This is a genomic window from Lacinutrix gracilariae, from assembly GCF_042684485.1.
GTDB lineage: Bacteria > Bacteroidota > Bacteroidia > Flavobacteriales > Flavobacteriaceae > Oceanihabitans > Oceanihabitans gracilariae.
In genome coordinates, this window is sequence record NZ_JBHULM010000001.1 from 1 (window position 1) to 416,904 (window position 416,904).

At 31.4% G+C, this 416,904-nt stretch carries 362 protein-coding genes, 2 tRNA genes and 1 other RNA gene; 224 read left to right on the plus strand and 141 right to left on the minus strand.

The genetic code is table 11. The features are described 5' to 3' along the window. The 8 genes from ACFSSB_RS00005 to ACFSSB_RS00040 form a co-directional block, all read left to right on the plus strand. Positions 1 to 1,165, plus strand: a 1,165-nt coding sequence (locus ACFSSB_RS00005) for a T9SS type A sorting domain-containing protein (protein ID WP_379899650.1), incomplete at its 5' end; no start/stop codon positions are given. Between the two features lie 893 nt (positions 1,166 to 2,058). Further along, positions 2,059 to 2,331, plus strand: a complete 273-nt coding sequence (locus ACFSSB_RS16005) for a T9SS type A sorting domain-containing protein (protein WP_449274554.1) — start codon at positions 2,059 to 2,061, stop codon at positions 2,329 to 2,331. Positions 2,332 to 2,636: 305 nt separating this feature from the next. Beyond that, entirely contained in the window at positions 2,637 to 4,949 is a 2,313-nt protein-coding gene (locus ACFSSB_RS00015) for a T9SS type A sorting domain-containing protein (protein WP_379899654.1), read from the plus strand. A gap of 72 nt (positions 4,950 to 5,021) precedes the next feature. After that, complete coding sequence (locus tag ACFSSB_RS00020; protein ID WP_379899656.1) at positions 5,022 to 6,026, plus strand: glycosyltransferase; 1,005 nt, start codon at positions 5,022 to 5,024, stop codon at positions 6,024 to 6,026. After that, on the plus strand, positions 6,026 to 6,991 hold the full coding sequence (locus tag ACFSSB_RS00025; protein WP_379899658.1) for a CdaR family protein: 966 nt from the start codon (positions 6,026 to 6,028) through the stop codon (positions 6,989 to 6,991). Before ACFSSB_RS00020 ends, ACFSSB_RS00025 begins: the two co-directional genes overlap by 1 nt. Before the next feature lie 68 nt (positions 6,992 to 7,059). Then, on the plus strand, positions 7,060 to 7,653 hold the full coding sequence (gene coaE / locus ACFSSB_RS00030) for a dephospho-CoA kinase (protein ID WP_379899660.1): 594 nt from the start codon (positions 7,060 to 7,062) through the stop codon (positions 7,651 to 7,653). 70 nt (positions 7,654 to 7,723) lie between these two features. After that, entirely contained in the window at positions 7,724 to 9,301 is a 1,578-nt protein-coding gene (locus ACFSSB_RS00035) for a sensor histidine kinase (RefSeq protein WP_379899662.1), read from the plus strand. Positions 9,302 to 9,305: 4 nt separating this feature from the next. Then, positions 9,306 to 10,016: a response regulator transcription factor gene (locus tag ACFSSB_RS00040; RefSeq protein WP_379899664.1), complete on the plus strand. Its 711-nt coding sequence runs from the start codon at positions 9,306 to 9,308 to the stop codon at positions 10,014 to 10,016. Positions 10,017 to 10,140: 124 nt separating this feature from the next. Here the strand turns inward: ACFSSB_RS00040 and ACFSSB_RS00045 are convergent, their stop codons facing one another. The 11 genes from ACFSSB_RS00045 to ACFSSB_RS00095 form a co-directional block, all read right to left on the minus strand. Beyond that, a complete protein-coding gene (locus ACFSSB_RS00045) occupies positions 10,141 to 10,608 on the minus strand; it encodes a DinB family protein (RefSeq protein WP_379899666.1) in 468 nt (155 codons plus the stop codon). Between the two features lie 167 nt (positions 10,609 to 10,775). Next, entirely contained in the window at positions 10,776 to 11,285 is a 510-nt protein-coding gene (locus ACFSSB_RS00050; protein ID WP_379899668.1) for a YybH family protein, read from the minus strand. Next, a complete protein-coding gene (gene miaA, locus ACFSSB_RS00055; protein ID WP_379900335.1) occupies positions 11,266 to 12,192 on the minus strand; it encodes a tRNA (adenosine(37)-N6)-dimethylallyltransferase MiaA in 927 nt (308 codons plus the stop codon). The genes ACFSSB_RS00050 and miaA overlap by 20 nt, the downstream gene beginning before the upstream one ends. Before the next feature lie 31 nt (positions 12,193 to 12,223). Further along, positions 12,224 to 13,099, minus strand: a complete 876-nt coding sequence (locus ACFSSB_RS00060; RefSeq protein WP_379899670.1) for an ion transporter — start codon at positions 13,097 to 13,099, stop codon at positions 12,224 to 12,226. Positions 13,100 to 13,126: 27 nt separating this feature from the next. After that, positions 13,127 to 15,088 carry a DUF3857 domain-containing protein gene (locus ACFSSB_RS00065; protein ID WP_379899672.1) on the minus strand — a complete coding sequence of 654 codons (1,962 nt, stop codon included), beginning with the start codon at positions 15,086 to 15,088 and terminating at the stop codon, positions 13,127 to 13,129. Further along, on the minus strand, positions 15,089 to 16,453 hold the full coding sequence (locus ACFSSB_RS00070; RefSeq protein WP_379899674.1) for an exonuclease domain-containing protein: 1,365 nt from the start codon (positions 16,451 to 16,453) through the stop codon (positions 15,089 to 15,091). Between the two features lie 174 nt (positions 16,454 to 16,627). Then, entirely contained in the window at positions 16,628 to 17,290 is a 663-nt protein-coding gene (locus ACFSSB_RS00075) for a YggS family pyridoxal phosphate-dependent enzyme (RefSeq protein WP_379899676.1), read from the minus strand. An 84-nt stretch (positions 17,291 to 17,374) separates the two neighbouring features. Further along, positions 17,375 to 18,613: a DUF1015 domain-containing protein gene (locus tag ACFSSB_RS00080; RefSeq protein WP_379899678.1), complete on the minus strand. Its 1,239-nt coding sequence runs from the start codon at positions 18,611 to 18,613 to the stop codon at positions 17,375 to 17,377. A 44-nt stretch (positions 18,614 to 18,657) separates the two neighbouring features. After that, positions 18,658 to 19,026, minus strand: a complete 369-nt coding sequence (locus ACFSSB_RS00085) for a four helix bundle protein (RefSeq protein ID WP_379899681.1) — start codon at positions 19,024 to 19,026, stop codon at positions 18,658 to 18,660. Positions 19,027 to 19,097: 71 nt separating this feature from the next. After that, complete coding sequence (locus ACFSSB_RS00090; RefSeq protein WP_379899684.1) at positions 19,098 to 19,988, minus strand: 3-hydroxybutyryl-CoA dehydrogenase; 891 nt, start codon at positions 19,986 to 19,988, stop codon at positions 19,098 to 19,100. 179 nt (positions 19,989 to 20,167) lie between these two features. Continuing rightward, complete coding sequence (locus ACFSSB_RS00095) at positions 20,168 to 21,127, minus strand: Gfo/Idh/MocA family protein (RefSeq protein WP_379899686.1); 960 nt, start codon at positions 21,125 to 21,127, stop codon at positions 20,168 to 20,170. Between the two features lie 209 nt (positions 21,128 to 21,336). Between ACFSSB_RS00095 and ACFSSB_RS00100 the strand changes: the two genes are divergently transcribed. Together ACFSSB_RS00100 and ACFSSB_RS00105 are read left to right on the plus strand one after the other, a co-directional pair. Then, on the plus strand, positions 21,337 to 21,609 hold the full coding sequence (locus ACFSSB_RS00100) for a hypothetical protein (protein ID WP_379899688.1): 273 nt from the start codon (positions 21,337 to 21,339) through the stop codon (positions 21,607 to 21,609). A gap of 119 nt (positions 21,610 to 21,728) precedes the next feature. Continuing rightward, complete coding sequence (locus ACFSSB_RS00105) at positions 21,729 to 22,370, plus strand: protein-L-isoaspartate(D-aspartate) O-methyltransferase (protein WP_379899690.1); 642 nt, start codon at positions 21,729 to 21,731, stop codon at positions 22,368 to 22,370. Between the two features lie 96 nt (positions 22,371 to 22,466). On the opposite strand, the gene smpB is transcribed toward ACFSSB_RS00105, so the two are convergent. Next, positions 22,467 to 22,922 carry an SsrA-binding protein SmpB gene (gene smpB / locus ACFSSB_RS00110; protein WP_379899693.1) on the minus strand — a complete coding sequence of 152 codons (456 nt, stop codon included), beginning with the start codon at positions 22,920 to 22,922 and terminating at the stop codon, positions 22,467 to 22,469. A gap of 85 nt (positions 22,923 to 23,007) precedes the next feature. Here smpB and ACFSSB_RS00115 point away from each other — a divergent pair, with 85 nt between their 5' ends. Continuing rightward, positions 23,008 to 23,745 (plus strand): DUF6503 family protein, encoded by a 738-nt coding sequence (locus tag ACFSSB_RS00115; RefSeq protein ID WP_379899695.1) that lies wholly within the window; start codon positions 23,008 to 23,010, stop codon positions 23,743 to 23,745. Between the two features lie 28 nt (positions 23,746 to 23,773). Here the strand turns inward: ACFSSB_RS00115 and deoD are convergent, their stop codons facing one another. Then, positions 23,774 to 24,472, minus strand: coding sequence for a purine-nucleoside phosphorylase (gene deoD / locus ACFSSB_RS00120; protein WP_379899697.1), 699 nt, complete (start codon positions 24,470 to 24,472; stop codon positions 23,774 to 23,776). A 45-nt stretch (positions 24,473 to 24,517) separates the two neighbouring features. Beyond that, positions 24,518 to 25,186 (minus strand): deoxyribose-phosphate aldolase, encoded by a 669-nt coding sequence (deoC, locus tag ACFSSB_RS00125; RefSeq protein ID WP_379899699.1) that lies wholly within the window; start codon positions 25,184 to 25,186, stop codon positions 24,518 to 24,520. Between the two features lie 175 nt (positions 25,187 to 25,361). Between deoC and ACFSSB_RS00130 the strand changes: the two genes are divergently transcribed. Continuing rightward, positions 25,362 to 26,018 carry an OmpW/AlkL family protein gene (locus ACFSSB_RS00130; RefSeq protein ID WP_379899701.1) on the plus strand — a complete coding sequence of 219 codons (657 nt, stop codon included), beginning with the start codon at positions 25,362 to 25,364 and terminating at the stop codon, positions 26,016 to 26,018. A gap of 173 nt (positions 26,019 to 26,191) precedes the next feature. Then, positions 26,192 to 26,368 carry a hypothetical protein gene (locus ACFSSB_RS00135; protein WP_379899703.1) on the plus strand — a complete coding sequence of 59 codons (177 nt, stop codon included), beginning with the start codon at positions 26,192 to 26,194 and terminating at the stop codon, positions 26,366 to 26,368. Between the two features lie 182 nt (positions 26,369 to 26,550). On the opposite strand, the gene clpB is transcribed toward ACFSSB_RS00135, so the two are convergent. Further along, a complete protein-coding gene (gene clpB, locus ACFSSB_RS00140; protein WP_379899705.1) occupies positions 26,551 to 29,160 on the minus strand; it encodes an ATP-dependent chaperone ClpB in 2,610 nt (869 codons plus the stop codon). Between the two features lie 206 nt (positions 29,161 to 29,366). Between clpB and ytxJ the strand changes: the two genes are divergently transcribed. After that, a complete protein-coding gene (gene ytxJ / locus ACFSSB_RS00145) occupies positions 29,367 to 29,759 on the plus strand; it encodes a bacillithiol system redox-active protein YtxJ (RefSeq protein WP_379900337.1) in 393 nt (130 codons plus the stop codon). On the opposite strand, the gene ACFSSB_RS00150 is transcribed toward ytxJ, so the two are convergent. The 7 genes from ACFSSB_RS00150 to ACFSSB_RS00180 form a co-directional block, all read right to left on the minus strand. Then, entirely contained in the window at positions 29,756 to 31,510 is a 1,755-nt protein-coding gene (locus tag ACFSSB_RS00150; RefSeq protein ID WP_379899707.1) for a sodium:solute symporter, read from the minus strand. The two genes, ytxJ and ACFSSB_RS00150, sit on opposite strands and share 4 nt — an antisense overlap. A gap of 157 nt (positions 31,511 to 31,667) precedes the next feature. After that, positions 31,668 to 34,196: a PIG-L family deacetylase gene (locus tag ACFSSB_RS00155; protein WP_379899709.1), complete on the minus strand. Its 2,529-nt coding sequence runs from the start codon at positions 34,194 to 34,196 to the stop codon at positions 31,668 to 31,670. 88 nt (positions 34,197 to 34,284) lie between these two features. Further along, positions 34,285 to 34,830: a mechanosensitive ion channel domain-containing protein gene (locus tag ACFSSB_RS00160; RefSeq protein ID WP_379899711.1), complete on the minus strand. Its 546-nt coding sequence runs from the start codon at positions 34,828 to 34,830 to the stop codon at positions 34,285 to 34,287. Between the two features lie 59 nt (positions 34,831 to 34,889). Beyond that, positions 34,890 to 35,477, minus strand: a complete 588-nt coding sequence (locus tag ACFSSB_RS00165) for a Maf-like protein (protein WP_379899713.1) — start codon at positions 35,475 to 35,477, stop codon at positions 34,890 to 34,892. Then, entirely contained in the window at positions 35,477 to 36,391 is a 915-nt protein-coding gene (locus ACFSSB_RS00170) for a geranylgeranylglycerol-phosphate geranylgeranyltransferase (protein WP_379899716.1), read from the minus strand. The genes ACFSSB_RS00165 and ACFSSB_RS00170 overlap by 1 nt, the downstream gene beginning before the upstream one ends. A 121-nt stretch (positions 36,392 to 36,512) precedes the next feature. Further along, positions 36,513 to 37,043 carry a KdsC family phosphatase gene (locus ACFSSB_RS00175; protein WP_379899718.1) on the minus strand — a complete coding sequence of 177 codons (531 nt, stop codon included), beginning with the start codon at positions 37,041 to 37,043 and terminating at the stop codon, positions 36,513 to 36,515. A gap of 7 nt (positions 37,044 to 37,050) precedes the next feature. Continuing rightward, a complete protein-coding gene (locus ACFSSB_RS00180) occupies positions 37,051 to 37,842 on the minus strand; it encodes a Rossmann-like and DUF2520 domain-containing protein (protein WP_379899720.1) in 792 nt (263 codons plus the stop codon). 83 nt (positions 37,843 to 37,925) lie between these two features. Here ACFSSB_RS00180 and ACFSSB_RS00185 point away from each other — a divergent pair, with 83 nt between their 5' ends. The 3 genes from ACFSSB_RS00185 to mscL all read left to right on the plus strand — a co-directional run bounded on the left by ACFSSB_RS00185 (position 37,926) and on the right by mscL (position 42,386). Next, positions 37,926 to 38,330 (plus strand): group III truncated hemoglobin, encoded by a 405-nt coding sequence (locus ACFSSB_RS00185; RefSeq protein WP_379899722.1) that lies wholly within the window; start codon positions 37,926 to 37,928, stop codon positions 38,328 to 38,330. Between the two features lie 235 nt (positions 38,331 to 38,565). After that, positions 38,566 to 41,739 carry a cytochrome c biogenesis protein gene (ccsA, locus tag ACFSSB_RS00190; RefSeq protein WP_379899724.1) on the plus strand — a complete coding sequence of 1,058 codons (3,174 nt, stop codon included), beginning with the start codon at positions 38,566 to 38,568 and terminating at the stop codon, positions 41,737 to 41,739. 200 nt (positions 41,740 to 41,939) lie between these two features. Next, positions 41,940 to 42,386, plus strand: coding sequence for a large conductance mechanosensitive channel protein MscL (gene mscL / locus ACFSSB_RS00195; protein ID WP_379899726.1), 447 nt, complete (start codon positions 41,940 to 41,942; stop codon positions 42,384 to 42,386). Here mscL and ACFSSB_RS00200 read toward each other — a convergent pair. The 3 genes from ACFSSB_RS00200 to ACFSSB_RS00210 form a co-directional block, all read right to left on the minus strand. After that, on the minus strand, positions 42,383 to 42,763 hold the full coding sequence (locus tag ACFSSB_RS00200; RefSeq protein WP_379899728.1) for a hypothetical protein: 381 nt from the start codon (positions 42,761 to 42,763) through the stop codon (positions 42,383 to 42,385). The genes mscL and ACFSSB_RS00200 overlap by 4 nt on opposite strands. A 268-nt stretch (positions 42,764 to 43,031) precedes the next feature. Next, positions 43,032 to 43,766, minus strand: coding sequence for a response regulator transcription factor (locus tag ACFSSB_RS00205; protein WP_379899730.1), 735 nt, complete (start codon positions 43,764 to 43,766; stop codon positions 43,032 to 43,034). Between the two features lie 49 nt (positions 43,767 to 43,815). Next, positions 43,816 to 44,397, minus strand: coding sequence for a pseudouridine synthase (locus ACFSSB_RS00210; protein ID WP_379899732.1), 582 nt, complete (start codon positions 44,395 to 44,397; stop codon positions 43,816 to 43,818). A 457-nt stretch (positions 44,398 to 44,854) separates the two neighbouring features. On the opposite strand from ACFSSB_RS00210, the gene ACFSSB_RS00215 reads away from it, so the two are divergent. From ACFSSB_RS00215 to rlmF, 3 genes are all read left to right on the plus strand, one after another. After that, complete coding sequence (locus tag ACFSSB_RS00215; protein WP_379899734.1) at positions 44,855 to 45,010, plus strand: hypothetical protein; 156 nt, start codon at positions 44,855 to 44,857, stop codon at positions 45,008 to 45,010. Positions 45,011 to 45,109: 99 nt separating this feature from the next. After that, the gene (locus tag ACFSSB_RS00220; RefSeq protein ID WP_379899736.1) at positions 45,110 to 46,267 is read left to right on the plus strand and encodes a trans-sulfuration enzyme family protein; all 1,158 of its coding nucleotides are present in this window, start codon (positions 45,110 to 45,112) and stop codon (positions 46,265 to 46,267) included. Next, positions 46,260 to 47,150 carry a 23S rRNA (adenine(1618)-N(6))-methyltransferase RlmF gene (gene rlmF, locus ACFSSB_RS00225; RefSeq protein ID WP_379899738.1) on the plus strand — a complete coding sequence of 297 codons (891 nt, stop codon included), beginning with the start codon at positions 46,260 to 46,262 and terminating at the stop codon, positions 47,148 to 47,150. The genes ACFSSB_RS00220 and rlmF overlap by 8 nt, the downstream gene beginning before the upstream one ends. A 25-nt stretch (positions 47,151 to 47,175) precedes the next feature. Here rlmF and ACFSSB_RS00230 read toward each other — a convergent pair whose 3' ends face one another. The 3 genes from ACFSSB_RS00230 to ACFSSB_RS00240 are packed head-to-tail and all read right to left on the minus strand — an operon-like array spanning position 47,176 to position 51,417. After that, positions 47,176 to 47,871 carry a DUF2490 domain-containing protein gene (locus tag ACFSSB_RS00230; RefSeq protein ID WP_379899740.1) on the minus strand — a complete coding sequence of 232 codons (696 nt, stop codon included), beginning with the start codon at positions 47,869 to 47,871 and terminating at the stop codon, positions 47,176 to 47,178. 58 nt (positions 47,872 to 47,929) lie between these two features. Next, the gene (gene pckA / locus ACFSSB_RS00235) at positions 47,930 to 49,540 is read right to left on the minus strand and encodes a phosphoenolpyruvate carboxykinase (ATP) (RefSeq protein WP_379899742.1); all 1,611 of its coding nucleotides are present in this window, start codon (positions 49,538 to 49,540) and stop codon (positions 47,930 to 47,932) included. Between the two features lie 38 nt (positions 49,541 to 49,578). Further along, positions 49,579 to 51,417: an SLC13 family permease gene (locus tag ACFSSB_RS00240; RefSeq protein WP_379899744.1), complete on the minus strand. Its 1,839-nt coding sequence runs from the start codon at positions 51,415 to 51,417 to the stop codon at positions 49,579 to 49,581. A 230-nt stretch (positions 51,418 to 51,647) separates the two neighbouring features. Between ACFSSB_RS00240 and bshB1 the strand changes: the two genes are divergently transcribed. The 3 genes from bshB1 to ACFSSB_RS00255 all read left to right on the plus strand — a co-directional run bounded on the left by bshB1 (position 51,648) and on the right by ACFSSB_RS00255 (position 53,152). Then, positions 51,648 to 52,364 (plus strand): bacillithiol biosynthesis deacetylase BshB1, encoded by a 717-nt coding sequence (gene bshB1, locus ACFSSB_RS00245; RefSeq protein ID WP_379899746.1) that lies wholly within the window; start codon positions 51,648 to 51,650, stop codon positions 52,362 to 52,364. Between the two features lie 148 nt (positions 52,365 to 52,512). Next, positions 52,513 to 52,588, plus strand: a tRNA-His gene (locus tag ACFSSB_RS00250). Between the two features lie 84 nt (positions 52,589 to 52,672). Further along, a complete protein-coding gene (locus ACFSSB_RS00255; protein ID WP_379899748.1) occupies positions 52,673 to 53,152 on the plus strand; it encodes a hypothetical protein in 480 nt (159 codons plus the stop codon). Positions 53,153 to 53,305: 153 nt separating this feature from the next. Here the strand turns inward: ACFSSB_RS00255 and ACFSSB_RS00260 are convergent, their stop codons facing one another. From ACFSSB_RS00260 to msrB (ACFSSB_RS00300), 9 genes are all read right to left on the minus strand, one after another. After that, positions 53,306 to 54,856: a M28 family peptidase gene (locus ACFSSB_RS00260; protein WP_379899750.1), complete on the minus strand. Its 1,551-nt coding sequence runs from the start codon at positions 54,854 to 54,856 to the stop codon at positions 53,306 to 53,308. A 128-nt stretch (positions 54,857 to 54,984) separates the two neighbouring features. Further along, positions 54,985 to 56,043 carry a M28 family metallopeptidase gene (locus tag ACFSSB_RS00265; protein WP_379899752.1) on the minus strand — a complete coding sequence of 353 codons (1,059 nt, stop codon included), beginning with the start codon at positions 56,041 to 56,043 and terminating at the stop codon, positions 54,985 to 54,987. Positions 56,044 to 56,064: 21 nt separating this feature from the next. Continuing rightward, the gene (locus ACFSSB_RS00270) at positions 56,065 to 56,394 is read right to left on the minus strand and encodes an FUSC family protein (RefSeq protein WP_379899754.1); all 330 of its coding nucleotides are present in this window, start codon (positions 56,392 to 56,394) and stop codon (positions 56,065 to 56,067) included. A gap of 7 nt (positions 56,395 to 56,401) precedes the next feature. Beyond that, on the minus strand, positions 56,402 to 57,187 hold the full coding sequence (locus ACFSSB_RS00275; RefSeq protein WP_379899756.1) for a DUF3108 domain-containing protein: 786 nt from the start codon (positions 57,185 to 57,187) through the stop codon (positions 56,402 to 56,404). Between the two features lie 170 nt (positions 57,188 to 57,357). After that, positions 57,358 to 57,837, minus strand: a complete 480-nt coding sequence (locus ACFSSB_RS00280; protein ID WP_379899758.1) for a peptide-methionine (S)-S-oxide reductase — start codon at positions 57,835 to 57,837, stop codon at positions 57,358 to 57,360. Between the two features lie 17 nt (positions 57,838 to 57,854). After that, entirely contained in the window at positions 57,855 to 58,796 is a 942-nt protein-coding gene (locus ACFSSB_RS00285) for an aldo/keto reductase (protein ID WP_379899760.1), read from the minus strand. 75 nt (positions 58,797 to 58,871) lie between these two features. Then, positions 58,872 to 60,434: a protein adenylyltransferase SelO gene (locus ACFSSB_RS00290; protein WP_379899762.1), complete on the minus strand. Its 1,563-nt coding sequence runs from the start codon at positions 60,432 to 60,434 to the stop codon at positions 58,872 to 58,874. Between the two features lie 40 nt (positions 60,435 to 60,474). Continuing rightward, a complete protein-coding gene (msrA, locus tag ACFSSB_RS00295; RefSeq protein ID WP_379899764.1) occupies positions 60,475 to 61,011 on the minus strand; it encodes a peptide-methionine (S)-S-oxide reductase MsrA in 537 nt (178 codons plus the stop codon). Then, positions 61,004 to 61,462, minus strand: coding sequence for a peptide-methionine (R)-S-oxide reductase MsrB (gene msrB, locus ACFSSB_RS00300; RefSeq protein ID WP_379899766.1), 459 nt, complete (start codon positions 61,460 to 61,462; stop codon positions 61,004 to 61,006). Before msrB (ACFSSB_RS00300) ends, msrA begins: the two co-directional genes overlap by 8 nt. A gap of 227 nt (positions 61,463 to 61,689) precedes the next feature. Here msrB (ACFSSB_RS00300) and ACFSSB_RS00305 point away from each other — a divergent pair, with 227 nt between their 5' ends. The 13 genes from ACFSSB_RS00305 (at position 61,690) to ACFSSB_RS00365 (ending at position 85,149) form a co-directional block, all read left to right on the plus strand. Beyond that, positions 61,690 to 64,098: a type I restriction-modification system subunit M gene (locus ACFSSB_RS00305; RefSeq protein WP_379899768.1), complete on the plus strand. Its 2,409-nt coding sequence runs from the start codon at positions 61,690 to 61,692 to the stop codon at positions 64,096 to 64,098. Continuing rightward, entirely contained in the window at positions 64,098 to 65,420 is a 1,323-nt protein-coding gene (locus tag ACFSSB_RS00310; protein WP_379899770.1) for a restriction endonuclease subunit S, read from the plus strand. The genes ACFSSB_RS00305 and ACFSSB_RS00310 overlap by 1 nt, the downstream gene beginning before the upstream one ends. A 10-nt stretch (positions 65,421 to 65,430) precedes the next feature. Continuing rightward, positions 65,431 to 66,708, plus strand: a complete 1,278-nt coding sequence (locus ACFSSB_RS00315; RefSeq protein WP_379899772.1) for an ABC-three component system protein — start codon at positions 65,431 to 65,433, stop codon at positions 66,706 to 66,708. Further along, positions 66,705 to 67,385 (plus strand): ABC-three component system middle component 1, encoded by a 681-nt coding sequence (locus ACFSSB_RS00320; protein ID WP_379899774.1) that lies wholly within the window; start codon positions 66,705 to 66,707, stop codon positions 67,383 to 67,385. Before ACFSSB_RS00315 ends, ACFSSB_RS00320 begins: the two co-directional genes overlap by 4 nt. After that, complete coding sequence (locus ACFSSB_RS00325) at positions 67,375 to 69,711, plus strand: AAA family ATPase (RefSeq protein WP_379899776.1); 2,337 nt, start codon at positions 67,375 to 67,377, stop codon at positions 69,709 to 69,711. The genes ACFSSB_RS00320 and ACFSSB_RS00325 overlap by 11 nt, the downstream gene beginning before the upstream one ends. After that, a complete protein-coding gene (locus ACFSSB_RS00330) occupies positions 69,704 to 72,763 on the plus strand; it encodes a type I restriction endonuclease subunit R (RefSeq protein ID WP_379899778.1) in 3,060 nt (1,019 codons plus the stop codon). Before ACFSSB_RS00325 ends, ACFSSB_RS00330 begins: the two co-directional genes overlap by 8 nt. Before the next feature lie 24 nt (positions 72,764 to 72,787). Then, positions 72,788 to 76,435 carry an AAA domain-containing protein gene (locus ACFSSB_RS00335; RefSeq protein WP_379899781.1) on the plus strand — a complete coding sequence of 1,216 codons (3,648 nt, stop codon included), beginning with the start codon at positions 72,788 to 72,790 and terminating at the stop codon, positions 76,433 to 76,435. Further along, the gene (locus tag ACFSSB_RS00340; protein ID WP_379899783.1) at positions 76,428 to 78,653 is read left to right on the plus strand and encodes a PIN domain-containing protein; all 2,226 of its coding nucleotides are present in this window, start codon (positions 76,428 to 76,430) and stop codon (positions 78,651 to 78,653) included. The genes ACFSSB_RS00335 and ACFSSB_RS00340 overlap by 8 nt, the downstream gene beginning before the upstream one ends. Before the next feature lies 1 nt (position 78,654). Beyond that, positions 78,655 to 79,293 (plus strand): hypothetical protein, encoded by a 639-nt coding sequence (locus ACFSSB_RS00345; protein WP_379899785.1) that lies wholly within the window; start codon positions 78,655 to 78,657, stop codon positions 79,291 to 79,293. Between the two features lie 4 nt (positions 79,294 to 79,297). Further along, on the plus strand, positions 79,298 to 80,899 hold the full coding sequence (locus tag ACFSSB_RS00350; protein WP_379899787.1) for an AAA family ATPase: 1,602 nt from the start codon (positions 79,298 to 79,300) through the stop codon (positions 80,897 to 80,899). A 387-nt stretch (positions 80,900 to 81,286) separates the two neighbouring features. Further along, positions 81,287 to 82,780, plus strand: coding sequence for an alkaline phosphatase PhoX (locus ACFSSB_RS00355; protein ID WP_379899789.1), 1,494 nt, complete (start codon positions 81,287 to 81,289; stop codon positions 82,778 to 82,780). A gap of 99 nt (positions 82,781 to 82,879) precedes the next feature. Beyond that, positions 82,880 to 84,601 (plus strand): cytochrome-c peroxidase, encoded by a 1,722-nt coding sequence (locus ACFSSB_RS00360; protein ID WP_379899791.1) that lies wholly within the window; start codon positions 82,880 to 82,882, stop codon positions 84,599 to 84,601. A gap of 188 nt (positions 84,602 to 84,789) precedes the next feature. Further along, complete coding sequence (locus ACFSSB_RS00365) at positions 84,790 to 85,149, plus strand: hypothetical protein (protein ID WP_379899793.1); 360 nt, start codon at positions 84,790 to 84,792, stop codon at positions 85,147 to 85,149. Between the two features lie 480 nt (positions 85,150 to 85,629). On the opposite strand, the gene ACFSSB_RS00370 is transcribed toward ACFSSB_RS00365, so the two are convergent. Next, positions 85,630 to 85,714: transfer RNA gene (locus tag ACFSSB_RS00370), tRNA-Ser, on the minus strand. A gap of 143 nt (positions 85,715 to 85,857) precedes the next feature. Further along, entirely contained in the window at positions 85,858 to 87,366 is a 1,509-nt protein-coding gene (locus ACFSSB_RS00375) for a succinate CoA transferase (RefSeq protein WP_379899795.1), read from the minus strand. Positions 87,367 to 87,545: 179 nt separating this feature from the next. Between ACFSSB_RS00375 and ACFSSB_RS00380 the strand changes: the two genes are divergently transcribed. The 19 genes from ACFSSB_RS00380 to ACFSSB_RS00470 all read left to right on the plus strand — a co-directional run bounded on the left by ACFSSB_RS00380 (position 87,546) and on the right by ACFSSB_RS00470 (position 110,997). Continuing rightward, complete coding sequence (locus ACFSSB_RS00380) at positions 87,546 to 88,352, plus strand: helix-turn-helix domain-containing protein (protein WP_379899797.1); 807 nt, start codon at positions 87,546 to 87,548, stop codon at positions 88,350 to 88,352. Positions 88,353 to 88,400: 48 nt separating this feature from the next. After that, positions 88,401 to 89,033, plus strand: a complete 633-nt coding sequence (locus ACFSSB_RS00385) for an NAD(P)H-dependent oxidoreductase (RefSeq protein WP_379899799.1) — start codon at positions 88,401 to 88,403, stop codon at positions 89,031 to 89,033. Positions 89,034 to 89,104: 71 nt separating this feature from the next. Continuing rightward, positions 89,105 to 89,566, plus strand: a complete 462-nt coding sequence (locus ACFSSB_RS00390; RefSeq protein ID WP_379899801.1) for a thioredoxin family protein — start codon at positions 89,105 to 89,107, stop codon at positions 89,564 to 89,566. Positions 89,567 to 89,664: 98 nt separating this feature from the next. Beyond that, complete coding sequence (locus ACFSSB_RS00395) at positions 89,665 to 90,858, plus strand: DegT/DnrJ/EryC1/StrS family aminotransferase (protein ID WP_379899803.1); 1,194 nt, start codon at positions 89,665 to 89,667, stop codon at positions 90,856 to 90,858. A 10-nt stretch (positions 90,859 to 90,868) separates the two neighbouring features. Continuing rightward, a complete protein-coding gene (locus ACFSSB_RS00400) occupies positions 90,869 to 94,621 on the plus strand; it encodes a transglutaminase domain-containing protein (RefSeq protein WP_379899805.1) in 3,753 nt (1,250 codons plus the stop codon). A gap of 164 nt (positions 94,622 to 94,785) precedes the next feature. Continuing rightward, a complete protein-coding gene (locus ACFSSB_RS00405) occupies positions 94,786 to 94,938 on the plus strand; it encodes a hypothetical protein (RefSeq protein WP_379899807.1) in 153 nt (50 codons plus the stop codon). Between the two features lie 38 nt (positions 94,939 to 94,976). After that, positions 94,977 to 98,867, plus strand: coding sequence for a two-component regulator propeller domain-containing protein (locus ACFSSB_RS00410; protein ID WP_379899809.1), 3,891 nt, complete (start codon positions 94,977 to 94,979; stop codon positions 98,865 to 98,867). Positions 98,868 to 99,247: 380 nt separating this feature from the next. Then, positions 99,248 to 100,678, plus strand: a complete 1,431-nt coding sequence (locus ACFSSB_RS00415; protein ID WP_379899811.1) for a hypothetical protein — start codon at positions 99,248 to 99,250, stop codon at positions 100,676 to 100,678. A 31-nt stretch (positions 100,679 to 100,709) separates the two neighbouring features. Further along, positions 100,710 to 101,588 (plus strand): hypothetical protein, encoded by an 879-nt coding sequence (locus tag ACFSSB_RS00420; protein ID WP_379899813.1) that lies wholly within the window; start codon positions 100,710 to 100,712, stop codon positions 101,586 to 101,588. Between the two features lie 4 nt (positions 101,589 to 101,592). Continuing rightward, positions 101,593 to 103,053, plus strand: coding sequence for a hypothetical protein (locus ACFSSB_RS00425; protein ID WP_379899815.1), 1,461 nt, complete (start codon positions 101,593 to 101,595; stop codon positions 103,051 to 103,053). 339 nt (positions 103,054 to 103,392) lie between these two features. Further along, positions 103,393 to 103,743, plus strand: coding sequence for a hypothetical protein (locus ACFSSB_RS00430; protein WP_379899817.1), 351 nt, complete (start codon positions 103,393 to 103,395; stop codon positions 103,741 to 103,743). Between the two features lie 205 nt (positions 103,744 to 103,948). Further along, the gene (locus ACFSSB_RS00435; RefSeq protein WP_379899819.1) at positions 103,949 to 105,400 is read left to right on the plus strand and encodes a tail fiber domain-containing protein; all 1,452 of its coding nucleotides are present in this window, start codon (positions 103,949 to 103,951) and stop codon (positions 105,398 to 105,400) included. A 4-nt stretch (positions 105,401 to 105,404) separates the two neighbouring features. After that, positions 105,405 to 106,373 (plus strand): hemagglutinin protein, encoded by a 969-nt coding sequence (locus ACFSSB_RS00440; protein WP_379899821.1) that lies wholly within the window; start codon positions 105,405 to 105,407, stop codon positions 106,371 to 106,373. A gap of 45 nt (positions 106,374 to 106,418) precedes the next feature. Next, positions 106,419 to 107,219 (plus strand): T9SS type A sorting domain-containing protein, encoded by an 801-nt coding sequence (locus ACFSSB_RS00445; RefSeq protein WP_379899823.1) that lies wholly within the window; start codon positions 106,419 to 106,421, stop codon positions 107,217 to 107,219. Between the two features lie 390 nt (positions 107,220 to 107,609). Then, positions 107,610 to 107,834, plus strand: a complete 225-nt coding sequence (locus ACFSSB_RS00450; protein WP_379899825.1) for a helix-turn-helix domain-containing protein — start codon at positions 107,610 to 107,612, stop codon at positions 107,832 to 107,834. Positions 107,835 to 108,104: 270 nt separating this feature from the next. Further along, a complete protein-coding gene (locus ACFSSB_RS00455) occupies positions 108,105 to 108,422 on the plus strand; it encodes a hypothetical protein (RefSeq protein WP_379899827.1) in 318 nt (105 codons plus the stop codon). 42 nt (positions 108,423 to 108,464) lie between these two features. Next, positions 108,465 to 108,617: a hypothetical protein gene (locus ACFSSB_RS00460; RefSeq protein WP_379899829.1), complete on the plus strand. Its 153-nt coding sequence runs from the start codon at positions 108,465 to 108,467 to the stop codon at positions 108,615 to 108,617. 56 nt (positions 108,618 to 108,673) lie between these two features. Then, positions 108,674 to 109,924 (plus strand): hypothetical protein, encoded by a 1,251-nt coding sequence (locus ACFSSB_RS00465; protein ID WP_379899831.1) that lies wholly within the window; start codon positions 108,674 to 108,676, stop codon positions 109,922 to 109,924. 113 nt (positions 109,925 to 110,037) lie between these two features. Further along, entirely contained in the window at positions 110,038 to 110,997 is a 960-nt protein-coding gene (locus tag ACFSSB_RS00470; protein WP_379899833.1) for a hypothetical protein, read from the plus strand. A 1-nt stretch (position 110,998) separates the two neighbouring features. Here the strand turns inward: ACFSSB_RS00470 and ribB are convergent, their stop codons facing one another. The 6 genes from ribB to tpx form a co-directional block, all read right to left on the minus strand. After that, complete coding sequence (gene ribB, locus ACFSSB_RS00475) at positions 110,999 to 112,156, minus strand: 3,4-dihydroxy-2-butanone-4-phosphate synthase (RefSeq protein ID WP_379899835.1); 1,158 nt, start codon at positions 112,154 to 112,156, stop codon at positions 110,999 to 111,001. A gap of 15 nt (positions 112,157 to 112,171) precedes the next feature. Further along, positions 112,172 to 114,016 (minus strand): LptF/LptG family permease, encoded by a 1,845-nt coding sequence (locus tag ACFSSB_RS00480; RefSeq protein ID WP_379899838.1) that lies wholly within the window; start codon positions 114,014 to 114,016, stop codon positions 112,172 to 112,174. A gap of 96 nt (positions 114,017 to 114,112) precedes the next feature. Beyond that, a complete protein-coding gene (locus tag ACFSSB_RS00485; RefSeq protein WP_379899840.1) occupies positions 114,113 to 114,748 on the minus strand; it encodes a LolA family protein in 636 nt (211 codons plus the stop codon). 65 nt (positions 114,749 to 114,813) lie between these two features. Further along, positions 114,814 to 117,240: a DNA translocase FtsK gene (locus tag ACFSSB_RS00490; protein WP_379900339.1), complete on the minus strand. Its 2,427-nt coding sequence runs from the start codon at positions 117,238 to 117,240 to the stop codon at positions 114,814 to 114,816. A 167-nt stretch (positions 117,241 to 117,407) separates the two neighbouring features. Beyond that, positions 117,408 to 117,776: a diacylglycerol kinase gene (locus ACFSSB_RS00495; protein WP_379899842.1), complete on the minus strand. Its 369-nt coding sequence runs from the start codon at positions 117,774 to 117,776 to the stop codon at positions 117,408 to 117,410. Next, positions 117,776 to 118,273 carry a thiol peroxidase gene (gene tpx / locus ACFSSB_RS00500; protein WP_379899844.1) on the minus strand — a complete coding sequence of 166 codons (498 nt, stop codon included), beginning with the start codon at positions 118,271 to 118,273 and terminating at the stop codon, positions 117,776 to 117,778. Before tpx ends, ACFSSB_RS00495 begins: the two co-directional genes overlap by 1 nt. A 402-nt stretch (positions 118,274 to 118,675) precedes the next feature. Between tpx and katG the strand changes: the two genes are divergently transcribed. The 4 genes from katG (at position 118,676) to ACFSSB_RS00520 (ending at position 123,690) form a co-directional block, all read left to right on the plus strand. Beyond that, positions 118,676 to 120,850: a catalase/peroxidase HPI gene (gene katG / locus ACFSSB_RS00505; RefSeq protein ID WP_379899846.1), complete on the plus strand. Its 2,175-nt coding sequence runs from the start codon at positions 118,676 to 118,678 to the stop codon at positions 120,848 to 120,850. An 82-nt stretch (positions 120,851 to 120,932) separates the two neighbouring features. Continuing rightward, positions 120,933 to 121,403: an ankyrin repeat domain-containing protein gene (locus ACFSSB_RS00510; protein ID WP_379899848.1), complete on the plus strand. Its 471-nt coding sequence runs from the start codon at positions 120,933 to 120,935 to the stop codon at positions 121,401 to 121,403. A gap of 345 nt (positions 121,404 to 121,748) precedes the next feature. Next, a complete protein-coding gene (locus ACFSSB_RS00515; RefSeq protein WP_379899850.1) occupies positions 121,749 to 122,891 on the plus strand; it encodes an MFS transporter in 1,143 nt (380 codons plus the stop codon). Between the two features lie 43 nt (positions 122,892 to 122,934). Next, entirely contained in the window at positions 122,935 to 123,690 is a 756-nt protein-coding gene (locus tag ACFSSB_RS00520; RefSeq protein WP_379899852.1) for a helix-turn-helix domain-containing protein, read from the plus strand. Positions 123,691 to 123,888: 198 nt separating this feature from the next. On the opposite strand, the gene ACFSSB_RS00525 is transcribed toward ACFSSB_RS00520, so the two are convergent. The 7 genes from ACFSSB_RS00525 to ACFSSB_RS00555 all read right to left on the minus strand — a co-directional run bounded on the left by ACFSSB_RS00525 (position 123,889) and on the right by ACFSSB_RS00555 (position 130,127). Then, positions 123,889 to 124,464: a DJ-1/PfpI family protein gene (locus tag ACFSSB_RS00525; protein ID WP_379899854.1), complete on the minus strand. Its 576-nt coding sequence runs from the start codon at positions 124,462 to 124,464 to the stop codon at positions 123,889 to 123,891. Positions 124,465 to 124,655: 191 nt separating this feature from the next. Continuing rightward, a complete protein-coding gene (locus tag ACFSSB_RS00530) occupies positions 124,656 to 125,753 on the minus strand; it encodes a polysaccharide lyase family 7 protein (RefSeq protein WP_379899856.1) in 1,098 nt (365 codons plus the stop codon). 177 nt (positions 125,754 to 125,930) lie between these two features. Then, on the minus strand, positions 125,931 to 126,188 hold the full coding sequence (locus ACFSSB_RS00535; RefSeq protein WP_379899858.1) for a DUF6952 family protein: 258 nt from the start codon (positions 126,186 to 126,188) through the stop codon (positions 125,931 to 125,933). A gap of 48 nt (positions 126,189 to 126,236) precedes the next feature. Continuing rightward, the gene (locus ACFSSB_RS00540; RefSeq protein WP_379899860.1) at positions 126,237 to 126,545 is read right to left on the minus strand and encodes a thioredoxin family protein; all 309 of its coding nucleotides are present in this window, start codon (positions 126,543 to 126,545) and stop codon (positions 126,237 to 126,239) included. Between the two features lie 14 nt (positions 126,546 to 126,559). Next, positions 126,560 to 127,198, minus strand: coding sequence for a peroxiredoxin (locus tag ACFSSB_RS00545; protein WP_215968116.1), 639 nt, complete (start codon positions 127,196 to 127,198; stop codon positions 126,560 to 126,562). A 147-nt stretch (positions 127,199 to 127,345) separates the two neighbouring features. Next, positions 127,346 to 128,812, minus strand: coding sequence for a Na+/H+ antiporter NhaC (gene nhaC / locus ACFSSB_RS00550; protein ID WP_379899863.1), 1,467 nt, complete (start codon positions 128,810 to 128,812; stop codon positions 127,346 to 127,348). A gap of 115 nt (positions 128,813 to 128,927) precedes the next feature. Then, positions 128,928 to 130,127 (minus strand): aminotransferase class I/II-fold pyridoxal phosphate-dependent enzyme, encoded by a 1,200-nt coding sequence (locus ACFSSB_RS00555; protein WP_379899865.1) that lies wholly within the window; start codon positions 130,125 to 130,127, stop codon positions 128,928 to 128,930. Positions 130,128 to 130,292: 165 nt separating this feature from the next. On the opposite strand from ACFSSB_RS00555, the gene ACFSSB_RS00560 reads away from it, so the two are divergent. From ACFSSB_RS00560 to lpdA (ACFSSB_RS00580), 5 genes are all read left to right on the plus strand, one after another. After that, complete coding sequence (locus ACFSSB_RS00560) at positions 130,293 to 130,751, plus strand: Lrp/AsnC family transcriptional regulator (RefSeq protein ID WP_379899867.1); 459 nt, start codon at positions 130,293 to 130,295, stop codon at positions 130,749 to 130,751. Between the two features lie 113 nt (positions 130,752 to 130,864). Next, the gene (locus tag ACFSSB_RS00565; RefSeq protein WP_379899869.1) at positions 130,865 to 132,460 is read left to right on the plus strand and encodes a S41 family peptidase; all 1,596 of its coding nucleotides are present in this window, start codon (positions 130,865 to 130,867) and stop codon (positions 132,458 to 132,460) included. A gap of 66 nt (positions 132,461 to 132,526) precedes the next feature. Further along, positions 132,527 to 133,153, plus strand: coding sequence for a CPBP family intramembrane glutamic endopeptidase (locus ACFSSB_RS00570; RefSeq protein ID WP_379899871.1), 627 nt, complete (start codon positions 132,527 to 132,529; stop codon positions 133,151 to 133,153). Positions 133,154 to 133,203: 50 nt separating this feature from the next. Then, the gene (locus ACFSSB_RS00575) at positions 133,204 to 133,974 is read left to right on the plus strand and encodes a LuxR C-terminal-related transcriptional regulator (RefSeq protein WP_379899873.1); all 771 of its coding nucleotides are present in this window, start codon (positions 133,204 to 133,206) and stop codon (positions 133,972 to 133,974) included. A gap of 287 nt (positions 133,975 to 134,261) precedes the next feature. Further along, entirely contained in the window at positions 134,262 to 135,662 is a 1,401-nt protein-coding gene (lpdA, locus tag ACFSSB_RS00580) for a dihydrolipoyl dehydrogenase (protein WP_379899875.1), read from the plus strand. An 88-nt stretch (positions 135,663 to 135,750) separates the two neighbouring features. Here the strand turns inward: lpdA (ACFSSB_RS00580) and ACFSSB_RS00585 are convergent, their stop codons facing one another. Together ACFSSB_RS00585 and ACFSSB_RS00590 are read right to left on the minus strand one after the other, a co-directional pair. Beyond that, positions 135,751 to 136,467: a LytR/AlgR family response regulator transcription factor gene (locus ACFSSB_RS00585; protein WP_379899877.1), complete on the minus strand. Its 717-nt coding sequence runs from the start codon at positions 136,465 to 136,467 to the stop codon at positions 135,751 to 135,753. Further along, positions 136,468 to 137,190 (minus strand): sensor histidine kinase, encoded by a 723-nt coding sequence (locus ACFSSB_RS00590; protein ID WP_379899878.1) that lies wholly within the window; start codon positions 137,188 to 137,190, stop codon positions 136,468 to 136,470. It lies immediately after the preceding gene. Positions 137,191 to 137,800: 610 nt separating this feature from the next. On the opposite strand from ACFSSB_RS00590, the gene ACFSSB_RS00595 reads away from it, so the two are divergent. Together ACFSSB_RS00595 and ACFSSB_RS00600 are read left to right on the plus strand one after the other, a co-directional pair. Continuing rightward, positions 137,801 to 138,181: a MotA/TolQ/ExbB proton channel family protein gene (locus ACFSSB_RS00595; RefSeq protein ID WP_379899880.1), complete on the plus strand. Its 381-nt coding sequence runs from the start codon at positions 137,801 to 137,803 to the stop codon at positions 138,179 to 138,181. An 85-nt stretch (positions 138,182 to 138,266) separates the two neighbouring features. After that, positions 138,267 to 139,475 (plus strand): alpha/beta hydrolase-fold protein, encoded by a 1,209-nt coding sequence (locus tag ACFSSB_RS00600; RefSeq protein ID WP_379899882.1) that lies wholly within the window; start codon positions 138,267 to 138,269, stop codon positions 139,473 to 139,475. Here the strand turns inward: ACFSSB_RS00600 and ACFSSB_RS00605 are convergent. The 3 genes from ACFSSB_RS00605 to ACFSSB_RS00615 all read right to left on the minus strand — a co-directional run bounded on the left by ACFSSB_RS00605 (position 139,470) and on the right by ACFSSB_RS00615 (position 142,464). After that, positions 139,470 to 140,060, minus strand: a complete 591-nt coding sequence (locus tag ACFSSB_RS00605) for a hypothetical protein (protein WP_379899884.1) — start codon at positions 140,058 to 140,060, stop codon at positions 139,470 to 139,472. The two genes, ACFSSB_RS00600 and ACFSSB_RS00605, sit on opposite strands and share 6 nt — an antisense overlap. Before the next feature lie 114 nt (positions 140,061 to 140,174). Then, positions 140,175 to 141,533, minus strand: a complete 1,359-nt coding sequence (locus ACFSSB_RS00610; RefSeq protein WP_379899886.1) for a DEAD/DEAH box helicase — start codon at positions 141,531 to 141,533, stop codon at positions 140,175 to 140,177. Between the two features lie 40 nt (positions 141,534 to 141,573). After that, positions 141,574 to 142,464: an aldose 1-epimerase family protein gene (locus ACFSSB_RS00615; RefSeq protein WP_379899888.1), complete on the minus strand. Its 891-nt coding sequence runs from the start codon at positions 142,462 to 142,464 to the stop codon at positions 141,574 to 141,576. A gap of 80 nt (positions 142,465 to 142,544) precedes the next feature. Between ACFSSB_RS00615 and pabB the strand changes: the two genes are divergently transcribed. The 9 genes from pabB to ACFSSB_RS00660 all read left to right on the plus strand — a co-directional run bounded on the left by pabB (position 142,545) and on the right by ACFSSB_RS00660 (position 153,758). Then, a complete protein-coding gene (pabB, locus tag ACFSSB_RS00620; RefSeq protein WP_379899891.1) occupies positions 142,545 to 143,849 on the plus strand; it encodes an aminodeoxychorismate synthase component I in 1,305 nt (434 codons plus the stop codon). Positions 143,850 to 144,083: 234 nt separating this feature from the next. Continuing rightward, positions 144,084 to 145,403, plus strand: a complete 1,320-nt coding sequence (gene tilS, locus ACFSSB_RS00625) for a tRNA lysidine(34) synthetase TilS (RefSeq protein WP_379899893.1) — start codon at positions 144,084 to 144,086, stop codon at positions 145,401 to 145,403. Continuing rightward, the gene (locus ACFSSB_RS00630) at positions 145,403 to 147,370 is read left to right on the plus strand and encodes a protein-disulfide reductase DsbD family protein (protein ID WP_379899895.1); all 1,968 of its coding nucleotides are present in this window, start codon (positions 145,403 to 145,405) and stop codon (positions 147,368 to 147,370) included. The genes tilS and ACFSSB_RS00630 overlap by 1 nt, the downstream gene beginning before the upstream one ends. Positions 147,371 to 147,472: 102 nt before the next feature. Further along, positions 147,473 to 149,092 carry an adenine deaminase gene (ade, locus tag ACFSSB_RS00635; RefSeq protein ID WP_379899897.1) on the plus strand — a complete coding sequence of 540 codons (1,620 nt, stop codon included), beginning with the start codon at positions 147,473 to 147,475 and terminating at the stop codon, positions 149,090 to 149,092. Then, on the plus strand, positions 149,092 to 150,048 hold the full coding sequence (locus ACFSSB_RS00640) for a YheT family hydrolase (RefSeq protein WP_379899899.1): 957 nt from the start codon (positions 149,092 to 149,094) through the stop codon (positions 150,046 to 150,048). The genes ade and ACFSSB_RS00640 overlap by 1 nt, the downstream gene beginning before the upstream one ends. Positions 150,049 to 150,087: 39 nt before the next feature. Continuing rightward, positions 150,088 to 151,626: a YifB family Mg chelatase-like AAA ATPase gene (locus ACFSSB_RS00645; protein ID WP_379899901.1), complete on the plus strand. Its 1,539-nt coding sequence runs from the start codon at positions 150,088 to 150,090 to the stop codon at positions 151,624 to 151,626. Between the two features lie 115 nt (positions 151,627 to 151,741). Further along, complete coding sequence (locus tag ACFSSB_RS00650; RefSeq protein ID WP_379899903.1) at positions 151,742 to 152,224, plus strand: hypothetical protein; 483 nt, start codon at positions 151,742 to 151,744, stop codon at positions 152,222 to 152,224. Positions 152,225 to 152,239: 15 nt separating this feature from the next. After that, on the plus strand, positions 152,240 to 152,944 hold the full coding sequence (locus tag ACFSSB_RS00655; protein WP_379899905.1) for a hypothetical protein: 705 nt from the start codon (positions 152,240 to 152,242) through the stop codon (positions 152,942 to 152,944). After that, positions 152,937 to 153,758 (plus strand): sensor histidine kinase, encoded by an 822-nt coding sequence (locus ACFSSB_RS00660; protein WP_379899907.1) that lies wholly within the window; start codon positions 152,937 to 152,939, stop codon positions 153,756 to 153,758. The genes ACFSSB_RS00655 and ACFSSB_RS00660 overlap by 8 nt, the downstream gene beginning before the upstream one ends. A 3-nt stretch (positions 153,759 to 153,761) precedes the next feature. On the opposite strand, the gene ACFSSB_RS00665 is transcribed toward ACFSSB_RS00660, so the two are convergent. From ACFSSB_RS00665 to ACFSSB_RS00685, 5 genes are all read right to left on the minus strand, one after another. Further along, positions 153,762 to 154,466 (minus strand): RluA family pseudouridine synthase, encoded by a 705-nt coding sequence (locus ACFSSB_RS00665; RefSeq protein ID WP_379899909.1) that lies wholly within the window; start codon positions 154,464 to 154,466, stop codon positions 153,762 to 153,764. Between the two features lie 21 nt (positions 154,467 to 154,487). Next, positions 154,488 to 154,838 (minus strand): four helix bundle protein, encoded by a 351-nt coding sequence (locus ACFSSB_RS00670; RefSeq protein WP_379899911.1) that lies wholly within the window; start codon positions 154,836 to 154,838, stop codon positions 154,488 to 154,490. Positions 154,839 to 154,933: 95 nt separating this feature from the next. Next, positions 154,934 to 155,752 carry a 3-methyl-2-oxobutanoate hydroxymethyltransferase gene (gene panB, locus ACFSSB_RS00675; protein WP_379899913.1) on the minus strand — a complete coding sequence of 273 codons (819 nt, stop codon included), beginning with the start codon at positions 155,750 to 155,752 and terminating at the stop codon, positions 154,934 to 154,936. Positions 155,753 to 155,967: 215 nt separating this feature from the next. Then, the gene (locus tag ACFSSB_RS00680; protein WP_379899915.1) at positions 155,968 to 157,389 is read right to left on the minus strand and encodes an L-serine ammonia-lyase; all 1,422 of its coding nucleotides are present in this window, start codon (positions 157,387 to 157,389) and stop codon (positions 155,968 to 155,970) included. 53 nt (positions 157,390 to 157,442) lie between these two features. Continuing rightward, on the minus strand, positions 157,443 to 157,943 hold the full coding sequence (locus ACFSSB_RS00685; RefSeq protein WP_379899917.1) for a hypothetical protein: 501 nt from the start codon (positions 157,941 to 157,943) through the stop codon (positions 157,443 to 157,445). A gap of 203 nt (positions 157,944 to 158,146) precedes the next feature. On the opposite strand from ACFSSB_RS00685, the gene dnaK reads away from it, so the two are divergent. The 5 genes from dnaK to ACFSSB_RS00710 all read left to right on the plus strand — a co-directional run bounded on the left by dnaK (position 158,147) and on the right by ACFSSB_RS00710 (position 167,299). Continuing rightward, positions 158,147 to 160,051: a molecular chaperone DnaK gene (gene dnaK, locus ACFSSB_RS00690; RefSeq protein WP_379899919.1), complete on the plus strand. Its 1,905-nt coding sequence runs from the start codon at positions 158,147 to 158,149 to the stop codon at positions 160,049 to 160,051. A gap of 500 nt (positions 160,052 to 160,551) precedes the next feature. Then, positions 160,552 to 161,499 (plus strand): NAD(P)H-dependent flavin oxidoreductase, encoded by a 948-nt coding sequence (locus tag ACFSSB_RS00695; RefSeq protein ID WP_379899921.1) that lies wholly within the window; start codon positions 160,552 to 160,554, stop codon positions 161,497 to 161,499. A 182-nt stretch (positions 161,500 to 161,681) separates the two neighbouring features. Next, positions 161,682 to 163,439: a serine hydrolase gene (locus ACFSSB_RS00700; protein ID WP_379899923.1), complete on the plus strand. Its 1,758-nt coding sequence runs from the start codon at positions 161,682 to 161,684 to the stop codon at positions 163,437 to 163,439. A gap of 240 nt (positions 163,440 to 163,679) precedes the next feature. Continuing rightward, positions 163,680 to 166,079 carry a TonB-dependent siderophore receptor gene (locus ACFSSB_RS00705; protein WP_379899925.1) on the plus strand — a complete coding sequence of 800 codons (2,400 nt, stop codon included), beginning with the start codon at positions 163,680 to 163,682 and terminating at the stop codon, positions 166,077 to 166,079. A gap of 98 nt (positions 166,080 to 166,177) precedes the next feature. Then, complete coding sequence (locus ACFSSB_RS00710; protein WP_379899927.1) at positions 166,178 to 167,299, plus strand: PepSY-associated TM helix domain-containing protein; 1,122 nt, start codon at positions 166,178 to 166,180, stop codon at positions 167,297 to 167,299. A 17-nt stretch (positions 167,300 to 167,316) separates the two neighbouring features. Here ACFSSB_RS00710 and ACFSSB_RS00715 read toward each other — a convergent pair whose 3' ends face one another. Both ACFSSB_RS00715 and ACFSSB_RS00720 read right to left on the minus strand, forming a co-directional pair. Continuing rightward, positions 167,317 to 167,889 carry a GNAT family N-acetyltransferase gene (locus ACFSSB_RS00715; protein WP_379899929.1) on the minus strand — a complete coding sequence of 191 codons (573 nt, stop codon included), beginning with the start codon at positions 167,887 to 167,889 and terminating at the stop codon, positions 167,317 to 167,319. After that, a complete protein-coding gene (locus ACFSSB_RS00720) occupies positions 167,890 to 168,525 on the minus strand; it encodes an alpha/beta hydrolase (protein WP_379899931.1) in 636 nt (211 codons plus the stop codon). A gap of 41 nt (positions 168,526 to 168,566) precedes the next feature. Between ACFSSB_RS00720 and ACFSSB_RS00725 the strand changes: the two genes are divergently transcribed. The 5 genes from ACFSSB_RS00725 (at position 168,567) to ACFSSB_RS00745 (ending at position 173,459) form a co-directional block, all read left to right on the plus strand. Beyond that, positions 168,567 to 168,992, plus strand: coding sequence for a PaaI family thioesterase (locus tag ACFSSB_RS00725; RefSeq protein ID WP_379899933.1), 426 nt, complete (start codon positions 168,567 to 168,569; stop codon positions 168,990 to 168,992). Continuing rightward, positions 168,992 to 170,110, plus strand: a complete 1,119-nt coding sequence (locus ACFSSB_RS00730) for a chorismate-binding protein (RefSeq protein WP_379899935.1) — start codon at positions 168,992 to 168,994, stop codon at positions 170,108 to 170,110. The genes ACFSSB_RS00725 and ACFSSB_RS00730 overlap by 1 nt, the downstream gene beginning before the upstream one ends. A 177-nt stretch (positions 170,111 to 170,287) precedes the next feature. Next, positions 170,288 to 172,048, plus strand: a complete 1,761-nt coding sequence (gene menD / locus ACFSSB_RS00735) for a 2-succinyl-5-enolpyruvyl-6-hydroxy-3-cyclohexene-1-carboxylate synthase (RefSeq protein WP_379899937.1) — start codon at positions 170,288 to 170,290, stop codon at positions 172,046 to 172,048. A gap of 125 nt (positions 172,049 to 172,173) precedes the next feature. After that, positions 172,174 to 172,515 (plus strand): DUF2853 family protein, encoded by a 342-nt coding sequence (locus tag ACFSSB_RS00740; RefSeq protein WP_379899939.1) that lies wholly within the window; start codon positions 172,174 to 172,176, stop codon positions 172,513 to 172,515. Between the two features lie 113 nt (positions 172,516 to 172,628). Beyond that, positions 172,629 to 173,459, plus strand: a complete 831-nt coding sequence (locus ACFSSB_RS00745) for a CvfB family protein (protein ID WP_379899941.1) — start codon at positions 172,629 to 172,631, stop codon at positions 173,457 to 173,459. 78 nt (positions 173,460 to 173,537) lie between these two features. Here ACFSSB_RS00745 and ACFSSB_RS00750 read toward each other — a convergent pair whose 3' ends face one another. After that, positions 173,538 to 174,011 carry a hypothetical protein gene (locus ACFSSB_RS00750; RefSeq protein WP_379899943.1) on the minus strand — a complete coding sequence of 158 codons (474 nt, stop codon included), beginning with the start codon at positions 174,009 to 174,011 and terminating at the stop codon, positions 173,538 to 173,540. A gap of 267 nt (positions 174,012 to 174,278) precedes the next feature. On the opposite strand from ACFSSB_RS00750, the gene ACFSSB_RS00755 reads away from it, so the two are divergent. The 3 genes from ACFSSB_RS00755 (at position 174,279) to ACFSSB_RS00765 (ending at position 176,910) form a co-directional block, all read left to right on the plus strand. Next, positions 174,279 to 175,118, plus strand: coding sequence for a 1,4-dihydroxy-2-naphthoyl-CoA synthase (locus tag ACFSSB_RS00755; RefSeq protein WP_379899944.1), 840 nt, complete (start codon positions 174,279 to 174,281; stop codon positions 175,116 to 175,118). Positions 175,119 to 175,121: 3 nt separating this feature from the next. Then, positions 175,122 to 176,024, plus strand: a complete 903-nt coding sequence (locus ACFSSB_RS00760) for a 1,4-dihydroxy-2-naphthoate polyprenyltransferase (RefSeq protein WP_379899945.1) — start codon at positions 175,122 to 175,124, stop codon at positions 176,022 to 176,024. Positions 176,025 to 176,232: 208 nt separating this feature from the next. Beyond that, positions 176,233 to 176,910 carry a metal-dependent hydrolase gene (locus ACFSSB_RS00765; protein WP_379899947.1) on the plus strand — a complete coding sequence of 226 codons (678 nt, stop codon included), beginning with the start codon at positions 176,233 to 176,235 and terminating at the stop codon, positions 176,908 to 176,910. Positions 176,911 to 176,993: 83 nt separating this feature from the next. Here the strand turns inward: ACFSSB_RS00765 and ACFSSB_RS00770 are convergent, their stop codons facing one another. The 11 genes from ACFSSB_RS00770 to ACFSSB_RS00820 form a co-directional block, all read right to left on the minus strand. Continuing rightward, a complete protein-coding gene (locus ACFSSB_RS00770) occupies positions 176,994 to 177,470 on the minus strand; it encodes a hypothetical protein (protein ID WP_379899949.1) in 477 nt (158 codons plus the stop codon). Between the two features lie 96 nt (positions 177,471 to 177,566). Next, positions 177,567 to 177,830, minus strand: coding sequence for a DUF202 domain-containing protein (locus ACFSSB_RS00775; protein ID WP_379899951.1), 264 nt, complete (start codon positions 177,828 to 177,830; stop codon positions 177,567 to 177,569). Position 177,831: 1 nt separating this feature from the next. Continuing rightward, the gene (locus ACFSSB_RS00780) at positions 177,832 to 179,433 is read right to left on the minus strand and encodes a class I SAM-dependent methyltransferase (protein WP_379899953.1); all 1,602 of its coding nucleotides are present in this window, start codon (positions 179,431 to 179,433) and stop codon (positions 177,832 to 177,834) included. Between the two features lie 89 nt (positions 179,434 to 179,522). Further along, positions 179,523 to 181,934, minus strand: coding sequence for an alpha-ketoacid dehydrogenase subunit alpha/beta (locus tag ACFSSB_RS00785; protein WP_379900341.1), 2,412 nt, complete (start codon positions 181,932 to 181,934; stop codon positions 179,523 to 179,525). Between the two features lie 304 nt (positions 181,935 to 182,238). Further along, positions 182,239 to 185,034 carry a metalloprotease gene (locus ACFSSB_RS00790; protein ID WP_379899955.1) on the minus strand — a complete coding sequence of 932 codons (2,796 nt, stop codon included), beginning with the start codon at positions 185,032 to 185,034 and terminating at the stop codon, positions 182,239 to 182,241. Between the two features lie 35 nt (positions 185,035 to 185,069). After that, the gene (locus ACFSSB_RS00795; RefSeq protein ID WP_379899957.1) at positions 185,070 to 186,290 is read right to left on the minus strand and encodes a T9SS type A sorting domain-containing protein; all 1,221 of its coding nucleotides are present in this window, start codon (positions 186,288 to 186,290) and stop codon (positions 185,070 to 185,072) included. Between the two features lie 126 nt (positions 186,291 to 186,416). After that, positions 186,417 to 187,106 (minus strand): LOG family protein, encoded by a 690-nt coding sequence (locus tag ACFSSB_RS00800; protein ID WP_379899959.1) that lies wholly within the window; start codon positions 187,104 to 187,106, stop codon positions 186,417 to 186,419. 94 nt (positions 187,107 to 187,200) lie between these two features. Further along, the gene (uvrA, locus tag ACFSSB_RS00805; protein ID WP_379899961.1) at positions 187,201 to 190,032 is read right to left on the minus strand and encodes an excinuclease ABC subunit UvrA; all 2,832 of its coding nucleotides are present in this window, start codon (positions 190,030 to 190,032) and stop codon (positions 187,201 to 187,203) included. A gap of 212 nt (positions 190,033 to 190,244) precedes the next feature. After that, positions 190,245 to 190,985, minus strand: coding sequence for a hypothetical protein (locus ACFSSB_RS00810; protein WP_379899963.1), 741 nt, complete (start codon positions 190,983 to 190,985; stop codon positions 190,245 to 190,247). Positions 190,986 to 191,024: 39 nt separating this feature from the next. After that, positions 191,025 to 192,713 carry a gamma-glutamyltransferase gene (gene ggt, locus ACFSSB_RS00815; protein ID WP_379899965.1) on the minus strand — a complete coding sequence of 563 codons (1,689 nt, stop codon included), beginning with the start codon at positions 192,711 to 192,713 and terminating at the stop codon, positions 191,025 to 191,027. A gap of 47 nt (positions 192,714 to 192,760) precedes the next feature. Continuing rightward, a complete protein-coding gene (locus tag ACFSSB_RS00820) occupies positions 192,761 to 193,363 on the minus strand; it encodes an acyl carrier protein phosphodiesterase (RefSeq protein ID WP_379899967.1) in 603 nt (200 codons plus the stop codon). A gap of 75 nt (positions 193,364 to 193,438) precedes the next feature. On the opposite strand from ACFSSB_RS00820, the gene glmM reads away from it, so the two are divergent. Beyond that, complete coding sequence (glmM, locus tag ACFSSB_RS00825) at positions 193,439 to 194,824, plus strand: phosphoglucosamine mutase (protein WP_379899969.1); 1,386 nt, start codon at positions 193,439 to 193,441, stop codon at positions 194,822 to 194,824. 85 nt (positions 194,825 to 194,909) lie between these two features. Here the strand turns inward: glmM and ACFSSB_RS00830 are convergent, their stop codons facing one another. Then, positions 194,910 to 195,800 carry a lysophospholipid acyltransferase family protein gene (locus ACFSSB_RS00830; protein ID WP_379899971.1) on the minus strand — a complete coding sequence of 297 codons (891 nt, stop codon included), beginning with the start codon at positions 195,798 to 195,800 and terminating at the stop codon, positions 194,910 to 194,912. Between the two features lie 62 nt (positions 195,801 to 195,862). Between ACFSSB_RS00830 and ACFSSB_RS00835 the strand changes: the two genes are divergently transcribed. Then, positions 195,863 to 196,513 carry a rhomboid family intramembrane serine protease gene (locus ACFSSB_RS00835; RefSeq protein WP_379899973.1) on the plus strand — a complete coding sequence of 217 codons (651 nt, stop codon included), beginning with the start codon at positions 195,863 to 195,865 and terminating at the stop codon, positions 196,511 to 196,513. 93 nt (positions 196,514 to 196,606) lie between these two features. On the opposite strand, the gene ACFSSB_RS00840 is transcribed toward ACFSSB_RS00835, so the two are convergent. Then, positions 196,607 to 197,731, minus strand: a complete 1,125-nt coding sequence (locus tag ACFSSB_RS00840) for a redoxin domain-containing protein (protein WP_379899975.1) — start codon at positions 197,729 to 197,731, stop codon at positions 196,607 to 196,609. Between the two features lie 97 nt (positions 197,732 to 197,828). Between ACFSSB_RS00840 and mnmE the strand changes: the two genes are divergently transcribed. From mnmE to ACFSSB_RS00975, 27 genes are all read left to right on the plus strand, one after another. Continuing rightward, entirely contained in the window at positions 197,829 to 199,217 is a 1,389-nt protein-coding gene (gene mnmE, locus ACFSSB_RS00845) for a tRNA uridine-5-carboxymethylaminomethyl(34) synthesis GTPase MnmE (protein ID WP_379899977.1), read from the plus strand. 127 nt (positions 199,218 to 199,344) lie between these two features. Continuing rightward, positions 199,345 to 199,800 (plus strand): helix-turn-helix domain-containing protein, encoded by a 456-nt coding sequence (locus ACFSSB_RS00850; RefSeq protein WP_289044135.1) that lies wholly within the window; start codon positions 199,345 to 199,347, stop codon positions 199,798 to 199,800. A gap of 7 nt (positions 199,801 to 199,807) precedes the next feature. Beyond that, a complete protein-coding gene (locus ACFSSB_RS00855) occupies positions 199,808 to 200,902 on the plus strand; it encodes a site-specific integrase (RefSeq protein ID WP_013622768.1) in 1,095 nt (364 codons plus the stop codon). Beyond that, positions 200,902 to 201,849 (plus strand): DUF6617 family protein, encoded by a 948-nt coding sequence (locus tag ACFSSB_RS00860; RefSeq protein ID WP_013622769.1) that lies wholly within the window; start codon positions 200,902 to 200,904, stop codon positions 201,847 to 201,849. Before ACFSSB_RS00855 ends, ACFSSB_RS00860 begins: the two co-directional genes overlap by 1 nt. Before the next feature lie 156 nt (positions 201,850 to 202,005). Continuing rightward, complete coding sequence (locus tag ACFSSB_RS00865) at positions 202,006 to 202,308, plus strand: helix-turn-helix domain-containing protein (protein ID WP_013622770.1); 303 nt, start codon at positions 202,006 to 202,008, stop codon at positions 202,306 to 202,308. Beyond that, positions 202,305 to 202,601 carry a helix-turn-helix domain-containing protein gene (locus ACFSSB_RS00870; RefSeq protein WP_289044129.1) on the plus strand — a complete coding sequence of 99 codons (297 nt, stop codon included), beginning with the start codon at positions 202,305 to 202,307 and terminating at the stop codon, positions 202,599 to 202,601. The genes ACFSSB_RS00865 and ACFSSB_RS00870 overlap by 4 nt, the downstream gene beginning before the upstream one ends. Next, complete coding sequence (locus ACFSSB_RS00875) at positions 202,588 to 203,496, plus strand: BT4734/BF3469 family protein (protein ID WP_289044127.1); 909 nt, start codon at positions 202,588 to 202,590, stop codon at positions 203,494 to 203,496. Before ACFSSB_RS00870 ends, ACFSSB_RS00875 begins: the two co-directional genes overlap by 14 nt. Further along, positions 203,493 to 205,244, plus strand: a complete 1,752-nt coding sequence (locus ACFSSB_RS00880) for a DUF3987 domain-containing protein (RefSeq protein ID WP_289044125.1) — start codon at positions 203,493 to 203,495, stop codon at positions 205,242 to 205,244. Before ACFSSB_RS00875 ends, ACFSSB_RS00880 begins: the two co-directional genes overlap by 4 nt. A 155-nt stretch (positions 205,245 to 205,399) precedes the next feature. Next, complete coding sequence (locus tag ACFSSB_RS00885; RefSeq protein WP_038507003.1) at positions 205,400 to 205,696, plus strand: helix-turn-helix domain-containing protein; 297 nt, start codon at positions 205,400 to 205,402, stop codon at positions 205,694 to 205,696. 15 nt (positions 205,697 to 205,711) lie between these two features. Further along, the gene (locus ACFSSB_RS00890) at positions 205,712 to 206,965 is read left to right on the plus strand and encodes an ApeA N-terminal domain 1-containing protein (RefSeq protein WP_379899982.1); all 1,254 of its coding nucleotides are present in this window, start codon (positions 205,712 to 205,714) and stop codon (positions 206,963 to 206,965) included. Positions 206,966 to 206,986: 21 nt separating this feature from the next. Beyond that, positions 206,987 to 209,098, plus strand: coding sequence for a Piwi domain-containing protein (locus ACFSSB_RS00895; RefSeq protein ID WP_289044119.1), 2,112 nt, complete (start codon positions 206,987 to 206,989; stop codon positions 209,096 to 209,098). A 63-nt stretch (positions 209,099 to 209,161) separates the two neighbouring features. Continuing rightward, complete coding sequence (locus tag ACFSSB_RS00900; protein WP_289044117.1) at positions 209,162 to 209,557, plus strand: hypothetical protein; 396 nt, start codon at positions 209,162 to 209,164, stop codon at positions 209,555 to 209,557. A 123-nt stretch (positions 209,558 to 209,680) separates the two neighbouring features. After that, a complete protein-coding gene (locus tag ACFSSB_RS00905) occupies positions 209,681 to 214,015 on the plus strand; it encodes a CusA/CzcA family heavy metal efflux RND transporter (protein ID WP_379899985.1) in 4,335 nt (1,444 codons plus the stop codon). Between the two features lie 4 nt (positions 214,016 to 214,019). Beyond that, complete coding sequence (locus ACFSSB_RS00910; protein ID WP_379899987.1) at positions 214,020 to 215,225, plus strand: efflux RND transporter periplasmic adaptor subunit; 1,206 nt, start codon at positions 214,020 to 214,022, stop codon at positions 215,223 to 215,225. Positions 215,226 to 215,227: 2 nt separating this feature from the next. After that, complete coding sequence (locus ACFSSB_RS00915; RefSeq protein ID WP_054851361.1) at positions 215,228 to 215,641, plus strand: Fur family transcriptional regulator; 414 nt, start codon at positions 215,228 to 215,230, stop codon at positions 215,639 to 215,641. A gap of 56 nt (positions 215,642 to 215,697) precedes the next feature. Continuing rightward, complete coding sequence (locus ACFSSB_RS00920) at positions 215,698 to 216,060, plus strand: DUF3703 domain-containing protein (protein ID WP_013622781.1); 363 nt, start codon at positions 215,698 to 215,700, stop codon at positions 216,058 to 216,060. Continuing rightward, positions 216,057 to 218,006: a heavy metal translocating P-type ATPase gene (locus ACFSSB_RS00925; RefSeq protein WP_092447194.1), complete on the plus strand. Its 1,950-nt coding sequence runs from the start codon at positions 216,057 to 216,059 to the stop codon at positions 218,004 to 218,006. The genes ACFSSB_RS00920 and ACFSSB_RS00925 overlap by 4 nt, the downstream gene beginning before the upstream one ends. A 72-nt stretch (positions 218,007 to 218,078) precedes the next feature. Then, positions 218,079 to 218,492 (plus strand): HYC_CC_PP family protein, encoded by a 414-nt coding sequence (locus ACFSSB_RS00930; protein ID WP_226696413.1) that lies wholly within the window; start codon positions 218,079 to 218,081, stop codon positions 218,490 to 218,492. Between the two features lie 109 nt (positions 218,493 to 218,601). Beyond that, on the plus strand, positions 218,602 to 222,309 hold the full coding sequence (locus tag ACFSSB_RS00935; RefSeq protein ID WP_289044109.1) for an efflux RND transporter permease subunit: 3,708 nt from the start codon (positions 218,602 to 218,604) through the stop codon (positions 222,307 to 222,309). After that, entirely contained in the window at positions 222,306 to 223,541 is a 1,236-nt protein-coding gene (locus ACFSSB_RS00940) for a TolC family protein (protein WP_226696415.1), read from the plus strand. Before ACFSSB_RS00935 ends, ACFSSB_RS00940 begins: the two co-directional genes overlap by 4 nt. 2 nt (positions 223,542 to 223,543) lie before the next feature. Further along, positions 223,544 to 224,275, plus strand: coding sequence for a heavy-metal-associated domain-containing protein (locus ACFSSB_RS00945; protein WP_226696416.1), 732 nt, complete (start codon positions 223,544 to 223,546; stop codon positions 224,273 to 224,275). Positions 224,276 to 224,287: 12 nt separating this feature from the next. Continuing rightward, positions 224,288 to 224,770: a DUF305 domain-containing protein gene (locus tag ACFSSB_RS00950; protein WP_226696417.1), complete on the plus strand. Its 483-nt coding sequence runs from the start codon at positions 224,288 to 224,290 to the stop codon at positions 224,768 to 224,770. Next, positions 224,760 to 226,538: an efflux RND transporter periplasmic adaptor subunit gene (locus ACFSSB_RS00955; protein ID WP_289044106.1), complete on the plus strand. Its 1,779-nt coding sequence runs from the start codon at positions 224,760 to 224,762 to the stop codon at positions 226,536 to 226,538. The genes ACFSSB_RS00950 and ACFSSB_RS00955 overlap by 11 nt, the downstream gene beginning before the upstream one ends. A 32-nt stretch (positions 226,539 to 226,570) precedes the next feature. After that, entirely contained in the window at positions 226,571 to 227,065 is a 495-nt protein-coding gene (locus tag ACFSSB_RS00960; protein ID WP_215924619.1) for a heavy-metal-associated domain-containing protein, read from the plus strand. A gap of 823 nt (positions 227,066 to 227,888) precedes the next feature. Further along, a complete protein-coding gene (locus ACFSSB_RS00965) occupies positions 227,889 to 228,056 on the plus strand; it encodes a hypothetical protein (RefSeq protein ID WP_226696419.1) in 168 nt (55 codons plus the stop codon). A 175-nt stretch (positions 228,057 to 228,231) separates the two neighbouring features. Further along, positions 228,232 to 228,744 carry a DUF6943 family protein gene (locus ACFSSB_RS00970; protein WP_226696420.1) on the plus strand — a complete coding sequence of 171 codons (513 nt, stop codon included), beginning with the start codon at positions 228,232 to 228,234 and terminating at the stop codon, positions 228,742 to 228,744. A 125-nt stretch (positions 228,745 to 228,869) separates the two neighbouring features. Continuing rightward, positions 228,870 to 229,511 (plus strand): DUF6266 family protein, encoded by a 642-nt coding sequence (locus ACFSSB_RS00975; protein WP_226696421.1) that lies wholly within the window; start codon positions 228,870 to 228,872, stop codon positions 229,509 to 229,511. Between the two features lie 306 nt (positions 229,512 to 229,817). On the opposite strand, the gene ACFSSB_RS00980 is transcribed toward ACFSSB_RS00975, so the two are convergent. Next, the gene (locus tag ACFSSB_RS00980) at positions 229,818 to 230,198 is read right to left on the minus strand and encodes a Fur family transcriptional regulator (protein WP_379899995.1); all 381 of its coding nucleotides are present in this window, start codon (positions 230,196 to 230,198) and stop codon (positions 229,818 to 229,820) included. A 78-nt stretch (positions 230,199 to 230,276) separates the two neighbouring features. Here ACFSSB_RS00980 and ACFSSB_RS00985 point away from each other — a divergent pair, with 78 nt between their 5' ends. Genes ACFSSB_RS00985 through ACFSSB_RS01015 form a run of 7 tightly spaced genes read left to right on the plus strand, consistent with a single transcriptional unit; the run spans position 230,277 to position 236,329 of the window. Beyond that, on the plus strand, positions 230,277 to 230,681 hold the full coding sequence (locus ACFSSB_RS00985; protein WP_379899997.1) for a MerC domain-containing protein: 405 nt from the start codon (positions 230,277 to 230,279) through the stop codon (positions 230,679 to 230,681). Further along, a complete protein-coding gene (folE, locus tag ACFSSB_RS00990; protein ID WP_379900000.1) occupies positions 230,671 to 231,336 on the plus strand; it encodes a GTP cyclohydrolase I FolE in 666 nt (221 codons plus the stop codon). Before ACFSSB_RS00985 ends, folE begins: the two co-directional genes overlap by 11 nt. A gap of 52 nt (positions 231,337 to 231,388) precedes the next feature. Then, entirely contained in the window at positions 231,389 to 232,588 is a 1,200-nt protein-coding gene (locus ACFSSB_RS00995; protein ID WP_379900002.1) for a GTP-binding protein, read from the plus strand. Between the two features lie 19 nt (positions 232,589 to 232,607). Continuing rightward, positions 232,608 to 233,237: an ABC transporter ATP-binding protein gene (locus tag ACFSSB_RS01000; RefSeq protein ID WP_379900004.1), complete on the plus strand. Its 630-nt coding sequence runs from the start codon at positions 232,608 to 232,610 to the stop codon at positions 233,235 to 233,237. Continuing rightward, positions 233,234 to 234,469, plus strand: a complete 1,236-nt coding sequence (locus ACFSSB_RS01005) for an ABC transporter permease (RefSeq protein WP_379900006.1) — start codon at positions 233,234 to 233,236, stop codon at positions 234,467 to 234,469. Before ACFSSB_RS01000 ends, ACFSSB_RS01005 begins: the two co-directional genes overlap by 4 nt. Continuing rightward, positions 234,459 to 234,896 carry a hypothetical protein gene (locus ACFSSB_RS01010; protein ID WP_379900008.1) on the plus strand — a complete coding sequence of 146 codons (438 nt, stop codon included), beginning with the start codon at positions 234,459 to 234,461 and terminating at the stop codon, positions 234,894 to 234,896. The genes ACFSSB_RS01005 and ACFSSB_RS01010 overlap by 11 nt, the downstream gene beginning before the upstream one ends. Positions 234,897 to 234,913: 17 nt before the next feature. Beyond that, a complete protein-coding gene (locus ACFSSB_RS01015; RefSeq protein WP_379900010.1) occupies positions 234,914 to 236,329 on the plus strand; it encodes an alkaline phosphatase in 1,416 nt (471 codons plus the stop codon). A gap of 72 nt (positions 236,330 to 236,401) precedes the next feature. On the opposite strand, the gene ACFSSB_RS01020 is transcribed toward ACFSSB_RS01015, so the two are convergent. The 3 genes from ACFSSB_RS01020 to ACFSSB_RS01030 form a co-directional block, all read right to left on the minus strand. Next, positions 236,402 to 237,208 (minus strand): hypothetical protein, encoded by an 807-nt coding sequence (locus ACFSSB_RS01020; protein WP_379900012.1) that lies wholly within the window; start codon positions 237,206 to 237,208, stop codon positions 236,402 to 236,404. Positions 237,209 to 237,473: 265 nt separating this feature from the next. Beyond that, entirely contained in the window at positions 237,474 to 246,107 is an 8,634-nt protein-coding gene (locus tag ACFSSB_RS01025; RefSeq protein ID WP_379900014.1) for an HYR-like domain-containing protein, read from the minus strand. Between the two features lie 352 nt (positions 246,108 to 246,459). After that, entirely contained in the window at positions 246,460 to 247,116 is a 657-nt protein-coding gene (locus ACFSSB_RS01030; RefSeq protein ID WP_379900016.1) for an HAD family hydrolase, read from the minus strand. Between the two features lie 107 nt (positions 247,117 to 247,223). Here ACFSSB_RS01030 and ACFSSB_RS01035 point away from each other — a divergent pair, with 107 nt between their 5' ends. The 8 genes from ACFSSB_RS01035 to ACFSSB_RS01070 all read left to right on the plus strand — a co-directional run bounded on the left by ACFSSB_RS01035 (position 247,224) and on the right by ACFSSB_RS01070 (position 253,066). After that, positions 247,224 to 247,856, plus strand: a complete 633-nt coding sequence (locus ACFSSB_RS01035) for a Crp/Fnr family transcriptional regulator (protein WP_379900018.1) — start codon at positions 247,224 to 247,226, stop codon at positions 247,854 to 247,856. A gap of 65 nt (positions 247,857 to 247,921) precedes the next feature. Further along, positions 247,922 to 248,716, plus strand: coding sequence for a sulfite exporter TauE/SafE family protein (locus ACFSSB_RS01040; RefSeq protein WP_379900020.1), 795 nt, complete (start codon positions 247,922 to 247,924; stop codon positions 248,714 to 248,716). 122 nt (positions 248,717 to 248,838) lie between these two features. Then, positions 248,839 to 250,254 (plus strand): MBL fold metallo-hydrolase, encoded by a 1,416-nt coding sequence (locus ACFSSB_RS01045; RefSeq protein WP_379900022.1) that lies wholly within the window; start codon positions 248,839 to 248,841, stop codon positions 250,252 to 250,254. A 242-nt stretch (positions 250,255 to 250,496) separates the two neighbouring features. Next, entirely contained in the window at positions 250,497 to 250,766 is a 270-nt protein-coding gene (locus ACFSSB_RS01050; protein WP_379900024.1) for a heavy-metal-associated domain-containing protein, read from the plus strand. Between the two features lie 11 nt (positions 250,767 to 250,777). Beyond that, entirely contained in the window at positions 250,778 to 251,794 is a 1,017-nt protein-coding gene (locus tag ACFSSB_RS01055; RefSeq protein ID WP_379900027.1) for a c-type heme family protein, read from the plus strand. A gap of 10 nt (positions 251,795 to 251,804) precedes the next feature. After that, complete coding sequence (trxA, locus tag ACFSSB_RS01060; RefSeq protein ID WP_379900029.1) at positions 251,805 to 252,101, plus strand: thioredoxin; 297 nt, start codon at positions 251,805 to 251,807, stop codon at positions 252,099 to 252,101. Next, a complete protein-coding gene (locus ACFSSB_RS01065) occupies positions 252,101 to 252,700 on the plus strand; it encodes a methyltransferase domain-containing protein (RefSeq protein ID WP_379900031.1) in 600 nt (199 codons plus the stop codon). The genes trxA and ACFSSB_RS01065 overlap by 1 nt, the downstream gene beginning before the upstream one ends. A 213-nt stretch (positions 252,701 to 252,913) precedes the next feature. Continuing rightward, positions 252,914 to 253,066, plus strand: coding sequence for a hypothetical protein (locus ACFSSB_RS01070; RefSeq protein ID WP_379900033.1), 153 nt, complete (start codon positions 252,914 to 252,916; stop codon positions 253,064 to 253,066). Positions 253,067 to 253,190: 124 nt separating this feature from the next. Here ACFSSB_RS01070 and ACFSSB_RS01075 read toward each other — a convergent pair whose 3' ends face one another. Further along, positions 253,191 to 255,293 (minus strand): TonB-dependent receptor, encoded by a 2,103-nt coding sequence (locus ACFSSB_RS01075; RefSeq protein ID WP_379900035.1) that lies wholly within the window; start codon positions 255,291 to 255,293, stop codon positions 253,191 to 253,193. Positions 255,294 to 255,358: 65 nt separating this feature from the next. Further along, positions 255,359 to 255,736: a hypothetical protein gene (locus ACFSSB_RS01080; protein ID WP_379900037.1), complete on the minus strand. Its 378-nt coding sequence runs from the start codon at positions 255,734 to 255,736 to the stop codon at positions 255,359 to 255,361. Between the two features lie 197 nt (positions 255,737 to 255,933). On the opposite strand from ACFSSB_RS01080, the gene ACFSSB_RS01085 reads away from it, so the two are divergent. The 14 genes from ACFSSB_RS01085 (at position 255,934) to ACFSSB_RS01150 (ending at position 269,565) form a co-directional block, all read left to right on the plus strand. Continuing rightward, positions 255,934 to 256,656 carry a peroxiredoxin gene (locus ACFSSB_RS01085; RefSeq protein WP_379900039.1) on the plus strand — a complete coding sequence of 241 codons (723 nt, stop codon included), beginning with the start codon at positions 255,934 to 255,936 and terminating at the stop codon, positions 256,654 to 256,656. A 104-nt stretch (positions 256,657 to 256,760) separates the two neighbouring features. Beyond that, entirely contained in the window at positions 256,761 to 258,092 is a 1,332-nt protein-coding gene (locus ACFSSB_RS01090; protein WP_379900041.1) for a cytochrome ubiquinol oxidase subunit I, read from the plus strand. Between the two features lie 2 nt (positions 258,093 to 258,094). Further along, a complete protein-coding gene (gene cydB, locus ACFSSB_RS01095; RefSeq protein WP_379900043.1) occupies positions 258,095 to 259,171 on the plus strand; it encodes a cytochrome d ubiquinol oxidase subunit II in 1,077 nt (358 codons plus the stop codon). A 15-nt stretch (positions 259,172 to 259,186) separates the two neighbouring features. Continuing rightward, the gene (locus ACFSSB_RS01100; RefSeq protein ID WP_379900045.1) at positions 259,187 to 259,489 is read left to right on the plus strand and encodes a hypothetical protein; all 303 of its coding nucleotides are present in this window, start codon (positions 259,187 to 259,189) and stop codon (positions 259,487 to 259,489) included. Positions 259,490 to 259,577: 88 nt separating this feature from the next. Continuing rightward, on the plus strand, positions 259,578 to 260,192 hold the full coding sequence (locus ACFSSB_RS01105; RefSeq protein WP_379900047.1) for a TetR/AcrR family transcriptional regulator: 615 nt from the start codon (positions 259,578 to 259,580) through the stop codon (positions 260,190 to 260,192). A 1-nt stretch (position 260,193) separates the two neighbouring features. Next, positions 260,194 to 261,444, plus strand: a complete 1,251-nt coding sequence (locus ACFSSB_RS01110; protein ID WP_379900049.1) for a TolC family protein — start codon at positions 260,194 to 260,196, stop codon at positions 261,442 to 261,444. Between the two features lie 5 nt (positions 261,445 to 261,449). Next, complete coding sequence (locus tag ACFSSB_RS01115; RefSeq protein WP_379900051.1) at positions 261,450 to 262,343, plus strand: HlyD family secretion protein; 894 nt, start codon at positions 261,450 to 261,452, stop codon at positions 262,341 to 262,343. Further along, a complete protein-coding gene (locus tag ACFSSB_RS01120; protein ID WP_379900053.1) occupies positions 262,343 to 263,245 on the plus strand; it encodes an ABC transporter ATP-binding protein in 903 nt (300 codons plus the stop codon). The genes ACFSSB_RS01115 and ACFSSB_RS01120 overlap by 1 nt, the downstream gene beginning before the upstream one ends. After that, entirely contained in the window at positions 263,245 to 263,973 is a 729-nt protein-coding gene (locus tag ACFSSB_RS01125; RefSeq protein ID WP_379900055.1) for an ABC transporter ATP-binding protein, read from the plus strand. The genes ACFSSB_RS01120 and ACFSSB_RS01125 overlap by 1 nt, the downstream gene beginning before the upstream one ends. Next, positions 263,970 to 265,076, plus strand: a complete 1,107-nt coding sequence (locus tag ACFSSB_RS01130) for an ABC transporter permease (protein WP_379900057.1) — start codon at positions 263,970 to 263,972, stop codon at positions 265,074 to 265,076. The genes ACFSSB_RS01125 and ACFSSB_RS01130 overlap by 4 nt, the downstream gene beginning before the upstream one ends. Further along, positions 265,076 to 266,197 carry an ABC transporter permease gene (locus ACFSSB_RS01135; protein WP_379900059.1) on the plus strand — a complete coding sequence of 374 codons (1,122 nt, stop codon included), beginning with the start codon at positions 265,076 to 265,078 and terminating at the stop codon, positions 266,195 to 266,197. The genes ACFSSB_RS01130 and ACFSSB_RS01135 overlap by 1 nt, the downstream gene beginning before the upstream one ends. Before the next feature lie 70 nt (positions 266,198 to 266,267). Further along, on the plus strand, positions 266,268 to 267,875 hold the full coding sequence (locus ACFSSB_RS01140; protein ID WP_379900061.1) for a T9SS type A sorting domain-containing protein: 1,608 nt from the start codon (positions 266,268 to 266,270) through the stop codon (positions 267,873 to 267,875). Positions 267,876 to 267,947: 72 nt separating this feature from the next. After that, complete coding sequence (locus tag ACFSSB_RS01145; protein ID WP_379900063.1) at positions 267,948 to 269,405, plus strand: NAD(P)/FAD-dependent oxidoreductase; 1,458 nt, start codon at positions 267,948 to 267,950, stop codon at positions 269,403 to 269,405. A gap of 22 nt (positions 269,406 to 269,427) precedes the next feature. Further along, positions 269,428 to 269,565, plus strand: coding sequence for a hypothetical protein (locus ACFSSB_RS01150; RefSeq protein WP_379900065.1), 138 nt, complete (start codon positions 269,428 to 269,430; stop codon positions 269,563 to 269,565). Positions 269,566 to 269,673: 108 nt separating this feature from the next. Here the strand turns inward: ACFSSB_RS01150 and pncA are convergent, their stop codons facing one another. The 3 genes from pncA to ACFSSB_RS01165 all read right to left on the minus strand — a co-directional run bounded on the left by pncA (position 269,674) and on the right by ACFSSB_RS01165 (position 273,214). Next, entirely contained in the window at positions 269,674 to 270,282 is a 609-nt protein-coding gene (gene pncA, locus ACFSSB_RS01155; protein WP_379900067.1) for a bifunctional nicotinamidase/pyrazinamidase, read from the minus strand. Positions 270,283 to 270,320: 38 nt separating this feature from the next. Next, positions 270,321 to 271,718, minus strand: a complete 1,398-nt coding sequence (locus ACFSSB_RS01160) for a nicotinate phosphoribosyltransferase (protein WP_379900069.1) — start codon at positions 271,716 to 271,718, stop codon at positions 270,321 to 270,323. 497 nt (positions 271,719 to 272,215) lie between these two features. Next, positions 272,216 to 273,214, minus strand: coding sequence for a metal-dependent hydrolase (locus ACFSSB_RS01165; protein ID WP_379900071.1), 999 nt, complete (start codon positions 273,212 to 273,214; stop codon positions 272,216 to 272,218). A gap of 132 nt (positions 273,215 to 273,346) precedes the next feature. Here ACFSSB_RS01165 and ACFSSB_RS01170 point away from each other — a divergent pair, with 132 nt between their 5' ends. The 12 genes from ACFSSB_RS01170 to ACFSSB_RS01225 all read left to right on the plus strand — a co-directional run bounded on the left by ACFSSB_RS01170 (position 273,347) and on the right by ACFSSB_RS01225 (position 288,453). Further along, positions 273,347 to 274,654, plus strand: coding sequence for a TolC family protein (locus tag ACFSSB_RS01170; protein WP_379900073.1), 1,308 nt, complete (start codon positions 273,347 to 273,349; stop codon positions 274,652 to 274,654). Between the two features lie 112 nt (positions 274,655 to 274,766). Further along, the gene (locus ACFSSB_RS01175) at positions 274,767 to 275,843 is read left to right on the plus strand and encodes an efflux RND transporter periplasmic adaptor subunit (protein WP_379900075.1); all 1,077 of its coding nucleotides are present in this window, start codon (positions 274,767 to 274,769) and stop codon (positions 275,841 to 275,843) included. Positions 275,844 to 276,070: 227 nt separating this feature from the next. Beyond that, entirely contained in the window at positions 276,071 to 279,265 is a 3,195-nt protein-coding gene (locus ACFSSB_RS01180) for an efflux RND transporter permease subunit (RefSeq protein WP_379900077.1), read from the plus strand. An 87-nt stretch (positions 279,266 to 279,352) separates the two neighbouring features. After that, positions 279,353 to 279,658, plus strand: coding sequence for a hypothetical protein (locus ACFSSB_RS01185; RefSeq protein ID WP_379900079.1), 306 nt, complete (start codon positions 279,353 to 279,355; stop codon positions 279,656 to 279,658). Between the two features lie 17 nt (positions 279,659 to 279,675). Next, positions 279,676 to 279,885: a YgaP family membrane protein gene (locus tag ACFSSB_RS01190; protein WP_379900081.1), complete on the plus strand. Its 210-nt coding sequence runs from the start codon at positions 279,676 to 279,678 to the stop codon at positions 279,883 to 279,885. Between the two features lie 97 nt (positions 279,886 to 279,982). Beyond that, positions 279,983 to 280,537: a YeeE/YedE family protein gene (locus ACFSSB_RS01195; RefSeq protein WP_379900083.1), complete on the plus strand. Its 555-nt coding sequence runs from the start codon at positions 279,983 to 279,985 to the stop codon at positions 280,535 to 280,537. Positions 280,538 to 280,544: 7 nt separating this feature from the next. Next, a complete protein-coding gene (locus ACFSSB_RS01200) occupies positions 280,545 to 280,958 on the plus strand; it encodes a YeeE/YedE family protein (protein WP_379900085.1) in 414 nt (137 codons plus the stop codon). Between the two features lie 72 nt (positions 280,959 to 281,030). Next, on the plus strand, positions 281,031 to 281,369 hold the full coding sequence (locus ACFSSB_RS01205) for a DUF4870 domain-containing protein (protein ID WP_379900087.1): 339 nt from the start codon (positions 281,031 to 281,033) through the stop codon (positions 281,367 to 281,369). 163 nt (positions 281,370 to 281,532) lie between these two features. Next, the gene (locus ACFSSB_RS01210) at positions 281,533 to 284,403 is read left to right on the plus strand and encodes a sensor histidine kinase (protein ID WP_379900089.1); all 2,871 of its coding nucleotides are present in this window, start codon (positions 281,533 to 281,535) and stop codon (positions 284,401 to 284,403) included. A 4-nt stretch (positions 284,404 to 284,407) separates the two neighbouring features. Further along, complete coding sequence (locus ACFSSB_RS01215; protein WP_379900091.1) at positions 284,408 to 285,160, plus strand: LytR/AlgR family response regulator transcription factor; 753 nt, start codon at positions 284,408 to 284,410, stop codon at positions 285,158 to 285,160. A gap of 137 nt (positions 285,161 to 285,297) precedes the next feature. Next, a complete protein-coding gene (locus tag ACFSSB_RS01220) occupies positions 285,298 to 287,835 on the plus strand; it encodes a T9SS type A sorting domain-containing protein (protein WP_379900093.1) in 2,538 nt (845 codons plus the stop codon). Positions 287,836 to 287,910: 75 nt separating this feature from the next. After that, positions 287,911 to 288,453, plus strand: coding sequence for a hypothetical protein (locus ACFSSB_RS01225; RefSeq protein ID WP_379900095.1), 543 nt, complete (start codon positions 287,911 to 287,913; stop codon positions 288,451 to 288,453). Between the two features lie 70 nt (positions 288,454 to 288,523). Here ACFSSB_RS01225 and ACFSSB_RS01230 read toward each other — a convergent pair whose 3' ends face one another. The 5 genes from ACFSSB_RS01230 to ACFSSB_RS01250 all read right to left on the minus strand — a co-directional run bounded on the left by ACFSSB_RS01230 (position 288,524) and on the right by ACFSSB_RS01250 (position 294,227). After that, the gene (locus tag ACFSSB_RS01230; protein ID WP_379900097.1) at positions 288,524 to 288,886 is read right to left on the minus strand and encodes a hypothetical protein; all 363 of its coding nucleotides are present in this window, start codon (positions 288,884 to 288,886) and stop codon (positions 288,524 to 288,526) included. Positions 288,887 to 289,351: 465 nt separating this feature from the next. Next, positions 289,352 to 290,470 (minus strand): DNA polymerase III subunit beta, encoded by a 1,119-nt coding sequence (dnaN, locus tag ACFSSB_RS01235; protein WP_379900099.1) that lies wholly within the window; start codon positions 290,468 to 290,470, stop codon positions 289,352 to 289,354. A 126-nt stretch (positions 290,471 to 290,596) separates the two neighbouring features. Beyond that, the gene (gene gldG / locus ACFSSB_RS01240; RefSeq protein WP_379900101.1) at positions 290,597 to 292,987 is read right to left on the minus strand and encodes a gliding motility-associated ABC transporter substrate-binding protein GldG; all 2,391 of its coding nucleotides are present in this window, start codon (positions 292,985 to 292,987) and stop codon (positions 290,597 to 290,599) included. A 68-nt stretch (positions 292,988 to 293,055) separates the two neighbouring features. Next, a complete protein-coding gene (locus tag ACFSSB_RS01245; protein ID WP_379900103.1) occupies positions 293,056 to 293,352 on the minus strand; it encodes a putative quinol monooxygenase in 297 nt (98 codons plus the stop codon). Positions 293,353 to 293,390: 38 nt separating this feature from the next. After that, positions 293,391 to 294,227 (minus strand): SAM hydrolase/SAM-dependent halogenase family protein, encoded by an 837-nt coding sequence (locus tag ACFSSB_RS01250; RefSeq protein ID WP_379900106.1) that lies wholly within the window; start codon positions 294,225 to 294,227, stop codon positions 293,391 to 293,393. 123 nt (positions 294,228 to 294,350) lie between these two features. Here ACFSSB_RS01250 and ACFSSB_RS01255 point away from each other — a divergent pair, with 123 nt between their 5' ends. Both ACFSSB_RS01255 and ACFSSB_RS01260 read left to right on the plus strand, forming a co-directional pair. Next, positions 294,351 to 295,307 carry a PhoH family protein gene (locus tag ACFSSB_RS01255; protein ID WP_379900108.1) on the plus strand — a complete coding sequence of 319 codons (957 nt, stop codon included), beginning with the start codon at positions 294,351 to 294,353 and terminating at the stop codon, positions 295,305 to 295,307. Positions 295,308 to 295,519: 212 nt separating this feature from the next. Continuing rightward, the gene (locus ACFSSB_RS01260; protein WP_379900109.1) at positions 295,520 to 296,470 is read left to right on the plus strand and encodes a phosphoribosylaminoimidazolesuccinocarboxamide synthase; all 951 of its coding nucleotides are present in this window, start codon (positions 295,520 to 295,522) and stop codon (positions 296,468 to 296,470) included. Positions 296,471 to 296,639: 169 nt separating this feature from the next. On the opposite strand, the gene ACFSSB_RS01265 is transcribed toward ACFSSB_RS01260, so the two are convergent. Further along, positions 296,640 to 297,746, minus strand: a complete 1,107-nt coding sequence (locus tag ACFSSB_RS01265; protein WP_379900111.1) for a heparan-alpha-glucosaminide N-acetyltransferase domain-containing protein — start codon at positions 297,744 to 297,746, stop codon at positions 296,640 to 296,642. A gap of 87 nt (positions 297,747 to 297,833) precedes the next feature. Here ACFSSB_RS01265 and ACFSSB_RS01270 point away from each other — a divergent pair, with 87 nt between their 5' ends. Then, entirely contained in the window at positions 297,834 to 299,198 is a 1,365-nt protein-coding gene (locus ACFSSB_RS01270) for an alanine/glycine:cation symporter family protein (protein WP_379900113.1), read from the plus strand. Here the strand turns inward: ACFSSB_RS01270 and ACFSSB_RS01275 are convergent. Beyond that, positions 299,195 to 300,115, minus strand: a complete 921-nt coding sequence (locus tag ACFSSB_RS01275; RefSeq protein WP_379900115.1) for an AraC family transcriptional regulator — start codon at positions 300,113 to 300,115, stop codon at positions 299,195 to 299,197. The genes ACFSSB_RS01270 and ACFSSB_RS01275 overlap by 4 nt on opposite strands. A gap of 172 nt (positions 300,116 to 300,287) precedes the next feature. Between ACFSSB_RS01275 and ACFSSB_RS01280 the strand changes: the two genes are divergently transcribed. The 13 genes from ACFSSB_RS01280 to ACFSSB_RS01340 all read left to right on the plus strand — a co-directional run bounded on the left by ACFSSB_RS01280 (position 300,288) and on the right by ACFSSB_RS01340 (position 315,530). Next, positions 300,288 to 301,787: an aldehyde dehydrogenase family protein gene (locus ACFSSB_RS01280; RefSeq protein ID WP_379900117.1), complete on the plus strand. Its 1,500-nt coding sequence runs from the start codon at positions 300,288 to 300,290 to the stop codon at positions 301,785 to 301,787. 67 nt (positions 301,788 to 301,854) lie between these two features. Further along, positions 301,855 to 302,208, plus strand: a complete 354-nt coding sequence (locus tag ACFSSB_RS01285; protein ID WP_379900119.1) for a DUF779 domain-containing protein — start codon at positions 301,855 to 301,857, stop codon at positions 302,206 to 302,208. A gap of 164 nt (positions 302,209 to 302,372) precedes the next feature. Next, positions 302,373 to 302,792, plus strand: a complete 420-nt coding sequence (locus tag ACFSSB_RS01290) for a transposase-like zinc-binding domain-containing protein (protein WP_379900121.1) — start codon at positions 302,373 to 302,375, stop codon at positions 302,790 to 302,792. A 107-nt stretch (positions 302,793 to 302,899) separates the two neighbouring features. Beyond that, positions 302,900 to 304,147, plus strand: coding sequence for a hypothetical protein (locus ACFSSB_RS01295; protein WP_379900123.1), 1,248 nt, complete (start codon positions 302,900 to 302,902; stop codon positions 304,145 to 304,147). An 11-nt stretch (positions 304,148 to 304,158) separates the two neighbouring features. Further along, positions 304,159 to 304,419 carry a DUF4212 domain-containing protein gene (locus tag ACFSSB_RS01300; protein WP_215967993.1) on the plus strand — a complete coding sequence of 87 codons (261 nt, stop codon included), beginning with the start codon at positions 304,159 to 304,161 and terminating at the stop codon, positions 304,417 to 304,419. A gap of 113 nt (positions 304,420 to 304,532) precedes the next feature. After that, positions 304,533 to 306,299 carry a sodium:solute symporter family protein gene (locus tag ACFSSB_RS01305; protein WP_379900125.1) on the plus strand — a complete coding sequence of 589 codons (1,767 nt, stop codon included), beginning with the start codon at positions 304,533 to 304,535 and terminating at the stop codon, positions 306,297 to 306,299. A gap of 399 nt (positions 306,300 to 306,698) precedes the next feature. Next, positions 306,699 to 309,389 carry a sodium:solute symporter family transporter gene (locus ACFSSB_RS01310; protein WP_379900127.1) on the plus strand — a complete coding sequence of 897 codons (2,691 nt, stop codon included), beginning with the start codon at positions 306,699 to 306,701 and terminating at the stop codon, positions 309,387 to 309,389. Positions 309,390 to 309,405: 16 nt separating this feature from the next. Next, positions 309,406 to 309,771, plus strand: a complete 366-nt coding sequence (locus tag ACFSSB_RS01315) for a response regulator transcription factor (RefSeq protein WP_215967989.1) — start codon at positions 309,406 to 309,408, stop codon at positions 309,769 to 309,771. Positions 309,772 to 309,843: 72 nt separating this feature from the next. Continuing rightward, on the plus strand, positions 309,844 to 310,062 hold the full coding sequence (locus ACFSSB_RS01320; RefSeq protein ID WP_379900130.1) for a hypothetical protein: 219 nt from the start codon (positions 309,844 to 309,846) through the stop codon (positions 310,060 to 310,062). Between the two features lie 2 nt (positions 310,063 to 310,064). After that, entirely contained in the window at positions 310,065 to 311,963 is a 1,899-nt protein-coding gene (locus ACFSSB_RS01325) for an acetate--CoA ligase (RefSeq protein WP_379900132.1), read from the plus strand. A 110-nt stretch (positions 311,964 to 312,073) separates the two neighbouring features. Then, on the plus strand, positions 312,074 to 313,981 hold the full coding sequence (gene acs, locus ACFSSB_RS01330; protein WP_379900135.1) for an acetate--CoA ligase: 1,908 nt from the start codon (positions 312,074 to 312,076) through the stop codon (positions 313,979 to 313,981). Between the two features lie 188 nt (positions 313,982 to 314,169). Further along, positions 314,170 to 314,739 (plus strand): Crp/Fnr family transcriptional regulator, encoded by a 570-nt coding sequence (locus tag ACFSSB_RS01335; RefSeq protein WP_379900137.1) that lies wholly within the window; start codon positions 314,170 to 314,172, stop codon positions 314,737 to 314,739. 56 nt (positions 314,740 to 314,795) lie between these two features. After that, the gene (locus tag ACFSSB_RS01340) at positions 314,796 to 315,530 is read left to right on the plus strand and encodes an acyl-CoA desaturase (RefSeq protein ID WP_379900139.1); all 735 of its coding nucleotides are present in this window, start codon (positions 314,796 to 314,798) and stop codon (positions 315,528 to 315,530) included. A 93-nt stretch (positions 315,531 to 315,623) separates the two neighbouring features. Here ACFSSB_RS01340 and ACFSSB_RS01345 read toward each other — a convergent pair whose 3' ends face one another. Beyond that, the gene (locus ACFSSB_RS01345) at positions 315,624 to 316,259 is read right to left on the minus strand and encodes a 3'-5' exonuclease (protein WP_379900141.1); all 636 of its coding nucleotides are present in this window, start codon (positions 316,257 to 316,259) and stop codon (positions 315,624 to 315,626) included. Position 316,260: 1 nt separating this feature from the next. Further along, positions 316,261 to 318,168 (minus strand): DUF294 nucleotidyltransferase-like domain-containing protein, encoded by a 1,908-nt coding sequence (locus ACFSSB_RS01350; RefSeq protein ID WP_379900143.1) that lies wholly within the window; start codon positions 318,166 to 318,168, stop codon positions 316,261 to 316,263. A gap of 118 nt (positions 318,169 to 318,286) precedes the next feature. Between ACFSSB_RS01350 and ACFSSB_RS01355 the strand changes: the two genes are divergently transcribed. Further along, positions 318,287 to 319,345 (plus strand): proline iminopeptidase-family hydrolase, encoded by a 1,059-nt coding sequence (locus ACFSSB_RS01355; protein ID WP_379900145.1) that lies wholly within the window; start codon positions 318,287 to 318,289, stop codon positions 319,343 to 319,345. Between the two features lie 69 nt (positions 319,346 to 319,414). Here the strand turns inward: ACFSSB_RS01355 and ACFSSB_RS01360 are convergent, their stop codons facing one another. Beyond that, the gene (locus tag ACFSSB_RS01360; RefSeq protein WP_379900147.1) at positions 319,415 to 320,629 is read right to left on the minus strand and encodes a multidrug effflux MFS transporter; all 1,215 of its coding nucleotides are present in this window, start codon (positions 320,627 to 320,629) and stop codon (positions 319,415 to 319,417) included. A 62-nt stretch (positions 320,630 to 320,691) separates the two neighbouring features. Between ACFSSB_RS01360 and ACFSSB_RS01365 the strand changes: the two genes are divergently transcribed. The 10 genes from ACFSSB_RS01365 (at position 320,692) to ACFSSB_RS01410 (ending at position 332,569) form a co-directional block, all read left to right on the plus strand. Continuing rightward, positions 320,692 to 321,138 carry a DinB family protein gene (locus tag ACFSSB_RS01365; protein ID WP_379900149.1) on the plus strand — a complete coding sequence of 149 codons (447 nt, stop codon included), beginning with the start codon at positions 320,692 to 320,694 and terminating at the stop codon, positions 321,136 to 321,138. Positions 321,139 to 321,225: 87 nt separating this feature from the next. Then, positions 321,226 to 322,749 (plus strand): helix-turn-helix transcriptional regulator, encoded by a 1,524-nt coding sequence (locus ACFSSB_RS01370; protein ID WP_379900151.1) that lies wholly within the window; start codon positions 321,226 to 321,228, stop codon positions 322,747 to 322,749. Positions 322,750 to 322,891: 142 nt separating this feature from the next. Continuing rightward, positions 322,892 to 325,456 (plus strand): T9SS type A sorting domain-containing protein, encoded by a 2,565-nt coding sequence (locus tag ACFSSB_RS01375; protein ID WP_379900153.1) that lies wholly within the window; start codon positions 322,892 to 322,894, stop codon positions 325,454 to 325,456. A 165-nt stretch (positions 325,457 to 325,621) separates the two neighbouring features. Beyond that, entirely contained in the window at positions 325,622 to 326,722 is a 1,101-nt protein-coding gene (locus ACFSSB_RS01380; RefSeq protein ID WP_379900156.1) for a sensor histidine kinase, read from the plus strand. 3 nt (positions 326,723 to 326,725) lie between these two features. Beyond that, complete coding sequence (locus ACFSSB_RS01385) at positions 326,726 to 328,054, plus strand: sigma-54-dependent transcriptional regulator (protein WP_379900158.1); 1,329 nt, start codon at positions 326,726 to 326,728, stop codon at positions 328,052 to 328,054. A gap of 198 nt (positions 328,055 to 328,252) precedes the next feature. Continuing rightward, on the plus strand, positions 328,253 to 328,429 hold the full coding sequence (locus ACFSSB_RS01390; protein WP_379900160.1) for a hypothetical protein: 177 nt from the start codon (positions 328,253 to 328,255) through the stop codon (positions 328,427 to 328,429). Positions 328,430 to 328,449: 20 nt separating this feature from the next. Continuing rightward, a complete protein-coding gene (locus ACFSSB_RS01395) occupies positions 328,450 to 329,745 on the plus strand; it encodes a Glu/Leu/Phe/Val family dehydrogenase (RefSeq protein WP_379900162.1) in 1,296 nt (431 codons plus the stop codon). Between the two features lie 19 nt (positions 329,746 to 329,764). Further along, positions 329,765 to 330,163 carry a GreA/GreB family elongation factor gene (locus tag ACFSSB_RS01400; RefSeq protein ID WP_379900164.1) on the plus strand — a complete coding sequence of 133 codons (399 nt, stop codon included), beginning with the start codon at positions 329,765 to 329,767 and terminating at the stop codon, positions 330,161 to 330,163. 77 nt (positions 330,164 to 330,240) lie between these two features. After that, complete coding sequence (locus tag ACFSSB_RS01405; RefSeq protein ID WP_379900166.1) at positions 330,241 to 330,618, plus strand: hypothetical protein; 378 nt, start codon at positions 330,241 to 330,243, stop codon at positions 330,616 to 330,618. A gap of 181 nt (positions 330,619 to 330,799) precedes the next feature. After that, complete coding sequence (locus ACFSSB_RS01410) at positions 330,800 to 332,569, plus strand: ABC transporter ATP-binding protein (RefSeq protein ID WP_379900168.1); 1,770 nt, start codon at positions 330,800 to 330,802, stop codon at positions 332,567 to 332,569. 21 nt (positions 332,570 to 332,590) lie between these two features. Here the strand turns inward: ACFSSB_RS01410 and ACFSSB_RS01415 are convergent, their stop codons facing one another. The 6 genes from ACFSSB_RS01415 to ACFSSB_RS01440 all read right to left on the minus strand — a co-directional run bounded on the left by ACFSSB_RS01415 (position 332,591) and on the right by ACFSSB_RS01440 (position 339,383). Beyond that, complete coding sequence (locus ACFSSB_RS01415) at positions 332,591 to 333,577, minus strand: phosphotransferase (protein ID WP_379900170.1); 987 nt, start codon at positions 333,575 to 333,577, stop codon at positions 332,591 to 332,593. Between the two features lie 25 nt (positions 333,578 to 333,602). Further along, on the minus strand, positions 333,603 to 335,144 hold the full coding sequence (locus tag ACFSSB_RS01420; protein WP_379900172.1) for an acyl-CoA carboxylase subunit beta: 1,542 nt from the start codon (positions 335,142 to 335,144) through the stop codon (positions 333,603 to 333,605). An 83-nt stretch (positions 335,145 to 335,227) separates the two neighbouring features. Then, positions 335,228 to 336,670: an acetyl-CoA carboxylase biotin carboxylase subunit gene (locus ACFSSB_RS01425; RefSeq protein WP_379900174.1), complete on the minus strand. Its 1,443-nt coding sequence runs from the start codon at positions 336,668 to 336,670 to the stop codon at positions 335,228 to 335,230. A 90-nt stretch (positions 336,671 to 336,760) separates the two neighbouring features. Continuing rightward, positions 336,761 to 337,246, minus strand: a complete 486-nt coding sequence (locus tag ACFSSB_RS01430) for an acetyl-CoA carboxylase biotin carboxyl carrier protein subunit (RefSeq protein WP_379900176.1) — start codon at positions 337,244 to 337,246, stop codon at positions 336,761 to 336,763. A gap of 174 nt (positions 337,247 to 337,420) precedes the next feature. Continuing rightward, a complete protein-coding gene (locus tag ACFSSB_RS01435) occupies positions 337,421 to 338,113 on the minus strand; it encodes a PrsW family intramembrane metalloprotease (protein ID WP_379900178.1) in 693 nt (230 codons plus the stop codon). A 13-nt stretch (positions 338,114 to 338,126) separates the two neighbouring features. Beyond that, positions 338,127 to 339,383, minus strand: a complete 1,257-nt coding sequence (locus ACFSSB_RS01440; protein WP_379900180.1) for a flippase — start codon at positions 339,381 to 339,383, stop codon at positions 338,127 to 338,129. An 89-nt stretch (positions 339,384 to 339,472) separates the two neighbouring features. Here ACFSSB_RS01440 and ACFSSB_RS01445 point away from each other — a divergent pair, with 89 nt between their 5' ends. The 8 genes from ACFSSB_RS01445 (at position 339,473) to ACFSSB_RS01480 (ending at position 345,494) form a co-directional block, all read left to right on the plus strand. Continuing rightward, entirely contained in the window at positions 339,473 to 340,450 is a 978-nt protein-coding gene (locus ACFSSB_RS01445; RefSeq protein ID WP_379900182.1) for a helix-turn-helix transcriptional regulator, read from the plus strand. 197 nt (positions 340,451 to 340,647) lie between these two features. Continuing rightward, positions 340,648 to 340,806, plus strand: a complete 159-nt coding sequence (locus ACFSSB_RS01450) for a hypothetical protein (protein WP_379900184.1) — start codon at positions 340,648 to 340,650, stop codon at positions 340,804 to 340,806. A 15-nt stretch (positions 340,807 to 340,821) separates the two neighbouring features. Then, on the plus strand, positions 340,822 to 341,031 hold the full coding sequence (locus ACFSSB_RS01455) for a DUF6140 family protein (protein WP_379900186.1): 210 nt from the start codon (positions 340,822 to 340,824) through the stop codon (positions 341,029 to 341,031). A 145-nt stretch (positions 341,032 to 341,176) separates the two neighbouring features. Beyond that, positions 341,177 to 341,677, plus strand: a complete 501-nt coding sequence (locus ACFSSB_RS01460; RefSeq protein WP_379900188.1) for a hypothetical protein — start codon at positions 341,177 to 341,179, stop codon at positions 341,675 to 341,677. A 410-nt stretch (positions 341,678 to 342,087) separates the two neighbouring features. Then, positions 342,088 to 343,824 carry a hypothetical protein gene (locus tag ACFSSB_RS01465; RefSeq protein WP_379900190.1) on the plus strand — a complete coding sequence of 579 codons (1,737 nt, stop codon included), beginning with the start codon at positions 342,088 to 342,090 and terminating at the stop codon, positions 343,822 to 343,824. Position 343,825: 1 nt separating this feature from the next. After that, positions 343,826 to 344,350, plus strand: a complete 525-nt coding sequence (locus ACFSSB_RS01470) for a hypothetical protein (RefSeq protein WP_379900192.1) — start codon at positions 343,826 to 343,828, stop codon at positions 344,348 to 344,350. Positions 344,351 to 344,354: 4 nt separating this feature from the next. Then, positions 344,355 to 344,855 carry a hypothetical protein gene (locus tag ACFSSB_RS01475; protein WP_379900194.1) on the plus strand — a complete coding sequence of 167 codons (501 nt, stop codon included), beginning with the start codon at positions 344,355 to 344,357 and terminating at the stop codon, positions 344,853 to 344,855. A 207-nt stretch (positions 344,856 to 345,062) separates the two neighbouring features. Continuing rightward, positions 345,063 to 345,494 (plus strand): hypothetical protein, encoded by a 432-nt coding sequence (locus tag ACFSSB_RS01480; protein ID WP_379900196.1) that lies wholly within the window; start codon positions 345,063 to 345,065, stop codon positions 345,492 to 345,494. Positions 345,495 to 345,903: 409 nt separating this feature from the next. Here the strand turns inward: ACFSSB_RS01480 and ACFSSB_RS01485 are convergent, their stop codons facing one another. The 3 genes from ACFSSB_RS01485 to ACFSSB_RS01495 all read right to left on the minus strand — a co-directional run bounded on the left by ACFSSB_RS01485 (position 345,904) and on the right by ACFSSB_RS01495 (position 348,818). Then, complete coding sequence (locus ACFSSB_RS01485; RefSeq protein ID WP_379900198.1) at positions 345,904 to 346,455, minus strand: NUDIX hydrolase; 552 nt, start codon at positions 346,453 to 346,455, stop codon at positions 345,904 to 345,906. A 10-nt stretch (positions 346,456 to 346,465) separates the two neighbouring features. Beyond that, positions 346,466 to 347,608, minus strand: a complete 1,143-nt coding sequence (locus ACFSSB_RS01490; RefSeq protein ID WP_379900200.1) for an aminotransferase class V-fold PLP-dependent enzyme — start codon at positions 347,606 to 347,608, stop codon at positions 346,466 to 346,468. A gap of 121 nt (positions 347,609 to 347,729) precedes the next feature. Next, positions 347,730 to 348,818: a M42 family metallopeptidase gene (locus ACFSSB_RS01495; RefSeq protein WP_379900202.1), complete on the minus strand. Its 1,089-nt coding sequence runs from the start codon at positions 348,816 to 348,818 to the stop codon at positions 347,730 to 347,732. Positions 348,819 to 349,048: 230 nt separating this feature from the next. Between ACFSSB_RS01495 and ACFSSB_RS01500 the strand changes: the two genes are divergently transcribed. Together ACFSSB_RS01500 and trhA are read left to right on the plus strand one after the other, a co-directional pair. Further along, on the plus strand, positions 349,049 to 349,729 hold the full coding sequence (locus ACFSSB_RS01500) for a DUF4294 domain-containing protein (protein ID WP_379900204.1): 681 nt from the start codon (positions 349,049 to 349,051) through the stop codon (positions 349,727 to 349,729). Next, entirely contained in the window at positions 349,730 to 350,356 is a 627-nt protein-coding gene (gene trhA / locus ACFSSB_RS01505; RefSeq protein ID WP_379900206.1) for a PAQR family membrane homeostasis protein TrhA, read from the plus strand. Between the two features lie 64 nt (positions 350,357 to 350,420). Here the strand turns inward: trhA and ACFSSB_RS01510 are convergent, their stop codons facing one another. From ACFSSB_RS01510 to ACFSSB_RS01550, 9 genes are all read right to left on the minus strand, one after another. Then, complete coding sequence (locus tag ACFSSB_RS01510; protein ID WP_379900208.1) at positions 350,421 to 350,867, minus strand: KTSC domain-containing protein; 447 nt, start codon at positions 350,865 to 350,867, stop codon at positions 350,421 to 350,423. A gap of 152 nt (positions 350,868 to 351,019) precedes the next feature. Continuing rightward, positions 351,020 to 352,336 carry an APC family permease gene (locus ACFSSB_RS01515; RefSeq protein WP_379900210.1) on the minus strand — a complete coding sequence of 439 codons (1,317 nt, stop codon included), beginning with the start codon at positions 352,334 to 352,336 and terminating at the stop codon, positions 351,020 to 351,022. A 255-nt stretch (positions 352,337 to 352,591) separates the two neighbouring features. Continuing rightward, positions 352,592 to 353,638, minus strand: a complete 1,047-nt coding sequence (arsB, locus tag ACFSSB_RS01520; RefSeq protein WP_379900212.1) for an ACR3 family arsenite efflux transporter — start codon at positions 353,636 to 353,638, stop codon at positions 352,592 to 352,594. A 2-nt stretch (positions 353,639 to 353,640) separates the two neighbouring features. Next, the gene (locus ACFSSB_RS01525) at positions 353,641 to 354,273 is read right to left on the minus strand and encodes an arsenate-mycothiol transferase ArsC (RefSeq protein ID WP_379900214.1); all 633 of its coding nucleotides are present in this window, start codon (positions 354,271 to 354,273) and stop codon (positions 353,641 to 353,643) included. A gap of 23 nt (positions 354,274 to 354,296) precedes the next feature. After that, positions 354,297 to 354,773, minus strand: a complete 477-nt coding sequence (locus ACFSSB_RS01530; protein WP_379900216.1) for a DUF6428 family protein — start codon at positions 354,771 to 354,773, stop codon at positions 354,297 to 354,299. Positions 354,774 to 354,899: 126 nt separating this feature from the next. After that, positions 354,900 to 355,229: an ArsR/SmtB family transcription factor gene (locus ACFSSB_RS01535; RefSeq protein WP_379900218.1), complete on the minus strand. Its 330-nt coding sequence runs from the start codon at positions 355,227 to 355,229 to the stop codon at positions 354,900 to 354,902. 98 nt (positions 355,230 to 355,327) lie between these two features. Further along, positions 355,328 to 355,756, minus strand: a complete 429-nt coding sequence (locus tag ACFSSB_RS01540) for a DUF4268 domain-containing protein (RefSeq protein ID WP_379900220.1) — start codon at positions 355,754 to 355,756, stop codon at positions 355,328 to 355,330. A gap of 63 nt (positions 355,757 to 355,819) precedes the next feature. Further along, positions 355,820 to 356,491, minus strand: coding sequence for a ZIP family metal transporter (locus ACFSSB_RS01545; RefSeq protein WP_379900222.1), 672 nt, complete (start codon positions 356,489 to 356,491; stop codon positions 355,820 to 355,822). 80 nt (positions 356,492 to 356,571) lie between these two features. After that, entirely contained in the window at positions 356,572 to 357,303 is a 732-nt protein-coding gene (locus tag ACFSSB_RS01550; protein ID WP_379900224.1) for a class I SAM-dependent methyltransferase, read from the minus strand. 58 nt (positions 357,304 to 357,361) lie between these two features. On the opposite strand from ACFSSB_RS01550, the gene ACFSSB_RS01555 reads away from it, so the two are divergent. After that, positions 357,362 to 358,528 (plus strand): THUMP domain-containing class I SAM-dependent RNA methyltransferase, encoded by a 1,167-nt coding sequence (locus ACFSSB_RS01555; RefSeq protein WP_379900226.1) that lies wholly within the window; start codon positions 357,362 to 357,364, stop codon positions 358,526 to 358,528. Positions 358,529 to 358,625: 97 nt separating this feature from the next. Here ACFSSB_RS01555 and ACFSSB_RS01560 read toward each other — a convergent pair whose 3' ends face one another. From ACFSSB_RS01560 to rlmD, 4 genes are all read right to left on the minus strand, one after another. After that, positions 358,626 to 359,165: a DUF4136 domain-containing protein gene (locus ACFSSB_RS01560; RefSeq protein ID WP_379900228.1), complete on the minus strand. Its 540-nt coding sequence runs from the start codon at positions 359,163 to 359,165 to the stop codon at positions 358,626 to 358,628. Between the two features lie 112 nt (positions 359,166 to 359,277). Beyond that, positions 359,278 to 360,000 carry a DUF6048 family protein gene (locus tag ACFSSB_RS01565; protein ID WP_379900230.1) on the minus strand — a complete coding sequence of 241 codons (723 nt, stop codon included), beginning with the start codon at positions 359,998 to 360,000 and terminating at the stop codon, positions 359,278 to 359,280. Next, entirely contained in the window at positions 359,972 to 360,490 is a 519-nt protein-coding gene (locus ACFSSB_RS01570; RefSeq protein ID WP_379900232.1) for a DUF6452 family protein, read from the minus strand. The genes ACFSSB_RS01565 and ACFSSB_RS01570 overlap by 29 nt, the downstream gene beginning before the upstream one ends. Before the next feature lie 38 nt (positions 360,491 to 360,528). Next, positions 360,529 to 361,941 (minus strand): 23S rRNA (uracil(1939)-C(5))-methyltransferase RlmD, encoded by a 1,413-nt coding sequence (gene rlmD, locus ACFSSB_RS01575; RefSeq protein ID WP_379900234.1) that lies wholly within the window; start codon positions 361,939 to 361,941, stop codon positions 360,529 to 360,531. 248 nt (positions 361,942 to 362,189) lie between these two features. Here rlmD and rocD point away from each other — a divergent pair, with 248 nt between their 5' ends. Continuing rightward, positions 362,190 to 363,434 (plus strand): ornithine--oxo-acid transaminase, encoded by a 1,245-nt coding sequence (gene rocD / locus ACFSSB_RS01580; RefSeq protein ID WP_379900236.1) that lies wholly within the window; start codon positions 362,190 to 362,192, stop codon positions 363,432 to 363,434. 79 nt (positions 363,435 to 363,513) lie between these two features. Here rocD and ACFSSB_RS01585 read toward each other — a convergent pair whose 3' ends face one another. The 3 genes from ACFSSB_RS01585 to ACFSSB_RS01595 all read right to left on the minus strand — a co-directional run bounded on the left by ACFSSB_RS01585 (position 363,514) and on the right by ACFSSB_RS01595 (position 366,083). Further along, the gene (locus tag ACFSSB_RS01585) at positions 363,514 to 363,852 is read right to left on the minus strand and encodes a CCC motif membrane protein (RefSeq protein WP_379900238.1); all 339 of its coding nucleotides are present in this window, start codon (positions 363,850 to 363,852) and stop codon (positions 363,514 to 363,516) included. 7 nt (positions 363,853 to 363,859) lie between these two features. Next, positions 363,860 to 364,141 (minus strand): DUF2752 domain-containing protein, encoded by a 282-nt coding sequence (locus ACFSSB_RS01590; protein WP_379900240.1) that lies wholly within the window; start codon positions 364,139 to 364,141, stop codon positions 363,860 to 363,862. Between the two features lie 100 nt (positions 364,142 to 364,241). Next, positions 364,242 to 366,083: a T9SS type A sorting domain-containing protein gene (locus ACFSSB_RS01595; RefSeq protein WP_379900242.1), complete on the minus strand. Its 1,842-nt coding sequence runs from the start codon at positions 366,081 to 366,083 to the stop codon at positions 364,242 to 364,244. 255 nt (positions 366,084 to 366,338) lie between these two features. Here ACFSSB_RS01595 and ACFSSB_RS01600 point away from each other — a divergent pair, with 255 nt between their 5' ends. Next, the gene (locus ACFSSB_RS01600; protein WP_379900244.1) at positions 366,339 to 366,527 is read left to right on the plus strand and encodes a hypothetical protein; all 189 of its coding nucleotides are present in this window, start codon (positions 366,339 to 366,341) and stop codon (positions 366,525 to 366,527) included. Further along, positions 366,517 to 367,071 carry a Smr/MutS family protein gene (locus ACFSSB_RS01605; RefSeq protein ID WP_379900246.1) on the plus strand — a complete coding sequence of 185 codons (555 nt, stop codon included), beginning with the start codon at positions 366,517 to 366,519 and terminating at the stop codon, positions 367,069 to 367,071. The genes ACFSSB_RS01600 and ACFSSB_RS01605 overlap by 11 nt, the downstream gene beginning before the upstream one ends. Here ACFSSB_RS01605 and ACFSSB_RS01610 read toward each other — a convergent pair. After that, the gene (locus ACFSSB_RS01610) at positions 367,068 to 368,015 is read right to left on the minus strand and encodes a hypothetical protein (protein ID WP_379900248.1); all 948 of its coding nucleotides are present in this window, start codon (positions 368,013 to 368,015) and stop codon (positions 367,068 to 367,070) included. The two genes, ACFSSB_RS01605 and ACFSSB_RS01610, sit on opposite strands and share 4 nt — an antisense overlap. Before the next feature lie 111 nt (positions 368,016 to 368,126). On the opposite strand from ACFSSB_RS01610, the gene ACFSSB_RS01615 reads away from it, so the two are divergent. Then, on the plus strand, positions 368,127 to 369,269 hold the full coding sequence (locus ACFSSB_RS01615) for a cysteine desulfurase family protein (protein WP_379900250.1): 1,143 nt from the start codon (positions 368,127 to 368,129) through the stop codon (positions 369,267 to 369,269). An 83-nt stretch (positions 369,270 to 369,352) separates the two neighbouring features. On the opposite strand, the gene ACFSSB_RS01620 is transcribed toward ACFSSB_RS01615, so the two are convergent. The 4 genes from ACFSSB_RS01620 to ACFSSB_RS01635 all read right to left on the minus strand — a co-directional run bounded on the left by ACFSSB_RS01620 (position 369,353) and on the right by ACFSSB_RS01635 (position 374,616). Further along, a complete protein-coding gene (locus ACFSSB_RS01620) occupies positions 369,353 to 369,859 on the minus strand; it encodes a hypothetical protein (protein ID WP_379900252.1) in 507 nt (168 codons plus the stop codon). Positions 369,860 to 369,973: 114 nt separating this feature from the next. Then, positions 369,974 to 370,348 (minus strand): hypothetical protein, encoded by a 375-nt coding sequence (locus ACFSSB_RS01625; protein WP_379900254.1) that lies wholly within the window; start codon positions 370,346 to 370,348, stop codon positions 369,974 to 369,976. 106 nt (positions 370,349 to 370,454) lie between these two features. Further along, positions 370,455 to 372,863: a TonB-dependent receptor gene (locus tag ACFSSB_RS01630; RefSeq protein ID WP_379900256.1), complete on the minus strand. Its 2,409-nt coding sequence runs from the start codon at positions 372,861 to 372,863 to the stop codon at positions 370,455 to 370,457. A gap of 64 nt (positions 372,864 to 372,927) precedes the next feature. After that, positions 372,928 to 374,616 carry a M23 family metallopeptidase gene (locus ACFSSB_RS01635; protein WP_379900258.1) on the minus strand — a complete coding sequence of 563 codons (1,689 nt, stop codon included), beginning with the start codon at positions 374,614 to 374,616 and terminating at the stop codon, positions 372,928 to 372,930. A gap of 178 nt (positions 374,617 to 374,794) precedes the next feature. Between ACFSSB_RS01635 and ACFSSB_RS01640 the strand changes: the two genes are divergently transcribed. The 4 genes from ACFSSB_RS01640 to rny all read left to right on the plus strand — a co-directional run bounded on the left by ACFSSB_RS01640 (position 374,795) and on the right by rny (position 377,189). Further along, positions 374,795 to 375,085: a hypothetical protein gene (locus tag ACFSSB_RS01640; protein WP_379900260.1), complete on the plus strand. Its 291-nt coding sequence runs from the start codon at positions 374,795 to 374,797 to the stop codon at positions 375,083 to 375,085. A gap of 14 nt (positions 375,086 to 375,099) precedes the next feature. Further along, positions 375,100 to 375,393: a cell division protein ZapA gene (locus ACFSSB_RS01645; protein WP_379900262.1), complete on the plus strand. Its 294-nt coding sequence runs from the start codon at positions 375,100 to 375,102 to the stop codon at positions 375,391 to 375,393. Between the two features lie 57 nt (positions 375,394 to 375,450). After that, a non-coding RNA gene (ssrS, locus tag ACFSSB_RS01650) (6S RNA) lies at positions 375,451 to 375,557 on the plus strand. Between the two features lie 57 nt (positions 375,558 to 375,614). Next, positions 375,615 to 377,189, plus strand: a complete 1,575-nt coding sequence (gene rny, locus ACFSSB_RS01655) for a ribonuclease Y (RefSeq protein ID WP_379900265.1) — start codon at positions 375,615 to 375,617, stop codon at positions 377,187 to 377,189. A gap of 53 nt (positions 377,190 to 377,242) precedes the next feature. On the opposite strand, the gene ACFSSB_RS01660 is transcribed toward rny, so the two are convergent. The 3 genes from ACFSSB_RS01660 to xerD all read right to left on the minus strand — a co-directional run bounded on the left by ACFSSB_RS01660 (position 377,243) and on the right by xerD (position 380,725). Continuing rightward, entirely contained in the window at positions 377,243 to 378,391 is a 1,149-nt protein-coding gene (locus ACFSSB_RS01660) for a sensor histidine kinase (RefSeq protein WP_379900267.1), read from the minus strand. Positions 378,392 to 378,578: 187 nt separating this feature from the next. Continuing rightward, on the minus strand, positions 378,579 to 379,676 hold the full coding sequence (locus ACFSSB_RS01665) for a sensor histidine kinase (RefSeq protein ID WP_379900269.1): 1,098 nt from the start codon (positions 379,674 to 379,676) through the stop codon (positions 378,579 to 378,581). Positions 379,677 to 379,828: 152 nt separating this feature from the next. Further along, positions 379,829 to 380,725, minus strand: coding sequence for a site-specific tyrosine recombinase XerD (gene xerD / locus ACFSSB_RS01670; protein WP_379900271.1), 897 nt, complete (start codon positions 380,723 to 380,725; stop codon positions 379,829 to 379,831). Between the two features lie 170 nt (positions 380,726 to 380,895). On the opposite strand from xerD, the gene ACFSSB_RS01675 reads away from it, so the two are divergent. After that, the gene (locus ACFSSB_RS01675; RefSeq protein WP_379900273.1) at positions 380,896 to 381,492 is read left to right on the plus strand and encodes an outer membrane beta-barrel protein; all 597 of its coding nucleotides are present in this window, start codon (positions 380,896 to 380,898) and stop codon (positions 381,490 to 381,492) included. 75 nt (positions 381,493 to 381,567) lie between these two features. Beyond that, positions 381,568 to 381,984 (plus strand): type II 3-dehydroquinate dehydratase, encoded by a 417-nt coding sequence (gene aroQ / locus ACFSSB_RS01680; RefSeq protein ID WP_379900275.1) that lies wholly within the window; start codon positions 381,568 to 381,570, stop codon positions 381,982 to 381,984. Between the two features lie 130 nt (positions 381,985 to 382,114). On the opposite strand, the gene lpdA (ACFSSB_RS01685) is transcribed toward aroQ, so the two are convergent. From lpdA (ACFSSB_RS01685) to msrB (ACFSSB_RS01695), 3 genes are all read right to left on the minus strand, one after another. Next, positions 382,115 to 383,491: a dihydrolipoyl dehydrogenase gene (gene lpdA, locus ACFSSB_RS01685; protein WP_379900277.1), complete on the minus strand. Its 1,377-nt coding sequence runs from the start codon at positions 383,489 to 383,491 to the stop codon at positions 382,115 to 382,117. 192 nt (positions 383,492 to 383,683) lie between these two features. Continuing rightward, entirely contained in the window at positions 383,684 to 384,238 is a 555-nt protein-coding gene (locus ACFSSB_RS01690) for a DUF1572 family protein (RefSeq protein WP_379900279.1), read from the minus strand. A gap of 68 nt (positions 384,239 to 384,306) precedes the next feature. Continuing rightward, the gene (msrB, locus tag ACFSSB_RS01695; RefSeq protein ID WP_379900281.1) at positions 384,307 to 384,789 is read right to left on the minus strand and encodes a peptide-methionine (R)-S-oxide reductase MsrB; all 483 of its coding nucleotides are present in this window, start codon (positions 384,787 to 384,789) and stop codon (positions 384,307 to 384,309) included. A gap of 149 nt (positions 384,790 to 384,938) precedes the next feature. Between msrB (ACFSSB_RS01695) and ACFSSB_RS01700 the strand changes: the two genes are divergently transcribed. From ACFSSB_RS01700 to ACFSSB_RS01730, 7 genes are all read left to right on the plus strand, one after another. After that, positions 384,939 to 386,345, plus strand: a complete 1,407-nt coding sequence (locus ACFSSB_RS01700; protein ID WP_379900283.1) for a glycogen synthase — start codon at positions 384,939 to 384,941, stop codon at positions 386,343 to 386,345. Between the two features lie 6 nt (positions 386,346 to 386,351). Next, positions 386,352 to 387,617 carry a glucose-1-phosphate adenylyltransferase gene (locus ACFSSB_RS01705; protein WP_379900285.1) on the plus strand — a complete coding sequence of 422 codons (1,266 nt, stop codon included), beginning with the start codon at positions 386,352 to 386,354 and terminating at the stop codon, positions 387,615 to 387,617. A 24-nt stretch (positions 387,618 to 387,641) separates the two neighbouring features. Then, positions 387,642 to 389,549, plus strand: a complete 1,908-nt coding sequence (gene glgB, locus ACFSSB_RS01710) for a 1,4-alpha-glucan branching protein GlgB (protein ID WP_379900287.1) — start codon at positions 387,642 to 387,644, stop codon at positions 389,547 to 389,549. 152 nt (positions 389,550 to 389,701) lie between these two features. Further along, a complete protein-coding gene (locus ACFSSB_RS01715; RefSeq protein ID WP_379900289.1) occupies positions 389,702 to 392,113 on the plus strand; it encodes a glycoside hydrolase family 31 protein in 2,412 nt (803 codons plus the stop codon). Positions 392,114 to 392,222: 109 nt separating this feature from the next. Further along, a complete protein-coding gene (locus ACFSSB_RS01720; RefSeq protein ID WP_379900291.1) occupies positions 392,223 to 393,059 on the plus strand; it encodes a M48 family metallopeptidase in 837 nt (278 codons plus the stop codon). Between the two features lie 158 nt (positions 393,060 to 393,217). Then, positions 393,218 to 394,516: an MFS transporter gene (locus ACFSSB_RS01725; protein ID WP_379900293.1), complete on the plus strand. Its 1,299-nt coding sequence runs from the start codon at positions 393,218 to 393,220 to the stop codon at positions 394,514 to 394,516. Between the two features lie 51 nt (positions 394,517 to 394,567). After that, positions 394,568 to 395,425 (plus strand): hypothetical protein, encoded by an 858-nt coding sequence (locus tag ACFSSB_RS01730; protein ID WP_379900295.1) that lies wholly within the window; start codon positions 394,568 to 394,570, stop codon positions 395,423 to 395,425. Between the two features lie 413 nt (positions 395,426 to 395,838). Here the strand turns inward: ACFSSB_RS01730 and ACFSSB_RS01735 are convergent, their stop codons facing one another. From ACFSSB_RS01735 to ACFSSB_RS01750, 4 genes are read right to left on the minus strand one after another with little or no spacing between them, the layout of a single operon-like run. Continuing rightward, positions 395,839 to 396,585, minus strand: a complete 747-nt coding sequence (locus tag ACFSSB_RS01735; RefSeq protein ID WP_379900297.1) for a head GIN domain-containing protein — start codon at positions 396,583 to 396,585, stop codon at positions 395,839 to 395,841. A 23-nt stretch (positions 396,586 to 396,608) separates the two neighbouring features. Next, positions 396,609 to 397,706, minus strand: a complete 1,098-nt coding sequence (locus ACFSSB_RS01740) for a hypothetical protein (protein WP_379900299.1) — start codon at positions 397,704 to 397,706, stop codon at positions 396,609 to 396,611. Continuing rightward, complete coding sequence (locus ACFSSB_RS01745; protein ID WP_379900301.1) at positions 397,684 to 398,244, minus strand: hypothetical protein; 561 nt, start codon at positions 398,242 to 398,244, stop codon at positions 397,684 to 397,686. The genes ACFSSB_RS01740 and ACFSSB_RS01745 overlap by 23 nt, the downstream gene beginning before the upstream one ends. 48 nt (positions 398,245 to 398,292) lie before the next feature. Beyond that, complete coding sequence (locus ACFSSB_RS01750; RefSeq protein ID WP_379900303.1) at positions 398,293 to 398,850, minus strand: RNA polymerase sigma factor; 558 nt, start codon at positions 398,848 to 398,850, stop codon at positions 398,293 to 398,295. 246 nt (positions 398,851 to 399,096) lie between these two features. Between ACFSSB_RS01750 and lon the strand changes: the two genes are divergently transcribed. From lon to ACFSSB_RS01795, 9 genes are all read left to right on the plus strand, one after another. Then, entirely contained in the window at positions 399,097 to 401,550 is a 2,454-nt protein-coding gene (gene lon / locus ACFSSB_RS01755; RefSeq protein ID WP_379900305.1) for an endopeptidase La, read from the plus strand. Positions 401,551 to 401,553: 3 nt separating this feature from the next. Beyond that, positions 401,554 to 402,282: a LysM peptidoglycan-binding domain-containing protein gene (locus ACFSSB_RS01760; RefSeq protein WP_379900307.1), complete on the plus strand. Its 729-nt coding sequence runs from the start codon at positions 401,554 to 401,556 to the stop codon at positions 402,280 to 402,282. Between the two features lie 54 nt (positions 402,283 to 402,336). Continuing rightward, positions 402,337 to 403,356, plus strand: a complete 1,020-nt coding sequence (porQ, locus tag ACFSSB_RS01765; RefSeq protein WP_379900309.1) for a type IX secretion system protein PorQ — start codon at positions 402,337 to 402,339, stop codon at positions 403,354 to 403,356. A 30-nt stretch (positions 403,357 to 403,386) separates the two neighbouring features. After that, positions 403,387 to 404,082, plus strand: coding sequence for a (d)CMP kinase (cmk, locus tag ACFSSB_RS01770; RefSeq protein WP_379900311.1), 696 nt, complete (start codon positions 403,387 to 403,389; stop codon positions 404,080 to 404,082). 264 nt (positions 404,083 to 404,346) lie between these two features. Next, the gene (gene rpsA / locus ACFSSB_RS01775; protein WP_379900313.1) at positions 404,347 to 406,182 is read left to right on the plus strand and encodes a 30S ribosomal protein S1; all 1,836 of its coding nucleotides are present in this window, start codon (positions 404,347 to 404,349) and stop codon (positions 406,180 to 406,182) included. A 188-nt stretch (positions 406,183 to 406,370) separates the two neighbouring features. After that, the gene (pyrR, locus tag ACFSSB_RS01780) at positions 406,371 to 406,910 is read left to right on the plus strand and encodes a bifunctional pyr operon transcriptional regulator/uracil phosphoribosyltransferase PyrR (RefSeq protein ID WP_379900315.1); all 540 of its coding nucleotides are present in this window, start codon (positions 406,371 to 406,373) and stop codon (positions 406,908 to 406,910) included. Positions 406,911 to 406,970: 60 nt separating this feature from the next. Continuing rightward, the gene (locus ACFSSB_RS01785; RefSeq protein ID WP_379900317.1) at positions 406,971 to 407,900 is read left to right on the plus strand and encodes an aspartate carbamoyltransferase catalytic subunit; all 930 of its coding nucleotides are present in this window, start codon (positions 406,971 to 406,973) and stop codon (positions 407,898 to 407,900) included. 3 nt (positions 407,901 to 407,903) lie between these two features. Next, a complete protein-coding gene (locus ACFSSB_RS01790) occupies positions 407,904 to 408,236 on the plus strand; it encodes a ribonuclease Z (protein WP_379900319.1) in 333 nt (110 codons plus the stop codon). 69 nt (positions 408,237 to 408,305) lie between these two features. After that, positions 408,306 to 409,211 carry a ribonuclease Z gene (locus ACFSSB_RS01795; protein WP_379900321.1) on the plus strand — a complete coding sequence of 302 codons (906 nt, stop codon included), beginning with the start codon at positions 408,306 to 408,308 and terminating at the stop codon, positions 409,209 to 409,211. Here the strand turns inward: ACFSSB_RS01795 and ACFSSB_RS01800 are convergent. Beyond that, positions 409,197 to 409,631, minus strand: coding sequence for a hypothetical protein (locus ACFSSB_RS01800; RefSeq protein WP_379900323.1), 435 nt, complete (start codon positions 409,629 to 409,631; stop codon positions 409,197 to 409,199). The two genes, ACFSSB_RS01795 and ACFSSB_RS01800, sit on opposite strands and share 15 nt — an antisense overlap. Before the next feature lie 205 nt (positions 409,632 to 409,836). On the opposite strand from ACFSSB_RS01800, the gene pdxH reads away from it, so the two are divergent. Beyond that, positions 409,837 to 410,484 carry a pyridoxamine 5'-phosphate oxidase gene (gene pdxH, locus ACFSSB_RS01805; protein WP_379900325.1) on the plus strand — a complete coding sequence of 216 codons (648 nt, stop codon included), beginning with the start codon at positions 409,837 to 409,839 and terminating at the stop codon, positions 410,482 to 410,484. A 166-nt stretch (positions 410,485 to 410,650) separates the two neighbouring features. Beyond that, the gene (locus ACFSSB_RS01810) at positions 410,651 to 411,145 is read left to right on the plus strand and encodes a CAP domain-containing protein (RefSeq protein WP_379900327.1); all 495 of its coding nucleotides are present in this window, start codon (positions 410,651 to 410,653) and stop codon (positions 411,143 to 411,145) included. A 364-nt stretch (positions 411,146 to 411,509) separates the two neighbouring features. Here ACFSSB_RS01810 and ACFSSB_RS01815 read toward each other — a convergent pair whose 3' ends face one another. From ACFSSB_RS01815 to ACFSSB_RS01825, 3 genes are all read right to left on the minus strand, one after another. Next, positions 411,510 to 413,438 (minus strand): OmpA family protein, encoded by a 1,929-nt coding sequence (locus tag ACFSSB_RS01815; RefSeq protein ID WP_379900329.1) that lies wholly within the window; start codon positions 413,436 to 413,438, stop codon positions 411,510 to 411,512. 12 nt (positions 413,439 to 413,450) lie between these two features. Then, complete coding sequence (locus ACFSSB_RS01820) at positions 413,451 to 414,383, minus strand: PorP/SprF family type IX secretion system membrane protein (protein WP_379900331.1); 933 nt, start codon at positions 414,381 to 414,383, stop codon at positions 413,451 to 413,453. Between the two features lie 14 nt (positions 414,384 to 414,397). Continuing rightward, a partial coding sequence (locus tag ACFSSB_RS01825) for a gliding motility-associated C-terminal domain-containing protein (protein WP_379900333.1) occupies positions 414,398 to 416,904 on the minus strand: 2,507 nt, incomplete at its 5' end.

Below are 416,904 nucleotides of genomic sequence, written 5' to 3' on the forward strand. Positions count from 1 at the left end.
TGTACCTGCGTCAGGAGGATTTATTTATGATGATATTGTGACTCCTGGATATAGTTCTATTGTTGAGGTATACACAGGTTCTTGTGGTGCTTTAACGCCTTTAGATCCTGTAGTTTGTAATAGCTCTGGATCAGAAAAAACATTTGATGGATTAACTCCTGGAACAACAGTGTATTTAAGATATTGGGATTACAGTAGTAATGATGAAGGTGTATTAGAATTTTGTATTAAGCCAACGCCTTCATGTCCAGTTCCTTCCGGGCTAACAGTATCAAATATTGCAGAAACTACAGCAGATTTAACATGGACGGAAGAAGGAGGTGCTACTACTTGGAATATAGAATGGGGAACTGCTCCATTAACTCAAGGAGCAGGTACCATGGTAATGGGTACTACTACCAATCCTCATGCTTTAACCGGTTTAACAGCTGATACAGAATATGAATATTATGTGCAAGCAGATTGTGGTGGAGAAACAAGTGCTTGGGCTGGTCCTTTTAGTTTTACAACATCACCTCCTCCTCCAGCTTGTGGTGGTAATTTCTATGATAACGGTGGAGTGAGTTCAGATTATGCTAGTAGCACAAATGAAACTACAACAATTTGTCCAGACGTACCAGGTGATGCTGTAAATGTAACCTTTACATTCTTTAGTACAGAAAATAATGGTAGTACGGATTGTTGGGATGGTCTAACCATTTATGATGGTCCAGATAATACATATCCAATCATTAGTCCTACTACAGGAGATATTTGGTGTTGGGATAGAGATGATGCAACTCCTTCAGGTACTGGTGATTTACAAGGAATGACCATTACATCTACAGATGGGTCAGGGTGTTTAACTTTTGTATTTACTTCAGATAGCTCACTTACTAGAGAAGGATGGGAAGCAACTGTAGCATGTACTCCATTAAGTTTAGAAGATTATGGGTTAACAGGATTTACTTATTTTCCTAATCCTGTAAATAATGTATTGTCTTTAAGAGGTGCTAAAGAGATTAATAACATAGCTATTTATAATATGTTAGGGCAAGAAGTTCTACGTACTGCTCCTAATGCGGTAAATACAGATGTTGATATGTCTAACTTACAAGCAGGTGCTTACTTTGTTAAAGTGACTATTGGTAACGCAACAAAAACAGTAAAAGTAATTAAGAACTAATTTTTTAGCTCTTTTTAAATATTTTAAAAGCCACCTTTTTAGGTGGCTTTTTTTATGCTTAATATTTTGTAATTATATAATTATTTTACTACGATGTAATGTAAAATTGATTTTATTCTCTCTAGTAGGTTGAATATCATTTATTTAGGTTTTTTTTCTTACAAAAAACATGTTTTTATAGTAAAAAAAGCAGTTTATCGGTGTTTTATGTGTTTTGTCTATTATGTATTCTTTTTGCTTTTTACTTTAATTATTATTAATAGTTTTAGACATTACATTAATAATATTTTAATAAAAATTAATTTTACATGAAAAAAACTACTTTATTATTTTTTGCAATGTTTGCCTTTTTTTTGCAAGCTAATGCACAATCCATAATTAATATTACTACCTCAGGAGGTAGTTATACAAGTGAAAAATGGGTGTCTATAACCGATGGTGTAGATGNCTGTGGTGGTGGAGATACAAGTGCTTGGGCTGGTCCTTTTAGTTTTACTACAACTACGGCACCACCAGAGTGTGGAGGTAACTTCTACGATACTGGTGGATCAGCTTCAAGCTATTCTAATAATGAAAATTATACAATAACTATTTGTCCTGATGCTTCTGGTGATGCAGTAAGTGTCGCTTTTACAAGTTTTCTAGTAGAAGGTCGTGCTGAGGATACCTGTTGGGATAGTTTATTTATTTATGATGGTGCAGATGAAACAGCTACACCAATTACTCCAGCAAGTTTAGGTTTAGGTGCTGGAACTGAAGGTTTTTGTTGGCAAGGAGTTAATGATGGTACAGCAGATTTAACAGGAGAAGTAATAACATCTTCTGATGCTTCAGGTTGTTTAACCTTTACTTTTACTTCTGATGGTACAACTCAATTGGCTGGATGGGAAGCTATGATTGGTTGTGAGCCATTATCTGTGCAAGATATAGCTTTCAATGATTTGTTTAGTTATTTTCCAAATCCGGTAAATAATAACTTAACGTTAACTGCTCAAAAAGATATTGAAAATATAGCTGTGTATAATATGTTAGGGCAAGAAGTATTACGTACTGCTCCTAATGCGGTAAATACAGAGGTTAATATGTCTGCTTTACAAGCAGGTGCTTACTTTGTTAAAGTAACTATTGGTAACGCAACAGAAACAGTAAAAGTAATTAAGAAATAATAACTCTTATTCATAATAGTAAAAAGCCACCTTTTAGGTGGCTTTTTTTTTACACCTAATATTTTGTAATTATTTAAACCTTTTACTAAAAATGTAATCTTAAACTGACTTTAGTAAAGCTAACGAGTTGTTTGTCATTGCTTTATGTTTTTCTTTTGATAAAACGTGGTATTATGCTAAATATAACGCTTTATCGGTATTTTACATTTTTTTATCTATAATATGTAATTTTAACATTTTACTTTAATTATTATTATTAGTTTTAGCGTTTATATTAATAATTCCCTAATAAAAATTGATTAAACATGAAAAAAACTACCCTATTTTTAATTTTCAGCATTTTAGCTTCAGCTTTGAGTTCTTATGCGCAAACACTGAACCAAGGTGCTTCTTGGCCTAATTCAGATTGGACACTTACAGGAACCTATAATGTTAGTGCATTATTATCAGACCCTACAGTAGGAGATGCAACATTTAGTTTTGATGATGATGCTGCAGGCTCATCGTCTAATGATGATCTTCAGCTTACATCACCAATTATTGATTTAACTGCTGCACGTGATGCAGGAGAAACATGGATTACTGTTAGTGGAGATATTGTTTATAGAGCATTAACCGGAGAAGTTTTGGCAATCGAGGTGTATGATGCAGATGCAATGACTTGGTCTGTATTAGAAACGTTTACTGGAAACTCTACAAACACAGATTTTCAAACTTGTGCAAATGTAGAAGCGTATACAAGTGCTGTTTTTGATATTTCAGGATATACAGCAACACAATTATCAGGCTTTCAATATCGCTTTTCGTATGACGATGATGATGCTTGGAAATGGGGATGGTGTATAGGTTCTCCTACAATTGCATCTCAAACTCCGCCAGCGTGTTTAGACCCTAGTATGTTAACAGCTGGTAATATAACAGATACAACAGCAGATTTAAGTTGGACAGAAAATGGAACTGCTACTGCATGGGATATTGAAATAGTGGATAGTGGTGCAACAGCTACAGGAAATCCAACTGCAAATGGAGTTACAAACCCGTATACAGCAATGTCACTAACAGCTGTAACGGCATATGATTTTTATGTAAGAGCAGATTGTGGTGTTGATGGTACTTCAGAATGGGTTGGTCCTTTTACTTTTACTACAGAATGTGATGCAATTACTGCAGAGTATATTGAAGATTTTGAAACTTTTACAACGCAAACTTCTGCTTTCGTAGAGGAAAACTGCTGGTCTGCAACGGGTGGATCATACTACTGGGAATCTGCTCCAGGGACAGATGTAGGTTCAGGTTCAACGGGTCCAGACCCATCGATTACTACAGGAAATTATTTCTATGTAGAAGCAACGAGTGGAAGTGCTGGAGATGTTACAGACTTAGTATCTCCTTTAGTAGATTTAGCAGCTCTTGCAACGCCAACATTAATGTTTAATTACCATATGTATGGTAGTGCTATAGGAACATTAGATGTACTTGTAAATGGTACTACTAATGTATGGTCTTTAAGTGGAGAGCAACAAGCAGATGCAGTAACTCCATGGGATTTAGCTGTAATTGATTTGTCTTCGTATGCAGGGCAAACTGTTAGTATTACATTTAGAGCTACTAGAGCAGATTCTTATGCAGGAGATATAGCTATTGATAATGTAGCATTTACAGAATTACCAACATGCCCATTTCCAACAGGTTTAACAGCTACAAATGTTGCAGAAACAACAGCAGACCTTAGTTGGGTTGAAAATGGAACTGCTACAATGTGGAATATTGAATGGGGAGTAGCTCCATTAACGCAAGGTACAGGTACATTGATTACAGGTGCTACTAGTAATCCTTTATCTCTAACAGCATTAACACCTTCTACAACTTATGAGTACTATGTGCAAGCTGATTGTGGTGGAGATGCTAGTGATTGGACAGGACCTTATTCTTTTACAACTATGACACCTGCTCCTGCAAATGATGATGCTTCAGGAGCTATCGCTCTTTCTGTTGGAGATACACTTTGCGAAACACAAGTTACTGCTTCTACAGCAGGAGCTACAACTTCTATTGAAGCAGATGCTGATTGTGGTTCTACTCCTGGTACAGATGTATGGTTTAGTGTAACAGTTCCTGTAACGGGAGAGGTAAATATTGAAATATCTTCTGTAGACGGTTCTGTTTTTGGCGATTCTGTTATGGCTGTTTATTCAGGTACAGTAGGTGCCTTAGTGGAAATTGACTGTAATGATGATGGTGGTGATGGACTTTACTCAATGATTGAGTTAGTAGGTTTAACTGAAGGAGATGTTATATATGTAAGAGTTTGGGAATATGGTTATGATGAAGATGAATTTAGCATTTGTGCATGGTCACCAACATCTCTTAGTGTAGCTGATAATACTTTTGAGTCATTCAATTACTATCCAAATCCAGTGAATGATAACTTAACTTTAAAAGCACAAAAAGATATAGAAAACATAGCTGTTTACAATATGTTAGGGCAAGAAGTATTACGTACTGCGCCTAATGCAGTAAATACAGAGGTTAATATGTCTGCTTTACAAGCTGGTGCTTACTTTGTTAAAGTAACTATTGGTGACGCAACAGAAACAGTAAAAGTAATTAAGAAATAATCACTCTTTTAATAATTGTAAAAAGCCACCTTTTAGGTGGCTTTTTTTATGTGTAACACCTACATTTGTGTTATGCAATTAGAATTTTCATTCATCATACCAGTATATAACAGACCTCAAGAAATAGAAGAGTTACTACATAGCTTTACAGGGCTAAATACAACGCTAAAGTATCAAATTGTTATTGTTGAAGATGGCTCTACAATAAGCGCAAAAGAGGTTGTAAGTGCGTATAAAGACCAACTTAATATTGCATATTACTATAAACCAAATTCAGGACCTGGTGACTCTAGAAACTTTGGTATGCAACAAGCAACCGGAAACTACTTTATTATTCTAGATAGCGATTGCATTTTACCTGCTAATTATTTAGAGGAAGTTGTTAATAGTTTAGAAAAGGAATATGTAGATTGTTTTGGTGGTCCTGATGCTGCAGATAAATCTTTTACAAACCTTCAAAAAGCTATAAATTTTGCCATGACTTCTTTTATAACTACAGGAGGTATTAGAGGAAATAAAAATAGCGTAAATACCTTTCAGCCAAGAAGCTTTAATATGGGTATTTCTAAAGAAGCATTTTTAAAAACAAAAGGTTTTGGTAGTATACATCCTGGTGAAGATCCAGATTTATCTATTCGATTATGGAACCTAGGCTATAAAACAAAGCTTATACCTAAAGCATTTGTATATCATAAAAGAAGAATTTCTTGGTCAAAATTTTACAAACAAGTTTTTAAATTTGGTATGGTAAGACCTATACTTAATTCTTGGCATCCACAAACAAAAAAAATAACCTATTGGTTTCCTAGTCTTTTTAGTTTAGGACTTATTTTAGCTATACTTTTAACTTTGTTTAATTTTAAAATACTATTATATGTATATGCTTTGTACTTTGTTTTAGCATTTGTTTTAGCTATATTAAAAACAAAAAATATAGGTATAGCAATACAGGCTATGTTTGCAATTTGTATTCAGTTTTTTGGGTATGGTTATGGTTTTTTAAAAGCAACAATAGTAGTAGGGTTTTTAAATAAAAATCCAGAAGTACAATTTCCAGAATTATTTTTTAAAAATTAATGATAAATAAAATTAAATCTGAAATCTTATCATTTGTAAAAACAAAAAAAATAAATATATTTTTATTGTTTTTAGCGCTAGCATTTATCATTTTATTACTTACTAAACTATCTAAAAGTTATACCAATACCTTTGTTTTTACTATTAATAAAATACATGTGCCTGAAGAAGAGGTAATATTAAATGATACTAGTCAAGTATTAGAAATTACCTTAAAAACCTTTGGTTTTAATTTATTACAGTACCATTTTGCAAAGCCAGAAATAAATATAGATTTTGCTAAAAATATTGATAAAACAGATTCTGCTTATGTGTGGAATAAAAATAAAGCCTTTGCTAATTTGCATAGCCAGTTTAGTAAAAACATAGAATTAGTAAATATTGTACCAGATAGTTTGTGGTTTGCTTATGATGTAAATGCGGTTAAAAAAGTTCCTGTAAAGCTGCTCTCTAAAATTAGTTATAGTCCAGGATATAATGTAACAGGAGCTATTAAGGTAGAGCCAGATTCGGTTAAAATTATAGGAGCTAAAGCTATTTTAGATACTATTGATGAAATAGAAACCGATACTGTTGTTTTAAACAACGTAAAGCAAAACATATCTAAAACCGCAAATTTAAAAATTCAAAAATTTCAAAAAGATTTAAAGTTCTCTGTTAAAAAAGTTGGTTTTAAAGTCCAAGTAGAAAAATATACAGAAGGGACCTTACCTATTACTGTGCATATTATAAATGTACCAATAGGTGTGCATTTAAAATACTTTCCTAAAAAAGTAAACGTTTCTTATTATACCAGTTTGGCTAACTTTAATAGCATTAAACCAAAAGATTTTAAAGTGGTTTGTGATTATAGTAAACTAGTTAAAGGGCAAACAAGATTAGTTCCTGAGCTTGAAAAAATGCCAGAAACAGCAAAATACTTCAAAATTAAACAAGAGTTTGTAGAGTTTATTATCACAGAATAAACCATAATAAGACTAGAAAAAAAGAGATACGTTTCTTATATTATACCAACGTATTTAAATAATAGCATATGAAAATAGTAGGTCTTACAGGAGGAATAGGAAGTGGAAAAACTACAGTAGCAAAAGAGTTTAGTAAACTTGGTGTACCTATTTATATAGCAGATGACGAAGCTAAAAAACTCATGAATAGCTCTAAAACTATTCAAAGAGAATTGGTAGCACTTTTTGGTGAAGAAGCGTATAAAGACCAAGAATTAAACAGGCCATATTTAGCAAAACTTATTTTTAATAACGAAGCGCTTTTGCAAAAAATGAATGCTATTGTGCATCCTAAAGTAGCAGATCATTTTAAAAACTGGTTAAAAAAACAAGACGCACCATATATTATTAAAGAAGTAGCCATCTTGTTTGAAAACGGAAGTTACAAGCAATGCGATTATGTTATAACAGTAACCGCAGCAATAGAAACCAGAAAAGAACGTTTATTAAAAAGAGATGTTACTACAGTTGCTAAAATTGAAGCAATTATGAATAACCAATGGCCAGACCAAAAAAAAATAGAACGCTCGCAATTTGTTATTTATAATGATATTCTAGAAGACACCATAGTTCAGGTGCAGAAAACGCATAATAGTATACTTGAGGATATAGCAAGTCTATAATTTTAACATTTTTGTTAATGTAAGGTTAAAAGCTATAATAGCTAAATGTTAAAATGTTAATTTTGACCAGATGAGCAAAAAACTATTCGTCTTACTAATTATTTTAATGAGTTTATCGCTTATAGGAATTATTTCTGTACAAGCATATTACATAAAAAACTCTGTAGATAATAAAAAAGAGCAGTTTAACTTTAATGTAAAAAAAGCATTAACTTATACTACTGCAGCAATAGAAAATAAAGAGCTAGATAAGTATTATACCATGTATCAACAGCTTGCAGAACAGCAAAAGCAAGCAGATACGGTTGCCATAAAAAACTTATTTATAGTACAGCAAAATCAAAACACTAATGAGACAATAGTGTATAAAAGTGGCATTTTTGAAGAAAATTACACCTTGTCTTCAGCGTTCTTTGATATAGGTTTAGATAGAGACAGCATAAATATTCAGAAAATATTAAGCAATTCTGAAACAAAGATATACACTAATTCAACAGGTTCTAAAGAGTTAAATATGAATCCTGTTTTAAGTATTTCTAACTCCGGAAGACTTACAGAAGCAGAAAAAATTAATTTCGAAAAATCGTTTAGAATCATGGCAAGTAGATTGCCTATTCATCAAAGAGTTTTAAGCAAAGAAATTAATAGATTATTAAAAAAACAGCTAAATGAAGATAATATTAATATCGATTTTCAATTTGCAATTTATGATAATGATCTAGCAACAAAAGTGCAAAGTGAATCTTTTGAGTTACAAAATGCATCCACCTTTAGTGTTCCTATTTTTGAAAACGAATTAAACGCGAATAATTATAGGTTACTCGTCAATTTTCCAGAACACAATAAATTTATTTGGTCGTCTATAATTACCATGATGCTATTATCTGTGGTATTTACTTCCATTATAATTTTAGCATATGCAAGTGCTTTATTACAGCTTTTTAAGCAACGTAAAATCTCTGAAATTAAAACAGATTTTATTAACAATATGACGCATGAGTTTAAAACTCCTATTGCTACTATTAACCTGGCTTTAGACGCTATTAAAAACCCTAAAATTATAGAAGATAAAACCAAGGTGTTGCGTTATCTTAATATGATAAAAGAAGAGAACAAACGCATGCATGCACAGGTGGAAAATGTGCTTAGAATATCTAAACTTGAAAAAAATGAATTAAATATTAGTAAGGAAAATGTAGACTTGCACGACCTAATAGAAGATGCGATGACACATGTAGAGTTAATTATTGAAGATAAGAAGGGATACTTAAAAACAAATTTAAGTGCAGAGAAAACTTCGGTCTTAGCAAATGATACTCATTTTACTAATGTTATAGTAAATATTCTGGATAATGCCATTAAGTATTCTCCAGGAGCACCAGAAATAGAAGTATCTACAGAAAATGTAGGAGAAAATATTTTATTAAAAATAAAAGACCACGGAAGTGGTATGAGCAAAGTAGCTCAAAAACGTGTTTTTGAAAAATTTTATAGAGAACACACAGGAAATATACATAACGTAAAAGGCCATGGTTTAGGACTTGCTTATGTAAAAAGAATGGTAGAAGACCATCAAGGTTATATATCTGTAGAAAGTGAAAAAGAAAAAGGAAGTACTTTTACAATAAGACTTCCACTAATATCATAAAGCTATGAATGAACAACAAAAAAGGATATTATTAGTAGAAGACGACCCAAATTTTGGAACCGTTTTAAAAGATTATTTAATGATGAATGATTACGAAGTTACACATGCCAAAAATGGTATGGAAGGCTTTGAAAAATTTAAAAAAGACGATTTTGATTTATGTATCTTAGACGTAATGATGCCTTATAAAGATGGCTTTACATTAGCAAAAGAAATACGCGAAAAAAATGCAGAAGTGCCTATTATTTTCTTAACTGCAAAAGCAATGAAAGAAGATGTGCTTAAAGGGTATAAAGTAGGTGCAGATGATTATTTAAATAAACCATTTGATAGCGAAGTGCTATTAATGAAAATTAAAGCTATTATACAACGTAAAGCATCTGATTCTGTTGCAGATAGTAAGCAATTTGAATTTAAAATTGGCGGATTTGATTTAAACTCTAAACTGCGTTTTTTAACGTATAAAGATGGAAATCAGGTAAAATTATCGCCTAAAGAAAATGAACTTCTACGTTTATTGGCATTACATGAAAATGATTTAATGCCTAGAGAATTAGCATTAACAAAAATATGGAGAGATGATAATTATTTCACCTCTAGAAGTATGGATGTGTATATTGCTAAACTACGTAAATATTTAAAGCTAGATGATAAAGTAGAAATACTTAATATTCATGGCGAAGGCTTTAGATTAGTTGTTAATACAGAAGCTTAATAGTAATAGTTAGTGTTGATAAAATTCCAGTTGTATTTGGTGTAACCAATGCATCTGGAATTTTTATGTTTAAAAACAATTCCTTTTTAGTATATATCTATTGTTGGGTGTTTTTTTTTATTCTCTAATCCCATATCTCTGGACGATCAATCTTCATTGCTCTTAAATAGGAAAGGAAATGTCCAGCGTGCACAGATTCATGATACCCAATTCGTAATAAATATTTTCTGAGATTTTTTTTCTCTCCATTTCCTGGGTGAATGATTTCTGTTTCGTTTAATTCTCTATCCGAAAATTGACGAACGCTTTCTAAAAAAGTATTCCTATAAGGTTTAGCAAATTCAAGTTCGTCAGAAACACTAATAAATGGCCTGTTTTGCCATGGTGTTTGATAATTGGTCATATTCCCTTTATTGATTATTATATTCCACCCATAATCGGCTTCCAAAACATGTCTAATCATTTCTATGGCAGACATTGCTTTTTCGTCAGGTTTCCAATTGTAATATTCCTCAGGGAGTCCATTCCAGAGTTTTATACTTCTTCTCCTAATCTCTGTAAAGTTTAAAATTATGAGTTCAGATTGTGTCATTTTGTTTGTTTTCTTGAATGTTGTTTTACATTACAGCCAATTGATTATTATAAATCTTCTGTAGTTTTTTTTTATAAAGTCAATTTCTTTTTTTGTTTTAAGACGTGTTTATGCCTATAGATTTACTCTAATTAACCAATGCTAGCGTTAGTAGAACTTGCTCTTTTTTATGGTTTGTCTGTAGATTTTTCTATAGAACTTGCATGATCTTTAATTACATACCATGTATTATCTATTTTTTGAAGAGCATAACTTACATACATTCTATTAAAGTAAGGTTTGCCATCACGATCTGGCTCTTTGTAAGTTATTTCGGTTATTGCAATTCCAAATTCTTTTCCAATTTTAGTATCTAATATTTTGGTATCAAAAGTCCAAGGAGTTTCTATAGCAAACCAGTTTTTATGATATTTTATAAATTCGTCAACTGTATTGGTAATTTCGGTTTTGGGTAGAATGAGTTGCATGTTTCCGTTAGGAGACAATGTGCTTTTTAATGTGGTTAAATCTTTATTGCTAACAGCATCTAAGTGTGTTTGCATGGTTTCAATAAAAAGCAGCTCGTTTTGTGCTTCGTAATTAATAAGAGGGTTTTTTGTGTCTTTTTTAGTACAAGAAAAAAAGATAAAAGAAATAAAAACTAAAAGTAGGTATGTATTACTCTTTATTAATTTCATGGTTTATTTTTTTTAGTATTGTTTCTAAATCTGTTAAATAATCAAACCACAAGGTGTTTTCATTTCTTTTAAACCAAGTAAGCTGTCGTTTAGCAAATCTTCTAGAATTCTTTTTTATTTCGCTAATAGCAAAATCTAAAGTCCATTCTTTACTAAAATAATTAAATATTTCTTTATAACCAACTGTATTTAAAGCGTTTAAATTTTTATAAGGAAGTAGCTTTTGTACTTCGTCTAGTAAACCTTCTTGCATCATGATGTCTACACGCTTATTTATTCTGTTATAAATAATTTCACGCTCTGCAGTTAAGCCTATAGTAATGGTTGTAAACGGTCTGTTGTTTTTGTTTTTATTTAAAAACGAAGAATATGGCTTTTGGGTACCAATACAAATCTCTAATGCGCGAATAACACGTTGCGGATTTTTTAAAGCAATAGTATTATAGGTTTCTTCGTCTAATACTTTTAGTATGTTTTGAAGTACCTCTAGACCTTCGTTTTCTAGTTGAGCATTTAGTTTTTCTCTAATGCTTTTATCTACATCAGGAAAGTGATCTAATCCCTTTGTAACCGCATCTACATACAAGCCAGAGCCACCAACCATAATAACAACGTCATGTGTTTTAAATAGCGTATTTAGTTTTTTTAGAGCATCTTTTTCAAAAGCACCAACATTATACGTTTCTTCAATAGATTTATGATGAATAAAATGATGTGGTGCTGCCGCCAATTCTGATGGAGTAGGAGCAGCAGTACCAATTTGCATTTCTTTAAAGAACTGCCTAGAATCTGCTGAAATTATTTCGGTATTAAAATAATTGGCAAGTTTAATGCTTAACGATGTTTTTCCTATGGCTGTAGGACCAACAATAGAAAGTAAATACTTGGTGTTGTTTGTAGTGGTAATAGCTTTTGGTTTTAGGAATCTATTATTCTATTTATAATTTGTAACCACATTGATCACAATATTTGGCTTTGTCTTTATGTTTTGTGTTTAAACAATTAGAGCAAGTTTGTGAATTAACATCTATTTCATCAGGATGTTTTGGTAAAGGTGAAATAGCATGCGCATCCTCATTTTCTGTTTCTTTTTCCTTTTTAGAATATTCTGCGGTAACAATTCCTGTTGGTACAGCTATAATACCATAACCCATAATCATAATCAACGAAGCTATAATTTGACCTAGTGGTGTTTGTGGTGTTATGTCTCCAAATCCTACTGTAGTAAGCGTTACTATACACCAATAAACACTTTTTGGTATATTGTCAAAACCGTGTTCTTTACCTTCTATTAGGTACATAACTGTCCCTAAAATAATCGTGATAATAAGTACGGCAAGCATAAAGACAGATATTTTGGCTCTACTTGCTCTTAGTGCAGAAACTAAATGGTTAGATGCAGATAAAAAACGTACCAGTTTTAAAACTCTAAAAATACGTAACAGCCTAATAGCTCTAAAAGCAACTAAGGCATGTGTACCTACAAAAATTAAGGATAAGTATTTAGGTATGGTAGAAAGTAAGTCTATAATACCATAAAAACTAGTTACATATTTAAGTGGTTGTTTAACAGAAATAATACGTAAAATATATTCTATTGAGAATAAGATGGTGATTACCCATTCTGAAACATTAAAGAAGGTATGGTATTTACTGTCTAAAGATTCTATACTCTCTAGCATAACCAATAATATACTAGCTATAATGGCTATTAGTAAAACAATGTCAAAAAACTTACCTGCAGGAGTATCTGCTTCATAAATAACTTCATGAACTTTAAGTTTCCAGTTAGATTTTGGTTTTGCTTCAGGCATGTATCAAAAATAGTGAAAAGAGTTTAATTACTTTCTTTTTAACACTATAGTAGTGTTTTTTTGCAAATTAACAACATGATTCATTAATTCTTTCATATACGGATAATATTCTTTTACATATATTTCTTTGTTAAAGCTTAGTTTAAAAAATACAACAATTTCATTGTTTTTAACCGAAGTGGTGCATAGCAGTTTTCCTGCGTTATCGGGTAAATTTAGGTTAATGCTTTTTGGTGTTTCTATAATTTCAAACGCATCATCTATATGTATTTTGTAGTAATACATAAAACCACTTTTGTAGCCAAAATCTATTGGATAAGATCGTTCTTGAAGTTTAAATGGGTTTTCTTCAAAAAATGTAAACAGAAAAGGATTTACATATAAAAAGTCGCCAATTTTTTCTGTGGTATAGTTTATATTAAAATGTTCTTTAAAGTCTAAACTATTTATTTCTTGGGTTTCGGCAGCATAATCAGAAATGGTAATGTTTTCATTATTTTCTGTTAAGTAATTTTCATGTTGCGAAGCATTAGAAAAATAGGATTCTTTTTCGGGTAATGCATGATATCCTGCAGTAGTAAAGTCCACCTTTCCGTTTATATTTTCATCTTTATCTAAAACAAGATCGACCTTGTATCTGGTGTTAGATACTACAGAACTGTTAATATCTATCCATTCACTACCATTTTTAAAATCTAAAAGTCTTCCGTATTGGTTTAAGCATTTAAAAGGAAGTTGCCCAAAGTGTAAGTATTTGTTTGTAGCATCTAATAAATAAGTTTTGTTGTCTATAGTTGCTTGTACTACTAGGTAATTAAAATCAGAAATTACAGGGTAAATAGTTGTAGGTAAACCATTATTTCTTGTAGAAAGCAGAATAGGTTTTACAGCAATACCAGATGCATTAAGTAGGTTGTGTAATAGTATATTTATTTCAGAGACACTACCAGATTTTTTGTCTATCAAGTCTTTTACAGAAACATCTTTAAAAATTTGATAGTTGCCATTCCAAGTGTAATTTTCTTGTATGTTTTTATAAATAAGTTCTGCTTTTTTTAAGGCATCTTTTTCATTTAAAGTAGATTGCGATAAAAGAGCTTCTTTTTTTATGTTTTTATTTAATTGTTTACCAATGCTGTTGTTTGCTTTAATCTCTTTATCTGTGGTTTCCCAAGTTTTTGTAATATTATCAATGACACCATCAAAACCTTGAAAGACCTTTAATTCATATTCTATTCTAGATAAGTAATTATCTCTAGTAGTCATATAGTCTTCCTCAATAAAAGCAGGAATATCTTTCATGACATAAATAGATTCTGTACAATCTGCAGAGCCACCAAGACCAACCTCTAAGCACGATTTTTTTACTTCTGCCTCATTTTTAAATAATTGGTTTTTACCAACCAGTTTAATGTTATAGTTGTAGTTACCAGGAATGCTCGTGTTGTATTCGCTATATAATTTAGGAATATCTCCTTGAAACTCCCAACTTTTGTATTTGTAAACAAAAGGTAAGGTTACTCTGTAGCTATACGTAATAACAGAACCTTCTTGAATATTGGGCAATGTAAACTTTACAAGCGTGTAGTTTTCGTTATACTTTTCTGTATAAATCTCGCTTTCTTTAAGTTTGGTTCTAGTAATTCTACCATCTATTAAATTATGCGTGGTAGCATTTATATTACTAATTTTTTCTTTTTTGTTTTTAGAGTTATAGAGATAGACTAAAATGGTTGCTTGGTCAAAACCTTTTCTGTTTAGTATTTTTAGTTTTTGTTTAAACTCATGGGTTAATTTAAAAGACTGGTTATTAACATAGCTCTTACCATATTCATACAAAACTAGAGCATTAGCAGTAGAGTCTTTTTCATAAACATTAGTTTCTAGGTCGCTTCTAGAAATAGAAATATTGTTAGAATTAAATTGTTGTGCTTGTGAGGTAAGTATTGATGTAAATAGAAATAAAAGCAGTAGGTAGTTTTTTATCATTTAATCTAGATTTATGACCTTTAGTTTTTTATTGCGTCTTAAATAGGTTTTTATAATGTGTTGCGTGTCTTTGTTATTTTGCATTGGCGTAATTATAGATTGCAACACTTCAATGTTATTTATTTGATAGTTTAAATTATAAAAACCAATACCTTTAAAAACTCCATTTTGAATGAGTATTGCAGCACGCTCATCTACCTCACGCCCTCTGTCAATAATAACCATGTTTTCATTAATAAAGGAGTTTTTGTCTATAAGTTGTTGTACGCGTTGGTTGTAGCTTTCTGCAGGTTCTTCTAGTACACAAGCACCTTCGCAAGATTTTACCGTATAATTAAAACAACTTGTTTTTGTATCGTATAAACCTGTAAGTTTTTGGCATAGATTGTATTCTTCTACGCGATTAAACATAAAGCTTCTAGCGCTTTGTCTATTGCTAAAAGTGGTTATAGGTTTCTTTTTACCATCCACTTTTTCAATTTTTAAATGGATATAGCCATTTTTGTCTGTAAAACTATACAAGCCATGCGTGAAAACGGTTTTTCTTAAGGCTCTGTTGTAAATAGGTTTGTTTTGTTTAATAGCTTCGCTTTCTTTTAATAAAGCAACAAGTTCACTACCACAAGCTTCATAGGTTACTGCAGTAACTTGTAGTTGCATTTTTTTAGACTTATGCGTGGTACTTGTAAAATGCTGATTAATGCGTTTTCTTATGTTTTTACTTTTACCAATATAAATAATTTCACCATCTGCTTTGTGCATATAATATACTCCAGTAATGGCTGGCAAGCTCTCAATAATATTTAATAGTTTAGACTCTACTTGGTTTTTAGGCTCTTGTTTTATAGATTCTTGAATAATGTTTTTTTTCAAGTCTTTATCTAATAACATTTTAAAGAGCTTTACAGTAGCAAAAGCATCTCCTGCAGCTCTATGTCTGTCTGCAACAGGAATACCTAAGGCTCTAGTAAGTTTACCTAAACTGTAGGAAGGTTGATCTGGAATTAAATCTTTAGAAAGCTCTACAGTACACAAAGTTTTACGTTTAAACTCAAAGCCTAGTCTTCTAAATTCTGTTCGTAAAATACGATAATCAAATTTTGCATTGTGCGCAACAAGAATGGTGTCTTCAGTAATTTCTACTATGCGTTTTGCTACTTCATAAAACTTAGGAGCATTGCGTAGCATGTTACTGTTTATTCCAGTTAGGTTAACTACAAATGGTTGTATTTCTCGTTCTGGATTAATTAGGCTTATAAATTGGTCTACTACTTCATGACCATCATATTTATAAATAGCAATTTCTGTGATGCCTTCTTCATTATATTTACCTCCAGTGGTTTCTATGTCTACTATTGTGTACAATACAGTTAAAAATTTATAGTTAAAACTAAACGTGAATTTGTTTTCGCTTTTCTAGTTTTAATTGTCTAAACTAACATTTTTATTGGTTCTTTATTAGAAAAAGTTAAAGTTTTATAGGTGTTCCTTTTTATATACGTGGTGTGGTACATAAATGAAATTCAATAATTTGTTTCTTTAACCTCTAACACCAAAGATACTACTTCCAACGCGAACCATAGTGCTACCACATTGTATTGCTAATTTAAAATCACCACTCATTCCCATACTAATTACTTGTAGGTTGCTATTTGTAGTTTGCTGTGATTTTAAGTCTTCAAAAGTATTTTTTAAAAAGCTAAATTCTCTTTTAATTTGTTCTTGATCTTCTGTAAAAGTAGCCATTCCCATAACACCAACCACATTCACATTTTTTAATTCTGAAAAGGCTTCTGATTGTAAAATCTCGGAAGCTTCATTGGCAGACATTCCAAATTTAGTGTCTTCTGAAGCAATTTTAATTTGTAACAAACAATCAATTATTCGATCGTGTTTTGCAGCTTGTTTGTTTATTTCTTTTAGCGTTTTAAAATTTTCTACACCATGAATTAAAGTCACAAAACTTGCTATATATTTTACTTTATTGCGTTGTACATGACCTATCATATGCCATTGAATGTCTTTTGGCATTTCTTCATACTTATCTACCATATCCTGAATCTTGTTTTCGCCAAATATGCGTTGTCCAGCTTTGTAGGCTTGCATGATATCGCTAACAGGTTTGGTTTTAGAAACAGCAACAAGGGTTACGTTTTCTGGTAGTTGTTCTTGTATGTCTTGCAGGTTTTTTGTTATGCTCATTGGTTTGTTTCTTTTTTATAGACAGCTAGATGTTTCTTAAAATGGCAAGTACTACCTTATTTACTTTTAGCTATAGCCTTTAGTTTAAAATTCATAAATGGTTACTCCGCTTCGTAGTTTTGGTTCAATGTATGTGCTTTTTGGAGGCATTTTTAATCCGTCGTCAGCAATTTTTTTCATTTCATTAATGTTAACAGGAACCATTCCGAAACCTACAGCATATTCACCACTATCTATCATGCTTTTTAAATTTATAATATCTTTTTTTCCGTTAAGATATTTAATTCGGTTGTCGTTTCTTAAATCGTTAATTCCTAAAATAGGTTGTAAAATAGTAGTGTACAATAACTGCGCATCAAGAGCATCTAGTGCATTTTTAAATGTATAACGGGTTTTTCGTAAATATAAGGAATAAAACTCGCCATCTAAATACATGCTAAAATGATGTTTTTTGCTTGGTTTATATGGTATTTCTCCTCTGTTTTCTATTCTAAAAACAGTGTCTAATTTAATTAAAAAAGCTTCTTTGCTTAAACCGTTTAAATCTTTTATTAAGCGATTAAATTCATGAATTCGCAATTCGGATTCTGGAATTAAAAAACTCATAAAAAAGTTATAAGGCTCTGTGCCATTGTGTTTAGGGTTGTTCTTTTTTAAATCTTTACACAACAAATAGGAAGAAGAAGAACGATGATGCCCATCTGCTATATAAATGGTTTTCATTTTATTAAATTCTTCGGCAATGGTTTTAATGGTTGCTTCGTCTTGTATTTTCCAAAGGTAATGCGTGTCTCTATACGTGGTAGTAAATTCAAATTCTGCACGTTCCTTTTCAGTGTTTTTTAAAATAGAAGCAATAATGGTATTGTCAGGATAGGTTAGTAGTACAGGCTCTGCGTTAAAACCAACTGTTTTTAAATAATCTTTAAAAACAGTTTCTCTATTTTCTAGAGTGTCTTCGTGTTTTTTTATGATGTCTTTTTCATAATCTTCTGCACTAGCAGCAGCTACAATACCATGAAAAACTTGCTTTTCTCTATCTACAATTTTATAAATGTAGTAACTAGGTTTTTTGTCTTGAACAAAAATATGGTCTTCTTTAAATTCTAAATACCTGTTTTTTACTAGCGTATAGCGTTCTTCGCCAGTAATTTCATGCGCGTATTTATAACCAGGATTTACAATATGCAAAAAGGAAAAAGGGTTGTAGTCTAGTCGTGCTTCACGTTCAGCTTGTGTGTAAGTTTGGTAGGAGCGTGAGGCTACTAAACTTACTTTGTCTCTTGTTGGACGTACTGCTTTAAACGGAATTATTTTTGGCATAAAATGTAGTCATCAGTATTCAGTGGTCAGTAAACAATAGTTTGTTACTTCGAACCAAATTTATTTGGATTTTGAATCATATAGTTAATTAATTTACCGACTTCAATACTTTTTGCTGTTAAATCATCAAAAGTTTCTTGGTCAATATATGCACAAGCAAATGAAAACTCTAGCCATGTTTGTGTTTCAGAATTCTCTGCATCACTATCTGAAAGTTTGCTAATAAAATGTTTTGGGTAACGCCTTTTTCTATAGGCTTCCGCTAGATTTGCACATACACTTCTTGAAGATCTTCTAACTTGATCTGTTAACGAATATGTTTCCTCTTTTGGAAAAGATTTTGAAAGGTTATAAATATTCATTGCTAACGCAAATCCTTTTTTATAAGCCAATAAATCTTGAAACCTTAACATCTTTTAATTTTCAATAAACCTTTATTCTTTAAAACTTACTGACCACTGACCACTGACCACTGACCACTATTTTACTTAACAAACTGCTTCGAAACTTTCTCAGCTTTTTTGCTTTCAGAGTAATCATAAAAACCTTCACCAGATTTTACACCTAGTTTTCCTGCTCTTACCATGTTTACTAATAAAGGACAAGGAGCGTATTTTGGGTTTTTAAATCCGTCATACATTACATTTAATATAGAAAGACAAATATCTAATCCAATAAAATCGGCTAATTGTAATGGACCCATAGGATGCGCCATACCTAATTTCATAACGGTATCAATTTCTTGAACACCAGCAACACCATTGTATAAAGTTTCAATAGCCTCGTTTAGCATAGGCATTAAAATACGGTTAGCAACAAATCCTGGGTAGTCATTTACTTCGGTTGGTGTTTTTCCTAATTCTTTAGAAAGCGCCATGATGGTATTGGTAACTGCATCACTTGTATTGTAACCTCTAATAATTTCTACCAATTTCATGATTGGTACAGGATTCATAAAATGCATACCAATTACCTTTTCTGGTCTGTTGGTTACTGCTGCTATTTGTGTAATAGAAATAGAAGAGGTATTAGATGCTAAAATAGTATCTGCAGCACAAGCTTTATCTAATTGCTTAAAAATATTAAGTTTTAATTCTACATTTTCTGTAGCAGCTTCTACAACCAGTTCTACATTTTTAACACCTTCTTCTATGTTAGTAAATGTAGTAATGTTTCCTAAGGTATTTGCTTTGTCAGCTTCGGTAATTTTTTCTTTAGCAACCATTCTGTCTAAGTTTTTAGAAATGGTGGCTATTCCTCTTTCTAAAGAAGCTTCGCTAATATCTATTAGTTGTACATTAAATCCAGATTGAGCAAAGGTATGTGCAATACCATTTCCCATGGTTCCTGCTCCAATTACTGCTATGTTTTTCATAAAAAATATATTTTTCTTTTCCGCGAAAGCGAAAACCTGTTGTTTTTTTATTTCCATAAAAATGGAAAACTATTTATCTTTAATTATACACTCTTCTTTTTTTTGATTTCTTTTACTAACGAAATCAAAATTGGTTTTCTTCTATAGTAGAAGCGAAGAGCAAACGTTGTGATTATTGTTTAAAACTGATCAATAATCATATTGGCAACACGTAAGGCTTCTGTACCATCGTGAAGTGTAACTATTGGTTTGGTGTTGGTATTAATGGCTTTTGCAAAAGACTCTAACTCGTCAAGAATAGCGTTGTTTCCTGCTATTTCAGGATTGTCAAAATAGATTTGTTTTTTAACGCCTTCTGCGTTTTGTAAAATCATATCAAAGTCTCCAGGGTTTTCAGGAGCGTCTTTCATTTTAACAACCTCACATTTCTTTTCTAAGAAATCAACAGACACATAGGCATCACGTTGAAAGAAACGTGATTTTCGCATGTTTTTTAAAGAAATTCTACTTGCTGTTAAGTTAGCAACACAACCGTTTACAAATTCTATTCGTGCATTGGCTATATCTGGCGTATCACTAATTACAGATACACCACTTGCGCTAACATGCTTTACTTTAGATTGTACAACGCTTAAAATAATGTCTATATCGTGAATCATTAAATCTAAAACCACAGGAACATCTGTACCACGAGGATTAAATTCTGCAAGTCTATGTGTTTCTATAAACATTGGCTTGTCTAACATATCTTTAACTGCTATAAAAGCAGGATTAAAGCGTTCTACATGACCAACTTGCCCTTTAACACCATGTTCTGCAACTAAGGTTCTTATGGTTTCGGCTTCTTCAACAGTATTGGTTATTGGTTTTTCAATAAAAATATGTTTGCCTTTTGCTATGGCTTGTCTAGCACAGTCGTAGTGCGAAAGCGTAGGCGTTACAATGTCTACAACATCTACAGCTTCTATAAGTTTTTCAATAGAGTTAAAATAAGTGTAGCCAAATTCTTCAGCTACTTTTTTTGCGTTTTCTTCGTTAGCATCATAGAAACCAACGAGGTTATATTTTTCAGATTGATTAAGTAATCTTAAATGAATTTTCCCTAGATGACCAGCACCAAGAACACCTGCTTTTAGCATACTTTTACGTTTTTAACAAAAATAAGATTTTTAATTTTTTTATTGTTATTTATTAGGGAACTTTTTAAAGGAATTCCTTTTAAGATTCTCTTAACGCGTTTTTAACGCAAGTTTGTGAATTGTACGAAATCTATTGTTAATGAGCGCTTCGTAAATATAATGTACTACTTATAAGAGCACATTTTGTTTCACTTTAATTCTATAATATCATGAAAAAATTAATCCTAACATTAAGCGCAGTATTTTTTATTGCCACTACTATTTCAGCAAGTAACGGAAATCAAGAAATACAAAAAAAATATTTACAAGAAAAGTTGCATTCTTATAAGAATAGCTATAAAAAAGATATGTATTTATGGGAAGTAGAAAGTAACTACGGAAAAGCTTCAGGTTACGCTACATCTCTTGAAAAAGCCAAAGAAATGATTGCCTTGGTTGGTAAAAAAGATGTTACTACATTTAAAATAATTGTATCTAATTAATCCTTCATTTAATAAAATACGAAGCATCAAGTGGTTATAATTTGATGCTTTTTTTTTGCCGTTTTTTTACTTGTCTTAAAAATGTTTGTTTAATTTTAGCATTCTAAACTAACTCATTTTTGAAAGATACTTTTAAACACCAAGGATTAAGACAAAAACTAGTAGATGTTCTAGTTATCAAGGGAATACAAGATAAACAAGTTCTAGCAGCAATTAGAAAAATACCAAGACATTTGTTCATGGATTCAAGCTTTTTAGATCATGCGTATCAAGATAAAGCATTTCCTATTGCAGCAGATCAAACTATTTCGCAACCTTATACTGTTGCTTTTCAATCTGAATTATTACAAGTAAAACCTTCTGATAAAGTTTTAGAAATAGGAACAGGAAGTGGTTACCAAACAGCTGTTTTATGTGAGTTAGGAGCAAAAGTATATAGTATTGAAAGACAACAAGAGCTCTTTAAAAAAACAAGTAAGTTTTTGCCTAAATTAGGATATAGACCTAAAAAACTCATTTTTGGTGATGGTTATAAGGGTTTAAAAGAAGAAGCGCCTTTTGCTAGTATTATTGTAACTGCTGGAGCTCCTTTTGTGCCAAAGCCTTTATTAAGTCAGTTGGCTATTGGAGGACGCTTAGTGATTCCTGTTGGTAATGATGTGCAAACAATGACGCTGTTTATAAGAAAAGGAGAAAAGGAATTTGAAAAATACGAATTTGGCGAGTTTCGTTTTGTGCCTTTATTAGAAGATAAAAATTAGTAGGTAGTCTGTTGGTAAAAACAGAAGAACATATAAACTTAATAAAACAGAAGTATACTTAGTATTCTTCTGTTTTAAAATCTACCTGTTTATAAATTAAAAATTCTTTTTAATCCTGTCTAAGTTACGCTTGTTATCTCTGTCTTTTATAGTTTCTCTTTTGTCATAAAGTTTTTTTCCTTTAGCAAGAGCAATAACCAGTTTAGCTAATCCTTTTTCATTTATAAATAATCGCAACGGAACAATTGTTAATCCTTTTGTGTTAACGTCTTTAGCTAGTTTTTTTAATTCGCGTTTGTTTAATAATAACTTGCGTTCTGCCTTTGGTCTGTGGTTGTAATAATTACCATAGACATATTCTTGAATGGTCATGTTTATTACAAACAATTCGTTTTGCTCATTAAACTCACAAAAACTTTCAGCAATAGAAGCTTTACTATCTCTAATAGATTTTATTTCGGTTCCAGTTAAAACAATGCCAGCAGTATACTTATCTAGTATCTCATACTCGAATTTGGCCTTTTTGTTTCTTATGTTTACAGTGTTTTGCATGTTTGCCAAAATTACACAATTAAATTAAGTACTAAAATGTTATTAATTGATTAATTTTCCGACAACCTAAATAAAAAATTATTTCATGCAAAAGTTACTCCTTCTAATTGTAATTAGTTTTCTGTTTATAGCTTGTAATACAGAAAAAACCGAAACAGCAGATGCTATTATAAATAAGGCTATTACTGTGGCTGGCGGAAAAAAATATACAGATGCAGAAATACATTTTAATTTTAGAGGTATCAAGTATACTTCTGTTAGAAAAAACGAAATATACCAATATGAACGTGAGTTTCAAGATTCGGTTACTGTAATTCGTGATGTTTTAAATAATAAAGGATTTAAAAGATATGTAGATCATGCCGAAGTTTCTGTAGCAGATAGTATGGCAGTAAAGTATGCGGCTTCTGTAAATTCGGTACATTATTTTGCTTTATTGCCTTACGGATTAAATGATAAAGCAGTTGTAAAAACAAAACTTGAAGAGGTAGCTATTCACGGAAAAAATTACCATAAAATTAAAGTAACCTTTCAAGAAGATGGAGGAGGAGAAGATTTTGATGATGTGTTTGTGTACTGGGTAAATAAAGAAAGCTATACAGTAGATTATTTAGCTTATTCTTATCAAGAAGCATCTGGTATAGGTATGCGTTTTCGCGAAGCCTATATTGTGCAAACGGTTAACGGATTGCGTTTTGTAGATTATAATAATTATAAACCAACAGACAAAAACCTTAGCCTTTTAGAAATGGATAAGGCTTTTGAAAATGGTAAATTACAACTACTTTCTAAAATAGAATTAAAAGATATACAGGTAAAATAAATATAGTTGCGTTTGGTAAAACAAGCAATTAGGCAATTTCTATAGCAATTTCTATCATGTCTTTAAAAGTAGTTTCTCTTTCTTTACTTGTTGTTTTTTCTCCTGTTACTAATGAGTCTGAAATAGTAAGAATGGTAAGCGCATTTACATTGTGTTTTGCAGCAACAGTATATAAGCCTGCGGTTTCCATTTCTACACAAAGCACACCAAATTTGCTCCACTTTTTATACGATTCAAAATCATCTGCATAAAACTCATCACTAGTAAAAATATTTCCAGCTTTAATAGGAATATTTTTTTCTTTTGCAGCTTCAATAGCTTTATTAAAAAGTTCAAAATTTGCAGTAGGAGCATAATCAGCACCACCAAAACGCTGCTCATTTAATCCAGAGTTAGAAGAGGCAGCCATTGCTAATACTACATCTCTAATTTTTATATGTTCTTGGTAAGAACCTGCGCTACCTACACGTATAAGGTTTTTTACATCAAACTGTGTAATTAATTCATGTGCATAAATAGAAATACTTGGTACTCCCATTCCTGTTCCCATTACAGAAATGCGTTTTCCTTGATAGGTTCCTGTATAACCAAGCATGCCTCTAACTTCATTAAAGCAAACAGGGTTTTCAAAAAAAGTTTCGGCAATCCATTTTGCGCGTAAAGGATCTCCTGGTAATAATATAGTTTCTGCAATATCGCCTTTGTTGGCTCCAATATGTATGCTCATTTGTTTTGGTATATATACTTAATATTAAATGTCTAGTTCTTGTTGTTAATAGTTGTCTTCTTCAGTATGGATTCCTGTAACAATAGCAATACCGTTTGAGGTTCCAATTCTATCTACACCAAGATTAATGTATGCTAAAGCTGTTTTTGTATCTCTAATTCCTCCAGAAGCTTTTATTTTAGTTTTGCCATTGGCAATAACCGATTGCATGAGTTTTACATCTTCCATAGTTGCTCCTCCTGTACCAAAGCCTGTAGACGTTTTAATAAAATCTGCTCCAGCTTGTATCGCTAAGGCACTTGCTTTTTTTATTTCTTCAGCATCTAAATAACAGGTTTCTAAAATTACTTTTAAAGTATGGTTGGGCATTTCCTTTTTTACCAAAGCAATATCTTCAGTAACCAATTCAAATGCATTGCTTTTTAAATAACCAATATTTAAAACCATATCAATTTCATCTGCACCATCTTGTAATGCTTGTTTGGTTTCTGCAACTTTAGCCTTAGTACTCATGGCTCCTAAAGGAAAACCAATAACACTACATACTTTAACCTCTGAGTTTTTTAGTTGCTCTTTTACTAAAGCAACATGGCAAGAGTTTACACAAACCGAAAAGAAATCATGTGTTATGGCTTCTTTACAGGTTTTAATGATATCAACATTTGTTGCTGTAGCTTTTAAAAGCGTGTGATCTATGTATTTGTTTAATTTCATTTTAAATCAAAAATTATCAATAAAATTACTTCATTTTTTTTAAACGAAGATGGGTTTTTAGGTATTATTCTAAAATAATATAAGCCTAAAAAATAAAATTTCAACCTATGATTTTTATCATCTTTTATGGCTTTTTTCACTGTTAATTTTGTTTAAAATTTAAACCCAATTAATTATGAAAAAATTATTTATATTAGCTTTATTAGCAACTTTTGCTTTTAATGCTGCCAACGCACAAGAAAGTACTACTGTAGAAGATGCAAGTTTTACTAAGTTTCAATTAAGAGTAAGAGCTTTAGCTGTAGTACCTAATGAGTCTGCAACAATAGACGCTATTGGTGGAAATGTAACTATTGCTAATGACTATGTGCCAGAATTAGATTTAACCTATTTTTTTACTAAAAACATAGCGGCAGAATTAATTTTAGCAACTACACAACACGATGTAAAAGCAGTAGCTACTGCTGCTGGAGATATTCCGTTAGGAGATGTAAGATTATTGCCTCCAACCTTAACTTTACAATATCATTTTAATAGTGAAATGGTACATCCATATGTTGGAGCAGGTGTTAATTATACATTGTTTTATGATGCAAATTCAGGTCCTGTAGCAGATGAGGTAGAATATGATAATGCTTTTGGTTTTGCTTTTCAATTAGGATTTGATTTTGATATTACAGACAAATGGTTTATTAACATAGATGCAAAATATCTATTGTTAAACACAGATGTTACTGTTGATGCTACTACTGCATTAGGAGCTACTGTTGGTGCTGATGTTGATATTGATCCTTTTATTGCAGGTATTGGTATTGGTTACAAACTGTTTTAGTTTTTAATACATTTAAATGCAAAGGTCGCTTTTAGCGACCTTTTTTTTTGGTCTAAACGTTTTGATGTTGATTTAGTGTATTGGGAGTCAATTGGTTATTTGAAAGATGATATTGCGCTTTTTAACGATTGACCTTTTGTTTTTTTTTGTTGCTTATTCCTTTTTGCTCTACCTTGAAATTGCTAATCAATTTAAATTATGAAAAAACTAAAAAATATGATATATCTATTACTCAATTTGGTGATGGTTCTGTTACATTAACCAAAGACAATATGCAATCTGCTGTTTATTTTTATACACTTTATGTGGATGGGAAAAAAATAGCTTCTAAACGTTTAATGGTAGATTAATCGTTTTCTATAAATAGATACAACAAAAAAACAGCGTGCATCTTAAATTTTAAGACTTACGCTGTTTTTTAACTAACTAACCAACTTAATATAAAAACGTATAAACTTTTGAGTTATTTTACGTTAACAATACTTTATGATTTATGCTATATAGAGGTGTTTCTATATAAGCATGTTTTATTTTATACTTCTTCGCTAACCAAACTATTTTGGTTTCTAAAAACTAGTTTACCATCAAAAGCATCTAACAGAATAATACTATCTGTAGTTACAGTTCCTGCAAGTATTTCTTTACTTAAAGCATTTAATACTTCTTTTTGTATAACACGTTTTACAGGTCTTGCACCATATTCAGGGTTGTAACCTTTGTCTGCTAAATACTGTACTGCTTCTGAAGTAGCATCAAAAGTAATACCTTGTTGAGCAACCATTTTAGTAATAGATTTTAACTGTAAACCAACAATGTCTACAATGTTTTCTTTGCTTAAAGGTGTAAACATAATAGTATCATCTATTCGGTTTAAAAACTCAGGTCTTACGTTTTGTTTTAATAAAGCTAAAACATCTACTTTAGCAGCTTCAATTGCAGAATCTATATCTTTAGTAGCTTCAAAACGTTGTTGTATAATATCGCTTCCCATGTTTGAGGTCATGATAATTATAGCGTTTTTAAAATCTGCTACACGACCTTTGTTATCTGTTAATCTACCTTCATCTAATACTTGTAATAAAATATTAAAGGTATCTGGATGCGCTTTTTCAATTTCGTCTAAAAGTACTACAGAGTAAGGTTTTCTACGTACTGCTTCTGTAAGTTGTCCTCCTTCATCATAACCAACATATCCTGGAGGTGCACCAACTAGTCTACTAACTGCATGACGTTCTTGGTATTCACTCATGTCTATTCTAGTCATGGCGTTTTCATCATCAAAAAGATATTCTGCTAAGGCTTTAGCTAACTCTGTTTTACCAACACCAGTAGTACCAAGAAATAAAAAGGTTCCTATTGGTTTTTGTGGGTTTTGTAAACCAGCTCTACTACGTCTAACGGCATCACTAACTGCAACAATAGCTTCTTCTTGACCAACCACACGTTTATGTAATTCGTCTTCTAGTTTTAAAAGTTTTTCTCTGTCACTTTGCAGCATTTTTGAAACAGGAATTCCTGTCCATTTTGCAACCACATCGGCAATATCTTCATATGTAACTTCTTCTTTTATTAAAGAACTTTCGCTTTGGTTTTCTTGCAATTCTTTTTGCAATTTTTCTAAGCGTTCTTGAGCATCTTTAATTTTTCCGTAGCGTATTTCTGCTACTTTACCATAGTCTCCTTCACGCTCTGCACGTTCTGCTTCTAGCTTAAATTCTTCAATATCAGATTTTGCAGTCTGTATATTGTCTACAACTTCTTTTTCGCTTTTCCATTTGGCAAAAATTTCATTGCGTTCTTCTTTTAGGTTTGCTAAATCAGCACGTAGTGCTTTTAGTTTTACTTCGTCTTTTTCACGTTTTATCGCTTCAATTTCAATTTCTAACTGCATGATTTTTCTATCTAAAACATCAAGTTCTTCAGGTTTAGAATTGATTTCCATGCGTAGTTTTGATGCAGCCTCATCCATTAAATCAATGGCTTTGTCTGGTAAAAAACGATTGGTAATATATCTTTCAGAAAGTTCTACAGCACCAATAATTGCTTCGTCTTTAATACGTACTTTATGGTGTGTTTCATACTTTTCTTTAATTCCTCTTAAAATAGAAATAGCACTTTCTGTATCAGGCTCATTCACCATTACCTTTTGAAAACGACGCTCTAAAGCTTTGTCTTTTTCAAAGTATTTTTGGTACTCATCTAAAGTGGTTGCACCAATGGCACGTAACTCACCACGAGCTAATGCAGGTTTTAAAATATTGGCAGCATCCATGGCTCCTTGACCACCACCAGCTCCTACAAGCGTGTGTATCTCATCAATAAATAGAACAATGTCTCCATCACTTTCTGTGACTTCTTTAATAACTGCTTTTAGTCTTTCTTCAAACTCTCCTTTAAATTTAGCTCCAGCAATTAACGCTCCCATATCTAGGGCAAAAATTTGCTTGTCTACTAAATTTTCAGGAACATCTCCATCTACAATTCTGTGTGCTAAACCTTCTGCAATGGCTGTTTTACCAGTTCCTGGCTCTCCAACTAAAATTGGGTTGTTTTTTGTTCTACGAGATAAAATTTGAAGGATTCTACGTATTTCTTCATCACGACCAATTACAGGATCTAATTTTCCGTCTTTGGCTAATTGATTTAAATTTTTAGCGTATTTATTTAAAGAGTTATATGTTTCTTCTTGACTTTGTGAAGTTACTCGATCTCCTTTTCTTAGTTCTTCAATAGCTGCTTGCAATCCTTTTTCGGTTACACTTTGATCTTTTAAAATTTGAGCAATTTTGCTTTTCGATTTAAAAATAGCAAGTATTAAATGTTCTAAAGAAACATAATCGTCATTCATTTTTTTTGCAATGATAGATGCTTCGTTTAGCATTTTTCCTGCTTCACGAGACGCCATAATATCACCACCAGAAACTTTAGGGAAACTTTCTAATTCTTTATCTAGTATTTGTTGTAAAATAGTAACGTTTACATTTAATTTTTTTAAAAGAAATGGTAAAACATTTTCATCTACATCAAAAATTGCTTTAAAAATATGTTCGTTTTCAATTTGTTGGTGTCCATAGCTTTGCGCGATTTGTTGCGCCTTTTGTATGGCTTCTTGTGATTTAATTGTATAATTGTTAAAATTCATAGGTTGTTGTGTTTTATAGTTTCTATAAATTCCGATATTTATCAAGAATTATATAGTATTATTTTTGTTTTCTGAATAGCTTAAGACAACAATCTTACCAATACTAATTAGAAGACAAAATGTCTGAAATAGCTTATGAACGAGTGACTTTTAGTCAGTTTGTAAGTTTATCGTATTACATCGACTTAATTAAAAAGATACAAAAAATGAGTTTATTAAACAAGATATTTGGAGGTTCAAAAGAGCCTAAAGAAGAAAAAGTGTTGCCTTGGATACCTTTAACCGAAACTAGCCAATTAGCAACTATAGCACAAAAATCGAATACCAAAACACAGGTGATTTTTAAGCACTCTACACGTTGCGGGATTAGTAGAATGGTAATGAATCAATTTGTTGCTATGTATGATTTAACTGAAGCAGACTTAGATTTATATTACCTTGATTTGTTAAATTACAGATCGGTTTCTGATGAGGTAGGAGTTGAGTTTATGGTCATGCATGAGTCTCCACAATTACTAGTTATAAAAAATGGTAATGTAATTACTCATGCTTCACATGGTGGAATTAATGATATTAATTTACAAGATTTTGTAAGTTAGAGCATTACCACATAACCAAAACTACATAAAGCAAGAGCTATTACGGTTAATGCTAGTATGCTTTTGTTTCTTAAATCTTTAAAAGAAATAAGCAAAGCAATAGTCATAACTAATAAGCAACCTACAAAATTTAGCCATAAAAACGGAAGGTTTATAAGTTCATATTGATTTAATAAAAATAAACCTATTACTAGCATTTGTGTAATTAAAGCAGCTACAAATACAGCATTTGCTTTAACGCTTTTAAAGAAAAAGGCAAGGAGAAAAATTCCTAAAACATTACCATAAAAAATAGAGCCAATAATATTTACTAGCTGAATTAAATTTTCAGCTAGATTGGCTATACAGGCAACAGCAATGGCTATAATTCCCCAAGCAAGGGTAAACCATCTAGAGGTTTTTACCATTTCTTCGTCTGTTTTTTCACTAGTATTACGCTTGTATAAATCTATAGTTGTGGTGCTTGCTAAGGCATTAAGCTCACTAGATGTACTAGACATAGCTGCACTTAAAATTACAGCCAATAATAAACCAATTAATCCTCTTGGTAAGTTGTTTAATATAAAGTGAATGAATACGTAATCTTTATCATTACTTTCTACTTTTATTTGCGCTGCTTCTCCTGCTTTTTCAATTAGTAGCTTTGCATCGTTTCTAATGGCATCATTAGCTTGATTGGCTAAATGAATTTCGTTTTTTAGCTCTTCAGTTTCAGAAGTAGTATAATTATTAATGATGCTTTGCTTGGTATCAAATATTTTTTCTTGTTCCTGTTGAAGCGTTTGGTATTCTGAAGCGTATTCCGAATTTAAAACCAAGGCTGTTGCTGTAGGATTAAAATTTACAGGAGCTGGATTAAACTGATAAAACACAAAAACCATTACACCTACTAGTAAAATAAAAAATTGCATAGGTACTTTTAATAAACCATTAAAAAGGAGTCCTAATTGCATTTCTTTTAAAGATTTACCAGAAAGGTAACGTTGTACTTGACTTTGATCTGTACCAAAATAAGAAAGCATTAAAAAAGTTCCGCCAATAATACCAGACCAAAAGGTGTATCTGTTATTTAGGTTAAAAGAAAAGTCTAGCACTTCCATTTTTCCGCTAGCACCAGCAATATGTAATGCTTTAGAAAATGTAATGTCTGCAGGAAGTTTGTTTATTATTAAAATAAAAGCAATAATCATTCCTGTAAAAATCACTACCATTTGGTGTTTTTGTGTCACGTTTACAGCACGTGTACCACCAGAAACGGTGTAAATAATAACCAATACACCAATAATGATGTTTAGTAATAACAAGTTCCAACCTAGTACAGCCGAAAGTATAATGGCAGGAGCAAATATGGTAATACCAGCAGCTAAGCCACGTTGTATTAAAAATAAAATTGCAGTTAGCGTTCTTGTTTTTAAATCGAATCTGGTTTCTAAAAACTCATAGGCTGTATACACTTTTAGTTTGTGATATAGCGGAATAAAAACCATGCAAATTACTACCATGGCTATGGGTAAACCAAAATAGAATTGCACAAAACCCATTCCGTCATTAAATGCTTGTCCAGGAGTAGAAAGAAAAGTAATAGCACTTGCTTGTGTTGCCATTACAGATAAACCAATAGTCCACCATTTAGAGGAATTTCCACCTTTTAAATAATCTTGTACATTTTTACTTCCGCGTGTTTGCCATGTACCATAAACAACAATAAGTAATAAGGTGCTAATAAGCACAATCCAATCTAATGTTTGCATATTTTAAAGCGCTTTGGTTATAAAGTAAAAAGCAAGGATATAGACTGCGTTGGCAACAAGTACTAGTGTGTACATGTTATTCCATTTATATTTTGGTTGCTTCATTGGTTGTTGGTTTTAATGTGTTGGTAAACAGTATGTGTAAACTTGTGCTTGTTTACTGTTTTACAGTGTTTTCTGTGTTTATATTGTCTTTACCAATACTTAGCATATTAGCAAATAATCTATATGCTCCAGAAACTCCTGCAGGAAACTCTCTAAAGAAACTTAATCCTGTGTATATATAATATCCTTTACCATGTTTTGCAACTAGTAAACTTCCTTTTTTAGCAGACTCTCCTTTGTCGTGCATAGATAGAATAGGAGTGAAGGCTTTAGACCATTTGTTTGGAAAATATAAACCGCGTTCTTGCGTCCATCCTTCAAAATCTTTTTGGGTTATTTTATTCGGAAAATTAAGCAACTCATGATCTGGTTTTAGTAAAGTTACTTTAGCATTTTCATTGGTTACTCTATCTCTAGAAAGTTCTAACGAGTAAGGCGCAAGTTGCTCTGTTTTTAATCTTCGGTTGGTGTTGTATTGTACAATCATGTTTCCGCCATTAGCTACAAAATCAAATAAAATTTGCTGTTTAAACTTTAATGCTTCCACTGTGTTATAGGCACGAATACCAACCACTACAGCATCAAATTGGCTTAAGGTATCTGCATTAATAGCTTCTGGTTTTAAGGTAACTACATGGTAACCTATTTGTTGTAAGCTTTCAGGAACCACATCTCCTGCACCTTCAATATAAGCAATATTTTGTCCTCTTTTTTGGATGTCTAAACGAACCACTTTGCTTTCGCTAGGAAGTAAAACCGTTTGAAACGGAATGTGGTTATAGTCAATTTCAATAAGTTCTTTGGTGAATGTTTTATCGCTAATATGAAGCTTAGGAGTTATAAATCCTTCATTTTGATTTTTAGGAGGAATAATAGTAAATACTAAGGTTTGTTCTTGTCCTTTATTAGCTATAGAAATTTTTTGCTTTTTAGGAAAAATACTCCATCCTTCAGGATGCTCTATTTCAAGAAATCCTTCTAGCTTATCTTTTCCTGCTTTTACAACCACAGGAATTTCCTTTGGAGCATCATTTTCAAAAATGATTACTTTTTCAGCAATTTTAACCGAAGCTTCAGGAATAATTTCAAAAGGTTTGTAAACTTCTCCTTTTACAGGATCATTGGTTTTGTAAACAATAGGTTTGGTGTAGCTTATAGAAACGTTTTGAATGTTTAAATTAAAAGTTACATTAAAATATCGAGGTGTTTCGGGTTTACCAATTAAACTTTTATCGTCTACTTGATACATACCAAGCGTTCCTTTTTTTGTTAACCAATAAGGTGTTGTTGGTTCTTGATTAGCTTGTATTGGTAAGTTATCTTCTAGTTCTTGTTTTTCATTAGGTTTTAAATGCATTGCTACAGCAGTAGGTGTTGTGTCATGAAGAATAGAGTAGCTGTTTAAGGTAATATTGGCGTTGCTTCTGTTAATTGCTTCTATGTTAATTTTTACCTCTTCGTTATCTGTTGCATGATTGGTTTCTGCTACAGCTTCTAAATATAAACCTGAGCAATTATAGATAAGGTTTTTAATTTCTTCAGACTTAATTGTTCTCCAATGTGCATCTTCTAGTTTTTCAATTAACGTGTAGGCTTTTAATAATTCAGGAATAGAAGCAGCAGGATTGGTAAAATCAAAATCTTTTTCTACTTGGTATAAAATGTTTCCTATTTCTTTTCCGCCAGCAATACGATTCCAAGAGGTGTCAATTCCCTCAAAAATATTCGATTTATCTGAAGGCATTTCACCTTTAATCAATTCTATATATTCCATTTGGCTACCACGAGTTCCTGTGTTACCAAAACCTTGTGATTTGTGTTGGCTTCTACTTAGCGAAGCAATTTCGGTATTACTCAATCCTATTGAAGGATAGTAGGTACCAATATCAAAATGTAAAAGTTTGCTTTTATCTGCTTTTTCAAATTTTTCTTGGCTACCATAAAACCACCAGGAAGTATTAAAAAATACGCGTTTTGCTTGCCATAAACTAGTGTTTTGTAGTTGGTCTGGATAAGCATTTTTATTGTTGGTAAGATCAAAAGCTTCTAAACTTAACATAGCAGAACTAGTGTGGTGGCCATGTGTGGTACCTGGACTTCTGTGGTCAAAACGATTGATGATTACATCTGGTTTAAATTGTCTTATAGCTAAAACTACATCGCTTAATACTTCTTCTTTGTTCCATATTGCTAATGTTTCATCTGGATGTTTAGAATAACCAAAATCATTAGCTCTAGTAAAGCGTTGTTCACCACCATCAATATTTCTTGCAGTAAGAAGTTCTTGCGTTCTTATTACACCAAGAAGTTCTCTAATTTCTGGGCCAATTAGGTTTTGTCCTCCATCACCACGTGTAAGCGAAAGGTATGCTGTACGTGCTTTTACTTGATTAGACAGGTAAGAGATGAGTCTGGTGTTTTCATCATCTGGATGCGCAGCAACATATAATACAGAGCCTAGAAAATTAAGTTTTTTTAAAGACTCAAAAATCTGAGAGGCATTTGGTTTTTTGGGTTGTTGGGCTTGTAGGCTAGTAAAGGAAAAAAGTAGAATAAAAAAAAAGGGTAGTAGCTTTCGCATAGTTTCAGATTGTTTAATATCCAAATATAAAAAAGAAAGCAGCCTTGAGGTTTGTTTTAATTTTTATTTAACGAAACTTTAAGGGGTTTTATAGCAAGTCTGCGCCATGTTCAAAATCTTCAATAGCGTCTTTTTTTACAAGTGTAACTGCTTTTTGTAAAATAAGGTTGTTTGGGTAGGTTACTAAATCGCCATTGTTTTTCCTAAGGTGTAATTGAAAAGCTCTAATGTCTTCAATAATGGCTTCTATAGGAAAATCTTTATCGTGAATTTGTATTTTATCACCTACTTTATAAGGAAAAGAAAAAAACATAATTACACCAGAAGTAATATTACTTAGTATAGACCAAATAGCAAATAACGCTATACCTATAACGGCAAAAACAGAAGAAAAAACCAATGCAAGGTCTTTAAATTGCGCTCCAAAAATAAAGGCTAAAATTAAACTTAAAATTAAAAATAAGCTAACCGATGAATATCTGATGATTAATTGAATTCTAGCTTCGTTTATTCCAGATTTTCTTCCAATTTTTCTAATAGATACCTTTTGGAGCATCCAGATAACAAAAAAGATAGCTATCACTATTAAGGAGTTAATAAGTGCTTCTTGGTGTATATGTAGTAGATTTTTCATATGCTTTGCTAAATAACAAAGATAAAAGAGAAAAAGTTATTAATTACAAAAACAAGGAGTTAGTTCACTATTTCTAATAGCGTATCATATACTAAATGCACAGGCAAACCTACAACATTGTAGTATGAGCCTTCAATTTTAGTTATAGCTATAAGGCCAATCCATTCTTGAATACCATAAGCACCAGCTTTATCATAAGGTTTAAAGGTGTCTATATAATAGTGTATTTCTTTTTCTGTTAGAGCTTTAAAAGTTACTTTGGTGACAGCGCTCACTGTTTTTTCTGAAGTTTTAGTAGTAAAACAAACCGAAGTTATAACTTCATGTGTTGCGTTGCTTAAGCTTTGTAGTGTTTTAAACGCTTCGTCTTTATCTCTAGGTTTTCCTAGTGCTTTTTCATTGTGCCAAACAATAGTATCACTAGTTACTAAAATATCTTTGTCTTTTAAATTGTCTTTAAAAGGAAGTGATTTAAGCTGTGCTAAATAATCTGTAATTTCAAAATGACGTAAACGTTCAGGATATTCTTCAACTACAGGTTTTAGTTGAATTTGAAAATCTAAGTCTAAATCTTTAAAAAACTGTTGTCTTCTTGGTGATGCAGAAGCTAAAATAAGATTGTAATTTTTTAGTTTTTCTTTCAGCATTATTTTAAAATTAAAGGATAAAGAGACATAGAAAGCATACCAAAAAGCATGACTAGTTTTAATATTAAACTAATATGCGTGTAGTCTTTTTTTGTTTCTGCAATAAATATTTTTATGCTTGTATAAATAAGAGGAGCTAGTATACATAGTAAAAAGTACCCTACAACAAGCTCTTGTTTGTATAAATACGTAGTAGTATAAAATACAACGGCTAGTATTGGCAGTATAGAAATGATGAAAATAATATTTTTTGTTCTGCTTCTACCAATGGCAATAGGTAAGGTGTTTATTTGTGCTTTGTAATCACCTTCTATGTCTTCCATGTCTTTTATCATTTCGCGTACAAGATTTATTATAAAAGCAAAAAGAGCATAGTCTACTACAATTTTAAAAAAGGTTAATTGGGTTTCTTTGTTTGCGGTGTTTATGGCAGGAAGAAGATCAAATATACCAACAATAATCAAGCTTAAAGCGACTAAACAAGAAATGACAATATTACCAATAAAAGGCAGTTGCTTTAAATACGAAGCGTAAATATATAGCAATGCAGAAATGATAACAAAAAGAGTAAAAAACGGACTTTTGCCAACAGCGTGCGATAAATAAAAACCTAGCGCAACACCAATAATATTAAATATAAAAAAAAGCCTGTATGCCTTTTTTTCTGAAATAGATACGCCAACAATTACACGATTAGGTTTGTTTACAGTATCTGTTTCTGTATCATAAATATCATTTATAATATTTCCTGCTGCTGCCAAACATAGCGTAGCTAGAATTAAAATAGAAATGCCATAACCGTTTAATGTTAACGAAATGCCAAAAGGTTCAAACAGTGCGTATTTAATTAAAACTTGAACTAGTGCAATTAGTAAAAGGTTTTTCCAACGGATTAGTTTTAGAATGCTTTGCATTATTTTAAGTAAAAATTAAAAAGAGTAATTAAAAATGAATAATTAAAAATGGCAATCTAGATACAAATATTTCATAGGTATATAAACTGCCAACCGAACACTGCTCACTGCTTACTGAATACTAATCATATTTAGCATCAAAGCTACCATTCCATTTTCCTTGTACTTTAAGTACTTGTTCTATAACATCACGTGCAGCACCTTTACCACCATTTTTATGCGATACATATTTAGAAATTCCTTTGATTTCTGGTACAGCATCTTGCGGACAACAAGGCATACCAACCAATTTCATAACCGGAAAATCAGGTATGTCGTCTCCCATATATAAAGCATTTTCAAGTTGTAAGCCTTCTTGTTCAAGATAGGTATGAAGTTGGTCTATTTTGTTATGTGCACCAAGGTAAATGTCTGTAATGCCTAAACCTTCTAGACGTTTGCGTACACCTTCATTGCTTCCTCCAGAAATAATACAAACATGATATCCTTTGTCTATAGCTGTTTTTAAAGCGTAACCATCTTTAATGCTCATGGTTCTTAACATTTCGCCAGAAGTAGTAACAGTTACTGTTCCGTCTGTAAGTACTCCATCTACATCAAAAATAAATGTAGTGATTTGGTTTAAGTATTCTTTATAGCTTTTTTCTTCCATTATATTATTATTTGTTGGGCTTCGCTTTTGGGTTAACAAAAGGACTATGTGTTTTTTGTATAGATTGGGTTAGTAGTTCATAAACATCTTTATGGTGCGCATTGGTTAAGGCGTTTAGATGTTTTTTTATGGTTTTCTTATCGTTTCTTTTAGCAGGACCAGTTTGTGCAAGAAAAGGAGAAAGATCATCTAGTTTTCTAGCAGTTTCTTGAATTAAAGGTTTTAAAATATCAAATTCTGCACCTTCAGATTCTGTAATTTCATGAGCAATTCTGTATATCTGATTGGTAAAATTATTTACAAAAACAGCAGCTAAATGTAGTGCAGCACGTTGGTCGCTATTTACTTTATGCGGTTGGCTACCTATAGCTTCTGCTAATTCTTTTAAAATAGAAAAGTCTTCTTTTACTTTATGCGCTTCAATACATAAAGGTACCTTAGAAAAATCTACAGAAGCACCTTTGCTAAAAGTTTGTAAAGGATAAAATACACCGCGTTTGTGTTTTTTATCAATAGCATATAAGCTTACACTTCCAGAAGTGTGCACAACAAGTCGGTTGGTAAACGGAAGTTTTTCAGATAAGTCTGCAATGGCATCATCACTAACCGCCAAAATATAAATATCGGCTTCTACTAAATCTTCTAAATTATCGGTAATTGCAACCTTGTTTTTGTATTCTGCAATGGTTTTTAAGTTTCTATTATACCATTGTTTAACAGTAACTGCTTCGGTATTTGTAAACGCTTTAAATAGGTGTGTGGCTACATTTCCTGCACCAAGTAATACTACATTAATCATTTTGCTAAAATAATAAGAATAATCAATTACTAATTAAGAATTTTTAATTCCTTTATTCAAAATAAAGACTTAATTTCGAATACATGAATAAATCAGATATAAATACCAGAGAAGATATTTTTTTGTTAGTTAGTGCTTTTTATAAAAAAGTGCGTGCAGAAAAAACGCTAGGTCCTTTTTTTAACGAAACGATTACAGATTGGGATGCACATTTAGAGCACTTAACGACCTTTTGGGAAACGAGTTTATTTATGACCAGAAAACTAGAAAAAAAATATAAAGGAAATCCGCTAGAAGCACATATTAAAGTAGATAAAAAATTTAACCATAGCATAGACAATTTGCACTTTGGTATATGGTTGAATTTATGGTATCAAACCTTAGATGAATTATTTTCGGGTGAAGTTACTGAGAATGCCAAACGAAGAGCCAGAAAAATGGGCACCTTTATGTATATGAATATTTTTGAAGCTCGCCAAAAAAGCTAAATACCTAGTGAACAGTTTGTTTTGTGTAGTCTTATTGGCTTTTTTATTTTTTCTTATAAATTACATTTATGGTTTATAGATTTTTGGTTGCACTTATGCTATCCTGTTTTTAATAATCTATTCTCTTAGTTAAGGCATCTTTCTCTATAAAATCATGAAACTCTTTTTGCATTTTAACAGTTATTAACAAACAAAAATCCTTAAATTTGCACGAGCTAAAAATAAGCTTGTTATTATGCTAAAGAAACTCTCCAATATTCTGTTTTCAACCAGACTAACCGCATTACTTTTTGTTTTATTTGCAACAGCAATGGCTGTTGGTACTTTTATGGATGCAGGAATGGATACATCTCCTACACCATACAGTAGAAATTTAATTTATAACACTTGGTGGTTTGAAGGAATCATGTTGTTTTTTGTAATCAATTTTGCAGGAAATATATTTAGATACCGATTATATAAAAAAGAAAAATGGGCTACGCTAATACTGCATCTAGCTTTCCTTTTTATATTTATTGGTGCTTTTATTACGCGTTATGTAAGTTATGAAGGAATGATGCCTATTCGTGAAGGTGCTACCGAAAGTCAGTTCTTATCACAAAAAACATATATAACGACTTATATTGATGGAGATTATGAAATTAATGGCGTACCACAACGATTACCTGTAGAACGTCAAGTAGATTTTTCACCACGTTTAGAAAATAATTTTGAAGTACATACCAATTATAATAACCAACCAGTTAGTATAGAGTTAGAGAAATTTATTGGTGGAGCAGAAGAGGATATTATTCCTAGCGAAAATGGAGAAGAATACCTGAAAATAGTAGAAGCAGGAAGTGATGGGCCGCATAACCACTTTTTAAAATCTGGCGAAGTACAAAGTATTCATAATGTACTAATAGCATTAAATAAACCAACCGAAGGAGCTATAAATATTACCCAAGAAGGAGATAAGTTAAACATTTATTCTCCTTTTGAAGGGGAATATCTTACCATGGCTACCATGGCATCAGGAAAGTTAGTGAAAGACAGTTTACAACCATTAATTTTACGTTCGCGTTATGTTATTGGTAACATGCAAATGGTTTTTCCTAAGCCAGTGGTGAAAGGAGAATTTGATATTGTGAAAAAGTCGGAAATGTTTAAAGGAGACGAAGATGGTCTTGTTTTAAAAGTTACCGCTAATAGCGAAACTAAAAAAGTAGGATTGCTTGGTGGACCATACAAAAACAATGCATTTAAGCAAGTAAATATTGGAGGCTTAGATTTTGCTTTTCGTTATGGAGCTAAAGTTTTAGAACTTCCTTTTCAAATTAAACTTAACGATTTTATTGCAGAGCGTTATCCTGGTACAGAAAGAAGTTATTCTTCTTACGCAAGTGAAGTAACCGTTTTTGATGAAGAAAATGGCGATTTTGATTATAGAATTTACATGAACAATATATTAAACCATGGAGGTTATAAGTTTTTTCAATCTAATTTTGATCCAGATGAAAAAGGAACCATTCTTTCTGTAAATCATGATTTCTGGGGAACGTGGATTACTTATTTTGGGTATTTTATGCTTTTCTTTGGTATGATTGCAATTATGTTAGCAAAAGGAACAAGATTTTCAGATTTACGAAGACATTTAGAAAAAATTAAAGCTAAGAAATCTAAAACGCTTTCTTTAATTTTAGTGTGTTTAACCATGCAAACTTTTGCACAAGAAGAACAACACCAACAACCAACACCAGCACAAATAGATTCTATTTTAATTGCTAATGCTACACCTAAAGCGCATGCAGATAAATTTGGTAGATTGGTAATTCAAGATTTAAGCGGACGTATGATGCCAATGAATACGTATGCATCAGAACTTGTTAGAAAAATACACCATAAAGAAACTTACGCAGGATTAACTCCTAATCAAATACTACTTTCTATTAGTGAAAGTCCGTTGCTTTGGTATAACGTACCTATTATATACCTAAAGCCAATGCAAACAGATTCGCTTAAAACCATATTGGGTATTCCTAAAGACAAAAAGTATGCAACTATAGTAGATTTCTTTGATGAAAACCTAAGCTATAAGCTTAACCCTTATTTAGAAGATGCATACAAAACGAAATCTCCAAATGGTTACCAAAAAGAACTAAAATTGGCAGACCAACGTGCTACGTTATTGTCTAATGCTATTGAAGGTTTAACGTTAAAAATATTTCCTATACCAGAAGATGAAAATAATAAATGGATTTCTCCTTTTGAGTATAGAAAAGAAGGATATAAAGAAAAGATTACAGATTCTCTTTACGGAAACTTTATTAATTCAGGATTTTCAGCGTATTTGTTTACATTAAATAAAGCAAAACAAACAGGAGATTTTTCTGAAGCCGAAAAACTATTAGAATCTTTTAATAAAACACAGCATAAATATGGAGGTGATATTATGCTTAGTGAAAACAAAATAAGTGCTGAAATAAACTACAATAAATACAATATCTTTAAAACATTACATAGATATTATTTATTAGCAGGTTTTATAATGTTTGTGTTTTTAATTACACAAATATTAAGAAGTAATAGTAAAGGTATAGACCTTGCTGTAAAAATTGGTAAATGGCTAATTATAGCTTTATTTATTGCACATACTATTGGTTTAATAACTCGTTGGTATATTTCTGGCCATGCTCCTTGGAGTGATACTTATGAAACCATGTTATATGTAGCTTGGTCTGCCATGTTGTTTGGTTTATATTTTGGTAGAAAAAGTGATTTAACTATTGCATCTACAGCCTTTGTAGCATCTATTATTTTATTCTTTGCTCATCAAAACTGGTTAGATCCTGCAATTGCTAATCTACAACCAGTGTTAAATAGTTATTGGTTAATGATTCATGTATCTATAATTGTTGCTAGTTACGGACCATTTGTTCTAGGAATGATTCTAGGAGCAGTTTCTCTTATATTAATGATTGCTACTACAGATAAGAACAAAGATAAAATGTTGCTTAACATAAAAGAGCTAACCATTATTAATGAAATGGCTTTAACTGTTGGTTTAATTATGCTAACCATAGGAAACTTTCTTGGTGGTATGTGGGCTAATGAAAGTTGGGGAAGATATTGGGGTTGGGATCCTAAAGAAACTTGGGCATTAATTAGTATTATGGTATATGCTTTTGTAATTCACATGCGTTTGGTTCCAGGACTTCGTGGTAGATTTGGTTTTAACTTAATGTCTATCATTGCTTTTGCAAGTATTATGATGACCTATTTTGGAGTAAACTTTTATTTAGCAGGATTGCACTCTTATGCAAGTGGAGATCAAGTAATGAGTGTTAAAATTATTGGTATTTCTTGTGCAATTGTTGCCATACTAGGTTTCTTTTCCTACAGAAAATACGCTAAGTTTTATAAAAAGTAAACCATTTAGTAAGCGTTTTTTTAAGGCTACTAGTTGCTATTTGTAACTAGTGGTGGTGCAGTATATCGCTTTATTTCTATTATACTTACTTCTTGTTAGTACTTGAATTTTATTTATTTAGCTGAGGTTTACATTATTTCAATAAAATATATTGGTTATTAATGCAAACAAATATATTTGTAATATAAATATAAGCTAATATGAAATTTTTAAAGGAGTTTAAAGAGTTTGCCGTAAAAGGAAATATGATGGATATGGCAATAGGTATTATTATTGGTGCCTCTTTTAATAAGGTGATTGATGTACTTGTAAAAAAAATAATGATGCCTCCTTTGTCTTTAATGACCGACGGATTAAATTTTCAAGATAAAAAAGTAGTATTACGTGACGCTGTTGCAAATAGTGAAGGCGTAATAACAACTAAAGCAGTAGAATTAGAATATGGCGCTTTTTTTGAAGCTTCTCTTGATTTTTTAATTGTAGGGTTAACCGTGTTTTTGGTGGTAAAAGCAATGAATCGTTTGCGTAAAAAATCGCATGACGAAAAAGACGTAACTGTTGCTACTCCAAAAGATATTGAGCTTTTAGTAAAGCTTACCGATTTAATGGAGGAGCAAAATACATTATTAAAAAGTACTAAAAATTAAGAGAGTTTAATAGGCTCTTTATCTAAATTAAGATCATCAAGCATATCTTGTGTAAACTTGTAGTGGCCACGACGCGTAATCACTTTAAATCGATGATCTTTCATTCTAGTTAAAACATCTAAAAAACGCCATTTAGATTTTAAAAGTGTAGGTTGTTCACTTTTTAAACCAATTTCAAAATAGTGTTTTCTACCTGCTTTTTCTGCAACAATGTCTGGAGTGATTGATGCTTCTTCGCCTTTTCCTTTTTTTAAGTAAGATTTTGGAGTTTCATATCCTTCAATATCTGCCTTAATATTAGCAAAGCCCTTGTTTTCTAAATAAGAAATACTTTCTTTAATAAATTCTAAATTGTTTTGTTTATCTGCTGTTGTCATAACAAGTAATATATTAAAAATAAATCAGTTAAGCAAATTTTAAAAAATAAAACAATTAGGGGAGAACTAGAAAGCCATATACTAAACAAAAAAAACTGCCAAAAGTATATACTAATGACAGTTTATTATTTTACTTGATTAATAGCTATATATAACATTTTCCCTAATATAACATAATTAAACTCTAAAAATAGAAGTCTGACTATTAGCAAGTAACACAAATATAAATGTAAATATTTTAATACAAAATACCCTAAAGTGAGTATATTTAAATGACGTTAAATGCTTTTGCATACATAAACCAGTCGTAAAAAGAATGTAGGTTTAGCTTTTTTATAATGTGTTTTCGGTGTGTAGCTACAGTTTTGCTCGAAATAAAAAGTATGCTTGCGGTTTCTTTGTTGGATTTGCCTAGTACAATTTGTTTAAACACATCTAACTCTCTTTGTGTTAGGCTTTCAAATTTTTCTTTATTAATTTTAGCAAATAATAACTCATCTTTTAAATTTTTAATAGCTCCTTTAGTAAGTGGTAAATCGTTAAAAGCAATATCTAGAGATATAAACGGATTTTCGCTATTGGTAGATGTTGTTTTAGTATTCATTTTATGTTCTAAGTCAGAAAGCAAGTATTTTTCTGCTTCTTCTTCAAATAGAAAATATTTAGGCTGCAACTGGTTTGGGTTGTTCTCCATAGATTCTGTTACAGAAAGATGCGTTAAAGCGTCTTTAGATACTGTAAAGGCTATATTTACAAGTCCTAGAGGTATTTGTTTTCTAGAAATATTAATATCTATCCATCCATAAAGCTCTTCAGGTACTTTATAGTTAAAGTGCTCGTGGTTCCATAGTAAACATTTAGGTTTAACAATTTCAAATATTTTTTGAAACGCTAACATTTCCTGTTTAAAAATAGTAGCATTAAGTTGCTGGCCTGTCCATTTCTGGGCAAGAATAGGCTCACGGTTTTGTATGGTTAAATATTTGGATGTGTACAGATTCATAATAGCTTATAACCGTAAAAGTATTAAAATTCTTACCTTTATTTCGCTTTTAATTAAAAAAACTATTTACTTTTTCTATGCTTCCGGTTTCTTGTGTTAATAAAACGTTTGCTATGCGTACGCGAACCAATCTTAAAGTAGGAAAACCAACAGCTGCAGTCATTTTTCTAACTTGTCTAAACTTTCCTTCGGTTAGCGTAATTGAAACCCAAGAGGTTGGTCCGTGACGTGCATCTCTAACTTTACGGTTTGCAAAAGGAAAAGCACTTACGTTTTCTATACTTTTTGCTGCACAAGGTTTTGTAACATACTTTGATCCGTTTACACTAATTTCTACTCCATTTTGTAGTTGTTCAATGGCATCTGCAGTTATTATTCCGTCTACTTGTGCATAATATTCTTTTTCTACTTTAGCACTACGTATGGTTTCGCTAACCTTTCCGTCTGTGGTTAAAAATAGTAAGCCTTCTGAGTTTTCATCTAACCTACCAATAGCCATTGTGCCTTCCGGAAAATCAAATAGCTCTCCTAATAAGCGTTTGTTTCTTCGTTTATTTTGGTTGTTTATTAACTGGCTTAAATAACCATAAGGTTTGTGTAATATAAAATGTTGATGTTTTATTTGCTGCATGTTCGCAAATTAAAAATAATTAGAAAGCAAACTAGTTACTCTCTAATTATTTTGGCTATTAATACTATGCTATTATATGGTTATACTATGCATCTATTTAAGTAGTATGTCTACGTGTTTTAATTCGTTCTATAAAAATGTATGTTTTGTATTTCATTTTAAAAAAAAACTGCCATCTATAGCGTATGTATTTACAAAATAATAAAAGGGATATTTAATAAAATGCATTTTAGAGATTTATTATTGCAGACCAAATATAAAAAAATAATTGAACAAAAAAAAGTTAAATAACTGTAAGTTAGTTAGTTGTGATTTTTTTGTTTTGCTTGCAGCATGCAACACTTTTTTTAGATTACTTTTGTATGGTGACAAAAACTTTTATGTAATATGGTTTTAATTGAAATGTATATTGTAACCATTACCTTGAAGTAAGCATTTAACATTATTTACATTACTTATGCCAAAGCCTAAAGGACAAAAGAATACTAAAAACAAAGCAAAGCACTCGAAGCTAATTGCAAGAAAAGTGAACAAGCAAAAAGCTGAAAAAGCATTGCGTAAAGAACGTTTAAAAGAAATTATACAGCGTGCTAAAAATTCAGGAACAGAGTAAAGTAGCACTACAGTAATTTTTTTCTGTGATGTATGCTATATCCTTAGTGGTATACTATTATTTTTATATAACTTTATAACATAAAAAAGTAAGGTTATTATGAAAAATAAAAAACTAGGTATAAACACTATTTGTACGCATGTTGGCGAAACACCAGACTTACAGTTTAAAGGAGCTGTTTCTCCAATGTATATGTCTTCTTCTTATGAATTTATGGATGTAGATGTTAAACGTTATCCAAGATATTTTAATACACCAAATCAAGAATATTTAGCAAAAAAAATAGCTGCTTTAGAGCACGCTGAAGCTGCTATGATTTTTGGATCTGGTATGGCTGCAATTAGTACTGTTTTATTCGCTTTTTTAAAAGCTGGAGATCATGTCGTGGTGCAAAATGATATTTATGGCGGAACACGTAATCTTATTGAAAAACATTTTGAAGATTATAATATAGCATTTACGTTTACTAAAGATTTAGAAATTTCTTCATTCAAAGCGTGTATACAACCAAATACCAAACTTATATATATTGAAACACCTTCTAATCCCTTATTAAAATTAGTAGATATTGAAGCTGTTGCTACACTTGCAAAATCAGAAAATATAGTGTCTGTTATAGATAATACTTTTGCAAGTCCTATTGTACAAAATCCCGTAGATTTTGGTATCGATATTGTATTACATAGTGCTACTAAATATTTTGGTGGTCATAGTGATATTTGTGCAGGAGCCGTTGCTACAACACAAGAGTATATAGATACTATCTGGAAAACAGGAATTGCTTTTGGAGGTAGTTTAAGTGATTATACTGTTTGGTTGCTAGAACGAAGTATGAAAACTTTAGCAATTAGAGTAAAAGCACAACAACGTAATGCAAAAAAATTAGCCAAGTTTTTAAATACACATTCAGCAGTAGAAAAAGTATATTATCCTGGTTTAAAAAGTCATGAAAACCATGAACTAGCAAAAAAACAAATGAAAGGCTATGGTGCTATGCTGTCTTTTGAATTAAAAGAAAATATAGATGCCGCTTTATTTTTAAAAGCATTACAACTTATAAAACCTTCTATGAGTTTAGCAGGAATTGAAAGTACCATGTTATTGCCTTCTAAAACATCACATTCTTTATTAACTGCTGAAGCGAGAGAAGAGCAAGGAATAAAAGATGGTTTGATTCGTTTTTCGGTTGGTATAGAATCTAAAACAGATTTGATAGAAGATATTGAGCAAGCTTTAAAACAGGTTCTTCATGCATAAAAACAACAAGCATGTAAAAGGTTATGATTTTGAAATTTTACTAAAAGAATTACCAGAATTAGCTCCTTTTGTTTTTACAAATGCATATCAAACACAGACCATTGATTTTGCAAATCCGCAAGCGGTAAAAATGCTAAATAAGGCATTACTAAAAACATATTATGCTATCGATTATTGGGAGTTTGATGATGCGCATTTGTGTCCTCCAATTCCTGGTCGCGTAGATTATATACATCATATAGCAGAGCTGTTAAAACCTGATACCTTTAAAAATAAAATTCAAGTTTTAGACATTGGTACAGGAGCAACTTGTATTTATCCTTTACTTGGTGTTTCACAATATCATTGGCATTTTGTAGCAACAGATGTAGAAGAAAAAGCGTTGCAAAATGCACAGAAAATTATTAATAACAATGCTTTGCATGATGCTATTTCTTTACGATTGCAAAAAGATAAATCTAAAATTTTAGAAGGTATTATACAGCCTTCAGATGCATTTGCAGTAAGTATTTGTAATCCTCCGTTTTATAAAAATCAACAAGATGCGCTTGCGGCAACACAACGTAAGTTAAAAGGTTTAGGCAAGGAAACAGAAGAAGCAGTTAGAAATTTTAGCGGCACAGCAAGTGAACTTTGGTTTCCGGGTGGCGAAAAGGCTTTTTTACACAGTTATTTGTATGAGAGTTCTTTGTATAAAAAGAATTGCTTTTGGTTTACAAGTTTAGTGTCTAATAAAGACCTTGTAAAATCTATGCAAAAATCACTTAAAAAACTTGGAGCAACTCATGTAAAGGTAATTGCTATGCAACAAGGTAATAAGATTAGTAGAGTAGTGGCTTGGACTTTTTTAACAGCTGCAGAACAAAAAGATTGGAAGGCTTAATTTGTTTTAGAAATAAAAACAAGAATTAGCCTTTAGGTTTTGCTGTATTTGTTTTTCTAAAATCTGTTTGCATGCTAATACCTATCTGGATTCTATTTAAATTCTTTTTATTAATATGTTGTTTAAAATAATCTACATTTAATTGTACGTTTTTAAATGGTTGGTAACCAATACCAATAAAAAAACGATTTTCATGAAAAACTTGATCTTGAAAATGGATAAAAGGTTCGTCTTTTATATTTAAAGAAATCCATTTATTAAGCGTGTACTTTAAGCTAAATCTATAGCGTAACCTATTTTGCATAGTATTGCTGTGAGCAAATTGCAGAAAGCGTTGCTCTAATCTAAACCTATGCTGTGCACTAAAGGCGCCAAGTTTATGTTTGTAATTATATTGCTCATAAATCCTGTTTTCTTTTGTATTGAACAAATTATCATCACCAAAAACGCTATCAATATCTAAAAAAGCATAAGCTATACTTAAGGTCTGTTTTGGTTTAAAATGATAATTAAAGTTAAGACTAGCAAAAGTGACATTGTAATTTGATGTTAATTCATAATTATGTAATTCTGCATAAGGTGTGATGCTAAATTTTTCTGTAAATCTATGGTTAATTCCTAGTGTATACCAAGCACCTAAGTAGTCTTCGGCAGTTTTTTGAGCAAAGAGATTTGTTTGAAATAATAAAGCTATAAGTACTAGGAATGTTGTTGTTTTCATAGATAAAATCAATAATAAAAAAAGCCCATTTAAGGGCTTTTTTTAATCTTAAAAAGTATTAAACATGATCTGTTAATTTATGGTGTTCATCAATTAATGGTCCTCCTTCAATTATTTGTTCAGAGGCTTCACTAGCAAATTTTTCAAAGTTTAAATGAAATGAATGTGCTAATTGAATAGATTTACTAATGTAAGCTCCTTTGTTTTCCCAAGTGTTTATAGGATCTAATAATTCTTCAGGAACATTAGGGCAGGTTTTAGGCATAAATAAACCAAATATTGGGTGTTGCTCATAAGCTACGTCATTTAATGCTCCGTCTAAAATAGAGGTAATCATTGCTCTGGTATATTTTAGTTTAATTCTTGAGCCAATGCCATAAGGACCTCCACTCCAGCCAGTGTTTATCAGCCAAACATTAACGCCAGCATCTTGCATTTTCTTGCTAAGCATTTCGGCATATACTGTTGGGTGTAAAGGCATAAAAGGTTCTCCAAAGCAAGCAGAAAAAGAAGGTACAGGTTCTGTAATACCTGCTTCTGTTCCTGCAACTTTTGCAGTGTAACCAGAGATAAAATGGTAAGCTGCTTGTCCTGGAGTTAATTTAGAAACAGGAGGTAATACGCCAAAAGCATCTGCTGTTAAGAAAAATATATTTGTTGGGTTTTTAGCGTAAGATGGTTCTTTAATATTATTAATATGATAAATAGGGTAACTTACACGTGTGTTTTGCGTAATACTACTATCCATATAATCTACTTCTCCATTTTCTTTAAAAACCACATTTTCAAGAATAGCTCCTGGTTTTATAGCATTAAAAATGTCTGGTTCTTTTTCTTCAGAAAGATCTATAACTTTTGCATAGCAACCGCCTTCAAAATTAAAGATGTTGTTGTCTGCTGTCCAACCATGTTCATCATCACCAATAAGTTTACGTTTAGGGTCTGCAGATAATGTGGTTTTTCCGGTTCCTGATAAGCCAAAGAAAATAGCAGTATCTCCTTTTTCGCCAACATTAGCAGAGCAGTGCATTGGTAAAACTTCTTTTTCAACAGGTAGAATAAAGTTTAATGAGGAGAAAATCCCTTTTTTAATTTCTCCAGTATAGGCAGAGCCTCCTATTAAAGCTATTTTTTTAGAAAAGTTAAGTACAGAAAAATTTCCTTGTCTTAAACCTACAGCCTTAGGGTCTTTGGCCTCGTATCCAGGAGCGCAAAGTACTAACCAGTCTTCTTTAAAATTTTCTAATTCAGAAGCTTCACTACGTAAAAACATGTTAAATGTAAACATGTTTGACCAAGGGTATTCTGTTACAGTTCTTACATTGGTTTTATAATCTGGATCAGCACATACATAGGCATCTCTTACATAAATTTCTTTTCCACTCAGGTATTTAGTGATTTCTGCTTGAAGGACATCAAAATTTTCAGGAGTTATTGCTTTGTTTGTTTTTCCCCACCAAACAAGGTCTTTGGTGTATGCATCCTTAACAATAAAACGGTCTTGCGGCGAACGTCCTGTGTATTTTCCTGTATTTACAGCTAAAGTGCCATTAAGGGTTTCTTTTCCCATTCCTTTTTCAATTGTAATTGCTTGCAATTTTTCAGGAGAAAGATTCCAATGTGCATTTGCATCTTGTATTCCGTACTTTGTAAGATCTCTGGTTTTCATAAGTGCTTGTTTCTAATAAGATTAATAGTGTTAAAATTTTAAAAGGGCCAAAATAATGGCACTAATATTAAAGAGGTTATTAAAAAGAGTAGTAGCAATGGAGCTCCTACCTTTAGGTAGTCTATAAATTTGTAGCCTCCAGCAGTCATTACCATGGCATTTGTTGTAGTGCCAACTGGTGTTAAAAATGCTGTAGATGCACTAATAGCAACAACAATCATAAAAGGAGCAGCAGAAAGATGTAGCGTGTTAGCTGCAATTATTACTATTGGTGCCATAAGTACTGCAGTAGCTGAGTTATTAATTACCTGACTAAAGGATGTGGTTAATAAAAAGATACCAGCTAATAATACTATAGGATGTAAGTTGCCTAAAGTAGTAACCAGAGCGTTTGCTATTAGGCTTGCTGCTCCTGTTTTTTGTAGCGCAATTCCCATAGGTATCATTGCTGCAATCATGACAACGCTAATCCAACTAATGCCTTTATATGCTTTTTCCATAGGTACACATCCTGTAATTAAGATAATACCTGCAGAAATTAAGGCAGCTATAGCTCCTGGAACTATTTTAAAGACCAATAAAATAATCATTAATACTAAGGAAAGCAAAGCAATATAAGACTTACTAGTAATATTGGTTACTGTTTTAGCCATACCTTCTGGGCTTCCGCAAATAACAAGATGTTCATGGTGTTTTTTTAAATTGTCAATCGCGCTCCATTCGCCTCGAATTAAAAAAGCATCTCCTGCTTTAATAGTAATTTCTCTTTTGGTTAAAGGTTTTGAGTTACGTGCAGCTGCCATTAATTGTACATTATATCTATTAAAAAATGGAATAGATTTTATTTGTTTTCCTACTAGAGAAGATTGTGGTGTTACCAATATTTCGGTCATACCAACCTCTCTGTTTATTAAATTGTTTCGTAGTTCATTAGCCAAAGGCTCTAATGGTAAAAGCCCTAAACGTAACTTAATCATTAATACATTAATAGCTTGTGTTTCTCCTTTAACTGTAATAATATCGTGATATAAAAATTCGGTATCCTCTGTAGGGAGTTCAATAAAAGGCGTCTTTCCTTTTAAACGATTAGGATGTCTTCTTTTTATACGAAGTATAGAAACACCATGATTTTTTTCAAAATCCCAATCTCCTAATTTTGTGTTTAATAGTGGAGATACAGAGCGTACTCGTAACCTGTAATACTCGCCATCTACTTGATAGGCTTCAATCCAAGCATGTAAGGTTTTACTAATATCTACAGGCTTGTTATTTGTTTTGTTTTCGGGTAAAAGTTTATGTCCAATAAATTTAAAGTATAACAGTGTTAATAATAATAAAGGCAAACCTATAAGGCCAAACTCAAAAAACGAAAAACCTTCAAGTCCGCTTTCTAACATGGTATTATTAACTATAATATTTGGAGGTGTTCCTGTTAAGGTTAATAAACCACCAGTATTAGAGCCAAAGGCCACAGGCATTAATAATTTAGAAGGTAATGTGTTAATAGTCCATGCAGAGGCTATAGTTACAGGCATTAATGTGGCTACAGTACCAGTGTTACTTACAAATCCTGAAAGTATTCCAGAACCAAAGGTGGTTAATAATAAAAGCTTTGTTTTGCTCTTGCCAGCCATTTTTATAAACTTTTCGCCAGCCAATGCAGTCCAACCTGTTTGTGATAATCCTTCACCTATAATAAATAAGGCAGCAATCATAATAACAGTTGGATTGCTAAAACCACTTAGGGTTTCTGATAGGTTTAAAATGCCAAAAACGAATAAACTTAACATAGACATTAAAGCAATAATATCTGGTGTAAATTTTCCCCATATAAATAAAAGGATGGTTATAATAAGGATGGTTAGCATTATAGTCATAAAACTAAAAGGTTGATTGTGTTATTGTTATAGCATAAAGATAGTAGCCTTAGGATTGAAATTTTATGACTAATATCATACTTTTTACGTTTTGTATATTTAAAAATTTCATGTACTTGTTTTTAGTAATATCGTTATTTTTATGTCTCTAAATGATGGATAGTTAAAAAGAAAGGGATTATCTATTATCTTTTTAATATTTTTGGAGTTCAGAAAACGAATAAAAGTATATGAAACTAGATATATTAGCTTTTGGTGCACATCCAGATGATGTAGAATTAGGTTGTGGCGGAACAATTGCAAAAGAGATTAAAAACGGAAAAACAGTTGGAATTATAGATTTAACACGAGGAGAATTAGGAACTCGTGGTACTGCAGCTACTAGAAAACAAGAAGCCACTAATGCAGCTAAAATTTTAGGCGTGAGCGTACGTGAAAACCTTGGTTTTGCGGATGGTTTTTTTATAAACAACAAGCAACACCAACTGGAGATTATTAAAATGATACGTAAGTACCAACCAGAAATTGTGCTTTGTAATGCTATTGATGACAGACATATAGATCATGGTAAAGGGAGTAAATTGGTTAGTGATGCTTGTTTTTTAAGCGGATTGATTAAAATTGAAACCGAAGTAGAAGGGAAGCTACAAAAACAATGGAGACCAAAACAGGTGTACCATTATATACAATGGAAAAATATAGAACCTGATTTTGTAGTAGACATTTCAGGATATATAGATACTAAAATGGAATCTGTTTTAGCTTATAGCACACAGTTTTTTGACGCCAAAAGTAAGGAGCCTGAAACACCTATTTCTAGTAAAAACTTTACCGATAGTGTAGATTATAGAGCTAGAGACCTAGGAAGGTTAATAGGAGTAAAACACGCAGAAGGTTATACAACAGAGCGTTACGCGGCAGTTTCTAGTTTATTTGATTTAAAGTGAAAAATTTTGCAAAAAAATCTTTGCAGTAACTACTAAAAGATTTACATTTGCACTCGCATTCACAAAGAATGTATTACAGAGCTTTTAAAGTTTATATTTAGAAACTCTTTTTTAAGAAACTTTTTAAGTGGATTAAAATTAGTAATATGGTGGTTGTAGCTCAGCTGGTTAGAGCATCGGTTTGTGGTACCGAGGGTCGCGGGTTCGAATCCCGTCTCCCACCCAAAAGCAAAAGCTCCTCTTTTTTAAGAGGAGCTTTTTTTGTTTCAATAGATTCCTTTAGTATTAACTTTTAAAATGTATAAGTAATGAATAAAATAACAGTATGCCTGCTTTTAACCCTTTTTATGGTTTCCTTTTGTAATGCACAAGAATTAACGTTTAAAAAACATTCATTTACTGGATATACGTTTTATGAAGATGGAAATAAAATACCACTTAATGCCTTGATTGAAAAAGTAGCACCTAATCCTGAAGTTTTACATTTGGTAAAAATGTCTAAAACAAAAGGCGTTTTTGCTACAGTTATTAGTTTTTCTGGTGGTGCTTTAATAGGATGGCCAATAGGAGAGGCTATTAGTGGAGGAGATCCTAATTGGGTGCTTGCAGGAATAGGAGCTGGTTTGGCTATTGTTGCAATTCCTATTGGAAGCAGTGCTAAAAAGAATGCAGAAAAAGCGGTAGACTTGTATAATGCAACTTTAAATGCCACCTCTTTTTATGAATTTAAACCGGAATATAAAATGATTGCCAATGGTAGCGGAATTGGTTTGGCAATGCGTTTTTAGATATAAAATACCTAATAATAGGAAATAAAAAAAGAGTTATAAAATAGCATTTTATAACTCTTTTTTTATGCGTTAGCGATAGTAACGGCATCCTTTTTACTTTTTTGTAAAAAGATATAGTGGATAGCGCGACCCTTGGGTAACGCCCAAATACTAATTTGCTTTATCTACTATTATTCTATTTTCACGATTGGCAAGTTCCCAAGCAGTGTAAAAAATTAAACGGGTTCTGTTTTCTAATAAATCATATTGTATTTTGTCTGGTGTGTCACTTGGCTTGTGGTAATCTGCATGTGTACCATTAAAATAAAAGATTACAGGAATGTTGTTTTTTGCAAAGTTGTAGTGGTCACTTCTGTAATAAAAACGATTTGGGTCGTTGTCTGCGTTAAAAGTATAGTCTAAATCTATATTACAGTATTTGTTGTTCATTTCTTCTGAAATGTTGTGTAATTCGGTACTTAATTTATCGCTACCAATTAAATATAGGTAGTTTCTGTTGGTTTTTTCACGTTTAGGATCTGTACGTCCAATCATATCTATATTAAGATCTGCAACGGTATTTGCTAACGGAAAAATAGGGTCTACGTCTGTATAGTATCTAGAACCTAATAGGCCTTTTTCTTCTCCTGTAACGTGTAAAAATACGATAGAGCGTTTTGGTCCTTGACCGTTTTTTACTGCTTCTTGAAAAGCTTCTGCTATTTCTAACATGGCTACAGTACCAGAACCATCATCATCTGCACCATTATATATTTCGCCATTTTTAATTCCTTCGTGATCTAAATGCGCAGATACTACAATGTACTCTTCTGGTTTTTCACTTCCTTTAATTATAGCGACTACGTTTTCTGATGCAAATTCGGTAACATCGTTTTTATAATCTATAGCAATTGAGCTTGCTAGTGTTTGTGTGTTGTCTTGGTTTTCAATACCACTATGTAGTGCTTTTGCAAGTGTAGTGTTGATTATAAAATAATAGAAATCATCTGCTTTTTCTTGTAAATTCATTCTTCCGCTAGAACTACCATAACGGCGTACTACAGAGTTGAAATTTTCAGGATTATAAAACAAAACGGCTTTGGCTCCTTTATCTTTTGCTAGATCTCTTTTGGCAACATATTCTTGTCTAAAATGCGACCATTTTGAAGCTGTTTCTGTTCCAGTCAAGGTGTATGTGCCATCTGCATTTTTAGGTTCGCCTGCTTTTATTAAAACTATTTTTCCGGTTACGTCTAAGTCTTTGTAATTAGAATAGTTTTCATCTTCTATACCATAACTAGCATATACAATATCTGAGGCTTTAAAAGTGCCATCAGGACTAGTAGTTACAGATACAAAATCTTCTAATGCAGTAAATGGTGTACCATTAACATGAAGCTGAATGCTAGGTATTTTTAAGGTTTGTAAAGGTACTTCTTGAAAGTAATCATTATTTGGTAATGCTGAAGGAACTCCTAAGCTTACATAGTGGTTTTTTAAATATTCTACCGCTTTCTTTTGTCCTGGTGCTCCAGTGTTTCTTCCTTCAAACTCATCAGAAGCATAGGTGTAAAGCGCTTCTTTTAGTTCTGCTGAAGTAATGCTGTTGGCATAGGTAGTAACTGTTGCGCTTTTAGTGTCTTTTGTTGCTGTTTGGTTTTGTGATGTACCACAAGAAAAAAGCATTGTAGATACACTAAAAAGTAAAAACAATTTTTTCATAAGATTTCGTTTTTATTAAAATAAGTTGGTTTTGTTTGTTTGCTAAAATATGTAATCTACTATATTACAAAAAAGCGGAATAATAGATATTATAAAGAAAGGCTTTATATAAATTTTAACAACTAAAATTAGTCTTTGTCATTTAGTATAAGCCTGTTTTCTTGATTGGCAAGTTGCCAAGCAGTACCAAAAATAAGCTTGGTTCTTTTCTCTAAAAGCGCATAATTTATTTTCTCAGGAGTGTCTGTAGGTTTGTGGTAGTCTTTATGCGTTCCGTTAAAATAAAAGATTACTGGAATATTATGTTTCGCAAAGTTATAGTGGTCGCTTCGGTAGTAATACCTATTGCTGTCCTCTTCTTCGTTATACTTATAGTCTAGAAGTAAATTAGTGCTGTTTTGGTTTACTTTTTCGTTAATGTAATGCAATTCTTTACTTAATCGGTCTGCACCAATAATATAGAGGTAGTTAGGGTTTTTTGTATGATAATTATCTACACGGCCTATCATATCTATATTAAGATTTGCAATGGTGTTTTCTAGTTTAAATACCGGATTTTTTGTGTAATACAAAGAGCCTTGAAGTCCTATTTCTTCTGCGGTAAGGTGTAAGAATAAAATGCTTCTTTTAGGAGAAACTCCTTGGTCTTGGGCTGCTTTAAATGCTTTAGCTATTTCTAATATAGCCACAGTACCAGAACCGTTATCATCTGCACCAAAATAAATATCTTTGTCTTTAACACCTAAGTGATCTAAATGCCCAGAAATAATAAGTACTTCTTCTGGTTTTTCACTTCCTTTAATATACGCTAACACGTTTTCTGAAGCTTGTATGCCTTCTGGTAAAAAAGTTTCAGGAATGCTTTGAAAATAGCTGCTGTCTGCCATAGGCGATGCGGTACCATTAGACTTGTAAAAATCGGCTAAAAAATGAACTGCTTTTTTTTGACCTTCTTCTCCTGTTGCTCGACCTGCGTAATCTGGAGAAGCAAACTGATAAAGGTTTTCTTTTAAAGAACCAGCAGTAATACTTGCGCTATATTTTTTTACCAAACTAGTGTCTACAAGATGTATTTGTTCTTGTTGTTTGCTAGTTGTGTTTTTGTTTTTTTTACAAGCGCCTAATAAAATAAAGGCAAATAGTAGCAAATAGATTTTCATTAAAGCACCATTTTTTAAGCGTTTCATATATTAAAAAAAAGTCTTTTTTTATTCTGATAAATCTAAGCCTTCTAACTCTTCAATAGCATTATCTTCTGCTTCTTGTACACGTAATTCTAGTGCTTTAGTATCTCCAACTTCGGTTTTATTAAAAATAGATTTATAGGTGGTTAAGCCTAAAGAAATAATAGATAATAAAAAGATTAACTGTACTGCTTTTTTAGATTCGTTTTCTTTTTTAGATAAGTAAAAAGCAATAAAACCAAATACTAAGGCTGCAATAGCAGGAATAATGGCTACGTTAAAAAGTGGTAAAGCAGATAAAATTACTGCAATTACAGCAGCTATAATACCAAGGGTTATAAATAGTTTTCTCATAATTATATTAGTTTTTTAAGCCTGTAGCAGATTTTATTTTAAGTTCTCCGTTACCAACAGCAACTCTAAATTTTGCATAAACAGGTATTTTGTTTGCATCTGCGGTTAACCAAAGAATGTTGTCATTGTTTCCTTTTAAAATATCACTACCATTAATACTAATAGCTAGTTTGTAGCATTCTTTGCTACCAATATTTGTGCTTATGGTTTCTTTTCCTAAAAGGGTAAAAGAGACTTTTCTTTCTTTATTATCAAATAATACCGTAAAAGAATCAGAAGCTCCTACTGGTGCTTTATGTATGTCTAAATTTCTAATATGGTAAATGGTAGTCACTAAATCTTTTGTTCCGTAATTAATATTGACGACATCATTTCTATCCCAAAAACCAGATTCAAAATTTTTACTTTTTTGTCTTCTTAAACTTTTTACAGTATTGGTTTTATGGTTAAACGTGTATTTTACAAATTTATAATGTCCTCCTTCATCAATATCTCTTTGGTATAAATAAGGAGTTAGCGTTTTAGGGTTTACATAGCTTTCATAAATATCGCGTATTTTAAAAAAATTATCCCATTTGCTGTAAGTGGTGGCAGTACATTTAAGACGTAGTAAGGTAGACTTAGAGGTTTTTACCTCACTAGTTTCCATGCGTACCTCTGCAAGGTCTGTTAGTAAACCAGACATGTTGTAAGATGCAGTGAAACTTAGTTTTTCACCAGCTTGAAAAGCGTTGTTTTGCGCAAGTGATGTTGCACTTATGGTAAGCAAAAGGAGTGCGAATATTCTTTTCATAAATTATAAATTTTTTCAAATATACAAGATTGTATCATTAATTATGCCGAAGCTAATACCTTAACAGCTTTTTGGTTGTTTTATTTTAAAAGAAAGGATATAATTTCCTATTGAATTTCTTTTTTCTGCATTATGAAATACAAGAATAAGATATAGGCCAAGACTGTTTATTACTTTATATGCTTGGCATATTGTTTAGAAAGTAATTCTAGTTTAGGATGAATATACTGTTTACAGAATGGTTTTTCTGGATTTTTTAAATAGTAATTTTGAATGGCTTCACGCGAAGCTTGAAACGCTTTAAAAGGCAATACCTGCGTAATAAGCTTGTTGTTGAAGTCTAGTTGAAAACTTGTAATTAAAGCAAGTGCTTCTTCTTTTTGAGCTTTAGAAAACGTGTAAATTGCCGAACGGTATTTTTCACGCATAGAATGATTGCTAGTACTTTTATGAGTTAGCAAATGTATTTCGGTGAGTATTTTTAAGGAGATTTCTTCCGGATTAAAATGCAGAAGAACCGCTTCAGAAAAACTCGTGTTTTCACCTGTAGAAGCCACAAAACCTTGTGCTACTTTTTCTACACCTTTTAACGATTGAAACACAGCTTCGGTACACCAATGACATCCTCCTCCAAATGCTATTTTAATCATAAATAGTTAATAAGTGTTTAGTTCCAAGTCAATTCTTTTCTTTCTTGCCAATAATAGTTTGGGTCTGTTTTAAAGCTTTTAAGTAGATTTATTTCTTCTTCAGATAAGGTGATTTTTGTCGCTTGAAGGTTTTGTTTTAATTGTGCTACTGTAGATGCACCACTTAAAACCAAACTGTTTTTAATGTTTTGCTGACAAAATTTTAAGGCTATTGCGTCTACGCCAACCTGGTATTTTGCAGCTAAAGTTTCTAAAGGATCGTATAGTGCAGTGTAGTGAGAATAGTTGCTGTTTCTAAAAATTCTACCATTGGCTACAGCTTCTTTAATAATAATTTTCTTGTTTTGTTTTTCTAGTGTATTCGCTATGCTTTCTAAGCTTTGATCTAAAATATTATAGGTAATCTGAAAACCATCAAACAGAGGTTCTCCTTCTACCGAAACATCTATCGCTTTTTTAAGTACTTCTAATTGGTTGCTTCCTGTGGTGGTAATTCCTATATGTAATCCGTGTTCCTTTTTTAAAAACGCCAATTGCTGTAAAACCTCGGCATTATTTAAAACACCTGTTTCTAATGTAGCGGAATGTATTTGATATATTTTTAAATGCGGAAGAAATGCCTTAGATACTTGCCATTGTTCTTTTAGCTTTGCAATACTGTGTTCTTTTACTTCATGCACTTTTGCCTTGGCATCAAAATTAGCTACGTAAGTATAACCCCATTTTGTGGCTATTTGTAGGCTTGGATCTTGTTTGGTTTGTAACCATTCTAGTAATAAATCTTCTGCTAATCCGTAACCAGGAGCAGTATCAAAATACCGAACACCTAATTGGTAGGCTTCTTCTAATACCTTAAAACTTTCTTGTTTAAAAGATGCTAAATCAGAGTGTGAATTTTTATCCTTTCGTATGTTGATGTATTGTGGTCTTCCTAATGCTGCAGTACCAAGTCCTAACATTGTATGTGTTTTTAGTGTTATAAATGCCTTTAGTATAAACTGTAGGCTATTGGTGTGTTTGTTGTATTAAAAGTATTATGAACTACAGGATAACATAGAGCAACCCGCTTTATGTCTTGCCCATTCCGGACGTTTAGCAAACCATTTTTGATTTTCTGGTTGCTCGTCATACGGTTTTTTTAGTAGTTGAAATAATGTGTCTATTAATTTGTAATCTCCTTTGTTGGCATCGTCTATTGCTAATTGTGCCATATAATTACGAAGTACGTATTTAGGGTTTACCAGATTCATTTTTTGCTTTCGCTCTTCGGCTGAAATACCTTCTTGTTGTAAACGAGCAGCATAGTCTGTAAACCAAGAGTTCCACTTTTCTTTTATGTCTTCGGAAACTTCCGTAGGAACATAAAAAGCATCTTCTATAATTTGTAATCCTTCCGAAGGGGTTTCCGTAGAAAAATTACTTAAATTTCTAAAAAAGATGGTCATATCGGTTTCTGTTAGCTGTAAAATTTCTTCTAGAGAAAAAATGAGAGCTACATCTTTTTCATCTTCTAAAAGCAAACCTAGTTTGCTTCGCATCATGGCTATATATTGGTCTGCAGCCTTTTCGTTATACGTGTTTAGTATGTTTTCTAATCCTTTTGCTTCTTCTATTAAAGGGTATAATGCATTGGCAAGTTGCAATAAATTCCATAAACCAATTTCTAATTGCGCACCAAAACGATAGCGTTTAAACTGTTTATCTGTGGTATTTGGCGTCCAGTTAGCATCATAGCCTTCTAACCAGCCATAAGGACCATAATCTATGGTGAGCCCAAGAATAGACATGTTGTCTGTGTTCATTACGCCATGTACAAAACCAACTCGTTGCCAATGAATAAGCATCTCTAAGGTGTTGTTTAAAACGGCTTCAAAAAACTGTAAATACGTTTCTTTAGAGGGTTTTCCTAAATGCGAAAAATGATGTTTTATAGTATAGTTTACTAGTGTTTTTAAGGTTTTTGTGTCCTGTCTTGCTGCAAATATTTGATAGTTACCAAAGCGTAAAAAACTAGGAGCAACACGAGAAACAATAGCGCCTTTTTCATACGCAGCATTGCCATCATACATCATATCGCGTAATACTTGATCTCCAGATAATGCTAAAGATAATGCTCTGGTGGTAGGTACGCCTAAATGATACATGGCTTCGCTACATAAATACTCACGAACAGAAGAGCGTAGCACAGCCAAACCATCTGCAGTACGAGAATATGGCGTTTCGCCAGCACCTTTTAATTGTATGGTCCAGTGTTTGTTTTGGTGTGCTACTTCGGCTAAATTAATAGCACGACCATCGCCCAATTGTCCTGCCCAATTACCAAATTGATGTCCTCCATAGCACATAGCGTATGGTTTGGTATTTGGTAAAATGGCATTACCAGTAAATACCTGTAAAAACGTATCACTTTTAGCATCTTCTTTAGTGAGGCCAATAGCATCTAGCATTTCTGGCGATACATGCAATAATTCTGGTTTTGCGGTTTGTTTTGGTGTAGCGTAAGAAAAACAAGCTTTTTCTACCTGTCTTCTTGTATTTACAAGAATAGGATCTGCTGGTAATTCTACACGAAATCGGTCTTTTATATCAAGTTTCATTTTTTTTCTTAGATTAAGCCTACTAGTAAAACAATCATGCTTATTTTAATTTATTAGCATGTAGTTTTCTTAATGTAGCTAATTTAGGATCAATTACAAAACTACAATAACCTTGTTCTGGATTGTTTTTGTAAAAGTCTTGATGTGTGGCATCTGCTTCGTAAAAAATAGGTAGCGCGCTTATTTGGGTAACAATAGGATTGTTGTAATAAACAGCAATTTCTTTAACAACGGTTTCTGCAATTTCCTTTTGTGATTGGTTGTGGTAAAAAATGACCGAACGATATTGCGTGCCTCTATCTGCGCCTTGACGATTTAAAGTAGTAGGATCATGTGTGGTCATAAAAATAGCCAGAATGTCTTGGTAAGAAATCACATTGGCATCAAAGGTAATTTGTACCACTTCGGCATGGCCTGTTAAGCCAGAGCATATTTCTCTATAGGTTGGGTGCCCAGGAACCGTTCCGCCAGCATAGCCAGAAATTACTTTTTCTACGCCTTTTACTTCTTGAAATACAGCTTCGGTACACCAAAAGCAGCCACCACCAACAGTTGCTAATTGTAAATCTTTATTCATTACTAGTCTCGGTATTCAATTGCATCGATGCAGAGTTTATACAATAACGCAAGCCACTAGGTTCTGGACCATCAGGAAAAATATGTCCTAAATGCGCATCACAGGTATTACACATAACTTCTACGCGAACCATACCAAAAGAAGTGTCTTTTTTATACTGTATGGCATTTTCGTGTATAGGTTGTGTAAAGCTTGGCCAACCAGATCCAGAACTAAATTTTATACTAGAGTCAAACAATGGCGTATTACAGCAAACACAATTGTATTGTCCTTCGTCATAAATACTACAAAGCGCGCCACTATGTGGAGCTTCGGTTCCTTTTTGTCTGGTGACTCTAAATTGTTCAGGCGTAAGTAGTGCTTGCCACTCTTTTTCTGTTTTTTCTACGCGTTTATCTGGAGTAGGGTTTCCGTTAACCGTATAATCTATAATATGTTTCCAAGTAAGCATAAATAATACCTTTCTTTTTAATGTTTAAATGCTTTTAAAGATACATATTTAGACGTGTTTTAAACAAAAACTTACGGTATTTTAATATCCTTTTTTAAGGAGGGAGTCTTTAATTTTTTTTGTAGGAATATATGTGTAATTTTTAAAAAGGTTATATATTTAGCTTCTCCCTAATAATTACTAGCATAGCATTTTTTATAACAAATAAAACAGACATGTATTTATAGATGAATAAATCCGCACACAATAAATTAGTTTCCTTCATTTGGTCTATTGCAGACGACTGCCTTAGAGATGTTTACGTACGTGGTAAATACCGAGACGTTATTTTACCAATGATTGTTTTACGTCGTTTAGACGCCCTTTTAGAACCAACAAAAGACGCCGTTTTAGAAGAATTAGCCTTTCAACGTGACGAAGCTGGTTTTACCGAATGGGACGAAACAGGATTACGTGAAGCTTCGGGTTACGTTTTTTACAACGTAAGTACCTGGACGCTTCAAAAACTAAAAGATACCGCTACCAATAGCCAACAAATATTACAAGCCAATTTTGAAGATTACCTAAACGGTTTTAGTCCGAATGTAAAGGAAATCATCGAAAAATTCAAACTACGCAGTCAAGTGCGTCATATGGCAAACAAAGATGTATTGTTAGATGTTTTGGAGAAATTCACATCGTCTTACATCAACTTAACCCCTTTTGAAAAAGAAGATCCAGAAGGCAGAAAATTACCTGCGCTTTCTAATTTAGGAATGGGTTATGTATTTGAAGAACTTATTAGAAAATTTAACGAAGAAAACAACGAAGAAGCAGGAGAACACTTTACACCACGTGAAGTGATTGATTTAATGACGCACATTATTTTCGATCCTATAAAAGACAACTTACCACCAGTAATGACTATTTACGATCCTGCTTGTGGTTCTGGTGGAATGCTTACCGAGTCTCAAAACTTCATTAAAGATGAAGAAGGTGAAATTCGCGCAACAGGAGATGTCTATTTGTATGGAAAGGAAATCAACGACGAAACCTACGCTATTTGTAAGAGTGATATGATGATTAAAGGAAATAACCCTGAAAACATCAGAGTGGGTTCTACCTTATCTACAGATGAGTTTGCTGGCAAGTCTTTCGATTTTATGCTTTCCAATCCACCATACGGAAAATCTTGGTCTAGTGAGCAAAAATATATTAAGGATGGTAAAGATGTTATAGATCCACGTTTTAAAATCAGCTTAAAAAACTATTGGGATGTGGCAGAAGAGGTAGATGCTATTCCGCGTTCAAGCGATGGGCAATTGCTGTTTTTAATGGAAATGGTCGATAAAATGAAAGCCTTATCGCAAAGCCCAACAGGTACACGTATTGCTTCGGTACATAATGGTAGTAGCCTTTTTACAGGAGATGCAGGAGGTGGCGAAAGCAATATACGTAGGCACATTATAGAAAACGATTGGTTAGAAGCCATTGTGCAATTACCAAACAACCTGTTTTACAATACAGGCATTACCACCTATATCTGGATTTTAAGCAACAACAAAGCTGCTAATCGTAAAGGTAAAGTGCAATTGATAGATGCTGGACAACTGTACCGCAAACTGCGTAAAAACTTAGGAAACAAAAACTGCGAGTTTACACCAGAACACATTACAGAAATTGTAAACACCTACACCAACATGAGCGTTGCAGAACGCGAAGGCGAGCAAGGCATTGCTGCACAGGTGTTTGATAATGCAGATTTTGGCTATTACAAAGCAACCATAGAACGACCAAAACGCCTAAAAGCACAATTTACCAACGAGCGTATAGAAGCCTTGCGTTACGACAGAGTGTTACAAGAACCTATGCAATATGCATTTGAAACTTTTGGAGAAAGTATTTATACCAACATTAAACAGCACGAAGCCGAATTATTAGCATGGTGCGAAAAAAACGAGCTCAATCTATCGTCTGCCAATAAAACCAAATTATGTAAACCAGCGACTTGGACTAAGCACTTGCGTTTAGTAACCAACGCCAAAGCCTTACAAAATGTATTTGGAGATAAACTGTACACCAATTTTAACAATTTTAAAGCCGAAGTAGATGCCGAAGTCAAAGCCCAAAAGCTAGACCTTTCTGCAAGCGATAAAAAAGCCATTTTAAATGCCGTAAGTTGGTATGATGCCGAAGCTGATAAAGTCATTAAAAAAGTAGAAAAACTCTCTAGTGATAAATTGGCAAAACTACTAGCACATTTAGACTGCGAAGAAAAAGACTTAGCAGACTTTGGATATTATGGTTGCCATTCAGAACAAGATTGTCATTCAGAGCAAAGCGAAGAATCTCTAAAAACTCTAAAGTCTCTCAAAAAAGACGAATATATCATTTACGAAACCGAAAGCGACCTACGAGACACCGAAAATGTACCACTAAAAGATAACATACACAGTTACTTTAAACGCGAAGTACAACCACACGTACCCGAAGCGTGGATAAACCTAGACGCTACCAAAATTGGTTACGAAATTAGCTTTAACAAATACTTTTACAAGCATACACCGCTACGTAACATAGAGGCTGTGACTAAAGATATTCTAGAACTAGAACAACAAAGCGAAGGGTTAATTGCAGACATTTTAAACTTGGTGTAATGGTAGAAGTGGAAAATAAAATACAACGTTACGACAGTTATAAAGATTCTGGCGTAGAATGGTTAGGGGAGATTCCTGAGCATTGGGAATTAAGAAGAATAAAATACCTTTTTAATGAAATAAATGAGAGGAGTGATGATGGAGATGAAGATTTACTTTCTGTTTCCCAATACACTGGAGTAACTAATAAAAGTGACAAAGTTGAAGCTGGTGGAATGTTAACAAATGCATTGACTTTAGAAGGGTATAAAAAAGTAAAAAAAGGAGATTTAGTAAGTAATATTATGCTTGCTTGGAATGGAAGTTTAGGGTTTTCGCCTTTTGATGGAATTACAAGTCCTGCATATTCTATTTATAGAATTTATGGAGAAAACCATAATAGATATTTTCATTATTTATTAAGAACAGAACTTTATAAAGCAGAATTTAAACGAAACTCTTCTGGAGTTATTGAAAGTAGGTTAAGATTATATACGGATGATTTTTTTAATATACTATCTATACTTCCACCACTTCTAGAACAAACCAAAATAGCCCAATTTTTAGACGATAAAACCACCAAAATAGACGAAGCCATTGCTATTAAAGAGCAACAAATAAACTTACTAAAAGAACGCAAACAAATTTTAATACACAAAGCAGTCACACGTGGTTTAGATGATAGTATACCATTGAAAGATTCTGGTGTGGAGTGGATTGGTGAGATTCCTGAGCATTGGGAGGTGAGTAAAAACGGATATATTTCTAGAATCATAAGAGGTGCTTCACCAAGACCTGCTGGACATCCAATGTATTTTGACGGGAAAGATGTTCCTTGGTTAGCTGTTGGAGATATTACTAAAGATGATAATATATATTTAAATGAAGCTGTAAATTTTTTAACTAATGCTGGTAAAAAGCAAAGCAGATATATTTTAAAAGGAACTTTCGTTTTATCCAATAGCGGAGCAACTTTAGGTGTTCCTAAAATATTGAAAATTTCTGGCTGTATCAATGATGGTGTATTAGCATTTTTGGATTTAAGGGAAGATTTGATTGATAAAATCTTTCTCTACTATTATTTTGCCTCACAGACCAAAAGGTTAAGGGAAGAGATGAATCAAGGTGCAACACAACCAAATTTAAATACAGATTTAGTAAAACAATTACCTATTGCTCTGCCTCCACTTTCAGAACAAAAAGAAATTTCGGCCTATATAGAAACTGCTTCAAAAAAAATAGAAACTGCTATTGGCTTAAAACAGCAAGAAATAGCCAAGTTAAAAGAGTATAAGAGTAGTTTAATAAATGGGGTTGTAACTGGTAAGGTTAGGGTTTGTTAAAAATAGAAGAATGAAACAATTAATAGACCCAAATGACATACATACAGCAGCAGCTACTTGGAGTGGTTTTATATATCAAGGAAAAGTAGCATTGTATCACGTATTAAAATTATTAAACACAGATGCTAACGCTCTAGATTATTCTTTACAATTAGATTCGTTAGAAGATTTTGCAATAGTTGATGCAGACATAAACCCAATAACTTTACATCAAGTTAAAGCTATGAAGAGTAATTTATACTCAGCGTATAAAGATGCTTTTGATAAATTAGAACAGAGGTTAATAACTTTTCCATGTAATGGAGCGTATTTTCATGTTTCTACTCAAAACGAAAAAACCGATGCACAAATTAAAGCTATTCATCCCACAATAAATATTTATAATTATGGCGGTAGTTCTTTCTGTCAGTTAAAAGATATAAATAGTCTTTGTGAAGAACAGATAGCCTTATATTTAAATAATAATCAATTAGCACATTATAATAATGTAGAGAATATATCTGCTTTACGTAATGGCTTAGAGTCTCTTATCTGTTCTCAAATAATTGAAATACATGCAAATAATCACACATGTAACGGGTTAACAATATCTGAGGGTGCTTATTATTTTATAATTCCTCTTGAAAATTTTAAAGACAAATTAGTAAGTGACCCTACAACAATTTTAAATAAAGATTATTTTCTTTTTCTTACAAAAAACATCATAAATCATTATTATTTAGAGTTTTGTCATGATATTGAAGAGGAAGGAGAAGTGACTGAAGCAGAGAAAACAAAATTAGCTAATTATTTAATCCAGATTAATGGTTTAGATGATAAATCACTTGTAAAATTTATTCAATCTATATTACCTCATAGAGAGGTTAAATTAAATTCAATATTAGATTTTAAAAACAATAACATTGATAGCGAAGAGTTTAGGGATGCTTTTTTACAAGCATTACATCAACTCGTAGAGTCTAAAGGTAAAATTGGTAATAATCTAACATGGATAGGGAATGATAGATTAACTTATACAGCTACAGCTATAAATAGCTCAAATGCTAGAATAAAAAGTGTTTGTAGAAAAATTTACGATAACATTAATGAGGTTGATATAGAAGTACCATATGAAAGTGATAAACTGATAACCTCGTCAATAGAAGTTGAGTCAATTGAAAAGGTGCTTAATCACCAAACTCAAGTTGAAGATGTAGATGAAGAAAATATAAATAATGTTAATAATGTAACGAAATGGTCTAATGTTTCATTGACAACTTTAGAAAACGCTAAAAAACAAATTAAATGAGAGATTTAATCAAAATATTATTTAATCTACATAATTTTCAATTAATCGAATTAGAGTTTGGAGACTTATATATTTCGAATGATGACAGGAAATATTATTGGTTGGTTGTAGAGCAAAGTGATTTATCTAAAGTTATAGAATTACAAGATGAATGGTTTGAAAAATGTAAAGAGCACATAGTTACCAAGGAGTTTGATAAAAACACGTCATTATTAGTTTTAGCGAATAACGATAAAAATGAAATTCAAAAAAAAGAAATTTTATCAATAGAAGAAGACCCTTTTCAGTTTAAAAAATATGTGTTATTGTTCACATCACATATTTTAAAGCAACTTTTAGAACAAACAGAAAATGGTAATCCAGAAAAGATATTAGAGTTAATTGTAAATGAAAGTGTTTTTAATGAATATAAGAACAACTATTTAGAACCTACTTGGAGACATTTATTGTATAACCTTGCACATAAATTACCTTTTATTAAAATCAATGTAGAAGTTAATCAAACGTTAGAAAATCTATTTGAAGAAGCAGAAAAAACTTTAGTAGAAAAAGGATTGTTAGAATATAGTGCGTTTATTGAAAAACAACATGAAAAGGATATGTTCTCTAACTTAGATAGTCTTGATATAGATGAATTAATTGAACTATTAGATAACAAGACAGAAAATGGGAATTAAAATAAAAAAACTCTATATAAAAAACTTCAAAGTTTACAAGGAAGAAACTTTTAATTTTGAAGACAAAAGCCTAATTGTTTTTGATGGTCCCAATGGATTTGGTAAAACGACTATTTATGATGCTATTGAATTGTTATTTACAAATCAAATAAAACGCTATAAGAGATTAGACCATTTAATAGATGGTAGAGAAAAAAGAAATGAAAACCCACTATATAATGCAGAAGGTGCAGATGGTACAATTATTTTAAAATTACAATTTAGTTTTGATGATGTAGATTATTTTATTGCTGTAAAAAATGCTCAAGCATTAGAGCCCGTAATAAATTTTAACCATTTTATATTGTATCGCTTAAATAATTTTGAAGATGTTATCGATGATTCAAAAGAAGTTAACGATAACTTTCTTGAAGAAATGCTGGGTTTAAATTATAAGCAAGATTTCGAATTTATTAATTATGTAGAACAAGAGGATACTTTTCATTATTTAAAATCTAAAGAACAAGAAAAGAAGCAAAATATAGGCTATCTGTTTAATACGCATGATTTTAATGTGAAAATAGATAAATATTCAAACTTAAATCAAGCTATTGAAAAACAATTGAAAGGAGAGTATGGTTTACAATCACAAATCCAGTCACTTGATGAGTCTATTAGTAAAATCAAAGAATCTTTAAAAAAAGCAGATTCTATTTCATTCAAAAAAATGTTTGTAGATAAGGATTTTGAATGGGATAAAGAGAAAATTGATTTTAACAGAATTAGCTATAATCAATTATTTAATGATGACGATAATACTTTTCAACAACTAAAAAGCCTAATAATAAATAAAAGAGATTTTATAAATTATCTTCATAATAATAGAATTGATAGTCTTTTAGATAATGAGGATATTTTACAAAAATTCTACTATTATCAAAATTTTAGGAAAGAAGAAGAAAATATAGAAGAGGAGGCTGATTTTCTAAATGATGTTATTGATTTTAAAAAGTTATTCGAAGAATTTGAAATCGATGAGATAATTGAAAATGATTTCAATATGCCTGATATTATTCTTGATAAATATAGGGATAATGAGGTGATAGTTAAATATCAGCATATGTTGGATGAATTAACTATGGATATAAAGAATTCTAATTCAGCTGAAAAAATATATTCAAGAATCTTATCATCTAGAGATGCTTTAAAATTACACTTGGTTGATTATCATAAAAAGCTAAATAATAATAATGGTATTTGTCCATTATGTGGCAATGATTATAATTCTAGTGAAGAACTAATTAGAAATATAGAAGCACAAAGAACAGAAATTGAATTATTAAATAAAAATCTAGATCAAAAGCTTGTTGATGCTACTAAAACCTTTTTGACTTTTGTCAAAAACAGTTTGTTTGCCGAATTTGATAAGTTTACCAAAGATTTTGTTTATAATCCAGAATATTTTAAATCAGACTTTTTTGAAATTGAAGCGAATAGAAAACTTGATAGAATTGAAGATAAATTAGAAAGCCTTGGCATTGATTATTCTGAAAGTATTTCAATTGAAATAAAAGAAAATATTTTTGGTTTTGAGACTTTTGAAAGTATAATTGAGAATCAAAAACTAAAATATAATCAAGAAAACATTGATTATTATTTTAGCGATATTTTCGGGGATTTCTTTTCTTCAAATCAAAAACTTCTTCAAGAAATAAGTTTAGATGACTTGAAAAGTAAAAGAAAATACATTGAATGGCAATATTCAATTTATCAGAATAAATTACTTGGAGAGAAAAAAGAAGAGTTAATTATTCTAAATAAAAAAAACAAAAAATTATCTGATTATCAAGTTCAAATAAAAGCAATTATAGATGTTTTAAATGAATCTCTTAGTAAATATAGTAGTCAGTTAATAAAGGATATAGAATTGCTATTCCATATATATTCTGGTAGAATTGTTCAAGATTTTCAAGGAGGTTTGGGATTGTTTATAATTGATAGAAGAGATAAAATAAAATTTGTGTCTTCACCTTCTAAAACTTATGATGCTATTTTTTCAATGAGTACAGGTCAGTTATCAGCACTTGTTTTATCATTTACACTCGCTTTAAATAAAAAGTATTCAAAAAGTAAATTACTGCTAATTGATGATCCGGTTCAAACAATGGATGATATTAATACCGCTGGATTTGTTGAGCTATTAAGAAATGATTTTTCAGATAGACAGATAATCCTATCAACCCATGAACAAATGTTATCTAATTATGTAAGATATAAATTTAAGAAATTCAATATTGATTCATTGAGTCGAGACTTAAGTAAAATAAATAATAATTCAGATGCATAGCCAAACCAACGAACAAGCTTTAGAAGCAGCCATAGAAAGAACTTTAACAGGAACTTGCATAGAAGACCTTAAAAAGGATGGTATGTCTGTAGATGCTGTAAACGAAAATGTAGAAGTATATAGAACAGGAAAAGGTTATTACATTGGGCAACCTTCTAACTTTAATGCGCAATTTGCTATAGATGAGCAGTTCTTTTGGGACTTTTTAGAAAGTACCCAAAAAGAAGAACTAGAAAAGCTACAAAAGCAAAGCGACTGGAAATTAAAAATTCTAAATCGTTACGAGCGTTTGGTTAAAAAATATGGGATTCTGTATCTGCTTAAAAAAGGCTTACAAGTAGACGATGCGCATTTTACCTTGTTTTATCAATTACCATTGGCAAGTAGTAGCCAAAAAGTAAAAGATAACTTTGCTAAAAATCGTTTTAGCGAAACCAGACAATTGCGTTATAGCATAGACAACCCAAGAGAAGAAATAGACATAGTATTGTTTATTAACGGTTTGCCTATTGTAACCATGGAACTTAAAAATGCATGGACAGGTCAAAATGCCAGAGTGCATGGGCAACACCAATATAAAACCCAACGCGATACCAAACAACCTTTATTACAGTTTGCACGTTGTGTGGTACACTTTGCTGTAGACACAGACGAAGCGTATATGACCACCAAGCTAAATGGTAAAAGCACGTTTTTCTTACCCTTTAACAAAGGAAATAAACATGGTAAAGGGAATCCTGAACTACAAAAAGGAGAAATAGGCCACAGAACAAACTATTTATGGAACGAGGTTTTTACTAGAGAAAGTTTAGCAAATATTATTCAGCATTTTGTGCGTTTGGATGGTAAAAAGAAAGATCCTTTACAAGCTAAGACTTTATTTTTTCCAAGATACCACCAAATGGATGTGGTACGTAAAATAATAGAAGATGCAAGTAAAAAAGGTGTTGGACAAACTTATTTAATTCAGCATTCTGCAGGTTCAGGTAAATCTAATTCTATTACTTGGGCAGCCTATCAACTCATAGAAACCTATCCAGAAAATAGTAATGTACCAGGAATAAAAGATGTAGAAAGACCTTTATTTGATTCTGTGATTGTAGTTACCGACAGACGTTTGTTAGACAAGCAAATACGTGATAATATTGCAGATTTTTCGGAAGTTAAAAATATTATTGCACCAGCTCATTCATCTAAGGAATTAAGAGAGAACCTAGAACAAGGGAAGAAAATTATTATTACAACCATTCAGAAGTTTCCATTTATGGTTAAAGATATCTCAGATTTAAGTGATAAGCGATTTGCGGTGATTATTGATGAAGCACACTCTAGCCAAAGTGGTTCTGCACATGATAACATGAATAGAGCCATGGGACAGCAGTTTAATCAGGAGGAAGAGGTTGATGCTCAAGATAAAATAGTACAAGCGATGCAATCACGTAAAATGCGTGGTAACGCTAGTTATATGGCGTTTACAGCCACACCAAAAACCATTACATTAGAAAAATTTGGAGTACAACAAGCCGATGGTAGTTTTAAACCGTTTCATTTATACTCTATGAAACAGGCTATTGAAGAAGGCTTCATTTTAGATGTGTTAGCAAATTACACCACCTTAAAAAGCTATTACGAAATAGAAAAATCTATTGAAGAGAATCCGTTATTTGATTCTTCAAAAGCACAAAAAAAATTACGTGCTTATGTAGAACAGCATCAACAGACTATTAATACCAAAGCAGAAATAATACTAGATCATTTTATTCCTAAAATTGTCAATCAGAAAAAACTTAAGGGAAAGGCGAAAGCCATGGTGGTTACCCAAAGTATTGAATCTGCTATTCGCTATTATAAAGCCTTACAAACTATTTTAAAGGACAAAGGACGTCCATTTAAAATAGCCATTGCCTTTTCTGGAACTAAAGAAGTCGATGGTATAGAATACACAGAAGCCGAAATAAATGGCTTTGCAGAAAAAGACACACGCATTAAGTTTGATGAAGACGAGTACAGAATACTAGTAGTCGCAAATAAGTACTTAACTGGTTTTGATCAACCAAAACTCTGTGCCATGTATGTAGATAAAAAATTGCAAGGCGTTTTAGCAGTGCAAGCATTATCACGATTAAACAGGGCAGCAACCAAACTAGGAAAGAAAACAGAAGATGTTTTTGTGTTAGACTTTTTTAATTCGTCTACAGACATTAAAGCATCATTTGATCCTTTTTATACAGCCACATCTTTAAGTGAAGCTACAGATGTTAATGTATTACATGAATTAAAAGAAGTATTGGATGATGTTGGTGTTTATGAATGGAATGAAGTAGAAGATTTTAACATTAAGTTTTTTAATAAAGAGGACGCACAAGTATTAAGTCCGATTATAGAACATGCAGCAGAGCGTTTTATCCATGAACTAGAATTAGAAGATGATGATAAAGCAGACTTTAAGATTAAAGCAAAGCAATTTGTAAAAATATATGGACAAATGGCATCGATTATGCCCTTTGAAATGCTGCAATGGGAAAAACTATATTGGTTTTTAAAATTCTTAATTCCTAAATTACCTATAAAAAATCCAGAAATAGATGCTTTGGATGAACTTTTAAGTTCGGTCGATTTGTCTACCTATGGTTTAGAACGTGTGCGTTTAAATGAGACTATAGGCTTAGACGATTCGGATAGTGAACTTGACCCTCAAAATCCAAATCCTAGAGGTGCCCATGGTACAGATGAAGATAAAGACCCTTTAGATTTAATTATTCAGAGTTTTAACGAAAAGTGGTTTCAGAACTGGGAAGTTACACCAGAAGACCAACGTGTAAAGTTTATTAGTTTAACGAAATCGATACAAGCGCATCCAGACTTTCTACAAAAAGTAGTAGAAAATAGTGATGAGCAAAATAAGAATTTAGCCTTTCAGAAAATTCTTGATGAGGTCATGTCTAAGCAACGCAAACAGGAGCTAGATTTATATAGATTGTATGCTAAAGATGATGCCTTTAAAATCGCGTTTTTTGATACTATGAAGCGTATGGCTAGTGTAGGGAAATAATTATAAATAATTAAAAAGAGAATAATGGCATACCACAATGAAGATATTTTCGATGACGAACCTATAGAACTAATAATAAGATTCGAAAATAAAGCAGTAAGTACTCTTGATAAACAAAATAATGGCAGCTTTGAAGAATTAAAAAGATGGATTGAAAACAAATCAATAAAATGCTTCTTTCAAAAGAAAAATGAAGACGAGCATAAAGTAACTTTTCAAATTGAAAAGAAGCAAATAGAATTAGTTTTAACATGGCAAGAGCAAACTTTCGATTATAAAACAATTATAAATCGAAACTCAAAAAATGTAATAGTAGACATTCAACAACTCAATTCAGATGAATATACTGTAGTCGAAGATTGTGTTATAAAACTAATAGACTTCAAAACACCATATCGCTCGCCTAGAGAGTTAGAAGATTTATATAATAAAATATGCAATCTTGAAATTTCTCCAAAATCAGAAATTGAAAATCAGCAAGAAATTTGGGATAAATGGATTGAAGCACAACAGCTTATTCTTAATAAAAATTCTCAACCTATAGAAATTGTAAACTATGATCAGCCTATACAGTTTAATGAGTCACGTTATCAATTTCGAGTTAAATTAAAACAGGAAGAAAACCCAGAATTTAAGAATATTGAAAAGGTTATTTCAGAAGAACCTTTCAATTTAAACGAACGAATAAATCCTGATGGAAGTCTGTTTTTGAGGTTTAAAGATATTAACGATGTATTAGATAGAGTTATACAAAAAGATTTTACAACCATACTCGAAAGGAATAAACAAATTGGTTGTGTTATAAAAATCTCGCCTTTTTCAATATCAAATAAAATTAGTGAAACGTTTAACAATCGTTTTATAGTTTCAAATAATAGCGACACCATAAATGTTTACATAAATAATTTATCTCAAAAAAGAGAAGTTATTGATAAAATGTTTTTAGAAGAATTCTACTTAAATAATTACGGAGCAGAATTTGAAATTAATTGGCCCAAGAACATTAAACTAGACAACCAAATTAAACTAACTAACAATCAGTTAGGAAAATTAAACCAAAACACATTCTATTACTCAAGCAAAGATTTAACTACTTTAAAAATTAGATATGATGAATTGTGTAAAATTTTCAATAAAAAAAATGTGAAGTCTAAAGTATATCTAAACTTTAGAACATCAACTTTAAAAAAATTACAAACGTTTAATTCTTCTAAGTTTTCAGGTGAATTTTGGACTAAGATAAAACGAGAATGCTATTCCTTAGATTTCGATACTAATATTAGCGAATCTCAAAAAACTATTGCATTCGATTTTACAAACTTTAAGGAACTAAATGAACGATTTTATAAAGTAAAAAACCTTGGGAACTTCCATATTGTAAAATCACCTTTGGATGACAATTTTAAATTCAAAGTAAAAATTGACATAATAGCCAAAAAGTCTAAAAAAGAAGAGTTCTTAGATAAAACAAAACAAATTTCAGGGTCTGAGTTTACTATAGACAAAGGAGAAAAATTTGATTATAAAGAAAGGTTTGTTGCTATTGGTAACCTAAACGGAAAATATTCTGATTATAATAATTATATATTTAATCTGCCTTATCATGGGCCTAATGATAAAGCTCAGACAAAAAGGTTTTTAAAATTTATAGAAGAAGAACCTAAAATAAAATTTGTAACACCAAATTTAAGAGGAGACAAAGCTAAAATATCTTGGCTAAATGAAGCAATGAATAAAATTACTAATCCAAAAGGTGGATTAGACTTAAAACCAGTAAACGAAAAAATCAAGGATTTTATTTTTGATAGTTCAAAGGCTGAAGAAATTTATAAAAACCTCTCTAAAGATGGGGAAGAATGGAATGAATTAAAAAGACACGAATTACTAATTTTAAACGATTCTCAAAGGAAAGCGGTTCTATCTGCTTTAAACTGTACAGATTTAGCATTTCTTCAAGGTCCACCAGGAACTGGTAAAACAACAGTAATTGCAGAAATGATTTGGCAAATGGTAAGAGTTAATCAGGAGCAAAAAATTCTTTTGACTTCTGAAACAAACCTTGCTGTAGATAACGCATTAGAAAAATTACTAAACAAAAATCATACACTAGTAAAACCGATACGTTTTGGTAAAGTTGGTAAATTTGAAGAAGAAGGAAAAAAATATGCAAGGGAACGCATAGAGAAATGGGTTGATGAAAAATTTGAAACGGATGATAATTATGAAAATGAAGTTTTAGAGGAAGATGATGTTGAAATAGTTGAAGAAGATTTTTACCATAATGCTGTACAATTATGGATGCGAAGAATTGCGGACAATTCTCAACAGTCTAATCCAAAATATAGTGATATTATGAAAGATTGGGCTTTTGAAATGGCGCAACCAGACAAAGAAATGAAAACGGTATTTAAAGATAAATACTTTAAATATGCGAATGTTATTGGTAGCACAAGTAGTTCCGCAGGAAGTCCAAATTTTGGAGCAGATTATCAACGAATTTTCAATGATTATGAAGGAGATTTTGATTCAGGTGAGTTATACAAAAGTGCTAAGTATTTAAGTAAAAAGCATAGTGATTTTAACGGTTGGTATAAAGGAATAAATTTATTAGAGGTAATTAAACCTATTGAATTTGATACGGTAATAACAGATGAAGCAAGTAAAGCGACACCACCAGAATTATTATTACCAATGTGTTTTGGACGTAAAAATATTATCATTGGTGACCATAGACAATTACCACCAATGCTTCACGATAAGACTTTCAAAGAAACATTAGAATCACTTGAAACAAATGAAGCTAAAGAATTAGCATCAGAAATTAATAAGGACTTTGTAGAAACTTCTCAATTTGAAAGATTAATAATGCATCCTAAAGTTTCACCAACCATTAAATCTACATTTAATGAACAATATAGAATGCATCCAAAAATCAACAATGTAATTAAACAATTTTACTTGGATGAAGGTGGTTTGGAACCTGGAAAACCTTTAAAGGAAAATGCAAATGACCCAAATCTAAATAATCCATTTTCTAGACATCACGGATTTTTACTTAATAAATTTATTAATCCAGATATTCATACTATTTGGGTTAATGTAGATGAACCAGAAGAATTAAGCGGAACATCGAGAATAAATAATTATGAAATTGAAGCTGTTGAACTAGTCATAAAACTTCTTAAAAAATCAAATGGTTTTGAAGAATATATGAAACATTGGCAAAACAGTAACGACCAAAATAAAGCTCACGAAGAACAAGAAATTGGTGTAATTAGTTTTTACGGACATCAAGTATCAAAACTGAAAGAAGTCGCCTTAAAAGCAAGAAATAAATATGATATACCAGTTCGTTTAAATACAGTCGATAAGTTTCAAGGTATGGAAAGAAATATCATTATTGTTTCAACAGTAAGGAGTGATAAAAAGATAGAAAACGGAATAATAAAAACGAATAAAGATGTTGGTTTTGCTAAATCACCTAAACGATTAAATGTAGCACTATCAAGAGCCAAACGATTATTAATAGTCGTTGGAAATAAAAATATGTTTTACAGATTTAAAGATAAAAATGGAAACCAAATTTATAAAAATGTAATTGACACTATAAACGATGAAGGAATTGTTGTTGATTTCAAAACCTTAAAAAAAGAATTTGGTGATGATGAATAATTTAGACTACAACATATTTAAAGCTATAGAACAAGATAAAAAACTAACAGAAATATATCTTGGGTATCAACCTTTTGAATGGTTTTTTACAAAAGCAAAGTATGCTGCAACTTGTACAGAAGCAGTTGAATTCACATTATTTGATAAAACTATTTGTGGCCTACTAAATATTGAAAGAGCTTTGAGTATAGAGAAAATTGGCGAAATTTTAGGTTTCAATGTAATAGATAATCCAACTCAAAATAAATATAAAGATTTCGCTGAATATGAAATATTAAAGGAAGCACTTCAAAGCCTAGAGGAATTTGAAATGATAACGACAGGAGATAGTTTTTATTCTTATTGCCAATTAACTGATATTGGAAAAGAATATTTTCAAAAAGGTAAAAAATTCAGAGTACATACAAATAAAAGATTTGAGTTATATTTTGATAATACAAATAATGACCATTCAAAAGCAAAAGATAATTTTGAGTTTTTGAAAAGTGTTAATGCCGAAGAGAATTCAATTAATTCTAGCATTAATTATGAAGATGAACAACTATTAAAATCATTTTCAGAAAATCAAATCCCTGAAATCTATAATGTTGAAAAAATGAATTCTTTTAAGGATTCTGTTCTATTAGAAAAAGAACATAAATCAGCTACTTTATATGCAGTCTTTTTAGTGGATACAATTTCAGGAAAATACAAAACTTTTGTTTATGATGAATATTCAAAAACAATCAATGACTATTTTTCTATATATTTAAGAAAAAATAAAGAAAAGGCAGACAATTTATTTTTTCAAGTTTTACAAAAATATACTTTTTATCAAAATCCAACTTCTGATGATTTTTTATACAGAGAAGAATTAATTAAATCTCAAAAAGAAATTGAAAGGATAATAGCTGAGGATAAAAATATTTCAGAAGAAATCGCTAATAACATCAATCAACTAAAATTTATCGAGCCTTTTATGTTTATTGATAGATTAGATACAATTATCAAAAATTCAGAAAATGAAGTTTGGTTGATGTTTAATAAGGTCTCAGGTTTATTAATTGAAACATTAACTAAAACTATTAACAATATAAAAGATAAATACCTTTTCATCTATCTTCCTATTAATGATGATTTAGAAACTGAATTAGAAGCGTTTAGAAGTGAAGTTTCGGAAACTTTAAATGCATATTTAATAATTGGCAATATAGATGAGTTTAATGTAATTACTGAAAATTCAAACAAAACATTTATATACAAAAAAGAAACTTTTCCTTTAGAAATAAATAGTAAATCAATTAGTTGTCATCTTGTTAATAAACATTCAGGGTTTGACCTAACAAATGATAATAAAGATTTTAAATTAGATTTTGCAGATGAATATGTACAGGGTTTAATAGGGGAAATAAATTCTGTTATTTCAGAAAAAGTTAGTAATAATAATTTATCAGATTGTACTATTCAAGAAATTGAAGCGATTGATTATAAAATGAAACCTTTTTATAATGTTTCTAAATACAAGTCAATTTTAAATGAAATTAAAGTGACTAAAAGTTCATTATTAATTGCTGTTGAAAAAGCTAGGAAAGAAAAAGTACAATCTTTTATTGATTCAATGTTGGAAGAGCTTAAAAGTTTAGACTTGTCTGATGAAAGGAAATTTAAAACTTTAAAATCAAAAATAAATAAAGAGAAAGAAAAATTTGAAGAACAAGAAACAAGTTTATTTTTAGAAGTTGAAAAGAAGTTTTTACTTAAAGAGAAAGAGTTTGAACTGATAAAAAAGAGAAAATCAATAATTATTGATACAAATATTCTAATTGAAGAACCTAAAATTATAGATGTAATAGGTCCACTTCAAAATATTGTCTTTTCTAAAAAAGTTATTGACGAACTTGATAATAAAAAGAGAGATTATAAAATTAAAGATAAAGCTCAACAAGCAATTAAGGAAATACTTAAACATCAAAAGGATAAATATATATATTTCGAAGAGAGTAATACCTCAAACCTATCTAATGATTATGACGAAGATTCACCAGACAATAAAATCTTGTCTGTTGCGCTTAAGTACAAGAGAAAAAATCCGATAATTTTAACAAAGGATAAAGGATTAATGCTAAAGGCAGAAATTGAAGGAATACCGGCAAAAAACATTGAAGAATTGTCGAGGTTATTGTCCTTGAGTAAAAAAAGTTTATCAAAAAGAAAGTTAAACCATATAAAAAAACGATAATATGTCTTGTTTTGAAACATCCACTTTCCTGAAAAATCCTCAAGTATTTAAAACAGAGGTTTTTATTGAGGCAGTTAAGAAATTTAACTGGGAATATGAAATTAAAAGTGATAACGAAGTTATTGTTACTAAAATACCTAATACAAAGCTTCACGGAGAATATGCTATAAAAATTAAAAACGGTACAGTAACTTATAACAGTTATTACTTAAAAAACGGAAAAGAATTAGTTAAAGAATTACAGAGTGAGTTTTTTACATTGAATGTCGAATACGCAAAAAAGACGATTCTTACTGAATTTGAAAGTGTTGGGTTCTCTCTAAAAAAGGACTATGACTTTGAACCAAATGAAGAAGTGAAAGAGAAGTTTTTTATGGTTGGTTATTCTAAACTAGAAAATGAGGATGAAAAACGAACTGAAATAGAATTTTCAATTCTAAAAGATGGTACTATTATTTCTGATTCAAACTACATTCCATATGATGTTCACGAATTAGCAGATAAAGCAATGGAAGGAATAGAAAAGTCATTTGGAAATACTAGAAGAGAAGGAATAGAAATAAAAAGAAAAGAAATACCTGTAAGATATAAAAACAAGTCTTACTGTAGTGCTTCAAATAAAATCATAGCAAAAAATTAAAACAATGGAAAAATCATTTGACGATTTAAAATATATGCTTGACGCAAATTATCCTCTAATTTATCTTGCATCACCAGAATATGGACGCATAATTCAAAAAGTTAGAAGTACAGCATTTAGAAAAGGATATACATTTAGCACTTGGGATATTGTTGATGGATTACAAATTCATAATAAAGATGAAAACTCAAATAAATTAGATAAAGTTGAGAAACATCCAAATAATGGCGAAACTAAAAATCCTGATTCTTTTCTTGAATTTTTATTAAAAGGTAATAATGAGAACCAAGAATCAAAAGAGATTTTTATTATTGAAGATGCACATAAACAATTTCGAGATGAAAAATTTGTGGTTCAATTAAGAAAGCTTACACAATATTTTAAAGTCTTAAACAAACACTTATTGTTATTATCGCCATTTTTTAAATTGCCTATTGAACTAGAAAAGTATGTGACAGTTCTAAATATGCCTTTACCAGATAAAAATGATTTAGAAAAAAGGTTGAATGTAATAACAAAAGGTGAAGTTGTAAATGATGATTTAAAAAATCTAATTCTTGACGCAGGTGCTGGATTAACAGATGTTGAAGCTGATTTGGCTTTTCGTTTAGCAAAAGAAAAAGTTGGCTTAAATAGTAAAGATGCCATTAGAATTATTGCAAGTGAAAAAGAACAGATAATCAAGAAAAGTGGTATTCTAGATTATTATCATACAACAGAAAATTTAGATTCAAGCGTTGGTGGTTTAGATAGTTTAAAAGTTTGGCTGAAACAAAGAAGTAAAGCATTTGAAAGAAAAGCGAAAGTATTTGGTTTAAAAGAACCAAAAGGAATGTTGCTTTTAGGTGTTCCTGGAACTGGTAAAAGTTTAACAGCAAAGGCAATTGCAACAGAATGGAATCAACCATTATTAAAATTGGACATAGGTAAAGTATTTCAATCAGAAGTTGGTAGTAGTGAAAACAATATAAGAAATGCAATAATGACAGCAGAAGCAATTGCACCTTGTGTTTTGTGGATAGATGAAATTGAAAAAGGTCTAAGTGCTGGAGGTGGAGAAAAAGATGGAGGCACAAATTCAAGAGTATTTTCAACCATTTTAACTTGGATGCAAGAAAAAACGAAACCAGTTTTTGTTGTTGCAACTGCGAATAATATAAGTAATCTTCCACCTGAACTTTTAAGAAAAGGTCGTTTTGATGAAATCTTTTTTATAGACTTACCAACAAAAAAAGAAAGGAAAAATATATTTGAAATTCATCTAAAGAAAAATAATCAATCAAATATAACCGACTACAATCCAATAATTGATGAATCTAAATATTTCAATGGAGCTGAAATTGAAGAAACTGTAAAAGAAGCAATGTTTAAGGCATATATTGAAAACAATGAAGAACCAGCAATTAAATTATCACACCTAATTGAATCTGCAAAAGCAATTGTTCCTCTTGCTATTACAATGAAAAATAAAATTGACGGATTAAGAGATTGGGCATCAACAAGAGCTAGACCAGCAAGTTCTGATACAGATAAAGAGGATTTAAAGAAAGAAGAAACTAAAGAACAAACATTGACAAAAAGAGAAAAGGAAGAAGATATTTTTTAAAATGCAGTTTTCTCATTTTATTTAAATAGTTTACAATTAAAATAGGATAAAAAACAAAGGCATATTAGAATTAGTGTGTAATATAGTAAGAGAGGTCCGTTGAAATTTTATACTTTAACTATAGAATTTTAACTAACCATATCTAGTCTATCTCTAGATTCCATTATAGTTTCCTAACCATAAGAATTAAACCCAAGCAATGTGCTCAACCCTTAATTTTCACATAACATTAGGGTTTAAAATTCTAGGTGGTGGTAATACTACAGTAATATAGTTAACGGTAAGTTAGCGCTAACTTAATAAAACGGTTTTTATTAATTAACATGTTTGTAGCAGACTGAAAGTAGTTTTGTGGTCAGATTATAACCACTAAAAAATACTTAAACTATGAACAAAATTATTAAACTATTTTTATTAGCATTTGTTATCTCAGCATCAGCTGCGCTTGTTGTGAGCTGTGATGTTGAAGACGGAAAAGACGGCATTGATGGTGTAGACGGAGCAGACGGAAATTCTATTTCCGATTACTTATCGGCATCAAATACACCTGCTTTCCTTAAAGTTACCGATCAGTTTATTAACCTAAGAATTTCAACTCTTTTAAGTTCAGAAGATATCATTCCTAATACGCCTAACTTTATTTATGGGTCTATGGCAGATGGCGCTGGATTAATTAATAATGGCGATAACACATTTACTTTAATTAATAATATTGAAGCCGATTATTCTATTGCTAGAATTTTATTAAACGAAAACTTAAGACCTTATAGCGGTGAGTATATCTTAAACGCTACAGCAACGGCTGAAACAGCAATGTGTTCAGGAACTTTAGTAACTCCAGAAGAACATGGATTCGGACCATTATACCTTTCTGGTGGTGAATGGGGTGGAGCCTCTAAAGGGGTGTTTGTAACCGATCCTTATAAAAGTGCTGACGATGCGAGTACAGGAGAAACCTTAGCTGCTATGGGACAATGGTCTACAGAAAATGCAGTTCCTATCGGAAAAGACGCTTATCCAGATAAAACAGTGGTGTTTATTGGTGATGATCATGCTGACAACTCGGTGCCTTCTGGTCAATTAGGAATGTATGTTGGTAATCGTGGTGATCTGTATGGAGGTCAGTTATACGGATTAAAAGTGACAACTCCAGGTGTTGATTTTGAAATGGATATGCAAGAAGGAATGTCTTACAGTGCAGAATTTGTGCAGTTAGATGAAACCGAAATAAACGCTTTAGATGCAGAAGCAAAAACCAAAGGTGTTATGGGATTCTCTAGATTAGAAGATATCGATTGGAGAAGAGGTTCTGCAGCCAACCAAAGAGAAATCTATTTCTGTGTAACAGGTCGTATCTCTGCAAGTTTAGCAGGAAAAGGGTCTGCTTTAGGTCGTGTGTATAAAGTAACCTTAAATGAAACTGATCCAACAGGTCCAGCAACCATTACTTGTGTTTTAGATGGAGATATTGTTGGTGGTGTAGCAGAAGGATTCCATTCTCCAGATAATATTTTAGTGACTGAAAACTATGCCTACATTCAAGAAGATCCTAACGGATATTTAGATACTTCAGTTAATGGTTACGCTAAGCTTTACCAGTACAACTTAAATACAGGAGAATTAAAAACAGTTTTAGAAGCAGACCAAGCTAGAGCAGAAAGCTTAGGTTATGGTTCAACATCAAGAACTTGGGAGATTACAGGGATGATTGATGTTACCGACGTGGTAAACAATGGAGAGAATACCTTCTTAGTGATGACACAAAACCATGGCTGGGAACCTGCTGACGGAACATCTTTTACAGATCCATTAGCAAACCCTAACTTGTCTAATACTAAAGAAGGTTCCATACTTTACCTTATTAAAGGTTTAGATAGATAATAAGATAACAGCATGAATAAGAACATATTTGTGAAAGCAAAGGCATATACATTTAGTATATGTCTTTTGCTTTTCATTACGGTATCGTGTAAAAAGCAGATGGAACCTGTAAATAAGGATACAACTAATGAAAAAATAGCTTCGTTTTATCTTTCAGAATTAGAACAGTGTATTGCATTTTTAGATTCCATTTCAACGTTTCAAAAAGCCGAAGAGCGCATCGCTTTTTATAAAAAAGCACGCAAACACTTTAAAACCATGGAGCCTATAATGGCTGCTATAGATAAAAACAATTTTAAATCCTTGAACGCTCCAAACATCTTACAAGTTCAGGAAGAAGACTTAACAGATGTGAAAATTAGAAACCCATTTGGTTTTCAGGTCATTGAAGAGTTGTTACATGAGGATGAAGGAGGTGCTGAGGTATTGCAGAATGCTATAACAGTTACTTCAAATCGTTTAAAGTTGTTGCAAAGTAATACACACGTTCAGTTGAAAGATTATCATCTTATTTGGTTGATTAGAGATCAAATCCTTAGAACGGCAGCAACAGGTATTACAGGGTTCGATTCTCCTGTTTTAGGACAAGCATTAACCGAAAGTCGATATACCACACAAACCCTTATAACCTTACTAGAGCTATGTAAGGATAAGTTTCGTACAGTACAAATTTATGAAGATTTAAGAGCGTCCTTTAAAAACGGAATTGCGGCTCTAAATGCCGATTTTGATACTTTTGATCGTTATAGTTTTATTAAAAATTACACCGATCCGCAATTAAAATTATTGGTAAAAACTCAGGAAGATTGGAAGGTGAATTTTCCTTTTGAAATGGCTGTTTCTAATACAGCGACCTCTTTTTTTGGAGCCAATACACTTAATGTTCTCTATTTTTCAGACTATAAGAGTGATACACTTCATCTAAAACAGAAAGAAGCTTTTGGGAAAGCGCTATTTAATGACAAATCATTATCCAGGAATAAGGATATGGCTTGCGCTAGTTGCCATTTAGAAGCAAAGGCATTTACAGATGGTAGAAAGACTTTTGATGCAAGACAAGTTAGAAATTCACCAACACTAACTTATAGTGCCTATCAGCAGTCCTTTTTTATGGACGGACGCGCAGGAAGTTTAGAAGGGCAGGTTGTAGGTGTCGCTGAAAATCATAATGAATTTAATTTACCAATGGATTCTATCGTTGGACGTGTTTTAAAGAATCCTGCATACAAAACAGCGATAGACAGTTTATATGGCAGCAAACGTATGGATTTTAATATCAGACATGCCATTGCAAGTTATGTGCGTAGTTTAAATGCTTTCAACTCCAAATTGGATAGAAATATCCAAGGTGTCGAGACGTCTTTAACTGCTGAAGAAAAGCAAGGTTTTAATTTATTTATGGGTAAGGCAGCTTGTGCTACTTGTCACTTTCCGCCTTTATTTAATGGTACGGTTCCACCACATTATAATGATACCGAAGTAGAGTTGCTTGGAGTACCTGAGAAAAAGGATACTATAAACGCAATGATTAGTGATGATTTAGGACGTTATAATGTTTTCAAAACCTTTCAAAGAAAACACTTTTTTAAAACCCCTACAGTTAGAAATAGTGAGGTTACCGGACCTTACATGCATAATGGCGTGTATGACACCTTAGAGGAGGTGGTCGATTTTTATAATCGTGGCGGAGGAAAAGGAATTGGCATTCATGAAGAATTTCAAACCTTACCCTTTGATGCATTAGATTTAAGTAAAGCAGAACAAGAAAGTATAGTCGCTTTTATGAAAACCCTAACCGATGCTGATTTTGTAGAAAAATAAGTCAGCAATTAGCAATTTTATTAGGAAGGCGGCATCGCTTCATATCACGTTATACAAGTGGTGTGAAGCGATTTGTTTTTAGTACTATCGTTGTTTTTTTTGGGGTTGGTAAGATTACACAGATTAATTACTTTTGGCTAGAGATACTTAGTAAGACTAACTTATAAAGGATATAGACTAAAAAACATATGACCATAAACGAATTACCAGGTACTTACAATGTTATTGGAAGCAATCAAGATGAAAACGGCATCGCTTACAAAGGTGTATTAGAATTAACCTTAAATGAGCAACGAAGAATACGAGCAAAATGGCTTATTAATAATAGTCAAGAACAGTTAGGTACTGGTTTTTTTAAAGATAATATTTTGGTGATTAATTTTAATTATCAAGGCGACGACGATAAAACATATAAAGGAGTAGTAGTGTATAAATGCATAACAAAAGATGTTTTAGAAGGCTTTTGGTCAGAAAAACATGGTAATCCATTATTTCTAGGAGAAGAACGTTGTTTTAGAGTAGGAACGCAACGAGAATTGGTGCATTAAAATTTGAAATATTTTAATATATAAGCTCAAGCCGCCATCGCACTTGCCAATCCGACAAGGTCAAAACCAACTATTTTCAGAAATAGTGAGCACTAATCCATGTTAAAAAGAAAATCAAGGATTGAAAAAACACACTCCATTAACACTTCAAAACTTAATGTAGTAGCGAATGGTACTTTGGTAAATGCGTAGCATTCACGAATTCCTATTTAAACAATAAGAAACCATGAGTAACTCCTAATATATCATTTTGACTCTTTGGTAGTTTGTGCTAAGCGCAATCAAAGGGTTTTGTGTCAAGAACTGCGTAGCACATCATTTGTTTTTAAAACACCAAACAAAGCAATCATATGGATGGATATTCTATATATACTTCCGGTTTTTATCCTATAAATTTTCAGGTATGTAAATAGTAAAGAAAGGATTCCGCTTTATATAAAAAAAAGAAACCCTTACAATCTAAAGATTATAAGGGTTTTGCGGAGAAAGAGGGATTCGAACCCCCGGAGGTGTGACCCTCAACAGTTTTCAAGACTGCCGCATTCGACCACTCTGCCATTTCTCCTTGAGTGCCTCATCGGGTATTCCCCAAATGCGAGTGCAAATATATAAACAATTCTTTAAAAAAAAATGATTTTTGAAAAAAAATATCAGATTATTTTTATTTTATTTTTAAAGCCTTGATTAGCACGTTTTTATTTTTTCAATTTAAACAGTCGTATTTGCAAATGTTTCCATTTTCATTGTTCCGTGTGCCTTAAATTCCTCATGCCAGCTAAAAGCATTTTTAAGAATATGTGGTGTATGTCCTCCTAATTGGTATGCTTCTTCAAAATACTGAAGTAGTTGTTCTCTATAGTCAGGGTGTACACAGTTTTTAATAATCACTCTAGCTCTTTCTACAGGAGCTAATCCTCTAATGTCTGCTAAACCTTGTTCAGTAACTAAAACATCTACATCATGCTCTGTATGGTCTGTATGTGATACCATAGGTACAATATGCGAAATACGACCTTCTTTAGACATAGACGGACAAGCAAAAATGCTTAAATATCCGTTTCTTGCAAAATCACCAGAACCTCCAATACCATTCATCATCTTTGTTCCTGTGATATGCGTAGAGTTCACATTACCATAAATATCAAACTCAATAGCAGTATTAATACCAATAACTCCTAAACGACTAATAACTTCTGCTGCATTACTAATGTTTTGTGGTCTTAATAGTAATTTGCTCTTGTATTTTTCAAAATCATTAAAAATCTTATCCGAGCAGGATTGGGTAACTGTTATAGAAGATGCCGAAGCAAATAATAGTTTTCCGGAGTCAATAAGATCAAAAGTACTGTCTTGCAATACTTCAGAGTACATGGTTAGGTTTTTAAATCTACTATTGGTAAAACCAGATAAAATAGCATTTGCTGTTTTTCCTATTCCTGCTTGTAAAGGTAAAAGAGACTCCGTTAGTCTTCCTTCATCCACTTCCTTTTCTAAAAAGCTAAGAATGTGTTTTGAAATCGCTTCCGTTTTTTCATCTGGAGCAGAAATAACAGCTGGACTATCTGGTATTTCGGTATAAACAATAGCTGCTACTTTTTCCGGATTCACTTTTATAAAAGAATCTCCTATTCTAGTGTCAGAGTTTAATATTGGAATAATTTCTCTATGTGGTTGTTTTTTTAATAGCTTAATATCATGAATTCCTGCAAGACTCTCAGGGAAACTTGTATTTACTTCTATGATTACTTTATCGGCTTTTTCTACAAAAATAGGAGAGTTTCCAACAGAAGTAGTAGGTACAATATAACCATCTTCTGTAATAGATACCGCTTCAATAATAGCAACATCAATTTTAAAGCTATCAATTTTTTGTAGCATATCTGCCGTTTGTCCTAAATGTTGATCTACATATAATACCTCATGATTATTAATGCTTTTTCTTAAGGTAGCATCTGCTTGAAATGGCATTCTTTTTTGTAATGCTCCATTTTTTGCCAAGTTAGCATCTGTATCATACCCTAAAGAAGCTCCACTTAATACGGTTACTTTTAATTCTTCATGCAGCGCTCTTTCTGCTACTTTAGGCAATACAGCTTTACTGTCTCCTGCTTTTGTGAAACCACTTACACCTAAAATATGATGATTTTTAATAAGTAAAGAGGCTTTTTCTGCAGACTGTACTTTATCTTTATAAGGAGCGTATTTAATTCTGTGCATATGAATATCTATTTAGTAATATTAGGGTTAAAAATTTTTCTATTTCATTAAAATTTGCAGTCTAATTGTGTTATTAATAAAATAGATTGGCAATTTATGCAAGATATTTAATGTCTATTTATTAAAATAAGACAATATTTTATTAATTTAGTGCATTGAATATTATCCTTATAAATATAATGAATAGTAAGTATTATTTAACCGAAGTAGATAAGAATCCGCAAAGTATTTTTTGCTACCATAATTTAAGAGGAGAAACATTTGTTGAGCCTCATAGTCATGACAAAGGACAATTTCTATATACCGAAGGTGGTGTAGTACACGTTAAAACAGATACTAGAATGTATTATTTACCTGCAAGACATTATATGTGGATTCCTCCAGGAGTAAGGCATGCTATTTACCCAAGTTCTCCAAAAGTGATAATGAAAAATTTATATTTTCCTATGATTGTAAATGCTTCTGGGTTCTATAAAAAAGAAGGTATTTATCCTATTAATAACTTATTAATAGAAATGTTGTTATACACTAAAAACTGGAATGGAGATATAACAAAATCTCAAAGAAATAAATATGCTATTGTCTATGCTTTTAAAGCGCTTTTAGAGCAAACCGTTTCAAAATCTTTACATTTAGAATTGCCACATCCTACAGATGGTAGATTAATACAAATAATAAAATACCTCACAGATAATATTCATAAAGAACATTTACTACCTAAACTAGCATCTAATTTTAGTATGACAGATAAATCCTTATATCGTTTGTTTAAAAAAGATTTAGGCATGTCATTTATTAAGTATTATACCCAATTACGAATTTTTAAATCTCTAGAGTATTTAATGAATTCAGATTACAATATTTCTGAAATAGCAAGTATGGTTGGCTATAGTAGCTTACCAACATTTAGCAATACCTTTGCTAAGGTTCTAGGAAAAAGACCTTCGGAGTACAGAAAAACGAATGAGATTTACTTAGAAGCTTAAAAGAGAGTCCTCTCAAAAATGTATCTTTGCAGATATAAATAAAGGAAGTTGAAAATAATAGAAAAATTGAATTGGCGTTATGCTACCAAATTGTTTGATAGCACAACTATTCTTACCGAAGATAAAATACAAACATTAACAGAGGCATTTAATTTAACAGCCACTTCTTATGGGTTACAACCCATTAAATTAATGGTTATTCAAAATAAAGAATTGCAACAAGAGTTAACCCTTCATGCTATGAATCAAAAGCAAGTAGGGCAAGCATCACACCTCTTGGTATTTTGTATTCAAACTGAAATTAATAAACATTTTGTAAAAGAATATTTTGATCGCGTATATGCTATTAGAAAAACCCCAAAAGATATTCTTAAACCATTTGAGAATTTTTTAATTGAAGATTTTGAAAATAAATCGCAAAAAGACATTGAAGTTTGGGCTACCAATCAAGCATATTTAGCACTAGGAAACTTAATGACTGTTTGTGCTGTGGAAGGTATTGATGCTTGCCCTATGGAAGGATTTGATGCTGCAAAATATGATGAGGTTTTACATTTAAAAGAAAAAGGCTTAAAATCGGTGTTAATTATGCCTATTGGTTATAGAGCAAAAGACGACATGTTTGCCGATTTAAAAAAAGTAAGAAAAGAGATGGCAGAATCTGTAATTATGCACAAGTAATAAACTGGCAAGATTGTTGTTCTATTAAAAAAATAAATACATTTGTATAATTCACAATAGCATACAAAATAATGAAAAACCTAATTTTTATATTCGCTTTTGCTATAGCAAGTAGCGTTTTTTCTCAAGAAGAAGAGGTTTCTAACCTTAATTGGTTAACAGATATAGAGGAAGCAAAATCTATTTCATCAAAAGAAAAAAAACCTATTTTAATGTATTTTACAGGTAGTGATTGGTGCTCACCTTGTAAAATGTTAAAAGAAGATTTTTTTAATACGCTAAAGTTTGAAGAAAAAGCCAAAAGTATGGTGCTTTTAATGGTAGATATTCCAAGACGAATAGATGTCATTTCGGTAGAACAAAAAGAAAAAAATAAAACATTAGTAAAAAAGTATAATAAAAAAGGAGGCTACCCTAATTTAGTAGCGCTTAACGAAAAAGGAAAAGTCATAGCAGAACTTTCTGGATATACCTTTTTACGTGAAACCGATAGACATTATGCTTTTATAGATTCTATATTAGAGAATTATTAATAAAATAAATAGTATGTAAAAGCGTCAAAACTATTGGTTTTGACGCTTTTTTTATTCGTAAGATTAATTGTAAATTTGAAAACTAACCCTATTGAAATATGCCTGGATTTGAACTCTTTGGAGATAAAGAACGTAAAGAAGTAAATGATGTACTAGAAAGCGGAGTACTTATGCGCTATGGTTTTGATGCCATGCGAAATGGACATTGGAAAGCCAAAGAGCTAGAGCAAGCCTTACAAGATAAACTTCAAGTACAACACGCGCAATTAGTTTCTAGTGGTACAGCTGCTGTTTCTATTGCATTAGCTGCAGCAGGAATTGGAGCAGGAGATGAGGTAATTATGCCTACTTTTACATTTGTTGCAAGTTTTGAAGCTATTATGATGCTTGGTGCTGTTCCGGTTTTGGTAGATATAGATGATACACTTACCCTAAACCCAGAGGCTGTAAAAAAAGCTATTACTCCAAATACAAAAGCAATCATGCCTGTTCATATGTGTGGTAGTATGGCTAATTTAGATGCTTTAAAAGATATTTGTAATGCTAACGATTTAATTTTAATTGAAGATTCGTCACAAGCAACAGGTGCTACCTATAAAGGAAAACCTCTTGGTAGTATTGGTGATTTTGGTTGCCTATCTTTAGATTTTGTAAAAATAATTACTGCAGGTGAAGGTGGTGCAGTGCTTACTAATAATCCTAAATACGCCATGCATGCAGATCATTATAGTGATCATGGACATGACCATAAAGGAAACGATAGAGGAGCAGAAACGCACCCTTTTTTAGGATATAACTTTAGAATTTCTGAGCTACATGCTGCTGTTGGTTTAGCACAAATCAATAGATTAGATGAGTTTGTTGCTATTCAAAAGAAAAACTATACCATACTTCGTGATGCTTTAGCGCAAATACCAGAAATTACTTTTAGAACTGTTCCAGATGGTGGTGTAGAAAGCTATTCGTTTTTAAGTTTCTTTTTACCAGATCTAGAAACTACCAGAAAAGCTTCAGCAGCATTAAAAGAAAATGGTATTGATGCTTGTTTTCATTACTATGACAACCAATGGCATTATATAAGAAAATGGCAACATCTTAAAGATTTAAAAACACTGTATCCTGTTTCTCAAGAAGTAAAAAATGGACTAAAATATTTAGAAACAGCAGACTATTCAAAATCAGATGCATTAATTGCTAAAAATATTTCTTGTTTAATAAAACTTTCGTGGACAGAAGAAGAAGTGAAAATGCGAGCAGAAAAAATGGTTGCAGCTATTAAATCTATACTATAAAACCCCAAATATGAAAAAAGTACTTTTTACAATTACCTTATTATTTTTATGCGTTTTTTCTACCTTTTCTCAAAATAAACAAGACAAGTTTTGGGACTTATTACTTAGTAATAAGCGTGCAGAAGCTGCCAGCCAATTAAAAAAAATAAATGTAAAATCTAGCATAGAAACGCTAGCTTTAAATGAGCTCTTACGTGTAGAACAAGGAAAACTTACTGCAAATAAGGCTTTTTTAAGTGCTTTTTTAAAACAACCAGAATTTGAAAATTATTTATACGCATTCTGGAATGAGCCTTTTGTTTTTGATGCGTACCTAGAAACAGGTTTTAGCCCAAAAAACATAAGTAATATAGAGCAGGTATATGCAAGCAATTTAAAAAACAGAAGTATTAAAGATGCTATGCATTATCTTAATGCTGTAGTAAAAAGACACCAAGGAGATTGGGATGCTTATTTTGAACTAAATAATAAAATTAATGCCATTACTAATTGGCAATATTGTGGTGTTTTTGAAAATTTAAATGATAGTGGTTTAGATAAAATTTACGACCCAGAAAAAATAGCACAAAGTGAAACTCCTTTTGATGCTGGAAGTAACGGATTTGTAAATTGGTATACCGCAAATACAGAAAAAGAACCTTATCAGTTTTTTACAAACCACGCAGAGTTTGGTGCAGGAGTACATTATGCACAAACCTTTATACATGCAGCACAAGAAAAACGTGTGTTATTGCGTATTGGTAATGGTTCGGCTTTTAAAGTATGGTTAAATGATGTTCTTGTTTATGAAAACGCAGAAGACCAAACTACAGAGTTAGATGCTTATCAAGTTCATATAACTGTTCCTGCTGGAGAAAATAGATTGCTAATTAAAAATGCTGAAAATTCTGCAGTTAGCTACTTTATGGTTTCGGTTATGGAAAACGATAAAGCTGTGGAAGGGTTTACCTATTCTTCAGAATATAAAGCATATAATAAAAGTACTTTAGCACAAATTAATCCGGAAGTACTAACCAATTCTTTTGAAGATTTTTTCATAAAAAAGAAAGAAGAAAATCCTAATAATTTCTTTTATGACTATTGTTTAATCAGTACTTATTTAAGAAATGAAAAGTATAAAGAAGCTAAAGAGGTACTAATGCCTTGGGCTGAAAAATATCCTAAAAGTTCTTTAATTCGTAAAATTCTTATTGAAATTTATGGTGTAGAAGAAGATTATACCTCTATTAATGAGATTACCGAAAACATGGAAAGGGATGATGAAGACTACTATTTACCATTGGTATTAAAAATTATTGATACAGATGCTTTAAGTAGAATGACAATGAGTGAGTTTGAAACCTTCTTAAATAAATTTAAAAACTCTGTAGATTTAAACCTTTTTAATCTTACTGCAGATTTCTACCTAAATGCTAGAAAAGAAAACAAAAAAGGACTGAAAAAGAATTTAGACGATTTAATTGATGAAGCTAAAGGAAATACAAGACTACTTTTGCGTTACGCTCCTTTGTATGCTGCTCTTTATGATGATGATGATACAACCATAAAAATATTAGAAGACATAAATAAAAACTATTCTATTACGCAAGCATCAAAATCACTTTCTTATTATTACGATAAAAAAGGAAGAAAAGAAGATGCTATTAACGTGTTGTATCAAGATTATGACAATTTAAAAAACGACAACTACTACTTACAAACAATTATAGAAAAGCTACAAAGCTATGATAAGTACAAAGAGTCTATTGCGTATATAGCAGAAGGCTTAAATAATTTCCCGCATTCTTTTACAATGCTAGAGTATAAAGGGGATGCATTGCTGCAATTAAATAAAAAGAAAGAAGCTATTGCTGCCTATGAAGCGTCGTTAAAATACAATAGTGCACATACTAGCTTACGTAAAAAAATCAGCGATTTAAAAGAAGAAAAAAATAGAATTGATGATTTAATTCCAGAAAAAGTATACCAATTTATTGCAGATAATAAAGGAGTAATACCTTCAAACAATTATGGTTATAATGTATTGCTAGATGATGGTAATATTGAGTTGTATGAAGAAGGTGGAGGTAAATATAGATTTGTTCTAGTGTATGAAATTACTTCAGATAGTGGTGTAGAGCGTTTTAAAGAATATAATTTAGGCCTTTCTGGTGATTATAATATTAGTAAATCTGAAATTGTTAAAGATAATGGTAGTGTAGTTCCTGCAGATAGAAGTGGCTCTAGTTTGGTTTTTAACGGTTTAACTGTAGGAGATGTTATTCATTTAGACTATCAAAATACATTTTCTAACGTAGGAAGGTTTTATAAAGACTATGTAGACTATTTTCAAATGGATAGTTTTCATCCTATAAAACAATCTAGCGTACAAATACTAGTGCCAAAATCCTTAAACTTTAATCAACAAGTAATTAATGGAACTTTAGATTTTAGTACCAAAGAAGTAGAGGACTATACGTTATATACATGGAATTTAAACGATAGTGCAGGTTTATCACAAGACGAAAATTATATGCCAGCTACTGTAGATGTAGCAAGAGGTATTCATATTAGTACTATTGGTAGCTGGAATGATATTGCGGTGTGGTATTCAGACCTTGTACGTTCTAGAATAGAAATTAACGCTACAGTGCAAAAAGTTTTTGATACGCTTTTTCCTAATGGTTATAAAACACTAAGCGAAACAGAAAGAGCAGAAACTATTTATAAGTATATAACAGGCAATTTTACCTATAGTTATGTGAGTTTTAGACAAAGTGGTTATGTGCCACAAAAACCTTCAAAAACTATTAATACAGCTTTAGGAGATTGTAAAGATTTTTCTACGCTGTTTGTTACATTAGCAAGAATGGCAGATTTAGATGCTAATTTGGTGCTTATTTTAACTTCAGATTATGGTGAGCAATCTTTAGTATTACCTAGTCAAGATTTTAACCATTGTATTGCAAAAGTAAAACTAGATGGTAAAGATCAATTTCTAGAATTAACAGATAAATACATGCCTTTTAAGGCGTTACCACGTTCTTTATATCTAGCAACAGGATTAGAGATACCTTATGAAACTACTAATACTACTAAAAAATATGAATTGTTTCAGTTAAAAGATGTACAAAGAACTCCTGCTGTTTTTTCTAATAAAGTAGATGTAAAAGTGACTCCAGAAAACTTAAAATTAGTTGTAGATACAGAGTTTACAGGTCATGTAGCATCGTATTACGAAAGCCTTTTTGCTGAACCAAACCAAGAAGTGCTTAAAAATTCTATTTATGATGATTATAATGCAAGAATAGAAGAGGACTTTGTACTAAACAACCTTACAAGTGTAAAAAGAGTAGCAGATGCTAAAGCTGTAAATTACATTGCAGATATTACTATTACTAATAAAATTAAAAAAATAGGATCTATTCAAATTATACAATTGCCAATAGTAGCAAATCCTTATACTAGCGGAATTATTAGTCATGAAACTAGAAACTATCCTATTAATTATGCAGATTATGAAAATGTAGACGAGTACAAAACAGCGTATACCATTACTATTGATGAAGAAAAGTCCTTTATTGAAATTCCACAAAACCATAAGCTTTCTTTTAAAGAGCATGTTTATGAAATAACGTATACCTTAGAAAAAAATAATGTGTTACATGTAAATATTCATGCTATTCCTTCATTAAAACCTATACATCCAGAAGATTATGAGGCTTTTAAAACGTTTGTAAAAACTATTTTAGATGCAGAAAACGAATTGATAGGCTTTAAATAAAGCTAAGTTTAAGTAGTATAAAAAGGAAGCTAAACAGCTTCCTTTTTTTGTTTTTTAGGTATGTTTTTTTGCTTTAATACGTAGCATTTATGGTGTGAAAATAGTGCGTCTTCCTTTTATATTTAAAAACGCTGTATCCTATTCCTGAAGAAGTAAAAAAAGGATTGAAATACTTAGAAGCTGCCGATTATTCAGTGTCCGACGATTTTATTGCTAGAAATATATCTTGTTTAATAAAATTATCTTGGACAGAAGAAGAAGTGAAACTTCGTGCCGAAAAAATGGTTGCAGCTATTACTTCCGTTATTAATAAATAATAAAATATTTTACTATATTAAGTGTTTAATGCGTGAGTATGAGATGCTTAAGGTTAATTTTGTTTTTTCTTTACCCTATTGTTGCTTTTTCACAAAGCAATAAGCAGGTTGCTTTTAGGGAATTAACCGTTTCCCAAGGACTCTCTCAAAATAGCGTTGTAAGTATCGCTCAAGATAGTTTGGGTTTTATGTGGTTTGCAACACAAGATGGCTTGAATAAATATGATGGTAGAGAGTTTACGCATTATGATATTCAGTTTGAAGATGTTACACGAGCTACTTTTAGTAAGTTAGGGAAAATTTACACGGATAAATATGGAACACTTTGGGTAATAAGTAATTCTGGAATTCTTCAAAAATATGAGAGTACAACTGATAGTTTTAAAATGTTTAATAGGTTTAAAAATTCCAGTGTTGTTTTTCAAAATAAAAATTTAGATTATTATATAGGCACCTACGGTAGTGGGATATTTAAAATTAGTAACCAAACAAAAGATACTACTCAAATACTCCATACAAAAGATAAATCGGTAGAGACTTACGATATTATTCAATATAAAAACCATCAATTGGCAGCAACTTCTAAAGGCGTTTTAAAAATGGAAGGGGATGCATACCATTTTGAACAAATTTCTGGTTTTGAAGACTCTAATTTTAGTGCTTTGGTTTCATCAATAAATGGTACCCTTTATTTAGGCAGTTTTAGCGATGGTTTATTTATTAAGAACCAGACAGACCCTACTTTTAAACAGTTTAAAGGCTTTTTAGGCGATGATTTACCAGCCAACCTAATGATACAGGATTTGTTAGTTGATAAATATCAAAAATTATGGGTAGCTACCTACGGACAAGGACTTTATATTATTGACTTTAATCAAAAAAACATTCAGCACTTTTTAGCTAATAAATACGATCCATATGCGCTACATTATAATGATGTTTTGTGTTTGTTTCAAGATTTTACAGGAACTATATGGCTTGGGACAGATGGTGCAGGATTGAGCTATTTTGATGAATACTTGGTGAAGTTTTATGTGCTTACTAATAATCAAATCCCTAAAAATGTTCATGTAGATGTAATTCGTGCTATTGCTGTTAATAATGAGGATATCTGGCTAGGAACTTCAGGGAAAGGGCTTACTAAGGTTAATACCAAAAAACAAGAATTTTTTACACTAACAGCTGATAATTCAAACTTAAAAGGAAACAGGATTATGAGTTTGTTGTATTATAATACCGATTTATGGATTGGTCATCAAACACACGGACTTCAAAAATTAACCAGAACAGGAAACATAATTTCTTTTTCAGAAACTGCATCGTTTACCATCTGGAAAATATATAAAGCTTCCAAAAACAGATTGTGGTTGTGTACTAGAAATAATGGCCTTATTTTATTTGATACAGAACAAGGAATTGTAAAACAGTTCAATCAGAAAAATTCAAATTTAACATCAAATAACATTCGTACCATTGAAAAAGGAGATTTAGATACCTTTTGGATTGGTACAGAAGACGCAGGCGTATTTAAATTGGATACTAAAACAGAGGAGATAGAAGATATTAAACTTGTTTTAAACCCTATTAAGTCATTGTATTTTAATACGAATAATCTTTGGATAGGAACTAATGGAAATGGTTTAATTAAGTATCAGATTTCTTCAAAAAAAGTCACTGTATATAACAAAGAACAAGGCCTACCTAATAATGTTATTTACGGAATATTACCAGATAACCAAGGGAATTTATGGTTGAGTTCTAATAAAGGAATTTCAAAATTCCATATGGAAAATCAAGAGGTTTCTTTAGAAAATTATAGTAATTACGACGGCTTACAAGCTTTTGAATTTAATACAGGTGCCTATTTTAAAGATGCTAATGGTACCTTATATTTTGGAGGTTTAGAAGGTTTGAACTGGTTTAATCCAAACCAATTAGAATTTAATCCTACAGAACCTAAAACAGTCATTACAAATTTTGAGGTTTTTAATAAAAAAAGAAAATTAAACAAGCATTTAGAATTAAAATACAACGAAAATACCATAACCTTTACCTTTTCCTCTTTACATTTTTCACAACCCGAAAGAAACCAATATAAATACCGATTAATTAATAATGATGAACAATGGATTTCTGCAGGAAACAATAATGTAGCACATTATACTAATTTACCTCCAAACCATTACCAGTTTCAGGTTATTTCAAGTAATTACGATGGTGTATGGAACAACACACCAGCCACGTATTCCTTTACTATTTTAGAGCCATGGTATGCTAATAATTTAGCTAAATTAATCTACGTATTGTTAGGGGTAATTCTTGTTTTAAGTCTTTATAATTACCTAAAATGGCGTTGGCATATTAAAAATCAACTGCATTTAGAGCATGAAAAAATACAGCGTTTAAAAAAATTAGATGAATTAAAAACCAAGCTATACACCAATATTTCTCATGAATTTAGAACACCACTAACACTAATTTTGGGTCCTATTGAGAACCAATTAGCAAAACCAGAACTTACTAAAAGAGATAAAAACGAGTTGTCTCTTGTTAAACAAAATGCCAATAGACTTTTAAAGCTTGTAGATCAGATGTTAGATTTGTCTATGTTAGACTCTGGACAGATAAAGCTAAAAGTATCTCAAGATAATTTAGGGGTTTTATTGCAACAAATTGTTAGTGCTTTTCAATATAAAGCTGAAAATAAGGAAATAAAAATAAACGCTAGAATAGAAAATTTAGAAGCAGTTTGGTTTGATAAAGATGTCATAGAAAAAGTGGTTACAAATATCTTGTCTAATGCAGTAAAATACGCACCAAATAAAAGTGATATTAAGTTTGATGCTATTAGGCAAGACAATATGCTTATTGTTTCTATAATTAACGAAACGGAGCAAGTAAGTAAAACCGATTTAAGTAAATTATTTCAACGTTTTTATCAAAATGATAAATTATCAGAAGGTGTAGGTGTTGGTTTAGCATTAGTTCGAGATCTGGTAGCTCTATCTAAAGGAACCATCATAGCTAACAATATTGAGGATGATAAAATTCAATTTACAATATCACTTCCAATTAGCAAATCTGCATTTAATGATGAAGATTTAATTTCAGAAGTCGTTGAAGTGAAACAATTGGAAAACGCTGAAGAAAAAGAAGTTACAATTACGCATAAACCAATTCTGCTAATTGTTGAAGACGATGCAGATATTCGATCTTTTATCGTTTCAACTTTTAAAGATGAATATCAAATTATAGAAGCTGAAAATGGAAAAATAGGAGAGGAAAAAGCACTATCTAAACTTCCCGATTTAATTATTAGCGATATTATGATGCCAGTACAAGATGGAATTGCTTTATGTTATAATATTAAAACCAACCAACTTACTAGCCATATTCCAATAATTTTGTTAACAGCAAAAGTTGGGGAAGAAAATGAGATTGAAGGAATTAAAACAGGAGCAGATGCTTACGTTACGAAACCTTTTTCTAGCGAAAAACTTAAAATTAGAGTTGAAAAACTGATTGAAAACAGACAGAAAATTAAAAAGCATTTTAGTAAAACGTTTCAAATTAATCCAGAATTAGCAATTACTTCTACAGAAAGTGATTTTCTAAATAGACTGCAATCGGTTTTAAATAAACACATCACCAATCCAGAGTTTAATAGTGAGGCTTTTAGTAAGCATATGCAAATTAGTAGAACACAACTTCACCGAAAATTAAAAGCAATTACTGAAATGTCTACAAGCGAGTTTATACATTCTCAGCGATTAAAATTGGCAACGCAACTTTTAAAAAAGAGTGATGCCACAATAGCAGAAATTGCATACCAAGTTGGTTATAATTCACCATCATACTTCAATAAATGTTTTAAAGAGGTTTATGGTTGTACTCCAAATGAATTCCTTTCAAACTCCGAAATAAAATAGGGGTTTTATTCTATTTGAAACATATTTTATATGCTTTGAAACATATCTTGTATTCAAACAGAATTCCTATGTCTAGCTTTACTTGTCTGTAAATTAATTCCATATGAATAGCAATGGAATAGCACAAAAATAGATGCGGAAGACAAAATTTATTCTACATCAACCCTCTTAAAAATGGACCATAAGGATTAGAAATCTTACTCAAAAATAAAGTCGTAAAGTAGGTTACGATTATACAAGCTATGTAGTGTATAGATTTCTAATTTTTATTAAAAAGAGGCCAAGTATATACTATTGTGTAGCAACTATATCATTTTAAGAAGCAGACTACTTGATTTTCCTAAGCTGCTGATTGTTAGTTTAATAAATAATATTTGATTATGAAAAAAGTTATATTCTTATTCGCTTTCTGTATCGCGCTATCCACTTATGCCCAACAAGGAATTAATTATAAAGCCATTATAAAAGATGATTTAGGTAATGTAATTGCTAATCAAAGTGTCACAGTTCAATTTACCATTTTAGAAGGAGCAACAAATGTGTATCAAGAAACACATGCACCAACTACAGATGCAAATGGTGTCATAATTGTTAATATTGGAGAAGGCACAACAACTGATGTATTCACAGCTATAGCCTGGGGAACTGATGAGCACTGGCTTAACGTGCAAATTGACTCCGGAGCTGGTTTGGTAGATTTAGGAACCACGCAATTTATGGCTGTGCCTTATGCATTAAGTAGTAGAGACAATCCTTGGTTAAAAAATGAAGAAGGTATACATGTTATAAATAACGATGTCGGAATAGGAGTTGCCAACCCAGAGGCTCAATTAGATGTTCGTGGAGGAGATTGGAATTTAGATGCTGGTAATCCTGGAGATTTGAGAATTGGAAATGCTACTTCTAATTTCCGCATTGGAGTTGCAACTGGTGGAGGAGGAGCCGGAATTACTAGAATGTATAGTCAGGATGCTTTACTTATAGGGACGAATGACCGACCAAGTCTTACCATTGCTCAAAATGAAAATGTAGGAATTGGAACTACTACACCCAATACAAAATTGCAAATTTCTGGTGGGAGTGATGCGAGCAATAGTAATGGTTCGGGATATATGGTTTTAGGTAATGAACCTGGATTGAACTTGGTGTTTGACAATAATGAAATAATTGCACGAAATAATACAGATTCGTCAGCTTTATATATACAACAAACAGGTGGCTCTACGAATTTTGGAGGTGATGTTTCAGTTTCTGGTGTTGCCACGACTCCATCAATGGATATTGCTAATATTGAATCTGCTAGTAGCAAAGTGTTGGTTACGAAAGAATATACAGAGGCAAAATATTCTAAAAGAACTAAAGAAATTGTCATTCCAAGTATGGCTTTTCAACCTAGTGGCAATTATCACCCTGTTCCCAGACCATTAGCCGGAGGACCGGATCTTCCCGCTACTGATCGTTATCATATAATACATAATGGTTTGCTATTTACTCTTCATGATGATGCTATGTATATGGCACCATTGACGCTACCCGTCGGTTCTACTGTTAATCAAATAAGCGCTTTTTTATATGATAATGAATTTACAAATCTTCAATTTTCATTAACTGCTACAAGACTAACAACCAACATATATGTTCCAATTTTCACATTAACTACGGATAATTCGAACTCAAATCAAGAATTGACTCATTCCACACCTTTAACAATTTTATCTGATTACATGTACTTTTTTACAATCACCACAGCTGAGGCTGCAGATTGGGGCGAACAAGGTATTAAAGGAATTAAAGTAATTTATACAGAATAGATAATGTATGCTCAATTTAAAATCTAATATTATGAAATCAACAGCAACATTAATTATAGGCCTTTTTATTACATTATCGTGCTTTGCCCAACAAGGCATTAACTACAAAGCACTCATTAAGGATGGAGGTGGTAATGTAGTAGCCAACGACTTGGTAGCAGTACAATTTCAAATTCTAAAAGGGGCAGGTATGACCGAGGTCTATCAGGAAACCCACACAATAAGTACAGATTCCAATGGTATTGTCATTGTTAATATTGGAGAAGGATCAGTAGATAGCGGAGTATATGAAGATATAGATTGGGGAAGCGACAACCATTATTTAAATGTTCAAATTAATACAGGTTCAGACCTCGTAGATTTAGGAACGACTCCGTTTATGTCTGTTCCGTATTCAAAACATGCTACAAACGCTAATATGGCGACTCGTATTACTATAATACCAGAACCTTATATCCTGGGAAGGAGCAGTATAACCAGCAGCGCACGTTTTCAGTTTAATGGTAAGTTTGGTTGGCAAGCAGCACAAGAAATGTGTGAGGCTTCTTATCCTAATGATCCTAATGTGAGAGCTTTTACTTTAGAACAAATAACACAAGCCATCGTGTTGGGAAATTGGGATGTCAATAATGTAAATAGTATTGATGGTGTAGATTTTTGGGCAATAACTCCAATAACTTACAATACGTTAAGTTCTACGATGGTTCTTCCTCATCAAAATAATGCATTTGGTTTAAATCATAACATAGGAGCTACCCATAGAGGAACAACAGGTGAAATCATTATTGAAGCCAATTATATACCAGAAGAAACCATTGGAGACAATCCATCAAATACATACTTAAGAGTAAATAACAACGTGTCACCGGGAAACCAATATCCTTGCATGTGTGGTACCTATAAAAACTAAAATTATGAAAAGATATATTATAACATTTTCGATTTTATTTATAGCATTAGTTGGTTATGGTCAAAGTGCCATGAATTACAAAGCTGTAATTAAAGACAATTTAGGAAACGTAATTGCGAATCAACAAGTCACTGTGCAGTTTGCCATCTTACAAGGTGTGTCACAAATCACTGTGTACCAAGAAACCCATGCACCAACTACAGATGCAAATGGTGTCATAATTGTTAATATTGGTGAAGGCACTTCTTCTGATGTATTTACAGATATAAATTGGGGCGTAGACGACCATTTTTTAAATGTCCAAATCGATACAGGCTCTGGCATTGTAGATTTAGGAACCACTCAATTTATGGCAGTGCCTTATGCTTTAAGTGCAGCAAATGCAGCTAATAAAATAGACGATTTATTAGACGGAAAGTCTGATGACTCTTCTTTGTTTTTAGGTTTAGAAGCTGGTATAAATGATAATGCCACGTCAAATAGAAATATTGGTTTAGGCTATCAAGCACTAGCATCAAATATTGCTGGTGAAGGAAATGTTGCTCTTGGATATCGAGCAGGATTTAATGAAACGGGTAGTGATAAATTATATATCGACAACACAGATACAAATAATCCTTTAATATATGGTGATTTTAATACGGATAAACTCACTCTTAATGGCGATGTTAATATCACAGGTAATTTAAGCCTTAATCATATTGGTTCTCAGATTGGATCTGCATCTTTTACTTTGACGCAAGCTAATGAAGGGTATGGAGGTATGTATGTGAATTCTTTGGGTGTCAATAATGCCTCTCCATTTTATGGTTATGCCGTAGGAAATACATCTAAAGCTTGGCATTATTATCATGATTTTTTGAGTTCTTGGATATTAAATGTAGATGGAGATAAAATCAAAGTGAATAGTGAAAATACTTTAATTTACAATAAACTTTTAATTAATACAGAAAACCAAATAAATCCGAATACAGATTTAACTTTAAAAAGTAATAGCTTCAATGGTTTTGGAGGGATGTATGTTGATATGGATGGAAGTGGTTATTCTTCCCCTTTTTATGGGTATGCCATAAATGGAGCGCCTAAAGCTTACAGCTTTTATAAAGAAGCTGATTCTACATGGAATCTTAATGTGGGTGATGTGTATACTGACGCTTTGGTTGTTGAAAATGATAACTTAAAAGTCAATGGATCAATTACTCTTGCTACTGAAAATGCTGTTACTAAGCCGGTAGGAACCATTTATTATTATCAGGATCATTTTTATGGAAATACATCTACCGGAATAAAACGACTAGACAATACCACAACTTCTAAGTCGGCTTATAGAGAAAGTGAAGAAGTAAGCCATATGATACAAATGTTAAAGGATGAAAATGAGTTGTTGAAGAAAGAATTAAGTACGATTAAATCACATCTTGCAGAGCTAGAAAAGAACGTATTATCGAAGAATGACAAACAATAGAAATAATTTAGATAATTAAAAATTAACAATTTTTAAAATGCGAGTTATAACCGTTGGTTTGGTATAAATAACATTACTCAAATACAACTAACTATTTTTAATAAGCATGAATTAATAACGGTATAACTATACCTATAATATTAAAAATTTAGCAAAGTATAATCTAATCGGTTGCTCATATAAAAGTCGTTATGTTTTATATAATCTATGTAATGTATAGAATTTTAATTAAAAAGAGACCAACTATATACTATTCTATACCAACTATACAATTTTAAAAGATAGACTAAAAGGTTTTTATATGTTATTAATTATCAGTTTAATAAGTGGAAATCAATTATGATAAAAGTATTACACTTTATAGTTTTCTGTATCACTTTATCAACTTATGCCCAAAACGGCATTAATTACAAAGCAGTTATTAAAGATGATCTAGGTAATGTTGTAGCTAATGATTTGATAGTCGTTCAATTTCAAATTTTACAAGGAGTTGGTATGACTAATGTGTATCAAGAAACCCATACGCCAACGACCGATGTTAACGGTCTCATTATTGTAAATATAGGCGAAGGCACTACAAGTGATGTATTTACAGATATAGATTGGCGAACAGACAACCACTTTATAAATGTGCAAATAAACGCAGGCGCAGGAATTAGAATTAAAGGAAGTGGAGTCACAACAATTTAACCTAAGATTAAATCAAATTGAAGCTATTCTGAATGCAAATAACCAATAATTGCATCATTGTAACAAGTGTTATATCATTTGTTACAATAGTTATATAAGCTTAGAAACACTAAAGATATATTTGATATCGAAGAGTTGTTAAATTATTTTTTTTAATGATGTTAACATTTTGATAATAAAACTATTAAAGGATAAACACAATATTATGAAATCAAAACTAACATTTTTATTATTCATGTGTATAACCTGTTTTGGGTTTGCCCAAAACGGCATTAATTACAAAGCAGTTATTAAAGACGACCTAGGTAACATTGTTGCTAACGATTTAATTGTTATTGAATTTTCAATATTACAAGGAGTAGCTCAAACAAACGTATATACGGAAACCCATACACCTACTACCAATGATAACGGTATTATTATTGTCAACATTGGAGAAGGGACACCAATTTCAGGAATATTTTCAGACATTGACTGGAGCAGTAATAACCACTTTTTAAACGTTCAGGTAAATACTGGTCCTGGTTTAGTAGATATGGGTACCAGCGCTTTTAAATCAGTTCCCTATGCTATGTCTGCAAGCACTATTGAATTACCCTATTATGGTGATACAGCTTATTCTGGTGCTGCCTTTCAAGTACATAATAATTTTACAAACGGCACGTATGGCATTGTCGGTTCTACTGGTACGGATGGAGCTACCATTCCGGCAAATAGGGCTGGTGTACTTGGTTACTCTACAAATGCACACGGTGTTTATGGTGTTTCTGTGAATGGTTTCTTTGCAGGCGTACAAGGAATTTCTGAATCTGCAACAGGAGTTGGTATTCAGGGCTATGCTATTGGAGGAGGTGTTGGTGGTCATTTTTATACATCTTCTTCAGGTAAAGCAGCATTAACTACTGGCGTTGGAAACGTTGGATTTGGTATAAGCACACCAGTAAATCCAGTATCAATACTTCAAACAACAGGAAGTGCAAATACGGTTCGTATTGAAAGTCAAGATCATCCTACAGGTAAAGATTTATTAGAACTTATAGTGCCATCAGGTTCTACATCAAATTCTCAATTTATTGAAATGCAGAATGGTACTGCCATTGTTGCTGCAGTAAATAGTGATGGTTCAGCAAAATTCACCAAATTAGGTGTTGATGGTTATCCTACTGGAAAATTACATATTTTTCAACAAAGCCAAACTGTTGGTACAGGTTTACGGTTTGATGATGGAAGTGTGAATGCTGACTGGGATATTACCCATGGTTATTCTTTGCGTTTTCATTATGGAGGTACATTAAAAGGGTTTATCAATGTAAGTACAGGTGCATATGTAGTATCTTCTGATGTACGTTTAAAAAATGAGATTCAAGAAATACCTTCAATGCTTAGAAAAGTTGATTTGTTACGACCTACAACCTATGTGTATAAAAGTGATGAAAGTAGAAAGCAAGCATTGGGTTTTATTGCTCAAGAAGTTCAAGAAATATTTCCTGAAGTGGTACATTATTCTGAAGCAGATGATTTATATGGAATTGACTATGGAGGTTTCAGCGTGATTGCAATTAAAGCGATACAAGAACAACAAACCATAATAGAATATCAACAAAAACAAATTGATGAATTAAAGATATTGGTACAATCATTACTTGAAAAACAATAACATTATGAAACTAAAACTCACATTTTTAATAAGCTTGTTACTAACATTCGTAAGTTATGGGCAAACTATCGAAAAATTTAGTATCGATAGTGGAGGAGCTAGTGCAACAGCTGGTGGTATAGAAATACTTTATACTATTGGCGAAGTGAATGTTCAAGAATTAAGCACAGGAGCAGTTTCTGTTTCTGAAGGCTTTATTAATGGCCCAATGAAAATCAAGATAGACCCAAAATTCTTCTTGCAAGGACCATCATTAAATCCAGCTTCAGCAGGATTGATGAATGATGACTTAAGAATGAACAGTTTCTTACCAACCACAAGTCCTTATGCCGATGCAGCTACGTGCAATGCAGCTGTATTTTCTGTTACAGGAAATGATGCCATTGTAGATTGGGTTTGGATTGAATTACGAGCAGCCAACGATAACACAAAACGTATTAATGGTAAATCGGCTTTATTGCAACGCGATGGCGATGTGGTTGGCTTAGATGGTGTTTCAGATGTGATAATGACAGCTGGACCAACCAATTATTACGTGGTTGTAAAACACAGGAATCATATAGGAGCCATGAGTGCGTCAACTATTGCTTTAAAAGAAGATACAGCAACAGTTGTAGATTTTACAAATTCAGGTTTTTCAACTTATGGTTCCAATGCTCAAGTTGTTTTAGGTTCTGGAGATACAGCTCTTTGGGCTGGAGATACAAATCATACAGGACAAGTACGATTCTCAGGAGCTCTTAATGGTTCTAATATTATAAAAGATGCTGTACTTGCAGATCCTTCCAACGTTTTAAACTTTATTACTTATAGCGCTTCAGGTTATTTAGATATTGATGTAAACATGAATGGCATTGGTAAATTTTCAGGCGAGAACAATGATAGTAATATCCTTAAAGATAATGTTCTGGCACATCCAGCTAACGTCCTAAATTTTGCAACCTATACAATTAATACCACAGTACCGGAATAGCATTTTTTAATAATTAAATAATCACGAACAGAAAATATATCTATTATGAAAACAAATTATTTTATTTTAACATTTTTTTTATTCAGCATTCTTACTTTCTCTCAGCAGAATTATGAGTTTGGACTGATACATGTTTCTAATAACAACTTTAAAGTAGTTGCCATACCAAATTTTGATTCTTCAGGAAATACTGATGTTTCTGATGTTGGTTTTACACTAATGCTTCCTGCTGGAACTTCCGATGTTTCAGATATAACAGGGTTGTTAAGCGGTAGAGCCTGGAGCATTAATAGGTTAACGGCAGAAACCCTTATTACTCTTGGTGGAGATGGTACCGAAGATGGTAATCTCTTAAATTGCCCTCCAGGACAAACCATCCTGGCTCATACTAGTGGAGAACAAATAGACCTGGTTAGTTTTTCAATAAGTAATATGCCAACTACTGGCGAAATGCGTCTTTTATATAATACTGAAATTATTGCCATAAATACTGCGGGTGCCTTAGATAGTTTTTACAATTCAAACATAGATGGTACAACAACACAAAATTATTTTAGTGGATTTGTATCGGGATTAGAGAGTTTTAATTTTGAAACTTTAAGCACAGAAACTGTCCAATTAGAAGATAACTCGATACAGGTTTATCCTAATCCAGCGTCAGATTATTTAAATATCGCTACAAAACATACTATTAAACAAGTGGAGGTATTTGATGTTTTAGGTAAAAAAGTAAAGCAAAATATAAGTAGCAATAAGATAAATGTTAGTCAGTTACCAGTAGGTATCTACATTGTAAAAGTGTTTACAGATAAAGGGCAAATAACCAAAAAGATTGTGATTGAATAAATCTATAAAGAAGCTATTAATTAAAGTTTAAGGAGGATGCGCTGTTAAAGGTTCGTTCTCCTTTTTTTTCAATTATTTTAGGGTAAAATGAACATAACTAAGTTGGTTGTTTATGTTAGCTTACATAAACTTTAGTAACTGTACTAAAACAATGAATTATTATAAGTTATGTATGCATATTAAGATTGGTTTTATTCTTTTTCTGTGAAAAGTGTGTTTTCCAAAGTAAAGAAATAGAAGCGATATCTATCAATTCTAAGCAGGTTACTTTTAGATGTTTAAATAAAACAGCCTTTAACAAAAAAGGGTTTCTAGTATTGCACAAGATAGTACAGATTATTTATGGACTGTTACTAGAAGTGGATGGAATAAATAGGATGCACATTAGTCTTGCACAACTACATAAGAAAAAGAAAGGCTATTACTAATAGAACTACTAGTGCGTTTATACGTTCGCAACGATTAAAACTGGCCAAAGAGTTACTTCAAAAATCAGATGCTACTATTTCAGAAATTGCCTATCTAGTAGGCTTTAATACATCTTCCTATTTTATTAAGTATTTTAAAGAAATTTACCATTGCACACCTAATGAGTTTCAGTCTAAAACCTTATAGCTAGCCTTTTGTTTAGTACGTGAAACATATCTTATATCCTTTGAAACATATCTAGTATTTAAAGGAAAAACTTCTATATACTTTTATCACTCTTAAAAGAATGATTAATGGAAGGTCAAGCAAACAACAATGTTAAAGCACGTAAAATTTACTTGAGTATTGATCATCTTAAAAAAGGAACATACCAATTAAATATTCTGTTAAAAAACAAGGTAATTAAATCTATAAAAATCCATAAATAAGATGAAATGCTTAGCTATAAATAATAAAATGAACATCATTTTCTACTTCGTGATAATGTGTGTTTTTTGTTGTTGTAAACAACAAGAAGATAATGAAATAGCACAGAATAGGAGTTCTTTAAACGAGCCTGCTGTTACTGTTTTTATGGAAGGAAAGGTGTATACCATAGAACAAAATAACTTAGAGCCTCCTATAAAGTCGGTCTTTAAAAAAGACTCTATTTTTCTTCTGTTTTGGGAAGACAAAAATCCTATGCAACTTAATGTTAACCTTACAGATTTAGATTTATTAAGTAGTGAAAAAGCTACTTATAAAATTCCAGAATCTAATACTCCTAAAATATAAGCAGACCTTAATTTTTTTATAGCTAATAGAAATGTAAAAAGAATGAATAAACGAATTCTTTTTAAAAAAGGAATTATTGAAATAAAGAAAATAACCAATAGCAAACTGCAAATGACTTTTGAAGGAGAAGGATGCGGTATGATGGAGCGAGGGAATCTTTTTCCTATTTCAGGAAAAATTAACGTGAATTATTAATCCATAATATAAACTACTTACATAGAAGTAGTCAAATTATTAAAATCTAAAAAATTATGAAAACTAAATTAAAATCAACTGTTTTTTTTAAAGTCATTTTTATACTTCTTATAGTAATGTCTTGTACCTCTAATGATGACGAGGTGAATAATGAACCACAAGAAAATAATTTAAGTGCCATACAAGGGGAATGGTATAGGGTAGAAAGTAATAATCCTGTTAATGATGGTATGAAAATTAATGTAATCGATGATGCAGGACAGGTTGTAGAACCTTTACAATCTGGCTTTGCTGTAGGAGCCATAAAATGGAAAGATATTTTAGCTCAAAACAATGGCGTTTATGATTATTTAGAGTTAGGAAGTGATGCTAATTATTATGCCGCAGAAATGGAATTAAATATAGATGATACCTTAAGAATTTCTATAGCCTCATCAGGAGCAGGAAATATTCAAAAATGGGTACGTCAATATACTAGTGCAGAACCACACGATTGTGTGCCTTACGATCCGGCAGTTTTTGATGGCAATTTTCAATCCGATTGGAGTATGGTAAATGAAGTAGATGCATTTTCTATAATGTCTGTTCCTAGTTCTGATTATGGAGGAGGTATTGTAAATATTAGTGTACAAACAGATAGTCCTGTATCTCCTTGTTTAAACCTTTTTGCAGGAAGTGCTTTGGCTACAGGTATTGCAACAGGGTCTAATCAAACATCGTCTAGAACCTATCGTTTTATAGGGCATCCTGGAACATTATTTTCTGGAGAAACTACAGATTGTGATAATGCACCAAGTGATGAATATCCTTGGGACTATACCATTAGTTGGACGTATTCAGGAATTATGGATTGTTATGAGCCAAATGATACTTTTGAACAAGCTAAAGCAATTCCAAAAAATCAAAATATTTCTGCCTATGGTGTTGCTGGCTTTGTCGAAGGAAATACAGGGATTTATGAAGATCAAACCTATGATTGGTATAAAGTAACCATTACAGAACCAACAAAAATCAGAGCGACCTTAAATAGCTGTCCTAATGATATTCATATGCATTTTAGATTTTTTAAAAATACCAATGGCAACATTAGTAGTATTCCTGTAAATACTGTTCAAATTTCAGGAGAAGCACATGCGCCAGGAAGTACTTATTATATTGAAACAAATAATGTTTTAGAACCTGGAACTTACCTTTTAGAAGCACATCGTTTACGAGGAGCAGGAGTTCCTGATATTGTTGCAGATGGTGAAGGAAATCCAGAACATTGGACCACACCATATAGTTTTTCGGTTACACAAGAACAGTAATACTTAGAAAACCACAAACTTTTTGTTGTGCTCTGAAAATAAAATAATCTTTAAGAGGAATGTGTATACATAAACAACATTCCTCTTTTTTTAACTAATTAAAATTTATAGAAATGAAAACGAATTCTTTTATAGTATTTAGCGTATGTATGCTATTTCTTTTTAATTGTAAAAAGGAAAAGCAGGTAGAAAATAAAGGAGAACTTTTAGCACAAGTAGAAGAGACGAACAAAGCGTCAGAAAATGTTATAGATATTGTTACTAGAAGTATGGAGTTTCAAAGCGTAGATACTATTTCGTCTGGATGGAATACCTTTAGGTATCAAAATTTATCGAATGAAACGCATTTTTTTCTTCTTGATAAATATCCAGAAGGAATAACGGTTCAAAATACTTTAGCAGATGTAGCTCCTGTTTTTTCTGAAGGCATGGATTTAATTAACAAAGGAAAACCCGAAGCTGGTTTTGCAGCATTTAATAAACTTCCTGCTTGGTATTTTGATATTGTTTTTTCTGGAGGTTCTGGTTTAGTGGCACCACATCATACTGCTGTTTCTACGCTTTATTTAAAACCTGGTTATTACATTATGGAATGTTATGTGAAAATGCCAAACGGCATGTTTCATACCTTAATGGGAATGGCAAAACCTATTATTGTTACAAAAGAAGATAGTGGTGTAGTGCCACCAGAAGCTACTGTAAACATTACACTTTCAGGAGAAACAGGTATTACTTATGACACAGAGATAAAAAAAGGAAAACACATTTTTTCGGTTTTTGTAAAAGACCAAAAAGCCCATGAAAACTTTATCTGGCATGATGTTAATCTGGTGAAACTAGATCCAGATGCTAATGAAGACCATGTAGAAGCTTGGATGGATTGGTCAGATCCTAAAGGTTTAATTACACCAGTACCAAAAGGTGTTACGTTTTTAGGAGGAGTAAACGATATGGCTGCAGGTAGTACAGGTTATTTTCATGTAGACTACTTGCAGCCAGGTAAATATGCGTTTATTTCAGAAGTGCCAAATACTAAAAGTAAAGGGCTTTTTAAAGTGTTTATGGTAAAATAGCTTAGTACTTTACATACTCTACAATTTCTAAACCATAACCAATCATACCAACACGTTTACTTTGTTGTGAGTTAGATATTAATTTTAGTTTATGTATGTTTAAGTCATGTAGTATTTGTGCGCCAATACCAAAATCTTTACTATCCATTTCAATACGAGGAGCTTTTACTATTTGTCCTTCAGTTTGTGTTTCTTTTAAAATGTTTAAACGTTTTAAAAGATTCATAGACTGTGATTGCTGATTGATAAAGATAACAGCTCCTTTACCTGCATCATTAATCACCTTAAACATGTCGTCTAGTTTTTTATCTGCATTATTGGTTAAAGTACCAAGAATATCATTGTTTACAAGCGTAGCGTTTACACGTGTTAAAACGGTTTCGTTTGCAGACCAACTTCCTTTGGTTAGTGCAATATGAATTTGATCGTTTGTAGTTTGATGGTATGCTCTTAAACGGAAGTTTCCAAAGCGCGTTTCAATATTAAAGTCTTCTTTTTTCTCTATTAAAGAATCGTGCTCCATACGATAAGCAACTAAATCTTCAATAGAAATAATTTTTAAGTCGAATTTTTTAGCAACTTTTACCAATTGAGGTAAACGTGCCATGGTTCCGTCTTCATTTAAAATTTCTACTAAAATTCCAGCAGGTTTTAAACCAGCTAAACGTGCTAAATCTACAGAAGCTTCGGTGTGTCCTGTTCTACGTAATACGCCTCCATTTTTTGCACGTAAAGGAAATATATGTCCAGGACGACCTAAATCATGTGGTTTAGTGTCTTCCTTAACTAAAGATGCAATGGTTTTAGCTCTATCGTGAACCGAAATTCCTGTGGTACAACCATGTCCTATTAAATCTACAGATACTGTAAATGGTGTATGGTGCAAAACAGTGTTGTTTTGTACCATTAAATTTAAATCTAACTCTTCACATCTATCTTCGGTAAGTGGTGCGCAAATTAATCCACGACCATGTGTAGCCATGAAATTAATCATCTCTGGAGTTACTTTTTCTGCTGCTGCAATAAAATCGCCTTCGTTTTCTCTATCTTCATCATCTACAACAATAATAACTTTACCGTTTTTAATATCGGCTATGGCTGCTTCAATAGTATCTAGAGTATACTCTTTTTTATTGCTTTCTTCTGTTGGTGTTATCATGATGCAAAGGTATTCTTATTTTAATGTATTAGGAAAGTCTTCCTTAATTTTATTTTGTTTTAAAAAATGTGTTAGCGGATAAATAACATAACCTAATACAAGTAATATTGGGTTTTTTGAATTTGTTTTTTCATCTACTAATGCATAAAGTGCACCTAAGTTTAAAACGGATTTTATATAGTAAATAAGCAACATTACCAATGAAATAATACTTAATTCTATTGCTGCTGATGCAAAATTAGGAAGTTTATTGTTATTAAATACAAAGAATAAAATAGTTAAAATTAATCCTGTTATATAAAAAATTAATGCGGTTTTTGAATGAAAACTATAGTCTTTGTATATAGATTTTGCTTGCTCTATATTTTCAATTTGTACTACAGTTTCATCAATGGTTTCTTCTGATTCTGTGTTTGTTATTACAGTATCCGATTTCGTTTTAATTTTAAGTAGTTTTTTTAGAGGCTCAATAATATGATCAAATTCAAATAAACCTCTATCTGCTGTAGCTCTTCGGGTTAAAAAGATACCTAAAGGAAGCATGATTATAGTAGAAATCCAAGGTGCAATAACAGGGTTTACACTTCCGTTACTAGCACTGTTTTTAGCAAAAATACCTATAAAGTGATAGGTTAAAAACAATAAAATAGCAATTACCATTGGTAAGCCAATACCTCCTTTTCTAATTAAAGCGCCAAGAGGAGCACCAACAAAAAATAAAATAATACAAGCAAAACCTAAAGCAAACTTTTCATGTAGAGCTACTATATGTTTGTTGTAGTTGGTTTGTTTATTTTTTAAAAGTTTTTCTTTTGTAGTTATTACTTGTCTTGTGCTATTAGTAGTGTTTATAGCTAAATCTATTAATTGAATTTTCTTTTTAGTATTAAATAAATCTAAAATATCACCAGTAAAAGTAGTGTCTGTTTTTACTCTTAAACCATTGTCTAATACTTCAATTTGTGATCTGTTGTATAAATTTTCAGAAAAAACATCATATTCTTTTTTGCTTTCTACAGCAAGGGAGTCTATAGTGTAATTTAAGTCGCTAATATTAAGCATGCTGTATTTGTCTGAAATGTTTTTTGCGTCTAGATCTTGACTGTTTTCTTCAGATAAATCTAAGTTAAAGGTGTATGTTTTAAAAGAACTTTTAACTAATGGGTGTTTTTCTCTTGCTTTATATTCTTTAGGAGGTGTATCGTCATAAAAATACCCATCATGTAATATAAGTTTTAATACACTAGAGTTTTTATCACCTACAAGTTCCCCAGTTTTAGAAACAATGGTTCTATAGTTTTTATTTCCTCTAGAGCTGTTGCTTTTTTCATGAATAACAACACCTTTTAGGTCTTTACCATTTAAACCACTTTTTTCTTCAACTTTAATATTAATATTACCAACATCATTAAATTGACCTTCAGCAATAGCCATTGCAGGTTTTAATTTTTTTATGTTGTTACGTAAATTGTATGAATTGTATTCTCCCCAAGGTATTACACTATTACTAAAAAAGAAGGTGGTAATACCAAGTATACCAATAAAAATACCTAGTCCAGCCATGGCACGTTGTAATGAAATACCTGTAGATTTCATGGCAGCAAACTCATAGTTTTCGGCAAAATTACCAAATACCATAATAGAAGCTAATAAGATGGTTAGTGGTAAAACTAACGGAATTAACTTTGGGGAATAGTATAGTAAGAACTTTAAAACTACAACTAGGTCTAAGTCTTTACCAGCTAATTCTTTTATAAATAGCCAAATGGTTTGTAAAACAAAAATCAGCATGAGTATTAAAAACACGCTGATAAAGGTTTTTAGGTACGTTTTTAAAATGTATCTATCTAGAATTTTCACACTTTAATATTTGTAGCTTATTGTTTTGTTAAAAGGTAATCGTGTTATTTAAACTAGCGGAATACATAACGCAATGCCAAGATAACTTGTTTTTTATTAATCTAATTTTTCTATGTAGTAGTCTTTAAACTTACTTTTGTCAAAGGTAAATAAGCTTTTTGATAAAGTCTCATTAGTTTGAAAAGAATTAACAGTTAAAGTAGTTTTTGTTCCGTTTTTTCCTGTTTCAATTAAATTATAAATGTGTTTTGTTTGGGCATCTATTCCTAAAAGCACCGATTTAATTTCAGAATTAGAGTCTATAGGAATTAACTGTACGTATTGTATTTTTCTTCCTTGTACATTTTGAACAATATCCATTTTATACGTAAAACCTTCTTCGTAAAAAGAAAGCATTTTACTTGGTGTGATACTACCTTCGTCTTCCATACTTTCTGAAGAGATTGTTACTTGTTCGTCTTCTGGACTGATGCTATATAAGGTTTTACCATCATAAATTCTGGTAATACCAAGAATGTTAAGTTTAAATTTTTCACCTTGCATCACCACATCACCACGAGTTTCTTGCTTAATATTTTCTGCAGTATTGTGTAGCATGTACTTAAAATCTATAGAAATATTGTCATAGCTTTTTACTTTTTGAGAAACTTCATCTAATAATTTTTTAGCGTCTTCTTGTGCAAAGCTTGAAATGCTTAATAAAATGGTAAATATGAAAATTAACTTCTTCATGAATAATTTTTTTTGTTTCCTTGTCCTGAAATTTAAGGAGTAGAAATGTTGTTTGTTTTTTTGGGTTAAATACTTTCGTTTGCTAATAATTGGTCAAGAGCTACTAAATCGGGAACAAGAACTTGTCTTGCTTTACTACCTTCAAAGCCACCAACAATTCCTGCAGCCTCTAATTGATCAATTAGTCTTCCTGCACGATTGTAACCTAGTTTTAGCTTACGTTGTAGTAAAGATGCAGATCCTTGTTGTGCGGTAACAATTATTTCTGCAGCTTCTCTAAATAGTTTATCTCTATCACTAATATCTATATCAAGACTTGTGCCACTTTCTTCACCAACATACTCTGGAAGTAAATGTGCTTCAGGATATGCTTTTTGAGCACCAATAAAATCTACTATTTTTTCAACTTCTGGTGTATCTACAAAAGCACACTGTATACGTACTAGATCATTTCCTTGCGTGTATAACATATCTCCACGACCAATAAGTTGGTCTGCTCCAGAACCATCTAAAATAGTTCTAGAATCTATTTTACTTGTTACTCTAAAAGCAATACGAGCAGGGAAATTGGCCTTAATAATACCTGTAATTACATTTACAGAAGGTCTTTGTGTTGCAATAATTAAATGTATACCAATGGCACGCGCTAATTGTGCTAAACGTGCAACTGGTGTTTCTACTTCTTTACCAGCAGTCATAATTAAATCTGCAAACTCATCTACCACTAAAACAATGTATGGTAAAAAGGCATGACCATCATTAGGGTTTAGTTTTCTAGCTTTAAATTTGTTGTTGTATTCTACAATGTTACGACATAATGCATTTTTAAGCATTTCATAACGATTATCCATTTCTATACAAAGCGAATTAAGCGTATTAATTACTTTGGTGTTGTCTGTAATAATTGCTTCTGCTTCGTCTGGTAGTTTTGCTAAATAATGACGCTCTATTTTATTAAATAGAGTAAGCTCTACTTTTTTAGGATCTACCAATACAAACTTTACTTCTGCAGGATGTTTTTTGTAGAGTAGTGAAGTTAGTACAGCATTTAAACCAACAGATTTACCTTGTCCTGTTGCACCAGCCATAAGCATATGAGGCATTTTAGCTAAATCTACCACAAAGGTTTCGTTGCTAATGGTTTTACCAAAAGCAATAGGTAATTGCATTTCAGATTTTTGAAACTTTTGCGATGCAATTACAGAACGCATAGAAACAATGGTTGAACTTTTATTAGGTACCTCAATACCAATAGTTCCTTTTCCAGGAATTGGTGCAATAATACGAATACCTAATGCCGAAAGCGATAAGGCAATATCATCTTCTAAATTTTTAATTTTAGAAATACGCACTCCTGCTTCTGGTACAATTTCATATAGTGTAACTGTAGGACCAATAGTAGCTTTTATGCTTGCAATACCAATTTTATAATTGTTTAAGGTTTCAACAATTCTGTTTTTGTTTTCTTCTAGCTCTTCTTGGTTTATAGAAATACCTTCGTTATTGTATTTTTTTAATAAATCTAAAGGTGGGAATTGGTAATTACCTAACTCTAAAGTAGGATCAAACAAACCAAAATCTTCTACTAGTTTGTTAGAAAGATTATCTGTTTCAGAGATTTCTTCTGCTACTTTTTCAACTTCAATAGCAAGGGCTTCTTCTTCCACAACTTCTTCCTCTTCTTTAGCGACTTCTATTTTAAAGTCATCGGTTGTATTTGTGGTTTTTGTTTTCGGTTTTATTTCTGGTTTTAGTTCTTGCTTAACAACAACAGGTTCTTCTTTTGGAGTGTTAACTTGATGTGCTGCTTTAATCTCTTCTGCTTCTGCAGTTAAGTCGTTATCTATTGGAGTAAATTCTTCTTTTATATCGTCAATTTCTTCGTTAATTCCTTTTTTAGCCTTTTTAAAGATATTTTTAAAGGTTTCTACAGTCATTTCAAAACGAATTGCTAAATAGGTTATTAGTCCAAAAAGGAGTAATAATATAGTTCCTACTTTACCAATATAATCTTGTAGAAAAGAATTTATTTCAAAGCCAATGACACCACCTAATAAGTCGTTTTTATCAGCAAAAAAACCAAAGAATATAGATAGCCATATAATAATTAATGTTCCCCAAAACCAATGTTTACGTAGTTTTTCTTTTTTTAAGCTAAGTAAAACATAAACACCAGAAAGAAAGATTAAACCAGAAAATATAAAAGACGAAATACCAAAACCACGTTGTATAAAAAAGTCACTTAACCAAGCACCAGTTTTGCTTAACCAGTTCTGAGGTTTTACGTTTCTTGAAGCAAATTCGGTTAATGTGCTTTGGTCTGCTTTTCCTGTAAAAAAGAAAGATAATAAGGATATAAAAAGTAATAACCCAAGTATAATAAATAGGCTTCCTACAACTAGCTTTTGTTGGCTAGTTAGCTTAAAATTAAAACTTGGCGCTTTAATTGATTTTGTTTTTTTTGATGTTGTTTTCGTTTTCTTTTTGGCCATATTTATTTTCCACATTAGTGAAAATCTTTAATTTCTAATTGTATTAGAATCTAGGTTTAGGTATTTTTTATAAATTTTTTAAAAGCAAAAATACAAATTACAAATGGTAACGAAACTTTATTCTAAAAAATTGTAAACAATGTTTTTACTAATATAAAGGTTGTTTATTAAAACATCTTTGGAAAATATATAATACAACCAATTATAGAGGCTGCAATGGCAAAAATAAAGACAGCTCCAGCTGCAAGGTCTTTAATAAGGCCAATTTTGGTATGGTGTTCTGGGTGTATAAAATCTGCTATTTCTTCAATGGCAGTATTTATACCTTCTATAGCCATGATAATAGAGATACATAAAATTTGAACAATCCATTCCATAGCAGAAAGCTGGTAGTAAAACCCAAGTATGGTCATGATAATGCCAATACAAAATTGAATTTTAATACTGCTTTCTGTTGTGATTAATAAATAGGCTCCTTTAAAAGCATACTTTATACTTTTGAGCCTATTTATTAAAAAGGAATCTTTTTTATGCATTATAAAGCTTTAAGTGCAGCTTCGTAATTTGGCTCTTCGGTGGTTTCTTGTACTTGCTCTGTATAGGTAACCGTTCCTTCTTCATCTATTACAACAACACTACGTGAATGTAAAGCCTCTAAAGGTCCAGTGGTAAAGTTTAAACCGTATGCTTTTCCAAAGCTTCCATCTTTATAATCAGAAAGGTTTATTACATTTTCTAAACCTTCTGCACCACAAAAACGTGCTTGTGCAAATGGTAAATCGTGCGAAATACATAACACTTTAGTGTTTTCTAAGCTACTTGCTTTTTCGTTAAAGGTTCTTACAGATTGTGCGCAAGTTCCAGTGTCTATACTAGGAAAAATGTTTAAAACCACTTTGCTTCCTGCAAAGTCAGATAGTGATTTAGTACCTAAATCTGTTGTTGTTAAGCTAAAGTCAGGTGCTTTGCTTCCTACTTTTGGTAATTCTCCTGAAGTATTTATTGGGTTTCCTTTTAAGGTTACTGTTGCCATAGTTATATGTTTTAATTAATGTATAAAATTAAGAATAATTAGATGTTAAAACTACTTGTTTGCTTTTTTTTTGCATTTTTAGTTTTCCATGCTTAGCACTGTTATATGCTTATTTGTACTTGTTATTTGTTTTTTGGTTAGTTAGTCTCTCTAATATATAAGTGAATTTTCTTTTTAGCTAAGATGTTTATTTTTAGCTTGGTAATGTATGTTTCTTTCAGGTTAATTCTTTCTGGATATGCCTTTTAATTTTGTTTTAATAAATCTCTTTGTTTAACTTTAAGTATGGATGATAGTTAAATCTTATGGTAAAATAAAAACAATCAATTTTATTTATACATGTAAGATTTGCTTTAGAATTACTTTTATCAAAAATTAAACGAACTTAAAAACGATATAAAAATGGATCATAACAATAATGGAGATATTAGTCAATGCCCTTTTATGCAAGGAGCAATTACTACCACAGAAAAAACAGTAACAGATTGGTGGCCAAATACACTAAACTTAGATATTTTACACCAACACGATACAAAAACAAATCCGTTAGGAGCAGATTTTGATTATCATGAAGAATTAAAAAAACTAGATGTGGATGCTCTTAAAAAAGATCTTCATGAGTTTATGACAGATTCTCAAGATTGGTGGCCTGCAGATTGGGGACACTATGGAGGATTAATGATTAGAATGGCTTGGCATGCAGCAGGTTCTTATAGATTACCAGATGGACGTGGAGGAGGAGGAACAGGGAACCAACGTTTTGCTCCTTTAAACTCTTGGCCTGATAATGTAAGTTTAGATAAAGCAAGACGTTTGCTTTGGCCAATCAAGAAAAAATATGGAAACAAAGTAAGTTGGGCAGACCTTATTATTCTTGCAGGAACAATTGCTTATGAAAGTATGGGATTAAAAACCTATGGTTTTGCATTTGGTCGACAAGATATATGGCATCCAGAAAAAGATGTGTATTGGGGAGCAGAAAAAGAATGGTTAGCACCAAGTGATGAGCGTTATGCTAATGTTGAAAATCCTGCTACCATGGAAAATCCTTTAGCAGCTGTACAAATGGGATTAATATATGTAAATCCAGAAGGTGTTAATGGTAAGCCAGATCCTTTAAAAACGGCTCTACAAGTAAGAGAGACGTTTAAGAGAATGGCTATGAATGACGAGGAAACGGTTGCTTTAACTGCTGGAGGACATACAGTTGGTAAAGCACACGGAAATGGTGATGCTAGTATTTTAGGTCCTGAACCTGAAAGTGCAGGAGTAGAAGAACAAGGTTTAGGATGGTCTAATCCTACAAAATCTGGTATAGGTAGAGATACTGTAACTAGTGGATTAGAAGGAGCTTGGACAACACACCCAACAAAATGGGATAATGGCTTTTTTGAAATGCTTTTTAATCACGAGTGGGAATTACGTAAAAGTCCTGCAGGAGCCTTGCAATGGGAACCTGTAAGTATTAAAGAAGAAGATATGCCTGTAGATGTTGAAGATTTAACTACACGTTATAATCCTATGATGACAGATGCAGATATGGCTATGAAAATGGATCCTATTTATAAAGAGATTTCATTAAAATTTAAAAATGATTTTGATGCTTTTTCTGATGCTTTTGCACGTGCTTGGTTTAAACTAACACATCGTGATATGGGACCAAAAGACCGTTGGTTTGGCCCAGATGTACCGCAAGAAGATTTAATTTGGCAAGATCCAGTAGCTAAAGGAAATACAGATTATAATGTAGATGCTGTAAAAAATAAAATTGCAAGTACTAATTTATCTATTGCAGAACTGGTTTCTACTGCTTGGGATAGTGCTAGAACTTATAGAGGATCTGATTTTAGAGGTGGTACAAACGGAGCACGTATTCGTTTAGAACCTCAAAAAAACTGGCAAGCTAATGAGCCAGAACAATTACAAAAAGTATTGTCTGTGTTAGAACCTATTGCGGCAGAATTTGGTATTAGCGTTGCAGATACTATTGTATTAGCAGGTAATGTTGGTGTAGAAAAAGCCATTAAAAATGCAGGGTTAAGTGTAAGCGTACCTTTTGCTCCAGGTAGAGGAGATGCTACACAAGAAATGACAGATGTAGAGTCTTTTGAGTCTTTAGAGCCTCTTGCAGATGGTTATAGAAACTTCCAGAAAAAAGAATATGTAGTTAGTCCGGAAGAAATGTTACTAGACAAAACACAGCTACTTGGTTTAACAGCAGCAGAAATGACTGTTTTAGTAGGAGGAATGCGTGTTATGGGAACCAATTATGGAGGAACAAAACATGGTGTGTTTACAGAAAATGAAGGAGCATTAACTAATGATTTCTTTGTAAATCTTACCGATATGATTTACGAATGGAAATCTCTAGAAAACGGTATTTATGAAATTAAAAACCGTAAAACAGGAGAAGTTAAATTTACAGCAACTCGTATAGATTTAGTATTTGGTTCTAACTCTATTTTACGCTCTTATGCAGAAGTATATGCACAAGATGACAACAAAGAAAAATTTGTAAAAGACTTTGTTGCTGTTTGGACAAAAATGATGAACGCTAATCGTTTTGATATAAAATAGAAAAAAGGAAAGTAATTAAAAAGGAATGGATTTATAAAGTTCATTCCTTTTTTATGAAAAAAAAATTATAAAAGAAAAAGAAATGGAAAATATAGATGCTGTTTTTGAAAGTATACGCAACCAAAATCATGCTGTTTTAAAAGCCTTATTATCAGAAAACCCAAGATTAGCCGAAGCAAAAGACCAACGTGGTTTTACACCATTAATTTTGGCAACTTATTTTGATAACGAAGCTGCTACCAAAATATTAATAGAAAACCAAGCACCAATAAACGATAAAGATGCTTCTGGAAACACTGCTTTAATTGGTGTAAGTTTTAAAGGAAACGTGGCTTTTGCAAAATATTTAATTGAAAACGGAGCAGATTTAAATGCGGTGAATAATAATGGTACTACAGCGTTGGCATTTGCTACGCAATACAATAAAGTTGCTATTGTAGAATTGTTATTAGCGCATCAAGCAGATGCTACTATTAAAGATAATGAAGGAAAAATGGCTTTAGACTATGCAGAAAATAAAGGCTTTACAGAAATTGTAGCGCTTTTAAAATAAAAAAACGCGCATAATAAAAACGGAGTTTAGGGTTAACTTGTAAAAGCTTTCTTTAAACTCCGTTTTATTTGATACAAGTACTACTTATTTAAAAGGAGTGTAATTTGTTTTAAACAAGATTAATTCAAGTTTATGGACATGTGTTTTATTCTGGTTTATAAACTTCCAATTCTTACTTATATAACTATTAGTTTTTAATTTTTTACAATATTGAATTGATAAAGAAAGTTTGTGATGTATGCCAACAGCTGTATAGCGTGGCTTATTTGATGACATTTCCATTTTTGTATAGTAAATTAGAAAAGTGGTAAACCTTTTCTAATTGAATAGTTAGAATTTTGCTGCATGGATAAAATATCAAACTTCGGAATTTTCACCTTGCTATTTGTTAGTAGCTTAACCATAATGGTAGGTGCTGTTATTGCTCCTTCTTTATCAGGAATTGTAGAACACAAAAACTTAGGTTTTTCGGCTAGTTGGCTTATTACATTACCATCTTTAGGTGTGGTTCTTTTTGCGCCTTTGGTTGGTAAACTTTTAAATAAATTAGGAATCCTTAAGCTGTTAAGTTTAGGACTTGTACCATATGCTTTTTTAGGTTTTTTTGGTGCATTTATTACCAATGATTATCTGTTAATTATAGATAGAATATTGTTAGGTGCTGCAACAGTAGCAGTACAAGTATCTGTAACGGCATATATAGCAGATTTTTTTAGCGGAGAGTCAAGAATGAAAATGATAGCTTGGCAAGGAATGTCTATAGAGTTTGGAGGTGTTTTATTTTTAGCTATAGGAGGTGTTTTAGGCGAAATGGATTGGCAATTTCCTTTTTACATTTACCTTATTGCTTTGCTGTGTTTGTTTTTAGTGGCTACCATACTACCAAAACCTAAGGGTAGAATAGAAAATAAGGATAATACAGAAACAAAAGAAAGTAAAAGTAAATTTAAAGTTAAACTCATTTTTGTGTCATCACTTTTAGCAATGATGTTATTTTTTGTAGGCTTTGTTACTTTGCCTTTATATCTACCAGAATCATTTCATTTTAGTAAATCTGAAACCGGTTATTTAATGGCTTTTATTTCGTTAATAGCTATAATAACTGCAAGTCAAATGCCTAAAATGGTAAAAACATTTGGAGCAGGTAAAACAGTTGTTTTTGGGTTTTTATTTTTTATGTTAGGTTATTTGGTGTTGGCAGCATCCATAAGCGTACCTTTTTTAGTGCTAGCAACAATTTTTATAGGTATAGGTTTTGGGTTTACTATTCCTGTCTTAAATCATATGATTCTTGAAGCAAGCACGTTGCATAACCAAGGGAAAAACTTAGGGTTGTTTTCTATGGGTGTTTTTGGTGGTCAGTTTCTTTCTACATTTATTGAGTATTTTACCGATAATTATACTGCAATTTATGGCATTGCAGTAGTTTTAGCTTTTATTATTGCTTGTGTAATTTATTTTATGTTTGAAAAATTATCGAAAAACTAAATTTGATAAATTCTTCCTATTTTTGAAAGATATTTATAAGTAGATGAGCATAACAAGTTGGAAGAATAAAATTCAAATTATAGAAACATTTGACAGTGATTTAGAGTCGCTTTCGGGAAATTCTATGGGAATTTATTTTGAAAGTAATTCTGAAAACAATTTAACCATTTATTTTAAGCCTTTAAATGAAGTTTTTAAAAACGAAGTATTTAAGGAAAAAGCAGGTCTTTTACTTCTTTTTGAGCGTGATCTTATTGATGAAGATGATATTGAATATGTATTAGATGTAATGTCACTTTTTAATAAATTTCCTCAATTTGTATTAACACAACAAACCGAAAAGGAGCAAATACTTAAAATTAATGATTTGCTTAAAAAGGAATATTATAGTGATGCTGTATCTTATATAATGCTTAAAAGTTTGCTTAAGGTGTTGTTGCTACATTTAATAAGGTTTCAAAATAATAGCTTTTTAAAACAAGATTTAAGTCAAAAAAGAGTGTTTATGTTTCTAGAGTTAATGGAAATTCATTTTTTAGAAAAAACAAACACTAGTTTTTATGCAGACAAAATAGGTATTAGTAGTAAACGATTAAATCAAATTTTAAAAGAAAAACTAAACCTAACGGCAAAACAAATTATTCAGCAAAGACAAATTACCGAAGCAAAACGAAGACTCGTTAGAAGTGAAATTACCATCAAAGAATTGGCTTTTATATTAGGTTTTGATTCTATGAGTAGTTTTTCTAGGTTTTTTAAAAAGCATATAGGAGTAAGTCCTTCTGTTTTTAGACAATAAAGATGTTTGTGTTTTTTTACGTTTAATTTTTTGTCTGCTTCGCTAAGCAGTACAAGAAGTATGACACATAACAATACAATATAATTATAAGTGCATGTAAAGCATAAAAAAACCACTAAGCTGTAGCAAAGTGGTTTTACCAATTTTATTTTTTCTTTATAACATATAAAACAGGTTAATAAAGAAGGAGTTAGAGTGTTATATTGAAATAGTTGCTCCCATAATTTTTAAAAATTCTCTTATAAAACTTGGGTGTGCAGGCCAAGCAGGAGAGGTAACAAGGTTACCATCTACAAACACGCCATCTGCAGGAATGTCTTGAAAATGGCCACCTGCTAAGGTAACTTCTGGTCCTACAGCAGGATATGCAGTAAGTTTTTTTCCTTTTACAACATCTGCAGCTGTTAGTATTTGAATTCCGTGACAAATAGCTGCCACAGGCTTATCTGCTTCAAAAAAATGCTGAACTATTTCAATTACTTTTTTATTTAATCTTAAATATTCAGGAGCGCGTCCTCCAGCAATAACTAAACCGTCATAATCTGTTACTTCTACAGAATCAAAACTGTAATTTAATACAAAATTATGTCCTGGTTTTTCGGTGTACGTTTGGTCTCCTTCAAAATCATGGATTGCAGTTTTAATGCTGTCTCCTTTCTTTTTGTCTGGACAAACGGTATGCACTTCATAGCCTACCATTTCAAGCATTTGAAAAGGAACCATAGTTTCATAATCTTCTGTAAAATCTCCTGTTAAGAATAGTACTTTTTTCATTGTTTTTTGTGTTTAATGATTGTGTTGTTTGTATTGTTACCTATTAATGTTGCTATTTTTAATATGTGGTTAAACGAATATAGTGGAAAAATCTTATAATTTCAAGGGCATTTGCCAACAAAAAACCACTATGTTAATGTATAGTGGTTTTAGGTAAATATTTATTGTAATTGGTTTAATTACAGTTTTTTTTAATCGTTTTTAGAGAAGTATTCTTCATTAGATACAGCAGCATCACTTACGCTTATGCTTGCGGTTTTAAACCAAACTTCGGCATAGTTACCATCTGCATATTGTTTTTGTATATCTCCATTATGTGTTTCTGCTCCAGAACACCAATTTTTGTTTACTTCTGGTGATTTTCCGTTGGTTTGGTTGTAAGCACCAAGCTTAAAGAAACAGCCTTCACCTGTGTATGCTTCTTTGCGTTCTACACCATCTTGACCAATTGGTACAAATAATTTTTTTGTTTGCTCAGGTATGTCTGCTTTTGTAGCATATTCAGAAGCTATAAGGTTTTTGGTAAAGGTTTTTGTTTCATGACCTTCACTAGTAAAGGTTAAGTGCATCATACCATCTTTAACTACTACTTCATAGCTAAATTCTTCGCCTAAAGCAATACCATCTTTAGGTTCTTCTGGATAGGTGTTTTCTTCTGTGCCAACTACAGAAAAGTCGTTTCCCCAAACTGCAGAAGAATAGTCCCATCTTTTAGAATTATCATCTCCTGCTGTATTTATTTCATAATGCCAGAATACAGATCCTTTGGTGTGTCCTGGAAACTTTTTGTAAAATATTTTAAGTGGTTCGTTCTCAAAGGCATCTGCACTATGAATTTGTCCTACAACCACAGCGTGTGTTGCAGCTACACGAGCATCACCTGTAGCAGAAACATTCATAACCTTAAGTGTTGCTGTTAATTTATCATTAGCTGTTTTTGGGTACCATTTTTTTATTTGCGCTAATTCGGTTCTAGTATTGTTAGAGGTTCCGTGTGTGTCTCCTCCGTTAGGAGCTTTAAAAACTACCCAATTGGTGTTGTTTTCATTTACAGTATAAAAGAAATCTTTGTTTTCAAAATTATTAGCAATTCCTGCGTTGGAGCCATCTCCAAGAATTAATTTCCAATCATCAAAAAACGGAATCACATCACTTGCGTACACTTTTTTTTCTGTAGTTACTTCTTTGGCTGTTTCTGCTGGTTTGGTTTCTTTCTTACAACTATTTAATGTTGTAAAAATACTTAGTAGCACACATGTTGCTAGTGCTGTAATAGGTTGTTTAGTCATTATTAGTTAGTTTTTGTTTGTAATAAGTTTTTGCATTAGAGTGGATTATTGTAGAAATACAATGATAATGCTTTAACTAAGTTAGAAAAATAATTGGTTAACCAATTGTTTTTAACAAAAAAAACCACTTTGCAAGTGCAAAGTGGTTTTAAATACTAATTTTTCTTTTTCAATTTTCTATTTATCAATAGAACCTAAAACACGTTTCATAAAGTTATTTGCTGCATCTTTTTTAGAGGCACCATCTTTAATCATTTTATTTACTTCAATAGCGCCATACATATTAGAGATTAGCTCTCCAATAACGTCTAGTTCTTCATCTTTTAATGAAGGAACTTCGGTTAAGGCTTCTAAAGTTTCAATGGTTTCAACAATATAGTCTTCATCATTGTCTTCAATAAATTGTGTTAGGTGTTTTATTACAGGTAATTTCATAAATAGTTTTATTTTTTATTTCTGCCAAGACAGAAATGTGTTTTAATATTATGCTACTTCGTCAACTAATTCTTTTAAAACATCAAATTTGTTTGTCTGTGTTTGATTTACAAATTTTCCGTCTTTAAAAGTGGCAAACGTTGGTAAATTATCTACTGTAGCTAATTTTCTTGATTCCGGAAATTTTTCCGCGTCAGCGATAACAAACGTAATATCTTCTAACTCTCCAGCTAATTTTTTAACCTTTGGTTTCATTATACGACAGTTACCACACCAAGTTGCAGAATATTGTACAACAACGGTTTTGTTAGCAGTAATAATTTCATTTAAGTTATCTTGACTTAATTCTTGTACCATAATATTTGTGTTTTTTAGTGAGTTGCTAAGTAAGCTGCAGTTGCTTTAGCATCAGCAGACATTGCGTCTTTTCCTTCTTCCCAGTTTGCTGGACAAACTTCTCCTTTTTCTTGTACGTGAGTTAAAGCATCGATAATACGTAAAAACTCATTTACGTTTCTACCAATAGGCATGTTGTTTACACCTTCGTGTTGTACAATGCCATCCTCATCAATTACGTAAGTAGCTCTATAGGTTACATTGTCACCTTCAACAGTTACAACTCCTGTTTCTTCGTTATATTTTTCATTAGTGATATCTAAAATACCTAAAGTAGAAGCAAGGTTACGGTTAGAGTCTGCTAAAATTGGGTAAGTAACACCTTCAATTCCTCCATTGTCTTTTGGTGTGTTTAACCATGCAAAGTGTACTTCTGGAGTATCACAAGAAGCACCAATAACAATTGTGTTTCTTTTTTCAAATTCTGCTTTAGCAGCTTCAAAAGCATGTAATTCTGTTGGGCAAACAAAAGTAAAATCTTTTGGGTACCAGAATAATAATACTTTTTTCTTGTTGTTTTTTGCTTCTTCAAGAACGTTCACTTTAAAAGTGTCTCCCATTTCGTTCATTGCGTCTACATTTAAATCTGGAAATTGTTTTCCTACTATAGCCATTTCTATAAAAATTTTTTAATTAATACATTGTTTTTTCAGTAGACAAAGATACAGTTGAAGCATAAAAAAACAAGCCTAATAAAATTTTAAAATCTTATTAGGCTATAAATTTTTATTATAGTAAAATGTAAATGTGATAATTTACAGTTATTTAGTTTTAAGTTGTCTTATTTTAAGGTTAAGCGCAGCAAAAAATAAAGTTGTAAAAGGACTAAGCCAGTTAAATATTGCGTAGACAAAATACTCACCAACTCCAACACCTAGAACACTAGATTGGTATGCTCCACAGGTATTCCAAGGAATAAGTACAGAGGTTACAGTACCAGAATCTTCTAAGGTTCTACTTAAGTTTTCTGGAGCCAAACCTTTGTCTTCATACGCTTTTTTAAACATTTTTCCAGGAATAACAATAGCTAAATATTGATCGGAAGCTATGGCATTTAATCCTAAACAGCTAATTACTGTACTAGCAAATAAGCCAAATACAGAGTTTGCAAGTTTTAAAAGTTCTTTAGTTATTCTTGATAAGGCACCAATAGCATCCATAATACCTCCAAATATCATGGCACAGCAAATTAATAAGATGGTCCAAACCATACCTTGCATTCCGCCAGCACTAAATAAATCGTTTAATTTTTCATTATCTGTAGTAATTTGTGTGTCTGTAAAAATAGCATTTATAACTGCAGACATATTAGAATCGGATAATGCATTAAGCACATCTGCTTGAAAAATAAAAGCAAAAACAGCTGCTAGTAGTACACCTGAAGTTAAAGCTACTAAAGGTTTTGTTTTTAATAGTATTAAAGCAACAACGGTTACAGGTACAATAAATAAAAGAGGTGTAATGTTAAAAGTAGCCTTTATACTCGTTAATAATCCAGTGATATCTGCATTTCCTGTTGTTTCTGTATTAGCACTCATAATAGAAAAAGCAATCAAGGTTATTATAAGTGTAGGTACTGTGGTCATGGTCATATATTTAATGTGCGTAAACAAATCTGTTCCAGCCATAGCAGGAGCAAGGTTTGTGGTATCACTAAGCGGAGACATTTTATCACCAAAATATGCTCCAGAAATTACAGCACCTGCAATCATTCCTGGGTTTATACCTAAGGCAGAACCAATACCAATTAATGCTATACCAACGGTTGCAGAGGTGGTCCAACTACTACCAGTTGCAATAGAAATAATAGCACAAATAATTACCGAAGCTGGTAAGAATATAGCAGGACTTAATACTTGTAAACCATAATACACCATGGCAGGAATGACACCACTAATAAGCCAAGTTCCTGCTAATGCACCAACAAGAAAAAGAATCATGATAGGAACAAAGACACTTTTAAGGTTTTCTGCAATTTCTTTTACCATTACTAAAGGCGAAACTTTGTTATATAATCCATCAATAAAAGCAGCAAAGCCACCAATTAATAAAATAATTTGATTGGAGTATTCTCCAAACATTTCTCCTTCTGCAAAAAAGATATTGTAAGCTAATAAACTCATTAATATTACAACAGGTATAAGAGCTTCCCATATATTAAGCTCTTTGTTTTCCATTATTTTTTGGTCTTGAATATTAATTTCGGAAAGATTATCGTCTTTGTGCATGTATATTATTAGTTTAAGAAGTGTAATGTTACGATTTTACGATAAAGTATGCAAATGCAAAAAAAGGCTTGAATTTCTTCAAACCTTTATTTTATCTTAAAGTATAATTTTAGAATTAAATAATATGTAAGGCTAACATGCAAGCTTTCATGTTATTAAATGTACGTTCTATGTCTGCATCTAATCCTATAGAAAAACGAATTAGCCCATCACTTAATCCCATTTCTTTTTGCTCTTCTTCCGGAATTTCTGAAGAAGTAGAGCTTCCAGGAGCAGAGAATAGCGTTTTATAAAAACCTAAGCTTACCGCTAAATAACCAAGATTTTTTTCTTGCATCATTTCCATTAAGGCATTGGCTTTATCTAGTGAGCCAACATCAATGGTAAGCATTCCGCCAAAACCATATTTATCATTCATCATAGATTTAAATAAAGCATGCGAAGGATGTGAGGACAAACCTGGATATACTGTTTTTAACCCTAAACCTTCAAATTTTTCGGCTAAATAGCTTGCATTAAAACTATGTTGTTGCATTCTTATATGAAGTGTTCTTAGGTTTTTTAAAACAGAAGCAGCACGTAGGCTATCCATAGTACTTCCTAAAAGCATACATGCACCATCATTTACATTGCGTAAATTATCAATAAATTCTTGTGTACCACAAACAACGCCACCAACAGTATCACTAGAACCGTTGATGAATTTTGTTAAGCTGTGTATTACAACATCTGCACCTAATGCAGCTGGTGAAATGGATAATGGAGAAAATGTATTATCAACAACCAATTTAAGGTTGTGTTTTTTAGCTAATTTGGCTAATCCTGCAATATCTGCAACTTCTAATAAAGGGTTACTTACAGACTCACAGTAAATTATTTTTGTGTTTGGTGTTATAGCAGCTTCCACCACATCTAGTTTGGTAATATCAACAAAAGTAGTTGCAATATTAAAACGAGGTGTAAAGTTTTTTAAAAAAGCGTAGGTTCCTCCATAAATAGTTCTGCTAGAAACAATATGATCTCCAGAACCACATAATTGCATAATAACAGGTGTAATAGCTCCCATTCCAGATGCAGTAACGTTGGCTGTTTCTGTACCTTCCATAGCAGCAAGTGCTTCTCCTAAATAAAGATTTGAAGGTGTAGAGTGGCGTGAGTATAAATAACATCCATCTGCATTACCTTCAAAAGTATCAAACATTGTTTTTGCTGATAAAAAAGTATAGGTTGAGGAGTCTGAAATAGATGGGTTTACACCTCCAAATTCTCCAAAATATTGTAAGTCTTGTATGTTGTTTGCTGGTTTAAAAGCCATAATAAAGAATTGATTTAGTTAATATAGTTGTAAAATTCTATTTATTTAGATTAATAATCAATAGATGTTGTGTTATTTAGATTTTAAATCTATTAATTATTATATTAGTAGTTTAATATTAATTTTAAATAGAATTATTTCTGTTTTTACTGAAAATTTTTCGAAATGACTTTTGATGCAATAGACCAAAAACTAATTCAGCTTTTACAACAAGATAGTAAACAAACCAATAAAGAGTTGTCTAATAAGCTTAATCTTTCTGTTACAGCAGTTTATGAAAGAATTAAAAAGCTAGAAAATCAAGGTGTAATAAATAAGTACGTGGCTTTGGTGAATAAAGAAAAAGTAAATAAGTCTTTTGTTGCTTTTTGCCATGTTAAGCTTGTACAGCATACACAAGAATATGTAATAAAATTTGAAAAGGAAGTTACTAGTTTACAAGAAGTTTTAGAGTGCTACCACATTAGTGGTGACTATGATTATCTTTTAAAAGTATTGGTGAAAGATATGGAAGCTTTTAGAGAATTTATGGTTAATAGATTAACAAAAATTAATCATATTGGTAGTACGCATAGTATGTTTGTAATTAATCAAGTAAAGCACACAACAGCAATAAATGTGTAAATTTAAAAGTATAAAAATTTAAAGTGTTTTTTATTAAAAAACCTGAAAGTAAAGGAGTTCAATTTAAAATTACACTATATTTAAAACCAAATGAAAACCTTACCTTATTTTTAATGAAAAATTGTTTCTTTCTTTTAATAATAGCAATACTTATTACTTCTTGCTCTAGTGCAGAAAAATTTAATCAACAAATACAATCTTTACACAGTGTAGAGTCTTTGCATAAAGACGTAGATAAAGCATATACACAGCTTAAAAAATTACATCCTAATCTTAATTTATACATTAGTGAAGAACGTTTAGATTATAAATTTGATAGTCTAAAAAAAAGTATAGATAAGCCACTTACAAGTTATCAGTTTTACGCTAAAATTTATCCGGTTATTGGCGCTATTAAACAAGGCCATATTAGTGTATTTGCTCCAAAAAAACATTTTACAAGAAAGGAATATAAAGCATATACTAAAAAAGAATTTACGTTTAATAATTTAGATTTTGATTATTTACAAGATACCTTACTAGTAATTAATACAAGGTCTAAAGACTCTTTTCTTATAGGAAGTGAAGTTGTTAAAATAGAAGAGGATTCTATTACAGATATTATAAATAAATACAAAAACTTAATAACTTCAGATGGATATAATACTACATTATATGATAGAGTTTTAGGAAAGAGATTTGCTTCTTATTACAATAGCGATAAATATTTTATAGATAGCTTACACGTTACTTTTAAAAAGGAAGACTCTATATTTAATAGAGCGTTTAAGTATGTAAATAAGGATAAAAAAAAGAATGACACTATAGTAAGTGATACGTTAAAAAAGGAGGCGAAAGTTAAGCTAACAAAAGCAGAACGTAAGGAAAACAAACAAAAAGCAAAAGTAAAACGAAAGCATAATCAACTATATGGTTATAATAAGTCTAGGAAGGAATATACTAGAAATATAGAATTTATAGGAAAAGACAGTACTGTTGCCTACATGAAAATAAGAGGCTTTATGGGCGGAAAATATAAAACCTTTTATGAAGAAGTTTTTAAGAAAATAGATTCTTCAAAAACCGAAAATTTAATCCTTGATTTAAGAAATAATGGAGGAGGAAGTCTTGCCGAAATAACAGAGTTGTATTCGTACTTAGCAGAAAAACCATTTCAATTTCTAGAGCCAGCAGAAGTAAACACTAGAATTCCTTATTTAAAGGCATTTATGTCTAATACAACATCTACAGGATTTAAAATTTTTCTTGGTGTATTTTCGCCAATAATTGCTACGCATAACTTGATTAAAACCAAAAAAGAGAATGGCAAGTTGTACTATAACTTTAAACAAATAAAAGAAACAACACCTAAAAGTAATAGTTTTAAAGGAGACGTTTATGTGCTAATTAATGGACATTCTTTTTCTGCATCTTCTATATTGTCTAACCAATTACAAGCAAATAAAAGAGCTGTTTTTGTTGGTGAAGAAACAGGAGGAGCATATAACTCTACAGTAGCTGGAATTTTTAAAATATATGAATTGCCTGAAACCAAATTAAAAATAAGAATTGGTTTAATGCAGATAGAAACACCTTTTAAGCAAGAGCCAGCTGGTTATGGTGTAAAACCAGATTACAAAGTTTTGCCAACTATTCAAGACAGAAAACAAAATAAGGATCCAGAATTAGACTTTATTTTACAAGCTATAGCAAACAAAAACATGCCATAGGTTTTTTTTGCTTTAAGCTAATATTTCTAATTGTTATCTGTAGCAGTAATTTTTGTATATTTAATTATGCTAGCCAACATTTATAGATATATAGAATTCTTAATCCTTTTTATAATCCTTCCTGTAAGTTTTGTATTTAATTATTCTTTTATAATAAAGCTAACATTAGGCTTGCTTGGTTTTGTTTATGTCGTTTATTTTTTACTTAAAGTAGAAAAGAATAAGTTTAAAATAAGCGAAAACCTGAACTGGATGCGTTTTTGGAAAATGACCCTTTTAAAAATGCTACTTATAGCATTGTTAACCATACTTTTTGTGTGGTTTACAAGCAAAGAAAGTCTTTTTAGTGTGGTGCTACAAAAACCTCTTTTGTGGTTGGCAATTTTGTTTGCTTACAGCATTTTTTCTGTGTATCCGCAAGAATTGGTATATCGAACTTTTTATTTTCAACGTTATAAAAATTTATTCTACAATACTAATGGGCTAATACTAATAAACGCTATTGTTTTTGCTATGGCTCATCTGTTTTTTAAAAACGGCTTGGTAATTATATTAACTTTTCTTGGTGGTTTGTTATTTGCATTTACTTATAACAAGTCAAGATCAACTATTTTAGTAACCATTGAGCATGCTATTTATGGCTGTTGGTTGTTTACTGTAGGAATGGGAGAAATGTTAGGTTTTCCTACTTAAAAATAAATTCATAAATTGCTGCAAATACGTTTGTTGCAATAAATTGTTTTATGAAATATTCCAAAATAAAAAAACTTTATAAATCTATTTTTGAGTCTTATGATTGTCCTTCCTTAGAGACGCATATTCAAAAAATTATAGATTTAGATTTTTACCTTCCGTATAGCTCAACCTTCTTTTGTATTACAAATACACAAGATCTTACTTTTGAGTATATCAGTAAGAATTTTAATTCTTGTATAGGTATTGATGCTAATGAATTAAAGGCAAAAGGAATGCGTTATTTTTGGAGTAGAATTCATCCAGATGATATTGATGTGTGGCTAAGTGCTTTAAATAGTTTAATGGAGTTTACCATTGGTGGAATAAATGCAGAAGAAAGACAAAAAGCAAATTACACCTGGAACTATAGGTTTAAAAATGCCAACGGAGATTATGTAAATATTATTCAAAATACAACACCTATAGCTTTTAATTCAGAAATGAAACCTATTATAGGCTTAGCACATTACACTGTTTTAGATCCTAATATTAAAATGCAGATAACAGCTTCGGCAAAATTGCTAAATAATAAAAACGAATATGAAACCATTTATTTTAATAACCATTCGCAAAAATTATTAGAAGGAGGTTTAAGTAATAGAGAGCGTGACGTTGTACGCTTATTGGTGTTAAATAATACAAGTAAAGAAATTTCAGAAAAACTAAGTATTAGTTCCCATACTGTAGATACACATAGAAGAAACATTCTTAAAAAATTAAATATTTCTTCTACAGGAGAATTGTTAGGAATGTTAAAAACCAATAAAAATTTAATTTAAAAGTTTTTTAAAAATTACTCAAATTGAGTATTGTGTGTATTTAAAAAAAGTTAGTTATTTGTATAGCTATTAATCAGTTATATACTAGCCTATTCCGTTTCAAAAAGCTACTAGTTTTGAAATATTACGAATAGGCTTTTTTTTCTTCTAATTTAAATTATTCTTACAAATTTCATGAATTGTAATTCGCAATTCATAAATCAATGTTGTACTTTTGTTTTACAATTTTAACGCTTTGTCACACTTAGGTTGGTAAAGCATCTTTTTTAATTTAGAAAAATAAAAATATGAAGTCATACGATGTAGCAATAATAGGTTCAGGACCTGGAGGATACGTAGCAGCAATACGTTGCGCACAATTAGGCATGAAAACTGCTATTATTGAAAAATATTCTACACTAGGAGGAACTTGTTTAAATGTTGGTTGTATACCTAGTAAAGCACTTTTAGATTCTTCGCATCACTACGAAGATGCTGTTAAACATTTTGAAGAACATGGTATTGATATTCCTGGTGATATTAAAGTAAATTTAGAGCAGATGATAGCTAGAAAGCAATCTGTTGTAGACCAAACCACTGGTGGAATTGATTTTTTAATGAAAAAAAATAACATTGATGTGTATCAAGGTTTAGGAAGCTTTAAAGATGCTACTCATATTTTAATTTCAGGAGAAGAAACTACAGAAATTGAAGCAAAAAACACCATTATTGCTACAGGATCTAAACCATCTACATTACCATTTATCAAATTAGATAAAGAACGTGTAATTACTTCTACTGAAGCTTTAAAACTTAAAGAAATCCCTAAGCATTTAATTGTTATTGGTGGTGGAGTTATTGGTTTAGAGCTTGGTCAAGTATATAAAAGACTTGGTGCAGAAGTTTCTGTTGTAGAATTTATGGATAGAATTTTACCAACAATGGATTCTGGAGTTTCTAAAGAATTAAATAAAGTTTTAAAGAAACAGAAATTTAAAATCAATACCTCTCACAAAGTAAAATCTGTAGAGCGTGTTGGTGATGAAGTGATTGTAAAAGCAGACAATAAAAAAGGAGAAGAAGTAACCTTTACAGGAGATTATGTATTAGTTTCTGTTGGTCGTCATGCATATACAGAAGGTTTAAATTTAGAAGCTGCAGGAGTAAAATTAACAGAAAGAGGTAAAGTAGAAGTAAACGAGCATTTACAAACTAGCGCATCTAATATTTACGCTATTGGTGATGTTATTAAAGGAGCAATGCTTGCACATAAATCTGAAGAAGAAGGTGTTTTTGTTGCCGAAACTTTAGCAGGTCAAAAACCACATATAGATTATAACTTAATTCCTGGTGTTGTTTATACATGGCCAGAAGTTGCTTCTGTTGGTAAAACAGAAGAGCAGTTAAAAGAAGCAGGAGTTGCTTATAAAACAGGACAATTTCCTATGCGTGCTTTAGGTAGAAGTAGAGCAAGTATGGATTTAGACGGATTTGTAAAAATTCTTGCAGATAAAACTACTGATGAAATTTTAGGAGTACACATGGTTGGTGCTCGTGCAGCAGATATGATTGCAGAAGCAGTTGTTGCTATGGAGTATAGAGCATCTGCAGAAGATGTATCACGTATGTCTCATGCACACCCAACATTTACAGAAGCTATTAAAGAAGCAGCTCTTGCTGCAACAGATAATAGAGCTTTACATATCTAACACAAGTTCTTGCGAAAGCAGGAATCTCATTATAGAAAACGACCAACTTGATTACAAAAAGTAATTTAAGTTGGTCGTTTTTATTTTTCTAGTATTTTTCCAATAACGCTAAAACCTCCTTTTTATAGCTTCTGCTTATTGGTAAGGCTTTTTCTTTTATAGTAACATGCTCATTGGTAAAGGAGGTGATGCTTTGCAAAGAAATTATAAACGATCTGTGTATTCTTAAAAACTTGTTGGAAGGTAACTTTGCTTCAATAGCACTAATGGTTTCACGAGTAACTATAGTTTCATTTGCTAAATGAATTTTTATATAATCGCTATAACTTTCAATATATAAAATTGCCTCAAAATCTACTTTTAGCATACGTCTTTCAGAGCGTACAAACATGAAATCTACTGTTTCTATTTCTTTTGGAGACTCTGCTTTTGCCTTACTATAAACTTCAAAATACGTGTTTACTGCTTTTAATAATCGTTCAAACGGAATTGGCTTTAAGAGGTAGTCTACAGCCTGCAACTCAAATCCTTCAACCGCATAATCTCTATAGGCCGTGGTGAAAATAATTTTAATGTCTTTGTTTATCGATTTTGCAAAAGAGATTCCAGAAATCTCAGGCATATTAATATCCAGAAAAACCAAATCGATGGTATGATTACTAATGGTATTAAAAGCTTCCATCGCATTACTGCAACTTGCGATAACGTTTATATTGTCGATTTTAGAAAGATGCGTAGCAATAATTTCTCGAGCGATAGCTTCGTCATCTACAATCAGGCAGTTTATGTAATTTTGATCTTGCAATTAGTCGGTATTTAGTTTTAAAGCTACTTTAAAATGGTTTTCTGAAACATCAATTTTTAAGTCGTACTTATTCTTATAGAGTAAATCTAACCTTTTTTTTATGTTCTGCAAACCGATGCCTTTATTCGCTTTATCGAGAGTAGCGCTTGTATTTTTAATGGAAAATAGAATGTTCTCTGGAGTGGTAGCTAAATCAATTTCAATTTTTAGAATGCCATTTTTTATACTTCCATGTTTAAAACTGTTTTCTATAAACGGAAGCAAAAGCATGGGTGCTATTTTTGTAGTTTCGTTAATGCCTTCGCTATTAAAAGTAATATCTAAGGTGTTATTAAAACGCATTTTTTCTAAAGCGATATAATCTTTTATATGATTAATTTCATCTGCTAAAAGCACAAAAGGTTTATCTACTTGATACAGTAAGTAATCTAATAAATTGGAAAGTTTTAATATCATTTCTGGCGTTTCATCTGCTTTTTTTAAAGCAAAACCATACATGGTATTTAAGGTGTTAAATAAAAAATGTGGATGAATCTGCATTTTTAAATAGTGCAATTCTTGTTCTTTTAATTTTAGCTGACTGTCAAGAAATTTAGTTTCTAAAGCTTTTGTTTTTTCGGCATTTTTCAAATTCAATTTTAATAATTTAAAAGCGCTAACCAAAACAACTACTATGTAAACTGCTGTGGTAATTAAAATGATATTCCTAGTTAAAGGATTCATATCTGCATATTTAAAATTGGATATATATATCAGACTAAAAAAAACGGAAACCATAATTAAATATCCCGAAATAATTATCGTGTATACGCTGTATAGAATGAACCTAAAGTACCGTTTGGTGACTAGGTAATCTGGGATTAGTTTATAGATAGAAACATAGGTTGTTGCTATTGTTATTGGCAATAGAAATAACGAAAACGTTAAGGTCTCTTCATAGTTTTTGCTACCAACACCAAAAAAATAAGTAAAAAACAAGAGCACAACACCCCAGAAAATAAGATGAAGTATTATTTGTCCTATTTTATTTAAAATGGCTTTTTTGGTAAACATCTATTGATTTAATTTCTCCGTTGTCTTTTTGGTTTACATTTTGTCAATTCGAGTGAATTTTATGTTTTTTTAAACAAGAAATTTGTATCGAGAATCAGTAATTTACAATAATACTATATTTTTTGTACGATTATATTTTTTGTAGACGAATAACAGATTTAGTACTTGTTTTAACATGGAGGTTAATTCCGATGTTAAATTGGTAATCCATCGCATTTTAATTATCAAACGAAGAAACTAAATTATGTTTGTTCTATATTTAATTCTAAAACCAATACTTATGAAATTTTTAGCCTTGCAATTTGCCGATCGTTTTCAAGAAGGAGGATCCTTTATGATGTCTTTAATTCTAATCTGTTTACTACTTTCTATTTTCTTTTTAATTAAAGGTTTTCTTAATTTAAAAAAGAAAAGTGTTGTTTCCAAAAAAATGATAAAACTAGCAACAGACAGTAGTCTTCTAGGTTTAGTAATTGGTTTTTTTGCTTCTGTAATAGGTTTAATTTCAGCTTTCGATTCTGTAGAAGCTATGGGAGATCCTGATCCTTCGGTTTTTGCTGGCGGACTAAAAGTCTCTTTGCTAACAGCAGTTTTTGGCTTGTTTACTTTTATTATTGCGAGAATAGGAATTCTTGTTTTAAGAGCATTGCAAAAAGAATAATCTTATAAATGTAAATTATTGTTATCGTCTAACATTCATCCAAACATCCATCAAAATGCGAATAGCTTTATATATTATTCTCTTTGTGCTGAGCCAATTAACAGCACATGCGCAAGAAAGCCGATTTATATTTCAAGAAAGTACCTTAGATAGTATTTACTCTAAAACACTGAAGGAAACGCGATCTATTTATGTGCAATTACCAGAAAGTTACGGGGTGAATCCAAATCAAAAATATCCCGTAGCTTATATTATAGATGGCGAAGTATTTTTGCCAACAGTACGCAATGTTCTAGAATATTATAGTGGTGGTTTTATGCCAGAAATGGTATTGGTAGGTATTTCAAATGCCGAGAATAGAACACGAGATTTAACACCTTCAAAAATTAGTACCAAATATGGAATGCCTTTTAATGAAGAAAATGGTGAAGCAGATAAATTCTTAACATTTATTAGCAAAGAACTTATTCCGTATGTAGAAAGCAAGTATCCTGTGACTAATTATAGAACAATAATCGGGCATTCGTATGGCGGTTTATTTGCCATCTATTCGCTATTGCATACACCAGCATTATTTGCGAATTATGTGTGTGTGGATCCCAGTTTAGATTGGGATAATGAAATAATTTTGAAACGCGCCAAAGACGTTTTTGCATCGAATTATTTGAAAAATAAAGCCTTGTATATGTCTTTAAGCGGACAATTACACATGCAAAATTTGGAAATCACATTCGATAATGTAATGCAAGACACCAGCGACTTTACCGCTTTTCCTCGAGCTAATATTTCATTTTCTAATTGGATTAAGAAAAATAAAGAAAACGGATTGGATTATACCTGGCAATTTTATCCTAAGGATTTACATGGAACCATACCTTTGCCTTCTATAATGGATGGTTTATTAGCTGTTTTTGAATGGTTTCAGATGGAAAATACAGATCAAATAAACGATTTTGATACTTCTAAAGAAGAGTTATTCCGCATTATAAAATATAGGGAAAATAAGCTGAAAGAGCATTTTGGTTATTTGGAAGCGCCATATCCCGAAGACCTTTTAAACATGTCTGGTTATATGAATATGGAAATGAATCAACCCGAAAAAGCAAAGATGTACTTCGAATTAGCAATTGCGTACTATCCGGAAAGTGCGAATGCCTGTGATTCCTTTTCCGAATATTATGAATCCCAAAAAGACTATGATAATGCAATAAAATTAGCGAGCAAAGCTTTTGAAATCAGCGGAAGTGATTTTCATAAAAAACGAATAGAAACACTTAGGGCAAAAAAGCTATAACTCTATTAGTAAATCTTTAATACGTAAGCGTTTGTTGTAATTAGGTTCATTAACATCTCTAACAAAACAGTAAGCACTAATGGTTTCAGAATCTACTTTTTCGGCAAGTTCTTCAACAGTAAAAGGTCCAAATTCTTCTGCTTTTTCTATATAATAAAACTCGTGTACAGCAATTAAGTGGTTTACTTTTTCTTTGTATTTATTATGTAAAAATTGTTGCACATCTTCAAAGGTGTTTAAAGCGCTAGAATAACTGTCTTCGTTTATAAATACAGCACAATCATCTGTTTTTAGTCTGTTAAGTACTAAAATGTCGTCATCTTTAAAATATGCTTTTACAGAGGTTTTTCCGTCTTCCGTTTCAATTAAAAAAGTATTTTTAGCTTCAATAGACCACGATGTTTCGGTAGTGATTTCGTTTTGCGAAATATGAAGCTTGTTTTCGTCTTTAAAAACATAAACAGCTTTTTTGTTATTGATACCATTTACTAAAACCCAATTTTGATTTAAAAAAAGGTCTTGATAATGCGTATCGTGATGAAACGGTTTTAAATTAGGAAGTAAGTTAAAAATAGCAGTAGACATCGTCAGTTTGTTTTGAGTACTTCAATAAATCTAACGAAAAAAATAATTGTTTATTCTGTAATTGGTTTTTTTTCGATGAGTTACATAATTTTTAAGTACACTGAACACAGAACACTACTTCTTCTTATTGCGTTTGTTATAATTTTTATCGCCTCGTGTTTTTGGCTTTTTATATTTAGCAGCAATTTTAAATTTGTAGGAACCTCCTAAGTTTTCTTTAGAGTTTTTTGCCGATTTTTCATGAAAAGCAGGACCAGGAGCATCTTCGTCTTTTAATCGTTTGTTCGGATTGTTACGCTCTTTTATTTGTGGTCTTTCTTCTTCTATTAACTCATCAGAGATTTGTACTTCGTCAGGAATAGGAAGTAACGGAATTTCCATTTGCATTAAGCTTTCAATATTTTGTAAAGCTTCTTGTTCTTTTTCTGTAGAAAATATAATGGATTGTCCTTCGCGTTCTGCACGTCCTGTTCTACCAATTCTGTGCATATAGTTTTCTGCAAAGTCAGGTGTGTCAAAATTAATAACATGGCTTACGTTATCAATATCTAATCCACGAGCCATAACATCTGTAGCTACTAAAATTCTATTTACACCTTCTCTAAATTGCTCAATACTACGCAATCTGTAGTTTTGTGTTTTGTTAGAGTGTATCACACAAAGCTCTTCATGAAACTCTTGATCTAAAGCTTCAAATAGTCTATCTGCCATTTTTTTATAAGCTACAAAAATTAAAACTTTATTATAGGCTTCTGTATCTTGTAGTAAATGCTTTAATAAATTAAGCTTGGTATAAAAATTAGGAACTGTATATTTTGTTTGCGCAATATTATCTAAAGGAGTACCAGAAACAGCAATAGATACGCGTTCAGGATTCGTAAAGAAATCATTAATCAATTCACTAACATCTTGAGTCATAGTTGCAGAAAACATGATGTTCTGTCTTTTTTCTGGCAGGATGTCAAATATATTAATTAATTGATGTCTAAAACCAAGGTCTAGCATTACATCTACTTCATCAATTACTAGTTTTTGAATAGATTTTAACTGTAAAACTCTAGTTAAAGCCAAGTCATACATTCTACCAGGAGTAGCAACTAAAATATCAATTCCTTGAGCAATAGCTTGCTTTTGTGTGTTAATATTAGTTCCTCCATAAACACCTAAAACACGATTGTTTATATATTTTGAAAGTTTTTCAATTTCATCAACCACTTGTACTACAAGCTCTCTTGTTGGTACTAAAATTAAAACTCTAGGATTTTCTTGTTTAGAAAATTTAAGGTTTTTTAAAATAGGTAGCATGTAAGCAAAAGTCTTACCTGTTCCTGTTTGTGCAATACCAACCATATCTTTTCCGCTAGCAACCACGTTAAAGGCTTCTGCTTGTATAGGTGTTGGTGTAGTAAACCCTAAATCGTTTAAAGCGTTATATAAAGGTGTATTTAAGTTTAAATCTTGAAAAGTACTCATGGTTTTGTTATATGCTGCAAAGCTACTACTTATATATTAATTACACTAAATGCGCTTTATGTATTTCAATACAATAACTAGCTTTAAAATTACTGTTTGGCGCTAATTTTATAATTCCTTCTTTGCTTGTAATCTCTTGGTTTGTAGTTTCTAGATCTGCATATCCTATCCAAGGTTCTATACAAACATAGTTGGCATGAGGTTTTGCCCAAATACCTAAATGCGGAAAATGAGTGTGTGTAACCGTTATTACTGCTCCTTTGGTTTTGCTGGTTAGCGTAACTTTTCTTGATTTTAAATCTTTAAAGATAAGTGCGTCATTATCAAACAAATTATAGTGTAAGTCTATTTTGTTTGGTGTGTTAAATACAGGTTTTGTTTGGTCTGTTAGTAAACCATTTGTAGTATTTAATAAATAGGTTTCAGATGTTTCTGGCTGTTCAAAAACTAAAGAATAGTCGGTGTATTTTTCATCTGTATACACAGGACATTTAAAAGCAGGATGACCACCAAGGTTAAAATACATTGGTTTTTCATCTAGATTTATAATTTCATGATTAACAATTAAAAGGTTGTTTTCTAGCGTATAACTTATTTGATAGCTGCATTTAAAAGGATATATTTTTAATAACTCTTGGTTGTAAGTAAGCTTAAAAGTTATACTGTTTTCGGTTTTATTTACTACTGCAATATCTGTATTATGTCTAATAAACCCATGTTTAGGCATGTGGTAGGTTTTATTTTCAAAAATATAGGTATTGTCTTTTAAAGCGCCAATTACAGGAAAAAGGTTAGGAGCAAAGCTTCCCCAAATAGATGGATCTGCATGCCACATAAATTGTGTATTGTTTTTTACCGAAGAAATTCCGCAAAGTTCTGCACCATTTTTTTGCACTGTAACTTTTACTAATTCATTGAATATCTGATACATCTAAAATAAGGATTTAATCTAACAGGTAAAAGATATTATTTTTTAACTATTCTCATTAACTTTACGCGTAATTTTTTTCATTGAGAACAACAGCTACACATACACCTAAGTCTATTCAAGCTTTTAAAAACCAACTATTGGTTTGGAGCCAGCAGTTTCATGAAGTAGTTTGGTTAGACTCTAACAAGCACCAATCTAAATACACGAGGTATGATGCTGTTTTGGCAGTAGACGCCTTTACAAGTATACAAACCGATTATACCAACGGTTTTGCAAAATTAAAAGAATACCAAAGCATTACTAACGATTGGATTTTTGGCTATATTACCTATGATCTTAAAAATGATGTAGAGCAATTAAACTCTAATAATTTGGATGGTTTAGCGTTTCCTGATTTGTGTTTTTTTCAACCTAAAAAACTCTTTTTAATAAAAGGAAATACTGTAAAAATTAAATACCTAAAAGCGGTTGATGATGAGCTAGAAACCGACTTAATAGATATCGAGAAGATAGAAAATCACCAGTTAAAAATTAGTGATAAAGTTTCAGAAAACCCAATAAAAATAAAACTTCGTATTCATAAAGACGAATACTTTAGTAAGCTAGATAAAATGCTAGCACACATTCATAGAGGTGATATTTACGAAGCTAATTTTTGTCAAGAGTTTTATGCCGAAGAAACAACGATTAATCCGTTAGAAACCTACAGCAAGCTCAACAAAATTTCGCAAGCACCTTTTGCTAGTTTTTTAAAACTAAATGATAAATATGTATTGTCTGCTTCGCCAGAACGCTATATACAAAAGAAAGGGAATAAAATTGTTTCGCAACCCATAAAAGGTACCGCAAAGCGAAGTACAAATCATCACGAAGATCAAGCTTTAAAATACCAACTAAAACACGATGATAAAGAGCGAAGCGAAAATATCATGATTGTAGATTTAGTTAGAAACGACTTGTCTAAAACAGCAAATAAAGGAAGCGTAAAAGTTAAAGAATTATGCAAAATATATTCTTTTGATCAGGTGCATCAAATGATATCAACAGTCGTTTCAAAAGTTAAAAAATCGATACATCCTGTAGATATTATAGAAACAACTTTCCCTATGGGAAGCATGACAGGAGCACCAAAAGTTTCAGCTATGCAAATTATTGAAGATTTAGAAGAAACTAAACGAGGCGTGTATTCTGGAGCAGTAGGTTATTTTTCACCCAAAGGTAATTTCGATTTTAATGTGGTTATTCGTAGTATATTATATAATGCAACCAATAAATATGTTTCGTATTCTGTTGGAGGCGCAATAACAGCAAAGAGCAAACCTTTAAATGAGTATGAAGAATGTTTGGTAAAAGCTAAAGCAATGCGTGAAGTGTTAGAGAGTTAAAATACACTAGTTATAAGGCATAATTAAAAATATAAAAGTATACAGTTAAATGCTTAAATTTGATACATGAAAAGTTATAGAGATTTTATTGTTTGGAAAAAGTTAGCAAGCATGTTTAAGCTTAGTTATCGGTTTTTAATACAATTTCTTGAAGAAGAAATTGTAGGATTAACTTCTGCAACCAAAAATCTCTACAAATTAAATAGATGTTTAATGCATTAAATAAATAATATTTTGTTCCATAAGTTCCAAAAACACATTAACCAAAACCTACCTTTTTTAAGCAAAGGAAAGCTTCTTGTTACCATTTCTGGAGGAATAGATTCTGTAATCTTGGCACATTTGTGTAAACAAGCAAAGTTTGATTTTGCATTGGCGCATTGTAATTTTAATTTACGCGGAAAAGAAAGCGATGCAGATCAAGATTTTGTAGAACAACTAGCAAAAGACTTACAAGTAGAAGTTTTTATTAAAAGTTTTGATACCAATGCTGTAGCCGAAAAACTAAAAATTTCTACGCAAATGGCAGCAAGAGATTTAAGGTATAGTTGGTTTGATGTATTATGCACGCAAAAGCAATTCGATTATATTTTAACAGCACATCATGCAGATGATAATCTAGAAACGTTTTTAATAAATCTTTCGCGTGGAACAGGTTTAGACGGACTTACAGGAATTCCAGAAGTAAACGACAACATTGTAAGACCTTTGTTGAAATTTTCAAGAGAAGAAATTGTAAGTTTTGCCAAAGCCAATAACTTTAAATGGCGTGAAGATAGTAGTAATGCATCTACCAAATATTTAAGAAATAAATTACGTCATGACGTCATTCCTGTGTTAAAGGAAATGAATACCGAATTACTTCATAATTTTGAAACTACACAAAGCAATTTAAAATACTCTAAAAGTATTATTAAAGATGCTGTAAAAAGAATATATAAAGAAGTCGTTTCTATAGAAGATGCTGTAATTAAATTAAATATTAAAAAGCTACAAGAGCTACCTAATACTAATGCCTATGTTTTTGAATTGCTGAAAGATTTTAATTTTACAGCATGGAAAGATGTATATAATTTATTAGATGCACAATCCGGAAAACAAGTGTTTTCAGCTACACACAGACTAGTAAAAGACAGAGATTATTTGTTGGTAACAGGAGTTAGTAATGCTATTAATAGTACTAGCGAAGTATCTATTTCTATAGCTGAAGATGTAAAAAGTATAGAAATACCTTTTGGAGTATTATCTTTTAAAACCACACAACAAATAGAAGAGTCTAACAAGTCTACATTATACATAGATAAAGATTTGTTAAAGTTTCCGTTAACCATAAGAAAATGGGAAAAAGGAGACTATTTTTACCCTTTAGGCATGCAAGGAAAAAAGAAACTGAGTAAGTTTTTTAAAGATGAAAAATACTCCTTACTAGATAAAGAAAAAGCCTTAGTTTTGTGTTCAGGTGAAGATGTAGTTTGGCTTATCAATAAACGTGGTGACAATCGTTATAAAGTCACAGAAAAAACAAAAAACATATTAAAAATCACATTACAATAATGAAGCAGTTTTTATTAGTAGTTATTACTCTTTTTTCCATCAGTACTTCTTTTTCGCAATTGCAACCCGTAAAATGGTCTACAGAAGTTGAAAAACTTTCAGAAACAGAATACAACCTTATTTTTAAAGCAGAAATAGAAGAACATTGGCATTTATACTCACAACATCTTCCTGAAGGAGGTGCTTTGCCAACCGAGTTTTTATTCGATTCTATAGCACAAACAAAAGACTATAAGCGTGTTGGTAAAGCTTTAGAAAGCCAAAGTATTACTAAGTTTGATAAGGTTTTTCAAATGGATTTAACCTATTTTGATGGTACTGCATCATTTACGCAAAAGGTAGAACTTATAAATCCAGAAGTCACCACTATTGCTACAGAAGTATATTTTCAAGCGTGTGATGACGAAAAATGTATTTTTGAAAGCGAAGTGCTAAACTTTAATTTAAGCAATTCAGGTGCTGCAAATACAGCAGCTTCTGCAACTGTAGATGCTAAAAGTAAAGAGCTGTCTGATAAACTACAACTAAACATAACTGGTTGGGATAAATATGAAAAAGAAGAGGTTAAAGAAAAAACAAACCTTGGTATTTTTATTCTTGGTTTTCTTGGTGGTTTAATCGCTTTATTAACACCATGTGTATTCCCTATGATTCCGTTAACGGTTTCCTTTTTTACAAAAAGTGCTAGCAATTCACAAAAAGGATTGGCAAATGCTATGCTTTACGGATTGTTTATTCTTATCATTTACGTGCTTTTAAGTTTACCTTTCCACTTTTTAGATTCCTTAAATCCAGAGATATTAAATACCATTTCAACTAACGTTTGGTTAAATATTATCTTTTTTATCATACTTGCATTTTTTGCATTCTCTTTCTTTGGTTACTACGAAATTACCTTACCTGCTTCTTGGGGAAATAAAATGGATTCTGCCTCTAATGTTGGTGGTATTATCGGTATTTTCTTTATGGCATTAACACTTGCTATTGTATCCTTTTCATGTACAGGTCCTATTTTAGGATCTTTACTAGCAGGATCACTAACTAGTGATGGAGGAGCCATGCAATTAACTATGGGAATGTCTGGTTTTGGTTTAGCATTAGCTTTACCTTTTACCTTATTTGCTATGTTTCCAAAATGGTTAAATGCATTACCAAAATCTGGAGGATGGTTAAATACAGTGAAAGTAGTTCTAGGTTTCTTAGAATTAGGAATGGCGTTTAAATTCTTATCTAACGCAGATTTAGTAAAACATTGGGGACTTTTAAAACGAGAAGTGTTTATTGGTATTTGGATTGTTTTAGGTATTGGTTTGTTACTATATCTTTTAGGAAAAATTAAATTTCCGCATGACAGTCCGCTTAAAAAATTAAGCTTTGGTAGAATTTCATTTGCCGTTTTAGTTGGTGCCTTTGTAGTGTATTTAATTCCTGGTTTAACCAATACAGAACACGCTAACTTAAAGATGTTAAGTGGTTTTCCGCCACCTTTACCTTATAGTTTATATGAAAAAGAATCCGACTGTCCTTTAGGTCTTAATTGCTATAAAGATTTAGATGAAGGTGTTGCTGCAGCAAAAGCACAAAACAAACCAATCATGCTAGATTTTACTGGTTGGGCTTGTGTAAACTGTAGAAAAATGGAAGAACAAGTTTGGAGTAAAGACAAGATTTATAATGTATTAAATGATGAATATGTTATTATTTCTTTATACGTTGATGATAGAAAAGAATTAGAAAAAGAGCAACAATTTCAATTCTTAAAACACAACGGAAGTATTAAAAATATTAAGACTATTGGCGATAAATGGGCAACTTTGCAAACGCTAAACTTCCAGAATAACTCGCAACCATTTTATGTGTTATTAAATCACGATATGGAGTTACTAAACCATACCACAGCATACACACCAAATGCAGATGAATATTATGATTGGTTGGTAAAGGGAGTAGAGAATTTTAAGAAGTAATAAATAAACTTAAAGTAATATCTAATAATAAAAGCTTCCGTTTCATTGGAAGCTTTTTTTTGTTTAATATTACATACAATAAATAAGAGGAAAGGAATAAATATGAAATTGCAAGCAAACATAGTAGACATATCAAACAAGAGAATTTATAAAGGAGAAGTTACTATTACAGATGGTAAAATAGAATCTATTATTGAAAAAGAACATGATGTTGACCAGTATATTCTTCCTGGTTTTGTAGATGCGCATATACATATTGAAAGTTCTATGTTAGTACCTAGTGAGTTTGCAAAACTAGCAGTACAGCATGGAACAGTAGCTACTGTTTCCGATCCGCATGAAATAGCAAATGTATTAGGTGTTCCTGGTGTAGAATTCATGATTGAAAACGGAAAAAAAGTACCGTTAAAATTTAATTTTGGCGCTCCTAGTTGTGTTCCTGCAACTAGTTTTGAATCTGCTGGAGCAATTATAGATTCGGAAGGTATAAAAACACTAATGGAAAATCCTGATATTAAATATCTAGCCGAAATGATGAATTATCCTGGCGTTTTATTTGATGATGAAGAAGTGCTGAAAAAGATAGCACACGCAAAAGAAAATAATAAACCTGTAGATGGTCATGCTCCAGGTGTTAGAGGAAAAGATATAACCAAGTATATTGCAGCAGGAATTTCTACAGATCATGAGTGTTTTACCTATGACGAAGGTTTAGAAAAACTGCAAAAAGGAATGAAAATTTTAATTCGTGAAGGTAGTGCAGCCAAAAACTTTGAAGCCTTAATCGGTTTAATGCCAGAGCATTTTGAAAACATGATGTTTTGTAGTGATGATAAGCATCCAGACGATTTAATTATTTCGCATATTAATGCATTATGTGCTAGAGCAATTGCTAAAGGTGTGGATGTATTTAAGGTATTGCAAGCTGCATGTATCAATCCTGTAAAACATTATAATCTAGAGGTTGGCTTACTGCAAGTTGGTGATGCAGCAGATTGCATTGTAGTAGAAGATTTAACCAATTTTAAAACGCTTCAAACCTATATAAATGGCGAATTGGTGTATGATTTTGGTAAGGTGAATATTAAAGATGTCGCTTTTAAAAATTTAAACAATTTCCATACCGAAAAGAAAAAAGTCTCCGATTTTAAATTTGATTCTTCCGCAGAAAAAATTAGAGTTATTGAAGCTTTAGAAGGACAATTAGTAACTAATGAGCTTATTGAAGAAGCAACTATAGAAAACGGAAATCTAGTATCTAATACCACAAGAGATATCTTGAAAATGACTGTGGTAAATCGTTATAATAACGATGCTCCTGCTATTGCATTTATTAAAAATTTCGGACTAAAAGAAGGAGCTATTGCAAGTTCTGTTGGTCATGATTCCCACAATATAATTGCTGTTGGAGTTTCAGACGAAGCTATCTGTAAAGCGGTAAATCTAATCATAGAAAATAAAGGAGGTATTTGTGCTATTAACAATTCCGAAGAAAAAATAGTTGCACTTCCAGTAGCAGGAATCATGAGCGATCAAGATGGAGAAACTATTGGTAAAGACTACGCAGCGCTTGATAAAATGGCGAAACAATTAGGAAGCACTTTGCATGCACCATACATGACTTTATCTTTTATGGCTTTGCTAGTAATACCAGATTTAAAACTTAGTGATAAAGGGTTGTTTAGTGGAAAAGAGTTTAAATTTACAAGTTTAGAAGTGTAATGCCAATACTAAATACTACATACAAGCCATCCATTTTTTTTAGAAATGGAAATATTGCAACCATATATTCAGGACTAATACGTAAAGTAACACTAGAACAGAAACGAGAGCGTATTACGCTTTCTGATGGCGATTTTTTAGACTTAGATTGGAGTTTTGCAAAACAAAAATCGAATAAGCTAATTATTCTTTTACATGGTCTTGAAGGCAATGCACAACGACCTTATGTTACTGGTCCTGCAAAACTATTTAATGAAAATGGTGTAGATGCAGTATGTGTGAATTTTAGAGGCTGTAGCGGAGAACCAAATATTAAATATAGAAGTTACCATTCTGGAGCAACGGAAGATTTAGAAGAAGTAATTACTCATATTTTAGATAATAAAAACTATACCGAAATATATATAAATGGTTTTAGTCTTGGCGGAAATATGACCTTAAAATATGTTGGTGAAAATCAAGAACTACCAGAACAAATAAAAGGTGTAATAGCAGTTTCTGTTCCTTGTTTTTTAGAAGGTTCTGCAAACGAATTACACAAACTAAAGAACAAACCTTATGCTATAAGATTTAAAAAGCATTTGGTAGAAAAGTTAAAACCAAAATTACTTCAGTTTCCCGAAAATATTTCTGAAAAAGAAATACGTTCTATTAAACTATTAAAAGATTTTGATGCTATTTACACCTCAAAAGCACATGGTTTTAAAGATGCAAAAGAGTATTATACCAAATCCAGCAGTCTTCAGTTTTTACCTAATATAAATGTGCCAACGCTAATTATTAATGCGTTAAATGATTCTTTCTTATCCCCAGAATGCTATCCTATTAAAGAAGCAAAAAATAACAAAAATATACATTTAGAGATGCCTAATTATGGTGGTCATGTAGGGTTTGTTTCAAAAGGAAAATACTACTATAATGAGTTACGTGCTTTAGAATTTATCAAGCAACTATAAGTTTATTATTTTTTATATATTTAAGCAAATCAATAGTTTATGCTTAAAAAAGTTTTTGGTAGCGCAGTCTTTGGTGTTGAGGCAACCACAATTACAGTAGAGGTAAATGTCGATTCCGGAATAGGGTATCATTTAGTTGGTCTTCCAGATAATGCTATTAAAGAAAGTAATTTTAGAATTGCTGCAGCCTTACAAAATAATGGTTATAAAATTCCTGGAAAAAAGATAATTATCAACATGTCTCCTGCAGATTTGCGTAAGGAGGGAAGCGCATACGATTTAACATTAGCCATAGGTATTCTTGTTGCTACCAAACAAATTCAAGCTAAAAATTTAGAAGATTTTTTAATTATGGGAGAACTTTCTTTAGACGGAAGTTTACAACCTATAAAAGGCGCTTTACCAATAGCTATTAAAGCAAAAGAAGAAGGTTATAAAGGTTTTATTCTACCTTTAGTAAATGCGAAAGAAGCTGCTATAGTTGACGATTTAGAAGTTTATGGAGTAGAAAATATAAAACAAGTAATTGATTTTTTTGATAAAGACGAAGCTTTAGAGCAAACCATTATAGATACTAAAAAAGAATTTGAAAAAAATCTAGAATTTCCAGAGTTTGATTTTAGTGATGTTAAAGGACAAGAATCTATAAAACGCTGTATGGAAATTGCAGCAGCAGGAGGACATAATATTATATTAATTGGGCCTCCAGGAGCAGGAAAAACCATGTTGGCTAAACGTTTACCTAGTATTTTACCTCCTATGACTATTCATGAAGCATTAGAAACTACAAAAATTCATAGTGTGGTTGGTAGAGTAAAGGCAAATACAGGTATTATGGCGCAGCGTCCTTTTCGTTCGCCTCATCACACCATATCAAACGTCGCACTTGTTGGAGGAGGTAGTTATCCGCAACCTGGTGAAATTTCCTTATCGCATAATGGTGTTTTGTTTTTAGATGAACTACCAGAATTTAAACGAGAAGTTCTAGAAGTAATGCGTCAACCTTTAGAAGACAGAGAGGTAACTATTTCTAGAGCAAAATTTACAGTAACTTATCCATCATCTTTTATGTTGGTGGCAAGTATGAATCCTAGTCCAAGTGGTTATTTTAATGATCCTGATGCACCTATAACTTCTAGTCCTGCAGAAATGCAGCGTTATTTAAGTAAGGTTTCTGGACCTTTATTAGATAGAATAGATATTCATATAGAAGTAACTCCTGTTCCTTTTGAAAAACTTTCAGAAGAACGTAAAGGCGAAAGTTCTGTTGAAATTAGAAAACGTGTTACCAAGGCAAGAGAATTACAAACAGAACGCTTTCAAGACTCAGAAACTGTACATTATAATGCGCAAATGAATACCAAACAAATTAGAAAATATTGCGTTTTAGACAATGCTTCTAAGGCGTTATTAAAAACAGCCATGGAGCGATTAAATCTTTCCGCAAGAGCGTATGATCGCATTTTAAAAGTATCAAGAACTATAGCAGATTTAGAGAACGAACCAGCAATAAAAGGTTCGCATATAAGTGAAGCAATACAATACCGAAGTTTAGATAGAGAAGGTTGGTTAGGTTAATTTTAGTAGTGAAAGAAAATTATAGTTGTGCTTTGTTGTAGGAAAAGTTTTAAAAGTGACTTTGCTATATTAATTTTCTTACCTTTATGCAGCTATTAATAAATAACTTTATTTTATGAAAAAATTATTTTTACTATTACTTGGTGTTGTTATCGGATTTTTGATTTGCTATTTTTATAGTGCTGATAATATTAAATTAGGAACACCAATGACTACACCAAAAGGAATTATTACACCAGAACAAGCGAAGGCATTAGATAATGCTTACGATTCAAGACATGATTTAATTAGTGACTCTATTGTTGGAAGGCCAGACAACCGATCTGCTTGGTGGTCTATAGAAGACATGGAAGGTTTTATTAGTTCTGCTAAAAAACAAAGTAAAGAGTTAGGGTATGACATGAACGGAATACGTGTATATTTGGGTGCTCATGAAAGTAATGGTTATACAACCGTATTTATGGTTCCAACTGGTAGTCTTTCGCTATCTGAAGGAAAAGTACTTTCTGCACCTCCAGGTAACGGAGATATTCCTGGAGCAAATGGCTTGAATGATGGAATCTTTGGTGACCCACCAGCTGCTACTTATCCACAATAAATTTTATATAATGTTTTGAGTGAATTTTTATTAAAATATGCTTCACTTTGTCTTTTAGGTTTAGAAATTTTAGCAGCTGTAATTGGTTTATTACTTTATTCTAAGTACAAACATACAGCTGCTAAATATTTCATTTACTTTTTAGTCTATGTCGTTTTTATTGTAATTATTGGTAGATATACTTGGCTTGTAAAAGAAGGTGGGGCTTTTAGTTTTCTTTTAGGAACCTTATTAGAAAGAAACTACTGGTTTGGTACCATTACTTGGAAAATTGGTGCTGTATCTTTTTTTGGTTGGTATTATTTGAAAATTTTGAAGAATAATACACAAAAAAAAATATTAAGAATTTCATTGATTTTATTTATTGTCGCTTCCGTATTAATTATTTTATTAACCTTACCTAATTTTTTTGTAACCTCTATTCCTTCCATTTCTATTCTTGGCGCATTAATTATATTACAATGTTCTTTTTATTATTTTATGGAAATATTACAAAGTGAAAAGATCTTGACTTTTTATAAGTCCTTAAATTTCTATATAAGCTGTGTTATTTTACTTTTTTGGTTAGTTAAAACACCTTTAGTATTCTATGAACAGTATTATAGAATAATAGATATGGATTATGTATACCTTCGAGGTATTATTAATTTATTTGTTATTTCATTTATGTATATAACGTATGCCGTAGGATTAATTGTTTCAAAACCAGAATATGACTAATAGCTTATTAATTGCCTTACAAGAGAAAGGTCCCGTTTCTACTGCGGCCGAAAGATATTTACTAGTCTATATGATTGGTGTGCTTCTTATAGTTTGTACTTTAATTATTATATTTTTTATTGTTTTTCAGAAAAGGAAAAATAAATTATTGCTAGATAAAATTAAATTACAAAAAGCATTTGATGAAGAAATATCTAGAACCCAAGCAGAAATACAAGAGCAAACCTTAAAAAGTATTGGTTGGGAGTTACACGATAATGTTGGGCAGCTTTTATCTGTAGCAAGTATGCAGTTAAGTATTTTAGGTACGCAAGTTTCTCCGGAAATTAAAGGTAGTATAAAAGAAACCACAAATATAGTTAGAGATAGTTTAAAGGAAGTGCGTTCGCTATCTAAATCATTAAATAATGAAGTTATTTTAAATAATGGTTTTGAAAAATCGATTTCTAACGAATTAGATCGATTAAAACGAATGAAATTTAATAGTGCAGAATTGATTGTAAAAGGAAAAACAATTCCAATAACAAACAAGAAACATGAAATAATTATTTTTAGAATTCTTCAAGAATTTTTATCTAATGCTGTAAAATACTCGGAAGCCCAGAACTTAAAGGTCCTTTTAGATTACAACGACAAAAATTTACAAATTCAGGCTAGTGATGATGGTAAAGGGTTTGATGTAGAAACTGTAGCAAAGGGAGCCGGACTTTTAAATATGAAGAGTAGAGCAGCCTTAATTCATGCACAGTTTAACTTATTTTCAAAAATAGGAGAAGGGGTTAATCTAACCATCGATTATCCATTAAACCAATAGTTTTTATACGCAAGCATCCCAAATGGCATCTTTAGGTAATGGAGCTGTTATGTTTAAATCTTCGTTAGAAACAGGATGTGTAAAAGTAATTTGTCTTGCATGTAAATGTATACTTGCATCTTTATTACTTCTATCAAACCCATATTTTAAATCTCCTTTTATAGAGCAACCAATACTCGATAATTGCGAACGTATTTGGTGGTGTCTTCCGGTTTCTAAATTAATTTCTAATAAATAATAGTTGTCTAGTTTTTTAAGTGTTTTATAATGAAGTATCGCTTTTTTACTTCCATCTACTTCTTTAATATATGCAGTAGATTTATTGTTTTTAGGATTCTTTTTCAACCAATTAATTAAGGTGTCTTGTGTTTTAGGAGGTTGGTTTTTAACAATAGCCCAATAGGTTTTACTAATATCTTTAGAAACAAAAAGTTTATTTAGCCTTGGCAAAGCTTTGCTTGTTTTTGAAAAAATAACTAATCCTGTAGTTGGTCTATCTAATCGATGTACAGTTCCTAAATATACATTACCAGGTTTGTTGTATTTGTCTTTAATGTATTCTTTAACAACATCACTTAATGGTTTGTCACCAGTTTTGTCACCTTGTACAATATCTCCTGCACGTTTATTTACAACAATAATATGATTGTCTTCGTAAATTACTTGAAGGTTGTTTTTATTAGAAAGAGTTTTGGAATTTTTGTTCACTCGATTGTTCGATTTTTGGATTTATTGGAGAGTAGATTTAAATTTAGAGGTCATTTTAATAATAGAATCTAAATTTTTTAAAAGCGAATCTAGCTCTTTTTGATTTATAAATTTTAAATCATAGGCAATTAATAACTGTGTTTCAATCTCATAAGCAGATCCTAAAGTCATTTGTAAAAATCTTATAAAGTCTTTATTAGAATGTCTCGAAGAACCTTCAGCAATATTTGAAGGAATTGAAACAGCTGCTCTTCGTAATTGATTAGTTAGTCCAAATTTTTCAGTTTCAGGAAACTTAGAGGTTATAGAATAAATTTCAGAACAAAACAATCTGCTTTTTTTCCATACTTCTAAATCCTTAAATCGATGCATTTGGTTCGTTTTATCTGAATTAAGTTCTTTTATTGTTAAGTTCTAACAATCTAACAATCTAACAATCTAACAATCTAACAATCTAATAATCGAAATTAATACTGCTCTTCATCATTAGGAAAATCACCACTTTTTACATCTTCTCCATATTGTGTAAATGCAGTAGTCATTTCTTCATATAAGTTCATATATCTACGTAAAAAACGCGGATTAAATTCATGCGTCATTCCTAGCATATCATGTGTTACCAGTACTTGGCCATCTACGCCATTTCCTGCTCCAATACCAATTACAGGAATAGAAACACTCTCTGCAACTTCTTGTGCTAATTTTGCAGGTATTTTCTCCAGTACTATAGCAAAACATCCTGCTTTTTCAAGCATTAAAGCGTCGTCTTTTAATTGTTTCGCTTCTTGTTCTTCTTTAGCTCTAACAGTATATGTTCCAAATTTATAGATAGATTGTGGCGTTAGTCCTAAATGTCCCATAACAGGAATTCCTGCATGTAATATTCTTTTTATAGAATCTTTAACTTCTTTACCACCTTCCATTTTTACAGCATGACCACCAGATTCTTTCATAATTCTTATGGCAGAACGTAAGGCCTCTTTTGGATCACTTTGGTAACTACCAAAAGGTAAATCTACCACAACTAAAGCTCTATCTATGGCTCTAATTACAGAAGATGCATGATATATCATTTGGTCTAAAGTAATTGGTAGTGTGGTTTCATGTCCAGCCATTACATTACTTGCAGAGTCACCAACAAGTATTACATCAATTCCTGCGCCATCTACAATTTTAGCCATGGTATAATCATAGGCTGTAAGCATTGATATTTTTTCTCCATTAGATTTCATTTCTACTAGAGATTTTACGGTTACTCTTTTGTATTCTTTTTTTGCTACAGACATCTGTTTTTTTATATAATTTGATAGAATGTAAATGTACTAAAATATGTGTATACTGTTAAACTTTTCTTGAAAAGAGGTCTTAAAATAGTAATCTTTAATTTTTTTAGTATAAAAACAAGGAATATGGCAAGAGTTATATACTTAACAAAAGGAGTCACAATATGTTAGTTTGCTGAGAAAAAAGTGTTTTAATAGCGTCGTCATGCCTGCTAGTTTTAACAATCTGTCAGGTTTACACCAATAGCTAAACCACCTTCACTAGTTTCTTTGTATTTCGTGTTCATGTCTTTTGCAGTTTCCCACATGGTATTTACTACTTTATCTAAAGGTACTTTTGCATTTTCAGGGTTAGTATCTAAAGCTAATTCGGCAGCATTAATAGCCTTAATGGCTCCCATGGCATTACGTTCTATACAAGGTATTTGTACTAATCCACCAATAGGATCACAAGTAAGTCCAAGATGATGTTCCATAGCAATTTCTGCTGCTATTAAAACCTGCTCTGGAGTACCACCAAGTAGTTCGGTTAAGGCACCAGCAGCCATTGCAGAACTTACACCAATTTCAGCTTGGCATCCTCCCATGGCAGCACTAATGGTGGCACCTTTTTTAAAGATGCTTCCTATTTCACCAGCTACTAATAAGAATTTTTTAATGTCTTCAAAGTTTCCGTCATGGTTTTCAATTACTAAATAGTACATTAAAACGGCTGGGATAACACCAGCACTTCCGTTAGTAGGTGCAGTAACTACACGACCTAAAGAGGCATTTACTTCGTTTACAGCTAAAGCAAAACAGCTAACCCATTTTAAGATTTGTCTAAATTTAACTTCGGTATTTCTTATGGCATAAATCCATTCAACAGGATTGGTATAAGGTGTTTCACCTTTTAATGTTTGGTGCATGTCATAAGCACGACGTCTTACGTTTAAGCCTCCAGGAAGGTTACCTTCGGTATGACAGCCAATATACATACACTCTAACATGGTGTCCCAAATACGTTGTAATTCTATATCTATTTCTGGTTCTTCTCGAATAGATTTTTCGTTTTCATAAACTACTTCAGATATAGGTAAGTTTAAATCTTTACAAAATTGTAAAAGTTCTGTACCTTTTTCAATAGGATACGGAAAAGAACATTTTATTTCAAAGTTACGTTTAGAGTTTTTACGTTCTTCTTTAACCACAAAACCACCACCAATAGAGTAGAAGGTAGATTTTTTCTTTTTACCGTTTATTGTTGCAGTAAATCGCATTCCGTTAGAATGAAATGGTAAGAACTTTCTATTAAAAACAATATCTGTTTCGGGATTGAAATTAACAATTTTTTCATTGTTAAAAGTTAATGTATTTGTGCTTTTAATGTTTGAAATAATGATAGGTATTGTGTCTGTAGCAACATATTCTGGATCGCAACCACACAAACCAAGCATTACGGCATAGTCGGTTGCATGCCCTTTTCCTGTAAGCGATAAAGAACCATATAAGTCTACATGAATAGCTTCTACTTTATCAAACGTATTGTTTAATTTTAGTTCTTTAATCCATCGTTCTGCAGCACGCCAAGGACCTAAAGTGTGGGAACTAGAAGGACCAACACCTATTTTTAACATATCAAAAATCGAAATACACTCCATTTACAAAAACCTTTTAAAGTTGGCGTAAATATACATTTTGTAATGAAAGAATATTATTTTTTTTCAAAAGCTTCAATTCTATTAGCTTCCATTACATCTTCTATACTCGAAGTGTCCACAGCATCAACATTTTCTGCAGGAACTACAACTACACGAAATACTTGATTTTGTGTCCATGCAGATCCTATAGTACTTAAGTCTACAGTTCCGTCTAAAAAGAATCTAACATCGTTTTGTGTAAAATCGTAATTGTAAGTTAATTCACTTTCATAAGTAGTACCTTCATCAAAAGTAACTTGTTGTGGCATTAATCGCCATACATCTTGTCCGTTAGCAGTTTCCCATAGAATATACACTAATGTCACATCAGAAGGATAGACATAAAACCCATAATCTTCAAAGTATTCATAATTATTGGCAGCGTTAAAATCAATTTCTATTTCAAAAGCACTGGCAACAAAAAGTCCACCATCTTGGCCGTCAATCCCGTCTTCTCCTTGACAAGAGCTTAATAATAAGGTGAATACAAATACAGCAGATAAGATTTTTTTCATAATTTTTTTGTTTAAAGTTACAAATCACTTTTAATATTCATTGTTAAAAAGGAATAAAATATAAGATTTAACAATTTTATGACATCGTGTCAGTCATTTTGTATTGGCATAATCATTGACTTATAGATACCGAACAAAAAAAATAAATATCAACACTGAGGTTTTCGTGCAAACGGAAATGAAATAAATAAATTAGAAATATTATGAGTAAGATTATTGGAATCGATTTAGGTACAACCAACTCTTGCGTTTCTGTAATGGAAGGTAATGAAGCAGTTGTAATCCCAAACGCAGAAGGTAAGCGTACAACACCTTCTGTTATCGCTTTTGTAGAAGGAGGCGAAATTAAAGTTGGAGATCCAGCAAAACGTCAAGCAGTTACAAACCCAATAAACACCGTTTATTCTATTAAACGTTTTATGGGTAATAAATATTCTGAATCTAAAAAAGAAGCAGAAAGAGTACCATATAAAGTGGTAAAAGGAGATAATGATACTCCTAGAGTAGATATTGATGGTCGTTTATATACACCTCAAGAATTATCTGCAATGATTCTTCAAAAAATGAAGAAAACTGCTGAAGATTATTTAGGACAAGATGTAAGTGAAGCAGTAATTACAGTTCCTGCATATTTTAATGATGCACAACGTCAAGCTACTAAAGAAGCTGGTGAAATTGCTGGTTTAAAAGTACGTAGAATTATCAATGAGCCAACAGCAGCAGCTTTAGCTTATGGTATGGATAAAAAAGGAACAGACCAAAAAATAGTAGTATTTGATTTTGGTGGAGGAACACATGATGTATCTATCCTAGAATTAGGAGATGGTGTATTTGAAGTACTTTCTACAGATGGAGATACACACTTAGGTGGTGATGATGTAGATCAAAAAATTATCGATTGGTTAGCAGATGAGTTTAATGCTGAAGAAAGTATTGACTTACGTAAAGACCCAATGGCTTTACAACGTATTAAAGAAGCTGCAGAAAAAGCAAAGATTGAATTATCATCTTCTGCACAAACCGAAATTAATTTACCTTACGTTACAGCTACAGCTAGCGGACCAAAACACTTAGTACGTACTTTAACTAAAGCTAAATTTGAGCAATTAATTGACGATTTAGTAAAACGTACTATTGAGCCATGTCAATCTGCATTAAAATCTGCAGGTTTATCAAAATCAGATATCGACGAAGTTATTCTTGTTGGTGGTTCAACACGTATTCCAGCAGTACAACAAGCTGTTGAAAAATTCTTTGGTAAAGCACCAAGTAAAGGAGTAAACCCAGATGAGGTTGTTTCTTTAGGAGCAGGAATTCAAGGTGGAGTATTAACAGGAGATGTTAAAGATGTATTACTTTTAGATGTAACACCTTTATCTCTTGGTATTGAAACAATGGGTAATGTAATGACAAAACTTATTGAGGCAAATACAACTATTCCTACTAAGAAAAGTCAAGTATTCTCTACAGCAGCAGATAACCAACCTTCAGTAGAAATTCATGTTTTACAAGGGGAACGTTCTATGGCTGCAGATAATAAAACAATTGGACGTTTTCACTTAGATGGTATTCCACCAGCACAACGTGGTGTTCCTCAAATTGAAGTAACTTTTGATATTGATGCAAACGGAATTATTAAAGTTTCTGCAACAGATAAAGCTACAAACAAAACACAAGATATCAGAATTGAAGCTTCTTCAGGATTAACAGAAGAAGAAATTCAAAAAATGAAAGCAGACGCAGAAGCAAATGCAGAAGCAGATGCAAAAGCAGCAGAAAGCGCTCAAAAATTAAATGAAGCGGATTCTATGATTTTCCAAACGGAAAAACAATTAAAAGAATTTGGTGATAAATTATCTGATGATAAAAAACAACCTATTGAAGCAGCTTTAGAAGAACTTAAAAAAGCATACGAAACTAAAGATTTAGAAGTAATTACTCCTGCTTTAGATAAAATTAACGAAGCTTGGAAAGTAGCTAGCGAAGAAATGTACAAAGCACAAGCAGAAGCACAAGGTGGTGAAGCACCAGGTCCTGATGCAAACGCTGGAACAGATGCTAACGAAGGAAGTGACGTTGAAGACGTAGACTTTGAAGAAGTGAAGTAAGCAGAGAGCCGAGTTTCTTTTTTAGAAACTGGTGCGAATCGCTTATGCTCACGCAGGTGAGTATCTCAGAGAGCCGAGTTTCTTTTTTAGAAACTGGTGCGAATCGCTTATCCCAAATCTATTTTGGGATCTTAAAAGTTGAAACTTAAATACATAAAAAACGCAATCATTAACTTGGTTGCGTTTTTTTTATAATTATATGTGCTATTTATTTTGCAATGAATTAATAGCAGTGAGAATGTATTAAAAGCTAAAAAGTAATTAATAGCATCCTGCCAAGCTGGTTTGTCACAAAAAATGAAGCTTTGTATAGAAGTATTATGCCTCTTTATTATAAAGGAAATAACTAGGAATGTAATCTTTGTGGCATCTAAGTAATTTAACTACTATAAATAAAAAACTATGCACGCATAGTAAATTTTCTTATATTTGTAAAACACTATTAATAAGTAGTCAATTTTAGTTTAATTAAAAAATTCGCATTTTGATGTGATATTACTATGGAAACCAAACTTACACAACTTTTAAATATAAAATATCCAATTATTCAAGCTCCAATGTTTTTAGTTTCTAATACTGCAATGGTAATAGAAGCAATGAAAGGAGGAATTGCAGGCTGTATTCCTGCGCTTAATTATAGAACCTTAGATGAGTTAAGAGTAGCTATTAAAGAATTAAAAGCTGCAAAAGTAGAAGGAGGATCTTTTGGGTTTAATTTAATTGTAAACAAATCGAATATAAAATACAAAGAGCAATTAAGAGTGCTTTGTGAAGAAGGATGTGACTTTATTATTACCTCACTTGGTAGTCCAGAAGAAACCATAAACAAAGCACATGCAGTTGGTATTAAAGTTTTTTGTGATGTAACCGATTTACGTTTTGCCAAAAAAGTGGAAAGCTTAGGAGCAGATGCAGCAATTGCTGTAAATAATGAAGCAGGAGGACATAGAGGAAACCTTTCTCCAGAAGAGTTAACAAGCCAATTAAGTAAAGCCTTAAGTATTCCTGTAATTTCTGCAGGAGGAGTTGGTTGTAAAGCAGATATTGATAAAATGCTAAGTTATGGAGCAGAAGGAGTTTCGGTTGGTAGTCCGTTTATTGCTTCTGTTGAAGCTGGAGTTACACAAGAATATAAACAAGCTTGTGTAGATTATGGAGCAGAAGATATTATTATGACCCAACGTATTTCTGGTACACCTTGTACTGTAATAAATACACCTTATGTTCAAAAAATAGGAACAAAAGAAACGTGGTTAGAATCTGTTTTAAATAAGCATAAAAAACTGAAAAAATGGGTGAAAATGATTCGTTTTTCAATTGGTATGAATGCCACAACTAAAGCAGCAACACAAGCTACTTATAAAACCGTTTGGGTTGCAGGACCAAGTATTGAGCATACTAAAGAAATTTTACCAATTAAAGAGATTGTTGCAAAGCTAACTACTTAATAAATAGAGTAGTTTAATTATTATATTAAAAAGGTTTTCTTTAAAAAGGAAACCTTTTTTTTTGTTTAAACATATTGTTTTTTAGTGGTTTATATTTTTGATTGTAAAAAAAAGTGTTCGTTTTATTGTAACTTATAATGCTATTGATCGTCTTATTTTCAATCAATCAAAATCAAAAACTTATGAAACAGCAAATCAAATTTCATTTCAGTAAAACCAATGCAATTCTCTTATTCGCATTATTATTTTTTTTTAACCTTAGTTTTAGTCAAGTAAAAGAAGCACAAATCACCAAATTAATTAATACCTATACAGCATACAATTATTTTAATGGTTCTGTTTTAATTGCCGAAAACGGTAAAGTTCTTTATAAAAAAGGCTTTGGTTATGCCAATATGGAATGGAATATTCCTAATGCAGCAAATACCAAGCACAGGTTAGGTTCTATTACCAAACAATTTACAGGAATGCTAATTCTTCAATTAGCAGAAGCAGGTAAAATAGACTTGCAGGCTCCAATAAGTACTTACCTACCAGAATATCCAAAAGAAACAGGAGATATTATTACAACACATCATTTATTAACGCATACTTCCGGAATACCTAATTACACTTCTTTTCCAAACTTTTTTAAAGATAAAAGCAGAAATCCATACACACCAACAGAGTTTATTAAAGAATTTTCTACAATGGAATTAGAGTTTACTCCTGGAGAAAAATTTAGCTATAGTAATTCTGGCTATTTTCTGTTAGGTGTTTTAATCGAAAAAATTTCAGGAAAAAGCTACGAGCAAATGTTGCATGAAAAAATATTCACTCCTTTAAATATGAAAGATTCTGGGTATGACCATCATGAAACTATTTTAAAAAACAGAGCTACTGGCTATGAGCAACAAGCAGGAGATTTTAAAAATGCTGCGTATCTAGATCTGTCTATTCCTTATGCAGCAGGATCTTTATATGCTACAGTAGAAGATTTATACCTTTGGGATCAAGCCTTATATACCAATACATTAGTTTCTAAAGAATTTATGGATCTATATTTTGGTAAGCATATTACAACAGGAAATAGTCATTATGGTTATGGCTGGTCTATAGGAAACTCCAGTATTGGGGATTCTAATACTAAAATAGAAACCATGAGTCATGGTGGCGGAATTAATGGTTTTAACACCTTAATAAGTAGAGCTCCAAAAGATAAGTCTCTAATTGTATTATTAAACAATACAGGAGGAGCACCTCTTAACGAAATGACCAAAGCTATTCGTGGTATTTTGTATAACAAAGCTTATAGTTTTCCTAAGCAATCTGTAGCAACTGCTTTGTATAAAGAAATAGAAGCTAACGGAATAGAATCAGGAATAACCTATTTTAATACCATTAAAACGTCTAGCGATTATACATTAAGAGAAAGAGAAATGAATGCTATTGGTTATAAATTATTGCAAACAGAAAAAGTAGATGAAGCTGTAAGCGTTTTTAAACTTATTGTAGATGCTTTCCCTACATCTTCTAATGCATATGATAGTTATGCCGAAGCATTAATGATTCAAGGAAACAACGAACAAGCAATTGTAAACTATCAAAAATCTGTAGAAATAAACCCAAATAACCAAAACGGAATTACTAATTTAAAAAAGCTAGGTGCAGATGTTTCTAATTTGGTTAAAGAAGTTGTAGTAGCAGATGAAATTTTACAAAGCTATGTTGGTAAATACCAATTAATGCCAGATTTTATAATTGAAGTTTTTAAAGAAGGAAACCAACTTAAAACACAAGCAACAGGACAACCGGTTTTTCTCATTTTTCCAAAATCAGATAACGTATTTTATTTAAAAGTTGTAGAAGCGCAATTAACCTTTAATACCAATGCAGTAGGAGAGGTAGAAAGTGTAACCCTTTTACAAGGAGGAAGAGAAATAACAGGAAATAAAATATAAAACAATTAGGCTTATTTATACTAAAAACCCTTGATGCTATTCAAGGGTTTTTGTTTTTGATGCAGTAATATTTAGCTATTGCTATTAAATATCTACTTGTAATTTTACCTAAAAGCCTCTGTAATAAAAATGTAATCCATCTTTTTAAAAATTTTATTTAGAATTGTTATAAATAGTTTGGTCGTTTTGTAATACATATATATTTTTGCGCTTATTTAAAAATAGTCTAAATAAGAATTAATGAAAAGTATTATACCATTTTTAGCTTTTTTCTTGCTAACAAGCGTAGCGTTTTCACAAAACGCAAGCATATCTGGAACAGTTACAGATAATAACCAAACACCTTTATTAGGAGTTAATGTGTTACTAAAAAACACTTCTAAAGGATCACAAACCGATGAAAACGGAAAGTTTGAAATTAATAAACTTCAAAATGGAGATTATGTAATTTCTATATCTTACTTAGGGTTTAAAACCAAAGAAGTACAAGCAACAATAACTAACAACCAAACTTTAGAACTAGGAAATATTACCCTTTTTGAAGGGAATGAAATTTTAGGAGAAGTTGTTTTAGAAGGTAATCGTAGAAATAAATTCTCAAGAAAGAGAACAGCTTATGTTTCTAAAATGCCTTTAAAAAACATTGAAAACTCTCAGGTATATAATACTATTACTAATCAATTAATGATTTCACAATCGGTGAATACCTTTGAAGATGCATTAAAAAATGCTTCAGGTATTAGTAAATTATGGTCTTCTACAGGAAGAAGTGGTGATGGAGCAGGATATTATTCTAGTAGAGGTTTTTCGGTACAACCACAATTAGTTAATGGTGTTGCTGGTATTACTAACGGATTTATAAATCCTTCAAACGTAGAAAGAGTAGAAGTTATTAAAGGTCCTTCTGGTACTTTATTTGGTAGTACAGTTACATCTTATGGTGGATTAATAAATATTATTACTAAAAAGCCATACAATACAACAGGTGGTGAAATTTTAGTTTCTGGCGGAACTAATGATTTTGCAAAATTAAATGTAGATGTAAATGTTGCTGCTAATGATAAGTTTTCATTACGATTAAATGGAGGTTTTCAACAAGAAGATAGTTTTCAAGATGCTGGTTTTAAAAAATCGGTATTTATAGCTCCATCTATTTCCTATAAATTAAACAATAACCTAACGTTTAATTTCTCTTATGAAGCTTCTGCTAATGAGCAAACCAATGAAACATTTCTATTCTTAAATAGATATGGACCATTAGCTTTTGACTCTATTGAAGATTTAAACTATGATACCAACTTATCTTTTACAAATGATGATGTAACTATAGATAATGTAACGCAAAACTATCGTGGTGAAGTGGCTTGGAAAATTTCAGATAACTGGTCTTCTCAAACACTTATTGCTGGTGGTTTAGCTAAGTCTTTAGGTTTTTATACGTATTTATGGAATGCTGCAGATTATTCAGATCCTAATGCTCCTGTAGGAACAGAAAATTTTAGCCTATATGCACAAGATACAAATGCTAGAACCAAAACGGTTAACCTACAACAAAATTTTACAGGTACCTTTAAAATTGCAGGATTAGAAAATAAATTATTAGTTGGTTTTGATTACTTAGACTCTAAAATTATAGACAATAGCTCTAATTGGGGATATTTACATACTATAAACTTAAATGGAGATTTAATTTATGGTGAGCCAGAAATTAATGCAGACAATTTAAATGCTGCGCTTTCTGGTTTAGGTTTTGTTGATAGTGATGTGCGTCAAAATGTACTTGGTGCTTATGTTTCTGATGTTATTAAAATATTACCTTCTTTATCTGTAATGGGAAGTGTGCGTTATGATAGATTTGACTACCAAGGTGATAGAAATACCAACACAGATGATGATACAGAATATACTGAGTCTACTTTTTCTCCAAAATTTGGTGTTGTTTACCAACCCATTTTAGATAAGGTTTCTGTATTTGCTAATTACCAAAATGGTTTCTCTTATGTTAATCCGCAATACATCACAGACTTTACAACAGGAGATGTGTCTTTACAGTCTTATGATGTAGAACAAGCAAACCAATTTGAATTTGGTGTAAAAACAAATTTATTAGACAGTAAACTAGAAACTACATTAAGTTTTTATAATATAAATGTAGATAACAAGTACTACTGGGCAACACAAACACAAGATGTAGAAGTTAATAGTAAAGGTGTAGAATTAGAAGTAAATGCAAACCTAATTGAAGGTTTAAATATTCATACTGGTTTTAGTTATAATGATTCTGAAATTACAAATTCTCCTTCTGCAACCTTTTTAGAAGGTAACAGATATGGTGAATCAGGACCAGAATTTACTTATAACTTTTGGGCAGATTATAAGTTCTTAGGAAACTTTGGTGTAGGAGCTGGTTTTAATGGTCAATCAGAGTATGATACTATGGTAGATTACAAAGCAGTAACAGGAAGTTTTTATATTCCTTCTTATACTATTTTTAATGCATCTGCTTATTATGATACAGATAGATTTAGAATAGGAGTTAAAGCAAATAATCTAACAGATGAAACGTATTATTCTGGTTGGAGTACAGTAACACCACAACAAACAAGAACGTTTTTAGGTACTTTTAGTTATAAGTTTTAAAAAGCACGTTATCTATAAATATAGTATATAATTATCCTGTCTGGAATGTAAAATTAGTTATGGTTTTATGTTCTAGACAGTATTTATTTTAAAAAATAATGAGGAAAAAAATTCTAGTATTGCATAAAATTCTTGGTCTAACCACAGGAATTGTTGTTTTTGTTGTAGCAATAACAGGTTGTTGTTGGGCTTTTAGAGATGAAATTGAAAGTCTGTATGATGATTATAAAACAGTAACACCACAAGAAACTGCTATTCTTACACCAACGGAAGCCAGAGAAATAGCTCAAACCGTTTTTCCTGATAATTCTATTCATGGTACATTATTTAAAAACTCTAATGATGCTGCAGTAGAAGTTATTTTTTATGATGCAGAACCAGAATTTTACCAAAGTGTATTTTTAAATCCGTATTCAGGAGAGATAATTCAAGTAGACAATCATATGTCTGGTTTCTTTGCCTTTATTTTAAAAGGACACATGCGTATGTGGTTGCCAAAAAGTATTGGTGAACAGGTAGTACGTATTTCTATTTTAATTTTTCTTTTTATTATTATTTCTGGTATTGTTTTATGGTGGCCTAAAAAGAGAAAAAATTTAAAACAACGCGTTACTTTTGATTGGAAATCTACCACACGATGGAAACGTAAAAACTTCGATTTACATACTGTTATAGGCTTTTATATTTGTTGGTTAGCTTTAATAATAGCTTTTACAGGATCTGTTATTTCTTACGATTGGTTAAAATATGTAGTATATGTATCTACAGGAGGAGACAAAGTGCCTGCTTTTATTATTCCTGAAAATGTAAGCGAAACTCCAAAAGATGCTTATGCTGTATTACCAATGGATAATTTAATCACGAAGTTAAAAAAAGAAGCTCCTCATGCAGAAAGTTACGAGTTACATTATCCTGAAAGTGATAGCACGAGTGTTTATGTAGAGATTTCTAACACCAAAGGACTTTATTATGATTCTGATTATCGTTTTTTTGATCAGAATACTTTAGAAGAAATAGAAACACCTGCAATTTTTGGTAAATACAAAGATGCCAAATTTGCAGATAAAGTTTTACGAATGAATTATGACATTCATATTGGTGCTATTGGTGGTATTGTTGGTAAAATAATTGCTTTTTTAGTGAGTTTAATTGTAGCAACATTACCTATAACAGGTGTGCTATTATGGTATGGTAGAAATTATAAAAAGAAAAAGGCTTAATCTAAATAGTACATTATTTAAAAACCATTAAAAATAGTTTTCTTTATTTCTGGCCATTCTTCTTTTAAAATACCATAATAACAAGTGTTTCGTTTAAAGCCATCACGCATACGTGTGTCTTTACGTAAAAGACCTTCAAAAGTACCTCCAATTTTTTCTATGGCTTTTCTAGATCTTAAATTACGTTCGTCTACTTTAAATGCTACTTTGTCAAATTGTAATGTTTCAAAAGCATATTGTAGCATTAAGAATTTTACTTGTGTATTTAATCCAGAACCTTGAAAATCTTTGCTAATCCATGTCCAACCAATGTATAGTACTTTATTTTTATGGTTTATTAATCCAAATCGTGTGCAGCCTGCATATGCTTGTTTTTTCTTATTGTAAATAAGAAACGGAATTGCTGTTTTGTGGTAGTAAGCATCAACAGCAAGTTGTACATATTCTTTTAATTTTTCAGGAGGCGAAATAGCGCTAGGCGAGTAGTATATTAAATCCTTTTCTTCTGCAATTGCAGCTAAATGTTTGTAGTTACTCAGGTCTAAGAGCGAAAGTTTTACATATTCGTTTTCAAGATGAGGTATTTGCATTTATACTAATTTATTTATTAATACTACGTTTACTACATGCTTCCCTTTAAAAGGAATAATATGTAAGTGCTCTTTAAATAATTCTTTAGCTCTATTGGTTTCGTAAGCAATGCGTTCGTCGTTTAAATATTCGTCTTCTGTACCATAAATCATAGTTACTTTTGCCTTTAAAAAGCTAAAGTCTTCTGGTTTTAATTCTTTAGGTATACTTCCAGAATGCAATATTAATTGTGCGCAAGAAAGCTTTCGTCTTGCAACAAATCGCGTAGCCACACTAACCCCTTGTGAGTATCCTAAAACAATAAGGTTTATGTTTTCAGGTAAGGCTTCGGCAGCTAAAACAGCGTCAAAATTACGCATTACATTTTCGGTTTCTGTTGCTGTATTTTCTTTGGTTAGCCAACTTGCTCCAACATGCTTAAATTTTGGTGTACTATAATATTTGCTCTGTGCTTGTGGAGCAATAATATAGTTTTCGTCTTTGTTTAATCCTTCAAAATACCTTAAAAAATACCTGCTTAAATAACCCATTCCGTGACATACAAACCAAACATTTTTGGTTTTGTCGCTTAATGTGTTTAAAGTAGCATAACTGTTGGTAGTTGTGTATGAAATTTCTTTTTCTTCTAAATTCATTTTGTACTTTTACAATCCGACAATAAAAATACATTATTTATATGCAATTAACTAAAGAAAGCGTTTTAGCACAAGCAAATAAGGCTAGTAAAAATACCTTAATGGAAACGTTAAATATTGAAATGGTAGATTATGGCGAAGATTTTTTAGTTGCCAGAATGCCTGTAGATTCTAGAGTATATCAGCCAGACGGAGTTTTGCATGGTGGTGCAACTGCAGCTTTAGCAGAAAGTGTTGGTAGTTTTGCATCGCATATTTTTATAGATACCGAAAATAAATTTGTTCGTGGTTTAGAAATTACTGCAAACCATTTAAAAAGTGTTACCGAAGGTTTTGTGTATGCAAAAGCTACTTTTTTACACAAAGGTAGAACCACACAATTACTAGATATTAGAATTACTGATGATCATGATAATTTAATTTCTATTTGTAAATTATCTACTATTTCATTGCCTAAAAAGAAGTAATGCATTCTACCCATTTTTTTGAAAAAATACAACAGCACTTTAATAGGGCATTGCCATTTGTGGTGTACAGAAAACCAAATAGGCTAGAGGTACATGCTATGCTTCAAAAGGATGAAAAACTACATGTTATAGAGGATTACTCAGAAAGCGGATTTGTTTTTTCGCCTTTTGATGCCAAAGAACAAGCGGTTTATCTTCCTGTAGCTAATTCAGAAATGATTAGCAGTGATTTTATTTTTACAGATGAAGAAGAAAAATCTGCTGCTGAAAATAGTGCTACACCAAAAGAAAAAGAAGCGCATATCCAATTGGTTCAAAAAGGAATAGATGCCATACATAATAAAGCGTTACAAAAAGTAGTGCTATCTAGATGTGAAGCACAAGCGCTTTCGGAAGAAAATCCTTTAAAAATTTTTAAACATTTATTACAAAAATATGCCACAGCATTTGTGTACTGTTGGTATCATCCACAAGTAGGTTTGTGGTTAGGTGCCACACCAGAAACCTTGTTAAAAGTACAAGCCAATAGGTTTAGTACTATGGCTTTGGCAGGAACGCAAATATACACAGGAACCAAAGATGTGGTTTGGCAAGACAAAGAAAAAGAAGAGCAACAAATAGTAACAGACTTTGTGGTAAATAGCCTGCAATTTACTGCAAATAGCATAAATGTGTCTAAAGTAGAAACCGTTAGAGCAGGAAGTTTATTGCATCTTAAAACGGCAATTTCTGGAACTTTAAAGAAAGAAGATGCTACTTTTAAAGAGGTGCTTTCTAGCTTGCATCCAACTCCTGCTGTTTGCGGATTTCCTAAAGAAAACGCGAAACAGTTTATAATAAACAATGAAAACTATAAAAGAGGTTTTTATGCAGGTTTTTTGGGCGAGTTAAATATAAAAGAAACAAAATCTAGAAATACAAACAGACGTAATGTAGAAAACAACGCTTATGCATCTGTAAAAACGGTTTCAAATTTGTTTGTAAACTTACGCTGTATGCAACTTAAAAATAAACAAGCTTTAATTTATGTTGGTGGCGGAATTACAAAAGATTCTATTGCTGAAAACGAATGGCAAGAAACCGTTAATAAAACACAAACCATTAAGGCTGTTTTGTAAATGCGCACAAAAAGTGGAGTAATTGCTAATTAGGTATTTCCGAAATATTTTCTTTTTAATAAAAGCTTAGCTTATATATAAATTGCCAAATACGTTCGTGTATTACTAGCAAAAACTTACCTTTGTATATACTTTTTTTTAATTTTAAAAAGACTCCCATTTTCATGGGAAGCGAGCATGAAATACCCAAAAATTCCGTTAGCACAAACCGTAATACAGCTATGTAAAGCAAAGCATATTAAACATATTGTAATTTCTCCTGGTAGTAGGAGTGCGCCTTTAACTATAGGCTTTACACATGATGCTTATTTTACTTGTTACAGTGTTGTAGATGAGCGTTGTGCTGCTTTTTTTGCTTTAGGTATTGCCCAACAAATACAAAAACCAGTTGCAGTAGTTTGTTCTTCTGGTAGTGCTTTATTAAACTATTATCCTGCCATTGCAGAAGCTTTTTATAGCAATATACCATTAGTAGTTTTATCTGCAGATAGACCTAAGCATTTAATAGGTATTGGTGACGGACAAACCATTAACCAAGAAAATGTCTTTGAAAATCATATCTTATATTCTGCAAACTTAAAGCAGGATATTAATGCAGATAGTAGCGTGCTAGCACATGAAGATTCTCCAATTTTTAAGAATCTAGAAACTAAAATAGAAAAGCTTTTAGGACTACAACAAAATATTCAATCGCAAAACGAAGCAGCAATTAATTCTGCTTTAAATGTTGCCATGCATAAAAATGGTCCTGTTCATATCAATATTCCGTTTAATGAGCCTTTATATGAAACCGTTACAGAATTATCTGTAAATGTTAAAGTAGAAGATGTAAAGGTAAAACCTAATAAATTAGAAGATTATCAACTTTCTAATTTGGTTTCTAATTGGTATGATGCTAAAAAAAAGCTAATTCTTGTTGGTGTGAATACTCCAAATAGTATAGAGCAAAAATGGTTAGATGAATTGGCAAAAGACGAAAGTGTTATTGTTTTTACAGAAACGACTTCTAATTTGCATCATCCGCAATTTTTTAGCAGTATAGATAAAATAATAGCACCTTTAACTACAGAAGAATTTAAGGCCTTACAGCCTGATATTTTATTGACTTTTGGAGGATTAATAGTGTCTAAAAAAATTAAAGCTTTTTTACGTTCGTATAAACCAAAACAACATTGGCATATTGGTACAGAAAAAGCTAATGATACTTTTTTATGTTTAAAAGAGCATATTAAAATTTCTCCAAATCAGTTTTTTACACAGTTTTTACAAGAAGTAAAACATTTTACAAAAAGCGATTATCAAGCATATTGGACCAACATTAAAAAAACTAGAAAAAAGAAACATACAGCATATTTAGAAAGCTTAGCGTTTTCAGACTTAAAAGCGTTTCAAGCTATTTTAAAATCTATTCCAGAACATGCTATTTTACAATTAAGTAATAGCTCTACTATACGATATGCGCAGCTGTTTAATATTAATAAAACACTATCTGTTTTTTGTAATAGAGGTACTAGTGGTATTGATGGTAGTACAAGTACAGCTGTTGGTTGTGCTGTTGCTAACACAGCGCAAACGGTATTTATTACAGGAGATTTAAGCTTCTTTTATGATAGTAATGCGCTTTGGAATAATTACATACCTAACCATTTTAGAATTATTGTAATTAACAATCAAGGAGGAGGTATTTTTAGAATTCTTCCTGGAGATAAAAACACTGAAAATTTTGATACTTATTTTGAAACAAAACACCAATTATCTGTAAAACACTTGAGTGCTATGTATGGTTTTGAGTATTTAAAAGCATCTAATAACGAAACGCTAAACGAAGCATTACAGTCCTTTTATTTAGCGTCTAATACTCCTAAAATATTAGAAGTGTTTACACCAAGAACTAGCAATGATACTACTTTGTTAGATTATTTTAAAGCATTAAAGTAGTTGGTCGGAAATTGTTAACTTTTTATCGTTAAAAAAAAGTATTTAGTTACTATTTTATAGGTGTACTGTACTTAAATTCTTATCTTTAAGTAACTTTAAAAACATTAACTAAAAAAATAATAAAAATGAGTAAAAGAGACGATTTAATTGTAAAATATGCAGCAGATTTAAAAGATAAAATTGGTGTTACACCAGATATGGATTTATTAACTAAAGTTACTATTGGTTGTGGTCCATCTATTTATAACGCAGATGCAGCAACAGTTTCAGGATCTGACGCCTCAGAATTAGCAACAGTTAAAAATAATTTTTTAATTAAAAAATTAGGTTTAGAAGATAGCGAAGAATTAGATAAAGCTATAGATACTGTAATAGAAAAATACGGTAAATCTAATAGAAATAAATACAGAGCAGTGGTATACTATTTATTAACACAGCACTTTAAAAAAGAGTCTGTTTACAAATAGAATATTTACTAAATATTTAGAAGCGCTACCAAAAAGTAGCGCTTTTTTACTTTCTACTAATTTCATAATTAAAAAAAAGCACTTTTAATTTTTAATATTCTTACTTTTGCAGCATGATACAAATAGGAAAATACAACACACTTACTATAATACGTGAAACAGAACCAGGATTATTCTTGAGTGATGATGATGATAATGAAGTTTTATTACCAAATAGATATGTGCCAGAAGCATTTAAAATTTGGGATAAGTTAGAAGTGTTTGTTTATTTAGATAATCAAGAACGTTTAGTAGCAGTTACTGACAAACCATATATACAACGTGGTGAATTTGCTTTATTACGCTGTAATGAAGTAACTAATCATGGTGCTTTTTTAGATTGGGGAATGGTAAAAGAACTATTTTGTCCTTTTAAAGAGCAAGCCTTTAAAATGAAAAAAGGAAGTTGGTACTTGGTGTATTGTTATCTGGATGAAGAAAGTAATAGACTAGTTGCATCTAGTAAAACAAATCAGTTTTTAGACAATAGTAAATTAACAGTTTCTGAGTTTGATGAGGTGGACTTAATTGCTTCGCATCCTAGTGATATTGGATGGAATGTAATAATAAATAAAGAACATGCTGGTTTAATTTATACAGATAATATTTTTCAAGATATAAGTGTAGGTGATAAATTAAAAGGTATCGTTAAAAAAATACGACCAGGAAATAAAATAGATATTATTTTAGGGCAAGTAGGTTATAGAAATATAGAACCAAATGCAGATAAAATAATGAACCACTTGCAAGATAATAGTGGGTTTTTAAATCTAACCGATAAATCAAAACCTGAAGATATTAAAGAAGTGCTGCAAATGAGTAAAAAAAGCTTTAAAAAAGCTGTAGGTACGCTATACAAGCAAAAACTTATAGCAATAAAAGAAGACGGGATTTACTTGTTGTAAAACCTGTTTTAGATTAAAAAGTAAGTAGGTAGATTTGGGAAGCTAAGTAAGCTAAAATTAGATAGAATGAATGTTTTTTTAGGATGTTCTATCTATGATTAGGGGCTTAATACACTTGCTATTAATTGTATTAGGTAATTTTTCTTTATCTATATTTAATATGCTGTTTATAGCACTATCTAAGTTTTTAAAACATTCGGTTTTACACTTAATAAATGATTTTTCTAGTTTAGCATTTAAATATGCTAATTCATTATAATACACAAAAGAAACACTTTTTAACTGATTGGCATTTTTGTTTTTATAAAAATGAAGCCAATAGGTTGGTGAAACAGAATAATTATTAACTCTATTAGATATTGCATGTAAATCGGCATGTGGTCCGTAATAATTGTAAACTAATTCTCCTAATTCTTTAGAGCAGTTTATATCAAAAACAACACCTTCATTTATTTCTGTTACAAAAAACCTATCACAACAATATACTTTGCCAAAACTTGTTGTATAAGCGTTTTTTATTAATAGACTGTATTTGGTATTAGATAATTTCATTAATTAAGTTGAATTACTTCACAAAATTAGATGCTGTGATTATTATTTTTAATTAGGAATAAGCACTTAAACTAAATACACGATGAAACGTACAATATAATCGATGAAATACATGATAAATGTAAGAAAATACGCTTTTTAATAATTTCGAATGATTTTTAATGTGTTGTATTTCAGCTTTTTAATAGTAAAATTTATGTTTTAGCCACTTTTTAAGTTGTAGTAGTGTTAAAAAAAAATAGTATTTTTACTCTCCAAAAAAAAAATATGAGTCAATTAAACTGGGTAACAGCCAAAGAATACGAAGACATTACCTATAAAAAATGTAATGGAGTTGCAAGAATTGCTTTTAACAGGCCAAATGTAAGAAATGCATTTAGACCAAAAACAACAAAAGAATTATATGATGCATTTTACGATGCAGGAGAAGATACTAGTATAGGTGTTGTTTTATTATCTGCCGAAGGTCCATCAACAAAAGATGGTATCTGGAGTTTTTGTTCTGGTGGAGATCAAAAAGCAAGAGGTCACCAAGGTTATGTTGGTGATGATGGTTACCACAGATTAAATATTCTAGAAGTGCAACGTTTAATTCGCTTTATGCCAAAAGCAGTAATTGCAGTTGTTCCTGGTTGGGCAGTTGGAGGAGGACATAGTTTACATGTGGTTTGTGATTTAACTTTAGCAAGTAAAGAGCATGCTATTTTTAAACAAACAGATGCAGATGTTACTAGTTTTGATGGTGGCTATGGTTCTGCCTATTTAGCCAAAATGGTTGGACAGAAAAAAGCACGTGAAATCTTTTTCTTAGGAAGAAATTATTCTGCACAAGAAGCTTATGAGATGGGAATGGTAAATGCTGTTATTCCTCATGAAGAGTTAGAAGAAACTGCATACAATTGGGCTCAAGAAATATTAGAAAAATCACCTACCTCTATTAAAATGTTAAAATTTGCAATGAATTTAACAGACGATGGTATGGTTGGTCAACAAGTATTTGCTGGTGAGGCTACTCGTTTAGCATATATGACAGATGAAGCCAAAGAAGGTCGTGATGCTTTTTTAGAAAAGCGTAAGCCTAACTTTCCTAAAAAGTGGATACCATAATTTATGAGTACTTTTTCATATTGGGTAGAAGCTGCAAGGTTACGAACTTTACCGCTTTCTTTATCCGGAATTATAGTTGCTTCGGCATTAGCAGCTTATAATGACGTTTTTAATTGGTCTATTTTTATATTGGCTATTTGTACTACCATAAGTTTTCAAATATTATCAAATTTTGCTAATGATTATGGTGATGGTGTAAAAGGAACAGATAACGAAGATAGAATAGGTCCTGAACGTGCGTTACAAAGCGGAAAAATTACTGAGAAAGCAATGCTAAAGGGGATTAAAATTAATATTGTTATATCTATTATTTTATCTTTTGGGTTAATTGTTGCTGCTTTTGGTTCTAGTCACTTACTATATACATTGGTTTTTTTTATTTTAGGTTTAGCTTCTATTTATGCAGCAATGAAATATACTATGGGAAGCAATGCGTATGGCTATAGAGGTTTAGGAGACGTTTTTGTTTTTCTGTTTTTTGGCTTACTAAGTGTAATAGGAGGTTATTTTCTATATAGTAAACAAATAGATAGTATTACTTTCTTACCAGCTTGCACCTTAGGCTTTTTAAGCACTGCAGTATTAAATCTTAATAATATGAGAGATATTGCATCAGATAAAAAAGCAAATAAAAATACTTTGGTGGTTAAATTAGGAAGTGTAAAAGCTAAAAAATACCATTACTTTTTAATTCTTTCTGCAATGGTATTGTCATTGCTTTTTGTGGTTTTATACTACAACTCGATTTTTAATTTAATATTTCTTATAGCTTTTGTTCCTTTATTTATTCACTTAAAAAAAGTACAAAACAATACAGAGCCTGTTCACTTAGATCCAGAACTTAAAAAAGTAGCACTTAGTACCTTTTTATTAGCAATACTTTTTGCTATAGGATACATCTTGTAATCTGTTTCTTGTTAAATATGCTAAAAAAAGAAATTTTGCATGTAAATATTTGTAAATCAAATAATTGCACTTATATTTATACTGTTGATACTTCATGGTAAAGTGAAAATACTAAGTATTAATTTCAATTTTGGGGATTGAAAAACTCAGACAAATTCTACAATAGGTCTGAGTTTTTTTTGTAATTTTCTTTTTTAAAAAATAAATTATGAAAATCACATTTTACGGTCACGCTAGTTTAGGTATTGAAATAGATGATACACAGATTCTTGTAGATCCATTTATAACAGGAAACCCAAAAGCTGCGCATATTGATATAAATACACTAAAGGCAGATTATATATTATTAACACATGCACATCAAGATCATATTCTAGATGTAGAAGCTATTGCAAAACGTACTGGAGCTATTATAGTTTCTAATTTTGAAATTGTTACGCATTTTCAAAATTTAGGTTTAGAAGGCCACCCAATGAATCATGGTGGTACTTGGGATTTTGATTTTGGAAGTCTTAAATACGTAAACGCTATTCATACTTCTTCTTTTCCTGATGGAAAATATGGAGGACAACCAGGAGGTTTTGTTTTAGAAGGCGAGCATAAAAACATTTATATAGCTGGAGATACTGCTTTAACAATGGATATGAAATTAATACCAATGCATACCAAGTTAGATTTAGCTATTTTACCCATTGGAGACAATTTTACAATGGGAATTAAGGATGCTATTCTTGCTAGTGGTTTTGTAGATTGTGATAAAGTTTTAGGTTATCATTTTGATACTTTTGGCTATATAGAAATAGACCATGAAGTTGCAAAAAAACAGTTTTTTAATAAAGGAAAAGACCTTATGTTATTAGAAATTGGTGAAAGTATTTCGCTTTAAAATGAAGGTTTAACGTATTGAATTTTTAAACAAAGTTACTAGAGGAAAATATTTTTAGAATACGAATAAGATAGTAATACTGTTTATTCTTCTAACTCCTTTAAAGCCATTGTATAATCATACTGTAAGTCTTCATGCAAGCCAGTGATGATTTTTTTTATAGCAGCTATTTGTCTGTCGTAAATATTAGTAAGCGTAACGTTTCTTTTTATAGATGGTTTAAAATCTTTAAGTTTTTGGCAGAAGTAGAGTAGTAATTCTACTTCTGTTTCTTTTTTTAAAGAGTATCTGCTATACTTTTTAATAAGCCTTAATATTTTACGAACACTTTTTTTAATGTAAAAATAACTGTCTGTATTAATGGTTTCAAATTGTAAATCTATTTCTTGTTTTACATTTTCAATATAACCAGCTTCGTCATGTGCTTCAAAAAGTAAATAGGTAAGTAGTTCTTTATTTTCCTTTTTAAAGCGAGATAAACGCAAACAAAGGTGCATTAACTCTTCGGTAGAGTTGTGCTTTAGTTCGTCTTTAAGTTGTTTTACTGTAGCTGTTTTCATTGAAAATTTATTTCATTTCCGCGAAAGCGAAAACCTTTTTAAAAGAGGAGCTTTTATTCTAATTATACTATTCTTGTTTTGTAAAAAGCACAAAGATTAAAGTTTGTAGTGTTTTCTTATGGTTTGTTTTACTCGAAATAATCGAATAATACCAATAAGTAGTATTACAGGAGAAGTAGCAACTAATAGAATTCCAAAAGTTTCTAATTCTGTAAAAAGTTCTAATTTTAAAATGGCAAGTCCTGTTCCTAAAAAGACAACAAAAGTTCTAAAATAGGCTAAAAAAGTACGTTCATTTGCTAATTTGGTTCTTTCTATTGCTAACCAATCTCTTGTTGTTAAGCTGTTTTCTTCTATCATTTTAATGGTAACCTTTTAATAAATTGATACTTACTGTTGCTAAGTTGTTATTTGGAAATTTCGAGAAATAATTTTTATCAGGTAATAAACCAACTTCTGTTGCTATTTTATTAAATACATCTATTTCTAAAATATATTGATCACTATAACCATGTGTAGCATCATAAGCTGTAGCAGCAGTTTTACCAATATTAGTTGCTGTAAATTTAGGATTAATTGTGTGTAATTCTATAATTAACAAGCCAAATTTTTCAACATAGGGTTTCCATTTTAGTAGGTGTTCACGTAAAGAGTCTTCCACCAAATTATTGCTAAGTCTTTTGCCTTTACTAGAAAAAGCACCAGTAGAAGAACTTATTTTATTGGTAATGGTTTTTGGTGTTTGCCAAATTCTATTATGGTCTAAAAAAGTACGTACGTTTAGTAAATCTTTAAGTTCAATATTATAATCTTCTTTAAGGTCTTTTGCTAATAAATCTGGTCTGCCAATGTCTCCCCAAATAACTTTTGCCCAAATATCGGCTTTAATTAAATTGGCTCTGGTTACTTTTAATGCTGCTTGATTAAAATCTGCACCAACTAATAATAAAGGGTGTTCTTCTAGCATTTTACCACGTAAGGTTTGGTGTTCTATAACATCAAAAATATGATTAATAAAAGCACCATTACCACAGCCCATATCTAAAATACCTTTTGGCTGCTCATCAATAGGTTTATTAAAGAGCTTTATAATTACTTGGTCTATAACTTTAAAGTAGGTTGAATGTGCACCACCACTTCCCCAAACATTCATTTCTCTTTGTACATGTTTTTCGGTTTCGTCTGGAGACTCTGTTTGTAATACTAATGGGTTTCCAAAAAGTAATTCGTCTAGTTGTAAGAAGGTTGGTAAATAAGAAACGGTTACACCATAGGCACTTGCTCTTTTAGCAAAAAACAATCCTTGATCTGTAAATTGATAGGTGTTTTTCTTTTTAGTAAACCAGCCTAAATACGAAAAGAAATCTAGTATTTTTTTAAAGCTTTCTGGGTCTTTATGGTATTCTTCTGCTGTAAAAGAGGCTTCCATAAAGTATTTATGAAATAAGCCATTTACACCAAGCATAACAATTATAGGCGCAACAATACAGCCTTCGATATGTTTTAGTACTTGTTGTTCTACTTGGGTTTCTGCTTTTAAATGAAAGTTTTTTTCATAATTTTTAAAAATACGTTCTAAAGCTATAAAGGCATCAGCACTAACATGTTTTTCTGGAAAGTTAACCGAATAGGAGAGAAGCTTAATAGCATCTTCATATAAAGGAGCGAGTTTAAATGCTTCTTCGCTATTTTGGTTGGTTTGATAAGAGACTATGTTGGTGGTGTTATTTATATCTTGAACCAACCAACCTTGTGCTGCTAAAACGCGTAAAGCTATGTTTAAATAGCCTTCATTTGCTTTAAATGTATTAGCAAGATCTGTTGTATTGGCTTTTTTGTTTTGTAGTAAAAAATCTAAAACCCCTTTTTTATGTAATGCAAAAGTTGTTGTTGCTGTTGCTATACCATCTAAATGTCTAAAAATAGTTCCTCTAAGTTGTTCTTTATCTTTTTTGGTAAGCATTGGTTATAGGTTTGATTTACTATAAATATAAAAAAAACCTTTCAAGTATTTCTTGAAAGGCTTTTTAAAAAGTATATAAATCTTACTAGTTATCTTAATTTTGGATAATCATTAGGATTAACCTCATGCATTACTTGATAGACCGTTTCAAAAATATCTTCGTGAGAAGGTTTTGAAAAATAATCACCATCTGTACCATAAGCAGGACGATGACTTTTTGCTGTTAATGTTAGTGGTTTACTATCTAAAAACTGGTAAGTATTTTGTGTATTTAGTATTTCGTTTAAAATATAAGCAGAAGCTCCACCAGGAACATCTTCATCTATAACTATTAAACGATTTGTTTTTTCAACGCTTTTTACAATATCGTGGTTTAAATCAAAAGGAAGTAAAGATTGCACATCTATAACTTCTGCATCAATACCAACTTCTATTAATTCTTTGGCAACTTGTGCAACAATATTTAAAGTAGAACCATAAGAAACTAAAGTAATATCACTTCCTTCTTTTACTGTTTCTACCACACCTAAAGGTGTTTTAAATGCACCAATATTGTTAGGCATTTTTTCTTTTAGTCTGTAACCATTTAAGCATTCAACAACTAAAGCAGGTTCGTCACTTTCTAGTAAGGTATTATAAAAACCAGCCGCTTTGGTCATGTTTCTTGGTACTAAAACATGAATACCACGAACAAGGTTTATAATTCCACCCATTTGCGAACCAGAATGCCAAATACCTTCTAGTCTATGACCACGTGTTCTAATAATTAATGGTGCTTTTTGTCTACCATGTGTTCTATAGTGTACAGTAGCTAAATCATCACTAATTATCTGTAAGGCATATAGTAAATAATCTAGGTATTGAATTTCTGCAATTGGTCTTAAACCACGCATAGATAACCCAATTCCTTGACCTAAAATAGTAGCTTCTCTAATTCCTGTATCAGAAACACGGAATTTTCCGTATTTTTCTTGCATGCCTTCAAGACCTTGATTTACATCTCCAATATGTCCTGCATCTTCTCCAAAAATAATAACTTCTGGGTGTTTGCTAAAAAGCGCATCAAAATTATCTCTAATTACTAGTCTAGCATCTACCATTTTAGCATCTGCGTCATAGGTAGGTTTTACTTCTGTTACTTGTAAAGCAGATTGGTTAGAATGGCTATGTAAATGCGAGCTGTATTTAGGTTGTATGGTATTAATATAATTATTAATCCAATTAGTAAGTTGTGTTTTTTCTGATGAATTTTCACTAATAACGTAGCGTAAAGCTTTTCTTGCTGTAGAAAGGTTATCTTTTCTAATAGGCTCTATAATATCGGCTAAATCATTTTTAAGTTTAGTTATAAAAACGTTGTTAGCACTTGTATTAGCAAGGTTTTCTAAAAGAGAAATAAGTTCACTGCGTTCTTGAGCAATAGGATTGCTGTATGCAGACCATGCAGCTTTTTTACCTTCACGAACACGTTTTTTTATGCTTTTTTCAATTTCTCTAAGTTCTTCTTTGGTTGCAAAATTATTTGCAATAATCCATTCGCGCATTTTAAGGTTACAGTCGTTTTCTGCTTCCCAGTTTAGGCGTTCTGCATCTTTATATCTTTCATGAGAACCAGAAGTAGAGTGCCCTTGTGGTTGTGTTAATTCATTAACGTGAATTAAAACAGGAACATGGTTTTTTCTAGCAATTTCACCTGCTTTTTGGTAGGTTTCTATTAAGTTAGGATAATCCCAACCTTTCACTCTTAAAATTTCGTAACCGTTGGTTCCTTTAACACGTTGAAATCCTTTTAGTATTTCAGAGATGTTTTCTTTTGTAGTTTGGTGTTTTGCGTGTACAGAAATTCCGTATTCATCATCCCAAACACTTATTACCATAGGTACTTGTAAAACACCTGCAGCGTTTATGGTTTCAAAAAATAGGCCTTCACTAGTACTTGCGTTTCCTATGGTTCCCCAAGCTACTTCATTACCATTAACAGAAAAGTTGTTGGCATCTATACCTTCAACATTTTTATAAATTTTTGACGCTTGTGCTAAACCAAGTAATCGTGGCATTTGTGCTGCAGTAGGCGAGATGTCTGCACTAGAATTTTTTTGTTTGGTTAAGTTGTTCCAATTTCCGTTTTCATCTAAACTATGCGTAGCAAAATGTCCTCCCATTTGTCTACCAGCAGACATTGGGTCGTTATTAATATCTGTATGTGCATACAATCCAGCAAAAAATTGCTCGATGGTAAGTTCACCAATAGCCATCATAAAGGTTTGATCTCGATAATAACCAGATCTAAAATCTCCATTTTTAAAGGCTTTTGCCCAAGCTAGTTGTGGTATTTCTTTACCATCACCAAAAATTCCAAATTTTGCTTTTCCTGTAAGAACTTCTCGACGACCTAATAAACTGCATTCTCTGGAGGTTACAGCAATAGTATAATCTTTTAAAACTTCAGCTTTAAAATCGTTAAAAGAAATGTCTTCAATTGTTTCTGGATTTGTTGTCATTTTTGATGCTTTCATAAGTTGCAAATTTACATAAAATAAAGCATTTTTGCAATATACTAATGTCTTAAAATATTACGAAATTACTAATATATGCATGGTATTTTTGTTAAATGTAAAATATAAGTGAATTATAAGGGAAATTTATGAATATATTTTAATGGAATTTCTGTCTAAATTTAAAATTATTTAACTATAAAAAATATGCTTTTTATATAAATTTTAAAATAGTAACAAGTGTAAAACGTTAAATAGTAAGCTTATATTTAAGTGGTAGTGCTTTGGTTTTTAGCAGCAAGAGTAATAATTAATACCAACGTCTTCTAAACAGTCCAAGTAAGGATTGTATATCTGCAGTAAACTTAAAACGAATTTTTTGGCTATACTGTGGTTGTGCAATTTCCCATCCTAGATTAGAGTAAACCGGAAAATAAATTTCAAAATAATCTTCTACTAAGTTTATTCTTAATCCCGAATCATAAACTAGTTTAGCCTTTTCATTTTTGTTTTTTAATGTACCTAAATCTCCATAAGCATGAATGTACTGCCAGATCGATGTACTTATGTTTGTAGTTGCCATCCACTGATTGGCATAGGGAGTTTCTAATTTTGATTTAAAACCACCTTCGGCAATAATTAATTCTTGACTAAATATTCCTGTACTTTCCGATCGTCCTAAGTAGCCATAATCAAATAAATAATCTGTAGGTCTGTCTAGAGCAAAACTAAAATAATTGTTGCTTGCTTGGTTTTTGTTTTTTAAGAATGCTCCTGCAAAAAACCTAACGTTAAGCTGTCTGTTGTTTTGGTATAATTTTCGGTATTCGTAATTAAAAGATATTTTACTGAAAGTTTGTGATGCTTGAAAATCTGCAAACCAACTAGAAAATTCTATTAAACCTGGATTTTTGTTTATATACCTTAAGTTGAAAATATTATAATTAGGTTCGGCTTCGTCTAATAAAATATTATTAACGTCTTTATCTCTTCTAATACTTACATATCTTAGGTTTAAATAGCCTCTTTTATTAGCTCGTAAATTTTCGGTATCTCTAAAATGAAAAGTTATAGATGGCTTTATGGAGGTTACAAATAGGTCAGGAGCATAACTATCATAACTACCTGTTAATACATATTGTATTTTAAATAAATTTCTGTTGCTGTCATTATATTGATGATAAACAAGGTTAGCAGAACCCGTTAAAGCATTAGATTTTAAACCATATTGAGGCGCAATTTTGTAGGTGAAATCTTTTTTAAGTACCGTTTTATTGTATGCTTTTGTACCAACTACAATACCATCATAGATGTTGTTAAACTCTAAAATAGGCATAATTAATACTTGATTATACCTAGTGTCTTCAACATCTTTTAATAGTCTTATTTGTAATGGCTTGTTTAATAAAGAGGCTGTTAGTGACTTTGTGTTGTTTCTGTTATTTCGTTCTGGTGTTATCTTATCTTGGTTAAGAACAATTTTTGTAGCCTTGTTTTTTGGTAGTTTTATAGTATCATAAAGCGCATTATTGTTAATCCAGTACTTGCCTGTAATACTATCATTATTTAAGGTGAATAAAGAAGTAGGCATGCTTGTTCTGGTTTTGTTTTTAATAACCACTTTAACAGAATCTCTGCTAGGTTCTACCTTTTCTATTTTATAGTCTATTTTTTTTGAGGTTTTTAAATACTCATTAAAAAACCAATGAATGTCCTTAGAGGCTTTTGTTGTTATAAATTTTTCAAAATCTTTGGTAGTGGTAGGTTTTAGTTTTTGAAGGTTTAAAAACTCCTGTATAGATTGATTTAGTTGTATGCTTTCATCATAACTATTTAAATACTCTAAACCTATTGCAGCCTTGTTTGGGTTTGCTATGTTTTTGTTGAATTTTAATAAGGAATCTTTTTGTTTGGTAAGCGGTTGGTCTTGATTACCTCTTGCCATATTCATATATAAAAGATTATACTGATCATTAAAACTAAGTTGTGCAGCATGAAAGGATTTAATTCCCCAGATATTAGAAAGGCTTCCAAAGATTTTCATATCTGGATAATTTTCTCTCACGTATTTTTTTAAGAAATATATCTGAAACCCATCTATTAACCATTGGTCTTTTCTTGGGTTTATTAAAAGCGTGTTTTCTAAATAATTATATAAAGCTGTTTTTAATAATTTTAGTTCGTATTGAAAGCTATCAGGAAATGGACGAAAAAAGTCAGGTAATAAGTTTAAGCCATAAATAGGTTTTTTCTTATAATCTGTGTTGGATACTAATAAGCGTTCATGTGGATATTCGCCAAGATTTTCAGTAATAAATCCTGCAACCTTGTCTGTAATTAATACTCTTTCTGTTTGTGTTAAATTTACGTCACCAATACTAGATACAACACTAAAATAATCGGTTTGTACAGTATTAAAACGCGGTTCTTGAAATAGAAATAATTTGGTGTTAACTCTATCTTTTCCTTGTAAGGTAGTTGTTATGGTGTTGTTGTGCTTTGTGTTTTGTACCTCATCAAGTTCTGTGGTTAAAATGTAACTTTCTGGATAGGTAATTTCAAAGTTTTGATCTGTTTTTGGTATGTAGGCATCTTCAATACCTTTGTTACTAAAGTAATGCCAAGTACCATCATAAACAGCAGGAGTTATATACCAATATTTTAAATTTATATTATTAGCGCTGTCTATACCATAGCGTGTAAATTTAGCGTTGGGTATTTGTACAAGATAATTTAGGTGTAGTGTGTAAGTTTCGTTAGGAGCTAAAGCCTTGTTTAGTCTTACTTTTATAATATCTAATTGGTTTTTTAGTCGTTCATGACTTACCTCTTTATTGTTCTGTTTTAAAGAAGTAATAACCGTAAAACCTCTGTCTTCGTTTTTAGCAAAGTGAAAATCATTTTTATATTCTTCGGCAAAACGTTTGGCTAGAGGAGTGTTTTTTGTTGAATAACTATTGCTCCAATCTGTTAAATAAATATACTGTAAAGTATTGTTAGATGTATTTTGGTATTGAATAGTTTGTTCTATTTCAATTTTTTTACTTGTAACATCAAAAGTTGCCTTTAGGTCAATGGAATTTTGACTAAAGCTTAAAAAATTCACTAAGGTGAATAGAAAAAAAAGTAGGTAGCGATTTATCAATTTACTTTCACAAACTTTAAAGGTTCTTTATTAAAATTAGGGGTTACTATGTAATATACACCATTATTTAAATTAGAAACGTCTATATAATGCGTTTTTGTATTATTTAAACGAATTGTTTTTACTAATTGTCCTAAAGTATTAAAAATATTTAGTTTTTTGTTACTGATTTCTTGGTTGTTAGTTTGTAAATTTAAGGTATTAGAAATAATATTTGTGCCAATTATTTCATAATAATTTGATGTTGTGTATTCAGGAATACTTAAAAATTGCTGATTGGTCTGTATTTGTAAGGTAACAGGAAGGTGGTCACTAAAATTATATAAAGACTCTCTTATTTCTAACGAATAATCTGTGGTGTTAGGGTTGCTGTCTTCTGCACAACTAGCAGAATTAATTTCTTGATTATAGCAGTTAACATTCGCGTTATTACCAAATACTTGATAGGAGTTTTCAACAAAAAATAAATCGGTATTTTCTCCTGAAGCATTACTCATGCTTTCGGATGTTAATATAAAATCAAACCTATCATCAAAACCACCAGTTGCACCTCCTAAACCTGTTGCAGTTCTAGTAGACTGTGTAAACACATCTAGATAGTTGGTGTTGTTATGCCAAGAGCCTATTTTATTTGCAGGATCTATAAATGTAATGTGGTTTTCGGTTTGTATTAATTCTTGAAAAGCAGGCTCAGAACTTCTATATAAATTTAAATCGCCAGAAAGTAAGATATGACTGTCTTGTGGTAGTGTGTTTAAATAATTTTCTAAATCGTTTACCATTTGTAAACGTAGTGCTTGGTTGTCAACACCATCTGAAGCTTTTAAATGGCCAACTATTACTTCAAGGTATAAAGGGTTTATATCTTGATCTGTAGTATTAAGTTTTAACTTATAGTGATTAAAGTCTCTATAAATGGTTGTAATTATAGTTTGGCTTTGTAGGCTAAACTTGGTACTATCAAAATAAAGCAGGTTTTGTAAATCGTTTTGATTTCCTAGCGCATCATCAGAAGTATTTAACTCAAAATTTGCCATGGCATAGTTTGGGTTTATTTCTTGCTGCATCTTATTAAGGATGCTATTGGCACCAGTTTCATTATTTAATTCACAAACCATAAAAATATCTGGTTGGTAATTGTTTAAAATAACGCCTAAATAATCTAATCTGTTATCAGGAATGGTTTGTAAAGGGAAATTTAATAAATTATAAAACATAGCATTAAAAGTATCTTGTGATAAGACACTTTTAATGCTAAGTAAACTTATTAAAACTAGAAGAAGTTTTTTATTGTTATTTACTTTTCTCTTAAGTGTATTTTTAAATTTTAAAATAACCACTAATTAAAAGTTAGGGCTAAAGCCATATTCTTTATAGAAAGCATCTAAGATATCTATAACTTCATCTTCTGTATCTACAAGGTGAATTAAATCTAAATCTTTAGCACTGATATTTCCAAACTTATCTAATAGAGTTGCTTTAACCCAGTCAAATAAACCTTCCCAGAATTCTCTACCAACTAAAATAATTGGAAATTTTTCAATTTTATTTGTTTGAATTAAGGTAATAGCTTCAAATAACTCATCTAATGTACCAAAACCTCCAGGCATTACTACAAAACCTTGCGAGTATTTTACAAACATTACTTTACGTACAAAGAAGTAATCAAAATCTAAACTTTTGTCATGATCTATGTAAGGGTTGTCATGTTGCTCAAAAGGTAATTCAATATTTAAACCAACCGAAGTACCACCTCCAAGATGTGCTCCTTTATTACCAGCTTCCATAATTCCTGGTCCTCCACCAGTAATTACACCATAACCATGATCTACAATTTTATGCGCTACTTTCTCTGTTAGTTTATAGTATTTATCTTCCGGTTTAGTTCTTGCAGATCCAAAAATGGATACACAAGGACCAATTTTACTTAATTTTTCATAACCATTAACAAACTCTCCCATTATTTTAAAAATGGCCCAAGAATCGTTTGTTTTCTTTTCATTCCATCCTTTTGGATGTTGTTCTTTTCTCATGTATTTTAATATTTATTTTTAGTATTTTGTTTTTTAAGCAACTTGCTAATTTAGTTCTTTTTTTAGCACAGTAGCAAAACTAGATACTATTTTTTTAATTCAATTCTTTCTTTAAAAACTTGGCTGTATAGCTAGTTTTATGTTTTGCAACTTTTTCTGGAGTTCCTTCTACTAAAATTTCACCACCATTTTTTCCGCCTTCATAACCAATATCAATAATATGATCTACGGCTTTAATAACATCTAGGTTGTGTTCAATAATTAAAACAGTATTTCCTTTATTGGCTAGTTTGTTTAATACAATCATTAGTACTCTAATATCTTCAAAATGTAATCCTGTAGTAGGCTCATCAAGTATATAAAAAGTATTACCTGTATCGCGTTTGCTTAATTCTGTGGCAAGTTTAATACGTTGCGCTTCACCTCCAGAAAGTGTAGTACTTTGTTGGCCTAAAGTGATATAGCCTAAACCAACATCTTTTATGGTTTTTAATTTTTTATGAATTTTAGGAATGTGTTCAAAAAATTCAACGGCTTCATTAATAGTCATGTTTAATACATCACTAATGCTTTTTCCTTTATAACGAATCTCTAAAGTTTCGCGATTAAAACGTTTACCTTGACAGGTTTCACACTCTACATAAACGTCTGGTAAAAAATTCATTTCAATAACGCGTAAACCACCACCTTGACAGGTTTCGCATCTTCCTCCTTTTACATTAAAACTAAATCTTCCTGGTTTGTAACCACGAATCATAGCTTCTGGTATTTTGGCAAATAAACTACGTATTTCACTAAAAGTACCTGTGTATGTAGCAGGATTACTACGAGGTGTTCTACCAATAGGAGATTGGTTTATATCAATTACTTTATCTATATGCTCTAAACCTTTTATGCTTTTGTAAGGCATTGGTTTTTTAACGCCATTAAAGTAATAAGCATTAAGAATAGGATAGAGGGTTTCATTAATTAAAGTAGATTTTCCGCTACCAGAAACTCCTGTAACACCAATCATTTTTCCTAAAGGAAATTTAACCGAAACATTTTTTAAGTTGTTTCCTGTACAGCCTTTAAGTTCTAAGAATTTTCCGTTTCCTTCTCTACGTTTTTCAGGCACTTCAATTTGCTTAGTGCCGTTTAGGTATTCTGCAGTGAGTGTATGGTGTTTTAAAACTTCTTGAGGAGTACCTTGGCTAATAATTTCGCCTCCATGTTTTCCTGCATGCGGACCAATATCTATAACATGATCTGCTCTTAAAATCATGTCTTTATCGTGTTCTACAACAATTACCGAGTTACCAACATCACGTAATGCTACTAATGAATTTATTAGTTTTTCGTTATCACGTTGGTGTAAACCAATACTAGGTTCATCTAAAATATAAAGCACTCCAACTAATTGTGAGCCTATTTGAGTAGCTAAACGAATACGCTGTGCTTCTCCACCAGAAAGGGTTTTAGAGCTTCGGTTTAGCGAAAGATAATTTAAACCAACATCTAATAAAAACTGCAATCTAGCTCTAATTTCTTTAATAATTTCTTCGGCAATTTTTAGCTGTGTTTTAGATAGACTTTTGTGTAAATCTTTAAACCATGCTGCTAAATCAACAATATCCTTATTGGCTAATTCTGCTATGTTTTGGTTGTTTATTTTAAAGTAAAGCGATTCTTGACGTAAACGTGCACCATGACAAGTATTACAATCTACTTTATCCATATACTCTTTTGCCCAACGTTTTAACGATGTAGAATCTGCGTTAGCATATTGGCTTTCTATAAAATTAGCAACACCTTCAAAATCTATTTTGTAGTCTCTTTTTATACCAAGCGTTTTACTGTTTACAGTAAATTTTTCGTTTCCACCATACAAAATCATTTGTTTGGCTTCTTCCGGAATATCTTTATACGCATCACTTAATTTAAAGTTGTAGCGTTGTGCAATTAATTGTAATTGTTTAAAAATCCATGAATTTTTTTCTGGTCCATGAGGAGCAAGAGCACCATTTTTAATAGAAATAGAATCGTCTGGAATAATTTTATTTTCATTTACTTGATACAAGGTACCAATACCATTACATTTAGGGCAAGCACCTTTTGGAGAGTTAAACGAAAAGTTATTAGGTTCTGGATTAGGATAAGAAATTCCTGAACTAGGACACATTAAACTTCTACTAAAAAATCTAGTTTCGTTGGTGTCTTGATCTAAAACCATAAGTACATCATTACCATGATACATGGCAGTGTTTATGGTTTCGGTTAAGCGTTTATCATTATCTACAGAAGCATCAATCTTCAATCTATCAATTACAATTTCAATATCATGATTCTTGTATCTGTCAAGCTTCATTCCCTTTACAAGGTCTTTTATTTCGCCATCAGCTCTTACTTTTACAAAGCCTTGTTTTGCAATTTGCTCAAACAACTCTCTGTAATGCCCTTTACGAGAACGCACCACTGGAGCCAATATATTAATGCGTTTTCCAGAAAAACTTTCTGTAATCAACGCTTTTATTTGCTCATCGTTATAGCTTACCATTTTTTCGCCAGTATTATAACTGTACGCATCACTAGCTCTAGCAAAAAGTAAACGTAAAAAATCATAAATCTCTGTAATGGTACCAACGGTTGATCGTGGTGACTTACTAGTTGTTTTTTGCTCTATAGCAATAACAGGAGAGAGACCATCAATTTTATCTACATCAGGACGCTCTAAGCCACCAAGAAATTGTCTTGCATAGGCAGAAAAAGTTTCAATGTATCTACGTTGCCCTTCGGCATAAATGGTATCAAAAGCTAGTGAGGATTTTCCGCTACCAGACAAGCCAGTAATAACCACTAGTTTTTCTCTAGGAATAGAGATGTCTATGTTCTTTAAATTATGAACACGAGCACCTTGAACTTCAATATTTTCTTCGAATTTGGACATAAATTTGCAAAGGTGCAAAGATACAGTTTTTACTTGTCTTTAAGAAAGGTAATTAGTTAGGATTTTATTAAAATAAAGATGCTACAAATCTGTTTTACACAATTGTTATTAAGTGGTTTTTAAAATATATAGGAAACAAAAATTTCGCTTTCGCGGAAACCTATAAACAAGATTTTTTATCTGATTACAGCGCGCAATCCACAAAATAATGCTTACTGCAAATGCAAAGTCTTTAAGTCTTCTATTTCTAAACCTAGCACTAAAAGTTTATGAAAGGTAGGAAGCATAGCACCTGTTTCTGTAGTTGTCCAATCGTTCCAAGAAGCTTCTAATCCGTCAATTGGTAAAATGGAAGTCCATAATTTAAAACTTGTAGGTTTTCCAGAATCGTTTAGCAACCATAAATATGAATCTCCAGGAGTTGAGCCACCAGAAGTATAGGTTATTAGTAAAGCATCTTTATTTTCTTCTGTTTTAACCAGTCTTCGTTCTGTTCCTGGATCTAAAACTTTGTAAGGAGCTACTAACCAAAAGCTATCATTGTTAAAGTAATCGGTTGCTTTTTTTATTAATTCTTTCGCTGGTGTGCCTTGCACTTTTTGATCTCCTTCAAAAGTTTCACTTTTAGAAGTATTGTTTAAATCTAAATGTACTTTGTAGTTTTTCCAATAGACTTCACAAGTGTTTTCTTTTTTATTCCATTTGTAATGGTGTCTTTTTTTAAAGGTAAATTCTATATAATCTGTGGCTTTATATTTTTCATGGTCTAGTGCATCTAGCATTTTGTATGCCAAAGCATCTGCTTGTTCGCCTGGTGTTCCTGTTGGTAATTCTTCGTTGTATTTAAAATATAAAAATCCAAAAAACAGAAAGCTTGGTAAGGTGAAGAAAATGATTACTCCTGCTATTATTTTAAATATTTTTTTTATGCTTGTTTTTTTTTGTTTTTTCATTTAAGGGTTTGTTTTTTCAACTATAAATTAGTGGTTTGTTTAAAATCCTGAAGCAGCATCATCGCCACGTTTGTCTGCTCCACCTTCTAATTTGCCATTATCTAAAACTAAAATAGCATCTACTTTACCAATAACAGGTGCATCTTTTTCATTAATAGTATAGCCTTTAGATTCTAAATTTTGAATGGTTGTTTTATTAAAAGAATTTGGTTCCATCATAATAACATCTGGTAGCCATTGGTGGTGAAAACGTGGTGCATCAACAGCTTCTTGCATATTCATTTTGTATTCATGTACATTTAAAATGGTTTGCATTACCGAAGTAATAATAGTAGAGCCTCCAGGTGTACCAACAACCATATATAGTTTACCATTTTTTTCTACAATAGTTGGTGTCATAGAACTTAGCATGCGTTTTTCTGGCAGAATACTATTTGCTTCTGCACCAACTAAACCATATACATTTGGTATTCCTGGTTTGCTAGAAAAATCATCCATTTCATTATTTAAAAAGAAACCAAGTTCACTACAATACAATTTAGAACCATAACCAGAATTTAGTGTAGTGGTTACAGAAACAGCGTTACCAAAAGGGTCTACAATAGAGTAGTGTGTTGTTTCATTACTTTCCATAATTTCTACTTTACCATGAGATACGTCTGCAGATTTAGTCGCTTTTTCAAAGGAGAAGTCTTGCATTCTTTCTTGTAAATAGGTGGTGCTAATTAATTGTTTTTGCGGTACATTAACAAAATCTGGATCGCCTAAATAAAAACTTCTGTCTGCGTATGCACGACGTTCTGCTTCGGTTATAATTTGAATGGCTTTATCAGAATTATGTCCTAGTTTATCTAAATCATAAGGTTCAATCATTTTCATAATTTGAGCTAAACAAATACCACCACTAGAAGGAGGAGACATAGAGATAATGTTTAAATCATCATAAGAAAAAGTAACAGGTTTACGCCATTTAGGTTGGTAGTTAGCAAGGTCTTCTTCGGTTAAAATTCCTCCATTATCTTGAATGTGTTTTGCTAGTATTTTTGCAGTTTCCCCTTTGTAGAATTCTTCAGGACCATTTTTCATGATTCGGGTTAAAGTATTTGCTAGGTTTGGGTATTTTATACTATCTTTTTCTTTCCATTCTTTAGTAAATAAAAAATCAGATTTGTTGGTTTTTTTAAAATCCTCTTGTTTTTCTGCAATACGTAATTCTTGATTTTTGGTCACTACAACTCCTTGTTTTGCAAGTGCTATTACAGGTTTCATGATGGTTGTAATTGGTAGTTTACCAAAACGTTTATGTGCCGCAAAAGTACCAGCAACAGTTCCTGGTACACCAACAGCCATAGCACCACGAGTGCTTAGATTAGGGATTACATTACCTAGCGAATCTAAATACATATCTTTTGTAGCAGCTAAAGGAGCTTTTTCTCTATAATCTAAAGAACCAATTTCTCCGTTTTCTAAACGATAGACCATAAAACCACCACCACCAAGATTTCCTGCGTAAGGATATGCAACAGCTAAAGCCAGATCTGTAGCTAGCATAGCATCAAAAGCATTACCGCCTTGTTTCATTATGTCTGAGCCAATTTTTGAAGCTTCTTCACGAGCAGAAACCACCATTGCTTTTTCGGTTATTAAACTTGTTGTAATCTTTTTTTCTTGTTTTTTACAAGCGCATAAAACAATACTTATGAGTAAGCATAAAATGTATTTTTTCATAATAGTTTCGTTTTGTTTAAAATTGCAAGAAGGCAAGCAATGTAAAATTAAAGGTTTTGTTTGTTTTGTAATTCTATTAATTTGTTTTTTGAAAAAGTAGTAAGCTCTTCAAAAAAACGAGTAAATTCATCTTCAAATTCATTATAAAATTCTTGTAATTCATTTACAGCTAAATTCATTTTAGAACGGTTTTCTGTTCTTCGGTTCATTCCGACTAAAACCTTAGAAATACCTTCAATAGTTGCATAGCTTAGCAACCAATTATCTGCTATCATATAAGGCATTAGTTTTTGAATTCTTGTTGGTAAGATTTCAAAATGGTCTTGCAAAGAATTGTAAAAATTATTGGCGTAATCCTCTAAGGGAACATTAGAATACTGACTCCAGTTTTTAGCAAGAAAATGATCGTATAATATATCTACTATAACGCCAGAATAATGGCTGTAATTTTTATGCAAACGCTTGGTGCTTTCTCTAACGGTTTTATGTGCATCTGTAAAGGTATCTATTTCTCTATGTAATAGAATGCCTATTTGTATGTCTTTAGGAAACTCTTGATATCTTTTACCTCTAATACCATCAGCAATAAAGTTACCAATAGTGATTAATTCATTGTTTCCAGAAAGATAAATGTGTGCTAAAAAATTCATTCTGTGAATTTACAAATTCATAACATAAGATTCCCGTTTTGAAATATTATATTTGTTGCAAACATTAAAAAAATTATGACTTTAATAAAATCAATTTCTGGAATTAGAGGAACTATAGGAGGACAAGTAGGTGATAATTTAACACCTTTAGATGCAGTAAAATTTGCAGCAGCATATGGTACTTGGTTAAAAGAACAACGCCAAAAAGAAACGTATAAGGTTGTTGTTGGTAGAGACGCAAGGATCTCAGGGGAAATGATTCAGAATTTGGTAATGAATACTTTAGTAGGTCTTGGTATTAATGTGGTAGATTTAGGTTTATCTACAACACCAACGGTTGAAATTGCTGTACCAATGGAACATGCAGATGGTGGTATTATTTTAACAGCAAGTCATAACCCAAAACAATGGAATGCCTTAAAGCTTTTAAATGCTAAAGGCGAATTTTTAAATGGAGTAGAAGGAGAGAAAATTTTAAATATTGCAGAAGCAGATACTATGCAATTTGCCGAAGTTGATGACTTAGGAGAAATAACAAAAAACCAAGCATATATAGATTTACATATTGATGAAGTTTTAAATTTAGACTTGGTAGATGTTAAAGCGATTAAAGATGCCAATTTAAAAGTAGTGGTTGATGGAGTGAACTCAACAGGAGGAATTGCTATTCCTGAGCTATTAGAGCGCTTAGGTGTACAAGCTGTAAAATTGTACTGTGAGCCAAACGGACAATTTCCGCACAATCCAGAACCTTTAAAAGAGCATTTAACAGACCTGTCTGAAATGGTAGTTAAAGAGAATGCAGATTTTGGTATTGTAGTAGATCCAGACGTAGATAGATTGGCGTTTATGGATGAAAATGGCGAAATGTTTGGCGAAGAATATACTTTGGTTGCTTGTGCAGATTACGTTTTAAGTAAAACACCAGGAAGTACAGTAAGTAATATGAGTTCTTCTAGAGCGTTGCGTGATGTTACCGAAAAACATGGAGGAACCTATGAAGCTAGTGCTGTTGGTGAAGTAAATGTGGTGGAGCTTATGAAAAAAAATAATGCAGTAATTGGAGGAGAAGGTAATGGCGGAATTATTTATCCAGAATCTCATTATGGTAGAGACTCTTTAGTTGGTGTTGCTTTATTTTTAAGTCTTTTAGCAGAAAGAGAAATGTCAGTAAGTGCATTGAGAAAAACGTATACTAGTTACTTTATGAGTAAAAAGAAAATACAATTAACGCCACAAATTGATGTGGATGCTATTTTAAAAACGATGGAATCGCGTTACGCCAATGAAAACATAACTACTGTTGATGGTGTAAAAATTGATTTTGCTGAAAATTGGGTGCATTTACGTAAAAGTAATACCGAACCAATTATTAGAATTTATACCGAAGCAAAATCGCAAGAAATAGCAGATGCTTTAGCAGACCGTTTTATTGATGAAATTGAAGCTGTTTCTAAATAGTTAGATTTTACATTATAAAAAAAACAGCGTACAATGCATTAAGGTAATTGTACGCTGTTTTTGTTTAAGGGATATAAGACAAGGTCTATTGAAATTTAGCTGGAACTTTGTCTTTATGTTTCCAGCGTTTGTGTGTCCATAAATAATATTCAGGAGCTTCTAGTATTTGCTCTTCTACTAATTTTAAAAACATATCTGTAATTTCATAGTCTTTATAGTCGTTGGCATTTATAGCTAGGGTTTTAAAAGAAGTTTCATAATAACCACGTTTTATTTTTTTTACTCCAAAGAAAACTACAGACATATCTAAACGTTTGGCAAGCATTTCTGCTCCTGTATGTACGGGAACCTTAATGCCCATAAAGTCATTCCAATGAAAAGCTTTCTTTGCCTTTGGTGATTGGTCAGATACAAATCCGCTAATAGAGAGTTCTCCTGTTTTTTTAGATTCTAATAAAGTAGGAATAGTTTCTTTAGTAGTAATTAAGTAGCTATTATACCTAGCTCTAATACGTTTAACCAAAGCATCAAAATATTTGTTGGTTAAGCGTTTGTATACACCATATCCTTTTCTTTTAACGTAGGTTTGTAATATAAAAATCCATTCAAAATTTGCATAGTGCGCACACATTAATGCAATGTTTTTATCAGTTTTTTCTAACTCCTGAATAAGCTCTACATTAGTAAAAGTGAAATGCTTTTTCATTTCTTTTTCAGAAATAGTTAATGATTTTATAGATTCTAAAATCATATCACATAAATGGTGGAAGAACTTTTTAGAAATGGTGATGCGCTCTTTTTCGGTTTTATCAGGAAAAACAAGCCTTAAATTATACATAACTGTTTTCTTTCTGTAACCAATTACATAATAGACCAAAACATATAATATATCTGAAATAAAGTACAATACTTTAAACGGAAGAATAGAAATAATCCATAAAAATGGATAAATTAAAATGTAAGCAAGAAATTGCATGAAATAATTTTAGATTTGCAAGAGCAAATATATGTTATATTTGATTTAAAAGTTTCAAATTTATGGGCAATTTAAGTATTGTAACAATAGTAATTATTGTTGCAAATGTGTTAATCTCTTACAAAGGGTTTAATGATTATAATTTTTTTGATACATATAAGTTTCATGTTGGAGGTATAAAACGTGGCGAAAAGTTTAGAATGTTTAGTTCTGGTTTTTTACATGTAGATACACAGCACTTATTGTTTAACATGTTAACCTTATACTTTTTTGCCGATATTGTTATACAAGACTTAGGTACTTTAAGTTTTTTATTTGTTTATATAGGTAGCTTGTTACTTGGTAGTTTACTGTCTTTATATTTTCATAAAGACGAATACCATTACAGTGCTGTTGGAGCAAGTGGAGCAGTAACAGGTATTTTATATTCTGCTATTTTATTACGTCCTGAAATGAGTTTGTATATGTTTTTTGTACCTATACCAATTCCTGCTTATGTGTTTGGTATTGGGTATCTTTTATACTCAATTTACGGAATGAAAAATAAAGTAGGTAATATAGGTCATGATGCCCATTTTGGAGGTGCCATTGGTGGTTATTTAATTACCTTGTTTTTGGCTACTTGGCTTTTTAAAACAAACTTGCTAATGATAGGTTTGTTAGCAATACCTATTGTATTGTTGTTTGTTTTAAAGCGAATGAATAAGATTTAAAAAAGAGGAAATAAAATTATAAAAAAAAAAGCTGAAAATTAATTCAGCTTTTTTTTTGTGTAATTGGGTCTAGAAACAAAGTTTCTGTAGGTATTAGTTTAGTAATGCTGCTATTTTTTCTTCTAAAGCAGGACCTCTTAAGTTTTTTGCAATTATTTTACCTTCTGCATCAATAATAAAAGTTGCAGGAATAGCATTGATATTAAACTCTTTTGCAATAGGATCATTAAAGTATTTTAAGTTAGAAACATGATGCCAGTTTAAATTATCTTTTTCAATAGCATCTATCCAAGCTTGTTTAGCATTTTTTTGTTGTGGTGTACCATCTAAAGAAACGCCAATAATTTCTAAACCTTTTTCGTGGTATTTTTCATATACTTTTACCACATTAGGGTTTTCTTTTCTACATGGTCCACACCAAGCAGCCCAAAAATCTATAATAGTAACTTTACCTTTAATATCATTTAAAGAAATTGTTTTTCCTTCAGGATTTGGTGCAGAAAAATCTGGTACAATACTACCTACAGCAGTTTTTTCATTTTCTGTAATAAATTTAGAAACCGCCTTTCCTGCTCTTGTGTTTTTTGTTGTTTCGTCAAAGTTAGAATATAATTCTTTAGCTTTTACAAACTCTATTTTGTTAGATAATAAAGCACGTTCTAAAATTAATGCAGATAAAGTAGCATCTTTATTTTGAGCCATGAATGCACTATCATTTTCTTCGTTTTCTTTTAAAATACCTTCATACGTCTTACGTAGCTCACTTAATTTTGCGGTGTCTTGATTTCGTTTAGCAATCTTGTATTCTTCAGATAGCTTTTGGTTTTTACTACGTAATGTTCTAACAAAATCTTGGTACTCATTAAAGTAATCGTTTTGTTTTCCTCCATTAATATTAGAAGAGTAAATACTATCTGTATAAATCGTTAAATCTATATTTTCATTTTCAATAATAAAAGGAAGGCTGCTTTTTACATCTTCAATAGTTAAATAGGTCATGTCTGAGCTTTCCACTTTTCCGTTTAAGGTAAATGTGTTATCCACAACTCGTGCGCTATCTATAACAACTTTATGTCTACCTTGAGATCTTAATAACTGTACTAAACTGTTGTTCTTAGGATTGTCTAATTTTCCGTTAATAACGTATCCATCTGATTTTTCTTTAGAACAAGAAATTAAAAAAAGTGAAATACATAATAAGGATATAATTCGTTGCATAAATTTATTTTTTACCACAAATATAGTAGATATTACTAATTTATTTTCAAAATGTAAATATGTTAGTTTTATTTTAACAATTGCTTACTTTTGTAACATGATATTAAATGATACAATTGTTGCATTAGCAACTCCTTCAGGAGCAGGAGCTATTGCAGTTATAAGACTTTCTGGACCTGAGGCAATTACTATTTGCTCTGCATTTTTTAAATCTATTCATAACAAAGATTTAAGTAAACAGAAAACGCATACTATTCATTTAGGTCATATTATAGAAAATAACAAAACTTTAGATGAGGTTTTGGTTTCTGTTTTTAAAAACCCAAATTCGTATACAGGTGAAAATGTGGTAGAAATATCTTGTCATGGATCTGTATTTATTCAGCAAGAAATTATTCAATTGTTTTTGCGTAATGGTTGCAGAATGGCCAATGCAGGAGAATTTACCTTACGTGCTTTTTTAAACGGAAAATTAGATTTAAGTCAAGCGGAAGCGGTTGCAGATTTAATAGCTAGTGATAATGAAGCGTCACACCAAATTGCTATGCAACAGATGCGTGGAGGTTTTTCTTCGGAAATTGCAAAACTACGTGAAGAACTTTTAAACTTTGCTTCTTTAATAGAATTAGAACTCGATTTTGCTGAAGAAGATGTAGAATTTGCAGACCGAACGCAATTTAAAGATTTAGTAAATAGAATTGTTTTTGTGTTAAAACGATTGATAGATAGTTTTGCTGTTGGAAATGTGATAAAAAACGGAATTCCGGTTGCTATTGTAGGAGAACCTAATGTTGGTAAATCTACATTACTTAATGCACTTTTAAACGAAGAACGTGCTATTGTTAGCGAAATAGCTGGTACTACTAGAGATACTATTGAAGACGAAATTGTTATTGGTGGAATTGGTTTTAGGTTTATTGATACCGCAGGAATAAGAGAAACTAAAGATGTTGTTGAAAGTATTGGTATTAAGAAAACGTTTGAAAAAATTGAACAAGCACAAGTAGTTGTATATTTATTTGATGCAGAACAATTTAAAACCGATAGCGAAAAGTTTATTGTTGAAATTGAAAAAATTAAGAATAAATATCCTTTAAAGCCATTGGTAGTAATCGCTAATAAAGTAGATAAATTATCGAATACAGAAGTAGAATCTTTAAAAGGCACTATAGATAACCTTCATTTATTATCTGCTAAAACAGGAGTAGGAGTTGAAGAATTAAAAGAAAAACTTTTAGGATTTGTAAATACAGGAGCTTTACGTAATAACGAAACTATTGTAACTAATTCTAGACATTATGATGCACTACAAAAAGCTTTTGAAGAGGTAACCAAAGTAAAGTATGGTTTAGAGTCTGGTTTGTCTGGAGATTTATTAGCCATTGATATAAGACAAGCTTTATATCATTTTGGTGAGATTACTGGTGAGATTACAAGTGATGATTTACTAGGTAATATTTTTGCTAATTTCTGTATTGGAAAGTAACTTACTTTCTTTTATTTGTTAATACCTTGTTATTGTTGGCTTTATAGTATTTTATCTTCTTTTATTTGTTGTTTATTTGCTCTTTTTTGATTAAATTTGTTGTATATCTGTTGCCTAAAATATAGAATTGTTGCCCATTTCTGTTGGCGAAGATATTGGCGAAATGATGCACCATAACGCACCACGTTGCACCATTACGCTACATAAAGCACCATTTATGAGCAGTAATTTATTCATTCCTAAAACTTGTAAGCATTGCGGTAATGCATTTACAGCACGTACAACAGTTACTAAATACTGTGGTGATACTTGTGCAAAAAGAGCCTATAAGGCACGCAAACGTAAAGAAAAAATTCAAGCTACTCTTACTGAAGATATGCAACAGCAAAAACAAGTTGTTGAGGTTCATAATCCTAATGCAGTAAATAACAAGGATTTTTTAAGTGTTACAGAAGCCTCACAGCTTATTGGTGTGAGTAGATGGACCATTCAAAGAATGATTCAACAAGGACGTTTAAAAGCAGTTCCTTTTGGTAGAAAGCGTATTGTGGCCAGATGGCAAATAGAAAACCTTTTTAATTAATTCCATTATGAAAGTAACATTAAGACAACGCAAGAAGAACGACAAAATAAGTCTGTATTTAGATTACTATCATAAAGGCAAACGTAAAACAGAATACTTACGCTTATACCTTACACCTAATCCTAAAACCAAAACTGAAAGAGAGGTTAATAAGAAAACCAAACAATTGGCTGAAACTATATGTGCACAGCGACAAATAGAAATTCAAAATGGTATTTATGGCTTTCAAGATATTGAAAAGCTAAAAGGTAGTTTTATTACTTATATCACAGCTTTAGCAGAAAAGAAAAATACAAGCTCTGGCAATTATGGTAATTGGAATAGTATGCTAAAACATTTAAAAAAGTTTTGTCCAACAGATGTTAGTTTTCAAGATATAGACAAATCGTTTGTTGAGCGTTTCAAAGAGTATTTAGATAAAGAAGCAATAGGTAGAGCAGGTAAGCAATTGTCTCAAAATTCAAAATATTCGTATTATGGTAAATTTTCAGCGGCATTAAAACAGGCGGTCAAGGATGGAATTTTAAAAGTAAATCCTGCAAATGGTGTAGAGTATTTTAAACAAGGAGAACCTCAACGAGAATTTTTAACGCTTGATGAATTACAAAAAGCAGTTAATACAGAATGTGAACTGCCTATCTTAAAGAATGCTTTTATTTTTTCAGCTTTAACCGGATTACGTTGGTCAGATATTGAAAAACTGATATGGTCAGAAATCCAGCACTCAAAAGAAATGGGATATTATATCCGATTTAGACAAAAGAAAACTAAAGGTGTCGAAACCTTACCAATATCAGACCAAGCAAGAAATCTATTAGGAGAAAAAGGTAATCCAGACGATAAAGTATTTGATGGCTTACATTATAGTGCCTGGTCTAATTTAAAATTACAACAATGGATGATGAAGGCAGGTATTACTAAAACTATTACGTTTCATTGTGCGCGTCATACCTACGCTACCTTACAATTAACTTTGGGTACAGACATATATACTGTATCAAAATTATTAGGTCATAAAGAGTTACGAACTACACAGATATATGCCAAAGTAATTGACGATAAAAAGAAAGAAGCTGCTAACCGTATTCAACTGGATTTATAATGAAAGGAAGTATATTTTCAAGTTTGGTTTCTATAACCAATGGCTTACATAGAGATAATAGACAGGAAAAGGATTTTAAATACTTATTGTCTGATTTTAAATTGAACCAAAAAGCTAATAACGCAGTTTTTAAAGTAAACTTTAAAAAGCCTTTAAATGCGAAAAAAGAATACTATCAAAAGCTAATAATTAATGAAACAGAAAATACAGTAGCATCATTTGTAAAGGAATTTCCGAAAAATGCAACTACACCAGAAAATAAATACAGCTATACCATTCTACTTAATAAATTTGATAAGTACTTAAATGACATTGCAACTTATATCAATAAAAGAGGTATAACAACAGATTTAAATAATGATGACAATTATATCATAAACTACTTAAAAGTATCTGTAATAAGGTTGTATGCTGAACTACAAGAGCAATACGGACAATTTTCGGAAAATACAAAATTCTCAATTTCTGAAATTGCAGAAAAATACTTTAATGATGAAACTTTTGATGTTAGCTTAATAGAAAAGAACACCACTAAAAAAGTTGCTACCAAAAAAACATCAAAAACGAAAGCAACACCCAAGACTTCTTTTGGATATAAAAGTAATGACACTTCAACTTTGCTAACTGTACTTAAACAAGTAAATCTAAAAATCGATTTGTTAGATAACCGCACAACTGTTGAACATTTGCACCAATTGTTATTAGCAAAAGATTTTGCAAATACAGAATCGCAAATTTATCTTCAATGCGAAACTACACAGTTTAGTTACCTTGTAACAAAACTTAAACCATTTTTTAATGGTTTCAATCCTACCTCAATAGAACGTTCTGGAAAATTTATTACTAAAACAGGTACGCTATTAAAGGCGAATAATCTTCACAAAAACAAAATTCACAATCCAAAAGAAAAGGAAGAAATAGATAAAATCATCCAACAACTGCAATAAAAAACAGTAAGAATAGTAAGAAACCTTACTGTTGTCTTACCCTTGTTTTACACTCTTACTAAAATCGGGAAGCCAATTTTCAACCTTTGTCCTGTTCTTGAAAACCAAGAATGACATTTGGCCAGATGTCCTCATTTATTTAAAACAAAATAAACGATGGACACAAATATCATCGAAAAGTTAGACCGCATTGAAAAACTCTTATTAGAGCAACAAACAATGCAAAAGCAAGTATTAAACTTTAATGAAACTTGCAAGTATTTAGAATTATCCCAATCGCACTTGTATAAACTCACAAGTACGGGAACCATTCCACATTATAAACCGAATGGTAAAAAGATTTATTTTCAAAGAGAAGAGTTAGACCATTGGTTACTGCGTAACCGTATGAACTCAAGAGACGAAATCGAACAGCAAGCTGCCGATTACCTTATTAAGAAAGGAGCGGTGAAGTTATGACTGAAATAATCGATTTACTCTTAACGCTCTCTCAAGAAATAAAGGACATTAAAGCACGTATCGAATTGTTACGACAATCGAGAGCAGAAGTATTAAAAGATACGTGGATAGACAATCAAGATGTATTGCAGACCTTACATATAAGTAAGCGAACGCTACAAACTTTAAGAACCAATGGCACTTTGCCTTACAGCAAAGTAAAAGGTAAATTTTACTATAAAGTTGCTGACATAGAGCAATTGCTTCAAGACAACTACTACAACCATAATTTCAAGCAAGATGAAAATAAGTAGAGAAGCAATTTTAGACAAAACACATTATGGTTTAAAAATCTATGCCTATGTGTTGAGACAGTATTATCCTAATCAAACAGTCCTTTCTGTAAAAGGAAGGGACTGTGGGATAACTCGAAACCCTTTTAATGGTGGTAAAGAAACCTTACGGATTCATATTGATGGTATTATAGCAACACATCGAGATACAGAATTAGAAGCCTTTAAAGGTGATGTATTCGATTTTGCACAATATCATTTTAGAATAACCGATGAAGAAGATTTGTACCAGAAGATAAATCAAGAGTTACATCTTAATTTAGATGTCAAGGAAAAAGACAAATTGGAATGGTTGAATGAACCAGACGACACCTGGTATGCCAACTGTAGCTTTTTTAAAGCACCTGTTCGCAATGTGTTTCCTTCGGAAACCTTGCGATTGCATCAAGTATTTGCATTAATCACAAGTAATAAATACAAAAAAATTACTGAAGAATTAAGAGCAATTACCAATGTAAAAGAAGCACGTAAATTTAAAGCGAATCGATTTGATTACGTAACACTTTCAGGAACATTTGAAAAACGAAGCGATAATAATTTGCTAAAGCATTCTAATTTATTAACCATTGATTTTGACCATTTAGAGAATCTACAAGAGTTAAGAACGCAACTCTTAAATGATGAATATTTTGAAACCGAAATGCTATTCATATCACCATCTGGCGATGGTTTAAAATGGATTATTAGAATAGATGTTTCAGAAGTAACACATTCAGAATATTTCACAGCAGTTGCAAATTATATTAAACACAATTATAACATTGAGGTTGACCAGTCAGGTAAAGACGTTTCCAGAGCGTGTTTTTTACCATACGACCCAACAGCCTTTCTACATAAAAGACATCAAGCATTATGACTAAAATATTTAACCCAAAAGATTGGTTAGAAGTTCCTAAAGAGCCAACAAAACCAAAAAGCAACACCGCAACAACTAATGTTGTTGCAGTTGCTGATAACGACATTGAATCCTACATTTCAGCAATCGAGCAATCAGGTACAGACATAACAGGAAGTTATGCCACTTGGCGAGATTTAGGCTTTGCTTTAGCCGAAGAATATGGAGAAATAGGTAGAGATTATTTCCACCGAATAAGTAAAAATTATGCAGGTTACGATGCTAAAGAGTGTGATGCACAATTCGATAAATGCTCAAACGCAAAAGGACACGGAATTACAATTGCTACCTTTTATCACTATGCACATCAGTCAGGTATCAAACCGACTAAACAACAGTATAACAACGAAGTTGCAACAAACGTTGCAACTGTTGTCGATACAGCCAACCAATCAATGCCTACAATACCAGAAACGGTATATGAGAATTTGCCACAGTTTTTACAACAAGTTGTAAATCCTGCTAATGGACAAGAAGAAAAGGACATTTTATTGTTAGGTGCATTAACAGCATTTAGTGCGTGTTTTCCTAAACTCTTTGGTATCTATGACCAACGTAGAGTATTCAGCAACTTATATTTATTTGTAACCGCACCTGCATCTGCAGGTAAAGGAAGACTTAACCAAATTAAAAATTTGGTAGAGCCTGTTCATAAATTAAAACGAGAACAAGCCAAAGTATTAAAGCAGCAATTTCAAGCAGAAACTGCTACTTATAATATGAATAAAGGCAAAGATGAAAACTTGGAAAAACCGAGTAAACCGCCAGAGCGAATGCTGTTCATTCCTGCTAACAATAGTGTAACAGGCGTATATCAATTAATTTCTGATAATAAAGGCAGAGGTTTAATTTTTGAAACCGAAGGCGATACATTAGCACAAGCCTTTAAAAGTGATTATGGCAATTATTCCGATGGATTTCGTAAAGCATTTCATCACGAAACCATAAGCTATTATCGTAGAACAGATAGAGAATATGTAGATATTGAGAAACCGTGCTTGTCAACAGTATTATCAGGCACACCTAAACAAGTGGCAACCTTAATACCCAATGCAGAAAATGGGCTATTTAGTCGCTTTATGTTTTACTATATGAATATAAAACCAACTTGGAAAAATGTATTTCAAAATAGTAATAAGTTAGGTTTAGATGATTACTATAACCAATTAGGTAGTGAGTTTTTAGAATTGTACAAAACGCTAAAAAACAACCCAGAGATTGAAATACGATTAACCACAACCCAACAACAGCAATTCAATACGTTCTTTGAATCCTTACAGACCAAATACATCAACCTACAACCCGAAGAGTACATCGCAACAATAAGGCGATTAGGCTTAATTGCGTTTAGGATAATGATGCTATTCACAGCATTCCGAATTATGGAGGATGGTGATGTAAACGCAACTAAAGAATGTGAGGATATAGATTTTGAAAATGCACTAACCATAATTTCAATTTTAGTAAAACACAGTAGTAAAGTATTTAATGATTTACCAATAGAGCAAAAAGCAACAAAACGCTTAAATAGAAAAGAACGCTTTTTAGAAAGTTTGCCAAAGCAATTTAGCAGACAAGAGTATTTAGATTTAGCCACAAAACAAAGCATCCCACACAAAACCGCAGAAGGCTATATTACCAAATTTGTTGATGCAGGTTTAATATACAGAGAAGCACACAACAACTATTCAAATCCTGCAAAGACATAGTTAAGGATTTTAAGGATTTAAGGATATGATTAAATTGACTTCCTCAAATCCTTAATATCCTCATTACCTGTTAATAACTGTTTATATCTTTTTACTTTCCTTTGGTTTCCTTTTGTTAAATTAGACAAAATTTGACAAGTCTAAATAATTCTATTATGGAGTTTGGAGAGTACATACGTTCATTGCGTGAAAAACGCAATTTGCTATTAAGGGAAATGGCTGCAAACCTAAATATGGATGTTGCCTATTTAAGTAAAATAGAACGAGGAAATCGGATGGCAAGACGCGAACAAGTAGTTGCTTTTGCCAAAACATTAAAAGAAGACGAAAACGAATTAATTAAGCTATGGATGTCCGAACAAATTGTACTAATGCTCAAAAATGAAAAGGAGCGTACGGAAATCCTCAAAATAGCTGAAGAAAAAATTAGTAAGATTGTAAAAAAGGGTTAGGATTTAAAGTAATTTATGTTTAAAGAGAATAAATATTATGGCGAGGTATGGTTTAAATCTGCAGAGGATAATAAGTGCTTTTGTGTATTAGAGTTAATTAATGATGAAGTACACATAACGACCAATTTGTCAGAAAGATTACCTGCCTATCAAATAGAGTTAATTTATGGGGTTTTTACAGGTTTAGGCTATTTAACTTTTGTAAACTGCAAGATTAAAAACAGTAGCAATGGAATAGTAGAGACTAAAACTTATAAGCCTAAATATACGTTTGCTTGTGCATATCATTTAATTGAACCTATAGGTTTGAAAATTAATGAATTTCAAATTGACAATTTAGCAATAGTGAGTTGGGTTAGAAAAATGCATTGGTATAATTCTTTAGAAGACAAACTTGAAAAAGAGGATGACGTAGTCCACAATACGAATATTACTGAAGACTTATCTATTAAAATCACAAAATCAACATCCAATACTTCTAACCACAACTTTTTTAGAATGGACAATGTTGGATATGTCGATTTTAAATCAGAAAAAAAATTGAGTATTCTTGAGAGTATAGATTTATATAATTCATTTCAAAAATTATTTCATTTTTTATACGGTAAGTCTGTACAATTTAAAGCTTTTAATTTTAAATGTTTAAGCTGTGGTAATTGGGCTTCGTTATATTACAAGGATGATTTCAACAAAGAAAACATATCTGGTTTTATAGCGCTTGACTATGATACTATTAAAGATGATTTGTCCAATATAATTAAGCATTGGTATAACAATGAAGGCATAGGTTATTGTGCTGATATTATTATCGAAAATTTACTCTCGGTTAAAACGAGCCATAGTAGGCGATTTACAAATTCCTATACAGCTTTCGAAGCTTATAGTTTGAAATTTGGTAATAAGATTAAGAACTCATCTTTTGCCAAAGATTTATTAGAACAAAAGCAATTATTAGTCGATATAACTAATATTCCAGAAGATGATATTAAAACATATGTATCAAAGATTGTTCGTCATCGAGATTATTTAATACATCGCACTAAAACAAAAAACAATATTTTTTCACAGTTTGAACTATTGTATATATCCTTTTTATTAGATTATTTGGTTGGTTTAGGCTTGGTGAAACAAATGGAAGTTTCTGATAAAATTATTGAAAAAATAATAGAGCGTGCTAAATCTACATACCAAGATATGCAGTCTGTAAATAGACTACTAAACAAAGATTTATTAGTTGATAACAATAATAAAGTTCAACCTTCTATGTAAAATTACAATATAATTTCATTTATGCAAGAACACCTCAAAACCAACATACTAAACTTTAAATGGCCTAATAGTGCGCCTACTATTTATTTAACTTTAGAGGATATTGAAGGTAGTCATCCTATCCATAAATCTAAATTTTCAAGGCAGATAAAAGAGGTGTTTCCAGATGCAGACTTATCTAACAAAGACCAAATATTTACAACATTTACAACAGAAATACCAGATGCACCAAGCATTAAGCTAAATTTAGTAGATGGTAGAGAATTAAGAATTTATAAGCAATTCCTTAAACATAAATTAAGAAGCTATTTTAAATCGAAAGACTATATAGTAGTAAAAAACTTCGTTGGTGATGTACAAGTGTGGATGCCTTCAAAAAAAGGGAATACATCAGACTATAACCTCTACTATAAATTTTCATTTAAGATACAGTTTGCAAAACTCACAGACTTACCAGAGTTAATTGTATCATACGATGGTACTTCAAAAGTCCTTACAACATCGGTTAAGGATATAGAGGATTCAGAGTTAATAAAACGTTGTGTATATGGTCAAAAAACGTTCAATTACCAAATGGACCTCGATACAGAGGAAAAACAAGAATTTTACAATGCTATTCAGTTTGACCAAGCATACCCAATTTTTAATTTGTCATTAGCACGAGCATTAGATATACCTATTGAGGAACCTATAAGACCAATTAATAAATATCAAAAGTACGTAGCACTTATTAATAATTTTGCAACCAACTATCTGTTTAAAGAAGATTTTAAAGTCATATTTCCATTTAAAACTGATACGTTTATAGATGTGCCACTCAATCGTATCAACCATATCGACCCACAAGTAGGTTTATTGGAATTTGGTAAAGACCAATACGGTAACAAGAAAACCCATTTAGTGCCTAAAAAGGCAATGAATATCCTAAACCCTTACAGACGTCCAAACAATCAAAATATCAAGATATTTTTCATTTGCCATACTTCTCATAAAGATTCGGTATTGTCTTTCTATCAAAATTTAAAGGAAGGTGTAAATACAGAAAAGAATTATTATAAAGGATTAGAAGCCTATGTGAACATTAAAGCATCATCATCCAAAGAACACTTCATTGAATTTACCAACGAAAACGACCCAATACCAGAAATAGTTGAAAAGTTAGAGAGTTTAACCTTCGACCACGATAATGTGCTTTACGCAGCTTTTTATTTAAGTCCTTTCGATAAGTTCACACAAAATCCCGAAGACCGCGAAATCTATATTCAAATCAAAGAACTGTTTTTAAATGAAGGCATTGTTACACAAGTGGTAGATTATGAAAAAATGGTGGTCAATATCGAGAATCAATACAACTTCCAATTTTCATTACAAAATATGGCATTGGCTATTCACGCTAAATTAGGTGGTGCACCTTGGAAACTTGCAGTAACCGATAAAAAAGAATTAGTAATTGGTGTTGGTGCATTTACCAATCAAGGCGAAAACAGGCGGTATATAGCAAGTGCCTTTAGTTTTCAAAACAATGGCTTATTTAGAAAGTTCGAATATTTTGACCAAAGCGAAACAGACCTATTGGCAGGAAGTATATGTAAAGCCATTAGAGATTTTACATCGGTTGCAGAAGCAGATAAAGTAGTCATTCACTTCTATAAGGAAATGAGTTACGAGGAACTAAAACCAATTATTAGAGGGATGCATACATTAGGGTTAAAAATTCCGCTTTACATTCTAAATATCAATAAAACAGAAGCAGAAGATATTATTGCTTACGACCTTAATTGGAACAAAAAGTTAATGCCTGTAAGTGGCACATACATACGTATTAGCGAAAATCAATTCCTACTGTTTAATAATGCGCGTTACCCTAATTCACAGAGATATGCAGATACAGATGGTTATCCGTTTCCAATAAAAATTAAGGTAAGCAGTCCAGATGAAGATGCTTTTGAAGATGCAGACGTAGTGTTAGAACTATTAACACAAGTATATCAGTTTAGCAGATTGTATTGGAAATCACTTCGACAACAAAATGTACCAATCACAATTAAATATCCTGAAATGGTAGCACAAATAGCACCGCGTTTTAATAATGGCGTTCCAGACGATGCTAAAGATGCTCTATGGTTTTTGTAATTTACCAATCAATTTATTTGCAACACCATTGCATTCAATAATTTGTATATTTGTATAAATTATATGAAAATATTTGTTTCCATATCAATGTCTATTTTATTCTTTTTTCAAGGGATAAGCATAGATATGGACTTTTGTGGTCCAATTAAAGAAATTTCAAATGTAATTACCCATTATCAAGACCATAAAGTTTATGGAGACTCTTTCTTTGAATATGTAGTTGAAGATTACATTGAGAGCGATGCTAAAAATGAAGAGCATCATCATAACCCAGATAAGGAGAATACACCAGTCCATTCCCATAATCAATGTTGTCACCCTTTGGTATTAATTATTGCGAACAATAATTTGGCTTTAACCAATCGATTTAAGTTTGAAGAGAAAAAACAATATAATTTACATAAAGTAAACTTCACTTCCAGATATTTGGAATCACTTTTCCAGCCACCTAAAGTATAATTCAGTTTTTTAATGGATAGCTATATCCAATTTTGAGCCTAAAGGGTTCATTTCATTTTGTGTAATTCTATTTTCTTATATCAGAATTGTATCGAATAGTTTAACTGAATTAATACATTTTCTATGATTAATAAAATCATTGATTTTTCAATCAATAACAAATTCATTATTGGTTTGCTTACGCTTACCATAATCGGAACAGGTATTTGGAGTATGACCAAAGTGCCAATAGATGCTGTTCCAGATATTACCAATAACCAAGTACAGGTTATAACACAATCCCCCAATTTAGGTACTGAAGATATTGAGCAAATTGTTACTTATCCAATTGAAGTGGCAATGAGCAATCTTCCTGATGTTCAGGAAATAAGGTCAATTTCTCGTTTTGGCTTATCTGTGGTTACTATTGTATTTGATGATGATATGGGAACATATCTACCTCGCCAATTAGTAGCCGAAAAACTAAACAAAGTCAAAGAGCAAATACCTGCTGGATTTGGCGAACCTACAATGGGTCCTATTTCAACAGGTTTAGGAGAGATTTACCAATACACACTAAAAGTTGCACCAGAGTTTAAAGACAAATACAACATTGCAGATTTACGCTCAATGCAAGACTGGATTGTACAGCGTCAAATGGCAATGGTTCCTGGTGTGGTAGAAGTAAACGCTATTGGTGGAAAAATAAAACAATACGAAGTAGCGGTTGACCCAAACGATTTAAATGCTATTGGCCTTACCATTACAGATGTGTTTAATGCACTTGAAGCCAATAATCAAAATACAGGAGGTGCATATATTGAAAAGAACCATCAAGCCAATTTTATTCGTGGTGAAGGCTTGGTGAGAAGTTTAGAGGACATTAAAAAAATCACTGTCAAGAATATTAATAATATACCTGTCACTATTGGCGATATTGCTACGGTACAATTTGGCTCTGCAATTCGTTACGGTGCATTAACCCAAGATGGTGAAGGAGAAGTTGTAGGTGGATTGGTAATGATGCTAAAAGGAGCTAATTCCAATGATGTTATTGCCAATGTAAAAGAGCGAATGACTCAAATTGAAAAGTCGTTACCAGAAGGCGTAATTATTGAACCATTATTAGACCGAAGTAAATTAATTGGCGAAACAACTTCTACAGTAACAACTAACCTTATTGAAGGTGCATTAATCGTCATTTTTGTGTTGGTCTTTTTATTAGGTAATTGGCGAGGAGGTTTAATAGTTGCCTCTACTATTCCATTATCCTTATTATTTGCTTTTATTTTAATGAATGTTTTTGATGTTTGGGTAAACCTAATGAGTTTAGGAGCAATTGATTTCGGAATCATTGTAGATGGTGCTGTAATTATTGTTGAAAGCACTGTTTTTCTTATAGCATCACAAGTTTTGAAAAAGAAACAACTTACATCTAAAGAAAGAGATAAAGTTGCTTCTAATGCTTCAAAAAAGATGATGAATGCTGCCTTCTTCGGTCAGTTGATTATCCTTATCGTTTTTCTACCCATTTTAGCCTTACAAGGTATTGAAGGAAAGATGTTTAAACCAATGGCTTTGACCTTTATTTTTGCTATGATTGGTGCAATGGTACTTTGTTTAACCTATGTGCCAATGATGTCAGCTTTAATATTAAGAGCACCTAAAAACGATAAAAAATCTTATGGAGATAGATTTGTGCATTGGGTTGAAGATAAATACCAACTTTTATTGGTTAGAGCCTTGCGAAAAGGGAAATGGGTAATTGGTATTGCAGTTGTGTTGTTCGGAATAACCGTTTTTATGTTTTCAAGAATGGGTGGCGAGTTCATTCCGCAACTCGATGAAGGTGATATTGCATTTCACGCTATTTTAAAACCAGGTAGTTCACTTACAGAAACTATTGAAACTACTACCAAAATAGAACAAATAGTAAAAGCAAAATTTCCAGAAGTTGATAAAATTGTGAGTCGTATTGGTGTTGCCGAAATTCCAACCGACCCGATGCCTATGGATATTGCCGATGTTTTTGTAATTCTGAAACCTAAAAGTGAATGGACTACTATAGAATCAAAAGATGAATTGATTGAAGCAATGAAAGAAGCAGTTGAAATGGTTCCTGGTGTTAATTATGAGTTTACACAACCTATTGAAATGCGTTTTAACGAGTTATTAGAAGGTGTTCGTGAAGATATTGCTATAAAACTTTATGGTGAAGACATTGATATTCTATCTCAAAAAGCCGAAGAAATATCTAAAATTATCGCAGGTACTGAAGGTATTGGTGATATGAAAGCGGAAGCCACAATAGGTTTGCCACAAATGACAATCAATTACAACAGGAATAAATTGGCGCAATATGGTCTTCAAATAAATACGCTTAATCAAACCGTACAATCTGCATTTGCAGGTGGTACAGCAGGTGTAATTTTTGAAGGTGAAAAACGCTTCGATTTAGTAGTACGATTAAGCGATCAAAACCGTAAGGATATTTCAGATGTTCAAAACCTGTATATCAATTTACCTTCGGGTGCTCAAATTCCTTTACGTGAAATTGCAGATGTAAGCTATAAAGCAGGACCAATGCAAATCAGTAGAGATAACACCAATAGAAGAACCTATGTAGGTGTTAATGTTAGAGGACGTGATGTAAAATCGTTAGTAACTGAAATTAAATCAAAATTAGATGCACAATTAGAATTACCATCAGGTTATTTTATTCGTTATGGTGGTGCATTTGAAAATTTAGAACGTGCTAGCAACCGATTACAAACCGTTGTGCCTATTGCATTGTTACTCATATTTATACTAATATATTTTGCATTAAAATCTTTACCACAGACCTTAATGATTTACATAGCTATTCCAATGGCAACTATTGGTGGTGTTGTGGCGTTGTGGTTACGTGATATGCCATTTAGTATTTCGGCAGGTGTTGGTTTTATTGTGCTGTTTGGTGTTGCAGTTTTAAATGGTTTGGTAATGATAAGCGGACTCAACGAATTAAAAGAAGAAGGTGTAACCAATCTAAAGGATAGAATAGTTGAAGGTACTAAACGAAGAATCAGACCTATTATGCTAACTGCTTTTACAGATGTATTAGGCTTTCTACCAATGGCTATTTCATCATCAGCTGGTGCAGAAGTACAACGTCCATTGGCAACGGTTGTTATTGGTGGATTATTAACTTCAACTTTGCTTACCTTATTTGTTTTACCAATTTTATATCATTGGGTAGAAAACAAATCTTTTACGTTTAAGCCAAATAAAAAGTTAGTAACAGCAACAGCAGTTGTATTATTACTATTTGGCTTTTCACCACAAAGTAATGCACAAGAGTTGAATGATACAATTCCCGAAATTTCATTACAGGAAGCTGTTAAACTCGCAAAAAGTAATTATCCATTATTGAAGCAAAAGCAGTTGGAAATTACAAAACAAGAACAATTAAAATCGACTGCCTATGATTTCGGAACGACTCAAATTTTTACAGGTGGAGAAGAAATTGATAATGGAAATGGCATCTATACAACCATTGGTATTGGTCAATCAAATATCGATGTATTTGGCATTGGTTCTAAAAAGAAGCTACAAGAACAACGCATTCAATTGGAACAAAAAGCCTTTCAACTTTCCGAGTTGGAATTAGAATTGGAAGTTAAAAAAGCTTGGTCTAATTGCTATCAAATGAAACAAAACTATGATTTGTATAAGGAATTGGATTCCATTTATTCCAAATTCGAGCAAGCAGTAGCTTTAAATTATGAAGTCGAAGCTATTTCTAAATTAGAATATTCGGCAGCAAAAAATCAAGCGTTTCAAATTCAGAATAAAAAAGCGCAAGCCTATAGTAATTATCTTATTGCCTTACAGCAATTCAATTTGTGGTTGGTATCAGAAGAAATTTTTACAGTTTCAGATGAATTTGAGGTAGCGATAGATAGTGATATGGAAACATTCAGTATTGAAAGTCATCCATTGTACAGTATGTCGCAGAACATTGTAGATGAAGCGGAAGCTAAATATAAAGCTGCAAAAGCAGATAATTTGCCAAAGTTCAATCTTCAAGGTGGTTTACAAAAAGTAAATGGCAATTCAGGATTTTACACCTATCAAGCAGGAATTTCAGTTCCGTTTTTATCAGGTTCTAGCAAAGCACAAGTTAGAAGTGCCAGAATTGATAAAGAAATAGCGGAAACCAATGTAGCGTTCAAAAAACAGGAAGTACAATCAAGGTTTGTTCAGGCTAAAGAAAATTATATGAAATGGAAAACATCTTGGGAGTTTTACAAAGACCAAGTTTTACCATTAACAAAAGAGCAAAAAACAGGTGCATTACTGGCATATAGAGAAGGCGAAATTGATTATACTGCATTTACGCAGTTGATAAAAGAAGCAATTCAATCGGAACTGGAAGCACAGACTGCATTAGTAAACTATTTAGAAAGCACATTTCAATTACAATATTTTAATAAATAAGACAATGAAAAACAAAATATATAAAATCCTTACCGTAATGGTGTTAGCCATATTTGTTTCAGCTTGCGGAAATAAAGAAAATCATAACGAGAATGATGGTCATTCCCACGATGAGGAAGAAAAAACAGAAGTTAACGAAGAGCATCACAATGAAGACGAAGTAATGCTTTCACAACAGCAATTCGATGCATTGAAAATGAAAATAGATACGTTAGCATTACGTAATATGAGCGGCTATGTAGAAGCAAACGGAACGTTAGAAGTACCACCACAAAACGAAGCAGCTATTACTACTGTTGTTGGTGCAAATGTCGTTTCAATTGAAGTGATTGAAGGTGATAAGGTTAATAAAGGTCAAGTTGTGGCTTATCTATCGCACCCAAATATCATACAAGCGCAAACGGATTATTTAAACGCTTATAGCAATAGCGAGCTTGCAAAGAAAAATTATGAACGTCAACAAAAATTATACGATGCTGGTGTTGGTTCTGGTGCTAATTTCCAGAAAGCAGAAGCAGAATATCAAGCATCAAAAGCAATGGTTAATGGTTTAGAAGCGCAATTAAGAATACTCAACGTTAACACTACATCAGTTCGCAATGGAACAATTGCACAGCGCATAGCATTGCGAAGTCCAATAGAAGGCTTTGTGCAAAAAGTTGAAGTAAAAACAGGTCAATATGTAGAGCCACAAACCGAATTATTTGAAATTGTAAATACGCATCACGTTCACGCCGATTTAATGGTTTTTGAAAAAGATGTTTATAAAGTACAGAAAGGTCAGAAAGTTAACTTTACGGTACAATCCATACCAGATGCAGAGCTTATCGCAGAAATCTATTCCGTAAGCAAAACCTTTGAGGACAACCCAAAAGCAGTCCACGTTCACGCAGAAATAGAAAACAAAAAAGGTAACTTAATTCCTGGTATGTATATTCAAGGTAAAATTCAAGTAGATAATACCCAAACAAAAGCTTTACCAGAAAGTGCAATTATAAAAGAAGGCGAAAGATATTATGTGTTTTCAGTAGAAAAAGAAAATGACGATTGGAGCTTTAAACCTATCGAAGTTGTGTTAGGCACTAAAGATGGTGATTGGGTATCGGTTCAATTTACTGAAAAAATAGAAAGTAATACAAAATTTGCTTATAACAATGCTTATTATCTTAACGCAGAAATGAAAAAAGGAGAAGCAGAACACGCACATTAATTATGGAAACAATAGAACAAGTATTAGAGTCAAAAAATATTCGTGTTACAGCAATGCGTTTGCTTATATATAAGTTTCTTACAGAAAAAGAGGTCGCTGTTACTTTAAGTGATATTGAAAATGCTTTCTCAAAAGCAGACAGAACCACTTTATACAGAACTATTAAAACCTTTGAAGAAAAGGCTATTGTGCATCAAATAGACGATGGTACAGGGATTACAAAATATGCATTATGTGAAAAGGGATGTAATTGTGAAATTGAAACCGATTTGCACTTACATTTCCATTGTAATAATTGCAATGAAACCATTTGCTTAACAGAACATAAAATACCTCAAATAAAAGTGCCAGATGGTTTTGTGTCAGAGAATGTAAATTTGGTGGTAAAAGGTATTTGCGATAAGTGTAGTGTCTAATTATTGCACTTCCATTGCACTTACTATTAAAGTACATTTATCCAAAATTAGAGGATATGAAGTTTAATACTAAAATACCTAAACATCTAAAACAGGCGTATAACCAAGAATTAAAACAATACAGTTTCTGTTTAGAAAATAAGCAGTTTGGTAATGCTTGGTATCATTTAGAACGTAGTCATATAATAGGACAATCTTATCCTATAGAACATACCTATTCACATTGGCTTATGCTAAAGTTTGGATTTAGACAAAAAGATACGAAAGAAGTAATAGGTCAAATAATTAGGTTGCTTGTGGGTGGCTGGAAATCATTTATAAATCACGTTCCACTTGGTAATACTGGTGGAGCAAACGTGCCACCATTAAAACGAATGCCTATTCCCAATGACATTGAAAAATTATTAGATATTAAATGAAAAAAAAGAAAGTCAATTTAAGAGATTTAAAACCAAATTCAGAAGTGCAACACACGCATAATGATGGTCATAATCACGGTAATGGAAGTGCATTCAAAACCTACGTGCCTGCAATAATAAGTTTTACAATGCTTATCATTGGTATAGGTTTAGATTATTTTGATGTTTCATTCTTTAAGGATTGGATTCGTATTGCTTGGTATGGTATTGCATATCTTCCTGTAGGGTTTCCTGTTGTAAAAGAGGGTTGGATTAGTATTAAAAAAGGTGATGTTTTTACAGAGTTCTTTTTAATGTCTATAGCAACCATTGGTGCATTTGTTATTGGTGAATATCCCGAAGGTGTTGCAGTAATGCTATTTTATGCAGTAGGCGAATTATTTCAAAGTGCTGCTGTAAATCGTGCAAAAGGAAATATAAAAGCATTATTAGATGTTAGACCTAAAGAAGCCAATGTATTTCGTGAGGGAGATTATAAAAGTGTTTCGCCTGAAGTTGTCAATATTGGAGAGAAAATTCAAATTCGTGTAGGTGAAAAAATTCCATTGGATGGCATTTTATTATCCGAAAAAGCATCTTTAAATACAGCTGCGTTAACAGGAGAAAGCAAACCAGATTCCATTCAAAAAGAAGCAAAGGTTTACGCAGGTAGTATTAATTTGGAAAGCGTTATTGAAGTTGAGGTAACCAATAAGTTTGAAGACAGTTCTATTGCGAGAATATTAGACTTGGTTCAAAATGCAACAGCACGTAAATCTAAAACAGAATTATTCATCAGACAGTTTGCTCGTATCTACACACCAATTGTAGTGTTTTTAGCTATTGGTGTTACTTTTATACCTTACTTTTTTGTAGATGATTATGTGTTTAGAGATTGGTTATACAGAGCATTAATTTTCTTGGTAATATCTTGTCCTTGTGCGTTAGTGATTTCAATTCCATTAGGATATTTCGGTGGATTGGGAGCAGCTTCAAAAAATGGAATCTTATTTAAAGGTGCTTCATTTTTAGATGCAATGACCAAGATAAATACTTTGGTAATGGACAAAACAGGAACCGTTACCAAAGGTGTTTTTAAAATCAAAGAAGTAAAAGCAATTGGTTGGAATGAAACCGAATTTATGCAATACTTAATGGCGATGGAAGAACAATCCACGCATCCAATTGCTAAAGCCATTTTAGAGTACAAAGCTGAAGGTGAAGATTTTGAAGCACAAGACGTTTCTGAAGTTGCAGGTAAAGGTTTAAAAGGCATTGTAAATGGTAAAACAGTTTTAGTAGGTAATAAAGCCTTAATGACTGCGAATAATATTAATGTTCCAACGGAAACGGAATCTATTGTAGAATCGATAGTGTTGGTAGCAATCGATAATCAATTTGCAGGTTTTGTAGTAATAGCAGATGAATTAAAGGAAGATGCAAAAAAAACAATTACTAATTTACATAAAGTAGGCATTAAAAATATTATGATGCTTTCCGGTGATAAAGATTCCATTACGCAACAAGTCGCTAAAGAGTTGAACATCGAAAATGCTAAAGGTGGTTTGCTACCAGAAGATAAATTAAACGAAGTTGAAATTTTAAAGAAAAATCCTGTAAACAAAGTAGCTTTTATAGGTGATGGTATTAATGACGCACCAGTTTTAGCAGCAAGTAACGTTGGTATTGCAATGGGTGGTTTAGGGAGCGATGTAGCTATTGAAACAGCAGATGTTATCATTCAAACAGACCAACCTTCAAAAGTAGTAAGAGCCATTAAAATAAGTCGTTCTACACGTAAAATTGTTTGGCAGAATATCATTTTAGCATTTGGTGTTAAAGTTATTGTCTTAATTTTAGGAGCAGGTGGTTTAGCTACAATGTGGGAAGCAGTTTTTGCAGATGTAGGAGTAGCATTATTAGCAATTTTAAATGCAGTTAGATTACAACGAATGAGTTGGGATTAAGCAGATTAGTCAATTAAACTTCTGTTAAACAAAATCAATAGTTGTAAAATTTTTATACATTTGCAATTAGATATGAAGCAAATTTTCCATAAAATAATGTCTTTAGTAATGGCTTTTGTAGTGTTATTCTCTACAATGTCATTTACTGTGAATATGCATTATTGCGGAGATACTTTAGTAGAAACTGCTATTTTTCATAAGGCCAAAGGGTGCGGAATGGAAATGGAAAAGCCTTCAACCGAAGGATGTTCTATTACCAAGAAAAATTGTTGTGATGATGAACAATTAGCAATTGAAGGTCAAGACGAATTACAATTGCAAGTTGACAAAATCACGTTTGAGCAACAAGTATTCGTCGCTTCATTTGTTTACACTTATATTAACCTTTTTGAAGGTTTAGATAACAATGTATCTTCTTTTGAAGAATACAAACCACCACTCGTCATAAAACAAATCTTCAAGATTGACGAGACTTATTTAATTTGATTTTTAAACAATAGACTCTTTTATCCTATGACAGCAATGTTGTAAGGATAATTTGCTGTATTCGGTGTTGTCGTAACACCAATGTCTAACTGTTTAATAATCAAAGCCAATGCTCAATAAAAGCATCAAATTTTTAATAGAAAACAAACTCGTAGCAGTTCTGCTACTCGTCCTTTTTGTAGGATGGGGAACGGTTAATGCACCTTTTAATTGGGATACAGGTTTCTTACCAAGCAATCCTGTTGCTGTAGATGCCATACCAGATATAGGCGAAAACCAACAAATCGTTTTTACTAAATGGGATGGTCGCTCACCACAAGATATAGAAGACCAAATCACCTATCCACTCACAACATCTTTACTCGGTATTCCAGGTGTAAAAACCATTCGTAGTTCCTCTATGTTCGGTTTTTCAAGTATCTATATCATTTTTGAAGAAGACATAGAATTTTACTGGAGTAGAAGTCGTATTCTCGAAAAACTTAATTCCTTACCAAGTGGTTTATTGCCCGAAGGTGTTAATCCTGCTTTGGGTCCAGATGCAACAGGATTAGGACAAATATTTTGGTACACTTTAGAAGGTCGTGACAAAAACGGAAATGTAACTGGTGGTTGGGATTTGCAAGAGTTACGCAGTATTCAGGATTACTATGTAAAGTATGCGTTGTCCTCTGCAAGTGGTGTTTCAGAGGTTGCTTCTATTGGTGGCTATGTTCAGGAGTATCAAGTAGACGTAAATCCAGAACTAATGCGTCAGTATAATATTGGATTGCATCACGTTGTAAAAGCGGTTAAGGAAAGTAATAAGGATATTGGTGCACAGACTTTGGAAATTAACCAAGCCGAATATTTAGTTCGTGGTTTGGGTTATGTGAAATCCATTTCAGACATCGAAAATGCAGTAGTCACTTCAGAAGATTATACTTCAATTAGGATAAAGGATATTGGTAAAGTTTCATTAGGTCCTGCAACAAGACGTGGTTTATTAGATAAAGAAGGTGCAGAGGTTGTTGGTGCTGTTGTGGTGGCTCGTTATGGCGCAAATCCAATGGAAGTCATTAATAATGTAAAAGAGAAAATTAACGAGTTAAGCGCAGGTTTACCTTCGAAAGTATTAGCGGATGGTAGAACCTCACAAGTAACCATAGTGCCTTTTTATGACAGAACAGAATTGATACAAGAAACATTAGGCACACTTAACGAAGCCTTAACTCTTGAAATATTGATTACCATTTTAGTAATAATTATTATGGTGTTTAATCTACGAGCTTCCGTATTAATTTCTGGACTATTACCTGTTGCAGTTTTAATGGTATTTATTGCAATGAAACTCTTTGGTGTAGATGCCAACATTGTCGCTTTATCAGGTATTGCTATTGCTATCGGTACAATGGTCGATGTTGGTGTCATACTATCAGAAAATATTATTCGGCATTTAGATGAAGATGATGGAACTCAATCCATTAATACGGTAGTTTATAACGCAACAGCTGAAGTGTCTGGCGCAATCGTAACCGCAGTTATGACAACTATTATCAGTTTCATTCCTGTATTTACTATGATTGGTGCGGAAGGAAAACTATTCAGACCATTAGCCTTCACAAAAACTTTTGCACTAACAGCTTCTATAATCGTAGCATTATTTTTAATTCCACCGTTTGCTGCATTTTTATTCAGAAAGAAAAACATTAAAAGCACTTTTAAATATGTTTTAAATGGTGTTTTAATAGCATTTGGAATCGTAGCCATAGTCTATGGATATTGGATAGGGTTAATTTTAATTGCGTTTGGGATTACAGCACTTCTCAATCTTCAAAGTAAGATAAAAGACAAGCAAGCTAACCTTATTAATATTATCATTTCTGTATCAGCTATTGTGTTCTTGTTAGCCGAATATTGGAGACCGTTAGGCGTTGATAAAAGCATTTTTTGGAATCTCATTTTTGTGAGTGTTATTTGCTTTGGTTTATTAGGTGTTTTCTCATTATTTATCAAATATTACACACGTATTTTAAGGTGGTGTTTAGATAATAAGTTGCTCTTTTTGTCTGTCCCAACAGCTATTGTCATTGCAGGTTTTTTCATTATGAAAAATACAGGCAAAGAGTTTATGCCCTCATTAAATGAAGGCTCATTTCTACTAATGCCAACCTCGATGCCTCATTCTGGCGTAGAAGAAAACAAGCGTGTTTTACAGCAATTGGATATGGCTGTCGCCAGTATTCCAGAGATTGAAACCGTAGTTGGTAAGGCAGGAAGAACAGAATCAGCTTTAGACCCAGCACCACTATCAATGTACGAGAATATGATTCAGTATAAACCAGAATATATGCTGAATGAAAACGGAGTACGCCAACGCTACAAAATAAATGATGATGGCTTCTTTGAATTGAAGGATGGTCGTTTGGTTTCTAATCCTAATAATTCCGAAAACATCATTTTTAGCACTATAAAAAGGTCTCAATTAATTGAAGATGATGATGGCGAGTACTATCGTAATTGGCGACCAAAAATTGAATCACCAGACGATATTTGGAATGAAATCGTAAGAGTTACAAAGTTACCAGGTGTTACATCTGCACCAAAACTACAACCTATTGAAACCCGATTGGTAATGCTTCAAACAGGAATGCGAGCACCAATGGGAATTAAAGTTAAAGGTCAAGACTTAAAGCAAATAGAAGCGTTTGGAGTGCAATTAGAAAACATCATCAAGGAAGCTGAAGGTGTTAAAAAAGAAGCTGTTTTTGCAGACCGTATTGTTGGTAAACCCTATTTGTTAATTGATATTGATAGAGAGAAAATTGCACGTTATGGCATTTCGATACAAGATGTTCAAGATGTATTAAAAGTAGCAGTTGGCGGTATGGTATTAACGCAAACGGTAGAAGGTCGTGAGCGATATGGTGTACGAGTACGATACCCAAGAGAATTACGAGCAAACCCAACCGACTTACAACAGATTTATGTGCCAGTTGAAAAAGGTAGTCCTATGCCATTAAGCGAATTGGCAACTATAAGATACGAACAAGGTCCACAAGTCATTAAAAGTGAAGACACCTTTTTAGTTGGCTATGTCTTATTTGATAAAATGGATGGTTTTGCTGAAGTAAGCGTTGTTGAAAATGCACAAGTACTAATCCAAGAAAAGATAGATTCTGGTGAGCTAATTGTACCAAAAGGAATCAACTATGCATTCACAGGAACTTACGAAAATCAATTAAGAGCAGAAAAAACTTTGTCGGTTGTTGTGCCTTTAGCATTGGCCATCATTTTCTTAATTCTGTATTTCCAATTCCGTTCTGTAGGGACATCACTAATGGTATTCACAGGTATCGCAGTAGCGTTTGCAGGTGGTTTTATAATGATTTGGCTCTATGGTCAAGGTTGGTTTTTAAACTTCAATTTCTTTGGTGAAAACCTACGCGATTTATTCCAAATGCACCCAATCAATTTAAGTGTTGCAGTTTGGGTTGGGTTTATTGCACTCTTCGGTATAGCAACCGATGATGGTGTAGTAATGGCAACCTATTTAACCCAAACTTTCGATAGAAACACACCAGATAATAAAAAGGAAATTAGAGCATCAGTTGTTGAAGCAGGAGAAAAACGAATCAGACCGTGTTTAATGACTACAGCTACTACAATTTTGGCATTATTACCAGTATTAACCTCTACAGGTCGAGGAAGCGATATAATGATACCTATGGCAATACCAAGTTTTGGTGGAATGCTTATAGCCTTAATAACCTTATTTGTTGTTCCAGTATTATATAGCTGGAAAGCCGAATTTCAACTTAAAAGAACTGTAAAATGAAACACATAAAATCACACATAAAAACAGTCTTTATTCTTTGTTCGTTATTCTTTGTTCTCAAAGGAAATGCACAACAATTAGAAGTACTCATAGATGAAGCCTTAACAAACAATCCAGAAATTCAAAAGTTTGAGTTACAATACAAAAGAGCTTCCGAAAAAGTAAACGAAGTCAATACCATTCCTAATACCGAATTTGGTGTTGGTTACTTTGTAAGTGAACCGGAAACCAGAACAGGTGCACAACGCTTTAAAGTATCTGCTAAACAAATGTTACCGTGGTTCGGAACCATTACATCGAGAGAAAACTATGTAAGTTCATTGGCAGATGCTAAATACGAGGACATTGTTATCGCAAAGCGAAAACTAATGGCTTCGGTATCGCAATCTTACTACAATCTATATGCTAACAAAGCAAAGCAAGAGGTCTTAACTGAAAACATTAAACTATTAGAAACTTATGAGACGTTGGCATTAACTTCTGTTGAGGTTGGTAAAGCATCCGCAGTAGATGTGTTGCGATTGCAAATGCGCCAAAACGAAATGCAACAATTAAAAGATGTATTGCAACAACAATTTTTAGCAGAACAAACTAACTTCAATAATCTATTGAATAGAGATAACGATGTTACCGTGAATGTGGTAGATAGTTTAATGATACCTTCAGAAGACTTTGATATTACTTCTGAAAATTTAGCATTACATCCTGAATTACTAAAATATGATAAGCTCTATCAATCCATAGAGCAATCAGAATTATTAAATCAAAAAGAAAGCAGTCCAATGATTGGTTTTGGATTAGATTATATCAATGTTGCTGAAAGACCTAATATGGATTTTAGTGATAACGGAAAGGATATTGTAATGCCAATGGTTTCGGTATCTATCCCAATTTTCAATAAGAAATATAAATCCCAAACCAAGCAAAATGAGTTGCAACAACAAGAAATTACTGCCCAAAAACAGGAACGTTTAAATGCTTTGGAAACGCTTTTAGACAAAGCGAATAACGAACGCATTTCTGCAAGAATAAGTTATGCTACCCAAACCAAAAACCTACAGCAAGCCAAAGATGCAGAAGACATTTTAATCAAAAGCTATGAAACAGGAACGATTGATTTTAATGATGTTTTGGATATTCAAGAGTTGCAACTAAAGTTTCAAATCAATCAAATAGAGTCAATTAGAACTTATTATGTTCAATCAACGATTATTAATTATTTAACACAGTAATAATGAAACATACATATAAAATATCAGGAATGACCTGTAACAACTGTAAGGCTTCCGTCGAGAAATATTTAAGTGAAATAGACCACGTATCAGAGGTGTCTGTTAATCTTGAAAAAGGTGAGGCAGAAGTGAAAATGAATAAACATATTTCAACTGATATACTACAAAAAGCATTACCAGAAAAGTATACTTTATCTGAAAAGAATGAGAAGAATGTGTTTGCATCTTCAAGTATGTCGGCAATGCCAATGGAAGAAGAAAAAAGCAAGTTACAACAATTAAAACCACTCTTGCTTATCATCTTTTATATCGCAACAGCAAGTATATTATTACATTATAAAGATTGGAGATGGAACGCGTTTATGCTTGACTTTATGGGGTTGTTTTACATCGTATTTAGCTTCTTTAAAATGCTCGATTTAAAAGGTTTTCCAGAATCCTTTCGTATGTACGACCCTTTAGCTAAACGTGTTCCTTTTTATGGGAAAGTTTATCCATTTATTGAAACAGCTTTAGGTTTAATGTTCTTAATGCGATTTGAAGTGAACATTGCTTTAATAGTAACACTTGTGGTTTTAGGGCTAACTACAATAGGAGTCACAAAAACCCTTTTAGATAAAAAAGCTATCAGATGTGCCTGTTTAGGTACAGCCCTGAAGTTACCAATGACAGAAGCTACTTTTATCGAGAATGCCATAATGATAGTTATGGCAAGTTTAATGTTAATTTTTTAAAATCAATTAATTATGAAAAATCCAAAAGAACACTCAAACAAAGGAAATTACAAAACCTTCTTTATAATGTTGGCTTGCTCATTTGTAGCAATGTACATAACGATGTATTTAAACACCTATTCCATAGACCACGTATGGTTTAGTTTAACACGATTCTATATGACGTGTTTAGGAATTTCAACAATGGCAGTAATAATGTGGTTTTTTATGCGAAAAATGTATAATGATAAAAAGAAGAATATCGCAATACTTGCAGGTAGTTTTATACTGTTTGTAGGTGCATTAGGGTTGGTAAGAACACAAGCACCAATTATTGATGATGTCCTTTGGATGAAAGCAATGATACCACATCATTCTATCGCTATTTTAACAAGTGAAAGAGCAGATATTCAAGACCCAGAAGTTAAGAAATTAGCAGAAGACATTATAAAAGCACAACGTAAAGAAATAGAAGAAATGAAAGCAATGATAAAACGATTAGAGAATGAAAAATAATAAAATAGTCATATATATTGGCATACTCGTAGTAGGTGTGTTATTGGGTTGGTTGCTTTTTGGTGGTTCATCAAAAAAAGATACAGAACATAATCACGATGCGGTTGCAGAAACTAATCAACTATGGACGTGTTCTATGCATCCACAAATTATGCAACCAGAATCAGGCGATTGTCCTATTTGTGGTATGGATTTAATTCCTGCTGATGGTGGAAGTGATGGTTTATTAGCAGACCAATTCAAATTGACTGAAAACGCAATGGCTTTAGCTAATATTCAAACATCTATTGTTGGTAAAGGCAATGTTGAAGGCAATACTATCAAATTATCTGGTAAAATTGCTGAAAACGAAGAAGCCAATGCAGTACAGGTAAGTTATTTCGCTGGAAGAATTGAACGTTTGAATGTGAGTTTTACAGGCGAAGAAGTTCGTAAAAGTCAATTATTGGCAACCATTTATTCGCCAGAACTCTATGCCGCGCAACAAGAATTAATTACTGCAGCATCTTTAAAAGAATCACAACCTGCTTTATACAAAGCAGTCCGTAATAAACTGAAATTATGGAAGCTCTCTGACAATCAAATCAATCAGATTGAAGAAACAGGAAAAGTAAAAGAAAACTTTCCTGTGTATGCAACCGTTTCAGGAACTGTCACAGAAAAATTGGTAGAGCAAGGCGATTACATTAAACAAGGACAACCCTTACTTAAAATTGCTAATCTAAACACGGTTTGGGGAAATTTTGATGTGTATGAAAATCAGATTGACCGCTTTAAAAAAGGACAGGAAGTGATGATAACAACCAATGCTTATCCTAATAAAGAGTTTAAAGGTAAAGTAGATTTTATAGACCCAGTTTTAAACAACAAAACAAGAACTGTAACCTTGCGTGTGGTACTAAATAATAAGGATGATGTTTTTAAACCAGGAATGTTTGTAACCGCAAATATTGAAGGCAATACAGCTAAAAATGACGAAGTATTAACAATTCCTGCATCTGCTGTTATGTGGACAGGTGAACGTTCTGTAGTGTACCTCAAAACAAATCCAGACCAACCTATTTTTGAAATGGTTGAAATTAAATTAGGCAATCAAATTGGTAATGAATATGAAGTTGTAGAAGGTATATTTGCTGGAAATGAAATAGTGACTAACGGAACATTTACGGTTGATGCAGCTGCACAATTACAAGGCAAAAAGTCTATGATGAATAAAGAAGGTGGTAAAGTAATGACGGGACACGAAGGTCATTTAGGTATGGATAACAATGCTTCTAACAAAGAAAGTGACCACACTAATATGAATGAGCGTTTGAAAGTGTCAGCGAAATTTCAAGAGCAGTTAAAAGCTGTTTTCAATGCGTATATCAATTTAAAAGATGCTTTAGTAAAAGAAGATTCAAAAAGTACTTCAGCAAACGCAACAACTTTATTAAATAAATTGAACAAAGTAGATATGAAATTGTTGTCAGATAATAAGGCGCATAACCATTGGATGTCATTAGAAGGCGAAATAAAATCTTCTGCAACCTCAATTTCTGAAACATCCGATATAAAATCACAAAGAGACCATTTTAAACATTTATCATCACATCTAATCAATGCTGTTCAACTATTTGGTATCAATGAAAAGGTCTATGTAGAATTTTGTCCAATGTCAGATAACAACAATGGTGCATATTGGTTGAGTAAAGAAGAAAAAGTAATCAATCCATACTTTGGCGAAGCAATGCTAACCTGTGGTGAAGTAAAACAAGTAATAGAATAAAAAATCAAGTAATAACAATTAAATTTGAAACAATGAATTTTTCAAAGAAAAATCACGAACACAAAAACAAAAATGTAATCGACGTGAGTAAAAAAGTAATTTTAAGTGTAGCTGTAATAGCAGCATTAGGTTTTACAAGTTGTAAAAACGAAACCAAAAAAGAAACAGAAACCACAACTACTGAAATGTCAAAAGATATGGCAATCACAGACCTGTCTTTTGGTGTAAGAGGAAATTGCGGAATGTGTAAAAACACTATCGAAGAAGCAGCTAACGGTGTTGAAGGCGTAGCAAGTGCTAATTGGGATGTCGATAAAAAGAAGATTGACGTGTCTTTTGATGATACAAAAACCGATGCAATGGCAATCCATAAAGCAATCGCAGCTTCAGGATATGATACCGAAAAAATTGCAGGTGATGAAGAAGCATATGATGGTTTACCAGGTTGCTGTAAATACGACCACGAAATGATGATGAATCAATCTGGTGAAGAAAAAAGTGATGACCATTCAAATCACGACCATTAAGCAATAATGAAAGAGTCTTTTTCGGAAGGCTCTTTTTTTATTCCCCACAACCCAAAACCCAGTTTTTTCGTACCTCAAAATCCTCTGTCTTTTGTGTTGTTCCGCACGCCAATACATAATTGGTTTTATGTCATAATACTTGTAGCCAGCGCTATAATAGCACATTTCTTTTTTTATTTAAAAGTATCCATTTTAATAAATTGGTACAATAAAAAAGCAAAGAGCTATTGCCAACGTTCAAAACAACTATTCCGCCACAAAACCAATCCCAAGCTATGTTACATAATAGAAGTTATAGGAGCAAAAATCCTTTCAGAGGTTGCCTACGGCGTGTTATTATATTTTCGTCGCTATAACTGCTATTATGTAAAATATCCGCTATTCCAACGCTCACATTGGAATATAAAACCACATTTGGCACTATATTGAATCAGTAGTAATTTAAAGTAGGTTAGTATATAAGTTATCTCATTCATCTGCACAAAACCATCGTTAAGTCCAAGTATTCCTTACCTCAAGTCTTTGTTTGTTTCATTTCGTTAACAAATATTAAAGACCACTTTTCCCAACCACCCAAGTCAGCGGTTATAAAAAAATAGGTTTATAATATGTAGTATTACGCCATAGCACATTACTTTTTATCGTGCCTCAAAAAAGCAATAAGCTATTGTCTAAAAGTCCTGTATAAGTAGCTTGTTTAAATGCTGTTTTATCAAACAACTATTTAAAACGCTACCCATACAAACGCTTCATCCAACACTCAATAACAAAATGCAACCTATTTTTTTAAGTGTTAATTCCCCAGAAAAGTTATATTTAATGTATGAAAAAACTGATTGAATCATTATTTGATTTATTCTTTCCTCACGATATAGATGAAAACGGTAATAAAATCGAAAATCCTGAAGGAGACGATTCTTATTCTACAAAATTTTTCACAATAGTTATATTGATAATAATAGTAATATTTGCATTTATAGGATTAAAATAAAAAAAGGTAGCAAATATATGTGGCTACCTCTGCCAACCGCACAAGGCTATAAAGGTCAAGCCCTACGGGTTTTGAATAAAACTTTTTTCAAGACCCTTTTTCTTTTGATTTAGACATTCAACTCAAAAAACTTTTATCCAAAAACCTTGACAGCCTTACCCACGCCACAACAACTATGGCTATCTTTTTTCTTTTCAAAAAAAATAATGGCGCGAAGCGTAGCGAAGCAATTTTAAATTGGATAGCTATGTCAACTTTTAAACTGAAAACACATCGAGCAGGAAAAACTTACTCAAACCCTCATTTTTTTATACTAAACAAAGGGCTAAACAGCGGAAAACCACTCTTAAAATCCTGTGCTAACTGTTTCGTTGTCACTACTACAACAGAAGAGGTAAAACACACACTTTTTCACTTATCTATGATGTTACAAATAGGCGGTTTTTACGCTTACTATTTAAAAGGAAGTGTTATTCCGTTTATTTCAATAGATGATTGCAGAAATACTCTAAAAAATAGTTTTACATCATTAATAAATAATGAATTTCAATTGCAAAAGCATATTAATATTGTGTCAGTAATTAGTAAAAAAGAAGCCGAACTTCAAAAAGTCATTTCAAAAATGGCAGATTTGAAAGTATCATACATTCAAAGTTTATTTTCTAAAATGCAAAAAGAAGCAATCTAAAGCAACAAAATCCATATCTAACGAATAGCATAAAATTTGCTATATATTCAATCGGAAGGTACAACTTCGTGTTAAGTCCGTACCAAGTCCGAAGAAAAACAAGTTTCATTTAAATTATTTATGTTATGGGTAAAATTTCCCAAGGTATTTTAGGAGGGCTTTCAGGTAAGGTTGGAAACGTTATCGGTGGAAGCTGGAAAGGAATTGATTACATTAGAATTAAACCCTCAAGTGTAGCCAATCCAAGAACTGTTGGTCAAGTAAACCAAAGAACGAAGTTTACTGCCACTTTAGAATTTTTACAGGCTGTAAAGCCTTTTATTAAGTTAGGGTATAAAGGATTAGCTGTTAAGAAAACAGAATTTAATGCTGCAATGTCGTATGTGTTGAATAATGCGATTACAGGTACAGAACCAAACTTTGTTGTTGACTATCCAAACGCTTTAGTAAGTCGCGGAGGTTTATCTGGTGCGTTAAACCCGACGACTGATTTAGCAACTGCTGGAGAAGTAACTTTTGGGTGGGATGATAACTCTGCTGAAGGTAACGCAAATGCTACTGACAAGGCAATGTTATTGGTTTACAATCCATCAAAAAAGGAATCTATTTCTTTACTTAATGGAGCAGACAGAACAGTAGGTTCTCAAATTGTTTCAATCCCTACAACTTATGCAGGTGATACGGTAGAGCTATTTATGGCGTTTATTACTGCTGATGGTAGTCAAGTATCAAACAGTATTTATTTAGGCTCTGGTACAGCTAATTAATGCTTGGTGTTTTTATTTGGAAACCGCTCTAATCGAGCGGTTTTTTTTATGCTATATTTGTTGCTTTATTTATTGATGTTTACTCTTTATTTACTCTTTTTATGTGTTTTTTGTATCCTATTTGTTGCCCAAACGGCTTAACGCTAATAGATATAAGGATAGTTAAATATTGTATTGGTAAATAAACTTAAACCTGTTCAAAATTCTTTGTTTACGTCATTTTCATTCGGGAAACCCTTGTATATAATGCGTATTATTTTTAGCTAACGTTTTGTTCTTTATTTAAAGCGAAAGCATTCCATTTTTTTATTCAAAGCATTCTTCGCAAAGCCCTTGTACTAGTATTTGCGAAATTTCAACCTTTCGGTTAGGTATGTTAGGAATAGGCATATTAATAGATAAACAATCTACTTTTCCACACTTTAAACATTGAAAATGCGGATGTACATCTTTATGATGTGAAGCAGAACATCCATCACATTTTGCATACCACTTAAGACCATCTTTTCCTAAAAAGGAATGTAAAACACCATCTTCTTCCAATCTATCTAATACACGATAAATAGTTGTTTTATTAAACTTAGAGTCTAGTTGCTCTATTAATTGTTTAGCAGAAATAGCTTTATGTCCTTGATTAAACTCTTTAAGTAAGGCTGCTACTGCTTTTGTTTTTCTTATCACTCCCATACTACAAATATAACTCAGCCTAGTTGCAATAACAAGTTTTTTATCTATATTTGCAACTCAGTTGCATTAATGTGTATTATGATATTTACAAAACAAAAATCAGATGAAATAGGAGTTATGGCAAGTGGGCTTTGTCTTATTCATTGCGTTGCTACACCTTTTTTATTTCTTGTTCAAAGTTGCTCGCTTGCAGGTTGTAGCGAAACTCCAATATGGTGGAGTGTAATAGATTATTTTTTTCTAGTTATTTCTTTTTTTGCCATATATCGTTCTACGCAAACCACATCAAGTACTTGGATAAAACCTGCTTTATGGTGGAGTTGGGCATTACTATTTTTTATTATTATCAACGAAAAAATGACTTGGTTTTCAATACCAGAATATGCTGTGTATATACCAGCAATAGCATTAATTGCATTGCACTTATATAATAGAAAATATTGCCAATGTAACACCAATAAATGTTGTACACATGAAGGATAAAAAAGAGATAATTACTGTAGGAGATAACCATGTTTTAACTAGTATTAAAACACCATTACGTGCTGATGCTTTTGAAAAAACAGATGCAGAAAAAATAGAAAATATACAATTTCATTTTAAAAAAATAATGGAAGAGTTGGGCTTAGATTTAACAGATGATAGTTTGTCTGGCACACCATATCGTTTTGCTAAAATGTATGTGCAAGAGCTGTTTTATGGATTAAATCCAGCCAACAAACCAAAACTTTCTGTTTTTGAAAATAAGTATAGTTATAAAAAAATGTTAGTAGAGCAGCATATCACTATAAATTCTGCTTGCGAACACCATTTTCTACCAATTACAGGATATGCGCATGTTGGGTATATTCCTAAAAATAAAGTCGTAGGCTTGTCTAAAATTAATCGCTTGGTAGATTATTATGCAAGACGACCACAGGTTCAAGAACGTTTAGTTATTCAAATTTTAAATGATTTACAAGAAGCTTTAGATACTAAAGATGTTATTGTTTCAGTTACAGCAAAACATTTATGTGTGTCTTCTAGAGGTATAAAAGATCAAACTAGTTACACCACTACTTTAGAATATGGAGGTCGTTTTTCTGACGATACTATACGACAAGAATTTTTAAATATCGTTGCGCAAGAGACACTTTAAAGAGTAGTTACTAAAAACATATAAAATACAATTAAGAAAGCATATTTAGTACATGAGAAAATTACCAGTAACTGTTTTAAGCGGATTTTTAGGAGCAGGAAAAACCACTTTGTTAAATCATATTTTACACAATAAAGAAGGCTTAAAAGTAGCAGTTATTGTTAATGATATGAGTGAAGTAAATATCGATGCTCAATTTATTGAGAATGAAGGTACACTTTCTAGAACCGAAGAAACTTTAGTAGAAATGTCTAACGGTTGTATTTGTTGTACCCTTAGAGAAGATTTAATGGTGGAGGTTGAAAAACTTGCAGCACAAAATAAATTTGATTATTTGCTTATAGAAAGTACAGGTATTAGCGAACCTATTCCTGTGGCACAAACATTTTCTTTTGAAAGTGAAGATGGCAACATAGACCTTAGTAGATTTAGTTATATAGATACTATGGTTACGGTTGTGGATGCTTTTAATTTCTTAAAAGATTTTTCAAGTGCGGATTATCTAGCAACAAGAGAACTTACAGATATTGAAGGTGATGACAGAACAATTGTTAATTTATTAACCGATCAAATTGAGTTTGCGAATGTTATTATTATAAATAAAACAGATTTAGTGAATAAGGAGCAGCTTAAAGAACTTCAAAGTATTCTTCACTCCTTAAATCCAGAAGCAGATATTCATTTTACTAAGCAATCTGAAATAGCAATAGATGCTGTAATTAATACAGGATTATTCGATTATGAAAAAGCAGAAGCTTCAGCAGGTTGGATTAAAGAACTAGAAAACGAGCATACACCAGAAACCGAAGAATATGGTATTGGTTCGGTGGTGTTTAAAAGTAGAAAACCCTTTCATCCAGAACGTTTTCTAAGTTATTTAAATACCAGTTTCCCTCAAAATATTATTAGAAGTAAAGGCTTGTTTTGGATGGCTTCAAGATCTGGTCAAGCATTATTGTGGAGCTCTGCAGGAGGTTCCTGTAAAGCAGATTCTGCTGGTGTTTGGTGGGCATCTATGCCTTTTGCAGAGCGTACAAATTATATGCCTTTTAATGAGAATCAAGCTCAAATTGAATCTAATTGGGATGGAATTTATGGTGACCGAAAAATAGAACTGGTGTTTATTGGTCAGTATATAGATAAAGTAGCTATGATGAATCAATTAAAATCTTGCCTGTTAACAGATGAAGAGGTTGTATTATGGAAAAACAATAGGTTTCCTCAAGAAGACCAATGGCCTATAGTACGATAAAATAGATATAAATTTTAACATGTTACAGAGCAGCAATCTTACTTTTCAATATAAAAAAACGGAGCATTTGTTTCGTTTTCCTAATATCGATTTAAAGAAACAAGAACACTTAGTTATTTTAGGTAAATCTGGTATTGGTAAAACCACATTGTTGCATCTTCTAGCAGGAATATTAAAACCAAGTACTGGTACTGTATCTCTTAATAGTCAAGATATAACGGTTTTAAGAGAAAGTAGTTTAGATCGATTTAGAGGAAAAAATATAGGACTTGTATTTCAAAAAAAACATGCTATTCAAACATTAAATGTTTTAGATAATTTAAAAGCACGACTTTATTTTGGTAAAAAAAAGGTAAACCTAAATAAAATGGAAGCTTTACTAGCAGAATTAGATTTGTTAGACTTTAAAACAAGTAAAGTACAAACACTAAGTGAAGGCCAATTACAGCGTTTAGGTATTGCAATAGCAGTAATACATGAACCAGAAATTATTTTAGCAGATGAACCTACCTCTAGTTTAGATGATGCCAACTGTAAAATGGTTCTAGAATTATTATTAAAACAAGCAGCTAAAACCCAAGCTAATTTAATTGTAATTACGCATGATCACAGAATAAAATCTTATTTCCAAAATACCATTATGCTATGAATATTTGGAAAATTAGTCTGCAAAATATTAAAAGCAAGCCTTTATATACGTTTTTAAGCGTTTGTGTTTTAGCACTTAGTATTACGCTTCTTTTAGGAATACAACAGTTAAAATATTCTTTTAAAAACCAGATAGAAACCAATTTAGGAAAAATAGGTTTGGTGATTGGTGCCAAAGGAAGTCCGTTGCAATTGGTATTAGCATCTGTATTGCATTTAGATAATCCAACAGGAAATATCTCATATACTGAAGCACAAAACATTATAAAAAACCCTAGAGTTAAGTCGGCAGTACCTATTTCCTACGGAGATAATTATAAAGGATATAGAATTGTAGGTACAACAGAAACATTTTTGTCTATTTATAATGCAGAGTTAGAAACAGGAAGTAATGTAGAGCAATCTATGGAAGTTGTTTTGGGAGCTACTGTAGCCAAAACCTTAAATTTAAAGGTTGGTGATACCTTTTTAAGTTCGCATGGCTTAATTGAAAACAGTGTAGATGTTCATAATGATGAATTAACCATAGTCGGCATCTTAAAACCGACACACAAAGTAATAGATCGATTAATTGTTACCAATTTAGAGAGTATTTGGGATGTACACCATCATGAAGTTGAAGATACGTCTCACGCAGACTATCATCACCATGACCACGATGAAGTAGCCAAAGAAATAGAAGCAGATAAGGAAATCACGTCTTTATTGGTGACTTTTAAAAGTCCTAGGTCTCTTTTAACCTTTCCTAGAAAAATTAATGAAAGCACCAATATGTTGGCAGCGTTACCAAGGTATGAGCTACATAAACTCTATGAATATACAAGTGTAGGCTTTCAAACCATTACATGGATAGCCTATTTAATTTTAGTAATGTCTGGCTTAACCATCTTTATAAGTTTATATAAAATGGTAAAAGAGCGCGCTTTTGATTTGGCCATTTTACGTACCTATGGAGCTAGCAATTTTCAGTTAATAAAAATGGTGCTTTACGAAGGATTAATCATTGCTTTTTTAGCCTTTGTTATAGCATATTTATTTGTAAAAATAGGATTAGCTATAGTTCTTAATTTTATGGTTGCAAGCAATCAACAAAACTTACTGGTAAATTTACCTTACCAGGAGTTGGTGTACTTAGGTATACTTGTCTTTTTTAAGGTTGTTTTATCTGTTTCATTGGCCATATATCCCATCATAAAAATGAATATTTCAACAATTTTAAGTCATGAAAAATAAAGTATTGCTTTTTATTATTCTTTTGTATAGTACTTTGGCTTTTAGTCAACAAAAGGTTACTTGGGAAGATTTATCGAATGTTAAGTACACCGAAAAATACTTCCATAATTATGATGAATATTTTAAGTATCCTACGTTTTTACCTTCCGTTATGGATTTAGAAGGAAAACAAATAAAGATTACAGGTTATTTTTTTAATATAGCACCAGAACAAGGCGTGTATATTTTGTCTAAAACTCCAATGTCTTCTTGTTTCTTTTGTGGTCAAGGTGAGCCAAATACAGTAATAGAACTTCAATGTGAAGAAACGCCAAATTTTAAAACGGACGCTATTGTTAGCGTAACCGGTAAATTAAGATTAAATAGCGATGATGTAGAACATTTTAATTTTATTATTGAAAACTGTATTGTAGAGCTTACCAATTAACTATTATACCATATAAAATGAACAGAAGACATTTTTTTAAAAAAGGATCGCTATTTGCTATAGGAACCACTTTGTTACATCCTTTAGATAGTTTAGCTAGTAATCATGATTATGATGCTACCAATAAAAATAAAAAGGCAAAGAATATTATTATTGTTGTTAGTGATGGTATGAGTATTGGTACTTTAAATATGACCGATTTATATCTTTCTAGAAAAACAGGTAAAGGCTCTAATTGGTTAGGGCTATATAAAAACAATAAGGTAAAACGAGCACTTATGGATATGGCTTCGGCTAGTTCCATTGTTACCGATTCTGCAGCAGCGAGTTCGTCTTGGGGAGGAGGCGTGCGTATTGCTAATGGCGCTTTAAATGTTAGTAAAAGCGGCGAAGCACATCTTCCTATTTGGCAAAAGTTTAAAAAAGCAGGAAAAAAGGCAGGATGCGTAACGTCTGTTCCTATTACACATGCTACACCTGCAGGTTTTTGCGTAAATTCTACATCTAGAAATGCCCAAGAAAATATTGCAGAATACTATTTAGAACATAAATTTGATGTGATGATGGGTGGAGGAGATGATTATTTTTCTTCAGATAAAAGAAAAGATAAAAAAGACATGTATCAGGCTTTTTCATCAAAAGGATATCAGGTAGTAAGTACAAAGGAGGATATGTTTTCTGCTGTAAATAATAAACCTATACTAGGTGTTTTTGATGATAACGCGCTTCCTTATGCTATAGATAGAAAACATAGTAAAGAATTAGTTCAAAAAATACCTACTCTTGCTGATATGACAAAAAAAGCAATTGCTGCTATGAAAGACCATGATAAAGGTTTTGTATTGCAAGTAGAGGCTGGTAAAGTAGATTGGGCTGCACATGGTAATGATATTGCAGGATTACTTCACGATCAAATAGATCATGATGAAGCTATACAAGTAACTATGGATTTTGCTGAAGAAGATGGAGAAACTTTAGTGATTATTACCACAGATCACGGAAATGCAAATCCTGGTGTTATATATGGAAGCGATGCTAATACTAATTTTGATTCTATTCAAAATTACAAACATACCAATGAGTGGATTTTAAATGGTATTGGTAAAGAAACATCTATTTCTCAAATAAAAGAAAGAATACATTATGCAAATACTATAGCGCTCACCAACAACGAGTGTCAGCAACTGCTAGAGTATTACAAAAATATAGCAACCGATAATGGTCTATATAATCCTAGGCATCTTCCTTTTAATCTGTTAGCAACGATGCAAAAACAACATAATTCTGTAGGTTGGATAAGTATGCAACATTCTGCCGATTATGTAGAATTAGCGATGTATGGTCCTGGAAGTCATCTGTTAAAACCTTTTATAAAAAACACAGATTTACATTATTTAATGTTGGAAGCCGCAGAAGTAGAAAATAAATTTTAACTACAATAGAAACTTTTTTAGAATAATTACGTTTTAAATTGGTAAATAAAACTTGTGAATTACAGCTTATAATTAATAAAATAACAGCTTTTTACTTGTGTTGCCTTTATTAGTATACACTCTAACAATTCCGAAATTTTGAGTGGTAAAGTTTGTAGGTAATCTTAATATTTTAGTGTTTAGATTTTCTTTTAAAAGAATGCGTTTTCCTAGTAAATTATAAACTTCTAGTTTAGATATTTCTTGGTTAGAGGTTATATAGATTTCTTTTAATTCATTTAAAAATGAAATGGAAGTGTCTTGAGCTATGTTTTCATTAATAGAAAGTTGCGCAGATATGCTGTTGTTTATACTTCCATCTGTATTGTTATTAAAAGCAATATAATAACGATCTAAATGTGTTCCTTCATAAACATATTCTTCAAAATCTATTTCATTAAGTAAAGTATAAGAGTTGTTTAGTGCATCAAATAAATATACATCAATATCTGTATCAAAGTTTTCTAAGGCATCTAAAGAAATAGCAATATCACCAGCATTAGATATAAACATACCTAAAGGGTATTGTTTTAAATTATCAAAAGCGCCAACACCTTGTATTATATAGTTTTGGTCTTCAATTATCCAATTTAAATCATCAGGATAATTGTTCATTTCTAATGCATCATAACCATAATCAACACCATCTGTTGCTGTATTATCAGGAGTAAATGCTAATAGTAAATGTTTAATATAACCGTTAGGCATAGTAAAATCTATTCTAACACGTTGCACTTCGTTAAAAGTAAAATCTTCTTTTATATTTTTAGAAAAAGGATTGGCAATGGTTAGTGTGTTATAACACAGGGTTATAAGGCATAAGTAGGTTAGCTTATTCATTTTGTTTTGTTTTAAATGAATTAATATGATTTGGGACTGCTAATATATTTAATATTTTGAAAAACACACTATGAAATGCAGAAATAATCGATGAAACGCACTTATTTTGAGGTTTATACGTATTAGAACGGTCTTTTTATTTGTTTTTTAAGCTTATTTTTTATTTAAGTAAAACTTTACTTACAAATTAAATTTTAAATTATATGCATATAAAAAAGGCGATCTTTTTTAGATCGCCTTTTTTGTAGATGTATTAAAGAAATTGTTATTGTTTCACCACAACTTTTTTATTAATTATGGCATTATTAGAGGTTCTTACTTTTATTATATAAGTACCTTCAGCAATTTTTCTAACAGGAAGTTTACATTCCTGAGAAAGAGGAGCGTTTGTAGCATTCCAAGATTTCACAGTTTGCCCTAATAAGTTTACTAAATATACTTGTTTTATGTCTACTGTATTTGGTACATTAATATAAATTTCACTAGTTGCACTTAAGTAATTAATAACAACGTTATTGTGTTGCTGATCTATAGTGTTTAGTTCATTATCTTCTTTAAAAGCGATAAAGTATCTGTTGTTATGACTTCCAGCATCTAATGTAATTTGATAATTATTTTCATTGATTGCTGTATAGCTTCCTAGTAAGGCATCATATATAAAAACATCAATAGCTTCCTCGAAGTTTTCTAAGTCATCTAAAGCAATTTGTATATTTCCGGAAACTCCTAAGTCTATTGTTATAGGATACATTTTTTCAATATCAAAAGCACCAACACCTTGTATGATATATTTTTCATTTTCTATTAAAAAGGACATATCACTAGGGAAGTAATCCGAATTTTTAGCATCAAAACCATAATCTATAGCATCTGAAGCTTCATTGTTTGGCGTAAAGGCTAATAACAACGGTCTAACAGCGCCTTCTGGAGAAGTGAAGTTTAAACGTACTCGTTTAATTATATCTGTTGGTTCTTGGTTGTTTTCTGTTCTTAAAAAAACAGAAGCACCCAAAGTTTCTTTAACAAAAGTACGTTGGTTATTATTAAAAGTAATTGTGCCTCCATCTGCATCACCAGTAACATAAAAACCTTGTCCTACAGCAATATATTGTCTTGGAACTTTACCAACAACTCCAATACCTGTTAAACCTGCAGGAGGTGTGGTTGCTGCAACACCACCAGCTAAAGAGTAGGTAGCGTAACCTCCTTCATAATCTATAGTAATATGAGAGGAATTTGTTAATGAATGTTCCCAAAAATATAAAGGACCTGTGATACTTCCTGCATTATCTAAAATAAATTGATTGGCATTAATTGCAGATGGATATGGATTACCAATTAATGCTTCATTACCACCTGTAACAGGAGTTGTAATCGTTCCGTTGTTTGGTTGTCCTACAAAGGTGTAATTTTGAATATCTGAAACTGGATCACCAACACCACTACCTTTCATGGTAAAACCTAGACCTACAGGTACAGAGTAATTTTGGTTTATAGCATGCCAATCTGCATAGTTTCCTGCAGTATGATTTTCATATAAATATAACCAACGATTACTAATTGTTACTGGGTTTGTACTACCTGTAGCGTTATTTCCACTTGTCCAATTTACAGGGTTAATACCATCATGAAGAGCATTAATTTGGAAGGTGTTTCCGTTTGTACTTACAGGAGAACTCCAATAATTATAATTAAACATGTTAGTTGTTCCTTGCTGGTCGCGATGCAGGTTTCCAAGTCCTGAATAATCTACAATACTTCCTGAAGGTTGTAGTAATTGCGATTCGCCTTCTAAGTCTAATACACCATCAATGTTTAAGTAATGGTCTACTGTTAAAGATTGATCATTATCAATAGTGAAAGTGTTTGCATCTACTAATAAACCAAGAACTGTTGTAGCTCTATTACCAGAATGTACATTGTGTTGTGTTCTTACAATATTCCAATTAATACCAGTAGAATTAGGTAATAATTGTACATCATTGTTTAGCCAAGTAGCTGGCGTATTCCAGTTTCCGTTTGCAGCAGTTACATAAGGTAAAGGAGCGGTTTCTGCTTGTAAAGTAGTTATGTTTCTAATTGTTCCAGAAGTACCAACATTAGCAATTAAGTTACCTCCTGAAATATGTGTACTTTGATTCATTTGGTAGTAAGCCGTTAAGTTACTCCATGTTAATCCTGTAATGTTTAAAGGAACTTCTACACCTCGAACTTGTCCGCCATTGTTTTCAATTTCTTGATTCATCATTTGACGAATTTGGGTTACATTTAAATCGGTATTCCAAAGTCTAATTTCATCCATCCAACCATTATAATAATTAGTAGGAACATTATTTAATCTAGACATGGCACCTAATAACATATTAAAGTTATTGGTAGCTGGAGTAGGACCTGCCGAGCTATTTCTTTGAATACCATCAACATATAAGGTGTAAATTGTTCCATTGTATGTAACAGCTACATGATACCATCTATTTGATGTAATACCATTAGTAGAAATATTAAAACCATTTGCGTGGAATGAAATGGTATTGTTAACCAGTCTTAAATCGTATCCAGTTGCAAAATTGTTAGCATTACGTTTCGATAAGATGGTTTGAATACCTCCATTTATGGCATTTGGTTTTATCCAAGCTTCAATGCTGAAGTTTCCAGGTAGAGGGTAAGTATCATTAAAATTAATATGATCATTTGTTCCATCAAAATCAATTTGTATACCACAGTTGTCAGGCAAAGTGAATGATACAGTATCGCTTAATGTGCCACATATATTAGTATTGGTAGCAACCCATTGTAGTGTGTAACTTGCATTACTTTGACCAGTAAAAAGAGTATTGGGGTCATTTATATTAGAAAAAGTATAACCAGCAGGACCTGAAGTAACAGACCATTCTCCAGTAATTCCTGTTGCAAAAGCGGAAGCGTTTAAAGCTATAGAAGTAGAACCACAACTAGCAGGATCAATAGTTATGGAGCCAGCATTAGCTGTTACAGATTCTTGAATTGTAATGTTTGAAGTGGTCGTTATAGAACCACAACCGTCTGTAATAGGAGTAGTATATGTAATTATATAATCTCCAGGTGTGCTAGTGCTAGGATCTATTGCACCACTTGAACTATTAATGCTTAAGCCTATAGGAGAGCTGCTATAGGTTCCTCCAGAATAATTATTAGTCCCAGTAAGCGTACTAGATATAACGGAATCATTTTCACAATAAGTGCCAGCTGAATAAGATAAACTAGCAGTGGCAGGTTCATTCACCGTAATGGTTACCGTTTCATTTCCAAATGGATATATTGTTTGACATTGATTTCCTAGACCTAAACTTGGGTCTATTCTAACACGCCTTAAATGGTATACTGTTGATTGTGTTAGAATTGGTGTCGTGTAGGTGTATGTTCCATCTGATCCAATTATAGCAGTTGTAAAGGGAAATCCAGGTATATTGTTATTTCCTAAAGTGCGCGCTCTAAATCCAATTTGCTGTCCAGGAACTCCTTCAAAGACTATATTAGTAGATTCACCTTCACAAATTGTAGTGTCTGAAGAAGTTATTTCAGCTTCGGTCTCCTCTAAAATATGAATTTGCATTTCATCGAAAACGGGTGCACCACATTCCGTAATTGTTTCTTCACCATAAGTTTCTAATGTTATAGTTATTACGTCTCCAGGTTGTGTTCCATTTGGTAAAGTGTAAGTGTCTGTTACGGAGTGATCACTTTGCCAGCATCCAAAAAACCAAATTAGGCACTCGTCTTCCGAAAAATTTCCTCCAGCTCCATTATCATTCCAACCCCAAAATAAAAGAGGTACCCAATCAGCATCTCCATTCATAGTTATCGTGGCACTACCATTACTATTTAGGTCACTTGCGCATAAATAAATGTCGGGACCAGCATTAATATTGGCGCTATTATCATTAATAGCAATTTCATAACTAGAAGTGTTTGTTCCACAAGGGTTTTGAACGGTTAAATCTATTGTATATGTAGTCTCGGTTATAACAGTGTTATCGATATAAACTTCAATCTCATTACCATTATTAGTTGTTATTTGTAGCTCCGTTGATAAAGACCAATTATAGGATTCAACATTTGGATCAATAGGCACAGATAATGTTACTGTTGTTGTAGGGCATACTAAACCAGTAGGACCTGTAATTACAGGAACATCTGGCGCTTCATCATAGATTGATATTGTAATTTCATTACTTTCTACTTTAGTAGTACATGGGCCAATTGCAGCCTGAATGGTATAGGAACCAAAAGTTAAACCACTTGGCGTATAGGTATTCGATGTTGTTGCTTGTGCTAATACACCATCTACATACCAATAATAAATTGGTGTTGCTGTACCAAAATTAGTTGTAGTAGCTGTAAAAGTTTCAAAACTAGTACTACAAACCGACGTGTCAGGTGTTGAGATGGTTATATCTGCATTTGAAGGTAAATCAATAATTGTAACTGTTGCATTACAAGAATATGTATTACTAGCATTATCCGTAGCTGTAAGTGTAACTGTATTAACCCCTATATCTCCACAATCAAAATTAGTTTGTGACGCATTTAACGTGAATGAAGTACATGTGATGCTACTAGTTAAATCTTCCGGTAAAATAGTAGCATTTCCAGTGTTATCTAGTTGGACAGTGATATTTTGACAAACTAAAACAGGTTCCACAGTAACAATTTGTGTACAAGTGTCCGTTAGTCCAGCACCATCAGTAGCTGTCCATGTTACAATAGTTTCTCCAATGGAAAATAAAGTAGGAGCGTTATTAGTATATACGGCTCCACAATTATCAAATAAAGTTGGTGTGCCTAAATTAACACCAGATGCTGTACAGGAACCAGAATCTACATTTACTGTAATGTCTCCTGGACAAGTAATCACAGGAGGTGTTGCATCTTGGACAGTAACGGTTTGGATACAAGTAGCAGTTAATCCTGCTGTATCTGTAATTGTCCAAGTTATATTATGCATCCCTACGGGTAGTGGTAAAGTAAGGTCATGTGTCACTGTTGCCACTCCACAATTATCATTAGTAGTTGGAGTTCCTAAAGTTACAATTGTTGCTTCGCAATTAGCATCCGCATTTACTGTAATATCTGCAGGACATGTTATTGTTGGTGATTCATTATCTATAACCGTGATTGTAAAAGTACAGATGGTCGTGTTTCCATTGCCATCATCAGCTGTATATTCTATAGTTGTTGTTCCTATTGGAAACAAGCTGCCAGAGGTTAATCCTGTTACATCTGTTTGAGTTACTACAGTTGTTCCACAAGAATCTGTAGCTGTTGGTATGGTGTAATTAACAATTGCTCCACATGCTCCAATATCATTATTTCTAGAAAGATTGGAAGGACAAGAGTTAAAAGTAGGAGCAGTCACATCATCAATAATAATATTTTGTGTTTGTGTAGATGTGTTTCCGTTTCCATCATCGTAAGTCCAAGTAACAATAGTTGTTCCTTGAGCAGTAATAGGAAGCGAAGCATCATTTGTAATTATAACTGTTCCACCACAATTATCTGTAGCAGTAGGAGCTGTAAGACTATTAACTTCGCATGCTGCAGTTATGTCTGCTAAAGTAGCAGCATCAGGAATAGGCGCACTAATATCATCAATAATAATATTTTGTGTTTGTGTAGATGTATTTCCGTTTCCATCATCGTAAGTCCAAGTAACAAGAGTTGTACCTTGTGTTGTAATAGGAAGCGTAGCATCATTTGTAATTATAACTGTTCCACCACAATTGTCTGTAGCAGTAGGAGGTGTAAGGCTGTTAACTTCGCATGCTGCAGTTACATGTGCTAAAGTAGCAGCATCAGGAATAGGCGCAGTCACATCATCAACAATAATATTTTGTGTTTGTGTAGCAGTATTTCCGTTTCCATCATCGTAAGTCCAAGTAACAAGAGTTGTACCTTGTGTTGTAATAGGAAGCGTAGCGTCATTTGTGACTATAACTGTTCCACCGCAATTGTCTGTAGCAGTAGGAGGAGTTAATGTTGTTACTTCACATTCAGCAGTTATATCTGCTAAAGTAGCAGCATCAGGAGTAGGAGTAGTAACATCATCAATAATAATATTTTGTGTTTGTGTAGATGTATTTCCGTTTCCATCATCGTAGGTCCAAGTAACAAGAGTTGTACCTTGTGTTGTAATAGGAAGCGAAGCATTATTTGTAATTATAACTGTTCCACCACAATTGTCTGTAGCAGTAGGAGGTGTTAATGTTGTTACTTCACATGCAGCAGTTACATCTGCTAAAGTAGCAGCATCAGGAGTAGGAGCAGTAACATCATCAATAATAATGTTTTGTGTTTGTGTAGAGGTGTTTCCGTTTCCATCATCGTAAGTCCAAGTAACAAGAGTAGTGCCTTGTGTTGTAATAGGAAGCGTAGCATCATTTGTAACAGTAACAGTTCCTCCACAATTATCTGTAGCAGTAGGAGGCGTTAATGTTGTCACTTCACATGCTGCAGTTACATCTGTTAAAGTTCCTGCATCAGGAATAGGCGCAGTCACATCATCAATAATAATGTTTTGTGTTTGTGTAGCGGTATTTCCGTTTCCATCATCGTAAGTCCAAGTAACAACAGTTGTGCCTTGTGTTGTAATAGGAAGCGTTGCATCATTTGTAACTATAATTGTTCCACCACAATTATCTGTAGCAGTAGGAGGCGTTAATGTTGTCACTTCACATGCTGCAGTTATATCTGCTAAAGTAGCAGCATCAGGAATAGGAGCAGTCACATCATCAATAATAATATTTTGTGTTTGTGTAGCGGTATTTCCGTTTCCATCATCGTAAGTCCAAGTAACAATAGTTGTTCCTTGAGCAGTAATAGGAAGCGAAGCATCATTTGTAACTATAACTGTTCCACCACAATTATCTGCAGCAGTAGGAGGTGTAAGACTATTAACTTCGCATGCTGCAGTTACGTCTGTTAAAGTAGCAGTATCAGGAATAGGAGCAGTAACATCATCAATAATAATGTTTTGTGTTTGTGTAGATGTATTTCCGTTTCCATCATTGTAAGTCCAAGTAACAAGAGTTGTACCTTGTGTTGTAATAGGAAGTGTTGCATCATTTGTAACTATAACTGTTCCTCCACAGTTATCTGTAGCAGTAGGAGATGTAAGACTATTAATTTCGCATGCTGCAGTTACATCTGCTAAAGTAGCAACATCAGGAATAGGAGCAGTAACATCATCAATAATAATATTTTGTGTTTGTGTAGCAGTATTTCCGTTTCCATCATCGTAAGTCCAAGTAACAACAGTTGTACCTTGTGTTGTAATAGGAAGCGTAGCATCATTTATAACAGTAACAGTTCCACCACAATTGTCTGTAGCAGTAGGATCAGTAAGACTATTAACTTCACATGCTGCAATTACATCTGCTAAAGTAGCAGCATCAGGAATAGGAGCAGTAACATCATCAATAATAATGTTTTGTGTTTGTGTAGAGGTGTTTCCGTTTCCATCATCGTAAGTCCAAGTAACAAGGGTTGTACCTTGTGTTGTAATAGGAAGCGTAGCATCATTTGTAACAGTAACAGTTCCACCACAATTGTCTGTAGCAGTAGGATCAGTAAGACTATTAACTTCACATGCTGCAATTACATCTGCTAAAGTAGCAGCATCAGGAATAGGAGGAGTCACATCATCAATAATAATATTTTGTGTTTGTGTAGAGGTGTTTCCGTTTCCATCATCGTAAGTCCAAGTAACAATAGTTGTACCTTGTGTTGTAATAGGAAGCGTAGCATCATTTGTAACTATAACTGTTCCACCACAATTGTCTGTAGCAGTAGGAGGTGTAAGGTTGTTAACTTCGCATGCTGCAGTTACATCTGTTAAAGTAGCAGTATCAGGAATAGGCGCAGTAACATCATCAATAATAATGTTTTGTGTTTGTGTAGAGGTGTTTCCGTTTCCATCATCGTAAGTCCAAGTAACAAGAGTTGTACCTTGTGTTGTAATAGGAAGCGTAGCATCATTTGTAATTATAACTGTTCCACCACAATTGTCTGTAGCAGTAGGAGGTGTAAGGCTATTAACTTCGCATGCTGCAGTTACATCTGTTAAAGTTGCAACATCAGGAATAGGAGCAGTAACATCATCAATAATAATGTTTTGTGTTTGTGTTGCAGTATTTCCGTTTCCATCATCATACGTCCAAGTAACAACAGTTGTACCTTGTGTTGTAATAGGAAGCGTAGCATCATTTGTAACAGTAACAGTTCCACCACAATTATCTGTAGCAGTAGGAGCTGTAAGACTATTAACTTCACATGCAGCAGTTATATCTGCTAAAGTAGCAGCATCAGGAGTAGGCGCAGTAACATCATCAATAATAATGTTTTGTGTTTGTGTAGAGGTGTTTCCGTTTCCATCATTGTAAGTCCAAGTAACAAGAGTTGTACCTTGTGTTGTAATAGGAAGCGTAGTATCATTTGTAATTATAACTGTTCCACCACAATTGTCTGTAGCAGTAGGAGGTGTAAGGCTGTTAACTTCGCATGCAGCAGTTACATCTGTTAAAGTTGCAACATCAGGAATAGGAGCTTCATTATCTTCAACAATAACATCAAAGGTGCAAATATTTCCTGTTGCAATACCTGTAGCATCATGCTCTTGGTAAGTAACAGTAGTTGTGCCAACAGGAAAAGTGTCTCCATTACCTAATGTAGTTGTTAACACCATGCTTCCTCCACTAATATCAGTAACAGGAAGAATAGAATTTACAACAGCACTACAAGTTCCAGAATCTACATTTACAGTAATACTAGGATTAGGACAAAAAGTTATATTTCTAGAAAAACCATTTGTACTTTGTATAAGAATAGTTAAAATAAGAGTAAAAAAAACGAATTGTTTTTTCATGATAGCATAGGTTTAATTGTAAAAGCAACCATAAGTACAATGCTATGGTTAACTTATTATTCGTTAAAAATATCTTGCTATTCAATTCAATTAGGGAAAAACAAATGTATACGGAAATCTTACTCCTAAAGAATTTAATCGTTCAAATGCTAAAATTTCCTTACAATCGTGAAGTCTTTTGTTTTGGTAAACAGTATGTTATGTTAAGTGTTTCGTTTTTTTAGAAAAAAGAGATTCCTGATATATTCCCTTTTTTTATAAAACACTCTGCAGAAATAGTTATTCTTAAGGGAAGTATTATTAAATATAAAAAAAAGTCTTTATTGAAATTATAAGAAGTTATAATTACTATTTAAACTAAATCTTTAACCGTTTTAAAAGAGATTTCATTAAAATTAGAAACTACTTTATTTGCTAAAGTGTAATCTTGGTTTTTAGAGTTTAAACTATCATAGCCAATGCAATAAATTCCTGCATCATAAGCTGCTTTAATTCCGTTAGTAGAATCTTCAATTACCATACATTCTTCTCTTTTATAACCAGAAGCTTCTGCTGCTTTAATAAAAATTTCAGGATGAGGTTTTGATGCTTTCAAATCTGCGCCACTTAATTTTGCAATAAAGTATTGATCTAAATCAAAACGTGTAAACACATTGTTAATAGTAAGCATAGATGCCGAAGATGCTAGTACTAAGGTTAATCCGTTATTGTGGTAGTCTTTAATGATATCATGCACACCATCAATTAAATCTAAGCTTGAATCATTAAAAAAAAGATCTTTAAAATGAAATCGTTTTCTGTCAACAAGTTCTTTTGCATGCACATCTAATTTAAAATGGGAACATAATCTCTTGCAAACATTCATAGTAGATTGTCCTGTAAAAGATTCGTATAAAGCATCATTTACTTCTAAATTATAGTCTTTAAACATGCCATGATATGCTTTGTGATGTAGAGGTTCTGTGTCTACAATTACACCATCCATATCAAATAAAACAGCTTTTACCATTATAAATATATTTTTAAAAGCGAAGATATAAAAGCTAATTTGTTTTCTTTCATATTCCGTGTTACATTTAAGTTATTTATATAACTTTGTGAAGAGAAAATGTTATTATGCTAGAAGAATTACAACAACATTATGGTTATTTATTTGAAGATGAGTTGCTTCACGAAATTAATAACGTTGGTACGTTTAAAGATATACCAGAAGGCTTCAAATTAATTGAAATAGGAGATTATATAAAGTCTATGCCTCTTTTGGTTAGTGGAGCCATTAAAATTTTAAGAGAAGATGATGATGGAGATGAACTTATTCTTTATTTTATAGAACAAGGCGATACTTGTGCCATGACCTTATCTTGTTGTTTAGGAAGTTCTAAAAGCGAAATTAGAGCGATAGCAGAAACAGATACAAAGTTAATTATGGTACCAGTTTCTAAAATGGAAGAATGGTTAGGTAAATATAAATCCTGGCAACAATTTATATTACAAAGCTACCAAAGCCGTATGTCTGAGCTGCTAGAAGCTATTGATACTATTGCGTTTTTAAAGATGGATGAGCGTTTGTTTAAATACTTAAAAGATAAAGCAATGGTTAACCATAATGAAGTAATTCATGTAACACATCAAGAAATAGCAAGAGATTTACACACTTCTAGAGTGGTAATTTCTAGATTATTAAAAACGCTAGAATTAAACGGAAAAATTGAATTACACAGAAATAATATAAAAGTTATTGATTTGTAAAATGTAACCTTTGTTACTATAAAAGCTAAATATGTAAACTACATTTGGTTTTTAATATTATTGAAATGGACTTACAGCAAATAATAACTTATTTAGGGGCTTTTTTAATTGGAGCCATATTAGGATTAATTGGAGGAGGAGGCTCTATACTTACGGTACCATTATTGGTGTATTTTTTAGGGTATAACCCGGTTATAGCTACTGCATATTCCTTATTTGTTGTTGGCTCATCCTCATTGGTTGGTGTTATTCAAAAAAATCAAAAAGGATTAGTTGACTTTAAAACAGGATTAGCATTTTCATTTCCGTCTTTTCTGGCAGTATACATTTCAAGAAGATTTATTGTTCCTGCCATTCCAGAAACACTTTTTACCTTAGGAGGCTTTTCTTTAACTAAAGAAATGGCAATCATGATATTTTTTGCCACTATCATGTTGTTAGCTGCCTCTTCTATGATTAAAACAAAACCTAAAAATATACATAGTAAAGAGTCGCAACCCTATCATAAAACTTTTATTCAAGGAGTAGTTATAGGTGTTATTACTGGTTTAATAGGAGCAGGAGGAGGTTTTTTATATGTACCAGCCTTAGTACTTTGGGCTGGATTAGATATGAAAAAAGCAGTAGGTACCTCTTTAATAATTATAGCATTAAATTCGCTAATAGGCTTTTTAGGCGATGTACAAATATTAAATATTGAATGGAATTTTTTACTAACCTTTTCCTTTTTAACAATTATAGGTATTTTAGTTGGTGGTTACTTTTCTAAATTTATATCTAATAAAAAATTAAAAAAGAGTTTTGGTTGGTTTGTATTAGCCATGTCTGTTTATATTGTGCTAAAAGAGTTAGTTTTTTAATTATGTAACTTATGTTGCTGTAAAAACTTAAAAACATTAGTAAATTTGAAGAATAAGATAGATAAAATGTCACAAACCGAAAGGCGAACACAATTTTACCAAATTTTAAAAAGAATTAGAAAATGAAAATAGAGCAAATTTATACAGGTTGTTTAGCACATGCGGCTTATTATATTGAAAGTAATGGTGAAGCAGCAATTATTGATCCATTAAGAGAAGTACAGCCTTATATTAATAGAGCAAAATTAGATGATGCTAAAATAAAATACATATTTGAAACCCATTTTCATGCAGATTTTGTTTCAGGTCATTTAGATTTAAAAGAAAAATCTGGAGCACAAATAGTATTTGGCCCAACAGCAAAACCTTCTTATGATGCTATAATTGCAGAAGACGGACAAATATTTGAAGTTGGTGATTACAAAATAAAAGTCATCCATACACCAGGACACACTATGGAAAGTACTACTTATTTGCTGATAGATCAAAACGGAAAAGAGCATGGTATTGTTACAGGAGACACCTTGTTTATTGGTGATGTTGGTCGTCCAGATTTAGCTCAAAAAATAGCGTCAGACTTAACACAAGAAAAATTAGCAGGTTATTTGTATGATTCTCTTCGTAATAAAATAATGCCTTTAAGTGATGATTTAATTGTATACCCAAATCATGGCGCAGGTTCTGCTTGTGGTAAAAACATGAGTAAAGAAACTACAGATACTTTAGGGCATCAAAAAGAAGTAAACTACGCATTACGTGCAGATATGACTAAAGAGGAATTTATAGCCGAATTATTAGATGGTTTGTCTGAGCCTCCAGCATATTTTCCTCAAAATGTTATGATGAATATTCAAGGTTACGAAAGCTTTGATAAAGTAATGACAAAATCTCAAAAACCCTTAGCACCAAAAGATTTTGAAGCTGCTGCAAATGATACAGAAGCAGTTGTTTTAGATGTTCGTCATCAAAACGAATTTGTAAAAGGACATATTCCTCGTTCTATTTTTATAGGAATAGATGGTGGTTTTGCTCCTTGGGTTGGTGCTTTAATTGCAGATGTAAGTCAGCCTATTTTATTAGTAGCACCAAAAGGTAGAGAAGAAGAAGTAATAACACGTTTATCTCGTGTTGGTTTTGATAATGTTATTGGTTACCTAGAAGGAAGTTTTGACGCTTGGAAAAAAGAAGGAATGGAGTATGATACTTTAACTTCAATTTCTGCTGAAGAATTTGAAAAACGTTATGAAGACAATAAAGATGTTGTTTTTGATGTGCGAAAAGAAGGAGAGTTTGCCGCAGAGCATATTGATGGAGCAAAAAACACAGCCTTAGATTCTATTAATAACCATTTAAATGAATTTCCAGAAGATAAACCATTTTATGTGCATTGTGCAGGTGGTTACAGATCTGTAATAGCTGCTTCTATTTTAAAAAGTAGAGGTATACATAACTTAATAGATGTTGCAGGAGGATATAGTGCAATTAAAAATACATCCTTACCAAGAACAGACTTTGTTTGTCCTACAACATTAAAATAATTCTTAGTTTTTTAGTTCGTGAAAAGCGCATATTACACTTTAGTAATATGCGCTTTTTTATGTAACAAAAGTTACCTACTATGGTCTTAAAATTGGTTAACTTTATAGAAAGGAATGAAAATTATATAAAACAGGATTTCACCTTTATAGCGAACATATTTTACCGAATTATAAAATTAAATTTAAAATGAACCGAGCCGAAAGGCGAACACATTTTACCGAATTATAAAATAAAATTAAAAATGAAAACTTCAATAATAGTACAAAATTTAAAATGTGGTGGTTGTGCACATACAATAACTACTAAACTTTCAGAAATTAAAAACGTAGCAGACATTACTATAGATGTAGATAGTAGTAAAGTTTTTTTTAGTTATATTAATGAGGCAGATGCGTTAGCTGTAAAAGATAAATTAAAAACTTTAGGTTATCCTTCTGTAGATGATGCAAATTCATTAACCTCAAAAGCGAAATCTTTTGTTAGTTGTGCAACAGGTAAGCTTTCTAAATAAAATATCATACAATGAAAAAAGCAATAGTACTCACTTTTTTATCTATTTTAATTTTTAGCTGTAATACTTCTAAAAAAAAGGAATATACAGCTTATGAAAAAAATATGGAAGCCCAGAAGCATCCAGGAAAAAAATTAATGGAAACCAATTGTTACACTTGTCATAGTCCATCTGCTAGCCAAGAAGATAGAATTGGTCCGCCAATGATTGCTATTAAAAAACATTATATTAATAAAAACACCACAAAAGAACAATTTATAGCAGCCATGCAGTCTTGGATTAAAAACCCAAATGCAGAGGATGCAAAAATGTTTGGTGCAGTAAAACGTTTTGGAGTAATGCCAAAACAAGCATTTCCTGAAGAAACCATTTTTCAGATTTCAGAGTATATGTTTGATTATGAAATAGAACAACCAGAATGGTTTGAAAGCCATTTTAATGAAGAAAAAGGAAAAGGACACGGAAAAGGAAAAGGTAAGGGAATGGGTAAAGAAAAAGCAAAAGGCATGCAGATGCAACAAGCACAAACCAATTTTGATAGTTTACCTTATCCAGAACGCGGTTTAAAATATGCATTATCTACTAAGGCTGTTTTAGGTAAAAACTTAATGGGAACCATTCAAAAAAAAGGAACTTTAGAGGCTTTAGAGTTTTGTAATGTAAAGGCGTATCCTTTAACAGATAGTATGTCTGTTGTGCATAATGCAACAATAAAAAGAGTTTCTGATAAACCAAGAAATCAAGAAAATCAAGCAAATAATAAAGAATTAGCCTATATTAATTCGTTTAAAAAAGATATAAAAAATAAAATAGAACCAAAACCAATAGTAGATCAGGTGGCCAATAAAGTACATGTGTATTACCCTATAACAACAAATGCTATGTGTTTACAGTGTCATGGTAAACCAGAACAAGATATTAAAAAACCAACATTAAGTAAACTTACTAGTTTGTATCCTCAAGATAAAGCTACAGGTTATACTGTTAATGAGGTTAGAGGAATTTGGAGTATAACTTTTGATAAATAAATAGTCAGGTATGAGTAAATTTTCAGAATTAATAAATCAAGACACTCCTGTATTAGTAGACTTTTTTGCAGAGTGGTGTGGACCATGTAAAATGATGAGTCCTATTTTAAAAGAAGTTAAAGACACCTTAAAAGATAGAGTGTCTATTATTAAAATTGATGTAGATAAAAATCAGGAACTAGCAGCTAAATACCAAGTAAGAGGTGTGCCAACAATGCTTTTATTTAAAAATGGAAAGCAAGTATGGAGACAATCTGGTATGCTTCAAAAAGCAGAGTTAATGAATGTTATAACTGCTCCTTATTAATGGATTTATCTAAAGATTATTGGGAAAACAGATATAAAGAATCTAATATTGGTTGGGATTTAGGAAAAATTTCACCTCCTTTAAAAAACTATTTTGATCAATTAACTAATAAAAACCTCAAAATATTAGTTCCAGGTGGAGGTAATAGTTATGAAGCAGAATATTTACATGATAAAGGTTTTAAAAATGTGTATGTGGTAGACTTATCTGTAACAGCACTTCAAAATATTAAAAATAGAGTACCTTCATTTCCTTCTTCACATCTAATACAAGATGATTTTTTTTATATAGATATGCGTTTCGATTTAATTATTGAACAAACTTTTTTCTGTGCAATACATCCAGATTTAAGACGCGCTTACGCAACTAAAGTTTTTGAAATATTACACCAAAATGGTAAAGCTGTAGGTTTACTTTTTAATGTTCCTTTAAACGATACAAAACCTCCATTTGGTGGTTGCAAAAACGAATATTTAGAATATTTTAAACCTTATTTTCATATAAAAGTAATGGAAGACGCTAAAAACTCTATACCACCAAGACAAGGTAAAGAGTTGTTTTTTATTATGCAGAAAAAGAATAAAACAAACATAAACTAATAGTTTATACTATGTGTTACTTAGGTTACTTATAACTTTTAAGTAATGTTTTACCTTTGAAAAATACAAGTTGTTCTTGCAACTTAATGATTGATTAATAGCAATTAAAGCATCTTAATTCCCTTAAGATGCTTTTTTGTTTACTGACAAATGTCATATTTATAATTGAGTATTAACAGTATTTTTGTGTTTTAACCACTAAAACTAAAATTTATGATATCTCAAAGCATTGCATTATCTAATTGGAATAACGGAGTAATAATGATCGCTATTTTTGGATTGGTCTGTCTAGCGCTTGTTGGTTTTTTAATAAAGTTTATGTCTACAAGTGATAGAAATAAAAAAGATGAAACTAAAGAAAGATAATTTCTATTAAAGATAAATATAATAGGTTAAGTATAAATAATAATTTATACTTAAAATACTGTAAATAAAAAAGTAGCGCATAGATATATGCGCTACTTTTTTATTAGGTACAAGCTGTGTTGCCTTAAAATTTATATTGTAAAAAGGCAGAAAAATTACGGCCTGGTTCTGTAATAGGTGTTCTTTCAAAGTCTGCTTGATTTGTAAAAGAAAAGTTTAAATGGTTATTGTATGCTTCATCTAACACATTAATTACAGCTACACCTAAAGTAATATTCTTAATAGGTTTTACGCCAAAACGTAGATCTAAAGTTTGGTATCCATCGGTTTCTGTTTCACCAAAACTTTCAGAAATATTTTCTTGTTTAGAGACTACGTTGTATTGTATGCTTCCCCATAATTTTTCTTTTTGAAATCCTAAACTTAATGTAGTATTAAAAGGAGGTGTTAAAGGCAAAGACTCTTTTAAATCTTTGTTTTTTGCATATACGTAAGCAAATTCTGTTTTAAAATAATAGTCTTGTAAAAAGTCTAATTGTGCCATTGCTTCAAATCCTGTTTTATAAGCTTCGTCTATATTTTGAAATACTTTTACACTTGTAGGATCTGTTGTAGGATTGAATTTTTTTGTTATGCTTGGGTCTATTACACCAACAATGTAGTTTTCAAAAAAGGAATAATAAAAAGAGGTTTCATACGTAAATCTATTAAGTCCATTTTTTAAATTTTGTTTTCCTTTAAAACCAATTTCAAATTGGTTGTTTACTTCTGCTTTTAAATCTGGGTTTCCAACATATTCATAAGGATCTTGACCAACCGTAAAGTGATTAATAAAACGTTCTATCATATTGGCAGAACGAATACCACGACCATAAGCAGCTTCTAATGTAAAATTATTAGACACTTTGTTTTTTAAAGAAAGGGTTCCGCTAACATTATGTTCTGTACGCTTTTCTAAATCATACATAGCAGCAAAATCGGCTTCAGGATCTTGTATGTCTGATGTAACATTATCATAACGCAAACCTGCAGTTATAATAGATTTAGGTGTAATGTTGTATTTTGCTTCTGTAAAAACACCTAAATCTGTTATATAAGAATCTTGCCAAACTTTATCATTAAATGTCATAGGTGTAGCTAGCATAGTTCCATTCATCATTTTAACTAATCTAGTTCGTCCTCCATCTCTAGCAATATGCATGGCATCTAAACCAGAAAAAATATTTAATTTTTCTAAAGGTTTCCAGTTTAGTTCTAATTTTCCGCCAATAGTTGTGGCATCAACTGCAGAAGAGGCTTCCATCATCATAAATGTAGGTCTGTGGTCATTAGTCATTAAGTGGTCTACATAACTATAATAGGCTTTAGCGGTTAATGATTTTACTACTTTTCCAATATTATCTAGTTTATAATCTAAAGACAAAATACTGCTATTATCATATTCGGTATCCATTGCTAATGCAGCATGTTGTACATCACGACCAAAAGATTGTCTCCAGTGTGCTTGTAAACGTTGGTTATCTGTAAAATTATAACCCATTTTAATTCCGTAATCGGTACTTCTAAAAGAAGATGGTATTTCGGTACCATCACCATCTTCATAATTACCAAAATCTCTGTAACCAGCATTTGCAACAATATCATATTTTTCTTGAATGTATTGTAATTGCGCCAAATTCACTAAAGAGTTTCCGTTGCTTTCATATCCAGCAGAAATTTTTCCGTGTAAACCATAATCTTCATAATCTGGTTTTTGGGTTACTAAATTAACAATACCACCAAAAGTTGCTCCATATCGCACTGTATAAGGTCCTTTTATAATTTCAATTTTAGAAATTTCTTCAGGAATAATATGGGTTGTTATAGGATCCATTCTATTTGGGCAAGCATGCATTGCTTTTGTTCCTCCATCATATTGAATGTTTAATTGTTCGTATTGTGAAGCTCTAAAAGAAGGGTCTATGGCGTAGTTACCTCTTTTAATCACCGAAAAACCATTGATGTTATTAAATAAATCGGCAACGTTTTTAGGTTGTACAATTTTTTCTTCATATTTATTAGATACAACAGTTAACACAGGATCCTTTTTTAAATTTCCGGTAACAATAACTTCATCTAAAGTGGTAATTTTTTTATCTGTACTGTCTTTTTTGGTTTTGTTTTGTTCTTGACCAAAAGACATAGCTGTAATGAGTGTGCATAATAACACACCATATAATGTTTTCATGTATAGTATTTTTATGTTTTATTTTTGTGATTGCAGTGTATAGTACTGCTGTTTGTTAAATAAAACTACACTTGAGGAGGATGAAAACAGTCGTTTATTTTGTTAAACGAATATAGGTTTTGATACGCTATAGTATGGTGTTTTTTACTGTCTGTTGTTTTAGTAAATACAAACGCCTCGATTGGGTTTGTATAAAAAACGAATACTTTAAAATCAATAATATTTTCTGGCGTTTTTTGCTCTTTATCTTGTGTTTTTGCAATCTTTTTTAAGTGACATTTACCATTACATTTTAATTCTGGTTTGTCTTGATTTATACAAAAGGTTTCTATAAAAGTAACAGTATCCATATTGTAATATGCATAGGTTAACGACACCCTTGTACTATTAATTAGTAATAGAATGGTTAAACTAATTGCGAATATGTATTTGCTAGTTTTCATGGATACAAAAATAAGGGATAGCATTTCTTTTAAAGATGATTTTTATCATGTTTTGAATTAATTAGGACTTTTTTATCCATTATTGTTAGTCCCAATGGTAGTATAAGAAATGTCTATAGTTTAAGTGACAAATGTTACAAACCTAGCAAAGAGAAAAACGTAATTTTATACTATTAATAATTAAAAACAATACCACTATGAATACTTTAGAAAATACAGAACAAGAAAAATTATCATTACCAAGAATTGGAGACAAGGCACCAGAATTTACAGCAACAACAACGCAAGGTGAAATTAATTTTCCTTCCGATTATAAAGGAAAATGGTCTATATTATTTAGTCATCCAGCAGATTTTACTCCTGTTTGTACTTCAGAGTTTATGACGTTTGCACATTTAGAAGAAAAATTTGAAAAAGCAAATTGCAGCCTAATAGGATTGTCCATTGATGGTCTATACAGCCACATTGCTTGGTTAAGAACTATTAAAGACAAAATTGAATTTAATGGCATGAAAGACATTGAAGTTAAGTTTCCTTTAATTGAAGATATCTCTATGGAAATTGCTACAAAATATGGTATGATTCAACCAGGAGAAAGTAAAACACAAGCCGTTAGAGCAGTCTTTTTTGTAGATCCAAAAGGAATAGTAAGAGCTTTAATTTATTATCCTTTAAGTTTAGGTCGTAATTTTGATGAATTGTACAGAGCTTTAATTGCGATGCAAACATCCGATAAATTCAACGTTGCAACACCTGCCGATTGGAATCCTGGTGATGATGTAATTGTATCTCCTGCAGGATCTTGTGGTGTTGCAGAAGAAAGAATGACTTCTGCAGATGAGCTAGATTGTAAAGATTGGTTCTTCTGTACTAAAAAACTAGATAAAGATGTTGTTTTAGATACTATCTTAAAAAAGTAAAATAATAAGAAAAATAAAAAGTCTCGAAAGAGGCTTTTTTTGTAATAAAAGTTACATAGTATTTTCTAGGTGCTTTGTATTTTTACCATCTAAAAACTAAGAATATGGAAGACATGCTCTTTTATGATAGAATGCAGTTTGCATTTACTATCACATTTCATTATTTATTTCCGCAATTAACTATGGGATTATCTTTAATGATAGTCTATTTTAAAGGGAAGTTCCTTTACTCCAAATTAGAAAAATATAACGATGCAGCAAAGTTCTGGATGAAGATTTTTGCTCTCAATTTTGCCATGGGTGTGGTTACAGGAATTCCAATGGAATTTCAATTTGGTACTAATTGGGCAAAGTTTTCTGAACTTACAGGAGGTATTATTGGTCAAACATTAGCCATGGAAGGAATGTTTTCCTTCTTTTTAGAGTCGTCCTTTTTAGGACTCTTTTTATTTGGTGAAAAACTCTTAGGACATAAACTGCATTTTCTCACAGGTTTTCTCGTCTTTTTAGGCTCTTGGGCAAGTGGTTATTTAATTATAGCAACACACTCTTGGATGCAGTATCCTGTAGGTTATGAGATTTTAGAAAACGGAAAGTTTGTATTAAATAATTTTGGCGCTTTATTTTCAAACCCTTGGTTATTACCTTCATATTTACACAATCAAGCTGCTTCTATTGTTACCTCTTCCTTTGTAGTTGCTGCTATTGGAGCCTTTTATTTATTAAATAACAAACACAATGAATTTGGTAAACTATTTGTAAAAACAGGAGTGGTCTTCGGATTAATTTCTAGTTTATTAGTTGCTTTTCCAACAGGAGACTTAGCAGCTAAAAACGTAGTAAAACATCAGCCAGCAACTTTTGCAGCTATGGAAGGGATTTTTGAAACCGAAGAAGGAGGCTCAGAAATTGTACTTATTGGGCAACCAAATATGCTAGAGAAAAAATTAGATAATAAAGTTGCAGTACCTAATATATTAAGTTTTTTAACCTATCAAAAATGGGATGCGCAAATAAAAGGATTAAATGAATTTGATGAAAGTGTGCATCCTACCAATGTTCCTGGTTTGTATTATGCCTATCATATTATGGTTGGTTTAGGTACTATTTTTATAGGCTTAATGCTATTGGCTTCTGTACAGTTATTTAGAAAAAAACTCTTTAAAACAAAATGGATTTTATGGTCGCTCATGTTTATGTTACCATTTCCTTACATCGCAAATACAACAGGTTGGTACACTGCAGAATTAGGAAGACAGCCTTGGCTAGTTTACAACTTACTACGTACTGCAGATGGTGCATCACCAACAGTATCTTCTGGTAATACCTTGTTTACACTATTAGGTTTTATAGGCTTATACTTATTGTTAGGATTACTATTTTTAATGCTAGCAGGAAAAATTATTAATAAAGGTCCACAACTAAATCAACACTAATTATGGAATTATTTTGGTATATCGTTTTAATGACAATGTTAGCTGTTTATGTAATTTTAGATGGTTATGATTTTGGTGCAGGAATTATTCATTTATTCTTTGCTAAAAAAGAAAAAGATAAAAAAGCAATCACCAATGCTATTGGTCCTTTTTGGGATGCTAATGAAGTTTGGCTAATTGCTGCAGGAGGTGTTTTGTTTTTTGCATTTCCTACTTTATATGCTTCTTCTTTTAGTGGCTTTTATTTACCCTTAATAATGATTCTTTGGTTGCTTATTTTTAGAGCTATTGGCTTAGAGTTAAGAGGACAAATTCATAATAGTATTTGGCAATCTATTTGGGATAAAGCCTTTGGTATTTCTAGTTTACTTTTAGCATTGTTTTTTGGTGTGGCTTTAGGTAATGTTGTTAGAGGTGTGAATTTAGGAGGAGTAGTTAATGGTGTTTCCACTCATGAAGCACATTATTTCTTTTTGCCACTTTGGAACCCAACCTTGAGTCCGCAAGCAGAACAATTAGGAATCATAGATTGGTTTACCTTATTATTAGGAATTATTGGTGTAGTAGCCTTAACGATTCATGGTGCAAATTGGATTATTTTTAAAACCAATTCCGATTTAAATGAAAAATTAAAACGCGTTGTTTTCAGTTTAAATATTGTTTTGTTAGCTTTAGTAGTTATTTCTCTTTTGGTTTGGCACATTATTGAACCACAACCATTTCATAATTTTTTAAATACACCATGGTTATGGATTTTTCCAATCATTACATTTACAGGTATTTTTGGCTTGTTTAAAGTGAAAACCTTTAAAAAACACGGTTTAGGCTTTTTATTTTCTTCCTTGTTTTTATTTGGAGGATTAACCTCTACAGTAGCTTCTATTTTTCCAAAATTATTGCCTTCAACAAACGCTATAAATCCAGATTTAACGGTTTATAATGTGGCAGCACATGAATATGGCTTATCGGTTGGTGTTTATTGGTTTGCTATTGCAGTAGTTTTAGTAGCTGCTTATATGGTAATTCAATATCGTGTTTTTAAAGGAAAAATGGATGATGTTGGTTATGGCGAACATTAATTAAATAGTATAATTATGACAGGAACATTAATTTCTTTAATTAGTATTTTCATAGGAATCTTTGCCGCAAACCTATTTGCTTATTTTAATAAAAAATACACTTTCGGGTTTACAGGAAACACATTAACAGGTGTATTTGGAAGCATTTTTTTAATAAAATCTTTTGGTAGGTTGGGTTTTGATCCTTGGTCTATAATGCAAGATGGAACCTTTCACAGTGCATTATTTATAATTAATTGTCTAGTCTCTATTTTAGGAGGTATATTAGGACTTATTGTAGTTAAATTTATTACACACAAATTAAAGTACACTACTTAACGAATGAATTAAAAAATAATCAAACAGTATTTTGTTTGATTATTTTTTGTAAATTTATTAACCAAATGGTTAAACCATATAGTTGATTATGAAAAAAGCAAAAGACGAAAATACCGAAGAGCAAATTTTAGATGCAGCCAAAAGCATCTTTCAATCTAAAGGAATGAATGGAGCACGTATGCAAGAAATTGCCGATAAAGCAGGTATTAACAAGGCAATGCTTCACTATTATTACAGAAGTAAACAGTTGTTGTTTGAAGCTGTTTTTAAAAATGCATTTTCATTATTAGCACCTCAGTTAAATGCTATTTTAAATGATGATTCTACTATTGAAGAAAAGGTGAAAAATTTCACTTCAAACTATATAACATTCATTGTTAAACATCCTTATTTGCCAAATTTTATCATACAAGAATTAAATAGAAATCCAGATTTTATTTTAAAAATAAAGGATAATCCAAGCTTTCCAAACCTGGATAAATTTAAAAAACAGGTAGATGAAGAAGTAAAAAAAGGTAGTATCAGACCAATTTCTGCCGAACAATTGTTTATCCATATTATGGCTTTAAATATTTTTCCTTTTGTAGCAAAACCATTAATCATGGCTTTTACAAATACAGATGATAAAGCTTTCAAACAAATAATAGAAGATCGTAAAACCGAAGTAGCTAATTTTATTATCAGCTCCATAAAGAACATTTAAAATGAAACATGTATTCATCATTTTTATCATCTTATTTACAGTATCAAGTACAGCGCAACAAAGCATTACTTTGCAAGAATGTTACCAATTAGTAAATCAAAATTATCCGTTGGCAAAACAAAAGCAATTGTATGATGCACAAACTAAATTAGATTATCAAGTAATTTCAAAGGCTAAATTACCGCAATTTAGTTTGGATGCTAAAGCTAGCTATCAATCCGATGTCATTGAAATTCCTATTCCAAATGTAAATATAGATCCTTTAAATAAAGATCAATATCGAGCAACTCTTTCTGTTAATCAACTTATTTACAATGGAGGTGCAACAGACGCTTCATTACAATTAAAAGCTACGCAGTTAAAAACAAAACAAAAACAAGTAGAGGTTAGTTTGTATCCACTAAAACAACAAATTAACCAACTCTATTTTTCGGTTTTATTGTCGCAGGAAAGGCATCTATTATTAGAAGCAAAACAAACGCAGTTACAAGCAAAATGGAAAGAAGTGCAATCCGGAATTAAATATGGTGTGATTTTACCAACTTCTGATAAAATTTTAGAAGCCGAATTATTAAAAATTAACCAACAGTTTCAAGAATTAGAAAATAATAGAATAACACTAATTCAAACACTTTCTAGTTTAATAAGTCAGCCAATAACGACAACTACTTTATTTCAAAATCCACTAATAGAAACAAATATAGAAACAGAATTAAGTAGACCTGAATTAGATTTATTTCAGCTTAAAAAAGAAGAAATTGAAAATTCTGAAAGTGTATTGTCAAAGAAAAATGCACCAAAGTTTCTAGGTTTTGCTACAGGTGGTTATGGTAATCCAGGATTGAATATGTTAGATAATTCATTTCAAACATTTTATACGGTTGGTGTTACATTTCATTGGAATGTTTTCGATTGGAATGCTAATAAAAAACAACGTGAATCCCTTATTATCAATAAAGATATTATAAATACAGAAACCGAAATATTTAAATTAAATACCAATATAGAACTAAATAATCACGAAAAAGAAATTGCTAAAATGGAAGCTTTCATTAGTTCCGATTTAGAAATAATCAACCTAAGAAAAGAAGTTTTAAAATCGGCAGAGGCGCAACTTAAAAATGGTGTAATTATGTCTTCCGCATATATTACTGAATTAACCAATTTATATGAAGATGAAAATACGTTGGTAATGCATAAAATTCAATTACAACTAGCAAAAGCAAATTATAATAGTATTAAAGGACAATAAAAAAGATGAAAAAATATAACTATATATTAGGACTAAGCATTATTGCTTTCACTTTATTTTCCTGTGGAAACGATAATGAAAAAGCAGATGGTTACGGAAACTTTGAAGCTACAGAAGTTACCATCTCTGCAGAAAATAACGGAAAACTTATGCAGTTTAATGTGCATGAAGGTGACGTACTTAAAAAAGAACAGTTTGTAGGTTATATCGATACCATTCCGTTGGCCTTAAAACGGGAGCAATTAGAGGTTTCTAAAGCTGTGATTCGTTCAAAATCTAAGGGCGTTTTGTCTCAGATAGCTGTTTTAAATTCAAAGTTAAAAACAGCTAACACCAATAAAACAAGAGTGGTAAACTTAATAAGAGATAACGCAGGAACACAAAAACAATTAGATGATATTTCTGGTGAAATTGAGGTGATTAAAAATCAAATTCGAAGCGTAGAAATTCAAAATGCACCTGTGGTTAATGAATTAAAATCTATTGATGTACAGGTAAAACAAATTTTAGATCAAATAGAAAAAAGTAAAATCGTAAATCCTATAAACGGAACCGTTTTAACCAAATACGCAGAACCTAATGAAATTACTGCTTTTGGAAAACCATTGTATAAAATTGCCGATTTAAATACCATGCAATTACGCGTTTACATTAGCGAAACACAATTAGCCAATATTAAAATTGGACAAGAAGTGACTGTGAAAATTGATGATGAAGATGCTATGAAATCCTATCAAGGAACGGTTCGTTGGATTGCTTCCGAAGCAGAGTTTACACCAAAAATAATTCAAACCAAAGAAGAACGTGTTGCCTTAGTGTATGCTATAAAAGTAGATGTTAAAAATGATGGAAGCCTAAAAATAGGAATGCCTGCAGAAATATGGATAAGTAAAGAATAATGAGTATAACTGTTTCTAACATATCAAAATCGTATAAAAAGGTACAAGCCTTACAAAACATTTCTTTTGAAGTAAAAGAAGGAGAACTTTTTGGACTTATTGGTCCTGATGGTGCAGGAAAAACAACGCTTTTTAGAATTTTAACAACGCTCTTAATTGCTAACGAAGGCTTTGCAACAGTTGCCAATTTTGATGTGGTTGCAGATTATAAAAAGATAAGAAATAGTGTAGGGTATATGCCTGGGAAATTTTCGCTGTATCAAGATTTAACGGTGGAAGAAAATTTAAATTTTTTTGCTACCATTTTCGGAACAACCATTAAGGAAAACTACGATTTAATAAAAGATATTTATGTGCAAATAGAACCTTTTAAAGATCGACGTGCAGGAAAATTATCTGGAGGAATGAAGCAAAAGTTGGCTTTATGTTGTGCATTAATTCATAAACCCAAAGTGCTTTTTTTAGATGAGCCAACTACAGGAGTAGATCCCGTTTCTAGAAAAGAGTTTTGGGAAATGTTGAAGCGTCTGCAGCAAAAAGGTATTACCATTTTGGTTTCTACACCTTATATGGATGAAGCTGCTTTGTGTGATAGAATTGCATTAATTCAAAACGGGAAAATTTTACAGATGGATACACCTCAAGCTATTGTAAAACATTATCCAAAGCAAATTTATAATGTACGTGCAAATAACACCTATCAATTACTTAATAATTTAAAAGCGTATACGTACAACCATAGTGTGTATCCTTTTGGTGAGTTTGTGCATTATACAGATAGTAGAGTAGATTTTAATCCTTCAGATTTATACAAATATTTAGAATCTAAAAATCTAAGGAATATAGAAATAGAAAAAACAGAACCAACCATTGAGGATACTTTTATGGAATTAGCTAAATAATGAAAAACCAAAACGTCATAGAAGCACAAAACCTAACCAAAATATTTGGCGATTTTACAGCAGTAAATGCCATCTCTTTTGAAGTTAAAAAAGGAGAAATATTTGGATTTCTAGGAGCAAATGGAGCAGGAAAAACAACAGCTATGAAAATGCTGATAGGAATTTCTAAACCAAGCTCTGGAGCAGCTAAAGTAGCAGGATTTGATGTGTTTACCAATGCCGAAGATATCAAGAAAAACATTGGTTATATGAGTCAGAAATTTGCTTTATATGACGATTTAACGGTTAAGGAAAACATTACCTTTTTTGGTGGAATTTACGGCTTGTCGCGAAAGCAAATCAGAGAAAAATCGGCACTTTTAATAAAAGAGTTAAAACTAGAAAAGGTAGCTACTAAATTAGTAGGTTCTTTACCATTAGGTTGGAAACAAAAACTATCCTTTTCGGTATCCTTAATTCACGATCCAAAAATTGTGTTTTTAGATGAACCAACTGGAGGAGTAGATCCTATTACTAGACGACAATTTTGGGAAATGATATACAAAGCAGCCCATCAAGGAACAACCGTTTTTGTAACCACACACTATATGGATGAAGCCGAATATTGCGACCGTGTCTCCATTATGGTAAACGGAAAAATAGAAGCTTTAGATACTCCAAAAAAATTGAAAGAACAGTTTCAAGTAACTAATATGAATGATGTGTTTTTAAAACTGGCAAGAGGATGAAAAGATTTATAGGCTTCATAAAAAAAGAATTCTATCATATTTTTAGAGATAGACGCTCGTTGTTTATTCTCTTCGGAATGCCTATAGCACAAATTATGCTTTTTGGTTTTGCAATTACTAATGAAATAAACAATGTAGATATTGCCATTTTAGATCATTCTAAAGATGAAACAACGGAAGAAATTATCAATAAAATAGAAGCTTCAAAATATTTCAGTATTAAAAAAACTATGGAAAAAGAATCCGATATGGAATCCGTTTTCAAAAAAGGAAAAGTTAAAGCGGTTTTAAATTTTGAAAAAGATTTCAGTAAAAAGCTAATTAAAGATAACCAAGCAACAATCCAGATTATTACAGATGCTACAGACCCAAATACAGCTAATACCATAAGTAATTATGTAAATGCTATTTTGCAACAATATCAAAAAGACTTGAATAAACACATTACCATTGCATATCAAATTGTACCCCAAACAAGAATGGTGTATAATCCAGAATTGAAAAGTGTGTATATGTTTGTTCCTGGTGTTATGACTATTATTTTAATGTTGGTTTCTGCTATGATGACTTCTATTTCTATTACAAGAGAAAAGGAATTAGGAACCATGGAAATCCTCTTAGTGTCACCAATAAAACCAATTCAAGTTATAGTTGGTAAGGTGTTTCCGTATATTTTTCTGTCTATTATTAACGCAGTAGTTATTGTTTTACTGAGTATTTTTATTTTTAATATGCCAGTGCAAGGAAGCTTGTTTTTATTGGCATTAGAAAGTATTCTTTTTATTATTAGTGCATTGGCTTTAGGTATTTTAATTTCAACCATTTCAGCTACACAACAAACAGCTATGATGATTTCTTTAATGGGACTCATGCTTCCTGTAATTTTACTTTCGGGTTTTATTTTTCCAATCTCAAGTATGCCTTTACCATTGCAAATTATTAGTAATATCATTCCTGCAAAATGGTTTATCATCATCATAAAAGGTATTATGCTAAAAGGTGTAGGATTACAATTTATATGGAAAGAAACCTTGATTTTATTAGCGATGACGGTATTTTTTATAGCATTAAGTGTAAAGAAATATAAAATTAGATTGGAGTAATGAAAACAATCTTATACATTATACAAAAAGAGTTTAAGCAAATCTTTAGAAATAAAGGGATGCTTCCTATTATTTTTATTTTGCCATTATTGCAATTAGTTATATTATCTAATGCAGCCACTTTTGAAATCAAGAATATTAAATTTGGCTATATCGATAAAGACCATTCTACAAGCTCTAGAGCTTTAATAGAAAAATTTAATGCATCTACATATTTTAATGTATTAACCGACTTTCCTTCAGAAGCAATAGCAAGCGCAGCAATGTTAAAAGGAGAAGTAGATGTCGTTTTAGAAATCCCACAATATTTTGAACGTGATCTTCAAAAGGAAAAACATAATAGTCTAGGAGTAACTATCAATGCTATTGATGGCGCAGCTGCAGGAGTTGAAAATGTATATGTAAATCAGATTATTCAGCGCTTTAATCAAAAAATAAAAATAGATGCATTGCAAGTTTTAGATCAACAAATTCAGCCAATAAGCATAGAAAGCATTCCATTATTTTGGTATAATAAAACTTTAAATTATAAAACCTTTATGGTTCCTGGTATATTAGTTTTACTAGTAACTATGATTACCTTATTCTTATCTGGAATGAATATTGTTCGCGAAAAAGAAATAGGAACCTTAGAACAAATTAATGTAACACCAATTAAAAAAAGACAGTTTATTATAGGTAAACTCTTTCCGTTTTGGGTTATTGGAATGGGATTACTAACGATAGGATTAATTCTGGAAAGAGTCATTTTTAATGTACCTATGCTAGGTAGCTTAGCGCTCATGTATTTTTACACCTCTATTTATATTTTGGTGGTATTAGGTATAGGACTATTTATTTCTAATTTCACAGACACACAACAACAAGCCATGTTTATTTCTTGGTTTTTTACGGTTATTTTTATTTTAATGAGTGGTTTGTTTACTCCCATTGAAAGCATGCCAAAATGGGCACAAATTATTACAGAATTTAATCCCGTAAAGTATTTTGTAGAAGTCATGCGTATGGTGATGCTTAAAGGTTCTGGTTTTAACGATATTCTTCCTCAGCTATTAAAAACAGCACTTTATGCTTTTGTAATGAATGGTTTAGCGGTTTGGAGTTATAATAAGACAAATTAAAGTAGTGTAACAATTGATACACTTTTCAATTTTTATTAGCTCTATTTTTGGTTTTCTACTAAAAATCATTATGAAAAAATATTTAACACTCCCACTTTACATATTAGCATTTATAACATCATTTGCACAAGATCAATTCACAGTTCAAATAGAACCATTAACAATTACAAATGCACCTAACGTCCATTCTTTCTCTTGGGGAAAAACTAGTGATGATATGTGGGTAGTTATAGGAGGAAGAATAGATGGTTTACACCAAAGACAACCTTTTGCAGCGTTTCTGGAAAGCGATAACAATAAAAATGTTTATGTAATTGATCCAGTGGCTAACCAAACTTGGAGTACGTCTATTAGTGTATTGCAGACTTCTATGTTTGAACAATTACAAGCTACAAACCAAGAATTTACACAAAGAGGAAATTCACTATATATTGTAGGTGGTTATGGTTATAGTGCTACGCAAAATGACCATATTACGTATGATAAATTAACTGCAATAGACGTAGATGGTCTAGCAAATGCAGTTATAAATAATACAAGTATTGTTTCGTTTTTTAGACAAATATCCAATTCAAATTTTGCAGTTACAGGAGGACATTTAGGCTTATTAAATGATGTGTTTTATTTGTGTGGTGGACAATATTTTGAAGGCAGATATAATCCCATGGGACCAAATAATGGACCTGGATTTATTCAAAATTATACAGATGAAATTAGAACTTTTGAAATCAATGACGATGGTACAAATCTTTCCATAGTTAATTATTCTGCACAAAACGATACGAATAATTTACATAGAAGAGATTATAATATGTCTCCTCAAATTTTTCCAGATGGAACACAAGGGTTTACCATGTTTAGTGGCGTTTTTCAGCATACAGCGAATTTACCTTGGCTAAATAGTGTAGATGTTACAGATTCTGGTTATACAGTTAATAATACCTTTAATCAATATTTAAGCCAATACCATAGTGCTAAAACACCTATTTATGATGCTACAAATAATATTATGCATACCATCTTTTTTGGAGGAATGAGTCAATATAAATTAGACGTAAATGATAATCTTGTGCAGGATGATAATGTGCCTTTTATAAAAACTATAAGTAAAGTTTCCAGATTTAGTGATGGATCGATGGTAGAAAGTAGTTTAGATATAGAAATGCCAACATTTTTAGGTTCTGGATCAGAATTTATACCATTAAATAACAATTCAAATTATTTAACTGGTAAAATAATAGATATCAATAATTTACAAGAAGGTATTACACATGTTGGATATATTTTTGGAGGTATTGAAAGTACACAAGAAAATATTTTCTTTATTAATAATGGTACACAGAGTAGTGCGAGTAATTTAGCTTTTAAAGTGTTTATTAATAAATCTACTTTAGGTATAGATGAAGTTGCATTAAATCAAAATAATATCTATAATATAAAAGTGTATCCAAATCCATCTAAAGGTGTTTTTTCTATTGAAGTTTTTATTCCTAATACAGAGGAAACTATATTAGAAGTTTATGATCTTTTAGGAAAAAAAGTGAAATCTGTAACTATTGAAAAATCTATTGGGTTAAAAACAATTCCTTTAGATTTATCAAAAATGGCTTCTGGAGAGTATGTAATTATATTAAAAAATAAAGCAAATAAAATTGAGAGAAAAATAATTAAACTATAATTTTTCCTTAATGTAACAAAAGTAACTGTAGAGTGTTTACATGGATATTATCTTTACATAAAAATAAAAATCATGTCTAAAATTGTCATTTTAGGAGCGGGAATTTCTGGTCACGTTGCAGCAACTCATTTACGTAGAAAACTTTCAAAAAAACATGAAGTTGTTGTAGTATCACCTAATAGTAATTACCAATGGATTCCGTCTAATATTTGGGTAGGAATTGGTAGAATGAAATCAGAAAAAATATTATTTCCATTAGCTCCTTTATATAAAAAGAAAGGAATAGAGTTTAAGCAAGCTAAAGCAATTTCGTTTTTTCCAGAAGGAGATAAAACAGAACAAAAACCGTATGTTTTATCCGAATATGTTACAGGTGAAAATAAAGGAAAACAAGAAAAAGTAACCTATGATTATTTAATAAATGCTACAGGACCAAAATTAAATTTTGAAGCTACAGAAGGTTTAATTCCTGGTAAAAATAAAGCCTATTCGGTTTGTACTTATACGCATGCAGATCATGCTTGGCAAGGTTTAAGTGCTTTAATTGAACAAATGAAAGCTGGTAAAAAGGCCAAAATTTTAATTGGTACAGGACACGCAAAATCAACCTGTCAAGGTGCTGCTTTTGAATACATTTTAAATGTAGAACAAGAATTACGTAAACATAAAGTTCGTGATATGGCCGAAGTAACATGGATTTCTAACGAATATCAATTAGGAGATTTCGGGATGGATGGTATGTTGTTAAGTTACGGAAGCTTGTCTATGAAATCGCATGAAATGATTGAAATGATCTTTGAAGATAGAGACATTAAATGGATTCTAGGAGCAGGAGTAAATAAAATTGAAGATGGTGTAGCACATTATGAAAACCTAGAAGGAGAATATAAAACCGAAGATTATGATTTTGCTATGTTAATACCTTCGTTTTCGGGTCATGGTTTTAAAGCTTATGATAAAAATGAAAACGATATTACAGAAAAATTGTTTCGTGGGTTTATGGTTGTAGATGCAGATTATACACCAAAACCTTATGAAAAATGGTCGGTAAAAGATTGGCCTGAAACCTATCAAAACCCTAGTTATAAAAATATTTTTGCACCAGGAATTGCATTTGCACCTCCTCACGCTATTTCTAAACCACGAAAAAGCAAAAATGGTACAGATATTTCTCCTGCGCCACCACGTACAGGAATGCCTTCTGGAATTACCGCAAAATTGGTTGCAGATAATATAATAGATAGTATTAAAAGCGGAAAAGAGTCTTTAAACCATAAAGGTTCTTTAGGAAATATGGGAGCAGCTTGTATTGCTTCTGCAGGTTTCGGTATGACTACAGGAAGCGGAGTAAGTATTACTACGTATCCAATTGTTCCTGACTATGAAAAATATCCGAAAACACAAGGAAGACAATTAGGAAAAACCTTTGGTGAAATAGGTTTAGCAGGACACTGGTTAAAATTAGCTTTACACTATGCTTTTATTTATAAAGCAAAAATGAAACCATTTTGGTGGCTTATACCAGAATAAAAACGTTATAAAACATAAGATCATGACACAAAGAATTTCAAAATATCAAAGATTTAAAATGATGAATCCTATCATTCAGTTTTTCAAGTTTATTTATTTAAGTATAAAAATAATGCTTGTTGTAGCTGGAGGACATGGAGGCACAAGAAAAGCAAATTGATTTAATCGTTCGTTTTTGGTTAGTTAATGAAAAAGCATTTATAAGCAATTATAAGTGCTTTTTTTATACACAGTAGTATACCATATTAAAAGGAATCTATTTTTAGATTCACAATATATCTGCTGATGTAACCATTTTAATTCCCATAGCAACCATACTTTTTTTAAGTTTTTCAAACGCTTTAGTATCCAGTGCTTTGGAGGCGTCTTCAATAAAAAAACAAGAAAAGCCTTCTTTAACAGCGTCACGTACTGAAAAATACACACAAATATCAGCGGCTAAACCACATAGATAAAGCGCAGAGGTTCCTTTTTCTTTTAAATAACCAGCCAACCCTGTAGATTTTAAATGTCTGTTGTCATAAAAGGCACTATAGCTATCTATGGTTTTATCGGTTCCTTTTCTAAAAATAGTTTCTATTTTATTCGTATTTAAATCTGGATGAAACGCTGCACCTTCGGTTCCTTGTACACAATGATCTGGCCATAAGGTTTGTGGTACACCATGTATTTTAATTTCATCAAAATTAGATTTGCCTTCATGATTATTGGCAAAACTTACATGATCTCTAGGATGCCAATCTTGAGTAGCAACTATCAAATCAAATTTATCTTGTATGGCATTTATATTTGGTACAATTTCATTTCCGTAAGGAACAGGAAGTGATCCGTTGGGCATAAAATCGTTTTGTACATCGATGATGAGTAGCGTTTTCATAAATAGATTTTTAGTGGAAGTAGATTTGTTACGCTTGTTTAATGTTTGTGTTTTTTAATCAAAATGTCACGTTCTTTTTTTAGCGCTGAACTAAGTCCTATTTTGTAAATATGCGGATTTTGAAAACGTTTATATTCATTAGGAAGCTGTTTTAATCGCGATTGTGAAAATTCAGAAATTTCAGTAACAGATCGCGTAGGAACTATTCTTTTTCCATTTTTCATCACTTGTTCTAGTAAAGCTTCTTTTTTAAAAGCATGTAGTTCTAAACTTTTAGTAATATCAAAAGGATGTTCCATTAGTGTTACTTTTTCTTCCGAAGCCAGTGTTATCGCATCTGCTCCATAAAACATGCCGTTATCGTCTATCATTCGGTACACTTGCTTTTTAAAAGGAAGTGATATTTTAATAATATTTTCAGAAAGTTTAATTCTTGGTGTATCATTATATTCGGCTAATTTATACACACCATCTAATGCAGCATCTGGTTTTCCTGTGACCAAATTGGTACCAACACCATAAATATCAATAGGAGCACCTTGTTCTTTCAAACTTTTTATTACATATTCATCTAATTGGTTTGATACTACAATTTTTACATCATTTAAATTTGCAGCATCTAGTATAGCTCGAGTTTTTTTAGACAAATAGGCTAAATCACCACTATCTAAACGTACGCCTAACAATTGATCACCTCTTTTTTCCATTTCTTTGGCAACTGTAATAGCGTTAGGCAATCCGCTTTTAAGGGTATTGTAGGTATCAATTAAGAGCACACAGTTTTCTGGTCGCATTTTAGCAAAATCTCTAAAAGCTTGCAATTCATCCTCATAACTTTGTATAAAAGAGTGTGCCATGGTTCCTGAGGAAGAAATATTATAGTCTTCGGCAGCTTTAACATTACTTGTACTATCAAAACCACCAATAGCAGCTGCTCTAGAAGCATAGTAACCACCTGTAGCATGTGCACGACGTAAACCCATATCTAGTAGAATTCCATCTTTAGCGCTAAATTTTATCCTGCTGGCTTTTGTAGCAATTAAGGTTTGAAAATTAAGAATGTTTAGTAAAAGCGTTTCAATAATTTGCGCTTCTATAATATTGGCTTCTACTTGTAAAATTGGTCGGTTAGGAAATACAACATCACCTTCTTTACTAGAATAAATGTTTCCTTGAAAACGAAAGTTTTCTAGATAGTCTAAAAAGTCATTTTCAAATCCTTTTTGTTTTAAATAGGAAATATCGGATGCTGTAAACTCTAAAGTTTCAAGTATTTCTAATACGTCTTCTAGTCCAGCAAAAATAGAATAGCCACTATTAAAAGGATTGTGTCTAAAATAATAATCGAATACTGCTCGTCCATTGGGTTTTGTGCCAAAATAAACTTGTGCCATTGTAATTTGATAAAGGTCTGTATATGCAGCTGTAATATTCATGAGAATTTGAATTATATCTTTACAAAACACCTAAAATGATAAAGAAGTCTTGTTGTGAATTTTAAAAAAATAAAGGGATTAAATTTAAGGATATTTTGCCACTCAAAGAACGAAGATGTAAGAAATATTGTAAAAAGAAGCTGAAATAATAATTCTTTTCGTTGCGTAACATTAGTTACTGAGTGGTATTAAGTATTGCCTTAATTTTGTACTGTAAAATATGGTTTTGTTCTTCTTTATGCTGTTATAAACATGTTTTTTAAAACAGTAGAAGTATAGTTATGATACAAAGAATTTCAAAATATTAAAGGTTTAAAAGAATGTATCCTATCATTCTGTTTTTTCAAGTTTATTTAAGTATAAAAATAATGCTTGTTGTAGCAGGAAGAGATAGAGGTACTTTAAAGGTAAGCTGATGTGGTTATCAGTTTTTTTTTGGTTGATAGGTAAAAAGGCGTTTATAAATTTTATAGATGCCTTTTTCATTACAATTAGTGTTAATTGCCTTTTACACGTTGCCACAATTCGCTTAGTAATTTTTTTCCATCCCGATTGTTTTTAGGTTCTTCTGTAAAAGTAAGCTTACCAGAAGCATCTACATCTATTCTGTATTTAAAAACAAAGTTGTTAGATTTTGGTGTTATACTTAATAGCCCAAATCGTAAATCGTTAAAATAAAGGGTTTCCTTTTTTTGGGTAATCGTGTACCAACCTTCAGAAATAGCAATCATACGTTTTACGCTTTCTTCTTCAGTAAGATTTCCTAATAATTCATGGTTTTTAGGATAGCTATCAAAAGTGATAGGTTGCGAATCAAAAAACGAATAATTTCCTAATAAATAGGCATCTTCTGTTTCTACATTAGCACTCCAAAGTATGGTGTTTAAAGGCGAAGGTCTAGTGTCTAAATCTAAATAAGCAATATTTTGTGTTGCTAGAGCAGCTTCAAATTTACTGTATGCAATGCCTTTTAATAGAAAGGTTAGTAGTAAGTAAGAGGTACTTATTATTAAACCTAACTTGTTATAAAATTGACGTTTGTGTGCAGTGCGTTTTTGTAGCATTGCCAAAATTAAAAACACTAAAAAAGGCAATGTATATAAAGGGTCTATAACAAAAATAGTTTTAAATGCTAACCTTAAATCTAAAGGCCAAAATAATTGTGTTCCCCAAGTAGTATGTGCATCTAATATAGGATGTGTAACAAAAGCCCAAAAGAATAACCAGGACCAATCTTTAAAATTTTTATAGGTTTCATACCTAGAAACTAACCAACCCAAAATGGGCGCAAAAAGTACTGAAAAAACAATAGAATGTGTAAAACCTCTATGTATAGAAAGTGCGGTAACAGTATCTGTAAAGTAAGAAGCAAATACATCAAAATCAGGAATGGTTCCTGCAATTGCACCATAAAGCATGGCTTTGTTGCCAACTTTTTTACCTAAAACAACTTCTCCTACAGCTGCTCCTAATACTATTTGTGTTAATGAATCCATACAGCATACAAAAGTAAGTGATACTAGTATAACAACAATACAACTTTGTTTTTATGTCATTTTTACTTGGTAACTTATGTTACTGACTTCGGTGTTTTTCTAATGTACATTTGTACAGTAAATTAATGATTAATGAAAAAGTATATTTATAAAGCATTGTTGTTTTCTGTCTTCACAATTTCTGTGCAAGCACAAAATTTAGTACCTATTACTAAAACGGATGTTTTGGCAAAAGTGAATGAAAATAACACTAGTATCAAGATTTCTGAAGAAGAATTCAATCAAGCTAAAGCAGACTACAGTCAAACTAACGCTGTGTTTTTACCAAACATTACTGCAAGCCATACAGGAATTGCTACTACAAATCCGTTAATGGCTTTTGGTTCTAAATTAAACCAAGAAATATTAACACAAAATGATTTTAGTCCTGCATTATTAAATGATCCTTCGCAAATTGAAAATTACGCCACAAAGTTTGAGTTTCAACAACCATTAATAAATTTAGATGGTTTATATCAACGTAAGGCTGCCAAATCTAAAATGGAAGCGATGTCATTAAAAACAGCGCGCACACAAGATTATTTGGCCTTTGAAGTAGAAAAAGCGTATATGCAATTACAATTGGCTTATAAGGCAGTAGAGGTTTTAGAAAAAGCGTTAGAAGCAGCAAATGCCAATAAAAAATTAGCCGATAATAGTTTTAAACAAGGTTACCTACAACGTGCAGATGTTTTAAATGTAGAAGTACGTGTAACAGAAGTGCAAAACCAGTTGCAAGCAGCTAAAAGTAATGTGCAAAATGCATCCAATTATTTGTCTTTTTTAATGAATGATGACACTTATGTAATATACACACCAACCGATGCGCTAATGGTTGCTACGCTTCAAATAGAAGATAAAGAGGTTTCTAAAAATCGTTCAGATATTAAAGCCATGCAATTGGCATCTAATGCTTATGAAGCTATGAATAAAGCAGATAAAATGGCCTTTTTGCCAAGACTAAACGCTTTTGGTAGTTATGAGTTGTATGACGATCAAGTTTTTCAAGGGGATGCTAATGGATATTTGTTTGGAGCACAATTAAGTTGGGATATTTTTCAAGGTTCTAAACGCTTTGGAAAAGCGAAAAAAAGTAAAGCAGCCTTTGAAAAATCAAAACTAGAATACACACAATATGTATCACAAAGTAATTTAGAATTAAACAAAGCGAAGCGTGCTTTTTTAGATGCTGAAAATAAGTTGAAATTAACAACTTTAGCCTTAGAGCAATCGGAAGAATCTTTACGAATAAGAACCAATAGATTTAAAGAGGGTCTAGAAAAAACATCCGATTTATTAATGGCAGAAACCCAATATGCGCAGAAAGAATTAGAGTATTATCAAACCATTTTTGAATATAATTACGCGCAAGCATACTTACAATTTTTAACTAAAGAATAAAAGAAAAATAAGAGCATTAGAACCAAGAAACAGCTTTGGTTTTCTAGAGTCTAAATGTATAAATAGTTTCACACTAAGCTTGTCTAAGTGTCTTAAATAAAAAACAATAACCATGAAAAAAACATATACAATCCTAACACTTTCTGTAGCGCTATTAGTAGCAAGTTGTGGTAGTAAAGAAAAAACATCTGTTGTAGATAATACACCAGCAATTACTGTAAAAACCAGTCAGGTAGAAGCCAATACTAATAATCCGTTTTTGGCAGTTAGTGGAAAAATTCAAGCTGCAAACAGTGCTGATTTAAGTACTAGAATGATGGGTTATGTGAATAAAGTGTATGTAAATGTTGGTGATAAAGTACGTAAAGGACAATTATTGGTATCTATTAATAATGCCGATTTACAAGCTAAAAGAGCACAAGTAAACGCAAGTATTACCGAAGCAACAGCTGCTTTTAATAATGCACAAAAAGATTATAATCGTTTTAAAAACTTATTTGCAGATAATAGCGCATCACAAAAAGAAATGGATGATATGACTGCTAATTTTGAAATGGCTAAAGCGCGTTTAGAGTCTGCAAACCAAATGAAAAACGAAATAAATGCTCAATTTACCTATAGCAATATTACTGCGCCTTTTAGCGGAACAATAACAAGTAAAAATGTAGAAGCTGGTAATATGGCAAATCCTGGAGTGTCATTAATAAGTATGGAAAAACCAGGAAATTTTGAAGTGATGGCAATGGTTCCTGAAACAGAAATTTCAGCTATAAAAAACGGTGTTTTGGTAGACGTTTTGGTAAAATCCATTAACCAAACCATTAAAGGAAAAGTGGTAGAAGTAAGTACTTCTGCCAAAAATACTGGTGGACAATATTTAGTGAAAATAGAATTAGATAAAACCGATGCTAATATTTTATCAGGCATGTTTACTACAGTGCAATTTCCTATAGAACGTAAAGCAACATCGTCTATGGTTTTAATACCAGCAGATGCTATTGTTACCAACGGACAATTATCTGGTGTGTACACAGTAAGTGCAAGTAATACGGCGTTATTACGTTGGTTGCGTTTAGGTAGAACTTTTGGTGATCAAGTAGAAGTATTATCGGGTTTACGTGCAGACGAAGCTTACATTGTTTCTGCCGAAGGAAAACTGTTTAATGGTGCCAAAATTACAATTCAATAACTAATAAGTCGCGTTAAGGATAGAAACGACATCCTTTTTTACTTAACAAATATGTTGTCATTACGAGGAGTGCAACGACGTGGTAATCTCCCAATCGATTAAGAGATTGCCACAGCAAATAAAAATTTACTTCGCAATGACAGGTAAAAAAGATACAGTGTATAGCCTGTTAAAACGCCCAAAATATAAAGATTTCCATTGTCAATGGAATAAAAAAAGTAATAATTATGAAAGAAGGAATCGCAGGTAAAATTGCCAAAGTCTTTATGCAGTCAAAGCTTACAGTGCTTTTAATGATCGTGTTTATGGTTGTTGGTGTGTACAGTTCGTTTTTAATTCCGCGTGAAGAAGAACCACAAATTGATGTACCTATGGCTGATATTTTTGTTGGTTATCCTGGTGCAAGTCCTACCGAAGTAGAGTCGCGAGTAATTAAACCTTTAGAGCAATTAATCTCTAATATTAAAGGTGTAGAGTATGTGTATTCTACGTCTATGAAAGAGCAAGGTATGGTTATCGTGCAGTTTTATGTAGGCGAAGATATTGAACGTAGTTTTGTGAAATTATACAACGAAATTAATAAGCACATGGATCAAATGCCTGCAGGTGTTACGTTTCCGTTAGTAAAAACACGTGCTATTGATGATGTGCCAATGTTAGGATTAACGCTGTGGAGCGAAAACTACAACGACTACCAATTAAGCCAAATGGCACAAGAGTTAGAAGCTGAAATTAAAAAGGTAAACGACGTTGCTATTACGCATAAAATAGGAGGAAGAGATCGTCAATTACGTGTGGTTTTAGATAAAGATAAATTGGCTGCTAGCGGTTTAGATTTCTTGTCGGTTTCTGAAATGATTAAAGCAAATAATAGCCAATTAAGTGCTGGAAGTTTTGATAAAAGTGATACCGAGTTTTTAGTAAATACAGGTACCTTTTTAGCATCTGTAACAGATGTTGAAAATTTAGTTGTAGGTGTACAGCAAAACCAACCTATTTATTTAAAACAAGTAGCTAAAATTATTGATGGTCCAGAAGTACCACAAAACTACGTGAGTTTAGGTTTTGGAAAAGGTAGTGTAAAATCTGCCGAGTACAAATCGGAATATCCAGCAGTTACTATTTCTGTTGCTAAAAGAAAAGGTGCTGATGCTATGAAAATAGCAGAAGTAATTATAGATAAAGTAGACCATTTACGTACCAATTTAATTCCAGATGATGTACATGTAGAAATCACAAGAAATTATGGGGAAACTGCATCGCATAAGGTGTCAGAACTATTACTACACCTTATAGGTTCTATCTTTGCAGTAACCATTGTTGTTATGCTAGCTATGGGTTGGCGTGGTGGATTGGTCGTGTTTTTATCAGTGCCAATTACCTTTGCATTGACCTTGTTGAGTTACTTTATGATGGATTACACACTTAACCGAATTACTCTTTTTGCTTTAGTATTTGTAACCGGAATTGTAGTAGATGACTCGATAATTATTGCCGAAAACATGCATAGGCATTTCAAAATGAAACGACTGCCTTTTAAGCAAGCTGCTTTGTATGCTATTAATGAAGTTGGTAACCCAACCATTTTAGCAACATTTACGGTTATAGCTTCGGTTTTACCAATGGCTTTTGTTTCTGGATTAATGGGACCTTATATGGCACCTATGCCAATAGGAGCTTCTATAGCTATGATTTTATCTCTTTTTGTGGCATTAACCATTACACCATATTTAGGCTATATTTTCCTAAGAGAAAAAGATAAAAAAGGAGTAGAAGAAAAACCTGAAAAAGCAGTTGAAGACACGCTTATTTATAGAGTTTATAACAAGTTTGAAAGACCTCTTTTAGAAAGCAAAGGAAAACGATGGTTGTTTTTAGGAGGAACTTTTGTAATTCTTATAGGAACTATGTTCTTGTTTTATACCAATTCTGTGGCTGTAAAAATGTTACCTTTTGATAATAAGAATGAGTTTCAAGTTGTAATTGATATGCCAGAAGGAACTACGCTAGAACGTACAGGTGTTGTGGCGCAAGAAATTTCACAATATTTATCTACGCGACCAGAAGTAGTAAATTATCAAAATTATGTTGGTACTTCTGCACCAATTACATTTAATGGTTTGGTACGTCATTATGATTTACGTGGAGGCTCTAATATGGCAGATATTCAAGTAAATTTATTAGATAAAGAATCACGTTCTGCGCAAAGTCATGATATTGCTAAATTATTACGTCCAGATATTCAAAAAATAGCAGAAAAGTATCATACCAATGTGAAGTTGGTAGAGGTGCCACCAGGACCTCCTGTTCTTTCTACAATTGTTGCAGAAGTGTATGGGCCAGATTATAACGAGCAAATAAAAGTAGCAAATCATGTTCAAGATATCTTAAAAAACACAGCAGATGTGGTAGATATTGATTGGATGGTTGAAGATGATCAAACCGAATACCAATTTGAGATAAACAAAGAAAAAGCCATGTTATATGGCGTTGCACCACAGCAAATTGCATATACCATGAATATGGCCTTATCTAACAGAGCCATTACTAATTTGTATGATGAAGATGCTGTAAACCAAGTTGGTTTAGTGCTTTCTTTAGATGAAAAAGAAAAATCTACCATTACTGATATTGCGCAATTAAAAGTAAAATCGAAACAAGGTAATATGGTTCCTATTGCAGATTTGGTAAGTATAACAGAAACCACTTCAGCAAAAAGTATTTATCGTAAAAACCAAAAACGAGTAGTGTATGTTATGGCAGATATGGCTGGAGAGTTAGAAAGTCCTGCTTATGCTATTTTAGGAATGGAAGAAAAATTAAAAGAAATACCATTACCTAAAGGCTATACTATTAATGAAATGTATTTAGGTCAACCAGAATTTGAAGATGATTATACCGTAAAATGGGATGGAGAATGGCAAATTACCTTAGAAGTTTTTAGAGATTTAGGAATAGCCTTTTTAGGCGCCATTATTCTTATTTATATCTTAATTGTAGGATGGTTTCAAAACTTTAAAGCACCAATTGTTATGATGGTAGCTATACCATTGTCTTTAATAGGAATTATTCTTGGTCACTGGATTATGGGAGCATTCTTTACAGCTACTTCATTTATTGGTATGATTGCTTTAGCAGGAATTATGGTAAGAAACTCTGTGCTGTTAATAGACTTTATTAATTTAAGAATAGCAGAAGGTGTACCTATTAAACAAGCTGCAATTGAAGCAGGAGCAGTGCGTACTACACCTATTTTGTTAACAGCAGGAACGGTTGTAATTGGAGCATTTGTAATACTATTTGATCCTATTTTTCAAGGATTAGCAATTTCATTAATGGGAGGAACTATTGTGTCTACAGTATTAACCTTATTGGTTGTTCCGTTAGTGTACTATATGATAGAAAAAAAGAACTATAAATAATCAATTTTCTCACAGATGTAGCAAGCTAATAGCAGGTTTATTTTCTGCTTGCCTTTGTTAAATCTGTGGGAAACAAAAAGTAGAAATATGAAATTAGTCATAGTTACAGCAGTTGAAGCATTTCAAAAAGAGGTTTTAAATCTTTTTAAAAAAGCCAATATTCAAAATTTTAGTAGTTCTGATATTGATGGTTTTAAAAATGGTCCATCAATAGCCATGGCTTCTAGTTGGTTTCCTGGTGATGCTTTTGGTAATGAATCGCGTTTGTTTTTCTCGTTTGCCGAAGCCGAAAATATTGATACGTTATTCGGTTTAATACAAGAATTTAACGCAAAATTAGAAACCAATAATCCTTTAAAAGCGGTTGTGGTTCCTATTGAAAAATTTATATAAACTTAAAAAATAATAAAATGTTAAATACATATTTTCGAGTTATCGTTGGTACAATGGTATTACTAAGTGTGGTACTTACGGTTTATGTAAACCCTAATTGGATGTGGTTTACTGTATTTATTGGTGTTAACCTAATTCAGTCTGCCTTTACCAAATGGTGTTTATTAGAAACTATTTTGGTGAAATTAGGTGTAAAAAAAGAAGCTTCAGGTTGTAGTATAAAATAATAAGCAAAGAAGGCTTGTGGTATATCCTATTTATTTAATAGGATAAAATTTCTGTAAATTAGTTTGTAGCATGTATTTTTGCATTAAAAATTAGTTTATGGAATTTTTAATGCAACCTTGGCCTTGGTATTTATCCGGTTTTTTAATAGCATGTACCATGCTTGTTCTCTTGTTAATGGGGAAAAAATTTGGAATGTCTTCAAACTTAAAGACTTTTTGTTCGGTGTGTGGAGCTGGTAAAGTGAGTTCTTTTTTTCAGTTTGATTGGAAAGCAGATCGATGGAATTTACTTGTAGTAGTAGGAGCAATGCTTGGTGGTTTTGTAGCTGCTAATTTTTTGTCTAATGGCGATATTCCAGCTATTAGTGAAGCTACAAAGGATTCATTAGCTTCATTACATATCTCGTCTGATAATGAATATTTACCTAAAGAGTTATTTTCTATTTCCGCGTTAAGCGATATTAAAACTATTTTAATATTAGTGGTAGGAGGTATACTTATTGGTTTTGGAGCTCGTTATGCTGGAGGTTGTACTTCTGGTCACGCTATTTCTGGCTTAAGTAATTTACAGTTGCCTTCTTTAATTGCTGTAATTGGCTTCTTTATTGGAGGATTAATTATGATACACGTATTATTCCCTTTAATCTTTTAGTATTGTTATGAAGCATTTAGTTTATATTCTTATTGGTTTTTTCTTTGGTGTAATTATGTACAAATCAGAAGCTGCTTCTTGGTTTCGTATTTATGAAATGTTTCGTTTTGAATCTTTTCACATGTATGGAATAATAGGAACCGCTTTAGCATTTGGTGTTTTATTTGTACAAATAATAAAAAGATATAATATCAAGTCTTTTGATGGTAAGCCAATTGTAATTCTTCCTAAAGAAAAATCATTTTCTAGATATATTGTTGGTGGAATTCTTTTTGGATTAGGTTGGGCTCTAGCAGGCGCTTGTCCTGGACCAATATTTGTACTTGTAGGTGCAGGATATTTACCAATTATTATTGTTTTACTCTCAGCAATACTCGGTACTTTTTTATATGGTTTATTAAAAGATAAGCTACCACATTAATAATTTTCTTGTTTTATGTAACAATTTTTTGTCTTGTGCGTCTTATAAATATCAATCAATAATTCAATCATCATGAGACAAGACAAACAACTTTTAGTTATTACGCACTTAAGCCAACTAATTACTTTAGTTACTGGTTTTGGTAGTTTAATAGTACCACTTATTCTTTGGGCTACCCAAAAAGAAAAAGTGCAAGAAATGGATGCACATGGTAAAAATATTATTAATTTTCAGTTAAGCTTAATTGTATACTGCATTATTTGTGTGCCATTAATTTTATTATTTGGCTTAGGCATTTTAGGCTTTATTGTATTAGGAATTATAGCTATTGTTTTTCCTATTGTAAATGCTATAAAAGCAAGCAATGGCGAAACACCAACATATCCTTTATCTTTTAATTTTATTAGTTAGTTAATTACTTAGATAAAGAAAAACGCAACCTGAAAAGGTTGCGTTTTTTGTTTTAGAAGAAAATAACTTGCTTACAGAAAAAAATAAATAAGGTTTCGTGATTTAATATTAAGTTTGTTAATTGATAGTTATGTTTCGTTATTTTTACTACATATTCGCCATAATGTTTTCATTTGCTTTACAAGCACAAAACCCTGTTTTTGAGCATATGGCAAATGTTTCAGAGCTTCCTGATGTTGAGTTTTATGATGTACTTGAAGATGAAGAAAACTACATATGGTTAGCAGCAGATAAAGGTTTATATCGCTATAACGGACAATCTTACCAACGTTTTAGCCATCCAGACCAAAAAGCAAACTCCTTATTTCAATTAAAATTAGACAGCAATGGTGTTTTGTGGTGTAATAATATTTACGGACAAATTTTTTATGTAGAAAACAATTCATTAAAACTGTTTTATGATGCTAGTAACTTGGTGAAAGGACAACTAGCAACGTATATGTTTTTTAATAATAGCATTCGGTTATTTACTATAACAGGTGTTTATGATATTGATAAAATAAGTAAAAATATTACGAAACCATTTGAAGGTATATGTCTTAGTGCTTCTAGCTATAACAAGACTAGTTACGTATTTGCTATTACTTTAGAAGGTGCATTAGAAAAACATTGTATTTATAAATTAGACAGTACAAAAAAAACGAAAATATTAGAAATAGAAGGTCTACAAACGATACAGTCTCCTAAATTATTTGCTTTTAAAAAAGATGTTTTTTTTACGTATAAAAGTCAGCAAGGCAATATTGTTTATCTTATTAATAAAGATAGCAATACCACAAAAAAAATTAAAACACCAGATTATTTAAAAGACGAAACTATTTATAATCTTTTAAAGTTTGAAAATAACTATTGGTTTTTAACTACTTCAGGAGTGTTTGTTTACCAATATGCTAATGAAAAATTGCTATTTAAAGAGCAGCTTTTTAAAACGGAATCTATTACAGATGTTATAAGAGATTTTAATAATAATTATTGGTTTACAACATTAGATAATGGCGTGTTTGTATCTCCAAATTTAAACATTAGAAGCGTAGAACTAAATACTTTGTCTTCAAAAATAACAGCCTCTTGTACATTGCCAAATAATCAATTTGTACTAGGAACTAATAATGGTAAATTATTGTTTTATAATACATCTACACTTTATAAAACGCTACAACTACCAGGAAAAAAAATTATAGGAAATTTATTTTATGATGCAAAAAAGCAACAATTAATAGTAAGTATTAATGCTTCAGAATCTTTTGTAATTGATTTAACAAAGGATGAAATAAAAGATACGGTTAATAAATTTTCTGTAGCAAAAGCATTTTCTAAAATAGATGATAATACCTTGTTTTACGGAAATTATAAGGAAGGTATTATTTACAACAAACCGTTTTCTCAAACTCAAAAAAAAGTAATACGTTCTAGTCGTGTAAAAGCTTCTGTAGTAACTAACAAGATGCTTTTTGTTGCCTATATTGACGGGTTGTTTACTTATAATTTAAACAACTTTTCTTCTAAAGAAATACAGTTTAACAATAAAAAACTATTGGTAAACTCTATTGCTAAAACCGAAAATACAGTATGGTTAGCAACACAACACAATGGCTTACTATATTATAAAGACAAAAAAATATTTCAAGCACCTTTTCAGTTTACAAAACAAATAGAAATTAGTAACTTAAAATCAGATGGTATTTTCTTATGGATCTCTACAGAAAAAGGACTTTATAGGTATAATACTAAAACCAATAATTTAAAAGCGTTAAATGCTCAAGATGGTTTAAATGCTGTAGTAAACAATTTTATAATTCTTCAAGATTACATCATTGTTACTTTACCTAAATGGTTTTATATACTACCAAAAACCAATGTTTTATTTAAAGAATTTAATACCTCTAAAGTTAGGGTAGAAGCAGTACGTATTAATGATAAAGATACCATTGTGCAACCCAATTATAAATTACCTTATCATCTTAATAAAATTGGATTAAGATTTAATTCTAACGGATTTCAATCCAATCAAAATGTAATTTATAAATATCGAGTACAACAGATAGATAGTAGTTGGCAATCTATTCCTGCTAATACACAATCGGTTCAGTTTAATAGTTTACCAAATGGTAAGTATACTTTTGAACTTAAGGCTAAAAATGTAAGCGCTACAAATGCTGTTTTTGCAACACCAATAACCTTTGTTATAACTAAGCCTTTTTGGCAAACCTATTGGTTTTACACCATGATTTTATTGGCTGTAATTACAATGATTTGGTTGTATTTTAGATGGCGTTTAAAACAAAAAGAAAACCAACGTATTATAGAAATAGATAAGATTTTAATGGATAAAAAAATAACCAATTTACGGTTAGAAAATTTACGTTCGCAAATGAATCCGCATTTTATATTTAATGCCTTAAACTCCATTCAAGATTATATTATTTCTAATGAAAAAGAATTAGCAAGTTCTTATTTAGTTAAATTTAGTCGTTTAATAAGAATCTACTTAGATTACAGTCAGCAAAACGAAATAACGCTACAGCAAGAATTAAATGCTTTAAAACTGTATTTAGAATTAGAAAAGGTGCGTTTTGAAGAAGAACTAGATTACTGCGTTAAAATAGATGAACGTTTAAAAACAAATCAAATAAAAGTCCCTTCATTATTTATACAACCTTATGTAGAAAATGCTTTAAAACACGGTTTATTACACAAGCCAAACGATAGAAAACTACTAGTTGAGGCCAAGATAATTGAGCAAAATAAATTACAAATAACGATTGAAGATAATGGTATTGGTCGTGTACAATCTGAAAAAATAAAGCGTGCTAATTTACAGCATAAACCCTTTGCAACTAAAGCTAATGAAGAACGCGTTCACCTTTATAAAAATAAATTAAAACGAGATATAACCATAGCTATTGAAGATTTATATGATGCAAATCAAACTCCTTCAGGAACCAAAGTGGTTATAACAATGCCTATACCATAAGATTATGAAAGCCATTATAATAGACGACGAAAAACGAGCAAGAAATTTATTATCTAACCTCATAACAGCGCATTGTGCAAGTATTACTAGTATTAAAGAAGCACAAGATTTAGCCTCAGGAGTAGAATTAATTAAAGCATCAAAACCAGATGTGGTATTTTTAGATATTGAAATGCCAAACCAATCTGGATTAGATATTTTAGAATACTTTCCTGGTAAAATTGATTTTAAAATCATTTTTGTAACTGCTTACAATCAATTTGCTATAGAAGCTTTCAAATTATCTGCTGTAGATTATCTGTTAAAACCGGTAGATACCAACGAGTTAAAAGAAGCAGTAGCAAAAGCCGAAGAAGCGATAAAAGCTAACAATTTAAACGACCAATTAAATAAGTTACGCGATTCGTTAAAGCAACTGTCTATAGATAAAATTGCTTTAGAAATCCCTAAAGGGATCATGTTTGCATCACATAATGACATTGTGTATTTTGAAGCCGATGGTATGTACACCAACGTGCTACTTATTGATGGTAAACAAAAAACCATTTGCAAGCCGTTAAAGCATTTTGTAGAACAACTAGAACGTAATGCCATGTTTTTTAAATGTCATCGATCGTATTTAATCAATCTAAAATATGTGGACGAATTGGTAAAAGACGATGGTGATTATTTATTAATGGCAAACAAGAAACGTATTCCTATTTCCAAATCTAAACGCGATCAATTTTTAGAAGTCATCAAGGAAACGTTTATGTGATTGTGTTTTCAGTGTTATCTTTTAAGCTAAAAAGCTATCATTCAGAAAGAAATTAAACCTATTCAGAAAAATCCCACTTATAATATGTTCTAAGCATTGTTTTTTTGTTGTTGATTAATCATTAAATCTTAATAACAATGAAAAAAACACTACTCTTATTTACAACCTGCTTAAGTTTAGGTATGTTTTCGGCTCTTGCCCAAAACGTAAACATTCCTGACGCAAATTTTAAAAACTATTTATTAGCAGATCCAGCTATTAACACCAATAATGATTCAGAAATTTCAGTTGCCGAAGCGCAAGCTTTTACGGGTGAATTATTGGTAAATGGACTATCAATTACAGACTTAACAGGTATTGAAGCTTTTATAAATATTACACGATTAGATTGTTATAGCAATAACTTAACGTCTTTAGATGTAAGCAATAATTTGGCATTAACGCGTTTACACTGTGCTGATAATCAAATTGAAACTCTAGATATTAGTGCAAATACATCAATTACAGATATTCAATGCCATAACAATGGTGTTTTATATGAATTAAATATAGCTAATGGTAATAACAGCAACTTTAGTTATATGAAAGCCTATGGAAATAGTTTATCATGCATTCAAATAGATGCTGGTTTTACACCACCAGCAGATGCCGGAATATACAGCCAAGGTTGGACCAAAGGTAACTCAGCATTTTATAGTGAAGACTGTGCTGCATTAAACCAAATTGTAAACATTCCTGATGCTAACTTTAAAAGTTATTTAGTAAACAATAATAGTATCAATTTAAACAATGATACTGAAATTACAGTGGCTGAAGCACAAGCTACAACAGAGCTTCTTATCAATGGTTTGTCAATTTCAGATTTAACAGGTATTGAAGCCTTTACCAATTTAACACGTTTAGATTGTTACACAAATAATTTAACGACTATAGATGTTAGTAATAACTTATCATTAACACGTTTACATTGTGCTGATAATCAAATTGAAACTTTAGATATTAGTGCCAATACGCTAATTACAGACATACAATGTCATAATAACGGTGTTTTATACCAATTAAATATAGCTAATGGTAATAACAGCAATATAAACTGGATGAAAGCTTATGGTAATCCAAGTTTAACTTGTATTCAAGTTGATGCAGGCTTTTCGCCACCAGCAAATAGTGGTCAGTATGTTGTAGGTTGGACTAAAGATAATCAAACAAGTTATAGTGAAAATTGTATTCCTTCAGTGTATTATGTAGATGCCAATGCAACAGGTGCCAACGATGGTAGCTCATGGACAGATGCTTTTACAAACGTAACAGACGCTTTAGCACTTACCAATTTAAATGATGCTGTTTGGGTAGCAAAAGGCACGTATACATTAGCAGATAAAAACACACCAATAGCTGTTAATACAGATGAAGTGGATATTATTGGAGGTTTTTCAGGAACCGAAACGACTCTAGCCGATAGAGATTTAACAGCTATTCATACTACAAATGCTACCATTTTTACGGGTGATATTAATGGTGATGATATTGATGGAGATTTCTCATCGAACAAAACAGATAATGCAGAACGATTATTTGAATTAAGAACAAGCAACGTCACTTTTGATGGTATTATTTTTGAAAACATTTACGATACTTCACAATCTGGAGGCGTAGAAGAAAACGGTGTGATTTTTATACCAAATAATTTAAATGCTAATAACTTAAAAATTAAAAATTCGGTATTCAGAAGTAATTATTCTAATGGGTATTTACTTAAAATTAGAAAGTTTAATCTAGGATTACTAATTGAAAACACCAAGTTTATAAATAACACCATTGTTAATATGGGATTGGTTTATGTGCAATCTGATAGTACAAACGGCTATATTTTTACACGTTGGGCAAACGTTTTAGTGGCAGATAACGATATTAATCTTTCAGCATTATATATTTTTAGAGAAGATTGGAATAACGGAAGCACTTTAGATGTTGTAATTAATAATAGTACGTTTGTTAATAATGATTATAACGGTACTTATGGTAATTCTATTACGGCATCAGGTAATGGAAGTGTAAACCTTAATATTAATAATACTATTTTTTGGCAGAATACTGTTAATGGTACAGCAGCAACTAGAGATATTTCTAATGGATTAGACGAGCATTACGATGTGTTTATTAAAAATACTATTGCATCAGTACCTTCAAACGCTGGAACTTATGGAACGTTTTCAACGACTAACCTAACCACTTTAGATCCAGCAACAGATAATTTAAATTTAGACGCAGAATACAAACCAACATCAGCTTCAAATTATATTGTTGATCAAGGAGATAACGCTTACTACGATGAAGCTTTATTTGGCGATTTAGATTTATCAGGTAATGATAGGGTTTTTAATACTACGATAGATTTAGGAGCTTACGAGTACAATTCTACATTAGGAATTGATGATATTTCTTTAAATACAAATTCAGTAAAATTATATCCTAATCCTGTAAGTGATAGATTATTTATTAAGTCTACAGAGCAAGTTGAAAACATATCTATTTACAACATTAATGGTCAGCTTATAAAGCAAACCATTGAAGCAACAAACGGTATTGATGTATCTGTATTACCTTCAGGATTATACATGATTCAAATAACAACGTCTAACAATACTATTAATCAGAAGTTCATTAAGGGCTAAGTTGATGCGATTTCAACTTGATTTAGCGCTCACTCTTGTGGGCGCTTTTTTAACAAACTATTCAAAACAAAAACTATGAAATATTTAAAAACAATCACATTTGTACTGATTACTATTTTATTAACTTCTTGTTCATCTGATGATGATTCTAATACTTCAGAAAGTAATTTTATTAAAGTTGGAGAATCTTCTTTTGAGATGAAAGCAGCAGTAGTAGAGCCATCATTTAATTCGGTTTTTTTAAGTTTAACCAATAAAACGGAAGCAGAAATTAATGCTTCTTTTTCAGGAACAACACTTAATAATGTCGATTTTTTTACTGCAAGAATTAATCATTCAGATCTTTTACCTGGAGGAACCTATGATTTAGATGATATTTCAAATATAGAATTTATTGTTAATGGAGATATCATTAATTCTGAATTTGAAAACGGTTTTAGTCAATTTTATAAGAGTGGAAGTAATGCTGATTTAGAAGTTACTTCTGGCAGTATTACTGTTATAGATTATACAGTAGATTTTATAAGCTTAGCTCTTAGTTTTACAAGAAATGATGGTACTGAAATTACAGGAACTTATGAAGGTGGTTTTATTTATATAAATGATGATGTCAATTAAATAAGTGTGCCCCAAATATAAAAGCGCTTATACAATGTTATAAGCGCTTTTTTTGTTTTTAATAATAAGTTTATTGTTTTATAAATTCAAAATCTGAAAAATTAGCTAAAACTAAATTACCATTAGGTGTAAATGTATATGTGGTAAATGTTTCTATTTCGTTTTGTGTTATAGTTAATAAGTCATTTGTAATAGACCAATCTATTGTGGTTATATTAGAAATGATACCATCTTGGGTGGTTACTTGGTTGATTATAGATCCTGTGTTGTCTGTATTAAAGGATAATTTGTATTCAAAATTAGTTGTAAAATCGCTACGTAGCCATTCACCAATTAAGTCATTATTTACACTAGAATTGTCATCATCATTTTTACAAGAAAATTGTGTAGCACAAAGTATAACTAGTAAGATTAGCTTAATTTTACTTTTCATTTTTTAAGATTAATTAATAGTTTAAAACGTAATTGCCAGATTTAAGGGAATCTATAGGCTATTGTTTCTTGTAAAAGTAATAAGATAATTTTACAATTAAAGTAGAATTGCAATAATAAATATAGTGCATAAAAAAAGCGCATCCTTAGAATGCGCTTTCGTTTAATAATATATTTTGTGTTCTCTGTAAATAGATTGCTTCCTTCGTAGGAATTTACTAGCTATTTAACATCACAGGCATAACAAGCATAGTAACTTGTTCTCCTTCGTCTAATCCATCTACAGGAGTTAAAATTCCAGCTCTATTTGGTAAACTCCTAATTCCTGCGAAAGCAGGAATCTCTATTATTAGGTTTAATTAATCCGTTCTACAAGCAAAAAAAAAGCGCACCCTTAGAATGCGCTTTCGTTTAATAATATATTTTGTGTTCTCTGTAAATAGATTGCTTCCTTCGCAGGAATTTACTAGCTATTTAACATCACAGGCATAACAAGCATAGTAACTTGTTCTCCTTCGTCTAATCCATCTACAGGAGTTAAAATTCCAGCTCTATTTGGTAAACTCATTTCTAATTGTACTTCATCACTTGTAAGGTTGTTTAACATTTCGGTTAAAAAACGAGAGTTAAAACCAATTTGCATATCATCTCCTTGGTAATCACAAGTTAAACGCTCTTCTGCTTTGTTAGAGTAATCAATATCTTCTGCAGAAATATTAAGTTCTGCTCCAGCAATCTTTAAACGTATTTGATGTGTAGTTTTGTTAGAGAAAATACTAACACGACGAACAGAATTTAAAAATTGTGTTCTGTCTATACTTAATTTATTAGGGTTTTCTTTAGGTATTACAGCTTCGTAATTAGGATATTTACCATCAATTAATCTACATACTAACTCTGTGTTTTCAAAAGTAAACTTTGCATTAGCATCATTATATTCAATAGTTACATCGTCTTCACTAGAGGCTAAAATTCCTTTTAAAAGATTTAAAGGTTTTTTAGGCATAATAAACTCTGCTACCTGACTCGCTTTTATGTCTTCACGAGTGTACTTAACTAGTTTGTGTGCATCTGTTGCAACAAAGGTTAAGCCTTCTGTAGAGAATTGAAAAAATACACCACTCATTACAGGGCGTAAATCATCATTACCAGCAGCAAAAATAGTTTTGCTTACTGCAGTAGCTAAAATATCACCAGAAATAGTTGTTGCACTAGGGTTTTCTAGAGCTACAGCTTTAGGAAATTCTGCGCCATCTGCATATGCTAAGGCATACTTACCATGGTTAGAGCTAATTTCTATGGTGTTATTTTCTTCTACAACAAAAGTTAAAGGTTGTTCTGGAAAAGTTTTTAAAGTATCTAAAAGTAAACGTGCAGGTACAGCAACACTTCCTTCGTTATCACTTTCTACATCTAATTTAGAAGACATAGTAGTTTCTAAATCACTTGCAGAAACTATAAGTTGGTTTTGCTGTAATTCGAATAAAAAATTATCTAAAATAGGTAAAGTATTAGAGCTGTTTATTACACCTCCAAGAACTTGTAGTTGTTTAAGTAAATAGGTACTTGATACTATAAATTTCATATATAATACGTTAATTCGATTCAATATTGAATAGATACAAATATATCTTAAACCTAGAGAAAAAGGAAACAAACTTATTAACAACTTTTTCTTGGTAAACAAGAAATTTAAAGCAGTAATAGATTGTTATTTGGCATATTTTTTTCTTCTTAAAAAATTAAATACAAACCCGAAAACACCTAATAAAACTAAGGGTAAGAGAATGTTTGTTAATTGCCACATGGTTTTATTTGCGGCTACTTTTTTAGGGTCTAAAAATGCTACAGCAATTTCCTTAGTACGAATGTTTATAAGTCCATCATCGTCTAATAAGTAATTTACAGCATTTAAAAGAAATTCTTTGTTTCCATAGGTTTGTCCAGACCATTTATCAAAACCAAGTTCTTGTGGTCCGTTTCTAGTAATATCATTTTTAATAACATCACCATCTGCAATAACAATCATTTTAGTTGGTACACTGCTATTTAGTTCGTTTTCTAAAGCAAATGGCTTAATTCTGTTATGGTAAGCAGATGTAAATTGACCTTCTAGAAGCACAGCAAGGTTTTGTTGGCCTTTATTGTATTCCTGTGGGTTTGGTTCTTTTTGTGTCATTTCTAAGCTAACCTCACGTGGTGTACCATCTAATTTGGTAAGCACAGAACTTTTTAAAAGTATGGTTTTAGAAACCTTGTTTTTTAAAGTATCTATTTGGTTGGCAAAATCAAACTTTACTAAATTTAAATTATTAGTAATGGCATGTTTACTTTCTGCATTTACTAATGGCGAATAGTACCAAGGCAATTGCTGAAATTGAGACTGGCTACCTTCGCCAATTGCTAAGGTGATAGGAGCAGAGTAGAGGTCGTTAACTAAATACGGATTGATACGTACACCATATTTAAAAAATAAATCGGTAAGATTCAAATCTCTAGGTATAGTAATGCTTTTTCCTGTAGGATTGTATAAACTGTCTTTTTCTGCAGCTACAGCATCAACCAACCAAAGGCTTTTTCCGCCTTTCATGGTAAATTGATCTAATACTAATTTTTCTTTTTCAGAAAAGGCTTCTGTTGGTTTTGCAGAAATAAGTAAATCAAATTCGTTTAAAGCCTTTAATGTTTTTTGAGCATTGTTAGCTACGCTATCTAATGTAAAAGGTGCTATAAAGTAGTAATCACCTATAGTTTTTACAAAATCAAAAATATACTTATCTTCTAACTGATTGTTACCTCTAAGTATGGCTACTTTTCTTTTTTTAGGATTTATTAATTTGCTAAAACCATCTGCAAAAGCATACTCTAAGTGTTGTACAGAGTTGGTTACAAGTTCTTGTTGCGTAGCTCCAATTTTATTTTTTACCAATGGTATTTTAACCGTTACACCATCATGACTTGCCAAAGCCCAAGGAAAAATTACTGCTTGGCTAGATTTACCACTTTCTTGAACCGTTAATTGCATTGGTGTTAAACCTCTATCGCTTAACTGTTGCATGTTACGATCACGAGTAGTTTCGTCTTCAATAGGATTTATAAAATTAAATTTTATGTTTTTGTTTTTAGCTTCAAACTCCTCTAGTAATTGTTTGGTTTCAGACTGTAGTCGTCTAAATTCCGTAGGAAAATCTTCGCCTTCTAAAAATACATCTATTAAAATAGGAGATGCAACTTTGTCTATAATTTGTATAGCTGCGTCACTAATAGTATAGCGTTTATCTTGTGTTAAATCTAGACGTTGGTATAAACCACTTTTAGCAGTAAGAGCATTAAAAATAAAAAGACCTAAAGGGAAAAGTAAAAAGAGTACATAATTTTTTTTAATGAAAGATTTTGTTTGAATTTTTCTAACAGTAAAGAAAATAAAAAGAGCAGTAACGCTTAAAAAGTATATAATATCTCGCGTATCTAAAACACCACGACTCATACTTTTGTAGTGTGTGCTCATACCTAATTGTTCTACAAAATTACTAGACATAAAGTCTGCTAAACCTTGAAAGCCTATATAAAAAACAAAACACAAAAAAACCGAAGATATAAAAGCTACAATCTGGTTGTCTGTTATGCTTGATGTAAATATACCAATAGCAGTATAGGCAGCTACTAAAAAAAGTAAGCCAAAATAAGAACCTAAGGTGCTACCAACATCTAAATTACCTAACGGATTACCTAGTAGGTAAACAGTGTATACATAAAGCAGTGTTGGTAAAAGAGCAATTAAAATTAAAACAAAAGCACCAAAGTATTTACCAAGTACTATGTTTATATTACTAATAGGTTTGGTGAGTAAAAGTTCTAGTGTACCTTGTTTTTTCTCATCGCTAAAACTACGCATAGTAACAGCAGGAATAAGAAAAATAAGAATCCAAGGTGCAAGTAAAAAGAACGATGATAAATCTGCAAATCCATTATCTAAAATATTGAATTCTCCTTTAAATAACCAAAGGAATAATCCGTTTAATAACAGAAAAATGGCAATTACCAAATAACCAATTGGTGAAGCGAAGAAGGAGTTTATTTCTTTTTTTAAGATTGCAAACATGCTTTGTGTATTCGTTTTATGTTGTTGGGTTTGGTACTACTATTTTATTTTTATTTACTAAATAGGGTTTACTCAAGTGAGGTTATTTTATCTACACTCCAAGCTTCAGGTTTTGCATTAAACAAAGGTTTTGTTTTAGACCAAACGTCTTTAAATAAGGTAGAGTGTCTGTAGTTTTCTAAATCGGCTTCGGTTTCCCAATAACTGTAAGTAAAAAAGATATTGTCTTGCTGTTTATCTCTATATAATTCTAAAAAACGACAACCTTTAAAGTTTCGTATATTTTCTTTCTTTTCATTAAAGTTTTCTAAAAACACTTCAATTTTTGAAGGTTCAAAACTCATTTTTACAATACGTACAAACATAAATGTATTTTGTTTTTTTTCGCAAAAGCGAAAACAAATTAAACTTTATTAATATTAATAGTTACAGTGTCTCTAAGTTTTAAGCCCATTAAAGTAGATGCGCTACCAACAGTTTCTGTATTGCTTTTATATAATGCAATTTCTAAATAGTTAGAAGAGTTAAAAACAACCACTTCTTGACCTATATCGTGTCTTTTTTCTTCCGGAATATCAAAGTTTACAATATCGCTATATTTTTTGCTAATGGTTTTAAACTTATAGTTTCTTGCAAAAATTTCAAAAGCACGACCTTTTTGTATTTCTTCAAAAAAAGATTTTTTAATATTGGTAACTACATTTCCGTAATTATCAATATAAATAATGCTTCCTATAATTTGTGTTTTCTCTTCATTAACAAAAGGATGCATGTTGGTAATAGGTTTAATTTCAGTTATTGGCTTACCAATAACTTCAAGTGTACCACCACGTGCCATATGCGAAGCAACTTTTACAAACACATCTAACACAGGAAAACTAGTAACTATTTTATCATGTATATTAATTTCTACAATTTTTTCGGGAGCAATTTCGGCACAAATCATACTCATTATTCCATTATTAGCACAAATAAAATAATGGCCATCTAACTTTACAGCAATATGTTTGTTTTCTGGATTTATTTCGGCATCTACACCAATTAAATGAATACTCCCTTTAGGAAAACTACTATATGCATTTTGAATAATATACGCTGCTTCAGGTATACTAAATGGCGACACAGAATGTGAGATATCAACAATTTTAACATCCGGAATTTCACTGTAAATAGCTCCTTTTATCGCGCCAGCAAAGTGATCTTTCTCTCCAAAGTCAGTTGTTAAAGTTATTATTGCCATGAATTATTGTTGATATTTTTTTAACACAAAACACCTTAAAATTGATTAAGTTTGTTTAGCTTTCTAATTGGAAAACAAATCTAATAAAATTGAACAGATTACTATAATTAAATCGATGCGCTTTTGAATGAATTAATACTTGAACTTGAAGAAATAACTCCAAAAGAATTTTTTGGAGCACAGAACCGAAACATAGAACTCCTAAAAAAGTATTTTCCTAAACTTAAAATTGTCGCTAGAGGCAATAAAATTAAAGCCTATGGAGACGAAGATTTGTTAGAAGAATTTGACAAAAGGCTCTACATGCTAATGGAGCATTTTGGTAAATATAACAAGTTAGACGAAAACGTGATTGAACGTATTTTAACTAGCCAAAGTAAGGAGGATTATGATACCAGTAAAGAAAGCGGACAAGTAATAGTGCATGGTGTAAATGGTAAGCTTGTAAAAGCACAAACGCCTAACCAAAGAAAACTAGTAGAGCTAGTGCGTAAAAATGATATGGTTTTTGCCATTGGTCCTGCAGGAACCGGAAAAACATATACAGGTGTTGCTTTAGCTGTACAAGCACTAAAAAATAAAGAGGTAAAACGTATTATTTTAACACGTCCTGCTGTAGAAGCTGGTGAAAATCTAGGTTTCCTTCCTGGAGATTTAAAAGAAAAATTAGATCCGTACATGCAACCACTTTATGATGCATTACGCGATATGATTGCACCAGAAAAACTTGCCCAATACATAGAAAACGGAACCATACAAATTGCACCTTTAGCGTTTATGCGTGGACGTACTCTAGATAACGCTTTTGTGATTTTAGACGAAGGCCAAAATACCACGCACGCGCAAATGAAAATGTTTTTAACCAGAATGGGTAAAAATGCAAAATTTTTATTAACAGGTGATCCTGGTCAAATAGATTTGCCAAGACGTACGGTTTCAGGACTTAAAGAAGCCTTATTGGTACTTAAAGATGTTGATGGTATTGGCATGGTTTATCTAGATGATAAAGACGTTATTCGTCATAAACTAGTAAAGAAAGTAATTGCCGCATACCGAAAAATTGAAAATATAGAAGCTTAATTTTTTTAGTAGCTAGGAACCTGCTTTCCGCTATATCTTTTTTTAGAAAAATAAAAAAAGGATGCCGCTGCAATCAGGGCTAGAAATTCAAACTAAAAAGTTAATTTTGTCATTCTGTAATATAATGCAGAATACATAATATAAAAAAAACACAACTAATAGTTATATGTCATGCTTAACTTGTTTAGGCATTTCAAACAAACCAAAAAATAATGAACAACACAATTACAGATACCAACTTTAATTTCCCTAATCAAAAAAGCTTATACAAGGGTAAAGTAAGAGCTGTTTATAATATTAACGACCAAGAATTGGTAATGATTGCAACAGATAGACTGTCTGCTTTTGATGTGGTAATGCCAAAAGGAATTCCTTACAAAGGGCAAATACTTAACCAAATAGCAACAAGTATGATGAAAGCTACTGAAGATTTAGTGCCAAATTGGTTAACAGCAACACCAGATCCTAATGTAGCAGTTGGTCATTTATGCGATCCATTTAAAGTAGAAATGGTAATACGTGGTTATATGTCAGGTCATGCTGCAAGAGAATATAAAGCCGGAAAACGTATGCTTTGTGGTGTGGCAATGCCAGAAGGTTTAAAAGAAAACGATAAGTTTCCAGAACCAATTATTACACCTGCAACAAAAGCAGAAATGGGAGATCATGATGAAGATATTTCACGTGAAGACATTTTAAAACGCGGTATTGTTAGCGAAGAAGATTATGTTGTTTTAGAAGATTATACTAGAAAACTATTTCAAAGAGGAACAGAAATAGCTGCTTCTCGTGGTTTAATTTTAGTAGATACCAAATATGAATTTGGTAAAACTAAAGATGGTAAAATTGTTTTAATAGATGAAATACATACACCAGACTCTTCACGTTACTTTTATGCAGATGGCTATCAAGAACGTCAAGATAATGGCGAAGCACAAAAACAACTTTCTAAAGAGTTTGTGCGCCAATGGTTAATTGAAAATAATTTTCAAGGTCTAGAAGGACAAACCGTTCCAGAAATGAGTGATGCTTACATTGAAACAGTTTCAGAAAGATATATAGAACTCTATGAAAAAATTATGGGAGAAAAATTTGTAAAGGCAGATGTTTCTAATATTCAAGAGCGTATAGAAAAAAATGTTTTAGCCTATTTAAAACAATAAGATAGTTTCAATCAAATAAAAAAAGCCAGTAATTATTACTGGCTTTTTTATTTGTTTTATTTATGTAATATAACCATGTCTTTGTTGTTATAATTTCTTCAAAAAAGGAGGAAACATACCTCTTCCTTTTTACTAAAATTAGGATTTTGCTAATTGTATTCTATGTATACTAACCTTTTAGCTTAAAATAAAGCTTACGTATTTGTCTATAAACAAAAGCATTGGTTTTTACATAGTGAAATGAAATAAGGCAAACTACAACTATAAATACAAGCGCACCAATAATGGCTTGTGTTGGTGTTAAACTGTGGTAATAAAAGTTTTTTAAGCCAATACCAATAAAGCTTCCAAAGATAATAACAAAGTGAATAAAGTAAATAGAGAGTGTTCTTTCTCCTATTTTAGTGATTATGGCTTGTTTTAAGTAGTTTTCTAAACTATAAAATAAACTAAATACCACCAATACATTGCCTAAACGCGTAAACAGATAATTAAAATACGCAGAATCTTTAAAGATTTGTATCTCTGTTAAGTGGTAGAGTTGCATTAATGCCCAAGAAGAGTACTCCATTAAAAAAATACCAATAGCTAAAAACAAGCTAATTATTATTGGTTTAAAATATTTTTTGTGCAAATATTTATAAAATATAATAGCTAAAAAAGCTCCATAAGATACATAACCAAACCATGGTAAAATAGTAAAAACAGAACCATTAGCTTTTGTAAAATAATTGGCTAAAAATAGCGGTAAAAAGTTAAAAGAGGCATCTTTATAAGCAGGATTGTACAAAAAAGAAAAACAGCCAATACTCAATAATACGAAAGATAAAATTCGAGTGTTTTTTAAAAATAATAAGTACAAGGTTATAAGTATTAGTAAAGATAATCCTATACATTGTAATACATCTATTATTAAAAAATAACTATTAAAGTTACCATAAAGCCAATCTAAAAAAGGTATTCGTAAAATATAGCCAATGCCAATAAGCATTAAACCACGTTCTACACCTTTTTTAATTCTTACATTGTCTGTGCCTTTTGATTTTGCTTTTAAAAGTAGGTACATAAATACCAACCCAGAAATGGTGAAAAATATAGGAGCAGTAATACCTCTAAAATAATGCCATATGTTATAAATTAGGTTGTTAGTGTCTTTGTATATAGGGTTTAAAAGTGTATCTATAAAATGCCCTTGAAGCATCATTAATATAGCAAAAGCACGTACTGCATCAAGAAAATATATTCTGTTTGTGGTTGAAGAGTTTGGGTTGGTCAATATTAAGTATCTTTGAAAATTATAAAGTAACTAAAGCTAAAGTAATATATTTAGTGTTTTAATTCGTAGGTAATTCTTTATTTTCTCATGAATAAATTTGTAGCAGATTTTGCCTCCTTTGTTTGGGGTCTTCCATTATTAATTTTATTAATAGGAGGTGGTTTATATCTTCTGTTTTTGTCTCGATTTTTACCCTTTCGTTATTTGGTACATGCTATTCAAGTACTTCGTGGTAAATATGATAATCCTGAGGATAAAGGAGAGATTTCGCATTTTCAAGCGCTTACAACAGCATTGTCTTCTACTATAGGAATGGGGAATATAGCAGGAGTTGCTGTAGCTATTTCTGTAGGTGGTCCAGGAGCTGTTTTCTGGATGTGGATTAGTGCTGTTATAGGTATGGCAACAAAATTCTTTACTTCTAGTTTGGCTATTATGTACAGAGGTGAGGATAGTGAAGGGAACACGCAAGGAGGACCAATGTATTTTATAACCCAAGGTTTGGGTAAAAAATGGAAGCCTTTAGCAGTGTTTTTTAGTTTCTGTGGTTTAATTGGTGCATTACCTGTTTTTAACGTAAACCAGTTAACACAAGCCATTAATGATATTGTTTTAAAACCCAATGGTGTAGCTGTAGATTTCACCTCTAACCTAATTATAGGTCTTGTTTTGGTAACTATAACTTCGGTAGTTATTTTAGGAGGATTAAACCGAATAAGCAAAGTAGCATCTAAACTTGTACCAAGTATGGTATTGCTTTATTTTGTACTTATTCTTATTATATTATTTGCTAATGCAGAAGTGGTTCCAAGTTACTTGAAACTTATTTTTACAGATGCTTTTGCAGCACAAAATTATAAAGGCGATGCTTTTTTAGGAGGTCTTTTAGGCGGATTAATAATTTTAGGTGTTCGTCGTGGTGCATTTTCTAATGAAGCAGGAATTGGTACAGCTCCTTTAGCACACGGAGCAGCAAAAACCAATGAGCCTATTCGTGAAGGTCTAGTGGCTATGTTAGGTCCTGCAATAGATACCTTAGTGGTTTGTACACTTACTGCTTTGGCTATTTTAGTAACAGGAGTATGGCAAACTACAGAAGCTAATGGTGTTAGCCTTACAGCAAATGCTTTTGGTAATGCAATGCCACTTTATGGTAGGTATTTATTGCTAATTTGTATTGTAGTTTTTAGTGTGTCTTCGTTGTTTTCTTATGCCTATTATGGCGGAAAATGTTTGTCGTTTTTAATAGGAGCAAAAAACAAACATTACTATAACTACTTCTATATCTTGAGTATTATTCTGGGAGCAACAACCTCTTTGGCTTTAATGATTAACTTAATTGATGCTGTGTTTGCGCTTATGGCAATTCCTACTATGACAGCAACATTAATTTTAGCGCCAAGAGTGGTGAAAGAGGCGAAGTTATACTTTAAACGAATGGAAAAAAATTAAGCCTTATTAATAGACATCTTAAATTGTTGTGGTGTCATTAATTCCATCTTTTTAAATTGTCTATTAAAGTAACTGGTATTATTAAAACCAGACTTAAAGGCAATTTCAGACATTCTAAAGTCTTTAGATTCTTTAATAAGTTTTTTAGAAAACTTTATCTTTTCAGAATTAATATAATCAATAGGAGAGATGCCTAAGGTGTTTTTAAACTGCTTATGAAAATGAGAAGTACTCATGTGTGCTTTCTCAGCTAACAAATCTACAGTAATATCTTTATTGGTTAAATTGTCCTTTATATACTTTATAACAGTGCCTATTCTAGTATCGTTAAAAATTTGAAGCGGATCGTTTATTATTAATGATTTTGCTTTTGTTTGTAGTAACCTAACTATTAATTCTTGTATCATTAAATCTAATAATACGTCTTTAGATTTGTTGTTATTAGTAAAGGTGTAGGTTAATCTTTCAATTAAATGATTAACATCGGCATTGTTTATTAAATGCGAACTCGTTTCGTTTAAACTCCATTTATTGTTTTCGTTTTCAATGGCTACTTGCTGGTTAAATTTTTCAACTACCTCATTAATTTTAGAAGTATCTATTCCTAAGGCTAAACATTGTGTAGGGTTTTCTTTTGTTGCCACAGGAAAATCAATAACCATTTCCTTATTGGTTGGCATGACTACAGATTCTCCAGGAAAAAAATCAAAAGATTCAAAGCCTTCAAGATGCATAATTTTCTTTCCGGTTAGCATACTTGCTATAATAGGAAAGCTAAAAGTTAAGGATATTTTTTCTGCAACTGCATGAGTTTCAAATATATTAAGTTCGGCATAATCTGCATTATATGTCGTTCTGTTCTCTACTAAACGAGTTAGTTTTCTAGTGTTTCTATGCTTGTTTAAAATGGAATTCATACTCAATATTACAAAATTTTAATGCGTATTAGATCAAATAATAGATATGTTCAAGAATATAATAATTATGTTCAATAAAATTAGAATATGATAAAATAACTTTATCAAAAATAAAGATAATCTATTTTTTGGATTATTAAATTATCTAATTACTAATTTAACAAGAAATTTTATGAGTTATTCAAAACCTAAGTTTAAAGAAAAATATGGCAATTTTATTAACGGAAAATTTGTAGAACCTTTAGGTGGTCAATATTTTGATAATACTTCACCTATAGATAATAGTTTTATTGCTAAATACCCTCGATCACAAAAAGAAGATGTGGAGTTGGCTTTAGATGCGGCAAATGCAGCAAAAGAAGCTTGGGGAAACACCTCAGCAACAGAAAGAGCTACTTTACTTAATAAGGTAGCAGATATAATAGAAGCTAATTTAGAAGAATTTGCACTTATTGAAACCTGTGATAACGGAAAACCTATTCGTGAAACTTTAAATGCAGATGTTCCTTTGGCAGCAGATCATTGGCGTTATTTTGCAGCTTGTATTCGCTCCGAAGAAGGAAGCGCAACAGAGCTAGATCAAAATACTTTGTCTATGAATATTAAAGAGCCATTAGGTGTGGTAGGGCAAATTATTCCGTGGAATTTTCCATTATTAATGTTGTCTTGGAAATTACCTCCAGCTTTAGTAACAGGTAATTGCGTGGTTTTAAAACCAGCAGAGCAAACACCTTCTTCTGCTACTTTTTTAATGGAAAAAATTGCAGAGGTATTTCCTCCTGGAGTGGTAAATATTGTACATGGTTTTGGTCCTGAAGCAGGAAAACCTTTAGCGTCAAGCCCGAGAGTAGATAAAGTAGCCTTTACAGGAGAAACTACTACAGGACAGTTAATTATGCAATACGCTTCTAAAAACTTAAATCCTGTTACTATGGAACTTGGTGGAAAATCACCAAATGTCTTCTTTAATTCGGTAATGGATCATGATGATGCGTTTTTAGATAAAGCTATTGAAGGTGCTGTTTTATTTGCTTTCAATCAAGGAGAAGTATGTACTTGTCCTTCTAGAATTTTAGTGCAAGAAGATATTTATGATGCCTTTATGGAGCGTGTTATTGAAAGAACCAATGCGATCATTCAAGATAGTCCGTATGATGTAAATACAATGGTTGGTGCACAAGCATCTAATGATCAGTATGAAAAAATACAATCGTACTTTAAAATTGGTAAAGACGAAGGTGCTAAAGTACTAACAGGAGGATCTGCAAATACACTACCAGGAGATTTAGCAAACGGTTTCTATATTAAACCAACAATTTTAGAAGGACATAACAAAATGAGAGTCTTTCAAGAAGAAATTTTTGGTCCAGTAGCTTGTGTTACTAAATTTAAAGATGAAGCCGAAGCTATTGAAATTGCTAACGATACACTTTACGGTTTAGGAGCAGGAGTATGGACACGTGATGCACACCAACTATATCAAATACCAAGAGCTATACAAGCAGGACGTGTTTGGGTGAACTGCTACCATTCATATCCAGCACATGCACCATTTGGAGGTTATAAAAAATCAGGTTTTGGTAGAGAGAATCATGTAATGATGCTTAATTACTATCGTCAAACTAAAAACATGCTAATCTCTTATGATAAAAATAAATTAGGTTTCTTTTAGTAGAATTGATTAATAGCGTGAAAGGCTGAATTACATACAATTCAGCCTTTTTTAATATCTTTAAATTATGGAAAGAGTAGCAATAACAGAAGCAGCAGAAAAAATATTAGAACAGTTAAAAGAAAAACATGGCGAATTAATTTTTCACCAAAGTGGAGGATGTTGTGATGGTTCTGCACCTATGCTTTTAGAAAAAGAAGAAATGTATATAGATGAAAGCGATGTGCTTTTGGGTACTTTAAATGGTGTAAATTTTTATATGAATCAAGATCAATTTGAATATTGGAAACATACCCACTTAACAGTAGATGTTACAGAAGGTCGTGGTGCTAGTTTTTCTTTAGAAATCCCTTTAGGACTTCGTTTTCTAATTCATTCTAGATTATTAACCGAAGAAGAAGAAGCTTTTTTTAATGAATAATATACTTCAGAAAATCATATAGCATTTTCATTTTAATAATTTTAGCTCTAAAAATCATGTATATTATTGATTTTAGGGCTTTTTTTATGGCTAATAATTAAATTTTTAACAATTTCATTTTAATTTTATTGCTAAATTAATATATTTATGCTAAATAGATATATATGAAAATAGATTTATGTCCAAATTGTGGTTCAGATCATTACATTAAAAGTGGAATAGTAAATGATAGACAGCGTTATAAGTGTAAAAAGTGTAACTATTTTTTTTCAGTAAATAAGATAGGTAAGAAGATAGACGACTATTACGTGAATAAATCGCTGCAATTGTATTTAGAAGGTTTAACCTATCGTGAAATTGAGCGTATTTTAGGTATTTCGCATGTTAGTATCATGAATTGGGTGAAAAAATACAATATTAAACGTCCAATGAATTCTAATTACCATCCAACATATAAAATTTTAAACGCAAAAGAGTTGGCTGTTTATTTTAGTAATGCAGAAAATATTAAAGGAGCAGGTGTTGTGGTTACAGAGTTAGGAGATAAATTTATGCTTATTAAATGGGAGCGTTTTAAAGATTAGTATAGTAAATTAACAAATAGGTATATTATTTTTTTGTTAACAGATTGTTTTTAAGAGATTAGTAGTGCACACAAAACCAATTAATTACTAACTAACCTTTTTTAACAATGAAAAAACAAACCTTTTTGTTGCTAGGACTCTTTTTATTGTCCTTTCAATTCATTAGAGCTCAAGGATCTCCTGACTATACAGGAGGCCTTAAGTTTAAATTTAATGAAGATGGCTCTAAGTATCTTCGGTTAATTTCTTGGGCACAAGTTCAAGCCAACTACAATACCGACGAAACTTTTGATGCTAACGGAAACGAAAACAGTAAATTAAATTTTAATTTACGTCGTGCTCGTGTTTTAATGTTTGCACAAATTAACAAAGACTTCTTAATTGTTACACATTTCGGATTAAACAGTTTAACCAGTACTACCTTAAGTCCTACAGGAAAAGGAGATGGTTCACAACTCTTTTTTCACGATGTTTGGGCGCAATATAATGTAGCCGACAAGCATACTGTTGGTGGTGGTTTACATTATTTTAATGGTATTTCAAGATTAAATAATCAAAGTACCTTAAACATGATGACATTAGATAACAATCGTCAATCATGGGCTACTATAGGTCTTTCTGATCAATTTGCACGTCATTTAGGAGTTTTTGCAAAAGGTAGTTTTAACAAATTACAATATCGTGTTGCTATAAATGATGCTTCTAGTTCTTCTTTAGATACTCGAACTGCTGTTGCAGGAGGAGATGCTGTGTATAATGGTCGCACTACTTTAGGTTCTAAAGATGCAGGAAAAACGTATGCAGGATATTTTGATTATCATTTTTTAGATCAAGAATCTAACTTTTTACCTTATAAAGTAGGAACTTATTTAGGTACTAAAAAAGTGTTTAATGTAGGAGCAGGTTTCTTCTTACATCCTAAAGGAGCTGTAATAGATACAGGTACTGCGTTAACACCAGAGTTAAAAGGGGAAGATGTTTCCATTTTTGCTGTAGATGCATTTTATGATGCTCCAATAGGTGAAAAAGGTAGCGCTATTACTGCTTATGCTGTTTATCAAAATAGTGACTACGGAAAAAATTACTTGTATAGCGCTTATGGTACAGGTAGTATGCTATATGGTCATGTAGGTTATGTCTTTAATGGCGAAAAAACAAAAACCAGATTTCAACCTTATGTAAGCTATGGTACACATAGTTATGATGCTGTAAGTGACGACAGGTCTACATTAGGTATTGGTATTAATGCTTTTATGAATGGTCACAATTCAAAATTAACTTTAGAATATAATAATCAACAATTTGGTGCTATAGATACTAATACTATTTCACTACAAGCAATGATTTATCTATAAAACGTATAACTATGAGTGAAAAACAAGAACACGCATCTGCGTATTGGAAAGAAAATCTTAAATATTTAATCATTTTGCTAACCATTTGGTTTGTAGTATCCTTTGGCTGTGGCATATTATTTAGAGAGGCTTTAAATGAAATTAGACTTGGAGGCTTTAAACTAGGTTTCTGGTTTGCACAACAAGGATCTATATATGTATTCGTAATTCTCATTTTCGTTTACGTAAGATTAATGAATAAACTAGATAAAAAATACGGTTTCGACGAGTAGTCTAAACGAATAACTTAATTGTTTGTTTTAAATTTTATTGCCAAACGGAAAGTATAAACTTCTTATTCACAGCATGTAAAATTTAATCCAAACTTAAAAAACAAAAATATATTATGAGTGTACAAACTTGGACATGGTTATTAGTAGGGATTACTTTTGCCTTATATTTCGGAATCGCAATTTGGGCTAGAGCTGGCTCAACTAAAGAATTTTATGTTGCTGGTGGAGGTGTTTCTCCTTTAGCAAATGGTATGGCAACTGCAGCAGATTGGATGAGTGCAGCTTCCTTTATTAGTATGGCAGGAATTATCTCCTTTGCAGGTTATGATGGTTCTGTGTATTTAATGGGTTGGACAGGTGGATACGTGCTTTTAGCCTTACTATTAGCACCTTATTTACGTAAGTTTGGTAAGTTTACTGTACCAGATTTTATTGGCGATAGATATTACTCAAATACCGCTAGAACCGTTGCTGTAATTTGTGCTTTAATTGTATCTTTTACCTATGTTGCAGGTCAAATGCGTGGTGTAGGTATTGTGTTTTCACAGTTCTTACAAGTAGACATTAATTTAGGTGTAATAATCGGGATGACTGTTGTACTAACTTTTGCCTTATTAGGTGGTATGAAAGGAATTACATATACACAAGTAGCACAATACTGTGTATTAATCTTTGCTTTTATGGTTCCTGCATTTTTTATCTCTATGCAAATGACAGGAAATATCATTCCGCAAATAGGAATGGGAGGTACGCTTGAAGGTGGTGAGTTTTTATTAGATAAACTAGATAAATTACATACCGAACTCGGTTTTAACGAATATACAAGCGGAACAAAATCTACTTGGGATGTTTTTGCAATTACCTTAGCATTAATGACAGGAACAGCAGGATTACCTCACGTAATTGTGCGTTTCTTTACAGTACCAAAAGTAAAAGATGCACGTAAATCTGCTGGATACGCATTGTTTTTAATTGCTATTTTATACACTACAGCACCAGCAATTGCAGTGTTTTCAAGAACAAACTTAATTGAAACGGTAAGTAATAAAGAATATACAGAAATTCCTCAATGGTTTAAAAACTGGGAAAATACAGGTTTAATCGCTTGGGCAGATAAAAATGGAGATGGTAAAATTCAATATGTAAGTGGAAATGCCTTATCTAGTAAAAAACCTAATTATACAGATGCAAGAGGAGCACATGGCGAACGTGTAATAACCAATGCTAGTACAGCAGAAAACGAATTGTATGTAGATAGAGATATTATGGTATTGGCAAATCCAGAAATTGCAAATCTTCCTAATTGGGTGATTGCATTGGTAGCAGCTGGTGGTTTAGCAGCAGCATTATCTACTGCAGCAGGATTGTTATTGGTAATCTCAACGTCTATTTCTCATGATTTAATTAAAAAACAATTAAAACCAGATATTTCGGATAAAGGCGAATTAACTGCAGCAAGAATTTCCATTTTTGTAGCAATATTAATTGCTGGTTACTTTGGTATTAATCCACCAGGATTTGTAGCAGCAGTCGTCGCATTAGCCTTTGGTCTTGCAGCAGCATCTTTCTTTCCTGCTATTATTTTAGGAATTTTTGATAAACGTATGAATAGCCAAGGAGCCATTTCAGGAATGGTAGTTGGTATTGTATTAATGTTGTTTTATATGATGAAATTTAAATTGAATATGTTTGGCGGTGGTACAAGCGCAGATTGGTGGTTTGGTACTTCACCAGAAGGATTTGGTACTGTAGCAATGTGCGTAAATATTGTAATTTCATTTGTGGTTTCACGTATGACAGCAGCACCACCTCAAAATGTACAAGACATGGTAGAGAGTATAAGAATACCTTCAGGAGCAGGTGAAGCTTCAGAGCATTAAAAAGTTGTTATTAAACAATTTATAGTCTCTTAATTTTAGTTTACTTAGTTAGCAAATCAGCATTACAATTTTGTAGTGCTGATTTCTTATATTAGTAAAATATTATTACTATACTTATTCATTAGTAAGCTGTAAAAAAGACTCTTTTTTTTTTAAGAGGAAAGCAAAATTTTAACTTTATTAAATCCCTAAATAGGAGTAAAACCAAGCAAATGAAAAAACGTCACGAACAAAAACTTGTTGTGTTATCTATAGCTTTATTTCTAATTTTTAATATACCATTTATTCTAATTTTTAATTTTGAAGGCGCTATTTTTGGTATACCAACGCTCTATTTTTCAATATTTTCTGTTTGGCTATTATCTATCATTATTTGTTATATCGTATTAACACGTCATTATGAATAATTACACTTTAATCACCATTATTGTAATTTATTTGGCTGTGTTATTTTACATTGCATTTCTTGCTGAAAAAAAAAGACAAAGCAAATGGGTAAATAATCCGTATGTATATACTTTGTCTTTAGCAGTTTATTGTTCTGCATGGACCTACTATGGTAGTGTTGGTATAGCAGCAAACTCAGGAATTAATTTTTTGCCTATTTATTTAGGTCCTGTAATTGCTGTGCCTTTATGGATTGTAGTGCTCAGAAAAATTATTAGAATTTCTAAACAGCATAAAATTTCATCCATAGCAGATTTTATATCTCTTCGTTACGGAAACAATAGGTTTTTAGGTGCATTAGTAACTATTATTTGTCTTTTTGGTACGCTACCATACATTTCTTTACAGCTAAAAGCCGTTTCTGAAACTTTTGAAATCATGTCTGATGATTCTAGTTATATTTCAACAACTGTAATAGACGATTCTACGTTTTATGTAGCTTTACTATTGGCTGTTTTTGCTACTTTTTTTGGTACACAAAGAACAGATGCTTCAGAAAAACATAAAGGAATCATCGCTTCTGTAGCTTTTGAGTCTGTTTTAAAATTGGTATTCTTTTTAATTATTGGTGTATATGTTACCTATTATTTGTTTGATGGTACAACAGATATTTATAATCAAATTTCGGTATCTCCAAATTTTAAACAACTCACTACCTTAAGCGGAGTAGAAGACGGACTTAATTGGTTGTATTTAATTTCTTTATCCTTTATGGCTGTTTTTTTATTACCAAGACAATTTCAAGTTTCGGTATTAGAGAACAATAGAGAAAAGCACTTAAAAAAAGCCATTTGGTTGTTTCCGTTGTACTTATTGTTATTTAACCTGTTTGTTATTTTTATAGCTTGGGCAGGAAAACTTACCTTTGGTAGTACTGAAAATGCCGAATACTATTCCTTGTTATTACCGCTAGAAAACAATAATTCCTTTTTAGCAACACTAGTGTTTTTAGGAGGTTTTTCAGCAGTAATCTCTATGGTTATTGTGTCTACATTAGCATTGTCCACAATGGTAAGTAACAACTTAATTATTCCTTATGGTTTTCTAGATAAATTCATAAAAAATCAACCTGAAAGAAATTCTAAATACATAAAAAACATACGTCGTATTTCTATTTTTACAATTATAATTTCTGCGTATTTCTTTTATGTGTTGTTCTCTAAAGAGTTGTCTTTATATTCTATAGGTTTAATATCTTTTGTAATTATAGCACAATTAGCTCCTTCCTTTTTTCTTGGTTTATATTGGAATCGTGGTTCTTCAAAAGCAGCTATTATAGGAGCGCTCGTAGGGTTTTGTATTGCAATTTACACCTTGGTTTTACCTTTTACTTTACGTGTATACACAGGAACAGATGATTTTACTCAGTTTGGTTTGTTTAATATTTCTAGTTTAAAACCTTATGCGCTTTTTGGTATCGACTTTTTAAGTCCGCCAGCACATGCTTTTTTCTGGAGTATGACTTTTAATGTAATGATGTATATGGTGGTTTCCTTACTAGCAAAAGGAAATTATAGAGAGCGTAATTATGCCGAAATGTTTGTAGATAGCAGAAACTTTACAAGGCTTCAAGACAGTGCTTTGGTATGGAAAGGAGAGGCTTATGTTGCAGATATTAAAAATGTGTTGATTCGTTTTCTAGGCGAAAAAAGAGCTTCACGTGCCTTAAATATTTTCTTTACTAAATATAAACTACCAAAAGATACACAGTTGGCAGATGCACGTTTAATTAATTTTTCTGAAAAACTACTAACCGGAAGCATAGGTTCTGCTTCGGCTAAAATACTTATTGCTAGTGTGGTAAAAGAAGAACGTGTTAGTTTGGTAGAGGTTTTAAAGATTTTAGAAGAATCTAAAGAAAACATTGTTAGCAATAAAGTACTGTTAGAAAAATCTAATGAGCTTACTCAGCTTTCTTCTAAACTTAAAGAAGCTAATGAAGAATTAATAAGTAAAGACAAACAAAAAGATGAGTTTTTAGATACGGTTGCACATGAACTTAAAACACCAATTACAGGTATTCGTGCAGCAACAGAGTTATTGATGGATGAAGATGATGAAATGCCAAAAGACATAAAGGCGCAGTTTTTAAAAAATATTCTTCAAGATTCTGATCGTTTAGGAAGGTTAATTCATAATATTCTAGATTTTGAAAAACTAGAAACAGGACGTTTAAACTTAGATTTACAATATCAAGATATTCAAAAAACCATTGTAAAAGCTATTAATAGTATTTCTCAAATTGCAGCCAAAAAAGAAGTGCAAATTATTAATAAGAATACACATGGTTTTATAACCAGTTATGATGAAGATAGAATTCTTCAAGTATTAACCAATTTACTGTCTAATGCTATTAAATTTTGCGAAAGTAAAACAGGTGAAATTATAGTAGATTATAAGTTAGGAAATGAAAGAGTTGAAATCTCTGTAACAGACAATGGTAAAGGGATTCCTGAAGAAGATTTTGATTATATTTTTGATAAATTTTACCAGTCTAAACACCAAAACACTAGAAAACCAGCAGGTAGTGGTTTAGGTTTAGCAATTACTAAACAGATAGTAGAAAAACACCAAGGAAAAATTTGGGCAGAAAAAGGTGTAAAAAAAGGCGCTATACTTGTTTTTACCATCCCTTTTAAGTAAATTGTTCCCTTAAAGTATGAAGAAGAAAATTTTAATTGTAGACGACGAGCCAAATATTGTCATGTCGTTAGAATACACTTTTAAAAAACAAGATTTTGAAGTGTTTATTGCAAGAGATGGAAGTGAAGCTTTAGAAATTTTAAAACATCATATACCAGATGTTGTTTTGTTAGATATTATGATGCCAAATGTAGATGGTTACCAAACCTTGACACAGATAAAGAAAACAGACAGTTTAAAAAATACCAAAGTTGTATTTTTAACTGCTAAAAATAAAGCTTCAGATATAGAAAAGGGTTTAAAACTTGGAGCAGATAAGTATTTAAACAAACCTTTTTCAGTTAAAAAAATAGTTTCAGAAATACTGGAACTCATAGCTTAGAAATAGTTTTTTAAGTTTTATTAAAATTGGTTTTGTGTGCAAACAAACTAAGTTTAATTAAAGTTTAAAGACATGAAATTTCGCATCAACCCATTAATGTCAGATATTATTATTAGTATCTATATTATTGGAACCCTTTTTTTAAGGTTTAAATTCGAAAACAAAACCAATGTAAGCCCTTTATTATCTATAGTAATGGGAGTTTGTTTTGTGGTTATTATTTGGGCACTTATCAAGCTAAAAGTGCTTAATCCTAATTGGTTTGGCTTATTTAATTATAAAAAAGCATAGCCATGAAATATCAAAATTTTTATCAAGAAAGTATTGAACACCCAGAAAAATTCTGGAGTGAACAAGCAAAGCAATTAGATTGGTTTAAAGCACCCAAAAGCATTTTATCTAAAGATGCTTATAATTATGATCAGTGGTTTGAAGATGGAGAACTTAACTTAAGTTATTTGTGCATAGACAAACATATTAAAGATGGTTTTGGTGCACAAAACGCCATTATCTATGACTCACCAGTTACTAACAGAAAACAACATATAACTTTTAATCAATTACACCACGAGGTTTCTAAACTAGCAGGAGGTTTACAAAGCTTAGGTTTAAAAAAAGGAGATACTTGTATTATTTATATGCCAATGATTCCGCAAGCATTATATGCTATGTTGGCCTGTGCCAGAATTGGTGTAATACATTCGGTGGTGTTTGGTGGTTTTGCACCTCATGAATTGGCTATTCGTATAGACGATTGTAAACCAAAAGTAATTATTACAGCATCTAACGGAGTAGAAATAAAACGTATTATTCCTTACAAACCTTTTGTAGATGAAGCTATTGAAAAAGCAAAAAACAAACCAGAACGCGTTATTGTTTTTGATAGACAATTAGGTGTAGAAATTCCTAAAAAAGAGTATGATGTAAATTATACCGAATTGGTTGATAAATCTCCTTCTGTAGAACCTGTTCCTGTAGCATCTACACATCCTTCTTATGTGTTGTATACTTCAGGAACAACAGGAACACCAAAAGGAATTATTAGAGATACTGGAGGTTATGCTACTGCTTTAAAATTCTCAATGAAATATATTTATGGCGTAAATGAAGGGGAAACGTTTTGGGCAGCAAGTGATGTTGGTTGGGTTGTAGGACATAGTTTTATAACCTATGGACCTTTATTAAATAGAAATACTTCTATTTTGTTTGAAGGAAAACCTATTCGTACTCCAGATGCATCTACATTTTGGCGCGTAATTAGTGAACATCATGTAAAAGCAATGTTTACTGCTCCAACAGCAATTAGAGCTATAAAAAAAGAAGATCCAGAAGGCGAATTTCTTAAAAAATACGATTTATCCTGTTTAAAATATCTGTTTTTAGCAGGTGAACGTTGTGATGTTGCCACATTAACTTGGACAGAAGAACAATTAAACATTCCTGTAATAGACCATTGGTGGCAAACCGAAAGTGGTTGGCCTATGATAGCCAATATGGTTGGTGTAACTTTACAAGAAATAAGACCAGGATCTGCAGGTACTCCTGTTTGTGGTTATGATATTCAAATTCTAGATGAAGATGGAGAGCAAGTAAGTTCTAGTGTAGAGGGTTATGTGGCTATTAAATTACCATTACCACCAGGAACATTAAGGAATCTTTGGGGAAATCCAGAACGTTTTAAATCTGGATATTTAGATCGTTTTCCTGGATATTATTTTTCTGGAGATGGAGGCTATAAAGATGAAGACAATTATGTGTTTATTACTGGTCGTGTAGATGATATTATAAACGTTGCAGGACATCGTTTATCTACTGCTGAAATGGAAGAAATTGTAGCGTCACATAAAGAGGTAGCAGAATGTGCCGTTTTTGGTGTGCATTGCGAAATTAAAGGACAAAAACCATTAGGTTTAGTGGTCTTAAAATCTAATGAAGCGCTAGACAAACAAGAAACTATTCAAAAAGAAATCATTCAAGATGTACGTAATGAAATAGGTGCTGTAGCATCCTTTAGAGAGGTGTTGGTAGTTAACCGATTGCCAAAAACGCGAAGCGGAAAAACACTTCGTAAATTATTACGAAATATTGCAGATGAACAGCAATATAATATACCATCTACTATTGATGATGTAACCATAATAGACGAAATTAAATCCGTTTATCAAATCCATAAAATAGGAATTCATAACTAAGTATTGCTTACTATGTTATTAGAATCTGGATATCGAATAAAAACAAAATATAATGCATATTAGGTCTAACACAGTAAAGGCCTATTTAATAAAAACTAAACAATTAAATTATGAGTAATTATCACATAAAACACCTAGAAGAATACTACCAAGTTTATAGAAAATCGGTTAGAAATCCAGAAAATTTTTGGGAAGAAATAGCGGAAGAGCATTTTCTATGGCGAAAAAAATGGGATAAAGTTTTAGAATGGGATTTTTCTAAACCAGAAGTAAAGTGGTTTCAAGGAGCCCAATTAAATATTACCGAAAATTGTATAGATAGACACTTAGCTACTCGTGGTGATAAAACAGCAATCTTGTTTGAGCCTAATGATCCAAATGAAGGAGCAGAGCATATTACGTACAGGCAATTGTACCATCGAGTTAACAAATTTGCTAATGTATTAAAAGAGCAAGGTGTAAAAAAAGGAGACCGAGTATGTATTTACGTACCTATGATTCCAGAATTAGCTATTTCGGTTTTGGCTTGTGCTAGAATAGGCGCAATACACTCTGTAGTTTTTGCTGGTTTTTCAGCAACTGCATTAGCAACAAGAATTAATGATAGTGATTGTAAAGTTGTAATTACAGCAGATGGTTCTTTTCGTGGTTCAAAAACCATCGATTTAAAAGGAATTGTAGATGAAGCCTTAGAGGATTGTGAAGGTGTAAATACAGTATTGGTAGCAAAGCGAATTGATTCAGATATACAAATGAAAGAAGGTCGTGATCTATGGTTACAACCTTTATTAGATGCAGCATCAGACCAATGTAAGGCAGAATTAATGCAAGCCGAAGATCCGTTATTTATATTATATACCTCTGGTTCTACAGGTAAACCAAAAGGAATGGTGCATACCACAGCAGGTTATATGGTGTATACAGCATACTCCTTTAAAAATGCTTTTCAATATAGAGAAAATGATGTGTATTGGTGTACTGCAGATATAGGTTGGATTACTGGTCACTCTTATATTGTATATGGACCTTTATGTAATGGAGCAACCACAGTACTTTTTGAAGGTGTGCCTAGTTATCCAGATTTTGGTCGTTTTTGGGATATTGTTGAAAAGCATAAAGTCAATCAGTTTTATACAGCACCAACAGCTATTCGTGCCTTGGCAAAACAAGGAGGTGATTTAGTAGAAAAATACAATTTATCTTCCTTAAAAGTTTTAGGTAGTGTAGGAGAACCAATTAATGAAGAAGCTTGGCATTGGTATAATGATAATGTAGGAAAAGGAAAAAGTCCGATTATAGATTCCTGGTGGCAAACCGAAACAGGAGGTATTATGATAACGCCAATTCCGTATGTAACACCAACAAAACCAACCTATGCAACCTTACCGTTTATTGGTATTCAACCTTGTTTAATGGATGAGAATGGCAATGAGTTAAAAGGAAATCAAGTAGAAGGACGATTATGTGTTAAGTTTCCTTGGCCTAGTATTGCTAGAACCATTTGGGGAAATCACCAACGTTATAAAGACACTTATTTCTCAAGCTTTGAAAATAAATATTTTACAGGAGATGGAGCTTTACGTGATGAAGTTGGTTATTACAGAATAACAGGTAGAGTAGATGATGTAATTATTGTTTCTGGTCATAACTTAGGAACAGCACCAATTGAAGATGCTATTAATGAGCACCAAGCAATTTCAGAAAGTGCTATTGTAGGTTTCCCTCATGACGTAAAAGGAAGCGCATTGTATGGTTATATTACTTTAAAAGATACTGGAGAATATAGAAAGCAGGATAACCTTAGAAAAGAGATTAATCAATTAATTTCAGATAAAATAGGACCTATTGCAAAACTAGATAAAATTCAGTTTACAGAAGGTTTACCAAAAACCCGAAGCGGAAAAATTATGCGTCGTATTTTACGTAAAATAGCAGAAAAAGACACTAGTAATTTAGGAGATATTAGTACTTTATTAAATCCGGAATGTGTGCAGGATATTATAGATAATGCACTATAAAACATCTCCTTTATTACTGTTTTTGTAAAAAGAAACAGAAATTCAAACTCCTCCTTATACCAAGGAGGAGTTTTTTTTTGATAAGTAATTGTTCTATAGAAAAACATGCCAAATGACCTTGTATTTATTATAAAATTATAACAACTATACAATTAAATTGTTTTCTTTGCTTTATAGAAAAAATAGGCATGGATTTTAGAGAATATATTGAAAAAACGGTACCTGTTTCTGATGCAGATTGGCAATTGTTTTCTTCTAAATTAGAAAACAGGATTATTAAAAAAAAGAGTACATTGTTAGAAGTAGGAGAAACAGAAAACCATATATCTTTTATAGAAAAAGGTATCGCTCGTTTTTTTATTCCTAAAGAAGATAAAGAAAAAGAAATTACCTTTGGTTTTTGTTTTAAAAACGAATTTATAAGTGCCTACGATTCTTTTTTAACTAGAAAACCATCTCTATATCAAATAGAAGCCTTAAGTACTATGTCTGTTTGGAGTATTTCCTACCAAGATTTACAAGAAGTATATGAAAAAACAGCCATGGGAAATTTAATAGGTAGATTATCTTCTGAACGTTTATTTCTTATAAAATCTAAACGCGAACAATCTCTTTTAAACGAAACAGCAGAAGAGCGTTACCTAAATCTTTTTACAGAAAGACCCAATCTTATTAAAGAGGTTCCTTTAAAATATATTGCATCTTATATTGGTGTTACAGCACAAGCTTTAAGCAGAATTAGAAAACGTATTTCTTAACTTAGGTTCATTGTTATTGGTTGCGTTTATTAAGACCTTTGCGTTTTAATGAAACTATGAGTATATTAATTTTTGTTATCATTTTATGGTACACAGGTTTGTTTTTTCAAACCTTCTTTTTACATCGTTATGCAGCACATCAAACCTTTACCATGTCTAAAATGGCAGAGCGTGTATGCTTTTTTTTAACTTGGGTATTTCAAGGATCTAATTATTTAAGTGCCTATGGTTATGGTGTTATGCACAGAATGCATCATGCCTATGCAGATACAGAAAAAGATCCACATTCCCCTAAATACGATGCTAATGTGTTTTCTATGATGTGGCGAACCAAAAATATATATCAAGACATAAACCAAAAACGCATTGCAGTTGCAGACAAGTTTACTAAAAACGTTCCGCAATGGGAGTCTTTTGATAAATTTGCAAGTTCTAGAGCTTCTAGATTGGTTTGGGCAGCATTATACACCTTGTTTTTTATAGCCTTTGCAACTGCTTGGTGGCAATGGTTATTATTACCTGTTGCTTTTTTTATGGCGCCAATACATGGTGTAATTATTAACTGGTTTGCTCATATTTATGGATATAGAAACTTTGAAGTTTCAGATACTTCAAAAAACCTTTTACCATTTGATTTTTTAATGATGGGAGAAGGTTACCACAACAACCATCACTCGCATAGCGGACGCGCAAATTTTGGTGTAAAATGGCATGAAATAGATTTTACTTATTGCATTATGATTGTGTTAGATAAATTGCGTTTTATTAAATTAAATAAATCGACTTCTTAATACAACTAATAAATAAAAGAAGTAACTGCTTATATAAAAACAAAAAACCACGTTTAATGACGTGGTTTTTTGTTTTAAAAAAGTATTGTAGCATTAAAAATCACTTAAGCGCAACGGTCTATTTTTTTTTGCTTTAAGTAACGCTGCAAATTTTAAAAACAAAATAGCAGTTAAATAAGCATCACCAGATGCAGTATGTCTGTCGTGCATAGTAATATGAAACTTTTTGCAAAGTGCATCTAAACTGTAATGCTTGTGGTCTTTTACGTATTTGGTTTTTTTATATAGCTGTCCTGTATCTACTAATTTATTTTTTAGTTTCGGTAAGTCCATTCGTTTTAAAGCTTGGTTTATCATAGCTACATCAAAGGCAATATGATGTGCAACTAAAACAGCACCTTCAATATGTTTTAAAAATCGTTTTATGGCTTCGGTTTCTTCCATCTTTTTAATAGATCCAGTTTTTAAAATACCGTGAATCTCTACTGTTTTTGCATTGTAATTTTCTTGTTGTATATAACATTCTAAGCTATCTGCTACATGAATATTAAAATTTTGAATAGTTACTGTGCCAATAGATAAAATAAAATCTTCTTTAGGGTTTAATCCTGTAGTTTCCGTATCAAACACCACAAAACGTGTGGTTTCTAGGTGCTTGTTCTTTTGCTTAAAGCTTTCCGCGTAAGCGTTATAAAAATCTGGATATGTCTTGAGTGTAAACCAACCCATTTTATAGTAATTGTGAAAGTTTAAATCGTGTTTTTAATAGCTCTTGTATTTCTTTTACTGGTTTAAAACAGCCTTTTAGTTTTAACCTGTCTGCTTTGCTTAGGCTTTGTAGGTCTATAAAGCGTCCTGAATCTTGATTTTTTAAACCTTGTTGGGTTCTAAAGCGCAGTAAAATTCTAAATGCGCTAATGCAAGAATAGTATAAATCTTTATTTTGCGGTTCTATTTCTGTTAGCTTAATATAACGTGCTATGGTGCTATTAATATCTTTTATATTATGCGAAAGTACGAGTAAACGTGCAGCATCAACTAATGGCATAATAGCACGTGCTTTAATATCAAATTGGTCTTTGTGTTCACCAGAATCTTCAACCAAAAAGTTTCTAAAAAAACTTAAAGGAGCAGGATTTTTTATGGCATTTTGACCCATAAAATTTAAAAAAATCTCATAGCTATCAATAGCCTCGAAAATACTGGTAGACATTTCTGTAACCAATTCTTGTTTTCCGTAGACCAAATCATAATCAAAAAAGATATTACAAAGCATGATTTTATCGGCATCAGGATGTGTGATCCAGTTTTTAAATTGCGCTTTCCATTCGGTAAGAGGTAAACACCATTTAGTATTGCTAGCCATCATGTTTGCTGGACAAAATGCAAAGCCAACCGTATTTAGTTGGTTGTTAATTGCTTTTGCAAGTGTAATAAAATATGAAGAAACAGATTCTTTTTGATCTTCTGTAACATCTTCAAAAACTAATGCATTATCCTGATCTGTGAGTAATAATTGTTCTTTTCTGCCTTGACTACCAATAGCTAGCCAAGCAAATGCAACAGGAGGTTTGGTAGGCATTTTGGTAATGCTTAAAGTAATGATGCGTTTGGTTATGGCTTCGTTTATAGCCGAAATAACGTTGGCTATAAATGAAATTGGTATATGTTGTTCTATATAGTTATTTAGTAAAACCTGCGCTTTTTCTCTTATATACTTTAAAGTTTCTGCTGAGGTTGCGCGTTTAATTTCTTTAATTAATACCGAAGGATTATTACCATGAATAACAATAATATCGTGTTCAGATAATATACCAATCAGTTCAGAATTTGGGCTACCATCTGTAGTAATGCATAAATGCGATATTTCATGTTTAAGCATGGCTATTTGTGCTTCGGCAACTGTAATTGTTGGCGCATATGTAATTACAGGAGCAGACATAATGGTTTCTACTTTTTCTGTAATAGCGTGTAAACCTGTTGCTATTTTATTACGTAAATCTTTGTCTGTAATAATGCCAATAGGTTGTTTGTTTTCTGTAATAATAATAGAGCCAATTTTGTTTTCGCTCATTATTTTAGAGGCTTCTTGTATGGTGGTATATGCTTTGCAAACAATTGGATTTTTAGAGAAGTTGGCAGATTGCACTTCGGTAAAACTATTCGTATTTGGTAGTAATGCATCTTCATTAGCAAAGAGGGTTCCTTTGTCTTCTTCAGAATACGGATTACGAGTATTGGTAGCAAAACTGGCAATTAAAAACCGATTTGCCTTTGTGTTTGTAATAAGAATTTCTTCTAGAACTTTAGAAGACATGCTGTATACAATACTTTCTTCAATAGCTTTGGCGTTAAGTAAATACTGGTCTTTTCGTATTAAGGCACGTAGACCAAAAATATCTCCTTCATCACATTCGTCTACCAAACTATTTCCTCTATATATACCAATAGCACCATCTTTTACAACGTAAAAAGAATCGTGTAAATCTTCATTTTGCTTAAAAATAAAATCTTCTTTTTCAACATAAAGTACTTTTACTTGTGATGCAATACTAAACAGTTGATTGTAGGTTAAAGCATCAAAAGGAGGATAGCCCTTTAAGAAATCTAAAATACGTTCTGCAATGGTATTCTTCATGGTTCTAAGTTATAGAAAATCAGGCAGTAATATTCTCATAATAATCATGTATTTGCTAAATTAGTATAGTTAAACAAAGAAATAATTTAATTAACTTAGGGATTTAAAGTTACCTATTATGAAAACGTATCATGTATTGCTTAGTTTACTATTTATATTTTGTTTGCATTGTAAAGAAGCACAAGAACAAAGTCTAGAGACAGAACAAGGAAGTATTTCGGCAGAAAAATATTTAGAACCTCAAAAAGAGGATCAATTTTTAGGAGGAATTAAAATGATTCCTATTAAAACACCAAAAGGTGAATTTAAAGTTTGGACCAAGCGTGTTGGTAATAACCCAACCATTAAAGTATTGTTATTACATGGAGGACCAGGAATGACACATGAAATTTACGAGTGTTTTGATGGATACTTTCCGCAGGAAAATATAGAATACTATTATTATGATCAATTGGGTTCTTATTACAGCGACCAGCCAAAAGATTTATCACTTTGGGATTTAGATCGTTTTGTAGAAGAGGTGGAGCAAGTACGTATTGCTCTTGGTTTAAATAAGGATAATTTTTATCTCTACGGACAATCTTGGGGAGGCATTTTAGGAATGGAGTATGCACTAAAATATCAAGAACATTTAAAAGGTTTAATTATCTCTAATATGGTGGCTTCTATTCCTGAATATCAAAAGTATTCAGACGAAGTGTTAGCGCCAAAAATGAAACCAGAAGTGTTAAAAGAGATTATGCAATTTGAAGAAAATGAAGATTATGAAAATGAGAGATATTTAGAGTTAATAGTAAACAATTATTATACAGAACACGTCATTAGAATGCCTGTTGCAGATTGGCCAGAACCACTTAATAGAGGATTTAAACATTTAAATCCAGACGTATATGTAACCATGCAAGGACCAAGTGAGTTTGGTATAAAAGGCGATGCTACACTTAAAAATTGGGATGTAACCACAGAGTTACATAAAATAACAGTACCAACACTAACTATTGGTGCAACACATGATACTATGGATCCTGAGCACATGAAATGGATAAGTACAGAAGTACAAAACGGAAGATTTTTACTTTGCCCAAACGGAAGCCATTTATCGCAATTTGATGACCAAAAAGTATTTTTTAAAGGATTGATTCGTTTTATAAAAGATGTAGACTCAGGAGCCTTTTAGTGCTTAATTGTTGGTATGGTTTAACTTATTTCACTTTAATTAAATGTATACCAACAAGTTCAAGAATTACTAAGCAGTAGCTAGATTTCTTTTGTGTAACACACGCATTCTTATAAAAATTAAAAACGATAGTGTACCAAATACTGTAAAGCCAATAAATAGAGGTAAAGCAGTATCTTTTACAAAACTACCAATAAAATTAGCTATAGGTACAGCTAGTATAGTAGATATAAATCCGGTTATGGCAGCACCAATTCCTGCGATGTGACCAATAGGCTCCATGGCAATAGCTCTTAGGTTTCCAAAAATAAAACCAATGGTAAAAAACTGAATAGCCATAAATAGAAGTATTATAGCTAAAGGAGGATTTGTGGTAGCATTCCAAAAAAGCAATACATAAATTAGGGCGTTTAAACTAAATACTACAATTGCTATGTATGATAAGCGCCACATACCTAAACGCATTACAAAACTACCATTTAAAAAAGTAGACAATCCTACTCCAGAAGCTAATCCAGCAAAAATGTAAGGAAACTCATTTATTAAACCATATTGGTTTTCAAAAATTACTTGTGATGCACTTAAATACACAATAAAAGCTCCAGAAATAAATCCGGAAATAATAGTAAAACCAATGGTTTCTTTATGTTTTATTAATTCTTTTAAGCCATCAATAAACACGTGCGAACTAAATTTTATTTTGTATTCTGGTTTTAGCGTTTCTGGTTGTCTTTTCCAAAACCAGATACTTACTAAAAGTGCCATAATTAGTTGTACATAAAAGATGCCTTTCCAGTTGTAATGGTTTAAAATAAATTTTCCCATCATAGGAGCAATAACAGGAACTAGAATAAAAAATGTAGTCACAAAAGACATGATTTTAGCCATATAATCTCCTTTGTACATATCTCTAATTACAGCAATGGCAATGGTTCTAGGTGCTGCTAAACCAACACCTTGAAGTATTCTTCCAAAAATCATCCATTCTAAACTTTGTGACAGTACACATATAATACTAGCAATGGTGAAAACGGTAAAACCAAGGTAAACTATTGGTTTTCTTCCAAAACTATCAGATAAAGGTCCAAATAATAATTGTCCAAATCCTAAGCCTAGAAAAATCATAGTAATTAGTAGTTGGTTACTATTAGTATCCAGGCTATTAATAGAAATTCCTATAGAAGACATTGCAGGTAAAATAGCATCTATGGCTAAGGCTACAATAGACATTAAGGATGCCATTAAGGCTATAAATTCTAACTTTACAGATTGGTTTTCTTGCATTCTGCAAAAGTAAGTCAATTATTAACTACTTTTAGCCTCGCAATCTTAATAAAATCTTAATTATGCTTACAAATACATTAGTAAAACTATATACAAGAGACTTAAATGCTCTCATAACTGAAATAGAAACATATACCAAAGAAAGTAATTTATGGAAGGTGAGTGGACAAATAGAAAATTCTGCTGGAAATTTATGCCTTCACCTAATAGGAAATTTAAATGCTTTTATTGGTGCAGCTTTAGGAAACACAGGATATATTAGAAAACGAGATTTAGAATTTTCGCTTAAAAATGTACCTAAAGCAGAATTGATAGAACAAATAAAAGAAACCATTGTAGTGGTAGACAAAAGTATTACATCACTAACAGATGCAGATTTACAAAAAGAATATAAACGTCGTGTTTTTGAAGATACCATGACTACGGAGTATTTTTTAGTACACCTTAGTATGCATCTATCTTATCATTTAGGACAAATAAATTATCACAGACGATTACTAGATAAATAAGATTCTATTTTTAATTAAATAAAGTTATATATGTTTAATTTCTGCCTAAAAGGTTTTCTTTTTGCTTTCATATGCTTTTTAAGTTTTTTGAGCTCATTTGCACAATTTAATAGAAATGAGTTTTTTAAATATATAGATTCTGCTTCAGTTATCATAGATGAAAATCCTAAGCTAGCAAAGATTTATTTAGATTCTATTACAGAGCCTATTGAGAAAAATATAGAAGGTCGTTTGGCTGAATATTATCAATTAAAAGGACTGGTTAATGATGGATTAGATGAGCAAGCATTGATAATTCATAATTTTACGCAAGCTTTAAAATACGCTAAAAAGGAAGAAAATTATGATGTTGCAGGAATGAGTAGTTTAGAGCTTTTTTATAATACTTATTTAGTGAAAAAAGATTCTGTTTTAGCATTCCGTTATTTAAATGAAGCTCAAAAATATTATTCACTATCAAACAATATTAATGGTTTAGCAGAAGTGAAGCAAATGCCTGCTTATGTTGCTTTAAATAATAAAAAATACCATAAGAGTAATGCTATTATACTCAAAGATTTAGAATATTATAAAAACATAACCGATGATGCATATTATTATATGTATGCATTATTTATGCTAACTACTAACTATATAGGATTAGAAGATTTAAACAATGCACATAAGTATTTTAATAAATTAAAGAATCTAAAAAATAATAAAACAATATCACAACCATTATTTAATAGACATATGGTTACTTTATATGGTGATGTAGCTGATTTTCATTTTAAAAATAAAGCAATAGATTCTTTACAGATATATCTACAAAAATTTGGTGCTTTGCGTAGTGCAATGAATGATCATGATACTAGAAACTATTTTAGATTGCAACTGGATTATTATGATTTGATTAATGATTTAAAATTAAAAAATACTTTTAAGGATTCTTTACGAAATTTTGAAGCTTTGATAATGCGTAAAACTTTAGACGAAAGTATTCAAATTAATAACGATTTAATTCAAACAGAAACAAAATTAGAACACGAGAGAAAGAAAAAGCATTTAAACAGGTATGTAATAGTGGCTTTAATCTCTTTATTAATCCTTTTTAGTTTTGTAGTAATATGGAAGTATAAACAAATAAAAACGGTAATTATTCAATATACTAAAAGCGATAAAGAGTTTTCGTTTTTAAAAACCAATCACGAAAAGTTAAAGGTAAAGGTTCGTGGTTTAGAAGATTATATTAGTGAAGTAAAAAGAGAAGTGAAAGCTATTTCTTCCTTAAACAATTCTTTAGAACAAAAAGAAAAGATTAAAGAACTATATAAAAAAATTCACCTTAATTCTTCCGCGTTTTTAGCTAAAGAAGAAAACTATTTAGAACTTATAAACGAATTAAATATTGACTTTTTTACGCAAATGAAAAATTTGCATCCTAAACTAAATGATTCTGAAATTACTATTTGTTATTATCTGTTTATAGGTTTTAAAAACAAAGAAATTGCCGCTTTTTTAAATTCTACAACTAGAGCAATAGAGAGTAAGCGTTACCGAATTTCTAAAAAAATAGATGCAGTAACTAATAATTTTTCGTTAGTAGAATATTTGAATACAACATTTAAATAGATTATTGCAAGACCTATTTAAACCTTTTTTTTCATTTAAAATATACTTTTTTTAGAACTGCGTAGTAAGTGCGTAGTGCAAAATTACTATAGTCTGTATAGGCTATAGATATTTGTATGGTTCAAATATTAATATGGAAAAAATGAAAAAAACAATTACTCTTTTATTAATGGTCTTTACTATTGTGTGCTATTCGCAATCTATAGACTATAAAGCAGCAACAACAAAAAAAGGCAGCAATTATTTTGAAATTGTAAATCAGGTTAGACAAGAACTTGGTGCTTACAATAAAAATGCTTCTAAAACAGAAATAAAAAGACATAAGCAGTTTGAGCGTTGGGCATACTACTGGAAAGATAGAGTAGATGTAAATGGTAACTTTCCTAATAATTTTACAGGTTGGTATAATGCAGGTATTATTGATGGAAAAGGAAAATTAAAAAATACTACAAATGCACACAGCAGAGTTGCTGGTAATGAAGAAAGTTGGACTAATATTGGGCCTCAAGAAGTACCAGACGCTAATGGGTATCCTAACAATCCGCAATTAGGTCGTTTAACTAATTTTTTAAGATATGAACACGCTACCGATGCAAACCAAAATGTACTATTTGTAAGTGCTCCAGTTGGAGGTGTTTGGAAATCTGTAGATAATGGAAACACATGGTCTCCAAAATTAGATTATCTAGCAGGTATTGGTGTTACAGATATTAAAAGTAGCTCGTCAGATATTAATAACCCTGGAACTATTTATATCTCTACTGGAGATTTTGATGCAAAGCATATAAACTCTATTGGTGTATATAAATCTACAGATTTTGGTGAAACGTATCAACCAACAAATCTTACGTTTAGTTTAGATGAGAAAGAAACTACCTCTAATTTAATTGTTATAGATGTAAACACGGTAATTGTAGGGACTAATAAATACATTAAAAAAACTACAGATGGTGGTGCAACATGGACTAATGTGTATACACATAATTATGATGATGCTGTTTTAGGTAAGTTTCATAGAAATGGTAGTAATATAATCTGTTCAGATAGTTGGGGAGGATTATTATTTTCTTCTAATAACGGAAGTACTTGGAGCGCATTAATTTCAGAAGGTGAAAATAGCGCACGCTACGGAACTACTACAGATGAAAATGGTGTATTTTATGTACAAGCAGAAAACGGTCAAGTTTCTTCATACAATCCAAATGCTACTATACCAACGTTAACTGCTGTTGGTAGCACAACAGTTGGCTATAATACACAAGGTTCTTATAATCAATGTATCGCTGTAAAAGATGGATTAATTATAAGTGGTGGTGTTGATGGTATTAATTCTGATGACCTTGGAAACAGTTGGTATGTTACTTTAAACAATGCATGGGAAGATAATACTTCAGCAGGTTCTTATGGACATGCAGATATTCATGAAATAGGTACTTTAGATAACGGATATTCTTTTTGGAATGTAAACGATGGTGGTTTAAACTTTGTAACATATTCAAATATTGCAGATGAAAAACCTACAGTGGAATACAAATCTAATGGTGTAATAGTTACACAATTATATTCTGTAGCAATAACACCGCAAACAAGTACAGATAACATGATTATGGGAAACCAAGATAATGATGGTTATAGTTTAGAAATGGTTAGTGGTACTCCAACTTGGGTTACAGCAGGAGCTGGTGATGGTACATGTACAGCAGTAGATTACTCCAATCCGCAAATTAGATATTTAGGTTCTCAAAATGGAGGTTTAACAAGAGCAGATAATGGGTTTTTAGGAGATGTTTGGGGAACAAGTTTAACTACGCCAACGACTGGTGCACCTTTTGTTTGGACGTTAAAAATGCATTCTACAACTTCAACAACTCTTTATGGTGGTTTTGCAGATGTATATAAATCAATAAATAAAGGAGATACTTGGACGAACCTTAATTCTGGAGCAGGACCAATTGAATACATTGAAACTTTTGGAAATAATTTATTTGTAATTGGTGAAAATGCTGTTAAAAAATCAAGTAACGATGGTAGCTCTTGGAGTTCCGTAACGCAACCAGAAGCTGGAGCAAAAATGAACTCTATTTCGTTAGATCAAAATAATACAAACACGGTGTATGCAACAGTTAACGGTTATGTAGATGGTTCTAAAGTTTTTAAATCTACAAATGGAGGGTCTACTTGGACAAACATTTCTGGAAGTTTACCTAACATTATTGCTAAACAAGTAGTATTAAAGCAAAATCAAGGACAAGAAATTTTATTTCTAGGTACAGAACTTGGCGTTTACTATAAAGTAGGAACTGCTAGTTGGACTAAATTAGGACAAGGTTTACCTAACGTTGTAGTTAGTGATATTGAAATTAATTACACACAAGATAAACTTGTTGTAGGTACTTTTGGTAGAGGTTTATGGGAAATAAGCATCGCTAATAACACGCTTGGTGTAAATGAGGTAGAGGCTAGCGAATTAGCTGCTCCTACAGTTTTTCCTAACCCAGTTGTAGATGGCGTTTTAAACATCAAATTAAATAATACTAGTAACAACTATGACTATAAAATGTATAATGTTATTGGTGGTTTGGTTAAAAAAGGAACATTAAATACAGGGCTTAATACTTTGGATGTAAGCAAGGTAGCAACAGGAATATATGTGATTAGAATGACAGATGGTAAAACAGTGTCTTCACAAAAGGTAATTATTAAGTAATTTTTAATAGTTAGTAAGGAAAAAAAGAGGGTTTCGTAAGAAGCCCTTTTTTTGTATTTATAATTATTAGATGCTCTTTCTTCTTTTGAGTGGTATATATAGAATATATTACTAATTTTTAGTTAGCTCGTTTAAATGTGTATTTTTGTTTTGTAAATTAGTATAATGGCACCATTAATTACAGCAGAAGATAAATTAAAAGAGCGAATTAAAGAGCTTACCTGTTTATATACCATAAGCTCTCTTATTGCAAATTGCGATCTTGATAATTTAAATCCTACCATACAAGCAATTGCTATAAGTTTACAAAAAGCCATTCGCTATCCTGAAGATGCTTCCGTTGAAATTTTTATTAATAATGAATTGTTTAAAACGGGAAAAGAACCTGTAGAAAAGGTGTTTATTCGGTCGGCTATAAAAACATTTAATACACCAATAGGTTCTATAAAAATAGGGTATTCACAATCTAAATACACTTCCAATAGTTTTTTAAATGAAGAAAAACAACTTCTAGAAAAAGTAGCTTTAGAGATTGGTAATTTATTAGAGCGCAAACAAATTATTGTTAACGAAGCTATAACCAGAAGACAAATAGAACGAGCAGATCGATTATCTATTTTAGGCGAAATTACAGCAGGTATTGCTCATGAATTGAATACACCTCTAGCGAATATTTTAGGCTATTCAGAATTACTAAAAGAACAGTTTCTAGATAACACCGAAGCTTTAAAGGATTTAGAAAAAATTACAAATAGTGCCATTTACTCTAGAGAAGTAGTTAAAAAACTCATGTTTTTTTCATGTGATATGCCACAACAAATGAAATTAACAAACATTGTACCTATAGTAAAAGATGCAATAAGCTTGCTAAAACCTAATTTTATAAAAAAGAATTTAGATTGTCAATTACATATAGTTGATGGTAATATACCACTTCGTGTAGATGCCATTCAATTAACTCAAGTTATTTTTAACTTAGTAATTAATGCTATTTATTTTTCACCAGAAAATGGCGTTATTCAAGTAAGTGTAAAGCAATCCGAAAAAAATATTGAAATACAAATAAGCGATCAAGGAAAAGGAATAGAAGCAGGTAATAGTGAAAATGTATTTCATCCATTTTATACCACAAAACCTGTTGGCGAAGGTTCTGGTTTAGGTTTAAGTGTTGTACATGGTATTGTTAAAAGTCATAAAGGAAGTATAAAACATACGCCTAATACTCCAAAAGGAACTATTTTTACAATACAGTTACCTAAAAATTAAAACATGGAATTAAATCGTGAAAACATATTAATTGTAGATGATGATGTTCATATTTTAGAACTGATTCAACGTCATTTAAAAACATTAAATTATCATACTTATAAGGCTATTTCTGTAAAAGAAGCCATTGCTATTCTACAAGATAAATCCATAGATTTATTAATTACAGATTTAAAAATGCCAGGTGTAGATGGATTAGAGTTGGTAAAATATGTTACAGAACATTTTCCAAGTATTCCTAAACTAGTAGTAACAGGATATCCTTCTGTAGATGGAGCTTTAGATGCTTTAAAATCTGGAGCTATGGAGTATGTAACCAAACCATTTACCAAAGAAGAATTAAAAAACGCAGTGGTAAAAGCCTTGCTTGAAAAACCTAAGAGAAGACAAGTAGATGCTTTTAAAACCAAAGACAAAACAGCTTATGGTGATCTTATTGGGCAGTCTAAAGCAATACAAAAAGTAACTGCTGTTATTGAGCGTGTAAAAAACAATAAGGCAACCGTTTTTATAACAGGTGAAAGTGGTACAGGAAAAGAATTAGTAGCACGTTCTATTCATTATATGGGCAAATATGCAGCAGCTCCTTTTGTAGCTGTAAATTGTGGTGCTATACCTGAAAATCTATTAGAAGCAGAGTTGTTTGGGTATACCAAAGGTGCTTTTACAGGTGCAGAAAAAGACAGAAAAGGTTTTTTTCAAGCAGCTAATAAAGGAACCCTTTTTTTAGATGAAATAGGCAATGCTTCCTTAGCAACACAATTACGATTACTGCGTGTTCTGCAAGAAAAAGAAGTAGTTCGTGTAGGTTCTCAAAAAGTAGAACCTGTAGATGTACGTGTAATTGCTGCAACTAATGTAGATTTAAAAAGTTTAATAGCAAAAGGTCGCTTTCGCGAAGATCTTTATTATCGTTTAACCGTTGTAGAAATTAATGTACCTCCTTTACATGAGCGTAAAGAAGATATTTCGCTTTTAGTAAATAAATTTTTATTTAAATATGGTGTAGAATTTAAAGATAGGTTAGTACCAATTACTCCAGAAGCACTAACCGCTTTAAAACGCTATAACTGGCCAGGAAATATTAGAGAATTAGAGAACGTTATACAGCGTGCTGTAATTATGTGTGATAAGCAAGTTACTATAGAAGACTTGCCAGAACACTTAAAATATACCATAGTTTTTCCTGAAGAAAACCAAGAACTCCTTCCTTTAAAAGAAATAGAAAAAAAGTATATACTTAAGGTACTAAAAGCTACTAATAACAATAAAACAAAAGCTGCTAAAATCTTACAAATAGACCGAAAAACTTTAGGCGAAAAAATAAAGTAATGGTTTATAAAAAAACGAGTAATTTTTACACAGTTGTGTAATTTTACCACACTTCTTCAGGATACCATATTCTTGATAATAGTCTGTAAACACCTATTGTTAAAGGGGTTTGTGGTTTCTTTTTAAAATGTTTTTTCTAATGGCATAACACTTGCTTTTAGGTTTGCAATATGTAAAACTAAAAATAAAAATAGTGTTATGGAAAACAGCCTATGCAGTACTTGCAAGTTTAACAACGACTGTAGTTTAACATCCAATAAAAACTTTATATGGTCTTGTAGTGAATTTGAAGTAACTACTGCAAACAATTTTAAACCACAAAAAGGAAAAAGTAACGCTGCTTTAAAGTACCAAGCTACTGAATACGCAGTTTAAATTATCTAAAAAATCTAACAATGACTTTAACAAAAGAATTAAAAAAGAAAAAGCAACCAAAGCAAGGTATGCTGGCAAATGTGATGAAGCAATTTGACACTGCAGCAAGTTTGGTTAACTTAAATCCTAACATAAAAAAAATACTAGAAGTAACCAATAATGAATTAATTATTCATTTTCCAGTACGTATGGATAATGGGGAAGTAGAAATTTTTAAAGGCTATAGAGTACAACACAATAATGCACTTGGTCCTTACAAAGGAGGCTTGCGTTACCATCCTACAATTGATATAGATTCTGTAAAAGCATTAGCTATGTGGATGACCTGGAAAACTTCGCTTGCAGGTTTGCCTTATGGAGGAGCAAAAGGAGGTATCCAAATGGATCCTAAAAAATATTCGAATGCAGAATTAGAACGTATTACCAGACGTTTTACCTACGCTTTAGGTGAAAATATTGGACCAGAACATGATATTCCTGCTCCAGATGTAAATACAAATGCACAAACTATGGCGTGGATTGCAGATACATATATGTCTACAAAAGCACCTTCAGAGCGTTCTAAAAACCAACACGTAGTTACAGGTAAACCTGTAGGTTCAGGAGGATTAGAAGGTAGAGACAGAGCAACAGGTTTTGGTGTGTTTTTAACTATTAAATATTGGGCGAAAAACAAAAATGTAGATTTAAAGGGTAAAACTTTTATTGTACAAGGTTTTGGTAATGTTGGCTATTGGGCAGCACACTTTTTAGAATTAGAAGGCGCAAAAATGGTTGGTGTTCAAGATGCTTTTGCTTCTATAGGTAATAGTCAAGGTCTGTCTGTTGAAAATCTATTAGAATATATTAAAAACAACCAAGGAAGTGTTCAAGGATTTCCTGATGCTACAGCTGTGGCTAAAGAAGACTTCTTTGCCTTAGACTGTGATATTTTTATTCCTGCTGCTTTAGGAAACCAAATTACTAAAGACAATGCTAATGATATTAAAGCTTTTTTAATTGCTGAAGGTGCAAACGGACCAACAACAGTAGAGGCTGAAAAGATTTTATTAGAAAAAGGAGTTACTGTAATTCCTGATATTTTATGTAATTCAGGAGGAGTTATTGGTAGTTATTTTGAATGGCTACAAAACCGAAACGGAGAACTTTGGGAGCTAGATGAAATTTTAATGAAACTAGATAAAAAAATAAAAGAAGTGTTTAATAGGGTTTTAAAAACTGCAGAAAATAAAGAATTTGACTTGCGTTCGGCAGCTTATTTTTTAGCTATTGAGCGTATTGAAAAAGCATATGTACAAAGAGGAATTTTTCCTTGATAATTTAAAATAATAGAACATGAAGTATGGTAGTATTGTATTAGAAAAAAAGGAGTTTGTGACCATAAAACAGTTGCTTAACCTATCTGAAAGTTATAAAGAAACCGTTAGAAAGCAATCTGTTTTAAGATTACATGAAGAATTAAAAAACGCAATTGTTTTAGATGAAGAAGAGTTGCCAGAAGATGTTATTCGTTTTAACTCTTATGTAGTTGTTGCAACCAAAGATGGTTGGCAAAATGAGTTTCAGTTAGTAACACCAACAGAAAGCAATTTTTCTAATAAAAAGGTGTCTGTTTTAACTCCTATGGGTTTAGCAATTATAGGATATGCAAAAGGAGATGTCATAGATTGGGAGTTTCCTGGTGGTGTAAAATCTTTAGAGATTAAAGAAGTAAAACAAACAGAAAAAGTATAGTAATACCGCTTTTTAGCATTTAAATAAATACCTGTATTTTATTTAAAGCATGCTAAAAGCTATAAAATTGAATAATAATGGAATTAAATACATTTTTTAACCATGATACCGATGAGCAAATTGTTCAGAAAAGAACTGCTGAAGAATTGCGCTTATGGATGTCTCATATTAACTATATCATTAATGAAAGCGATAGATTAGCAAAAATAGCCTCTAATGTTATTAAAAATAGAGCGTTTAGAGATCAGTTTTTAGAGCTAATTATTAAAAATAAATCGGTTTTAAATCAGTTAATTAGCTATAAAAGTACTATGGTACAGTATAAAGAATGTGATAATTTTGAATGTGATTTATACTACATAAACAAACATGAAAATTTTAGAGTTTTATATTTAAAAACGGTTATTGATTTTAGAAAACAGAAAGACAAATTTTATTCTGAAATACTTAAATAAAAATGCTACAAATTTTTATAGTAAAGCCAAAACAGATATCTGTTTTGGCTTTTTTTATTAAGTAACAGTTTTTTGTAAAGTAATGGAAAGTAAAAGGATGCGTAAATAGGTTGCTATATAAACTAGATACAAAATTTTGCAATGGCTAAGATGTGTATATTTGCAATTCATTTATATACCTATGCAACATTTAAAAACATCAGATTCTAAAGATACAACCAAACCTAAAGTAACCTTAAAACAAGCGTTTAAAACCATTATTTGGCCAAGACGTAAATTGGTGTTTATTGGTTTGGTACTCATTGTTATAAAAAGTATTTCTGGTTTAATATTGCCTTGGCAAAGTAAGGTGTTGTTAGATGAGGTGGTGCCAAGTGGTGATGCTAATAAACTATGGACACTCATTGCTATTGTAATTTTGGCTATTACAGCACAAGCAGTCACTTCTTTTTTACTTACTAAAATATTGAGTATACAAGCACAATATTTAATTTCTGAGTTACGTGCTCAAGTGCAAAAGAAAGTATTATCTCTTCCTATTCGTTTTTTTGATAATACCAAATCAGGTGCTTTAGTTTCAAGAATAATGACAGATGTAGAAGGAGTTAGAAATCTTATAGGAACAGGGTTAGTACAATTAGTAGGAGGTACCTTTACAGCAATTGTATCTTTAATTATTTTAATTAAACTAAACCCTTGGATGACACTTTTTGTGTTTGTTCCCTTGTCTATTTTCGGAATAATAGCTTTAAAAGCTTTCAAGTACATTCGTCCTATTTTTAGAACTAGAGGAAAAATTAATGCCGAAGTTACAGGTAGATTAACAGAAACGCTTGCTGGAGTTCGTGTTATAAAAGCCTTTAATGCTGAAGAACAAGAGAATATAATTTTTGAAAAAGGAGTAGATAGACTCTATCAAAATGTAAAAAAGAGTTTAACAGCAACCGCTTTAATGACTAGTTCTTCAACCTTTTTAATAGGAGTTGCTACTACAGGAATTATGGGAATTGGTGGTTATTATATGATGCAAAACCAAATGACTACAGGAGATTTCCTCTTTTTTACACTAGTTCTAGGTTTTATGATTGCACCAATAATTCAAATGAGTAATATTGGTAGTCAGTTAACCGAAGCTTTAGCAGGATTAGACCGAACGGAAGAACTAATGAATATGGCTGCCGAAGATGAAGACCAAAACCGAACCATAGAACTGCCAAGTATTCAAGGAGATATTGCGTTTAATGATGTTTGTTTTTCTTATGAAGCCGGAAAACAAGTTCTTCATAATATAAATTTTAAAGCACCTTCAGGTTCTGTAATTGCTTTGGTAGGAAGCTCAGGTTCTGGTAAATCTACAATTGCAGGATTGTCGGCTACTTTTTTAAATCCAGAATCTGGTGAAATTACCATTGATGGTCAAGACCTTTCTAATGTAAAATTAAATAGCTTCAGAAAACATTTAGGTGTTGTGTTGCAAGATGAGTTTTTATTTGAAGGTACCATACGTGAAAATATTATGTTTCCTAGACCAAATGCTTCCGAAGCACAAGTACAAGCAGCCATTAAAGCGGCATATGTAAATGAATTTACCGATCGTTTTGATGATGGCTTAGAAACTTTAATAGGAGAAAGAGGAGTGAAGCTCTCTGGAGGACAAAGACAGCGTATTGCTATTGCTAGAGCTATTTTAGCAGATCCTAAAATTATTATTCTAGACGAAGCTACTTCTAATTTAGATACAGAAAGCGAAGCTTTAATTCAGAAATCGTTAGCACAATTAACCAAAAACAGAACGACCATAGTTATAGCACATAGATTAAGTACCATTAGAAAAGCCGACCAAATTCTTGTGATTGAAAACGGAAAAATTGCAGAACGTGGTAATCATGATACGCTTATTGAAGCCAAAGGAAGATACTTTGATTTGTATACTTATCAAGCTAAAATTTAAATGAAAATAATCGTTTAATTTTTAGATTTTTATACCATTAAACTCCATCCATTGTTTAACAGTGTGTATCCAGAATTTTAAAAACTCATCGCTTAAAAACGGATTAGAAAAATCATTAAACCTTTTAATATGTATGCCGTTATAATGCAACCAAATGGCCAAACCTCCATATGGAATTAGTCTTAGTTCTTCATTAGAAATAGGGTTTACAGAAGTATAACCATGATAAAAACTGGTTTGTTTTTCTTTAAAAACTTCCTTGTTAGGTTCGTTTCTAAAAAGTATCATTAAACAATAGGAGATATCAAGAAATAACCAACCGTTTCCACAGTTATCAAAATCAAACAGTGTAATATTAGCTGCATTTTTAATCTTCATATTTTCATACCAAAAATCTAAATGCACAACTCCTGTTCTTAAATCTTCTGTTTTTGCCGTATTAAAAACAGAGGTAGTTATAGCTTCAGCTCTTTGGTAATACGCCATTTCTTCCGTTGTATTGTCAAAGAATTTAGTAGCAGAAATATAGGCTTCACTTACAAGTGTTTTTGCGTTATAATGAATCCTGTTAACCATTTTGTTTACGGTTAATTGATGAAACTTCGCCATGGTTTCACCAATTGTAAAGCAGGTTTCTTTAGTGGGATTTCGTATGGTTTTCCCTTCAGCATAAGAAAAAAGAACAGCATATCTTTTACCTTCAATAGCACTTATTTCTTGAATGTAATTAGCGTTTTTGTCTTGAATAGGAAAAGACACAGAAATGCCATTAGCTTGTAATTGGTTTAAGAGCTTTAGTTCTTCAGCAATTTCGTTTTTGGTTCTCCAATCTAAAAAATACACTCTTAAAACATATTTTTTATCTGAAGTAGAAATTAAATAGCTGTGATTTACACCTGTTTTTAAAACGCTACAAGTAGTAGTAGCATCTAGTTGATATTGCTGCTTTACAAATGCAGAAAGATATTTAGGCGAAAGGATGCTACTAATGGCAGGAGCGTAGTCCATATTTAAATACAGGAATATTATTTATCTATAAAGGAATATTACCATGCTTACGCTTTGGTTTTACTACTTCTTTATTTTCAAGCATTGCAAAGGCTTTTATAAGCTTTCTTCTGGTGTCTTTAGGTAAAATTACTTCGTCTATAAAACCACGTTCTGCTGCGCTATACGGATTTGCAAAAAGGTCTGCATATTCTGCTTCCTTTTCTTTCCATTTTTCTTCTTTATTTTCGGCTGCTTGTATTTCTTTTTTAAAGATAATTTCTGCAGCACCTTTTGCTCCCATAACTGCAATTTCTGCACTTGGCCAAGCAAAATTCATGTCAGAGCCAATGTGTTTGGAGTTCATTACATCATAGGCACCACCATAAGCTTTACGAGTAATTACAGTAATTCTAGGTACTGTAGCTTCGCTAAAAGCGTATAAAAGTTTTGCTCCATGAACAATAATACCATTCCATTCTTGGTCTGTTCCTGGTAAAAATCCTGGTACATCTTCTAAAGTAAGTAAAGGAATATTAAAGGCGTCACAAAAACGAACAAAACGCGCTGCTTTTTTAGAACTGTTTACATCTAAAACACCAGCTAAATACATAGGTTGATTGGCAACAATACCAATACTTCTTCCTCCTAAACGAGCAAAACCTACTACAATATTTTCGGCATGATCTTTATGTATTTCATAAAAAGAATCGGTATCAATAATACCTGCAATTACAGCATGCATATCATAAGGTGTACTTGCGTTTTCAGGAATTATACTAGATAAAGTATCACGTACTTCGTCTTGCAATTCATAAGGTAAAAGAGTAGGAGTTTCAGTGTTATTTTGTGGTAAGTAACTTAGTAGTTTTTTTATGTCTTCTAAACATTCTATATCATTAGAAGCTGTTTTATGAGCAACTCCAGATTTGGTAGAGTGTGTACTTGCTCCTCCAAGTTCTTCGCTAGTTACCTCTTCATTAGTTACTGTTTTTACAACGTTAGGACCTGTTACAAACATATAACTGGTATCTTCTACCATAATGGTAAAATCGGTCATTGCAGGTGAGTAAACAGCTCCTCCAGCACAAGGACCCATAATTGCTGAAATTTGCGGAATAACACCTGAAGACTGTACGTTTTTGTAAAAAATATCTGCATAACCACCAAGGGAACGAACACCTTCTTGAATTCTAGCTCCTCCAGAATCATTTAAACCTATAATTGGCGCACCAACTTTAAGAGCTAAATCCATAACCTTACAAATTTTCTCTGCATGTGTTTCTGATAGAGAACCACCAAAAACAGTAAAATCTTGAGCAAAAACGTAAATTAATTTACCATTTACGGTTCCGTAACCAGTAACAACACCATCACCATAAAATTGTTGCTTTTCCATGCCAAAGTCTTTGGTTCTATGTGTTACTAGTGCACCAATTTCTTCAAAAGAACCTTCGTCTAGTAAATACATAACGCGTTCTCTTGCTGTTAGTTTTTTCTTTTCGTGTTGTTTATCTATTCGTGCTTGTCCACCACCTAAATAGGCTTTTGCTAGTTTTTGGTTGAGGTTTTTTATTTTAGATTCCATTATTTTGTCTTTTGTTAATCTGTTTGTTGTTTTGTTTTTTGGGTATACTAAAGTTTAGTGTATACAATGCGGAAAACAACAAACTATTTTAAAGGTACTCGTAATACTTTTTGATCTTCTAAATATTGTTTTACAGCTATAAGTGCTGCTATTTTTGCTTCTTCTTCCTGTTTACTTTTTAAGGTTTCTGGCGAATAATATTTTTTTACAAAATGGGTATCAAAATTTCCAGAACGGAAAGCTTCATGTTCGCAAACAAAGCTTCCGAAAGGTAAAGTAGTTTCAATACCTTCCACTTTATACGCTTTTATGGCTTGTAACATAACTTGAATAGCCTCTTCACGTGAACTTCCGTAAGTAATTAATTTAGAAAGCATTGGATCGTAGTAAATAGGAACATCCATTCCTTCTTCAAAACCATTGTCTACACGAATATTTTTTCCTTCCGGTAATTGGTATACTTCTAAATTACCAACGCTAGGAAGAAAATCATTTAAAGGATCTTCGGCATAAACACGCAATTCTAAAGCGTGACCATGAATTTTTAAATCTTCTTGTTTAATAGGAAGCGTTTCCCCTCTTGCAACACGAATTTGCAGTGCTACTAAATCTGTATTTGTGATTAATTCTGTAACAGGATGCTCTACTTGCAAGCGTGTATTCATTTCTAAAAAATAGAAGTTTTTAGCTTCATCTAGTAAAAACTCTACAGTTCCTGCACCAACATAATCACAAGATTTAGCCACTTTTATAGCTGCTTCTCCCATTTTCTCGCGTAATTCTGGAGTTAAAACGCTAGAAGGAGCTTCTTCTACTACTTTTTGATGACGACGTTGTACGCTACATTCTCTTTCAAACAGATGCACTACGTTACCATGCGTATCTGCCATAATTTGTATTTCAATATGTCTAGGTGAGGCTACATATTTTTCAATAAACACAGAGCCATCGCCAAAAGCATTAACGGCTTCACTAATGGCTCTATCCATTTGTGAGGTGAAATCTGCTTCTTTTTCAACGACACGCATACCTTTTCCACCACCACCAGCAGAAGCTTTAATTAATATTGGAAAGCCAATTTCTTTGGCAATTTTTTTAGCTTCAGGTATGTCTGTAATTGCTTGGTCTGTGCCAGGAACCATTGGTATATTGTATGCTTTAACGGCTTCTTTAGCAGCAAGCTTACTACCCATGATTTTTATGGCTTTTGATTTAGGACCAATAAAAAGGATGTTGTTTTTTTCGCAGGCTTCAGCAAAATCAGAATTTTCAGAAAGAAAGCCATATCCAGGATGAATGGCATCAACCTCTAGGTTTTTAGCTACCTCAATAATTTTGTCTCCTAATAAATAAGATTGGTTAGAAGGAGCTTCTCCTAGTAAAACAGCTTCGTCTGCATATTTTACATGTGGAGCATTTCTATCTGCAGTAGAGTAGACTGCAACGGTTTTAATTCCCATTTTTTTTGCTGTTTGCATCACGCGAATAGCAATTTCTCCTCTGTTTGCAATAAGTAATTTTTTCATACTTTAAATTTTTTATATAACCCTGTTTGTAAGCAGGTGAGTACACAAAGTTTTAGGTGTACATTGGTATATTAAAATGCTTGTTTACGCTTATTCGAACTCGATTAATAATTGGTTTTTTTCAACAGCTTCCCCTTTTGTAGCAGTAATAGATTTTATAATTCCATCTCGAGGTGAGGTTAAAACGTTTTCCATTTTCATGGCTTCTAATATTAAAAGAGCATCATCTTCTTTTACTTCTTGTCCTACTTGTACATTAATATCTAAAATTAATCCAGGCATAGGCGCTTTAATATTGTTTACTTTCTTTCCTACACCAACCTCAAATCCCATTTGTTTTATTAGGCTGTCTAAGTTGTTGTAAATGTTAACGCTGTATGTGTTGTTGTTAACTTTTACTTTATATGTTTTATCTAGAAAGTTAGCTTCTTTTATTTCTGCTTTATAAGAATTGTTGTTCTGTAAAACGTGAAATGAAGAAGAAGATGTTGGTATAGCGTCAAGTGCCAAAGCATCTTTTTCTGTAATGTCAATTTCTGTAGTGTTGTTGACTTTTACTTTATACGATGTATTCATTTTGTTTCATTTAAATGCAAGTAAATATATGTATAATAAAGAAAACCTTAGAGCATATTAATTAGTTTTGTGCTAATTTGTTATAGTTGTTTTATGCTACAACATCACGTCTTGCAATGGTGCTTTTATAAAGGCGGTAAACTTATCGCGTTATATAAAGAACTAGAAGATAAATTATAAGGTAAAAGAGTCTTTAAATTTAGAGTTGTTAGAGTGTTTTTTTATGGCTTTTTTAGAAAGTATTAGTCCTATAAAAAGCGAAATAAATGCACCAACCCAAATACCAGGAATAAAGTCTAAAAACAAGAAGAAGTCATAGGCTCCATGAAAAAGAATGGCAAAGAATAGGCCTAAAAGGTTCAGTTTGGTTCTTTGGTTTGAAAATTTTGCTTTCCCCATGAAATAACCCATTAAAACGGCAAAAGTTGCGTGCGCTGGAACTGCTGTGAAAGCTCTTAATACAGCTGTTTGTAATCCGCCTTGTAATACATACATAATATTTTCTGTAGCAGCAAAACCCATAGAAACCATTACTGCGTATACAATACCATCAAATTGCTCATTAAACTCTTTATGTGGTTGTGCAAAGTAACGTACAATAATGTATTTGCTAAACTCTTCAATTAAGGCCACTACAAAAAAGGCTTTAATAAAAAGTTGTACTACACTAGAGTTACCTTGTATAGAAATAGGAATGGTAAAATCTGAAATAATATATAATATTGTAGAAATTATAATGCTAATGATAGCGCCAAGTAAAAAGTTATAAAAGAGTAAGCGTTTTGGTTCTTTGTTGTATTTATCTTTAATATAAATGTATAGTATAATAAAAAAGACAGGAGCTATTGCAAGGGAGAGTAAATACATATATCAAAAATAATTAAAAAATGGAGACTAGTTGCTTTCTGCTTTGTTTATCTATAAAAATATAGGCAATATTTGTAATAAAATGGCTAGTTAAAACAGCAATTGCAGCACCATTAACGTGTAAAATAGGAATTAACAAATAACATAAAATAACGTTTACTATACAGCCAATAAAAAAGCGATATACGTTTTTTTGTAAGTTACCAGTATTAATTAGGTGTTTTTCATAAATCATTCCTAAAAAAACAAATAGAGGAGCCCAACAGAAAATGATTAACGCTGTTTTAGCTTTTGCAAAAGATGCTGTGAAAAAGGTGTCTAGAACAAGGTTGCCGAAAAAAGTGTAAAATCCAGCAATAGCAATACCTAATGCAAACATGATTTTAAAAAGCTGTTTCATTTTTTTGATATATAGCTTTTTGTTTTGCTGAAATGATTCGGCTAAAGAAGGATATAAAGCATTGATAATAGAGAAACCAATATTCCAACTTAATCCAATGACTAAAAATTGTACGGTTGCAAAAATTCCGTTAGCATAATCGTCATAAAAATATTTTAAAAACAACTCATCAATAGTAATATAAAACATTATTAAACTATTAGAAAGTATTAAAGGAAAAGACATTTTTAATAAGGATTTTGCTAAAGGCCAAGAAAAGATCCATTGTTTAAACAGAAATTGTTTCTTGTGTTTTAAAATGAGACTATAAATACATCCTTGAATTATAAAATCAAGTATAATAAGTTTGGCAAAGTAGTAAACATCTAACTGTTTTTTTACGCCGTAGTATTGTAAGGAAACAATAATAGCCAAGCTTATGATTTTACTAATAAAAATATATTTTGTCCATTTTTTAGCTAGTAAGTAATATTCAAAAATATCGGTTAATTTAAAAAAGTAACTACAAGCAATAATGAGGTACAGACTAGTTAAAGGACTATTTTTAGCAATACTAAAATAAATTAAAATGGCTATAAATAGTACCAACCAACTAATAAGTCTAAGGTAAAAAGCGGTTGCTAGAATTAGCGAACTTTTTTTAGGGTTATACACAATTTCTCTTATGCAAATAGCAGACAATCCTAAAAAAAATAAAGGAGTAAACATACCTAAAACAGATTCTACAAATTTTAACTTCCCTAGGTCTATGGTACCTAAAGTGTTAAATATTTGAGGAACAATAAAAACACCAGTAATAAGCTGTGTAATTTTTTCTAGCGTAAACCATTTGGTAGCAATAAAATCTTTTTTACTAAAAACCGATGTCATGAAGTATTTTTAAAAATCAAATATATAAAAATGGATTACTTTTAGAGGTTTGAAAGAATATTATTACTTTCGTTTTTACAATCTTAAATATGACTCCAGAGTTTCTTAGACGTTATTATGTATTACGTATAATTTCAAATCCTATAGTTTACGGAATTGAGAAAAATGGCTATGTACCACTTTTTGATTTACAAAATGCGCTATATCAATTGCGTCTTAATAATATAGACGACTTGTTGTATGAAAAATTGAATCAATCTTCACGAAAAACGATTAAACGTGATTTAGAAAAAATAAAATCCTATTACCAAGTACATGTGTTGCACAAGCGTAATTATGGATATTATTTAGATGATTTTGAGATAAGTCCAGTATTAAAAGAAGTGTATGAAAAAACAGAACTTTATCTTTTACACCATCATGCACATGCTTGGAAAACGCATGTAACAACAGCGCGTAGTTCTTTAAGTACACGTGTAGATATAGTTCCTTTAATACAAGCAATAGAACATGAAACGCTTGTAGAAATTACATATTACGGATGGTATGATGATCTTGGGTTTAAAACTTTAGAAGGTTTTTTTCAGCCATTACATATTAAGGAAATTAATAAGGCTTGGTATTTAATGGCTTATAATAAGGAATATGGTGTGTATGCTTTTTGTTTAGACGAGAGAATTAAAAGATTGCAGATTACTAAGAAACATGTTAAAGATCCAATAGTTTTTAATCCAGAAACTTATTTTAAAAATTCTATAGGTATTTTAAAATCGAACATAACTCCAGAATGGATTTATATTAAAGTAGCCAATCACCATTTTAAATATTTAAAATCAAACCCTTTACATCATTCTCAAGAAATTGTAACTGAACCTAAAAAACAAGAAACACAGGATTTAGATTATACTAATCCTGATATTTGGGGTGAAATTAAAGTGTTTGTAGAACCAAACTATGAGTTTTTAATGGACATATTAAAATACAATCTTTGGGTAAAAGTGGTTAGTCCGTTACATATTAAAGAATATGTAAAACACCATGTAGAGCTTATGTTAGCTTACTATTAGTGGTTTTTCTTCTATACTAATTTTTCTTTTCTTCTGCCTTTTTACAAGCTTTATAAAACTTTTTGGTTATCTATTTTGTTGATATACAGTTGTTATCTGTTTTTTCTTACAATAAGATTTTAAACGGACAGGTTTTGTCTATTTGAATTTTAGATTTACATCTCAAAATTAAACTTAACCACTTAAGCACCTAAATTATGGCAACCTACAAATGTAAAATCTGTGGCGTTCAAAAAAATGACACGATAACTTCTCAACTAAATACACCTTTAACTTGTAAGGGTTCTAAAGAAGACTCCGAAGTTCATTTTCATAAATGGGAACAAATTTCTGTTGAAGATTTAATTTGTAATTAACAATCAAAAATTATTATGGCAACATTTGAAGTAAAAACCAAACGTTCTATGAACGTGCAAGGAGACTACGTGGATGCAGGACTATCTGTACAGATTAGCAGTATGTTTTCTAACCCTTTTGACGAAGTCGATAAAATACACAAAGCTTTTTTAAGAGTTCACGGAATAGATTTAAAACCAGAAGGCTATTTAAGTTTAGGGTATTTGGAATATAGGATGGTTTAGTAATTTATCAATAGGAATATTACTAAAGAATTTTACCAATAAAGAGTTTGTTTATAGAAGAATTAGCTAAATAACAAGCTAGTGTTATTTATACCAGACCTTTTACCAACATTAATTAAAAACTTATAAATAATAATTTAAATAAATGAAAAACAGAAATTTACTCTTAACAGCAATTGTATTGGCTTCATTAACCTCTTGTGGTAGTTACGTTAGAATTGGTGATTTAACAGGTATAAGTAACCGAAACATAGATAATAGTGAACAATATGTTTTACTAGAAAGAGATATAGAATCGGTAGCTAAATCTGAAAAAGATGCTTTAGAGCAAGCAGTTGACAATATGACTAAAGAACATGAAGGGGAGTTTTTAAGAAATGCTAAAATTTACGTAAAAAGTAATGGAAAAAAAGTAAAGGTTGTTGGCGATGTATGGGGAATTCAAAAAACAAATGTAAATGTTATTACAAATGCAAATGCCAAAATAGAATTACAAGTTGGAGATAAAGTTGTTTTTAATAGAAAAGGCGACATTATTGATGGTAGAATAATCGGTTTAAATTCAAACTCTGTAATTGTAGAATATGGAAAAAGAAATAAAAGAGTTGAATTAAAATATGATGAAGTTACCAAAACAGAACAATAACACAACAATAAAGATCAACCAATAATTACTATATGTTATAGCTTGTACAAACTGTTTCTAAAAACTCTTTTAGGTTTTTAGTTTGGGGTGTACTTGTAAAGTTGAGTGCTAACTATATAAACAGGCTTTATGAAAAGCCAAAACCTTTGGCGTTGATTTAAAGTTTGAAGGGAATTTAAGTATAGTACGGTTTAAAAATGTATCTGTATGATAAAAGTACTATTAAATACAAATAAAAACTATAACAAAAACTGTAATTAAGTTTATTTCTAATTCTAGATTATTCATGTGAATTTCCTTGGATTTTCAATTCGGTTATAAATCATAAAATTAGTTATTCGTTTGATTTTCAGTGTAAAGAAAAAGGTTGGTGTTAGGAAAAATAAAAGATAGAATATTTTGAAAATACTATGACACATACAGAAATTATAAAAAAAAATGCAGATGGCATAAACACAAAATTAGTTGAAGCTGTTATAAAAAAAGCGCAACAACTAAGTGTAGATTCAGAAATAATAAATAGAAGAATGCTATTAGATTATTTGAATGAAGAACTTCAAATAAATCTAAAGGAAGGACTTTATATAAAACAAATACTTAAAGAAGCTTATTTAAAAACTTCATATTCTTCTAGTATTCAAAAGGCTATTATCAATAATATTCTAGATAATGATGGGAAAAACAGCGTATATAACCCAAATCGAGTAGAACAACGTATAGAAGCATTAGAAATTCAAGATCCAAATTTAGATTTAGATGATTTTAAACTTATTGAACAAGAAATAGAAACGGTAAAAGAGGTAGATGGTAATTTTGAAATTCAAACTATTCAGCAAAATATTGACGTATTAAAACCTAAAAAGGAGGTGTCGATTACAGGGCGTCTTAAAGTTGAAGCATCAAAAAAACATGCATTTGAAATCAAAAAAGAATACAATAAAATTATTCAAGTTCATGAAAAAGTTAAAGATATAAATCTAAATTTGGTCGATGATTTTGATAAAACAAGAAACAAATTAAAACTAATCAGAGAAGATTTATTAAATCTATTGATTGATTTATTTGGGGATCAAATAAAATCTTCAGAACCAGAATTATTTGATGTTTCTCAAATAAACTGGGAAAGTTTTGAAGACAGTTATGCTAAATTAGATACTTATTTTTCTAGTATAAATGATAATGTGGAAATTTTTAAAGAAGCGCATCAACAACATATGTCTGCGGTATCTATGTCCGGAAAAAAGGAGTTTAATAATTTTTTAAACAAAACTTCATCTCTAGCAAATGCAGGAAGATTAGACAAATCAAAATTAAAAGGAGCTGCAGCATCTGCCGCAATAGGGTTTTTAGTTGAAGGAGGTATGGCTGTTATTAAATCAAGAAGTGATGCTAATAAAACAATCGCTCAAATAGAGTTAGACATTGAGAAAATGAAAGACGGGATGAGAGGAGATGTAGAATTAATTTTAAACGATATTTTAAAACTAGGTAGATTTTATACAGAACTAAAAGATAAATTAATTCCGCAATTAAAATTATTTACTCAGAAAGCAGTTAATAAATTGATAGTTGATATTTCACCTTTATATGAACAAATAATTTCGAACCATGAAATAAAAGAATTAAGAGATAGTAATAAGCTTTTAATGACAGAATTTCGAACAATTGAACTTGAATTAATTGATAAAAAAGAGCAAGTTGATTTTAATGATTTAAGACATCAACAACTAACTGAAGTTGTTGATTTTCAAAAGGTAGAATACAACTTTTTATTATCATTAAAACCGGTTAAACCCAATTTGTTCTATAAAATAATATCTCCAAAAAAATCTGTTAATTTATACAACGAGACTTTAATTGATTGGTATACCTACTGTAAACCTTTTATTGATAATTTCGAGAATACTCAAAAAGAAATTGTTAGAGAAGTAGAACTAAAAGCAGAAAATCTTGTTGATATGAATTTATTAATAAAGAGAAAAGAAAATATTCTAGAAGAATTAAATAATAATTCACGAAATATAAGAACTATTTTCGGAGAAAAAGGGAATAAAACTATTTTAAAGGATTTACTTACTCATATCAAAGATTTTACTGTTTCTTCAAAAGGAGTGCTAGAATTAAATATTTCAAAAGAACTTATTTAATATGGAAAACAGACTTATTACCCAAACAGAACTAAATCATTTAAGTTCTACGGTCAACAAAAGCTTTTTAACTGAAAACATTCATAAGATTTATGATGATTTAGTTATTAATCATGCCGAAAATAATGAGTACATAGTTAATGTACTTTTCAGTAAAATGACTAAAGATAATCGTTTTGATAAAATTAGTGATGAAAGTAAAATGTTAATGGTAGATACAGCATTGTCTTGCTTATCCAATGTGCTTAAAACCTTTGACTTAAAGAATAAAACAAGTATTCTTCATAAGAAAAACAAAGAATTAACAGATTTGTTTTTTAAAAATTATGAAGAAAAATTGTTAAGTTTAAAGGAAGAAATAAAGAAAAATCAAGAAGATTTTTTAGAGTTACAACAAAATGCTAATGATATGTCCTTAGGCAAGTTAGCAAATGCAATAAACGAATTTCACAACCCAAATATGGCTACAGATGTGAGTAATCAAGATATTGATGATTTACTAAATGGTGGTACACTAGAATTTTAAAATTATGATTACAGAAGAACTTATAAAAAAATATTTTTTAACCAAAAGCAAAACGATAAAGGCTTATCTAATAGGAAATGAAGATAAATTATTTTTAACAGAAGATCATGATCACATAAAAAATGTATTTAAAAGTAATAAAAAGGAAGGTCGTATGATCTTTTATCGTATTAATTACTTTATAGCTGTGATATTTTTGTTAGGATCATTTTTTATGGTAATGAGCTGGTTATCTCAAATAAATAATATACAAGATATATTGTACATTTTTGTTTTATTAGCACCTTTACTTCTTATATTTTTAAAACCTCTAGTACACTTATTTGCTTTAAAAAACAGGAGGAATAATAAGAATATTTCCATGTACAAAGAGTTATACGGAGAACAAAATTTTAATAAATTAAATATAACTTCAGAAATACAAGATCAAAAGGAAAAAGGAATATCAAAAGGTTTATTTATAGGAGTTATAGTTGCTGTTATAATATTATATTTCATTTTCTAGAGATAGGGAACTAAAAATACTGTGTTTGTGAAAGCAGTAGAAATAAAAATAAAATTAATCAATGTTTCAAATTATAACAAAGAGTTGGAAAATAATTTAAATTAAGATTTTGATGATGATTTTACTTTAGAGATTTATAGCCTTGTTAAGATTTAACTTTATTTTAATTTTAGAAGTTTATTAAGAACTTTCAATAAATATTTTTTAATGCAAAACCCAACCCGCCCATACCATCGCGCAGAAATAGACCAACGCTTTACCAAAGTAAAAGCACAAATGCATCAAGAAGCTTTGGCTAGAGGTGGAGATGGTATAGCGCTTTACACTGATTGCTATACAGGAGAAACCTTACGTGGTGGTGACAGATATGATTATGAGCACATACGTTCTTCTGAAGAAGTATTTATGGCGTATAGAGATCGATTAACCAATGCAGAAATTGCAGAAGTGGTAAACTGTCCAGAAAATGTTTCGGTAACGTTGCGAACCATCAATCAATCGAAAGGTAAAATGAGAATGGAAGATTGGATAGCAAATATTGATAATATCAACAAATACAACATAAACGTTGCTTTAACTAAAAACGTTTTGAGGAAAGCAGATAATGGAATACAAAAAATGGCCAGTACATTTATGTAAAACAAGTAAATGGTTTACACTGTAATAAGCCTTTAATTCGTCTAATTTTATTAGTGTTATTACTTCAATAGACTTGTACCTAAGGTCTTTTCATTTATTTGATTTTTTTTATATTTAATCCTTAAAATATTTGAAACAGACAGGTATTGTCTATTTAAGAATTAGTTTTGTTTTTGTAATTTAATAGATATTCAAAATTGAAATCTTAGTTATTATTGTATTAGATAAATCACGATTTGTAACCAAAAAGTATAACAAATCACGGGGTATCTTTAGTCTATGTAATCAGTTAATTAGGGACTTTGAGGAAGCAATCGTGAGGATTTATAAAACCCCAACCGTAAAGGTGGGGTTTTTATTTTGGTAGTAATTAATACCATTGTATTGGTATTCTTTAACAATAGTAGGCTTATTGTGTTTTTAAACCAATAGCATCTAGAACTTTCATATAATAGGTATAATTGCTTGCTATAAAATGATTGTTATTTTTGCTATTTTCTAGTAGTGTTTTAAATTCTGAAATGGATACTAGTTTAATAGCTTCTACTTCTTCTTTTTGAAAATTTAATGTTTTAATATCTGTTTGCAATGCTGCTATAAAAGTATGATGAAACTCATTATCGATAATACCGTTTGCATAGCTTTGAAAGCATTCAAAAACACCAATTTTATCTAAGTCTTTTTCATAGATTGTAAGCCCTATTTCTTCTTGTACCTCTCTAATTGCTGCTTGTGTAATGGTTTCGCCAGCATCTACATGTCCTGCAACAGAAACATCCCAAAGTAAAGGGCAAATCACTTTAGTAGCTGCTCTTTGGGCTAATAAAACTTCTCCTTTTGTAGTGTAAAACCAAATATGTGCGGTGTTATGGTAATAGCCTTTTGTGTGTATTTCAGATTTAGGTGCAGGTTTACCTGTTGGTTTACCTTCTTTGGTAATAATGTCTATTAATTCGTCCATAATAAAAGAATTACATATGTTTTCTTAAGCAATTAATTAAAGGTTTAAAATCTTCAGCTGTATTAAATAGGTGGCAGGAAACTCTAATATAATCTCCTCTAAATGAAACAAAAATATTATTATCTATCATGTTTTCTTTTAAGTCATCTAGATTTATATGGTCTGGTAATTTAATACCGAAGAGGTGATGTGCTCTTTTGGAGTCTTTTTCTATGTGGCAACCTAATTTTTGCAATGCTAATACAGCTTCTTCAGAAATCGTTTTACAATATTCTTGAATGGCTTTAGGTGTCCATTCTAGAACTTGTTTTAATGCTGCAATTTGCATTTTTACATGTATAAAGTTTCCACTTTCTCCAACTTGATATCTATTTGCTAAAGGTTTGTATTGGTTTTGGTAATTGGTTAAACCAGCAAAATTTTCGCTACCTAATCGGTTAGACCAGTTTTCTTCAATAGGTTTTCCGTTATCAAAATATGCACCATAATAGGCATAAGCACATCCATAAGGACCAAATAACCACTTGTAACCTGCGCAAATTAGAGCATCTGGTTGTATTTCTTTCACCGAAAAAGGTAAAGCACCAATACTTTGGCTACCATCAATAATAAGTAACGCCTTATGTTGTTTTGCTTTTTTACTAATAGCTTTTAAGTGGAATAAGCTTCCGTTAGACCAGTGTATATTTCCCATAGCAACCACAGCTGTTTTATCTGTTATAGCATTTAAAATACTGGTATTCCATGGTTCTCCTTCCTTTTTACTTACCGTTTTAATAGTTGCATTATAGTTGTCTGCTAGATTTTTCCAAGAATAATAATTACTCGGGAACTGTTCCTCTATTATTAAAATTTCATCTCCTTTGTTTAAAACAATATTGTTGGTAACTGTAGCAATTCCGTAGGAAGCAGAAGGAATGGTAGCGATTCTATTATAATCATTAACATCAATTAGTTCTGCAAACAGTTTTTTAAGGGTTACCACAGGTTCAAAATAATCGGAACCCTTTATGGTATAAGGTCTGTTTTTTTGCTTTAATCCTTCTAAACCAGCTTCATAGATTGCTTTAAATGCAGGCGATTGCGAAGCCATATTTAGGTATGTAATATTTTCCGGAAGATCAAAAAGATGTTTTTGGTTTTGTAAAGGCATAATTGCTTTATAATTATTGGTATAAAGCTACTAAAGTTTACTTAGATTAAATAGGAGAGAGGTAAGAATAAAAAAGCCTCTTATTACAGAGGCTTTTAATTAATTATATGTAAAATCTAGATTATTTAAAATAAGAAAATGTTTCGCCATCTTCAATATTTAAAAGCGTTTCATAAATCATTTTAATCACATTTTCTACATCGTCTCTATGTACCATTTCTACAGTGGTATGCATGTAACGTAAAGGTAATGATATTAATGCAGAAGCAACACCACCATTGCTATACGCAAAGGCATCTGTATCTGTTCCTGTAGCTCTTGAAAGAGCAGAACGTTGAAAAGGAATTTCTTTAGCTTCGGCAGTATCTGTAATTAAATCACGTAATTTTTGTTGTACAGCAGGAGCAAAGGCTACTACAGGACCTTTACCAAGTTCAAGATGACCTTCTTTCTTTTTGTCAATCATTGGCGTTGTAGTGTCATGTGTAACATCTGTAACTATAGCAACATTAGGTTTAATGGTTTGTGTAATCATTTCTGCACCACGTAAACCAATTTCTTCTTGTACAGAGTTGGTAATGTATAAACCAAAAGGCAATGTTTTATTGTTTTCTTTTAATAAACGTGCCACTTCAGCAATCATAAATCCACCCATTCTGTTATCTAAGGCACGACAAACAAATTTATCTTTGTTAAGAATATGAAATTCATCAGGATAGGTAATTACACAACCAACATGAACACCAAGAGCTTCTACCTCTTCTTTAGTAGCACAACCACAATCAATAAAAATATTGTCTGGTTTTGGCGCTTCTTCTTTTGCTTTGTTTCTTGTATGTATTGCTGGCCAACCAAATACACCTTTAACAATACCGTTTTTGGTATGTATATTTACAACTTTACTAGGTGCAATTTGGTGGTCACTTCCTCCGTTTCTAATCACGTAAATTAATCCGTCATCACTAATATAGTTTACGTACCATGAAATTTCGTCAGCATGTCCTTCAATTACTACTTTGTATTTTGCTTTTGGGTTAATAACACCAACAGCTGTTCCGTAGGTATCTGTAATAAACTCATCAACATAAGGTTTTAAATAGTCCATCCAGATTTTTTGTCCTTCCCATTCGTAACCAGTTGGAGCTGCATTATTTAAATATTTTTCTAAAAAGTCTATAGACTTTTGATTAAGTATGCTCTTTTTTGCCATGTGTAAAATTTTTCACTAAAATAATAATATTAATACTATTTTAGGGTTTAACAAGACGTAAATTATTAATTTTACTCCATTGCTATGAAATGGATATTTGGTGCTTGTAAAACAGCTTTAAAGTATACTATTTAAGAAAAAAGCGTGGATTTGGTTTAAAATTGATTTTTGGAATGATTTTGGTGTTTTAAATTAAAAATCGAAACAATTTTATTTTTACTTAAAAATACATGAAGTACATTTGTTACTTACTACTACTACTTTTTCCGGTGTTGCTTTTTGGGCAAACCAAAGAAGTAAAACAAGATACTACAGACTATGATTATATTATAGTTGCAGGAGATTCTATTGCAAAATCTGCTATAGATTTAGAAGAAGTTATACTACTAAATAAACTAAAATTTGATAGTAGAGCAGATAGAAGAAGGTATCTAATTTTAAGACGAAAAACCATAAAAGTATATCCTTATGCCAAACTTGCAGCAGAGCGTCTAGAGACAATGCAAGAAAGAATGGATGGTTTAGAACGAAATAGCTTAAAGAAAGTTTATGCCAAACGTGTGCAAAAATATATTGAAGAAGAGTTTTCTGAAGAATTAAAAAAACTAACAAGAACCGAAGGGCAAATACTTGTAAAGTTGATACATAGGCAAACAGGGAAAACAGCTTTTGATTTAATTAAAGAATTGCGAAGTGGTTGGCGAGCCTTTTGGTTTAATACCACAGCAAGTGTTTTTGATATTTCATTAAAACGTGAGTTTAATCCAGAAGAAGAAAAAGAAGATTACCTTATTGAAGATATATTACAACGAAATTTTCAAAATGGTGTATTAGATAAACAGGAACCTGCTATTTATTTTGATTTTTATGCGCTTTCAAATAAATGGTTATCTGCTAAAAACAAACCATAAATGCATATACAAACTCCTTTTGAAGAAAAATTAAATGCCTTGACACATAGTGTTGGTGTTTTGTTTGGTATTGTAGGACTTGTTTTGCTTATTTTAAAAAACAGCTATAAAAGTGATTGGAGTTTTTTTAGCGTTGTAGTTTATGGTATTTCTATTATAATTTTATTTGCGGCATCTACTTTGTATCATTATGTGCAAAACGAAAAACAGAAACATTATTTTAGAATTGTAGATCATATAAGTATTTATATTTTAATTGCAGGAACTTACACACCAATTTTATTAATCTCTTTGCAAAGCAGTTTAGGGTGGCCTTTGTTTTATACAGTTTGGAGTATTGCAGCCTTTGGTGTGCTATTAAAAATATTTTTTACAGGACGCTTTGAAGCTTTTTCGGTATTACTTTATTTAGCAATGGGATGGTTAGTAGTTTTTGACTTTAGCCATTTAAGTGAGGTTATTGGTGATAATGGTATTTTATGCTTATTTGCTGGAGGATTGGCATACACAGGAGGTATTATCTTTTATGCCATTAATAAAATACCATACAATCATGTTATTTGGCATTTGTTTGTATTAGCAGGTGCAATCTTTCACTTTTTTATGGTGTATTTTTATGTGATTTAAAGACATAAAAAAACAAGGTCTATAAAATAGCCTTGTTTTTTAAATTATTTAAAGTTGTTTGCTTTTATGCTACAACGTCCTTTTTCTTGATTTTTCTGTACGGAAAAGAGTTAAAGATACTACGTTTACCAAAACGGTTTTGTTTATCACTTTGCGAAAACTTAATATATAAACCTTTGTTTACACCAAAGTACTCATAGGTGTTACCATCTAAAAAAGTAACCTCTAATAATAATCCTTTATGTTGCCAATCTACAATAGGACTAGAAATTGTAGTAGCATATTCTTCTTTGTTAGCCTCAATAGTTTCAGGAGCCATACTTACTAAAAAGTGGTAGCCATCAATTACTTTTCGGCTCATAAGTTCTGCTTCTACAGCTTTGTCATCACCTGCTTGAAACTTATCAGGATGCCATTCTTTTACTAAACTTCTGTACGTAGTTTTTAAACTTTTTAAAGTCATTTCTTGTTCTACGTTAAATAGCTTCTTGTATTCGTTGATACGTTTCATAAATAAAGGTGTTTTTTTAAACCGAGTGCAAAGGTACTATTTCTTTTTACAATGTGTTGATTTAGTTGAAAAAAGAAGTTTTTGGTTTTAGTATTAATTTAGAAACAGTAACAAACGTTGTTTCTTTTTGTAAGAAGTTTATTAATATTTAATTAAACATGATTTTTTTCTTTTTTTCTTGAAAATCTCCAGGCTCCAAAAGCAAGAAATAAATATAATATTATAATTGCTAACATTTGTTGCCAGTTGTTTGTCAATTCATAATATAAAATTAAAATTCCACCAATACTTAAACCTATTATAGAAAGTAGGGTTACAAAAGTTGAAGAGTTTGTTTTCTTTCTTATTTTAAAATTAGCAATAGCCATTAATAATGAAACTAATAGAAAGGTAACACTACCAAATTCAAGAATTAATTCTAATCCTCCAATAAGAATTAAAACACTTGATATTAGTGCCATAGCAATTATTGCATTTTGCGGACTATTATTTTTTCGGATAGCTAGAATGCTCGGAAAATAACCATCTCTTGCAATAACAGACATTTGACGAGAAGAACCAAAAACGGTTCCGCTAATCGCGCTACTTGTTGCTAAAATAGCACCAGCAATTACTAAGTTGGTTCCTAGTGTACCTAAAACATTTCCTGCTCCAGAGGCAAGTGCAAATTCTTTATTCTTTATAATTTCTTCTGTAGGAATAGCAAATAATGCTCCTATTGAAATTACTACATAAATCAGTACTGCTAATGTAATGGCACTATAAATAGCTCTTGGAATATTCTTTTCAGGATTTGTCATTTCATTAACAGCGTTGATTACAAGCTGAAAACCTTCAAATGCAACAAAGGTTAATGAAGCAACAATTAAGATGGAAAAAAGACCTGAATGCTCTAAATCTAAAGTCATATTCTTTATAAAAGAACCAAAGTCTGTTGTTCCGTGATTTATTAATACAACAGAAATAATGGTTAAAATAATAAGTTTGGTATACACCATTAAATCTTCAATTTTCCCCATTCCGTTAACACTCCAAATGTTTATTGTAGTAAATATTGCAATAACACCTAAAGCAACACTTTTTCTAACCCAAATACTATCTGCAAATGCACTACTACTAATAGCGTAAGATGAAAAAGTATAAGCATATAAAGCCAAGGTACTTATATAACCAAAAATAATAAACCAACCGATGGCTGAAGCCAAAAAATTAGAATCTGGATAGGTTTGTTTAAAAAAAGAATAAGTAGCTCCTTCGTCTTTATAATAAAGGCCTAATTTTACATAGGAATAAGCTGCTAAAGAGGCTATTAAACCTCCAATAATGATAGCAATTGGTGTAAGGTTTCCTATTAAGGAAACAGAAATACCTAGTATGGTAAAGATACCACCACCAACCATGCCTCCTAGAGCAATTGCAATTAATTCTGCTAAACCTAAATTCTTATTTCTTTTTCGGTGTTGTGTCATTTTTCAAAACTTAGGATAAGGTATTTGTAAAAATTATTTACGTACTAAAACACGAAATTAATAAATAAAACACCGAAAAGAATAGCTGTAAGATTTTTTTTATAATGCAGAGCCAACAAATAATTTATATGTTTTTAAGAAGTGATATATAAATAGATTTACACGTTTTTTATAAATGAATATTTCCAAGAAGCAAGAATTGTCTTCCTTTATTTTTTTCATAAGTAGTACTCGTATTTTCGCTAACAATACCAATTAATTAGTGGCATGCACAAAATACTTTTTTCGTAACCAAAAGGAAACTCTAACCAATAAAATTAAAGCAGGAACTTCTACTAATGGCCCAATAACTCCTGCAAATGCTTGTCCGGAATTTAACCCAAAAACAGCAATGGCAACAGCTATAGCTAATTCAAAGTTGTTTCCTGCAGCTGTAAATGCAACAGAAGCTGTTTTATCATAAGTGGCTCCAGTAGCTTTGGTAAAGAAAAAGCCAATAATAAACATAAGGGTAAAATAAACCAATAACGGAATAGCAATAATGACCACATCCATTGGTATTTCTACAATTAACTCTCCTTTTAATGAAAACATTACTACTATAGTAAATAAAAGCGCAATTAGAGTCATAGGCGAAATGGTTGGTATAAACTTTTTAGTGTACCATTCTTCTCCTTTTAAAGGCACTAAAATAACACGACTTAGTATACCTAAAGCAAACGGAATACCTAAATAAATAGCAACACTTTCTGCTATGGTTGCTATCGATATGTCAACAATAGCACCTTCAAAACCAAAATAGGGAGGAAGTACTGTTATAAAAAGCCAAGCATAAAAACTATATGCAAATACTTGAAAAATACTATTTAAGGCTACTAAACCTGCTCCATATTCACTGTTTCCCTCTGCAAGATCATTCCATACTAAAACCATAGCAATGCAGCGTGCAAGACCTATTAAAATAAGCCCTACCATATATTCGGGATAATCTCTTAAAAAGGTAATGGCTAAAAAAAACATTAAAACAGGACCAATAATCCAGTTAAGAATAAGTGATATAGAGAGTATTTTAGTGTTTTTAAATACTTTAGGTAATAAGGAATAGTTCACCTTTGCAAGCGGAGGATACATCATTAAAATTAAACCTATAGCAATAGGTATATTGGTGGTGCCACTACTTAAAGCATTTATAAATTCTGGAAAATTAGGAATGAAATAACCTATAGAAACTCCTATAGCCATTGCTATAAAAATCCATAAGGTTAAATTTTTATCTAGAAAACTTAATTTTTTATTAGCCATTTTTAAGATTGAATTTGGGAGAATATGTAAAACATTTCGGTTGCAATTTGTATGCTTCTTTCGTTATATTTTTCGGCTTGTTGTGGTGTGTTATCAAAAGTTTTAGGATCTTCAAAAGTAATAGGTATACGTTTTTCTGCACCAGCAATAAACGGACAACCACCATCTGCTTGTGAGCAAGTCATGATAGCAGCAAAAGCAGATTTAGGATTAAAATCATGATCTAATTTTTTAGAAAACCCAATAATAGGATGTTCATTTTCTGCATATTTTATAGCGTAAACAGGATTGTTTCCTTCAGAAATGGTTTGTATTTTAAAACCAGAATGCTCTAAAGTATTAGCAACCATAGGAAACAATGCGGTAGCTTCTGTACCACCAGAGTAACAAAACACATTTTTAATATTAAAATAATTAGCCATAGTTTGTGCCCAAACTTGTGATAAATGACTTCTTCTAGAATTATGTGTACAAATAAAATGCAATCTAATTTCTTGCTTGGTATTTACTTTTTCTTGTATAAAATCTGCTAAAGGTTGTAAAACAGCTTGACGTTCTTTAGAAATAGTTTGCAGATTTAAACTAGCAATTACATTTGCTATTTCTTGAAATGTTGAGGATGTTGTGGTTATCATTTTTTTGAAGGTTTGGTTACTATTTAACAACAGTTTCCGTCTGGTGAACAGCAAGGCTCATCATTAGTAGTTGAAAGTTGTGAGAATTGTAATTTTGGTTTTTCAGCAGGAATTCCACAAGCATCTTTTGCTAAGCAATCGGTTTGTTTTGATGTAAGTAGAAAGTTGGTTCCGTCAAAATCTAATCCAAATTTTTCTATAGTTTGTCCTTGGTATTCTACCTCAATTTCTAAATCTTCAATACCAAGTGTTTTTTCTGAAAGCTCAATAATATGTACTAGTTTTTCAGGATGTAATCTGTGATCATAGTCGTTGGCATTCCACAGTTGAAAGTTTACTACTTCTTCTTTTCTTACAGTGCCTCCACAATCAATAAAGTGTTTTGTTATTTTTCCTACCTCAGTAACATGAAAGTGATTTGGTACTAATTCGCCATTTGGTAATTGAAAAGCAATCGTTTCTAATTGTTGTAATTTGTTTTTAATTTCTGAAAGTTTCATATGTCTAATTTTTTATTGTTTTATGTTACATCTATTAGTCGTTTTACTTTGTATCAAGTATTGCTTATAGATGTTTTTTAGCTGTATTTGTTTATTGCAATTATACGATTAATGGATTAAATTTTTTTAGCAACAATCTGTGTTTTGTACATCTTGATCTAAAAAAGAAAGCATTACATTTTTCATTTTGCTCCAGTTTTTAGTATCAATACAATAGCAAACGCTTGTACCTTCTACACTTCCTTTAATTAAACCTAAGTGTTTTAGTTCTTTTAAATGTTGCGAAATGGTAGGTTGTGCCAAACCAATTTGGTTTACTAAATCTCCGCATACACAAGCGTTTATTTTAAATAAGTGTTGTAAAATAGCCACTCTTGCAGGATGCCCAAAAGCTTTTGCAAATAATGCAATTTCATTTTGTTGGTCTGTAAACATTTCGGTTTTTGCTAATCCCATTTTTTGGTTTATTTGTTCATTGCAATATTACGATTAATATTTTAATTACATTTTATTTTTAATAAAAATTTAAGGAAAGTATAAGGTTTGAGTTTGTGTTATCCTTTTATAAAGTCTTTGTATTCTTCAAAAAAGCTTTCAAATTGATGCATATTTTCATTGAAGAAAACCATAACTTCTTGCCATGTATTCTTGTTGTGTATAGATACTTTTTTTTCTAAAGGAATGTAAATACGCGAAATTTCTTTTCCGTTATCTAAAAAGTATTCTTCTTTAAAGATGGCTTCTGGTAGGTACTCGTTGTGTATAATAGATTTTAGGGATTGTAGTTTTTCCCAGTAGGTAATTCGGTTTTCTAAATCGTCTTCAAGATCAAGTGCTACTAAAGCCTTTTTATTATCAAAATGAAACTTAAAGCTTAAGCCTTTTATTTTGGTATTGTATAAGGTCCATTTTCTTGGAAAAGATTTTCCAAAACTGGTCCAGAATAATTGTTTTATTTGTCTTGATTCTTCTTTGCTAAACATAATTAATAGAAAATAGATAGATTACCTGTCTTTAATGTTTTCTTGTACACATTACGCATCTAATTAAACAAAATAGGCAATTGCAATAGCACCTACTATGGTAATTAATTTGGTAATATTAAATTTATGATCTTCATTACTCTCAAATAAAATAGTAGTAGAGATATGTAAAAATATACCAATTACTATTGCAGAAATTTCATAATAATAGGTTTGAATAAAATTAGAGTTTTCTGATAGTAAAACTCCAAAAGGTGTCATTAAAGCAAACAAAATTAAGAAAAATGCAATTTTAGCTTTTGGTAATTTAGATGCAATAAAAAAGGTAGCTAAAATAATTGCAACAGGTAGTTTATGTATTATAATTCCTAAAAGTAAACTACTGTGATTATTTATTGGTAAGCCTTCTAAAATACTATGAATACTCAAACTTATAAATAACAACCAAGGAAAAGCAGTTGCATCTTTATTTAAATGTACATGACCATGTTCGGCTCCTTTAGAAAAGAATTCTAACACAATTTGCATTAAAATACCAATCATTATAAATAAACCTACCGATTTGTTTGTCTGAGCGTAAACTTCTGGTAAAAAGTTAAAAACTGTGATAGATAGTAAAAAAGCACCACTAAATGCTAATAATAATTTTAGGTTTTTATTTTGCGATGGTTTTAAAATTAAAACAATGGCATAACCTAAAAGCACACTTAATATTGGTAATAATATATTTTGCATGTATTAAAGAAATATGTAATTAAACGTCTCTTAGGCAAGCTTAGAGTAGTAGTTTTACTTATTATTAAATATTGATTTAGTTATTTAAAAATCATGATTAGTCTTTCACTTTGTTTGGCATGAAATTTTTGCAATTTATAATTACCAAATATATCTAATAAATATACACCAGCTTTATTAAAAAGAGCTTCAAAATCTGCCAAGGTAAATCCTCTTACACGTTCTTGAAAACTATAATCTTTATTATCTGCAGTAAAGGTAATATCTTTAATAATATAGCCATCTTCAACGCGTCTTTTTTGCGTAAAAGCAATACCATCTACTATTTTTACATCTTCTGCAACTAAATTATCTATAACATATTCACTATTCATAAAATCTATAACAGCAAAACCAGATTGGTTTATTTCTGTTTTTATGGCTTTAATGGTGTTTAGGTTGTCTTCTTCTTTATCAAAGTAACCAAAACTTGTAAATAAATTAAAAACAGCATCAAACTTTGCATTATAAGGCGTACTCATATCATGCACGTTAAAATGTAAGGTGTCGTTTTCAAACTGTTTGGCATGTGCAATGCTATTTTGAGATAAATCTATTCCAGTTACATTATAGCCTAAAGTGTTTAAATATATAGAGTGTCTGCCTTTTCCGCAGGCAAGGTCAAGTATATTTCCACCTTCAGGAATATTTAAATAATTGGTAAGGTTATCCATGAAGTGTTGGGCTTCGGTATAATCTCTATCTTTGTAAAGAATATGGTAAAATGGAGAATCAAACCACGAAGCAAACCATTCTTTTTCGCTTTTTATCATGTATTGTTATATATCAGCACAAAAATAATCTATTTTTGCAATCTATTTGTCGAAAAACATGGAGAATAATTATAAAATGCTTGCCAAAACTTTATTTGGCTTTGAAGATTTATTAGCAAAGGAGTTAACACAACTTGGTGCACAACAGGTTAAAGTAGGAGTACGAAGTGTTTCTTTTGTTGGAGATAAAGGTTTTATGTATAAAGCCAATTTAGGTTTGCGTACTGCAATTAAAATTTTAAAACCTATTAAAACCTTCAGAATTGTTAATGAAGAAGATTTATACAAACAGGTATATAAAATGGATTGGAGTGAATACCTAAAGTCTTCTGGTACGTTAGCTGTTAGCTCTACAGTAAATTCTAAACAGTTTACACATTCACAATACATTTCATTAAAAACAAAAGATGCTATTGTAGATAAATTTAGAGATACTACAGGAGAACGACCAAATGTAGATTTACGTTTTCCAGATTTAAAAATAAACGTACATATAGACAGACAATTGTGTACTATTTCTTTAGATTCTTCTGGAGAGTCTTTACACAAACGTGGTTATAAAACAGCAACCAATATTGCACCAATTAACGAAGTGCTTGCTGCTGGATTAATCATGCTATCTGGTTGGGATGGGCAAACAGACTTTATGGACCCAATGTGTGGTTCTGGTACTATGCTTGTTGAAGCAGCAATGATTGCATGTAATATTCCACCAAATTTAATGCGTAAGGAATTTGGATTTGAAAGATGGAATGATTGGGATGTAGAGCTTTTTGAAAAGATTGAAGAATCTTTACTAAAAAAGACTAGAGATTTTCACCATAGATTATTAGGTTTTGATAAATCGCCAAGTGCAGTTGCTAAAGCAAAAGAAAACTTAAAAAATGCACATTTAGAGGAGTTTGCAACCATTAAACACGAAGATTTCTTTAAAACGCGAAAAGGAGGAGAAGAAAAATTACACATGGTTTTTAATCCGCCTTATGGAGAACGTTTAGATAATTTAGATGTAAAAGATTTTTACGGAAAAATAGGAGATACTTTAAAACAAGGCTATCCAGGAACAGACGCTTGGTTAGTTACTTCTAATTTAGAAGCATTAAAGTTTGTAGGTTTGCGTCCATCAAGAAAAATAAAAGTATTTAATGCCAAGCTTGAAGCACGTTTTGTTAAATACGAAATGTATGCAGGAAGTAAAAAAGGAAAGTATTTAAAAAAGGATTAGCTTAATAAACTATTAAAAGTAGTTTTTTTAACAGCCTGAAATAGTAAAGTTTAGAATTTGATACCAATGAAGCATCAAATTCTAAACTTTTTTTTATCTATTTATTTACTTCTGGAAATTCTAAAAAGAGTTGCTCTACCAATAATTTGGTTTCCTTTTTTAAAGCGTTTTTAGATTTATCTAACTCACAAGGAATACTAGCTTGCCATATTACTTGGTTTTTTTCTAAATCGGAAACATACACAATAAGTGTTTCTTTAGTATATACCACAGTATTTATGGTACAGGTTCTCCAATACGCAAATTCATTATCTAGCTCACAGTTTTTTACAATATTTTCTTCTTCGGTTATAGAAATTTTAAAACCAGCTTGAAGTTGTGGTTTAAATACATTGGTTCTGTAACCTAAAGCAGCCATGTGGTTATCTACTTCGTCACCAATTAATTGACGCACAAAAGTGTTATCTAAATTTGGGTATTTGGTATTGTCTACATGAAAATCTTCTAAGCAAAGCACGTAAGTTTCGTAGTAGTTAAAATCTACTTCTTCATCATATTCTGATATAATATCAACGGTTGCTGCGCAACCAAAAAGTAGCAAAAGAGTTACAAGACTAAAAAGGTTTAAAGATTTCATGAAATGTGTTTATTTCATAAAGATCTTTGATTTATAGAAGATTAACTATGATAATTGTCAGTTTTTTTCTTTTTTTAGTATGGTATGCGTATCGTACGTTTTTTTTAATGGCTTATCCTTTCTTAAATAAAGGAATTAGGTAAGAAATATTATAACTATAGCCTACACCAAAATTACTTCCATCATAGGTTCTGTTATAACCAGGAACATATAAGTTTTCAAAATTATCTGGTTGGTCTTGACTAAAGATACTTTTTAATTGTGCATTAATACCGATAAATAAATTTGGTAATATTTCTGCTTTAATACCAATTATTAATTCTACCCAAAGAGCAGTTAAGCCACTAAATTTTTCGGCATCTGTAGAAGAAAAATGTGGTTCCCAATATTGGTTTTGTTCGTAAACAGAAAAACTATTTCTTGTTTGGCTAAAGGTACTAGCACCAACACGCAAACCACCATAAATCATGTTGTGCATACCAAACCAATTGGTGTATGAGTTATAATCTACTCCAGCTTTAAAATAAGAACCAGAAGCAGTTGCATTAAGGTAGTCATTACCTAAAGTTTTTTCTTCTGTACCAAGTTCTCCTGCAAGATATAAGCGTTTAGATAACCTAAAATCTGCCATGATTTCAAAACCTTTATAGTCATCTTCAAAAGCCGTTCTAATTAATTTGCTTAAATCACCACCAACACGAAGTCCGTACTTTTGTATGTGCTTAATAGAATCTTTTTTTGCTTTTGCAATGCTATCATTTTGTGCATTTACAGAAACACAAAAGAGCATAAAAAAGACAAATATATTAATGGTAAAGGTTAAAGTGGGCTTCATCTTCATTGCTAATAGGTTCGTTATCTGTTGCTGAAAGTATATAATCTATCCATTTATCTCCATCGTCTTCTACGCTAATAGTAACGTTTTCAAAAACGGTTTTATAGCCACAGGCTTTAGATACATATTCTAGTTCTGTTGCATAATTAATAGTAATGGTATCTGCATTTCCTTCTGTAGTACCATCATCATTTAAAACATAGTCTTTATGTAAAACAAACTGCGTACTAGTTTCTGTAGTTTTTAATGGTAAGTAAATACTGTTTGCAGTAACTATATTATAGTCGCTTAATACTTCTTCATTGCCAACACCTTGTATTCTAAGTTTAAATGCGTTTTTTACATTTTCGGTATTGGCACTGTTATAAAATTGTATGAATAACCTAGAAGTTGTAGAGGTGTCATCGGAGCAAATGTCATCTCTTTCGCAACTTAAAAAAGCTACAAAGGCTATAATAACGGTTAGAATTATAAATTTTAGATTTTTCATGTTTACATTCCGCGAAAGCGGTACTATTTCAATACTAATTAACGTTTTTCTAAAAGTACAACATTTTCTACATGAAATGTTTGCGGAAACATATCTACAGGTTGCAGTTTTGTTACTTTATACATATCATTCATTAACGCTAAATCTCTAGCTTGTGTTGCACTATTACAACTTACATAAACTATTTTATTTGGCGCAATATTTAGTATTTGATTAACAACATCTTTATGCATACCATCACGAGGAGGATCTGTAATAATTACATCTGGTTTACCATGTGTTTTAATAAACTCTTCATTAAAAACGTTTTTCATGTCACCAACAAAAAAATCGGTGTTATCAATATTGTTAAGTTTTGCGTTTTCTTTAGCAGCAAGAATAGCGTCTGGAACTGCCTCAACACCTACCACTTTTTTAGCTTGTTTAGCAACAAACTGCGCAATGGTTCCTGTACCTGTATATAAATCATATACCAACTCATTACCAGATAAACCTGCAAAATCACGTGTAATTTTGTACAGTTCAAAAGCTTGTTTTGAATTGGTTTGGTAAAAGGATTTGGCATTAATTTTAAATTTTAAGCCTTCCATTTCTTCAAAAATATGGTCTTCACCTTTATAGCAAATTACTTCTTGGTCATAAATAGTATCATTAGCTTTTTCATTAATGATGTATTGTAAAGAGGTAATTTGTTTAAACTCTTGGCCAAGGAAATCTAGTAATAGCTCACGTTTTTCTTTATGGTCTTTAAAAAACTGAACAACTACCATAATGTCTCCAGTAGAAGAGGTACGAATCATTAATGTTCTTAATAATCCGGTTTGGTTTCTGGTATTAAAAAATTCCATGTCATTATCTAACGCAAACTGTTTTACAGCGTTACGTATAGCGTTAGAAGGATCTGCTTGTAAGTGACATTTATTTATATCTAAAATTTTGTCCCACATTCCAGGAATATGAAAACCTAAAGCATTTCTATCTCCTAAATCTTCTGTAGAATCAATTTCTTCAAAAGTTAACCAACGAGAATCACTAAAAGAGAATTCCATTTTATTTCTGTAAAAATACTGTTCTGCAGAACCTAAAATAGGCGTAATTTCTGGTAATTCAATATGGCCAATTCTGGTTAGGTTATTGGTAACTTCTTTTTGTTTGTAAAACAATTGGTGTTCATACGCCATATCTTGCCATTTACAACCACCACAAGTACCAAAATGCTCGCAAGCAGGTTGTGTACGTTTATCTGATAATTTATGAAAAACGGTTGCTTTACCTTCATAGTACGCTTTTCGTTTTTTAAAGGTTTGCACATCTACCACATCACCAGGAACTGCGTTTGGTAAAAATATAACTTTTCCATCTGGAGCTTTAGCAATGGTTTTACCTTTTGCACCAGCATCTATAACTTCCACATTAGTGAAAACTTGTTTTCTGTTTTTTCTTCTTGACATAGTTGCAAAAGTAAGGAAAGGATTTTCTTTTTTCGAGTATTGATTTATGATTTTTTAAATAAAAATGAGAATAGAAATATTTTAATTCAACACGAATATTTAGTATTTTGCAAGTCTTTAGGGATGATTTCTTTCCCACGCTGAATTTTCGACTCTCATCTATACAAAAAGTTATGGTGAGTTTAGACTTCGAAAGGATAAAGGTAGATAAGGAATGGCTTTTTTATTCACTAATAAAATTATTTAAAATGGCTGTTTTAGACCAATTAACATCGCAAGAAGCGATGGATTTAGAAAACAAGTATGGCGCGCACAATTACCATCCACTTCCAGTAGTACTGAGTAGAGGAGAAGGTGTATATGTTTGGGATGTAGAAGGAAAAAGATATTACGATTTTCTTTCTGCTTATTCTGCAGTAAACCAAGGACATTGTCATCCTAAAATTGTAGGAGCAATGGTTAATCAAGCACAAACGCTAACATTAACATCTCGTGCATTTTATAATGATATGCTAGGTAAATTTGAAAAATTTGCTACAGAAACCTTTAACTACGATAAGCTGTTACCTATGAATACAGGAGCAGAAGCTGTTGAAACGGCTTTAAAACTTTGTAGAAAATGGGCTTATGAAGTAAAAGGAATTGATGAAAACGAAGCAGAAATTATAGTATGTGAAAATAACTTTCATGGTAGAACAACAACTATTATATCTTTTTCAAACGATCCTGTTGCAAGAAAGAATTTTGGACCTTACACCAAAGGTTTTATAAAAATTGAATATGATAATCTACAAGCTTTAGAAGAAGCTCTTTCTAGTAATAAGAATGTTGCAGGATTTTTAGTAGAACCAATTCAAGGAGAAGCTGGAGTGTATGTACCAACAGAAGGATATTTATCAAAAGCGAAGGCTTTATGCGAAAAGTATAACGTATTATTTATTGCAGACGAAGTACAAACTGGAATTGCAAGAACAGGTAAAATGTTAGCTATTGATCATGAAAATGTAAAAGCAGATATATTAATTCTTGGTAAAGCTTTAAGTGGTGGAGCATATCCTGTTTCTGCAGTATTGGCAAATGATACCATTATGAATGTTATTAAACCAGGAAATCATGGTAGTACATTTGGTGGTAATCCTGTAGCTGCTGCTGTTGGTATGGCTGCTTTACAAGTAATTAAAGACGAAAACCTAGCGCAAAATGCACAAGAATTAGGGGAATTATTTAGAGCAGAACTTTCTAAATTTATTGAAGGCTCTAATATTGTAAATGGCGTAAGAGGTAAAGGTTTATTAAATGCTATTTTAATTAATGATGATGAAGAGAGCGAAACCGCTTGGAACATCTGTATTGCTTTACGTGATAATGGTTTATTAGCAAAACCTACACATGGAAACATTATTAGATTTGCACCTCCTTTAGTTATGAACAAAGAACAACTATTAGATTGTGTTGCTATTATTGTAAAAACATTAAAGCAGTTTGAAGCATAAGTTTTTCAATGTATACAACTTATAGAACGAAAAAAAAGCGACCATTTGGTCGCTTTTTTATTTTATAAAAGAATAGGGCTTACTGATTTTGTTGTTGAAATTCATCTAATCTTTGTCTCATAAGTTCTGGATCTTGCATGGTATCCCAACCAAAATACATAATGGTTGCAATAATAGAAATTATGGTAATAATAGATAATAGAATACCAATTATAGCCATTATTTTTCCTGCTTTTACGTTTCCGTAACCTAAATAATCTTCTGGTGCATTTTTGTATAGTAAAGTAGCTTTATTGGCTAGAATAAGAGCTACAATACCTAAGGTGATACCTAAAACACCATAACACCAACAGGTTACTATAGATAATATTCCAAAAACTAATATAAGCGTTGCGTTTGGTAGCGTTTTTTTTTCCATACTTGATTTAAATAAATTTAAAGATATAGTTAGTAAAGATAATTACAATGTTAATACTAAATAATATAAGTAAATAATTGTGTCCGTTTTTAAATTTAAACTTTAGGTGTAATACTAATACCAGCAACATTAAAAGTATAGTAAAAATGGCTGGGTACATTTTAAAAGCTGCTGTAAAATCTCCTTGAATTAGGTATACTAATGAGCGTTGCATACCACAACCAGGACATTCTATACCAAATAGTTTTTTATTTAAACAAGGTAGCATGTAGGCTTCAAAAGAAGACATATAGTATATATTTAGTAGCTACAAATATACAAAAAAGAACTTGTCTTAACAGGTAGTATTTTAACTGCAAAGACAAGTTTTTTATATTTTTTCTATGGATTTATTTCTTTTGAGAAACAACCACTTTTTTACTTTTAGTAGTTTGATTAGCAAAAGTAACTTTAGTTATATACACTCCGTCACTTAAGCTTTTAGTTGAAAATTCATATCTATTTTTAGTAGATAGATTGTTTTCTTTAAAAATTACTTTTCCTGTAACATCAAAAAGTGAAATAGATTGCACTTCTAGTTGGTTAGGATTTAACACAGTTAACTGTGACGTAGTATTGTTTTGCATTACTAAGAAATCTTCATCTATAAACTCTTGTGAAGAAAGTGATTCACTTTGAAAAACAATTTCAAAACGATCTGTATAGTCACCTTCTTCAAGTATTATTTCATAGGCTTGCTCTTGTAAATTAACATATAAGTTGTTTTGCTTATCATGAATATAAATAGGCTGACTTTCTTCAAAATTTTGTACATCATAAATATCAAAACGTACTAATTGTTGGTTGTTTATATTAACAAGTAAAGGTATTTGTAAACTTTCGTCATAATTAAATGCTTGAATAGCATAAGGTGTATTGTCATGAATCCAATTGGCATCAGAAGCAACTTGTTCAGCGATTGGTGCTTCTAAACCATAGTCAAAACCATCTGTTGCAGTATGGTGAAAGTTCATTAATAATTGACGTGTATAAGAGTCATTGCCATTATTATCAAAACCAACATTAATTCTAAAACGTTTAAAATCTTCAGGAACTATGCTGTATCCTTCTTCGTTATATTCTGTTTCAGGAAATGTTTCTCTTTCTGTTGCTGTATTTTCGGTTCTAAAAAACTCACTATCTGCATCTGATTGCTTGTAAAATACTCTATGTGAATTAGAAAAAGTAACATTAGTTGCACTAGCAGTTCCTTCTACCATAAAACCTTGCCCTACAGGAATGTAGCGTCTTGCTGTTTTTGTTCCATTTCCAGGAGAAGGACCTGCAGCTATATTACCATTTAAAAGATACATTCTAAAGACAGCAGGAGTAAAAGATTCTGTGCCATCTGATGAAATAGTATATAAAGCATAACCACCAACATAATTAGACAATACATGTGAGGTAGCTCCAGGAGCTTGTTCCCAATATTTTAAAACACCAGTAGAGTTATTTTGATTGTTAGTATCATGAATAAATTCAAGTGCATCTATAGCAGAAGGATATGGATTACCAACTAAAGTTTCACTGTTTGGGTTTAATGTTACTGTTATATCTCCATTATTTGGTTTTCCTCTAAAATCATATTTTTGTGAACCACTAGGGTTTCCTTTCATGCTAAAACCATAGCCAGAATCTAAAGTTCCGTTAGGATCTCCACCAACAGGTAAAGAACCACCACCAAGACCTATCCAATCTTCGTAAGCATTAGATGTTGTAGGTAATCCTATAAATGTATATAACCAATAACTAGAAATTTGTGTAGCAGTACCATCATAACCAGAAGTATAACCATAAGGATTACTATTTATTGGAGCTGTTACTTCATAATACAAATTATTACTAGGCATAAATGCAGAATTTCCTGTTGCAGCTATATTTTGTCCTACAGGCGAAGCCCAATAATTATACATGTAAGTGTTAGAGTTACCTGTTTGGTAAACACTTAGTTTTCCTTCTCCAGAGTTTCCTACGTTGTTGCCTTGTAAAAGGTGTGCATCATTACGTAGATATAGATGTCCATTTGTATCTAAATTAACATCATCTGTTACATATAAAGGTGCTACATTTGGTCCACTTGAAAAAGCTGTACCATCTACATAAACATAACTGCCATTACTAACGTATAGGTCTGATTGCGCAAAGCTCAGGCTGCAGAATGTTAATAGTATTAAGGTGATAAAATATTTCATGAGGGAATTATTTGCTTTGTTAATGGTCTTAATCTTTTTTTAATATTTTAACTTATAAATTAGATATCTAAAGTTGGTTGAATTTTACTAATCTATATTTATTACATTGTAAAATACATTGTTTTAAAATGTAACTAATTGTATTTTAGTCAATAAGTTAATCACGAAATTTAGTAATTAAAAAGTACCTTATTAAATTTTATTACTTATTTTCGATGTACAGTATATTTGTTAGACAAACGTTATGTGAATGTTATGAAAAAAGTAAAAAATTACGATTATGTTCTGGTGCTATTGGGTAGTGCAGCAGCAATTTATGCACAAGCAGGAGAACAGCAGAACACTTTAATTTTAGTTTTAGGAATTGTAGTTTTAATGTTTGGTTTGTATCGTATTTATAGTACTATACCTAGTAAAAAAGAAGAAGATAAAAATGAGTTTTAAAGTTGGAGATTTTGTTTTTGTTTTAGATGATGATTTATCTGGAGAAATAGTTCGTATTTCGGGAGATACTATCACTATTTTAACTGAAGATGAATTTGAATTAAATTTTAATAGTAACGAAGTTGTTAAACAAGAAAGCGCAAATACATTAGAGCAAAACGTTTTTACAAATGCTTCCTTACAGCATGTGGTTTCAGAAAAAGAAACTAAGAAAAGAAAGCAAGTAACCAAAAAACCTAAAGAACGATATGAACCTACTTTTGAAGTAGACTTACATATACACCATTTAACAAAGTCATCAAAAGGCATGTCTAGCCACGATATGTTAAACTTACAATTAGATACTGCTAGAAGGCAACTAGAGTTTGCTATACATAAACGCATACAAAAAATGGTGTTTATTCATGGCGTTGGAGAAGGGGTTTTAAAAACCGAATTAGAGTATCTTTTAGGTAGATATAAAGTAAAGTTTTATGAAGCTAATTACCAAAAATATGGTTTAGGAGCTACAGAAGTTTATATCTACCAAAATACAAAACCTTAAAAAGGAATTTCTACAGTTCTTTCCTTAATTAAGCTATCATCTTCTAAAGTACCAAAATCTAAATAATCATAAGTAATAGAAGGTAACTCTAGGTTTATTATTTCTAAAGTAACCTCAAAAGTTTGTTGTATATCATGATCTCTATAGGCTGTTGCAGTAACTGTAGTACTAACGCTATTATTTAAGTAATCTGCTCCTACGGTAGGATCTGTAAAATCATTGGTAGGATCTTGGTCTTGTGTATCATTTTCTTCGTTTATAGTAAGTACACCATCGCCATCATCATCTGGATCTAAATAATTTGGAACTAAGTCAATACCAAGGGCTATTTCATCTGCTTCATCGGTATTTAATGGGTTAGTTAAAGGGTTATCGTCTCCATCTAAATCGTCATAATCAATTTCTAAACGCGTAAGTACATTATCCCCATCATCATCTTCATCTAAATAATTTGGTATACCATCACCATCGGTATCATCATCGGTTAAATCTCCATTACCATTAATATCTTCCAATTCTGCTGCAATACCATCATCATCATCTTCGGTTAAAGAAATATAAACGGTTGCTGTTCCTGTTGTGCTTTCTTCGTCATTTGTAATGGTAATATCTGATGAAGGTACATCATCACAAAAGAAATCTGTAGGAGTAGCATCATATCTTCTATAATTAAAGAAGTTTGTGGTTCCGTTAATAGTGTATTGTTCTTCGGTAATATACAATTCGCCATTTTCATCCGTAGCTATTAAGCTATCTAGCGACTTAGTTACAGAAGTAATTTGTAAAGAAATAGATTCTGCAGGATCTTCTTTTATTTTATAAAACACCAATTCGCCACAGGCAGAAAAAGTATCTTCAAAATCAAGTTCTTCTGTAATAATATCTCCATCGTTACAAGAAAAAAGCATAAAAACAGAGGAAATAACAAAAAGTAACTTTTTCATAGTATTGTAATTTTTGAACAAAAATAATAGAATTGTTAAACTTATAACGATGCTTCTTGCAAATAATTTTAATTGCACTATTTTTGTTGCTTCAAACACACAATTATATTTATGAAAACTGTTTATTTTGATAGTGCTGCAACTACGCAAGTACGAGACGAAGTGATTAAAGATATGCAAGAAGTTCTTGCTTCGCAATACGGAAATCCTTCTTCTACACATGCATTTGGTCGTGCATCTAAATCTATTATTGAAACTGCAAGAAAAACGATAGCAAAACAATTACACGCTTTACCACAAGAAATAATTTTTACTTCTGGAGGTACAGAAGCAGATAATATGATTTTGCGTTGTGCTGTTAGAGATGGTAATGTAACAACAATAATTACTTCGCCAATTGAGCATCATGCTGTTTTGCATACAGTTGAAGAGTTAAGAAATGAGTATAATGTAACTGTAGAGTATGTTAAACTGCAATCTTGTGGTACTCCAGATTATGAAGATTTAGAAAGATTATTAGCTGCTAATGATGAGCGTAAACTAGTAAGTTTAATGCATATTAATAATGAAATAGGAAACATTTTAGATATTGATAAAGTTGCAAATTTATGCAAAGCGAACAATGCACTTTTTCATAGTGATACTGTGCAATCTATAGGTCATTTTGATTGGGATGTTGAGAAAACTCCTATTGATTTTATGACTGCTGCAGCACATAAATTTCATGGTCCTAAAGGTATAGGTTTTGCTTACATACGAAAAAACAGCAATTTTAAACCGCTTATTTTTGGTGGTTCACAAGAGCGTGGTCATCGTGCAGGAACAGAACCAGTACATAATATAAAAGGTTTAGAAACTGCTTTTAAATTAGCTTATGAAAATTTAGAAGAAGAAAGTGCTTATGTACAATCTTTAAAAGATTATTTTAAAACAGCAATTAAAAAGGCAATACCAGAAGTAAAGTTTAATGGTAATTGTGACGATAAAGTAAAAAGTACCTATACTTTAATAAATGTGTGTTTACCAATGAGTCCAGAAAAAGCGTTGACTTTACAGTTTCAATTAGATTTAAAAGGAATTGCTTGCTCAAAAGGTTCTGCTTGCCAAAGTGGAAGCGGAAAAGGTTCTCATGTTTTAGCACAAATATTAGAAGAAGAAGATATACAAAAACCATCTATTCGTTTTTCGTTTTGTAGATACAATACAAAAGAAGAGATTGATTATACTATAGATGTTTTAAAAGAGTTTGTTTAGCTAAAGAAATAGAAAAGTATAAAACATAAAAAAACCTTCAGAAATAATTTTCCTGAAGGTTTTTTTTACCACTCAATTAACACTTAAGCAGCTTGTTCTTTTTTAAGAATATTGTTTTTAATTTTAGTTTCCCATTTTTCTAATAACGAAACTTCATCACTCATTGTAATATTTACATCTACATTATAAAACTCTAATGCTTCTTTGTTTAATTTGTTAGCGTTTACATATTCAATAACCAAATCTATTTTATCGGTTTCTGTTTTAAAAGTTCCTTTGGTTTTAAAGGTTCTATTGGTTCTAACAATAGCACAAGAGCTTACTTGGTTTAAATCTATAATTTTAGTGTTATACGCTTCGTCTATAATTTTAGAATAGATAAGTTTATTTTTATTGGTATCTAAAGCAATAGCATAGTAGCTTCCCCAGAAATCTGGTTCATTAACGGTTAAATTATTTTTTAAAGCTTCGTCAATAAATGCTTTTCTTGATTTTTTCTTTTTACTAGTTTGTGATCTTTGTATTGCTACTATTGGTAATACTATTATTAGAACGATGATTGCACCTATAATGGTGTTTGTTGTATCCATGATTTTATTTTTTTTATTATAAGAAATGCTTCTTGGTAAATACCAAGAATGAGAATGTGCAACTAAATACTTGTTTTGTACTTAGTTGTGCTGTGTTGAATAAAAAAAATACGCTTATGAAAAAGTATGGAAAGGGTAGAGTAGCGCGTCTAAGTCTAAACCTGGCTGTATGTTTACACAGCTAAAAAGATATTGATTATCTTTAGTTTTGGTATAGGTTTCAAAGTGTTTAGAAAAGGAAAATGAGGTTTTAAATTTTTCAGAATGAAAGTTAAAATCATTTTCACCACCTAAATCTGAAAGTAATTCTAAATCTGGAAAAACAGATAATTCAGGTGTTTTAGAATCGCTTTGATAACGAGCTAGATCTTGATGTTGTTTTGTATCTGAAACAGCATCTACAATAAAATTTTGCATAGAAATGCTCATGCTTAAACTATAAGCAAGTAGCAGGCTTAATGCCATTATATTTCTAAACAATTGTTTCATGCATGCAAATTTACCAAGGTTAATGGTTTGGTTGTTAAATAAAATGTTAAAATATATTTAAAGAAGCTGTTTTTTTGGCTTAGTTAAAAGTTCTATTATCTTTTATTTAAAATTTCATTGTAGTTCTTACATTAAAAACTCTAGGTGTTAGGTAGTTTGGTATTGCATATTGGCGCTTGCTATATACATCTCTAACCCAAGTATTGGTAATAGAGTTTTGTACATCAAAAACGTTAAAAATTTCTAGTCCTAAAGTAAGTTCTTTAAAAGGTTTACGCCAACCAGAAGTATACTGTTTATTCTGGTCTACAATTACATATTGAAAACCTAAATCTGCACGTTTATAATCTGGTAAACGGTTTTGGTATACATAAGGATCTGCATAACTTGGCGAACCACCAGGAAGACCTGTGTTATATACCAAGTTTAAATACATTTTTAAGTTTGGCATATTAGGTACATAATCTTGAAATAAAGCTGCAAACTTTAAGCGTTGGTCTGTTGGTCTTGCTATATAGCCACGATTATCAATATTTTCTTCGGTTTTTAAATAACCAAAGCTAAACCAAGATTCTGTTCCTGTAACAAACTCTCCGTTTAACCTTAAATCTAATCCGTAGGCATACGCTTCGGCATTATTAGTTGCGCTATAGCGTATTCTTACGTTTTCAACTGTATAAGGATTTACATCGTTTAATTTTTTATAGTATGCTTCAGAGGTGAGCTTAAAAGGTCTATTCCACATTTTAAAGCTATAGTCATTACCTAAAACAAAGTGTATAGATTGTTGTGCTTTTACATTAGGTTGTACTTCTCCGTATTGATCACGTAGCTCTCTATAAAAAGGAGGTTGGTAGTATAAACCAGTTCCAAATCTAAAAAGCATGTCTTTTTCCCAATTAGGTTTAATAGCAACTTGTGCTCTCGGACTAAAAACGGTTTGTGCATTGCTTTCAATACCATCTCCTTGTACATTCCAGTTATGCATTCTAGCTCCTGCATTTACCCAAAGTTCACTTTCACCAACATCAAAGCGTCTGCTCCATTGTAAATAGGCTTGAATTCTGTCTATAGTTGTATTGTTGGTTGCTCTAACATTTTCATATGCTTCAATAGGACCTTCATTAGGTTGGTATGGTTGCTCATCAAAATAATCGACGTTAGGAGGGTTTATAGAAAAGCCAGCAGAATCTATAACTTCCCATTCTACCAGTCTATCTCTAATATCTTCATTGGTGTATTTTACAGACCATTCAAAGTTGTTTTCGTCTAATTTATAGTCTCCTTTGTGTTCAATGGTAGTAATAAGTGCATCTAAATCATTTCTACCATGATTTAATTGTCCGCCAATACCTTCACTAAACTCTACTTCACCTAAATCTTCATCACCAATATTGGTGTTTACTTCACCAAGTCTGTATTGGGCTAAAATATCAAAATATTCTTCTTCTGTAGTATGGTATGTAGAAGCTACTAAATTTAAGTTTAAGTTGTCATTAACTTTATAGCTTCCTTGTATGGCTCCAAAAAGGGTTTGGTAAGCATCTTTTTCTTGACCTTCATAAAAAACAAGCAAAGCAATTGGGTCTGTTAGTGTACCAAAATTAGTTTGTCTTGTTTCTGGTTCATAATTGTATTTGTTAAGCGAAACGTTTCCTAAAAAACTAAGGCTAAATTTATCTGTAAACTTATAAGTAACAAAAGACTGAACATCTAGAAATTTAGGATCGTAATTGGTTTCTGTTTCTTTAGCATTTACCAATAAACTATTGTCTCTATAACGTACACCAACAATTCCTGTTAGTTTATTATCATTACTTACGGCTTCTATAGCAAGACTTCCGCCAAGTAAGCTTAAATCTGCAGCAATACCAAAATCGGTTGGTTTTCTGTAGGTAATATCTAATACAGAAGAAAGTTTATCTCCATATTTAGCTTGAAATCCTCCTGCAGAAAAATCTACATTTTGTACTAAATCGGTATTTACAAAACTTAATCCCTCTTGTTGTCCTGATCGAATTAAAAAGGGTCTATACACTTCAATTCCATTTACATATACTAGGTTTTCGTCATAATTACCACCACGAACAGAATATTGAGTACTTAATTCATTATTACTACTTACTCCAGGAAGTGTTTTTAATAAATTTTCTACTCCAGCATTAGCACCAGGAATTTTTCTAATAGTTGCAGGTTTTAGAGTAATTATACCTTCTACATCTTTTCTTTTTCTTCCTGAAATAACTACTGTAGCAATTTGTTCTACATTTGTTTTCATAACAGGATTAAACTCTAATTCTTCCCCATTTTTTAGGTTAAAAGTAGCAACTGTTTTTTTTAAGGATATATGCGTAAAAGTTACGGTTACATCTTGATTAGCCGGAATTTTTAAAAGGTAAAAACCATTTTCATTGGTTGTGGTACCAGCGTTATTGGTTTTAATGTTTATGTTATCTACAGGGTTATTAAACTCATCTAGAATTACACCTTTAATTGTTCCTGTTTGTGCAAACATAAAACATGGTATAATAAAAAAGAAAGCCGCAAGGAGTTGAAATTTAGTATTCAAGATTGTTTTTTTATTTTCGGTAAAACATAGTTTCAAATGTAGAGTTATTTCCAACATTATCCGTAACAATTACCTTTAAATTATTTTTAGTTTCTGTAGAAACCGCGTCATTAAAGTTGTAAGTTAATGTTTTTGTTTTATAGTCATACTCCATTAATATCCATTTTCCGTTTAAAGTAGCTCTGTAATTAGATATTCCAGAGTCTTTATCTTCAATTTTTAGTTTTAAAAACTTGTACTTGCTAAGCCATTTTCCTTTAGAAAAATTTAGAGGTCTTATTGTTGGAGGCAAAGAGTCTATTGCTAGAGCATATTTGCCTAACTCTCTTGTACTCGTGCTTAAAATATTTCCTTTTCTTTTGGTGCTAGAGTATAATGGGTAATCATTCCAGCCCACTAATCTTGCTATATATAATTTACTAGCATCTTCAGTTTTATAATCACTTAAATCATAACTAATATTAAAATATTTTATTGCAGGAATGGTGTTGTTATGAAGAGTTAGCGTATCATTAGAAACCTTAAAGTCCATAAAAAAATCATCATAAAATGTATTTTGAGGTATGGTAACATTAACACGACCTTCATTTAATATGGTTTCTTCACTTGCGTAAATATAGTGTGGAGTAGTGGTGTCTTCTTTTGGTTCAACATCCTTTGTTTTTACTCCTTTAATATTAATTTGCAACCATGCATCATTACCTTCAAAATCAGTAACACGTACTTTAAATACCGAAGCAGTACTATCTTCTACTTCAATATAACCATCATTAGCTTCTCGATTATAAAGACTTAAAGGATTGTTTTCTTCAATAAATAATTTTTGAAGTCTTTGTTTTTTGGATTTATAATGCGAGTAATCTATAAATCGATTTAAATGTCTAGTTTCACTAAAAGAAAAACGTTTAAAGTCTATTTCAAAACACAAATCGCCATTATACCTTGTTTGAATATTGTAAACTCCGTTTTTATTAGCAGCTAAATCTTGCCTATCTATAGTGGCAATAGCAAAACCAATTTTACCATAAGCTTCTATATTTTCTACCGAGTAAGAGCCATTTTTATTATCTATTAAACGTAGTTTTTGTTTTCTTTTAGATTTATTAACGTGAGCATTTTCTCCAATAGCATAGGCGTAAACTTCTGAAATGATAGGTTTGGTACTATCTTTTATATCTAAACCAAAAAGTAGAGGATTTAAAGGTCTTTCTTGATTATCTCTAATTTCGTAATGTAAATGCGGACCACCAGAACCACCAGTATTTCCAGAATAAGCAACAATCTGCCCTTTTTTTATTACTAATTCATCAGGATTAGGAAAAAGTTGAATTTCAAAAGACTCCTCTTCATATTGACGCTTTTTTACATACGCTTCAATTTCTTTAGAAAAACTTTGTAAATGCCCATAAACTGTAGTGTAACCATTAGGATGTGTGATGTATAAAGCTTTTCCATAACCAAAATGAGAAACTTTTATTCTGCTTACATAACCATCTGCAGAACCATAAACATTTAAACCTTGACGTTGCTGTGTTTTTAAGTCTATACCAGAATGAAAATGGTTAGATCTTAGTTCACCAAAAGTTCCTGCTGCAACCAAAGTAATATCTAGAGGAGATCTAAAATAATCTAAAGGATATACGCTTTGCGCATGACTTAAAGTAGAAAAAAGGAGCAATAATATAAATGGAATTCTCATATAGTAAATTGTAACGCTAATGTATTTAATTTGAAATAAAACTGCAAAGTTTTAATCAATTACTACGCCATAGTATTGATAGTTAATGATTTTGAAGATTTTTTATTTTTATTACAAAAAACAATTGTTAATTCGATTTAGGAATGTTAACTTTGTGAGATAAGTATTGAATTTGTAAATGAGTCATATTGAAGATATTGTAGATGCTTTAGAAGATAAAATTAACAAAGTGTTGCAAAAACAAGAAGTTTTAAAGCAAACTAATGTTAAACTAGAAGAGGCTTTACAGGTATCTAATAAAGAACTTCAAGAGAAACAAAAGCAAATTGTGGATTGGAAGGAAAAATATGAAGCGCTAAAAATAGCAAATTCTTTGCTTGGCAGTGATAATAATAAGAGAGAAACTAAGCTTAAAATAAACACATTAATTAGAGAGATAGATTATTGTATATCGCAACTTTCTGAATAATGTTACATAGTTAAATGGCAGAACAGCTTAAAATAAAGCTATCTATAGCTAATAGAGTATATCCTTTAACCATACACCCAAGTCAGGAAGAAGGTTTACGTAAAGCGGCTAAAAATATTGACGCTATGATTACGCAGTTTGAGCAAAGTTATTCTGTAAGAGATAAACAAGATGTTTTAGCCATGTGTGCTTTGCAGTTTGCTTCTCAAGCAGAACAAAATACTATAGATAAAGAAAATACAAATGAACATGTACAAGAAAAGCTTAATGCTTTAAATAATTTGCTACAGGATCATTTAAATTCTTAAAATCGTTCTTTAAATAAAATAAAGGTTACTGCCTGCATTAGTTATTTTTTTTGATAAACTCAACGTTAATTCTTTAAAAAGGGTGAGTTTAAGTTGTAAAAGCGAGCTACCTTGAGTAGATACTTGATCAGCTTGTTAGCCCTAAACTTGTTTTTAAGGAGTTTATACAAAACCTTATACTGATGTGGGCTTTTTTATATATTAAAACTAATTAACTAAACATGAGTAATACAATTATATTTGCAATAATAGGCATTGTAATAGGTGTAATTATAGGATATATTATAGCTAAAACATTAGAAAAAAATAATGCATCTAAGCTTATTAAAAACGCAGAAAAATCTGCACAATCTATTTTAAAAGAAGCTAAAAGCGAAGGTGAGACCATAAAAAAAGATAAAATTCTTCAAGCAAAAGAAAAGTTTATTGAATTAAAATCGGAACATGAAAAAGTAATCTTATCTCGTGATAAGAAAATGGCAGAAACTGAGAAGCGTATTCGTGATAAAGAGTCGCAACTATCTAATGAACTTTCTAAAGCTAAAAAAAATAATAATCAAGTAGAAGCTAAAATAAAAGACTACAACCATAGATTAGATATACTTGATAGAAAGCAAGTAGAACTTGATAAACTACATAAAAGTCAAGTAGAACAACTAGAGGTTATTTCTAGTCTTTCTGCAGAAGAGGCTAAAGAACAATTAGTAGAATCTTTAAAAGGAGAAGCTAAAAATGATGCAATGGCTTTTGTACAAAGTACACTAGAAGAAGCTAAAATGACTGCACAGCAAGAAGCTAAAAAAGTTATTATTAATACCATACAACGTATTGGTACAGAAGAAGCGGTAGATAACTGTGTGTCTGTATTTAATATTGAATCTGATGACGTTAAAGGACGTATCATTGGTAGAGAAGGAAGAAATATTCGTGCTATTGAGGCTGCAACAGGAGTAGAGATTATTGTTGATGATACACCAGAAGCAATTATTTTATCTTGTTTTGATTCTGTAAGACGTGAAGTTGCACGTTTGTCTTTACATAAATTAGTAACAGATGGACGTATACATCCTGCTAGAATTGAAGAAGTAGTAAAGAAAACGCAAAAGCAAATAGAACAAGAGATTATAGAAGTTGGTAAACGTACAGTTATTGATTTAGGAATACACAACTTACATCCTGAGTTAATAAAGATGGTTGGTAGAATGAAATATCGTTCTTCTTATGGTCAAAACTTATTACAGCACTCTAGAGAAGTAGCTAAACTTTGTGGAGTAATGGCTGCAGAATTAGGTTTAAACCCAAAATTAGCAAAACGAGCAGGTTTATTACATGATATAGGAAAAGTACCAGATGCAGAAGCAGATATGGAAACTCCTCACGCTATATTAGGTATGCAATGGGCAGAAAAGTTTGGTGAAAAAGAAGATGTATGTAATGCTATTGGTGCACACCATGATGAAATTGAAATGACTTCATTATTGTCTCCTATTATTCAAGTATGTGATGCTATTTCTGGAGCAAGACCAGGAGCTAGAAGACAAGTTTTAGATAGTTATATACAACGTTTAAAAGACTTAGAAGAAATAGCTTTTGGATTTCAAGGTGTAAAGAAAGCATATGCTATTCAAGCAGGACGTGAATTAAGAGTAATTGTTGAAAGCGAAAAAGTTTCTGATCAAAATGCAGTAGACTTATCGTTTAATATTTCGCAAAAAATACAAACAGATATGACCTATCCTGGTCAAGTAAAAGTTACAGTGATACGTGAAACTAGAGCTGTGAATATTGCTAAGTAAGAATTTAATTATTTATGTAAAAAAAAAAGTCTAGCAAATTTGCTAGACTTTTTTTATTTGGAAAAGCTTAAGATAAATGAGGTGCCTACATCTACTGTACTTTCAATATCTATAGTACCATTTAAAGCTTCTATTTGGTTTTTTATTAGGTATAAACCTACACCTTCTGAGTTTTCATTATTATGAAACGTTCTATATAAACCAAAAACATCTTCTCCATATTTATTTAAATCTAATCCTAGTCCGTTATCTTTTATAGTTATAGTTATCTTTTTATCTGTTGTTTTAGAGTCTATATCTATAATAGGTATTCTATTAGGATGTCTATATTTTATAGCGTTAGATAGTAGGTTTTGAATAATACTTTCAAAATAAGCTAGGTTAAAATCTAATTCTAAAGTACTATCCATATTAATATTAATAATAGTATTTGTTTTCTTTATTTTAACCTCTAAAAGATTCATGGTATTAACAACTACTTCTCTTAAATTAATGGTTTGTTTGCTTATAGTATTAGTATTGTGCGTATTTACAATCTTATTTAAATTAGATATTGTTTTTGTAAGTGAAGAGTTTACTGTTTTTAAATGTTCTATAATTTCATTTTTTTCTTTTTCATCTTCTGTATCATCATAAAACTCTAGTAAACTTTCAAAATTTGCAGTATGAGATTTTAAATTATGAGAAACAATAAGTGCAAAATTTTTAAGTTGTTTATTTTGTCCTTCAATAATATCTTGGTTTTCTAATAACTTTGCTTCTTGCTTTTTGCGTTTGTCAATATTGGTAGTAGTACCTACCATACGCGTATAATTGCCATCTTTATCTCTTTCAATAATTCTACCAATATCTTTTATCCATTTATAAGTGCCATCTTTCATTAAAATTCGATGTTCACTTATGTAGTTTGGTTGCTCATTATTAATGTGACTTAATAAATTTTTAAGTACATGGTCTAAATCGTCTGGGTGAATTCTTTCTTGCCAATTATAAGTCTCAGAATTAGCTTCATTAGTATCTAGATTAAGTATCTTTTTTGCTTCTTCAGAGTAATTCACCTTTTTATTAATAACGTCATAATCCCAAACACCTATATTAGAACTTTCTAATGCGAATTTAGATATTCTTTCTTCTAGAATTAATTTAGAATTATAAAGAACACTTTTGTTTATTTCTTGTTTTGTTTTTAATAGGATATTCATGCTATGTACAAATTAGGGAATACTAAAAGTAAAAAACAGGGTTCTATTAATCGTTTTTTACACAGTCATTTGCAAAAATACGATTAAATGCATTAAAACACGTTAAAATACATGTTTTGTTTCAGTTTTCTCTAATTATAGAAAATAAGATTTGTAAGTATTTGTAAATAAGTAGGTTAAATGAGTTTTACAAATTTGTTGTAGTAATTGTGAATGTAGTACCAATATTAACTTCACTTTCTACAGAAATTTTACCACCAAAAGATTCTATTTGATTTTTTATGAGATATAAACCAACTCCTTCAGAGTTATCATTTTTATGAAACGTTTTATACAAGCCAAATACTTTATCTCCATATTTTTTTAAATCAATACCTAGACCATTATCCGAAATTATTAGGTGTAAAGTTTTGTTTTCTATTTTGTAATCAACAGTAATAATAGGGTCTCTTTCTGGATGCTTATATTTTATAGCGTTGGTTAAAAGGTTAAGTATAACACTCTCAAAATAGGAAGGGTTGTAGTTAATGAATAAGTCTTTTTTTAGTTTATTATGTACAGTTGCATTATTTTCTGTTATAACAAAATCTAAAGAGGCTAATACATTGTCAACTTCTTGAGCAATATATATTTTTTCAACCTCATTATTCTTATTTGCTTGTACAGAAACAACCTGGTTTAAATTGCTTATGGTTTTGGTTAATGAATTAGAAAGGGATTCTAGGTGAACCATTATTTCTTTTTTTTCATTATTTGTTTCTGCTTCATTATAAAAGCCAACTAAGCTTTCAAAGTTACCAGCATGTTGTTTTAAATTATGAGTAACAATATGAGCAAAATTTCTTAATTGATTATTTTGCTTACTCGCTAGGTTTAGTGACTCTTTTGTAATTTGCTCTGCATGCTTTAAAATGGTTATGTCTGTATGTGTGCCAATAACTCTTTTGGGTTGGCCATTTTTTTGCCATGAAACTATTTTACCTCTATCTAAAATCCATTTATAGCTACCATCTTTACAACGTATTCTGTGTTCGTTTTCATAAATTGGTTTTATACCATGAAGTAGTTCTGTAAAATCTTGAAAGTAGGCAGGTTTATCTTCTTCGTGAACTCTATCATTCCATGCATTAATGTTATCACCTAAGATGTTTTCTCTTTCAAACCCTAATATTTTATTAGATTCTTTAGAGTGAAAAACCTCTTTTGTTTCAGCGTCGTATTCCCAGACACCAATATTAGTGTTTTCTAGGGCTAATTTCCAGATATTGTTGTCAAGTATGCTCAAAGTTCTATTATTTCAGTACTCTTTGTTATAAACAAAGAATATTAAATTATGTTAATTATTAGGGATTACTAATCTAAATAAAAATTATATAAAATTCCATAGTATTTAATTCTATTTTAAAAATATAAAAAACGTTAAATAAATGGGTTACACTATTTTCTTGGGTGAAATGTGTTCATTATTTCTTTTAAATGACTTTTATCTACATGCATGTATATTTCTGTAGTTGTAATGCTCTCATGGCCAAGCATTAACTGTATAGCACGAAGGTCGGCGCCATTTTCTAATAAATGCGTAGCAAAAGAATGTCTAAAAGTATGTGGAGAAATATTTTTATTTAAATCTATTTTTACGGCAAGTTGTTTAATGATTGTAAATATCATTGCTCTAGTAAGCTGTTTTCCTCGTCTATTTAAAAATAGAATATCTTGAAATTCTTCTTTAATAGGAGTGTGTACTCTTACTTGGTTTTTATAGATATTTATAATTTTTTGTGTTTCCGGTACTATTGGCACAAAGCGTTGTTTGTCTCCTTTACCTGTTACTTTTATAAATCCTTCATCAAAAAATAAGTCTGAAATCTTTAAACCTACTAGTTCACTTACACGCAATCCGCAACTGTAAAGTGTTTCTAAAATTGCTCGATTTCTTTCTCCTTGAGGCTTGCTTAAATCAATGGCAGAAATAAGCGCATTTATATCTTTTTCAGATAGTGTATCTGGAAGTTTTCTGCCTATTTTAGGAGCTTCAATAAGCTCTAATGGATTTGTTTTTATATAATCTTCAAAAACCAAATAGTTAAAGAAACTACGTAAACCTGAAATTATTCTAGATTGCGATCTTGCATTTACTTGTTTAGCAATTTCGTATACAAATTGTTGTACTATTTCTGCTGTAATTGTAAGTGGAGATACTTGTATTTTTTGGTTTTCTAAGTATGTTAATAACTTATTAACATCTAGGGCATAGCTATCTATAGAATTTTGTGATAAACCACGTTCTATCTTTAAATACATTTTATAATCAAAAAGTGCTTGTTGCCATTTCATTGGGTTAAAATAATCTTTTTTTTATAATTTTTTTTATTTTATCTAAGTTATTGGCTAGCAGTAAATAACAATTTTTGTGTTAATAAAGTTGTTAATAAGGTTTAAATTTATGCTTTCAATTTAAAAAAATGTAGTTTTTTTGCACCACAAATTTTTAAACTAAATTTATTATGAAAAAATTATTATTTACAGCTGCAATCGCAGTATTAGGATTTACAAGTGCAAATGCACAAGATGATACAAACAACACAACTGGAGGTTTTGCTCAAGGTGATATCTTTTTATCTGGTACTGTTGGTTTTGGTAATGAAACTACAGGTGATGTAAAATCTAATGTTTTTACAATTGCTCCTAAAGCAGGATATTTTATTTCTGACAACATCGCAGTAGGTGTAAAATTAGGTTATACTTCTTGGAAAGGAGATAATGATGGTACAGATACTATGGATGCAAATGAGTTTGCTGGTGGTGCTTTTGGTAGATATTACATTTCTCCAGCTAGTCAGTTTTCGTTATTTGCTGAATTAGGAGTGGATTACACTTCTACAGATGACAAATTAAATGATATAAAATCAGATGGTATATCTGCAGGTTTTGCTCCTGGAATTAGCTATTTCGTTTCTGACAAGTTCGCAATTGAAGCTTCTTTTGGTATCTTAGGATATTCTACAGAGAAAGCTGATTTTGATGGTGCTGAATCTACAGACAACTTTAACTTCGGATTAAACTTTAGCAATATTAACTTTGGTATTGTTTACAATCTGTAAGCTAAATAAATTTTTATTTAAGCCGAAGCATTTGCTTCGGCTTTTTTTATACAATAACTTTTGTATTTTTACTTTATGAAGAAACTCATTATTATAAATGGTCCTAATTTAAATTTATTAGGTACGCGTGAACCTGAAATTTATGGAAGTTTATCTTTTACAGAATTTTTAGAAGAAATAAAAGAAAAGTATGGCAACGCAGAATTAGATTATTACCAATCTAATGTAGAAGGAGAACTTGTAAATAAATTGCATGAAGTAGGCTTTAGCTATGATGGCATAATATTAAATGCAGCAGCTTATACACATACTTCTGTTGCTATTGGCGATGCTGTTAACGCTATTGAAACACCAGTAGTGGAAGTGCATATTTCTAATACTTTTTCACGTGAAGAATTTAGGCATACCTCTTATATATCTCCTAATGCTAGAGGAGTAATATTAGGTTTTGGTCTGCAGAGTTATGAATTGGCCATACAGAGTTTTTTATAAAAACGTTTTGCTGCAAAGGCTTATCAAGTCAAGTATAGATAAATAAAAAATCCCAGAGAATTTCTCTGGGATTTTTTATTCTATATATTACTATCTAACCGTTTATAGAGTAAACGATTAATAGTATATTTTATAAATGAATTACTTCATCATAAGCAGCAGCTACAGCTTCCATAACCGCTTCACTCATAGTTGGGTGAGGATGTACTGTTTTTAATACTTCATGACCTGTTGTTTCTAGTTTACGACCTAAAACAGCTTCAGCAATCATATCTGTTACACCAGCTCCAATCATATGGCAACCTAACCATTCGCCATATTTAGCATCAAATATAACTTTTACAAATCCGTCTTTGTTTCCAGCAGCACTTGCTTTACCAGAGGCAGAGAAAGGAAATTTACCTACTTTTATATCGATACCTTGTTCTTTTGCTTGTTTTTCGGTTAAACCTACAGATGCAATTTCTGGAGTACAATACGTACAACCAGGAATGTTTCCGTAATCTAAAGCTTGTACATGTTGACCAGCAATTTTTTCAACACATAAAATAGCTTCAGCAGAAGCAACGTGCGCTAATGCTTGACCAGGAGTAACATCTCCAATAGCATAATAACCAGGAATATTTGTTTGGTAGAAATCATTTACTAAAATTTTATCTCTATCTACAGCAATACCTACGTCTTCAAGACCAATACCTTCAATGTTGGTTTTAATTCCTACTGCAGAAAGTATAATGTCTGCTTCTAAAACTTCTTCTCCTTTACTTGTTTTTACAGTTGCTTTAACTCCTTTTCCAGAAGTATCTACACTAGTAACCTCAGCAGAAGTCATGATTTTTATACCACTTTTCTTAAAGCTTTTTTCTAATTGCTTAGAAACATCAATATCTTCAACAGGAACTATATTAGGTAAGTACTCTACAATGGTTACATCTGTTCCCATAGATTTGTAAAAGTATGCAAACTCCACACCAATAGCACCAGAACCTACTACTATCATAGATTTAGGTTGCTTAGGTAACACCATTGCTTCTCTATAACCAATTACTTTTTTACCATCTTGTGGTAAGCTAGGTAATTCACGAGAACGTGCTCCTGTAGCAATTATAATATGATCTGCAGAATATTCTTTTCCGTCTACATCAATTTTCTTTCCGGTTTTTAGTTTTCCAAAACCATCAATAACGTCAATTTTATTTTTTTTCATTAAAAACTTAACGCCATTGCTCATTCCTTCTGCAACACCACGACTACGTTTAACTACAGCATCAAAATCTTTATCATATTCTTTAACAGAAAGGCCATATTGATCGGCATGTTTTAAATATTCAAAAACTTGGGCAGATTTTAATAAGGCTTTGGTAGGAATACATCCCCAATTTAGGCAGATACCACCAAGACTTTCTTTTTCTACAACAGCTGTTTTAAAACCTAATTGAGATGCTCTAATAGCAGCTACGTAGCCTCCAGGACCACTTCCAAGTACAATTATATCGTATTTACTCATTATGTGTTTTTTTAGTCGATTTTTTTGAAGTTACGAAGTTACAAAACCAAACCTAAAAATTATAATAACATTATTAAAATTTCAAAATTCGGAATGCTAAATTTTAAAATTCTGATTGAATAATTTCAAATGCATTAGAAGTCTTCGTTTTAAAAGATTACAAAATGATTCTGTTTTCTTTAGAATGTAATTTTAAGGAGTATCTGTAAAGTGTTTTTTTTCTTTTTTTTGAGCAAACTTTTCTTGATTATAAATGTCAGATTTTCCTTTAGGAATAGATAAAGATTGCCATTTATCGGCTTTTAAAAGTTTTGCTAAAAATACCATTTGCCCAATATGGTAAGCATAATGTGCTAATTGTCTGTTTATGGATTCTGTAACTGTGTGTCCTTGATTTCTAATATAAATAAGGGTTTCTTTATCTTCTGGTTTTAATGGTTTAATGGCATTAAATAAGCAATGCCAACCACTTTCCCAAGAGGCAACTAGTTGTTCTTTTGTGGTAAAAGATTCTTCAAATTCAGCATCTCTATTTCTCCATTCTTTTTCACCATCTTCGGTTAAAAAGTTTGTCCAACGAGATAGCATATTACCAGCTATGTGATTTACTAAAATAGAAATACTGTTAGCGTTTTCATTGGGTTGCCATTGTAACTCTTCAAAAGATAATAGATGTATGGTTTTGTCGCCTAAAGATTTATAATATTCAAATTGCTTGATACTACTAGATAAAAAAGAGCTCTTCATGATTTTAAATTTATAAATAAAAATACTACTTCTAACAGAAAAATAGTATAATTACTTATAAATAATTTTTATTCAGCAGGAACAAATTTTAAAGCAACACCATTAATACAGTGTCGTTTTCCAGTGGTTTCTTTTGGACCATCATTAAAAACATGACCTAGATGACCACCACAATTGGCGCAGTGTTCTTCATCTCTAACATATCCTAATTTGCTATCAGACCCATAAGCTACATTGCCTTCAATTTCTCTATCAAAACTTGGCCAACCTGTACCTGAATCAAATTTATGCTCGCTTTTAAATAATGCAATATTACAGGCAGCGCAATGATAGGTTCCTTTTTTATAGTTTTTGTTTAAAGGGCTAGAAAAAGGGCGTTCTGTTCCTTCTTCACGTAAAACATAATATTGTTCTTGACTAAGTTCTTTTTTCCAAGTTGCTTCTGTTTTAGAAACAGGAAAGGTTTCTTTTTTCTCGGTATTTCTTTTTTGTGCCGAAGTATTACAACTACAAAGAATAAATATAAGACTAACAACTAAATATTTTTTCATAAACGCTTTTTTTTTAAATTTTGGTCGAACTAAACATAAATTCATTACGAAACCTACATCGTATTATATTTATATTAACTTATTGTGGTTATATGTATTCTATAAAAAATAATTTATTAAATTAGAAGAGAAATAATTAAAACCTATTAATGAATATAACACATATTAGCGCAGAATGTTACCCAATAGCTAAAGTAGGAGGATTGGCTGATGTTGTTGGAGCTTTACCAAAATACCAAAATGTACTTGGTTTAACGAGTAGTGTAATAATGCCTTTTTATGATAATAGTTTTACAACAGACAATACGTTTGTTTCTATTTATAATTCTCAAATAATACTTGGCGAAACAACGCATGAGTTTAATGTATTGCAACTAAATAATAACACATTAGCATTTGATGTTTTTTTTATTGACGTTCCAGATTTATTGTATAAAGATTATGTGTATTCTTTTGATGATACAGATCGGTTTTTAGCTTTTCAAATAGCTACTTTAGATTGGATACTTACTTTATCTGTTAAACCAGATATTATTCATTGTCATGATCATCATACAGGACTTATTCCTTTTATGTTACAAGAAAGTTTTAAGTATAAAACCTTAAATAAAATACCTGTTATATCTACTATACATAATGCACAGTACCAAGGATGGTTTTCTTATGATAAGTTGCATTTTATTCCAGAGTTCGATATGCAAAAAGCAGGATTGTTAGATTGGAATGGTGTGATAAATCCGTTAGCTGCTGCTATAAAATGCGCGTGGAGAGTTACTACGGTTTCACCAAGTTATTTAGAAGAATTAAAACACGAAGCCAACGGATTACAAGATTTATTAAAACATGAGTATAAAAAATGTGTTGGTATTTTAAATGGTATAGATGCCAATGTTTGGAATCCTGAAACAGATACTTTTATCATAGAAAACTTTTCTAAAGAAACCGTTGCTTTAGGAAGCAAACAAAATAAAAACTGGCTTTGTAAAACCTTTAATCTAGATGAAAGCAAGCCTTTGTTTGCCTTTATTGGTAGATTAGTAGGTGAAAAAGGCGCAGATTTACTACCAGAAGTTTGTAACACTATTTTACAAGAAAAAGAGTGCAATATTCTACTGTTGGGTTCTGGTAATACAGAGGTTGAAGAGCAATTAAATGCATTAAAAGAAACACATAAAGGTAACTATAATGTGTTTATTGGTTATGATGAAAAACTATCTCATATTATTTATGCAGGAGCAGATTTTTTAATAATGCCATCTCGTGTAGAACCTTGCGGATTAAACCAAATGTATTCTTTAAGATACGGAACCATTCCAATAGTAAGAAGTACAGGTGGACTAAAAGATACAGTAGTCGATATTAAAGATGAAAACGGCTTTGGTATTTGCCATGAGGAAACCAATGTTTTAGAAATAGAAGAAGCAATACATAGAGCTATTACATTGTATAAGAATCAAGAGGGATTTAATAAAATAAGAAAGTATATTATGACCATTGATCATTCGTGGAATGCATCAATGAAAGAATATATTACATTGTATAATTCATTAAAATAAAAAACTATGATCAACAACAAGGTGCTATCAATTATTTTAGGAGGAGGACAAGGGTCAAGGCTGTATCCTTTAACAGCTGCAAGATCTAAACCAGCAGTTTCAATTGCAGGAAAATACAGATTGGTAGATATACCAATTTCTAATTGTATTAACTCAGATCTTAAAAGAATTTATGTTTTAACGCAATTTAATTCTGCTTCTTTAAATAAACATATTAAAAACACCTATCATTTTAGTTTTTTTAGCCACGCTTTTGTTGATGTTTTAGCTGCAGAACAAACCATACATAGTGATAAATGGTTTCAAGGTACTGCAGATGCAGTAAGACAAAGTATGCACCATTTTTTAAGAAATGATTTTAAGTATGCATTAATTCTTTCTGGTGACCAGTTGTATAATATGGATTTACAAGATATGATTGATAAACATGAAGCAAGTAATGCCGAAATTACTGTTGCTACTTATCCTGTTAATGCTAAAGATGCTACTTCTTTTGGTCTTTTAAAAACAGATAATGATAATACAATTACTTCATTTATTGAAAAACCAGCTTCCGATTTATTACCAGGTTGGAAAGTAGATGTTGGTGAAGAAATGGAAAAAGAAGGAAGACACTACCTAGCATCTATGGGAATTTATATCTTTAATAAAGACCTTTTAATTAAATTAATGGATGATCCTGATACCAATGATTTTGGTAAAGAAATAATTCCGCAATCCATTCATAAATACAAAACCAAAAGCTATCAATATGAAGGATATTGGACAGATATTGGTACTATAGAGTCGTTTTTTGAAGCTAATATAGGACTTACAGATGATATACCTAAGTTTAACTTATATGCAGAAGACAGAGTATACACAAGAGCTAGAATTTTGCCTACCTCTAAAGTTTCTGGTACAATATTAAATAAAACAGTAATAGCAGAAGGATGCATTATTCAAGCTGCTAAAATAGAAAGAAGTGTTATAGGAATTCGTTCTAGAATTGGTAAAGATTCTGTTGTTTCTAATACCTATATGATGGGAAATGATTTTTATGAATCTTTACAAACTATGGAAGATAATAAAATAGACATTATTCTTGGTATAGGAGACAGATGCTACATAAACAACTGTATTATAGATAAAAATTGTAGAATTGGTGACGATGTTAAAATTGAAGGAGGTAAACATTTAAAAGATCAAGAAACAGATACCTATTTAATAAAAGATGGCATTGTTGTTATTAAAAAAGGAGCAACCATACCAAAAGGAACTATAATTAAATAATCTTATTTATCTTAAAAACTATATATGTCTCAAGTAATAGCGCATAGCTTATTTACAGATTTTGATATTAATTTATTTAAAGCAGGAAAGCATTACAAACTTTACGAAAAATTTGGTTCTCATATAACTACTGTAAATAAAGTAGAAGGAACTTATTTTGCAGTTTGGGCTCCTAGTGCTAAAAAGGTTTCTGTAATTGGCGATTTTAATTTTTGGCAAGAAGGAGAACACCTGTTAAATGTGCGTTGGGACGAAAGTGGTATTTGGGAAGGTTTTATACCAAATATTGGTAAAGGTTCTTTGTATAAGTACAAAATTGAAAGTCATAATCAAGGTATTGTTACCGAAAAATCAGATCCTTACGCAAGACGATTTGAGCATAATCCTAAAACAGCATCTATAGTTTGGGAAGATAACTATAGCTGGAAGGATGCAAAATGGATGAAAGCCAGAAAAAATAAAAATGCACTTCATGCACCTTTTTCTGTATATGAAGTACATTTAGGTTCCTGGAAAAAACAAATAGAAGAAAATCGTTTTCTTTCTTATGTAGAATTGGCAGATCAATTAGTGGAATATGTAAAAGAAATGAACTTTACACATGTAGAGCTCATGCCTATAATGGAGTTTCCGTATGACCCAAGTTGGGGCTACCAAATAACAGGTTATTTTGCTCCAACCTCTAGATTTGGTTATCCCGAAGAATTTAAACTTTTAGTAGATAAATTACACCAAAATGATATTGGTATTCTTTTAGATTGGGTACCATCACATTTTCCGGAAGATGCACACGGATTAGGCTTTTTTGATGGTTCTTGTTTGTATGAGCATCCAGATAAACGTAAAGGTTATCATCAAGACTGGAAAAGCTTGATTTTTAATTATGGACGCAACGAGGTAAAGTCCTTTTTAATAAGTAATGCACTTTTTTGGTTAGATCAATACCATGCAGACGGATTGCGTGTAGATGCAGTGGCATCTATGCTGTTTTTAGATTATTCTAGAGAAGAAGGAGAGTGGGAACCCAACCAATTTGGTGGCAGAGAAAATCTTGAAGCTATTGCATTTATAAAAGAGTTAAATCAGGCTATTTATGGGGCTTTTCCAGATGTACAATCTATAGCAGAAGAGTCTACCTCGTTTGCAGGAGTATCTAAGCCTGTATTTTTAGGAGGTTTAGGTTTTGGTATGAAATGGATGATGGGCTGGATGCATGATACCCTTCAATATTTTGCTAAAGAACCTATATATAGAAAACACCACCAAAACGATCTAACTTTTAGTATGACCTATGCATTTACCGAAAATTTTATGCTACCATTAAGTCATGACGAAGTAGTCTACGGAAAAAAATCTATCTTAAATAGAATGCCTGGAGATGAGTGGCAAAAGTTTGCAAATTTACGCTTACTCTACAGTTATATGTTTACACATCCTGGAACAAAATTACTGTTTCAAGGTGCAGAATTTGGACAAAGTGAAGAATGGAATTTTCAAAAAAGTTTAGATTGGCATTTACTGCAATACCAACCACATCAAGGGGTTCAAAAATTAATAAAAGACCTAAATATCTTATATAAAACAGAACCTGCTCTACATGAAAAACAATTTACACAAGAAGGTTTTGAATGGATAGATTATAACGATGCAGAAAACTCGGTTTTAGTATATATTAGAAAAGGAGTAAAAGCCAAAGATAATTTAATTATAGCTTGTAACATGACACCTGTTCCTAGGGAGAATTATCGTATTGGTCTTCCTAAAAAAGGAAAACTAAAAGAAATTTTTAACAGCAATGAAAAAGCGTATTTTGGTACAGGAGATTTTAAAAATAAAGCAATAAATTCACAAGCTAAAAGTTGGCAATATAGAAAGCATTCTGTAGCTATACATATTCCACCTTTAAGTATGGTAGTGTTTAGGTATCAGTAAAATAAATAATTATTTTAGACTGTTTTTTTTGAAGAATCAATAAAAAAAAGAAACTAAAACGATGTAGTTAGCAATTAGTTAAAAGAACTAAAGCTATATTTTTTATTTCCACTTTTTTTTGCGTTTTTTTACAAGCCCATAAAAATTGCAAGATGATTGTAAATACAGAATTAGAGCAAAAAGGAAACTTATTTCCTTCAAAAATTATTAAGTTTAAAAAAGATGTAGATACCTTATTCTTTTACACAGATAATAATGTTATTCTACAACTTAAAGTATTAAGAGATAGTGTACTTCGTTTTAGGTACACTACAACAGGTACTTTTGAAAACGATTTTTCTTATGCAATTACTAAATATGCAAGTACAGGATATAACAAACTTGTAATAGAAGACAAAGAAACCTATTTTGAAGTTACAACGTCTAAATTAATTTGCAGAATTTCTAAAGAAAATTTAAGTGTATCTATTTATGATGCACATGATATGACACTTATTAATCAAGATGAAATTGGTTTTCATTGGGAAGAAAGCTATGAATTTGGTGGCAACATTGTAAAAATGAGCAAAGTTGTTAATGAAAGAGAAAGCTATTTTGGTCTTGGTGATAAACCAGAACATTTAAATTTAAAAGGAAAACGTTTTCAAAACTGGGTTACAGATTCTTATGCTTTTGGTAAACATACAGATCCTATATACAAGGCCATTCCTTTTTATACAGGATTACACCACAATAAAGCATACGGAATCTTTTTTGACAATACTTTTCAATCTTTTTTCGACTTTGGTCAAGAAAGACGCAACGTTACCAGTTTTTGGGCACAAGGAGGTGAAATGGACTATTACTTTATTTATGGTCCTAAAGTGCAATCTGTTGTAGAAAAATATACAGACTTAACAGGTAAACCACACCAATTACCACCACTTTGGGCATTAGGTTTTCACCAATGTAAGTGGAGTTACTATCCAGAAGCTAACGTAAAAGCAATAACCAATAAATTTAGAGAGTTACAAATACCTTGTGATGCTATTTATTTAGATATAGATTATATGGATGGTTTTAGATGTTTCACTTGGAACAAAGAATACTTTCCAGATCCTAAAAGAATGGTGAAAGAATTAGCAGATGATGGCTTTAAAACCGTTGCTATTATTGATCCAGGAATTAAAATAGATAATGAATATTCTGTATTTAAAGAAGCCTTAGATAAAGACTATTTCTGTAAACGTGCAGATGGTCCTTATATGAAAGGTAAAGTATGGCCAGGAGAATGTTATTTTCCAGATTTTACAAAACCAGAAGTACGTGATTGGTGGTCAGGATTATTTCAAGAACTTATTGAAGACGTAGGTATTCAAGGAGTTTGGAATGATATGAATGAACCTGCTGTTATGGAAGTGCCAAATAAAACATTTCCAGATGATGTACGTCATGATTATGATGGTAACCCTTGTAGCCATAGAAAAGCACATAATATTTATGGTATGCAAATGGCTAGAGCTACCTATCATGGTTTAAAAAAGTTTAACTATCCAAAAAGACCTTTTGTAATTACTAGAGCTGCGTATTCTGGTACGCAACGTTATACTTCTACATGGACAGGTGATAACGTAGCAACTTGGGAACATTTATGGATTGCCAATGTACAAGCACAACGTATGGCTATGTCTGGATTTAGCTTTGCAGGAAGTGATATTGGTGGTTTTGCCGAACAACCACAAGGAGAGCTATTTACACGTTGGATTCAATTAGGAATCTTTCATCCTTTCTGTCGTGTGCATTCCTCTGGTGATCATGGTGATCAAGAACCTTGGGCTTTTGATGAAGACGTAACAGATATTGTTAGAAAATTTATAGAACTACGCTATCAACTTTTACCATATTTATATACTTGTTTCTGGAATTTAGTAGAACATGGTACACCAATTCTACAATCTCTAGTAATGTATGATCAAGAAGATTCACAAACCTATTACAGAACAGATGAATTTATTTTTGGAAAACAAATATTGGTATGTCCTATTTTAGAACCAAATGCTAAAGGTAGACGTATGTATATTCCAAGAGGTACTTGGTATAATTTATGGACAGATGAGCAAGTACAAGGAGGAAAAGAAAAATGGGTAGATGCAGAAATTGATAGTATGCCAATTTTTATAAAAGCAGGTGCTATAATTCCTAAATATCCTGTACAGCAATACACAGACGAAAAGAATATTGAAGAAATTACTCTAGATATCTATTACAAGGAAGGAAAAGAAGTTTCGCAAGTATTTGAAGATGCTCATGATGGATATGATTATACAAAAGGACGTTATAGCTTTAGAATTATTAAATTAACAGGTAAGCCTAACGAGTTAATTCTGCAACAACATAAAGAAGGAACGTATGAAGCAGCATTTAAATGGTTTAAATTAAAAATTCATGGTTTACCATTTCAGATAAAAGAAATAGAAATAGATAATGTTATTATTCCTTTAGATAAATTAATAGAAAACGGAACTTCTTCCATGATTATAGATAAGAAATTTAGCGAAATTCACATTAAAGGAAACCTTTTATAGGATTAATTTGTATTTAGTCGATAAAACTAAGGTGCTAATCATACTGCTATAGGTGGTTTTAGGAACGGTTTTTGTAAATTTATAAAAACTATTAATAAATACTTAACTAATGAAATTTAAAAACGTAATAATTGCTTGTAGTACCATTGCATTATTTCTGTCATGTGCAACCAATCCGTTTACAGGAAAATCTACAATGGCATTAGTGCCAAATTCACAATTATTTCCTACAGCTTTTGCGCAATACAATCAAGTTTTGTCAGAAAGTAATGTAGAAACAGGAACATCTAGAGCAGATATGATTACTAGAGTAGGACAGCGTATTGCTGTTGCTGCAGAACGTTGGTTAAATGCAAATGGACATCAAGGGTATTTAGCAGATTATGAATGGGAATATAATTTAATTGATGATCCTACAGTAAATGCTTGGTGTATGCCTGGAGGAAAAATAGTATTTTATACAGGAATTTTACCAATAGCAGAAAACGAAACAGGTGTTGCTGCAATTATGGGTCATGAGGTAGCACACGCTTTAGCAAATCATGGACAACAACGTATGAGTGCTTCTTATATACAACAAGGACTAGCTATTGCAGGAAATGTTGCTATTCAAGATGATAAAAGTAGAGATGCTTTTAACCAATACTATGGTGTTGGTTCTAATGTATTAGGTATGTTACCTTTTAGTAGAAGTCATGAAACAGAAGCAGATAAAATAGGTTTGTATTTAATGGGAATTGCTGGTTATAACCCTACAGAAGCTTCTAATCTTTGGGTTAGAATGAAAGCGAATAGTGGAGGAGAATCTACTCCAGAGTTTTTAAGTACGCATCCATCTAACGATAGTAGAATTGCGGATTTAAAAGAATTAGCACCACAAGCTATAGAAGAAGCTAAAAAGTTTGGTGTGCAATCTTTTAGACCAATTACTAGTTTCTCTTACTAATTAAAAAATATTTGTTTACTTTACAAGCTGCTCTTAAAAAGAGCGGCTTTTTTATTGAAAATTATAGAAATAAAAAAGGAGGTTTTAAAATTAGTACAATAAAAAACGAAAGCTTTTTAGTCTTGTAATTTAAAGTTTCTTTTTAGTAAAAAATATTTATGAATACATTTGAAAAAGGAAGTAAAAAACTTCTAAATGCCTGGGCTTTTTACGATTGGGCAAATTCTGTTTACACACTTACCATTGCATCTTCTATATTTCCTATATTCTATTCTGCTTTATTTCTTTCCGAAATAAAAACCGTACACGCATTTGGTATGGATTTTAAAAGCACAGCATTAATTACCTACGTAACCGCTTTTACTTTTTTAGTAGTTGCATTTACATCTCCAATTCTTTCCGGAATTGCAGATTATGTTGGTAATAAAAAGAATTTTATGAAATTCTTTTGCTACGTTGGAGGTTTAGGTTGTATTGGTTTATACTGGTTTAGTCTAGAAAATATACATTTAAGTTTGTTATTTTATTTTATGGGTTTAATTGGGTATTGGGGAAGCTTGGTGTTTTATAACTCCTACTTACCAGATATTGCCTATCCAGAACAACAAGATAGTATTAGTGCTAAGGGATTTAGTTTTGGTTATGTTGGTAGTGTATTGTTATTGTTAATCAATTTAGCAATGGTAATGACCCAAGACAATGGAGAAGATAAAATGCAAATGATGCGATACTCTTTTATTACAGTAGGTCTATGGTGGATTTTATTTAGTCAATACACTTTTTATATTCTGCCAAGTGGTGTGTCTTCAGGACATAAAGTAACTAAAGATGTTGTTTTTAATGGGTTAAAAGAGTTAAGACAAGTCTGGAAACAGTTAAAAGAAAACCTAAGATTAAAACGCTATTTAATTGCCTTTTTTGTGTTTAGTATGGCTGTACAAACCATTATGTTAGTAGCAGTATATTTTGGCGAAGAAGAAATTGCTTGGGGAACAAATGAAGATAAAACCGTAGGATTGATTGTTAGTATTCTAGTAATTCAATTAGTAGCAATACTTGGTGCTTTTTTAACCTCAAAAGCTTCTTCAAAATTCGGAAACATAAAAACTCTTATTGTAGTAAATGTAATCTGGATGGCTTTATGTGTATATGCATATTTTATGCATACTCCGTTTCAATTTTATGTAGCAGCAAGTATTGTAGGTATGGTAATGGGAGGAATTCAAGCTTTAGCACGATCTACTTATTCTAAATTTTTACCAGAAACCGAAGACACGACCTCTTATTTTAGCTTTTTTGATGTAGCAGAAAAAATAGGAATTGTAATAGGTATGGTAATATTTGCAACCATTGACCAAATAACAGGAAGTATGCGTAATGCTATATTATTTTTATTTGTTTTCTTTTTAGCAGGAATAGTGCTCCTGCTTAGAGTGCCTAAAAAACAAGTAAATTAAAATATTTTACTATGTTTGTTATTTATAAAAATTAATTTCAACAAAAAATTTATGAAGAGCCTAAAAATTGCTAGTATTTTTATTGTATCCTTGTTTGTGTTTACATTCGTTTCTTGTGATGATGAACCATTAGAAGGAGATTTTGCTACAGGAAATGAAGAAACAGAATTAACCTGTGTAGAAGCTACACAAAACCTTTCTGAAATATCTCAAACGTATGCAACAACACCTACAGATGATGCAAATTATGCTGTGATTTGTAATGCTTACGCAGAAGCTTTGCAAGACATGATTGATTCGTGTGGTGATAATACAGGAGCTATACAAACCTTGTTAGATTCTTTAAATTGTCCTGTTGCTAATAATAATTGTGAAACAGCACAGACAGCAACAGATGCTGCAGAAAGTGCTTATAATGCAGATAATACAAATACCTCTTTATGTAATGCCTATAAAGCAGCTTTACAAAACGAAATAGCACAATGTGGTGATGCAGACGGAAGTTTACAAAGTATTATTGATGGTTTAGGAGATTGTAATTTTAATAGCTCTAGTTCTGGAGATTTAAGTGTTACTGCAGGAACTTTAAATATTGACTTTATAACAAATAGTGCAGATTTAAGTTCTGGTGTAATAACCGTTAATGGAAGTAACTTAGAGAATGGAGCAAATTATTTAATCTATTTTGAATTAGCTGAAAATGCTACAGGAGTAGATGTTATGCAAAATTTTAAATTAACATTAAATAATGGAGAGTATTTTCCTAATACAGACGGATTTGATGACTTCACAAATACAATAACTGTTAATTCAGGAGGAGTAATACAAGGTAGTTTTGGAGGTATTGTTTCTCGAACAGATGGTGCAGATTTAAGCCTTTCTCAAGGAGTTGTAGACTTAACATATTAATTGTTTTAAAAATAAAACTATAAAAAAATCCGAAGCAAACGCTTCGGTTTTTTTTTTGTTTTTTTGTTTGAACGCTTTCTAAAATTTGTTTGTCATTTCGAAGTTGCGCTGTCATTTCGAGCTTGTCGAGAAATCGATCTTAAGAAGTTAAAATAATAAAGATTCCTCCATTGAAATCGGAATGACATCTTGCTTCTTTATAATATTTAAGATTTTTAAACGAGGTTGACCTTTTGAAGTTTCACTGTCATTTCGAGCTTGTCGAGAAATCTATCATAAGTAGTTAATATAATAAAGATTCCTCCATTGTAGTCGGAAAGACGTATCCATTTAAAATCTACTTTTATTCAAAAAAAAAACCGGAACTTATAGTTTCGGTTTTTATATTTTCACTAACAGTTAATAGCTAACAACTAATTACTACTAATACTACCAGAACCAGCAACTTTGGTATCTTCTTTTTTAGGATTTCCAGAGTATTCAATATCTCCAGAACCAGAAACTCTTGCTTTTAAAGTTTCTGTACTTACTACTTCTGCATCACCAGATCCTGTTACGGTTACTTCTGTATTTTCTGCTTGTAAATGATTACCATTAAAATCACCAGAACCAGTTACACTAGCTTCTAGGTTTGTTGTTTTTCCTTTTAAAGTTACATCACCAGAACCTGTTACGCTTCCAGAAACATTATTGGTGTCTATATCTAGAATAACATCACCAGATCCTGTTAAATCTACTTCTAGGTGGTTTTCTGAAATGGTATTTGTATTCCACAAGTCACCAGAACCTGTAAGAGACACTTTTTGTATGTCTTTATAAGGAATGGTTATTTTAATGGTTTTATTATAGCTTTCGCTAATATTTACTCCTTTTTCTACTTTTACAATAAGGGTGTTGTTTTTAACCTTTGTAACAATATGCTCTAGTAAGTTAGATTCTCCTTCTAAGGTTATTTTACCTTCTTGCCCTTCCACTAAAATAAAATCCATAGATCCAGCACAAGCTATAGCATCATAATCACTAGTGGTTCTAGTCATAGTGGTAATATTTCCGTTTCCTTTTACTTTATTATTAAACCAAGATTGTGCTTGTATTTGTGTAGTAAGCAAGATGGTTGCTAAAAATAAGAGTGTTTTTTGAAATGATTTTGAACGTTTCATAATATTCGTTTTTTGATTGATGATTATTTGTTTTTCTTTAGTGTTACGCTTCCGTAATCTGAAGATATTTTAAGTGTATTTCCTGAGTTGTCATTACCATGATAGCCTTGGTAATATTTATCGGTAGATTCTACATGTTTTTTAGTAAATTCTAAGTCTTCATAGTCTCTTAATGAAGCGTATTCTAAATCTATATTAAAACTAAAGTTATAGGAAGCATCGTAACCAATGGTTATACCAACGTAATCGGATTCTATATGTATGTTTTTAGCATTAGCAGTTATGTTGTCAATTTTTATAGATCCATAATCTGCATTAATGTTTAGGTTTTTGTAGAGGTCTCCAATACGTGTAGTAAGGTAGTCTCCATCTCCAGAAATATTGTTTGCTTTTTCAATAAGCACAGAACCATAATCACAGTTATAAGTGACTTCTTCTGCAATTTCAACTACAGATTTAGTATAGTCTGCTTCAATGTTTATTTTTTTAGCTTTTGCAAGTGTAAAACCACTATAGTCTGCAGTAATTTTTCCGCTTTTTATATATTCAAAATAGCAATTATTAGAATAGTCAAAATTAATATCGTTATGGTCTGCTAAAAGTTCTTTGGTGGTGATTTTTCCGTAATCACAGTTTATTATTGCTTTTCCTTTTAGCTTGTCTAAGTTTATGTTTCCGTAATCATTACTTAGGTTTACATGGTTGGTTATAGGCATTTTTATAACATAATTAATTTTCATGTTTACGTTGTTGCTGTTGTTCCATTTAAACCAAGAGTTTGATTTGTTTTTACTAAAAATAGTTTTTGCAGAAACTAGGCTAGGAGATGCGTTAAAACTTACAGTAATCTCTTCTAATTTTTCTTCTACTTTTTCTAAATCGTTTCCGTTAGTGGTAATGGTGACTTCTATTGCTATTTGGTTTTTTTCCCAAGTAACAATATCTATATTACCATAACTATTATCTACCTTTAAGGTAGCGTCTGCGTTTACAGAAAATTCTTTTGTAATAACTTTTTCTCTAGTATGCTTTCCTTTAGCAACAGGATCATTGTTTGCTACAAGTAGTATAGGAATAAGTAAAAATACTATGGTTATTTTATATAGTAGTACTGTTTTCATTAGTGCTATTTTTTAATTTTTTAATATTTTCTATTTGGGTTAAGGTGTTTTCAAGAATGTCTATTCTATTTTGAAAATTGCTAATCATGGCATAAATAACGCGTTTATCTTCACCACTTTCAGACAGGTCTTTTTTTAAGTCAGTGTATTCTTTTTCTAATCGTTGCATTTGCATCATAGCATCTGCAACTAATAATTTTGTTTCTGGGTTGGTTTCGGTTTCTAGTTTTGTTAATTCGCTTGCAATTGTTGTGGTAAAGAAATTTTGAGTTTCTGCCATTTCTGGTGATATACTTGCTAAATCATAAGCTTTTTCTTCTTGTTGTGTTGTAACAAAAACAGTAACTAAAATTGCTAGTGTGGCAGCAATACCAAGAAAAGGTTTCCAAAAATTATTTTTTGCTTTCTTAGAGGTATTTGCTAGTCTTTGCTGTTTTAATTTATTAGCAAATCTTTGCTCATGATTTAGACTAGGCATGGCTACATCAAAATCATCTTTTAAATTATCAAAGAGTGTGTCTATCTGGTCTTTTTTCATCTTTAGTTTCCGCGAAAGCGGTAATTTTTTAATTATTAGTACTTGCTGTTAATGTGCAACAAGTTGTAATTTTTTTCGTAAACTTTCTTTAGCTCTTGAAATGGTGGTTCTACAATTAGCGTAGGATAGGTTCATTATTTCACATATTTCTTCGTAATCATATCCTTCAATAAGGTTTAAGGTTAGCGCAATACGATAATTATCTTTTAGTAATTTCATAGTTTCTAAAACCTGTTGTGCTTTTAAGTTGGTAAACTTATAATCACTAGAAACACCATCATGATCTTCTGTTTTGTACAACACATCATCTAAAGGAACTTCTTGGTACTTATTATTTTTATTAAAATGATAAATACTGTTGTTAATTACAATTCGTTTTAGCCACGCACCAAAAGTGATACTGTCTTTTATAGTATCTAGTTTTGTAAAAGCTTTAAGAAAAGAATCTTGCATAATATCTTCTGCTTCAAATCTATCTTTTACAATTCTGTATGCTACGTTAAACATTGCTTTATAGTACCTGTTGTAAATTTCTAATTGCGCAAATTGGTCATTAGATTTACATAGCGCTATGAGCTGCTCGATATTTTGGTTGGTTAGTGACAAAAAATTAATTCAAATTGTTATAGTATAGATATGCATAAAGATAAAATGTTACAGTTTGTAAATAAAAAGTTTCTAATTATTTCTATTTATTGGCATATTAATTGACTTAAATAGGGCAGATGCATGCTTAGTAAATGTTGTTAATTTACTGATATGCATGGTTATATAAGAAATTTTATTAATAACTTTAAACTAAAATCATTTTGGTATTATTTTAAATAATGACAATATGACTTAAATACATATATGAAGAAATCTAATTTATTAAGCCTTGACAGTTTGTCATTACAGGATTTTGATGAGAATTCAGAATTAATTCCGTTAATGACTCCAGAGGATGAAGAAAAAATAAATAACGAAGAATTACCAGAAACCTTACCAATTCTATCTTTAAGAAACACGGTTTTGTTTCCAGGAGTGGTTATACCTATTACAGCAGGAAGAGATAAATCTATTAAACTAATTAACGATGCTAACAAAGGAAGCAAAGTTATTGGTGTAGTTGCACAAAAGGATGAAGCTGTAGAAGACCCTAAAGCTGGAGATATTCACGAAACAGGAACGGTTGCTAGAATTTTACGTGTTTTAAAAATGCCTGATGGTAATACAACCGTTATTATACAAGGTAAAAAACGTTTTAAAGTTGCAGAAGTAATTACAGAAGAGCCATACATGAATGCTACTATTCGTGAGGTTCCTGAAGCAAGACCTGCTAAAGAAAATAAAGAGTTTGATGCTATTATAGAATCTATTAAAGACCTAGCGCTTCAAATTATTAAAGACAGTCCTAATATTCCTAGTGAGGCTTCTTTTGCTATTAAAAACATTGAAAGCAATTCGTTTTTAATAAATTTTGTATCTTCTAACATGAATCTTTCTGTAAAAGAAAAGCAACTTTTATTAGAAAACAATGATTTAAAAGAACGTGCTTTAGCAACATTAAAGTATATGAATGTAGAGTTTCAGAAAATGGAACTTAAAAACGATATTCAATTAAAGGTTCAAAGTGATATGAACCAACAGCAACGTGAGTATTTTTTACACCAACAAATGAAAACCATTCAAGAAGAACTTGGTGGAGGAGTTTCGTCTGGTGAAGAAATAGAAGAAATGCGTCAACGTGCTAAAACTAAAAAATGGGAAGATAAAGTAGCAGAGCATTTTAAGAAAGAGTTATCTAAAATGCAACGTATGAATCCGCAAGTTGCAGAGTACTCTATACAACGTAATTACTTAGAACTGTTTTTAGATTTACCTTGGAATGAGTTTTCTAAAGATAAGTTTGATTTAAAACGTGCTAAAAAAATATTAGATAGAGACCACTATGGTTTAGATGATGTTAAAAAACGTATTATAGAGCACCTAGCAGTTATTAAATTGCGTAATGATATGAAATCACCAATTATCTGTCTTTACGGACCTCCTGGTGTTGGTAAAACTTCTTTAGGTAAATCTATAGCAGAAGCTCTAGGTAGAGAGTATGTACGTATGTCTCTTGGTGGTTTACGTGACGAAGCAGAAATTCGCGGACATCGTAAAACCTATATTGGTGCTATGCCAGGAAGAATTTTACAAAACTTGAAGAAAGCAAAAACAGCAAATCCAGTTTTTGTTCTAGATGAAATAGATAAGCTTTCTAACTCGCATCAAGGAGATCCTTCTTCTGCGTTGTTAGAAGTGTTAGATCCAGAACAAAACAGTGATTTTCATGATAACTTTTTAGAAATGGGATTTGACCTTTCTAAAGTAATGTTTATTGCAACTTCTAATAGTTTATCTACCATTCAACCAGCTTTACTGGACAGAATGGAAATTATTAACGTAACAGGATATACTATTGAAGAAAAAGTAGAAATAGCAAAACGCCATTTGCTACCAAAACAGTTAAAAGAACATGGTTTAACAGATGTACATCTTAAAATAGGAAAACCACAGTTAGAAAAAATTGTAGAAGGTTATACTAGAGAGTCTGGTGTTCGTGGTTTAGAAAAACAAATTGCTAAAATGGTACGTTATGCTGCTAAAAGTATAGCAATGGAAGAAGAGTACAACATAAAAGTATCTAATGAAGATATTATTGAAGTTCTTGGAGGACCTAAACTAGAACGTGATAAATACGAAAACAATAATGTAGCAGGAGTTGTTACAGGATTGGCTTGGACAAGAGTAGGAGGTGATATATTGTTTATAGAGTCTATACTTTCTAAAGGTAAAGGCGCTATGACCATTACTGGTAACCTTGGTAAAGTCATGAAAGAGTCTGCAACTATTGCTATGGAATATATTAAAGCAAATGCTGAAGAATTAGGTGTAGATCCAGATGTTTTTGGTAAATACAATGTGCATATTCACGTTCCTGAAGGTGCAACTCCTAAAGATGGACCAAGTGCAGGAGTTACTATGTTAACTTCTTTAGTATCTTTATATACACAACGCAAAGTAAAAAAGAGCCTGGCAATGACAGGAGAAATTACGTTAAGAGGAAAAGTTTTACCTGTTGGCGGAATTAAAGAAAAAATTCTTGCTGCAAAGCGTGCAAGAATAAAAGAAATATTACTTTGTGAAGATAATAGACGTGATATTGAGGAAATTAAGCCGGAATACTTAAAAGGATTAACTTTTCATTATGTTTCAGAAATGAAAGATGTTATTGATATTGCTATAACTAATTCTAAAGTCAAGAATTATAAAAAACTATAAATTATGAAGTCTCTAATTTTTGTATTGGCATGTTTTCTTTCGGTAGTTTCTATTTCGCAAGAAACAGAAATTGCAGAAGAATTTCTTCCTATTCATTTAGAAGGTAAAGATGCTTTTCTTTCCACTAAAACAGGAGAATATGTTTTTTTAGAACATGATACAACCGATGCTACAAAATTAGAGACTACAAATAATGGTGTTATTTATACAGATATTCAAATACACATTGTTGCTAAAAAAGAAACCATTTCTAAAATAGCTAAACAATATAATATAAGTAATGAAGAAATCTTAGAGCAAAATAAGTTGTCTTCAAACAAATTGAGTATTGGTCAGGAGATAAAGATTATAAAAAAAAGGGTTGTAAAGTCTAGTAGTCCTGTGTTAGATCAAGGAGAAGCAAAAGTTATAGCTAAATTAAATCCAGGTCAAACACCAGCAGGATTAGAGCTTACAACACCAAGAAGTACTACAACAATATCTCCAAACACTGCTAATACTAATGAAGTGAGTGAAGAGGTAACACCAACAGCAGATGTTATTGAAAACAAAACTACCTTAGGTAAAGAAGAAGCTGCATCACAAAATGCACAATCTTTTTATATAGTTAAAAAAGGAGATAACTTGTATAGCATAGCTAAAAAACATGGTATTGCTTTAAAAACTTTAAAAGAAATTAACAATTTAGAGACAAATAATATAAGTATTGGGCAAAAGTTAAAACTAAAATAAAAATATATTTCTTATCTATGCGTTTTAAGATAGATTTAGTTAATTTGCACCTTTATGATTAAGAAATATTTAACATGTATTTGTCTGCTATACGTTGTTACTTCTAATGCACAATTAGGAGGAGAAACAACCTACCAGTTTTTAAACTTAGTATCTTCACCAAGACAAGCTGCTTTAGGTGGTAAAGTGCTTACTAATGTAGATTATGATGTAACACAAGCTATTTTTAATCCAGCTACTATTAACTTAGATATGGATAATCAACTTGCTGTTAATTATTCTAGTTATTTAGGAGGTATAAGTTATGGTACAGCAGCCTATGCTTACACAGTAGATAGAAGAAGTTTAACCTATCACGTAGGTGTTTCTTATATTAATTACGGAAGCTTTGATGGTTATGATGAGCAAGGGGTTTCTACAGGATCTTTTACTGGTAATGAAGCTGCAGTATCTTTTGGGCATGCTAGACAAATTGGTTATTCTGATTTTTACTTAGGTGGAAATCTAAAAATCATTACTTCAAAATTAGAACAATATAGCTCTATTGGTATTGCTGTAGATGCAGGATTAATTTATATTAATGAAGATATAGAGTTTCAAGCTACTTTAGTACTTAGAAACGCAGGAACACAAATTACAACCTATGCTGGATTGCACGAACCTTTGCCTTTTGAGGTAGATTTTGGTATGTCGCAAACCCTAGAAAACGTACCAATACGTTGGCATTTAACTTTTGAGAATTTACAAAAATGGCCAATAGGTGCTTCCAATCCTGCAAGAGCAACTACAGATCTAGAAGGAAACCAAACCCAAGAAGAAGTGAGTTTTTTTAATGAAGCATTAAGACATACTATTTTAGGTTTAGAGCTATTTCCAGAAGGAGGATTTCAATTTAGAATTGGATATAATTTTAGAAGAGCAGAAGAACTACGTATTGTAGAACAACGTAATTTCTCTGGTTTATCTGCAGGTATTTCTATAAAATTAAATAAACTGCGTTTTAGCTATACACATGCTAAATACACAAGCGCATCTAACGCAAACTTTTTTGGCTTACAAATAGACTTACAATAAAAAGTATTTGTAGCACCTTTAATTAATTATATGAATAACATTACCATTGCCATAGACGGATTTTCATCTACAGGAAAAAGTACAGTAGCTAAGCAATTAGCAAAGCATTTAGGATATATTTATGTAGATTCTGGTGCTATGTATAGAGCTGTAACTCTTTTTGCAATGCAACATAATTTTATTGATGCTAAACATTTTGATAGAGAAACTTTAGTAGCCAAACTAGCAGAAGTAACTATTAGCTTTACTTTTAATCCAGAATTAGGTTTTGCAGAAGTGTATTTAAATGGTGTAAATGTTGAAAAACAAATAAGAACCTTAGAGGTTTCTAGTTTTGTTAGTCAAATAGCAACCATTCCAGAAGTTCGTTCTCAATTGGTGAAACAACAACAGCAAATGGGAAAAGATAAAGGTGTTGTTATGGATGGTCGTGATATTGGTACTGTTGTTTTTCCTAATGCAGAATTAAAAATATTTATGACTGCTTCTGCCGAAACAAGAGCACAACGTAGGTTTGATGAGCTTGTTAATAGAGGAGATGAGGTTTTATATAAAGATGTTTTGCACAATGTGCAAGAACGTGATTATATAGACTCTAACAGAAAAGACTCGCCTTTAGTAAAAGCAGAAGATGCAATAGAAATTGATAACTCTAATCTTTCCTTAGAAGAGCAATTTCAAAAAGTATTAGCTTTAGTTACTAATACATTACAAGCAAATAAGTAATTCAAAAAAGCATTACATGCTGTTCCTTTTTAACTATAAGGATTCTATTAAATTTCTAGCAATAAACATTTGACATTCAAAAATATAATTGTATTTTTGCACTCCTTTTGGCGAATAGAGGAAAGATAAAAGGAATTAAATAAAAACAATTTTAACACTTCTGTGTGTTGTCGCATTAATATCTTCCTGAAACACAACAGAATACAAAACGTAGTGTAAAAGCGTTTTCAAAAAAGAAAACCGTTACATTATTAAATTATTTAAATGGCTGAAAAAGCAAAACAAGCTGAAGTTGAAGCAACAGAAGCAAAAGAAGTAAAAGAAACTCCTCAAGTTTCTGAAGCACAAGCAAACCCAGAAAAATTCTTAGCAGATTTCAATTGGCACAATTACCAAGAAGGTATTGATGAGGTTGAAGATTCTCAATTAAAAGAATTTGAAAAATTAGTATCAGAAAATTTCGTTGATACTTTAGATGACGAAGTAGTAGAAGGTGAAGTAATTCACATTTCAGATCGTGATGCAATTATTGACATCAACGCAAAATCTGAAGGTGTAATTTCATTAAACGAATTTCGTTACAATCCTAACTTAGCAGTTGGTGATAAAGTAGAAGTATTAATTGATGTTCGTGAAGACGCAACAGGACAATTAGTATTATCTCACAGAAAAGCACGTGTAATTAAAGCTTGGGATAGAGTTAACAATGCACATGATACTGGTGAAATCGTTAATGGTTTTGTAAAATGCAGAACTAAAGGTGGTATGATTGTAGATGTATTTGGTATTGAAGCATTCTTACCAGGTTCTCAAATTGATGTGAAACCAATTAGAGATTACGATCAGTATGTAAATAAAACTATGGAATTTAAAGTTGTGAAAATCAACCACGAATTCAAAAACGTAGTAGTATCTCATAAAGCTTTAATTGAAGCTGATATTGAAGTACAAAAGAAAGAAATTATTGGTCAATTAGAAAAAGGTCAAGTACTAGAAGGTGTTGTTAAAAACATTACTTCTTACGGTGTATTTATTGATCTTGGTGGTGTTGACGGTTTAGTTCATATTACAGACCTTTCTTGGTCAAGAATCAACCATCCAAATGAGATTGTTGAGTTAGACCAAAAATTAAACGTGGTAATCCTTGATTTTGATGAAAACAAATCAAGAATCCAATTAGGTCTTAAACAATTATCTAAACATCCTTGGGATGCTTTAGGAGAAGATGTAAAAGTAGGTGATAAAGTAAAAGGTAAAGTTGTAGTTATTGCTGACTATGGTGCTTTTGTTGAAGTTGCTGAAGGTGTTGAAGGATTAGTTCACGTAAGTGAAATGTCTTGGTCTACACATTTACGTTCTGCTCAAGATTTCGTTTCTGTAGGAGACGTTGTTGAAGCGCAAATCTTAACTTTAGATAGAGAAGATAGAAAAATGTCTCTTGGTATCAAGCAATTATCTGCAGATCCATGGACAGATATTACAACTAAATACCCAGTAGGTTCTAAACATTCTGGTACAGTTCGTAACTTTACTAACTTTGGTGTTTTTGTTGAATTAGAAGAAGGTATCGACGGATTAATTTACATCTCTGATTTATCTTGGACTAAGAAAATTAAACACCCATCAGAATTCTGTGCAGTTGGTGATACTTTAGATGTTGTTGTTCTTGAACTTGATGTTGAAGGACGTAAATTATCTTTAGGTCATAAACAAACTACAGATAACCCTTGGGATAAATACGAAACTGAATTTGCTTTAGGTACTACACATACTGCAGAAATTGCTGAAGTTGTAGATAAAGGAGCAACTATTGAGTTTAACGAAGATATCGTTGCCTTTGTTCCTTCTCGTCACCTTGAAAAAGAAGATGGTAAGAAACTTAAAAAAGGAGATACAGCAGAATTTAAGATTATCGAATTTAATAAAGAATTTAAAAGAGTAGTTGCTTCACATACTGCTATCTTTAGAGAAGAAGAAATCAAAAATGTAAAAGAAGCTGTTAAAAAAGCAGAAAGTCAAGCTGCAGAAGCTAAACCAACTTTAGGTGATGCTAACGAAGCTTTACAAGCGCTTAAAGACAAAATGGACGGAAAGAAATAATTCTATCTGAATATTTATAAATTGAAAGCCTCTTAGAAATAAGAGGCTTTTTTATTGCTTATAATTACGCTTTATAGTTTACTTCACTTTCTATATTTTATATATTTCTTTACAGAACACTTTACAAACACATTGTAAACTATTAAATTTTACCTTAACTTTGCTTTTAAAATACGTTTGTATATTCTATGAGTCAAAAAGTGTTACTTAACGCAAAAGAGGTAAACATCATTCTTCATCGATTGGCTTGTCAACTTATTGAAAATCATAAAGATTTTACTAATACTGTTTTAATTGGTATACAACCTAGAGGTAAATTTTTAGCAAATAGGTTAATTACATTATTAAAAGAAGATTATAAAATTAAAAACCTACAGTCTGGGCAGTTAGATATTACTTTCTATCGTGATGATTTTAGAAGAAGTGACAAACCTTTAGAAGCAAATGCTACAGAAATTAATTGTGTAGTAGAAGGTAAAAAAGTAGTTTTTATTGATGATGTTTTATATACAGGACGAAGTATTCGTGCTGCATTAACTGCAATTCAGTCTTTTGGTAGACCAAATGAAATAGAGCTTTTAACTTTAATAGATAGAAGATTTAGTAGACACTTACCCATTCAACCAGATTATAGAGGTAGGCAAGTAGATGCTATTAATAAAGAAAAAGTAAAAGTTAATTGGGTAGAAAATGAAGGCGAAGATGCTGTATACCTAATTAATAGTTAGAATTTAAAAGTAAAGATTAATAAACTGCAGCATTAAAACTGCAACCTGAATACTAAAAATATGAGCGAATTAAGTGTAAATCACTTATTAGGAATTAAATATCTTAACAAACAAGATATACAACTCATTTTTGAAACTGCAGATCATTTTAAAGAAGTGATCAATAGGCCAATTAAAAAAGTACCTTCATTACGTGATATTACTATTGCCAATTTATTTTTTGAAAATTCTACACGTACAAAATTATCTTTTGAGCTAGCAGAAAAAAGACTTTCTGCAGATGTAATAAACTTTTCAGCAGCGCAATCATCGGTTAAAAAAGGAGAAACCTTAATAGATACTGTAAATAACATTCTTTCTATGAAAGTAGATATGGTTGTTATGCGTCATCCTAATCCTGGAGCTGGCGTGTTTTTATCTAAACACGTAAATGCAAGTATTATAAATGCAGGTGATGGTGCACATGAACACCCAACACAAGCTTTATTAGACTCGTATTCTATAAGAGAAAGGTTTGGTGAAGTAAAAGGAAAAAATGTGGTTATTGTTGGTGATATTTTACACAGTCGTGTAGCACTATCTAATATTTTTGCATTGCAATTACAAGGTGCTAATGTAATGGTTTGCGGACCAAAAACATTAATCCCTAAATATATAGATAAACTAGGTGTAAAAGTAGAAACTAACTTACGCAAAGCTTTAAATTGGTGTGATGTTGCCAATATGTTACGTGTACAAAACGAAAGAATGGATGTAAGTTATTTTCCTTCAACTAGAGAATATACACAACAATTTGGAGTAGATAAAACCTTATTAAATTCTTTAGATAAAGAAATTACTATAATGCATCCTGGACCAATAAATAGAGGTGTAGAGATTACTAGTGATGTAGCAGATTCTAAACAAGCTATCATTTTAGATCAAGTGCAAAATGGTGTAGCAATTAGGATGGCAGTGATTTATTTATTAGCTTCAAAAATAAAACAGTAAATTATGATTTTTGATAAAGACGAAAATATTACCATTATCACACAAGAAAAAGCTTCCATTGTTGAGCTAGTTAAAAAACTAGGTGTGTTATATGAAAAATTTAAAAACGATAACGTAATTGTTAATTTAACAAGTTTAAAACCTGTTACATTAGAAGATATTATTGAATTTTTGCAAATATCTAACACACATAGAAAAGCAAAAAAATCTTTTGTTATTGTTACAGATAAAATAAACTTAAATGAAACTCCAGATGAAATAGTAGTAGTGCCAACCATAAAGGAAGCCTATGATATTATTGAAATGGAAGAAATGGAACGCGATTTAGGTTTTTAAAGGTCTATGGAAGCTTATTTACATTTGTTAGTATCTGCTTTTAAAAAAATAACAAATTAATATTCATTAATGAAATTACGCATTTTAGGCTGTTATAGTGCAACTCCTAGAGTTAACACCAACCCAACAGCACAAGTACTAGAAATTAACAATCATTTGTTTTTAATTGATTGTGGAGAAGGTACACAAGTACAATTGCGTAAACATAAGGTGAAGTTTAATAGAATTAAACATATATTTATCTCGCACTTACATGGCGATCACTTTTTTGGTTTAGTAGGTTTTATTTCTACACTTACATTACTTACTCGTGAAACAGATTTGCACATTTACGCACCAAAAGGCCTTAAAGAAATAATTACGCTTCAAATGAAATTAACAGGTTCATGGACTAATTATAAACTGTTTTTTCATGAATTAAATGCAAAAACTTCTGAAATTATTTTTGAAGATGATACAGTAGAAGTGCATACCATACCACTAGATCACAGAATATATACTAACGGTTTTTTATTTAAAGAAAAAGAAGGAGAACGTAAACTAGATTTAAGCAAAGTAGAGGAGGCAAACATTAATGTAGCATATTACAGAAAGCTAAAACAAGGTCATGATGTTGTTAATGAAGATGATGTATTAATAGATCATACAAAAGTAACCTTACCAGCAAATCCACCAAAAAGTTATGCTTATTGTAGTGATACTGCATATTCAGAAAGTATAATACCTATAATTAAAGAGGTAAATGTACTTTATCATGAATCTACCTTTTTAGAAAAAAATAAAAATCTTACCATTACCACAAAACATAGCACAGCAAAACAAGCAGCAACTATTGCACTTAAAGCTAATGTTGGTACTTTAATACTTGGTCATTACTCTACAAGATATGAAAGTTTAAATGATTTTAAAAAAGAAGCAAAAACCATTTTTGATAAGGTAGAACTTGCTAAAGACGGAAAATTATTTGAGTTTTAGCGAATTAGTTTTAAACTCATCTAAATTTAATACCCAAGAAATAGCTTCTTCAAGAGAGTTTGAACGTTTAACACTTTTTGATGAAAATTTTTTTTCTAATGTGGCATTAATATAGTTCATTTCAGAATAACAAATAGATACACTAGCAACCAAGAAATCATAGTGTTTAAAAAAATAAACCCAATGATTCGGATCAAATGAATAAGAGTTTATTTTGTTAGATATATATGCAATTTTACAATTTACACCATAATGTAAATGTATAAGATTAATCATTTCAACTATTTTATTCCAACTTAAATGAATGCCTTGTTTCATTTCTGCTATTATAAAAGTATCCATGAAGTAAAACTCACCAAAAGCAAGCGTTTTTTTAGTATAAGTAAATTTTTTACTTATAGTAGAATCTTCAAATTTCATTAATAATTTTTAGGGATGCACAAAGTAATATAAATTCTTATAAAAAAGTAAAATTCATTCATTTTAAATGTAGATTTTATAGTAAATATTTACTTTTTTAATACTTTTTACAGAGAAGTCTTGTGGTTTAATTATTTATAAGAAGGATTAACATAAAGTTGATAAAAGAGATTTTAACTTATTTAAAAAACTTGTAAATTGCCATATGGAAAAAGACTTAGGAAATTATAGAAGATCTTACGAAAAAGGTGCCCTTTTAATAGAGGATACTCCAGAAAACCCAATGGAACTATTTCAAAAATGGTTTTATGAAGTAGATATGCATTTTCCAGAAGATGAAACCAATGCAATGACTGTTTCTACTATTGGTTTAGATACCTACCCAAAGAGTAGAGTAGTACTACTTAAAAAGTACACCTATGAAGGTTTTATCTTTTACACTAATTATAATAGTGAAAAAGGAAAAGCAATAGCACATAACCCAAAGGTATGTTTGTCATTTTTTTGGCATGGAGCAGAAAGGCAAATAATAATTAAAGGAAAAGCTGAAAAAATTGCAAGCAATTTAAGTGATGGCTATTTTGAATCTAGACCAAGAGGTAGTCAATTAGGAGCTTTAGCATCTAACCAAAGTGAAGTTATTGAAAGTAGAGCCTATTTAGAATCTAAACTAAAGAATTTAGAATTAGATTTTGAAGGTAAAGAAATACAGCGACCAGAATTTTGGGGAGGGTTTTTAGTTAAGCCTGTTGAAATAGAATTTTGGCAAGGTAGAGCAAATAGATTGCATGATAGAATACGTTATACTTTAGATAAAGAATACTTCTGGGTGAAAAACCGATTATCTCCTTAAAAAATCCGTTGAAAAGCATTAATTAGTTGAAAAAGAATGTATTTCGTCGATAATGCGTCATAAAACCCGACGAAATGCATGTATTTTATCGAATTTAACATTTCGTTAACATTTTATCTCTTGATGGTTATTATATTTACAACCCCAAATCATAATAACCATTACCATGAAAAAACCTACTTTATGGCTTTTAGCCTTAACCGTCTTATTTACCACCTTTTCTTGTTCAACAGATAACTCAGATTTTGAGGTAGAAAATGTAAGCAGTGAATATACTGTACCAGAAACAAAAACTATAGAAATAGAAATTCTTGAACTTATTAATGAATATAGGTTAGATATGGGTTTAAATGCTCTTGAAGAATTAGATCTAATCAAATCTCAAGCGTATGTGCATACCGATTATATGGTTGAAGCTAGTAATATATCACATGATAATTTTTCGCAAAGAAGTGCTTTTTTAAGACAGTATGCTGGAGCGAATAGAGTTTCAGAAAATGTTGCATTTGGTTATAGTAGTGCAGCTTCTGTGGTTAATGCATGGTTAAACAGTGATAGCCATAGAGGAGCCATTGAAGGAGATTATACTCATTTTGATATTTCTGCAGAACTAGATAGTCGCGGACAATGGTATTACACGAATATTTTTGTAAAAAAATAAATTCAATACAATTAAATAAATAGACCTTAAATAGAGGTATGGGTTTTTAATAATAATTAATTAAGCCAGATAAAGTAATTTATCTGGCTTTTTATTTTTAATGGGTATTCTAGTAATGTAATTTGCTTTTCTAATTAAGGAACTACACTATAACGTATTATAATTAATAATGTAAATAGAAGTCCTTGTTTTTAATTAGAGCTTCGTTAAAATGCTTTAATAGGTATTGTTAGGTGTTGTTTTATTTTACAGAAAGCAATAGTTATAGCAAGTAAAAAGCCACTCTATATAGAGTGGCTTTTTTTTAGTATAGGATGTTGTTAGGGAATTTTAATAAACTAATTAAGTAACATCTTATACCTTATTAATATTCGTTTGTAATAATAAATTTAGATCTACGATTTTCTTGGTGTTTAGCTTCAGAGCATTTTACACCATTTCCGCATTCATTAATTAATTGATATTCACCATATCCAATAGCACTATCAATTCTATTAGAAGTAATTCCTCTAGAAATAATATAATCTCTTGTAGACTTAGCACGTCTATCAGATAATTTTTCATTGTAGGCATCACGACCACGACTATCTGTATGAGATTCAATCTTAATATGCATTTTTGGATGATTTTTCATTACTGTTACAATGTTTTCTAATTCATAAGCAGCATCAGGTCTTATATTAGATTTATCATAATCAAAGAAAATAGGGTTGATTACAATTTCATTATTTACAATAAAAGGGGTTAACAGTAAATCTTGTATTTGTTCTTCATCAGGAACATTGGTAGTTTCTACATCTTGTATATCATCTCTATAATCTAATTTTTGACCTATAATGGTATATTTTTTTTCGCATTCTACTTCAAATTCAAATGCACCATTTTCATCTGCTATTACTTCTTCAAGTTCTTTACCAGTTTCGTCTAATAATTTTACTTTAGCTTCAGGAATTGGTAGCATATTTGATTTGTCTTTTACAATTCCTTTAATTACTTGTTTACATAAGTAAGTACCAAATTGGTAAATATCATCACTACCACTTCCTTCTTCTCTGTTAGAAGAGATAAAACCGGTTTGTTCGTCAGAATTAATAAAGAAAGCAAAATCGTCAAATCTACTATTAAAAGGAGCCCCTAAATTTTGAGGTTCTGTTATAGAGTCTTTATCTTTTACTTGAAGCATATTAGATTTAAAAACATCTAATAAGCCTAAACTAATATGTCCATCTGAAGAAAAGTAAAAAGTACTGTCTTTGGCAACATAAGGAAACATATCTCTTCCAGGAGTATTAATTTTACTTCCTAAGTTTATAGGTTCTCCATAGGTTCCTGATTCTTTTATTTCAACACTATAAATATCTGTACTACCTAAACCACCTTCACGATCTGATACAAAATAAAGTGTTTTGTTATCTGGACTTAATGCAGGATGACCTGTTGAATGGATTTTATCATTAAAAGGAAGCTCTACAACATTACTCCATTTTTCTCCAATTTTTGAAGCTTTATATATTTTTAAATAAGAGGTACCTTCATCATCATAAGAAATCTTTTTACGTTTGTTGATGTTGTCTCTTGTAAAATACATGGTTTTTCCATCGTTTGTAATAGCAATAGAAGCTTCATGAAATTCTGTATTTACATCATCAGAAAGCGCTTTAATATCTTCAATAGTTGCATTTTCTGCATCATAAGTAATAGTACCTTTAAAAATATCTAAATAAGGTTCTTCATTCCATTTATAAATTTTTGCATTATTACCCTCTCCGGTAACTTTGGTAGAAGCATAGTAAAATGTATCCTCGTGAATAAAACCTCCAAATTCAGAGTATTCTGTATTAATTTCTAATGGATTAAACGTAACATATTTTCCTTCAGTAGAAGAGAGTTCTTGGTATTTAGTAAGATCCATAATTTCAAAATCATTAGCTCTTTTGTCACTTGCTTGTAATTCTTTAAATTTTGAAATCCAATCATTAGCACCTTCATAATCTCCCATACTTCTTAAAGATTGAATGTATTTATAGATGTATTCTGGACTAATTTTATTGTATTTGTTAACTGCTTTTCCGTACCATAGTGCAGCTTTTTCAGAATTAGAATTATTGTAATAACAATCTCCTAATCTGGTTAATACATGCTCGCTACTATCTCCTTTTTTTACTGCAGCTTCATAAAGCTCACTTGCTTTAATATATGCATAGTCTCTAAAAAAGTTATCTGCAACTTTTACTTGAGAGAATAGCATAGTATTGCTAAGCACTAATAGTATTAATATAAATTTTGTTTTCATCTGATTATTTTTTTAGAAATATCTAGGTGATTTTATACGTTTAACTTTAAATACTTCGAACATTAATAATATTTCGTGTGTACCACCTGTATATGCATTAATATCAGAAATAGGATACTCATAGGTATAACCAATTCTTATTTCTTTAGATAATTGAAAATCTGCTAATGCACCTAGGGCAGAAGTATAGTTATTAATTCGGTATGAAGCACCTAACCAAAGTTTTTCATGAAATAAAAAGTTTGCTGTTAGGTCATATGATAAAGGCGCTCCGTTGGTTGCTTTTATTAAAGCTGCTGGTTTAAATTTAGTATTATCACTTAAATTAAATACATAACCACCAGTGAAATAATAACTAATACGCTCTAAAGCTTCATATTGTATACCACTAGAATTTCCTTCTTTGTTATAGTCTGTGTTTAATATTCTAGGAGCCGATAAACCTATATACCATTTTTGTGTGTGCCAAAAGAAACCAACTCCTATGTTAGGGCTCCATCTATCGTCAACACCATAAATTGCAGGATCTTCTGGTTCATTACCTCTTAAAGTAGAGCTAAGACTGTATTGGGTAAATCCTGCTTTTAAACCAAATGCTAATTTTGTTTTTTCTCCTGTATTTATAGTGTACGAAAAATCGCCATAAATATAAGAGAAATCTTGATAACCTAATTTATCATTAATTAAAGATAAACCAACACCTATTTTATCATTTGTTAGTGGTGTATGTGCAGAAAGCGTTTGTGTAATAGGACCTCCTTTAAAGCCAACCCATTGGCTTCTATGAAGACCAACAACACTTAGTGTTTCTCTACTTCCTGCATATGCAGGGTTGATTGATATTGTGTTATACATGTATTGTGTAAACTGTGGTAATTGTTGGGTAAACCCAACTGTACAGCTTAATAACGCAAATGCAACAATATATTTTTTTATAAGTTTCATAGGTTAATATTTTATTATTTGGTTCCAACGTAAATATATCCGTTTATAGGATCAATTCCACTATTTTTTAATGTTACTATGTAATAATAAGTACCATCAGGAACTGTGTTAGAGCCACCAACAGCATTTTTATGCGCTGTTCCTGCCCAATTATTTTGATAATCATGAGATTCATAAATTAATGCTCCCCATCTGTTAAATATTTTTACGTCAATAACGTATCCGCAAAGTTCTACACCACTTACTTCAAAGAACTCATTATATTGATCTCCATTAGGTGTTACAGCGTTAGATATTTCTACATCATCTTCACCACAGTTTAATACAAAACATCTGTTGTGAACTTCTATAGTAGCTTCTACATAAGTAGGACAAGCAGAATCGTTTTCTGTATAACTAAATTCAATAAATTCACCTACATTTTCTCCTTCTAGTGTTATGCTTAAAGGATCAAAATAATGTCCATCTATAATTTGTGCATTACCAGAAATTACTTCCCAAGTACCACTATCATCATAATATCCACTTAGTAAATCAAATAGATCGAAAATTTGAGCTTCAAATTCATCTGTATTACATAATGTAGTATTAGTTGCAGTTACAGAATTGTTTTGTAAAGTTAACATGGCATAAACGGATGTTTCATTACCACAATCATCTGTAATTATATATTCTACATCTAGCATACCACCTAAACCAGGAGCAGAGGATAAATTATTAAAGTCATAATCTGAAGTTACTTGACCAGTAAAGTCGGTATCACAGCCATCTGCTGCACATGCTTCTAATGCTGCAATATTTTCTGCATTCCATTGGTCTGCTATAGCTTCATTGTTTTCTCCATCACAACTTAATGTTTGATCTGTTACATCACAATTTGTTAAATCGGGAGGAGTAGTATCTTCAAGAGTAAGTGTAGCATTTATAGTAGTGCTATTACCACAATCATCAGTAATGGTATATACTACATCTATTGTTCCTGCTAGACCACAAGTAGCTACTAAATTAGCAAAGTCAAAGTCTGAAGTTATTTGACCAGTAAAATCATTGTCACAACTATCTACAACGCAATCTTCAAGCGCTATAATGTTATTAGTATTCCATTCATTTGCTAAGGTTTCATTATTTTCACCATTACATTCAATAATTTCATCTAACACATCACAAGCTGTTAATTCAGGAGCAATTGTATCTTCTATGGTTAGTGTTGTAGCAATAGTAGCTTCATTACCACAATCATCACTAATAATATAGTTTACTGTAATTGTACCAGCTAGACCACAAGTGGAAACTAAGTTATCAAAGCTATAATCTGAAGTTACCGTGTAAGTAACATCCGCATCACAATCATCACCAGGACAAATTTCTAGGTTTGCAATATTAGCCGCATTCCAAGTGTCTGCAATAGCTTCGTTATCTGTACCATTACATTCTATAGTTTCGTCAATTACTTCGCTACAGATGGTTAAATCTGGAGGTGTAGTATCTTCTAAAGCAAGAGTAACTGTAATCGTAGATGCGTTACCACAATCATCAGCAACGGTATAGTTAACCGTAATTGTACCACCAAGACCACAAGTGGAAACTAAGTTATCAAAGCTATAATCTGAAGTTACCGTGTAAGTAGCATCTGCATCACAATCATCACCAGGACAAGTTTCTAGGTTTGCAATATTAGCCGCATTCCAAGCATCAGCAATAGCTTCGTTATCTGTGCCATTACATTCTATAGTTTCGTCAATTACTTCGCTACAGATGGTTAAATCTGGAGGTGTAGTATCTTCTAAAGTAAGAGTAACTGTAATCGTAGATGCGTTACCACAATCATCAGCAACGGTATAGTTAACCGTAATTGTACCACCAAGACCACAAGTAGAAGCAAGGTTAGCAAAAGCATAATCTGAAGTTACCGTGTAAGTAGCATCCGCATCACAATCATCACCAGGACAAGTTTCTAGGTTTGCAATATTGTTAGCATTCCAAGCATCAGCAATAGCTTCGTTATCTGTACCATTACATTCTATAGTTTCATCAATTACCTCAGTACAAACCGTTAAGTCAGGACCAATAGAATCTTCTAGAGTAAGAGTTGCAGTAAGAACGGTTTCGTTATCACAATCGTCTGAAACGGTATACGTAACTGTTAATGTACCACCAGCGCCACAAGTTGAAGCAAGGTTTGTAAATGCATAATCTGAAGTTACATCAAATACAGCATCTGTATCACAAGCATCGGTACCACAAGATTGTAGTGCAAGTATATTTGCCGCATTCCAATCGTTAGCAATCGTTTCATTATCTGTACCATTACATTCTATGGTTTCATCTACAACAGTACAAGCCGTAAGGTCAGGACCAATAGAATCTTCTAGAGTAAGAGTTGCAGTAAGAACGGTTTCGTTATCACAATCATCTGAAACGGTATACGTAACTGTTAATGTACCACCAGCGCCACAAGTGGAAGCAAGGTTTGTAAATGCATAATCTGAAGTTACATCAAATACTGCGTCTGTATCACAGC

Coding starts and splice junctions, on each gene's coding strand:
- ACFSSB_RS16005 (WP_449274554.1), top strand. CDS start 2,059: ATGATTGGTTGTGAGCCATTATCTGTGCAAGATATAGCTTTCAATGAT.
- ACFSSB_RS00015 (WP_379899654.1), top strand. CDS start 2,637: ATGAAAAAAACTACCCTATTTTTAATTTTCAGCATTTTAGCTTCAGCT.
- ACFSSB_RS00020 (WP_379899656.1), top strand. CDS start 5,022: ATGCAATTAGAATTTTCATTCATCATACCAGTATATAACAGACCTCAA.
- ACFSSB_RS00025 (WP_379899658.1), top strand. CDS start 6,026: ATGATAAATAAAATTAAATCTGAAATCTTATCATTTGTAAAAACAAAA.
- coaE (WP_379899660.1), top strand. CDS start 7,060: ATGAAAATAGTAGGTCTTACAGGAGGAATAGGAAGTGGAAAAACTACA.
- ACFSSB_RS00035 (WP_379899662.1), top strand. CDS start 7,724: ATGAGCAAAAAACTATTCGTCTTACTAATTATTTTAATGAGTTTATCG.
- ACFSSB_RS00040 (WP_379899664.1), top strand. CDS start 9,306: ATGAATGAACAACAAAAAAGGATATTATTAGTAGAAGACGACCCAAAT.
- ACFSSB_RS00045 (WP_379899666.1), bottom strand. CDS start 10,608: ATGACACAATCTGAACTCATAATTTTAAACTTTACAGAGATTAGGAGA.
- ACFSSB_RS00050 (WP_379899668.1), bottom strand. CDS start 11,285: ATGAAATTAATAAAGAGTAATACATACCTACTTTTAGTTTTTATTTCT.
- ACFSSB_RS00060 (WP_379899670.1), bottom strand. CDS start 13,099: ATGCCTGAAGCAAAACCAAAATCTAACTGGAAACTTAAAGTTCATGAA.
- ACFSSB_RS00065 (WP_379899672.1), bottom strand. CDS start 15,088: ATGATAAAAAACTACCTACTGCTTTTATTTCTATTTACATCAATACTT.
- ACFSSB_RS00075 (WP_379899676.1), bottom strand. CDS start 17,290: ATGAGCATAACAAAAAACCTGCAAGACATACAAGAACAACTACCAGAA.
- ACFSSB_RS00080 (WP_379899678.1), bottom strand. CDS start 18,613: ATGCCAAAAATAATTCCGTTTAAAGCAGTACGTCCAACAAGAGACAAA.
- ACFSSB_RS00085 (WP_379899681.1), bottom strand. CDS start 19,026: ATGTTAAGGTTTCAAGATTTATTGGCTTATAAAAAAGGATTTGCGTTA.
- ACFSSB_RS00090 (WP_379899684.1), bottom strand. CDS start 19,988: ATGAAAAACATAGCAGTAATTGGAGCAGGAACCATGGGAAATGGTATT.
- ACFSSB_RS00095 (WP_379899686.1), bottom strand. CDS start 21,127: ATGCTAAAAGCAGGTGTTCTTGGTGCTGGTCATCTAGGGAAAATTCAT.
- ACFSSB_RS00100 (WP_379899688.1), top strand. CDS start 21,337: ATGAAAAAATTAATCCTAACATTAAGCGCAGTATTTTTTATTGCCACT.
- smpB (WP_379899693.1), bottom strand. CDS start 22,922: ATGCAAAACACTGTAAACATAAGAAACAAAAAGGCCAAATTCGAGTAT.
- ACFSSB_RS00115 (WP_379899695.1), top strand. CDS start 23,008: ATGCAAAAGTTACTCCTTCTAATTGTAATTAGTTTTCTGTTTATAGCT.
- deoD (WP_379899697.1), bottom strand. CDS start 24,472: ATGAGCATACATATTGGAGCCAACAAAGGCGATATTGCAGAAACTATA.
- deoC (WP_379899699.1), bottom strand. CDS start 25,186: ATGAAATTAAACAAATACATAGATCACACGCTTTTAAAAGCTACAGCA.
- ACFSSB_RS00130 (WP_379899701.1), top strand. CDS start 25,362: ATGAAAAAATTATTTATATTAGCTTTATTAGCAACTTTTGCTTTTAAT.
- clpB (WP_379899705.1), bottom strand. CDS start 29,160: ATGAATTTTAACAATTATACAATTAAATCACAAGAAGCCATACAAAAG.
- ytxJ (WP_379900337.1), top strand. CDS start 29,367: ATGAGTTTATTAAACAAGATATTTGGAGGTTCAAAAGAGCCTAAAGAA.
- ACFSSB_RS00150 (WP_379899707.1), bottom strand. CDS start 31,510: ATGCAAACATTAGATTGGATTGTGCTTATTAGCACCTTATTACTTATT.
- ACFSSB_RS00155 (WP_379899709.1), bottom strand. CDS start 34,196: ATGCGAAAGCTACTACCCTTTTTTTTTATTCTACTTTTTTCCTTTACT.
- ACFSSB_RS00160 (WP_379899711.1), bottom strand. CDS start 34,830: ATGAAAAATCTACTACATATACACCAAGAAGCACTTATTAACTCCTTA.
- ACFSSB_RS00165 (WP_379899713.1), bottom strand. CDS start 35,477: ATGCTGAAAGAAAAACTAAAAAATTACAATCTTATTTTAGCTTCTGCA.
- ACFSSB_RS00170 (WP_379899716.1), bottom strand. CDS start 36,391: ATGCAAAGCATTCTAAAACTAATCCGTTGGAAAAACCTTTTACTAATT.
- ACFSSB_RS00175 (WP_379899718.1), bottom strand. CDS start 37,043: ATGGAAGAAAAAAGCTATAAAGAATACTTAAACCAAATCACTACATTT.
- ACFSSB_RS00180 (WP_379899720.1), bottom strand. CDS start 37,842: ATGATTAATGTAGTATTACTTGGTGCAGGAAATGTAGCCACACACCTA.
- ACFSSB_RS00185 (WP_379899722.1), top strand. CDS start 37,926: ATGAATAAATCAGATATAAATACCAGAGAAGATATTTTTTTGTTAGTT.
- ccsA (WP_379899724.1), top strand. CDS start 38,566: ATGCTAAAGAAACTCTCCAATATTCTGTTTTCAACCAGACTAACCGCA.
- mscL (WP_379899726.1), top strand. CDS start 41,940: ATGAAATTTTTAAAGGAGTTTAAAGAGTTTGCCGTAAAAGGAAATATG.
- ACFSSB_RS00200 (WP_379899728.1), bottom strand. CDS start 42,763: ATGACAACAGCAGATAAACAAAACAATTTAGAATTTATTAAAGAAAGT.
- ACFSSB_RS00205 (WP_379899730.1), bottom strand. CDS start 43,766: ATGAATCTGTACACATCCAAATATTTAACCATACAAAACCGTGAGCCT.
- ACFSSB_RS00210 (WP_379899732.1), bottom strand. CDS start 44,397: ATGCAGCAAATAAAACATCAACATTTTATATTACACAAACCTTATGGT.
- ACFSSB_RS00215 (WP_379899734.1), top strand. CDS start 44,855: ATGCCAAAGCCTAAAGGACAAAAGAATACTAAAAACAAAGCAAAGCAC.
- ACFSSB_RS00220 (WP_379899736.1), top strand. CDS start 45,110: ATGAAAAATAAAAAACTAGGTATAAACACTATTTGTACGCATGTTGGC.
- rlmF (WP_379899738.1), top strand. CDS start 46,260: ATGCATAAAAACAACAAGCATGTAAAAGGTTATGATTTTGAAATTTTA.
- ACFSSB_RS00230 (WP_379899740.1), bottom strand. CDS start 47,871: ATGAAAACAACAACATTCCTAGTACTTATAGCTTTATTATTTCAAACA.
- pckA (WP_379899742.1), bottom strand. CDS start 49,540: ATGAAAACCAGAGATCTTACAAAGTACGGAATACAAGATGCAAATGCA.
- ACFSSB_RS00240 (WP_379899744.1), bottom strand. CDS start 51,417: ATGACTATAATGCTAACCATCCTTATTATAACCATCCTTTTATTTATA.
- bshB1 (WP_379899746.1), top strand. CDS start 51,648: ATGAAACTAGATATATTAGCTTTTGGTGCACATCCAGATGATGTAGAA.
- ACFSSB_RS00255 (WP_379899748.1), top strand. CDS start 52,673: ATGAATAAAATAACAGTATGCCTGCTTTTAACCCTTTTTATGGTTTCC.
- ACFSSB_RS00260 (WP_379899750.1), bottom strand. CDS start 54,856: ATGAAAAAATTGTTTTTACTTTTTAGTGTATCTACAATGCTTTTTTCT.
- ACFSSB_RS00265 (WP_379899752.1), bottom strand. CDS start 56,043: ATGAAACGCTTAAAAAATGGTGCTTTAATGAAAATCTATTTGCTACTA.
- ACFSSB_RS00270 (WP_379899754.1), bottom strand. CDS start 56,394: ATGAGAAAACTATTTATAACCCTTGGTATTATAGCTGCTGTAATTGCA.
- ACFSSB_RS00275 (WP_379899756.1), bottom strand. CDS start 57,187: ATGAAAAGAATATTCGCACTCCTTTTGCTTACCATAAGTGCAACATCA.
- ACFSSB_RS00280 (WP_379899758.1), bottom strand. CDS start 57,837: ATGATTAAAATAGCATTTGGAGGAGGATGTCATTGGTGTACCGAAGCT.
- ACFSSB_RS00285 (WP_379899760.1), bottom strand. CDS start 58,796: ATGTTAGGACTTGGTACTGCAGCATTAGGAAGACCACAATACATCAAC.
- ACFSSB_RS00290 (WP_379899762.1), bottom strand. CDS start 60,434: ATGAAACTTGATATAAAAGACCGATTTCGTGTAGAATTACCAGCAGAT.
- msrA (WP_379899764.1), bottom strand. CDS start 61,011: ATGAATAAAGATTTACAATTAGCAACTGTTGGTGGTGGCTGCTTTTGG.
- msrB (WP_379899766.1), bottom strand. CDS start 61,462: ATGCTTACTTGGAAACATATTATAGATTATACGGTTAACGGAAACCCT.
- ACFSSB_RS00305 (WP_379899768.1), top strand. CDS start 61,690: ATGAATAAATCCGCACACAATAAATTAGTTTCCTTCATTTGGTCTATT.
- ACFSSB_RS00310 (WP_379899770.1), top strand. CDS start 64,098: ATGGTAGAAGTGGAAAATAAAATACAACGTTACGACAGTTATAAAGAT.
- ACFSSB_RS00315 (WP_379899772.1), top strand. CDS start 65,431: ATGAAACAATTAATAGACCCAAATGACATACATACAGCAGCAGCTACT.
- ACFSSB_RS00320 (WP_379899774.1), top strand. CDS start 66,705: ATGAGAGATTTAATCAAAATATTATTTAATCTACATAATTTTCAATTA.
- ACFSSB_RS00325 (WP_379899776.1), top strand. CDS start 67,375: ATGGGAATTAAAATAAAAAAACTCTATATAAAAAACTTCAAAGTTTAC.
- ACFSSB_RS00330 (WP_379899778.1), top strand. CDS start 69,704: ATGCATAGCCAAACCAACGAACAAGCTTTAGAAGCAGCCATAGAAAGA.
- ACFSSB_RS00335 (WP_379899781.1), top strand. CDS start 72,788: ATGGCATACCACAATGAAGATATTTTCGATGACGAACCTATAGAACTA.
- ACFSSB_RS00340 (WP_379899783.1), top strand. CDS start 76,428: ATGAATAATTTAGACTACAACATATTTAAAGCTATAGAACAAGATAAA.
- ACFSSB_RS00345 (WP_379899785.1), top strand. CDS start 78,655: ATGTCTTGTTTTGAAACATCCACTTTCCTGAAAAATCCTCAAGTATTT.
- ACFSSB_RS00350 (WP_379899787.1), top strand. CDS start 79,298: ATGGAAAAATCATTTGACGATTTAAAATATATGCTTGACGCAAATTAT.
- ACFSSB_RS00355 (WP_379899789.1), top strand. CDS start 81,287: ATGAACAAAATTATTAAACTATTTTTATTAGCATTTGTTATCTCAGCA.
- ACFSSB_RS00360 (WP_379899791.1), top strand. CDS start 82,880: ATGGAACCTGTAAATAAGGATACAACTAATGAAAAAATAGCTTCGTTT.
- ACFSSB_RS00365 (WP_379899793.1), top strand. CDS start 84,790: ATGACCATAAACGAATTACCAGGTACTTACAATGTTATTGGAAGCAAT.
- ACFSSB_RS00375 (WP_379899795.1), bottom strand. CDS start 87,366: ATGCACAGAATTAAATACGCTCCTTATAAAGATAAAGTACAGTCTGCA.
- ACFSSB_RS00380 (WP_379899797.1), top strand. CDS start 87,546: ATGAATAGTAAGTATTATTTAACCGAAGTAGATAAGAATCCGCAAAGT.
- ACFSSB_RS00390 (WP_379899801.1), top strand. CDS start 89,105: ATGAAAAACCTAATTTTTATATTCGCTTTTGCTATAGCAAGTAGCGTT.
- ACFSSB_RS00395 (WP_379899803.1), top strand. CDS start 89,665: ATGCCTGGATTTGAACTCTTTGGAGATAAAGAACGTAAAGAAGTAAAT.
- ACFSSB_RS00400 (WP_379899805.1), top strand. CDS start 90,869: ATGAAAAAAGTACTTTTTACAATTACCTTATTATTTTTATGCGTTTTT.
- ACFSSB_RS00410 (WP_379899809.1), top strand. CDS start 94,977: ATGAGATGCTTAAGGTTAATTTTGTTTTTTCTTTACCCTATTGTTGCT.
- ACFSSB_RS00415 (WP_379899811.1), top strand. CDS start 99,248: ATGAAAAAAGTTATATTCTTATTCGCTTTCTGTATCGCGCTATCCACT.
- ACFSSB_RS00420 (WP_379899813.1), top strand. CDS start 100,710: ATGAAATCAACAGCAACATTAATTATAGGCCTTTTTATTACATTATCG.
- ACFSSB_RS00425 (WP_379899815.1), top strand. CDS start 101,593: ATGAAAAGATATATTATAACATTTTCGATTTTATTTATAGCATTAGTT.
- ACFSSB_RS00430 (WP_379899817.1), top strand. CDS start 103,393: ATGATAAAAGTATTACACTTTATAGTTTTCTGTATCACTTTATCAACT.
- ACFSSB_RS00435 (WP_379899819.1), top strand. CDS start 103,949: ATGAAATCAAAACTAACATTTTTATTATTCATGTGTATAACCTGTTTT.
- ACFSSB_RS00440 (WP_379899821.1), top strand. CDS start 105,405: ATGAAACTAAAACTCACATTTTTAATAAGCTTGTTACTAACATTCGTA.
- ACFSSB_RS00445 (WP_379899823.1), top strand. CDS start 106,419: ATGAAAACAAATTATTTTATTTTAACATTTTTTTTATTCAGCATTCTT.
- ACFSSB_RS00455 (WP_379899827.1), top strand. CDS start 108,105: ATGAACATCATTTTCTACTTCGTGATAATGTGTGTTTTTTGTTGTTGT.
- ACFSSB_RS00460 (WP_379899829.1), top strand. CDS start 108,465: ATGAATAAACGAATTCTTTTTAAAAAAGGAATTATTGAAATAAAGAAA.
- ACFSSB_RS00465 (WP_379899831.1), top strand. CDS start 108,674: ATGAAAACTAAATTAAAATCAACTGTTTTTTTTAAAGTCATTTTTATA.
- ACFSSB_RS00470 (WP_379899833.1), top strand. CDS start 110,038: ATGAAAACGAATTCTTTTATAGTATTTAGCGTATGTATGCTATTTCTT.
- ribB (WP_379899835.1), bottom strand. CDS start 112,156: ATGATAACACCAACAGAAGAAAGCAATAAAAAAGAGTATACTCTAGAT.
- ACFSSB_RS00485 (WP_379899840.1), bottom strand. CDS start 114,748: ATGAAGAAGTTAATTTTCATATTTACCATTTTATTAAGCATTTCAAGC.
- ACFSSB_RS00490 (WP_379900339.1), bottom strand. CDS start 117,240: ATGGCCAAAAAGAAAACGAAAACAACATCAAAAAAAACAAAATCAATT.
- ACFSSB_RS00495 (WP_379899842.1), bottom strand. CDS start 117,776: ATGCATAAAAAAGATTCCTTTTTAATAAATAGGCTCAAAAGTATAAAG.
- tpx (WP_379899844.1), bottom strand. CDS start 118,273: ATGGCAACAGTAACCTTAAAAGGAAACCCAATAAATACTTCAGGAGAA.
- katG (WP_379899846.1), top strand. CDS start 118,676: ATGGATCATAACAATAATGGAGATATTAGTCAATGCCCTTTTATGCAA.
- ACFSSB_RS00510 (WP_379899848.1), top strand. CDS start 120,933: ATGGAAAATATAGATGCTGTTTTTGAAAGTATACGCAACCAAAATCAT.
- ACFSSB_RS00515 (WP_379899850.1), top strand. CDS start 121,749: ATGGATAAAATATCAAACTTCGGAATTTTCACCTTGCTATTTGTTAGT.
- ACFSSB_RS00520 (WP_379899852.1), top strand. CDS start 122,935: ATGAGCATAACAAGTTGGAAGAATAAAATTCAAATTATAGAAACATTT.
- ACFSSB_RS00525 (WP_379899854.1), bottom strand. CDS start 124,464: ATGAAAAAAGTACTATTCTTAACAGGAGATTTTACAGAAGATTATGAA.
- ACFSSB_RS00530 (WP_379899856.1), bottom strand. CDS start 125,753: ATGACTAAACAACCTATTACAGCACTAGCAACATGTGTGCTACTAAGT.
- ACFSSB_RS00535 (WP_379899858.1), bottom strand. CDS start 126,188: ATGAAATTACCTGTAATAAAACACCTAACACAATTTATTGAAGACAAT.
- ACFSSB_RS00540 (WP_379899860.1), bottom strand. CDS start 126,545: ATGGTACAAGAATTAAGTCAAGATAACTTAAATGAAATTATTACTGCT.
- ACFSSB_RS00545 (WP_215968116.1), bottom strand. CDS start 127,198: ATGGCTATAGTAGGAAAACAATTTCCAGATTTAAATGTAGACGCAATG.
- nhaC (WP_379899863.1), bottom strand. CDS start 128,812: ATGCACAAAGACGATAATCTTTCCGAAATTAATATTCAAGACCAAAAA.
- ACFSSB_RS00555 (WP_379899865.1), bottom strand. CDS start 130,127: ATGGCTTTTAAACCAGCAAACAACATACAAGACTTACAATATTTTGGA.
- ACFSSB_RS00560 (WP_379899867.1), top strand. CDS start 130,293: ATGACTTTTGATGCAATAGACCAAAAACTAATTCAGCTTTTACAACAA.
- ACFSSB_RS00565 (WP_379899869.1), top strand. CDS start 130,865: ATGAAAAATTGTTTCTTTCTTTTAATAATAGCAATACTTATTACTTCT.
- ACFSSB_RS00570 (WP_379899871.1), top strand. CDS start 132,527: ATGCTAGCCAACATTTATAGATATATAGAATTCTTAATCCTTTTTATA.
- ACFSSB_RS00575 (WP_379899873.1), top strand. CDS start 133,204: ATGAAATATTCCAAAATAAAAAAACTTTATAAATCTATTTTTGAGTCT.
- lpdA (WP_379899875.1), top strand. CDS start 134,262: ATGAAGTCATACGATGTAGCAATAATAGGTTCAGGACCTGGAGGATAC.
- ACFSSB_RS00590 (WP_379899878.1), bottom strand. CDS start 137,190: ATGAATCCTTTAACTAGGAATATCATTTTAATTACCACAGCAGTTTAC.
- ACFSSB_RS00595 (WP_379899880.1), top strand. CDS start 137,801: ATGAAATTTTTAGCCTTGCAATTTGCCGATCGTTTTCAAGAAGGAGGA.
- ACFSSB_RS00605 (WP_379899884.1), bottom strand. CDS start 140,060: ATGTCTACTGCTATTTTTAACTTACTTCCTAATTTAAAACCGTTTCAT.
- ACFSSB_RS00610 (WP_379899886.1), bottom strand. CDS start 141,533: ATGAGTACTTTTCAAGATTTAAACTTAAATACACCTTTATATAACGCT.
- ACFSSB_RS00615 (WP_379899888.1), bottom strand. CDS start 142,464: ATGTATCAGATATTCAATGAATTAGTAAAAGTTACAGTGCAAAAAAAT.
- ACFSSB_RS00630 (WP_379899895.1), top strand. CDS start 145,403: ATGAAGCAGTTTTTATTAGTAGTTATTACTCTTTTTTCCATCAGTACT.
- ade (WP_379899897.1), top strand. CDS start 147,473: ATGAAATTGCAAGCAAACATAGTAGACATATCAAACAAGAGAATTTAT.
- ACFSSB_RS00640 (WP_379899899.1), top strand. CDS start 149,092: ATGCCAATACTAAATACTACATACAAGCCATCCATTTTTTTTAGAAAT.
- ACFSSB_RS00645 (WP_379899901.1), top strand. CDS start 150,088: ATGCTTAAAAAAGTTTTTGGTAGCGCAGTCTTTGGTGTTGAGGCAACC.
- ACFSSB_RS00650 (WP_379899903.1), top strand. CDS start 151,742: ATGAAAAAATTATTTTTACTATTACTTGGTGTTGTTATCGGATTTTTG.
- ACFSSB_RS00660 (WP_379899907.1), top strand. CDS start 152,937: ATGACTAATAGCTTATTAATTGCCTTACAAGAGAAAGGTCCCGTTTCT.
- ACFSSB_RS00670 (WP_379899911.1), bottom strand. CDS start 154,838: ATGCATCGATTTAAGGATTTAGAAGTATGGAAAAAAAGCAGATTGTTT.
- panB (WP_379899913.1), bottom strand. CDS start 155,752: ATGTCTGTAGCAAAAAAAGAATACAAAAGAGTAACCGTAAAATCTCTA.
- ACFSSB_RS00680 (WP_379899915.1), bottom strand. CDS start 157,389: ATGGAGTGTATTTCGATTTTTGATATGTTAAAAATAGGTGTTGGTCCT.
- ACFSSB_RS00685 (WP_379899917.1), bottom strand. CDS start 157,943: ATGAAAAAAATCTTATCTGCTGTATTTGTATTCACCTTATTATTAAGC.
- dnaK (WP_379899919.1), top strand. CDS start 158,147: ATGAGTAAGATTATTGGAATCGATTTAGGTACAACCAACTCTTGCGTT.
- ACFSSB_RS00695 (WP_379899921.1), top strand. CDS start 160,552: ATGGAAACCAAACTTACACAACTTTTAAATATAAAATATCCAATTATT.
- ACFSSB_RS00700 (WP_379899923.1), top strand. CDS start 161,682: ATGAAACAGCAAATCAAATTTCATTTCAGTAAAACCAATGCAATTCTC.
- ACFSSB_RS00705 (WP_379899925.1), top strand. CDS start 163,680: ATGAAAAGTATTATACCATTTTTAGCTTTTTTCTTGCTAACAAGCGTA.
- ACFSSB_RS00710 (WP_379899927.1), top strand. CDS start 166,178: ATGAGGAAAAAAATTCTAGTATTGCATAAAATTCTTGGTCTAACCACA.
- ACFSSB_RS00715 (WP_379899929.1), bottom strand. CDS start 167,889: ATGCAAATACCTCATCTTGAAAACGAATATGTAAAACTTTCGCTCTTA.
- ACFSSB_RS00720 (WP_379899931.1), bottom strand. CDS start 168,525: ATGAATTTAGAAGAAAAAGAAATTTCATACACAACTACCAACAGTTAT.
- ACFSSB_RS00725 (WP_379899933.1), top strand. CDS start 168,567: ATGCAATTAACTAAAGAAAGCGTTTTAGCACAAGCAAATAAGGCTAGT.
- ACFSSB_RS00730 (WP_379899935.1), top strand. CDS start 168,992: ATGCATTCTACCCATTTTTTTGAAAAAATACAACAGCACTTTAATAGG.
- menD (WP_379899937.1), top strand. CDS start 170,288: ATGAAATACCCAAAAATTCCGTTAGCACAAACCGTAATACAGCTATGT.
- ACFSSB_RS00740 (WP_379899939.1), top strand. CDS start 172,174: ATGAGTAAAAGAGACGATTTAATTGTAAAATATGCAGCAGATTTAAAA.
- ACFSSB_RS00745 (WP_379899941.1), top strand. CDS start 172,629: ATGATACAAATAGGAAAATACAACACACTTACTATAATACGTGAAACA.
- ACFSSB_RS00750 (WP_379899943.1), bottom strand. CDS start 174,011: ATGAAATTATCTAATACCAAATACAGTCTATTAATAAAAAACGCTTAT.
- ACFSSB_RS00755 (WP_379899944.1), top strand. CDS start 174,279: ATGAGTCAATTAAACTGGGTAACAGCCAAAGAATACGAAGACATTACC.
- ACFSSB_RS00760 (WP_379899945.1), top strand. CDS start 175,122: ATGAGTACTTTTTCATATTGGGTAGAAGCTGCAAGGTTACGAACTTTA.
- ACFSSB_RS00765 (WP_379899947.1), top strand. CDS start 176,233: ATGAAAATCACATTTTACGGTCACGCTAGTTTAGGTATTGAAATAGAT.
- ACFSSB_RS00770 (WP_379899949.1), bottom strand. CDS start 177,470: ATGAAAACAGCTACAGTAAAACAACTTAAAGACGAACTAAAGCACAAC.
- ACFSSB_RS00775 (WP_379899951.1), bottom strand. CDS start 177,830: ATGATAGAAGAAAACAGCTTAACAACAAGAGATTGGTTAGCAATAGAA.
- ACFSSB_RS00780 (WP_379899953.1), bottom strand. CDS start 179,433: ATGCTTACCAAAAAAGATAAAGAACAACTTAGAGGAACTATTTTTAGA.
- ACFSSB_RS00785 (WP_379900341.1), bottom strand. CDS start 181,934: ATGACAACAAATCCAGAAACAATTGAAGACATTTCTTTTAACGATTTT.
- ACFSSB_RS00795 (WP_379899957.1), bottom strand. CDS start 186,290: ATGTTTTATAATTTATTAAATTTCCCTTTACAAACCATTCCTGATAAC.
- ACFSSB_RS00800 (WP_379899959.1), bottom strand. CDS start 187,106: ATGAGAAAAGAACAACATCCAAAAGGATGGAATGAAAAGAAAACAAAC.
- uvrA (WP_379899961.1), bottom strand. CDS start 190,032: ATGTCCAAATTCGAAGAAAATATTGAAGTTCAAGGTGCTCGTGTTCAT.
- ACFSSB_RS00810 (WP_379899963.1), bottom strand. CDS start 190,985: ATGAAAAAACAAAAAAAAACAAGCATAAAAAAAATATTTAAAATAATA.
- ggt (WP_379899965.1), bottom strand. CDS start 192,713: ATGAAAAAATACATTTTATGCTTACTCATAAGTATTGTTTTATGCGCT.
- ACFSSB_RS00820 (WP_379899967.1), bottom strand. CDS start 193,363: ATGAATTTTTTAGCACACATTTATCTTTCTGGAAACAATGAATTAATC.
- glmM (WP_379899969.1), top strand. CDS start 193,439: ATGACTTTAATAAAATCAATTTCTGGAATTAGAGGAACTATAGGAGGA.
- ACFSSB_RS00830 (WP_379899971.1), bottom strand. CDS start 195,800: ATGCAATTTCTTGCTTACATTTTAATTTATCCATTTTTATGGATTATT.
- ACFSSB_RS00835 (WP_379899973.1), top strand. CDS start 195,863: ATGGGCAATTTAAGTATTGTAACAATAGTAATTATTGTTGCAAATGTG.
- ACFSSB_RS00840 (WP_379899975.1), bottom strand. CDS start 197,731: ATGCAACGAATTATATCCTTATTATGTATTTCACTTTTTTTAATTTCT.
- mnmE (WP_379899977.1), top strand. CDS start 197,829: ATGATATTAAATGATACAATTGTTGCATTAGCAACTCCTTCAGGAGCA.
- ACFSSB_RS00855 (WP_013622768.1), top strand. CDS start 199,808: ATGAAAGTAACATTAAGACAACGCAAGAAGAACGACAAAATAAGTCTG.
- ACFSSB_RS00860 (WP_013622769.1), top strand. CDS start 200,902: ATGAAAGGAAGTATATTTTCAAGTTTGGTTTCTATAACCAATGGCTTA.
- ACFSSB_RS00865 (WP_013622770.1), top strand. CDS start 202,006: ATGGACACAAATATCATCGAAAAGTTAGACCGCATTGAAAAACTCTTA.
- ACFSSB_RS00870 (WP_289044129.1), top strand. CDS start 202,305: ATGACTGAAATAATCGATTTACTCTTAACGCTCTCTCAAGAAATAAAG.
- ACFSSB_RS00875 (WP_289044127.1), top strand. CDS start 202,588: ATGAAAATAAGTAGAGAAGCAATTTTAGACAAAACACATTATGGTTTA.
- ACFSSB_RS00880 (WP_289044125.1), top strand. CDS start 203,493: ATGACTAAAATATTTAACCCAAAAGATTGGTTAGAAGTTCCTAAAGAG.
- ACFSSB_RS00885 (WP_038507003.1), top strand. CDS start 205,400: ATGGAGTTTGGAGAGTACATACGTTCATTGCGTGAAAAACGCAATTTG.
- ACFSSB_RS00890 (WP_379899982.1), top strand. CDS start 205,712: ATGTTTAAAGAGAATAAATATTATGGCGAGGTATGGTTTAAATCTGCA.
- ACFSSB_RS00895 (WP_289044119.1), top strand. CDS start 206,987: ATGCAAGAACACCTCAAAACCAACATACTAAACTTTAAATGGCCTAAT.
- ACFSSB_RS00900 (WP_289044117.1), top strand. CDS start 209,162: ATGAAAATATTTGTTTCCATATCAATGTCTATTTTATTCTTTTTTCAA.
- ACFSSB_RS00905 (WP_379899985.1), top strand. CDS start 209,681: ATGATTAATAAAATCATTGATTTTTCAATCAATAACAAATTCATTATT.
- ACFSSB_RS00910 (WP_379899987.1), top strand. CDS start 214,020: ATGAAAAACAAAATATATAAAATCCTTACCGTAATGGTGTTAGCCATA.
- ACFSSB_RS00915 (WP_054851361.1), top strand. CDS start 215,228: ATGGAAACAATAGAACAAGTATTAGAGTCAAAAAATATTCGTGTTACA.
- ACFSSB_RS00920 (WP_013622781.1), top strand. CDS start 215,698: ATGAAGTTTAATACTAAAATACCTAAACATCTAAAACAGGCGTATAAC.
- ACFSSB_RS00925 (WP_092447194.1), top strand. CDS start 216,057: ATGAAAAAAAAGAAAGTCAATTTAAGAGATTTAAAACCAAATTCAGAA.
- ACFSSB_RS00930 (WP_226696413.1), top strand. CDS start 218,079: ATGAAGCAAATTTTCCATAAAATAATGTCTTTAGTAATGGCTTTTGTA.
- ACFSSB_RS00935 (WP_289044109.1), top strand. CDS start 218,602: ATGCTCAATAAAAGCATCAAATTTTTAATAGAAAACAAACTCGTAGCA.
- ACFSSB_RS00940 (WP_226696415.1), top strand. CDS start 222,306: ATGAAACACATAAAATCACACATAAAAACAGTCTTTATTCTTTGTTCG.
- ACFSSB_RS00945 (WP_226696416.1), top strand. CDS start 223,544: ATGAAACATACATATAAAATATCAGGAATGACCTGTAACAACTGTAAG.
- ACFSSB_RS00950 (WP_226696417.1), top strand. CDS start 224,288: ATGAAAAATCCAAAAGAACACTCAAACAAAGGAAATTACAAAACCTTC.
- ACFSSB_RS00955 (WP_289044106.1), top strand. CDS start 224,760: ATGAAAAATAATAAAATAGTCATATATATTGGCATACTCGTAGTAGGT.
- ACFSSB_RS00960 (WP_215924619.1), top strand. CDS start 226,571: ATGAATTTTTCAAAGAAAAATCACGAACACAAAAACAAAAATGTAATC.
- ACFSSB_RS00965 (WP_226696419.1), top strand. CDS start 227,889: ATGAAAAAACTGATTGAATCATTATTTGATTTATTCTTTCCTCACGAT.
- ACFSSB_RS00970 (WP_226696420.1), top strand. CDS start 228,232: ATGGCTATCTTTTTTCTTTTCAAAAAAAATAATGGCGCGAAGCGTAGC.
- ACFSSB_RS00975 (WP_226696421.1), top strand. CDS start 228,870: ATGGGTAAAATTTCCCAAGGTATTTTAGGAGGGCTTTCAGGTAAGGTT.
- ACFSSB_RS00980 (WP_379899995.1), bottom strand. CDS start 230,198: ATGGGAGTGATAAGAAAAACAAAAGCAGTAGCAGCCTTACTTAAAGAG.
- ACFSSB_RS00985 (WP_379899997.1), top strand. CDS start 230,277: ATGATATTTACAAAACAAAAATCAGATGAAATAGGAGTTATGGCAAGT.
- folE (WP_379900000.1), top strand. CDS start 230,671: ATGAAGGATAAAAAAGAGATAATTACTGTAGGAGATAACCATGTTTTA.
- ACFSSB_RS00995 (WP_379900002.1), top strand. CDS start 231,389: ATGAGAAAATTACCAGTAACTGTTTTAAGCGGATTTTTAGGAGCAGGA.
- ACFSSB_RS01000 (WP_379900004.1), top strand. CDS start 232,608: ATGTTACAGAGCAGCAATCTTACTTTTCAATATAAAAAAACGGAGCAT.
- ACFSSB_RS01005 (WP_379900006.1), top strand. CDS start 233,234: ATGAATATTTGGAAAATTAGTCTGCAAAATATTAAAAGCAAGCCTTTA.
- ACFSSB_RS01010 (WP_379900008.1), top strand. CDS start 234,459: ATGAAAAATAAAGTATTGCTTTTTATTATTCTTTTGTATAGTACTTTG.
- ACFSSB_RS01015 (WP_379900010.1), top strand. CDS start 234,914: ATGAACAGAAGACATTTTTTTAAAAAAGGATCGCTATTTGCTATAGGA.
- ACFSSB_RS01020 (WP_379900012.1), bottom strand. CDS start 237,208: ATGAATAAGCTAACCTACTTATGCCTTATAACCCTGTGTTATAACACA.
- ACFSSB_RS01025 (WP_379900014.1), bottom strand. CDS start 246,107: ATGAAAAAACAATTCGTTTTTTTTACTCTTATTTTAACTATTCTTATA.
- ACFSSB_RS01030 (WP_379900016.1), bottom strand. CDS start 247,116: ATGGTAAAAGCTGTTTTATTTGATATGGATGGTGTAATTGTAGACACA.
- ACFSSB_RS01035 (WP_379900018.1), top strand. CDS start 247,224: ATGCTAGAAGAATTACAACAACATTATGGTTATTTATTTGAAGATGAG.
- ACFSSB_RS01040 (WP_379900020.1), top strand. CDS start 247,922: ATGGACTTACAGCAAATAATAACTTATTTAGGGGCTTTTTTAATTGGA.
- ACFSSB_RS01045 (WP_379900022.1), top strand. CDS start 248,839: ATGAAAATAGAGCAAATTTATACAGGTTGTTTAGCACATGCGGCTTAT.
- ACFSSB_RS01050 (WP_379900024.1), top strand. CDS start 250,497: ATGAAAACTTCAATAATAGTACAAAATTTAAAATGTGGTGGTTGTGCA.
- ACFSSB_RS01055 (WP_379900027.1), top strand. CDS start 250,778: ATGAAAAAAGCAATAGTACTCACTTTTTTATCTATTTTAATTTTTAGC.
- trxA (WP_379900029.1), top strand. CDS start 251,805: ATGAGTAAATTTTCAGAATTAATAAATCAAGACACTCCTGTATTAGTA.
- ACFSSB_RS01065 (WP_379900031.1), top strand. CDS start 252,101: ATGGATTTATCTAAAGATTATTGGGAAAACAGATATAAAGAATCTAAT.
- ACFSSB_RS01070 (WP_379900033.1), top strand. CDS start 252,914: ATGATATCTCAAAGCATTGCATTATCTAATTGGAATAACGGAGTAATA.
- ACFSSB_RS01075 (WP_379900035.1), bottom strand. CDS start 255,293: ATGAAAACATTATATGGTGTGTTATTATGCACACTCATTACAGCTATG.
- ACFSSB_RS01080 (WP_379900037.1), bottom strand. CDS start 255,736: ATGAAAACTAGCAAATACATATTCGCAATTAGTTTAACCATTCTATTA.
- ACFSSB_RS01085 (WP_379900039.1), top strand. CDS start 255,934: ATGAATACTTTAGAAAATACAGAACAAGAAAAATTATCATTACCAAGA.
- ACFSSB_RS01090 (WP_379900041.1), top strand. CDS start 256,761: ATGGAAGACATGCTCTTTTATGATAGAATGCAGTTTGCATTTACTATC.
- cydB (WP_379900043.1), top strand. CDS start 258,095: ATGGAATTATTTTGGTATATCGTTTTAATGACAATGTTAGCTGTTTAT.
- ACFSSB_RS01100 (WP_379900045.1), top strand. CDS start 259,187: ATGACAGGAACATTAATTTCTTTAATTAGTATTTTCATAGGAATCTTT.
- ACFSSB_RS01105 (WP_379900047.1), top strand. CDS start 259,578: ATGAAAAAAGCAAAAGACGAAAATACCGAAGAGCAAATTTTAGATGCA.
- ACFSSB_RS01110 (WP_379900049.1), top strand. CDS start 260,194: ATGAAACATGTATTCATCATTTTTATCATCTTATTTACAGTATCAAGT.
- ACFSSB_RS01115 (WP_379900051.1), top strand. CDS start 261,450: ATGAAAAAATATAACTATATATTAGGACTAAGCATTATTGCTTTCACT.
- ACFSSB_RS01120 (WP_379900053.1), top strand. CDS start 262,343: ATGAGTATAACTGTTTCTAACATATCAAAATCGTATAAAAAGGTACAA.
- ACFSSB_RS01125 (WP_379900055.1), top strand. CDS start 263,245: ATGAAAAACCAAAACGTCATAGAAGCACAAAACCTAACCAAAATATTT.
- ACFSSB_RS01130 (WP_379900057.1), top strand. CDS start 263,970: ATGAAAAGATTTATAGGCTTCATAAAAAAAGAATTCTATCATATTTTT.
- ACFSSB_RS01135 (WP_379900059.1), top strand. CDS start 265,076: ATGAAAACAATCTTATACATTATACAAAAAGAGTTTAAGCAAATCTTT.
- ACFSSB_RS01140 (WP_379900061.1), top strand. CDS start 266,268: ATGAAAAAATATTTAACACTCCCACTTTACATATTAGCATTTATAACA.
- ACFSSB_RS01145 (WP_379900063.1), top strand. CDS start 267,948: ATGTCTAAAATTGTCATTTTAGGAGCGGGAATTTCTGGTCACGTTGCA.
- ACFSSB_RS01150 (WP_379900065.1), top strand. CDS start 269,428: ATGACACAAAGAATTTCAAAATATCAAAGATTTAAAATGATGAATCCT.
- pncA (WP_379900067.1), bottom strand. CDS start 270,282: ATGAAAACGCTACTCATCATCGATGTACAAAACGATTTTATGCCCAAC.
- ACFSSB_RS01160 (WP_379900069.1), bottom strand. CDS start 271,718: ATGAATATTACAGCTGCATATACAGACCTTTATCAAATTACAATGGCA.
- ACFSSB_RS01165 (WP_379900071.1), bottom strand. CDS start 273,214: ATGGATTCATTAACACAAATAGTATTAGGAGCAGCTGTAGGAGAAGTT.
- ACFSSB_RS01170 (WP_379900073.1), top strand. CDS start 273,347: ATGAAAAAGTATATTTATAAAGCATTGTTGTTTTCTGTCTTCACAATT.
- ACFSSB_RS01175 (WP_379900075.1), top strand. CDS start 274,767: ATGAAAAAAACATATACAATCCTAACACTTTCTGTAGCGCTATTAGTA.
- ACFSSB_RS01180 (WP_379900077.1), top strand. CDS start 276,071: ATGAAAGAAGGAATCGCAGGTAAAATTGCCAAAGTCTTTATGCAGTCA.
- ACFSSB_RS01185 (WP_379900079.1), top strand. CDS start 279,353: ATGAAATTAGTCATAGTTACAGCAGTTGAAGCATTTCAAAAAGAGGTT.
- ACFSSB_RS01190 (WP_379900081.1), top strand. CDS start 279,676: ATGTTAAATACATATTTTCGAGTTATCGTTGGTACAATGGTATTACTA.
- ACFSSB_RS01195 (WP_379900083.1), top strand. CDS start 279,983: ATGGAATTTTTAATGCAACCTTGGCCTTGGTATTTATCCGGTTTTTTA.
- ACFSSB_RS01200 (WP_379900085.1), top strand. CDS start 280,545: ATGAAGCATTTAGTTTATATTCTTATTGGTTTTTTCTTTGGTGTAATT.
- ACFSSB_RS01205 (WP_379900087.1), top strand. CDS start 281,031: ATGAGACAAGACAAACAACTTTTAGTTATTACGCACTTAAGCCAACTA.
- ACFSSB_RS01210 (WP_379900089.1), top strand. CDS start 281,533: ATGTTTTCATTTGCTTTACAAGCACAAAACCCTGTTTTTGAGCATATG.
- ACFSSB_RS01215 (WP_379900091.1), top strand. CDS start 284,408: ATGAAAGCCATTATAATAGACGACGAAAAACGAGCAAGAAATTTATTA.
- ACFSSB_RS01220 (WP_379900093.1), top strand. CDS start 285,298: ATGAAAAAAACACTACTCTTATTTACAACCTGCTTAAGTTTAGGTATG.
- ACFSSB_RS01225 (WP_379900095.1), top strand. CDS start 287,911: ATGAAATATTTAAAAACAATCACATTTGTACTGATTACTATTTTATTA.
- ACFSSB_RS01230 (WP_379900097.1), bottom strand. CDS start 288,886: ATGAAAAGTAAAATTAAGCTAATCTTACTAGTTATACTTTGTGCTACA.
- dnaN (WP_379900099.1), bottom strand. CDS start 290,470: ATGAAATTTATAGTATCAAGTACCTATTTACTTAAACAACTACAAGTT.
- gldG (WP_379900101.1), bottom strand. CDS start 292,987: ATGTTTGCAATCTTAAAAAAAGAAATAAACTCCTTCTTCGCTTCACCA.
- ACFSSB_RS01245 (WP_379900103.1), bottom strand. CDS start 293,352: ATGTTTGTACGTATTGTAAAAATGAGTTTTGAACCTTCAAAAATTGAA.
- ACFSSB_RS01250 (WP_379900106.1), bottom strand. CDS start 294,227: ATGGCAATAATAACTTTAACAACTGACTTTGGAGAGAAAGATCACTTT.
- ACFSSB_RS01260 (WP_379900109.1), top strand. CDS start 295,520: ATGAACAACACAATTACAGATACCAACTTTAATTTCCCTAATCAAAAA.
- ACFSSB_RS01270 (WP_379900113.1), top strand. CDS start 297,834: ATGAATAAATTTGTAGCAGATTTTGCCTCCTTTGTTTGGGGTCTTCCA.
- ACFSSB_RS01275 (WP_379900115.1), bottom strand. CDS start 300,115: ATGAATTCCATTTTAAACAAGCATAGAAACACTAGAAAACTAACTCGT.
- ACFSSB_RS01280 (WP_379900117.1), top strand. CDS start 300,288: ATGAGTTATTCAAAACCTAAGTTTAAAGAAAAATATGGCAATTTTATT.
- ACFSSB_RS01285 (WP_379900119.1), top strand. CDS start 301,855: ATGGAAAGAGTAGCAATAACAGAAGCAGCAGAAAAAATATTAGAACAG.
- ACFSSB_RS01290 (WP_379900121.1), top strand. CDS start 302,373: ATGAAAATAGATTTATGTCCAAATTGTGGTTCAGATCATTACATTAAA.
- ACFSSB_RS01295 (WP_379900123.1), top strand. CDS start 302,900: ATGAAAAAACAAACCTTTTTGTTGCTAGGACTCTTTTTATTGTCCTTT.
- ACFSSB_RS01300 (WP_215967993.1), top strand. CDS start 304,159: ATGAGTGAAAAACAAGAACACGCATCTGCGTATTGGAAAGAAAATCTT.
- ACFSSB_RS01305 (WP_379900125.1), top strand. CDS start 304,533: ATGAGTGTACAAACTTGGACATGGTTATTAGTAGGGATTACTTTTGCC.
- ACFSSB_RS01310 (WP_379900127.1), top strand. CDS start 306,699: ATGAATAATTACACTTTAATCACCATTATTGTAATTTATTTGGCTGTG.
- ACFSSB_RS01315 (WP_215967989.1), top strand. CDS start 309,406: ATGAAGAAGAAAATTTTAATTGTAGACGACGAGCCAAATATTGTCATG.
- ACFSSB_RS01320 (WP_379900130.1), top strand. CDS start 309,844: ATGAAATTTCGCATCAACCCATTAATGTCAGATATTATTATTAGTATC.
- ACFSSB_RS01325 (WP_379900132.1), top strand. CDS start 310,065: ATGAAATATCAAAATTTTTATCAAGAAAGTATTGAACACCCAGAAAAA.
- acs (WP_379900135.1), top strand. CDS start 312,074: ATGAGTAATTATCACATAAAACACCTAGAAGAATACTACCAAGTTTAT.
- ACFSSB_RS01335 (WP_379900137.1), top strand. CDS start 314,170: ATGGATTTTAGAGAATATATTGAAAAAACGGTACCTGTTTCTGATGCA.
- ACFSSB_RS01340 (WP_379900139.1), top strand. CDS start 314,796: ATGAGTATATTAATTTTTGTTATCATTTTATGGTACACAGGTTTGTTT.
- ACFSSB_RS01345 (WP_379900141.1), bottom strand. CDS start 316,259: ATGGGTTGGTTTACACTCAAGACATATCCAGATTTTTATAACGCTTAC.
- ACFSSB_RS01350 (WP_379900143.1), bottom strand. CDS start 318,168: ATGAAGAATACCATTGCAGAACGTATTTTAGATTTCTTAAAGGGCTAT.
- ACFSSB_RS01355 (WP_379900145.1), top strand. CDS start 318,287: ATGAAAACGTATCATGTATTGCTTAGTTTACTATTTATATTTTGTTTG.
- ACFSSB_RS01360 (WP_379900147.1), bottom strand. CDS start 320,629: ATGCAAGAAAACCAATCTGTAAAGTTAGAATTTATAGCCTTAATGGCA.
- ACFSSB_RS01365 (WP_379900149.1), top strand. CDS start 320,692: ATGCTTACAAATACATTAGTAAAACTATATACAAGAGACTTAAATGCT.
- ACFSSB_RS01375 (WP_379900153.1), top strand. CDS start 322,892: ATGAAAAAAACAATTACTCTTTTATTAATGGTCTTTACTATTGTGTGC.
- ACFSSB_RS01380 (WP_379900156.1), top strand. CDS start 325,622: ATGGCACCATTAATTACAGCAGAAGATAAATTAAAAGAGCGAATTAAA.
- ACFSSB_RS01385 (WP_379900158.1), top strand. CDS start 326,726: ATGGAATTAAATCGTGAAAACATATTAATTGTAGATGATGATGTTCAT.
- ACFSSB_RS01390 (WP_379900160.1), top strand. CDS start 328,253: ATGGAAAACAGCCTATGCAGTACTTGCAAGTTTAACAACGACTGTAGT.
- ACFSSB_RS01395 (WP_379900162.1), top strand. CDS start 328,450: ATGACTTTAACAAAAGAATTAAAAAAGAAAAAGCAACCAAAGCAAGGT.
- ACFSSB_RS01400 (WP_379900164.1), top strand. CDS start 329,765: ATGAAGTATGGTAGTATTGTATTAGAAAAAAAGGAGTTTGTGACCATA.
- ACFSSB_RS01405 (WP_379900166.1), top strand. CDS start 330,241: ATGGAATTAAATACATTTTTTAACCATGATACCGATGAGCAAATTGTT.
- ACFSSB_RS01410 (WP_379900168.1), top strand. CDS start 330,800: ATGCAACATTTAAAAACATCAGATTCTAAAGATACAACCAAACCTAAA.
- ACFSSB_RS01415 (WP_379900170.1), bottom strand. CDS start 333,577: ATGGACTACGCTCCTGCCATTAGTAGCATCCTTTCGCCTAAATATCTT.
- ACFSSB_RS01420 (WP_379900172.1), bottom strand. CDS start 335,144: ATGGAATCTAAAATAAAAAACCTCAACCAAAAACTAGCAAAAGCCTAT.
- ACFSSB_RS01425 (WP_379900174.1), bottom strand. CDS start 336,670: ATGAAAAAATTACTTATTGCAAACAGAGGAGAAATTGCTATTCGCGTG.
- ACFSSB_RS01430 (WP_379900176.1), bottom strand. CDS start 337,246: ATGAATACATCGTATAAAGTAAAAGTCAACAACACTACAGAAATTGAC.
- ACFSSB_RS01435 (WP_379900178.1), bottom strand. CDS start 338,113: ATGTATTTACTCTCCCTTGCAATAGCTCCTGTCTTTTTTATTATACTA.
- ACFSSB_RS01440 (WP_379900180.1), bottom strand. CDS start 339,383: ATGACATCGGTTTTTAGTAAAAAAGATTTTATTGCTACCAAATGGTTT.
- ACFSSB_RS01445 (WP_379900182.1), top strand. CDS start 339,473: ATGACTCCAGAGTTTCTTAGACGTTATTATGTATTACGTATAATTTCA.
- ACFSSB_RS01450 (WP_379900184.1), top strand. CDS start 340,648: ATGGCAACCTACAAATGTAAAATCTGTGGCGTTCAAAAAAATGACACG.
- ACFSSB_RS01455 (WP_379900186.1), top strand. CDS start 340,822: ATGGCAACATTTGAAGTAAAAACCAAACGTTCTATGAACGTGCAAGGA.
- ACFSSB_RS01460 (WP_379900188.1), top strand. CDS start 341,177: ATGAAAAACAGAAATTTACTCTTAACAGCAATTGTATTGGCTTCATTA.
- ACFSSB_RS01465 (WP_379900190.1), top strand. CDS start 342,088: ATGACACATACAGAAATTATAAAAAAAAATGCAGATGGCATAAACACA.
- ACFSSB_RS01470 (WP_379900192.1), top strand. CDS start 343,826: ATGGAAAACAGACTTATTACCCAAACAGAACTAAATCATTTAAGTTCT.
- ACFSSB_RS01475 (WP_379900194.1), top strand. CDS start 344,355: ATGATTACAGAAGAACTTATAAAAAAATATTTTTTAACCAAAAGCAAA.
- ACFSSB_RS01480 (WP_379900196.1), top strand. CDS start 345,063: ATGCAAAACCCAACCCGCCCATACCATCGCGCAGAAATAGACCAACGC.
- ACFSSB_RS01485 (WP_379900198.1), bottom strand. CDS start 346,455: ATGGACGAATTAATAGACATTATTACCAAAGAAGGTAAACCAACAGGT.
- ACFSSB_RS01490 (WP_379900200.1), bottom strand. CDS start 347,608: ATGCCTTTACAAAACCAAAAACATCTTTTTGATCTTCCGGAAAATATT.
- ACFSSB_RS01495 (WP_379900202.1), bottom strand. CDS start 348,818: ATGGCAAAAAAGAGCATACTTAATCAAAAGTCTATAGACTTTTTAGAA.
- ACFSSB_RS01500 (WP_379900204.1), top strand. CDS start 349,049: ATGAAGTACATTTGTTACTTACTACTACTACTTTTTCCGGTGTTGCTT.
- trhA (WP_379900206.1), top strand. CDS start 349,730: ATGCATATACAAACTCCTTTTGAAGAAAAATTAAATGCCTTGACACAT.
- ACFSSB_RS01510 (WP_379900208.1), bottom strand. CDS start 350,867: ATGAAACGTATCAACGAATACAAGAAGCTATTTAACGTAGAACAAGAA.
- ACFSSB_RS01515 (WP_379900210.1), bottom strand. CDS start 352,336: ATGACACAACACCGAAAAAGAAATAAGAATTTAGGTTTAGCAGAATTA.
- arsB (WP_379900212.1), bottom strand. CDS start 353,638: ATGGCTAATAAAAAATTAAGTTTTCTAGATAAAAATTTAACCTTATGG.
- ACFSSB_RS01525 (WP_379900214.1), bottom strand. CDS start 354,273: ATGATAACCACAACATCCTCAACATTTCAAGAAATAGCAAATGTAATT.
- ACFSSB_RS01530 (WP_379900216.1), bottom strand. CDS start 354,773: ATGAAACTTTCAGAAATTAAAAACAAATTACAACAATTAGAAACGATT.
- ACFSSB_RS01535 (WP_379900218.1), bottom strand. CDS start 355,229: ATGGGATTAGCAAAAACCGAAATGTTTACAGACCAACAAAATGAAATT.
- ACFSSB_RS01540 (WP_379900220.1), bottom strand. CDS start 355,756: ATGTTTAGCAAAGAAGAATCAAGACAAATAAAACAATTATTCTGGACC.
- ACFSSB_RS01545 (WP_379900222.1), bottom strand. CDS start 356,491: ATGCAAAATATATTATTACCAATATTAAGTGTGCTTTTAGGTTATGCC.
- ACFSSB_RS01550 (WP_379900224.1), bottom strand. CDS start 357,303: ATGATAAAAAGCGAAAAAGAATGGTTTGCTTCGTGGTTTGATTCTCCA.
- ACFSSB_RS01555 (WP_379900226.1), top strand. CDS start 357,362: ATGGAGAATAATTATAAAATGCTTGCCAAAACTTTATTTGGCTTTGAA.
- ACFSSB_RS01560 (WP_379900228.1), bottom strand. CDS start 359,165: ATGAAATCTTTAAACCTTTTTAGTCTTGTAACTCTTTTGCTACTTTTT.
- ACFSSB_RS01565 (WP_379900230.1), bottom strand. CDS start 360,000: ATGAAGCCCACTTTAACCTTTACCATTAATATATTTGTCTTTTTTATG.
- ACFSSB_RS01570 (WP_379900232.1), bottom strand. CDS start 360,490: ATGAAAAATCTAAAATTTATAATTCTAACCGTTATTATAGCCTTTGTA.
- rlmD (WP_379900234.1), bottom strand. CDS start 361,941: ATGTCAAGAAGAAAAAACAGAAAACAAGTTTTCACTAATGTGGAAGTT.
- rocD (WP_379900236.1), top strand. CDS start 362,190: ATGGCTGTTTTAGACCAATTAACATCGCAAGAAGCGATGGATTTAGAA.
- ACFSSB_RS01585 (WP_379900238.1), bottom strand. CDS start 363,852: ATGGAAAAAAAAACGCTACCAAACGCAACGCTTATATTAGTTTTTGGA.
- ACFSSB_RS01590 (WP_379900240.1), bottom strand. CDS start 364,141: ATGTCTTCTTTTGAAGCCTACATGCTACCTTGTTTAAATAAAAAACTA.
- ACFSSB_RS01595 (WP_379900242.1), bottom strand. CDS start 366,083: ATGAAATATTTTATCACCTTAATACTATTAACATTCTGCAGCCTGAGC.
- ACFSSB_RS01600 (WP_379900244.1), top strand. CDS start 366,339: ATGAAAAAAGTAAAAAATTACGATTATGTTCTGGTGCTATTGGGTAGT.
- ACFSSB_RS01605 (WP_379900246.1), top strand. CDS start 366,517: ATGAGTTTTAAAGTTGGAGATTTTGTTTTTGTTTTAGATGATGATTTA.
- ACFSSB_RS01610 (WP_379900248.1), bottom strand. CDS start 368,015: ATGAAAAAGTTACTTTTTGTTATTTCCTCTGTTTTTATGCTTTTTTCT.
- ACFSSB_RS01615 (WP_379900250.1), top strand. CDS start 368,127: ATGAAAACTGTTTATTTTGATAGTGCTGCAACTACGCAAGTACGAGAC.
- ACFSSB_RS01620 (WP_379900252.1), bottom strand. CDS start 369,859: ATGGATACAACAAACACCATTATAGGTGCAATCATCGTTCTAATAATA.
- ACFSSB_RS01625 (WP_379900254.1), bottom strand. CDS start 370,348: ATGAAACAATTGTTTAGAAATATAATGGCATTAAGCCTGCTACTTGCT.
- ACFSSB_RS01630 (WP_379900256.1), bottom strand. CDS start 372,863: ATGTTTGCACAAACAGGAACAATTAAAGGTGTAATTCTAGATGAGTTT.
- ACFSSB_RS01635 (WP_379900258.1), bottom strand. CDS start 374,616: ATGAGAATTCCATTTATATTATTGCTCCTTTTTTCTACTTTAAGTCAT.
- ACFSSB_RS01640 (WP_379900260.1), top strand. CDS start 374,795: ATGAGTCATATTGAAGATATTGTAGATGCTTTAGAAGATAAAATTAAC.
- ACFSSB_RS01645 (WP_379900262.1), top strand. CDS start 375,100: ATGGCAGAACAGCTTAAAATAAAGCTATCTATAGCTAATAGAGTATAT.
- rny (WP_379900265.1), top strand. CDS start 375,615: ATGAGTAATACAATTATATTTGCAATAATAGGCATTGTAATAGGTGTA.
- ACFSSB_RS01660 (WP_379900267.1), bottom strand. CDS start 378,391: ATGAATATCCTATTAAAAACAAAACAAGAAATAAACAAAAGTGTTCTT.
- xerD (WP_379900271.1), bottom strand. CDS start 380,725: ATGAAATGGCAACAAGCACTTTTTGATTATAAAATGTATTTAAAGATA.
- ACFSSB_RS01675 (WP_379900273.1), top strand. CDS start 380,896: ATGAAAAAATTATTATTTACAGCTGCAATCGCAGTATTAGGATTTACA.
- aroQ (WP_379900275.1), top strand. CDS start 381,568: ATGAAGAAACTCATTATTATAAATGGTCCTAATTTAAATTTATTAGGT.
- lpdA (WP_379900277.1), bottom strand. CDS start 383,491: ATGAGTAAATACGATATAATTGTACTTGGAAGTGGTCCTGGAGGCTAC.
- ACFSSB_RS01690 (WP_379900279.1), bottom strand. CDS start 384,238: ATGAAGAGCTCTTTTTTATCTAGTAGTATCAAGCAATTTGAATATTAT.
- msrB (WP_379900281.1), bottom strand. CDS start 384,789: ATGAAAAAATATTTAGTTGTTAGTCTTATATTTATTCTTTGTAGTTGT.
- ACFSSB_RS01700 (WP_379900283.1), top strand. CDS start 384,939: ATGAATATAACACATATTAGCGCAGAATGTTACCCAATAGCTAAAGTA.
- ACFSSB_RS01705 (WP_379900285.1), top strand. CDS start 386,352: ATGATCAACAACAAGGTGCTATCAATTATTTTAGGAGGAGGACAAGGG.
- glgB (WP_379900287.1), top strand. CDS start 387,642: ATGTCTCAAGTAATAGCGCATAGCTTATTTACAGATTTTGATATTAAT.
- ACFSSB_RS01715 (WP_379900289.1), top strand. CDS start 389,702: ATGATTGTAAATACAGAATTAGAGCAAAAAGGAAACTTATTTCCTTCA.
- ACFSSB_RS01720 (WP_379900291.1), top strand. CDS start 392,223: ATGAAATTTAAAAACGTAATAATTGCTTGTAGTACCATTGCATTATTT.
- ACFSSB_RS01725 (WP_379900293.1), top strand. CDS start 393,218: ATGAATACATTTGAAAAAGGAAGTAAAAAACTTCTAAATGCCTGGGCT.
- ACFSSB_RS01730 (WP_379900295.1), top strand. CDS start 394,568: ATGAAGAGCCTAAAAATTGCTAGTATTTTTATTGTATCCTTGTTTGTG.
- ACFSSB_RS01735 (WP_379900297.1), bottom strand. CDS start 396,585: ATGAAACGTTCAAAATCATTTCAAAAAACACTCTTATTTTTAGCAACC.
- ACFSSB_RS01740 (WP_379900299.1), bottom strand. CDS start 397,706: ATGAAAACAGTACTACTATATAAAATAACCATAGTATTTTTACTTATT.
- ACFSSB_RS01745 (WP_379900301.1), bottom strand. CDS start 398,244: ATGAAAAAAGACCAGATAGACACACTCTTTGATAATTTAAAAGATGAT.
- lon (WP_379900305.1), top strand. CDS start 399,097: ATGAAGAAATCTAATTTATTAAGCCTTGACAGTTTGTCATTACAGGAT.
- ACFSSB_RS01760 (WP_379900307.1), top strand. CDS start 401,554: ATGAAGTCTCTAATTTTTGTATTGGCATGTTTTCTTTCGGTAGTTTCT.
- porQ (WP_379900309.1), top strand. CDS start 402,337: ATGATTAAGAAATATTTAACATGTATTTGTCTGCTATACGTTGTTACT.
- cmk (WP_379900311.1), top strand. CDS start 403,387: ATGAATAACATTACCATTGCCATAGACGGATTTTCATCTACAGGAAAA.
- rpsA (WP_379900313.1), top strand. CDS start 404,347: ATGGCTGAAAAAGCAAAACAAGCTGAAGTTGAAGCAACAGAAGCAAAA.
- pyrR (WP_379900315.1), top strand. CDS start 406,371: ATGAGTCAAAAAGTGTTACTTAACGCAAAAGAGGTAAACATCATTCTT.
- ACFSSB_RS01785 (WP_379900317.1), top strand. CDS start 406,971: ATGAGCGAATTAAGTGTAAATCACTTATTAGGAATTAAATATCTTAAC.
- ACFSSB_RS01790 (WP_379900319.1), top strand. CDS start 407,904: ATGATTTTTGATAAAGACGAAAATATTACCATTATCACACAAGAAAAA.
- ACFSSB_RS01795 (WP_379900321.1), top strand. CDS start 408,306: ATGAAATTACGCATTTTAGGCTGTTATAGTGCAACTCCTAGAGTTAAC.
- ACFSSB_RS01800 (WP_379900323.1), bottom strand. CDS start 409,631: ATGAAATTTGAAGATTCTACTATAAGTAAAAAATTTACTTATACTAAA.
- pdxH (WP_379900325.1), top strand. CDS start 409,837: ATGGAAAAAGACTTAGGAAATTATAGAAGATCTTACGAAAAAGGTGCC.
- ACFSSB_RS01810 (WP_379900327.1), top strand. CDS start 410,651: ATGAAAAAACCTACTTTATGGCTTTTAGCCTTAACCGTCTTATTTACC.
- ACFSSB_RS01815 (WP_379900329.1), bottom strand. CDS start 413,438: ATGAAAACAAAATTTATATTAATACTATTAGTGCTTAGCAATACTATG.
- ACFSSB_RS01820 (WP_379900331.1), bottom strand. CDS start 414,383: ATGAAACTTATAAAAAAATATATTGTTGCATTTGCGTTATTAAGCTGT.